This is a genomic window from Streptomyces sp. P3 (assembly GCF_003032475.1).
Taxonomy (GTDB): Bacteria; Actinomycetota; Actinomycetes; order Streptomycetales; family Streptomycetaceae; genus Streptomyces.
This window is the reverse complement of sequence record NZ_CP028369.1, coordinates 1370498-1831870: the sequence shown is the minus strand read 5'-3', so window position 1 is coordinate 1831870 and position 461373 is coordinate 1370498. Positions and strand designations below refer to the sequence as shown.

The window sequence follows — 461373 nt, the reverse complement described above, 5'->3', positions numbered from 1 at the left end:
GGAACCGGTACACGTCGTCCACGGTACGGGGCGGACGCGAGCCCCCGCCGGGCGGGGGTGAGGCCCAAGGGTGCGAACCGGGTGGGAAGTCGGTGGGAAGTCGTGCACACGGTGACGACGGTGGCGTCTCATTGCCTGCGCGGGCGGGCAATATGGGGCCATGACTGAGAGCAACGGGTCCGACGTGCCCGAGCCGTACGAGGAGACGCCGGACTGGGAGCAGCGGTTCCGCGCCGCACGCGTCTCCCTGCCCGACTGGGCCGAGGACGCCCCCGACCACTGCCTTTTCGTGTCGAACGCGACCGGGACCTACGAGCTGTACGCCTGGGACCGCGCCACGGGCGACCAGCGTCAGGTGACCGACCGGGCCAACGGCACGACGGACGGCGTGCTCTCCCCGGACGGCGCCTGGATCTGGTGGTTCGACGACAAGGACGGCGACGAGTTCGGCGTCTGGCGGCGTCAGCGCTTCGAGGGCGGCGAGGACGAACTGGCCGCGCCGGGCCTGGACGCCTCCTACCCGGCCGGCCTGGCCCTCGGCCGCGACGGCCGGACGGCGGTGGTCGGCCGCTCCACGGACGAGGAGGGCACCACGATCCATGTGGCGCGGGTCGGCGAGCCCCCCTTCGAGCTGTACCGCCACCGCGAGTCGGCGGGCGTCGGCGACCTCTCCCACGACGGTTCGCTGATCGCCGTCGAGCACACCGAGCACGGCGACGCGATGCACTCGGCGCTGCGCGTCCTGCGTCCGGACGGCACCACGGTCGCCGAGCTGGACGACACCCGGGGCGGTGCCGAGGAGCTGGGCCTGGAGGTGCTGGGCTTCGCGCCCGTCGACGGCGACACCCGGCTGCTCATCGGCCACCAGCGCCGCGGCCGCTGGGAACCCCTGGTCTGGGACGTGGCCACCGGTTCGGAGACGGACCTGGCCCTGGACCTGCCGGGCGACGTCAGCGCGGAGTGGTACCCCGACGGCTCGGGCCTGCTCGTCGCGCACAGCTTCGAGGCGCGCAGTGAGCTGTTCCGCTACGACCTGGCGAGCGCGCGGCTGGAACGGATCCCGACCCCGCCCGGCACCGTGTCCGGGGCGACCGCCCGGCCGGACGGCAGCGTGGAGTACCTGTGGTCGTCGGCCGCGCAGCCGCCGGCCGTCCGCTCGACCGCCGGCGGCGTGGTCCTCGACCCGCCCGGCACGAAGTCGCCGGGCTCCGTCCCGGTGCGGGACGTGTGGGTGGAGGGCCCCGGCGGCCGCATCCACGCCCTGGTGCAGAAGCCCGAGGGCGCCGACGGCCCGCTGCCCACCGTCTTCGACATCCACGGCGGCCCGACCTGGCACGACAGCGACGCCTTCGCGGCCGCGCCGGCCGCCTGGGTGGACCACGGTTACGCGGTCGTCCGCATCAACTACCGCGGCTCCACGGGATACGGCCGGGCCTGGACGGACGCCCTGAAGCACCGGGTGGGTCTGATCGAGCTGGAGGACATCGACGCGGTGCGGGAGTGGGCGGTGAGCTCGGGTCTGTCCGACCCCTCCCGGCTGATCCTCACCGGCGGGTCCTGGGGCGGCTACCTCACCCTGCTCGGTCTCGGCGTCCAGCCCGACGCGTGGACCGTGGGCATCGCGGCCGTCCCCGTCGCCGACTACGTCACGGCCTACCACGACGAGATGGAGGCCCTGAAGGCGATGGACCGCACGCTGCTGGGCGGCACCCCGGAAGAGGTCCCGGAGCGCTTCGAGGCCTCGTCCCCGCTGACGTACGTCGACAAGGTGCGGGCCCCCGTCTACATCTCGGCCGGGGTGAACGACCCCCGCTGCCCCATCCGCCAGATCGACAACTACGTCGAGCGCCTGAAGGCCCGCGGAGCGGTGCACGAGGTGTACCGCTACGACGCCGGACACGGCTCCCTGGTGGTGGACGAGCGCATCAAGCAGGTACGCCTGGAACTGGAGTTCGCGGACAAACACCTGAGCTGACCGCCCGATTCAGCCCCTCGCCGCAGACCTTCAGCCCCTTCGCCGCTGACCTTCAGCCCCGCGAGGTGACCTCCAGCTCCTCCGGCGTTCGAGGAGCGGGGGTCCGGGGGCGGAGCCCCGAGGACGGGACGGGAAGGCGGGGGCGAAGAACCCGGGGCGCAGCCGCCACTCCGGCCGGGCCGCCCGAGGGGCCGGGGCCGGTGGGTCCGGGGGCGGCGAGGGGGGGTCGGGGGCCTACCCCCCCGACCCCCCTCGCCGCCGACGCCGCACCAACTCCGCCAGCCCCCGCCGAGTCGCAGCCAGCACCACCCGGTCCGCCCCCCGCAGCACATACGTGTCCGGCAGATCCCACACCAGCCCCGACGCTCCGCCCGCGCCCCCGCCGGCCCCACCCCGCCCGGAGTCGAGCGCCAGCACCCGCCAGTACCCCGCCCGGAACGCCTCCCCGACGGTCCTGCCCTCCAGTTGCGCATGCCCGCCGACGTCCAGCGTGGCGAACAGCAGCACCCGCCGCTCCACCGGGATCGCCCCCAGGATCTGCCGCCCCATCATGGCCGCCGCGAACGACGGCGCCGCGAGGTGCGACACGCTCCGGCTGCGGGTCAGCGCCTGCGGATGGGCGGCCCGCAGGGTGCGATACACGGCGGTCGCGAAGTCGTCGTCGTACAGCCGCAGCACCACCCGCAGGTCGGGCCGCAGCGACCGCGCGTACAGCGCGGCCTCGAGGTTCGTGGTGTCGGAGCTGGTGACCGCGAGCAGCGCGTGCGCCCGGTGGATCTTCGCGGCCTCCAGCACGCCCTCCTGCGTGACGTCCCCCAGCACCACCGGCACCCGCAGCCGCCGTGCCACCGCGAGCCCCCGTGCCTCGGGCCCGGCCTCGACGCACACCACCGGGATGTTCAGCGCCCGCAGCCGGGTCAGCACCCGGGTGCCGATCTTCCCGAGGCCGAGCAGCACGACATGGCCGCCCAGTCCCCGGGGCGGCCGGCGCAGCGAGCCCGCGCCGCGGAAGGTCCCGAGCGCCTCCAGCACCGCCGCCAGCAGCACCGGCAGCAGCAGCAACCCCATGAGCCCGGACAGCAGTTGCAGGATCTGCCGCTCGGTGGAGGCCCCGATCGCCGGGTCGTTGACGGCGAACAGGTCCAGCAGCGTCAGGTACAGCGCCCCCAGCGGATGGATCCCGGTCACCAGCCACAGGGCCACCGCCAGCGCGAACACGCAGCCGACCAGCCCGGCCAGCGACCATCGCAGCCGCCGGGAGAACAGCGAGGCGAACGGCGCCCGCACCCCGACCCCCCGCCCGGACGGCAGGCTCGGCCCCGCGGAATAGGCGACCTGCTCCAGCACGACCGACCCGCGCCTGCCGGACGCGGCCGCCTCCCGCACCGCGGCCGCGTCGGGCAGCAGCAGTGGCCCCTGGTCGCCGCTGGTCTCGGAACCGTCCGCGAAGGCCGGGTCGCCGCCGTTCGCGGACAGCAGCGCGAGGGTGGGGCGGCCCGGCTCGCCGGTCTCGCCAGGACCGTACGGCGGACGCTCGACGGCCCGCAGCAGCAGTCCGTTCGTCTGGACGACCTTGCTGGTGCCGACGACGGCGGTCGCGACGAGCGCGGGAGCGGCCGTGTCGGCGTCGGACAGCACGGTGGTCGACGCGTCACCGCCGGCATACCCCGACTGCCCGTGGCGCCCGGCGTCCCCGGAGCCGGGGTCGGCCGCGGCGGCCAACGCGGCCGCCTGGTCGAGGAGTTCCTCGATGTGCTGGCCCAACCGCCGGTTGTAGAGCCGCAGGACGAGCCGCAGCCGGGGGTTCAGCCGGCGCGCGGTGAGGGCGGCCCGGATGTTGGTCTCGTCGTCGTCGTACACCAGCGCCAGGGCGGCGGCCCGTTCCACGCCCGCCTCGGCGAGCACCGCCTCGGTGGCCTCGACTGCCTCCAACGTCCTTGTTCCGCCGGTGGGTTCACTCGACGCGGCGGGCGCGGCGGGCGCGCCGCCGGCCGCCGCCCGGTTGACCGCCGCGCTCACCACCCGGTCGAGCAACGCCGCCGACACCGCCCTGGCCCGCCCGACGACCGGCGGCCGCACCGTGCGCTCGGCGGGCGGCACGACGAGCGTGACCTGCTCCTCGTACACGCCCCGTAGTTCGGCGGCGAGCCGGTGCGCCAGACCGTCGTCCCCGCACACCACCATGTGCGCGCCCGCGGCGCCCGGCCCCGGCGGCTGACCCTGATTCGGAAGGCTCCCCACGAGGGAGAAGACTGCCTCACCGGTACGCGGGGTTCCACGACGTCGGTGAACACCGGGTGCCGGACTTCCGTAGGAAAGGGGAGGGAATGCCAGAAACAGGCAGCAGGCGCAGGTCGGGAACCGGCAGCAGGGACATGCCGGGAACCGGAACCGGCGGCAGCGCGCACGCGGAACCCGGAGGTGCCCGACCCGTGGCCATCGTCGAAGAGGCCCCGCCCACGGGCGAGCACACCCCGGAGAGCCCCGAGGCGAAGCGCCTCACCTCTCCCCTCGTCCTGACCGTGCTGCTGCTCCTGATGGTGCTGCTGCAGAGCCCGATCCGCCGCGCGCTGTCCGCGCCGGTGATGCAGAGCTGGACGACGGTGTTCGTGGCGGTGGTGGTGCAGGCGCTGCCGTTCCTGGTCCTGGGGGTACTGCTGTCGGCGGCGATCGCGGTCTACGTGCCGCCCTCCTTCTTCGCCCGCGCCCTGCCGTCCCGGCCGGCGCTCGCCGTCCCGGTCGCCGGGATGGCGGGCGCGGTCCTGCCGGGCTGCGAGTGCGCCTCGGTCCCGGTGGCCGGCGCCCTCGTCCGCCGGGGCGTGACACCGGCCGCGGCCCTCGCCTTCCTCCTCTCCGCCCCGGCGATCAATCCGATCGTGCTGACGGCGACGGCCGTCGCCTTCCCGCGCGATCCCGAGATGGTGCTGGCCCGATTCGTCGCCAGCCTGGTCGCGGCGTGCACGATGGGCTGGCTGTGGCAACGCCTCGGGCGCACCGACTGGCTGCGGCTGCCGGCCCACGCGCCGCACGAGGGGGAGACCAGGGGGGCCGCCTTCTGGGACTCGGTCCGGCACGACGTGATGCACGCGGGCGGCTTCCTGGTCGTGGGCGCGATGGCGGCGGCGACCCTGAAGGCCGTCGCCCCGCAGAGCTGGCTGCGCACCGCGGCCGACAACCCGGCGCTCGCCGTCCTGACCCTCGCCGTGCTGGCGGTGGTCCTCTCCATCTGCTCGGAGGCGGACGCGTTCGTCGCGGCGTCCCTCACCCAGTTCTCCCTGACCGCCCGACTCGCGTTCCTGGTGGTCGGCCCGATGATCGACCTCAAGCTGTTCGCGATGCAGGCGGGCACGTTCGGCCGGGGCTTCGCGCTGCGCTTCGCCCCGGCGACCTTCGCGCTGGCCATCGCGTCGGCGGTCCTGACGGGATGGGTGCTGCTGTGAACCGACAGGCCCAGTCGGCCGTGCTGTTCCTGCTCGGCGCGGCCCTGCTGCACGCCGGCGCCACCGACCTGTACCTGCGCTACGTCAAGGCGGGTCTGCGCCCGCTGCTGCTGGCGGCCGGCGCCGTCCTGATCGTCACGGCGCTGGCGACGGCGTGGTACGAGCGCCGCCACGCCGCCAGGAACCACGAGGAGGGCCGCCACGCGCACCCGGAGCCGCGCGTGTCCTGGCTGCTGGTTCTTCCGCTCCTCGCGCTGATCCTCGTCGCCCCGCCGGCCCTGGGCTCGTACAGCGCGACCCGCACCGGCACGGCCCTGCAGGAGCCCCTGGCCTATCCGCCGCTGTCCGCAGCCGACCCGCTGCCGCTGAGCGTCGTCGACTACGCGGGCCGCGCCGTCTACGACCACGGCCGCACCCTCGTGGGCCGCACGGTCCGGCTGACCGGCTTCGTGGCCCTGGACCGCGCCGGCACCCCCTACCTGGTCCGTATGGCCCTCAACTGCTGCGCGGCCGACGCCCAGCCGGTCAAGGTCGGCCTGACCGGCCGCATTCCGCCGGTCCTCCAGCCGGACACCTGGCTGGCCGTCACCGGCGTCTACACGCCCCGCACCGTCCACGACCCGGTCAACGGCGGCCCGATCCCCTACCTCGAGGTGACCGACGCCCGTCCGGTCCCGGCCCCGCGGGACCCCTATGACGAGTCCTGGAACAACTGAGCGTGGCCGCCGCGCCACCCGGCGGAACGTCCGAAAGAATCCTTGACCGCCCGGGTCGGTGAACCCTTCCGCACCCCCTGGTGGCCGGGCGGTGAGCGCCGCATGATGGGGCCATGACGGCGGCCTTGCGTGCCATGGCACGACTGGTGAACTGGCGGGACCTCGCAGAGGACCGGCCCAGCTGCGGTACCGGCCGGGCTCTGCGCTCGGCCGGGGCGGAGATCGTGCACTTCCACTCCGCCCGCAGCGTCGACCTGCATCTCACGGCCCGCGCGATCCGCCGGTTCGAGAGCGACCTGAGGCACTCCACCGCGATCCGGCTGCAGCCGGGCTCGCACTGGGTGACCGTCCGCCTGGAGTGCGAGACGGACATCGACCTGCTCATGACTTTGGTCAGCGCCGCCCTCCAGGCACACCAGAGGCATCCGGCCGCCGGCGACGCCCCGCTCCCGCGCTGCAACGGCCACCGGGAGGCGACCCTGACCCGCGAGGGCGCGGACGACGCGACGACCCGGCCCTGCGCCCAGTGAGAACCGGCGGGACCGGGCGTTCACGGGACCGGGTGTCCACGCGACCGGGTGTCTTTGGCACCGGGTGTGTGTGGCACCGGGCGTCCACAGGACTGGGTGCGTCTTCGAGGCCGTGAGGGCTGTGCATCTGGTGAGCTGACGGTCCGTCAGATATGGTCCCCCCGACGTGCCGTGCATGCCGTGCGTGCCGTGTCCTGACGTTACGGAAGGGTGAGCGCCATGGAGACCCGTTCGACCCGTCCTCCGCGCAGTCCGCGGCCGTCGGGGCCGCCCCGCTGGGTGGCCGTGTTCCACGACGCGACCTCGGCGTCCTGGCGGTCGGCCGCCGAAGCCCCCGACCGCGCACCGGTGTCGTACGCGATCGGCGAGATGGCCCGGACCCTGCGTGCCCGGGGTGAGGAGGTGGCCGTCGACCTGTGGGGCCCGGGGGAGAACGGGGAGTGGGCACGGTTCGACCCGACCCCGGCGGCCCCGGCGAGGCCTGCGCTCCTGGTGTCCTCGGCGGTTCCTGCGGCTTCCGGGGCTTCCGTCGAGGCGGCGGAGCCGGGCGCGGGGCACGCCCGGCACGTGGAACGCATGGAGGACCGCCGACGCCAGGTGATCACGGCGGGTCTGAGCAGGGCCGGCCTCTACGACCTCGCGGCGGAGGACGTGACGGCCGTCCGCACCCTGGTCGACCACGTCGACGAGGCCACGCTGCGCCGGATCGCGCACTGGATGGCGGTGGCGGCCGGTCCGGTCGAGTGATCTGCCCGCCGGGCAGGCAGGGGATACGTCATCATTGTGGTGGAGGGGTTCGGGGCGGTGATCCCCGGCCGCGGGCACAAGGGCGACGACCCGGAGGGGCGGTCATGGCCGGACGCTGCCCGTCGCAGGCCATCGGCGTCGGCCGGCCGGGCCAGGTGTGTCGAGCCGCAGCGTGGGACACAGGGCTGATCGCTGACCGGCGCCGGGTGCGCTGCGCCGGGGACGGTGGTCGCCGGCGCGCAGAAAGACCCGGCCGCTGGCGACGGGGGATGCACCAGCGACCGGGCTATGGCCAAGGCTAACAAGGTGGCTGGTCCGGCGGGAGCCTCCTTCTCCACCGCCTCGCCGGTGTGAGCGGGATCACTGTCCTGGCGTGGTCGGGTCGGCGCATTCCGTTCGAGCCCGGCATGGTCGTCCCGCCTGCGCCCGGCGTCGGCGTTCCCCGCGCCGGTTCGTCCCGGTCCGCCCTGGGCCGGTGCCGGGCACGCGTCGGTTCCGGGGTCGGTGTCGGCGTTCCGTTCCCCGGGCCTCCGTCCGCCGACCCCCGGGCCTCCGTCCGCCGGGTGCCGAGCCGCCGAGCGCCGAGTACCGAGCCGCCGAGCGTGCCGGGCGGCCGAGTCGCCGGGGCCCCGGCACGGCGATACGTTGGAGGACGGGTGCAGGTCGCCCGGCCGGCCCGCAGTCCCACCCGCCGAAGAGGACCGCACGGCCCGCCCCGCAGAACGGGGCCCCCTTGCCTTTCCTCCGTCAACGGCCGACGAGTCCCGTGTGGAGCGTCCGAGATGAACGAGAGCAGCACGACCCGTAACGGTCAGGGCGACCGGCGCCACCGCACCCCGAGGGAGCGGGCCGAGCGCGGCAGGGCCGCCCGTGCCGACGTACCGAGGTCCTCGCACGCCGAGTTCACGCCGCCGCCGAAACGCACCGATCCGGTGGACGTCATCGAGACGCAGTCCGCGCAGCGGGTCCCCGAACTCGTCCCGATCCGCTACGGGCGGATGAGCGAGTCGCCGTTCCGCTTCTACCGGGGCGCCGCCGCCATCATGGCCGCCGACCTGGCGGAGACCCCGCGCACCGGCATCCGGGTCCAGCTGTGCGGCGACGCGCACATGCTCAACTTCCGGCTGCTGGCCTCTCCGGAACGCCGTCTGATGTTCGACATCAACGACTTCGACGAGACGCTGCCCGGCCCCTGGGAGTGGGACGTCAAGCGGCTCGCGGCCAGCCTCGTCATCGCGGGCCGGGCGAACGGCTTCAGCTCCAAGGAGCGGGCGTCGGTGGTCCGGTCGGCCGTGCGGGCCTACCGCGAACGGATGCGCGGCTTCGCGGAGATGGGCAACCTGGAGGTCTGGTACAGCCGCTTCGAGGCGGACGAGCTGCAGGAGACGTACGCCCCGGAGCTCGGCGCCAAGAACCGCGAACGCTGGCGGCAGGCCAGGGAACGGGCCCGGCAGCACGACAACCTCCAGGTCGTCGAGAAACTCACGCACGTGGTCGGCGGCCGGCGGCTGATCGCGAACGACCCGCCGCTCCTGGTCCGGCTGTCCGACCTGCTGCCGAGCGCCGAGAGCGACGTGATGGAGCGGGGGATCGGCAAGATCGTCAGTGGGTACGCCGGGTCCCTGCAGTCCGACCGCCGGTTCCTCCTGCAGGGCTACCGCGTCGCCGACGTCGCCCGCAAGGTGGTCGGAGTGGGCAGTGTGGGCACCCGCTGCTGGATCGTGCTGCTGCTCGGCAAGGACGACGACGACCCCCTCTTCCTTCAGGCCAAGGAGGCCGACGAGTCCGTGCTCGCCCCCTACGCGGGCGCCGCCGACCACCGCACCCAGGGCGAGCGGGTCGTCGCCGGCCAGCGGCTGATGCAGGCGACCAGCGACATCTTCCTGGGCTGGGAACGCACCACCGGCCTCGACGGCCGCCGCCGCGACTTCTACGTCCGCCAGCTGCGGGACTGGAAGGGCATCGCCGTGCCGGAGAACATGTCGCCGAACCGGATGTCCCTCTTCGGCCGGCTCTGCGGCGCCACCCTGGCCCGCGCCCACGCCCGCTCCGGCGACCGTATAGCGATCGCCGCCTACCTGGGCTCCGGCGACGCCTTCGACCGCGCCCTGACCACGTTCGCCGAGCTCTACGCCGACCAGAACGAAAGCGACCACCGGGCCCTGCTCCACGCCGTCGCCACGGGCCGGGTCCGCGCCGAGTCGGCCTGAGACGCGCGGGCGGCGGCGGCCACGACCCACCGTCGTCCGACGGCCCCGGCAGGTCGAGTGCGGCAGGACGGACGACCAACGAGACCCCCGAGCGACGTGGTTGGGAGACGTCGGACATCTCGATCAACAGCTCGGAGGCCTCGCTCGACGCGCTTCACGACCCGTCACCCGATCGGTGGCCAACTCGAAGAAGCCCGGTCACCGAACGCGGTCACTCGTCGAGCGGGAAGACGATGCCGATCGTGGTGCCGCGGCCGGGCGTGCTGTCGGTCTACCAGCATCCTGTGACGGGACCCCCGTTGCGTGCAGTGCGCACACCGCAGCCGGTCAGCGGGCACGTGCCACAGCGAGGGCAGGGCCTGCGGGGCGGACGAAGGACCGGTCCACGTACACCAGCGCCTCGCGGTGCTCCGGGCCGACGCAGTCGTCAACCCCACCGATCAGGATGCTGTGATCCCCGCCGTCGACGACGTCGTGCATGCGGCACACGAGCCGCACCAACGCCTGAGGTATGCCGGGCAAACCCAGTTCGAGCGGGACGGTGTCGCCGGCTGCGAAGCGGTCCACACCCGATGCCGCGAAACGACGGGCGATGGCGGACTGGTCGGATGCCAGGACGTTGATCATGAAATGGTCCGCGGCCGTGAAGGCCCCGTGTGTGCTGGCCCTCTTGTCCAGGCCGACCATCACCAGCGGCGGGTCGAGGGACAGCGAGACGAACGAACTCGCGGTGAATCCCCAGCGCCGCCCGTGCTCATCGACGGTGGTCGCCACCACCACGGGACCCGGAACGCGGGCCATGGCCTGGGTGAAGCTGAGTGGTTGGTTGTCGACGGTCATGTGACGCGACGTCTCCTCGGGGCGTGATCACGAATCGGGTCGGGCTGTGGGCCGACGATCGACCAGGTCCCGGAGCCAGGATCGGACCTCGGGACCGCCGCGGATGCCGTCTGCCGGGCTCCGGTACCGCCGAAGGAACCGGCTCGGACCATCGGGGAGGTTCTCCGCCGGTATGCGCCGAGCCGGAGGAATCGCCCCGTGGACGTGGAGGAAAGGCCGACCTCACGGGCGGTCCTGAAGTGCGCCGGTCGGCCCCCTGTTCCGACTCCAGAACGTACCCGCGGCGCACACCCCGAAGATCGCGACCAGGTACCAGTAGTAGTCGAAGCGCCACGCGTGGGCCATCACGAGTGAAGCGCTGCCGCCGACCAGAGCTCCTGTCGACGAGCCCAACGCCGTGATCAGCATTCGGCATTTGACCGCCGAGAGCGTGTCCAGATCGCCCTTGACCTCCATGAAGGCCTGGTCGTTCACCGCACCGAGGATCGTCTCCCCCACGGTGAAGACGAGAACGGCCAGAACCAACAGGGCGGCCACCCAGCGGGAGAGTCCCGTGAGGAGGAACGAGAAGGCCATACAGACGGCTACCGCCGCGAACATCCGGAATCCGCCGCCGCTTCGTGTCATCTCCCTCCCGGCCCGCTTCCCCACCGGCAGTTGCAGCACCACCACGAGCAACGCGTTGATGAGGAACACCGAGCCGGCGACAGCGGGGTGAGCGATGTCGAAGAGGTACAGCGGCATCGCCGAGAAGAGCTGTGAGTAAAGGGTGAAACAGATGAACGAGGCCAATGCGACGCTGCGCAGGCTCCGGTTGCGCACCGCGTCTCGCCACCAGGCCCGTCTCCCGGGCTTGGGAGACTTGGCCAGCTTCAGCCCCTTGGGCAGGGCCAGGAAGCAAGCTGCTGCGGAGAGAGCGAAGATCAGGGCAGTGACGAGCATCCATCTGCCCGGCGACTGGAAGTACAGCAGTGCGCCCAACATGGGCCCACCGGCAGAGCACAGGTTGGTCACCACCTGAAGGCGTGAGAACGCACCCACGCGTTCCTCGGCCGACTCCACGTAGTCGCCGATACAGGTCCGTACGGTCACCGAGTTGACGCTCATGGCGACGGCCACGCCGCACATGAGGATCACCACGAGGGTCCGTTCGCCTCGCAGGAGAGCCGCCGTGCCCATCAGCGAAGCCGCGGCCACCAGGGACAGGGTCAGCGTCGGCCTGACTCGGCTGAAGTCCATCCGGTCGACGACGATGAACCCACAGAACCGCAGTGCGCTGAACGCGAAGAGGACGACGCCCACGGAGAGGGGTCCCGAATGCCAGCCTTCCATGAGGACCGGCAGCAGAGGGAGCAGTGAGTAACAGGCGATGCTGGTGATGCCGAAGTTGAGAAAGAGCGCGAGCAGAAGACGCCGGACCGCGGGTGCGGCTGCCGAGGGCCGGTCGTCCTGGGAGGGTGCGGCTGGTGGTGGCGACGTCGGTGTCCGGTCGGCGTGGGGTGCATGCGGGGCGGGCAGTGCCTGTGACCTCTTGGATGTGCGGGACTCACCGGTGGTCACGGTCGGCTCACGCCTCCCCGTGAGTGGACGTTCCGACGGACACGGGCTCCGGGGCGGCGGATGTCTTCTTCTCCCGGCTGCCGCGTTCATCGGCGCGGGACAGCTCCACACCTTCGAGGTACGCGTCCTCCATCGAGGCGTTGCCGACGAACGCCGACCACAACTCCGCGCCCCTGAGCGCAGAGCCCCCCAATCGCGCACCGCGGAAGTCGCTGTGGCTCAGATCAGCCCGTCGCAGATCCGCTTCTCGCAGGTCCGCGTCGATCAGGTTCGACCGCCTGAGCACGGTGCCGCGCAGATCGGCTCCCCGAAGCAACGCCCCGCGAAGATCGGCCCGTTCGAGGTCGGCGCCCCGCAGGTCGCTGCTCCTGAGGTCCGCGCCACGCAGGTCGGCGTGGGCGAGCTGCGCCCCACGGAGGTCAGCCCTGCGCAGATCGATGCGCTGACCGTGCCGGCGTACCAGGTTCCAGCCGTCGATGACGGTAAGCAGCACGAGCGTCTGGACGTCCGTACCGTCGAAGTCCTCTGAGACCAGGGCGAGGGTCCGCAGCCCCAGGCCCGTTCCGCGCAGCTCTGCGGCGTTCCTTCCGGTCACCAGGGGAAGGGCCGGACGGAAACACGAGTTGCTGAACCCAGGTGTCACCACATTCTCGCCCTCGCAGGTGAGCAAAGCACCTGAAAGCGCGATGAACGCGAGGTCGGGTTCGCCCGATTCCGTCGGCTCGGGCAGGCATTCCATCGCGACACTCAACAGCGAGCGCATCGCGGCCTCCTAGCGCCTGAAACGGCCGTCGTGAAGGGAGACGAACCCCTGGGACGACACCTCGTTGAAGAAGAAGTTGTGTGTGAGTCGGGCCGACTCGGGGCTGTCCCCGCATCCACCGAGCGAGGCGTGATACATCTCGCAACCCCGGAAGAGAATCAACCTGTTGTAAACAGGAGCCACCCATTCGACCAACTCCCAGGCGGTCACCACCCCATAGTCCGGGATGATGGCTCGTTCCTCGAACTCAAAGGCGTCGCCGTAGCCCGCGGCCCTCGCCTGCGCATCGGTCGGCGGGCACTCGAGCCCGGTTGCCCGATGCCGGAAGAACCCGGTACCCGCGCTGTCCGGGGCATCCGGAGTCAGATACACCATCCCGGCCCAGTCTGCCGCCTGGTCCGCGTGCACGTTGGCGAGCCGTCCGGTCTCCTCCGTCGCCAGTCTGAATCCACCGAAGGTGAACGAGTCGAAATCCACGTCCGCGGCTGCGCCGATGAGCTCGGAGAAGGCCTTGATGAGCGCGGGGCTCTGCACCATCTTGTCGCTCTGCCAGCCCGGGTAGTTGTAGGCCGCGGCGCTTCGGTAGTCGTGGGACAGGGCAAGTCGGCGTGTCCGGTCCGGGTCGGCGTAGAACTGGTCGACAACGATGATCCGGTCCCCGCCCGTCATTCCCCGGCACCTTCCGGACTCGTGCCCCACTGCGGCGATGGGGCTACAGGCAGGCAGTCCGCCGCCTCTGCCGGCACGTACGCCAGCCGCGTGCCGGGACGGTCGCAGAGCACGGTGCGGTGAGGGGAGAGCCTGGTCAGTGCGGTACCCGGAGTTTTGAGCACCACCCATCCAGCCATCTAATCACCGGTGTTGACCACTGCGACCAGCTCGCCGTCGGTCACCTCGAACTCGACGGGCAGTTCGCCGACCAACTGCTGCGCGGCGTGCCGGCCCCTGGCCGCTGTCCGTATCTTCCGCTCGATGTGGCGCACGATGGAAGTCCTGTCCATGCCTTCGACGTCGGGGCCAAGAACCCTGACGGCGAAAACCCCGCCGTTTTGGACCGGCTCGGTACCGACCCCATTCATCGCATAGAACGCACCGGGCATTCCCACTGTCTCCGTTCCGTGGCCTCTCTCGACGGTCCGGGGCGGGCCATGCGGGCCCACCCCGGACAGCCTGATCAATCGATCAGTTTCAGCCGAGCGCGATCGCCTGCTCGGCGGACTCCTGCTCCGACTGCGTCAGCGGCGAGAAGTCCGTGAACCGCATCATGTTGTTGATCGAGGACTCGGTGAACTCATTCACGTCGAACTCGGCAAGGTTGTTTTCCTGATTCATCTCTCCACCAATCTGTGAACGGACTGACTTCACTGCGTCCCTCGCCCGTTAAACCGGGCCAGGGAGTTCTTTTGGTGCGGCAGAGCGACCGGTTCCGCAGGCGCCCCGCCGTACTTGACATTGATCCGGTGCAGGAGACGGCTGGTTTCGAGGTCCCTGGTCGCACCGACCCCGGTTCCGCGATGGAGGGTGCTCATGTTGTCCCAGATCACCAGGTCGCCGGGCTGGTACCGGTGGGTGTAGCCGGGGAGCTCCTTCAGAACGAACTCCTCCAGCGCGTCGAGCGCGAGATCCGACTGAGCGTCGGACAGCCCCACGACGGACATGGCGCTCCCTACGGGTGCGAAGAGGCCGGGCGTCCCGGTGCGGGGGTGGGTCTCGATCAGTTTGTGCCGGGCACCCGGTAGTTGGGCGTGCTGCTCCCTGGAGAGGGACTGCTTCGCCGCTGTGTCGTCCCGCAGGGCTCTCCGGTTGCCGAAGCGATGGTCGACGTCGAGAGCGAGCACCTCGTCGACGCTCTCGCAGCCGAGCAGTTCGAGCAGGTCCGGACGGGACGCCATGAGCTCCAGGGCGGGGGCCAGATCGGCGAAGGCCGTGCCGCCGGAGCGCTCGGCAGCGCGCAGCGCGTAGAGGGAGGTGACGATGCCGAGGTCCTGGAGGTACGACATGTCGGCGTGCCAGTAGGACCCGCCGTCGAGCACGCCGGTAGGAGTGCCGTCGGCCTCGACGTAGTCCGAGATGGTGAGGATCGACGGGAAACCCCGCACAGTGAGGTTCTGGAGCACGTGGGGAATCGGTCGGCCGAAGTGCTCCATGAACAGCTGGTATTGATGAGGGCTCAGGGACTGTTCGCGCAGGACCAGTACCCGGTGCCGGTGGAGATGGGTCCGCAGCTCGCCGATCTCGTCCTCGGTGGCTGAGGCGACGTCGAAGCCGGTCACCTCCCGGGCGAACTCATCGGCGCCCATTGGCGTTGCTCGCATACGATTCGCTCCCGGTGAAATCCGGACCCGGCTGTCCGGGGCCTTTGCGTGGGCGGATACCTCACCCGTCTCTGGTGTCCCGCGCGGTAGGCGCTCGCCGCAGCCGACGGGCCGCCTCCTCCACCTGGCCGACGGAGACTCCGAACGAGAACCGGAGCCACGGCGCGTGCGGCCTGGTGAAGAAGTGGTCCAGAGGCAGGGCGCACACCCCTGTGTTGCGCAGCAGGTCGACCGCGGGCTCGGGCCCCCACGACCGAATCTCGGGAGGCACGGCCATGACGAAGTGACCGCCGTCGGGCACGGACGCGGTGAAGCCGCTGTCCGTGAGCGCGGCAAGCAGGTGATCCCGCTTGCGGCGATAGGACTGCGCCGTCCGTGCCAGCCGCATGGGGTCCACTTCCGCGAGCAGCCTGACGGCGGCCCGCTGGAGCAGGTCCGGCGCACAGTTGGACAGGTGCATGTGAGCGGTCTCGGCGCGGCGCGCGAGCCGGTCGGGTGCCAGCAGCCATCCCAGTCGGAGCCCGGCGGCTGCATAGGACTTGGAGACTCCGCCGGCGACCGTGGTGCGACCCGTCTCCATCAGCGCCGCGTACGGTACGGCCGGACCGCGGTAGCGGAAATCCCGGTACACGTCGTCGATCACGAGATGACAGCCGTGGCGATCGACGAGTTCGCGCACCGCCGTCCACTCGTCGCTGCCGAGGACCAACCCGGTCGGGTTGTGCGGGGAGTTGAGCAGGAGGACGCCCCGGCGGCCGAGAGGTGCCAGCTCCGCCGCCAATCGGTCCATGTCCAGGCGAGGGGCGGTCTCGGCAAGTTCGATCGGGACGCTGCGGGCGTCCATGCCCGCGATCCTGGCCAACCCGGGATAGTAGGAGTAGAAGGGCTCCAGCCACAGGACGGTGTCGCACCCGTCGTCCGCGAGGCCGAGCAGGACGGCGGCCAGGGACTCCGTACAGCCGGAGGTGATCACCGGAGCCGGAAGCCCATCCGGATACAGGCCTGCCACGGACTCCCGCAGTCGGGGTGTTCCCGCGGACGGTGTGTACTGGAAGTGAGCGAGGGATGCCTCGGCCGCCAGCGCCGCTCGCCACTCCGTGTCGTACACGGGTTCCGGTATCCCCTGCGAGAGGTTGATCGCGGAATGCTCCGCCGCCAGAGCGGTCATGCGCTGGTAGACGCCGACCACCTGGCTGTCCGGTTCGGCGGAGGTGGAGGTGGAGGTGCTCACCGTGTCCTTCCGTTCCTCGGTCCACGACACCCGGACGGACACAAGGCACGCCGGCGCCGTCCGGGTGGCCTCATCAGGCCGCCGTGGCGATGCGGTTGAGCCCGTTCCAGAAGGTGGTGAGGGCCTCCAGCACCTGGGCTGCGCCCTCGATCAGTTCCTCGCGAGCGGTCTCCTCCTTCGCCGCCGTGAGCAGGGCGTCCTGGACCCAGTCCACGTGGTTGGCCTCGATGAGGATGTGGAGGTAGAAGTAGTTGTAGTCCTCGTGCTCCCAGCCGTCGTAGAGACGGAAGCCCTCGTAGAGGTTCACGATCATCGGGAACCCGAACTCTTCGATCACGTAGTGCGCGCCGACCGAGTAGTTCGACGACTCGTCCAGGAACAGGCGTCGCAGGTTGGCGACCAGCTGCTCCGCCTCCGGGGCGTGCTTGACCGTGCGGTAGTCGTCGAGCTCGACGCCGATGCCCGCGAGCGCCTTCTCGAACATCACGTAGTGCGCGTCGCCGCGGCCGTCACCCAGCTCCGAGACGACGGTGCGGGCGCTTTTCAGCCGAATGAACTCGTCGTCCACGCGGGCCGCCAGTCCGGCCAGGATCTGCGGGAACGTTCGGATGTAGTAGTAGTACTGCTGGAAGACCTCCTTGAGGACGTCCTTGGGAAGCGGCTCCTTGCGAAGCGTCTGGTAGAAGGCGTTCTCGTTGATACCCGAGTCGTCGATCATCTGCTTGATGCGCGCGATGACCTCGGTACCTGCTTCGACCTCGTTGCCCACGGGGTTGGATCCTTTCGGTGGCAGTGCGCGTCGCACAGGAGGCGGCCTCATCGGCGGCCTGACCTGGGAGAAGGGGCGTAGCGCGGACATCGACGGATGGCGCTCGCCGGCCAGTGGCTCGAACCTGTGACGCCGCCCGGACGCCTTCATCATCAGCGCGCTTCCGACAGCCACGCCAGGGCCGTGAGCCTTCGCAACTCGCCCTGGCGACAGGCCGACAGGGGGTAAACCGGGCATTGATCACGAAAACATCCAATGCGGGCACAGCGTTGAGGGCGGTGGTCCGCGGAGTATTTCTGCAGTCGACTGGATTCCTTGTACGTGACGTGACGCAAAATTCGCCGCCGACATAGTCGTTTCTGATGCCATGCATCGGACGGCTTTCCCTCCTTCGGTACCGTTTGCTAATGTGCCGCACATGAAGCCACGAGTTTTCCTTTTCGATCTCGGCGGCGTCGTCTGCCGCTTTTATCGCGAGCGCCGACTGGAAATCCTCGGCGAGGCGTGCGGCCTTCCTGCGGAGAAAGTCGACGAGGAGCTGTACTCCTCGGGGCTGATCTCCTCCTGGGACGGCGGAGCCGGAAATGCCCAGGAGGTGGAGGGGGAAATCAGGCGGCGTCTCGGCTACCCCGGTACCTCCGCGGAGCTGCGCCGCGTCTGGTGCGGCGCCTTCGAGCCCGACCCGGACGTCCTCGCCGCGGCCGATCTCGTCCGTTCGTACCGCACGGCCCTGTTCACGGACAACGACGCGCTGCTGCTCTCGGGGCTTCCCCGGCAGCTGGCGGAAGTGGACGACCGCTTCGACGCTCTCGCCTTCTCCTGCGTGCTCCGGGCGACCAAGCCCACCCCCGAAGCCTTCGCGGGAGCCCTCGGCCTCCTCGACGCCACCGCCGAGGAGGCCTTCTTCGTGGACGACCGCGAGGCCAACGTGCGAGCGGCCCGTGCGCTGGGGATCACCGCCGTACTCTTCGAAGGCGGACCCGCGCTGTACCGCACCCTGGAGGGCCTGCTAGGCGACTGACGCGGCCGGCTGGGCCGCGAGCACGGCCAGCGCCCGGGCGAGCACTTCAGCCGCGGGACGGGTGCCGTCGAGGACGACGGCACCGGAGTCCCGCATGACCTCCTCGTACCGCTCGCACAGCCTGGTGATCTTGGCGCGCAGTCCGCCGGGGGAGTACGCCGCCACCCAGCGGTCCTGGCGCGCGACGAGCCGTTCGTAGGCCACCTCGGGATCGACCCGCAGCCAGAACAGCACGTCGGGCCGGGGAAGCAGGGTCTCGATGCGAGCGAACCAGTCCCGGTGCTCCGCCACGTCCTCGCAGTACACGGCCCACGTATGTCGCCAGCGGTCGAAGAGAACGATGTCCGCCTGTTCGAACCGATGCTGTTCGTAGCGGAACTGCACGGCGCTCTCCAGGAGATAGGCAGAATGCCGAAAAGGCGCGGGCAGGGCATCCTGGTACAGTTTTTCCGGACGTCCGTCCTCGGCGATTCTCCGGAATGCGTTGGAGAGTGCTCGGGTGGGCCTCGCACGGACAACCTCCGCGGAACCAGAAAGCGAAGTGTGGAGACTTTCGAGCAGGGTGGACTTTCCGCTTCCGTCCACTCCTTCGAGAGCCACTATGCGGTATGTCACTCCGGTTTTCCCTTGCCTTTCCGATGATATTTCGTGCTAGCTTCCTCGCCATGCGAGAGCCAATTATTGGAATATCCCTCAGGCCCTGGCGCAGACCCGAGAAGACCGACCGCTGGATGCAGAGCATCGGGTATTTCCGCGCCGTGGAAGCCTCCGGCGCCGTCCCGTTGGGCATCGCACCGGTCGCCGAGCCCGCTCTGCGTGACCTCTACGACCTCTGCGAGGGCCTTGTCCTGCCCGGTGGGATGGACATCGCGCCCGAGTTGTACGGCGACGAGCGGCACACCACCACGGAGATCCAGCCGGAGCTGGACGCCATGGAACTGGCCCTGCTGCGCTGGGCGGAGGAGGACGGCAAACCCGTCCTCGGTATCTGCCGAGGTGCGCAGCTGCTCAACGCGGCCAAGGGCGGGGCCCTGTGGCAGGACCTGCCGGCCCAGCGGGGTGTCTGCGGACACGGAGGCGACGAAGCCGGAACCGCTTTCCACGACATCGTCGTCGCAGAGGGAAGCCGGCTGCGGCAGGTGACGGACACCGGGCGGATCCTCGTGAACAGCCGGCATCACCAAGCGGTCTCCGCCCTCGGGGCGGGCCTGAGCGCTGTCGCCCACGCCCCGGACGGCGTGATCGAGGCGATCGAGGCCCACGGCCCGTGGTTCGCGCTGGGAGTCCAGTGGCATCCCGAGGAGCTGCCGACCGAGTCGCCGGTCGGGGGAGGGATGTTCCGGGCCCTGGCGCAGGCGGCTTCACGCCGGGCTGTCGCGTACTAGGCCTGCCGCGTGAAGCCTGGCCACGAGTGCCTCGACAGCGGACACCGCGTCCGCCGTCGAGGTGCCCGAGACACCGACCATGCCCCAGCGGTCCGGGACGCTGGCCACGACCCGGACCGCTCTGTCCGGCCCCGTCTCCTGCTCCGCCCGACTGGTCGTGGTCGCCAAGTCCGCCAGGGCGGCGGGGCGATAGACACGGGTGGCCACGTGCACAGGGCCGGCCGGACCGGACAGCGCGTCCTGGAAGGCGCGCATGTACACCGCGCCGTGGGACGAGAGGTTCAGGTCGATCACCCCGTGGACGAGCCGGTCGCCGAAGCGCCCCCCGATCCGGCCCACCGCGAAGTCGATCCCACCGGTGACCAGGCTGTGCGCGCACCCCTGCGCCTCGGCCTGCGGGCCCCCGAACGCGTCGAGAATCGCCTGCAGGGCCGCCGTCATGGAGGCGTACGCGGTCCTGGGCACTCCGAAGGCGGCGAAGTCCTCGGCGAGCAGTGTCGCGTTGCCTTCCCAGGAACAGCCGTTCATGAGCTGGAGGGTCAGCCCCTCGGTCACCCGCCCCCCCTGGATGTGACCGGACGGAGTGATGATGAACCGACGCCCGGCGATGTCACAGGTGGCGAAGTCGACATGCGCCTCCAGGGCGTACGCGTCGCCGTGCTGGTGGGCCTCGCGCGCGTGCCGGGTGAGCGTTTCCTCGTCGAGGAGGTCCAGGCCGGTCACGATGCGGGCACCGTCGCCCGCCTCGCACGGTTTCAGACAGCCCCGCTCCACGCCGTAACGCTCCAGGAGCAGGCGCGCCGCGGCGCACACCCCGGCGGCGAATTCCTGCGGGTCGTCCCCGCGGGGGACGAGGTAGCCGGGGAGGACCGGAATCTCCATGCCGAGCAGCCGGTATGCGGAGGACATCCGTTGCTCGCGGGCCAGCAGGTCGTCCGGCTCCAGCCCGTCCGCCACGACTCGCAGCGCGTCCGGGACGGTGGGATGGACGTGTTCCTTACGGTTCCAACCGGCGGACACGACGGGCCCGTTCGCGTCGACCCGCAGGATGTCGAGGCCGAGCCTCGCCTTGAGCCACAGGAGGAAGACCTGCGTCTCCAGGTCGAGGGCGTACAGCCGCACGACCGCGTTCGGGTGCCTGCGGTACCAGTCCAGGAGCGGGAGCAGCGCGGAATGCCCGGGCGACGCCGCGACGGTGAGGAGGGCATCGGAGAGGTAGTAGTACTCGCGGGCGCCGATGTCGATCGCGGTGACGCCGGCGAGGGCCACGGCCTCACGCCACGGAGCGATACGACCGACCGCCACGTCGCCTTCCCGGGCCAGCGTGACCGCCCGGCTCTCCAGATAGCCGGCGACGTCATAGGGATCGCGTCCGGCGACGACATCGGCCAGGTCGCCTTCGAAGCCCCGTGTGGTCCGCGTGGCGGAGTGCATGACGACGGCGGGCACCCTCTGCTGCGCGGCGCGGTCCTCGGCGAACGGGAGCAGCTCCCGCGCCGCTCTGTCCGCCACGTCGGCGATGCCGTGCCCGAGCAGAACCCGGCAGTACTCCTCGACCTCCTCGTCGGCGAGCACGCGCGGACCCGTGCTGAACCCGCTCCACGGGTGTACGGAGCCGTCGCCCGCGACGACTTCGGTGCTGATCGGCGTGGGCTCCGCAAGACGCGTGGCAACCGCACCGCCTGCCTCGTCGGTGTCCGTCGTCATGTCGCTCGTAGTCCTTTCGGATAGCCCTCGCGGGCCGGCCGGGGGGTGGTCGGAGGGACGAGTACGCCGAGGATCTTCCGCCAGAAGTCCTCTTCCGTCCCGGTGGCCGGGAACGCCTGGGCGTCCAACACGTAGGAGCGGTCCAGGTCGTCGGTGACCATGTCGAAGACGGCGTAACGCAACCCCAGGGCACGCGCCGCGTACAGCGCCGTCTGCCCGGCCGTGGCACTTCGGGACATAGGGCCTTCGACCACCGTGCGGCCGTGCTCCACCGAACGGGTGGTGACCGATCCCGCGGGAGCGTGGCGTTCCTCGATGTCGATCACACACCCGTTCGCCACGGTGACCCGAAGCTCCGTCTTGGCTCCCCCGACGGTCATACCCACCTCGTGCTCGAAGACGAAGCCTGACTCGGCGCAGAGCGCCGCCAGGAAGCCCTCGTCGCCGGGGTCGACGTCCCGGAAGACCCACTGTTCACCGAAGGTGTTGCCGGGGGACTCCAACCGTCCGTCGTGATAAGCGTAGTTGGTGCGCCACCGCCCAGGGGCCAGATGCGTGATGCCCTTGCCCATCGAGCCACACACCGCCTTGACGTAGAGGGATCGCCCCGCATCCAGGGCGGTCGACAACTCCTCCGGAGTGGGGTTCTCGATCGCCGGGGGTACGGGAATGCCCGCCTGCTCCAGCACTCGTCTCGCCAGTGCCTTGTCCCGGGTGCGGGCGACCGCCGTCGGCGGGTTGAGGTAGTGGACCCCCTGGGGCAGACTGCGGCGCAGCAGGCGGTCGGAGCTGAGCAGGTACGCGGAGAGGGCATCGGCATAGGCCCGTGTCCCGTAGGCGCCCGCGACTCTGTCCTCGATCCGCGCGTCCCAGAACTGGTGCGGGAAGAACAGCACCACTCCGACAGGTCCCCGCAGGCCGTGCACCCCCTTGCGCACCTCGGCGTAGGTGTGCAGGCGGACGGAGACCCCGCGCTCGGCGAGCCATCCCTCGTGCGCGAGGAAGGGATCCAGCTGGGAACGCGGCCAGGCGTCGGCGACGGCGAGGACGGTGAGGATCGGTGTCGTGCTCATGCGGTCCTGCCTTCCAGCGTGATCCGGCCTCGCGGGCCTCCTACGACCGCAGCCGAGCGGAGGGCGAACGCCATCGTCAGCCCCTGATCGCCCTGGCCCGACGCAAGATCGACGTCCGCCACGCGATCCTGCGCTACCCCCACGAGAATCGGCCGGCTCTTCGACTTGTGGCTCGACGTAGGCATCAGACGGCTGCCTCTTTGTCTCCGCGACGGTCGAGAGCGTGGATCAGGCCGAGGACGTGGTCGGCGACCTTCTCGGCGGGCGGCGTGCCGTCCACGACCGTGTGCGGGACGTCGGCGAGACGCGCTGTGTACGAGGCGTCGAGCCTCTCCAGGTCGGCCATCAGTCGGTCGGCGCTCCAGTGGTCGACGGTCCAGTCCCCCCGTTGGGTGATGCGTGCGAACGCGGTCCGCGGTGGGGTGCGGACATGGAGGAGGAGGTCCGGCCGCGGCAGGTCGTCCATGAGGAGCCGGTAGTAGTCGTCGTACACACTGCGGCCCGGGGCATAGACGTCGTACGTGGTGAGCCACCGGTCGAAGATGAGCCAGTCGTACGCCGCGTACTCCGCTTCCAGGTAGTGGAACTGTGCCTGCGCGTCGACCAGGAAGGCGCTGCGGCGCAGCGCGTCGGGGACGACGTCCTGGTAGCGGTGCTGATGCTGCGAGGGCTCGTCGACCAGTTCGCGGAAGACGCTCGCCATGCGGGGCGAGAGCCGCTCGTACCGGGCCTTGGGTCCGAGGAGACCCACCAGGCGGGCGGCCAGGGTGGACTTCCCCGATCCGTCGATCCCCTCCACCGCGATGATCCGGTAGGGGCGGTCCGTTCCCGTCATGCGGGCACCTCGGATTCCACCGGAACGCCCCTGCCCGCCAGGAGCTTCGGAAGGGGCAGGCGTCCGCGGACCAGCGCCGGGGTGGTTTCGTTGACGGCACGCTGACCGGCGCAGGCGCCGAGAGCGTGCACGCCGTCCACGGAGGTGCGGCCGGCCTCGTCGGTCAGGAGCGAGCCGTCCGCCTGCCGGGCCAGTGACTCGATCAGCGACCCGCCGGGGAGCACGGGCTCGCTGCCCGTCGCCCAGACCACCGCGGTCTCCTCGGCCCGGCGGCTCTCCTCCCAGGCCGAGCCACCCTCACCGATGAGGCGTCCCCGGGCGTGCCGGCACCGGCCGCTGAGGGACCGGGAGCCCAGGGGGTTCCGGTTGTCCTCGGCCTTGTACGTCCATGTGATCTCGCCGTCACGCACGTCAAGACGTTCGTAGACCAAGTGGCGCACACACGTGGTGTGCCATCCCGGCCGGCCGCACTCCAGGGCGGATTTGGCGACCAGCTCGCAGGCGAGCTGGGAGGGGGCGCGCCAGCCGTACTTGTCGGGATTCTCCGTGGGGAACATGCCGACGTAGCGGTTGCCGAGAACCACCACCTCGGCGGCCTCCGAGGCAACCAGCGACGCGACCTGCATGGCGGAGTTCCCGGAGCCCACCACGAGGACGGTTCTGCCCGCCCACCGGCTCGTCCGATGCCGGGCGTGTTCACGGTGGACCACGTCGTGGGAAACGGCCCCGGCCTCCGCCCAGCCGGGGGGTGGGGTGCGGGGGGTGCTTCCCGTCGCCAGGACGACTGCCTCGGCACGTTCGTAGGACATGCGGCCGTCGCCGTTGAGCACGTGGAGGAGGAACATGCCCGCCTCGCCTTCGACCTCCAGGACCCGTGCGCTCTTCAGCGTGGCGCCGGAGCCGAGCAGGCTCTCGCGGACGTAGGCGTCGAACTGGGCCGCGCTGGGCCGGAGTTGCCCGGTCACGCCAAGCCGAGAAGTTTCCTGGTGTCGGGAGAGCCTGAGCTCGTCCGCGTAGGACTGCAGGGTGAAGTCTTCGAGGAACTCCATTCCCGTGCCCAGACGGTCAGCGATGACCAGAGTGTCCTGGGGAGGTACGTCCCCCTGGCGTACCTGTATGGCGGCGGCGGATCCCCCGCCGATGACCACCAGGCGCCAACATCGGCCGGTTTCGCTGAAACGGTACATGCCACTTCCTTGCCGTCGGAGTGTTCGGGCCTTGTCGTGACCGGGGAGGGCGGCGACCGGGTCAGCCTCCCCAGCCGACGTCCGATTCGCCCTCACACCCATTCACAAAGCTCACTTTTCCCCCTATTTTTTGATTCTGAATTTCTGGCCGATGTCTCTGCGGCGTCTTTATGATGATTCGCCCATGTGGCGAACTTCGCATGCGCTGACGGATCTTCCCGATATTAAGTCAGTACAAACGACAAGTGGGTATCATGGGCGCGACTGGCGGAGAGACGAGGGGTGAATAAAATGCACATACCAGACATCGCCGAAGTTGTGGGGCGATACGAGTTGGATGCAATTGCAGTGGCCCTCTATGAAAGCGTGGCGAAGCGGTCGCCCGTCTCGACATGTGAATTACGGGAACAGGGTGAGCTCTCCTCGGTAACCGAGGAGGACCTGGATCGCGCCGTGGAGCGACTTCTCGGGCTTCGTCTTCTCGCCCGGGTCGCAGACGCGCCGACCCGGTACGCGGCGTTGCCGCCCGACCTCTCCCAGGCACTTCTCCTGGGAGGGGCCGAACGGCAGATCACTCAGGCGTTGATGCAGGTCAACCAGGTGCGACGGGAGCTCATGGATCTCTCCTCCGTGTACTCCGACGCCCTCTTCGATCGCATGCAGGATCAACGTGTGGAGCCGATTTCCGACCTCCAGCAGGTCCGCGACCTCATCACGGAGCTGTGCGAGACCTGCCAGACCGAGGTGCTCACCTCGCAGCCGGGCGGGGCGCGGCCGAACGACCAGCTGGAGGAATCCTTCGAACGGACGGAGTTGATGCTTTCGCGTGGAGTCCGGATGAGGACGCTTTATCAGCACACTGCGCAATTCAGTGCGGAGACATTGTCCTACGTTCAATGGGTTACCGGCCTGGGGGCGGAAGTCCGCACACTTGCCGACGGGTTCCCACGGCTGATCATCATTGACCGAAAAATTGCACTCATCGACGCTCCGGAGGATCTGCGTGGCGCGCTGCTGGTGCGCTCCCCCGGAGTTGTTGAATTCATGACCAGATGTTTCAACTGGGCCTGGATAGCGGCGAACCCGTTTCCGGATTCATACCAAAGGGAACGGGTTCGTGTGATCTCCGACGAGATCAAGGAGGCGATCATCCGTTTCCTTGTGCTGGGTGAGGACGACAGGGTGATCGCGCGTCGACTGGGAATGTCGCTGCGCAGCGTGCAGCGCCACATCGCCGAGATCATGGCGCAGCTGGGGGCGACCAACCGGCTCCATGCGGGCTACCTCCTGGGACGCGATGCGCGGCCGGACTGGCCGAACTAGACCGTCCCGCAAGACCGGACCGGCCTGTTGGGACAGAGAGGGAAGGAACAGGATCGTCGCCCTCGCCGTCACCCTTGCCGGCCGTCCCCGGACCGGCGTGGTGGCCGCCGCGCAGGACAACTCCCGCGATCCGAGTGATCCCTACCTCCTGCCGTGGATGTGGCCGACCCGCTTGCCGTCCGGCGTCATGCCGGTGGCTCCGTGTTCGCCTTCGCCGATGGTCGGACCGAGGGCATGTCGACATCGCGGGTGTCGATCACTTCGCTCCTCCAGGGAGTTCGTTCTTCCGGGCCGAGGCTCGCTGGCACCATCCCCCGGTCATCGTCGACAGGGGCACCGGGAGACCGATTCCGTCATGAGTCATGAACGCTGCGTGAACTGCCGTGAAAACGTAGAAGGCCGTCTGCGAGGGTGTCAACAAGGCAACCGCAGCGTGAGACGCGATCCGGCACGGGAGGGCGGCCGGACCGGGCGCTCGGGCGCACCCGGTAGGGCTCTTCGAGCTGGTCGCGAGGGTGATCGCGGGTCGGAAACGGGTGTCGGTGAGAGCGGAACCGCATCGTCGAAGCCGGCAGCTGCGACACGGCGCCCACGCGGAGAAGGTGTCTTCGCCGACCCGACGGCAGAGCGGCCCAGACCGTGAGCGGCCAGGCTGCGGATCCGCGTTCGCGGCTTATGCCCTGAGGCAAACCCCTCGGTCCGCTTTCCTCCTGTCGTCTCTGCGCCACGACGCAATGCGCCACCCTCGAAGCGTGGATTCCATATGTCTTCTGGGTGAGGATCCCTCAGGAGCATGCGAGTTCGGGTAGGTGGAGCGCCCACTCACCGCGTGCCGCTCGCCCGGCGAGGGGCGCTGCTGAGAACGGGGATTGCCGCAAGGGGGCTGGGGTGGCGCGTTTCGCCGTCATATCCGATCTGCACGGGAACTACGAAAACCTGCTGGCGATACAGGAGAAGGCCGCCGGCCGCGTCGACACCGTGGTCCTCACGGGCGACTACCTCGAGGCGAAGGTGTCCAAGAAGGACCTGCACCGTGACCTTTGTTGGTCGCTCCCGGACGCCGTGGACCCCGATGCGCCCCTTTGGGAAGCCCTCTCCTCGTGCGTTCTCGTGCGCGGAAACCAGGAGGAGCGCATCACCACCGTCCTGCGCGACCGAGACGTCCCGGACGCACTGGAAGCGCTGCTGGCCGCACCCCCGGAACGGGCCACGCCCACAACCCGGTTCGTCCACGGCCACCGCTTCAACTGGTTCCGCGAGGGCGAGGATCTGAGTCACCCCGTACTCGACGCCCTGCCGGACCGGCCGGTCCTCATCCACGGCCACAGCCACCGTCGGCGGCTCACCACCGGCCTGGAAGCGACTGGGCAGCACACCCCGCTCCGCCTGGAACCCGAGACCGGCCGTGTCTACCAGCTGCCCCGGTCGGGTGTGTGCCTGGTGAACGCGGGTGCCGCGGGGGACCGTGAGGCGCACTGGGTGCTGTACGACGAGGAAGCCCGCACGGTCACGTTCGAGACCGTCCGCACGACAGGAGTCCGTTGATGAAGCAGGACAGTCCCACACCGCGGGTACTGGTGATCGCCGGGCGGGCGGGAAAGCTCAAGGCCGCCGTGGACGCCGGCTTCGAGGTCGTCTATGCCCAGCACACCGGGCTCTTCTCGGACCGTCATCGCGCCGCCTCGCACGAGGCCCTCCTGCTCGACTACACGCGCCCCGACCTGCTCCTCCCCGTCGTGGCGGGTCTGCACCAGGCGGCTCCGCTCGCGCTCGTCGCCTCCTTCACCGACCCCGGCCTCGAGCCCGCGGGGCTCCTCACCGAGCACCTGGGGCTGCCCGGTAATCCTGCTTCCGTCTCCGCCCTGCTCCGGGACAAACACGCGCTGCGCGCACGGCTCGCCGAGGCCGGAGTGGAGACGCACCCCTGCGCCCTCGTCGACAACGCCGGCGAACTGCGGGACTTCTGCGAGAGCCACGGCTACCCGGTCGTCCTCAAACCCCGCGACGGCACCGGCAGCGAGAACGTACGGCGCATCGAGTCCCACGAGGACGTGGAGCGGGCCTTCGACGGCCGCCCGGAGGAGCAACCGCCCTTGCTGGCCGAACGGTTCCTCGCCGGCAAGGAGATCAGCGTCGAGACCGTGTCCCAGCACGGACGCCACCGTGTTCTCGCCCTCACGGAGAAGTTCATCGACGAGAACTTCGTGGAGTGCGGTCATGTCGTGCCGGCCCGTGTCGGTGCTGAGCACCGGCCCTCCGTCGAGAAGCTCGTCCTGGGCCTGTTGGACGCGGCCGGGCTGGTCGAGGGCTGTGCTCACACCGAGGTGATGCTCACCGACACCGGGCCGGTGAGCATCGAGTCCCACAACCGCATGGGCGGGGACCGCATCTACGAACTGGTACGGCTGTCCCACGGAACGGATCTGGAACGCCTCGGCTTCACGCTGCCCCTGGACATCGACCCGCTGCCCGAGCCCCCCGTCCCGGCCAGAGCCGCCGCGATCTGGTTCGTACGGGCCGAGCCCGGCCGCGTCGTGGATGTCGAGGGAACAGAGCAGGCCGAGAAGGCCGAAGGGGTGCAAGAGGTGGTCGTCACCGCCGAACCAGGGGGTGTGGTCCGACCGGTTCGCTCCAGCGCGGACAGGGTCGGCTACGTCATCGCCACCGGCGCCGACCCCGACTCCGCGGTGGCCCGCGCCCGGGCCGCCGCGGAGGGCATCCGGGTGCGAACCGAGCCCGCGGCCGTGCAGGCGCACACCTGATGAGCCACTGCCACGACGGGGCCCCGGAGACCGTCACCCATGTCATGGCCGGGTTCGGCGCGGCGCTGCTCCCCGACCTTGACCGTTGCCTGCCACCCCGCTCGCTCCTCGTCGTCGAGGAGCCGGACGTCGTCGCGGCCCGCGACCTCGACCGACGGGCCACCGCCCACCCCTGTGTGGCCGGCATCCTCACGGCACCCATCCATGAGGAGGACGATCTGTCCGCCGTACTGGCGGCGGTGCCACGACCGCGGAACGTCCGCGCCGTCCTGCCCGGTGTCGAGTACGGGGTCTCCGCGGCCGCGGCCCTCGCCGACCATTGGGGGCTGCCGGGTGCCGGGCCGGCGGCCGCTCGCGTCCTGCGGGACAAGGCCCTGCTGCGGGAGGTCTGCGAGCGGTCCGGAGTGCCGCAGCCGCGGTGGCGAAGGGCGACCTGCGCAGCAGACGTGCGCTCCTTTCGGGACCAGGAGGTCCGGGGGTGTGTCCTCAAACCCGCCAACCGACAGGGCAGTCTGGGCGTGCAGCTCCTCGACCCCACCGATGACCTCGACGAGGCCTGGCGGCACACGGTCGAGGCGGACGAGCCCCGGCTGCGAGCCAGACGACCGCTACCGGCGTCTTTCCTCGTGGAGGAACGCGTCGACGGTCCCGAGATCAGCGTCGAGTGCGTGGTCCACGAAGGCCGGGTGCTGTTCCGCAACGTGACCGCCAAGGACGTACGCCCGGGTCGGCACCCCGTCGAGATGGGCCATCGGGTTCCGGCGGACCTGCCGCCCGGAGTGCCCGAGCGGGTCGCCTCGGCCATGGATCGGCTGGTGGCAGCCACCGGCTTTCGGACAGGGGTCCTGCATGCCGAGTGGATTCTGCGGGATGGCGCGAAGCCCGTCCTCGTCGAGTGCGCGGGCCGCGTGCCGGGGGACTGCATTCACGAACTCATCGACCTCGCGCACGGAGGTTCACTCGTCGCCGACCTCCTCACCGTTCTGTCCGGTTCCACGGACGTGCCCCACCGCGAGCCACACAGGCACGCGGCCATCCGATTCCTCAACTGCCCGCCGGGAACGGTTCTCTCGGTGACGGGCACACAGGAGGCGGCAGAGCCGGAGGAGGTGGTGAAGGTCCACGTCGCCACTGCGCCGGGCAAGGAGACGGGTATCGTCTCGAACTCCCACGAGCGCGCCGGATACGTCGTGGTGACCGGGCGGGACAGCGCCGAGACCACAGCACTGCTCGACACGACGGCCGCCCGTATCCGCTTCGCCGTACGCCCCCGCCAGGACGCTCCGCGGGACGGCCGGTGCGAGGCCGGGAGGGCGATATGAGCGAGCACGTTCTTGTCGTCGGCAGTGGACGGGACCTGCCAGGACGCGTGCGCGCCGCGGCACCCGGAAACCGCACGACGGTGATCTGCCGCCTGGACTACCTCTCCCGCCTGCGGGAACGCGATGCGCACAGCCGTGTCCTCGCAGTCCGCCACGATGCCCCCGACAGGGAATGGGTGGCCATCGCCGCCGCCGTACACGCCGTGGACCCCTTCACCCGCATCGCCACGTTCGGCGAGCGCGACCAGGACCGGTGCGCCGAGATCGGCCGTGCCCTCGGACTGCACACGCACAGCCCGCGCACCGTGGCGCTCGTCCACGACAAGGCAGCCATGCGGGCGCGGCTGCGGGAGACCGGCACGGATCCCACGCCCTCGGCCAAGGTGACAGACCTGGAGGCGCTGCGCGTCTTCGTCACCACGCACGGCGTGCCGTGCGTGGTGAAGCCGACGCACGGCTCTGCCAGCGTCGGTGTCGCCGTGCTGCGTTCGGCGGAGGAACACGAGCTCGCCGCCGCTCTCACGAGGGCGGGCGGAGACTTCTACGGCCTCTCCGGCGCCGGAGTCGTCGCCGAACGCTTCCACGAGGGGCCGCAGTTCAGCGTCGAGGCATTCTCCGAGGACGGCGAGCACGTGTGCGTGGCGATCACCCGCAAGTACTCCGACCCCGACCGCTTCGTCGAGCTCGGACACGTGGTACCCGCGCCGCTCCCGCCGGAGACGGAGGACGAGGTCCGCGGCTACGTCCCGCGCGTGCTCGACGCGCTCGACATCGCCTTCGGAGCCACGCACACCGAGATCGTGCTCACCGAGGCCGGCCCGCGTGTGATCGAGACACACCTGCGCATGGGCGGCGACGAGATACCGGCGCTCGTACGGTCCGCCACCGGCGTGGACCTGGCGGACCTCGTAGCCAGACAGGCCGCCGGTGAACGCGTGCTCCCCGGCCTCCGCAAGGAGTTGGCCGACGGACGGACACCTGCCGCCGCGGCGATCTGGTTCGCGGCGGCGCCGGCCGCGGGGGTGCTGACCTCGGTGGAGGGCGTGGACGAGGCGCGCCGCACCGCCGGGGTCGAGGAGGTCGTCGTACAGGCCGAGCCGGGCACGGTCTGCGCAGGACTGGAGTCGTCCGAGGAACGCCTCGCCTTCGCGCGCGCAGCCGGGGCGAGCGCCGAGGAGGCAGTGGGCTCGGCACGAGCCGCCCTCGCCGCCCTCGCCTTCCACATCAGGACGGTCCCGTCGATCGAGGAGGCAGTGTGACGTACACGGCTCAGGACCGTGGTCCGGTGCGGACCACGGCGGGTGAACTCGCCGCGGAGATGCGCCGAAGGGCTCCGCGGGGTGTGCGCCCCTCCTCCGGCGCCGTCCAGTCCTGGCACCGTGTGAGCGGACGCTTCGCCGAGGGCTCGGTCAGCGATCTCAGCCTGCAGCAGGGAGAGGCGACCTCCGCCCGTTACCTGGGCGAGCACGGTCTGATCCACCGAGCCGTGCCGGGCCTGAACCCCGGGGCGGCACGGCTCGAAGGCTTCGGGAACGCCGGCGGCCACCGCCCGCGCGCCACCACGGACGCGCCTCCGTCCTGGCTGGAGATCGGGGCGATCGTGGCCTCCCTGCGCGAGTTGGAGGAAGCCGCCCGCTCCTGCGACCCGAGCATCGCCCAGGTCGTGATCGACTTCGAGCTGAGCGAGCAGCAGATGGCCCTGGCGAGCGGAGAGGACGTACTGCTGCTCCGCACAGAACAGCGACTCCTCAGCTATCTGTCCGTGCGGGTCGTCGCACGCCGCGGCGACCGGGTGTCCACCGGCTTCTACACCCCCGGCGTCAGCGGGCGGCTCGACGCGATCGACGCGGCGGCCTCAGGCGCGGAGGTCGCCCGCAGGGCCGTCGCCGGCCTGGACGCCCGGCCCGCCCCGGTGGGCCGGATGCCCGTGGTCGTGGCAGGCGGCCGGGGGATGGTGCTCCTGCACGAGGCGTGCTGCCACCCGCTGGAGGGGGACGAGGTCGCACGCGGGTCCGTCTACGCCGGACGGCTCGGGGAGCAGATCGCCTCTCCGCTGGTCGAGGTGCGGGACGACTCGACCGTACCGGGCGCGGTCGGCTCCTACGGCTGCGACGACGAAGGGACGGCGGCCCGCTCCACGACGGTCATCGAGCAGGGCCGGCTCAGGGCCTACCTGACGGACCAGGACTCGGCCTCCAGACTCGGTACGCAGCCCAGCGGGAACGGGCGGTGCGGCACCGTGCAGCAGCCGCCGCTGCCCCGGATGACCAACACCTGCCTCGCGGCAGGGACGTCCACCGTCGACGAGATCATCGCCGACACCCCCTTCGGTATCTACGCCGAGCATGTGGGTGGCGGTGAAGTCGTCGAGGCCACGGGCGAGTTCACGTTCCGCGTGACCAACGGATGGCTGATCGAGAACGGCAGGATCACCGACCCCGTCCGGGAGACGACCATCGCCGGGCTCGGCACGGACGTCCTGCGGGGCATCGACGCGGTGGCGGACGACGTGACCGTCGGGGCAGCCAAATGCGGGAAGTTCGGGCAGTGGGTGCCCGTCGGCGTCATCGGACCCACGGTGCGGGTCGGGTCCCTGCTCGTAGGAGGAACAGAGTGAGTGACGGCATCCGGGCACTGATCGCCGAGGCCGCGAGGCAGGCGGCCGACTGCGAGGTGTGGACCGCTCACCGGGAGACCGAAGAGGTCGTCTGCCGTGGTGGTGCCGTCGAACGGCGCAGCGACGTCGAGTCCGGCGTAACCGCCGTGACGGTGTGGCGGGACGGCGGCGAAGGGTACGCCGTGCGGGCTCTGCCCGACTCCGACGACCCCTCGTTGGTGCGGAGTGCGCTGGAGGTCGCCCGCGCACTGCCCGGCAGGCTCCCCCCGCCCCCCGCCGCCGACCCTCCGGCACCTCCCGGAACAGCGAGAGCGGCGACGAGCCCCGCTCTCGACGACAGGACGAGCCCCGCTCGCGACGAGAAGACGAGCCCCGCTCTCGACGAGAAGACGGTGCATGCCGTGCGTGAGCTCAGCACGGCGGCCCCCGGACTGGACATCGAGCTCAGGGTGAAGGCCGAGCGGAGCACCGTACGACTCGGACGGCCCGGTCACGAGCCACGCGGCTACCGCACCGGTCTCGTTCAACTCCAGGCCCGGGTGACCGCCAGTGCGTCCGGCACCGGCTTCGTGGCCCACCAGATGTACGGAAGCGCGGCGGAGGACGTCCTCGCGCGGGCGGCCGATGTGGACCTGCCGGAGATCTGTGCCCTGGCTGCCGTGCTCGCCGGACCACCCGCGGACGTATGGGAACACGACGACGTCCTGCTCACCGGCTGGGTGGCGGTGAAGCTGCTTTCCCTCGTGCTCCCGGCCTTCCAGTGGGACACCGCGGTCGAGGGAAGGTCGCCGCTGGCAGGGAGATGGGGAGAGTCCGTCTGCGCCGACGGCGTCGACCTCGTCGACGACCCCACCTCCGCCGAGTACCCGCTCGCCGCGCCCTGGGACGACGAAGGAACCCCCACCAAAGCCGTGGAACTGGTCCGGGACGGACGGCTGCGTGCCTTCCTCGGCCACCGGCACAGCACCCGGTCCGCGGGAGCAGGCCGGGCGGGCTCCGGCTGGCGGGGAGCGGCGGGGGAGATGCCGAGGGTCCAGCCCAGCCATCTCTCGCTGCGAGTGGGCCGCGCCCTTGGCGATGTCCCCCGGCCGGGCCGCCGTCTTCTGAGAGTGGTGCAGGCGAACGGGGTGCACACCTCCAACGGCATCACCGGCGACTTCTCCATCGGTGCGAACGCGTTGCTGGAAGACCCGGACGGCACACGCCACAACGCCGGGAACATCACCGTGGCGGGCAACGTCTTCGACCTGTTGCGGCAGATCGAGGGCCACAACGGGACCGTGCGCACCAACCGTTCGCACACGTCGTTCGTCGCCTGTCCCGGCCTGTGGGTCCGCGGCCTCACCGTTGGGCGGTGAGCACGGTGGGCAACGAGGCGCGCGTCACCAGACTGCCGGAGTTCCGGCTCCTGTGGTCCTCACAGAGCCTGAGCATGCTCGGTACCTCCGTCAGCCGCACCGCACTCCCCCTGATCGCGGTCACCACGCTGGCAGCCTCACCCCTGCAGATGGGCTTGCTCCAGGCCGGCCTCGGCCTCTCGTACCTGGTACTCGGCCTGCCCGCGGGGGCCTGGATCGACCGTATGCGGCGCCGGCCCGTCCTGATCGTGTGCGACCTCAGCCGTGCCGTGCTGATGGTGATCCTGGCGTGCGCTGCGCTGCTGGACCGGCTCACCTTCCCCGTACTCCTCGTGGTGGCCCTGCTGCTCGGTGCGGCGCGCACCTTCTACGAGATCGCCTATCAGGCCTACATACCTGCGGTGGTCGGACGTGATCGGCTCGTCGAGGGCAACTCGAAGTTGGAGAGTACGAATTCCGCCTCACAGATGGCCGGACCGGCTGCGGCCGGGGCGCTCGCCCAGGTGGGAGCGGCAGCGGCGGTCTCGATACAGGCCGTGAGCTACGTCGCCTCCTTCCTCCTGCTGCTGCGCATCCGCAAGCCGGAGGCGGAGCCCTTGCGGAAGCCGACGGCAAGGATGCGCGAGGAGATCAGGAGCGGCCTGTCCTTCGTCCTCAAGAACCCCCTCATGCGCGCCGTCGTGGGGTCGGCAGCCACGTACAACTTCTTCTACGCCGTCCAGGCACCTCTGATACTCCTGCTGCTCGTCCACGACGTCGGCCTCTCCGAGGCCGCAGCGGGGGCCTTCATGACCGTCGGCGGGGTCGGCGGCGTACTCGGGGCCACCCTGGCGGGCGCCCTCGCGGGACGCCTGGGCCAGGTCCGCGTGATCTGGCTCGCCTACCTGGCGACCATCCCGACGGTGCTCCTCATCCCGCTCGCCGGTCCGGGGTGGCGCATGCTGTTCTTCGCCGTACCCTGGTTCACCGCCGCGTTCGGTCTCGTGGTGTACAACGTCGCGCAGGTCAGTTTCCGGCAGGCGATGTGCCCGGACCACCTGCTGGGACGGATGAACGCCAGCGTCAGGTTCCTCATCTGGGGGATCATTCCGGTCGGTGGTGTGGTCGGCGGTGCACTCGGCGAGTGGCTGGGCGTCCGCGGCGGGCTGCTGTTCGCAGGGGTGGGCATGACCAGCGGGGTGCTGTGGCTCGTCTGCTCCCGTCTGCGCCGGATCCGCGACATCCCGTCGGCCCGCGACGAAGTGGACGCACCGGTGACACCCTGACCCTCGCCGGGCTCCGCTCTTCGGCCGCCCCCTGCCGCCGCCTGCCGCGCGACAGCGATCTCGCGCCCTGCTGCTGCGGGCTCGTGCGGGGCGGGCTCGCTCACCGGGTGCGGGGCGGGCTCGCCCACCGGGTGCGGGGCGGGCTCGACGGGGCGGGCGGCGAGCCGCTCGATGCGCCAGACCGGCACGCGCGCCGGCGAGTTCGCGTCGTCCGGCGCACGCTGGCCGACCGCTTACCTCAGGAGCCGTGCCGGGTCGCGCCCGGTGCGTTCGACCTGCACCGGGGCGGCGGCGAGGGCATCGCCAGTGATCTACTGCCGATCATGCCGTTGCTGATGCTGGACCTCGGCAACACCCTGGTCGACCGCGACGCCGCCTTCCGTGACGCCGTCACCGCATTCCTCACCGAGCACTGCCTGCCCGACACCGACCTCACCTGGGTGATGGATCTCGACGCCGGCGGCGGTACCGCCCGCCACGAGGTCGCAGCGGCCATGACCGACCGGTACCGGGACAGGGTGCCCACCACGGCCGTCCACGCCCTGCTCGACCGTGGCGCTGCCGATCGCGTCGTACTGGCCGACGTCTCCCGCGAGGCCCTCGGCAGAGCACGGGCCGCCGACTGGACCTGCGTGATCGTCACCAACGGCCGCACCGCCCAACAGGAAGCCAAGATCCGTCGCACCGGACTCGACCAGCTCGTCCAGGTCGTCGACGTCCGAGGTGAACGGTGACCCGTCCCTTCTGCTGTCGCGCGATCGCGGCGAGCACGGCGTCGACCGCGTACTTGTGGCCGTGCAGCTCGGCGTCGGTCAGGAGCCGGCGTGCCCGGCGGGCCTCGTCCTTCCCGATGCCGACGACCTGGAGCCGGGACAGCACCCAGTCCCAGCGCTGTTCGGTCGTTCTGCCGTCATACGCCTCGACCAGGGCCATCGGCGACGTCACCACTTCGGCCTCCCCTCGCGCCGCGAGGTCGAGCCGGGCGATCATCTTCCGATCACCGCGCACTGCCAGGGAGAGGGCTTCACAGCCCAGGACGAAGACCCGGAGCCGCCTCTGCCCGTGCTCACCGACTCGCTCCTTCACGCAGCCCCTCCGGCGTTGCGCTGCCCGCAGGCGCGGCCAGGCGCGGCCGACGATTCGATGTTCAGGCGGCCGTGGCAGGGCGTGGGCTGCCGTGGAAGACCTGGCTGATGTGCCAGGAGCGGTGGGTCGTGGCGACGGGCTGGGCGCCCGGTTGGGGGCCGATGAGTGGCCGGCCGGCGAGCGCGATGACGTGCTCGCGGGCGGCGGGGCTGTGGCCGACGAAGCGCTGGGAGACCAGGACGCGGTGGCCGTCACCGACACCGAGGACGCCCTTGTCGAAGAGTTTGTGGTGCAGCGAACACAGGCACAGTCCGTTGTCGACGGTGTCCGGGCCGTCCAACGCCCACCAGCGCACATGCGCCGCCTCCAGCCCGACTGGCACCGCGCCGATCCTGCCGTCGTAGCCGCAGAAGGCGCACCGGTACTCGTATGCCGTCAGGACCCGCTCCCGCATCCGCGGATCCCGTCGCCTTCGCACGGCGGCCGAGAGCTCTCCGGACTCCGCCGGCTCCAGCCCCAGGCCGACGAATTCGCACAGGTCGCCGTGGAGCGAAGGCGGGAAGTGCAGGTCGAGCAGGACTCGCGCCATCCGGCCGAGCAACGCCGGCTCACGCCGCAGCGCCGCCCGCAGCTCCGGCGCCAGCCGCCCAACGGCCCCCGCGGCCCGCAACTCACGCACCCCGCTGCCGGGGCTGCCCGGTCCGCGGTCGGTGCACACCTCCCACACGCCGTCGCTCACCAGGTGGTGGAACGGGTAGGCCGGAGTCGTCCTGTTCGGCGGACCGTACTCGGTCAGGAGCCGCTGCAGATCTTCCTCCACCGCGCTGTACCGCAGTTCGCCGACGGCATCCTGCTGGAACCGACCGAGGGCGTACAGCAACAGCAACGGCTTGTGCGGCGCGCGGGTCCCGCTTCTGGTCCACTGCCTCAGCCTTGCGGTGCGCTCCAGCCAGTCCATGACCGGCGATCGTAGTCGCGTCTCGTCGACCAGCGATCTGCGCATGTGCGGAACGCCCAACGGGTCGTGGCGAGTTGATTGCGACGCGTCGTCACCATGTGGCGCCATCGTTCGCGGGTCGGTTGTTCTCCGTCGATCCACCGTGCTCGCACGGTGTGCTCGGGAAGCGGAAGACCGGACAATCCGGTAGCCGCAGACCGCGTCCGCAACCGGCAGAAGCGCGGGTCCCGCGGCGGCCGTTCGCCGAAGTCCGACCGGGACGACTACAGGCAGCGGCACGCGGTTGAGTGCGGGATCAATCGCCTCAAGCGTCACCGGGCCGTGGCCACCAGCCATGACAGGCTCGCCGTTCGCTACGAAGCGACCGTGTTGATCGCAGCCCTCAATGAGTGGCTGTGACCTGCACTTTCACATGGCAGTCCTGGGGCTACGTGCCTCTGTAGGTAGAGAGTCGGAGTTCTCACTGTTGGATATGGGCGTGCCGAAGAGCGATGACTACATGAGAACCAGTGCTCGACTGACTGTCTGGGGCTGCCTTGCCGGGCTGGCCGTGGTCCTGGCTATTCCGGTGACCATACTGGTGACCGTCCTCCTGTTCGGGATGCCGACCCCCTAGAGCTGTCGGTTGCCCAGCGCACACCCTCTCGTTGTACAGACGGCGGACGGAATGGCCCGTCAACAGCCGTCGCTCAATGAGTAGCTGCGACCTGCACTTCCGCGACAGGTCCTAACTTGTTCTATTTCTTCCGGCCCCGAACGGTGTCTCGTACTGAGTCGCTCACCGGGGGGTGCAGGACATGGGGGGCCTTCGTCTGACCCTGTGCTCCGGCCAAGGTGCACGTGACCGAGACGAACGCCGTGCGGGTGAGTCTGCTGCCTGATCAACGGAGACGAGTGGACGCCGCGGGAGCTCCGGCACAGCTTCGTGTCCTGCTCTCCGACCGCGGCGTGCCGCTGGAAGAGATCTCCCGGCTCGTCGGGCACTCCGGTACGGCTGTGACGGAAGAGTGCTACCGGAACCAGAGCCGGCCCATGATCCAGACCGGTGCCGTGGTCATGGATGGCATCCTCGGGAGCACTCCGCAGCAGTCGTAAGCGCGCAGGAATCGATAGTCACGCAGTGAGAAACGCAGCAACGCCAGAGGGCCCATACCGACTCGGTAAGGGCCCTCTGATCTGCTATTCAGCTGTCGGGGTGGCGGGATTTGAACCCACGACCTCTTCGTCCCGAATGAGGGTCGGTCGTGATCTTCAGCGGTTGGTTTGCTGTTTTGCCTGGTCAGGGTGTTGGTGTGGGGCGGTGTTGGTTGGTGTCGAAGGGGCTTGGAGAGCGGGTTGGCTCCCAGATCGCTCCCAGGGTCCTGCACGAACGTGGTTCAGCCGTGTAGCGCAACCACAGGAGTAGTGAGTCCCTGCAGGATGGTGACGACGGATGCCACCGAGTCGACGGCCGAGTTGAGGTCTTCTGGGTTCTCGGTGATACAACGCCTGTCGAGCGGAGATCGCTGCCCCGCCGAAGTGACCTGTCGCCTGCCAGCACGGTGGCGGGTCTGTCCGCGTCACTGCTCGTCGAATGCCTCCGTCAGGCGCAGTCGCACTTTCAGGCGCCCACTCGCATTCACCTTCTCAAGGGTGATTTTTCCTTCCTCCTGCATCCTGCGGACGAAGCCCTGCCAAGCGTCGAGACCGTATTCTCGAACCCAGTTGAGCCGGTTGTCGTCGGGCGCGAAATCACGCGAGTTCACAATGATTGGCCCCCTGGCGAGGGCGATGTTCGACTTGAAGTAGCTGTCGATCTCGGTGATGTCTTCGGTAACTTCGTCAGCCAGCCCGAGCGCGTGTTTGATCCTCGACTGCCCAACCGCCAACTCGTCTTGCGTCAGCAACTCGAGCACCTGCTTGTAGGAGTCTCCCACCAGGGCGACGCCTGTCGACTTCGACAGATCCAGTCGATCGACGCGGCTGGAGGCCAGCCGAAGCTCAATATCTGGCCCCACGGTCAGGTTTTGGACATGCGCCTCCTCGAGTGAAACCCGGCCGGAACCACCGAGCTCTAGAGACTCGACCGTGATCCGCCGCACGGAGCGAGGGCCGTCACCGGTTCCGTGAACCTTCGCCCACAGCTCGCCGAGACTGATCGCCCCAGGTAGACGCTGGTCGTAGGGCTCGGCGGCGGTCACCTTTTCCTGGAGTGCGGCGATCAGTTCGGTCGGCATGTTGCCACGCTCCGTTCGCCAAATAGAGACGATCAGCTGCGCGCAGAGCCCCGAGATGGCAACGCTGAACAACAGGGAGGCTGCCTGGTCGAGCGGCAGCCGGGCAACCTGCCGGGCGAGGAACTGCTCGGCGATGGCGAGGTGGGTGAACTTGAACGAGAGTTCATTCTCCGCCCATTCGGCGCTCATTCCGCACAACGCGATCAGCCGACGCTTCTCCTCTTTCGTGAGGTCACGGTCCAGAGCTTGTGACGCTGCCAACTCAAGATCGTCTTCCGAGACTTCCGCAACCGCGTTCCGGGCGATCATTTCCGCAACCTCGGAGAAGATGTCGGCAAGCACTCCCGAGCTGAAGAGTTCGACGCCGGCCTGGCCAGGCTGCTTGCGCCGTTCGCGCTGTAGGTAGGTCTCGACGACAAACTGCAAGAACTCCAGCGACTTATCGGTCCGTGCCCAGACCGCGAAGGCCAGACAGAAGAACGGTGTAGTCAACATCTGCCGAATCTCCGGGGACATCTTGGCCCGGGCCTCCTCGACAGGGAGTCTGTGGGTGAGTTCCCGCAGTTGTTCCGGCCGCCATGGCAGGAGCTCAAGCGTCGTCACATATGGCGGCCAGTCCATCGAAGCGTGAAGTTCCAGGTCCTGACGGAGGCGGGCTTCAGAGTAGCTTGACCGCGCAGACAGGATCACTGTTCCCCGGCCGCGCAGTGCGTCCAGGATCGGTCTCAGACCGCTCAGTGGGTTGTCGTAGGTACGGAAGCCGAGCAACTCGTCGAAGCCGTCGATCACCAGAATCGCCAGACCCGCGCGGCACAGCGCCAGCACGGAACGCGAGTTGAGAATCAACGTACGCCCCATACTGGCGTCGAGAAGCGTGTCGAGGCTGTTTGCACTCTTCCCGCTCGACGAGATGTAGATCGAAATGGGGGCGAGCTCCCCGCCACGAGCGAGTGACTCCCGAGCAAACTGCAGCAGGCTATGCGTTTTGCCTGATCCGGCCTCGCCGGTGAGCGTGATGAGGTTCGTGTACGAGCTGTAGATGCCGGTCCGGGCGGCGATCCGCTTACACGCTTGAGTGATGGTGACGTCGCTGCCATCTCCGAACGGACCATCTGCGACACAGACCCGCGCAGACACATCGGGGACATGCTGCTTGAGATCCGGGAATAGCTCCTCCCTGATCAGACTCTCTTCCGTTACCTGCTCCTCGAGCTCCTCCAGGAGCCGTTCCTTGAGGAGCTCCCAATTGCAGATGTCTGCTAGGAACGCCTTGTACGGCTTTGTGCCCGACTCGGAATGCCAGACCCGGGCGTGATCAGCATTCAGCTCGAACCGGTCGACGCGCCGGATTGTGCCACCGGACGTGCGTAGGTCCCAGCGCACCACGATTGGCTCGGGCGGGGCGACGAGAGTCTGGATTGACTCCCGTGCGGCGAAACCGTCCAGATCCTTCTGGATGTCCAGCGCGAAGCTCTCCAGAAGCCGGTCGCCGCGCTGCGGCCCCAGCTTCTGGAGCGCCTCAAGGATCTCCGACCGCGTGACATCGGTCGCGTGCCCGTGGCGGGGCCAATAGGTTGCGGATCCCTCGGAGTAATCGTGCAGGGCGGCGAGCTCACCGTTGATGGGAATGAAGAACGGCTCCAGCTCGGTGACGTGCCCGTGTGCATAGATCGCCACGATGTGGTCCGCGTTGGCTGAGACAACCTGATGGAGTGCATCGAGGTCTACGTTTTCCGGATCCGGGCCGCCATGGAACACCTGGTTGCGCATTCGGCGGATCGAGGTGTCTTTAGCGACCTCGGTGTTGATGCTGTCGGCGACGTCAAGCGCGGCGGATTCACAGATGTCACATCTCAGAGAACTACGCCGTAGCAGGATGTAGCGGGACCAGACATCGAGGGATCCCGGTGTAGTCAAAGAGGAAGGTTTTCCGGTCGCAGCGGCACAGAGCAGCCCCAGCACTCGCAGTTGGAACTCGACGTGAGCCAGAGTCTTGAGCGGCGCCTGCTGCCGGTCTGGCGCTGCCACAAGGTACGCGATAGTCACGTCATCTCCAGTGGGCACGGGCACGGGTCGGACCAGCATTTTCACACGTCAACCCCAGTAATCCAGCGGAGTTGGTCGAGGTTACGGCCCCGGCAGTTGGCTGGGTCCGGACTTGCTTCCGACTCCGGAGCGGTGCCCGAGTCGGGAACCGACCCAGGCCGGGGACTTCAGAGCAGCTTGGCTCCCGGAGTCCGGCATGGTGTCGATGTCTCTACGCCAGGCGTGAAAGGTCGGCCACCAAGAGGTCGAGCGTGGCCTCCTCATGGAGCGCGACGCCGAGGGCGGTCATGGCAGGGGCGAGATCCGAGTCCCAGTCCGCGTCGACCGGCGGGCCGTCGAGCGCCAGTTGAGGGATGCCCTCGGCCTGACTGCGAGCGGCCAGGTGCTCGTAATCCGCGGTGCCCATGCGCCACGGCCGGGCTTCGTAGCGGCGGATGACCCGGTTGGCGAGAGCGATCCCCGGCCAGTCGAAGTCGCCGTGGTACGCGAAGCGGCAACCCGTCGCGGCGAGGGCGTCGAGAAGCGTGAAGACCACGGTGGCGGCGCTGCCGGACGTGCATACGAGGGGCTGGACGCAGGCCGCGTCCGCCGCGGCTTCAACCACGCGCGGATTCTCACAGATGTGGATCAGCGTTCCGGCGGGCAGTTGCAGCCGAAGGTCATGCAGGTCGCGCGGTGTGACGTGAACTTCGGCGTGATGGTCGGCCCGCTCCCGTAGGGCGCGCTCCTGCCAGCCCTCGCCGTCGGGCCGCAGCCCGTACGTCAGGACCGTGCTGGAAACCTCGTCCGGAGTGACGGACACCAGCCGCCACAGAGCTCGTCGACCGGCCGCGTCGTCGGGGAACTCAGTGCCGTGGGCGAGGGCGACGCCGCGTTGGACGAGACGTGCGAGCCAGGTGCCGTCGTCCAGGCCGTGCGCGGAGCCGGTCGCCATGGCGGCGAGTTCTCCTCGGCCGAGTGTGCTGCCCCGCTCGGGTCCGAGGAGAGTGGTGAGGACTTGGACCGCTTGCTGGAGTGTCCATATCGCTGCTTCGGGCGTCACTCCCTTCGGAACGCCGGTACGGCGCAGCAGGTCGTACCACTGCCGGGGCCATTCCTGGTCGGCGAGCGGGGAGGTGTCCAGTGACGAAGCGAGGGACGACCACACCTGTTCCCGCCGTGCCGCAACGTCCGCGCGGGCGGCACGGCGGTCGGTGAGTGGCGGGCCGAGTTCCTCCAGGGTCTGTCTGAGGCCGAGTCCGGCGGCCGAGGCGCGTAGCCGTGCGTCGAGCACGTCGAGCCGTATGGTCACGGCGGCACCTGTGAGGGGTTTGCCCAGCAGGAGAGACAGGTCGTTGCGTTCCTGGGCGTTCATCGCGGTCAGCCGGAGCGACCCCGTGGCCTGTACGCCGTTGCTCTCCAGGCGTTTGCGTGCCCCCTGCCAGAGTCGGGTGAGTCCAGGTCCCGCCAGCCAGTCACGCGTTGCGGCGGGCAGCCCGCTCATACGGACACCAGACGCCGGTGCCGACCGTTCCAGGTGTAGTGGAGGGTGGCCACCCCGCGTACGTGGGGATCACGGAGGCACTCGTAAATGTGCAGGGATGGGACCTCGGGCCAATTGCCCATGAGCCGCTCGCTGGTGAGGACGAAGTCGAGATCGAGGTCGACGAGGATACGGCCCAGCCGGCCATGGGTGGGTTCGTCGACCTTCGCGAAGGCGTCGTCCAGGAGGATCAGGCGTGGCGCATGCGGTGCCGACTCGGCGAGGCTGGTGAAGTGGGCAGCTGCTGCGGCGAAGAGCACGAGGTAGGAGAGGACCCGTTGTTCGCCTTGGCTGAGACCGGTCCGGCCGGTCAGTTTCCGACGGCGGCCCGGAGCCGCTTCCTCGACCACGAAGGTGTGGAAGCGGAACCAGTCGCGGTAGTCCAGCGCGGTCCGCAGATGGGCGGCGTAACCGGCTGATGGGTCGGCACGGCGGGCGTCCTCGATCCGGCGTTGCAGCACCTCGCGCAGCTGCTCGGTCTGGTCGCGCGTCCTGAGGCTCGACGGACTGCGCAGCAGCTCTACTGCCGCGCGCACATCCGCGTCCACGTCCTCGTCCAGCTTCCACAGCAGCTCGACACCGAGGCCGTGGGATGTGCGTACGGTCTTCAGGGTGTCGTTGAGAGCTGCGACCAGGTTCGCCGCGGTGATGACCTGCGCCGAGAGGTGGTCGCCGAGCTCACCGGTCAGGAACCGCTGGAACACTTCGCGTTCGCGCTCGGTGAGCCGTCCCCGGGCCTCCGCCGCCTGGACCGCGATCCGCTCGCCCACGGCTGCGACGTCATGGGACCCGTGGTCGTCGACCAGGCGGCACACCTTGACCCCGTCGCGCTCCTCCAGCTGCGCGTCAAATCCGCCGGCCAGTTGGTCGCGCAGATCGGTGTGCCGGTTGAGCAGGGTGCTGTCCGACACCTCGCCCTTCGGGCGGCCGAGGGCCTGTTCCACGGCCTCGGCGAGGGCCCGCAGTGCTCGCAGACGGCTGCGCACGTCCGCGCCGGGATCGTCCGACACGTAATCGGGCAGCGAGGAGCGGTCGAGGCCGGCGCCGAGCACCACCTCCGGTCGGCCGAGAGCACCCCGAAGAGCGCTGCCGGTGTCGATGACCGCCGTCTCCTGGTCCGTCAGGGTCCCGCGCAGGCGTTTCTCGTCCTCTTCCGCGCGTACGCGCAGGTCGTGGAAATCGTCGCGAGCTCGTTGTGCCGCGGGGAGCGCTTGGACGGCGTTCGTGATGCGTTGCTTGGCGTCCTGCTCACGGGAGAGGATTTCCTCCTCGGACGACCCGATGGCCTCCTCGCGGGTGCGCAGGTCCTGCTCAGCCGTGCGCAGCCCGGCGAGGTGGAGCCGGTAGCTTTCGTCCGCGGCCAGGCGATCCTCTTGGGCGCGTCCGTACCTGTCGGCATCGGCCTGGTTCGTACCGAGCCGCTCGCCCGTGCCGCTGACGGCCCTGCGTAGATGCCCGATACCGCTGAGCAGACCAGCCAGTGCGGTGCGCACACGGTCCAGGGAGGAGGAGTCGCCGGGCAGGTCGTGGGCAGTCGCGGTGGCATCCGCCTCGGTCCGCGCCGATACCGCGAGAGCGCGTGTCTCCTCGGCCAGCCGCGCAGCCCGGGTTGCCTTGGCGGTCAGGTCGCGCAGGGTCCGCTCGGCTGATTCGGTCCTGCTCCAGGCGTCCGCGAGATTCCGTGCCCTGGGGAAGTCCCGTTCCGTGAGCGTGAGAGCCCGACGCATGGCATCGACTGCGGCGAGCTCCTCGCGGACATCGGCCAGCCGCTGCTGAGTCCGCGCGATCCGCTCCTCCAGCTCGGCGAGGATGCGCCGCCGAGTCTCGGCGCGTACGGCGGCCCCCACGTACTCGGTGTCGCCCTTGTCGTGACGACCACGGAGTACGCCCAGACGCCAACTGCCGTCGTAGGAAACCGCGTTGTGCGCGGAGGTCTCCTGTGCCGATGCGAGTGCGATGGTGGCCAGGAGACCCCCCACCTGCTCGGAGGTGACGCCGCAATCCGGTTCAGGGGCTGGGCGCAGGGCCGAGGCGAGAGTCGGCCCGTCGGACAGCACGGGACCCGGCTGGAGAAGGGTGTCCCGGGTGCGTGGATCGAGAAGGACGCCGTCCGCACTCACCCACGCGTCCAGGATTCCGCTCGCCTCCAGCGCCCCTTCCAGACCGGCTCGGTCGGCCGGAGCCACGCCGTCCACGAAGTCCACGAGCCGGTAGAAAGGGGCTCCACTGCCCGGCGTCCTCGCGGCGGCGCGATGGTGCGGGGCCGGCGGCTCGGGGTCGGTACGTTGCTCCCAGTCCTGCTTCTGCTCCGCCAGGTGGTCGAGTTCCTCGCCGAGCCGGTTGACGCCGAGTGCCAGGGCGTCCCGGCGTCCGGTGAGTTCCTCGCCGTACGGTTCGAGCGCGGCCTGAGCGGTTCGCCACGCCTGGTCGTCGATGTCGGGCGGCAGCGTGCGGTCCGCGAACGGCGCGTCGGTAGAGGTCTCGTGGCCGACGGTGGTGTGGACGGCGTCCAGGGACGGGCAGTCGGGGCCCAGTGCAGTCTGAGTGCGCGCCGCCCACTCGGCGACTTGGCGGGAGTAGGCGCCGCTCTCCTCAGCGACCTTCTCACGGCTGCCCTCGACATGGCCGGCGGCCTCTTCCGCCTCGCCCTCCAGCCGTTCCCGCTCGCCATCGGCCTGAGCCGCCGCGGCCCGGGCCTCGTCCGCCCGTGAGATGAGGCGGGTCACCTCCTGAACCATCCGGGCCCGGTTTCTCGCGACCGCCTCGGCGTCCTCCAACTGGGTCTGCCAGGACCGCAGTCCTTCCTGCGCCGTGACCGTGTCCACACGGGCCACCGACCGGTGCCGTACGGTACGCGTCTCCCCGTCCGGAGTCGTCAGCTCGGTCTCGGTGGCCTGGGCGAGAACCGTGCGCGGCAGAGCCACCGCCTCGCCGAGATGGCCGGTGGGAAGCCCTGCCTTCTCCGCCTGCGTCAGCAGCTCCCGGTGTTCGGTTCCCAGCTCGGCCAGTCGGCTTCCGAGGTGTTCGACGCCTTCGGCCAGCCGCTCCGCCGAGCCCTCCTCCGCGTCGTGGGCGTTGCGCAGGGTGGTGAAGGCGGCCGCGGCGGCGGTGTGTAACGCCTCCACCGTGCCGCGGCGCTCCGACAGCTCGCGCAGGCTGCGGTAAGCGTGACTGGCGTGCAGGGCGGCCAGGTCGGTCCGGGCGTTCTGTTCCTCGTCGCGCAGGGTCTCCAGTCGGCCCTCCGACTCCTCCTCCTGCGTCCTCAGGTCGCTCGTCCGCTGTGCGGCGTCTCCGGCTGCCCGGCGCCGCTGTGCGAGGACGCCCAGCTCGTGGCTCACTCTCTGGGCGGAGGTGCGCAGGACGCCGGCCAGGTAGCCGCGGTAACTGGTGAGGAACGTGCGCAGGGCCGCGTCGGTGCGTTCCAGGCGGCCGAGTTCGTCCCGTACGGCGTCGAGGTCGTGGAGGTTGCGCGCCACCTTCTCGACCACGTCCTCGTCGAGCCCCGGCAGGGTCTCGCTCAGCAGGGAGACCAGACCCCCGTGTTCGATCCGGTCGCCGACCGTCGGGCGCCGCAGCCGGTGGAGGAGCTGGGTGAGGTTGCGGTAGCGCGTCGTGTCGGTGATGCCGAACAGTTCCCGGGCCACACGCGCACGGTGCTGGACCGCACGGTCGGTCGTGTTGTCGGAGCCGACGATCTCCTTGAGCCGGTCGACCGGCAGCGGCTTACCGGCCTCGACCAGGTGCAGGTCCTCACCGATCCGCAGCCGGGTGACGAAGAACGTCGGCAGCGCCTTCTGCGTGGACTTCGAGGCGCGGATGGCAGCACCGAGCGTCAGGTGGCGGTGACCGCCGTCGTCGGCCGTGCCCCGGAACTCCACCCACAGGTACCCGAGACGGTTGGTCTGCTCGAACCCGTCCAGCATCAGCCAGGCAAGCGTGGTCCGGCCGGTGCCGGTCGCGTCCAGTGCCCGGGAGTCGCCGTCCAGAAGGTACGGAAGCAGCATCTCCAGGGCCTTGGACTTGCCCGCGCCGTTCTTGCCGCGAAGGAGCAGTCGTCCGTCGCCGAAGGAGAACTCCTGCTCGTCGTACTGCCAGACGTTCTGGATGCCCGCCCGGTGCAGCCGGAAGCGGGTGCCGCTGGTCGTTGCGGGGCCGGCGGCTGTCGCAGCGCCGGAACGCGGCAGCGGAACGAGGCCACGCGCGTCGGTGGTCATAGCGGCAACTCCTCTTGAACGTCCGTGCCTTTGCCGGCTGCGGTGGCCGGGCGCACCGTGACCTGGGTGGCGTAGCGGGCCGCTGCTGCCAGCAGCACCCAGCCGTCGCCGCCGGGCCGTGCGCCATGGACATCGGTCACCGTGCGTCCTTGCGACGCCTCTTCGACGTACCCCTCCGGCAGTCCTTCGCCCGCGGCGCGCAGCCGGCCCGCGCAGGCCATCAGCCGCATGCGAACCAGCAGGTCCAGTACGGCCTCCCGCAGAGAGGGAAGGTCCTCCAGGTAGCCGCGCTGCCAGTTGCTGCGCTGCCCATACTCGGCGATCAGCTCGGCCAGCACCTCATCCACCAGGCCGTCCGGGACAGCCACCCCGATGACGAGCGTCCCACCGGTCGCCGGATGCCCCGGCTCCTGCGGCCGAAGCCGTTCCACGAGCCGTTCCGCCAGCAGCAGCGCGGCCTGTGCGACGGTCCCGGTGCCCGGCAGGTGCAGATCCGTGAGCTCCTCCTCGGGGTCCACCAGCGCCACACCCTCGGCACGGATCTCCATCTCCAGACCCAGGAGTTCGGAGAAAGCCTGGGCCTCCCGGCGCTGCCTGGTGCGCAACCAGTCACGCTCGGCGTCGGTCAGCTCATCGAGGTGGACGACGGGTGTCTCGACGAGCATCCGGCGCACATAGGTGCGTGGCCCGCCGAAGCCCGGGTCCGCTGCACGCCGGACCAGATCGGCGCCGTCCCGGGCCTGGGAGAGCGGGCCGGCGACAACCACGCGCGCCAGCTCCCGATCTATCGTGATCAGGGCTTCTCCGCCCGCCTCCTGCGCAAGCGCGGCCACATGGCCCTCGGTCTCGATGAGCACGCCCCAGTCGACGAGCTGGCGCAGAGCCGCGACCAGGGTCCGCTTCCCGGCCGCCCGCCCCGTTTCCTCCAACTCGATCCCGGCGTCGGCCGCGGCGGCCCTGATATCGGCGACCAGGTGTGACAACAGCATCTGCCCGGGCGCGGTCACCAGCACGGACAGGGCCAGCGCGAGGCAGGCGTACGTGTGCGGGGTGAACGGGGTGCCGGTGGAGCGCTCCAGGCGATGACCCGAACCCGCCCCCAGCCCCGCCTTGAACAGCCGGGCGTAGGAGCTGTCGACCAGCAGGCGGTAGCCGAGCACCAGCTGGAACCGTTTGCCCAGCCAGTCGGCGTGCCTGCGGATCAGCGGGAAGAGGTCGGCGTGGGGGCCGTCCGATGCGATCAGCGGGTGGGCGAGCAGCAGTCGGGCGGCGGTGCGGCGCTCGGCTGCCAGGGCTACGTCGTGAGTCGAGGGGAGGGTCATGACACGCTCGCCTCCGCTTCGCCGTCGACCGCGGCGGAGGTGCGACCGATGTCCAGCTCCAGGTCGTCCAGCAACAGGTCGCCGTCGGCCGAGTACAGCACCGTTCGCATGCCCGCCGTCCGGCGCACGGTGAGGCGGATACGCAGTTCGGCGTCTTCACTGCTGGCCGAGTCGAGCTCGAACCCCGCCGTCCTCTCCCCGTCCGTGCTGACGGGCCTGCTGAGCTGTGCGTTTCCGAGCGCTGCGGCCAGCAGCTCCAGGAGCAGGCTGAGTGCCGCTGACGTGAGGCGTACCTCGGCGAACCGGCCGGATGCGCTGCGCAGTTCGTCCGCCGCCGCTGCTCTAGCCGCTGCCCGCTGCCGTGCGGCCTCCCTCAGCAGCTGCTTCTGCGCGGAGTGGTCCTCCACCGCGGAGGCCCGGCCCCGCTGGGCGCGGCTGCCTCTCTCCCGCAGGGCCACCGGTACCTCGACCACCGGGCCGGTCCACCAGCTCGTGTAGGCGGGCACCACCTCGTCGGTGGCCGGAGGTATGCTCAGATGGCGGGCGCCGTACAGCCCGAAGGCGGCGACGGCGATGTCGTGCGCGTCCCGCGGCGCCGCTTCGTCGAACCAGCGGGCCAGCCGCAGCAGATCCTTGCGCCGGGACATCTCCCCGGTGGCCGACCGCAGCATCCGCTTGGCGTTGGCGAGCAGCGACTGCAACGCGCGCAGGGTGGCATCGCGTAGCTGGTCGACCTGGCTGCCCTGACCGTCGGTATTGCTGAACCAGCCGCGCAGGCCCTCCCAGTCCGCGAATTCGCGGCCCCGGCTGCGCTGGATCCGGACCTCGGGGCGGCTTTCGCCCTGCGCCTGCCCCTGTGCCGAAAGCCCGGTGAGCCCCTGGACGTGGGAGTCCAGCCGCTCCAGCAGAGCCGGGATGTGCGGCCACAGAGTGTCCAACGCCGCCGAGATCCGGGGCGCGCGGAACGCCACATCCTCCGTGATCGCCTCTACGTAGTCCAGGAGCAGCTCCTTGAAGCCCTGGTACTCGGCGCTGTCCAGGTCGTATCGGGACAGCACCTGGCCGAGGTAGGCGTAGAAGTCGCGTATGGAGTCCGCGAACTCGGTGAACTGCACGAACAGCGTGCTGATCCGCTCCAGTCCGTCCTGCGGCTCGACACCGCCCGGCGCGGTCACGAGGTCGGCCAGCTCCCGTAGCCCGCGCTCGACCAGCGCCAGCAGTTCGTTGCTCACCTCACGGGCGGCGTCGGCTTCGGCCAGAACCCCGTCGGCGTCCCGCTGGATACGTTCGCCCAGTTTCGACAGCTGGTAGCGCGAGCGTGATCGCTGGTACTCGCTGATGCTGGACGCGTTCACCGTGTGGCTGCTGCGGAGCAGGTTTCCCCACTGGACCAGCTGTTCCAGTCGGACCGTGAGGGTGTCGGCGTCGAGTCCTGCGGCGGAACCACCGGCCTGGCGCAGTTTCGCCATGATGTCCGGGACGGCGAGATCCGCCAGCAGCGTTCCGCAGAAGACCCGCATGATCGCGACGTGCTCCAGCCGCTCGGGCGCGCTGAGGTACGTGTACGCGTTCAGCCGCCGCCGCGCCTCCTCGTCGGCGTCCTGACCTGCACCAGATGCTGATGCCCCCATGCCCGTGAGGTTACGCGGCGCATACGGGCGCCGCCGGTGAGTGGCCGAAAATGCCACGGACGTGTGCCGGCCTGTGGCGATTCCCGTTGCAGCGGCGTGTGCGGCAAGGGGGTGTCCGGCGTCCCCGGCTCACCCTGAATGGGCCCTTCGGTTTCTGTGCCGAGTGGCCTCCAGGAGAATGGGGTACGTTCAGGCCGATATCGATGGGGGCGGAAGACGGAAGGAGGCACGCGGTGTCGTACGAACCTAAACTCGCCGCGGCTCTTTCCGGCGCGACTCTGCGCCAGCTGTCCCACTGGCGCCGAGCCTCCGGACCCAAGGGCGCCGTGCTCGTGCCCGAGATCTCCAGCGAGAGGCCGATCCTCTACTCGTTCCGCGACGTTGTCGCACTCCGCATCTGTGTGCAGCTGCGCGAAGAGGCTTCGTTGCAGAAGATCCGCCGTGCGCTGAACACGCTTCGAGAAGACCTCGGCGAGTCGGAGCACCTCTCCTCGTACAAACTCGTCGCGGGCCCGGACACGATCTATCTGGCCGAGCCCGACCACGCCGTAGACCTGATCAAGGGTGGCAACGTGGTCATCCACCAGATGGTGGATGTTCTCGCGCCCTTCTATAAGGACGGCCGCAGCATTCCAGCTCTGCTCACCCCCCGTGAGCACGTCGCGGTCGACGAGTCGGTCCGCGGCGGAGAACCGGTTATCCAAGGCACCAGGATCCCGGCGTCAGATGTCGCCGCCCTCGTAAGAGACGGCATCCCGCCGGACCAGATCGGTGAGTTCTACCCAGGCGTGACGGCCGAGGCCGCCCGGGACGCCGCCGACTTCAGTGAGTACGTCGACAGCTATGGCAGCAGCGAGCCCCGGCAGGTCGTTGCTTGAAACTGCTGCTCGACGAGAACGTGCCCCGCCCCATGGCCGAGATTGTGCACATCCTGCTGAAGGCACATGAAGTCGTCCACGTCCACGACCTCAAGGGCTGGACGGGCACGAAGGACATCGAGCTGTACGCCAAGGCCAAGGCCGACGGCTTCGAGGTCGTCATCACCAACGACACCAAGCAGCTCAGTCGGCCACTCGAAGTGGCGGCCATCGCACAGTCGGGCCTGCATCGCATTGAGTACCGCCAGAACAACAAGCATGGTGGCCTGGTGGGTCTGGGCACGGCAATCGCCACTGTCTGCGCGGCCCTTCCTCATGCCCTGTCCGAACTCGAAGCAGCTGACGGCCAGCGTCTCGTCTCTCTGACGTCGATCGACCCGACCCGGCAGAAGCGTCTTCAGATCACGGACCCAGCCGTCGCCCCGCCGAAGCACTGGCCGGGGCGTGATTCGGCCGCTGAGTCCTGACAGCATCGCCGCCTGTGTTTCGTCTCATCAAGACTCACTGCCGAGCTCTTCCTGGAGCTCGGCGATGCGCCGTTGGGTTGACGCCGCGTTCTTCTGCTGACGGGTCAACTTCGCCTCGGCGGCTGCCAGTTCTTGGGCGAGCCGCTCTCGATCAGCTGCCGCCCGCTCACGGATGGTCCCATCATCGCGATATGCGGGCCCTACCCGCTCACTGCTCACTACGCCGCGACGCTCTCCGCACTCTGGGCAGTCGACGACGCGGGCGGAGACGCGGGTGTTCTCGCGATGCTGAATGTAAGGCACCACGTGGTCGCAACGGAGAGTGAGATCCCAACTATCGAGGTCCTTCTTGCGTTCCTCTCGTGAGGGCCAGGAAGCGAACAGCCTGGCGAGCTTCTCCACCTGCTTCGGCCCCATCGGCGGTGGCGGGCAACAGAAACAGCAGTGCGTTACCCGAGAACCGCTGACGGTCCACCGGGCGGCCCGGCAGTCGGTGTGCCGCTGGCGGAACTTCTGGTTGGCTTCCTCGTATTCGCGCTTCTCCGCCTCGGACAACTTCATGAGGGGTGGCCAGCTCCCCAGCTCATCCGTCATGGGCAGCCCGCAACCGCGGCAGGGCTCACCGGCCACGTACTCCGCCCAGCTGAGGCGTGTACCTTCTCGCTCCCACTGCTCATCCCGCTCACGGCGCCGCCGGTCATCCGCTTCGGCTTCGAGGGCTGAGCGCAGAGCACGCTTGGCGGCTCGTTGCCGCTTTTGCTCCTCCGTGAGCTTGGCCATGGGCTTCACCTCTCGCTGCACCGTGTTCTCGTGCACGACCGTGTAATCCATGCTGGCGTGGCCACCCCGTGCGCCGACTGCCCGTGTGCCGGATGACGACTTGTGACCGGACCTGGATCGCAAGCGGCCTTCAGGCGACTGGTGTCGTCTGGAGCGGACAGCCGGAGGTTCCCGATTTGATACGTGGTCAGGAGCCGCACTGTAGAGAGCACGGACAACAGGGCACACGACGCAAGGGCCAATCTCGCCAGCCCGCGACCTGCCCCGAACCCGTGCGTGCGGCGCGTCTGTGAAAGTCCCCAGCACTCTGTCCCGTCCCCTTGAGGCGTAGCACCGTGAGTCGTATACCGCTCCTGAGGGCAGGGAACTCTCGTGGGGCAGGGCGCTGGTGAAGGATTCGGTAGCTTCGAGACTTTCGGTTTACTCGTCCGCTCCCCGGTCCTCTCGTGCTGACCTAGGATCGTCAGCGACCATGCACCCACCGTGACGGTTCGGGACGGACCGGGTGCGTACACACCTTGGGGAGGCCCCGTATGGCTCGGCCTCTCCGCGACCACCGGCAACCCGGGGCGACAAAAGGGCGCGGGGAAGACGATGAGGGACCATCACCTGACGAGGGGCGAACTGATCGACGGCCGCTACGAGCTGGCGGAGCTGCTCGGCAGAGGTGGCATGGGCGAGGTGTGGGCGGCGTACGATCAGCGGCTGGACCGGTCTGTGGCGGTGAAACTGCTGACGCCACGGACGGCTGTCTCCAAGACGCCGCGCAGGCTCGATCCGCAGGACCCCGCCGTCGTCCGTTTCACCAGAGAAGCGCGACTGATGGCCAAGCTGGAGCATCCGTACGTACCGGTCATCCATGATGCAGGCACCCATCGAGCGAGTCGGCTCTATCTGGTCATGCAGCGCGTGTACGGACACACGCTGGACCGGTTGGTGGCCCAGCGCGGACCCTTTCCCGTGGAGTGGGCCGCCGCAGTGGGCGCCCAGGTGTGCTCCGTGCTGGTTCAAGCTCACGGACGCGGCTTCGTCCACCGGGATCTGACGCCCCGCAACGTGATGCTCACGACAGATGGCACGGTACGCGTCCTGGATTTCGGTATCGCCACCGCCCTGCAACCACCGGACGGGCCACGGTTGACCGACGCCGGCATGGTGGCCGGTACTCCGGGCTTCATCTCTCCAGAGCAAGGCAAGGGGCAGGCGGCCACTCCCCTCAGTGATCTGTACGCACTGGGGTGCGTGCTGTACGAGATACTGGGCGGACGACCGCCGTTCACGGCCGACGAGCCACTGGCCCTGGTGGTCCAGCACATCGCCGATACTCCAGTACCACTGGAACGGCTGCGTGACGACGCACCAGCCGAACTGTGCTACCTGGTCTCCCGCTTACTTGCGAAGCGCCCGGAGGACCGGCCGGCGGACGCAGCCGAAGTCCGGGAGACCCTCGCGCCCTGGGCCGAGCAGGCGGTGCCGAAGGCCGCCCGCGGCGGAACGCCGAGGCCCGGCAAGGCCACCGCGCGCCTGCCGCACGATGGCAGCGACCTTCCGAACGATCCTCCTTCGGACAAAGCGCACGCATCCGTTCCGGAGCACGCCCCGGCCCCGCTCGCAACTGCACAACCTTCCGTTCAGCCAGCGCAACCGCCGTCCACCTCCGGGGCCGGGTCGCCCGCGGAGTCGGCGGACCTGCGCGAGCGCGCGCAACGTCTTGCGGCAGAGGGACGGTTGTCACAGGCACTGGAGCTGCTGGGCAGGGATCTCAACGAGGTGCTGCCCCGTTTCGACTCCTCCCATCCGGAGGTCGTCTCCCGCCGACTGGCCATCCTCCGGTTGCAGTTCGAAGGGCAGGAACTGCAAGCGGCACGCGAGGGCTGCCTGGAGCTCGCGGAAACCCTCGTGTCGACCCGTTCCGCGCCGGACGCGGACCTCGCGGCTTGCCGGGTGATGGCGGCCCGCTGCCTTGGCCGGCTCGGGCACAACTCCGCCGCCCTCCTGGAGCTTCGCGAGGCACTCGATCTCCAGAAGGAGGTGCTTCCCCTGCTGGATCCGGAGGTGTTGGAGACCCGCCGGGACATCGCCACCCTCCTGGCGGGCTCAGGCTCGGCTGGTGAAGCCCTGGAGGCTCTGCGCCACCTCGCCGACGACCAACGGACCGCGCTGCCTCCCGACCATCCCGCCCATGCCGAGGTGGAGCGTCTGGTCAGCCGCCTGGGCAGACTGACCCGCGCGCTCCGCCTCCCGCAGTGACCCGCCGACGCCCCGTCCACAACCAGGAGAGAAAGTATGTGATCTAGGTCAACGCACGAATCGCTCGTCAGTATGAGGCACTCCGGTAGGCACCGCCGTCTCGCCCATAGTGATAGTGGAGGATGTCCGCATGCCCGGAACCACCCGTACTTCCGAAGCCTCCGCAATCGTCGCGCCGCCGAAGGAGAATGCTCTCGTCCAGGTGCGCGGCCAGAACTGGGTGGTGTCCGGAGTCGAAGCCGCCCCGGCCGGCGATGTCACTGTGGTGCATCTACAGTCTGTTGCCGATGGCCGCTACGGCGACACCCTCTCCGTGATATGGGAGGTCGAGCCGGGGCGCCGCGTCCTCCCCGCCGGCTCCCTTCCCGACGCCTCCACCGGAGCGTTCGACCAGCCGGAGCAGCTCGCGGCCTTCCTCGACGCCGTCCGCTGGTCCGCCGTCGCTTCCGCTGACGTGAAGACGCTCCAGGCCCCCTTCCGGTCAGGGGTGGCCATCGAGCCGTACCAGCTGGAACCGGTCGCTCGCGCCGTCGGCGCCCCCCGCGTCAATCTGCTGCTCGCCGACGATGTCGGCCTCGGTAAGACCGTGGAGGCCGGACTGGTCGCCGAGGAGCTGCGGCTGCGCGGCCGGGCCCATCGCGTCATGGTTGTCTGCCCAGCGGGGCTCACCCTCAAGTGGCGCGACGAGATGGCCGACAAGTTCGGCCTCGACTTCACCGTGGTCGACTCTGCCTGCTGCGCCGAACTGCGCCGCACGCACAGCAGCGCCGCCAACCCGTTCCGAGTGTTCCCCTTGACCATCGTCAGCCTCCCCTGGTTGCGCACGCCCAAGGCGCAGCGGCTTATCGACGAGGTGCTACCCCCGGGAGGGTCGACGGAGCTGCCGGGACGCCCCGGGCGCCGTACCTTCGATCTGCTGATCCTGGACGAGGCACACCATGTCGCCCCGAGCGCGCCCAAGCAGATCTACGCCGTCGACTCCCAGCAGACCAAGCTGATCCGGCGCCTGGCCCCCCATTTCGAGCACAGGCTCTTCCTCTCCGCCACCCCGCACAACGGCTACCAGGAGTCGTACACGGCTCTGCTGGAGCTGATCGACAACCAGCGCTTCTTCCGCGGCGGCGAGCCGGACAAGGCCGCCCTCGACGACACCGTCGTACGACGTCTGAAGACCTCCGTGACCGACGAGGAAGGCAACCCCCGCTTCCACGTCCGCGAGTCGAAGGCGCTGCCTGTCGAGTACCCCGACACCGAGCGCGAGATCCACGCCCTCCTCACTCGCTACGCAGAACTGCGCAAGAAGCGGGTCACCCCCGACCGGCGCGGCGGCCGGAAGGCCGTCGACCTGGTCACCCTGCTGCTGAAGAAGCGGCTGTTCTCCTCTCCCGCCGCCTTCGCGCACACCGTCGGTGTCCACCTCGAATCGGTACGCGCCAAGGCGAAGTCAGGCGGAAAAAAGGAGGTTCCGGCCCCGGTCGAGACCCCGCTGTGGATCACGCAGTACGAGGATTACGCCGCCGAGCTCGACGACGAGGAGCTGGCCGAGGCCGAGCACGACGCGATCACCCGCGCCGCCACGGTCACCCCGGGATCTTCCGAGGAAGAGGCCGAGCTGCTGGAGCGGATGGCCCGCTGGGGCCAGGCCCACCAGGCGTCCCCTGACGCCAAGGCCAAGGAGCTCGTCAAGACCCTCAAGGCCATCTGCCTCACCGGCGGGAACTGGGGGAACGAGCGGGTCGTTGTGTTCACCGAGTACCGCGACACCCAAGACTGGCTGTTGAACCTGCTCCAGCAGGAGGGCCTGGCCCAGGAGGGCCTGGCCCAGGAGGGCCGCGTCCTCACCCTCCACGGCGGGAAGAATGCCGAAGAGCGTGAGCAGATCCGGCTCGCCTTCCAGGAACAGCCCACCAGCCCCGAGGGCACGGTACGCATCCTCGTCGCTACTGACGCCGCAAGCGAGGGAATTGACCTCCAAGATCATTGTCGACATTTGATCAACTACGACATCCCGTTCAACCCCAACAAGCTCGAACAGCGCATCGGCCGCATCGATCGCTACGGCCAGCGATACAACCCGCAGATCATGCACTTCGTCGGCGCCGCCTGGGACAAGGCCAGGACGGACGTGTACGAGGCCGACCTGGAGTTCCTCGCCCGCATCGCGCGGAAGGTCGCGCAGATGGAGGAGGACCTCGGCGAGGTCAACGCCGTACTCGCTGAGAAGGTACAGCTGCGGATGACGGGCCAGCTCAGCGACTTCGACATCGAGCACGCCCGAGCGAAGAAGATCAAGGGTCGTCCCACAGGCGGCAAGGTGGACGCCGAACAGAACGTCACCGACCAGGTGCGGCGGCTCAGCACCCAGCTGAAGCAGACGACCGTGGAACTCGGCATCACCCCGGATCGGGTCGCCCGCGTGGTGAATACTGCGCTGAACCTGGCCCGCCAGCAGCCCCTCGTACCGTGCCTCGACGAGAACGCGCCGTCCGAGGACGACTTCCGGCAGGGCCTGTACACCGTGCCACCGCTGACCGGCTCGTGGGAGCGCGCCACCCGCGGCCTGCCCGACAAGCTCCGCCCCGACGTCCTTCGCCCGGTCACATTCGATGCGCGAGCAGCTTCGGGGCGCCCCGACATCGTGCTGGCCCATCTGAACCATCCGCTGGTAGCCATGTCGACGCGGCTGCTGCGCGCGGCCGTCTGGAACGCGGACAACGTCGACCTGCGCCGGATCACGGCCGTCGTCAGCGACGACCCCGCCCTGGAGACCACGTTCGTCGGCGCGTACGCCCGCTTCGTGCTGGTCGGCACGGACGGGCAGCGCCTCCATGAGGAGATCCTGCACGCGGGTGGCTGGCTCGGCGACAACGGCTGGCAGCGTCGGCTGCGCGGAGTGGAGGCGGTCGCCTCGATCCTGGACCGCGCGCTCACCGAGGGCCGCCCCGCCAAGGAGCGCCTGCTCCACCGGCTCCAGCAGAGCTGGCCGAAGACGTACGAGGGCCTCACCCAGTCCGTCGACGCGCGCGGCAAGGAACGCAAGGTGTCCCTGATGGACCGGCTGGCCGAGCGCCAGGCCGATGAGGAGCAGCGCATCAACGCCACCCTCGACCGTCTCCAGCGCACTCTGCGGAACCGGCTCGGCGAGACCTCCTCCGCTACGGCGGCCTCCCCGACGGGCGGGATGGACACGCTCTTCGGCCTGGACGAGCTGAAGGATCCCGACGAACGCCGCCAGCTCGCCGACGACCGCAAGCGCTGGCGGGCCCGGCTCGACGGCGTGGAGGACGAGCGCGAGCGCGAACTCGCCGCGATCGCCGCCCGCTACCGCGAGCCGCAGGACCATCTCTTCCCCGTCGCCGTCGTCTTCGTCATCCCCGCCAAGGAGGCATACTGATGAGCTCCGCGCCGCGCTCCGGAAGCCGCCGCCCCTCCGCCGCCGCAATCCGTGCCGCGAAGGCGTCCGACGGCAAGCAGCAGCACCTGGACTGGCTGAACCTCGTCGAGGTGTCCGGCCCGTTCCTCACCCTGCCGGTCCTGCTGCGCAGCTGGCCACAGCTGGAAGGCGTGCCCAGCGGGCGCCGCGCCGACATCCGCCTCCACCACGGCATCTGGCAGGACGACCGCAAGGGCGCCGGCCGCCTCAACTGGATCGACTTCCAGCTGCGCGCCCTGCTGGAATGGGACGACGCCCTGCATCTGCGCGAGGGCGCCGGACAGTTCGGCGACAACGGCGAAAGCCTGGCCGAGGACGACACGCTGCTGGACCGGTTCGCCGTCAGCCCGCCCGGGTCCGACACCACCGTCCGCCCCGACTTCGCCCTCGTCCGTCCCGGAACCGACCCCACCGCCGAACCGGATACTGCTGGCACCGCCCAGCATGTACCGATCCTCGGCCTGGTCCTCCCGCCCGACACCGTGCCGACCCGCCGTATCAAGGACGACTCCTGGGCGGCGAGCGGAGTCGACCGGCTCGCCCACGTCCTGCGCCACCATGGCGTCGAGCTGGGCCTGGTCACCGACGGCCGTTGGTGGTCCCTGGTCTGGGCACCCCCCGGCGGCGTCACGACGAGCGCCACCTTCGACACCATCGCCTGGAATGAGGCGGCCGACCTGGTGGCGGTCCGCGCCTGGGTGTCCCTCCTCCGCCGCGGTCGGTTCTTCGGACGCCCGGTGGACGAACTGCTCCCTGCGCTGCTGCGCGAGAGCCTGGACGGTCAGGAAGACGTCACCGAGGCGCTCGGCATCCAGGTCCGTCAAGCCGTCGAACTCCTGGTGGACTCCATCGGCCGCGCCGAGGCCCGGATGGTCAAACGCGGCGGCAAGGGATTGTCAGGCGTACCGGCGAGCGAGGTCTACCGGGGCGCCGTTGCGGTCATGATGCGCGTCGTTTTCCTCCTCTTCGCCGAGGAACGGGGCCTGCTGCCCGCGGACAACGAGCTTTATGCGGACGCGTACTCGGCTGGCCGGCTGTACGAGACGCTGGACAAACGCCGCCGCGCGGACGGCGAGGACTCCCTGGACCACACCACCGCCGCCTGGCACCGGCTGATCGCCCTCTTCCACGCCGTCCACGGCGGAGTGGACCACCCGCTGCTCACATTGCCCGCGTATGACGGCTCGATCTTCGACCCGAAGCGCTTCCCCTGGTTGGAGGCAGTCCCGGAGGGCGCGGACGCCACGGGCGACGACGCCACGCGGGCCGCTGACGGCCACACCTCCCTCCTCCCGATCGACGACCGCACCGTCCTACACGTCCTCGACTCGGTGCAGTTCGTCGTCGTCAACAGGGAGCGGCGCCGGCTGACCTTCCGCGCCCTCGACGTCGAGCAGATCGGCTACGTCTACGAGGGCCTCCTCTCGTACGACGGCAAGCGCGCCCAGGACACCGTGCTCGGGCTCATCGGCAAGCCCGGGTTGGAACACGAGGTGAGCCTGACCGAACTGGAGGAACTGGCTGCCCCGTTCGGAGTGGGCGCACGCGCCGTCTCCGGTCAGAAGCCCGATCTCCCTGGCCTGTCGAAGAAACTGTACGAGCACTTGAAGGACCCCAGGCCGCCAGCTGCGGCGTCGAAGATGGAGAAGCTGCTCGCCCCTGGAGACGACCAGGTGCGGGGCAAGGCGACCCACCGCCTGCTCGCGGTCACTGAGAACGACCGCGACCTGGCCGAGCGAATCCTCCCCTTCCACGGCCTCCTCCGCGACGACCTTCGCGGTCTGCCGGTGGTGATCCCGGAAGACGGCTTGTACGTCACAGAGTCCCGCCTCCGCAAGAACACCGGCACCCACTACACGCCGCGTGTCCTGGCCCAGCAGGTCGCAGTGGGAGCACTGGAGCCACTCGTCTACCGTCCGGGCCCGCTCCAGACGGCGGACGACAAGCAGTGGAAGCTCATCGGCGCGGACGACATCCTGAAGCTCAAGGTCGCCGACATCGCGATGGGTTCGGCCGCCTTCCTGGTGGCCGCCTGCCGGTACCTTGCGGACCGTCTGGTCGACGCCTGGGTCGAGGCAGAGGACGAGGAGGCCCTAGCGTTCCGTGGAAGCCACCGCGACCAAGCGGGCGCGATGACGGCGGCGGACGCGGAGAGCGACCCGGTAATGGTCCGCGCCCGGCGCCTGATCATCGAACACTGCCTGTACGGGGTGGACATCAATCCCATGGCGGTGGAGATGGCCAAGCTGTCGCTGTGGCTGATCTCCATGGACCCGGGACGACCGTTCACGTTTCTGGACGACCGGTTGGTGGCGGGGGACTCGCTGTTGGGTATCGCCAACCTGGAGCAGATCGAGAGCGTTCATCTCGATCCGAAGGCGGGCCGCAAACTCCACCGGGGAGCCTTCGAGGAGGGGTGGACCGAGCGTGCGCGTGCTCGCGTCCACGGCGCGGCAGACAACCGGCAGGCCATCGCCGGAATCCAGAGCGACACCATTGCCGACCTGGATGAGAAGCGGCGCCTGCTCGCGGCCACCAACGAACACCTGCAACGCCTGCGGCTGATCGGCGACCTCACGACGGGGGCTGGTCTCGCCTCAGCGGGTGGCGGGGACTCATTGCAGAGTGCTACCTACATCCAGGCTGCGGAGCTGGCCGGCATGGTCGCCTCGGAGTCGGTCCGGGACTCCGACCCCGTGATTCACGACGCGCGGAGGCGAGCTCTGGACTGGCTGAGCAAGGATCTCCCCACAGACGGCTTCGTTCGCCTCCCCGTGCACTGGCCTCTCGTCTTCCCCGAGGTCTTCGAGCCGGACCAGAGCGGCTTCGATGCCATCATCGGCAACCCTCCTTTCCTCGGCGGCCAGAAACTGACGGGGGCGCTCGGGCAGGCATACCGCGAGTACCTCGTGCTTGGGCTGGGGCGAGGGCAGCGAGGTAGCGCGGACCTCGTCGCATACTTCGAGCTCCGGGCCCACCAGTTGCTCAGCGAGCGCGGCCAGACGGGCCTGATCGCTACCAACACCCTTGCCCAGGGCGACACTAGGGAGGTCGGCCTTGACCAGCTACTCGACGACGGCATCGAGGTACGCCGAGCAGTAAAGAGCGCTCGCTGGCCTTCGCGGTCTGCGGCGCTGGAGTACTGCGCTGTGTGGACCACCAAGCCGGGTTTGGGTGCGGAAGCCACTCGGGTGCTGGACGGCGTCGCGGTCCGGGGTATCACTTCGTCGCTTGATCCGCGGTCTCGGGTTTCGGGGCGGCCGTACCGTCTGGTAGCGAACAAGGGCCAGTCGTTCCAGGGGTCCAACGTGCTGGGGAAGGGCTTCATCGTCACCCCTGAACAGGCCCACGACCTCATCCAACGTGACCCTCGCAACAAGGACGTCCTCTTCCCCTACCTCAACGGCGAGGACCTCAACTCCCGCCCAGACTGCTCAGCCAGCCGCTGGGTGATCAACTTCCATGACTGGAGCGAGGAACGGGCCCGGGGATACCCCGAAGTATTCGCCATCGTCGAAAGAGACGTGAAACCGATCCGCCTTCGCGTTACACACAGCAAGAATGCCCGAGAGCGCTGGTGGCTCTACGAAAGAAGCCGTCCTGAGCTCTACAGGGCGATTGCGGATCTCGATCGTGTCCTGGTGGTAGCACGGGTGAGCCGAACGGCCATGGCGACCATCGTGCCCACGGGTCAGGTATTGAACGAGAAGATCGTTCTCTTTGCTAGTGACCGTGTTGATGTAATGGCCCTGCTGAACTCAAGTATTCACGTACTATGGGCATGGAAATATTCGGCGACTTTGAAATCTGACCTTCAGTACACTCCGTCCGATTGCTTTGAAACATTTCCCATGCCGCAACATCTCCCTCTCTTGGAATCTCCCGGAAAGAACCTGAGTGAAAATCGCACTGTAATCATGCGGAACCGAGAATGCGGCCTCACGAAACTTTATAACCTGGTCAATGATCCACAGGTTTCTGCTAGTGACATAAATAAGCTCCGTGAGTGCCATAAAGCTGTCGATGAGGCGGTTGTTGAAGCTTACGAATGGGGCGACCTTGACCTCGGTCATGGATTCCACGAAACCCGCAATGGGGTCCGCTTCACTGTCGCTCCAGTTGCGCAAAATGAGATCCTGGACAGACTCCTTGAGCTCAACCACACGCGATTCAATCGAGAAACAGATGCGGCAAGCCGTGAACGACTGGAGCAATCACTGATGCGCGACAGCGAAGGAGTCGTCGCACTCCACGGGGATACCCTGTTCTGAGAAGTATGTCAGAACAGGGTATCCCCGTCGCGCACCGGAGTTAGATGTTCCTGACCATGAACTGCCGATCCGGCCGCAATGGCATGCCGATCCATTGCGTGAGGGGAATTTTGTGGTGAGTTATTTTCATGCTGAGCATGATTAAGCTCAAGAAGCCTGTCTAGGATTTCAATCTGAGCCGATGGTGCGACCGTGAATCGCGTACCCTGTCGATTTGGATAGAAATCGTGAGCGAGGTCGATATCTTGCCAATTGTAGGACTCGAGTACAGACTGATCGATCTTCCGGTGACTCTCGCGCAGAGACTCGATGTCACTATCCTTCGCTGCAGGGTCATGGACCATGTTGTATAGCTTTGTGAGTCCTATACTTCTGTCAATCATCACATCAAATCTCAACCTGTCGAGAATTCCCCCATTGCTTCGGACTTCGACAGTGGTGACAGATCGAGGGAATGTCTCGTAAACATCGGACGGAGAGTAATTGAGATCCGCCTTCATTGTTGATGAATTGCGCCATGCCCAAATCGAGTGGAATGAACTCGAAAGTAGGGCGAGGTCGCTATCCTCGGCCGTAGCGAAGACTCCCAATTTATGAGAGAGGACTTGGCGGCTGGGTACACGAGCTGGCATGACGGTTCGACTGACAAGCGCTACCACCAGAACACGGTCCAAGTTAGAGATGGCACGGTAAAGATCCATTGCAGGACGGGTGAACCGCCACCAGATCTCGCGACGTTGACGGTTGGTGTTCTTGAGCCGTTCGGGTTTCACGTCTCTTTCGACGATGGCGAATACTTCGGGGTATCCCCGGGCCCGTTCCTCGCTCCAGTCATGGAAGTTGATCACCCAGCGGCTGGCTGAGCAGTCTGGGCGGGAGTTGAGGTCCTCGCCGTTGAGGTAGGGGAAGAGGACGTCCTTGTTGCGAGGGTCGCGTTGGATGAGGTCGTGGGCCTGTTCAGGGGTGACGATGAAGCCCTTCCCCAGCACGTTGGACCCCTGGAACGACTGGCCCTTGTTCGCTACCAGACGATCGCCGGTTGCCAAGAGCGCAGGTCAGGACGATTTAGGGGCGGATCTCGCCAAACTCATCGCGTCACGGTAAGCGCTCCACAACCAGGCACATGACGTTCCCTATGACACTCGACAAGTTCACTGAGGCTCAGCGGGCGGACGGCTACTCGACCAACACCATCGGAGCCCGAGTACGTTGCATCAAGGCCATAGCCCGCTCTGCCGGCGTAACCGCAGGCCAGCTCAAGGTCGATCACGTCATCGCGTACTTCGCCGTACGCCCTTTACGCCCATGGTCGCGCAGAACCTACCTAAACCATCTCCAGGCGTTTGGAAAGTGGCTGGGAGTGGACCTCATAGAGGGCATACGCAAGCCCGCAGCACCCCGGTCAACACCTCATCCGCTCCCAGAAGATGAACTCAAGCGGCTTACCGCAGGCACACGTGGAGCGCACAAGACCTGGGTCCTGCTAGGGGCCTTCTGCGGCCTCCGCGCGCACGAAACGGCCAAACTTGCCAGGGAAGACCTATCAACTCTCGATGACGGCACAGCGATACTCCGCGTGACAGGCAAGGGTGGACGCACGGACACCATCCCTGTGCCACCGGTCGTCATGAAGGCACTCGACCTGACGGGAAGTGGCAGATTCTGGGAAGGAACGCGTGCCGAATCCGTCTCCCGAACTGTCGCCGGGATCGCTGCAAAGATCGGCATCCGAATGCGCTACCACCAGCTGAGACACCGATACGGAACGATGGTCTACCGCTCTTCCGGCAGAGACCTTCTCATGACGCAACGCCTGATGCGTCACGCGTCTCCAGCGACCACAGCTGGGTACGCGGCCGTCGCGGACGACCGTGTTCACGTGGTTGTGCTTGATCTTCCAGGAGCTGACCCGGGCGCATCACGGCCGAAGGGGCGGAGAACAAGCTCGCACCAATGCCTGTCGTGCCGCCATGAAGCCCGAGGCTGAAGTGGTGTCCCACCGCGGGGCTTGCGGTAGCTCGGCGGGTCCACGAAGCCAGCTGGGCCCTCGCGGCGGCTTTGGGTCGTTGCCGAACCGGCACGGCCCTGTGCGGCTCACCGTGACCCCACCAATGTCAGTGGGTCCCCCTATCGTTATTCGCGGGTGCCGGTCCGCACCCAGGGAGGGATACGCGCATGCCGTCGTCACCACAGAACGCCCCCGTTCCAGAGCCGGGCGTTCCCCACCCCGTGGACGAGGTCCCGCAGACCTTCCGGTCAGGGACGTCGTACGACGTCCGGGAGGAGCTCGGTGATCTGATCTCACGGGATCTACTGGGACCGTGGGCGGACGAGACCGAGGCGCTGGCGCCGCACAGTGCGGGGCCCCGTGACCGCTACCTCGTTGGGCTACTTGGGCCCCGGCCCGCACCGACCGACGCGCCCGTGAACGTCGCGGCGGGCCAGGCGGAGACCGAGGTCAGCGCTCAGGGGGACGGGCGGGACCCTGAGCTCGCAGAGCGACTCACCCCACAGGCCGCCGGACGGCTGTGGGCGTCGTCCATGGGGCTGAGCTTCCTGGTGCCGGCCGATGTGGGCATTCTCAGCGTTGTCGCGTCCTGGGGCCGATACAGGCAGAGCGACAGTAAGACCGACGACGGCCGGGCTGTGCGGGCGTGGTCGCGCGAGCCCATCCGGTACGCGGTGGACATTCATGTCGACTCGCCGGGCACCGTCCGCAAGGTTCTGGAGGGCGTCGACGACACCGGCCCGGACCTCCCCTGCATCCGGCTCGACGTGCACGTGCGGGAGCGCCCCGGCACGGTCGACGGCGCGAACAACCTGCGCTTCGTCGACGTGTCGCTGATCAACGCGCTGGAGGAGTCCCGTGAACTGCGGGACGGGCAGTGGCTGTTCCAGACGAAGTTGGAAGTTACCTCCTTCGACGGGCAGTCAAGCGTCTTCCTGCCGATCGACGACCCGTTGTCCGACGACGAGCCCGGCCACATCCTGGAGAACCCCGAGGAACAGCATCTGCGGCTGCTGTACCGGCAGGAGTTGAAGCACGCGCATGGACGGAACGTCGCCGTGCACGCGAGTGTCCTGCCGAAGGGGCGGCGCGCGGTCAGGTTGGAGACGACCTGGCTGCCGGTGAAAGACGTGCCGGCCACGGTCGCGCCGAATTCGGCTCGGCAACCGCTGCTCGCCGGTCTTGAGGTGAGCATGGACGAGCTCGCCGAACTGGCCGTCTGGGAGCGGCGCGACGAACTGCTGAAGGCCCTGCAGCCGTTGGCCGACGGCTACGACGGCTGGTTGCAACAGCAGGCCGCCAAGGCGGAGTCGCTGTCGGGCGAACTGCGGACCACCGCGCTGCGGGCGGTCGACGAGGCCCGCGATGCGTGCGGCCGGATCGCCCTCGGCATCGAGCTGCTGCACACCGACCGCGACGCGCTACGGGCGTTCCGTTTCGCCAACCGGGCCATGGCCATGCAGCGTCGGGCCACGGCGACGGCCGCGCTGCGGGCCGAGGGCGGTGAAAAGCCGCCCACATACGCGGCGGCCTACGCCGAGGTCGACGGACGCGGCGCGGTGGCCGCAAGCTGGTACCCCTTCCAGCTGGCGTTCGTGCTCCTCAACCTGTGCTCCCTGACCGACCCCGTGCACAAGGAGCGCAGGGCGGACAGCACTGCCACGGTTGACCTCCTGTTCTTCCCGACCGGTGGCGGCAAGACGGAGGCGTATCTCGGTCTCACGGCCTACACGTTCGCTATCCGGCGGCTCCAGAAGGCCGTCGGGGAGGGGGAGGACGCCCGTGAGGGGCGGGACGGCGTCGCTGTACTGATGCGTTACACGCTGCGGTTGCTGACGGCCCAGCAGTTCCAACGGGCCTCCGCCCTGGTGTGTGCGACGGAGGTGCTCCGCAGGGAGGACGAGGAGGTCTGGGGCAGCAGGCCGTTCCGTATCGGGCTGTGGGTCGGTGCCGGTGTCTCGCCGAACTGGTATGGGGACGCTGCGCAGCAGATCGCCGAGGCCAACGAGTCCGCCTCGGGACGGCACGCGAACGTCCTCCAGGTGCTGTCCTGCCCGTGGTGCGGCGAGGAACTGCGCGCGTGGCGGGACGTGGCGCCTGATGATGTACGGCGGCGCGTCATCGTGTACTGCCCGCGCGGCGAGGACGCGGAGCCGTGTCCGTTCTCCCGGATGCGAGCGCGGGGCGAGGGGCTGCCGATCCTCACGGTCGACGAGGAGATCTACCGGCTGGTGCCGAGCCTGCTGATCGCGACCGTGGACAAGCTCGCCCAGCTGCCGTGGCGCGGTTATGCGGGAATGTTGTTCGGGCGCGTGAGTGCCTACTGCGATCGGCATGGCTACCGCCACGACGACCTCGACGAGGAGATCGGATGCGGGTCCCGGCATAACGCCAAGGACTGGCACAAGGCCGTGACCAGCCGGCCTATGCCGCGGCGGCTGCGGCCTCCGGATCTCATCATCCAGGACGAGCTGCACCTGATCTCCGGGGCGTTGGGCACCACAGTGGGGCTGTTCGAGTCAGCTGTTGACCAGTTGTGCACCTGGCGGGCGAAGGATGCACACGGGCAGCTCCGGGACACCGGGCCGAAGATCGTCGCGTCGACAGCCACCACTCGCAACGCCCGTGCGCAGGTGCTGGGCGTGTTCGCCCGGGACCTGGCGATCTTCCCGCCGCAGGTGGTCGACGTCGGCGACACCTTCTTTTCCCAACAGGTCGACGTCACCCGTGACAACCCTGGGCGGCGTTACTACGGCGTCTGCGCGCACGGGGTGCGTATGAAGGCTGCCGAGATCCGTGTCGCAGAGATCCTCCTGCTCGCCGGGCAGCACATGTTCGACCTCTACGGCGCTCCCGCCGATCCGTACATGACGGTGGTCGGGTACTTCAACGCGACCAAGGAACTCGCCGGTATGCGGCGGGTCCTGGACGACGACGTGCCGAGCCGGCTGCGGGCCAACGGACGCCGCCGGGGCATCGCCAACCGGCTGCTGCGCGACACCGACATGCTCAACCTCCAGGAGCTGACCTCCCGTATCTCGTCGGCGGAGATCAGCGCCACCCTCAAGCGGCTGGAGATCGGGTTCAACCCGGAGCACGACACGTCGGTGCGCAAGAAGGCGATTGTCGACGAGCTCCGGGATGCGGGGAGGGCCCGTGAGCCGCGAGTACTGCCCGCCCCGCTGCACCGCAGGCCGGTCGACCACGTGCTGGCCACGTCGATGCTGCAGGTGGGTGTCGACGTCTCCCGCTTCGGCCTGATGGTCGTTACCGGGCAGCCGAAGAACACCGCCGAGTACATTCAGGCGTCCTCCCGTGTCGGACGTCAGGCCAAGCGGCCCGGCATCGTGATCACGCTCTACAACTGGGCGCGGCCCCGCGACCTAGCCCACTTCGAGGACTTCGAGCACTACCACGCGACGTTCTACCGGCAGGTCGAGGCGCTGTCGGTGACTCCGTTCACGCGCCGGGCGCTCGACCGGGGCACCACCGCCACGTATGTCTCCGCCGTGCGGCAGGCGTGCGACGAGTTCTCCGACAACGTGGATGCGGGGGGCGTGGACCTCGACGATCCGCGTGTGCGGGACGTCGAGCGACGACTGCTGGAGCGCGCGGAGGCCGTGGACGGGGACCGGGCGCGCGGCTACCTCGCCGAGCGCATCGACGCCCTGCGTGACGCCTGGACGGCCAAGAAGGGTGAGCAGGGCCGGCTCGGCTACCGGGGCCAGACCCGGCAGAAGCAGACGGTGCTGGGCCTGCTGCGCAACGCGGACGGCAGCGGATGGGACGTGCTCACCGTCCCGCAGTCGATGCGCGAAACGGAGAATGAGATCAACATGCTGTTGTCCGCCGACACCGTGCTGTCGGCCCCGGCCGGCACTGCTTGGGAGTTCGGCCCCCCCGAGGAGAACGGCGACGGCCCGGATACGGCGAGCGGCGACGAACTCGGCGAGGCGCCGGACGCGGACGGGAACGGCGACGACAACGGCACGGCCAGGGGGCGGCGGTCATGAGCGGCGGCGGATACTTCAGGCGGGTGGGGGCGGTACGGCCGAGCCACCTCATGTTCACCGGCGGCGTCGGCGCCCTCGTCGACCTGCCCAACTTCTCCGTCATGGTCAAGGGCCTCGACCACTGGAGTTACGCCGGTGTGCCCGATCCGGTAATCGAGGAGCCCCGGCTCCGCGGGGCCGTCAACCGGGCCCTGCGACGCTACGGCCCGAACCAGGTGGGCGAACTGCGCGCCGCCCCGTGGATCCCCGGCACGGACACCGACCCGAAGGGGAACGCGGCACGGATCGGTGTGCCCGTAACCCCCTTTCCGCAGTGGCTGCGCTGCACGGCGTGCAATGAGCTGGCCTCCCTGGGCTCGGGCAAGTGGGGGTTCGAGAACAACAACGCCCGCCGCCCTGACGAGGCGCGGTTCTACCACGAGAACTGCTACCGGAAGAAGAAGGGCCGCAAGCCCCTCGCCGTGGCCGCCCGCTTCGCGCTCGCCTGCACCAAGGGCCACCTCGACGAGTTCCCCTACACGGAGTTCGTGCACGAGGGGCGTGCCTGCCCCGACACGACGTACCCGACGCTGCGGATGCGCGACAACGGCGGCAACCTCGCGGCCAACGTCTCCCTCGAATGCCTCGTGTGCAAGAAGGCCAAACGCAACATCCGGGACGCGATGGGCGACAAGGGCCGCGAGAACCTGCCCCGCTGCCGTGGCCGGCACCCTCAGTTCGACGGCGTCTACGACACCTGTGACGAGACGCCGTATCTGCTGGTCGTGGGCGCGTCTAACCAGTGGTTCCCCGTGACGCTCAGCGCACTGGCACTGCCTGACACCGGGACCGACTCGCTGCGCAAGCTCGTCGAGGAACGCTGGCCGGATCTAGAGGACTTCGAGGACGAGGCGGAGATCGCCATGTTCGCCAAGAAGTCGAAGCACCACCGCTACCTTCGCGATTACGAGCCCGAACAGGTCTGGCAGGCCATCTCCGCCTACCGCTCGGCCCTGTCGGGTGATGCGGCCGAGACCGAGCAGCCGCCGGGCCCTCCGGACCTGCTGACCCCCGAGTGGCAGGTGTTGTCCGCGGCGAAGACCGCCGATCCGACCGAGGACTTCGCGCTCGTGGACGCCTCGCTCAGTGGGCCGCTGTCCACCGTCTTCTCCCAGGTGCGGCAGGTGGAGCGGCTACGCGAGGTGCGGGCCCTCATCGGCTTCACCCGGCTGGACGCCCCCGATCCCGAGGACCCCGGCCTGGTCACCCGCGTCGACCTGGGGCGGCGCGAACGCGACTGGGTGCCAGCCAGTGAGGTGCGTGGCGAGGGGCTGTTTCTGAGGGTGGACGATCACCTGATCGAGCAGTGGGAGCAGCGGGTCGCGTCGAGCGACGCTCTCGCCGCACACGCCGCGGCTTTCGGCCGGTTCCGTGAGCACCGCAGGTCGGAACGTATCCAGGATGGCTCCGACCTGATGCAAGGCTGGCCAGGCAGTCGCTACATCGCCCTGCACACGCTCTCCCACCTGCTCATCCGCACCATCGCGATGGAGTGCGGCTACAACTCGGCGAGCCTGGCCGAGCGGATCTACAGCGGCGACGCCGAGGAACGGCGGACCGGCATCCTCATCTACACGGCCGTCCCGGACTCGGAGGGCACGCTCGGCGGGCTGGTCTCCCTCGCCGATCAGGACCCGAGTACCGGGGAGAACCGGATGGCCAGGATCGTACGGACGGCGCTGTACAAGGCGGGGCGGTGCTCCTCGGACCCGCTGTGCGGCGAGCGTCTTCCCAAGGCGCCGGAGGACTTCCTGCACGGTGCCGCCTGCCACTCCTGCTTGTTCGTGTCCGAGACGACGTGCGAGCGCGGCAACCGATTCCTGGACCGGCGGTTCATCACCCACCTGGCAGGCGACCCGAAGACGCTGGCCCTCATCTCGGACTTCGGGTGAGCGGATCGACCAGGTGAGCCGCAGACGCTTCGAGGCGGCGGCAGCGATGGCCGCCGCGTCGCTCGGGCCCACACGGACTAAGGCGCTGGCCACGCTCCTCTCCCAGGGCCGCTCCCCTGCGTACATCCGCGGCAGGCTTCAGACGCCGGCCGCGCTGGAAGCCGTGTCGGCGTTGCTGGCGTCGATGACGGAGGACGGCGTTCCCTCGGCGGAGACAGCGGCGTATCTGCGGGGTTACGCGGCGGCCTGGACCCGGCAGCGCGAGGACACCGAGGCCCGTGCGGTGTGGAGCGGCCCTTCCACGCCTGGGACACCCAGCCGCGCTACCGCCCAGGTGCTTACGGAGGTGGTCGGCGCCGCAGAGCACCGGCTCGTCGCCGTGACCTACTCGGCCCGCTCGTACGCACCGCTGACGGCAGCGCTGTTCGAGGCTGTGGCCCGGGGCGTCACAGTGGACATCGTCGTGGAGACGCTGGAAGGCGCGGGCGGGCTACTCTCCGGGCGTGAGCCGGCCGATGCCTTCTCCCGCGTACCGGGCCTGCGGCTCTGGCACTGGCCGTCGGGTCAACGCCCCACTCCCGGAAGCCGGTTGCACGCGAAGCTGGCGGTGGCCGACGACCGGATCCTCTTTCTTTCCAGCGCCAACCTCACGGCGGCCGGCGCCGAGCGCAACATCGAGGCGGGCGTGCTGCTGAACGGCGGTCCCATGCCGGGACGGATGGCGGAACACATAAGGGAGTTGCAGCGCCGAGGGGTTCTCGCGCGGTGGCCAGGTGCCTGATGAAGTCCCGTCACCGTCGAATCATCGCCATTTGCATGGCCGGTTGACGGCCACTTAGCCCTGACGGCCGGAACCTGGCCAACAATTGAGCCTCCGGTTTCACATGATGCAGGAGGTCACAAATGGTCGCCGTCGCTCTGGTGCACAGCACTGCGCTGATGACGGAGCGGCTCCCCGAAAAGCCTCCGGCATGGCTGACCCGCGGTGAGCGGACCTTCGCGTATCCATACAAAGACTGGAGAAAGCCGCGCGTCTGGTGCCTCGCCTTTTTCACGGACCGTCACGCCCGCTATGAGCAGCGCAGGATCATCGGGGTGGGCGGCGTCTTCCCAGGCAGGCGGTCGGGTACCTACGAACGCGCCCTGCTCGCCCGCGACTTCACCGCACTCCGGGTTCCGCTGCCGCTCGTCGACCTTGAGGGCGCGATGGGGGCCAGCCGCCGATTCCTCAAGGACGACGGTCGTTTGTCTCCCGCGGCCGGCGACAACCTGCTCGCTGCCATCCGGCATCTGCGGCCGGAACTGAACGAGACGCTGGATGGCCTGGAGAACAGCCTGGGGGCCAATCCTCCTACAGGTCGCGAAGGAGAACAGCGGAGCTTTGAGAAGGACGCGATGGGCACCGTCATGGAGACGTTCGGCGCGGACCGCGATCCACTCGAAGCGTGGCAGCAGCCGCTCAGCGGGGACGATCCTCGCTCCCGATCCGTCCCCTTCATCGAAGGGATGCCCGACCTCCGGCAGATCGAGGACCAGCAGATCGTCCACGACTACCTGCGCTTCCCTGGCATGGAGGGCGAAGACGCCGTGCAGGTCGGCTGGCGGATCTATCGCCGCAGCTCCGAATCCCACCATCGGCTGTTCGTGTACAACGCCAACCGCACGAACGCCGAGACCGTCATGGGCGTCGACATGATCTACGTGAACGAGCACGCCCGAAGCGTGGCCATGGTCCAGTACAAGCGGATGCGTCAGAGCGGGCCCGGCTGGGTGTACTGGCACGACGCCACCGGCGAGCGGGAGTTGAAGCGGATGGAGACCGTCGACGACGAGTGCAAGGCCGAGGACGAGTGGGCTCGGACCAGCCAGGAGGGGCCGACGACGCTGGGGGATCCACGCCTGGTCCCCACGCCCAGCATGGTCAAACTGTGCCGAACCACGCCCTTCATGATGAACTCCGCCGCTCTCATCCCCGGCATGTATCTGACGCGGGAGCACTTCCAGGAACTGCTTCAACGCCCCGAAGCCGACGGGCCGTCCGGCGGGACACGCATCGTCGAGGAGTCGGTTCCCCGGTACCTGAACAACACCACCTTCACCACGCTGCTCAGGGACGGATGGATCGGCACGCGCGGCACCGGCTGGGACTACGTCATCGACCTGATACGCGAGAGCCTGTCCGCCAGCGGGCCGGGCTCCGTCGTCGTGGGGATGCATCGGAGTGAGGTTCCACCCGGCAACCGCCGAGTCAACTGACCCGCGCCGCAGACGGACGGCGATCGAGGCGATCCGGCTGCCTTGGCACGTACGGACCGGTCTCGCGAATCGGAGCCGGTCAGTAAGGTGATCGTACTCTTCTGGAGGGGCGCGGGATGGCGACGCTGGGGATGCACCGGGACTTCCTGTTGGAGTTCGCGGCGTTGGAGAAACCGGTCCAGAAGCGGGTCTTCGAGGTGTTCGAGAAGTTCGCGACAGCCACGCACACTGGGCTACACCTGGAGAAGCTGACTCACCAGAAAGATCCACGGCTTCGGACCATCCGCATTACGGGCTTCTGGCGCGGCGTCGTCCTCAAGGGCGAGTCGGGCGACAGTTATCTGCTGCTCAAGGTCCTTCCCCATGACAAGGCCAACGACTGGGCCGCCAAGCACCGCGCGTCGGTGAACGAGGCGACGCAAGGCATCGAGATACGCAACGACGTGGCCCTGGAACGGGCCACGGCGGGGCTGCGTGCGCTGGCCGCCGAGGAACCGACCCGTCTGTTCCCCGCCTCCGACTACCCGGACAAGGTGCTGCGCAGTCTCGGTGTGGACGAGGAGATTCTGCCGATCATCCGGCTGATCCCGGACGAGGATCATCTGGAGGCACTGCACAAGGTGCTGCCGGAGCATCAGTACGACGTACTGCTGGGGCTCGCGACCGGCATGAAGCCCGAGGCGATCGACCGGGAACTGGTGCAGGCGTACGCCCGGACCGCCGCGCGGACCCCCGCGGCCGACGACGGTGACGAGCTGGGCACCGCGATGGCCCGTTCCCGTGGCCGGGTCGCGCTCGTGTCGGGCCCCGTCGAGCTGCAGGGAATCCTGGAGCGGCCGTTCGACGCCTGGCGGGTCTTCCTGCACCCCAGCCAGTACCGAGTGGCGTACCACGAGGGCTACGCCGGGCCGGCCCGCGTCACCGGCGGGCCGGGCACGGGGAAGACGGTGGTCGCCCTGCACCGGGCGTACCACCTGGCCCGGCAACTACCCGAGGGCGCCCCCGACGGGTGCGTTCTGCTCACCACTTTCACCAGGGATCTCGCGGCCGAACTGGAGCGCTGTCTGACGCTGCTGGTCGAGGAAGAGGAAGTCCGGGCGAGGATCCGGGTGGTCAACGTCGACGCCCTGGCCAACGAGATCGTGCGGGCGGAGCGCGGAGGCGCCCCGCTGAAACTGGTCTTCGACCAGAAGGAGATCACCGCCCGCTGGACGAGCATCGCGCAGCGGCTGGGGATCGACTTCACGGACGTCTTCCTCGACCAGGAGTGGCGTCAGATCGTCCTCGCCCAGGCCCTGACCGAACCGGAGGAGTACCTGAAGGCGCCGCGCACCGGCCGCGGCACCGCGCTCCCACCGCTGAAACGCCTTCAGGTGTGGCGGGCCGTCTCCGCTTTCGAGGAGCAGTTGCGCCAGGCGGGCGAGTGGACGTTCCTTCAGGTGTGTGCGGAGGCGGCACGTGTCCTGGACGGCCGGGAACAGCGGCCGTACCACCATGTCGTGATCGACGAGGCGCAAGACCCGCCCGCGCAGTGGCGGTTCCTGCGGGCCCTAGTTGCTCCCGGTCAGGACGATCTGTTTCTCGCCGGGGACACCTACCAGCGGATCTACGGGAACCGGGTGTCGCTGCGCTCGCTCGGCATCCAGGTCGTCGGCCGCTCGCACCGACTCCGAATCAACTACCGCACCACACAGGAGATCCTGGCCTGGTCCGCCTCGCTGCTCACCGGTGAGGAGCCGGACGACATGGACGGCGGGAACGAGACGCTGGCGGGGTATCGCTCCACCATGCACGGAGAGCGACCGGAGACGGCCGGGTATGCCACGAAGCCTGAGGAAATCCAGGCGCTGGTGGCCCGTGTGCGGGACTGGACCGGCGCAGGGGTGCAGGCCGAGGACATCGGGGTGGCGGTGCGCTACGTTCAGCTAGGGCGGGACATCGCCCAAGCTCTGGAGCAGGTCGGCCTCGCCGCATGCGTGCTCGGCGCCGGGCGCGGTGGCGCCGGTGTCCGGATCGGCACCATGCACCGGATGAAGGGGCTGGAGTTCCGCTGCGTCGCCGTCGCCGGGGTGAATGACGGCACCGTGCCGATGAAGTCGGCCGTCACCGCGGTCGAGGTCGACGCCCAGCAGCACCAGGAGGACCTGAACGGCGAGTTGAACCTGCTATTCGTGGCGTGCACGCGGGCGCGCGAGGCGCTGCGGGTGTCCTGGCACGGGACGCCGAGCCCATTCCTAGCGCCGGTCGTCAACCCGCGTCCGTAGTGTTCATAGGTCCCGCAAGCCATGACTGCTGGCCCCATGTGTGACGTGCGTGGGGCCAGCAGAGTGCCGTAGCCCCCCACTCCACTGGGGGGGGGGTGCCTCTATGTCCTTCGTCAAGGCGCCCCTGTCGGTTTTGGGGTGATTCGGTCTTGCTGGGGTCATGCGGCGAGCTCGACGTCCGCGGGTGTGCGGGATTCGTAGAAGGTGCCGTCGCGGAGCATGGCGAACAGGACGCTGATGCGTTGGCGGGCGAGGCGGAGGAGGGCCTGGGTGTGGGTCTTGCCGCGGTTGCGTTGCTTGTCGTAGTAGGTGCGGGAGGCGGGGTCGGCGTTCATGCAGGCGAAGGCGGACAGGAACATGGCGCGTTTGAGCTGGCGGTTGCCGCCTCGGGGTGCGTGTTCGCCGTGGATCGAGGTGCCGGACGACTTCGTTGTCGGGGCGAGGCCGGCGTAGGAGGCGAGGTGGGCGGCGGTGGGGAAGCTGGTGCCGTCGCCGACGGTGACCAGCAGGACGGCGGCGGTCCTGACGCCGACGCCGGGCATCGACGTCAGGACCGGGGAAAGAGGGTGGGCCTCCAGCAGGGCGTTGATCTGGGCTTCCAGGGCCCGGCGCTGTTCGTGGACAGCGGCGAGCGAGCGGGCCAGGGAGGGCACGACGATGTCGAGGGTGCCGGTGCCCGGGACCACGACGGTCTGCTCGTCCAACGCTTCGAAGACATCGTCGATCAGCCGCTGGGCCATGCGTGGGGCCTTGGGCCGGATGAGCTCGACGAGCCTGCGGCGGCCGGCTTTGCGCAGTGCGGCCGGGGAGCCGTAGCGCTCCAGCAGCCAGGTGACGGCCTGGTGGTCGAGGCGGGGGCCCAGGACGCGCTCCAGCGACGGGTGGAACTGGGTGAGCAGGCCGCGTATGCGGTTGGAGGTGCGGGTGGCCTCGGCCGCGAGGTCCTGGTCGAAGCCGACGAGAACCGTGAGTTCGGCGGTGATCTCGTCGGTGAGCTCCAGCGAGCGCAGGGTGTGCGGCATGGTGCGGGCGGCGTCCGCGATCACGGCTGCGTCCTTCGCGTCGGTCTTGGCCTCGCCCGGATACAGGTCGGCGATCCGCCGCATCGCGAGTCCGGGCAGGTAGGCGACCTTGCAGCCGGTGTCCCGGGCGACCGTGAGCGGGAGGGCGCCGATGGAGGCGGGCTGGTCCACGATCACCAGGACGGTGCCGAACTTGGCCTTGAGTTTGTCGAAGACGGCCCGCAGTTTCGGCTCGCTGTTGGGCAGCTGCTTGTCGAGGACCTTCTTCCCGGCCGGGGTGAGCCCGTGGCCGTGGTGAGCACTCTTTCCGACGTCCAGGCCGAGGAACACGCCCACGTCTTCGGTGTCGAACATCGCGCCCTTTCCAGGGTGTTGAGCGTGCCGGCCTCGGCAGTGGTGTCGTGCGCGCGCATCCACGTTATGCAGACCTGCCGCCCGCGAGCTGTCCGGCATTGCGCCGGACCGGGCGGTGGCCGGACCTCTCATCAGCGTCTCCGACGGCACCTCCCGAGCCCGGTGACACCACCCCCCAGGTCATCCGTTCGACAGGGGGACACAGTCATGCCGGGCCCGGAGGCCAGCGGCCCTCTTGCAGGACCGCGAAGAACATAACGGGGGCACGGAGGGCGTCAGGGAGTGCCCGGGTTCTCGTCCACCATACGGCGGGCCTCTGCCAGGGCCGCTGTATGCGCGAACCACTCCAGCACCGCGCAGATCTCCTCGCTGTGCGCGGCGAAGACCTCCACCGCGAAGGACGGGCGAAGGTCCAGTTTCGCCTCGGCCAGGTCGATGCCATCGATCCCGTTCAGGCGGTTCATCAACTCGCGCCGCAGCGGCTCGTCATCGAACGGGGGCCGCTTCTTCAGATACTGGAACACGACCTCGACGGTGCCGGAGACCGGGTAGAGAGCCAGGGGCCACAGCTCTCGGGAAGCGGGGGCGTTGCCGAAGCGCACTGTGGGGAAGCAACTGGTCTCGCTCGCTCGGCCGTAGGCGAGATGACCGCCCTGCTGCTCCCAGAAGCGCAGGGCGTTCATGACGCCGTCGACGGTCTCTTCGGTCTGGTTGTCGCGCAGCTGCGTTTCGAACCGGCCGGCAGCCGACAGCTGCTCATCTCCGTCGGCCTGCGGTGTCGGCTCGGCCTCATCGGAGACGTCCTTGCCCAGCAGGGCCGCCAGGTCGGAGGTGGTCAGGCGGTGGGATCGGCGGGCTCGGCCCGGGGCGTCGAAGGAAACTCCCTCGGCCTCCAGACGGGTTCGTACATCACCGAGGTCCTGGCCGTCCGGCCACCTGAAGCCCGCCGCGACGCGGCCGTCTGCTGTCAGCACTCGGTAGGCGCCGTGCAGGCCCACCTTGGATGCCAGATGCTGGCCGACCGCGACGGCGTGGGTGCCGATGAGCGCCGCGACATCGCCGTACGTCGTCCACGTCCCGGCCGGCATGGCGAGAAGCGCGGCCCGCAGCTCTTTCCAGCCGGACCACTCGTCGTCCACCGGGACCGTGCCCGCGACGGGGCCGGGCCACAACCGCACCACCCGGTCGGCGAGGGCGGCGGCACGATCGAGGATCTCCGCCTTGCCCCAGCGCTCCCGCCCCGCGATCTCCTGGTTCATCCGCAGGGAACTGAAGTCCAGGATCTCCTGCTTGCGGCGGAACGGATGGTTGGAGAGCTTCGCGTTGTCGGCCGAGAGAGTCAAATTGCCGAGGGTGTGGACCAGTAGGGCGTGGAGTTCCTCGGGGCCCTGTCCGTCCTCGGTCTCCTCGGCCAGCAGGTCCAGCCATTGGTGTGCGGGTCTCTGCGGCAGCACATGCTCGACGGTCAGGTGCGCCTTGGCGTAGTCGACCGGTTCGCTGGCTCCGTGACTTTCCTCCAGCCTGCGCAGCACCTGGAACCGCTGGTTGCTGCGGCCCGCCTTGTAGAACGGGCGGGTACGGATTGCCTCGCGGACAGCGTCGTCGTCGGGCCAGACGCGGGCACCCGTCTTGCTCTTCGAGAGGAAGCGGCTTACGGCCTCGGCCGGGTCCTCGTCCTTCTCCATCTCCTTGGCCATCTCCATGAACACCCGGTTGCTGCCCGTGGTGGAGTGCCCGGTGAACAGGCGCCGCACCATGTAGCTCTCGGCGTACACCAGTGCCCGGGCGGCCTGGTGCGGTGTGGCTTGCCCGTCGTCCACGCGGTCGAGCAGATGGAGTGCCAGCGGGTAGTGGGTCTGACCGCCCCACCGGGAGAGCCTCTCCAGTACTTCGCGCAGTTCCGGGTCGGGCTCTCTCTCGGGTTCCAGGATCCGCATCAGACGTTCCGCCCGGCGGGCCAGGGAGGCGATCTCCGCCTCCAGGGCCGCTTCGTCGGAGCTCAGAGGCTCCAGGCGTTTCTTCTGGTCCCGGTAGATCTCGCTCTGCTTGGCCCGGCTGTTGCCGGCCACCACCAGGTCGAGCCAGACGAGGAGTTCGAGGTTGGCAGGGCCCAGCCGTTCCTGCATGGGCAGCCACAGATTCTGGTAGACGGACTCGCCCCGGGTCGGCAGACACATGAAGAGGTAGTTGCGCAGGAGGTCGCTCTGGCTGAGTCCGACCCCGGTGTTGTTGATCGACTCGAAGATTCGGTAGACGTTGTCGCCCTCCGACGCGGTGATCTCCACGATCGACAGCAGACCGCTCAGCACGGTCTCCACCGCGTCCGTCCACGTCTCACCGGCGTTTTCCTCGCCTTCTGCGAGGGCGCCCAGGAAGAACCGGTAGGCAGCGCCCACGTTGCCTGGGCCGCCCGCCCTGGGTGAGCTCTCGACACAGGCGGTGAAGGAGTCGCGGTCCGCTTGCGTGGGCAGAAGCCGGTAGTGGTCGTCGCCGCTCCGGTATTTATTTACGAGCACAAGGTCGTGGATGCGCTCGGCCTTCTGCTCCGCGCCGCGTTCCCGGTGGCGGTCGCGCAACGCCGTGAAGGCCAGCATGAGGGTGGTGAGCCGCTGCTGGCCGTCGACAACGAGCCAACGCTGCATGCCGCCGGCAGTGATCCGGCCGGGGGCCAGCACCACGGAACCGAGGAAGTGCGCCGCGGTGGGTCGTCCTTCCAAGTGCTCCTCGACCAACTCCTGGACATCGTCCCAGAGTTGCCGCAGCTCATCCCGCTGCCAGCTGTAGGTGCGCTGATAGAGCGGCACTTGATACTGCTTCTCGCCCTGGACGAGTTCGTTGAACGTGGTCTCCTGCGCGTGCACGCGTGTCTTTCCCCCCGCTGAGTCCCGGACGACCCATTTTCCACCCTCGGGGTGCGTGTGTCCTCGTCCTCGACTGGATCAGTAGCGGTGACGTGTCTTTCGGGAGCCGGGCCTCCCGGCTGCATGGGCGCGCTGCCACACATTTTCGGGCTCGAAGCGGGACTCCGCAGAAGCCACATGATCGGCCGAGTCAGCCGTAGAAGACACGATTACGCCACTACAGGGGACTTGACCTCGAAGAACTAACACGCTGCAGCACTATGGTGCGAGATGTGCGACGCCCTCTGGTTCTCCTCGAACTCGACAACACACTCGTGGACCGACGGGGAACACTCGCCGACTGGGCCAACGCGTTCACAGTCCGGCATGGTCTGGAGGACGAGGAGCAGGCGCACGTCCTGGGCCTGGTGGCCGAGCGGGTTGGCTCGGATGCGTGCGGGGATAGCACCTGCTGTCCAGACAACGCGCACCTAGGTGAGCGACCTTCGCACCGCGTCTACCAGCGCGTGCGCACGCATATCGTCAGCTCCCCCGATGACGTTGTTCATCGCATAACCGAAGGCAACGCCGTGCTCCAAGTCGGCGAAGCCGAGCGAGCCGCCTCGTCCCGTGTGGCCGAAAGAGCCTGCCCCAATCATCGGGTTGGTCTCAGTAGGCAACATGTATCCGGTGCTGAATCGGCTCGGGATCAGCATCACCTGGTCCTTCCCTCTGGCCTGCTCCTTGGTCGCTGACTCCAGGGTCTCCGGAGCAACCAGGCGCGTACCGTCCACCTCGCCGATCAGCGCGGCGTACATGCGCGCCAGGCCGTGTGCGGTGCCGATGCCGTTAGAAGCGGGGAGTTCTGCGCCCTGCACCTCGGGTGAGTCGAAGTCGATCGCGGCGGGGTCGGTGACCGCGTACGCCCTGTTGCTGAACGACTTCGGATCCCGCCACGCGGCAACCTGCTCGCGGAGTTCCTCAGGAACCGACTCGACGGGCACGGTAGTGAGATCCACAGCCGGGCGCTGGTACACCATGCGGCTCACCCGGTCGCGTTCATGAGCCGGCAGTCCGATGAAGAAGTCCAGTCCGAGGGGGGCGGCGATCTCGTCGGCGAAGAAGCGGCCCGGTGTCTGGCCGGACACCCGGCGGATCACTTCGCCGACCAGCCAGCCCCAGGTACGGCCGTGGTAGCCGTGCGCCGTGCCCGGAGTCCACTGGGGACGCTGAGCGGCCAGCGCGGCCGCCATCGGGTGCCAGGTCAACGCCTCGTTCAGTGGGACCGGTTGGTCCAGCGCGATCAAGCCAGCCTGGTGGGATAGCAGCCAGCGCACCGGGATGTCTGCCTTGCCGTTCGCGGCGAAATCCGGCCAGTACTTCGCCACCGGAGCGTCCATGTCCAGCGCGCCGCGCTCGGCCAGCATGTGTGCCGCGGTCGCGGTCGCCCCCTTGGTCGCAGAGTAGACGAGCTGCAGCGTGTCCCGCGTCCACGGTCGACCGGTTTCGGGGTCGGCGATGCCTCCCCACAGGTCCACCACCGGTCGGCCGTACTGATACACGCACACCGCCGCGCCGATGTCCCCGTGCTGGGCGAAGTTCGCTGCGAACGCCTCACGCACCGGTTCGAACCCAGCCGCGACCTCACCGTGGATCGTCGTCATGCCCTCCATCCTGGCATTCGGACTACGCGCTTCGAGGGGGTGGGCTCGGCTTCGAAGTCCGAGAGATGACGGTCACGCCGCGACGGGCACGGCCTGGAGGCGCTCGCGGAACTCGCGGACAGCGGGGTCGGACTTGCGCGGTTCGAGGTGTGCGGAGAACTCCTTCAGGCGGTCCAGAGCCCGTACGGAACTGACACTGCTCTCCAGGAGTTCTGTGCCGTAGTTCGCGGCGTCGAGCGCCCCGTCCAGGTCACCGCCGGCGAGCCGGGCCTCGGCCAGGCGGCTGGAGCGTACAGCCTTGTCCCGGGGAGCCGCGCTCTTCACGGAGGTCTCCAGGGAGCCTGTGGCGCGCTCCACTTGTCCGGATCGCAGCAGGACCTTGCCCTCGGTCGACTTCAGCTGGGCCTCGCCGAACCAGTTGAGCCAGTCCGGATTTTCCTCCGTCGTGTGGCGCTCCCAGTGGGACACGGCGCGGTTGAGCGCTGTTCCGGCCTTCGCGTGGTCGCCGTCGCGGGACAGCGCCTCGGCCTTGTGCAGGTAGAGGAAGGACTGGGTGTACGGCGACAGCGTGCGAGGGGCGTTGTCGATGGCGGTCGAGATGAGGTCGACGCGCTCTGCGGTGCGTCCGGCCTCGGAGACGTGGACGCCCATCTCCGCGAGGATGAAGGCGCCGAACGCGTCGTCGCCAGCGGTACGGGCGCTGCGCAGGGCGCCGACGTAATAGCGCTGGCCGGCGGACCGCAGCCCCGCGTCGTAGGCCATCCAGCCGGTCAGGTGTGACACCCGGGCTGCCAGGGTGTAGAGGCGCAGTCGAATGTTCTCCGTGTACCTCCCCGTGCTCAAAAGGCCGGTGACAAGGGCGAGATCGCCGCGCGCCTGCTCCAGGAGCGTAGCGCCGCCGAGTTGGTCATCGAGGGTGCGGAGCGTGCTGATGCGCTGCTCGATCGTCGAGACCATCGTGTCCGTGACCTGATCCCCGCCCAGGGCCGACGCGAAGGCGGACGGCGCGTCCACCCAGCTCGCCGCGAGGCCCGTCAGGGCGGCGCCGGTGATGGTGAGAAAGCCCCGGCGATCCATGCGGCCACTCCCGACGAGTTCGGACAACGCCTCAACGGTACCGGCCTCGGTCCACGGGGCGGTGAGTCCCGTGACCTCCCAGACCGGAAGCCATCGGGGCCAACCTTCCTTGCGCGCCTGCTCGTACGGGACGCGCAGCAGGTCGGCGAGGACGCGCTGGGCGTCCGCATCCGGCTCCTGCCCCTGCTCCCACTTCCATACGGTGGTCCGGTTGGTCGCGAGCGGGATTCCGAGTGACCGCCCGTGCGCCTGCATGAGTCGGGCGAACTCGGCCTTGCCCCATCCACGCGTCTGCCGGAGGAAGCTCAGCGGGTGGACCGCCAACGGTTCACCAGGCATGTCATCACTCCCGTCATCCCCCTCGCGGCGTAGTGGGGAGGCTACTTCGCGTGGCCGCGTACGGGGAGGGCGTCCCCAGGAGGAACCCCCTAGAAACGTTCCGCCTTGCTGGCTGGAGCCGTTGACTGAATATCAGCCGTCCACGGAGCCGCACATCGCGACCGCTCCCGGAACGGTTCTCAGATCGGCGGCTCCGCCCCTGTTTCCCCGTCGGGGACGGAGCCGCTCTCCAACTCCTCGGAGGCGTCCGCCATGCCCACGCTCGTCCATCGGTTCGTCCTCGCGGGTGAGGAAAGGGAAGTCTCCCTCGCCCGGCGCACGGTCGTCGACAAGGTGCGTGCGTGGGGTGTGCCGTTGAACGACGAGACGGCTGACGCCATCCGTCTCGTCGCCTCCGAGCTCGTCAGCAACGCCGTGGTCCATGGGGAAGGGCCCGTCACTGTCACACTGCACCACCGCCCCGGCCGTCTGGTGATCGACGTCCTCGATGCCAATCCCGGTGCCCCACAGACGAGTTGTGCCCAGGCCGACGACGAGAGCGGGCGCGGCCTGGCACTGGTCGAGTTTCTCGCTTCTCGGTGTGCCTGGGAGCCAGTCGGCCAGGGAAAGCGCGTATGGGCGGAGATCGCGCTTCCCAAGGCGGCGCCCGCCATCCGAGCCGCTGTTCTGCGCAGATTATTCGCGCTACGGCCGAAGCACGGCGTGGTAGCCGAGCCTGAGTCGCTCACTCTGGTGGTCGCGTGATGGGGCGGCACACCTTACGAGCGAATCCGCTTCCCGATCCCGACGTGGTCTTCCGGCCCACCCGCCGAGACATCGACCCCGTCACCAGGGAGCCCACTGATTACGCGCTATGGGACCGCCACGAGTGGCAGGCGCGCGGCGAGTGCTGGCTGTGGTGCGGACGTGACGACGTCGAGGTGACGTGGATCGGGCCCGTCCGGTCGAGCGGCATGCACGCGGCCCTCTACGCCTGCCGTGCCTGTCTGTATGAGCTGGACCAGCGCGTTCTGGAGATCAATATGCGCGAGGACATCGGCGGCCTGCCGATTCACCACTGACCCGCCCTGCCCTTGGCGCCGGACTGCCACTCATCGCGCGCCCAATGACCGCCGCCCCACGGCAACCCCTCCTCCCACGGCCGTGGGGCGGCCATCGACCTCCCGTCGGATTCCCAGCGGGAGAACCGAAAAGGAAGGAGCACGAGGTGACAGAGCCCACGACACCGCCTCCGGCCCGGAGCGGCCTCCTGGTGGCGGTGACAGAGCTGACCGCCGTCCATGACCGCTACGACAGCCTCCGGTCGGACAACCAGGGCAGTTCTGGCGACGCGCCGTGGCCGGGTGGCGACGGCAACCTGCACGACAGCGAGTAGGCACCAAGCGGTGGGGGCCGGCGTGGTCGGCCGCGTCGGCCCCCGCTGTGTCCGCATCAGTGGCCGAACCCATGGAGGACACACGATGGAACACCGGTTGATCAGCGCCATCGAGGCAGCACTCGGCTGGAGCGGGGCCGAGCAGCTGGGCAAGGACTTCGTCCGCGGGAGCATGGACGACGCCACCCTCGTCTCCCGCATCATGACCCCGAACCGCCTGCTCGATATCGCGATGCGCAGGAGCCTGAACCGCCCGCAGTTCCGGTGCTTCCAGAAGGGCGAGGAGGTCCACCCGGCCATTTACTACACCGACAGCGTCAGCCCCCGCGGCCAGAGCATCTCCATGGTCAACATGCGCAGCCTGGGCAGGCTCTTGGGCGAAGGAGCGACGGTGATCATGGACCAGGCCAACGTCTTCGATCCGACGATGGAGGTCGCCTGCCGGGCCCTGCAGTGGTGGTCCCGCGAGCGAGTCCAGGTCAACGCGTACCTGACCACGAACGACGCCTCCGGCTTCCCCCTGCACTGGGACGACCACGATGTCGTCATCGTCCAGCTCGCGGGTGAGAAGGAGTGGGAGGTCCGCGCGACCTCCCGCGCGGTCCCGATGTACCGGGACGCCGACCCCAACAGCACGCCGAGCGACGAGATCATCTGGTCTGGTCTGATGCGGACCGGCGACGTCATGCACATTCCGCGGGGCCACTGGCACCAGGCGACACGGACCGGCAGCGGCTCCGGCAAGAGCCTTCACGTCACGTTCGGCATCACCAAGCGCACCGGGGCGAGCTGGCTCGCATGGCTGGCCGACTGGTGCCGCGAACACGAGATCTTCCGCCACGACCTCGACCGCCGACACGGAACCGGCACCGACGCCCTGACCGAGGCCGCCGCCCAGCTGGTCAGCGAGCGACCGCCGGCCGACTTCCTGGACACGTACGGGCAGGCGACGGCCCTGCCTCGGCACGTGCCGTTCCTCGACATACTCGGGCCGCTCGACGCCGTGGTGTGCACCACCCATTTCCCGCCCCAGATCCAGGAGCACGGAGAGACCGTCGACATCGTGGCCTCGGGCAAGACGCTCACCCTCGCGGCCAAGGCACTGCCCGCACTTCGTCTGCTGCTCAGCGGCAAGCCGGTCGAGCTGGAACAGGCTGCGGCCGTCGCCGGGGCCGAAGTAACGGACGTCGCTGAGATCCTGGTGAAGGAGGAGCTGTGCGCGGTGCTGACCCCCGAGTTGTTCTCGGGCTACACCGGTCTCGTCACGAACGCCGGGTCCTGACTGGGGCGCTCGACCTCGGCGTCACGACACTCGACACCAGCACCAACTACCTCGGCTTCCGTTCGCATCAGGTCCTCGCGCAGACGGCCGGAGACCTGCTGTCGAAGTTCAGCGTCTCCACGAAGGTGGGCTACTTTCCGGGACCGGGCGGGGCGGGGCACTCCCTGGACCCCATACGGTTGCACGCGGCCGTGGAACAGGCGGCCGGTGACCTGGGGCAGGAGCCGGATCTGGTGTTCCTGCACAATCCGGAACACTCGCTCCGCGAGGCCGGCTCGCATGGCCAGGAGGTGCTGGCAGAAGCGTGCGCTGCCCTCGATGACGCCACGAGCAAGGGCCTGTGTGCCGCCTGGGGCATCGCGTCCTGGGAACCGTCATCCCTGGTGGGACTGATCGGCCCGACCGTACCGAGGCCGGCGACCCTCATGGTCCGCGCCGGCCTTCTGGTCGGAGTCAGAGCGCTGGATGCCGCGGACGCCCTCATCAGGGCGTGGGACTTGGACCCCAGCGAGGTATGGGGCATGAGCCCCTTCGGCGGCAGCACCAGCGACTCGGTGTGGGCCAAGATCGATCCCCGTGTCTTCCTCGGTGACAGCCGTCAACTCTCCTGTGTGCAGGCGGCGTTCATAGCCGCCTATCACCTGCCGAGAGTCGGTACTGTGGCTGTGGGCACTGATGAGCCCGCCCATCTGGGCGAACTCGTCGGCGCCCTTGTCGGCGAGGTCGAGGAACGAACAGTCCAGGAGTACCGGAGTCTCCTGCGAGACCGTTCACACGATCAGTCGGCCTGAAGCACCTGGATGACCTGCTCGGCCATGCGCCGGGCGGGTTCCAGCCGAGGGTCTTCCGGGTGCGCGTACGGCCCGAGGATCTTCGAGCAGGCGAACAGCGTCATCACCTTGCCGTCCCGGCTCTCGAAGTCGGACCGGCGCTCGTGCCATACGCGATCGGCCAGAGCCGGGACAGCGAGGGAACTCGCCCACAGCGAGGCCGAGTCCAGCCCCAGCGGCGCGTTACCCCAGTCCTCCCAGTCGAAGAGACTGAACGCCGGAGCCGTCATGTTGGCCCAGTTCAAGTCCGCGTGGGCCGGCACCCACTGCTCGATGGTCGTATCGAAATCGCCGGAGAAAACACCACGGACAGACTCGGTGACAAGGGCCTGGGTGACGGTCTCGGTGTCCGGCGTGGCGACCCGCCTCGTGCTCTGTTTCGCCAGCGCGTCCAACGACGCGTTCAGTGCGCCCCACCAGTCGTCCGGCAGCTCCGGGGCTTCACTCAGGATGGCGTTTCCGACAGGAGCCCCTGGCAGGAGATCGGTTTCGTCGGCTCGCCACATCACCGGCCCGTCCGTGGCCCGCCAGACGACACTTCCGTGCCATTCGGGCTGGGCGATGCCCTTCAGGCGGGCGGCACTCTCAGTCCCGTTCCACCCTTGGTCGGAGATCTTGTCGAGCAGGCGCCGCTCGATCCGAACCCAGGTGTCGCGGTCTGTTCTGGCCCCCACGGATCGGCGCTTACGCACCATCGTCTCTGGGAGCAACCCCACTTGGAGAGACCGCTCGACGCGGTCAAGAACCTCGTCAACCGGCTGTACACGTAGGTCGACAGCCTGACCCGTGGAGACCGAGAGCGTCATGGACGCGACCGTAGCAGTGGCGCGGTGAGAGGCGCCTGTTTGCCGAAGTACGGGCGGTAGCCACCAGCCACTTCATAATCCGACTGCAGGGTACCCACCGCCGTCCTGCCGTTTCTGAACTCTACTCAGGCTGCCCACCCCGTTACGGCCTGAGTTTGGAGCGGCTGCACGAGGTGGGCGTCCTGATCGGTTCGTCCGAGCCCCACCGGCCGAAGGCCGGGGGCGGGGCGGACTGGCCAGCTGAGAGGAGGCGCTGGAAGCTGCTCAAGCCCGGATTGTCAGTGCGGCTGGCTACGGGGTGAGCCGGTTCGGCCCGCGGAAGAGGAAGCTGGCTTGGCGGATGGAGTCCAGACCGAGCATCACCATCAGCACCCGCCCGAGACCCATGCCGAGGCCGCCATGGGGCGGGCATCCGTACCGGAACGCGCTCAAGTAGTCCTGCATCGGCTCGGGGCTCATGCCCTTCTCCGCGGCCTGCTTCAGCAGCACGTCGGACCGATGCTCGCGCTGCGCGCCGGTGGTGATCTCCAAGCCCTTCCAGAGCAGGTCGAAGCTCAGGGTCACGCTCGGGTCGTCGGCAGCCCGCATGTGGTAGAAGGGCCGGATGCCGACCGGGTAGTGCGTGATGAACACGAACTCGTGCCCGGTGGCCTCCTTGATGTGGGCCGAGATGCTCCGCTCGCCTTCCGGGTCCAGGTCTTCCTTGTCCCCTGCCGGGTCCCAGCCACCCTTACGCAGGATCTCCTGTGCGTCGGCCATGGCGATGCGAGGGAAGGGCGTCGTGGGCACGGTGACCTCGACCCCGAAGTGCTCGGCGATCGCCTCGCCGTGCGCGTCGGCGACCTTGGCAATCGCATGGGCGAGCATCTGCTCCTCGAACGCCATCACGTCCTCGACGCCGTCGATCCACGCCAACTCCACGTCGACGCCGGTGAACTCGGTGGCGTGCCGGGAGGTGAACGACGGCTCCGCGCGGAAGACCGGCCCGATCTCGAAGACCTTGTCGATGCCGGCCGCGATCGCCATCTGCTTGTAGAACTGCGGCGACTGCGCCAGGTAGGCGCTACGGCCGAAGTAGCCCACCTCGAAGACCTCAGCGCCGGACTCCGAGGCGGTGCCCATGAGCTTGGGGGTGTGCATCTCGGTGGCGCACTGGGCGTAGGCGTACTCGCGCATGCCCTGTTCCAGTGTGGTCTGCACGGCGAACAGGAGCTGAGTGGCAGGACGGCGGCGCACGTCCAGGAAGCGCCAGTCCATCCTCTGCTCCAGCCCTGTGTGCTCGTCGATGGGCAGCGGCGTCGCGGCCGGGTTCAGAACCTCGACAGCCTCGGGGACGATTTCGAGGCCACCGAGCTTGACCTGGGCTGCGTCGACGACGCGTCCTGAGATCTTGACTGCGGACTCGGGGGTGAGAGCTTCGAGTTGGGCCTCCAGCGGCCCGTTGTCGCGCTTGTGGACCACCTGCACCATGCCGGTGTGGTCGCGCACGATGACGAACTGCATGTGGCGCTGCAGGCGGAGTGTGTTCACCCATCCGCAGACGGAAACGGTACGGCCAACGTGTTCTCGCAGGTCGGAAACGGGTACGCGGCTGTGGATCATTCGGTCCTCCGAAGGACGTCGTCATGATCCCTTGGGAGTGCGGGCGAGAAGGGCAACTCGCGGTACCACCGCACTTTCGCCGCCACATGGTGACGACCTCGTTCAGGCCCAGTGACGGGGGCTGGCCGGCGGGGCATTGGACCACCAGACGGGGGTCGTTCCTCCCCGCGCTCAGGAGGGTCTTCACCACGGGACGCGAGACCGCCTTCCCAGCTTCCAGCGGCTCTCTCTGCTCGCGTGATCTGCGGATACTCGTCTCCGTCAACGCGTTGCCCAGCAGGATACGGAGCGGGCAGTGACAGCAGCAATCAAATAGACGGGCGCGCAGCCAGAGACGCATGAAGGAACGCGGTTTACTCGCTCGTCGTCATGCCGTCTGCCTCTTCCGTACTCAGGCAGAACGAGGGGTTGACCCCTACGCGCGAGGGCAAATTTGTCCGCCTTCTTTACAGTTCGCCATTGGCAGACAGGAAATCCCCGGAAATGACTGGTGCCCGGCCGCAAGCCATGTCAACGTACACACCCGCCAGAACACCCACCCCCGAACCCACGGAGGCGCCCCTGTACCCGCACCACCCCAGCGACCCCCTCAGCCCCGACTCGCAGGAGCCGTTGTGCTGGGTCACCCCTCGGCACCTGGCTGGTGACGACGGCGTACTCGCCGAGCAGATCGGGTCCGCCCTGACCGGTCTCGGCTGGCGCATGTGGCCCACCTCCCGCGACACCCTGTTGTACGTGGACCCGGACGGGCTGTGCGGTGCCGAGTGGGTCCTCGCGGCCTACCCGTTCGAACTGGGCGGGCTGCCCGTGGCCTGGCAACTGAGTGCCCGCCCGGACGCCGACTCCGTGATGACATCGTGGAACGCGTACTTCACCGCCGGTATCCCGTATGAGGCACTCGCCGACCTCCTCGTTGCGGTCGACACCCGCGAGGCGCCCGACATCGGCTACGAGGGGCCCGAGACAGTCCTGAACGCGCTTGGCGCCCAGGGCTGGGTCCGTGACCTGGACAGTCCTCACACCACCGCCATGGACCCCGGGTTCTCCGCCACCTTCTCCCTGGGGCTGCAGCCGCCGCTCGTCCAGGACGCCGATCCGCGCCCTGGCTTGATGGGCTGGCAGGCGTGGACGGAACCCGTTCTCGGCGCCCCGTATCTGTGGTGCGCCAGTTTCAGCGCCGGTGTCCCCAATGATCTGGTCGCCGCCTTCGCCTCCTCGCTGGCCTCGCCGGCCGTGGTGTCCCGCCGCACTTTGCCCAAGGACGCCGAGGGCCGGCTCATGGTCGTCCGCCGCAGCTGACGACCCACACCCCACGGGTGGCTGGCGTGCGGCTCCTCGCCGAGCGCCGATGTCCCTGAGAGGGCTGTTCCCCGGACTCGCCGGATGGCAATGAAGGAGACCCGTATGTTCCGAATATTCCGACGCCGTGTTTGCGCCGACCGTGAGTTCCGTGACGCTCAGCGTGCGGGCCAGGTGCTGCTGCAGATGCACACCGAAGTGCCCTGGCCCGATGCGTCCGGCTCGGCCGCCGCGACCGCCCAGGACGCCGCAGACGCTGCGCTGGACCCAGACTTCCTGCCGCCGGAATGTCGGGCGCCGTCCCGCCAGGACGTCGTCGGGTTCATGATGCGCTGGGACCAGCCGCTCGTCATCGACGGCGAGGTACACGAGTGTCACGCGTGCGGCGCGTACCGGCACTGGGTTGTCCTCTGCCTGCGCGACGACTCGGTGTGGCTGCGCTGCCGTGCCGGTCATACGGCTAGGGAGCCGAGGCTGGACGCGGCCTGGTACAACCGCCACTCCGGTCCGGCCGACCACTGGCACCCCACCCTTGAGGACGGGCTGCGCCATCTCGGCCACTGACTCCTCCGAAACCCCCTCTCCCCCTCCCCTCGACATCGCCGGCACCGGAGAGCCGGGTTGGTCAGACCGTTCGCTCCGCACCAACATGGGGGTTCCACATGCGTTTTCCCACCACGACCGCGCTCTGCCTGGGCACTGTGTCCGTCCTGGTCCTGACGGCCTGCTCCAATGACAGCGCCCGCGCCACGGACCCGATGTCTTCCGCCTCCGCCTCCGTTTCGGGAAGCCAGGAGGGCGGGAACGCCCCGGCTGCGGGGCCGTTGTCCTCGGCCGCGCTGGCAAAGAGGCTTCTGGACGAGGGTGACCTGGGCGAGGGCTACGCCCGCAAGGCGGAGCAGCCCGGTCGGCACGATGACGTCACGTTGACCGGCTGCCCCGCGGTGAGCGAACTCGGCGGTGACGCTGCGGCTGGCGGCAGCCTCGGCTTCCCGCGCAGGGCGAAGGTCTCCTTCACCTACGCAAGCAGTACCGGCTCGGAGGTCTCTGAGGAGTTGTACAGCGGGACCGCGGCCGAGCTCTCCAGTGGCGTGGGCCGGATCTTCGAGGCGATGACCTCCTGCTCCAGCTACCGGGTCCTCGCCGACAGCACGGCCGTCACGGTCACCGCCCACGAGGTGCCCGCCCCGAGGTTGGGTGACGAGCAGTGGGGCCAACTGCTTACCTTCACGGCAGGAGGACGTAGCCAGGTCGTTAAGCAGACGGCTGTTCGTGTGGGGATGGTGGTTGCGGTGGTCTCGGGTTCGCCCGCGCTGGTCGATGCCCATGTGGAGGAGGCGGTGGCGAAAGCCCGTGTGACCGTGTGAGTTCGTGTGCATGCCGAAGGCCCGGCCGGTGTTTCTGGTCGGGCCTTCGACATGTGTGGGGCCAGGGGCCACGTTGATGGGTGCGTGGTGCTGAGGGCGCTGACTGGTGGGCGTGGTCCTGAACCGCCGCCCGCTGGTGTGTCGTCGGTCAGTCTTCTTCGAGTTCGGCGTGTTCTTCGCGTGCGTACAGGGCTATTTGGAGGTCGGTCAGACGCTCGAACTCGGCGTAGTCCTCGTCGGTCATGAGGTCGTAGACGCTGTCCAGGGAGTCGTCGGGCAGCTGGTACGCGTACTTCATGTACAGGTTGACGAGGGCCTTCGCGACCAGGTCGGCTTCGCTCATCCAGTCGGCCTCATCAGGCAGCCCGTGCGCGACGGCCATGGCTATCTCGTCCGAGGTGCTGGTGGCGAACAGGTCGTGCTCGGCACCGGTGAGGGGGCGGCCGTCGCGGCGGTACAGGCGACCGGGTTCGTCGCGGCGGGAGGGGTCTACGTCGGCGAGGAGGATGACGACGCGGGGGCGGATGTCGGTCTGGGCCATGCAGGGGGTTCCTTCCGGGAAGTGAGAGTCGGGGGTGGGGCACAAATGCTCCGGACGATCCCCGGTTTCGGTAACCGGGGATCGTCGGCTACAGTCCGCGCGCCGTGGGTCAGCGCCGCCGTGCGGGAGGCTGCTGCTGGAGCGGAACACCTGCCGTGGGGTGGGCTGCGGGGATACCGGGGCGTTGTGCGGTGTTGCCGGCCATGGCCGCTTGGGCGCGGGGGCCGGGGGCATGACGCTCGCCGAGGCGCCGTATGCGCCAGGTCAGCGCGCGGGCCGGGCTGTGGGCGTCGTCGAGCGTGCGCTGTCCGAGGGCTTGGTCCAGGACGGTGACCGCGTTGTGCCCGGCGGCTTCCGCCTCGGCGAGCACGGTGGCGAGCGCGTCCCAGGAGGCGTCGTTGAGGATGCGTTCGGCGTGCTCCGGGACCGCCTCCTGGAGGTGATGGGCGAAGCGGCGCTTGGTCTGGTCACTGGGGGTGCGTTGGGCGAGGCCCGTCAGGACCGGCTCGGCGACCTGCCCGTACGCGATCTGCAGGTGGACGAGTGCCTGTGCGGCGGCGGCTTCCTGTTGGGCGTGCTGGTGGGTGCGGTGCCAGTGCACGGCGAACGCCACGGCGGTGAGGACGGCGTCGAGGAGCATCGCCAGCCCCGTGCCGTCACGCTCCTGTGGGCGGTCGCGCCAGATCACCTGGACGCTGCGGTGTAGGGCGCGGGTGCTGGCGAGATCGGCGGTGATGCGGGAGCGGGTGGCTCGCTCGAAGGCGGCTGCGGCGCGTTCGAGTTCAGTCCTCAGCGCGGCCGGAGCAGCGACCGGCAGCAGGTCCAGCGTCGTGCCCAGGGCAACGAGCTGGCCCTGGGCGGCACGGTCGTCGTCGTGCGCGAGGTGGTGGGGGATGCGTTCGGCGGCGGCGGTGGCCTGGTGCCACGGGTTGCCCGACCGGGCGGTGGCCGGTTCGGAACCGGTGGTGGCGAGGCTCTTGCGGATCTTGGGCAGGGACAGGTCGGGGGAGAGCGTGGAGCCTGCGTAGAACACCGGCTCGCCCTTGTCGTTGGTGTCTGCGGGCAGGGCGAAGTTGCAGCCCAGCGCGTCGCCGGAGGGGCCGAGCTTGAGGCGCACGATCACGTCGGTGGCTTCCAGCAGGGCGAAGAACTCGGCTTCGTCGGCCGCGGCGGCGACCGCGCGGCGGACCCGCAGACGTAGCACGTCGCGGGTGGCGGCGTCCTGACCCAGGCGCTTGGCTTTGAAGTGTTCCTTGCTGGTGGGGCGCTTGGCACCGGTGCCGTCCCCCTGCTTCAACTGCCTGAGCCCGTAGTCGATTTCGATCTTGCGGGCCTCGCGTTGGACGGCGCGCTGGTCGTAGCCGCGCTCGGGGCGTCGTCCGTCCTGGCGTACGAGGGTGGCGGCGATGTGGATGTGGTCGTCGGCGTGGCGGACGGCCACCCAGCGGCAGGCATGCTCGTCCCCCTCGGGGGCGATGCCTGCGGCCGCCACGATCCGGCGGGCGATGTCGGCCCACTGGGCGTCGGTGAGGATCGGGTCCTCGGGGGCGGCGCGGACGGGGCAGTGCCACACGGTGTCCTTGGGTGCCTTGTCCCCCAGCATCTTCACGGGCTGGTCGAGTTGGGCGACGAGCTGGGCCATCGCGTCCTTCGGATCGCGGTGGGGGCTGCGGCCGGGGTCGGGGGCGAAGCCGTTCCAGGAGGCCACCAGGTGGGGGTCGACGTGTTCGTTGGCCCGGCCCTTGCCGAAGAGGTAGCCGATCGTGCGGCGCGTGGCATACGGGCCCGCGCTCAGGATGATCTTGGGTATCACCCGCTCACCGCCCTTCAGTGACCTGGGCGATGGCGGTATCCAGTTCGGCGATGGATGCCTCGACGCGCTCCAGGAGCCGCTGGACGGCGTCGGGGTGGGGCCAGGCACCGTCCTTGTTGAGGTGCCAGGCGAGCTGGTTGAGGTTGTTGCCGATCATGCCGAGCTGCCCGTTGGCGGCCATCAGCGCTTTGACCATGGCGCGGTAGTCGGCGACCGCTGCGGTGGGGTCGTCGGTGCGGGCGGCGGCGAGCGAGCACTCGGCCACGTAGCCGCCAAGGGCCATGCCGCTCAGGGCAGCGGCATTCACGATCAGGGCGAACTCGTCGTCGTTGTAGCGAGGGTGGACGCGGCGCTCGCGCAGCTGCTTGTCACGCAGACGGCGACGCGGCGCAGACTGCTGCTGCGGCATGCTCGACGACGACTCGGCTCCCCCTGTCCCGGTTGGCCCCCCTGGGCCGGCCGACTCCGGTGCCGCCTCGGCGCCGGACGCCTCCGCCCCCTCCAGGGCGGGGGCCGGATAAGGACTCCTTATCCGACAACTTGCTGCGCTGTCGGGGTCGGTGATCATCTCCTCCTGGGAGGTGGGGAGTTCGTGGTGCGATTCGTGCATTGAGTGGCTTTCCTTGGGCGTTGGGGGGTGGTCTCAGTGCGGGTGGTCGACGGGCGCCGTAGGCAGCTCGGCCTTGACGGTGCGGACCACCTCGCCTGCGGTGTCGCTGGCCACGCTGTAGCCGTCCTTGCGTACGGCCTCCTCCAGCAGGTCGCGGGAGAGACGTCCGTGCTTGCGGAAGAGGTCACGGGCGTATTTGTTGAGGAGGTCCCGTGTCGCGCGCGGTTTAGAGCTCGGGCGCTTCGACTCCGCCCGCGGGGCGGTGCCTGGGCCGTTGCCCGGCGGCCTCTCGCCCGGTTTTGGTTCCGGGTCGACGGTGGTGCGGGCGGGCTGTTGCGGGCGATTTTCGGGCAGGGGGCGGGCTGCCCGGTCGGTGGCGTCATCGCCCGCGACATTGGAGGGCGGGGGGCCCGAAATTTCTGCCCGCTCTCTTGCCGTAGCGGGCGGGCGGGCGGTCGCGGAGCCGCCCCTCGTGCGTGCGGAGGGTTCGGGCCAACGCGCGGGCAATGGCATGGAGGCCAGGGCAGCGACCTGCCGACGGGTGGCGAGTTTGCGCAACAGCAGCTCGTCCTGGTGCTCGTCGCGGTCGACATCAGCCTGCTCCAGAGCCTGGTGCAGGCGGCGGGTGAGGCGCCGGCCTCGCCACTTGGTGCGTTTGCCGGGTGTCATGGTCTCCGCCCGGAGGATCAGGGTGACGGCCCGGTCGAGGGCGCGGTCGCGGATGATCCGGGCGGCATCCGCGTCCCGGTCGGCAATCCCCAGACGAGCCAGCAGCCGTTCGCGTGCCTGTCGGGTGAGGAGGGCGGTCAGGCTGCGGGAGTCTGCTTGCGGGCTGCGGTGGCGCAGTTCGATGCCCATGGCCAGGTGCCAGAGCACTGCCGCCAGGACCGGGCCGACGAAGGCCCGCACAGTTCCGCCGACCAGCCCGGACTCGGCGTAGGCGGGCACGATCTGCACGCAGGTGATCACCCATGTGAGAGTGCCGGGCACCCCAGGCGCCTGCTTGGGGCCGTTGAGGTTCGCCCGCGCCATCAGCGCGGTGGCGAACAGCGCCAGTTCGGCGGCGGCGAACATCGCGGCGCGCTCGACGGCGCTGCCCATGTCGAGATAGTCGGCGGCGAATCGCCAGCTGGTGTCCGCGCTGTAGGCGGTGCAGCCGATCGCGGCGACGGCGGCGACCGGGATCGCGGCGGTGCTACGGCGCTGTCCCGCGCTCGGCTTCCGCCGGTACTTCCGCAGGGACCATGCGACGGACAGTACGACGGCGAGCAGAGCCGCGATGGCAGCAGGCGCAGGGAACCAGTGCGGCAAGGCGGGCATGCCGACGCCGTTGGCGCTGATGAGCGTGGTGGTGCCAGGGGACATGCAGAGGCTCTCCAAGGGACCCGCGCGTTCGAGGGCAGGCGGAAGCCCGCGCGGGTGAAGTGGTGGGACGGGAAGGAACCGCGGGCCGTTCAGACAGAGGGCGCGGTGCGGCGTCGGTCGGGGCCGGTGAGGATGACGCGTTCGGTCATCTCGGCGAGGCGGGAGGCGACGCGGTCGCCGAGCGCGGTGCGGAGCTCGGCGGTGGGGAGGTTGGTGGTGATGAGGGTGGGGAGCATGTGCTCGTACCGGTGGTTGACGAGCCGGTAAGTGAGCTCCTCGGTCCACTCGCTGGTCTTGGCCGCGCCTAGGTCGTCCAGGAGCAGCAGTGGGCAGCGGGCCAGCGTCTGCAGTTCCCGTTCACCGTCGTGGCCGGCGCGGGGGCGGAGCCGTGCGTGCAGGTCGGCGGAGGTGGTGGCCTCCCAGCGAAGGCGGACGCCTCGGGTGAGGAGGGCCCGGACGGCGCCGTACGCTTGGTGGGTTTTGCCGGTGCCGGTGGGGCCGGCGATCAGCAGCGACGGGCCCTCGGCGATACCGGGTCCGGTCGGGCCGGGGCGTCCGGCGCGGGCGATCTGGTCGGCCCAGGCGGTGATCTGGGGGTGGTCGGCCAGGGCGCGGTGATAGCGGGCGGGGATGCGGGCGTCGGCGAGTTCCAGGGCGGTGACGGTCTCGGGCGCTGGCTCGTGGGCGGCAGCGGTGGTCGGGTCGATGCCGCGGTTGGCGAGGATCGTGTTGAGCCGGTCGGCGATCTGGCCGACGGGCTGGGGTGCGCGGGTGAGGGTGGCGGTCAGAGCTCATCTCCGTAGGCGGCGACGACGTCGGTGGGGTTCGTCCACGCCCGATGGGCGACGGGCGTGGCGGGTGATGAGGCGTTCATGACCTCGTGGACGAGGCTGGGCAGGACGCCCGGGGACAGGCCCTTGACCCGGTGGCGTTCGAGGGCGGCCCGGAGGTGTGCGGGGGCGATGCCCTCGTCGAGCAGCTTGCGCACCTGTTTGCCGAGATGGCTCAGGAAGGCATCTGGCGGGCGGTGGTTGCACGCGGCGACGTACTCGCCGAGGAGCTGCTTGGCCGAGACGGTGTCAGGCGCGTGGGCGCTTGCGCCCCCCGAAGGGATATCTCCTAGATCCACGGTCCTAGGTCCTAGATCCGGACCGTGAGACGTCACTGCTGCCTCACCGAGCGCTCCCTGATCCTTCACGGAGGACTCCGTGAAGCGCTCTTGACCTGCGAATTCACTCTCAAGCCTCGGATTCAGCGCGGACTCACGGACCTCGCCGGAGCCCTCAGTGAGGACTGCGTGAGGCGGCAGCGAGTACTCCGTGACACCGGCGCCCACGGTAGGAGCCGACGCGACTGAAGCGTCGTGAACCGGGCAGCTCGGGAGGCGGCTCTTGCTCGCCCGGTTGATCTTCTGATGCTGGTGCCAGGTCACGACGTGCAGGTACCGCTTGTGATCCGGCCCCTTGTAGCGGCAGATCAGTCCCGCGTCGGCGAGCTGGGCGAGGTCCGTCTCGACATCGGACGGGGTGTGCTCCGGGCGCAGCACCCACAACTGCCCGGCGATGATCGCGGCGTGGTCGCGGTGGCGGCCCTGGTCGTCGGCCTGGGTGAGTAGACCGAGGAAGGTGCGCTCGGCGGTCAGGGAGACGACGGCCAGGGACTCGGAGATGAAGGCTTCGGGCTTGATGGTGCGGATTCGTGCCAAGTGCGGGGCGGTCCTCACTCGGTGGCCTGTGCGTGGACATCGCGGCTCACCGTCGGTCGGGGCGGGATTCGAGGGGGTGTTGGCGCGGACGCGCGCCGGGAAGCGATTGCGTTTCCGGGGATGTCGTCAACATAGCCACACCCCAGTCGCGCAAGTCCAGCCCTATCCGGCGCAATCTCTCACGGCAGAAAAGCCGCGAGAAATGGGGGCTCGGTGGCGGGCGGGAGCAAAACCGTAAGGCACGATCCGCTGTTGACCAAATAGTTGCCCGGACCGCAGAGCCAGAACCATCACATCGGCAAGCCATTGACGAGCCGCAGACGGGGAAGCTACAACACAACACTGCACGTCAAGGCCATGATCGGCGTACTGTTCCGTGCCTCTTCCCGACTCCCTGGAACCGCATCCCGGCGAACGACGCGAGCGCAACATAGACCACGATCGCCGGTTACCCAAACCGGCGAATGCACCTTTCAATTGGAGCCATGCCCCCACGCCCACTGGAAGTCGGACCCGCAGGAATGCAGGCGGCCCGAACCATCGAAATGATCCGAACCGAACTCGGCCTGTCGCAACGCCAGTTGGCCGGCCGCGTGACCGCCTTCGGCCACCCGATGTCCAACACCGTGCTGTCCCGCATCGAACGCGCCCAACGCCGATGTGATGCCGACGACCTCGTCGCGATCGCCGAAGCCCTCCTGGTCTCGCCTGTCGTGCTGCTGCAGGGGCCGACCGCCATGTGACGAGGGTCGCTCAGCACCGCTGACCGAGCACGTCCCCACCCAGTAAGGACCCGCCCTTCTTGCACCACTCCGAGATACCCCCTGCCCTCGTACGACGCCTTCCCAGCACCGAGGGGGGATCCCCCTTGCCCCGCCTCTACCGCCCCGAAGAAATCGCCGAAGCCCTCGGCTGCTCCGCCTGGTGGGTCAAGGACCGGGCCCGACGCGGACTCATCCCGCACACCCGCGTCGGCCGCGCCTACCGCTTCACCGCCGCGCACCTCGCCGAGATCGTCCGCCTCCACGAAGAGCGCCCGAAGCGATCCGTCAGCAGCGCGCCGGCGAGTCGGGCAGCGACAAGTGCTCCCGCAGTACGAACTCGTGCCGCGCGGTCTCCTGAGCCGACTACGGCCTCGACGTCAGGGCGTCTGCGGGCTCGACCGCCGCGCCGCACCCAGTACGAGACCGTCGCGTAGCGCGCTCGCACCCAGTCACAAGCCGAGAGCAGGGGAGGAAGACGAAAGTTGGGTTTCGCGGAGAAGCGCGGAAACTACTGGCGCGGTCGGTACAAGACCGCGCCCGGTAAGCACCTTACGGTGGTCGACGACAATGGCAAGGCGATCCGGTTCGCCACCAAGGGCGAGGCCCAGCGAGCCGCGAGCGAGGCCGAGAACAAGTACCGGCGCGGCGACTGGCGCGACCCGGCACTCGGCCAGGAGACCTTCGGCGAGTACGCGAACCGCTGGTACGAGGCGCAGGACCTGGCCGCCTCAACCATGCAGAACTACAAGCGCCACATCGAGGAGCACCTGCTCCCCGACTTCGAGGACAAGGCACTCGTCGGCATCCTGCGCACGGACGTCGACCTGTGGGAGAAAAAGGAGAAGGCCGTCTACGCGGCCTCCAGCGTCAAGACCTGGCGCTCGACGCTCCACCTGATCTTCGAGGACGCGATCGACGAGGGCCTGATCACGTCCAATCCGGCCGCCAGGCGACGCGGACGAGGCAAGCGCGCCGGCCGCTCCCGCGACCGCGGCCCGGAGAAGGTCGTCACCGACCCGCTCGGCATCCTGCTGACCGCGGAGCGCGCAGCCCTGCTCTCCGGCCGTGACGACGAGTTCGTTGCCGTCGTCCTCAAGGGCTATACCGGCATGCGCTGGGGCGAACTCGTCGGCCTGGAGTCCGAGTTCGCCCGCCCGGGTGCCGTTCGCGTCGAGTGGCAGCTGTACGAACTCGACACCGGCGAGCTGGTGCGCTGTCCGCCCAAGGACGACAGCTACCGAACCATCGACGCGACGGACTGGCTGTCGGCTCTGGTCGCCAACCACGTCGCCCGCACGAAGCCGAAACCCTGCCCGTGTCACGGCAAGACCTACGTCTTCCGGGGTCAGGGCACGGCCCGCACGGGCGGCCACCACGGCGCGAAACTCGTCGACGTCGCCCGCCGAGCCGAAGTCTCCACCGGCACGGTGTCCAACGTCCTCAACCACCCCGACCGCGTAACCGAAGGCAAGCGGGTCAGGGTGCAACAGGCGATCGCAGACCTGGGGTTCGTGCGCGGCGGCGCGGTACCGCAGCACGCAGCCCACTGGCGCCGAAATGGCTTCGCCACCTGGCTGTTCACTCCGGCGGTCTCCGGCTGGTACCCGAAGAAGGCGCCGCAGGAAGCCCGCCCCGTACCGCTCCTCGGCGAGCCGTGGCCCGGCGTCCCAGCCCGAGGGCGTGGCGCCAGCGACCGTGCCGACGCCTGCTGGCTCCCGATCGCCAAGGGCCTCACACCCCACGGCCTCCGCCACACCCACCGCACCGTGATGGAGGACCTCGGTACCGAGAAGGTCCTCATGGACGACCGCATGGGCCACATCGACGGCTCGGTCTCCGCGCGCTACGCCCACGTCACACCCGGAATGCGCAAGCGCCTCATGCTCGGACTGACCGAGCAGTGGGAAGCATCGCTCGACGCCCGGCTGGCGATACGTCCCGCGTCCCCTGTGCGCGTCCTTAACGATCTCCTAGACGTGCGAAAGGAGGTCCGCAATGTGATGACGCCTGGTTGATGCGCGACACCCGCCCCACGCGATTCACCGCGTGCGGCGCAGTGCTTGCTTCGGGTATCCGCTGCTTTGATCGTCTGGGATCAGACGGCGTCTCGATCCCGCTGGGGTAGGAGGGCCCGCTCGCGGTACGCGTTGTGCAGGTACTCGTCGTTGACGTGGGCCAGGTACCCGGTGGCGGTACTCAGCCAGCCGTATCCGCACGGTTGAAGTCAGCCGCTCAACAGGCGCCGAGCGGAAGAAGGCATAGCCTTGAAGTGCTCGGGGATCGGAAGGGGGCATAACCCATGCGATCAGCCCAAGATGACACCCGGGTCCTTTCCCGCGAGGAGATCATTGATCGCCTTAGCTGGGCGGCCAAGCGACGATGCCACGCCTCAGTGGACGAGATCCTCACCGAGTTTCGCGAGGGTGGTCTGCAAAACCCAGGTCTCATCGGGGACGTCCTGCAGCTACTTGAGCTATTGCCAGACGACGACCCGATCTGGGGAGGCGGCAACCATGCCTGACGCTAACGGAGAGTGCGCCAACGTCCGGGCCCTCATTCGAAAGAGTCGCGATTCCGGACGCCAGGAGACTCGTTTCCAGGCGTTCTGTGAGCTCACGCAGAAGCTGCTGAGCCTCACAGTCATGGCCGACGGACAGCGGGTCGGTCTCGACCGGAGCTGGATCGGAGACAACCGGACGCGGCTCTTGGTCGGCCGTTCTCACGACTCCGAGCTCAACACCATCCGGCTGCGCGACGATCGCTTCCTCCGCGTCACGATGACGCTCCGCATCACAAGCAACGATCGCTTCGCAGTGCCACGGTCTTCCTTCCAGTATCAGGAAACCGAGGGCGACCAGTCGGAAATCTTTCGCTACGACTATCTACGAGCACAGAAAGACGAGCACCCCCGAGCTCACCTCAACATCCACGGGCGTCTCGATCACGACGTTCTCGGAGACCGCAAGCCCCTTCAGGATGTGCACTTCCCCACTGGCCGCATACCTATCGAAGGTGTCATCCGGCTCCTCCTCGTTCAGTTCGAGGTGCCCCCAGCCACGCCTGAAGAGATCTGGATGCCCGTGCTCACCACCAGCGAAGCCGCGTTTCGGGAGATCTGCGAGCAGCCTCTCTCAGGCCCTGACCATCTAGGGACTGCCGCCGCTGGTTGATGAGCCCACGACGGTACTACCGAGGGCTCCGCGACGTCGGCCTGATCCGCTGTCTCTCGCGGCTTCCGATGCCACATGGTGATGCATTCAGCCCGCCGCAGTCACTTCTTCGAGGTGATTACGGCGAAGGCCGCGTCGTGGCGCCAACTGACCTGGCTCAATAGCTACATGGAGATTGGCGAGCACTGGGCGTACCGCGCGAGGCCGAAGGACCTGGGTAGCGAGGTCCGCCAGGTCGAGGTCGTACGCGTGGGCAGCTCCGGCAGGTCTGGTTGGATCCACGTGCGGTTTCTCGAAGGCGATGCCGCTGGCCTGCAGGAGTGGGTCAGTTCCGGCTCTCTGGTAGCGCCGTGGGCGGATGTTGATACGTTCCGTGCGGATGACGCGGCGGAGCTGGCGCTGGCGGAGTCCTCTCGCCACGTCCGGGGCAGCACGGATTTCGAAGCCGCCCGCATGATCCTCGGCTTCGTCCGTCCGAAGAACAGGCTTCGCCTGCGCCGAACAGTGGCCGACGCCGGGGTCCTGGAGCTGAACCGCCTCGACGAGACGGCACCGCTCATCGGCATGGACGCAGCCGAACTCCGCAGCGACGCCATGGTGTACGAGAACCGCTACGGCATGTGTCTGGCTGGGTGGCCGGTCACCGAGCGCGTCGCCCGCCAAGTGGCCGACCGTCTCGCCGACGAGATCCTTCCGGAGGTGGACCGCAAGCAGCAGGGCATCGAGCAGGAGCGTGCCCAGTCTTCCTGGTACTCCTACAGCCGACGGGACGACCGGAAGCTGGACGCAGAGGCCGCTGTCTTGCGAACCGTCCGGGCCTGGTGCGGCGAAGACAAGGCCGACCGCTACGACGAGTTGGTCGCCCTGCGCGCCGAGGTCATCCGGCTCGGAGAACTCGTCGACAAGGCGGTCAGGGCCCTACGCGACCGAGGTCACGGCGTTATCGCCTCCACCATTGAGCGCGACCTTGGCGTCCATATCGCCACCCTTGATCCTGATGTGCGTCGATGACGCCGCGCCACGAGTCCGGCTCCGGCTTGGGAGGCGTTGGCTGAGGCGGAGGCTCCTTCTCCGGCCGGTCCGGCCGCCAGCCGTCGAGGAACGGTCGCAGTTGCTTCTTCGTCGGCTCCGCGTGGAAGTCACGGGCGGCCAGGCCCTGGCTGTTCGTGGTGGGGTCGAGCTGATCGGCCTCTGTGTTCCCCCAAGCCGACCACTCGCGCAGCCTCTCAACTTCGAGGGCATCCTCCGATGCGGCGGCGACGTCATCCAGCGCGGCACAGAAGGCCCGGATCTCACCGGCGGCACGCCACTGCTCCAGGGCCGTGCCGAAGTGCTCGGCCCGTACCGCGTGAACCGCCTTGACCGAGGCCGCACTTACCGCGGCCTCCCACTCCCGCCGCTCGCGCTCCTCCCGCTCCGCCTCCAGCCGCCGGCGCTCGGCCTCCTGGCGCTCCCGCTCCTCACGCAGACGCCGCTGTTCCGCCTCTCGTTCTAGCCGGGCCCGCTCCTGCTCCTCCGCGCGTGCCTTCAACGCCCGGAAGATCGAGGCGATCTGTTCCTCCAGCGGCTTCTTGGCCGTGTCGGCCCATTCCTTCTTCCAGCCGTAGTTGTAGCTGTAGCCCGAGTTCTCGCTGACCAGCAGCTCCAGTTCGCCGGACGGCTCGAACTTGTGGGCCGGCGTGACCCGCTGCCAGTCGTACGTGCGTCGGCCCGGCTGCTTGGGGACGTAGCGGACCTGCTTCTGCCGCTCACGGAAGCCGACCTCGTACGTCCTGCCGTGGACAGTGAGCAGCGGCCTCGGCTGCCTGCGCTTCTTGGACACCGCGATCTCGCCGTACCGCGCGAGGGCCTGTTCGGCGAGCAGCCGGAGCAGCGCGAGCACCCTCGGCAGGACCTCGTCGGAGATCTCGAAGGCGCTGTGGTCCTTGGTGACCGCGGCGAGCACGTCCTCGACATCGGTGATCACTCGGCTTCGCGCCAGCCGGATTCGGTTCCACTCGGTGTCGTCCTCGCCGGACACACTCAGCAGACCGAGGAAGAAGTCCCCCTTTGCCCGCCCGCTGTACTTCAGGTGATACCCCTCCGGAGCGCACTGCCGCGCCGCATCGAACGCCCTGCGGTACCGAGCCCGTTCCTCTGCGCTGGGGTCAGGGATCCGAAGGAATCGTCCGGCCTCCTGCACCTGCGCGATGAGTGCCGGCCCGATAGCTGCTGGCGACGGTCGCGGAGGTTTCACAGCCCGTTTCGGGGCGGGCTTTGGCTCGGTCGGGGGATCGGCATCCTGCGACGGATCAGCGGCAACCGGCGCTCCGGATTCAGACGCCGCAGCGCGAGGCTTGCGTGGAGCCAACTCCGGACGGTCGGGATGATGCCCGTGCTCCAGATAGAAGCGCCCCGCGTCAGTGATCTCCGCCTGCCACCTCCCCTTCTTCCGGGTCATGGTCACCAAGCCCCGGTCCCTGAGCGCGCGAGCCGTGACGGCGAGCTCGGGGCTGTCCGACGTGACGGGGTCGGTTCCGCCCCCGATACGGGTGAGGAGTGCGAGTTGCCGGTCATTTAACGGAGACCAAGGGTGCATGGCGATCGTCGTACCGTCTCAGGTCTGCTCGGCACAAGCCGTGCAGTGACTCATTCGGGGCGCGATGCGGTACGCCCGCGCCGAGAGGGGGCAGAAGGCCGCTCCTCGGGGAGCCACCGGGAGCCGGATCTCGAAGATCACACCCAGTTGGCTCCCAAATGGCTCCCAAAACAGGGTTGCAAAGCAAATCAGGCCCGGTTCTGATCTCTCAGAACCGGGCCTGACCTGGTGTTTTGGCTGTCGGGGTGGCGGGATTTGAACCCACGACCTCTTCGTCCCGAACGAAGCGCGCTGCCAAGCTGCGCTACACCCCGATGTCGCTGCTTGTCCTGCTTGTCGCGGCGACGTCGTTTACTTTAGCCCACCGGTGGCCGGAGACGAAATCCGGTTTTGATGCGGTGGCTGATGGGGTTCGGGCGGGCGTGGTCGAGGGCCACGAGGAGGACCGCGAGGGCGTAGAAGGAGAGGCCGAGGAGCAGAGCGTTGGCCAGGGCGTGCCTGTAGCCGTGGGCTTCGGCGTCGAGGAAGGGGTAGAGATAGCGGCCCTGCGCGCCGGGTGCGATCAGCTGGGCGCGGGCCAGGCAGAAGACCAGGTAGAGGACCGGATACAGCATCCACGTCGCGGCCCGGCGCAGGCGCAGTCGGCCCGGTGCGGTCAGCAGGAGCCAGTCGAGGAAGGCGGCCAGCGGAGTCACGGTGTGCAGGAGATGGACGGCGACCAGGTGCCGGCCCGTCGGGGTCGTCATGCCGGTCAGTGAGAAGGGGACGGCCGCGTCTGTCAGGAGCAGGTGGTAGACGAGGCCGGTGATCATGACGTAGAGGAGGGCCGCGCCTGTGAGGGCGGCGGGGAGCGGGCGGCGGGCCGTCCATGCCCGGCGGGCGGACAGCAGCGTGACCAGGGCCAACAGGATGTTGCTCTGGATCGCGAAGTGGCTCAGCACCCGCAGCGGGCTGCCCAGCAGGAACGCGAGGATCACGCCTGCCGCCGCCGTGCCGGCCAGGAGCAGACGGAACGCGGCGGCCAGCGGGCGGCGGACGGGGGTCACCACCGCCGACGCCGGGACGGAGGTGGGCAGGAGCGCGTGGGTCCGCGGAATCGCAGGCAGATCCGGGAGGTCCCTGGGTATCGGCGCGGTCATGCCCTCACGCTAGGCAGGCCGGACATACGGGGCGATACGGGTGAGCCGTTCGAGGGATGCCTTCGGCCTCCTGAAGGGAGGAAACCCGTTACTCCCGTTCCACCAACGTCAGCAGCGTCACCTCGGGCGGGCAGGCGAAGCGGACCGGCGTGTAGCGGCTCGCGCCGCAGCCCGCCGAGACGTGCAGGTAGGAGGTGCGGCCCTCCGCCGTGTGCGTCGACAGCCCCTTCACACGGTCCGTGTCGAGGTCGCAGTTGGTGACCAGGGCGCCGTAGAAGGGGATGCAGAGCTGGCCGCCGTGGGTGTGGCCGGCGAGGATCAGGGGGTAGCCGTCCGCTGCGAAAGGGTCCAGGGCCCGCAGGTACGGCGCGTGCACCACGCCCATCGAGAAGTCGACCGACTCCGACGGACCGCCCGCCACCTGTGCGTAGCGGTCGCGCTTGATGTGCGGGTCGTCCAGTCCCGTCAGCTCGATCGACGTGCCCTCGACCTTCAGTACGCCCCGGGTGTTCGTCAGATTGAGCCAGCCTGCGGCGTCGAAGCCGTCGCGCAGGTCCTCCCACGGGTTGTGGACGACGTTCACCGCGGGCGCGTTGCCGTTCAGGCCGTGCCGGCCCTGAGCCTTCTCCAGCAGGTAACGGGCGGGGTTGCGCAGCTTCGGGCCGTAATAGTCGTTCGAGCCGAAGACGTACGCACCCGGGAACTCCATCAGGGGCCCCAGCGCGTCCAGTGTCTCCGGGATGCCCTCCGGGTCGGACAGGTTGTCGCCCGTGTTGATCACGAAGTCGGGGCGCAGTCCGGCCAGCGAGCGCAGCCAGCGCTGCTTCTTGCGCTGGCCGCCGACCATGTGGATGTCGGAGACCTGCAGCACGCGCAAGGGGCCCATTCCGGCGGGGAGGACGGGGACGGTGACCCGTCGGAGGCGGAAGGAGCGGGGCTCGACACCCGCCGCGTACACCAGGCCGGCGGCGCCGGCCGCCGCAATGGACAGAGGTACTCCGTATCGCGCGCGCATACGTCCATCGTCTCAGACCGCACCGCTGCTTCCGTCCGCACGTCCGCCGGACGAGGACGAGGACGAGGACGGGAACGAGGACGAGGGTTCCGCCGTCCCGTCCGCCGGGCACTTCACTCCCGTACATTCCACTCCCGTACATTCCACTCCCGTACCTCCCGCTCCCGTGCACTCCATTGCTGCGCGCGGCACGGCGGACTGCCGGCGGCGCGCTGCCTCGTTGTCCCTCAAGCGGCGTGCGGTCGTTGGTCCTTGATGGTTGTGGGATCCCCCCGGTCTGTCGACCTTCCCGCACCGCCCGGTAAATGACCGGGCGGTGCGCCGTCCACACCTGCGACAATCAGACACATGACCACGCTCAAGTCGAAGCTGCAGGAAGACCTCAACGCCGCGATCAAGGAGCGCGACGAGCTCCGCTCCTCGACGCTCCGGCTGACGCTCACCGCGATCACCAAGGAGGAAGTCGCCGGTAAGGAGAAGCGCGAGCTCTCCGACGACGAGATCCTCAAGGTGATCGCCAAGGAGGCGAAGAAGCGCCGGGAGGCGGCCGATGCCTTCGCACAGGGCGGTCGCCCCGAGAGTGCCGAGCGGGAGACGGCGGAGGGCGAGCTGCTCGCCGGTTACCTGCCCAAGCAGCTCAGCGACGACGAGCTGAACGACATCGTCGGGCAGGCCGTCGAGGAGGCGAAGGCGGCCGGCGCCGAGGGGCCGCGGGCCATGGGCGCCGTCATGAAGATCGTGAACCCGAAGGTGGCCGGTCTGGCTGAGGGCGGCCGCGTCGCCGCCGTCGTCAAGAAGCTTCTCGCGGGCTGACCCGACGGGGCCGAGCCTGTAGACGCGCTGAAACAAGAGCTGAAACACGCGCTGAAACAAGACGGTCCCTGACTCTCCTTGCGGGAGTCAGGGACCGTTTTCACGTCTCCGGCTCAGCCGGACCGGCTCGTCCCAGACGGCTCAGCCGGCCAAGCCGGTGTCAGCCGCGTCCGCCGCTGTTGTCGTTGCCGTTGGTCTGGCCCTGGAAGAAGCCGCCGTTCGTGTTGCCCCTGTTAGCGGTGCCGCCGTTGGTGTTCCCGCCGTTGGTGAGCAGTCCACTGAGGAAACCGCCGTCGTCCCTGTTGTCGCCGTTTCCGTTCCCGTTTCCGTTCCCGTTTCCGTTCTTGTCGCCGCGGTCCTTCTCCGGGGGCTTCGGGATGAAGACCTTGTTGAACGGTGTGGCTTCCTTGCCCTCGAGCGCGCCGGTCATGGCGTCGCGCCAGATCGGCCCGGGGGTGTCGCCGCCGTAGACCTCGGGGTGCCAGACGCCGCCGATACGGATGTTGGTCATCTCCACCTTCTGGGTGGCGCTGCCGACCCAGACGGCGCCCGACAGGTTCGGGGTGTAGCCGACGAACCAGGCGTTCTTGCGGGAGTCCGTCGTACCCGTCTTACCGGCGTTGTCGCGACCGGACAGGCCGGCCTGCTTGCCCGTACCGGAGTCGACCACGCCGCTCAGCAGCGTGTTGATGGTGTCCGCGGTCTTCTCGCTCATCGCGCGCGAGCACGTCGACTTCGGGACCTCCAGCGACTTCTTCGTACCGCCCACCGTCTGGGTGATCGACTCGATGGCGACCGGGGTGCAGTACATGCCACGGCTGGCGAAGGCGGCGTAGGCGGTGGCCATCGTCAGAGGGGAGAGGCCGGTGGAGCCGAGGGTCATCGAGGACGGAACCTCCGGGACCTTGGTGCCGTTGCCCTGGACGACGCCCAGCTTGTCGGTCATCTTCACCACGGGGCACATGCCGATGTCGGCGAGCATCTGCACGAAGTAGGTGTTGACCGACAGCTCCATGGCCTTCTGCAGCTGGTACGGACCCTTCTCGGACGCGCTCTCGTTCTCCAGGGTGTACTTCGGCCTGCCGTCGTTCGTCCACGGCTTGCTGCTGCACGTCTGGACCGTGTCCGGGTACGGCATCTGGTACGGCGCCGAGTAGGACTGATTCGCCGGGCGCCCCTCCTCCAGCGCGGCCGCTGCCACGAAGGGCTTGAAGGTCGAACCCGTCGGGAAGCCGAAGTTCGAGCCGCCCATGGAGGCGTTGACCGAGTAGTTGTACTCGGTCTCGTTCTTGCCGTAGCCGTACGGCTTGGACTGGCCCATGCCGAGGATCTTGCCGGTGCCGGGCTCGACGAGGGTCGCGGCTCCGGCGACCTTGTCCGACTTGTAGACGTGGTCCTTGAGCGAGCTCTGGACGGACTTCTGGGCCTGCGGCTCGAGCGTCGTGCGGATCGTCAGGCCGCCCTGGTTCCAGACCTTCGCCCGCTCCTCCTTGGTCTTGCCGAAAACCGGGTCGCTGAGGAAGACGCGTTCCACGTACTTGCAGAAGAAGCTGGCGCCCTGGACGGCGGTGATGCAGCCGTTCTTCGGCTTCTTGACCTTCAGGCCCAACGGCGCCCTCTGCGCGGTGGCCGCCTCGGCCTCGGAGATGTCGCCGACCTCGGCCATGCGCTTCAGCACCGTGTTACGGCGCTTGGTGGCCTCGGCCTCGTCGTTGACCGGGTCGTAGCGGCTGGGTGACTGGACGATGCCGGCCAGCAACGCGGCCTGGGGGAGCGTGAGGCTCTTGGCGTGCGTGGAGAAGTAGCGCTGGGAGGCCGCTTCGACGCCGTAGGCCTGCTCACCGAAGAACGTGATGTTGAGGTAGTTCTCGAGGATTTTCTTCTTGCTGAGCTCTTCCTCGAGCTGGATCGCGTACTTCAGCTCCTTGATCTTGCGCCCGATGGTCTGCTGCGTGGCCTGCGCGACCTTCGTCGGGTCGTCGCCCGCCTCCTCGACGGCGACGTTCTTCACGAGCTGCTGCGTGAGCGTGGAGGCGCCCTGGGACACCCCGCTGTTCTGCACGTTCTTGTTGAGGGCGCGCAGGACGCCCTTGAGGTCCACCGCGCCGTGCTCGTAGAAGCGCGAGTCCTCGATCGCGACGATCGCCTTCTGCATGTAGGGCGAGACGTTCTTCAGGTCGACCACCGTGCGGTCACGTGAGTAGACGGTGGCGATCTGGCCGCCCTCGGAGTCGAGGATCGTGGTGCGCTGGCTCAGTGGCGGTGTCTTGAGATTGGCCGGGAGTTCGTCGAACGACTCCACCGACCCCTTGGCGGCCAGGCCCAGCGCGCCGAAGGCGGGCAGGGCGATGCCGGCCAGCACGGCTCCCGCGAGCACACTGACACCGAGGAACTTGGCGGCCTGCTGCGTTGGCGACAGACCACCGCCCGAGCGCTTGTTTGGCATGAGGGCAGCCTACGTTCTCATTCGCCGGACACGCGTCAATGCCTTGGCCTAAGCTACTCGCAACTGTCACAGCAGCAGGGCTACGTATCAATACGTCCGGCGACCCCGAATCGTTCCGGAGGTTCCCCGACTTTTTTGGTGGGGGTGTGCCCGAATCCGCCTTGTGTGTCACCCGGCGTCCGTTGTGACTCAACTGAAATATCCCGTTCGTCGGGAAGGTCACACATGTCGCAGGCTCACTCCCCCGGGTGATCTGCCGCTTACGCATAGTCCGTTCGGGCCATTCAAGATTGGGCCCGAAGGGGGTGTTGCGCTGTGCCCGCCTTCCGTAACGTCCTCAACTGGCGGCGGTGAATATGCCGCTGCCGCCGTGGGGGAGCCTCGATTCGGGAGAGGACGGCGCCGGTATGGGCTGGGTAACCGACTGGAGTGCGCAGGCCGCCTGCCGCACTACCGATCCGGATGAACTGTTTGTTCAGGGAGCAGCGCAGAACAGGGCCAAGGCGGTGTGCACCGGATGCCCGGTACGCACCGAATGCCTGGCTGACGCGCTCGACAACCGCGTCGAGTTCGGCGTGTGGGGAGGCATGACGGAGCGCGAGCGCCGGGCACTGCTGCGCAGGCGGCCGACGGTGACCTCCTGGCGCAGGCTCCTGGAGACCGCGCGTTCGGAGTACGAGCGTGGGGCGGGCATCCTGCCGCTCGACGACGACCGGATGTACGAGACCTTCGCGGCGGTGGGCTGAGGGGAACCCTCGGCTCAGGATCCGGCGGTCTCGGGCAGCTCCGGCCGGTCGGCCGCGAGGCGCTGTCCGATGTCGCGCAGCCCCGTGAGGTCGTGCACGTCGCCAGGCAGCGCGGCCACTTCGGCCACCGCCACCTCGGGGTGGAGCGCGGTGAAGCGGTCTCGCGTGCGTTGTTCGCGGGAGAGCAGGTGCATGCGTTCCGCATGCAGTCTGAGCAGGCCCGCGGTGAGGTTGTCCACGGTCCGGTCCGCGTCCGCGCCGGTGTGCGCGTCAGCGGTCGCCGTCCGGTCCGTCCCGGTGGCTCCCGGGTGGTCCGTGTGGGCGTCCGAGTCCGTGGTCCGGGCCGCGTCGGTGGGGGCGTCGCGCTCCGGATCGGGTGCGGAGGGTGCTGAACTGCCGTAGGAGTCGGGAGAGTTACGAACTCCAGCTTTCCCGTCGTCCTGATCCACAATGCCGGGCTCTTCAAGATTTTCCGCAGCGCCTAGCGCCCGCTCGGCGGACAGCTGGGCGGCACCGCTGCCGTGGACCCGGTTGAGCACCAGACCGGCCAGCGGCATGTTCTCGGCGGCCAGCCGCTCCACGAAGTACGCGGCCTCCCGCAGCGCGTCCCGCTCGGGAGCCGCCACCACCAGGAACGCCGTGCCGGGCGCCTGGAGCAGCTTGTACGTGGCGTCCGCGCGCGTGCGGAAGCCGCCGAACATCGAGTCCATGGCGGCGACGAACGTCTGCACGTCCTTCAGCAACTGCCCGCCGAGCAGCTTGCCCAGCGCGCCGGTCATCATCGACATCCCGACGTTCAGGAACTTCATCCCCGCGCGGCCGCCGACCTTCGCCGGTGCGAGCAGGACGCGGATCAGCTTGCCGTCCAGGAACGAGCCGAGGCGTTTCGGCGCGTCCAGGAAGTCCAGCGCCGAGCGGGACGGCGGGGTGTCGACGACGATCAGATCCCACTCGTCCCGAGCCCGTAGCTGGCCCAGCTTCTCCATCGCCATGTACTCCTGCGTGCCCGCGAAGCCCGCCGAGAGCGACTGGTAGAACGGGTTGCCCAGGATCGCGGCGGCCCGGTCGCCGTCCGCGTGCGCCTCGACGATCTCGTCGAAGGTGCGCTTCATGTCGAGCATCATCGCGTGCAACTCGCCGTCCCCCTCCACGCCCTTGACGCGGCGGGGGGTGTTGTCGAGGGAGTCGATGCCCATGGACTGGGCGAGCCGGCGCGCCGGGTCGATGGTGAGGACGACCACCTTGCGGCCGCGCTCGGCCGCCCTGAGCCCCAGAGCGGCCGCGGTCGTCGTCTTGCCGACGCCGCCCGAGCCGCAGCAGACCACGATGCGCGTCGCCGGGTCGTCGAGCAGCGGATCGAGATCGAGCACGGGCGCGGGGGTGAGACGGCGAACGGCGGCCCCCTGGTCGTGCGTCCGGTCCGTGCTCATGCGATCCCTTGCTTCCGCAGTTCGTTGGCGAGCTGGTACAGGCCCGCGAGGTCCATGCCCTCGGCGAGCAGGGGCAGTTCGTGCAGCGGCAGATCCAGCTCGCCGAGGACCGCGCGCTGCTCGCGCTCCAGTGCGTACCGCTCCGCGTACTCCTCGGCCTGCCGCAGGAGCGGCTCCACCAGCCGCTCGGCGTGCCCGCCGCGACGCGCCCCGCCGAGGCCGGCGGCGGACAACGACCGGGCGACCGAAGAACGCGTCACGGTCCGTGCGAGTTCCAGACCGTCCTCGTCCAGCGCCTCCGGGCGCACCATGTTGACGATGACCCGCCCCACCGGCAGTTTCGCCGCCCGCAGCTCGGCGATGCCGTCCGCGGTCTCCTGGACGGGCATCTCCTCCAGCAGCGTGACCAGGTGCACTGCGGTCTGCTCCGACTTCAGGACCCTCATCACGGCCTGCGCCTGATTGTGTATCGGGCCGATCCTGGCCAGCCCGGCGACTTCGTCGTTGACGTTCAGGAAGCGGGTGACGCGGCCGGTGGGCGGAGCGTCCATGACGACGTGGTCGTACACGAACCGCCCGTTCTTGTCCTTGCGCCGTACGGCCTCGCACGCCTTGCCGGTGAGGAGCACGTCCCGCAGGCCTGGCGCGACGGTGGTGGCGAAGTCGATCGCGCCCAGCTTCTTGAGTGCCCGCCCGGCGCCTCCCAGCTTGTAGAACATCTGGAGGTAGTCCAGAAGGGCCAGTTCGGGGTCTATGGCGAGGGCGTAGACCTCACCGCCCCCCGAAGCGACCGCGATCTTGCGTTCCTCATAGGGCAACGCCTGTGTCTCGAAGAGCTGTGCGATGCCCTGCCGGCCCTCCACCTCGACGAGAAGCGTCCGCTTCCCTGCCGTGGCGAGGGCCAGCGCGAGGGCCGCGGCGACCGTCGTCTTGCCGGTCCCGCCCTTGCCGCTGACGACCTGGAGCCTGCTCACGTCTTCGAGCGTAACCAGTCGGCGCCCGAGGCAATCGGGAGGCTGTGGACAACGGGGGTGGCAATCGGCCACATGGCCTGTGGACCAGGGCTCTGGGCGCCAGCGGATACAGTCGCCCTCATGACCAAGTGGGAATACGCAACTGTGCCGCTGCTCGTCCACGCCACGAAGCAGATTCTGGACACCTGGGGCGAGGACGGCTGGGAACTCGTCCAGGTCGTCCCCGGCCCGAACAACCCGGAGCAGCTCGTCGCCTACCTGAAGCGGGCGAAGGCGTGAGCGCGGTCGAGGCGAGGCTCGTCGAGCTGGGCCTGACGCTGCCGGCGGTCGTGCCGCCCCTCGCGGCCTACCAGCCCGCGGTGCAGTCCGGACCGTACGTGTACACCGCCGGTCAGCTGCCCATGGTCGACGGCAAGCTGCCCGTCACCGGCAAGGTCGGTGCCGAGGTCACCCCCGAGGAGGCCAAGGAGCTGGCCCGCACCTGCGCGCTGAACGCCCTGGCTGCCGTCAAGTCCGTCGCGGGTGACCTGGACCGCGTCGCGCGCGTGGTGAAGGTCGTCGGCTTCGTGGCCTCGGCCTCGGATTTCACCGGCCAGCCCGCCGTGCTCAACGGCGCGAGCGAGCTGCTGGGCGAGGTCTTCGGCGACAAGGGTGTGCACGCGCGCAGCGCGGTGGGTGTCGCGGTGCTGCCGCTGGACGCGCCGGTCGAGGTCGAGATCCAGGTGGAGCTCGCTCCTTAGGGCCTGCCCGCCGGTCCCCGGTGCCGGGCAGGCGTCCCGTCGGAGCGCGCTGACCTCGGGGAGCTCTCGAACATTCGCGCACCACGGGATAGCCTCGCGCCCATGGCGAATGGGCAGTGGTTTCCCCAGGACTGGCCGGATCGCATCCGCGCGCTGGCGGACGGCGACCTCACTCCGGTCGTCCCGAAGCGCGCGGCCACCGTCATGCTCCTGAAGGACACCGACGCCGGTCCGGTTGTGCACATGCTGCGCCGACGCGCCTCCATGGCCTTCGCCGGAGGCGCGTACGCCTATCCAGGTGGCGGAGTCGACCCTCGCGACGACGACCGCCTCGTGCGCTGGGCGGGCCCCACGCGCGCGTGGTGGGCCGAACGCCTGGGAGTCGACGAGACGGCCGCACAGGCGATCGTGTGCGCGGCCGTGCGCGAGACCTACGAGGAGGCCGGCGTCCTGCTCGCGGGGCCGACGCCCGACTCGGTCGTCGGTGACATCACGGGCGCCGACTGGGAGACGGACCGGGCCGCGGTGGCCGCCCGTGAGCTGTCCTTCGCGGAGTTCCTCGACCGCCGCGGCCTCGTCCTGCGGTCGGACCTGCTGGGCGCCTGGACGCGCTGGATCACCCCGGAGTTCGAGCCCCGCCGCTACGACACCTGGTTCTTCGTCGCCGCCCTGCCGGAAGGGCAGCGCACCCGCAACGCGTCCACGGAGGCCGACCGCACGGTGTGGATCCGCCCGGCGGACGCCGCGGCCTCCTACGACAAGGGCGAGCTGCTGATGATGCCGCCCACCATCGCGACCCTGCGCCGGCTCACCCCGTTCGCCACGGCGGCACAAGCGCTCGCCGCGGCCCCGGACCTCGACCTCACGCCCGTCCTGGCGCAGGCCCGGCTGGTGGACGGCGAGGTCGTGCTCTCCTGGCCCGGGCACGACGAGTTCACCAAGCGGATCGGCGCCGGGGGCGCGGGAAAGGGGCCCGCATGACGTCCCTCCGCGCGGCCCCACGCCCGGTCGTCCGTACGACGGACGTCCCCGTCGCAGTCGCCCCCACCGCAGCCGTCCGCACGACGGCTGTCCGCACGACGGTCGCCCGCGCCCCACTCGCTCACGGAACGGGCCGGCGCGTCACGGGCACGCGCGCGGTGTGCGGCCGCCCGCGCGGGACGGGCATCCGTCGGCAGCACGGGGACGTCCCGGCCGTGGACCGCCACCCCGGCTTCGCACCCGGAGGCATGGAAGGGGCCACGGCATGACCGAAGCAGCCGCCCTCCCCGGCCAGCCCCGCGGCGGAGCCCTCTCGGGCCCGGCGACCGCGCGCGCGGTCAACGTCCTCGCCCCGAACGCGTCCGCCATGACCCTGGACGGAACCAACACCTGGATCGTCTCCGAACCCGACTCCGATCTGGCGGTCGTGATCGACCCGGGCCCGCTGGACGACGGCCATCTGCGCGCGGTCGTGGACACCGCCGAGCGGGCCGGCAAGCGCGTCGCGCTCACCCTGTTGACGCACGGCCACCCCGACCACGCCGAGGGTGCCGCCCGCTTCGCCGGACTGACCGGCACCAAGGTGCGGGCCCTGGACCCGGCGCTGCGGCTGGGCGAGGAGGGCCTGGGCGCCGGGGACGTGATCGCCGTGGGCGGCCTGGAGCTGCGGGTCGTTCCGACGCCCGGCCACACCGCCGACTCCCTGTGCTTCCATCTCCCGGCCGACGGGGCCGTCCTGACCGGCGACACCATCCTGGGCAGGGGCACGACCGTCGTGGCGCACCCCGACGGCCGCCTGGGCGACTATCTGGACTCCCTGCGGCGGTTGCGGTCCCTCACGGTCGACGACGGCGTCCACACGGTCCTGCCCGGCCACGGCCCGGTCCTGGAGGACGCCCAGGGCGCCGTCGAGTTCTACCTCGCCCACCGCGCCCACCGCCTCGCCCAGGTCGAGACCGCGGTCGAGAACGGCCGCAGCAGCCCCACCGAGGTCGTCGCCCACGTGTACGCCGACGTCGACCGCTCCCTGTGGCCGGCGGCGGAGCTGTCGGTACGGGCCCAGCTGGAATACCTGACGGAGCACGGACTCATCTGACCCGCACCCGTGCCCGCACGGAGCCGGTCGGCACCCGCAGGGAACCGGTCGCGCACCCGCTCGGACGCGCGGACGCACCCGGTCGCCCCCCGCTCGGTCGGCCCGGTCAGGCCCGTCGGTCGGTCCGGTCAGTCGGGTCTCGGGGCCTTCACGCCGTGCACGCGCGTGTACTCCCACCCGAGCCAGGGGCCCAGGTCGTCGACGTAGGACGAGAGGACGGCGCGGTCGCCCCGCGGCTCGTACCCGAGGACGGCCGCCGCCCGCAGCTGCTCCGCGCGCCGCGGGTAGTAGGAGCCGAAGGCCTCCGCCATCTCGTGGAGATCGCTCGTCCAGCCGTTCCAGCGGGGCATGACGAGGGTGAAGGCGGTCCGCACGAGCCGCCGGGACATGAACCGGACGAGAGACCGCCGGGCCCCCTCGGAGTCGGCCGTGGCGACGCGCTCGCGCCAGCGCGGCAGGAGCTGGGCGAGGTCGCCGTTGGTCTCGCGCGCGAGGAGGGAGTCGGGGCGATAGCGGGGGAGGCGCTCGGCCAGGTCCTCGCCGAGCAGGGGAGTGCACAGGCAGGCCACGAACCATCCCAGGTCGTGGCTCTCCAGGTCGCTCAGCACGCGCGGGTGACCTACCAGGAGCGTCCCACAGCCGTCGACCTGCGCGAACTCGCTGTCGAGGGTCGCGTCGAGCGCACCGGCCGCAGCCCTGTCCCCGGCGGTCGGCTCCTCGCGCAGCACGGCGAGCAGGTCGAGGTCGCTGCGGCCCACGCGCGCGGTGCCGCGCGGGATCGATCCGTAGAGGTACGCGCTGTGCAGCTGTGCCGAGAAGAGGCCGAGGAGCCCGTCCCGGGCCGCCTCGACGACGGGGCGGAAGGCCGTCGGCACGCGCGCGAGGGAGCCTTCGCGTGCGATGTACCCCTGGGCGTCGAGGCCTCGGGCGGGGAGCGTTTCTGCCATGGGGCCACTGTGCGGCCTGGGAGAGCGGCTCCGCCGATCATTTTTTCGGGTGCGGGTGCGGGTGCGGGCGTTGAGGCGCAGGTGTGCGTGGAACGGCCCGCCCCCGTCGGGAGGACGAGGCGGCCGCCGAGGGGGTGTCAGCAGCGGCGGGGAGGGGGGCGGCCTGAGGGCGGATGGGCCCCCAGGGATCGTCACGGCGACCGGCGCCACGCCCCGGTCACCGTCCACAACCTCCCGGGACAGAACAACTAGCGCGAGCGCTTGGCCAGTCGCTCGACGTCCAGCAGGATGACGGCCCGTGCCTCGAGGCGCAGCCACCCGCGCTGGGCGAAGTCCGCCAGGGCCTTGTTCACGGTCTCGCGCGAGGCGCCGACGAGCTGCGCCAGCTCCTCCTGCGTGAGGTCGTGGACGACGTGGATGCCCTCCTCGGACTGCACACCGAAGCGCCGCGAGAGGTCCAGCAGGGCGCGGGCCACACGGCCGGGAACGTCCGAGAACACCAGGTCGGACATGGCGTCGTTGGTCTTGCGCAGGCGCCGGGCGACGGCGCGCAGCAGCGCGGTGGCCACTTCCGGGCGGGCGTTCAGCCAGGGCTGGAGGTCGCCGTGGCCGAGGCCGAGCAGCTTCACCTCGGTGAGGGCGGTGGCCGTCGCCGTCCGCGGGCCCGGGTCGAAGAGCGACAGCTCGCCGATGAGCTCGCTGGGACCCACCACGGCCAGCATGTTCTCCCGGCCGTCCGGGGAAGTGCGGTGCAGCTTGACCTTGCCCTCGGTGACGACGTAGAGCCGGTCGCCCGGATCGCCCTCGTGGAACAGGGAGTCGCCGCGGGCCAGGGTCACCTCGCTCATGGAGGCGCGCAGTTCCGCGGCCTGCTCGTCGTCGAGTGCCGCGAAGAGCGGGTTGCGCCGCAGAACGTCGTCCACGAGTTCTCTCCTTGTCGACCTGCTCGGGGGATCTTGCTCCCCCGTGTATCAGGGGACCGTGTTCCCCACTCTGCCGGAAGGTCCAAACAGTGTGATCTGTCACAAGGATGCCGCACACATGTCCTGAGGTAAGCGGCAGGGGTCCAATTGGGGGCTGATCTTCAGGGTCCGGGGCGGATGTCGGTCCCGGGCTTTAGGCTGGCCGAGTGTCCAAAACGCCGGTGAGAGCACAGGCCTAGGGGGCTGGGCGGGTGGTTGTACGTCGCGTTTCCGCTGTGGGCGAACAGAACTCTGGTGGTGGTAGGAAAACGGCAAAGGTGGCAAACGAGATGCCTGGTGAGAAAGCCGTGGAAACGACCGGTGGAGCAGCCGCCGAGAAGCCCGCGGAGGAACAGCGCGGCAGCGGGAAAGCCGCGGAGGGGCCCGCTGCGGCGAAGAGGGCGACGGCCCGGAAACCAGCGGTGAAGGGGGCCCCGGCCGGGGGAACCGCCGCCGGTGAGGTGCCGGCCACGAAGGCTTCCACCAGGAAAGCGCCGACCAAGAAGGCTCCGGCGAAGAAGGCGCCGGCCAAGCGGGTTGCCGCCGAGAAGGCCGCCACGGCCGCGAAGGCCGTCGTCAGGAAGCCGGAGTCCCGCACCGCGCTCGTTCGCCGTGCGCGCCGTATCGACCGCGAGCTCGCGGAGATCTACCCCTACGCGCACCCCGAACTGGACTTCGTCGATCCCTTCCAGCTGATCGTCGCCACGGTCCTGTCCGCCCAGACCACCGACCTCCGGGTGAACCAGACGACTCCCGCTCTCTTCGCCAAGTACCCCACCCCGGAGGATCTGGCCGCCGCCGACCCGGAGGAGGTGGAGGAGATTCTGCGCCCCACCGGTTTCTTCCGGGCCAAGACCAAGTCGGTGATAGGCCTCTCCAAGGCCCTGGTGGAGGAGTTCGGCGGCGAGGTCCCCGGCCGGCTCGAGGACCTGGTGAAACTGCCCGGCGTCGGCCGCAAGACCGCCTTCGTGGTGCTGGGCAACGCGTTCGGCAGGCCCGGGATCACCGTGGACACGCACTTCCAGCGGCTCGTACGGCGCTGGCAGTGGACCGAGCAGACGGAGCCCGACAAGATCGAGGCCGAGATAGCGGCGCTCTTCCCCAAGAGCGACTGGACGATGCTCTCGCACCACGTGATCTTCCACGGCCGCCGCATCTGTCACGCCCGCAAGCCCGCCTGCGGCGCCTGCCCCCTCGCCCCCCTCTGCCCGGCGTACGGAGAGGGGGAGACGGACCCGGAGAAGGCGAAGAAGCTCCTGAAGTACGAGAAGGGCGGTTTCCCCGGTCAGCGCCTGAACCCGCCCCGGTCCTACCTGGACGCGGGCGGCAGGCCGGCCCCTCCGCTGGGGGCCGGATGACGCGAGGGCTGACGGCCGCAGGGCCCGCTGCGGGGGTCGGGGCGGTGGCCGGGCGGCGTTTCGCCGCCGCGCAGATCGGGGCGAGGCCCGGGGGCCGCTCTGCCGCCGTGGTGCTCGAAACGGGACCCGCGGAACGATCTGCCGGTGTTCGGGCGTTGGACTCGGCAGAACGGGGGTTGGTGTGGCGATGACGCGAGCGAGCGATACCCAGGGCGGTTCGGTGACGGTCAGCAAGGAAGGCCTGCCCGCCTGGCTGGACCCGGTGGTGCGCGCCGTGGAGACCGTCCAGCCGCCCCAGCTCAGCCGCTTCCTCCCCCCGGCGAACGGCGCGGGACGCCAGTCGGCCGTCCTGATCCTGTTCGGCGAGGGCGACCGCGGCCCCGAGCTGCTGCTCATGGAGCGTGCGAGCTCCCTGCGCTCCCACGCGGGCCAGCCCTCTTTCCCGGGCGGCGCCCTGGACCCGGAGGACGGCGACCCGCACGGCGACGGGCCGCTCAGAGCCGCCCTGCGTGAGGCGGAGGAGGAGACCGGGCTCGATCCGTCCGGCGTCCAGCTCTTCGGTGTGCTGCCCAAGCTGTACATCCCGGTCAGCGGCTTCGTCGTGACGCCGGTGCTGGGCTGGTGGCGTGAGCCGAGCCCGGTGGGTGTCGTCGACCCCGGTGAGACGGCCCGGGTCTTCACGGTCCCCGTGGCGGATCTCACGAATCCGGGCAACCGGGCCACGACGGTGCATCCGAGCGGTCACCACGGCCCGGGATTCCTGGTCGAATCGGCCCTTGTGTGGGGGTTCACCGCGGGTGTGATCGACCGATTGCTGCACTTCGCGGGCTGGGAGCTGCCCTGGGACCGTGAGAAGCAGGTCCCGCTGGACTGGCGGTCATGACAGGGTGAGCTCCGTGAATGTGCTGGACATCCTGTTGCTGGTCGCCGCCCTCTGGTTCGCGGTCGTGGGCTACCGCCAGGGCTTCGTCGTCGGCATCCTGTCGGTGATCGGCTTCCTGGGCGGCGGTCTCGTCGCCGTCTACCTGCTGCCCGTGATCTGGGACGCGCTGACCGAGAACTCCGAGGTGAGCACCACGGCCGCCGTCGTGGCGGTCATCGTGGTGATCGTCTGCGCCTCGGTCGGCCAGGCGCTCACCACGCACCTCGGCAACAAGCTGCGCCGGTACATCACCTGGTCCCCGGCCCGCGCGCTGGACGCGACGGGCGGCGCGCTGGTCAACGTCGTGGCGATGCTGCTGGTGGCCTGGCTGATCGGCTCCGCCCTGGCCGGCACCACCCTGCCTACCCTCGGCAAGGAGGTCCGCAGCTCCAACGTGCTGCAAGGGGTGTCCCGGGCGCTGCCCGCCCAGGCCGACACCTGGTTCGCCGACTTCTCCTCCGTCCTCGCGCAGAACGGCTTTCCGCAGGTGTTCAGCCCGTTCTCCAACGAGCCGATCACCGACGTCCGGCCGCCCGACCCGGCGCTGGCGAACAGTGCGGTGGCCAAGCGCGCCCAGCGTTCCATCGTCAAGGTCATGGGCACCGCGGAAAGCTGCGGCAAGGTCCTGGAGGGCACCGGCTTCGTCTTCGGCGAGCGCAGGGTCATGACCAACGCGCACGTCGTCGGCGGGGTCGACGAGCCCACCGTCCAGATAGGCGGTGAGGGGCGCAAATACGACGCCACGGTGGTGCTGTACGACTGGAAGCGCGACATCGCGGTCCTGGACGTCCCGGACCTCGACGCGCCGGCCCTGCGATTCGCCACCGAGGACGCGGCGAGCGGCGACAGCGCGATCGTCGCCGGCTTCCCGGAGAACGGGTCGTACGACGTCCGGGCCGCGCGGGTGCGCGGACGCATCACCGCCAACGGCCCGGACATCTACCACCGCGGCACCGTGCGCCGTGACGTGTACTCGCTCTTCACGACCGTCCGCCAGGGCAACTCCGGAGGCCCGCTCCTCACCACCGACGGCAAGGTGTACGGCGTGGTCTTCGCGAAGTCCCTGGACGACTCCGACACCGGCTACGCCCTCACCGCGGACGAGATCCGGCAGGACATCTCCACGGGGCGTACCGCGGGCCAGCAGGTGGACAGCGACAGCTGCGCTCTCTGACCGCCCTCGACCGCCCTCACCGGCCGGCGTCTTCCGCGCCTACGAGAGGTCGACGGTGGTCTGCCGTGCGATACGAGAGGTGCGGCCGTGGTCTGCCGTGCGGTACGAAAGGTGCGGCCGTGGTCTCCTCGGGCCGTCCGCGGCCTGCGTCAGCCTCGAGGGTGGCGCAGACGGACCGAGACCCAGCGGGCCCGGCGGCGCAGGATGCGCGGAATGCCGACCCGGAGATCGGAATCCGGAAGTTGCGGGTCCGCGCCCCGCTGGTGGGGGCTCAGGCCACTGGCCGAGCGGCGGTTGCGTCCTGCGTCACTGTAGTCGTGCGTCCAGCCCATACCCGGACGTCTGCCCCTGCCCCAAGGTCGATAACCGCCTCCGGAGCCGCCAATTGGCCTATGCGTCAGGCAATTGGCCGATCGTCGTACAGGTGTGCCGAGCCGCCCGCCCGGGATGCGGCCGAACGGTGTACCGATCGCGATCGAACGGTCACCGATCGGGTTCGGTATCCTTCAGCCAACTGATCAGTTCGGTGGAGAATGCGACCGGATCCTCCTCGTGTGGAAAGTGCCCGAGTCCGTCGAACAGCCTCCATCGGTACGGCGCTTCGACGTACTCGCCGGAACCGGCCGCACTGCGGGTGCGCATCACCGGATCGAGGGACCCGTGCAGATGCAGCGTGGGAACCCGCACAGGGCGCTTCATACGCCGGTAGAACTGGACGCCGTCCGGACGCGCCAGTGAGCGCACCAGCCACCGGTACGGCTCGACGGAGCAGTGCGCGGTGGACGGAATGCACATCGCGCGCCGGTACGTCTCCACCGCGTCGTCCTCCGGCGGCCGCGGCCCGGACCAGTCCCGCATCAGCCGGCCCACCAGCTCGCCGTCGTCGGCGGTGAGCTGCCGTTCCGGGATCCACGGCCGCTGGAACCCCCAGATGTGGGAGCTCGCGGCGGTCTGCCGGACGTCGGCCAGCATCGCCGAGCGCCAACGCCGGGGATGCGGCATCGACGCGACGACCAGCCGCCGCACGAGCTTGGGCCGCATCACGGCGGCCGTCCATGCCAGGTAGCCGCCGAGGTCGTGGCCGACCAGCGCGGCGTCCGGCTCGCCCAGGGAGCGGATCACGCCGGTGATGTCGAGGGCGAGGTTGGCCGGGTCGTAACCGCGGGGCGTGCGGTCGCTGCCGCCCACGCCCCGCAGATCCATCGCGACGGCCCGGAAGCCGGCGTCGGCCAGCGCGACCAGCTGGTGCCGCCACGTCCACCAGAACTGCGGAAAGCCGTGGACGAGCATGACGAGCGGACCGTCACCGGCCTCCGCGATGTGGAACCGCGCACCGTTCGCGGCGACCTCGCGGTGGGTGACCGGCACGCCGAAGACCGCGTCCGGCCGTACGAGCGAGGCGGGCGGGGGCGAGGGAAGCGCGGGGTCCGTCATGACGACGAGCGTGCCACAGCCTCGAGGGCCTCCGGCGCCCGCTCCTGGGGCAGCTCGGGCCGCGGGTGCGGCTTGGCGTTCTGCAGGACGCCCGCCGTCTCCTTCATGGACGCGGCCACCTTCTGCGGCCCCTTGCCCTTCTGCGCCTTCTTCGCGAAGACCACGCCGAGCAGCCCGAGGACGCCCGCCACCAAGCAGTTCGCGACGAAGGACAACAGGAAGCAGATCGCGAGGTTCCAGTCGCTCCAGGTCCGGATGCCGTACGCCAGGGCGAAGTTCAGCATCGGCAGCGAGAACACCAGGACCGCGCCGGCCACCGAGAGCAGCCCGCCGCTCACCGCGCCGCGCTTGACGTCCTGCTTCAACTGCGCCTTCGCCAGCGCGATCTCGTCGTGCACCAGCGCCGACAATTCGGTCGTCGCCGAGGCGAACAGCTGGCCGATGCTGCGTTCGGCGCCGACCGGGCTGCCGTCGGGTGCGCTCATCGCGTTCTCCCTCTCCTGCTGCTCTGTGTTTCCCGGTTCCGGGGGGCCGGATCACCGGATGCGTTTCCAGCTTCCGTCCGGCTTCGTTTCCGGCTTTGTTTCCGGGTTCGTTTCCGGGTTCTTTTGTACCGTCCCGTCAGATCATGCCGGACGGTCGCCGTCCTCGCCTGCCCCGCCCGGCACTTCGGCAAGCCCGTGGCGCGCGGCGGCGTCCTCCTGGGCGATCCGCCGGCTGATCTCCTCGGCCGTGCGGCGGTGTTCGGCGGCCCTGCGGTCGTGGATCTCCGCCATCCGCAGGTGGTACGCCGGGTCGTCCTGCTCGTAGACGTCGGGGATGCCGTCGAGGTCGTCGTCGCGCTCCTCCGTCTCGCACATCCGGCGGTACCGGGCGTTGCGCAGCTTCAGCAGCACCGTCGCCAGCGACGCGGCGATCAGCGAGCCCAGCAGGACGGCGGCCTTCACCTCGTCGGTCAGGATCGCCTCGCCCTCGAAGGCCAACTCCCCGATCAGCAGCGAGACGGTGAAACCGATGCCGGCGAGGGACGCGACGGCGAAGACGTCCGCCCAGGCCAGGTCCTCGCTGAGCGAAGCCCTGGTGAAACGGACGGTCAGCCAGGTTCCGCCGAAGATGCCGAGCGTCTTGCCGACGACGAGGCCGAGCACGACGCCCAGCGTCTCCGGTCGGCCGAACACGTCCGCGATGGCGTTGCCCGAGAGGGTCACCCCGGCGCTGAACAGGGCGAACAGCGGGACCGCGACACCGGCGGAGAAGGGCCGCACGACGTGCTCGATCCGCTCGCCGGGAGAGCGCTCCTCGTCGTCGCGCGTCGTGCAGCGCAGCATCAGCCCCATGGCGACGCCCGCGATCGTGGCATGGACGCCGCTGTTGTACATCAGCGCCCACACGATCAGCGCGAGCGGTACATAGACGTACCAGCCGCGTACGCCCGAGCGCAGCAGCAGCCAGAAGACGATCAGTCCGGCCGCCGCGCCGCCCAGCGCGGCGAAGTCGATCGTGCTCGTGAAGAAGACCGCGATGATCAGGATGGCGAAGAGGTCGTCGACGACGGCGAGCGTGAGCAGGAAGGCGCGCAGCGCGCTCGGCAGCGAGGTGCCGATGACGGCGAGCACGGCGAGCGCGAACGCGATGTCGGTGGCCGTGGGCACGGCCCAACCGCTCACGTCGCCGCCGCCCGTGAGGTTCGTGAGCGTGTAGACGAGTGCCGGCACGGCCATGCCGCTCAGGGCTGCGGCGACCGGGAGCGCTGCGGCCCTCGGGTCCTTGAGGTCACCGGCGACGAGTTCGCGTTTGAGTTCGATGCCGGCGACGAAGAAGAAGACGGCGAGGAGGCCGTCTGCCGCCCAGTGCTCCACGGAGAGGTGGAGTCCGAGGGCCTCGGGGCCCAGATGGAAGTGGCTCACGCTCTCGTAGGCGCCACGCAGTGCGGGTACGTTCGCCCAGATCAGCGCGGCCACGGCGGCCACGAGCAGCAGTACCCCGCCGACGGTCTCGGTGCGCAGGGCGTCCGCGACGAAGTTCCGTTCGGGCAGCGAGAGCCGTCCGAACACCTTGCGGGGAGCGGGTGCGGGAGGCGGGAGGCGGGGCGCGTTCACGGGGGACCTCCGGTCGGTGGGCAGGGCTGAGCACATGCCGACCAGACTTCCCGGCTCACCTGAGGTTCACGTTTCTTCCTGAGCCTACCCACGGCACGGCGGGACGCATCACGAGCGCGCGGCTCGTGCGTCCCACGGGCCCCCAGGTGCGGGGATGCGCAGGCGCAGGCGCAGGCGCAGGCGTGGGCGTGGGCGGGTACGGGGACGCGGGCGGGTGCGGGGGCGCGTGAGGGGCCGCCCGGCGCAGTGCGCGCCGGACGGCCCTGTGGAGAGCGTGTCCGCGGGGCCGGGGAAAGGGCCCTCCGGGGCCTCAGTCCTCGCTGGGTGCGGCGGGGAGCTTGGCCTGGATGAGGTCCATGACCGTGGAGTCGGTCAGCGTGGTGACGTCACCCAGTTGTCGGTTCTCCGCGACGTCCCGCAGCAGCCGGCGCATGATCTTGCCGGATCGGGTCTTCGGCAGCTCCGCCACCGGCAGGACGCGCTTCGGCTTGGCGATCGGCCCGAGCGTGGCGCCCACGTGGTTGCGCAGGTCGGCGACGAGATGCTCGTCCTCCGCGTTCGCCGTGCCGCGCAGGATGACGAAGGCGACGATGGCCTGCCCGGTCGTCTCGTCCGCGGCGCCCACGACGGCCGCCTCGGCGACGGACGGGTGGGACACCAGCGCGGACTCCACCTCGGTGGTGGAGATGTTGTGACCCGACACCAGCATCACGTCGTCGACGCGCCCGAGGAGCCAGACATCCCCGTCGTCGTCCTTCTTCGCCCCGTCGCCCGCGAAGTACCTGCCCTCGAAGCGGGACCAGTACGTGTCGAGGAACCGCTGGTCGTCACCCCAGATGGTGCGCAGCATCGACGGCCACGGCTCGGTCAGGACCAGATATCCGCCGCCGCCGTTCGGTACCTCGTTGGCCTCGTCGTCGACGACGGTCGCGGAGATGCCCGGCAGCGGGGTCTGCGCCGACCCAGGCTTGGTCGCCGTCACGCCCGGCAGCGGCGAGATCATCATGGCGCCGGTCTCGGTCTGCCACCAGGTGTCCACGACGGGTGTGCGGTCGCCCCCGATGTGCTTGCGGTACCAGATCCACGCCTCGGGGTTGATCGGCTCCCCGACCGATCCCAGCACGCGCAGGCTGCCGAGGTCGAACTTCGCGGGGATGTCGTCGCCCCACTTCATGAACGTGCGGATGGCGGTCGGCGCCGTGTACAGGATCGTGACCCCGTACTTCTGCACGATCTCCCAGAAGCGACCCTGGTGAGGGGTGTCGGGCGTGCCCTCGTACATGACCTGCGTCGCGCCGTTGGCGAGCGGTCCGTACACGATGTAGGAGTGCCCGGTGACCCAGCCGACGTCGGCGGTGCACCAGTACACGTCGGTCTCGGGCTTGAGGTCGAAGACCGCGTGGTGGGTGTACGCGGTCTGCGTGAGGTAGCCGCCGGAGGTGTGCAGGATGCCCTTCGGCTTACCCGTGGTGCCGGAGGTGTAGAGGATGAAGAGCGGGTGCTCCGCCTCGAACGCCTCGGGGGTGTGCTCCGCCGACTGCCGGTCGACGGCCTCGTGCCACCACACGTCGCGGCCCTCGGTCCAGGCCACCTCCTGGCCGGTCCGCCGCACCACCAGGACGTGCTCGACGTTGTCCACGCGCGCGACGGCGTCGTCGACGGCCGGCTTCAGCGCGGACGGCTTGCCGCGCCGGTAACCGCCGTCGGACGTGATCACGACCTTGGCGTCCGCGTCCTGGATCCGGGTGGCCAACGCGTCCGCCGAGAAGCCGCCGAAGACGACGGAGTGTGCTGCGCCGATCCGGGCGCAGGCGAGCATCGCGACCGCCGTCTCGGGGATCATCGGCATGTACACCGCGACCCGGTCGCCCTTCCGGACTCCCAGCTCCAGCAGGGCGTTGGCGGCCTTGGACACCTCGTCCTTGAGCTCGGCGTAGGTGAGGACGCGGCTGTCGCCCGGCTCGCCCTCGAAGTGGATGGCGACCCGGTCTCCGTGGCCGGCCTCCACGTGCCGGTCGACGCAGTTGTAGGCGACGTTGAGCTCGCCGTCCTTGAACCACTTGGCGAACGGCGGGTTCGACCAGTCCAGCGTCTCGGTCGGCTCCTTGGCCCAGGTGAGCCGACGAGCCTGCTCGGCCCAGAAGCCGAGCCTGTCAGCCTTGGCCTGCTCGTACGCCTCCGCCGTGACGTTGGCGTGGGCCGCCAGCTCGGCGGGCGGCGTGAACCTGCGCTCTTCCTTGAGCAGGTTGGAAAGTGAAGGAGACTCGGTCATACGCCACTCTCCTCCCCCAGCAGGTTGGCCAGGCTTTCGTTGTTCACGACATCTCCCTCTCGAAGGGTGTCCGTGTCCGTTGTGTCCCAGGCCACACCTCATCAGACCCGAGGGGCCGGTGACAAGGGTCGACGGGTGATTGGTTTAGACCTGTCCGGGGTGGTGCGGCGCCCAGGCTCGAGGGTTACGGGCCGGGGGTTGCGGGCCGGGAAGGGCCGGTACGGGTAGCGGGCCGGGTGAACGCGAGGTGCTCGCCCCCGGCGGCGGTGGGCCAGGGGTCATCCGTACCCACGGACGCGGGGCGGGAGGAGTTCAGCGGGTGTAACGCCTCTCACACCGCCCGTCCCGTCGGCAGTGCCCGCCGACCTCCGGTCCGAGCCGGAAGTGCGGCGGGCATCAGGCAGCGAGCGGTGGGCTTCGGACACCGGGTTCGGGTGTCCGGTGCGTCGACGTAGGGGCTTCGGGGCTCAGGCGGACACATCCGTCACCCCGACGTGGTCGAAGACCTCGCCGCCGTCCGGCCCGGCCCCCGTGAGCAGATACGTCTGGGCCTCGCCCACATGGAAGTACAGCCCGTGCAGTTCCAGCGCCCCGGCCTGCATCGCCCGGGCCACGGACGGGTGTGTCCGCAGGTGCTCGAGCTGCTGGACGACGTTGGTCAGGCACAGCTGTTCGATCGTGTCGGCCGCGGCCCGTCCGGCCAGCCGAGCGGCGGGGCGGCTGCGGTCGGCAATCCGCTCCAGGCTCGGCAGAGCGTGCCGCAGCCACCGTCTCAGTGGCGTGTGCGCCGCGCCGGGCTCGCAGCTGAGCAGCGCCTGCATGGCTCCGCACCCCGAGTGCCCGCACACGGTGATGGACCGCACGTGCAGCACGTCCACCGCGTACTCGATCGCGGCAGCCACCGAGTCGTCCCCGCTCTCCCCGCCGGGCGGGGGCACCAGGTTGCCCACGTTGCGCACCACGAACAGGTCGCCGGGACCACTGGATGTGATCATCGACGTCACCAGCCGTGAGTCGGCGCAGGCGAGGAACAGCTGGGACGGCTGCTGCCCTTCCCGCGCCAGTCGGGCCAGCTCTCCGCGCACCAGCGGCGCGGTGTTGCGCTGGAACGCGCTGATGCCACGGACGAGCCGGCGTGCGCTCGGCCCCGACGTCCTCTGCTCGGTTCCGCTTCCCGGCCCCACGGCTTTGACGGCACCGGCGGATCGGGCGGCCCCGGCGTCGCCGTGATCGTCATCGGTCTTTCCGGTACGGGCGAAGACGCCGTTGCCGGGGATGCGGCCGACTTCGGGTGCCCCGTCGCCACAGGCGGGACCATCGACCCCGGACCGGGCCCCGTCGGCCGCGGCTTCGGCCGCGGATCCGGCGGACTCGGTGACGAGCGCGAAGCCGTGCTCCGGCTCACCGTGCCACCCGATCGGCTCCCCGGCCGACGGCGTGGGCTCCGAGCCGCCGGACTCGCCGCCCGAACCGGTTCCGGACCAGGGGTCGGGACTGCCGCCGATGCCGTCGTCGTGGAGGAACAGGTGGGCGGAACGCGGCTGCTCGCACTGGTGGTTGCGCCAAGGCGTCCAGGGACGGCAACGGCAGTCGGCGAGGGCGGCGCCCACTTCCTGGCCGCCGGTGGCTCCTTCGGCGGCGGCAGGCTCGAGGAGTCTGCCCCCGAAGGCGGAGCGCCGGCCGGTCAGGTCGACGGAGCCGCCGTGTGCGGTGTGCGTCTTCTGCCAGTGCTGCAGGGATTCGTACGCGGCGTGATCCATGAAGGAGCCGTCCAACTCGACCACGACATGGGTGCCTTGGGGGACGAGGTGCAGGATGCGGCTGAGCCGCGGCACGGCGAGGAACGTCAGCTGGCCTCTGACCTGTACGTGATGGACTCCTTCCTTCTCGTGGTGCGTGATGCGGGTGCGGGCGAGGCGGTGCAGGGCCACCGCGACGGCCGCGGCGATGCCGAGGGCCACGCCTTCGAGGACGCCGAAGACGACCACCGCGAGGGTGGTGACGGCGTACACCAGTACCTCTCGGTGGCGCGTCACCGTGCGAATGTGGTGCAGGGACACCATCTGGATGCCGACGGCCATCACCAGGGCGGCGAGTGAGGCGAGCGGGATGAGATCCAGGATCGGGACCATCAGCAGCGCGGCGGCTACTACGAGAACGCCGTGCAGCATCGTGGAGTTCCGGCTCACGGCACCGGATCGGACGTTCGCCGAACTGCGCACGGCCACGCCCGCGACCGGGAGTCCGCCGAGGGCGCCGGAGACGATGTTGGCCGCCCCCTGGCCGAGCAGCTCGCGGTCCAGATCGGAGCGGCCGACGCGGACGGAGCGGGAGCCGAGCAGGCCGGGACGGGTGGCGATCATCTTGTCCACGGCAACCGCGCCGAGCAGCGACTGGACACTGCAGACGAGCGTGGTGGTGAGCACGGCGGCCACCAGCCCGAGCACCGGCCCCTCGGGGAGCCCGGCCAGGGCGTGGCTGCTCCAGGACGGCAGATCGACCTTCGGCAGGGTGAGGCCGGCGAGCGCGGCCACGGTGGTGGCGCCGGTGACCGCGACCAGCGCGGCGGGCACCTTGTTCAGCAGACGGCCCGCTCTGCCGGGGATGCGCGGCCAGAGCAGCAGCAGGGCCAGCGTCAGCGCGCTCACGGCGACGGCCGCGGGCTGCAGGTCGGCCAACTGGGGCGGCAGGCTGCGAAGGTTGTCGAGAACGGAACTCTGCGGGTTGCCGCCGAGGACGACATGGAGCTGGGCTACGGCGATCGTGACGCCGATGCCGGCGAGCATGCCGTGCACGATGGCGGGACTGACGGCGAGGGCCGTGCGCGCCACGCGCAGGCAGCCGAGGCCCAGCTGGGCGAGTCCGGCGAGGACGGTGATGGCGCAGGTCGTCCGCCATCCGTAGCGCTGGATGAGATCGGCGGTGACGACGGTCAGCCCCGCCGCGGGGCCGCTGACCTGGAGTGGCGAGCCGCCGATCCAGCCGGCGACGAGCCCGCCCACGGCGGCGGCCACGAGACCGGCCTGAAGGGGCGCGCCGGTGGCGAGGGCGATGCCGAGGGACAGCGGTAGGGCGATCAGGAACACCGCGATCGAAGCGGACACATCGGCGCCCGCGACGCGGAAACGGCGGTGAGGGGGTGGTGGCGGACTGGGGGGCTGTTGGACGCGCTTCGTGAGCGCCGAGTGGGCGGTGGTGCGGGTGGGGACGCAGGCGGACATGGTTCCCGTCTCCTCCGGGGCAGCGCGGTCGCGGAACAGGTGGTCCCCCGGCTGTGGCGGGGGCGGTCGCGGCCGTGGGTCACGGCATGCAGCGGCGGGATGAATTTCAACGCTCGGTAAACGAATCGTAATGCAGAGTAAAGGTCAAGCATGGATTTTTGCGGCAAATAGGGCAAGAAATCGCCCGGAAGGGTGAAGTGGCCTTTTCGTCGGCTTGTCGTATTAATTCCCTCTCGGTCTCGTGCGATCTTGACGGCGCCGTCGGCTCGTTCCGGCGCGCCGTCAGAGAACGCCCTCGCCGGCGTTGGCCGAGAGAAGGAAGAAGGTGGGCCGGACATGGCCGCCACCCAGAGGATCGCCGCAGGCGCAGTGGTCGCCGCGGCCGTAGCCGCGTCGCTCGCCGGTTGCGCCATGGGAACCGGTGGTTCCCATGGCTCCGAGGAAGGGGTTTCTGGGGCGGAGAAGGTGAAGCCGGCTCCGGCGCCCAAGAGCCTCGTCCGGCTCATCGGCGACGGCTCCACCGCGTACACCGGACGGCAGCCCTACCTGCCCCTGGCCGAACGCCTGAAGCCGGGCCAGAAGCCGCCGCAGTTCGTGGTCTTCTCCTGGGACGGCGCAGGCGAGGACAGCCAGAAGCTGTTCTCCCACTTCCGCAAAGTCGCCAGGGACAACCACGCGACCATGACCTACTTCCTCAGCGGCGTGTACATGCTGCCGGAGGAGAAGGCCGAGCTGTACAAGCCGCCGCAGCACTCGCCGGGCCGCTCGGACATCGGGTTCAACGACGAGCAGGGCATCGCCGCCACCGTGAAGCAGCTGCGCCTGGCGTGGCTGGAGGGCAACGAGATCGGCACCCACTTCAACGGCCACTTCTGCGGCAGGAACGGCGGCGTCGGCGAATGGTCGGTCGAGGAGTGGAAGGACGAGATCGACCAGGCCAAGCAGTTCGTCAAGACCTGGAAAAGCAACACCGGCATGAAGAAGGCGGCCCCCCTGCCCTTCGACTACGACAAGGAACTCGTCGGCGCTCGCACACCCTGCCTCGAGGGCCAGAAGAACTTCATGACGGCCGCGCGCCAGCTCGGCTTCCGCTACGACACCAGCGGCGTCAACAACCAGGTCTGGCCCGACAGGAAGCAGGGACTGTGGGACCTGTCCATGCAGCTCGTGCCCTTCCCCGGTCACCGCTACGAGCAGCTCACCATGGACTACAACTACATGGTCAACCAGTCCGGCACCGCCACCCAGGGCGACCGGGCCAAGTTCGCCTACTGGGGCGACCAGATGCGCGACAGCCTGCTCAAGGGCTTCGACCGGGCCTATGACGGCAATCGCGCCCCGCTGATCATCGGCAACCACTTCGAGTCCTGGAACGGCGGCACGTACATGCGCGCCGTCGAGCAGGTCGTCGAGCATGTCTGCAACCAGCCCGACGTGCGCTGCGTGTCGTTCCGGCAGCTGGCCGACTGGCTGGACGCCCAGGACCCGGCGGTCCTCGCCAGGATGCGCACCCTGGGTGTGGGCGAGGCCCCGAAGCAGGGTTGGGCGTCCTTCCTCTCCGGCGGTCAGGCCCCCGCACCCAAGGGAGTGCCCGGGGCGCCTGCGGTGAGGCAGTAGCCCAACAGGACCATCGATGCCGGCCGACGCAGGCGCCGGCGGTCACGGCAGGCGCCACCGGCGGGGCGCCTGCAGAAGGGGAACGGCCGGATCCGTCACACGGAGGCTGTGGCGGTGACGCCTTCCCCGAGGACGAAGCCGGGGTCGACCTGCGCGGTCAGGTCGGCCCCGGTGCGTTCGTTGCCCCAGGACTCGGCGTTCTTCAGGTGGAAGTGCACCATCTGGCGGGTGTAGCGCTCCCAGTCCCGCTTGTCGTACGCCGAGTCGACGGTCGTCCGCAGAAGGTCCAGGGCGTGACGGTTGGCGTCCTCCAGAAGCCCGAACCGGGGTGGCCGGCCCTTCTCCATCGCACGCACCCAGTCCGAGTGCCCGACCGTCACGAGCAGGTCGTCGCCGACTTCGGCGCGGAGGAAGTCGACGTCGTCCCGGCCCTGCACCTTGTTGCCGACGACCTTCAACTCGACGCCGAAGTCGCGGGCGTACTCCTTGTACTGGCGATAGACGGAGACCCCCTTGCGCGTCGGTTCGGCGACGAGGAACGTGATGTCGAAGCGGGTGAACATGCCGGAGGCGAAGGAGTCCGAGCCGGCGGTCATGTCGACCACGACGTACTCGTCACGACCGTCCACCAGGTGGTTCAGGCACAGCTCCACCGCTCCTGTCTTGGAGTGGTAGCAGGAGACCCCCAGGTCGGCTTCCGTGAAAGGCCCCGTGACCATCAAACGGACGGTGCCGCCGTCGAGTTCCACCGGCCGGGCACAGGCGTCGTACACCGGGTTGTCCTCGCACACCCGCAGCAGACGTGAGCCCCCGCCGGGCGGGGTCGTCTTGATCATCTTCTCGGCGGAGGCGACGCGGGGATTGGAGCCGCGCAGATAGTCCTTGATCAACGGCAGCCGGTCGCCCATCGCGGGCAGTCCGGCGGCGTCCGACTCGTCGAGGCCGAGCGCGGGACCCAGGTGCTGGTTGATGTCCGCGTCGACCGCGATCACGGGCGCGCCGGCGGCGGCGAGGTGACGGATGAACAGGGAGGACAGGGTCGTCTTGCCGCTGCCGCCCTTCCCGACGAAAGCAGTTTTCATGTTCACCAAGCGTAGCGAACGCATAGCTGTATGTGACAGGAGTGCGTGAAGAAGACCACTCCTTCGTGGGGTGCGGGCACCGGTTGCGTAGGGTCGTACTCATGAGTACGACAGGCGCGTCCGCCGATCCGCTTGCGGCCCTGGGCTCGTTGCCCGGCGTGGCCGAGTCCGTGGAGTCCGTCCGCAAGGCCGTGGACCGGGTCTACGGCCACCGTGTCATGCGCCGCCGCAGCGGCGCGGTCACCTCGGAGGCCGCCCTGCGCGGAGCCCGCGGCTCCGCGGCGCTGTCCGGTGCGGACTGGGCGCTGGAGGAGGTGCGCCGACGCAGCGACTTCGGCGTGGATGGTGAGGCGCGCGTCATGGGCGCCTCGCTGCGGCTCACCGCGGAGGCGGGTCAGTTGCTGTCCATCTGGCGGCAGTCGCCCCTGCGGGTGCTGGCGCGCCTGCACCTCGTCACCGCCGCGAGCAACGATGACGAGGTCGGGCGCCCGCGCCGCGCCGGGGAGGCGGTCGACGAACCGTTGATCGAGCTGCCGCTCCCGGGCGCGGAGGAGCTGGCCGGCCGCCTGGAGGGCCTGTCCGAACTGATCATCGCGGGAGGGTCCGCGCCCGCCCTGGTGACGGCCGCGGTCGTGCACGGGGAACTTCTGGCGCTCCGCCCCTTCGCCTCCCACAACGGTCTGGTGGCGCGGGCCGCCGAGCGTGTCGTCCTGATCGGCAGCGGCCTCGATCCCAAGTCGGTATGCCCCGCCGAGGTGGGGCACGCCGAACTGGGCCGGGCCGCCTATCTCGCGGCTCTGGACGGCTACGTGTCCGGCACCCCGGACGGTATGGCTGCCTGGATCACCCACTGCGGCAAGGCCGTGGAGCTCGGCGCCCGCGAGTCGACGGCCGTGTGCGAGGCGCTGCAGCGCGGTGCGGCATGACGGCGGCCCCACGCGCGCGGAGCGGTGTGAGGACACGCCGCTCCACGCGCGTGGGGCGGGCGCATGAAAAAAGGGCCCCGTGTGGGGCCCTGCAAAGGGTTGCGGCGGTACGAGTCCTCGTACCGCCGCTGGCATGATCACCCGGTTACCAAGCGTCCTCGATATATGCCCATCAGGTCGGGACTTTGCCCGTCACCTGGTGCGGCTGGCCCGTAATCGACGGGTCGACGTCGCGTGGGTGCCCGGTTCTCATGCGCGGTCCGTGGGGCCAAATGCGTTATTAAGGTGATCCTCTCGGATGTCCTTGGTCTCGCGGGCCGTTGAGTCATTTGTACTCCAGGACCCGGACAAGCGGAAGCCCTGGCGCCAGTTCTTTACTTTTACTCTCAAACAACAGGGAATTCGAAGGAAACGGTCATTGTGGAGCGGTTCGGGGGTGACCGGCGCGGACGGAACTGCGGCGTCCGCCTCAGACCGTTGCCGCCCGGCGCCTGCTGGCGTACCAGACCAGGCCCGCAGTGGCCGCCGCCGCGCCTATGGCCGCCATGGCGACGAGTGCCGGGCGGGGCGGCACGGAGAAGGCGGGGATCCGCTGCTTGAGGCGCACCGGCCGGTGGAAGTCGAGAATCGGCCAGCCGCGTGCCACGGCCTCGCGCCGCAACGCCCGGTCCGGGTTCACCGCGTGCGGATGCCCGACCGACTGCAGCATCGGCAGGTCGGTCGCCGAGTCGCTGTAGGCGTAGCAGCGGGAGAGGTCGTAGCCCTCGGACACGGCCAGCTCCTTGACCGCCTCCGCCTTCGTCGGACCGTACGCGTAGTACTCCACCTCGCCGGTGAAGCAGCCGTCCTCGCCCACGACCATGCGGGTGGCGACCACGCGGTCCGCTCCGAGCAGCTCGCCGATCGGCTCGACCACCTCCGCGCCCGAGGTGGAGACGATGACCACGTCACGGCCGGCGACGTGATGCTCCTCGATCAGTGAGGCCGCCTCGTCGTAGATCAGCGGATCGATCAGGTCGTGAAGGGTCTCGGCCACGATCTCCTTCACCTGTTGGACGTTCCAGCCGCGCACGAGGGCGGACAGGTACTCCCGGGTCCGTTCCATCTGGTCGTGGTCCATGCCGCCGACGAGGAAGACGAACTGGGCGTATGCGGTGCGCAAGGCCGCCCGACGGTTGATCAGCCCGCCTTGGTAGAAGGACTTGCTGAAGGTGAGCGTGCTCGACTTCGCAATGACCGTCTTGTCCAGGTCAAAGAAGGCCGCTGTGCGGGGCAAGGAGTGGTTTTCCACAACCAAGAGCATAGGGGCAGCCCATTCGGCGTAAGGTGGGCGCGTGGGTTTGCCTGAGAGGGCTCTCGGGTACACCATGGAAGTCACGGATCGTTCGCGACCGTGCTAACCCGGTCCGACTCCTCCCCCCCCGAGTCGGCCGTGGAGACGACCCCCGCTCTCCCCCCCGGCGGGGGTCGTCGCATGTCCGGGTGGGTTTTCTCTTTCTGAACACGGCGGGCGCACCGTTTCGAGGCGGCTGCGTCCGCCCCTTCCGCATGCCCGCGAACCGTCACGTTCCGTAGTCGTCGTACTGCTCTGCGGGAGTCGCACGGTAGATGGTGCGGTACTCACCGGTATGGGTGGTGGCGATATTCACAACTGTCCACTCGTCCACAGTTTTCCACCAAGATCCACATGATTTCCGGGTTCGTCGCACCGTGATTCCCACGCCTCCGCTCGGGCCGGCTTCACATGGCCGGTTCCGTTTGCCGGACGCCTGCCGCCGGTTTCCGGCGGCCGCTCAAACGGGGACCGCGCGCCGGTTCCTCACTCATTGGTGAATCGCGGGATCGCAGACACGGCGCGACCCGCAGTGAAGGGGGAGGGAAATCATGACCGGAGCCGTCACACACGAGCCACCGTCCACCACCGGAGGGCACCCGGGCAAGCCTCTGATCGTCACGGAGGACCCGGACCTCCTCGACGACCTGCTGCGCCTGTGCGCGGCGGCCGGCGCCACACCGGAGGTGCACCACTCGACGCCGGAGCGCCGGGGCAGCTGGGAGTCCGCGCCGCTCGTCCTGGTCGGCGACGACGCGGCACGCCGCGTGCGCGGGGCCGTCCGCCGTCGTGGGGTGGTCCTCGTCGGTCGCGACCAGGACGACTCGGGGGTGTGGCAGCGCGCCGTGGAGATCGGAGCCGACCACGTCCTGATGCTTCCCGACGGCGAGCAGTGGCTGGTCGACCGCATCGCCGACGTCGCCGAAGGCATCGGCCGACCCGCCCTCACCGTCGGCGTGATCGGCGGTCGCGGCGGCGCCGGAGCGTCCACACTCGCCTGCGCCCTCGCCGTCTCGTCGGCACGCGACGGGCTGCGCACCCTGCTGGTGGACGCCGACCCGCTGGGCGGTGGCCTCGACGTGCTCCTCGGCGGCGAGAGCACCGAGGGACTGCGCTGGCCCGCCTTCGCCGCATCGCGGGGGCGAGTCGGCGGAGGCGCCCTGGAGGAGTCGCTGCCACGGCTGCACTCCCTGCGCGTCCTGAGCTGGGACCGGGGCGACTGCGTGGCCATCGCGCCCCAGGCCGTACGCGCGGTGCTCGCGGCGGCCCGACGCAGGGGCGGCACGGTCGTCGTCGACCTGCCGCGCCGTATCGACGACTCGGGCGCCGAAGTGCTGGCCCAACTCGACCTGGGCCTCCTAGTGGTCCCCGCCGAACTGCGCGCCGTCGCCGCAGCCGGGCGCGTGGCCTCTGCCGTCGGCATGGTGCTGCGCGACCTGCGGGTGGCGGTGCGCGGCCCCTACGGCCCGGGGCTCGACGACGGTGAGGTGTCCCGCCTGCTCGGGCTGCCGCTGGCCGGCGAGGTGCCCGTCGAGACGAGCCTGCTGCGCCCGGACGGCGGGAAGGCGCCGCCGGGTGCGACCGCGCGCGGGCCCCTCGCCCGCTTCTGCAAGGAGTTCTGGGAGCGGGCGCTCACCGAGACGGGCAGGTCATGAGCGCGCCGCTCGGCCTCGAACGGACGAGAGAGGCCGGTGCGCTGCTGGACGGCGTACGTCAGTGGCTCGCCGAGAGCGGGGCCGAACCAACTCCCGCGCGTGTGGCGCAGGCCCTTCGCGAACAGGGCCGGGTCCTCGGGGACGCGGAGGTCCTCGGGGCGGCCGAGCATCTGCGCTCCGAACTGATCGGCAGTGGCCCTCTGGAGCCGCTGTTGGCCGACCCTCGGGTGACGGACGTACTGGTCTCCGCCCCGGACCGGGTGTGGGTCGACCGCGGCGGTGGCCTCGAACCGACCGGTGTCTCCTTCCCGGACGCGGCGGCCGTGCGACGCCTTGCGCAGCGGCTGGCGGCGGTGGCCGGACGGCGGCTGGACGACGCTCGGCCATGGGTCGACGCCCGGTTGCCGGACGGGACGCGACTGCACGCGGTGCTGCCGCCGGTGGCCGTCGGCTGCACCTGCCTGTCGCTGCGCGTCGCGCGGCCCCGCGCCTTCACGCTCGAGGAACTGGCAGCCGCCGGCACGGTCCCGCCGGGCGGCGACCGGGTGCTGCGGGCACTGCTGCGAGCACGGTTGTCCTTCCTGGTCAGCGGTGGGACGGGAAGCGGCAAGACGACCTTGCTGAGTGCGCTCCTCGGCCTGGTCGGGCCGGGGGAGCGGATCGTCCTGGCGGAGGACTCGGCGGAACTGCGACCGGATCACCCACACGTGGTGCGCATGGAGAGCAGGCCCGCCAACCAGGAGGGGGCGGGGCTCGTCACGCTCGAAGACCTGGTGCGCCAGGCCCTGCGGATGCGGCCGGACCGGCTTGTCGTGGGCGAGGTACGAGGGCGGGAGGTCGTCGATCTGCTGGCCGCGCTCAACACGGGCCACCAGGGCGGCTGCGGCACGGTTCACGCCAACGCCGCAAGCGATGTCCCCGCGCGGCTGGAGGCGCTCGGCACGGCGGCGGGACTCGACCGGGTCGCCCTGCACAGCCAGTTGGCGGCAGCGCTGTCGGTGGTCCTGCACCTGGCCCGCGATCCGGCAGGCCGACGGCGGATCGCGGAAGTGCATGTGCTGGAACGGGATCCGTCCGGACTGGTACGGACCGTGCCGGCACTGCGCTGGACGCCCGAGGCCTTCGCTCCCGAGCGGGGATGGGAGCGGCTGCGGCAGCTGCTGCGGGGCGGGGAGGACGACGTGTCGCGCGATGAGGAGTGAGCAGTGAGGGGTGGGGAGGGCGAGGACGTGGAGATCGCTGACGGGAGGGGGAGTCGAAGGCAGCGTGACGGGTGGGGGAGCACAGGCCCGTGATGCGCGACGAGAGGGGGGAGATGCCGGTGACAGGTGGGGCGAGCAGTGGGCCTTTGACGGGTGGGCGCAGGCAGAGACCCGTGACAGGTGGGCAAAGACAGAGACCCGTGACGGGTGTGGAGGAGGAGAGGGCTGTGACGAGCGAAGAAGGAGTGGGCGGGTGTGATGAGTGAGATGCCCATGGCTGCTGCCGTGGCCTGTGCCGGGGCAGCGGCCTGGTTGACGGGCGGACCGTACGCAGGGGCCAGGAGGGCGCAGTTGCTCCTCGCGGGAGGAGGAGTGGTCGGCAGTGGGCCACCCCCGCCCTGGCAGCAGCTGACCGGCGAGCTGCGTCGCAGGATCCGGGGGCGGTGGAGGCCCGAATGGTGGGCGCCGGTCGCCGGCCTGATCCTCGCGGTGCTGGGCGGCTCGGCACTGCCGCTCGTCGCGGGGGCGGCCGGAGCGCCCTTGCTGCGCCGGGCGCGGCGGGCTGCCGAGGCACGACGGGCGGGGGAACGTCGAGGCGATGCGGTGATCGCGCTGTGCGCGGCGCTCGCGGGAGAGGTGCTCGCGGGCCGGCAGCCCGGGGAGGCGTTGCAGTGGGCCGCGCGGGACTCTGGCGGGCTGGGCGATTCGCAGCCCATGGTGCTGGCGGCGGCGCGGTTCGGCGGTGACGTGCCCCGGGCCCTGGCGCTCGCCGCACGGTCGCCGGGAGCCGAGGGGCTGTTGGGACTCGCCGCGTGTTGGCGGGTTGCCGTGGACCAGGGTGCGGGTCTCGCGGTCGGACTGGACCGACTTGAGGCGGCGCTGCGTGCCGAGCGGGACCAACGGGCGGACCTGCGAGCCCAGTTGGCGGGGCCTCGCGCCACGGTGGTGATGCTGGCCGGCCTGCCGGCCCTGGGACTGCTGCTCGGCGCGGCGCTCGGCGCCGACCCCCTGCACGTCCTGCTGCACACGGGAGCGGGGTTGGGCTGCCTGCTCGTCGGCGGAGTGCTGGAGGGCGCCGGCGCGTGGTGGGCACTGCGGATCGTGCGCAAGGCGGAGGCAACGTGAGTGGGACACCGCCGGGGTGCCCCGGACCGTGGCCGTGGGAGACGAGCGATGTGGACGGAGGGGGCATGAGCGGTGAAGTTTTCCACAGGCTGGGGGTGGCCGTGGGGATCGCGTCGGCCCTGTGGTGGTCGGCGCGGCGGCTGGCGACCGTGCGGCGCGAGCGCGGAACACGTCGGCGGCTGGCCGGGCTGCTGGCCTCGGGCACGGCGTCGGATCCGCCGTTCGAGTCGACGTCGGGCAGACGGCCTTCCCGGCCACGGGAGGTCGTACGGCAGTGGCTTCCCGAAGTGCTTTCGGCGGCGCTCGTGGTGGGCGCCGGCTGGGTGGCGGTCGGCGGAGTCACGGGTCTCGCCCTGGGGTTGACGGGCGCGGTGGGCCTGGGGCGGTGGCGCCGTCGGGAGCGGACTATGGGCACGGCGAGCGCGGACGACGCCGGGCTCGCCGCACGGCAGCTCCCGCTCGCCGCGGATCTGCTGGCCGCGTGCATCACGGCGGGGGCCGGACCCGTGATCGCGGCACAGGCGGTCGGCGAAGCCCTGGGCGGTCCGGTCGGGAGTGGGCTGGCACGCGGCGCGGCCGAGGTACGGCTGGGCGGCGAACCTGGCACCGCCTGGCGAAGGTTGGCCTCGACGCCGGGCGCGGCAGCGCTGGCCGGTCTGCTGGAGCGGGCTGACGTGTCGGGTATGCCGGCCGCCGCACCTGTTGCCCGGCTCGCCGCCGACACCCGGGCCGGCTGGGCGCGCGCGGCGACGGCTCGGGCCCGCCGGGCGGCCGTCATGGTCACCGCGCCTGTGGGGCTGTGCTTCCTTCCCGCCTTCATCGCGGTCGGTGTGGTGCCCATCGTGCTCGGACTGGCGGGCGGGGTGATGGGAGGAGGTGGGCCGTGACGAGGCGACGCGCATGAGCCGCCGGACGACAACAGATCAACGCAACTGAACTGAACTGAACTTATCCGAACTGAACCGGAAATTACGGGGGTTGAAATGAACAGGAATACGGCACGGGTGGTAAGGACGGTACGGGCGCGGCTGCTCGCCCTGGTGTGCGGGGCGCAGGGGGCACGGCGGGACGCGGGAATGGTGACGTCCGAGTACGCGATGGGAATCGTGGCGGCCGTCGGCTTCGCGGTGCTCCTCTACCAGGTGGTCACGAGCGATGTGGTCGCGGAGCAATTGCAGGCGCTCGTGAAACGGGCACTCAGTGCGGGCGCGTAGGCACGGGGGCGGGTCTTCGCGGTGGTGCCGACGGCAACGCGGCCGCGGGGACCGCGGGTTCGTGACGGCGGAGTCGGCCGTGGTGCTGCCGGTGCTGGTCGCTTTCGCGATGTCGCTGGTCTGGGGGCTGCTCGTCATGTCCGCCCAGATCCAGTGTGTGGACGCGGCCAGGGCCGGCGCCCGGGCCGCGGCCCGGCAGGATCCGGCCGACGCGGTGCTCGAGGTGGCCCGCGTCACGGCGCCCCGCGGGGCGCGGGTGACCGTCGGCAGGGAGGGCGACCAGGTTCGCGTGGTGGTCGTGGCGAAGCCGCCGGGGTTGCGCGGGCTGCCCTTCGAGGTACGGGAAGAGGCAGTGGCCGCCGCGGAAGAGGTCGTGGGGGACCCGGGGAGCGTAGATGCCCCAGAGAACCCGGAGGCCCCAGAGAACCCGGAGGCCCCAGAGACTCCGGACAACTCTGAAGGCTCAGAGGGCTCAGGCGCCCCGAGGAGCAACGGGAGCGCGGATGACGCCTCGGACGCTGCCGCTCCGGGCGCGGAGGAGGACTCATGAGCCGCCTCGGCCACCTCGCAGAACACGCGAGAAGCCGCCGGTCCGTCGGAGAGCGGGCGAGGAACCTTCACCACCTCGAAGAGGACGGAGGGCGTCTCCGTGGCCTTGTACGGGACCGGAGGGGCTTTCGGGGTCACGGAGAGGGCGCGACGGGCTTGGGCGGCTTCGGAGAGGGCGGGACGGGCCCTGGTGGCCTTGAAGAGGGCGCGACGGGCTCCGGTGGCCTCGGAGGAGGCGGGAGAACCATTCGTGGTTTCGGAGGAGGGGAGAGGAAACCTATTCGTGGCCCGCGGGAAAGCCTGGGCGGGCGCCTTCGTCGCGGCGGAGGGGGCCGGACTCGTTTCCGGGGTCTCGCGGCCGGCCGGCGCGGCAGAGGGGATTGCGGCTCCGCCACCGTCTGGAGCGTGGGTGCGATCGCCGTGCTGTGCGTGGTGTTCGGTGCGGTACTCGCCCTCGGGCAGGCCGTGACGTCCCGTCACCGGGCCGCGGGCGGCGCCGACCTCGCGGCGCTCGCGGCGGCGGACCACTGGTCGGACGGCGCCGAGCGGGCCTGTGCCCGGGCGGACCGGGTGGCCCGGGCACAACGCGCGCGGCTGGTGCGGTGCTCCGTGGTCGGCCAGATCTCGGACGTGACGGCGGCCGCGGGACGCGGACCGTTCGCGGCTGAGGTCAGGGCGAGGGCGGGACCGCCGGAGGCGGCTGTCCTTCCGGTGTCTCAACCGCCGCGGACACCTCCGTCTCCTCCTGCGCACGCACTCCCGGCTCAGCCTGCGGACGCTGCTTCGTCTCCTCCTGCGTGGTCGGTCCCGCCGTCGCTTCCACGGCCGGTTCCGGTTTCTCCTGCGGAGCCTCCCGCAGGAGCTCCGTGAGGAGGCGGACCGCGCCCCTCTTGTGCAGCGGATCGTTGCCGTTGCCGCACTTGGGGGACTGGATGCAGGACGGGCAGCCGGCGTCGCACTCGCAGGAGGCGATGGCCTGGCGGGTGGCGGTCAGCCAGGCGTCGGCCGTGTGGAAGGCGCGCTCCGCGAAGCCCGCGCCGCCGGGATGGCCGTCGTAGACGAAGACCGTCGGCAGCAGCGTGTCGGGATGAAGAGGCACCGACACGCCGCCGATGTCCCAGCGGTCACAGGTCGCGAAGAGCGGCAGCATGCCGATCGACGCGTGTTCGGCGGCGTGCAGGGCCCCGCCGAGGATCTCGGGGTTGATCCGGGCCGCGTCCAACTGGTCGTCGGTGACGGTCCACCACACGGCACGCGTGCGCAGCGTACGGGGCGGGAGGTCGAGCTTGGACTCGCCCAGGACCTCACCGGTGATGACGCGCCGACGAAGGAAGGAGACGACCTGGTTGGTGACTTCGACCGACCCGTAGCACAACCGACCCTGCCCCCAGGGGACTTCGACGTCCGTCTCCAGGACGGAGATCGACGTCGTGTCGCGGGCGACCGTCGAGTACGGCGGGCTGGCCTCCTCGACCAGGGCGACCGAGTCGTCCAGGTCCAGGGAGCGCACGAGATAGGTGCGGCCCTGGTGGAGGTGGACGGCGCCCTCGTGGACGGTGGTGTGGGAGGCCCCGGCGTCCACCGTGCCGAGCAGTCGACCCGTGCCGGCCTCGACGACCTGGACCGGGCGACCGCCCTGCCCGCGGATGTCCGCCAGGTCGGCGGCCCGTTCACGGCGGGTCCAGTGCCAGGCCTTCGTCCGGCGGCGCAGCAGCTTCGCGGCCTCCAGTTGCGGCAGCAGGCCTTCCGTCTCGGGGCCGAACAGCGCCAGGTCCTCGTCGGTCAGCGGCAGCTCGGCGGCCGCCGCGCACAGGTGCGGGGCGAGAACGTAGGGGTTGTCGGGGTCGAGGACCGTCGATTCCACCGGACGGTCGAACAGCGCCTCCGGGTGGTGGACGAGGAAGGTGTCCAGAGGGTCGTCACGGGCGATGAGCACGGCCAGCGCGCCCTGACCGGCGCGGCCCGCCCGGCCGGCCTGCTGCCACAGGGACGCGCGCGTGCCCGGGTAGCCGGCGATCAGGACGGCGTCGAGTCCGGAGACGTCGATGCCGAGTTCCAGGGCGGTGGTCGCGGCGAGACCGAGGAGCTCGCCCGAGTGGAGTGCCTGTTCCAGGGCGCGGCGCTCCTCGGGCAGGTAGCCGCCGCGGTAGGCGGCGACACGCCGGGCGAGCGAGCGGTCGACCTCGGCCAGACGTTCCTGGGCGATCACGGAGATCAGCTCGGCGCCGCGCCGGGAGCGGACGAAGGCGACGGTGCGCACGCCCTGGACCGCGAGGTCGGTCAGTAGGTCGGCGGTCTCGGCGGTGGCCGTACGCCGGACGGGTGCACCTTTCTCGCCCACCATCTCGGTGAGCGGCGGCTCCCAGAGGGCGAACACCAGTTCCCCGCGAGGGGAGGCGTCGTCGGCGACCTCGACCACCGGGAGGCCGGTGAGGCGGCCGGCGGCGACGGCGGGGTCGGCGGCCGTCGCGGAGGCCAGAAGGAAGACCGGGGAGGCGCCGTAGCGGGCGCACAGGCGGCGCAGACGCCGCAGCACCTGGGCGACGTGGGAGCCGAACACGCCGCGATACGTGTGGCACTCGTCGATGACGACGTACTTCAGGGACTTCAGGAAGGAGGACCAGCGGGGGTGGGACGGGAGGATGCCCCGGTGCAGCATGTCCGGGTTGGTGAGGACGTAGTTGGCGTACTGGCGGATCCACTCCCGTTCCTCGAACGGCGTGTCGCCGTCGTACACGGCCGGCCGTACGGCATTGCCGAGAGGTTGTGAGAGTTCCTTCACCGAGCGGCACTGATCAGCCGCCAGGGCCTTGGTGGGAGCCAGGTAGAGGGTGGTGGCGCCGCGGCCGTTGGGGGCCTCGGAGCCGTCCACGAGAGCCGAGAGGACCGGTACCAGGTACGCCAGCGACTTGCCGGACGCGGTGCCCGTGGCGACGACCACGCAGTCGCCGTCGAGGGCGTGCTCGGCGGCCAGGGCCTGGTGGGCCCAGGGGTGCTCGATGCCGCAGGCCTGCACGGCCGCGACGACCTCGGAACGAATCCGGTCGGGCCAGACGGCATGGCGACCCCCGCGCGGGGGCAAGTGCTCCGTATGAGTGATGCGCGACGCCCGGTTCGGTCCGGGGGCGAGCCGGTCGAGGACCGCGCCCGGAGACAGGCGGGGCGCGGTCTCGGGCGAGGATCGATCGGATCGGAGATTCTTGGCCATCGGCACCGAGTGTGTCACTGGCGTGACGGACAATGGAGCCAAGGCGTCGTGCACGCCTGCCGGTAAGTGATTGAATGCCATCGCGGCTGGCGTACCGTCCCGGGGGCTCCTGTTCAGGTGTTCCGAGGGACGACCGCTCGATAGCAAGGTGCTGGAGGATCCGTGGACCTGTCCCTGTCGACCCGTACCGTCGGCGATCGTACGGTCGTCGAGGTCGGTGGCGAAATCGACGTATATACCGCGCCCAAGTTGCGCGAGCAACTGGTCGAGCTGGTGAACGACGGGAATTTCCACCTCGTCGTCGACATGGAGGGCGTGGACTTCCTCGACTCCACCGGGCTCGGCGTACTGGTGGGCGGACTGAAGCGGGTGCGTGCCCATGAGGGCTCGCTCCGTCTGGTCTGCAACCAGGAGCGTATTTTGAAGATCTTCCGCATCACTGGTCTGACCAAGGTGTTCCCCATTCACACCTCGGTCGACGAAGCGGTCGCTGCCACCGACTGACCACCCCTGCCGGGCCCACGCGGCCCGGCACGGATGGTCGAACAACGTAGGGGGTCCGGGCCTCGGCGGCCCGGCCCCCCTGACAGCACGCCCGTAGTTCCGAGGGGGACGCATGGCCACCGTTGAACTCCGCTTCAGCGCGCTGCCCGAGCACGTCAGGACCGCCCGACTGGTGGCGGCGGCGGTGGCGCGCAGGGCCGGGGTGGACGAGGCCGTTCTCGACGAGGTCCGGCTCGCCGTGGGCGAGGCCTGCTCCCGCGCCGTCGGACTGCACCAGGCGGGCGGTATCACCGCGCCCGTGAAGGTGCTGCTGATCGAGGAGGAGAAACAGTTCTCCATCGAGGTCGGCGACGAGGCGCCGCGTACGGCGCCCGGCGACCGGGCGCCCGGTTCCGGCGGGGACGTGGAGGCCGAGGAGGACGAGATGGGCCTCGCGGTCATCAGCGGCCTCGTGGACGACGTGGAGGTCACCGCCGGAGAGCACGGCGGGCAGATCCGTATGACCTGGCCGTCGGCCGCGGTGACGGCCACGCTGACCTGAGTCGTTTCGAGTCGTTCGCGGCGTTTCGGTTTCCCGGGGCCCCACTCAGGTGGGGCCCTTTGGCATGCGCGGACCCGGGTGCTCGTGCATGCTGGCAGTGATCTCGTCGAGTGAATCACGAGAAGCCAGTCGCCAGAAGTGAATCATGCGGCGACCGAAATCGACTGCAATTCGTGAAGCAATTCACGATCAATGCCTTGAAGGCATTACTTGACGAAAAGGCGAATTTCGTTTGCCGGGCACTGTTTTGATCAGGTTCCGGTACCTACAATCCGTCCACATCTTGAGCTCAGCCCAAGCGTCAAGGAGGACGAATGGCGGGGCTTCCCACCTCTCATCCGTTGGATCACCCGACAACCCTCGCAGCCGCGGAGCTGACCGACGGCAACCGCCTCCTGGTGGTGGTCATCGCCGTCGTGGCCCTGGCCGCACTCGTGGTCGCGGGCGTACTGCTGCGCCAGGTGCTCGCGGCCGACGAGGGCACCGACAGCATGAAGAAGATCGCGGCTGCGGTCCAGGAGGGCGCCAACGCCTATCTGGCCCGGCAGTTGCGCACGCTCGGCGTATTCGCCGTCGTCGTTTTCTTCCTGCTCATGCTGCTGCCCGCGGACGACTGGAATCAGCGGGCCGGCCGATCGGTGTTCTTCTTGATCGGAGCGGCGTTCTCGGCGGCCACCGGCTATATCGGTATGTGGCTCGCCGTGCGTAGCAACGTACGGGTCGCCGCGGCGGCACGTGAAGCGACGCCGGCGGAAGGCGAACCGGAAAAGGATCTCACCGCCGTCTCGCACAAGGCAATGAAGATCGCATTTCGTACGGGCGGCGTCGTCGGCATGTTCACGGTGGGGCTCGGCCTGCTCGGCGCGGCCTGCGTGGTGCTGGTGTACGCGGCCGACGCGCCGAAGGTGCTGGAGGGATTCGGACTCGGTGCCGCCCTCATCGCCATGTTCATGAGGGTCGGCGGCGGCATCTTCACCAAGGCCGCCGACGTCGGCGCCGACCTGGTCGGAAAGGTCGAGCAGGGCATTCCGGAGGACGATCCGCGCAATGCCGCGACCATCGCCGACAACGTGGGCGACAACGTCGGCGACTGTGCGGGCATGGCGGCCGACCTCTTCGAGTCGTACGCCGTGACCCTGGTGGCAGCGCTGATCCTGGGCAAGGCGGCCTTCGGCGACGCCGGACTCGCCTTCCCGCTGCTCGTGCCCGCGATCGGCGTGCTCACGGCCATGGCCGGGATCTTCGCGGTCGCCCCACGCCGGTCCGACCGAAGCGGTATGTCGGCGATCAACCGGGGCTTCTTCATCTCGGCGACGATCTCGCTCGTGCTGGTCGCCGTGGCCGTCTTCCTCTACCTCCCCGGCACGTACGCCGACCTCGACGGCGTCACCGACGCGGCGGTCCAGGGCAAGAGCGGCGACCCGCGCGTCCTCGCACTCGTCGCCGTGGCGATCGGCATTCTTCTGGCAGCCGTCATCCAGCAGTTGACGGGCTATTTCACGGAGACCAACCGCCGACCCGTGCGCGACATCGGCAAGTCGTCGCTGACGGGCCCGGCCACCGTGGTCCTCGCCGGAATCTCCGTCGGCCTCGAATCGGCCGTCTACACCGCCCTGTTGATCGGCCTCGGCGTGTACGGGGCGTTCCTGCTGGGCGGTACGTCGATCATGCTGGCGTTGTTCGCGGTGGCGCTGGCCGGCACCGGTCTGCTCACCACGGTGGGCGTGATCGTGGCCATGGACACCTTTGGGCCGGTCTCCGACAACGCGCAGGGCATCGCCGAGATGTCCGGTGACGTCGAGGGCGCGGGCGCGCAGGTGCTCACCAACCTGGACGCAGTCGGCAACACCACCAAGGCGATCACCAAGGGCATCGCCATCGCCACCGCCGTCCTGGCGGCGTCGGCGCTCTTCGGGTCGTACCGGGACGCGATCACGACCGGTGCGCAGGACGTGGGCGAGAAACTGTCCGGGGCGGGCGCGCCGATGACCCTGATGATGGACATCTCGCAGCCCAACAACCTCGTCGGTCTCATCGCGGGCGCGGCGGTCGTCTTCCTCTTCTCGGGGCTGGCGATCAACGCGGTGTCACGGTCGGCCGGCGCCGTGGTGTTCGAGGTGCGGCGGCAGTTCCGCGAGCACCCCGGGATCATGGACTACAGCGAGGAGCCGGAGTACGGCAAGGTCGTCGACATCTGCACCCGGGACGCGTTGCGCGAGCTGGCCACACCCGGACTCCTCGCCGTGCTGGCGCCCATCTTCATCGGGTTCACCCTCGGCGTCGGGGCGCTCGGCGCGTTCCTGGCGGGCGCGATCGGCTCCGGCACGCTGATGGCCGTCTTCCTCGCCAACTCCGGTGGCGCGTGGGACAACGCCAAGAAACTGGTCGAGGACGGCCATCACGGCGGCAAGGGCAGCGAGGCGCACGCGGCGACGGTGATCGGTGACACGGTCGGCGACCCGTTCAAGGACACCGCCGGCCCCGCGATCAACCCGTTGCTGAAGGTCATGAACCTCGTGGCGCTCCTCATCGCGCCGGCGGTGATCAAGTTCAGCTACGGGGACGACAGGAGCACCGGTGTGCGCATCGTGATCGCGCTGCTCTCGCTCCTCGTCATCGTGGTCGCGGTGTACGTCTCCAAACGGCGCGGCATCGCCATGGGTGACGAAGAGAACAACGCGGGCAGCGCGTCCAAGTCGGTCGATCCGGCGGTGGTTTCCTAGCGCGGCTCACCGCGGGCCAGTTCAAAGGGCGGGCGGACGGCGCGGGTTGACGCGTCGCCCGCCCGCTGCGCCGTCGGTGTGACGCGGCCGTGAGCCTTCTCTCCCCTGGTGTAAATGGTTCACCAGATCCCATAACGGTCATTCGTTCTGGGGCTGTCGCCCGGATGCCGTGTATGTTCCGGGGCCGAGAGCCATGGAAGGAACCAAACCGGTGAACAAGAAGCTCACGGCCGCACTGTCCGGCGGTGCGGTACTGGTACTGGCACTGTCCGGATGCAGTGAAGAGAAGGACAACAAAGAACTCGACGCTTGGGCCAAAACGCTCTGCGCCACCGTTCCCGCCCAACAGGCAAAGATCAAGTCGGCCTTCGACACGTTGGCCAAGGCCGCCAAGGATGCTGAGCCGGAGAATCTGCAGAAGGCCGACTCCCAGGCCTTTCAAGACCTGGCGGATGGCTTCCGGTCTCGTGCGACCGCGCTTCAGAACGCCGGTGCGCCTCCGGGCGTCGACGGTGGCGCCAAGAAGCAGCAGGACGCCGTCACCAAGCTCATGACCCTGTCCACGGCCTACGCCAATCTGAAGAAGCAGGTGGACGGGCTCGAAACCAAGGATCAAGCCAAGTTTGCCTCCGGGCTGGACAGCGTCTCGAAACAGATGAAGAACGTGAGCGCGCAGTACAAGAGTGCTGTCGAGGCGCTTCAGGACCTGGAGAAGGGCGACGTGAAGCGGGCGGTGGCCGATCAGGAGGGCTGCAAGAAGGCCGCCGCTTCCGCCTCGGCCACGGACAGCTGAGGCGCCTCGGACGGGAGACAATGGGGGCGTGAGTAACGCCACCCTGTCTCCCCTGCCCTCCGCCGACCGTCCCGACGTCGCCGCCCGGCTGCGGGAGGCCCTGCTCGCGGCCTCCTTCACCGCGGACGGCCTCCTCGACCTGCTCGGCGCCCCCGCCTACGCGGCCCTGGCGCGCAGCGAGACCGTGCCGGCGCTGCGCGCGACCCGCGGGGACACGCCGCTGGAGACGCTCGTGCGTCTCTTCCTGCTCCAGCAACCGGTCCCGCACGCGCGCGTGGCGGAGTTCCTGCCCGTACGCGCGTGCGTGGAGAGCGGCTGGCTGGTCCCCACGGGCGGGAACGAGGTGGCCGCGACCGTGGACGTGCGGCCGTACGGCGGTCCGGACGGCGAGGACTGGTTCATCGTGTCCGACCTCGGATGCGCGGTCGGCGGCGCCGGCGGCATCGGCAGCAACGACGAGAGCGTCGTCCTCGGCGTCGGAGGCGCGTCGACGACCCTCGCCGCCATCACCGTGCGCAGGCCCGTCTCCGCCGCGCTCGACCTGGGCGCCGGCTCGGGCATCCAGGCACTGCATGCCGCCCGGCACGCCACACGCGTGACGGCGACCGACCTCAATCCGCGCGCGCTGCACATCACCGCCCTCACCCTCGCGCTGTCCGCCGCCCCGGCGGCCGAGCTGCGAGAGGGCTCGCTCTTCGAACCGGTCCGGGACGACGAGAGCTACGACCTGATCGTGTCGAACCCGCCGTTCGTGATCTCGCCCGGCGCCCGGCTGACCTACCGGGACGGCGGGATGGGCGGGGACGATCTGTGCCGCTCGCTCGTTCAAGGAGCGGGGGAACGGCTGAACGAGGGCGGGTTCGCGCAGTTCCTCGCCAACTGGCAGCACGTGGAAGGGGAGGACTGGCAGGACAGGCTCCGGTCGTGGGTGCCCCGTGGGTGCGACGCGTGGATCGTGCAGCGCGAGGTGCAGGACGTCACGCAGTACGCCGAACTCTGGCTGAGGGACGCCGGGGACCACCGCAGTGACCGGGCCGAGTACCAGGCGCGCTACGACGCGTGGCTGGACGAGTTCGAGGCGCGCAAGGTGAAGGCCGTCGGCTTCGGCTGGATCACGCTCCGCAGGACGGCGGCCGTGGAGCCCGTGATCACGGTGGAGGAGTGGCCGCACCCGGTGGAACAGCCGCTCGGCGATGCCGTCCTGGCGCACTTCGAGCGGCTCGACTACCTGCGTGCGCACGATGACGCGGCTCTGCTGGCCGGTCACTTCAGGCTGGTCGCGGAGGTCGTCCAGGAGCAGGTGGGCCTCCCCGGCGCGGAGGACCCGGAGCACGTGGTGCTGCGCCAGCACCGCGGCATGCGCCGGGCGACCAAGGTCGACACGGTCGGGGCGGGCTTCGCGGGGGTGTGCGACGGCTCGCTGAGCGCCGGCCGCATTCTGGACGCGATCGCCCAGCTGATGGGCCAGGACCCGGTGCTGCTGCGGGACCGCACTCCGGCCCAGATCCGCCTGTTGGTGGAGCAGGGATTCCTCGAACCGGCGCAGTGACGCGGCGGACCGGCCGGATTTCGACTCCTCGGGACGGAGGGGTCGGTCTCGGCTCCGCGGAGCACGAGAGTCCGCCGAACGCCTCACGCTGCGCCGCCTGCAGAGTTGGCGTGTTCGCGTTCGGGGCCTCCGGGGCTCCGCGCTTTCGGCCCCCTGTGGATCGAGGGCCCTTGGGGTCGCGGGCGCCCTGGTCCTCGTGGGTAAGCCTCCGACCGCGCCGCCGTCAGGCCAGCCCTTGCCGCCGCTGCTGCCGCTGCCCAGCCCGTGCGCCCGCGCCACCCCTGCCTGAACCGGCCGGCCCTCGGCCTCCCCGTGATGCGGTGTCCGCCCCTGCGTAGTCCCGGCGTTCACCTCGGGTTCGCCGGGTCGTCGCCCGCGCGTGACAGCGTCCGGGCCGGGGCCGGGCTGGTGGCCGGGCAGGCACGGGCGGACGAGGGGGCGGCGGCGACCATGGAAAGTGGGCCGATGATCTTCGCGGGAATGGTGTTCGCTCTCTTCGGGGGCGCTCTGCTGGTGTGGACCGCGGTCCGGGTGGGGCACCGGGAACCCGTGGCCCACGGTGTGAGCCCCGTCGCATCGATGGCGCTGGCCCTGCTGGCCTCGTGTGCGGCGCTGGCGGTCGGCGTATGGTGCCTGGCCCGCCTGTGAATCGATCTCGTCGCACACCCGTTCGGCAGACGTGAGGGTGCTCACGCCGATCAGGGGCGGGCGCCTTCCGGTCGTACGGAAAAGGGCCGGTCGGCACTCCGGGCGGCAGGAATGGCGGTAGTCGGGTTACCGTTCGAGTGGCCGTTGCGGGCTTTTCCCGTTTGACACGGGGGCGGGATGTACCGTCACACTCCGCAGCGTCACCATGACCCGACCCCGGGAACAAGGCCTGGGGAGGCCCCAGCCTCGACCGGAGAGAAGAGCGAAGTTGTCCCCGACCAGCGAGACCGCACAGGGCGGCCGCCGACTCGTGATCGTCGAGTCGCCTGCCAAGGCGAAGACGATCAAGGGTTATCTCGGCCCCGGCTATATCGTCGAGGCCAGCGTCGGGCACATCCGCGACCTTCCCAACGGCGCCGCGGAGGTGCCGGACCAGTACACGGGCGAGGTCCGCCGCCTCGGTGTGGACGTCGAGCACGACTTCCAGCCGATCTATGTGGTCAACGCCGACAAGCGGGCACAGGTCAAGAAGCTCAAGGACCTGCTGAAGGAGTCCGACGAGCTCTTCCTCGCCACCGATGAGGACCGCGAGGGCGAGGCGATCGCCTGGCACCTCCAGGAGGTCCTCAAGCCGAAGATCCCGGTCAAGCGGATGGTCTTCCACGAGATCACCAAGGACGCGATCCGGGCCGCCGTGGCCAACCCGCGCCAGCTCAACCAGAAGCTCGTCGACGCCCAGGAGACCCGCCGCATCCTCGACCGTCTCTACGGCTACGAGGTCTCGCCGGTCCTGTGGAAGAAGGTCATGCCGCGTCTGTCGGCCGGGCGTGTCCAGTCCGTCGCCACGCGTCTCGTCGTCGAGCGGGAACGCGAGCGCATCGCGTTTCGTTCTGCTGAGTACTGGGACCTGACGGGCACCTTCGCGACCGGCCGCGCCGGTGACCCGTCGGACCCGTCGTCGCTGGTCGCCCGCCTCCAGTCCGTCGACGGCAGGCGGGTCGCGCAAGGTCGCGACTTCGACTCCCTGGGACAACTCAAGAGCGCGAACACCCTCCCGCTCGACGAGGCGAACGCCCGCGCCCTGGCCGCCGCCCTGGAGAACACGCGGTTCTCCGTGCGCTCCGTCGAGTCGAAGCCGTACCGCCGCTCGCCGTACGCCCCGTTCCGTACGACGACCCTGCAGCAGGAGGCCAGCCGCAAGCTGGGCTTCGGTGCGAAGGCCACCATGCAGGTCGCGCAGAAGCTGTACGAGAACGGCTACATCACGTACATGCGTACGGACTCCACGACACTGAGCGACACGGCCGTCTCCGCGGCCCGTGCCCAGGTCACGCAGCTGTACGGCGCCGACTACCTGCCGGCCCAGCCGCGCACGTACGCAGCGAAGGTCAAGAACGCGCAGGAGGCGCACGAGGCGATCCGCCCGTCCGGTGATCGTTTCCGCACTCCCGCCGAGACCGGCCTGGCCGGCGACCAGTTCCGGCTGTACGAGCTGATCTGGAAGCGGACCGTCGCCTCCCAGATGAAGGACGCGACCGGCAACAGCGTGACCGTCAAGATCGGCGGCGCCGCGGCCGACGGCCGGGACGTCGAGTTCAGCGCCTCCGGCAAGACGATCACCTTCCACGGCTTCCTCAAGGCGTACGTCGAAGGCGCCGACGACCCGAACGCCGAGCTGGACGACCGTGAGCGCAGGCTGCCCCAGGTCGCCGAGGGCGACCCGCTGGCCGCCGAACAGATCACGGTCGACGGGCACGCCACCAAGCCCCCGGCCCGCTACACCGAGGCCAGCCTGGTCAAGGAGCTCGAAGAGCGCGAGATCGGCCGGCCGTCCACGTACGCGTCGATCATCGGCACGATCCTCGACCGCGGCTACGTCTTCAAGAAGGGCACGGCGCTCGTCCCGTCCTTCCTGTCCTTCGCCGTGGTCAACCTCCTGGAGAAGCACTTCGGGCGGCTCGTCGACTACGACTTCACCGCCAAGATGGAGGACGACCTCGACCGCATCGCCAACGGCGAGGCGCAGTCGGTGCCGTGGCTCAAGAGGTTCTACTTCGGCGAGGGCGCGGCCGAGGGCCGTGCCGCCGACGCCGGCAACGGCGACGGGGACCACCTCGGCGGCCTCAAGGAACTCGTCACCGACCTGGGCGCGATCGACGCGCGCGAGGTGTCGTCGTTCCCCGTCGGCGACGGCATCATGCTGCGGGTAGGCCGCTTCGGCCCGTACATCGAGCGCGGGGAGAAGGGCGCGGAGGGTCACCAGCGGGCGGACATCGCCGAAGAGCTGGCGCCCGACGAGCTGACCCTCGAGATGGCCGAGGAACTCCTCGCCGCGCCCAGCGGCGACTTCGAGCTGGGCGCCGACCCGGCTACGGGTCACCAGATCGTCGCCAGGAAGGGCCGCTACGGCCCGTACGTCACCGAGGTGCTCCCCGAGGGCACCCCGAAGACCGGCAAGAACGCCGTGAAGCCGCGCACGGCCTCGCTGTTCAAGACGATGTCGCCGGACACCGTGACGCTGGAGGAGGCCCTCAAGCTGATGTCCCTGCCGCGCGTCGTCGGCGCGGACGCAGAGGGCCAGGAGATCACCGCGCAGAACGGCCGCTACGGGCCGTATCTGAAGAAGGGCACGGACTCGCGGTCGCTGCAGACCGAGGACCAGCTCTTCACGATCACCCTCGAAGAGGCGCTGGAGATCTACTCCCAGCCCAAGCAGCGCGGCCGGGCCGCCGCCAAGCCGCCGCTGAAGGAGCTGGGCGCCGACCCGGTCAGCGGAAAGCCCGTCGTCGTAAAGGACGGCCGCTTCGGCCCGTACGTCACCGACGGGGAGACCAACGCGACCCTGCGCTCCGGCGACAGCGTCGAGGAGATCACCCCGGAACGCGGCTACGAGCTGCTCGCCGAGAAGCGCGCCAAGACGCCCGCCAAGAAGACGGCGAAGAAGGCCCCGGCGAAGAAGACCACGGCCGCGAAGAAGGCCGCACCGGCGAAGAAGGCCGCGGCCAAGAAGACCACGACGGCCGCCAAGACGACGGCGGCGAAGAAGACCACGGCGAAGAAGAGCGCCGCGACGAAGACGACGGCCGCACGGTCGACGTCCGAGGACTGACCGGACCGCTGCCGCATCCGGACGGATCGCTCCTTTCGGGCATACGGCGCCTGTCGGGCGTGACGGGCGGCGGATCCGACACGGTTTCCGCACAACGCGTTCACGAAACGACTGCCCCGGCATCACTTTGGTGTCGGGGCGGTCGCACGTCCGGACGGGGGCCACGGGCTGTCAGTCGCGGCCGATAGGCTGAAAGCATGATGCGAGCCGAGCAGCCAACGGCCCACCACCCGGCCCCGGACGACGCCCTGGTGGCGGACTCCCGCGAGCGCGCCGTGCGCGCACTGTTGCGCGAGCCGCAGCTCAAGCGGCTCTGGAGCGCGCAGCTGGTGGGTGGTGCGGGAGACGCCCTCGCCCTCCTTGTCTTCGTCCTCCTCGTCCTCCAGGCGGCCATCGCCGAGGCCTCCTTCGGAGGCGGCTACCGCGGCGTCGCGTTCGCGGTGGCGACCGTCTTCGGGGTGCGCATTCTGGCCACCCTGCTCTTCGGGGCGGTCCTCCTGGGCCCGTTGACGTCGCTCACCTCGCCCGACGGCCCGCTCGACCGGCGCTGGACCATGGTCGCCGCCGACGGTCTGCGCGCCGCGCTGCTGATCGTCGCGCCCCTGTGGATCGACTGGACCCCGGACGACGCGCTGCCCCTGCTGCTCGTCACCGTGTTCGTGACGGGCGTCGCCGAACGGTTCTGGACGGTCGCCCGGGAGAGCGCCGCCCCGGCACTGCTGCCCGCGCCGCCCTTGGAGGGCGCGACGGTACGGCCGTTGCCCGACCACATGGACGCCCTGCGCCGTCTGTCGCTGCGCACCGGCTTCGTGACGATCCCGCTGGGTGCGGTCACCCTGGTCGTCGCGGCGTTGCTCAACAACCTTCTGGGCGTCGGCGTCGCCTGGTTCGACCAGCACCAGGCGGCCCTCGCCTCGTACGTCGCCGGCGGGCTCTTCGCCGGGTCCCTGTCCATCGTCACGTTCCTCGAACTGCCCGCAGTGCGCACCCCGCGCGCGCGGTCGCCGCTCGAGGGCCTGCGCCGCCCCCGCACCGCCACCGGCGTCGACAGCGGGCGCACGGGCGCCATCCCGCTGCTGGTCCTCGCCTGCGCCGCGGTCGCCGGGGCCATCGCCGCCGCCGTCGCCGTCTCCGTGCTGCACGCCATGGACCTGGGCGGCGGCCCGGTCCTGTACGGGCTGCTCGTGCTCGGGCTGACCGGCGGCGTAGTCATCGGCGTCCGCACCGCCCCGAAGGTGCTGGTCTCGCTGTCGCGACGCCGGCTGCTCGCGCTGGCGATCGCCTTCACCGGCGTGGCGCTGCTGGCCGCGGGCCTGGTTCCGGACGTCACCAGCGTGCTGCTGATCGTGACCCTGGCCGGCGTCGGCGCGGGCGCCGCCGCCAACACCGGGCACGCGCTGCTCGACCAGGAGACCGAGGACCACCGCCGCGCGCGGACGACGGAGCACCTGCACGCCGTGGTCCGCGTCATGGTGGCGCTGGGCGCGCTGCTCGCCCCGGCGGCCGCGGCGCTCATCGGCCCGCACCGGCTGGAGAACGGCAGGTTCGTCTTCGCACACGGCGGAGCGGCTTTCGTGCTCATGCTGGTCGGCGCGCTGCTGCTGCCGGTGGCCGCACTGGTGCTCGCCAAGGTCGACGACCGCTCCGGCGTCCCCCTCCGAAAGGACCTGCGGGACGCGCTCCTGGGCGGCGACGACCCGGAGACCCTTCCGGCCGCGAACGGCTTCTTCATCGCCCTGGAGGGCGGCGACGGCGCCGGCAAGTCCACCCAGGCCGAGGCGCTCGCCGAGTGGATCAGGGCCAAGGGGCACGAGGTCGTCCTCACCCGCGAGCCCGGGGCCACACCCGTGGGCAAGCGGCTGCGCTCGATCCTGCTCGACGTCTCGAGTGCCGGACTGTCCCACCGCGCGGAGGCACTGCTGTACGCGGCGGACCGCGCGGAGCACGTCGACACCGTCGTACGGCCCGCCCTGGAGCGCGGCGCGGTGGTCATCACCGACCGGTACGTCGACTCGTCCGTGGCCTACCAGGGCGCAGGCCGTGACCTGTCCCCGACCGAGATCGCGCGGATCTCGCGCTGGGCGACGAACGGCCTGGTCCCGCACCTGACGGTCCTTCTGGACGTGTCGCCGGAGGCTGCCCGCGAGCGTTTCACGGAGGCGCCGGACCGGCTGGAGTCGGAACCGGCGGAGTTCCACGCGCGCGTGCGCTCCGGTTTCCTCACCCTCGCCGCCGCCGACCCGGGGCGGTACCTGGTCGTCGACGCCGCACAGGAGCCCGAAGCCGTCACCACCGTCGTCCGGCACCGGCTCGACCAGTTGCTGCCCCTGTCCGAGGCCGAGATCAAGGCCCAGGAGGAGGCCCGCAGGAAGGCCGAGGAGGAGGCCCGCCGCAAGGCCGAGGAGGAGGCCGCGCGCAAGGCCGAGGAGGAGCGCCTCGAGCGCGAGCGCCAGGAGCAGCTCGCCAAGCTGCGCGCCGAGGAGGAGGAGCGCAAGCGGCGCGAGCTGGAGGAGGCGCAGCGCCGCGAGGCCGAACGGCAGGCCGAGGAGGCCCGGCTGCGCGCAGAGGAGGCGCGAAAGCGTGCCGAGGAGGAGCGGGTCCGGCTCCTCGCGGAGGAGAAGGCCCGCGCCGAGGAGGAGGCCCGCCGCAAGGCGGACGAGGAGCGGCGGCGCAAGCAGGCCGAGGAAGAGGCCAGGCTGCGCGCCGAGGCCGAGACCCGGCGGCTGGAGAAGCAGCGCAAGGCCGAGGAGGCGCTGCTGCGGGCCGAACAGGCCCGGCGTGCGGCCGAGCAGGCGGCCGCTGCGGCCTCGGTCGGCCCGAAGCCGCCCCGCCCGGCCGCCGCCGCGGCTTCGGCGGCCCCGCCGGAGGCGGTGACCGTGCCGACGCCGGTGGTGACTCCGACCAACGCGTCGGGCGGCCCGGTGGACGAGACGGCGGTGCTGCCGCCGGTCCGGATGGACAAGGAGCCCGAGCAGTCCTCCCGGACGTCGGCCGGGCCCGCGGCCGACGGCGAGGTGACGACCGAGCTGCCGCAGCCGTCGATCCCGGCAGGCGCCGCGGACGAGACGGCCGTCCTGCCTCCGGTGCGTGATCACGGCCCTGCCGACGAGACCGCCGTACTGCCTCCGGTCACGGACGAGAGCCCCTCGGACCGGGTGCCGCCGGGCTTCTTCCGCGACGAGCGGAGCGGACGGGCCGAGCGGGGGGGTGCGCGTCCGGACGGCGCCGACGACCGGACGCGCGAGCTGCCGCAGTTCGACGAGGAGGGCGCGCCCAGGCAGCGCCCACGGCCGGACTGGGCCGAGGAGACCCCGCTCGACGATCTGCCGACGCTGGCGGACGAACTGCTGGGACCGCACCGGGACGAGGACGACCGCGGCGAGGGCCGCGGCCGGGGCCGTCGCCGCTGAGCGTCGGACGCAGGACGCAGGACGCCGGACGAAGGACTCGGATGCGGGAGGCGGACGGGCGAGGTCGAACGTCCCGCCTCGAGCGGTGAGCGTCGGGCGAGCGGTTCGAGGCGGGGTGGGCCCCGGCCGCGTGGCCGCTCGCACCGACCGGGCCGTCAGCCTCGCAGACCCTCGCGGCCGGGAACCTGTTGTCAGTGGTGGCCCGCACAATGGAACCCGCAAGCGCGGAACGTGACGAAAGGGCGGCGTGACGCATGACCGTGTGGGACGACCTCGTCGGGCAGGAGAAGGTGAGCGAGCAGCTGATCGCCGCCGCTCGGGACGCCGACGCGTTCGTCACCGCGGCCGGCTCCGGCACCGCTCCGCCGGAGGCGTCGAAGATGACGCACGCCTGGTTGTTCACCGGCCCGCCGGGCGCCGGCCGCAGCCGAACGGCGCGGGCCTTCGCCGCCGCCCTGCAGTGCGTGAGTCCGGACCGGGCGTTGGGCGGCGTGCCGGGCTGCGGGTTCTGCGACGGTTGTCATACGGCGCTCATCGGCACGCACGCCGACGTCACGACCGTCGCCGCGGTCGGGTCGCAGATCCTCGCCGAGGACATGCGCGACACGGTCCGCAAGTCCTACACGTCGCCCGCCACGGGCCGCTGGCAGGTCATCCTCGTCGAGGACGCCGAGCGGCTGAACGAGAAGTCCGCCAACGCCGTGCTGAAGGCGGTCGAGGAGCCCGCCCCCCGCACGGTCTGGATGCTCTGCGCGCCCTCCCTGGAGGACGTGCTGCCCACCATCCGCTCCCGCTGCCGCCATCTGAACCTGCGCACGCCCTCCGTCGATGCCGTCGCCGACATGCTCGTACGGCGGGAGGGCATCGAGCCGGCCGTCGCCGCGGCCGCCGCCCGGGCCACCCAGGGGCACGTCGACCGGGCCCGCAGGCTCGCCACCGACCCCGCCGCGCGCGAACGCCGGGCGACCGTGCTGAAGGTGCCCCTGCGCGTCGACGACGTCGGCGGCTGCCTCAGAGCGGCCCAGGAGCTGGTCGACGCGGCCGCCGAGGACGCCAAACAGCTCGCGGAGGAGCGGGACGGCAAGGAGACCGAGGAGCTGAAGGCGGCACTGGGCGCGGTCCAGGGCGGCAGGATGCCGCGCGGCACGGCGGGCGTCATGAAGGACCTGGAGGACAAGCAGAAGCGGCGCAGGACGCGCACCCAGCGCGACAGCCTCGACCTCGCGCTCACCGACCTCACCGCCTTCTACCGGGATGTCCTGGCGCTTCAGCTCGGCTCCCGCGTCGCGATCGCCAACGCGGACGCCGAGGACGCGTTGGAGCGGCTCGCCCGGAGCAGCAGACCCGAGTCGACGCTCCGCCGCATCGACGCCATCGCGGCCTGCAGAGACGCCCTCGACCGCAACGTGGCCCCGCTGCTGGCGGTGGAGGCGATGACGCTCGCACTGAGAGCGGGCTGACGAGGACGCCGAACCCCGGACCCCGGACCGCTGAGCCTTGGGGACCACTGAACGGACTGCTGAGCCCCGGGGGTGCTGAACCCCGGGGAGCCGTTGGCCGCGGGTTGACGACGTCACTCGTCCGTGAGCACTTTGTGTACGCCAAGCATGCATCTCGTCGCTCACAGTTACGCTCGTCGGATGGACATCAGGCGTTCTCTTCGCAGGTCCCGTATCGGCGTCACCCTTCTTTCGCTCACCGCGCTGCTCGTCTCCGGGTGCTCCGCCGGGAAGCCGACGGGCACCGCCGGATCGACGGCGAGGGCGGCGCTCGCCGCGCTCCCGCGGGCCACGCCGTCGGCACTGGCGCCGTACTACGCGCAGAAGCCGAGCTGGCGCGGCTGCGGCGTCCCAGGGTTCGAGTGCGCCACGATGAAGGCGCCGCTCGACTACGCCGAGCCGGGCGCGGGCGATGTCCGGCTTGCGGTCGCCCGCAAGAAGGCGACGGGCCCGGGCAAGCGCCTCGGCTCGCTGCTGGTGAATCCGGGCGGACCGGGCGGCTCGGCGGTCGGCTACCTCCAGCAGTACGCCGGCATCGGTTATCCCGCCGCCGTCCGCGCCCGCTACGACATGGTCGCCGTCGACCCCAGAGGTGTGGCCCGCAGCGAGCCCGTGGAATGCCTCGACGGCCCGGAGATGGACGCGTACACGCAGACGGACACCACCCCCGACGACCGCCGGGAGAGAGGTGAACTCGTCGGTGCGTACAAGAAGTTCGCGGAGGCCTGTGGCGCGCGCTCGGCACGGCTGCTGCGTCATGTCTCCACCGTCGGGGCGGCCCGGGACATGGACATCCTGCGCGCCGTCCTGGGCGACGAAAGACTGACGTACGTAGGTGCGTCCTACGGAACGTTCCTCGGGGCGACGTACGCGGGCCTGTTCCCGAACCGGGTGGGCCGGGTCGTCCTCGACGGCGCGATGGATCCGGCGTTGCCCGCCCGCCGGCTGAACCTGGACCAGACGGCGGGGTTCGAGACGGCGTTCCGGTCGTTCGCGAAGGACTGCGTACGCCGGCCCGACTGCCCGCTCGCCGCGAAGGGCGCCCCTCCCGCCAAGGTCGGCGAGAACCTGAAGGCCTTCTTCCGCAGGCTCGACGCACACCCCCTCCCCGCCGGCGACCGGGACGGCCGAAGGCTGGGGGAGGCCCTCGCCACCACCGGCGTGATCGCCGCCATGTACGACGAGAGCACCTGGGAACAGTTGCGTGAGGCGCTTGCCTCCGCCATGAAGGAGGGCGACGGCGCGGGGCTGCTCATCCTCGCCGACGCCTACTACGAGCGCGACGCCGAGGGCCACTACGCCAACCTGATGGCCGCCAACGCCGCGGTGAACTGCCTGGACCTCCCCGCCGCCTTCTCCACCCCGGAGCAGGTGGAGAAGGCGCTGCCTGCCTTCGAGAAGGCGTCCCCCGTCTTCGGCGAGGGTCTCGCCTGGGCCTCTCTGAACTGCACGTACTGGCCGGTGGCGCCCACCGGCGAGCCGCAGCGCATCGAGGCGAGGGGCGCCGCGCCGATCGTCGTCGTCGGCACCACCCGCGACCCGGCCACCCCGTACCCCTGGGCGGTATCCCTCTCCCGCCAGCTCACCTCCGCCCACCTCCTCACCTACCAGGGCGACGGCCACACCGCCTACGGCCGCGGCAGCGCCTGCATCGACTCCGCGATCAACGCATACCTGCTCCACGGGACGCCTCCGGCGAAGGGAAAGCGCTGCTCATAGACCCTCGACCGGCTCCGCGCCCCGTACCCCCGGAGCCGGTGCGGAGCACCCCCGGAAACTGTGTAGACTTACCGACGTTGCTGATCGCACCATGGTGCGGACAGCGCGCCGCCTTAGCTCAGATGGCCAGAGCAACGCACTCGTAATGCGTAGGTCTCGGGTTCGAATCCCGAAGGCGGCTCGGATTAACCCCAGGACTCACTCGCCGTGACCTGGGGTTTTTTCATGTTCGGGGCATGCCGCATCACACGGCCGGGGTGCCGCGAGATGGCTTGCGTGAGCGATGCGTGAGCGGAGCGGTACGGCGCCCTACTTCTTGGGCTTCTTCCGGTTGCCCTTCTTCCTGGCCCTGGCCTCGGCTTTCGCTTTGTCCTTGGCCTTCTTGGCGGCCTTACGGGCCTCCTCCGCCCCGGTCTTCCGCTGGAGCGGGACCAGCCTGGCGGTGGCCTCGGCGGCGTTCTTCCCGACGTGAGGCAGGACGCACGAGTTGGTGCGTGATAGTGGGTGAGGTGTGTTGGCCTTGCTTACGGCGGCCTTCAGATGTTGGCGGTGCGGTCGGAGACGAGGCCGGCGATGGCGCGGTAGGTGTCGGGCAGGCGGTCGCGGCGATGTGTCCAGCGGGTCAGTTGTTTCCAGCGTTTGTGGTCGGCGAGGGCGTGTTCGACGGTGATGCGGTCCGAGGAGTGTTCGTGGCGGTCGCGTTCCCACTGCTCGACTCTGCCGGGCAATGCTCCCGGCCGGGGCTTTCTGGGCGGTGTGATCGCTTGGCCGCGGTGGTCACGGCTCAGGCCGAGGTAGCCGTCGTCCGGGAGGACCTCGACGTCGGGGAAGTGCCGGAAGCAGACGGCGATGCCTTCGTTGCGGGCCGCCGTGGCGTCGTGCATACGCCCAGGTCGCAGGGCGTCGGTCCACAACGTGCGGCCTTGCCGGTCGGCGATCACGGTGGCCTTCATCGTGTTCTGCTTCTTCTTGCCCGAGACGAAGGCGCGGCGTCCGCCGCGGCTGGCCGGTGGCCGGCGGACCTGGATCTCGGTGGCGTCCAAACGCAGCTCGACGCCTTCGGCCTGGGCATAGGCAAATACGTCCGTCAGCGTCCGAAGCCGCAGGCCGGGACGGTCGGGAACCGCGCACCCCCGCTCCGCCAGGAGCGTGCGCACCTCTCCGATCGCCCGGGTGACGGTGGAACGGTCTACACCGAACCGCAGCCCCAGCACCGAGTGCGGCAGGTCGTGCCGCAGATGGATCAGCGTGGCCACCAGTCTGTCGACGAACACCAGCTGATGGCTGGCGCCGGCACCCGCGGCCCGCTTCCTGGCCCCGCCCCGCGTCGCATGGCGACGACCCTCGACCCCGGCCTGCCACGGCTCGGCCAACTCCTCGACCAGACACGCGAGATGACGCCGAGAGATCCCCGTGAACAGCCGATGCGCCAGCACCGCCCGATTGACCATGATCGCCACAGCGGGATCATGCCATCCACCTGGCACGACACTTCACCCCGCTATCACGCACCAACTCGTAACAGCTCATCTCATTCGGCGGGTTGGTCTCTCCTGGCGCGGATACCAGCCGGGCCCGAATGCCTCTGGCGTGCGGGATCCTGCCGCTCCACTCATACGGGTGACGCGGCCCGTCTATGAGTAGTTGGCGAGGACCTGATGAGTGGTCGCACTCATGTCGTCATCGGGTCGCCTACCACAGACTGGAAGCTGTGAGCGTCACCCGGAACGTCAAACCCCGCGATCTGGCCGACTGGCCGACCTGTCGTTACCTCGCCCTGTTCTTCTGGAGCTGTACAGCACTCATCACGTTCGGCCCTGTCCTTCTCCTGGCTGGGCTGTCCGTCGCCTGGATGCAGCCGCTGACGTCGGTGGTCCCGTCCGTGAAAGTGACCGTGATCCAGGTTGGCCTCACTGCGGCTGTATTGAGTCCCCTCTACTTCGCCCCTGGCATCGGCCGTCTCGCCCGCTCAGCCCGGTTCGCACTGTTGGGCCCCGTGGCCATCGCCATCGTCCTGGCCGTGCTCCTTTGCGTGGGTCCCCACGTTTGAGCCGCATCACTCGGAAGATGCGGGTCAGCTGTCACGGACCTGGTCAAGGTCGACTCTGCGCCACTCACGGTCTTCTATCGGCCATTCGGAGCGGGCGCCCCGCTCCATCTGAGTACAAGTGCTCATGCACTTGATCGTGGCTTGGTGTTGGGTGGGCTCATGGTCACGAGCTGCCGGACTCCTCCGACCTGGCCCCGGTCACCTCGGATCTTGCCTAACGAGCTCGTGCACAGTAGGCGGTGAGGCGTCGCGTTCTCGATCGTCGATCATGAACGGGTGATGGGGAACGTGTCTCGTGCAGCGATCATCAGCAATCGCAGGATCACGGGCCTGTCGGCCGACGTGCTTGCTGAACTCGTCGCTGAAGTAGGCCCGTTGTGGCACGAGCGGCACCAGGCCAAGCTCGCGTCCCGGCCACGGAAGCGGGCGGTGGGCGCCGGCGCTGAGCATCAGCTGTGTTCGTCGGCCGTCTCCTGGCCACGCTCGTACATCTCCGTCACGCCACCACGCACGACGTGCTGGCCTGCTGGTTCGGCGTCGACCGCTCCACCATCACCCGGGCCATCGGTGAGATGCGGCCTCTGCTCGCCGAGCGAGGCTGCACGATCACCCCCGGAGTGCGGCTCCGGACACTCACGGAGGTCGTCGACCATCTCGGCGCCAGCGGGAAGACCGGCATCATCGACGGCACCGAGATACGAGTCAGGCGCCCGGCCGCCGGACGCAAAGACCGGGAGAAGTTCATCTCCGGCAAGAGCAAGCAGAACGCGGTCAAGACCATGGTCGTCACGGATGGCGACGGCCGGATGCTGTTCTGCAGCCCGACTGAGCACGGCAGCTGCGCGGACATCACTCATGCCCGCCAGTTAGGGCTGGTCAGGCTCTTGGAGGGCGGCCCGGCAGCCGAGATTCTCGCGGATGCCGGCTACCAGGGCCTGGGAGCCCAGACCGGCGGGCGTGTGGTGACACCACCGCACCGCAAGTTCAAGAAGAACGCCCCCGACTGGTACGAGGAGATGCACGAGCGCCAGCGCAAAGCCCACTCCTCGCGGCGCATCCGCGTCGAGCACGGCATCGCGCACCTGAAGAACTGGCGGGCGCTGGCCCGCCACCTTGGCCGCCGAGAGCACATCAGCGACACCGTGCAAGCCGCGTCGCCGCCCTGTTGTCCCACCAGCAGATCGCGGACCTGAGCCCGGCACGAACGATGTGAAACGCCGAGCCACACCCCGGCTCACGACGCCTCACCGCCTACTGTGCACGAGCTCGTTAGTGTGCTGCGTCGGCTGCGTACGGCTGTCGAAGCCCCGGTCCCGGTCAGGGCGTGGGCGAGGCGTCGGTGAGTGACATCCACCGGCGTACGGTCTCCTGGTGGGAACCGATCGCCGTGCTTGCGGCCACTGCCTCCGCATCTCCCTCGGAACACGGCATCCCTGCGTGGGTCAAAAGGGCGAGCGGCCACTCGGGGGCCGCTCCGGTCGGCGCTCCGTCGAAGGCGGTCCAGTCCCAGGGCCCCTTGAACTGCCAGGCTCGCCCTGCTGCGTCGGCGACCTCATCGCCGGGTGAGAGGGCCGCGTAGGGGCGCATCAGCAGCTCGAAGACGTAGGGGATTCCGTTGTCGGGGTGGAGGGCGTAGCCCGTGCCGTCGAGATGGCTTCCGTCTGGGTAGTCACGGTAGGACAGGCCGCGGCGCAGCACGGACACGGTGCGGTGGGGGCGCGGCAGCCAGCCCGTCTCGAGCGGCGGGTCGTGGTGATCGACAGCCGTCACGTGCACCACCGTCGGTGGAACTCCGACCCGGCAGACGTCCCCCGCCTTCAAATGGCCGGGCGGCGGATCGGTTCGGAACAACTCCACCTCCACCTCAGGCGCGGTGCGCCCGCCGCTGTTCACGCCCAGGGCGACGATCCCGTTCCAGTGCACGGAATCGCTGTCGGCGTCGATGTCCCACCACGGCCATCGCACCGACACGTGATCCCACCGCACAGCCTGCTCGACTCCGGCCGGCGTGAAGGGGCAGGAAACCGACAGCACGTCGCCGACCCGGAAATCGCCCGCATCCGTCATAGGGCCAGGCTAGAGGGGTGGCCTTCACGATCTGCGGGGCCCTGCCAGCCGGTCCGAACCGCGGGGCGGTGATGATCACTGTCAGGATCAGCCCCTCGAACCGGGACTCCGGCAGCGGCGCTGGTGCGGTGGTGACGCCGGAAACGGTCAGGTTGTCGAGCAGGGGGCGCGGCCGAACCCCGGGACGGACTGCAGCCGGCTCGGCAGGCCGGTGCGTGGCGTCTGCGTCGGTCCCCTCCGTGTAGGGTCTCGCCGGCGTGATCGCATGAGTGGGCGAGGGGAGGGGGAGTCGTGAGCGAGTCCGTTTCGGTGGGGGGCGACTTCGAGGAGCTGGGGCCCGAGCGGGGCGGGGAGCTGGCCGCCCGCTGGTGGCAGTGGGCGTTGTCCGCGCCCGACGACCGCAGTCCTGTCAGTGATCGGACGGGGGAGTTCGCGGGCTGGGGTCAGGCGGACGATGTCTGGTTCCTGGCCGGTACCTACGGCGGTCGCGTGGAGCGACGCTGTTCCATTCCCGCGGGGCGGCCGGTCTTCTTCCCGGTGTTCAACACCCAGCGGCCCCTGACGCCGGCGTCCCGCGAGCCGATGGTGATGGAGGTCGCCGACGCCAGGGCGTTCCTCAACGGAGTCCCGCTGCCGATGCGGGAGTTCACCTCGAAGCCGTTCCGTGCGGCACTGCGCAAGCGCGCCGCCTGGGGGCTGTGGTGTGCGTTCGAGCCGTTGCCCGTCGGCCACTACGTGCTCGAGATCAAGGCCCGCACCACCGGGGGTTTCTGGGTGGACACGACGTACCACCTCGCCGTCGTCGACAGCTGAGCGCCGGCCCGGGTCCGCGTCCGATGCGCCGTCCGTGTCCTGCGGGCCCGGGCCGGTCGGGGCCGGGCCGGTCGGGGCCGGGACGCGGAAGCCGAGGGTTACTCCAGTTGCGTTGCGCGTCTCTTCAGGTCCTCGGCGACGGTGTCCTGGTCGGGGCCGAAGGAGAGCAGATCCGCGGCTGCCTCCCGGAGGAGGCGTGGGTCGTCGGGGCGCTGCAGGCAGGCCAGGCGGTAGGAGAGGGTGCGGGCCCAGGGCGGGAGGGCCGTCCAGTCCTCGGTGAGGACGTTCCGCAGCATGGCGAGGATCTCGTCGGCCGTCGCGAAGGTGAGCTTCTCGACGAAGTCACGCGTCGCTTCGTTGATCGCGTGGCTGTCGGCGTCGTCGACGGCCCGGCCGAGGCTCCTGGCCGCGGGGGTCGGGTCGGGTGTCATTCGGGTGCGTAGTCCTCGACCAGTTCGGCGACGAAGGAGAGCAGGGCGTCGACGCGGTGCCGGTCCTCGTGCCGTTCGCGCAGGGCGCGGTCCAGTGCCCGCAGCCGGTCCAGGGCGGCCGGAACCCGGTCCCGCACCTCGTCGAGGTGTTCGGTGGTGATCAGGTTCAGGCAGTCGGTGAGGAGGCGCCGGGTGGCCGGTGCGGGGGGCGCCGGGTCGGGGGCGGCGAAGCCGGTGGTCAGGTAGCGCGCGGGGTCGGTGAGGCTCCAGCCGACGACGGCGCCGTGCTGGACGAGGAGCGCCACGTCGGGGGCGATGCCGACCCGGGCGTCCAGCGGCTCGTCCAGGACGTCGAGGTCGCGCAGGCACGTGAGCACGGTGTCCCCGGGGGCGCGGCAGAGTTCCGTGGTCACCTCCAGGCGGAAGTCCCGGGCCTCGTCCGCGCGGAGGCCGCCCGGCCGGACGTCGGGTGTGGCGGGAAGGCGGGCGGAGTCCTCGGGGTCGGCGGCCGCACCGGCGATCTGGAACTCGGCGCCGACCAAATGCCGGCCCGCCTTGTCGAACCGGAGCTCGTCGGGCGTGTCCCACAGCCAGGGCTGACTGCCGAAGGTGTCCAGCAGGAACCGTCCGCGTTCCTGGACGTCCGCGTACGACGCGACACGCACCCGGAAGTCCCGGAAGTCGAAGCGCGGGCGGATGACGAGCGGATCGTCCGTCACCGTCGCGGTCCAGTCGTCGTCGATGGTGATCCTCATCGTGCGTGCCACCTCATCTGACCTGCTCTGCGGGAGCCATGAAGCCGTTCTTGGCCGGAATCCTGCCTTCCACCACGTCCGCGTGTGTGATCGGCCCGCCGGGATCGCTGGGCAGGCCGCCCAGCGCCTCGGCCCCGGAAGGACCCTTGATGCCGGACGACCCGTATGCCGTGATGACGTTGCCGGCCCCGGTGCGGTCGGCCCGGACCACCACGATGTCGTCGCCCTGACGGAAGATCAGGTTTCCGCTGCCCGCGGTGGAGTGGTACACGGCGTCCGGATTCTTCAGGATCTCCGTGACCATTTCCTCGCTGAAGCCGTGGTCGTCCGCGTGGTAGTTGCCGGCCTTCTTGAATTTGCCGTCCTGGGCCCTCTCGATGACGTCGTCCATCGCCTTGAGGGCGTCGTCCCTCGCCTTCTGGGCCTTCTCCTCCTTCGTGTACTTGGGCATGAGGCCCAGTGGGTCGGATCCGCTGAGCGGATTGTCCACGTACGCGCAGGGGTTGGGGGCCGGAGCGAGTCCGAGGGGGTCGGGGGAGGTGTAGCGCCCGGTCTCGGGGTCGTAGTGGCGGAAGTAGTTGTAGTGGAGGCCGGTCTCGGGGTCGTAGTACTGGCCGGGGAAGCGCAGCGGGGTGTAGGCGCTGCTGTCCCGGGCCCAGGCGGTCGTGCCCCAGAGCGTGCTGCGGCTGCGCCACGCGATGCCGCCGGACTCGTCGATCAGCTCGGTGGGGGTGCCGACGACGTCGGTGGCGATGGCGAAGAACCGGCGGTCGATCTCCTCCTGGCGGGCGTCGGCGGTGAGGATGCGCTCGGTCTGGGCGAGGGGCGTGCCGGCGCGGTGGTCCCAGGTGAGGGCGACCGTGTGCGGCACGTCCGGCCGGTGGCTGGTCTGTTCGCACAGGGTGAGGCCGTCCCAGGTGAACCGGGTCTCCTCGACGACGCTCTCGCCGTCGGACGCCATGCGCTGCTTCGCGGTGCGGCGGCCCAGCGGGTCGTAGCGGTACCGCCACAGGGTCCCGTCGGGTGTGGTGACGGAGGTGAGGCGGTTCTCCGGGTCCCAGGTGTAGCGCCAGGTGTCGGGTTTGCGGGAGAGACGGGTCTTCTGCCGCAGGACGACCCGGCCGAGGGCGTCGTGCTCGAAGCGGACGTCTCCGGCGCGGGTGACGCGGGTGCCGGTGTAGGAGCGCGCTCCGGTGGCCTCGCTGCCGGGATGGCGGGACGGCCAGGACGCCGAGGTCTGGTTGCCGGCGTCGTCGTACGCGTAGCGCTCCGTCCAGTCCCGGGCGTGGACGGCGGTGACCCGGCCCGTCGGGTCCAGGTCGAAGGTGCGCGTGCCGGACCTCCGGTCCGCGACGGAGATCAGGTGGCCGTCGGCGCGGTAGGCGTAGGCGCGGCTGTTGACGGCCCGGACCCCGGCGGTGATGTGCTGCGCGGCGAGCCGTCCGGCGTCGTCCCAGGTGGACGACACGGTGATCGCGTCGCCGAAGACGCGGGCGAGTTCCCGGCCGGCGGCGTCGTGGGTGAAGCCCACCCGGTGGCCGCCGGTCGCCAGGTGCTCCAGTCGTCCGTCGTCACCGTAGGCGTAGGACGTGACATGGCCGGTGGGCGTGGTGCGCTGCCTGCGGCGGCCCAGGGCGTCGTAGGAGTAGGAGACGGGACGGCCGTCCACCAGCTCGGTCTTGACCTTCCCCCGCCGGTCGTACTGGTAGCGGAGCTCTCCGTCCGGGCCGGCCGCCTCCAGCAGGCGCCCGGCCCGGTCGTGGACGTAGGTGGTCACGCGGCCGTCGACGTCCTTGCGGACCACCCGGCCCAGCTGGTCGCGCTCGAAGGCGATGGTCCCGCCGAGCGCGTCGGTACGGGCGGCGAGCCGGCCCGCGGCGTCCACCCGGTAGGTGAGGGTGCGGCCGTCGAAGTCGGTCTCGGAGACGACGTCGCCGGCCGCGTCGTACGTGTAGGTCCAGTTCAGCCCTTGTGGGTCGGTGACGCGGGTGAGGCGCAGCTCGGTGTCGTGCTCGAACGTGTAGCGGGCGCCGTCGGGCCGGGTCCGGGCGACTGGAAGGTCGAAGTGGGTGTACTCGAAGCGTGAGACGCCACCGCAGGCGTCGGTGTGGGCGAGCAGGTTGCCCTCGCCGTCGTACGTCCACGACTCCGTGGCGTCGTCGGGTCCGGTACGCCGGGCGAGCTGCCCGTCGGCGTGCCACTCCAGGCGGGTGACGGCGCCCATCGGGTCGGTGACCCGGACCGGCCTGCCGAGGGCGTCCCGCTCCGTGCGGGTGACCGCGCCGTCGGGAGCGGTCACCTCCAGGGGCAGACCGGCCGCGTCGCACATCACGCGGGTCGTCGCGCCGAGGGCATCGGTGACCGAGGTGAGCCGGCCGGCGTGGTCGTAGGTGTGGCGGGTGGTGGACCCGGCCTGGTCGGTGACCGCCGTGCGGTTGCCGCGTTCGTCGAACTCGTGGACCACGCGGGTTCCGTCCGGTCCGAAGACCTCCACGGGCAGACCGAACGGGCCGCGCACCGTACGCAGTTCGCTTCCGTCGGGGCGGACGGCGCAGACGACCCGCCCGTCCTCGTCGTAGGAGAAGGCGGTGGTGAGGCCCAGCGGATCGGTGCGTGTCAGCAGGTTGCCGCGGGGGTCGTAGGTGAACCGGGTGGTGTGGCCGAGCGGGTCGGTGACGGCCAGCAGGCGGCAGCCGGGGCCGAACAGGTGGCGGGTCGCGTGCCCGTCGGCGGTGGTGAGCGTGGTGGTCCGGTGGCCGGTCCCGGGATCGGGTCCGGTGTAGGTCAGGGCGATCTGGACGTGACCGGCCTCGCCGCCCTCCGCCACGACGCGGTCGTGGTCGTCGTAGAGGTAGTCGTAGCGGTGTCCGTTGGAGTCGATCCAGGCGATGACGCGGCGGCGGTCGTCGTAGACGAAGGTGGTGGTGGCGCCCGACGGCTTGGTGACCGTGGTGAGGTTGCCGTTCTGGTAGCCGTAGCTCATCAGGGGCAGGTCGGCGCCGCCTTCGCCCGCGCGGGCCAGGGACAGGGCGGTGACGAGGCCGTCGGCGGACGACAGGTTCACCCGGTGGCCCGCCGAGTGGACGAGGGCCAGCGGCAGGCCGTCCGCGTCGCGCTGGACGGTGATCGTGTGGCCGTTGCGCTCGGTGACGTCCGACAGCCAGGCGACGCCGTCGCCGCCGGGTTCGGCCCCCGGCGGGGCGGCGAAGCGGAAGACCAGACCGCTGTCGGGGTCGGTGACCGTGTAGTCGCCGTCGGCGTCCCGGGCGAGTCGCGTGCGGTTGCGGCCCGACTCCGGAGTGGTGGGCGCGCCGGGGACCGGGTGCGGGTACGGGATCAGGAGTCCGTCGGCGGTGATGTGGAGGACGCCGACGGCGTCGATCTGCAGGCGCTCGTCGACGGTGGACGTCCAGGCGGGTCCCAGGAAGCGGCCGGCCGTGCAGCCGGACTCGGTGCGGCGGGTGAACTGCAGCGGCAGGATGCCGGGGAGCTGGAGGTCGGTCTGGGGCAGGTACATCCGGCCCGTGGCGAGGTCCACCGGGTCGCCGCCGGGGTTGCGGTCGCCGTCCGGGGTGTTGTGCGTCCCGTCCGGGGCGTCGTCGACCAGGCGGCGCAGCCGTGCGGCCTCGGCGGCGTCCTCCGCTATCCGCACGCCCTTCACCGCGGCGCCGCCGCCCCCGGTGGCCACGGTCAGCGCGACGTCCGGCAGCAGCCGTCCCAGGCCCTCGCCGGGGTCCTTCATGAAGTCGGTGACCATCTGCTTGCCGGTGCCGACCGGGTCGTTCGCGGCGACGACCAGCCCGGCGGCCAGGCTGTTGAGGGAGGTGAGGTACTCGGCCGGGTGGGTGATGTTGTACGGGTCCATCGGGTTGATGCCGCGGACGAAGTTGAGGATGCCGGCGGTGCCCTTGATGACGCCGCCGCCGACGTGGTCGCCCATGATCTGCAGTTCCTGCATGCCGTCGTTCAACTGCTCGGCGTAGGACGGCTTCTCGGGGGCGGTGTCGCGGGCGGCGCGGACGGCGGAGCGTGCGGTCTCGGCCGCCGTGTTGCGTTGCTTGCGGGCCTCGGTGAGCAGGTCCTGGGCGTCCTGCATCAGCTTCTTGCCGGGGTCGTCGAAGGTCGCCGACGGCTTGGCGGGCAGCGTGGACAGGTCGCGCTTGTCGGCGGGCTGCGCGTTGTAGCGGTCGACGGCGCTGTTGTAGTCGTCGACCTTCTTGCGGTGGGCGTCGGCGGCGTCCTCGGAGGCCTTGACGCCCTCCTTCCACTTGTCGATCGCCGTCTGCGCCTGCCCCTGCGCCCAGGTGACGGTGCCGGCGAACGCCTCGAGCGCGGCCGCCGCCTTCTCGCAGGCGTCGGCGCCGGTGAACCACTTGGGCGGCTGGGTGCCGACCGCGGTGCGCAGGGCCTCGGCCGTCTCGCCCTTGAGCCGGGACGAGTCGAGGCCCTTGAGGCCCTCGCCCGCGCTGTCGAAGGAGGTCTGGAAGCCGCGGAGCTTCTCGGCGGTGGAGCGGATCTTGTCGGCGCTGCCGTAGATCAGCTTGGTCTTGTCCTCGGTCTGCCCGAGGTCCATCTCGTCGACCTCGGCGCCCAGTCGGTTCGCGACCGAACGGGACTGTTCGCGCACCCAGTCCGCGCCGGTCTGCCAGCCGGCGTCCTCCAGTTTGTCGGCCGTCCAGTTGCCGGCGTCCTCGACCCGGTCGCCGACCCACGCGACGCCGTCCTCGACCGCGTCCTCGACCGAGTCGGGCGTGATGTCACTGATGAAGTCGCCGATGCCCACAGTCAGTTGCCCCCGGAGTCGCCCTGTTGCTGTTGCTGCCGCGCGCGTTCCTCCGGCGACGGGCCGAAGGTGTCGTCCAGTGCCTGGTTCCACTGGTCGTCGGAGATGCCGAGCGCGTCGTTGAGCAACTCCGACCGCCGGCCGCCGTCGCCCTCGGTGAGGACGGTGCGCCCGGTGTCCTTCCAGGTCTGCTCGATGTCCTGACCGGCCTTGTCGAACGACTCGCCGCTCCAGTCGGGGTCCAGGGAGTCCGGTGTGAAGACGTCGCCCCAGTCCTGCTGGGTGATCTCCGCCTCACTGGCGTGCGGGTTGCCGCCCATCACGGAGTTGACGCCCACCTTCAACGAGCCCGCTATGTACTGGTCGTGCTCCCACTGGGTGCCCGCCGCGAGGCCGAGGCGGTTCGCGAGGGCGCTGGCATCGTGGACCAGGGCGCGCACCCCCCACTCCCAGCGTTCGCAGAAGTCCTCGAAGTCCGCCGACAGGCCGTGGTGCCCGGCCTCCATCTGGGTCATGGCCAGCTCCGAGAAGCCCTTGCCCATCACCGAGCCGGTGGCGCCGCCGAGGTCGCCGAGCTGGTCGATCGTCGCGCCCACGCCCTGGGTGAACTTCGCGACGGCGGCCTCGCCGAGCCGAAGGTCCGTTCCCTCGCCGCTCACGGCCGCCTCCCCGCCGCCGCACCGGCGTCGACGGCGACCGCGTCCGGGACGATGCCGACGACCGGCGGGAAGAACATCGACCCCTCGCCGGTGGCGATGTCGACGGCCAGCCCGGCGGGCTCGCCGAGGGCCGGCACGATCTCGTCGACGATGCGCGCGCCGAGCAGCGCCGCGTAGTCCACGGGCCGGTCGCCGGGTCCGTGGTGCAGGGCGAACCGGGCGAGCGCGCTCTCGTCGGTGAACCCGCAGATCCACCGCACCCCGCCCGACCGCACCGACCACAGACCTCCGTCGGCCACCGGCACCAGCAGCACCGAGCGCCGCATCTCGCCGACCAGGGCACGCGGGTCGCCGCCCCCGTCTCTGCGCTCCGCGATCCGCTCGGCGAGTGCCGCTCTCGACTGCTGCACGGTTCCTCCCCGGTCCCAGGTGCCTCATGGCACCGTAGATCAGGACGCACGGCACGAACGGGTCGGTTCTTGTGAAGGTTCGCCGCGACGGCGTCGCCTGGCTGGCGGCCGACACCGTAACCATCCTGGAGGCGGCATGAGTAGGAGTACTCAGTCGCTCTGTCAGATCGCGCGGATACAGTGCGTTGCGACACACGGGACAGCGTCCGCAACAGCAGGCACAGACCGCGCTGCGGAGGCGTACGACGGGGAGAGATCGCTGGTGGCTTGGGACGAGTGGGAACAGGTCAAGGCCGCGGCGGCCGAGCGTCACTCCACTCATATGCAGCTGAACCAACTGCTGGCTGATCAGGGCGGCGGCGCTCCCACGGGTGGGACGAAGTCCGGATCGGATGGGGGCTCCGGTACGCTGCGCCACTCGAACGGGCCATGGACCCACGCCGCAGGCACATCCAACGAGCTGAAGATCAGCACCGAGTCCACGAGGACGAGCCTGCAGTCAGGCCACACGGGTGTGTCGACCGGGGCTGTAGGCCTCGGGAGCCTGGCTGCGTTAAAGACGGTACTCACCACCTGGGAGAAGCGGCTGGAGGCGGTGCGGGACGAGTGTGAGTCGCTGGAGCCCAAGCTGCGCGCCGTCGCCAAGGACATGGGTGAGCTTGACAGTGCCGTTGCTGCCAAGGCGCGCGCTGTACAAGTCTCGGGAGGGGGCAAGGACCAGTGACAGCGGTGTTGACCTGGCAGCAGCTGCGGGACCTGAAGCTCTCGGAGCTGGATGACGCGGCCGACAGTTGGGCCAAGGTCTCGCAGCATGCGGATGCCTCGGCAGAACGCGTGGATGCCGAGATGGCCGGCAAGTTGTCCAAGAGCCAGGAGAGCGAATCGGCGAAGGCTGCCGTCCGAAGACTGCGGCGACTGAGCCGCAACTACCACTACATCCACGCCGAGTGCGGGCTGATTCGCGCTTCGGTGAACGGTCTATCTACCGAACTCGGTGCCCCTCAGAGGCGGTTGAATGACGCGTTGGACGACGCCGCTGCCTTGTCGTACACAGTGAACGAGGACGGAAGCATCGGGTACCCGGCCTGCGGCAAGAACGAGTTGACCGGGGAAGAGATCCCCGGCGGCTCGGCAGTGGGCAACAACGGCATGCTGACGCCGGGCAACAACGGGTTGTACCCACCGAGCGACAAGGGGCTGTACACCCCCGGTACGGGTCCCGGAGCGCCCAGCCTGATCAACCCCAACGCCAACCACGCCAAGGCGCAGGACATCGCCGACCGCATGGCTCACGCTCTGCGGGAGGCCCGGGAAATCGACGAACGCTACAGGCAGGCCCTGAGCGAGCTCAAGGCAGCGCCTGGACTGATGGTCGACGCGAAGACCTGGGCCGACGCTGCCGCCGATGTCAAGGCAGTGGGCGAGGCTGCAGCGGAGTACCTGAAGGACGAGATCCCGCTCGACGAGTCCCCAGCCGCTCGCAAGGACTGGTGGGACCACCTCACTCAAGAGCAACGGGAGGAGTACCTGGCGGTCTACCCGGACGTGATCGGAAACCTGGACGGCATTCCGGCGACCGTGCGGGACGATGCCAATCGGGAGAACATCCAGCTTCTCATCGGCAAACTCTCGGGGAAAAATGACGATGAGTCGAAGTCGATGCTGGACGGACTGAAAGGGATACAAGAGAAACTTCAGGAACCAAGTATTCCTCCGATGTATCTCCTGGGTATCGGGGACGAAGGAAACGGCCGCGCGATTGTTTCCTATGGCAACCCCGACACGGCGAAGAACGTCTCCGCGTATGTCCCTGGACTTGGGACAAAGCTGGACGACGAGTTCGTCGGTGGCACAATGAAACGAGCTCAGGACACTGCTCTTGGTGCCCGTGAGGCCGACCCTCACAGCTCCACCGCGTCTATTGTCTGGCTCGGCTACGACGCACCTCAGACCTCCCCAACGGACCTCGCCGCCAACACGGACGTCATGTTCAGAGAAAACGCCGAAAGCGGAGCCCCTGCGTACAACAGCTTCATGGCAGGAATCTCGGCGACGAACGCGAACGCGGATCCGCATATTACGGCCATTGGACACTCATACGGTTCCCTGACCGTCGGTTTGGCGGCTCAGGAGAAGGGCGGGATCCCCGGAGCGGACGACATCATCCTCGTCGGTAGCCCCGGCACCGGTGCGAAGACCGCCGATGATCTGAACGTCGGCAAGCACCATGTATTCGTCGGCGCGGCCGACAACGACATCGTCACTAAGTTCCCTAATCACAATGAGGCCAGTGGTATGGGGGCTGGAGCTGCTGGTGGAGGATCGGCAGGGCTCGTATTGGGATTGGGAATGGCCGGCCCTGCGGGTGGAGTCGTTGGGGGAGTAGCCGGTACCGTCGTGGGTGGCGTCGCCGGCTACATGGCTCAAGATCAGCAGACGGATCCCAGTCAGATCTGGTTCGGAACCGATCCGGCGAACAAGGCGTTTGGGGCCACACGCTTCCTGGTCGACGACGGCCCTCCTGTGACCGAGGGTGGGTTTGATGCGCACTCGCAATATTTCACCCCTACGAAGGATCAGATGTCTGCCGACAATATTGCAAAAATTGTGGTCGGCAAGTCTGACGAAATCGTTTTGGAGCAGCCGCGATGAGAGGCATCAGAATCACGTTCCTGGTAGGAATTCTATTTTTGGCAGGATGTGGAGCTTCGGAGCAGCCGGCTGAGGGGAAGTCGAAGATGAACATGCAGGAAGCGGCGGAACATGCGGACAGCATTCTGGATGGGACGTTCGCTGCCATCAAGCCTGCAGTCCATTGGACTCATGGGGAAACCACCGTCGGCAGCTGTGATGTGTCGCGGCGTCGCGCAGTGATGACCGTCATCTCGCCGGAACGCAGAGGTAGTTTCCTCGGGGTGGTGGAGCGCTATTGGAAGGCCGAGGGGTACCGACAGCTCGGTGTGAACCGAAGCGCCAAGAGCCCTGCGACGTACTTCGAGACGCCCGACCAGTTCCGTGTGCGCCTCCTCATCGGCGGCAACGGTCAAGCCTTCTTCGAGGTGGCTACACCGTGTGTCACCAAGTCCTCGGTGTCGCCACCGACGGCCGAGACGGTCGGCCCCAATTACGCGGGAGGATCGATTCCAAACCCCGACGTCCGATCGGAGCTCTGGTCAGCAACCACCCCGATCCCCTCTGCGCCCAGAACTTGATCAAGTGGAATCAGTCGTCGTCTCCCACTCCACCGCGTTCCTTGGTCCGCTCTGGTGGCAGTCCGGTGAGCAGCGAGAGGCTCGATTCCACGGATCCGTCCAGCTTGCGCATCTTCTCCAGCATGCGGGCCCGAGCCTTCTCACGGCGGAGGTCAAATTCGGCTCGGACGGCCTTCGCGACCATGTCTTTCTTCGTCATCCCCAGAGAATGGGTGCCGTTCGTCAGTAGCTCGTCCATGGCCGCATTCCGCTGACTCCGGGACGTCTTGGTCCACGTCCCAGCCACCCAAAACGGCATGCAGTGTCGCCCGCGATCTCGGCACGCTCTGACGGGAACGGGGCAAGCGGAAGGTGACTTCGGTCAGGGTGGGCCGGAGGTCGCGTACTACCGCGCCCTCTTCGACGACGCCCGCACCACCGCGCTGCCACCGACGGAATCACTCACGCTGATCCGCCGCATCGCCAAGGAGTACCGAGCATGAGCCAAGACCTCTACATACATTCGGCACTCCCGGGAGCGGTGTGGCGTGCCAGCAGCTACAGCGGGGGGCAGGGGAATTGTGTCGAGGTCGCCGGCAACCTCCCCGGTGTCGTTCCCGTCCGTGACAGCAAGCGGTCCGGTAGGCCCGCGATCGCCTTCTCCCCGCGGGCCTGGGGTGCTTTCGTCGGTCATCTTCGCTGAGAACGGCAGCACCGACGGGGTTCGTCAGGCGCCGGTCAGGCTGAGCGGGCGCCACCAGGTGGGGTTGTCCCGGTACCAGGCGACCGTGGCGGTGAGGCCCTCGTCGAAGGGGACCCGGGGGGCGTAGCCGAGTTCGGTGCGGATCCTGGAGTCGTCCAGGGCGTAGCGCAGGTCGTGGCCCTTGCGGTCGGGGGCGCGGTCGACGAGGGACGGGTCGGCCCCGCACAGGTCGAGGAGCAGGTCGGTGATCTCCCGGTTGGTGCGTTCGGTGCCGCCGCCGACGTTGTACACCTCGCCGGGTCGGCCGCCCGTCAGCACCAGCTGTACGGCACGGCAGTGGTCGGAGACGTGCAGCCACTCGCGGACGTTGGCGCCGTCGCCGTAGAGGGGGACGGGGACGCCGTCGAGCAGGTTGGTGGTGAACAGCGGGATGAGCTTCTCGACGTGCTGGTAGGGGCCGTAGTTGTTGGAGCAGCGGGTGACGGACACGTCCAGTCCGTGGGTGCGGGCGTAGGCGAGGGTGATGAGGTCGCTCGCCGCCTTGGACGCCGCGTAGGGCGAGTTGGGGGCGAGCGGCCAGTCCTCGGTCCAGCTGCCGTGGGCGATGGAGCCGTACACCTCGTCGGTGGACACGTGCACCACGCGGGACACGCCGGCGGCGAGGCTCGCCTCCATGACGTTGTGCGTGCCGACGCAGTTGGTGCTGACGAAGTCGGCCGCGCGCACCAGGGAGCGGTCGACGTGGGACTCGGCGGCGAAGTGGACGACGGCGTCGTGCCCGGGGACGAGGCCGCGCAGCAGGTCGCGGTCGCAGATGTCGCCGTGGACGAAGGTCAGCCGGGGGTGTTCGGCGGGGAGGTTCGCCCGGTTGCCGGCGTAGGTGAGTTTGTCGAGGACGGTGATCTCGGCTTGTTCGTATCCGGCGTACTCACCGCTCAGCATCGCTCGCACGTAGTGGGAGCCGATGAAGCCGGCCGCGCCGGTGACCAGGATACGCATGCGGCTCACGCTGGCCCCGGGCGCTAGAGAACCCCTACACCCGCGATCGACGCCCGTCGTGGCCCGTCCGTGCCGGCCCGCCCTGCCGGCGCCGCGCGGGCACGCGCGCGGGCATCCGCGTTCCATCGGGGTTCCGTCCAGGTTCAAGACGCGTCGACCAGGGTGGAGGCATGATCCCAACGCCCAAGGAGCACTCATGACCGAGGCGCAGAAGGTCCCCGACGTGCGCAAGACGGTGACGGTGGACGTGCCCGCGGACCGGGCCTTCGCCATTTTCGCCGAGCGTCCCGTCGAATGGTTCCCCGAGAGGCACGTCTTCGTCGAGGACCGGGTGTCGCTCACCATCGAACCCTTCGAGGGCGGCCGCTACTACGAGGTCGGCGCCGACGGCACCGAGATCGCCTGGGGCACGGTGGTGGAGTGGAACCCGTCCAAGCGGATCGTGCTGACCTGGCGGGTCGGCCCGCACTGGCAGCCGATCTTCGACGACGAGAAGGCGAGCTTCATCGAGGTCGACTTCGAGCCGGCCGGAGCCGGGCGGACGACCGTGGCGCTCACCCACAGCGGACTGCACCGGCACGGTGAGATCGCGCCGCAGATCCACGCGGCGCTCGACGGCCCGAGCCCCGGCGACACGCTGGCCCGCTACGAGCAGGTCGTCGCCCGGGTCTCCGCGGCGGCGCAGGCGGTCCCCGTGACGCTCGTCAACCGGTTCCAGCTGACGGGGACGGCCGAGGAGTTCGAGCAGGTCTTCGCCGCGACCTCGGAGTTCTTCGCGGCCCAGCCGGGTTTCGTCGAGCACACCCTGCACCGGCGGCTCGGCGATCCGGCGTCGTACGTGAACATCGCGCGCTGGGCGGACAACGCCAGTCTGCGGGCGGCGGTGGCGCAGCCGGAGTTCCAGCCGCACAGCGCGGCGCTGCGGGCGCTCGCCGTGTCGAGCCCGGAGCTGTACGAGGCCCGTCTGCAGGTGACGGCAGCCGACGCGGGGTGAACGGCCGGGTGCGGGAACGGCGTGGGTCGCCGTTCCCGCACCGGGTCATGTCGGCTGGGTGAACAGGGCGGTCGGGGCGACGAAGTCGAGCGCGGGATCGGCCGACAGGATCGAGTGCTGCAACTGCTGCAGTCGCGCCGAGGGTTCCAGTCCGAGCTCGTCGGCCAGCTCGCCGCGCACGCGCTGGTAGACCTCCAGGGCACGCCAGCGCTGCCCCGAGCGGTAGAGGGCGATCATGAGCTTGGCGCAGAAGTTCTCGTGCATGGGATTGCGGGCGACCAGCACCGCGAGTTCGCCGAGCAGCATGTGGTGCCTGCCCAGGTGCAGTTCGGCGGCGATACGGGTCTCGAGCAGGCCCAGCCGGCTCTGCTCCAGACGCGTGGCCTCGATACTGAGATGGACCCCGCGCAGGACGTCGATCAGGGCGTCCCCCGACCAGAGGTCGAGGGCCTGGCGGGCCACCCGGTACGCCTCCACGTGGTCGCCGTTCTCCGAGGCCTGGTTGGCCTCGTCGACGAGCCCGTCGTAGAGCTGGGCGTCCACCATCACCGCCTCGGGGGCGAACAGGTAGCCGTTGTAACGGGTCAGCAGGACGTCCTTCGCCGAGCCCGACAGCACGACCCGGCCGATCAGTCTGCGCAGTTGCAGGATGTAGGTCTGCAGGGTCGTCAGCGCGCTCCGCGGTGGTTTCTCACCCCAGATCTCCTCGACCAGGGTGGACACCGACACGACCTCACCGGCCCGCAGTGCCAGCAGTGCGAGGACCTGGCGCGGTTTCGCCGCCGTGGGCGCGATGCACCGGCCGGCCCCGGTGGCCTCCATCGGCCCGAGCACGTTTATTTCCAGCAACTTTTCCCCCTCTACGTGGCGCTTCTTTTCAGCCTCTGCGGTTACCTTCGAAGAATGCACGACCGGAATTGAGGCCCGGAACTGCCGCTGTCACCAATACGCATGAGGTTCACAGGACCCAGGTATGGGTTTTTCATACGCGTGACGCGAACGGGTCGGACGATCAACGGGCCGGTCGGGCGATCAACGGATCAGACGATCAGTAGCTTGGTGTCCTCGGGGAGGGCGGGAGAGCCCACCATCCTGGCGGTGCGCCGCCAGCGCCGGCGGCCCAGCACGACCCAGCCGGGCTCCCTCCGGCGGACCAGACCGGCGACGGTTCTGCCGGTGTCGCTGTAGGTCGTGTGCAGGGTCCACTTCACGGCCCTGCCCTCCAGGAGGGCGCCGACCTTGAGCAGGGACTCCAGTTCGAGGTCGGAGGAGTCGAACGCGGCGGCCAGGGAGCAGTCGAGCAGCAGCGTCCACGGCCGTCGTACGACCAGGACGAGGACCAGGTCGCCGCCGTGTTCCTCGGCCAGGGCGACGGCGCAGCGCATGAGGTCGCTGTCCACCGTCCACATGACCGCGACGACGGGACGAGGACGCCAGGGTGCCATTTTCCTCTCCTCTCCCCGGCTCTTCCCGTCCAGTGCCGTGACCGGAAAGGCTCACCGGCTCAACCTTTCCGGCCACGCACTAGCCGAGGGAGTTCAGGCAGGCGACGAGGGTGCGTGCCTGCACGTTGACGTACTGGCTGTGCCGGAGCAGGGCGGTGAGCTGGCTCACCGTCGCCCAGGCGTGACCGGGCGGCAGGGCGTCGGTCGCCGCCGTGTCGGTCTCGGCGACGACGTAGCGGCTCACCGCGTTCAGGAAGCGGCCGCCCTCCTCGGCGTGAAGGGCGTCGTAGCGGATCCGCGGGGAGCCCGCGTCGGGGATCCGGGCGAGGAACGGCGAGGTCTCCTCCTCGAGTTCGCCGGCCGACATGCACTGGACCGTCGGGGCCAGTTCGACGCCGTCCCGGAAGCCGCCCTCGGCCGCGGCCCGCACGAGGACGTGGAGCACGCCGTCGAACTCCCTGACCAGGAAGGCGGACAGGCCCCTGCCGACGGGCTCGACGAGCGGCTGGGACCAGGACGAGACCTCCCGGCTGCCGGCCCGTACGTCGGCGGCGACCACCCGGAAGTGGCGGCCGTCGTCGCGGCTGATCTCCTTGTCGTCGCGGTGCCAGCCCGGCAGGGCGCCCAGCGGCAGCCGGCCGGCCTCGGTCCGGCAGTCGGCGCGCAGCCCGGTGAACCAGCCCAGCAGCTCGGCCGTCGTCGACACCGCGCCGGCGCAGGGGTCGCGGGAGGCGGCCAGCGAGCGGCTGAACCGGTCGGCCGCCCCCGCCTCCGGTCCCACCGGGGGCAGGCACGCCAGCACCGTGCGCGAGTCCATGTTGATGACGTTGTCCCTGGCCAGCAGGGTGTTGATCTGCCCGAGGGTCAGCCAGCAGAAGTCGTCGTCGAGCGGGACGGCCTCGTCGGCGGCCGCCTCGACGAGCATGTTCCGGTTCCGTTTGCGGTAGAACCAGTCGCCGTGCTCGGACTGCAGCACGTCGGCGATCACCCGCGTCGGCCGCCGCCCCGTGAAGTACTCCAGGTACTTGACCTTCGCGCCCCGGTGCACCTGCGTGTAGTTGCTGCGGGTGGCCTGGACGGTCGGCGAGAGCATCAGCGGCACCGGGTTGCCCGGTTCCATCTTGGCCTGCATCAGGAAATGCAGGACCCCGTCGAACTCCTTGACGAGAATCCCGAGGACGCCGACCTCGGGCTGGTTGATGATCGGCTGGAAGCGTTCGGCGGATCCGGGGGCGCGCAGACAGAGGCCCTCCACGGAGAAGAACCTGCCGCTTTCGTGCACCAGGTTCCCGATGTCGTTCTCGAATTTCCAGCCGCGCAGTCCGGAGAACGGAATGCGATCGACCGTGAAGTCATGCGCACTCGCCCGTTCGGCCAGCCACGCGTCGAATTCGTCCATGTGCATCTGAACGCCCGCCGTCCGCTGGGCGGAGGCGGCGAGTCGGCTGGGAAGAACGAGGTCCTCCCGTGGCTTCAGATTTTCCACACCCGACACACCCTCGTTGGCTGGGAATCGTTGGGCGGCCCACGCTGGAGGGGGCCGCTCGATTTCCGCGGCAGCGCTGCTGGAGCATTGCTCGGAAGGTGGGTTTTCCAGGCGTCTGCGAGCGCGATCCGAGTCGTCCGGCACAAATTCTCAGAGCACGCACAACCCTCCGACACGGGAGATGGAAATGGCGGAACTGACGATCGACCGGCTCAAGGACATTCTGCGGATCAGCGCGGGCGAGGACGAGTCGGAGCAGCTCGCCGGCGACATCGGCGGGACCACGTTCGGCGAGCTCGGCTACGACTCGCTGGCCCTGCTGGAGACGGCGGCCCTGATCAAGCGCGAGTTCGGCGTCGACATCACCGACGACATGGAGCACCTGAACACGCCGCAGGCGATCACGGACTTCGTGAACGGCAAGTCCCTCGCGTGAGCAGCTTCGACGGGACGGGACGGGGAGGACCCAGATGAGCGACAGGCGGGTAGCGTTCGTCACCGGGGCCAGCAGCGGCATCGGCCTCGCGGTGACCCGGACCCTCGCGGAGCAGGGCATGGCGGTGTACGGGTGCGCCCGGGACGCCGACAAGCTGGCCGAGACGCTGGAGAAGCTCACCGCGGAGGGGCTGGAGGTCGCCGGCGGCCCCTGCGACGTGACCTCCACCGACGGCGTCCGGGCCGCCGTGGCGGCGGCCGTGGAGCGCTTCGGGCGTATCGACATCCTGGTCAACAACGCGGGCCGGGGCGGCGGCGGGGAGATCGCGCATCTCGACGAGCCGACCTGGCTCGACGTGATCGACACCAACCTCAACGGTGTCTTCCGGGTGACCAAGGAGGTGCTGGCGTCCGGCCGGATGGGCGAGAACGGCTACGGGCGGATCGTCAGCATCGCCTCCACCGGGGGCAAGCAGGGTGTCGTCTACGCGTCGCCCTACTCGGCCTCCAAGCACGGGGTGGTCGGCTTCACCAAGGCCGTCGGTCTCGAACTGGCGAAGTCGGGCATCACCGTCAACGCGGTGTGTCCCGGGTACGTCGAGACGCCGATGGCCGAGCGGGTCAGGTCCGGGTACGCGGACTTCTGGGGCGTCTCGGAGCAGGACGTCCTGGAGAAGTTCAACGCCAAGATCCCGCTGGGCCGTTACTCCACCCCGGAGGAGGTCGCGGGCCTGGTCTCCTACCTGGTGACCGACACCGCGGCGTCCATCACGGCGCAGGCGATCAACGTCTGCGGCGGGCTGGGCAACTACTGAGCGCGCGACGGCTTCGGCCGTCGCGCGCCCGGCGCCCGAACCGGGCACGACCGGGGCGCCCGAACCGCGTACGACACCCGAACGGCGCGACACAACTGAACGACACAGCAGAGGGAGGGAGTGCCAGGGGCACCCCCTCCCTCAAGTCGTGTTCACCACTTGACCGGCAGCGACCACACACCGTAGACGACGGAGCCCTCCTTGGTGCGGATGTCCTCGTAGGGCACCGCGAGCTGCAGGTCCGGGAAGCGCTCGAAGATCTTGGTGAGGGCGATCTCCAGCTCCACCCGGGCCAGGTCCGCGCCGATGCAGTAGTGCGCGCCGTGCCCGAAACCGAGGTGGCGCCGGGTGCCGCGGGACAGGATCAGCTCGTCGGGCCGCTCGAAGACGGAGCCGTCCCGGTTGGCCGGCAGGGCCAGGCACAGGATGCCGTCGCCCTTCTTGATGGTCACGCCGTCGAGCTCGATGTCGTCCAGGGCCACCCGGGGCACGGCCAGGTCGCCGATGGTGATGTAGCGGACGAGTTCCTCGATCGCCGGGCCGATCAGCGACGGGTCGGCCTTGAGCTGCTCCAGCTGCTCGGGGTTGCGCAGCAGGGCCATGGTGCACAGGGAGATCATGTTGGCGGTCGTCTCGTGCCCGCCGTTCATCAGCAGCCGGCACAGGTTGACCAGGTCACGCGTGGTGTATTCCTCGCCGGACTCCCGGTAGGCGATGATCGCCCGGCTGAGCAGGTCGTCGCCCGGCTCGCGCTCCTTGAGGCCGACCAGCTTCTCCAGGTACCTGCCCACCTCCACCATCGCGGCCTGCCGCTGGTCGGGGGTGCTGTGGCCGCCGAGCAGGTTGGTGCCGTGCTCGGCGAAGAACGCGTGGTCCTCGTAGGGCACCCCGAGCAGTTCGCAGATCATCGACATCGGGACCGGCAGCGAGACGATCTCGTGCAGGTCGGCCGGCGAGCCCGCCGCCTCCAGGGCGTCCAGGCGCAGGTCCACGTTCTCCGCGATCTTCGCGCGCAGCTGCTGGACCCGGCGGTTGGTGAAGGTGACGGCGGCCTTGCGGCGGGTGGTGGTGTGCTCGGGGGCGTCGTAGCCGATGAAGGAGGTCTCGGTGCGGAACTCCGGCGGGGCCTCGAAGTAGAAGGGGAAGTTGTCGTGCTTGCGCGAGGAGCTGATCCGCGGATCGGTCAGCAGCTGGCGTATCAGGTGGTAGTCGGTGACCGCCCATACCTCGAGGCCGGTGATGAGGCTGACCTTCGTCACCGACCCCTTCTCCATCATGGGCCCGTACTCCTCGGGCAGGGAGAAGGGGCACTTGCGCTTGTAGGGAAACGTCGACTGTTCGGTCGTGGATTCGGCGGCGTTCACCGACATGACTACTCCTTGTCTCCGGCGAATTCAGAAGGTCGGCTCTGAATCGCGTTCTGAGGCGCATGCGAAAGGAAAGCGGAGCGCTGCCGGGCGTAGTGCGCCAGACAGTCCTCGTAGCGGGGCAGAATGCCGAGTCCGGCGGCCCGGGACAGACTCGGCGCCTGGAGGTCCTTCGGCGCCACCACCACCGGTTCCGCCGTCGAGGGCCAGGGCAGGGCCAGATCCGGGTCGAACGGGTCGATCTCGAACGGGGTGCCCGGGATGTACGGGGTGTCGAACACGTAGCTCACGCAGGAGTCGTCGGTCAGTGAGACGAAACCGTGCGCCATCCCGTCGGGCAGGAACACCGCCGTGCCCTTCCCGGGCTCCAGCAGACTGACGTCGTGGCCGCCGAACGTCGGCGAGCCGACGCGCACGTCCAGCACGACGTCCAGCACCGCGCCCCGGACGCAGGTGACGTACTTGGCCTGGCCCGGCGGCAGACTCACCCCGTGCATGCCGCGCAGCACGTTGCGGTGGTTGACGGAGAAATTGGTCTGCACCGGCCGGAACACCTGGCCGGTGACACGGGTGAACTCCTCGTCCCGGAAGGACTCGAAGAACGCGCCCCGCTCGTCGCCGTGGATTCGCGGCCGGATGCGGTAGGCGTCCCGCACGGCCATCTCCTCGATCTCCATGGCCCGCGAAGCTAGGGGACGCGGCTCGAGCACCGCTGGTGGCGGCGGCTCAAGTGCGGCTCGAGTGGCAGCGAGTTGAGTGGCCAGCATGAGGATTCTCGTGAGCACCGGCCCGAGCTACGGGCTCTACTGTCCGGTCGTCCCGCTGGCCTGGGCGCTGCGCGCGGCGGGTCACGACGTGCTGGTCGCCGCACCGGAGAGCCTTGCCCCCGTGGCCAACGGCTCGGGGATGCCGTTCATCCCGACCTACGGGCCGATGCACATGCGCGAGGTCATGGCCCACGACCGGCAGGGCAACCCCATCGCGTTCGCGCGTGAGGAGCCCCGGATGCTGGAGCAGGCCGGCCGCGGCTTCGGCCGGCTCGCCGCACGCACCCTGCCCGGCCTCCTCGACGTCGCCGAGAAGTGGAAGCCCGACGTCATCGTCGCCGAGCCGCACACCTACGCGGCCGGCGTCGTGGCGCGGCTGAAGGGCATTCCCTGGATCGAGCACGGCGTCGGCCTCGGCTACTTCCGCGAGATGGACAAGTCGGGGGCCGACGAGCTGACGCCGGAGCTGACCGAGCTGGGCCTGGGCGCCCTGCCCGAGCCGGACCTGGCGCTGGAGCCCTGCCCGGCCTCGCTGCTGCCCGCCGGCGGCGCCCACGGCGTCCCGATGCGCTACGTCCAGTACGACCCGCCGGCCACCGTGCCGTCCTGGGTGTTCGAGGCGCGCGAGCGCCCCCGCCTGTTGCTCACGCTGGGCACGGTCGCACCGGCGGCCGGCGGCGCCCGGGTGCTCAAGGACCTGGTCAACTCGCTGCCCGCGCTCGGGGTGGAGCTGCTCGTCGCGGTCGCCGACGACATCGTCCCGGAGCTCGGGCCGCTGCCCGACGCCGTGCTGGCCGCCGGCTTCCTGCCGCTCGCCTCGGTGCTGCCCTCCTGCGACCTGGTGGTCCACCACTGCGGCGGCGGCTCCACCATGGCGGCGATCCTCGCGGGACTGCCGCAGTTGCTGGTCCCGCAGCCGATCGTCGCCGAACAGTACGACAGCGCGCGCCGCGTCACCGCGTACGGCTCCGCCCGCCAGCTGGTGGGGCAGCCCATCGACCCCGAAGCCGTCGTGGAGAACTGCCGCGCCCTGCTCGAGGACGAGTCGTACGGCGTCAGGGCCCGGGCGCTGCGCGCGGAGGTGGCCGCGATGCCGTCCCCCGCGTCCGTCGTGCCCGTCATCGAAGAACTCGCCGGCGTCAGGCCGGGACGGTAGGGAAGGAAACCCCGTTGAGCGACACCAACAGCCGCGCGCACCTGCTGCCGGAGACGCTCGAGGTGCGCGGCGCCCGCGAGCACAACCTGCGCGGCGTCGACGTGGACCTGCCGCACCGCAACCTCACGGTGTTCACCGGCGTCTCCGGCTCGGGCAAGTCGTCCCTGGCCTTCGCCACGATCTACGCCGAGGGCCAGCGGCGCCAGCTGCAGAGCATGTCGACCTTCGCCCGCCAGTTCATGCACCAGATGGACAAGCCGGACGTCGACCACATCGGCGGCCTGTGCTCGGCCGTCGCGGTCGACCAGCGTTCCTCCGCCTCCCGCAGCCCGCGCTCCACGGTGGGCACGGTCACCGAGGTGTACGACCTGCTGCGGGTGGTGTTCGCGCGGATCGGACACCCGCACTGCACCGTGTGCGGGACCGAACTGGCCGACGACGCCTGCCCGCAGGGCCACGACAGCGCGCTGCCCGAGATGACCAACGGGGCGTTCTCCTTCAACCTGCCCTTCGGCCAGTGCACCGCCTGCCAGGGCGTCGGCACCCGGCTCGAGGTGGACCCCTCGACCCTGGTCGCCGATCCGGGCCGCTCCCTGCTGGAGGGCGCGATCACACCCTGGCGGCCCACCTTCACCGAGCCGGAGCGGATGAAGGCCCGCGCGGTGGCGCAGCTGCTGGGCGAGGACGAGAACACGCCCTGGGAGGAGCTCTCCGAGGGGCTGCGGCACACGCTGCTGCACGGCACCGACATCAAGGTCCGGGCCCGCAAGTTCGACAAGCCGGGCGACCCGGTCAAGGACGTCGTGTTCACCGGGGTGGTGCCCTGGCTCTACGAGCGGTACCGCAAGTCCGGCGGCGAGAACTTCGGGCAGCTGGAGAACTACATGCGGCCGGCGCCCTGCCGGGAGTGCGGCGGCGGCCGGCTCAACCCGGCGCAGCTCGCGGTCCGGGTCGCCGGGCGCGGCATCGCGGAGGTGACGGCGCTGCCGGTCTCCGTGTCGCTGCGCTTCTTCGAGGAGCTGGACGTCGCGGAGCGCGAGCGCGCCGCGGTGGGCCAGGCCCTGGAGGAGATCGTGCAGCGGCTCGGCCATCTGACGCGGATGGGGCTGGAGTACCTCAGTCTGGACCGTCCGGCGCGCACCCTGTCCGGCGGCGAGTCGCAGCGCATCCGGCTGGCCGGTCTGCTCGGCACCGACATGTTCGGCCTGCTCTACGTCCTGGACGAGCCGACCACCGGTCTGCACCCCAGGGACATCGAGAAGCTGGTGGCCACCCTCCAGGACCTGCGGGACCAGGGCAACACGGTGCTCATCGTGGAGCACGACCACCAGATGATCAAAGCCGCGGACTGGGTGGTGGAGCTCGGTCCGGCGGCCGGCGAGCACGGCGGCGAGCTGCTGTTCAGCGGTCCGGCGGAGGAGCTGCTCGGCGACGTGAACTCGCCGACCGGCGGCTACACCAGCGGCACGCGCGGCATCGCGGTGCCCGCGAGCCGACGGCCCGGGGCGCCGGATCGCCGGATCGCCGTGTACGGGGCGAAGGAGAACAACCTCGCCGGGTTCGACGTCGCCTTCCCGCTCGGTACGTTCATCGCGGTGACCGGGGTGTCGGGGGCCGGCAAGTCCACTCTGGTGGACGACATCCTCTACCCGGCGGTGGAGAGCGCGCTGGGCGGCGACGCGCCGGCGCCGGGCGCCCACACCAGGATCGAGGGGCTGCACCACGTCGACCGGGTGATCAGGGTGGACCAGGCGCCGATCGGGCGTTCGGGCCGGTCGACGCCGGCGACCTACACCGGGGTCTTCGACAGCGTCCGCAAGGTGTTCTGCCAGACCGCGGAGGCGAAGAAGCGCCGCTACAAGCCGGGCCGGTTCTCCTTCAACTCGGCGGGCGGGCGCTGTGAGACCTGTACCGGCGACGGCTCCATCAAGATCGAGATGCAGCTGCTGCCCGACGTCTTCCTGCACTGCGAGACCTGTGACGGCACCCGCTACAACGCGGAGACGCTGGAGATCCTTTACCGCGGCAAGAACATCGCCGAGGTGCTGGCGATGCCCGTCGAGGAGGCGCTGGAGTTCTTCGCGGGGGAGCCCGCCATCGAGGCTCCGCTGCGGGTGCTCGACGAGGTCGGTCTCGGCTATCTGCGGCTCGGGCAGTCGGCGACCACGCTCTCCGGCGGCGAGGCCCAGCGCGTCAAGCTGGCCAACGAACTGCAGCGCAGGGCGGGCGCGCACACCCTCTACCTGCTCGACGAGCCGACCACCGGACTGCACTCCAGCGACATCGAGCGGTTGCTGTCGGTGCTGCACAGTCTGGTGGACAAGGGGCACACCGTGCTCGCCGTCTCGCACAACCTCGACCTGATCAAGACGGCGGACTGGGTGGTGGACATCGGTCCGGAAGGCGGCGACGGAGGCGGCGCGCTGGTAGCCGCGGGCACCCCCGAGCAGGTGGCCGGACAGTCGGACGGCCACACCGGGCGTTTCCTGCAGGGCGTGCTGGGGACGAGCGGGCGGCCGTGATGAACGGGTCGCCCGCGCCCGGCTCGGAGCCGGTCCGGATCGGTGTGCTGGGGTGCGCGAGCATCGCCCGCCGCCGGGTGCTGCCCGCCTTCGCGGCGGACCCCGGCAGCAGGGTGGTGGCCGTGGCCAGCCGGGACGGCGGCCGGGCCCGCGAGGTGGCCGACCGGTACGACTGCGCCGCCGTGACGGGCTACGAACGCCTGATCGCCGACCCGGAGGTGGAGGCCGTCTACGTGCCGCTGCCCGTCGCGCTGCACGCCCGCTGGATCGAACGGGCGTTACGGGCGGGCAAGCACGTGCTCGGCGAGAAACCCCTGACCGGTGACGTCGGCTCCACCCGCCGGCTGTTCGAGCTGGCCGCCGCGCGCGGTCTGGTGCTCGCCGAGAACTTCATGTTCCCGTCCCACCCGCTGCACCGGCGGGTGCGGGACCTGCTCGCGGGCGGCGCCGTGGGCGAACTGCGCAGCTTCACGGGGGAGTTCGGCATCCCCGCGCCGCCGCCGGGCGATGTCCGCTACGACGCGGCCCTCGGCGGCGGCGCCCTGCTGGACATCGCCGTCAATCCGCTGCTCGCCGCCCGCCTCTTCCTCGGCCCCGCCCTCACGGTGTGCGGGGCGCGGTTGCGCCGGCACCCCGTGCACGGCGTGGACACCGGCGGGGCGGTCCTGCTGGCCGCCCCGGACGGCGTCACCGCGCAGGTGGTGTTCGGCATGGAGCACGCCTACCGGGCCGGGTACGAGCTGTGGGGGAGCGCGGGGCGGATCCGGGTGGAGCGCGCCTACGCGCCGCCCGCCGACCACTGCCCGGTGATCCGGGTGGAGCGGCCGGAGGGCGTCGAGGAACTCGTCCTGCGCCCCGGGGACCAGTACCTCGAGGCGGTCCGGGCGTTCTCGCACGCCGTCCGGCAGAGCCGGCCGGCGGCCCAACAGCCGGGACGGACCCCCCAGCCCCAGCACGCCCCGCACTCCCCGCGGTCTCCACAGACCCCACTGACCCCACCCCCACAGACCCCACAGACCCGCGACGGCCTCGGGGCCGAGCGGAGTCTTCGCGAACGGCACCAGGAGCGGGCCCTCACGGTCGCCCGGCTGGTCGCCGAGGTTCGAGCGGCGGACAAGGCCGCTTCCAGCGCCGCACAGCACCCTGTTCCGAGCTGGGACGACCCGAGAGGGGCCTTATGAACTCCGCTGTCACCGACAAGCTGCGCTGTGAGCGCATCACGAAATTCCGTGACGTCATACCCGGCGACGGTCCGGGCAGGCTCTCCTCTCCCGCCGGGGATCTCGTGAGGTTCGCCAACGGCGACACCTACCGGTTCGCCGCGTACTGGGACTGCCTGCCGGGCGGACCGTGCCGCGGCAACCACTACCACCTCGACAAGACCGAGGTGATGTTCGTGATCTCCGGCGAACTGAGAGCCGCGTACTACGACCTCGACACCGGCCAGCGCTTCGACACCGTGCTGGTCGCCGGGGACCTCGTCACCGTCCATCCGCGCCTCGTGCACAGCTACATGGCGCTCAGCCCCACCCAGGTGGTGGAGGTGGCCTCGCACGCCTATTCGCCGAGCGACACGCATCCCTACGTGTTGCTCTGACCGACCAACCCGCCGCACGCACACCCCCCATAGAAGGAGAAGATCGTGACCGCTCTGGAAGCAACGTCGTCCGGAGAGCAGGAGGGAGAGCTCAATCCCAAGCGCTGGATCGCGTTGACCGTGATCCTCGTGGCCGCGTTCATGGACATGCTCGACAGCACGATCCTGAACGTGGCGATCCCCTCCATCCGAACGGATCTCGACGCCGGCTACGCGGACATCCAGTGGGTCACCGCCGGCTACCAGCTCGCCTTCGCCCTGCTGCTGATCCTCGGCGGCAGGCTCGGCGACATCTACGGTCGCAAGCGGATCTTCCAGATCGGCGTGGCGGGCTTCACGCTCGCCTCGCTGGCCGCGGCCGTGTCGGTCGACCCGGGCATGCTGATCGTGTCCCGGCTGGCCCAGGGCGGCTTCGCCTCGATCATGGTGCCGCAGGTCCTGGCCATCATCCATGTCAGCTTCCCGCCGCAGGAGCGCGCCAAGGCGTTCGGCATGTTCGGCACGGTGGCCGGTCTCGCCGCGCTCACCGGACTGAGCCTCGGCGGCCTGCTGGTCGAGTGGAACCTGTTCGGCCTGGAATGGCGGCTGGTGTTCCTCATCAACATCCCCGTCGGCCTCTTCGGTCTGATCGTCGGACAGAGGAGCATCGTCGAGTCCAAGGCGCCGGTCGCGCTGCGGCTGGACATCCTCGGCGCGGTCCTCGCCGCCGTCACCCTGTTCCTGCTCGTCTTCCCGCTCATCCAGGGGCGCGAGCTGGGCTGGCCGGCCTGGGGCTTCGTCCTGCTGGCGCTGACGCCGGTGTCGCTGTTCGTGTTCATCCGCCAGCAGCAGGCCCGTACCCGCAAGGACGGCTCGCCGCTGGTCGCGCTCAACCTGTTCCGGCTGCGCAGCTTCTCCTCCGCGCTGAGCGTGCAGCTGGCGTTCAACGTCGGCGTGGGCGTGTTCTTCCTGTCCTGGAGCCTGTACATGCAGGTCGGCCTGGGCTGGAGCCCGATCCGCGCCGGTCTGACCAGCCTGCCGTTCTGCATCACCACCTTCGTCACGTCGGCGCTGTCGTACGCCTTCCTCGCCGCGAAGATGGGGCGCAAGCTCCTGCAACTCGGCGCGGTGCTGGTGCTGTTGGGCCTCGGCTCCTACATCTGGGTGGTCGAGCACTACGGCAGTGAGGCCACCAGCTGGAAGATGGCGCTCCCGCTGGCCCTGTTCGGACTCGGCTTCGGCATGGTCATGTCCCCGATCCCGGACATGGCCACCAGCGAGGCTCCGCGGCAGGACGCGGGCTCGGCCTCCGGCCTGGTCAACACCAACCAGCAGCTCGGGTTCGCCGTCGGCACGGCCCTGGTCAGCGTCATCTTCTTCGGCGCCCTGGGCGGCAACGCGGCCGACAACTCCCGGGAGGCGGCCCCGCAGCTGCGCAAGGACCTGGCCGCCGTGTCGGTCACGGGGCCGGGCGCGGACCGGGTCGTGGACTACTTCGTGCAGTGCACGAGCGACCAGGCGAAGGAGAAGGACTGGACCGTCCAGGCGCCGAGCTGCGCCAAGGCCCCGTCCGAGCTCACCGGCAACCCGAAGGTCGCCGCGGTGTTCGCCGAAACGGGCAAGCACACCAACGCGCTCACCTTCGCCGACACCTTCTCCCACGCGCTGCGCTGGTTCATCGGCGGCATGGTCCTCACCCTGCTGCTGACGTTCCTGCTGCCCCGCAAGAACGCGGCGCACGGCGAGCAGAGCGAGGCCGGCGCGGAGCCGAAGGCCGTGGCGGAGAACGCCTGACGGTCACCGACCGCGACGACACCGGGCCGCGGCCCGCGGGGCGGCACACCCCCGCGGGCCGCGGCCCGCACCACGTGCCGGCCGCGGGCCGTGACCTGCACGTGGTGCTGCGGCCCGACCGCCCCCTGGCACCCCCCGGCGCGCCCCGGCGTGAAGCCTGCTGAAGCCGTCATCCGGCGATCATGAATTCTTCACCACCGGCCGGTGAGTGCGGCACTACTGCGGCCCTCCTCCTCTCGGCGAGACTCCTGGTCAGACGCCGAAGCCGCGGATAACACCGACTCGCGGGACGGCGGCACACCGCACGGTCACACCGACCGCGTCGCCCGACGCGGGTCACCGACGATCGAGGGGGAGACCATGTCCGCACAGCACCTTTCCGAGGACCTGTTCATCGAGGAGTACAACCCGGCCGGCCCGTGGGCCGCGCCGACCGACTCCTTCGTCTGCTGGGCCGAGTCGGCGGTTCCCGCCATCGCGGACCACAGCGGGGTCTGACGGTGATCCGGCCGGCTTCGGAGAAGCCCCGCCTGGGCTTCAAGGAACACCTGACGGTCCAGATCGTCCCCGGGGAAGCGGTCTACCTGATGTCCGGGCGACGCGTCACCACGTTGCACGGCGCGGAGATCTGCCACCTCGCGGAACTGCTGGACGGCGTCAGGACGCGCGACGCCATCCTCGCGGAGGCGTCCGGGCGACTGCCGGTCGAGCGGACGCTGCGGCTGCTCGACCGTCTCACCGAAGCCGGCCTGCTGGCCGAACTGCCCGCGTCGCGGGCCGACGACGCCGCGGAGCGCGCGTACTGGGACGCCGCCGGTCTCAACGGCGGCGCCGCCCGCCCCGCGGCCACCGTGCACACGCTGGCGGTGGGGGGCGTCGGCCCCGAGACACTGCACACCGCCGCCGTGGCGGCCGGCCTGCGCACCGGGCCGGCCGCCGAGGCGGACCTGGTCCTGGTGGCCTGCGACGACTACCTCGATCCCCGGCTGCGCGAACTCGACCGGGAGTACCGGGAGGCCGGACGCTGCTGGCTGCCGATCCAGCTGCACGGCACCGAGACCTGGATCGGCCCGTTCCTCGGTGTGCCGGACGGCCCGTGCTGGTCGTGCCTGGCCGAGCGGCTGTGGCGCAGCCGCCCGGTCGAGGCCCGGGTCCAGCAGGGGCTGGGCCGCTCCGGTCCGCTGCCCCGCCGCCCCTGCGCGGTCCCGGCGAGCCTGCTCGCCGGCCTCCACCTGGCCGTGCTGGAGGCGGTCAAGTGGCTGGCCGGCCTGCGCCACCCCGGCCAGGACGCGCTGTGGACCCTGAACGGGCTGATGCTGACGGGCGGTCACCATCCGGTGAGCCGGCGCCCGCAGTGCCCGGACTGCGGCGACCCCACGCTGGTCGCCGCCAGGGTCGAGGCGCCCGTGGTGCTGACGTCCCGCCCCAAGGCGGACAGTGCCGGCGGCGGGCACCGGGCCCTGGGCCCGGAGGAGATGCTCCGGCGCTACGGCCGTCACGTGGACCCGCTCACCGGCCTCGTCCGGGAGATCCGCCGCGACCCGCGCGGGCCGGCCTTCCTCAACGTGTTCCACGCCGGGCACAACCTGGCCCTGACCCACCACGACCCGCGCGGCTGGCGCACCGGACTGCGCGCCACCAGCGCCGGAAAGGGCAGCACTCCGCTGCGGGCGAAGGTGAGCGCGCTCGCCGAGGTGCTGGAGCGGCACAGCGGCCACCTCCAGGGCGACGAGCCGATGCTGCACGCGAGGTACGACGCGCTCGGCGAGGAGGCGGTCCACCCCGACTCCGTCCAGCTCTTCGCCGCCGGCCAGTTCACCGGCCGCGCCCGCTGGAACGCCGGACACGGCGCGTTCCAGCAGGTCTGCGAGCCCTTCGACGAGAGCCGGGAGATCGAGTGGACCCCGGTGTGGTCGCTCACCGAGGAGCGGCGCCGACTGCTGCCCACGGCCCTGCTCTACTTCGGCGCGTCCCGCCTCGCGGGCCGTCCGTACTGCCTCGCCACCTCCAACGGCGTGGCCGCGGGCGCCTCCCTCGAGGACGCGGTGCTCCAGGGGTTCCTGGAGCTCGTCGAGCGGGACGCGGTAGCCCTGTGGTGGTACAACCGGCTGCGTCGGCCCGGGGTGGACCTGGGCTCCTTCGAAGATCCCTGGATCGCCGAACTGCGCACCGTCCACGCCTCCTTGCACCGTGAGGTGTGGGCCCTCGACCTCACGGCCGACCTCGGCGTTCCCACCGTCGTCGCGCTGTCCCGCCGTACGGACAAGGCCGGGGAGGACATCACGCTCGGCTTCGGCGCGCACTTCGACCCCCGGATCGCGCTGCACCGCGCCCTCACCGAACTGAACCAGATGCTCCCCTACGTCGTCGACGCGCACGCCGACGGCACCGGATACGGAACCGACGACGCCGAGGTGCTGCGCTGGATGCGCACCGCCCGGGCCGCCGAACTCCCGTACCTGCGGCCCGATCCGGAGCGACCCGCGACGAACGCGGACACCCACCCGTACCGGCCCCGGGCCGATCTGCGGGAGGATGTCGCCGAGGCGGAGCGGATCGTCCGCGAGGCCGGACTCGACATGCTCGTGCTCGACCAGACCCGTCCCGACGTGGGGCTGCCGGTGGCCCGCGTCATCGTTCCCGGGCTCCGCCCCCACTGGGCCCGGTTCGCACCCGGTCGTCTCTACGACGTGCCGGTGCGAAGCAAGGACCTGACCGAACCGACCCGCTACGAGGACCTCAACCCGGTCCCCCTGTTCCTGTGACCGTCCCCGTGATTCCCTCGCGATCGCGACCTTCCCCCCACCTTGGATCAGCCGTGCACCTTGGCAGTCTCGCCCCCCAATTGGTCAATCTGTGGTCCCTGAGGCAGGACATCGTTGTCGATCCGGACACCGATCCCGAGGAAGCCCTCCTGCTGGAGACGCCCTGGGAGGATCTCCGGATCAAGGAGCCCAGCGCCGCCCTGCGCGAGGCCGTGCGCCGGATGCAGCTCGGCCCGTCGGCGATCCCCAACATCCTGGCCTCGGCGTCGGACTCCCCCGGCGGGCCCGAGAAGCTGCTGGACGAACTCCGGCCGCTGCAGCACCTGGTGGTGCGCACGCTGGCCGTCGGCGCGGTGCCGCTGCTCTCCGTGGTGCCGATCTCCGGGCACGCCCGGTTCACCCGGCTGAAGCCGCTGCTGGGCCGGGTCTGCAGGCTCTCGCGGTTCGCCGTGATCCGCTGTGCGCCGGGCGGGCTGTCCGTCGAGTCCTCGCTCGTCGACCACAAGGTGGAGCTGCACCACCCGGGCGTCATGGGGATGCTGGGCCGGATCGACGGCTCGGCGGACGACTTCGACGCGCCGCACCTTCCCGTGGTGGAGGCGGTCCGCTCGTATCTGGTCGCCGCCGGTGTGCTGGTGGTCGCCGACGAGCCCGCCGGACTCGGCCCGGGCGGCGACGAGCCCACCTTCGCGGAGGACCGCGATCCCGCGCTCACCGGCTGGTCCCCGGACGAGCTGCTGGTGCACTCCGGCAGCCGCCGGGAGCGCTTCGGCCGCCCGCGCGGAGCCGCCTTCGCCCAGGTAGGCCGGATGCCCCCGCCGCCCGTGGTCAAGCCGCCGGCCGCGGCCGACCCGGGCCGCCCCGCGCACCGGATCGCCCTCGCCCGGCCCGACCTGGACGGGCCGGCGACCGCCGACGCGTCCCTCACCACGGTGCTGGAGCCCGGCGCCGGTCCGGCCGTCGAGGACGGCGAGCTGTCGCTGGACCGGCTCGGCGGACTGCTGTACCGGGCGGCCCGGGTCCGCGCCATGCTGCCGCCGGCCGACTTCGATCCGGCCGGCTACCCGACGAGCGAGCGCCCGTACCTGAGCGTCGACGACAGTTACGCGCTGGAGGTCTACGTCCTGGCCGACGAGGGGGCGTCCTGTCTGCCGCCGGGCGCCTACCACTACCAGCCGCTCGACCACTGCCTGGAGCGGATGGGCGGCGATCCGGGCGCGGCGGCCGACCTGGCGGGCGCGGCGCGCACCGGGGAGGCGGGACCGGACGGGGAGCCGACCGTGCTCATCGCCATATCCGCCCGTTTCGCGCGCGCCGCCTACAAGTTCAGCGGCACCGCCTACAGCAACGTCCTGAAGGACGTGGGAGCGCTCCAGCAGACGTTGACGCTGGTGGCGCGGGCCATGGGGCTGCAGTCCCGCGTCCTGCCGGTCGGTGACGCGGACGCCTTCCAGCGGGCCGTCGGTATGGACTGGCGGGTGGAGTCCAGCGTCGGCGACATGGTCATCTCGAGTCGTATACCGCCGAGTTGAGGTACTTGAGGGCCTGTGGGAAGACCGGTATGGTGCGCTTTCACCAGCTGGGACTCGGGGCGGGGAGCGGTCGAGACGGCATGGAACCTATGGAACCCAACGATCTGCCGGCCGACGAGACCGAAGCGACGGCCGCGCAGCTCGCACCCAGGATCGCAGCAGGCATCACCACGGTCGTCCTGCTGGCCTTCGGCTTCGTGGCGGTCACCTATCTGACGGCCGCCCCGCACTCGGCGGCCCGGCTGGCCGAGGCGCTGGGGCTGCTCGCGCTGGTGCTGGCGCTGCAGTTCGTCATCTCCTTCCCACGGCTGCTGCCGAGGGTGGCGCCCCGGCTGGCGTCGCGGCTGGGCCGGCACCGGTGGTTCCTGCTGCTTCTGCAGGCGCTGCTGACCTATGTGCCCTTCCTGCAGTTCGGGCTGGCCTGGCTGCCGTTGCCCGGACTGCTGGCGGGGTCGGCGCTGCTGGTGCTGCGCGAGGTGCGTCAGGGGTGGACGGCGTTCGGCCTGATCGTCGTCAGCACGGACCTGCTGCAGTTCGGTATCGGGCTCGGCTGGCGGAACGTCTCCTACACGACCGTGTCCACGATCCTGACCGGGCTCGTGGTGTTCGGCCTGTCCCGGCTCACCGACCTGGTCTCCGAGGTGCACCGCTCCCGTGCCGAGCTGGCGCAGTTCGCGGTCACCCAGGAGCGGTTGCGCTTCGCCCGGGACCTGCACGACCTGCTCGGCTACAGCCTCTCCACGATCACCCTCAAGTGCGAGCTCGCCTACCGGCTGACGCCGGTGACCGCCGAACAGACCCGGCAGGAGATCTCCGAGGTCCTCGACATCTCCCGCCAGGCGCTCGCCGACGTCCGCGCGGTCGCCCACGGGTACCGGGAGATGTCCCTGTGCGCCGAGGTGCGCGCCGCCCAGGCCATGCTCTCGACGCTCGGCGTGCAGGCGAAGGTCGACGTGGCGTCCGACTCGCTGTCGACCGAGGTGGACACCGTACTGGCCACGGTGTTCCGCGAGGGACTGACCAACATCCTGCGGCACAGCGAGGTCAGACGGTGCGAGATCGAGACCGGCCGCCGGGCCGGCGTGGTCTGGTTCCGGCTGGCCAACGACGGTGTGGCCCGCACCGGTTCGGTCCAGGGCGCGCAGCAGGGGGGCGGCAGCGGCATCAAGAACCTGACGTTCCGCGTGGAACGCCTCGGCGGACGTCTCACGGCCGGCGTCGACGGCAACGGCTGGTTCGAACTCCGCCTGGAGATGCCCCTGGGCGAGGTCCCGGCGGCCCGGGCACCCGTACCGTCCTGACGGCGGGACACCAGGGGGCGGGACGTGCGGGCGGACGCTGCGGAACAGAGCGCCGCGGGGCGGGCCGCGCGGGCGGAACGCTCTGGCGCAGGGCACGGCGGGGCGGGGAGCTGCGGGCCGCGCGGGCGGCACGCCCCGGTCACGCCCTAGGGGGCGGGAGGCGCGGGGCGGCTCACAGCCAGCCCGATTCGCGGGCGATCCTGATGGCGTCCACCCGGTTGCGGGCGCCCAGCTTGGTGACCGCGGTGGTGAGGTAGTTGCGCACGGTGCCGGTGGCGAGGTGGAGCTTCCTCGCTATCTGGGCCGCCTCCTCGCCCTGGGCCGCCAGCCGCAGCACCTCGACCTCGCGGGAGGTGAGCGCGCCCGGCTCGGTCTCCAGCGCGGCGAGGGCGAGCGTCGCGTCGAACGCGCGCTCGCCCCTGGCGATGGCCCGGATCGCGGCGGTCAGACGCTCCGGCTCGGCGTCCTTGGGCAGGAAGCCCTGGGCGTGGGCCGCCACCGCCCGGCGCAGATGGCCGGGCTGCCCCAGTCCGGTGAGGATCAGGGTGCGGCACTCCGGGAGCGTGGTGTACAGCGCGGACGCCACGCTGATCCCGTCGGTGCCCGGCAGGTCGATGTCCAGCACGGCGACGTCGGGCCGGCACTCCAGCGCGCGCGCCACGACCTCCGAACCGTTCGACAGCTCCGCGACGACCTCTATGTCCCCTTCGAGGCTCAGCAGGGAGACAAGTGCCCTGCGCAGCATGTGGAGATCCTCAGCCAGCAAGACTCTGATCACGTGGTCATTCAAGCATCGGAATCTGGCCGTGTACGCAAGTTTCCTCAGATGGCTTGTTCGATAAGTGCCGTGCTGTAGTTCGCCGCTGCCCGGGTGATGTCGTAGCGCAGCGCAACATGGCTCGTCGCCGTCGTGACGTCACGCCAGACGCGTTGCAGCTCACCCGAGCCGCTCAGCCCCGCCGTGCCCGCCACGCGCACCAGTGCCGTGACGGCTTCGGCCGCCTGTTCGCCGGCGAACGAGGCATTCCGCTGATTGCGTGCCAAAAAGGTTGGCGTGAAAGTGCGGTCGTCGATCACGGCGGCGTTCTGCTCGACCAGATGACGCGCCGAGTCGATCCGCGCCGTCGCCCGGACCAGCTCGATCTGGAGCGCTTCGGTGAGCCGCTTGCCCTTCAGTACGCGGACGGCGGCCGCCAGCGCGCCCTGCGCGGCGCCCACGGCGGGGGCGGCGAACGTGGTCGCCCCGATCGCCTGGAAGGGGATGTTGTGCGCGGGGAGCGGGGACCAGTTGTTGACGCCGGTCTCCATCTCCGCGCGGGCGAAGGACAGATGGGCCGGCACGAACACGTCGTCGACGACCACGGTGTGGCTGCCGGTGGCCCGCATGCCGACGCAGTCCCAGGACTGCACCACGCCGAAGGTCCCGCGGGGCAGCGCGAAGAAGCGCGGCCCCGCGTCCTCCTCGGACACGTTCGCGCACAGCAGCACCCAGTCCGCGAAGTCGACGCCGCTGATGTACTGCCAGCGGCCGGAGAGCCGGTAGCCGTTCTCGGACGGCTCCGCCGTGCCCGCCGGCACCAGACCGGTGGCGATGAGGGCGTCGGCGCCCGACCCCCACAGCTTCTCGTGCCCCTGCTCGGGCAGATGCGCGGCGTAGCGGGAGGACGCGGCCAGCAGCGCGACGCACCAGCCGGTGGCGGCGCACGCCGCCGACACCCGCAGCACGCCCTGTACGAAGTCGGCGACGCTCCCCTCGGCCCCGCCGAAGCGCGCTGAGACGAAGTGCCGCGCGAAGCCGCTCGCGCGCAGGGCGGTGACGACGTCCGCGGACAGACGTCCGCAGGCGTCGGCGGCCGCGGCGTGCCCGGCCGACAGGCCGGCCAGCTCGGCGGCCGCCGACGACAGGTCGCGGGTGGAGAGGGTGGCGACGGTCATGGTGGGTGACTCCTCTGATGTGGGCGCGCGGGTGTCAGCCGACCGTCTCGAACCGGATGTCGTGGCGCCCGGTCCCGGAGGCGGCGAAGCTCAGCAGCCGCTCCCCCTCCTCGGTCAGTTCGACGACGTCCCGGCGTGCCAGGGGGACGAAGGGCTCGACGACCAGAGTGGCGGCGTCCTTGGCACGGTCGATCCGCCACAGACCCCGCACGAAGCCGTCGATCAGAAAGGTGGCGCGGATGATGCCGTTGCTGGTGAAGACCCTCGGACGGTGCTCCGCCGCCATGATCCGTTCCCGGTCGGCGTGCGAGAGCAGGATGTTGTCGAACTCGGGCAGGTACCGGGCGGGCAGCTCCTCGGACGGGTCCGGCAAAGGCGTCCCGGCCAGGTCGTGGAGCACGGTCCCGGTCTCGTCCCGGTAGGTGCGCAGGGCCGGCCCGAGCCGGGTGAACGCCTCCTTCAGCCGGGTCAGACCGGACCACTTCTGCATGTCCTTGACGCTCGCCGGGCCGAACGCGGCCAGGTAGCGCCGTACGTAGGTGTCGAGGGAGGCGTCCGGATCGAGCCCGCGGCCCAGCCAGCGCTCGACGGTGGTGTGCGCGGCCTGACCGCTGTGGCCCCAGAGCCCGCGCGGCGGGACCTGGACCAGCGGCACCAGGTTGCGCACGGTCTGGGCCAGCGCGTTGGCGTCGTGGCCCGGCATGCGTTGCGCCATCAGCGCGCCCAGCTCGGCGAAGGTGAGCGTGCGCTCCTCGGCCAGCTCCGTGCCCAGCTTGGCGATCTCGTCAGTGTCCAGGCCCGCGACCTGACGGCCGAACTGCCCCTTGACCGTGCGGGCCAGCATCTCGGCCAGCAGCGGACGCAGGGCGAGGCAGTCGTCGTCGGTGACGAGGTGGATGGTGGAGCGCATCAGGGCGATGCGCACCACCTTCCGCTCCCGGACCAGGACCGCCAGGTCCTCGACCGCGAAGTCCGCGAGCCGGGTCCACAGCCCGATGTACGGCGGGTTGGGGGCCTGGGCCTGCAACCCGGCCAGATGGGCGACGGCCCGCACGGGCGACATCGTGGACCGCTCGGCGAGCAACTGGCGGTGGATCAGCGCGCGGTTGAGCGCCCGCACACTCAGGACCGGGCCTGCGGAGGTACTCACGGTCAGGACAACCTCACCAGCGCGGTGCCGGAGAGCCGGCCCTTCATCAGATCGATCATGGCCTGCGGCAGCGCGGCGACGCCGCCCTCCACCACGGTGTGCGGGAAGGAGATCCGGCCCTCGGCGAGCCAGGCGCCGAACTGTGTGTTCCAGTCCTCGATCTGCTGCGGGGTGTGCAGGGTCGCGAAGCCCTGGAAGGACAGCTCGCGCGGGATGAGGCTCTGCAGGTCCAGCCGGGGGCGGGCGTCCTCGCCGTGCTGTGCGGCCAGCGAGCCGCAGAGCGCGAAGCGGGCCCCGGGGGCGGCCGCCTGCACCGCGGCCTCGAACTGCTCGCCGCCGACGTTGTCGAAGAAGACGGTGATCCCGTCGGGGGCCAGCTCGCGCAGCCGGTCGACGACCGGGCCGTCGTGGTAGTCGAACGCCGCGTCGTAGCCGGCCTCCCGGACCAGGAAGTCGATCTTCTGCGGGGAGCCGGTGCTGCCGATGACCTTGACCGCGCCGAGCGCCTTGGCGATGTGGGCGGCGAGGCAGCCGACGCCGGACGTGGCGCCGGAGACGAACACCACGTCGCCCTCGCGGACCTTGGCGATCTCGGCGAGCCCGCGCCAGGCCGTGGGCCCGTTGGAGAGGAAGTATTCGCTGCCGGGCAGCAGTTCGGGATCCCGCTTGAAGAACTGCCCGGCGTAGCCCACGACATGGTCGCGCCAGCCGCTGAAGTGCTCGACCAGGTCGCCCACGGCCAGGTCGGGGCTGGCCGACTTCACCACGGTGCCGACCGTGCGGCCCCACATGGGCTGGCCCAGCTGGAACACGGGGATCGGGATGTCCAGTGAGGACTGCATCTGGTCGCGGTAGACCGTGCCGAGGGACATCCAGTCGTTGCGGACCACCACCTGACCCGGCTCCGGCTCGGCCAGCTCCGTCACGGCGACCTCGAAGTGGTCGAGGGAGAGCTCGCCGTCCGGGTAGGAGACGAGCCGCACCTCCTGGCTCTTCGTCGGCGTCCCGTCGGACATGTCGTCAGCTCCTTGTGCGAGGGATCGAAGATCGTGCTGTGCCGAGGGTGCGGGAGCGGTCTCGAAGGGAGGTCGCGCCCGGCTGGAGCGTCCGGGTTCGCGGACCGCCCGGAGCCGTGATCGACGCGGACGGGGCCCCGCCGCCGGCGTTTCACCGCCGCTCCAGCCGCTCTGGAGCGGCGGGGTGCACGGTGCGGTTCCCGCGAACCACCGGACCGTCGAAAGGGGTGCACCGTGTCGCAGACGCTGCAGCACTCGGAGCAGCACACCGGCCAGCACACCGAGCAGCCCACGCATCTCCCTCCGGAGATCGCCGCCTTCTACGTCCACCAGATGCCGCTGCTGGAGGGGCGCGACTTCGAGGCCTTCGTGCAGACCTTCACCGAGGACTGCTTCTTCGGCTACGAGGGCGCCTGGCAGCTGCGCAGCCGCCCCGCCCTGCTGGAGGGCGTGCGCGCGAACATCTCCCGCTACGGGAGCAGCACCATCCGGCACTGGTTCGAGAACCGCCGGGCCGAGCCGCAGCCGGACGGCGCGACCCGGGTCACCGCCACCTGCCTGGTCAGCGTCACCGACGAGAACGGCGACGTGACCTTCGAGCCGAGCTGCGTCGTCACGGACGAGCTGGTGCGCACCGCGGAGGGGCTGCGCGCCAGGTCCCGGGTCATCCGCCACGACGTGCCCGACCCCGGCCGCTACTACGCCCGGCTCGCGGCACAGCACAGCTGACCCGAGCCCCCACGACCGGCACGACCGGCACGATTGGAGCAGAGAGAGCCATGACCACTCCCGCACTTCCCTCCCTCGAAGCCCGGGTGAAGCTGTACCGGATCGGCATGGGCTTCGCGGCCCTGCAGTTCGTCCAGGCCGCCGTCGACCTGAAGGTGGCCGACGCGCTGGACGACGAGCCGCTCGGCGCCGAGGAGCTGGCGAAGGCCGTCGACGCCGACCCGGACGCGCTCGGCCGGCTGCTGCGCGCGCTGGCCTGCCACGGATTCTTCGAGGCCCTCGAGGACGGCCGGTTCCGGCACACCGAGCTGTCGCGGATGATCCGTCAGGACTCCACCTGGGGCGCCCCCGACGTCATCCGCTTCGGGTGGCTGCACGTGCCGGTCTCGGTGCTGCACCACACCGCGGACGCCGTGCGCACCGGCGAGGCGGCCTTCCCCAAGGTCTTCGGCACCCAGGCGCAGAGCTACTTCGTCAACGACGACCCCGAGGCCGGCGCGATCTTCAACCGGGCGATGACCGCCAACACCATCCTGCTCAACAACGCCCCCGCCCTGGTGGCGGCGCTCGCCCCGCGTCCCGGCGAGACGGTGATGGACGTGGGCGGCGGCCAGGGACAGCTGCTGCTGCAGCTGTTGGAGGCGTACCCCGACATCCACGGGGTGCTGCTCGAGCTGGAGCAGGTGCTGCCGGGCGTCGACGAACGGCTGCGGGCGGGCGGCGCGCTGGCCGCCCGTGCCGAACTGCTCGCCGGGGACTGCCGAGAGTCCGTGCCCGGCGGCGCGGACACCTATCTGTACAAGCACATGATGTACATGTGGGACGACGACACGGTCGTCGCGATCCTGCGCAACACGGCGCGGGCCGCGGCCTCCGGCGCCCGGGTGGTCGTCGTCGACATGTTGCTGGGCGGTGACAGCCCGTTCGAGGAGATCTGCACCGCCGTCGACCTGCTGATGGTGCTCATGGGCGGCGGGAAGCGGCGCAGCGTCGACCAGTTCGCGGCGCTGTTCGAGCAGGCCGGCCTCGACTACCAGGGGGCCCGGAGCATCGAGGGCGACCAGTCGGTCCTGCTGACCGCGCTCGTCCCGTAGGAGCGCCCGACGCCGGGAAGCCGGGACGCCGGGGAGCCGGAGTCGCCGGGGCCCGCGGGCCGTTCTGGATCCGCGGAACGGCCGGATCGCAGCGGAGCAACAGGGGTGGGAACGCCGTGGGCGTCCCGCCCCTGACGCATGCCGGGGCGCCGGGGCCGCTTGAGGCGGGGTCCGCCGTGACACGAGCGGGCTGGCCGACCGTGGCGTGAACGGACCCCTGCCACCATCCGCAGACTTTCGGGAGACAGCCATGCCGCACCTGCTGCACATCGACTCCTCCGCCTTGTCCCGGGGCTCGGTTTCCCGGGAACTGGCCAGGACCTTCCGCCGGGCGTGGCAGAAGGAGAACCCGGACGGCGTCGTCACCTACCGGGACCTGGGCGCCGTGCCCGTGCCGCCGCTGACCGAGGCGGGCGTCACCGCGGGGTTCGTCCCGCCGGCCGCGCACGACGGTCACCAGCGCGCCGCCATGCTGCTGCGCGACGAACTCGTCGAGGAGCTGCTGGCCGCCGACACGCTGCTGGTGAGCACCCCGATGTACAACTGGTCGATCCCCTCCACCCTCAAGGCGTGGCTCGACCAGGTGCTGGTCAACGACCGCACGATCACCTTCGACGGCAGCCCCGGCCCGCTGGCCGGGCGTCCCGCGACCGTTGTCGCCAGCTACGGCGGCGGCTACAGCCCGGGCGCTCCCATGGAGAAGGCCAACCACTGCGGCCCGTACCTGCAGACCGTGTTCGGCACCGGCCTCGGCCTGGACGTCGAGATCATCGCCGCCCAGCTCTCGCTGGCCTCCCGGGTGCCAGCGATGGCCGCGCTCGTGCCGCTCGCCGAGCAGTCGCTGGCGCAGGCGCACCAGGCCGCCGAGAAGCGGGCCCGCGAGGTGTCCGCAGTGCCGGTGCGGTGATTGTCGAGTCAGTCACTAGCCAGACGCCGCATTCTCGTACAAACCAACCTGCATTGATCCAGGAGGCCATCGGTGTCCCGTCGCGCTGTGATCACCGGGCTCGGCGTCATTTCGCCAGGTGCCATAGGTGTCAAGGAATATTGGAGCCTACTTGCCGAGGGCAGGACGGCGACCAGGGCGATCTCCCACTTCGATCCCTCGGCCTTCCGTTCCCGCATCGCGGGCGAGGTCGACTTCCACCCGCTGAAGTCGGGGCTCACCCCGCAGGACGTGCGCCGCCTCGACCGGGCCGCGCAGTTCGCCGTGGTCGCGGGCCGGGAAGCCGTCGCGGACGCGGGCCTGCAGTTCGACGTCATGGACCCCACCCGGGTCGGCGTCGCCCTCGGCTCCGCCGTCGGCTGCACCACCAGTCTGGAGCGGGAGTTCACCATCGGCAGTGACGGCGGCCGGCTCTGGGAGGTCGACCAGGGCTACACCGTCCCCCATCTGTACGACTACGTGAACCCCAGCTCGATGGCGGCCGAACTCGCCACGCAGACCGGCGCGGAGGGACCGGTCACCCTGGTCTCCACCGGCTGCACCTCCGGCATCGACTCGGTGGGCTACGCGGCCCGCCTGATCGAGGAGGGCAGCGCCGACGTCGTCGTCAGCGGCGGCACGGAGGCCCCGCTGTCGCCGATCACGGTGGTCTGCTTCGACGTGCTCCGCGCGAGCTCCACCCGCAACGACGACCCCGAGCACGCCTGCCGCCCCTTCGACAAGACCCGCGACGGTCTGGTGCTGGCCGAGGGCTGCGCGATCGTCGTCGTCGAGGAGCTCGAGCACGCACGGGCCCGTGGCGCGCAGATCTACGGCGAGATCGCCGGGTACGCCTCGCGCTGCAACGCGTACCACATGACCGGTCTCGAGTCCGAGGGCAAGGACATGGCCTCGGCGATCGAGGTGGCGATGGACGAGGCGCGGATCCTGCCCCCCTACATCGACTACATCAACGCGCACGGCTCGGGCACCAAGCAGAACGACCTGCACGAGACGGGCGCCTTCAAGCGCAGCCTCGGCGAGGATGCCTTCACCACGCCGATCAGCGGCTTCAAGTCGATGATCGGTCACTCGCTGGGCGCGATCGGCTCGCTGGAGATCGCCGGCTGCCTGCTCGCCATGCGCGAGGGACTGATCCCGCCGACGGCCAACCTCAACGAACCCGACCCGCTGTGCGACCTGGACTACGTGCCCAACGTGGCCCGCGAGAAGCGGCTCAACACCGTGCTGACCGTCGGCAGCGGCTTCGGCGGCTTCCAGAGCGCGATGATCCTGCGAAACGTACGAGGAGCGAAGCGATGACCAGGCGAGCAGTGGTGACCGGAATCGGCATCGCGGCGCCCAACGGGCTGGGTCCGACGTCGTACTGGCGGGCGCTGATGGCCGGCCAGTCCGGCATCCGCCGGGTGACCAAGTTCGACATCTCGAAGTACCGCTGCAAACTCGGCGGCGAGATACCCGACTTCGTGCCCGACCGGCATCTGCAGGACCGCATCCTGCCGCAGTCCGACCACATCACCCGGCTGTCGCTGGTGGCCACCGACTGGGCGCTGCGCCAGGCGGGGGTGCGGGGCGGCGACGTCCCCACCGACGAGATGGGCGTGGTCACCGCGGCCTCCGGCGGCGGCTACGAGTTCGGCCAGCGCGAACTGGCCAAGCTGCACCACCAGGGCCCGGAGTACGTCAGCGCCTACCAGTCGTTCGCGTGGTTCTACGCGGTCAACACGGGCCAGATATCCATTCGCCACAAGATGCACGGGCCCGGCGCCGTGGTGATCAGCGAGCAGGCCGGCGGGATCGACGCGATCGGCCACGCCCGGCGGCAGCTGCGGGACGGCGCCAACCTCATGCTCACCGGGGGCATCGACAGCACGCTCTGCCCGTGGGCGTGGGTCGCCCACCAGGCCACCGGCCGGATCAGCCGCAGCTCCGACCCGCAGCGGGCCTATCTGCCCTTCGACGAGCGCGCCGGCGGTTACGTCCCCGGCGAGGGCGGCGCGATCATGGTGCTGGAGACGCCGGAGAGCGCGAAGAAACGGATCGGCACCACCGTCTTCGGCGAGATCGCCGGGTACGCCTCCACCTTCGACCCGGGCACCCCCGGCCGCCCGCCGGGCCTGCAGCGGGCCATCGAGATGGCGCTGGGCGACGCCGGCATGGACGCCTCGGACATCGACGTCGTCTTCGCCGACGCGGTGGGCGAGGCCGAACTGGACCAGGTGGAGGCGGAGGCCCTCAAGGAGGTCTTCGGGCCCCACGGTGTCCCGGTCGCCGCGCCCAAGACCATGACCGGACGGCTGTTCGCCGGCGGAGCCTCCCTGGACGTCGCCACGGCGCTGCTGTCGATGTTCTGGAGTGCCATCCCGCCCGCCGTCGGCGTCCGGGAGGCCGTGCCCGAGTACGAGATGGACCTCGTGGTCGGCGAGCCGCGGCAGGGCCCGATCCGGTCGGCGCTGATCGTCGCCCGCGGGCACGGCGGCTTCAACTCGGCGATGGTGGTGCGCCAGCTCCGCTGAGCGGCAGCAGCAGTCCGTCATCGTCATCGCCATGTCGCAACGAAAGGGCATTCATGCTGACGTCAGTCGCCGAGTCGTCCGGGAACGCGATACTCCCGGACGACCTCGAGGAGGCCGTCCAACGCAACGACCTGCGGACCCGCACCGAGGAGCTCGCCCGGCTCAAGGCGGTCATCCGCGAGGGACCGAGCGTCGAGGCGACCGCAGCCCAGCGCGCCAAGGGCAAACTCACCGTCAGGGAGCGCATCGAGCTGCTCTTCGACGAGGGGACGTTCGTCGAGATCGAGGCGTTCCGCAAGCACCGGGCGACCGCCTTCGGACTGGCGAACAAGCGCCCCCACACCGACGGGGTCGTGGTGGGCTGGGGACTGGTCCACGGACAGAAGGTCTTCGCCTACGCGCACGACTTCCGGATGTTCGGAGGCGCCCTGGGCGAGGCGCACGCCGCGAAGATCCACAAGCTGATGGACATGGCCCTCGCCGCCGGCGCCCCGCTGGTCAGCCTGTGCGACGGGGCGGGGGCCCGGATCCAGGAGGGCGTCACGGCGCTCGCCGGCTACGGCGGGATCTTCCGCCGCAACGCCCAGGCGTCCGGCGTCATCCCGCAGATCAGCGTGATCCTCGGACCGTGCGCGGGAGGGGCCGCCTACTCGCCCGCGCTGACCGACTTCGTGTTCATGGTCCGGGACGTGGCCCAGATGTTCATCACCGGCCCGGACGTGGTCCAGGCCGTCACCGGCGAGCACATCAGCATGAACGGCCTCGGCGGGGCGGACGTCCACGCCGGCGTCTCCGGCGTCTCCTCGTTCGTCTACGACGACGAGTACACCTGCATCGCCGACGTCCGGTACCTGCTGTCGCTGCTGCCCGCCAACAACCGGGCGCTGCCCCCGGTCGTCTCCTGCACGGACCCGGTGGACCGCAGGAACGACGCCCTGCTCGACCTCGTCCCGTCGTCGGCGAACCAGGCCTACGACATCCTGAAGGTGATCGAGGAGATCGTCGACGACGGCGAGTATTTCGAGGTGCAGCCGAACTGGGCGGGCAACATCGTCTGCGCGCTGGCCCGGATGGGCGGCCGGCTGGTCGGCGTGGTCGCCAACCAGCCCATGGTCTCGGCCGGCACCCTGGACATCGACGCGTCCGACAAGGGGGCGCGCTTCGTCCAGATGTGCGACTCGTTCAACATTCCGCTGGTCACCCTGGTCGACGTGCCCGGCTTCCTGCCGGGCCGTGAGCAGGAACACCAGGGGATCATCCGGCACGGCGCGAAGCTGCTCTACGCCTACTGCGTGGCCACCGTCCCCCGCATCCAGCTGATCCTGCGCAAGGCGTACGGCGGCGCCTGGATCGTGATGGACTCGCGGTCCATCGGGACCGACCTGTCCCTGGCCTGGCCCACCAACGAGATCGCCGTGATGGGCGCCGAGGGCGCGGCGAACGTCATCTTCCGCCGGGAGATCGCGGCGTCGGGCGATCCGCAGGAGACCCGGGAGCAGTGCATCCGGTCCTACCGCGAGGAGCTGATGCACCCCTACTACGCGGCCGAGCACGGGCTGGTCGACGACATCATCGACCCCGCGCACACCCGGGAGACCCTCGTCCGGGCGCTGGAGATGCTGGAGGGCAAACGTGCCTCCCTGGCTCCGCGCAAACACGGCAACCCCCCGATGTAGCCATGACCGCGGACCCGTTGTTCACGATTCGCTCCGGACGGCCGACCGAGCAGGAGATCGCCGCCCTCACCGTCGCGCTGCTGACCCGCCTGCACCGGTCCGCCGCGGATCCGTCCGCGGTGGCCGACTGGGCGCAGCGCCTCACCCCCGACGTGCCGGCCGTGGCCGGCCTGGCGGACTGGCCCGGCCCGGACCGGCCGGCGACGACCGTGTGGGGGCGCCGGCCGGGCGCGGAGGCCCGGCCGGCCGGGAGCGGCTGGGGGGACCCGTCCGGTGCGGACGCGCCGCCCGCGACCGGCTGGGGAAGCCGGTCCGGACCGGAGCCGCCCGGGACGGAGCCCCCCGGTGCCGTCGGCTGGCCGGAACTGCCCTGACGTCCGGTCCTGCCGTGACGTCCGGTCCTCCTGGAGGCCGGGTCCTGCCCAGAGGGCGGGGCCCGGCCTCTTTCCGGCGAAGGGGGTGTGACGCGCAGCGCGTCACACCCCCTTCGCGTGCCGGCCGGCCCTTCGTGGCCGCCGGCCCGCCCTCAGGCGCGGCACACCGGGAGGCCCCCGTGGAACTGCGTCATCTCCCCGAAGGCCGTCGCCACGTCGATCGGCGCGCCCGGCACCGCTCCGGCGAGCTCGGCGTAGGCGCGGTGCAGGTTGCCGACGATGCGCTCGGCGTCGAGGAAGGCCGCCCACGCACCCAGTTCGGTGGTCCGGGCCGTCTCCAGCGCCGAGCGTCCGGCCCGCAGCCCCGACCGGGCGACCTCCAGCAGCCAGTTCAGGTAGGCGGCGGTCTCGTCCAGCAACTCGGCGCCGCCGACCGGCCCGTGACCGGGCACCACCGTCTGAGCGCCGAGCGCGCGCAGCCGGCCGATCGCCTCCAGCGACCCCGTGACCGAGCCCATCAGGCAGAACGGGGTGCTCCCGGACCACACGACGTCCCCGGTGAACAGGACGCCCTCGTCGGGCAGCCACACCACCGTGTCGCCGGTGGTGTGGGCCGTCCCGGGATGCAGCAGCGCGATGCGCCGGCCGCCCGAGTGGACGGCGGCCTCGTCGCCGCGGTAGGTCACGTCGGGCCCGAGGACCGGCGTCTCCCCCCACTCCACGTCCGGCCACAGCCCGCGCAGCCCCGGGCCCGCGGCCATCTGGTCGCGGGCGCAGTTCTCGTGGGCGATGATCGTCGCCCGCGGCTTGAAGTAGGAGTTGCCGAACGTGTGGTCGCCGTGGAAGTGCGTGTTGACGAGGAAGTCCGGCCCGGCCGGCGCCAGCGCGCCCACCGCCTCGGCCAGCACGCGGGTACGGCGCTCGGTGGCGGCCGTGTCGACCAGCACCGCGCACTCCCCGTCGAGGATCAGTCCCGCGTTGTTCAGGCACCACCCTCCGTCGGGCTGAATCCAGGCGTAGACCGACGGGGCCACCTCGCGCATTTCCGACCGGACCTGTTGCAACGTCATACCGACTCCAATTCCGGGTGCGGGCGCGCGTGAAGAAAATGCCGCGGCAATGTGCCGGAAAGGGTGGCCCGAACGGCATGAGCCTCACTGGAACACCCGGTGGGGGAATTCCGGTGCAGCGGTAGTCCAGCCGGTTTCGAGCCCGCCGGAGAACGCTTCCGGAGAAGGAAACCCATGCCCGAGGAGGAGCACACCGTGGCTACGCAGACCGCTGAGCGGCAGAAGGTGACGGCCGAGGAGCACGTGGAGATCCTCGGGTTCTACGCCCGACAGTGCCGCCTGATGGACGCCCTGAAGATCGAGGAGTTCGCCGACACCTTCACCGAGGACGGCGTCATCGACCACGCGCACCGCGGTGAACGCCTCGCCGGCCGTGCGGCGATGGTCGCGGCGATGCGGGCCGCCCTCCCGCGGTACCGGTCGGTCGTGCCCCGGCACTGGTTCGACCACTACCTCGTGGAGAAGACCGCGCAGGGCTGGCGGGTGGACTACGTCTGCCTGGTCACCCGGACCGACGCCGCCGGGAAGGTGGACTTCGAGCCGACCTTCACCGTGGTGGACGAACTGGTGCGCACCGAGGCCGGCGAGATCCGGACCCGGGAGCGCGTCATCGACCAGGACCGTCCGGCCGCCTGAGGCCGGGGCCCACGATGAAGGGGATAGTCCTCGCCGGAGGCACGGGGACCCGGCTGCATCCGATCACACTGGCCGTGTCGAAACAACTCCTCCCCGTCAGTGACAAACCGATGATCTACTACCCGCTGTCGGTGCTCATGCTGGCCGACATCCGGGAGATCCTCGTCATCACCACACCCACCGACATGCCGTACTTCCAGCGGCTCCTCGGCGACGGCTCGCGGCTGGGCATCTCGCTCAGCTACGCCGCGCAGGAGAGCCCGGGCGGCCTGGCGCAGGCGTTCACCATCGGGGCCGACTTCATCGGCGCCGACCCGGTGGCCCTGGTGCTGGGCGACAACATCTTCCACGGCTCGGGATTCCGGGAGCTGCTGCGCCGCAACGCCCGCGACGTGGACGGCTGCGTCCTCTTCGGCTACCCGGTGCCGGACCCCGAGCGGTACGGGGTCGGGGTGACCGACGCCGAGGGGCGGCTCGTCTCGCTCGAGGAGAAGCCGGCCGAACCCAAGTCCGACCGGGCGATCACCGGCCTGTACTTCTACGACAACGACGTCGTGGACGTGGCCAAGAACCTCACCCCGTCGCCGCGCGGCGAACTGGAGATCACCGACGTCAACCGGTGGTACCTGGAACGCGGCAAGGCCAAGCTCATCGAACTCGGCCGGGGTTTCGCCTGGCTCGACACGGGCACCGCCGAGTCGCTGCTGAAGGCCGGCATCTACGTGCAGGCCATGGAGGAGCGCATGGGGGTGCGCATCGCCTGCCTGGAGGAGGTCGCCCTGCAGATGGGCTTCATCGACGCCGACACGTGCCGGAGACTGGGCGAGGGGATGAAGTCGCCGTACGGCAGGTACGTGACGGAGGTCGCGGCCGAGGCCGCCGGCGTGGGGTACCGCCGCCGGCTCGTCGGCGCACCGCGCGGGGCCTGACGGCGGCGCGTCCGCCCGGAACGGGCCCACCGCGAGCGCGGAGTGCGACGGTTCTCCGGAACCCGTCGCGCTCCGCGCACCGCGTTATCGTCCCCGGCGTTCCGGTCCCCGGCGTTCCGGTCCCCGGCGTTGCGAGCCTCGGCGACCCGGGCCGCCCGGCCTGCGGGGCGCGGGGGCGCGGGGCACGGCGACGGGGGTTTCGCGGCTCGGGGGCGGGCCGCCCGGGGACGGGCACGGCACGGCAGGCCACGGCACTGCAGAAGGGTCCGGCGGATCACGTCGCGGCACCGGGGTGCCTGCGCGACGTGATCCGCCGGACGCCTTTCAGGCCGCGGACAGGATCTCCAGGACGGCCACCGTCCACGCGAAGCCGCCACCCGCGCTGACCAGGGCGCCGGTCTGGCCCGGACGCAGGGCGCCGGTCCGGGTGAGGTGGGCGAGACCGGCGAACATGTCGCCCGCGCCGAGGTGGCCGACTCCCGATCCCCAGGGCCAGGTGGTCCGCTCCGGGTCGAGGTCCAGCGCCGAGAAGAACTGGAAGTCCATCTTGGCGCGGCCGAGGTGCGGCAGCACCGTCCAGTCGAGGTCCTCCTGCTTGACGTCCGCCTCCCGCAGGGCCTGTTCGAAGGCCGTCCGCTGGCCGGTGTGCAGCCGGTCGATCAGCTCCGACATGCCCATCTCCTTGACCAGACGGGCACGGGGCTCCTCCACGCTGACCGGGGTCCGGGTCTCCAGCGGCGTCGCGGCGAAGGGATCGTCGCCCCGCCCCATTTTCTCCAGGGTCGGGTCGGACACCGTCACCAGACTGCGCAGCAGCGCGAACCCGTCCTCGGTGGACAGCACGACGGCGGTGCCGCCGTCCCCGAGCACGGTCCCCGGGTCGGTGGTCCACCGGTCGATCCCCGGCAGGCAGAACCGGTCGCCGGTGGTCACGAGAGCGCTGTGCCGGCGGGCGTCCGCGCGCAGGTAGGCCACCGCCAGTTCGAAGGCGGCCATCCCGCCGTTGGACAGCTGCTCGACGGCCAGCGACAGGCAGGTGTTGCCGACGGCCTCGCGCTGCACGTACGAGGCGGGCGCCCACAGGTCGTAGCCCTGGAAGTAGCTGCTGGCGTGCAGGACCAGGTCGATGTCCTGGGGTCCCGCGTCCGCGTGGCGCAGCGCCTCCCGCGCGGCCCGCACCGCCATCTGCGGCCCGGCCTCCGTGCCGACGCACACCGACCGCATACGCGTGCGCCGCACGGTCCATTCGTCGGTCAGCCCCTGCCGGACCGCCTCCTCGGCCGGCATGGCCGGCGGCAGATGAAGTCCCACCCCGGAAACGAATACCTCTTCAGCTGGCACGACCATTCCCTCCGCCCGACGGCATTCGGCCGTCGAGTCTGCACGGCACAGCTCGGGGGCGGCTCAAAGCCGGGCGGAGCCGTATTCCGTCCGCGGCTCTCGATCGAGGCTCAGGCGAACGTCGAATCCACGGGCCCATATTGCGGCAGCGGGAAAGGCAGGAAAGGAAGGTACCGGATGCCCCTCACAGCGCAACAGCCGAATCCACCGGTCGCACTCGTTTTCCCCGGCCAGGGTGCGCAGTACCCGCGGATGGCCGCGGGCCTGTACGGGCACGACTCGACCTTCACCTACTGGATGGACGAGGCGTTCCGGCTCCTGGCGCCGGACGGCCCGCGGCTGCGCCGCGAATGGCTCGCCGAGGCGCCGTCGGCGGAGTACGACGACGTGACGGTCGCCCAGCCGCTGCTCTACGCGGTGAACCACGCCCTCGGGCGGATGGTGCTCGGCTGGGGCGTGCGCCCGGCGGCGATCATCGGGCACAGCGTCGGCGAGGTCGCCGCGGCGACCCTGGCCGGGATCCTCGGCTTCGAGGACGGCGTACGCCTGATGCGCGACCGGGTCGAGCACTTCGCCGACACCCCGCCCGGCGGGATGCTGGCCGTCGCGGCCTCCCCCGACGACGTCGCCGACCTGCTCGGCGAGGGCGTGCACCTGGCCGCCGTGAACGCCGCCCGGCAGCTCCTCCTCGCCGGGGAGCGCGAGCCGCTGGCCCGGGCCGCCCGCGCGCTGGACGAACGGGGCGTCATCTGCCGCCCGGTGCAGGCCAGACAGGCCTTCCACAGCCCCGCGGTCGACGACGCCGTCCGCGCGACCCTGCCCGGGTTCCGCGCGGTGCCGCTGTGCCGGCCGGCCTTCCCCTTCTACTCCGCCTACACGCCGGGCCGACTCGCCGACCAGCAGGCGCTGGACCCCGACTTCTGGGCCTGGCAGGCGGCCCGGACCGTGTACTTCGCCCCGGCGCTCACCGCCCTGCTCGCCGCGCACGACTGCCTGCTGCTGGAGGCCGGTCCGGGCGACGGCCTCAGCCGGCTGGCCCGCCGCCAGCCCCGGGTGATCGCCGGGCACAGCTCCGTGCAGGCGCTGGTGCCGGGCGGCGGCCGCGACGACCGCGAGGCCGTGGACGAGGTACGGCGCCGGCTCACCCTCGTCGCCGCCGGAGACCGCCATGACCGACCTGGCCACTGACAGAGCCGACGGGACCGACATGACTGAGCTGACCGACACCACCGGTGCGTCCGGGGAACCCGTGGCCGTGGTGGGCATGGCCTGCCGCTTCCCCGGTGCCGACGACCTTCAGGGCTTCTGGCGGCTGCTCCGCCGGGGCGGCGACGCCATCGGCCCGGGCACCGGGCTGCGCGAGGGCCGCCGCCCCGGCGGATACCTGCGCGACGTCGAACTCTTCGACGCGGAGCTGTTCGGGATCTCCCCGCACGAGGCCGCCCTGATGGACCCGCAGCAGCGGCTGCTGCTCGAACTGTGCTGGCACGCCCTGGAGGACGCGCGCATGGCGCCCACGGGCGGCGGGGCGACCGGCGTCTTCGTCGGGTCCTGCTCGGACGACTACGCGCTGATGAGCCGGATGTCCGCGGTGGTGGACGCCTACTCGATGACCGGCACGGCACGGACCTTCCTGGCCAACCGGCTGTCCTACTTCTTCAGGTTCACCGGCCCCAGCGCGGTCGTCGACACCGGCCAGTCCTCCTCGCTGGCCGCCCTCGACCAGGCGCTGGGCAGTCTGCGCCGCGGGGAGTGCGCCAGCGCGGTGGTCGCCGGCGTCCAGCTCAACCTCACCCCGACGGGCGACCGGCTCATCGAGGAGCTCGGGGCGATGTCGCCGACCGGCCGCTGCCACACCTTCGACCGCAGCGCCGACGGGATCGTGCGGGGCGAGGGCGCCGGCGTGCTGGTGCTCAAGCCCCTCGAGGCGGCCCTCGCCGCCGGGGACCGGGTGTACTGCACGGTGCTGGCCGCGGCCGTCAACAACGACGGCGGCGGCGCGAGCCTGACGACACCCACCCAGACCGCCCAGCAGAGCGTGCTGGCCGAGGCCTACCGCAGGGCGGGCGTCGACCCGGCCGAGGTCGCGTACGTGGAGCTGCACGGCACCGGCACCAAGGCCGGCGACCCGGTGGAGGCGCGGGCCCTCGGCGGCGTCCTCGGCCGGGGACGGCCCGCGGACCGGCCGCTGCTGGTCGGCTCCGTGAAGACCAACATCGGGCATCTGGAGGGCGCGGCCGGTATCGCCGGGCTGATCAAGACCGCGGCGAGCCTCTTCCACCGCGAGCTCCCGCCGACCCTCAACCACCGGCGGCCCAACCCCGACATCGACCTCGACGGACTGCGGCTGCGCGTCAGCACTCGGCGGCGCGCCTGGCAGCCCGACGAGGGGCCGCTGGTCTGCGGCGTCTCGTCGTTCGGCCTCGGCGGCACCAACGCCCACGCCGTGCTCGGCGAGGCGCCCCGGCGCCAGGACGCCGTGCCGGTACCCGTACCGGGGCCGGATGAGCCCGGGGCGGCGGCCGACGAGCCGGTGCCCGTGCTGCTCTCCGGGCACACCGACGCGGCGCTGCGCGCCCAGGCGGCCCTGCTGGCCGACCGGCTGGACGGCCGCGACGACGTGGACCTGCGCGACCTCGGCCTCGCCTCGGCGACGACCCGGGCGGCGCTGCCCGTACGCGCCGCCGTCGTCGCCGTCGCGTGCCCGGCCCTCGTCGCCGGGCTCCGGGAGCTCGCCGACGGGACCCACGGGGACGGAACCCGTGAGGACGGGACGACCGTCCTCACGGGCCGGCCGGGCGCCCAGCCGCAGGAGCCGAGCACACGGCCGCCGGACCGGCAGGCCCTCGGGGACGCTCCCGGCACGGCCGCCACGGCGGCGGCCGCCGCGTTCGTGCTGGGCAAGCCGGTCGACTGGCTCGCGGTCTACGGCCCGCAGGCCCGCCCGGCGGACCTCCCGCTGTACGCCTTCCAGCGGCGCCCGTACTGGCTGGACACGACGACGGCCGCGGGCGGCCCGGCAGCCGAGGAGGCCGCGCCGCAGTGGTCCGGCGACCCGCTGGACCTGGTCCTCGACCTCACCGTGGAGATCCTCGGCCGCGCGCCGGGCGCGGACCTCGACCTGGACGCCACCTTCACCGACCTCGGTCTGGACTCCCGCATGGCCGTCGCGCTGCGCACCTCCGTCGCCAGGGCCACCGGCCGCGTCCTGCCGACGACCCTGCTGTTCGACCACCCCACTCCGGCGGCGCTCATCGAGGCGCTCCGGTCGGACGACACGAAAGGTCACGAGTTTCGATGACTCCCCAGACCGGACCACTGGACGGTGACCAGGAAGCCGTCGCCGTCGTGGCCATGGGCTGCCGCTACCCGGGCGGTGTGCGCACGCCCGCCGACCTGTGGCAGCTGGTCGCGGACGGCCGCGACGCCACCTCCTCCTTCCCCACCGACCGCGGCTGGCGTGCGGCGGATCTCGCCGACGGCCGCTCCACCACCACCCGCGGCGGCTTCCTGGACGACGCCGACCGCTTCGACGCCAAGTTCTTCGGCATCTCGCCCCGCGAGGCGGAGGGCATGGACCCCCAGCAGCGGATCCTGCTGGAGACGGCCTGGGAGACCTTCGAGCGCGCCGGGCTGAGCCGGGACGCCCTCACGGGCAGCAACACCGGTGTGTTCGTCGGGGCGATGGCCCAGGAGTACGGGCCGCGCCTGTACGAGGACAACCAGGGCGCCGGCGGCTACCGCATCACCGGCAGCTCGACCAGCGTCGCCTCCGGACGCATCGCCTACTACTTCGGGCTGCGCGGCCCCGCCCTCACGGTGGACACCGCGTGCTCGTCCTCGCTGGTCGCCGTCCATCTGGCGGTGCGGTCGCTGCGCGACGGCGAGTGCGATCTGGCGCTGGCCGGCGGTGTCGCGGTGATGTCGACGCCCGGCATGTTCGTCGACTTCACCCGGCAGGGCGGACTCTCGCCCGACGGCCGCTGCCGCCCCTTCTCCGACGACGCCGACGGCACCGCCTGGGCGGAGGGCGCCGGACTGCTGCTGCTGGAGCGCCTCTCCGACGCCCGCGCGCGCGGCCACCGCGTCCTCGCCGTGGTCCGCGGCACCGCCACCAACTCCGACGGCGCGAGCAACGGTCTCACCGCGCCCAACCGGGCGGCCCAGGAGGACGTCATCCGGCAGGCACTGAGCCAGGCCGGACTGGACCCGCACGACGTCGACGCGGTCGAGGCCCACGGCACCGGCACCGAACTCGGCGACCCCATCGAGGCGCGGGCGCTGTCCGCCGTCTACGGCCGGGGCCGCGACGCGCAACGTCCGCTCTGGATCGGCTCGTTGAAGGCGAACCTGGGGCACGCCCAGGCCGCGGCGGGCGTCGGCGGGGTGATCAAGACGGTGCAGGCGCTGCGGGCCGGCGTCCTGCCCGCCACGCCGAACGTCTCCCGGCCCACCCACCACATCGACTGGGAGCACAGCGGTCTCGCCCTGCTGACCCGGGCCCGCCCGTGGGAGCGGGGGGACGGGCCCCGGCGGGCCGGGGTGTCCTCGTTCGGGATCAGCGGCACCAACGTCCACCTGGTCATCGAGGAGGCCGAGCCCGAGCCCGAGCCCGCGCGGCAACCCGCCGGCGACGCGACGGCGCCGCTGCTGTGGTCGGTCTCCGCCCCGCACGCCGACTCGCTGCGCGCCCAGGCCAGGGCTCTCGCCGACCACGTCGGCCGCACCCCGCAGGACGCGCCCGAGGACGTCGCGCACACGCTGCGCGGCCGCAGCGCGTTCCGGCAGCGAGGCGTCGTGATCGCCGACAACCGCGCGGACCTGCTGACCGGACTGGAGGCGCTGGCCTCCGACGCCCCCCTGCCGGCCGTGCCGGGGCGCTACCGGTCGCCCACCGTGCTGCGCACCGAGTCCTACCGCGACCTCGCCGGACCGGTGTTCGTCTTCCCCGGCCAGGGGTCCCAGTGGCTCGGGATGGGTCTCGCGCTGATGGAGGAGTCGGCGGTCTTCCGCGCGAGCATGGAGGCCTGCGCGGAGGAACTGGCCCCGCTGTGCGGCTGGCGGCTGACCGACACGCTGCGCGGCGAAGGACTGGAACGGGTCGACGTCGTCCAGCCCGCGCTGTTCTCGATGATGGTGTCGCTGGCCGCGCTGTGGAAGTCGGCCGGGGTACGGCCCGCCGCGGTCGTCGGCCACTCCCAGGGCGAGATCGCCGCCGCCCATGTGGCCGGTGCGCTCAGCCTCGCCGACGCCTGCCGGGTGGTGGCCCTGCGCAGCCAGGCCCTGGCGCAGCTCGCGCCCCCCGGCGGCATGGCGTCCGTCCTGCTCGGCGCCGAGGAGACCGAGCGGCTCCTCAACAGCGTGGACGGCGTGAGCGTCGCGGCGGTCAACTCGGCGACCTCGACCGTGGTCGCCGGGGACGTCGCCGGCCTCACCGACCTGCTGGCGCGCTGCGAACGGCAGGGCGTCGACGCCCGGCGCATCGAGGTCGACTACGCGTCGCACACCGAGGCGATGGAGGCGCTGGAGGAACGCCTCCTCACCGACCTCGCCGGGATCTCGCCGCGCTCCTCCGACGTCAGGCTCCACTCGACGCTGACCGGCGCGGTCATCGACACCGCGGACATGGACGCGGCGTACTGGTACGACAACCTGAGCAACACCGTGCGGTTCGAGCCGGTGCTGCGGGGACTGGTGGAGCGACGGCACCGCACCTTCGTCGAGTGCAGCCCGCACCCCGTGCTGACCTTCGGCGTCCAGGAGGTCCTGGACGCGGCCGGGGTGACGGGCGCCGTGCTCGGCACCCTGCGCCGGGACAGCGGCGGCGCGGCACAGTTCCTGGCGTCGGCCGCGGCCCTCCCCGACTCCGTGGGACCGGTGGACCTCGCCGCGCTGCAGCCGGCCGGCCGTCAGATCGACCTGCCGTCCTACCGGTTCGACCGCACCCGGTTCTGGGCGACGGCCCCGTCGGCCGCGGCCGGCGACGACGGCGGCGCGTTCACCGCGGCGCCGACCGAGCTGCCCTCCGGGCAGACCGTCGTCACCGCGACCGTCGACCGCGAGCGTTACCCGTGGCTGGCCGACCATGTGGTCCGGGGCGCCGCGCTGGTGCCGGCGACCGTGTTCCTGTCGCTGCTCGGCGAGGTCGGCGAGCGGATCGGCCGGCCCGTCGTGGCCGACCTCACCCTGGGCGTGCCGCTGCCGCTGCCCGAACAGGTGGCCGCGGACCTGAGGATCGTCCTCGACCCCGAGGACGCCGCCGGTCGCAGGGCCCTGAGCGTGCACGCACGTCAGGCCGACGGCGGCTGGGTGCGGCACGCCTCCGGCGCGCTCGCCGGCCGCGACCGGGCGCCGGCCGAGCCCGCCCGCTGGTCCACCGAGGACGCCTCCCCGGTCGACGTCGCCGACGCCTACCCGCTGCTCGCCGAACGCGGCTACCACTACGGTCCGGCGTTCGCCGGACTGCGCGCCCTGTGGACGCGCGGCGCGGAGATCCTCGCCGAGGTGGCGCTGCCCGACCTGGAGCCGGGCGCCTTCGCCACCGCCCACCCGGCGCTGCTCGACGCGGCCCTGCACCCGGCCGTGCTCCGGGCGGACGCGGGACTGCTGGTGCCGTTCGCCTGGCGCGACGCCGACCTGACGCCCACCGACGCCCGGACCCTGCGCGTGCACGCGCGGCCGGACGGCGACGACCTGTCGCTGACCTTCTTCGACGGCGAGGACCGGCTCGTCGGTTCGGTGCGCTCGCTGACGCTGCGGCCGCTGCCCGCCGAGGACCGGGGCGTCAGCCTCGAACCGGCGTGGGAGCGGATGCGCGGCACGGACGCGTCCGGCACCCACGCGTCCGGCCCCGACGCGTGGGTGACGGTCGGCGCGGGCGGCCTGTGGGACCGCCCGGACTTCCCCGACCTGGAGTCGGTCATGCTCCCGGCGCCGGCGGTCGTCGTCGCCCCGCTCGGCTCCGCCCCCGGCACGGACGGCGACCCGGCGCACGCCGAGCGGCTGACCCTGGCCGCCGCCGACCTCGTGCAGAGCTGGCGCGCCGGCTCGCAGTTCACGGCCTCGCGGCTCGCCGTGGTCACCCGGGGGGCGCTCGCCGTCACCGACCGCGAACCCGTCCGCGACCTGGCCGCCTCGGCCGTCACCGGACTGGTGCGCTCGGCACAGACCGAGCACCCGGACACCTTCCTGCTGATCGACGTCGACGACGACCCGGCGTCCCTGGCGGCCCTGCCGCAGGCCCTCGCCTGCGGTGAGCCCGAGGTGGCCCTGCGGGCCGGACGGCTGTACCGGCCGCGGCTGCGGATCGCCCGCGAGAGCGGACTGCGGCCCCCGGCCGGAAGCCGCGCCTGGCGGCTCGACGTCACCGTGAAGGGCACCCTCGACGACCTCGCGCTCGTCGAACACCCGGAGGCGGAAGCCAAGTTGGGCCCCCGGCAGGTGCGCGTCGAGGTGCGCGCGGCCGGGCTGAACTTCCGGGACGTCACGGTCGGCCTCGGCCTTGTCGCCACCGAGAAGACCATGGGCAGCGAAGGCGCGGGCGTGATCACCGAGGTCGGCGCCGAGGTGACCCGCCTCGCGGCCGGAGACCGGGTGTTCGGCATGTTCGAGCGCTCGCTGGGACCGGTGGCCGTCGCCGACGAACGCATGGTCAAGCCGCTCCCGGACGGCTGGAGCTTCGCCCAGGCGGCCGGCGTGCCCATCGTGTTCATCACCGCCTACCAGTGCCTCGTCGACGTGGCCGGCACCCGGCCTGGCGACCGGGTGCTGATCCACACCGCGACCGGTGGCGTCGGACTCGCGGCGATCCAGCTCGCCCGGCACCTGGGCGCCGACGTGTTCGCCACCGCCCGCGCCGACAAGCAGCCCACGCTGCGCGCCTGGGGTGTCCCCGACGACCACATCGCCTCCTCCCGCACGCTCGACTTCGCCGACGCCTTCCGGTCGGCCACCGGCGGCCGGGGCGTGGACGTCGTGCTGAACTCGCTGTCCGGCAAGGCCCTCGACCGCTCCCTCGGCCTGCTCGCGCCGGGCGGCCGGTTCGCCGAGATGGGCAAGACCGATCTGCGCGACGTGGCCGCCACCGAGGCCGAGCACCCCGGAATCACCTACCGGGCGTACAACATCCTGGGTGTCGGGCCGGACCGGATCAGCGAGGTCCTGGAGGAGCTCGTCGCCCTGTTCGAGGCGGGCGCCCTGCGCCATCTGCCGGTGCGCACCTGGGACGTGCGGGACGGCCGGGTCCCGCTGCGGATGCTCAGCCGGGCCCGCCACCAGGGCAAACTCGTGCTGACCACCCCGCGCTCCTACGACCCGCTGCGCCCGACGCTGATCACCGGCGGCACCGGCGGTCTCGGCGCCGAACTGGCCCGGCACCTGGTCGCCGAGCGGGGTGCCCGGCATCTGGTGCTGGTGAGCCGCAGCGGCCCGGCCGCCGAGGGCGCGGCGGAACTGAGCGCGCAACTGACCGCGTCCGGCGCCGAGGTGTCCCTCGTGGCCTGCGACGTCGCCGACGGCGACGCCGTCGCGAAGGTCGTCGCCGAGTACCGGCCCGGCAGTGTCTTCCACACCGCCGGAGTGCTGCGCGACGGGGTGCTCACCGGGCTCACGCCGGTCCAGCTCCGGGCGGTGCTGCGGCCCAAGGTCGCCGGGGCCTGGCATCTGCACCGGCTCACCGAGCACCTGGACCTGTCGGCGTTCGTGCTGTTCTCGTCGGTGGCGGGGGTGCTCGGCAACCCGGGCCAGGCGAACTACGCGGCCGCCAACACCTATCTCGACGCCCTCGCGCAGTACCGCCGGGCACGCGGGCTGGAGGCGACGTCTCTCGCCTGGGGCCTGTGGCGGCAGCCCACCGGGATGACCGGCCATCTGACCGAGGCCGACACCGCCGCGCTGGCCCGCATCGGGATCGCCCCGCTGGACAGCGGGGACGGGATGCGGCTCCTCTTCGAGAACCTGGCCTCGCCCGCTCCGGTCCGGGTGCCGCTGCGGCTCGCCCCGGAGCAGCTGCGGCCCGGAAGCCGTGCGGCCCGCCTGCTCGAGGGGCTGGTGGACCTGCCCCGGAACGGCGCGGCCCCGGCGCCCGCCGCCCCGGCGCCCGTGCCCACGTCCACGTCCACGGCCGCAGCAGTGCCGGTCCGGGCCACGGCGCCGGCCACCGCCCCGGCCCCCGTCGCGACACCGTCCGCGGCACCCGCCCCCGCACCCGCGGCGGCAGCGCCTTCGGCGGGCGGTGACCTCATGCAGCTGGTGCGCACGCACACCGCCGAGGTGCTGGGCTACCTCGAACCGTCCGCGGTCGGCGCCGAGGACTCCTTCAAGGAACTCGGCTTCGACTCCCTGCTCAGTGTCGACCTGCGCAACAGGCTCACCGCCGCGACCGGGCTCCGGCTCCCCGCCGGCGCCGTACTGGAACACCCGACGCCGCGGGCACTTGTCAACTTCATCTCAGGACTGGAGGGCGCGTGATGGCACGCGACGCCGCAACCGTGACCACCGAAGTCAGCACCGAAGCCGCCACCGACGTCACCGTCCACGGCACCGCCGAGGTCACCGTCGACGGCACCACCGAAGTGACCCACCGCATCGAGGTGTCGGCCCCGGCGAGCGCGGTCTACCGGATCGTCGCCGAGGTCGGCCTGTGGCCGCTGTACTTCCCGCCCACCGTGCGGGCCGAGCGCACCGGCGGCGACGGGACGGACGAACGCATCCGGATCTGGGCCCTCGCCAACGGCGAACTGCGCACCTGGGAGTCGCGCCGCCGGCTGGACCCGGCCGGGCTCCGGATCGAGTTCGCGCAAGTCGAGCCGCGCGAACCGGTCGCGGCGATGGGCGGGACCTGGCGCATCACCGAGCGGCCCGACGGCGGCTGCACGGTGGAACTCGACCACTTCTACCGGGCCGTCGACGGCGATCCGGTGGCCCACGAGCGCATCAGCCGTGCCGTCGACACCAACAGCCGCTCGGAGCTGGAGCACCTGCGGCGGGCCGCCGAACGCGGGGACGCCGAGCGGGAGCTGCTGTTCGACTTCGCCGACACCGAGACCATCACCGGCTCGATCGAGGAGGCGTACGCCTTCATCTACGAGGCGTCCCGGTGGCCGGAGCGCCTTCCCCACGTGGCACGGCTCGAACTCCGCGAGGAGGAGCCCGGACTGCAGTTCATGGAGATGGACACCCGCTCCCCGGACGGCTCGCTGCACACCACGGCGTCCGGACGGGTCTGCGAGCCGCTGCGGCGGATCACCTACAAGCAGACGATCCTGCCGCCGGTGCTCCACGCCCACAACGGGGAGTGGCGGTTCGAGGAGGGGCCCGCAGGCACCGTGAAGGTCACCTCGCACCACCAGGTCCTCCTCGACCCGGCGGGCATCGACGCGCTGCCCGACCCGCCCAAGACGCTGGCGGACGCCCGGCAGGCGGTGCGGCACGCGCTGGGCTCGAACAGCCGCGCCACCATGGCCAAGGCCCGCGCGTTCGTCCAGGCCGGGTGAGGGGGACCCCATGACCACCGAGACGACGGAGCCCACGGGGACGATCGAGACCACCGGGACGACGACGGGCAGGGCGGCCGCGACGGGTCCGACGGGCACCGGCGAGACGGGCGCAGGCGGCCCGGCCGGTACGGCGGAGGTGCTGAAGCGGGTCCGGGAGTTCGTCCGCGCGGAACTGCTCTCCAAGGGCGAGTACTTCGACGGACTGCCCGAGCAGCCCACCGCCGAGTCGGCCCGGCTGCACGCCGCCGGGCTGGCCAACTGGTGGATCCCGGCCGCGTACGGCGGCGCCGGGGCGTCCCTCGCCGACAGCGTGGACATCGTCTCCGAACTGGCCTACGGCGACGCCGGCTTCGCGTTCGGCTCCTTCCTGCCGGTGCTCGGCACGGTGATGCTCCAGCTGCACGGCGACGAGGAGGTGGCCCGTCCCGTCCTGGAGCGTCTCGTCCGGGACGGCGGGCGGCTGGGCATCCTCGGCAGCGAGGAGGACGCGGGCAGCGAACTCAACCGCACCGCCACCACCTTCCGCCGCGACGGCGACGACCTGGTCCTCGACGGGGAGAAGTACTTCTCCACCAACTCCGACCCGGCCGACACCCTGCTCGTGCTCGCCCGGTCCGCCGACGACGACGGCGACTACGCCGTCGTCGCGGTGCCCCGCGCCACGCCCGGGGTGGAGATCGTCAAGCGCTGGGACATGCTCGGCGTCCGCGGCTCGGGCACCTACCGGGTCCGGCTGCGCGACTGCCGGGTGCCCGCGGCGGGCCGGCTGCGCGGCAACGGGCTGCGCCTGCTGGAGATCGGGCTCAACGCCAGCCGCATCCTCATCGCCGCCACCGCGATCGGCGTCGCCCGCAGGATCCGGGACCTGTCCATGGAGTACGCGGCAAAGAAGCGGATCAAGGGCGCTCCGCTGCGCGAGAACGCCGTGTTCGCCGCCAAGCTCGGCCAGATGGAAATGACCATCGACGTGATGCGCAACCAGTGCCGGGCGGCGGCGGCCGAGTTCGACCGGTTCCTGGCGGCGGAGAACCCGGCCGCGGCCCTGTACCGGGTGGGCACCCTGCGCTCGGCGCTGGCCGCCAAGCTGTACTGCGGCCAGGCCGGCTGGGAGGTGGCGACGACCGGCTCGGAGATGTTCGGCGGGCTCGGCTACACCCACGACCATCCGATCGGGAAACTGGTGCGCGACCTGCGCTACGTCTCCATCGTGGAGGGCGGCGACGACGTGATGCGCGAGCTGCTCTACGCCCGGTACGTCGTCCCGGCGGGCAAACGCCGCTGACGGGACGGCACACCACGGCGAAGGGGAGGGGCCGGTCGGCGGGCCCCTCCCCTTCGCTTCGCGCCGGACGCTCCCGGAGGATTCAGCAGACCCCCCGGGGGGATTCAGGCGTCCGCCGGCTTCAGGAGTCCCCAGGCTTGCGGCAGTCGGCCGGATTCACGAGCCCCTGGGGAGGGCCGGCTCGCCCCCGCGGGAGGGGCCGGAGTCCCACCGAGGGGTCGGGCGCCCGGGAGGGCTCGGAGTCCCCCGGGGGTTCGTGTGCCCCGGGGGTTCAGGCATCCGCGGGGGATCAGGCGTCCTCGGGAACCGGCGGCGCCTGGCGCACGCCGGGCACGGTCACCCGGGCCGGCGGCAGCACACCGTCCACCAAGTACCCCTCCACATAGGCCTCGAGGCGGGGATTGCCGCCGCTCAGTACATAGACCTCGTGCTCGCCGGAGTCCTCCACCAGGATCAGGTGATGGCCGAGGCGTTCGGCGAGGGCCTCGCCGCCCTCCCGGTGGTCCATCGGGTCGCCGTCGGCCTGCACGACCAGGCCCGCCGGATAGCCGTCCCGGGCGAGCACGGTGGGCGGCTCGGGCGACCGGAAGGTGCGGAACGCGCCGACCCAGGGGGCCGCCCGCAGCACACCGTGCCCGTAGGGGTAGCGCTCCCGGCAGGTGCGCATGTCCGCGTAGTAGGTCTCCAGGTCGGTCGGCCACTCCGTCTCCAGCGTCACCGCCTCGAGGACGCTCTGCTTCCACTGCTCGCTGGCCCGCGCACCCCAGCCGCCCGTGGCGTGTTCGGCCAGCAGCGCCGCCGTCCGCTCGTCCGCGCCCTCGGCGAGCGCGTCCCGCAGCGCCCCGACCAGCAGCCCCAGCCGCTCCCACGCCGAACGGTCGGTGGCCAGACCGCCCACGATGCCGTCGAACGACGTCCGCACGGATGCCCCGAGCCGGCTCTCCAGCTGCGCGGCGACGCCCTCCACCGCGGCCACGGTCAGCGACGCCGTCGTGCCGAGGGCGAAGTGGTTGTCGCGCCGCGCGGTCCACCCCGCCCAGCGGTCCACGTTCTCGCGGACCGCCCGCGCCTGGGCCAGGAACTGCTCACGCCAGGTCCAGCCGGGATGCACGCAGGAGTCGAGCACGCTGCGGTCCAGGCACTCGGGGAACATCGTCCCGTAGACGGCGCCGACGTAACTGCCGTACGCGTAGCCGAGGAAGTTCAGCTTCTCCTCGCCGAGCGCGACCCGGATGACGTCCATGTCGCGGGCGAGGTTGCGGGTGTTGACGTGCGGGCGCAGGTCGCCGCCGGCCCGCAGGCACCCCTGCTCGCGCTCGCGCATGTCGGCGGCCATCGCCTCGAACGCCGAGTCCGGCGGCCGTGAGTCGAAGGGCGCGGTGGTGGGGGTGACCTCGATGCGCAGCGGCGTCGAGGCGCCGGTGCCGCGCGGGTCGAAGCCGATCAGGTCGTACACCTCCGCCAGGGGGGTGCCGGCCAGCCGGGCGGGCATGCCGGTGCCGAGGCCGCCGTCACCGCCGGGCCCACCGGTCACCCCGATCAGGACACCCCGGCGGCGTGCGGGATCCGTGGCGGGCAGCCGGCTGACGGCGAGGGTGATCTGCGCGCCGCCGGGATCGGCGTGGTCGAGCGGGACCTCGAGCGTCGCGTACTCCAGGCGTTCGCCTGGTCCTGCGGCCGTCCACGTGAGTCGCTCGCCGGTCTTCGGCATGGGTGCCTCCTGTGCGCCATGAGTGCCGTACGTACCGGCCAGCCTTCAGCGTGTCTCTCGAACCGACCTGGAGTGCCGGGCGCACCGACCTGGAGCACGGGGCGCACCGGCCTGGAGCGCGGGCGCGGCGGCGCCCCGGAGGCCGCGTTCGATCGAGCCCCCAGCGACTCCCCAGGGCAGCGGGGCACGGTGGGCGGCGAGAGCACCGCAGGCATCCGTGGAACGTACGCCGGCGCGGCTCCGCGGCACGTGCGCGGACGCGCGAACGCAGGGAGGACACGACGCATGGCCAGGATCACCTACCGGAGTCCGGACGGAACCCCGACGACCCTCGACGTCCCCGAGGGGAACTCCGTGATGCGGGGGGCGGTCGTGGGCGGCGTCGACGGCATCGTCGGCGAGTGCGGCGGCGGCGCCATGTGCGCGACCTGCCACGTCTACGTCGACCGCGGCAGCCCGGTCACGCTGCCGGCCGTGTCCGACATCGAGGACGAGCTGCTGTACACGACGGCCTGCCCGCGCCGGGAGAACAGCCGGCTCAGCTGCCAGCTGCCGGTCACCGACGCGATCGACGGTCTGGTGGTGGACGTCCCGGAGCGGCAGGTGTGACACGGGCCGCCCCGGGGTCCGGCCGCCCCGGGATCCGGCCGAGTCAGAACGCGGCGGCGTGCTCGGACACCCAGTCGCGGTAGCTGCGGGGGGCCCGGCCGGTGATCTTCTCGACATCGGCCGTGACCAGGGCGGGCCGGCCGGCCGAGTCGGCCCACACCTTGAGGATGTCGTCGAGGACCGGCCCGGGGACGTGCGCGCTCATCGCCTCGCGGACGGTCTCGGCGGGCAACTCCTGGTAGGTGACGGGGCGGCCGAGCACCTCGCCGATGATCTGGGCCTGGTCGGCGTGGGTCAGCGACTGCGGGCCGGTCAGCCGGTGGATCTCTCCGGCATGACCGTCCTCGGTGAGCGCGGCCACGGCCACGGCGGCGATGTCGGCCTCGTGGATCGGCGCGGCGGTGGCCTCGGCGTAGGCGCCGCGGACCACGTCGCCGCCGCCCTTGGTCTGCCCCGCCCACATCAGCGTGTTGGCGGCGAACACGTCGGGCCGCAGGAAGGTCCATTCCAGGGTGGAGCCGCGCAGCGCCCGCTCGATCTCCGCGTGATAGGCGGCGATCGGGCCGTCCTGTTCCTCCGACTCGTCGTCCACCGAGCCGGAGGACAGCAGCACCACCCGGCGTACGCCGGCGGCCTCGGCGGCGGCGACGAAGCCCGGTCCGCAGCCGGGGGCGGCGAACAGGAACACCGCCTCGACCCCCTCCAGGGCGGTGGCGAGCGACGCCGGGTCGGCCAGGTCGAGCGCGACGGTCGGCACCCCGGCGGGCCAGGTCGCCCGCTCCGGGGCGCGCGACGCGGCCCGCACCTCGCGGCCCTGTGCGAGCAGCATCTCCAGTGCGCGACGGCCGACGTTCCCGGTGGCTCCGGTGACGAGGATCATGACGTTCTCCCTTGCTGTGCCGGTGGTTCTGCTTGCCTGTGGTTCTGCTTGCCTGTGGTTCTGCGTGCCGTGGTGGTTCCGTGCGGCGGTGGTTCAGTGCCGCGGTGCCGCGGGCCGTTCCCTCGCGGGCCGGCAAGAAAGACACTAGGAAGCCCCGAGGACAGGTTCTGTCCTCGACCGGGTGCGATCGATGAGGAGTTTTCCGCCAGATGCTCGAGACCTCGGCCCGATTACTGCGGCTGCTCTCCCTGCTGCAGTCCCGTCCCGACTGGCCGGGCCCGGAACTGGCCGAGCGGCTGGGCGTGACGACGCGCACCGTGCGCCGGGACGCGGACCGGCTGCGCGAGCTGGGCTACCCGGTGCGTTCCCTGGCCGGCCCCGGCGGCGGTTACCAGCTCGGCGTCGGCGCGGCGCTGCCGCCGCTGCTGCTGGACGACGACGAGGCCGTCGCGGTGACCGTAGGACTGCGGGCCGCGGCGTCCGGCTCGGTGGCGGGCTTCGAGGAGACCTCGCTCAGGGCACTGGCCAAGCTCGAACAGGTGCTGCCCTCACGGCTGAAGCACCGGGTGGCGGCGATGCAGTCGGCGATCCTGCCGCTGACGGCGTCCGGCCCGGCCGTGGACGCGAACCTGCTGGCGGTGCTGGCCGCCGCCTGCCGGGGACACGAGAGCGTGCGCTTCGGCTACCAGGGCAGGACGCGCCGCGTCGAGCCGTACCGGCTGGTCCACACCGGCCGCCGCTGGTACCTGCTGGCCTTCGACCTGGAGCGCGACGACTGGCGCACGTTCCGTCTCGACCGCGTCGACGCCGCCCCGCAGTCCGGGCCCCGGTTCACCCCGCGGCCGGGCCCCGCCGAGGACCTGAACGCCTACCTCACCGACAAGCTGTCCTCGGCCCCCTACCGCTGCCGGGCGACCATCCTCTTCCACTGCCCGGTGGAAGCCCTCGCCGAGCACACCTCCCCCACCGCCGGTCGTCTGGAGCGGTACGACGACCGCTCCTGTCTGTTCCACACGGGCGCCGCGACCCTGGACGAGATCGCGTTGCACATCGCCCTCAAGGGCGTCGACTTCGAGGTCCTCGACCCGCCGGAGCTGGGCGACCACCTCCGCGCCCTGGCCGCCCGCCTCACCCGCGCCGCCGACCGCACCCCGCCACCCCCGTGAGCCCGCCCCCGCCGGCCGCCCGGAACCCGCGCGGCCGTCGCCCCGGCAGCCGTGTGCGCCCCGCCCCGGGCGGCTACCCCAGCACCCGTACCGGTGACCCCGCCAGGTACGCGCGGATGTCCTCCGCCGCCTGTCCGTAGTAGCGCTCGTAGTTGGCCCGGGACACGTACCCGAGATGGGGAGTGGCCAGCAGACGGGGAGCCGTCCGCATCGGATGGCCGACGGGGAGCGGCTCGACGTCGTAGACGTCCACCCCCGCTCCCGCGATGCGCCCCTCCCGCAGTGCCGTCAGCAGCGCCTCCTGGTCGACGATCGCCGCGCGCGAGGTGTTCACCAGGTAGGCCGTCGGCTTGAGCAGCGCGAGTTCGGCGGGGCCGAGCAGCCCCCGGGTGCGCTCGCCCAGCGCGAGGTGGACCGACACGAAGTCGCTCTCGGACAGCAGTTCCTCCTTGGAGGCGGCCGGACGCACGCCGACCTCCCGCGCCCGTTCCTCCGTCAGGTTCTGGCTCCAGGCGCTCACCTCCATGCCGAAGGCGAGGCCCACCCGGGCCACCAGGCCGCCGATCTTCCCCAGTCCCAGCAGTCCGAGCCGCCGCCCGTGCAGGTCCGCGCCCACCGTCGACTGCCAGGGCCCGCCCTCGCGCAGGGCGGTGCTCTCCTGCACCAGTCCGCGCGCGAGACCGAGCAGCAGCGCCCAGGTCAGCTCGACCGGCGGGGTCGACGAGCTCTCGGTGCCGCAGACGGTCACCCCGTTCGCCCTCGCCGCCGGGAAGTCGATCACCGAGTTGCGCATGCCGGAGGCGATCAGCAGCCGCAGCCGGGGGAGCCGGTCCAGCAACGACGCGGGGAAGGCGACGCGTTCGCGCAGGGTGACCACGCAGTCGAAGCCGGCCAGTGCCGCGGCGAGTTCGTCCTCGTCGCCGAAGTGCTCGGTGAAGGGGACGATCTCTACCTCCTCGCCGGGCACGGACCAGTCGGCGGCGGTTCTCGCGGCGTTCTGGAAGTCGTCGAGTACGGCACAGCGGAAGGGCACGGCGTCTCCTCCGGAGGGGCAGGCCCACGGGGCCGCCCGCGGTCAGGTCCGTCCGAGACTACGGCGGACCCGCGAGCACCCCGGCACCCGCCCTGGGCCGTCTTCGCGCCGGACCGGTCACTTGGCGTCGGCGTAGCACTCCACCACCGCCGTCGTGAACGGGAACCGCACCGGCGTCTCCCCGAACGTCAGCCGTCCGGCCAGGTCGGACGCCTCCCGGATCGCGGACACGACCGTGTCGGCCTCCTCCCGCGGACAGTGCACGATCACCTCGTCGTGCTGGAAGAAGACGAGTTCCGCCGCCATGTCCGCACAGGCCCGCCGCAGTGCGGCGAGCAGCAGCAGCGCCCAGTCGGCGGCGCTGCCCTGGACGACGAAGTTGCGGGCGAACCGGCCGCGCGCCCGGGCGTCGGTGGAGGCGTAACCGGGCGTCCACTGGCGGTCGTCGGCGCTCTCCTCCTCGGCGGGCCCGCCGGGGTCGTCGACGGGGATGCCGGCCTCCTCGGCCTCGACCGCCCCGACGGCCGGCGGGCACGTGCGGCCCAGCCAGGTGCGCACCAGCCGGCCCTCCTTGCCGGCCCGGGCCGCCTCGTCGACGTACTCCACCGCGCGCGGGAAGCGGCGGCGCAGGGCGGCGAGGTTCTTCAGGCCGTCGCCGGAGGTCTGTCCGTAGACCGCGCCGAGCACGGCGATCTTGGCCTGGTCGCGGTCGCCGGAGAAGGCGCGGTCCGAGACGGACTGGTAGAGGTCGCTCTCCCGGCCCGCCACCTCCATCAGCCCGGGGTCGCGGGAGATCGCCGCCAGCACGCGCGGCTCCATCTGGTCGGCGTCGGCGACCACGAACCGCCAGCCGGGATCGGCGACCACCGCCCGCCGGATGACCTTCGGGATCTGCAGGGCGCCCCCGCCGTTGGTGACCCAGCGTCCGGTGACCGTGCCGTGCGCGAGGAACTCAGGCCTGAACCGCCCGTCCCGCACCCAGTCCTGCAGCCAGGACCATCCGTGGGCCACCCGGATGCGATACAGCTTCTTGTACTCGAGCAGCGGCTTCACGGCCGGATGGTCGAGGGACTGGATCTCCCAGCGCCTGGTGGACCGCACCCGGATCCCGGCCTGGCCGAAGGCCTTCACGACGTCCGCCGGAAGGTCGGGGCGGACGCGGCGGCCGAAGGCGGCCGACACCTCGTCCGCCAGCTCCGCCAGCCGCCGGGGCTCGCCGCCCGCGTACCGCTCGCCGAGCAGGTCGTCCAGGAGCTCGCGGTGCACCTGCGCGCTCCACGGCAGCCCGGCCCGGTTCATCTCGGCGGCCACCAGCATCCCCGCCGACTCGGACGCCGTCAGCAGCCGCATCCGCGCCGGGTGCTCGGTCCGCTCGTGCCTGCGCTGCTGCTCCGCGTAGACGGCGAGCAGGTCCGCCAGCGGCAGTCCCGCGGCGGCCCGCGGTTCGAACAGCGAGGACTGGGCGCCGGGCTCGGCCGAGCGCTGCGGCGGGTCCGGCGGGACGGGCCCGCCGCGCAGCCGGGCCAGTGCGGCGGCCGCCGACCGGGGCTCGCCCAACCGGCCCTCGTGGCCGAGCAGGAGCGTCTCGGCGTCCTCCACGTCGTAACAGCGGTCGACCCGCACGCCCGCGTCGAGCAGGCGCGGGTAGACCTCGGACGTGGAACGCCAGACCCAGCGCACGACGCCCGGCCGCTCCCGCACGGCCCGGGCCAGATCCGGCTCGCGCAGCGACGGGCCGGCGGGCAGGCCGTCCGCACCGAGGGGGGCGAGTTCCACGCCACCGTCCTCGGCCGGAGCGAGCGCCCACCGGTCGGCCATACCGCGAGTGTGGCAGGGGGGTCTGACAGCGAGGGTGAGGGTGCGCGGACGGCACATGGCACGATCGAACGGTGAGCAGCACCAGCAGCGACCCGGCCGGCGCCGTCGAACGCGCCCTGCGGACCGCCCTCTACGACACGGCCGACGCCGCCCTCGACTCCGGCGCGTCCCTTCTCGCCGCCGATCCCGCCGCCGACGCCGCGCTCGCGCGGCGCGGCACGGAGTTCGTGGCGGCGCTCTGGCGGCGCGGCTGGCAGCCCGCGGACCTCGTGCGGATCGTGCGGCGCGACCTGGAGGGCGCCCATGTGGGCCTCGTCGCGGCACTGGTCCGCGCGCAGGCGCGCGACGACCGGGCGCGCGGTCGCCGGTGGGCGGCCCAGCTGGCGGAGCTGCCCGCGGGCCCGCCCCCGTCCGCGGACCGTTTCTCGCACGCCACGGTGGTCCTGGAGCTCTACCGGCTGCTGCTGCGCCTGCCCGGCCTCGACCCTCTCGACGAGCCGGGGCACGGGCGCGGTCACCGGCGGGGGCCGGCGGCCGGGTCGCCCGCGGACTCCTCCGCCCGCATGCTCACCCGTATCCGGGCGCTGCTCGCCAAGGCCGAGGCGACCGGCTTCCCGGAGGAGGCCGAGGCGCTCACGGCGAAGGCGCAGGAGCTGATGGCCCGGCACAGCGTCGACGAGGCGCTGCTCGACGCCCGGGCGCCGGCCCCGGACGCGCCCGGCGCCTGCCGGATCGGCGTCGAGCCGCCGTACGAGCAGGCCAAGGCGGTGCTGCTGGACGCGGTCGCCGACGCCAACCACTGCCGGGCGGTGTGGAACGAGCCGTTCGCCTTCTCCACGGTCGTCGGCTTCGAGGCGGACCTCGAGGCGGTGGAACTGCTCTACACCTCGTTGCTGGTGCAGGCGCAGTCGGCGATGGCGAAGGCGGAGTCGGCGCAGCGGGCGAGCGGCCGCCGGCGGACCAAGACCTTCCGGCAGTCGTTCCTGGCCGCGTACGCCCACCGTGTCGGCGCCCGCCTCACGGCCGCCGTGGAGACCCAGGTCTGCGACGACCTGCTGCCGGTCCTCGCCTCACGCGAGGTCGCGGTCACCGCGGCGACGGACCGCATGTTCCCGCGGACGGTCTCCACCCGCCTGCGCGGGGTCACCGACGAGGCGGGCTGGACCGAGGGCGCCGAGGCGGCGGACCGGGCCCGCGTGCGGTCCCGGCCACGCCTGCCGTGACCGCGCGCCGAGCGGGTTCGGTCAGTCGCCCGCCTGGTGGAAGGCGCTGACCGTCGCGTCCGCCACGCCCTCGCTCTTGAGCGCGACGTCACCGTAAGACCAGGGGAAGTCCGCGGTGGACGAGGCCTTCGGCAGGCCGTACTCGACGGTCTTCACGGCGAGGGACTTCTCGCCGCTGCCCGCGCCGCGCACGTAGGTGATCGTGAAGGAGGCGGTGCCCTGCGCCGGGAGGGTCAGGGGCTGCGGTGCGGCGGCCTCGTCCTGCGCCGCGGTCGCGGAGGCGTCGCCGGCCCGGAGCTCGACCTTGGGGAAGCCGGTCAGGGTGCACTCCTTGCCCTTGTTGGTGAGCGTGACGGTGACGTTGCCGGTGTCCCCGGCGGCGGGCGCGGCGTCGACGGGGCCGACCTCCTGGCCGAGGTCGCCGGCCGCGCAGGCGGATCCGGCGGCCCCGGGGGAGCTCGCGGGCTTGCTCTCGTCGCCGCCGGAGCCGCTGTCGTCGCCGCCTCCGCAGGCGGTGAGGAGCAGGGCCGCGGCGAGAGCGGTGACGGTGATGGGAACGGCGCGCATGTGTGGTCCCTCGGATCTGGTGACGGTGCTCGAAGGATCATCACGCACGCGCCCGGTCCCGCGCCGCGCGCCCCCGCCCCGACCGGCGTCCGGCTGTTCAGACGCTGCGGGCGGTGATGTCGCCGTAGGCGGTGGTGGCCTGGATGGCGAGGCCGGCGGCGGCGCCGTCGGTGTTGGCGAGGGCGTTGTGGATGCGGCCGTAGGTGGTGCCGGCGTCGAGTGTGGCGGAGACTCCGCGGGCGGCGCCGACGGTGATGGCGCCGGCCTCGGTGCGCAGGTCGACCGTGCCGTGCACGGCTTCGGCGATGTGCAGGTCGCCCTTCTGGGTGCTGATCCGGGCGGAGCCGGTGAGGCGGCCGACGAAGACGTCGCCGGCGAGAAGGGTGAGCCGGGCGCTCGCGGCCTCGTCGATCTTGACCGTGCCCTGCGCGCCCTGGAAGGCGACGTCGCCGAGCCGGCCGACGCCGCGGAACTCACCGGCGGCGGTCGTCGCCTCGACGTGCGAGCCGACGGGCAGCTGGACGGTCACTTCGAGGGCCCCGGAGGCACCGAGGAGCTGGTTCTTCGCGGGGCCCGTGATCCGCAGGGCGCCGTCGGCGAACTCCACCGAGGTCTCCTCGGCCGCCTTCACGTCGCGGCTCCTGGTGGCGTCCGCGGGCAGTACCTCGACCGTGGTGTCGGCCCGGTCGGCGGCGATGAACCGGACACGTCCCGCCGGAACGTCGAGGACGACGGAGACCGGGGCGGCGGTGGCGAACTTCTGCATCGTACTCTCCTGTGTTCGTTGCTGTTTCCGACACAGGAAAAGCTACGTTGCGTTCTCTGTGTGGGCAACAAGCTCGTTGCGCGAAATTGCTATTCATGCAGGTGGTAGGCGCATAACTGTTGCAATGGATTGAAAGGCAATGCAACGCGACGACTCCCGTTCGTTGCAATGTATGTCGATGAACGCTAAACTGGCGGCATCAAGGCGCACGAAGGAGGCCGCGATGCCGGGAGGCAGGCTCACCCAGCAGGAACGTCAGCAGATCGCGTCGGGGCTGGCCGACGGCCTCGCCTACGCGGAGATCGCCAGACGTCTGGACCGTCCCACCTCGACGATCACGCGCGAGGTGATGCGCAACGGCGGCCCCACCGCCTACCGTGCCGACCTGGCGCATCGGGCGACCGAGCGCCGTGCCCATCGCCGCAGGCAGACCGCGCCCCGCGGGCCGGACACGTTCCCGCAGGCCCACGGTCGCGACGACGAGGCCGTGCGCGAGTACGAGGAGGCGTTCACCACCGTCCTCATGGCCTCGGGCATGCCGAAGATGATGTCCAGGGTCATGGCCTGCCTCACCCTCACCGACACGGGCAGCCTCACCGCGTCCGATCTCGTGCGGCGCCTCCAGGTCAGCCCCGCGTCCGTCTCCAAGGCGATCACGTACCTCGAGGAGCAGGCCTTCGTCCGCCGGGAGCGCGACGAACGCCGCCGCGAGCGCTACGTGGTCGACGACGACGTCTGGTACCAGTCGATGCTGGCCAGCGCCCGGGCTCTCACCCAGGTGATCGACATCGCGCGGCAGGGCGTCGGGATCCTCGGCCCCGCCACCCCGGCCGCCGCCCGCCTGGAGAACATCGCCCGCTTCCTGGACTTCGTCAGCGAGAGCACCATCCGGGCGGCGGAGCAGGCCCGCGCGGTGCTGCACACGAAAGCCGACGCCGCGGCGGAGGCTCGAGAGGGGGCGGACGAAGGCGCCGCCACCCCGGCTCCGACCCGCGACGAGAGCACGCGGGCACAGGCGTCGCGCTGACACACGGACCGCCGTGAAGGGCAAGCCGCCGACGGACCGCCGTGGGCCGAGCCGCCGGCGGGTCGCCGTGAAACGCGGGCCGCCGACCGGCCGGGGAGAGGGCGCGGGCGGGCCCGTCCGTCCGGGGGAGCCCTGAAGCTATCCGATCCCGGCCGTGGGCAGACCCGACGGCCACTGGCCGCCCTCCGCCCTGGTGAACGTCTCCTTGCCGGCCGCGCCCGTCCAGGTGACCTCGAGGGCCTTCGCGTCGACGGAATCGACCATGCCGGTCGCCCGGTCGTCCTTCCCGACCGTGCACGTCAGGTGGATCATCCGCATGCCCGCCTCCTTGCCGGCGGTCCCGCTGCACACGCTCCCGCCGGTCACGAACAGGGCGGCCTGCTTCCCGGTGATGATCAGGGCGACGGCCTTGCCGTCGGTCGTGGCCAGCCAGCTGCCCTCCAGCTCGTCCGAGGCGGAGACGGAGTCGGACGGCGAGGCGGCTGCGCCGCTCGGACCGCTGCCGTCCGCCGTCGCCGGGGTGGTCGCGGAGCCGTCGTCGGACCCCCCGTCGCCGCTGCACGCGGTCAGGGCGAGCGCGCCCGCCAGCGCGGCGGCCACCGCCGCGGCCCGCACCGGACGGCGGGACGCACCCCGCGAGAAGATCGCCGAAGTCACTGCAAGCTCCCGAGCTAGGACCGAAAAAACCTGGACCTCAAGGACCGCAGCAAGCTACCAGCAAGCCCCGGCGGTGGCCCGGGCGCGACGGGGGAGCGGCCCGGCAACCGCCGTCAGACCCGCACCCCCGGGCCCGCATGCGGGCCACGGCCGCCTCGACGCCGACCACGTCGACGGTCCTGATCCCCTTCGTGCTCAGCCGCAGCCGTACGTGCCGGCCCTCGACCGGCAGCCGGTACCGCTTGCTCTGGACGTTGGGGTCGAAGCGGCGCGACGTGCGCCGGTGGGAGCGGGAGACGCGGTTGCCGAAGCCGGGCCGGGCGCCGGTCGACATGCAGTGCGCGGACATGGGTGACGTACCTCCCCCTCCCTGCGCCTCCGCACGCTGAACCGTGCCCCGAGCGCCTCCCGCGCCGCTTGGGTCACGGGTCGGACGCGCGCACATGTCCTGTACACGCCCATACCGTCCACCCGGATCCGGCGCGCACGCGCCACCTTCCGTAGCCACGGCCCGTCGTCCTCCGTGCTGTGCCTCCCACACCCGTACGAGCAGCTGTTCCCCCGTTCGTCTACTCGCTCTGGCCGCCAAGGCGCAGCCGTACCCCGGCGGCGAGCCGACCCCGCCCTGATGCGTCGGGCCACCCCACCCCGCCCCCGCGCCGACCTCCGCGTCGTACGCGGGGGCGGCGTCCGTCGTCGTCGTGCGCCGGGGAACGGGGGAGCCGCGGGGCACCACAGGGGCGTGGGTGGCGTCGGGCCCTGACCCGGCCCCGGTCGGATCACGGCCCGGCCGCCCCGCGGACCGTCGCCCGCGGGCCCGAGCGGACGACGGGCGTCCGCCGGAACCGCCGCCTTCGCGACGGCCCTCGTCGCGGTCGCGCGGCTCCTTGCGGTGCGATCCGATTCCGTGCCGTTTCCGCGTCGACGGAACACGAAGGCCCCGGCGCGCGTCTGTCCCCGTACGCAAGTGGTTCGATCCGGACGACTTTCCAGAGCACCTCCCGACGCCCGGCCGGACGGAACGACGTCGGTAAAGCAGGCGTCACAGCTGTAACCACTCAGGCACCGCGCGTGCACGTGCATCTGCTCATGCGGCTGCATATGAACGGGGTTATGATCCGGGACAGTTGACAACGGCACCAATGGCCACACAAGCCAGTGCACCACCAGGGAGCGACCTGTGGACCACCACGTTGACGGGGGGCACGACGTGTACAACGGCATGACGGCCACACAGCTGTACGGGGTTGCCTGGCAGAAGAGCCGGCACAGCAACTCGCAGGGTTCCTGCGTGGAGTTCGCGCGACTGCCGGGCGGTGACGTCGCGGTGCGCAACTCGCGCTTTCCGGACGGTCCGGCGCTCGTCTACACGCGCGCGGAGATCGAGGCCATGCTCCTGGGCATCAAGGACGGCGAGTTCGACCACCTGATCGGCGGCTGACGGCCCCGCCCGGAGATCCGCATCGGATATATCGGCGGAAAACGGCCCCGCAACGCGCGTAGAACCAGGGCGTCGACGCGGGCCGCGCTATGTCACTCGGCAGGGGTGCGCAGCCGGAACAGCGCCCAGACCACCTTGCCGCCCAGGCTGCCGGAGAGCGGCTGCCAGCCCCAGCTGTCGGCGAACGAGTCCACGAGGAACAGCCCGCGACCGGACTCCGCGGAGAAGTCCTCGCTCTCCTGCGGCAGGGGACTGTCGTGGCTGGGGTCGCGCACCGCGCAGACCAGCCGCCCGGTCCAGCGCATCAGGTGCAGGCGCACGGGAGGGTGTTGCCGGTCCGGCACGTGCGGAACGTCGTCGGAGGACAGACCGTGTCTCAGCGCGTTGGTCACCAGCTCCGAGACGACCAGACGGACGTCGTCGAACCGGTCGCCCACGTCCCACTGGCCGAGGGTTCGCCCGGTGAACCGGCGTGCCTCGCGCACCGCTTCGTAGCGGGCGGGCAGCGCGCAGGAGGCGGCGTTGGACACGGCCGCGGGATCCAGCGGCGGAAGGCCCTGCCGTAACGGCTCGAGCATGGTCGATCCATTCGTCCCCATGCGAGGCACTCCCGGGATTCGCGGTCGTTGCGATGCAGCGGTGGCGCGGGACCATGGTTTCTGATGCGCACTGCGGATGCAAGGGCAGATGCACGTGCACGTGACCGAAATGGACCCGCCCGTACCGCTTCTTGGCCATTTTTTCCGCCAACTTCTCTCCCATCACCGCCACTTCTCTTGCTTTCTCCTCACTCTTCCTTCGCATCGCGCTGTGCGTATGCTTTGGGTTCGTTCCATCTCTGTAATCGGACGAGTACTGCTCGAAGTGTTTTAGTGGCAGACTGCGGCCCCTAGGACGGTTGGGGAGGCTGGCGAACGTGAGCGCGGGAGAGCCCGGATCGGTGGTGCGGCGGATGCTGCTCGGCTCGCAACTACGGCGGCTGCGTGAGGCCCGCGGCGTCACGCGCGAGGCGGCGGGATACTCGATCAGGGCGTCGGAGTCGAAGATCAGCCGGATGGAACTGGGCCGGGTGAGCTTCAAGACCCGTGACGTGGAAGACCTGCTGACGCTGTACGGCATCACGGACGACGCCGAGCGTCACGCGCTCGTCGGCCTCGCCCGTGAGGCCAACGTGGCCGGCTGGTGGCACAGCTACTCGGACGTGCTGCCCAACTGGTTCCCCACCTACGTCGGCCTGGAGGGCGCGGCCGCCCTGATCCGCGTGTACGAGGTGCAGTTCGTGCACGGTCTGCTGCAGACCGAGGCGTACGCGCACGCCGTCGTCAGCCGCGGCATGCGGGGCGCGAGCGCCGCCGACATCGACCGGCGCGTGGCCCTGCGTCTGGAACGCCAGAAGTACCTCGTCGCCGAGAACGCCCCCGACCTGCACATCGTCCTCGACGAGGCCGCGCTGCGCCGGCCGTACGGCGACCGTGAGGTGATGCGCGGGCAGCTCCAGCATCTGATCGACGTCTCCGAGCGGCCCAACGTCCGGTTGCAGGTGATGCCGTTCAGCTTCGGCGGGCACGCCGGCGAGTCCGGGGCCTTCACCATCCTGAGCTTCCCCGAGTCCGATCTGTCGGACGTGGTCTACCTGGAGCAGCTCACCAGCGCCCTCTACCTGGACAAGCGCGAGGACGTCGCCCAGTACGAACTCGCCCTGAAGGAACTGCAGCAGGACAGCCCCGGACCGGACGCGAGCCGGGACCTGCTCCGTGGCCTGATCCAGCTCTCCTGACCCCCGGCCCCCGGGGGGAATCCCCGGGAGGCTCCCGGTTTCCCTCCAACTCCTTTGAAACACCCGTACGATGACGCGTGATCAGATCGTGACGCAGATCGGTCGCAGCCGTTCGCAGCAGGGGATCGAGGGAGCACATGTCGTCGTCCTACTTCACCGACCTGGCCCAGCAGTACATCGACGGTAAGTGGCGTCCGGGGACGGGCTCCTGGGACATCATCGACTTCAATCCCTATGACGGTGAGAAGCTCGCCTCGATCACCATTGCCACCGTCGACGAGGTCGACGAGGCCTACCGGGCAGCCGCCCGCGCGCAGCGTCAGTGGGCCGCAACCAACGCCTACGCCCGCCGCACGGTGTTCGAGAAGGTGCTGCGGCTGGTCGAGGAGCGCGAGGCGGAGATCAGCGAGATCCTCGTCGCCGAGGCCGGCGGCACCCTCGGCAAGGCGGCCTTCGAGCTGCACCTCGCCAAGGAGTTCCTGCGCGAATCGATCCACCTGTCGCTGCGCCCCGAGGGCCGCATCCTGCCCTCGCCGGTCGACGGCAAGGAGAACCGCGTCTACCGCGAGCCGGTCGGCGTGGTCGCCGTGATCAGCCCCTTCAACGTGCCGTTCCTGCTGTCGCTGAAGTCCGTCGCCCCCGCGCTGGCCCTCGGCAACTCCGTGGTGCTCAAGCCGCACCAGAACACCCCGATATCCGGCGGCACGGTGATCGCCAAGCTGTTCGAGGACGCCGGACTTCCCCCGGGCCTGCTGAACGTCGTGGTGACCGACATCGCCGAGATCGGCGACGCCTTCCTGGAGCACCCGGTCCCGCGGGTCATCTCCTTCACCGGCTCCGACAAGGTCGGCCGGCACGTCGCGACGGTCGCCGCCTCGCACTTCAAGCGGTCCGTCATCGAACTCGGCGGCAACAGCGCCTTCGTCGTCCTCGACGACGCCGACGTGGACTACGCGGTGGACGCGGCCGTCTTCAGCCGTTTCGTCCACCAGGGCCAGGTCTGCATGGCGGCCAACCGCATCCTGGTCGACCGTTCGCTCGCCGACGAGTTCACCGAGAAGTTCGTCGCCAAGGTGCGGACGCTGAAGGCCGGCGACCCGCGCGACCCGCAGACCCTCATCGGCCCGGTCATCAACTCCCAGCAGGCGGAGGCCGTCTCCGGCGCGGTCGCGCAGGCGATCGCCGAGGGCGCGACCGCCCTGCTGCACGGAGCGACCACCGACAACCTCGTCGAGCCGTCCGTCCTCGCCGATCTGCCGCTCGACTCCGCCCTGCTCCAGCAGGAGGTCTTCGGTCCGGTCGCCTTCATCAACACCTTCGACGGCGAGGCGGAGGCCCTCCGTATCGCCAACGACACGCCGTACGGCCTGAGCGGCGCCGTCCACACCCGTGACGTCGAGCGCGGCGTCGCCTTCGCCAAGCAGGTCGTGACCGGCATGTTCCACGTCAACGACGCCACCGTGCACGACGAGCCGATCGTCCCGTTCGGCGGCGAGAAGAGCTCCGGTGTCGGCCGTCTCAACGGCGAGAGCACCCTGGAGTCCTTCACCACCACCAAGTGGATCTCGGTCCAGCACGGTCGCAGCGGCTTCCCCTTCTAGGGTCCGTACCGGGCGGAGGCCGTCCGGGTGCCCCGCTGGGCACCCGGAGGCCACGCCCTAACCTGGGCCCATGTCAGCGATCCGTCTCCTCGTCCTCGGCGCCGTGCGCCAGCACGGGCGGGCCCACGGCTACCAGGTGCGCAGCGACCTGGAGTACTGGGGCGCCCACGAGTGGTCCAACGCCAAGCCGGGCTCGATCTACCACGCCCTGAAGCAGATGGCGAAGCAGGGCCTGCTGCGTGAGCACGAGACGGCCCCGTCCACCGCGGGCGGCCCGCCGCGCACCGAGTACGAGGTCACCGAGGCGGGCGTCGAGGAGTACTTCCGGCTGCTGCGCGAGGCGCTGGTCTCCTACGACCAGAAGACGGACGTGAAGTCCGCCGCCATCGGCTTCGTGGTCGACCTCCCGCGGGCGGAGGCCGTCTCGCTCCTGGAGGAGCGCGTGCGCGGCATCGAGGCGTGGCGATCGGCCGTCACCGAGCACTACGTCCCCGAGGAGGGACCCGGCCGGCTGGGCCACATCGGCGAGATCATGAACCTCTGGCTCCACACGGCCGACGCCGAGGCGGAGTGGGCCCGCGGCCTGATCGCGCGGATCGAGGGCGGGGCGTACACCTTCGCGGGTGAGGGCGAGCCGTTCGTCGGCGTGCTCGCGCCGGGCGAGGAGAACCCGTATGCGACCAGGGAGCGGCATCCCGGGGACTGGCACTAATCAACTTTGACGAATACGGGAAGGCGCGTTACCTTCGATGGTGTAGTCAAGTTTGACTAATCGAGAAGTGGGGGCTTCCATGGCCGACACGGCGATCACCGTCGACGGCGTCCGCAAGAGGTACGGGGAGGCATGGGCCCTGGACGGGCTCGACCTCACGGTGGCCCGCGGCACCGTCCAGGGGGTGCTCGGACCGAACGGCGCGGGCAAGACGACCCTGGTCAGAATCCTGTCCACGCTGCTGCGACCGGACGCCGGACGTGTCGAGGTGGCCGGACACGACGTCCTGGCCGACGCCCGGGAGGTCCGCCGGCGCATCGGCCTGCTCGGCCAGCACGCCGCCCTCGACGAGGAACTGGACGGCCGGCAGAACCTGGAGCTGTTCGGACGCCTCCACCATCTGGGCGCCCGCCACGCACGCGTGCGCGCCGTCGAACTCCTCGACCGCTTCGGCCTCGCAGGCGTCGGCCGCAAACCGGTCCGCTCCTACAGCGGAGGCATGCGCCGCCGACTGGACCTCGCGGCCTCCCTCATCGGCGGCCGGCACGGCGCCGACCCCGAGGTGCTCATCCTGGACGAGCCGACCACCGGGCTCGACCCGCGCGGGCGCGCCGAGGTCTGGTCCGCCGTCCGCTCGCTGGTCGGCGGCGGCACGACGGTGGTGCTCACCACCCAGTACCTGGAGGAGGCCGACCAACTGGCCGACCGCATCTGCGTCGTCGACCGCGGCCGGGTCATCGCCGACGGCACGGCGGACGAGCTCAAGGCGCTGACGGGCGGCGACCGCATCGACGTCGTCCTGCGCGACGCGGGCCTCCTGGGGGAGGCGGTCGCCCTGCTGCCCCTGCCCGAGGAGGACGTCACCGTCGACCCCGACCGGCGGCTTCTCAGCGCACCCGTCACCGACCGCATGGCCGCCCTCTTCGGCGTCGTCCGCGCGCTGGAGGAGGCCGGCGTCGAGGCGGAGGACGTGGCCCTGCGCCGCCCCACGCTGGACGAGGCCTTCCTGCACCTGACCGGCCGCGTGGACCGCGCGGGCGACCCCGTGAAGGAGGCCGTGTGAGCGGCTACGCGTACGCGCTGACCGACTGCTGGACCATGACCCGCCGTGAACTCGCCCACTGGGCACGCCGGCCGGGCCGGCTGGCCGTCGGGTTCGTCTTCCCGGTGATGCTGCTGCTGATGTTCGGCTACCTGATCGGCGGCGGTCGCGGGGTCGGCGGCGCCTACCTCGACTATCTGATGCCCGGCATGCTCGCGCTCACCATGGCCTTCGGCCTGGAGGGCACGATGGTCGCCGTCACCCAGGACCTCGACAAGGGCGTCGTCGACCGCTTCCGTGCGATGCCGATGGCCGACGGCGCGGTTCTGGTGGGCCGTTCGGCGGCCGACATGCTCCAGTCGGCCGTGAGCCTGGCCGTGCTGATCGCCGTCGGCCTGGCCCTCGGCTGGCGGCCCCAGGGCGGACCCGGCTCCTTCCTGGGCGCGCTGGGTCTCCTCCTGCTGTTCCGCTTCGCGATGCTGTGGGTCGGCATCCATCTGGCGCTGGTGGCGGGGAGGCCGGAGATGGTGCAGACCGTGCAGATCCTCGTCTGGCCGGTCGGCTTTTTCTCCAACGCTCTCGCCGCGCCCACGTCCATGCCCGACTGGCTGGGCACGGCCGTCGAACAGAACCCGATGTCCCGGACGGCGACGGCGGTGCGCGACCTGTTCGGCGGCGCGGGCGCGGACCCCGCCCACGTGTGGCCGGCCGTGGGCTGGCCGCTGGGCCTGCTCGCGGTCTTCTTCCCGCTGGCCGTAAGGAAGTTCAGCCGCATGAGCCGCTGACGCCCGGTGCCGCAACCCGGTCGCCGCGGTCTCCTCCCGTGACGGCGGCGCCGGGTGCTCGCCGACGGAGCGGACGGGGCGTCAGCGCACCGAGGTCCCGTCCGCGCGCAACTGCATCTGCGGCCGCCCCGTCACCAGCAGCCAGGCCGGCAGCGAGGCGATGCAGAGCAGGGCGATGATCGAGGGTGAGGCGACCAGGACGGCGGCGACGAAAAGGCTCACCCAGCCCTGCCGGGTGATGGCCAGGAGGACGCCCAGCACCCCCGTGGCCACGCCCACCGCGGGATGGACGCCCGGCACGAGCGCGTGGGCGGTGAGACCGAGGGCGGAGCCCACGAACACGGCCGGGAAGATCCGCCCGCCCCGGAAGCCGGAGGTCGCGGCGACCACCAGCGCGGCCATCTTCACCGCCGTCATCGTGGCGAACTGGCCGGCCGTCCAGCCGTCGGGGTCGGCCGCGAGCTCCGCGACCTCGTCCAGCCCCTTGAAGAGCGTCAGATGGCCGCCCAGGGCCGCCAGCAGGCCCAGCACGACCCCGCCGGCCGGGAGGATCAGCATGGGGTGCCGCAGCCGCGCGAAGGCGCCGTGAACGTAGGGGAAGGCGTAGACGCCGCACATGCCGAGCAGCGCGCCCGCCGACGCGACCACCGTCGCCGCCAACAGGTCGGTCCAGCCGGGCTGGCCGAACGGCGGCAGGTGCATGTCGAAGCTCGGATCGGCCACCAGGGTGGTCGTCATCGCGCCGGCCGCGGCGGCGACCAGCGGGGTGAAGACGCTGTCCCACAACGGCCCCCTGGTCTGCCGTCCGGCCAGCGCTTCGGAGATGAGCAGCGCCGCCGCCACCGGCGTGCCGAAGAGCGCGCCGATGGTCGCCGCCTCCGCGAGCATCACCCACAGCGCGCCCGGCGCCTGCGGCCGGAACCGGTGGCCCAGCCAGAAGACGACCGCCACGTTGACGGCGATGATCGGGTTCTCCGGGCCCAGGCTGGGTCCGCCGGCCAGCATCAGCGCCGTCGCCACCAGCAGCCCGGGGAGAACCGCCGGCGGCAGCACGCGCGCGTCCAGCCCCATCGTGGCCGGGTCGGGACCGGCGTGCCCCGGCGCCTTCCACACCACCAGTCCCACCAGCACGCCCGTCATGGTGAGCATGACCATCATCCAGAGCACGGAGTACCGGCCCACGCCCAGCGCGTCCGGGAGGTTCCGCCACAGCACGTGCTGGAGCTGGTCGGCCGCCCCCTCCACCAGCAGGAGCACCAGGCTCGCCAGCACGCCGATGGCGAGGGCGGGCAGGATCGACGGCAGCAGGGTGCGTGCGGGGGTCGCCGGGGTGCTGGGCGGCTGCTGTGCGGTGTCCTGGGCCACGCGATCACGATAAGCGGGCAAAGCGGACACGACACCCGGGCCGTGGCAGTCGGGGAGGGGCCGGGGAGGGAACGGCCTTGCACCTCACGCGGCGTGAGGGCGCACCGTGGAACGCGTACCGAGAAGGGAGCGGACGAAGTGAGCTACTCCGTAGGACAGGTCGCCGGATTCGCCGGTGTCACGGTGCGCACGCTGCACCACTACGACGACATCGGCCTGCTCGTCCCCGGCGGGCGCAGCCACGCGGGACACCGGCGCTACGACGACGCCGACCTCGACCGGCTGCAGCAGATCCTGTTCTACCGCGAGCTCGGCTTCCCGCTCGAGGAGGTCGCGGCCCTGCTCGACGACCCGGCGGCCGACCCGCGCGCACGTCTGCGCCGCCGGCACGAACTGCTGACCGCCCGGATCGAGAAACTGCAGAAGATGGCCGAGGCCGTGGAACACGCCATGGAGGCGAAGAGGATGGGCATCAACCTCACACCCGAGGAGCGGTTCGAGGTCTTCGGCGACAAGGACCCCGAGCAGTACGCCGAGGAGGCCGAGCAGCGCTGGGGCGGCACCGAGGCCTACGCCGAGTCGCAGCGCCGGGCCGCGGGTTACACCAAGGCGGACTGGAAACGCGTCCGGGCCGAGGTCGACGACTGGAGCGAGCGCTACGTCGCCCTGATGGACGCGGGGGAGCGGCCCGCCGGCGAGGCGGCCATGGACATGGCCGAGGAACACCGGCGGCACATCACCGCCTGGTACTACGACTGCCCCCACGAGATGCACGTGTGCCTGGGAGAGACGTACGTCGCCGACGCGCGCTTCAAGGCGTACTACGACTCGATGCGCCCGGGGCTCGCCGCGCACCTCGAGGAGGCGATCGCGGCGAACGCGGCTCGGCACGCCTCGTAAGGTCGGCCCATGAGGGCCGTCGGTCCCGGCCCGGGGTCACTCCCGGGCCAGGACCACCGCCGTCCCGTAGGCGCACACCTCGGTGCCCACGTCGGCCGCCTCCGTCACGTCGAAGCGGAACGCCAGCACGCCGTTGGCGCCCCGCGCGCGTGCCTGCTCGACGAGCCGCTCCATGGCCTGGTTGCGGGTCTCCACGAGGGTCTTCGTCAGCCCCTTGAGCTCGCCGCCGATCATCGACTTCAGGCCCGCGCCGATCTGGCTGCCCAGGTGCCGGGAGCGCACGGTGAGCCCGAAGACCTCGCCGATGACCTGCTGCACCCGGAAGCCGGGTACGTCGTTCGTGGTGACGACCAGTACGTCCGGCTCGGGGCCCTGCCCGCCGCCGTAATCATCGATGCCCATGTTCACAGGTTTGCCCAAGGAGGGGCACGGTGCATCCTGGGGGAGCCCCTGGGAACCTGGTCCCGCGGCGCCGCGTTGATAGCTTTGGGCGGCCAGGTCGCCCACCGACCGCCTTCACCCCTCAGGAGCCCGGAACCCGTGACTACCCTCGCCCTCGGCCCCGAGTGGATTACTCCGGACTACCTGATCTCGACGTTCGGCCTGGTCGGCATCCTGGTCATCGTCTTCGCCGAGTCGGGCCTGTTCGCCTTCCTGCCGGGCGACTCCCTGCTGTTCACCGCCGGTCTGCTGGTCGCCGACGGCAAGTGGATCCACCAGCCGCTGTGGCTGGTGTGCGCCCTGATAGTGATCGCGGCCGTCCTCGGCGACCAGGTGGGCTATCTGATCGGCAAGTTCTTCGGGCCGAAGCTGTTCAGCCGGCCCGACTCCAAGCTCTTCAAGCAGGAGAACCTGGAGAAGGCCCACGAGTTCATCGAGCGGTACGGCCCCAAGGCGATCGTCCTGGCCCGCTTCGTCCCCATCGTGCGCACCTTCGCGCCGATCATCGCCGGCGCCGGCCGCATGAAGTACCGCACGTTCATCACGTACAACGTGATCGGCGGCATCCTGTGGGGCACGGGCGTCACGGTCGCCGGCTACTTCCTCGGCCAGATCGACCTCATCAAGGAGAACGTGGAGGCGATCCTCGTCCTGATCGTCCTCATCTCGGTGGTCCCGGTGGCCATCGAGGTCCTCAAGGCCCGCAAGGAAGCCCGTAACGCCCCGGCCGCGCAGGAGCCCGCCCGCCGGCAGGCGCAGCAGCAGCCGTACGGCGCGCCCCCGGTCATGGACGACGCGACCACCCAGCTCCGCCGCGTCGACCAGAACCAGCCGTACGGCGACCCGGGCCACCGCGAGCACCAGGGCCACCAGGGCCACCAGGGCCACCAGAACGGGCAGGGCCACCAGAACGGCCAGGGCCACCACCAGAGCGGCCAGGGCCAGACGTACGAGAACGGGTACTACGGCCAGTACCCGCAACAGCAGCAGCACCCCCAGCAGTACCCGCAACAGGAGCAGTACCCCCAGGAGTGGCAGCAGCAGCCCCCGCAGCAACAGCAGCCGTACGACGGCGCCGGCCACAACGGCCAGTACCCCCACAACCAGGGGTACTAGGCCGCGGGCGCGGGGGCGTCAGAACCCCCGCGTCCTCTTGGCGGCCCGCCGCTTGTCGGCGGAACCCACCCGCAGGAACAACCGCGAGATCTCGGAACCGAGGTTCACCCCGATGGCGATGGCCATCGCCAGTGCCGCGGCCTTGGTGATCGACACCAGCCCCGCGTCCACCTCGTTGTGCGCGATCGACAACAGCCCGAAGTACGTGGCCGATCCGGGCAGCAGCGGCCCGATCGCGGCGGTCGTGTAGGGCAGCGCGGACGCGAACCGGTAGCGCGACAGCAACTGCCCGAACAGCCCCACCACCCCGGCCGCGACGGCCGTGGAGGCCACCGGCGAGATGTCACCGGCGTAGTACATCGCGCCGTACACCGACCAGGCCACGCCGCCGTTCAGCGTCACGGCCAGCACGGTGGAGCGTTCCTGCTGGAGCAGCACCGCGAACGTCAGGGACAGCAGCATGGACGCCCCGATCTGCCACAGCGGCCGCTTGGAGACGCCCAGCGACACGTCCGGGTTGAGATGCGCGCCGAGCTGCACCCCGACGTAGAGCATCACCAGCACGCCGATCACGATGCCCACGAAGAAGTACATGACCTCCAACAGGCGTGCCGCCGCAGTGATGTAGAAGCCCGTCAGGCCGTCCTGGACGCCCGCCACCAGCGCCCGCCCGGGCAGCAGCGCGAACAGTCCGCCGGTGATGACCGCGGACGCCTTCACGTCGACGTCCGCCAGTGTCAACGCGATGCCGATGGCGGCCGGCGGCATCGCCGCCACCAGGAACTGGTAGAACTCCGGCAGCCCGCGCCCCGCGCACAGCCACGCCAGCCGGTCGCCGAGCATCGCGCCGAGCAGGGCCGCCACGAACACGACCACGTCACCGCCGACCAGCACCGAGGCCGCGCCCGCGAGCAGTCCGCTGGCGGACGTCAGCACCCAGGTCGGGTAGGGGTGCCGGTTGCGGCGGATCTCCGCGAGACGCCGGTAGGCGTCCTCCAGGGAGAGGTGGGCGTCAGCGTCGCTCAGGTCGTCCACGAGCTGGAAGACGGCCGCCAGACGCGTGTAGTCGGTTCCCCTGCGGCGCACCGTCCGTGACGCCGTCACCGGGTCCTCCACCAGCGACGGCTGGTAGGAGATGGCCAGCAGGGTGAACGTCACGTTGGGCTCGCAGCGGTCCAGTCCGTAGGAGCGGCAGACCGCGAACATCGCGGCCTCCACGTCCTCGGCGCCCTCCCCGCCGGCCAGCAGCAGTTCGCCGATGCGCAGTGTCAGGTCGAGCACGCGCGGGACGGCCGGACCGCCCTCCTCCGTCTTCGGCCCCGGCTCCGGCGCGGGCCGCTCGGTGACCGGCATGCGCAGCATCGTGCGCATGCGGTCCTGCCAGGGCAGGTCCTTGATCAGGCTCACCATCGGGACGCCGGAGGGCGGGGTGAAGGCGGCCGGCGCCTCCCGGGCGCTGTAGGTGCTCGGCACGCTGAACGCCGATCCCTCGCCCTCCCCGGCGGCCGGCTGACCCACGTCCAGCCCCCGCGGAACGGCGAACTCCGAGGTGGTCTCGGGTTCCCCGCCGGTTCTGGGGACGGTGAGCCCCACCGGCATGGCGAACTCGGACGTGATCTCGGGATCGAAGGCGCTCCTCGCCTCGTCCGACTGCGGTTTGCGGTTCTCCGCCTCCGACACTCAGCAACGCTCCCTGAACGACACCTTCCGTGGGCCTCAGTATGCGCACAGACGCCCGAGAGGGCCGCACGCGCATGCGTGCGGCCCTCTCGACGACATCAGGCGACCCGGGCCTCAGTGACCGCCCTGGTCCTTGAAACGCTTGTAGGACCGCTCGATCTCGGCCTCGGCGTCGGTGCGGCCGACCCAGTCGGCGCCCTCGACGGACTTGCCGGGCTCCAGGTCCTTGTAGACCTCGAAGAAGTGCTGGATCTCCAGGCGGTCGAACTCCGACACGTGGTGGATGTCGCGCAGGTGCTCCACGCGCGGGTCCGTCGACGGGACGCACAGCAGCTTGTCGTCGCCGCCGGCCTCGTCCGTCATCCGGAACATGCCGATCGCGCGGCAGCGGATCAGACAGCCCGGGAACGTGGGCTCGTCCAGGATGACCAGCGCGTCCAGCGGGTCACCGTCCTCGCCGAGGGTGTTCTCGACGAAGCCGTAGTCGGTCGGGTAGGCGGTCGAGGTGAAGAGTCGACGGTCCAGGCGGATCCGACCGGTCTCGTGGTCCACCTCGTACTTGTTCCGCGAACCCTTCGGAATCTCGATCGTGACGTCGAACTCCACCGGTGGCTCCTCCATGATCAACACATAGTTCTGGTGGTTAAGTGTCCCTCACGCAGGTGTGTGATCGCGAAAGGGGCTGGTGTTCGTGCCAGAGCTGAGGCCTTGGCGGGCCGCGAGACCGCACGTGGTGCGGCTCACGGACGCCGTACGACCGCGTCTGGCACGGGCCGCAGGGATCGTACGGCCGCGTCTCGCGCGCGTGGCGGCGACCGCGCGACCGCGGCTCGCACGGGTCGCGAAGCCGCAGCTCGCCCGGCTCACCGGGACCGGTCCGAACGCCCGTTCCTGGCAGTACGGCGCGGGCGCGGCGACCGTCGGACTGGCGCTGGCCGCCGGCGTGGTGACCGTCGCCGGCCCCTGGGACTCCACCGGTCAGCGTACGGCCGAGCGGGACCGCGTGAGCGCCCTCGAACGGACGGGTGGCGGAGATCACGGGCGTACGGCGGATTCGTCCCGTACGTCCGGCACCGCGGCCGGAGCACCCCGCCCCGCCCCCAGCGCCGGCTCCGTCCTGGTCGGCCTCGGCGGCGGCGCCCAGGTCGTCAAGTCCGCCCCGAAGGCCCTGCCGACGGGCGTCGGTGTCGCGAGCGTCCTGAACCCCCTCCTGGCCGACCCGGTCCTCGGCACCCGGCACGCCGCCGCGGTCGTGGACGTCGCCACCGGCCGGCACCTGTACGGCGCCGGCGCCGGGACGGGCCTGACGCCGGCCTCCACCACGAAGATCGCCACCGCGGTCGCCGCGCTCTCCGCGATGGGCGGCGAGCACCGCCTCACCACCCGCACGGTGCTCGAACCCGACACCGGGGAGCTCGTCCTCGTCGGCGGCGGCGACCCCACCCTCACGGCCCGCGACGACCACGGCGCGGGCTGGGCGGACCTGCGCGCCCTCGCCGCGTCCTCCGCCGCCGCCCTGAAGAAACGCGGCCTCACCCACCTGACGCTGTCGTACGACACGACCCTGTACGCGGGCAGCGAAGTTCACCCCATCGGGCCCAACGGCAACCTCGCCCGCGTCACCGCCCTGTCCGCCGACGAGGGCCGCCCCGACCACTCCACCAGCGGTCCGGTCACGCGCGTGCCCGACCCCGCGGCCGACGCGACCCGCACGTTCGCCGCGTTCCTGAAGGCCGACGGCATCACCACCACGTCCCCCGGACCCTCCAAGGCCACCACGCGCGCGAAGAGCCTCGCCTCGGTCTCCTCGCCGCCGCTGTCGGTCCTGGTCGAGCGGATGCTGACCAACAGCGACAACGACATCGCCGAGGCCCTCGCCCGCCACACCGCCCTCGCGACCGGCGTCCGCGCCGACTTCGCGGGCGGCGGCGCCGCGGTCCGCGCCCAGTTGACGAAGCTCGGGCTGCCGACGGCCGGCGTCCGCATCAACGACGGCAGCGGACTCGACCGCCGGGACCGGATCACGGCGAACCTGCTGACCGCCCTCCTGGTGAAGGCAGGCGACCCGGCCCGTCCCGACCTGCGCCCCGTCCTCACCGGCCTGCCCGTCGCCGGCTTCACCGGCACCCTCGCCGACCGGTACGCGGACGGCGCGGCCGGTCTCGTCCGCGCCAAGACGGGCACCCTGACCGGCGTCAACGCCCTCGCCGGCACGGTCGTCGACCAGGACGGACGGCTCCTCGCCTTCGCCTTCCTGGCCGATGGCACGACCGACGCGGGGGCGGCGCAGGCGGCGCTGGACAGGGCGGCCACGGCGCTCGCGGGCTGCGGCTGCCGCTGACGGCGGCCGCGGCCCACCACCCCTGAGGCACCCCCCGCACCGACCCTGACATCTCCCTGACCGGCCTCCCGCGGCCTGCCCCCGGCGGCGGTGCTCACGTACGGTTGACGCATGACGAGCATCGGTGGTGCTGCATCTGCGGGGATGGTCGACTGGAATCTGGCGGTGGCGACCGCGACCCGGCTCGTGCGGCCGGGTCCGGAAGTCAGCCGCGACGAGGCGCGGGCCGTCGTCGCGGAACTGCGCCGGCACGCCAAGGCCTCGGAGGCACACGTCCGGGGCTTCACCCGGATGGCCACCGAGGAGATCCACGACACCCCCATCCTCGTCGTCGACCGCCCCGGCTGGGTGCGGGCCAACGTCGCGGGCTTCCGGGAGATCCTCAAGCCCCTCCTGGACAAGATGCAGGAACGACGCGGCAGCAGCCCCGGGGGCGCCGTCCTCGGAGCCGTCGGCGGCAAGGTCACCGGCGTCGAACTCGGCATGCTGCTCTCCTTCCTGTCCTCCCGCGTCCTCGGCCAGTACGAGACCTTCGCCCCGGCCACCCGCGAACTCCCCGCCGGCGCGGTCGGCGGCGGCCGACTCCTGCTCGTCGCGCCGAACATCGTCCATGTCGAACGCGAACTCGACGTCGACCCCCACGACTTCCGCCTCTGGGTGTGCCTCCACGAGGAGACGCACCGCACGCAGTTCTCCGCCGTGCCCTGGCTGCGCGACCATCTCGAGGGCGAGATCCAGTCGTTCCTCGGCGAGACCGACGTCGACCCGTCGACGTTCCTCGAGCGTGTCCGCGAAGCCGCCCAGTCCCTCGCCGGCGGACGCCCCGAGGGCGAGGAGGACGACGGGGGCCGCTCCCTGGTCGAACTCGTGCAGACGCCCGCCCAGCGCGAGATCCTCGCCCGCCTCACCGCCGTGATGTCCCTCCTGGAGGGACACGCCGACTTCGTCATGGACGGCGTCGGCCCCGAAGTCGTCTCGACCGTCGCCGAGATCCGTGAGAAGTTCCAGCAGCGCCGCGCCAAGGGCGCCTCCCGGCTCGACATCGCGCTGCGCCGGCTCCTCGGCCTCGACGCCAAGCTCAAGCAGTACCGGGACGGCGAGCGCTTCGTGCGGGCCGTCGTCGACCAGGTCGGCATGGACGGCTTCAACCGGGTATGGACCTCCCCGAACACACTTCCGACCAAGGCCGAGATCGGCAAGCCGGCGGACTGGGTGGCGAGGGTGCACCGCAAGGCCGAGTCGTGAACCGGCGAAACGTCGATGAGCCGGATCCGTCCGACGGCAGGCGAACGCCCCTTCAATCACCCGTCCGAGGGACCGTCGGCCCCGGGTAGGCGTGCAATGCTCGGGGAGCGCCCCGGTTCTGTCACCATCTACACACTCTGAGTGACCGAACCCGGGCTCAGCCCCCGAACAACTTCATGAAGGGAACCGGACAATGGGTCCCCATCCTGCGGTCGCGGCGATACGCCTGGCGGTCCGCCGCGTACTCCACGACGTCCTCAACGACCACCCCGTCCCCGAAGCGAGCGCGCACGAACCGCCGCCGCCGTCGCCGCTCGTGCTCGTGGCATGCTCAGGCGGCGCCGACTCCATGGCCCTCGCCTCCGCCCTCGCCTTCGAGGCCCCCCGGCTCGGCATCCGGGCCGGCGGCGTCACCGTCGACCACGGCCTGCAGCCCGGCTCCGACCTGCGCGCGGCCGAAGTCACCCTGCGCCTGCGCGAACTCGGCCTCGACCCCGTCGAGTCCACCGCCGTCACCGTCGGCCGCGAAGGCGGCCCCGAGGCCGCCGCCCGCGACGCCCGCTACAGCGCCCTCGACGCGGCCGCCGAGCGCCACGGCGCCGCCGCGGTCCTGCTCGGTCACACCCGCGACGACCAGGCCGAGACGGTCCTGCTCGGCCTCGCCCGCGGCTCCGGCATCCGCTCCCTGTCCGGCATGGCCGCCGTCTCCGGCGGACCGGGGGCCGCCCGCCGCTACCGCCGCCCCTTCCTCCAGCTCGACCGGCAGACCGCCCGCAAGGCCTGCATGGTCCAGTCCCTGCCCGTCTGGGACGACCCGCACAACGCCGACCCCGCCTACACCCGCTCCCGGCTCCGCCACGAGGGCCTGCCCGCCCTGGAGAAGGCCCTCGGCAAGGGCGTCGTCGAAGCGCTCGCCCGGACCGCCCAGCTCTCCCGCGACGACGCCGACGCGCTCGACGCGTGGGCCGGCCAGGCCGAGTCCTCCGTACGGGACGCGGCCGGTCTGCTGGAGTGCGCCAAGCTCTACGCCCTGCCGCCCGCCGTGCGCCGCCGCATCCTGCGCCGCGCCGCCATCGACGCGGGCGCCCCGGCCGGTTCCCTCTTCGCCCGGCACATCGAAGAGGTCGACCGGCTGATCACCGGATGGCGCGGCCAGGGGGTCATCAATCTCCCCGGCAAAGTCGTCGCCCAGCGCCAGGGTGGCAGACTGGTGATTCGGCAAGGCTGATCCGGCCCCTCCGCCAGGACCGCGTACGTGGTCGTCGTGGGCGGTCCCGGCGGCCGGTGGGACAACCGAAAGTGATGCGGGTGGACGCGAAAGACATGGGCACCGACCTCAATGAGGTGCTCATCACCAAGGAAGAGATCGACGCGAAGCTGGCCGAACTGGCCGCGAAGATCGACGCGGAGTACGCGGGCAAGGACCTGCTCATCGTCGGTGTCCTCAAGGGCGCGGTGATGGTCATGGCCGACCTCGCCCGAGCCCTGTCCACCCCCGTCACCATGGACTGGATGGCCGTGTCGTCCTACGGGGCGGGCACCCAGTCCTCCGGTGTGGTGCGGATCCTCAAGGACCTCGACACCGACATCAAGGGCAAGCACGTCCTCATCGTCGAGGACATCATCGACTCCGGCCTGACCCTGTCCTGGCTGCTCTCCAACCTCGGCTCGCGCGAGCCCGCCTCCCTCAAGGTGTGCACGCTGCTGCGCAAGCCCGAGGCCGCCAAGGTGGCCATCGACGTCGAGTGGGTCGGCTTCGACATCCCGAACGAGTTCGTCGTCGGCTACGGCCTCGACTACGCCGAGAAGTACCGGAACCTCCCGTTCGTCGGTACGCTCGCGCCCCACGTCTACGGCGGCTGAACCCGAAAGGCCCAAGCCTCGTACGAAGATCGGGAACCCCGGCGGGCCTCACGCCGTTGGAGCATGCAGACGGGTGCGCCAGCCGTCCCGTGCGGCTTTGCGCGACGAAGCTGGGGTACCGTCAGAAGAACTGTCTTATCAAACTCACTATGGCAGGAGGGACGGGGCGACACCGCTCCGTATGGATGGACGTGAAGCGATACTTCCGTGGGCCGGTCATGTGGATCGTGCTGGCCGTCCTTGCCGTGGTCGTGTTGATGCAGGTCGTCGGCTCGTCCGGCGGCTACAAGACGGTGGACACCGGCCAGGTCATTGCAGCGATCAACGACAACAAGGTCGAGTCGGCCAAACTCACCACCGGTGACGAGCAGACCATCAAGGCCACGCTCAAAGACGGCGTGAAGATCAAGGGCAGCTCGAAGATCCAGGCGAGCTACATCGGCGATCAGGGCGTGACGATCGCCAACACGCTGCAGACCAAGTACCAGGACAAGCAGATCCCGGACGGCTACACGGTCTCGCCGACGAAGCAGAACGCCTTCGTCGGGATCCTGCTGTCCCTGCTCCCCTTCGTCCTCATCGTGGTCGTCTTCCTGTTCCTGATGAACCAGATGCAGGGCGGCGGCTCCCGGGTCATGAACTTCGGGAAGTCCAAGGCCAAGCTCATCACCAAGGACACCCCGAAGACGACGTTCGCCGACGTGGCCGGATCGGACGAGGCCGTCGAGGAACTCCACGAGATCAAGGAGTTCCTCCAGGAACCGGCCAAGTTCCAGGCGGTCGGCGCCAAGATCCCCAAGGGCGTGCTCCTGTACGGCCCGCCCGGCACCGGCAAGACGCTCCTCGCGCGCGCCGTCGCCGGCGAGGCGGGCGTCCCCTTCTACTCGATCTCCGGCTCCGACTTCGTCGAGATGTTCGTCGGCGTCGGCGCCTCCCGGGTCCGCGATCTCTTCGAGCAGGCCAAGGCGAACGCCCCGGCGATCGTCTTCGTCGACGAGATCGACGCGGTCGGCCGCCACCGCGGCGCCGGCCTCGGCGGCGGACACGACGAGCGCGAACAGACCCTGAACCAGCTCCTCGTCGAGATGGACGGCTTCGACGTGAAGGGCGGCGTCATCCTCATCGCCGCCACGAACCGCCCCGACATCCTCGACCCGGCGCTGCTGCGCCCCGGCCGTTTCGACCGCCAGATCGCGGTCGACCGACCGGACATGCAGGGCCGTCTGGAGATCCTCAAGGTCCACCAGAAGGGCAAGCCGGTCGCGCCCGACGTCGACCTGTCCGCCGTCGCCCGCCGCACTCCCGGCTTCACCGGTGCCGATCTCTCCAACGTGCTGAACGAGGCCGCGCTGCTGACGGCCCGCTCGGACAAGAAGCTGATCGACAACCACATGCTGGACGAGGCGATCGACCGTGTGGTCGCGGGCCCGCAGAAGCGGACCCGGATCATGTCGGACAAGGAGAAGAAGATCACCGCGTACCACGAGGGCGGTCACGCCCTGGTCGCGGCGGCTTCTCCGAACTCCGACCCGGTGCACAAGATCACGATTCTCTCGCGAGGCCGTGCCCTGGGCTACACGATGGTTCTGCCGGAGGAGGACAAGTACTCCACCACGCGCAACGAGATGCTGGACCAGCTGGCCTACATGCTGGGCGGCCGCGCGGCCGAGGAGCTCGTCTTCCACGACCCGACCACGGGCGCGGCGAACGACATCGAGAAGGCCACCACCACGGCCCGCGCGATGGTCACCCAGTACGGCATGACCGAGCGTCTGGGCGCGATCAAGTTCGGCGGCGACAACACCGAGCCGTTCCTCGGCCGTGAGATGGCTCACCAACGCGACTACTCGGAAGAGGTCGCCGCGCTGGTGGACGAGGAAGTCAAGAAGCTCATCGAGAACGCGCACAACGAGGCCTGGGAGATCCTGGTCGAGAACCGCGACGTCCTCGACAACCTGGTGCTGCAGCTGCTGGAGAAGGAGACGCTGGGCAAGGAGGAGATCGCCGAGATCTTCTCGTCCATCGTCAAGCGCCCGGCGCGGCCCGCCTGGACCGGTTCCTCGCGCCGCACGCCGTCCACCCGTCCGCCGGTGCTCTCCCCCAAGGAGCTCGCTCTGACGAACGGCGCCAACGGCGCGACCCCGGCGATCTCGACCGCGAAGTCCACCGCGGTCGACGCCGGCCCGGTGGCCGAGCCCAGCCCGGAGGAGCGCCCCGAGAGCTGACCGCGCTCCCGGTGGCCTCACCAGGCCCGGAATGAATGCCGCGCCCCCCAGGTTCTAGCCTGGGGGGCGCGGCATTTCTCCTGAACGACGTTCGATGCCGCAGATGAGGCGCGTGACGTATACGCGCGACCCGCACAGGAACGAGGCACAAGATGACCGACCCCGTGACGCTGGACGGCGAGGGCTCGATCGGCGAGTTCGACGAGAAGCGCGCCGAGAACGCCGTACGGGAGCTGCTGATCGCGGTCGGAGAGGACCCGGACCGTGAGGGCCTCCAGGAGACGCCGGCGCGGGTGGCGCGGGCGTACCGGGAGATCCTTGCGGGGCTTTGGCAACAGCCTGAGGACGTGCTGACGACCACGTTCGATCTGGGGCACGACGAGATGGTCCTGGTGAAGGACATCGAGATCGTCAGCCTCTGTGAACATCATCTGCTGCCGTTCCACGGTGTTGCCCATGTCGGGTACATTCCCGCCGACACGGGCAAGATCACGGGCCTGTCGAAGCTCGCGCGTCTCGTGGAGGTGTTCGCTCGTCGGCCACAGGTGCAGGAGCGGCTCACCACGCAGATCGCGGATTCCCTCATGCGGATTCTCGAGGCTCGCGGCGCGATCGTCGTCATCGAGGCCGAGCACATGTGCATGTCCGTGCGTGGCATTCGCAAGCCGGGCGCCAAGACCACGACATCGGCGGTGCGGGGTCAGCTCCGGGACGCCACGACCCGGGCCGAGGCGATGAGCCTGATACTGGCCCGCTGACGCCGGCCCGCACCGGCCTCCCGCCTTCGCCGACCCCGCCGCACTCCAGCGCGGCGGGGTCACGCCGTCGAGGCCGCGCCGTTCTCGTGGTCGTCGTCCTCAGGGAGCTTGCAGACGCGTTCCAGGAAGATGGCCGCCGCTATGACGGCGATGCCCGCCAGGACCGAGAAGCCGGCGTAGATGGCCTGGTCGCGGCGGGCGGGGATGTCCAGGGACTCCAGGAGGAAGACGCCCGTGCCTGCGTACATGCCGGAGACGAGCGCTGCCACGAGGGCGCTGGCCTGGCCGAAGACGACCGCGCGGGCGGCCATCAGCGGGTCGACGCCCTTCGCCTCGGGGCGGCGCTCGCGCTGGGCCTTGAGGCGCGCGCGCAGCGAGAGCGCCGTGGCGAGCAGGATCACCGCGATCACGGCGAGCACGATGGGCGCGGCCAGCGGGACGCTGGGCAGGGTTCCGACCGAGTTCCAGAGGCGGGCGCCCGCCCAGGACAGGACGCCGGCCACGACGAACACGCCTGCCAGCACCCTGATGTGCAGCTCTCTCACGGTGTCCCTTCAGCTCCCCCGCAGTGGTCCTGCGACCTTCCTGTTGACCTTAACGACTACTCGGGCAGGTGGAGTTCCAGGTCCTTGCGTGCGGCGACGCCCTCGCGGGTGACCGCGTCGAGCAGGTCGGCGACCCTGCCGAGGCCGGGGAGTTGGGCCTCGGGCTCCACGTCGTGCCAGGGGGCGAGCACGAACGCCCGCTCGTGGGCGCGGGGGTGGGGGAGGGTGAGGTGCGGGTCGTCGTCCACGACGTCGGCGTAGGCGACGATGTCGACGTCCAGCGTGCGTGCGCCCCAGCGTTCGTCCCGGATCCGGTGGAAGGCTTCCTCGACGGCGTGCGCCCGCTCCAGGAGGGAGGACGGCGGCAGGGTCGTCTTCAGCAGGACCACCGCGTTGAAGTACGCCGGCTGGCTGCCGGGCTCGACGCCCCAGGGCGCCGTCTCGTACACGGGGGAGACGGCCTTGATACGGACGCCCGGGGTGTCCTCGAGGGCGTCGATGGCGCCCTGCAGCGTCTCCAGGCGGTTGCCCAGGTTGGAGCCGAGGGAGAGCACGGCGCGTTTCGGGTTGTGCAGGGTGGTGTCGGCGGCGTCGACCCTCTCGACGACGGAGGCGGGCACCGGCTGGACGGTCGGGTCGCTCTGACCCCCGGCGAAGAACGCGGTCATACTCGGCTCCGGGTGATGGTGACGGTCACGTCGTCGAAGGGGACGGTGATCGGGGCGTCCGGTTTGTGGACGCAGACCTCGACCTCCTGGACCGCTTCGTGCTTCAGAGCGACCTGGGCGATGCGTTCGGCGAGCGTCTCGACGAGGTCGACGGGCTCGCCCTCGACGACGGCCACGGCCTCCTCCGCCACGATGCCGTAGTGCACGGTCTTCGCCAGGTCGTCGTCGGCGGCGGCCGGTCGGGTGTCCAGGCCCAGGACGAGGTCCACGATGAAGGTCTGGCCCTCTTCGCGTTCCTTGGGGAACACGCCGTGGTACCCGCGGGCCTTCAGGCCGCGCAGCGCGACACGATCCACGCGAATCACTCCTGCAGTCGTCGGTTCCGGCCGGTGCGTGCCGAGTGCGGGCGGCACCCCGGCCCCGCTCGAATCTACCCGCGAGCACTGACGGACCCGGTCACCGGCCGCGGTGGCCCGGGCCGGAGCCCGAGATTTCACCGGCCGTTCCCCTCGGGGAACCCGGTGGCTCACGGGCTGGTAGCCGCCCCTACCCACGGTTCGTGATTCCAACCACTTCTTCGCCCGGGTGGGCGGTGCACGCCTCGCAGCCCGCCTTCCGGGGGTTCTCCGCACGGCTCAGGAGGGGGTGTCCTCCTCCTCGTCGTCGTCCTCGTCGTCGTTCTCGGCCAGGACCGGGGAGGCGTGGTGCGACCAGAGCTTCCAGCCGTCCGGTGTCCGGCGGAACACGTTGGTGGCGACCACGAGCTGACCGACGAGCGGTCCGAGCTCCTCGCCGGCCTCCGGCGCCGGACCGCCGCTGAGGATGTTCTCGGTGCAGTTCACCAGTGCGGTGTCGCCGGTGACCGAGACGTGCACGTCGGTGAGGAAGAACTGGATGTAGTCGGTGTTCGCCATGATCAGCGCGTACGACCGCAGGACCTCGCCGCGGCCGGTGAGCACGGGCCAGCCAGGGTGCACGCAGGAGACCACGCCGACGTCCGCCGGGTCGTGGTAGGTCTCGTCCACGCCCAGATCGGACGGGGTCAGCCAGAAGGAGGAAACCCCCTCGAAGTCCCCTTGCTCCAGTGCCTCGTAGAAGGCGGTGTTGGCGGCTTCGACCTGCTCGACGTCCGTGTGGGGGGCGCTCACCGGGCTCCTTCTGCGTGGGGCGGGCGGGGCAGGTGGGGCGGTTCGGCCCGATCGGGTCCGCCGGGCGTGCCGGATGCGTCCATCGCCTGCCGCGCCGGTTCGGGTGCGCCCGCTCCGGGCGTGCGCCTTTCCTCGCGCGCCCCTTCCACGGCGCGCGCGACCTGCACCGCGTCGGCCGTCGCGCGGACCTCGTGCACGCGGACGGCCCAGGCGCCGGCCTGTGCCGCGAGGGCGGACACGGCGGCGGTGGCGGCGTCGCGCTCACGCGCGGGGGGCGGGGCGCCTTCCGGCCCGGCCAGGACACGGCCGAGGAACCGCTTGCGCGAGGCGGCGACGAGCAGTGGGTGCCCGAGTGCGTGCAGCCGGTCGAGGTGAGCGAGCAGGGTCAGGTCGTGGTCGGCCTCCTTGGAGAAGCCGAGTCCGGGGTCGACGACGATTCGGTCGGGGGAGACGCCGCCGTCGAGGACGGCGTCGACGCGCGCGTGGAGTTCGTCGACGACCTCGGCGACGACGTCGGCGTAGACGCCGCGGACGTTGCCGCCCTCGAGGAAACCGCGCCAGTGCATGACCACGAAGGGGGCGCCGGCGTCCGCCACGGCGGGAATCATCGCCGGATCGGCGAGGCCGCCGCTGACGTCGTTGACGAGGGCGGCGCCGGCTTCGAGGGCACGGGCGGCGACGGAGGCGCGCATGGTGTCGACCGAGACGATGACGCCTTCGGAGGCGAGGCCGCGGACGACGGGGACGACCCGGCGGAGTTCCTCGGCCTCGTCGACGCGGGTGGCGCCCGGCCGGGTGGACTCGCCGCCGACGTCGACGAGGTCCGCGCCTTCGGCGACGAGATGGAGGCCGTGCTTGACGGCGGCGGTGGTGTCGAACCACCGGCCGCCGTCGGAGAAGGAGTCGGGGGTCACGTTGACGACTCCCATGACCGCGCAGCGGTCCCATCCCGGAAGTCCGACGACGCTCCCGCGTCCGCTCTGCTTGCTCATATGTTCAGCGTAGGCCCAGGCGTAGGCCGCGCCACGGTGCGGTTCCCGGGCAGGGCCCCGCCGGGGACCGCGGTGGCTCCGCGGGCCCATGCGGCCTATGCCGCGCGTACGTCTCTCTCCGCCACGGCGTGCGCGCACACGCGGGCCGCCGCGGAGCGGCGGCGCAGGAAGCGCGGCAGGGGGAGGGCGAGGTTGACGAAGCCTTCGGCCTGCATGGCGGCGAAGCCGATGCGGGGCAGGTCGCCGGAGGCCCGGTAGACGACGAAGCGGGGCTCCCAGCGCGGCTGGAACTTGGCGTTGAACTTGTACAGCGACTCGATCTGGAACCAGCGCGAGAGGAAGACCAGCAGCCCGCGCCAGGCGCGCAGCACGGGACCGGCGCCGATCTTCTCTCCCCGGGCCAGGGCGGCGCGGAACATCGCGAAGTTCAGCGACACCCGCGTGATGCCGAACTTCGGTGCGGCCTGGAGAGCGGCGACGATCAGCAGTTCGTTCATGCCGGGGTCGGCCGAGCGGTCGCGTCGCATCAGGTCGAGGGAGGCGCCGTCCGGACCCCAGGGCACGAAGTGCAGGATCGCCTTCAGATCGCCGTACTCGCCGGGGACCTCGTCGGCCTTGTGGGCGGTGGCGATGAGGCAGTCCCCGTCGGAGGCGTCGCCGACGCGGCCCAGTGCCATGGAGAAGCCGCGCTCGGTGTCGGTGCCGCGCCAGTCCTCCGCCGCCCGCCGGATGCGCTCCAGTTCGGCCTCGCCCAGGTCACGTACGCGCCGCACGCGGGTTTCGTAACCGGCGCGTTCGATGCGCTTGACCATCTGGCGCACGTTGCGCATCGCGCGGCCGGCGAGGGAGAAATCCGCCACGTCCACCACCGCCTCGTCGCCCAGTTCCAGGGCGTCCAGGCCGGTCTCGCGGGTCCATACCTCGCCGCCGGTCTCCGAGCAGCCCATGACGGCGGGCGTCCAGGAGTGGGCCTTGGCCTCGTCCATGAAGCGTTCGATGGCGCCGGGCCAGGCCTCGACGTCGCCGATGGGGTCGCCGCTGGCGAGCATCACGCCGGAGACCACGCGGTAGGTGACGGCCGCCTTGCCGCTGGGGGAGAAGACGACGGCCTTGTCGCGGCGCAGCGCGAAGTGGCCGAGGGAGTCGCGCCGGCCGTGCTTGTCCAGCAGGACGCGCAACCGGCTCTCGTCCTCCTCGGTGAGGCGCGCGGCCGGGTGCTCGGGGCGGAAGGCGAGGTAGATCGTGGTGACGGCGGTGATCCAGCCGAGGGCGCCGAGGGAGAAGGCGACCGTCCAGGAGGTGTTGCCCTGGTAGTCGACCGGGCCCTCGAAGCCGAAGAGGCCGTACAGGACGTGCGTGATGCGATCGGCCAGGCTCGGGTCGCCGATCAGGCGCCCCGGGTGGACGCTGACGATGACCAGGCCCAGACCCAGGGAGCCGGCGCCCATGAGGACGAAGTTGGCGAGCGCACGCCAGCGGCTGCGCGGGTCGGGCAGCGCCCTGAACTGGTCGCGGTGCACCAGCAGCGGGACGAGGAGGGCGATCGAGATGAGCGCGCCCACGATGGAGTGCCGGTACACGAACTGCGAGATCGCGCCCGCCGGGAGCAGGACCACGGCGGCTCGCCAGGCGCGCCGCTTGCCCCGCCTGAGGCCGTGGGCGAGCAGCAGCAGCAGGACGCCCGCGCTGAGTGACAGCGCGGCCGCGAAGGGCCCGAAGGAACCGGGCAGCACCTCGGCGAAGCTGTGCATGCGGCTGTGCCGGAACCGCGGGAAGACGCCGCCGGCGACGTCCAGCAGGCCCACGAGGGCACAGGCCCGGGCGACGAGGGACGGCACGGCCTCGGGGCGCGGACCTCGCACTATCCGCCGCACCCGGCTGCTACGGGGCGGAACCCCACCCGACATTTCCCCATCTTCAGTGACAGACATCGCATCCCGTAGTTCCGCGAGAGACTTTGGATCCGGTGCCGATTCGGGCATCCGGCGACATTGCGCCCTCTAGGACGGTGTCTTGGGGAGAGAGGTTCACTCGTCTCGCCAAAGCCGTTGAAAAGACCAGGGAAAGTTCGGGACAAGCCCTCGCGAAGGAGTCGGGGGAGCGGGCGTGATCCCGAATGGAGAGCAGGCAGGAAACACCGCATGGGTCTCACGAGCAACAAAGTGCTGCTGCTGTCAGTGCTGTTCGCCGTATTACTGTTCATCGCAACGGTGTGGCTGTGGCCGCGTCTGGCCAAGCGCAACTGGCGGGCCGTCGGCGGGCGCATCGGGCTGCTGCTCGCCACGCAATTGGCACTCTTCGTGTCCATAGGGCTGTCCGCCAACCAGGCGTTCGGCTTCTACGCCAGTTGGGCGGACCTGTTCGGTCAGGAGACGGAGCAGGGCGTGGTGGTCGACCATGCCAAGGGCGGCGCGTCGGCGGGCCCGCTGCGGGTGGTGGACACCCGGCGGGTGGACGGCGGCGGCAGCGGGATGCCGCGTTTCGGCGGGCAGATCCAGAAGATCGCCGTCATCGGGCGTACGACGGACATCGCCACGCCCGCGTACGTGTACCTGCCGCCGGAGTACTTCGATCCGCAGTACCGCACGCGGACCTTCCCCGCGGCCGTGGTCCTCACGGGCTACCCGGGCACGGCGGAGGCGCTGGCGAACAAGCTGCACTACCCGAGCACCGCGCGGACGCTCGCGAAGAACGGGCGCATGCAGCCGATGATCCTGGTGATGATGCGGCCGACGGTGGCGCCGCCGCGGGACACGGAGTGCGTCGACATCCCGCACGGCCCGCAGACCGAGTCGTTCTTCGCCAAGGACCTGCCGGAGGCCGTGACGGCCCACTACCGGGTGAACAAGAAGCCCGGCGGCTGGGGCATCATCGGCGACTCCACGGGCGGCTACTGCGCTCTGAAGCTGGCGATGCACCACCCGGAGGTCTACGGGGCGGGCGCGGGCCTGTCGGCCTACTACAAGGCACCGAGCGACCCGACCACCGGCGACCTCTTCCACGGGAACAAGAAGCTCCGTAACGAAGCGGATTTGCACTGGTTTCTGAAGAATCGTTCCGCTCCGGCCACCTCGCTGCTCGTCACCAGCAGCAAGGCCGGTGAATCCAACTACAAGCCGACGCTGAAGTTCATAGAGCTGGCGAAGTCCACCCACAGGACCAGGATCTCGTCGATCATCCTGGAAAGCGGCGGGCACAACTTCAACACATGGCGCCGGGAGATCCCGCCGACCCTGGAGTGGATCAGCGCGCGGCTCACCGCGCGGTGAGCGGGTGGCGCGGGTCGGGTGGGACGAGGCGGGACGGGTGTCGGGCGCGTGACCGGTGTGCGGCGGTGGGTCGCGGCGGGCGCCTGTGAGGGTGTGAGAGGCCGGTGAGCGACCGGGGGGACCGGGACCGGAAACGATCTTGTCGTTTGCCGAATTCGGTGACAGCCGGGTTTCCTGATGTTCTGTGAAGGCTTCGGTATGGCTGAGTTTTTGTGGGGCGGGGCGCCAACATTCGCCTACGCGCGGTAAGTTTCTGGCCATGCCACGTGGACGTCACCGTCATTCCCCGCCTCTGCACAGGCTGCTGCCCCCCTCGGTGATCGCAGGCGTCTCCCTTGTCTGCGCTCTCGGCCCCTGGGTGTTCACGCAACAGACGACTCTCCGTGGTCTGGCGGCGGCGGCCGCGGTCACGGCGATCGTCGGCGCGGTCGTGATGCGCCGCTGGGACATGCAGGCCGGAAAGCACGTCGCCGACCTCACGCGCGCGCGTGCCAGTGACGAGTGGCGTTACGAGGAACGGGTCGCCGAACTGGAGAGCGACCTCGACGAGTCGCGTGAGCTGCGGGTCAAGCTGGAGCAGCGGCTGCGGGCCAAGCGCGCCGAACTCGCCGGCCTGCGCAACGAGCACGCGGCGCTGCTGCGCCGCTACGCCACCGCGGAGACCGAGCGGGCCAGCGCCCTGGAGGGCCGCCGTCTGCTCGAGATAGAGGCGGTGCCCGCGCTGCCCGGCCCGCCCGCGAGCGAGGCCACCGAGGATCGCGACGTCAAGGTTGCGGACGCCGCCGAAGGCGCGGAGTCGGCCGAGGCGGCGGAGTCGGCCGCGGCCGGGTCGGGTGAGCCCCGCGAGGACGTTTTGCGGTTCTCGGCGGTCTTCTCGCCCGAGGGCTCGAAGCTGTGGCTGCGGGCGCAGGCCGCTCTGGCGCGGTTGGACACCGACGGCGGCGAATCCGCGAAGGGCCAGGACCTCGCCGGGGACCTCGCCGCTGACTGTGCCGGGGAGGAGCCCGCGCGGGCGGCCTCCGCGGAGGCCGGAGCCGCCGGCGCCGACGCGAACGCCGCCCCGGAGGACGAGGCGCAGGGGAAGCCCGAGGCGGTCGACGAGCACGCGCGCGCGACCGCCCCCCATCCGGCAGCCGACGACGAGACACCGCAGGACGTCGAGGTCACGCAGGACGACAGGACCTCACAGGACGTCGAGGCCTCGCACGAAGCGGCGCCGGAGAACGAGGCGCCGTGGGAGAACTCGGCCCCGGGGATCGCCACGGAGAGCGAGCACCCCGGCGCACCGGCCGGCGCGCCGGAAGCCGTCGGGTCCCCTGAGGAGCCGCTCGCCGCGCGGACCGCGCCGCAGCCCGAGCCGCCACTGGACCCGGAGCCCGGCGCCGCCCCGGCACCCACCGCCCCCGCCGCCGTCGAGGCTGCGGCGGGTGCGGCCGGCGCGCTCGTGCCGCGTCCCGCCGCCCCCGTGCGGCCGCCGTCCGGTCACTTCGCGGTGCCCACCGCCGTGGCCGTCGTGCCGACCGCTCAGCCGGTGCGGCGCCCGACGGCGGAAGGCGGGTTCGACTTCTTCGGCACCAAGAGCGAGTCGGCGCCGGACGCCCTCGAAGCCGTCCAGAACGAGGATTTGGCGGACGTCGTCGGCCAGGAGGCCCTCGCGCTGCACAAGGCCGAGTCCGAGGCGGCGTTCAAGCCGGCGGGCGAGGCGTCGCGCGGAGTCGGCCAGGTGATCGACCTGACCGCCCACGACGAGACGGAACAGATCGACCTCCAGCAGCTGCGCAGCGCCGTCTCCTGACGCCGCTGCCGCGCCACCGCTCGGACCCGGACGGCGTGCGGTCAGGGCGAGCGGGTCATGTCATCCACCGGTCGGGCCGGGAGTCGCGGCGCCCGGTCCGAGACCGTTCGGCCTGACCCTCGAGCAGTCGCGCGGCCTCCTGCGCGTCCCTCAGGCGGGCCGTGACGGTCTTTCCTGCCCCCGTGTCCACATGGACGTCGGCGAGGCCCCAGAGGCGCTGCCAGGGCCCCTGCGTCAGCCGCACGCTCTGGACCTTGGCGTGCGGCACCAGCGACAGACGGCGGCGCAGCAGGCCGTGCCGGGCGGCGAACACGGTGTCCGTGACCGTGATGCCGTACCCCCGCCACCACAACGGCACGCACCGTCCGGCCCGGCGCGGCGGGCGCTCCAGCGACGCGTCGGCCGGGACGACCGCCCCGGGCAGCACGCGCGCGACGACGACCTCCGCGGCCTCGTACGGGGCGACCGGCACGAGCACGGAGTTGGCGGAGCCGGCCACGTCCAGCTCGACGCGCACCCAGCGGCGCCGCCGCCACAGCAGCGGCCGGACGATCCGCACGGTCTGCACCCGCCCGGGCGGCACCGTCTCGTGCGTGCGGTCCAGCAGGCCGTGGTCGATCCGCAACCCGTCCGGCGACTCGCCGACCGTCCAGTCGTACTCGCCGACGAACCGTCCCACGCTGCTCGCACCGGCTGCGCCCAGCAGCGGCACCCCGGTCGCCAGGACCGTCCACACACTGTGGGTGGCCAGCCACAGCACGGGCGGCACGACGAGCGCGGCGGCCAGCGCGCCCCAGCTGGCGCCCGTCAGCGCCAGCGCGATCGCGAGCTCGCGCGCCGGCACCCGCAGCACCTCGCGCGCGGGCGCTTCGCCCATCTCACGCGCCGCCTCCGGGGCGAAGCCCGCCGCGCGGGCGAGGAGCTCGGCCCGCAGCGCGCGGGCCTCCTCCTCGCCCAGGAACGCGAGTTCGTCCTTCTTCTCGGCGCCGACCACGTCCAGCCGCAGTTTCGCCACGCCCGCGACGCGGGCCAGCAGCGGCTGACTGACGTCGACCGCCTGGATGCGTTCCAGCCGGATGTGCGCGGTGCGCCGGAACAGCAGCCCGGTCCGGATGCGCAGCTCGCCGTCGGTCACCGCGAAATGGGTGAACCACCAGGTCAGAAAGCCGTAGAGGGAGGACGCGGGGACGAGGACGGCGAGCGCGATCAGCAGCGTCGTCGTGGTCAGCCGGGTGAGCTGCTCCTGCGCCTGGTTCGGGTCGTGCACCGCCCAGCCGACGAGGACGGCGACGGGCGCCCAGGCCCGTCGGAACGGCGTCACGGGATGCAGCCGGCGTTCGGCGGCGAGCGGCGCCGGACCAGCTCCCGATCCGCCGGGCGCCCGCGGCACGCCGTCCTCCACGCCCGGTTCCGTCACAGCCCCGCCGATCGGGCCTCGCCGAGTTCGGTGAGCCGGTCGCGCAGCCGTTCCGCCTCGGCGGGGTCGAGCCCCGGGATCGCCGCGTCGGTCGCGGCGGCCGCGGTGTGCAGTTGGACGCCGGCCAGCCCGAAGCGGCGCTCGACGGGGCCGGAGGTGACCTCGACGAGCTGCATGCGCCCGTACGGCACGACGGTCTCCTCGTGCCACAGCACGCCCCGGCTGATCAGCAGGTCGTCGGCCCGCTCCGCGTACCGCCAGGAGCGCCAGTTGCGGCCGAGCAGCACCCAGCCCCAGCCGATGCCGGCCAGCGGCAGCAGCGCGAACGCGGCCCACCCGGGGCCGACGAGCAGGCCGAGCAGCAGCCCGGTGCCGACGGCGGCCGGCACCAGCCACACCACCAGCAGCAGCCGCCGCATCCTCAGCAGTGCGAGCGGCAGCCCGGTCCACTGCGGTCCGGCCTCCGCCGGCCCCGCGCCCCCCGGGCTCACCGGGCTCCCCGTCTCCATGGGCCCAGCGTACGTAGGGGAGACTGGTGCCATGACTCCCACGACGGAGACCACGGTCGGGATCGGCGGCGCCGCGGAGAGCACCGACATGGTGCTCAACATCGGCCCCCAGCACCCCTCCACGCACGGTGTGCTGCGGCTGCGGCTCGTGCTGGACGGCGAGCGCATCCAGCACGCGGAGCCGGTGATCGGCTACATGCACCGCGGCGCGGAGAAGCTGTTCGAGGCCCGCGACTACCGGCAGATCGTCATGCTGGCCAACCGTCACGACTGGCTGTCGGCGTTCTCCAACGAGCTGGGCGTGGTCCTGGCGGTGGAGCGGATGCTCGGCATGGAGGTCCCCGAGCGCGCAGTGTGGACCCGCACGCTGCTCGCCGAGCTGAACCGGGTGCTCAACCACCTGATGTTCCTCGGGTCCTACCCGCTGGAGCTCGGCGGCATCACGCCCGTGTTCTACGCCTTCCGTGAGCGCGAGGTGCTGCAGAACGTGATGGAGGAGGTCTCCGGCGGACGCATGCACTACATGTTCAACCGCGTCGGCGGCCTCAAGGAGGACGTGCCGGCCGGCTGGGCCTCCCGCGCACGCGGGGCGGTCGCCGCCGTGCGCTCCCGTATGGACGTCTTCGACGACCTCGTGCTCGGCAACGAGATCTTCCGCGGGCGCACGCGGGACGTCGGCGTCCTCGCGCCGGAGCACGTGCACGCCTACGGCGTGAGCGGGCCGATCGCGCGCGGCTCGGGCGTCGACTTCGACCTGCGCAGGGACGAGCCGTATCTCGCCTACGGGGAGCTGCAGGACACCCTGAAGGTGGTGACGCGTACCGAGGGCGACTGTCTCGCCCGCTTCGAGTGCCTCCTGGAGCAGACGTACAACGCGCTCGCGCTCGCGGACGCCTGCCTGGACCGTCTCGCCGACCTGCCGCCCGGCCCGATCAACCAACGGCTGCCGAAGGTCCTCAAGGCACCCGAGGGGCACACGTACGCGTGGACCGAGAACCCCCTCGGCATCAACGGCTACTACCTCGTCAGCAAGGGCGAGAAGACGCCGTACCGGCTGAAGCTGCGCTCGGCGTCGTACAACAACATCCAGGCGCTCACCGAACTGCTGCCCGGCACGCTGGTCGCGGACATGGTGGCCATCCTGGGGTCGATGTTCTTCGTGGTGGGAGACATCGACAAATAGCCGGGCCGTCAGGCCCCCGGGCCACGGCGCCCCCGCGCCCCCGGGGCGTCACGCGGTCGCGCGGCGCGCACATGCGCCGCTCCGGCCGGCCGGCCGACGGTCGCCCGGGGCGCGGCAGGCCCGGGGACGGTCAGCCGGCTTCGGGCGCCGGGGCGGTCTCCGGGTCCGCCACGGCGTCCGGGCCCGGCCGTGCGACCAGCGGGTTCGGGATGCCGACCGGCTGGACCAGCCAGCCGAAGCCGCCCAGGCCGCCCGGCGCGGTGAGTTCGCCGGCCGCTCCGGCGCTCACGAGGGCGCGCACGTATGCGGCGGGGTCGGTGGAGGCGAGTGCGAGCGGGGGGCGTGCGCCCGAGAGGCCCAGGGCGTGCAGTGCGGCGCGCTGGGTGAGCAGGCGTGTGCCGGTGCGCGCCGCTGGGCCCGCCATCGCGCGGGAGCCGGGGTGCGTGCCGGTGGTGAGGCGCGAGGACGAGCCGGGAAGCGTGTGCGGCGGGTGCGTCCGCGCCGCGGCTCCCGCTCCCGCCTGCGCGCACGCGTCCAGCGCCACGTGGGCCGTGATGTCGCAGGACCCGTCCGGCACGGGCGCGGTCTCGCGTCCGTCCCGGAACCCGGTGAGGGTCCCGTACGGCGGGCGGGCGTCCGCGGTGTGCGCGTAGTCCACCGCCACCGCGAGCCCCCGTCCGACACAGGCCACGGCCGACGCCCACGCCAGGTCCCTGGGCAGCCCGATCTCGGCCCGCTGACCCTCCTCGCCCCCCGACGGCCACCAGCGCGCCAGCCAGTCCGCCTCCGCTCCCGACACCGGTTCCCCGAGCCGCTCCGTCCCGTCCTCCCTGACGAGGACCAGTCGCGCCACCCCCGCGGAGTCGACCTCGGCGACCTCGACGGGGACGTTGTCCAGCCACTCGTTGGCGAACAGCAGCCCGGTGACGGCCGGCGGCGGCTCGCGGAGCCACGCGATCCGGTGAGCGAGCCCCTCGGGGCGGTCGGCGATCTCGACGGCGTACGCGCGTGTGCGGGAGCGCACGTCGGCGGGCAGCGCCGCCAGCACCGCGGCGACCAGTTCGCCCCGGCCGGCGGCCATGTCGACGAAGTCGAGCGACTCGGGCCGGCCCAACGCCTCGTCCACCCGGCACAGCAGGCGGGCCACGGCCTCGGCGAAGAGCGGCGAGGCGTGCACGGACGTGCGGAAGTGTCCGGCGGGACCCTCGGGCCGCCGGTAGAAGCCCTCCGTCGAGCCGCCCGAGCCCGGCGTTCCCGTCGAAGCCGGCGCTTCCGTGGACGCCGCCGGATCTGCCGGACCCGCCGGGCCTGTCGGACCCGCCGGACGCCTCGGACACGTCAGGTCAGCCGGGCGCGTCACGTCCGTCGCGCCCGGGGCGCCCTCATCGCCCGCTCCGTACAGCGCGGCCTGCGTCGCCGCGCGCCAGCCGCGCCACTCGCCCGAGGCGCTCACCTCGTCCGCCAGACCTCGTCCATCCGGACAGACTAGGCGGACGGACCGGGCATACGGACAGGCGTAAAGGTGATCACGGCATCCACCTTGCGGAGTACACGCGCCCCCACCGGATCGACCCTCCGGTTGACCCCCGCACGCGTCGGGCTTCCCTACGCTGGGTTACGTGCAGCGCCTCTATGACTTCCTCCGCAGAAACCCGACCGGGGTCGACGGCTTCTGGGCCCTCGTCCTCTTCGGGATCTCTGTCGCGGCCGGAACCGCCGGCCGGGACCAGCGCGGAGGCACCGACTCCATGGCGCTGTACGTGCCCGTCGTGCTTCTGCTCTGCCTGGTCATCGCGCTGCGCAGGCGGCTGCCCGAGAAGATGCTGCTGCTGGCCTCCGCACTGGGGCTGGCGCAGCTGGTACTGAACGTCTCGACCAACGCCGCCGACTTCGCCCTGCTGGTGATCGTCTACACGGTCGCGGCGAACGGCGCCCGGTGGGCGTCCCGGCTGGCGCTCGTGATGGGCCTGAGCGCGGCCACCGCCGCCCAGCTGCGCTGGCCGAACGAGGCCTCGGGCGTGTTGGGCAACCTCGCGGCCGTGGTCTTCCTGACGGTGCCGTTCGCGTTCGCCTGGGTGCTCGGCGACTCCATGCGCACCCGCCGCGCGTACTTCGCCCAGCTGGAGGAGCGCGCGGCCCGTCTGGAGAAGGAGCGCGAGGCGCAGGCGAAGGTCGCCGTCGCCGCCGAGCGCGCCCGCATCGCGCGCGAGCTGCACGACGTCGTCGCGCACAACGTGTCGGTGATGGTGGTGCAGGCCGACGGCGCCGCCTACGTCCTGGACGCCGCGCCCGACCAGGCGAAGGCGGCCCTGGAGACCATCTCCTCCACCGGCCGCCAGGCCCTGGCCGAGATGCGCCGGCTGCTGGGCGTGCTGCGCACCGGCGAGCACCAGGAGGGGGGCGAGTACGTGCCGCAGCCGGACGTCGAGCAGATCGAGGACCTGGTCGAGCAGTGCCGCGGCTCGGGCCTGCCCGTGGACTTCAAGGTCGAGGGCACGCCCCGGCCGCTGCCCAGCGGAGTCGAGCTGACGGCGTACCGCATCGTGCAGGAGGCGCTGACCAACACGCGCAAGCACGGCGGGCCGAACACGGGCGCGAGCGTCCGCCTGGTCTACTTCGACGACGGTCTCGGGCTGCTCGTGGAGGACGACGGCAAGGGCGCCCCGCACGAGCTGTACGAGGAGGGCGGGGCCGACGGCGCCGGTCACGGGCTGATCGGCATGCGCGAACGGGTCGGCATGGTGGGCGGCACCCTGGACGCGGGCCCGCGACCGGGCGGAGGATTCCGGATCAGCGCCCTCCTCCCGCTCAAACCGGCGCATTGACGCTGACGCACGCCCTTCGTTGACACCTGTCACGCCCCCGTGAACCGCCCGCACCAACCCCGACCGCACCAACCCGACCGCTCCGTCCCACGCTCCCCCGACAGAAGAACGGAAGAGGACTCGATGACGATCCGCGTGATGCTCGTCGACGACCAGGTGCTGCTGCGCACCGGGTTCCGGATGGTGCTCGCCGCCCAGCCGGACATGGAGGTCGTGGCGGAGGCGGGCGACGGCGTCGAGGCCCTTCAGGTGGTGCGGTCGACGGAGGTGGACGTCGTGCTGATGGACGTCCGGATGCCGAAGCTGGACGGCGTGGAGGCCACCCGGCGCATCTGCGAGCAGCCCGACCCTCCGAAGGTGCTGATCCTGACCACCTTCGACCTCGACGAGTACGCGTTCTCCGGGCTGAAGGCGGGCGCTTCCGGCTTCATGCTCAAGGACGTCCCGCCGGGCGAGCTGCTCGCCGCGATCCGCTCCGTGCACAGCGGTGACGCGGTGGTCGCGCCCTCCACCACCCGCCGCCTCCTGGACCGGTTCGCGCCGATGCTGCCCGCGACCGGAGGCGAGCCCCGGCACAAGGAACTGGAGCGGCTCACGGAGCGCGAACGCGAGGTGATGGTGCTGGTGGCCCAGGGGCTGTCCAACGGGGAGATCGCGGCCCGGCTGGTGCTCTCCGAGGCGACCGTCAAGACCCACGTGGGACGCATCCTCACCAAGCTCGGCCTGCGCGACCGCGTCCAGGTGGTTGTGCTGGCCTACGAAACGGGCCTCGTCCGGGCCGGCGGCCACTAGAAGTGCCCTGAAGATCTTGAAATTGCGCCTGGCTTGCACCGGTTGACGGCGATTGACATTTACCGGCAATCCAGGGCGAGTCGGGCGGCCGGAGCGAGATCTTCATCGGTCTTCTAGGTGTTCTGTTCACAGAGGCCGCGTCCCGCCCTTCGTCACGGGCACGGCTCGGCTCGGGGTCTCTCCGTCGGACCGGGCCGGGCCCGCACTAGGGTCTGCGCATGCTTCTGTGGATCAACGGTCCTTTCGGCGGGGGCAAGACGCAGACCGCCTACGAGATCCGGCGCCGGCTGCCCGGCAGCGTGGTGTGCGACCCCGAGCACGCCGGGTTCGGCCTGCGTCGCATGCTGCCGCCGGACCTGCGCGGTGACTTCCAGGACCTGGCGTCCTGGCGGCAGGGCGTCGTCGAGGTCCTCGACCTGACACTCCGCGAGCACGACGGCGTGGTAGTCGCCCCGATGACCGTCACCGACCCGGTGTACTTCGCCGAGACCGTCGGCAGGCTGCGTGAACTCGGCCACGACGTGCGTCACTTCACGCTCCTCGCCCAACGGGAGACGATCTTGCGACGGCTGCGTGAACGCGGCCCGGGGCACCTCCTGGGGTTCGCCGTGGGAAGGAACGCGGGGCTGCGCCGGGAGACCTGGGCCGTCCGGCGGCTCGACCACTGCCTGCAGCGCCTGCGCGAGCCGGAGTTCGCCGAACACCTGTGGACGGACCAGACGACGGTGCCGAAGACGGCCGATCGCATCGCCGTCCTGGCCGGTCTGACGCTCAGGCCCCACACCGAGGGCGCGCTGCGGACCCGGCTGCGGCAGGTCGGCGTGGGTCTGAGGCACATCCGGTTCGACTGACCGTCGGGGCAGCCCGCTAGCGGAGGATTCCCTCCAGGAAATCGCTGCCCAGCCGGGCCACCACCGCGACGTCGAGCTGGTGCAGCAGGTACCGGCCGCGCCGGCGTGTGGTGACCAGGCCCGCCTTCTTCAGCAGCGTGAGGTGCCGGGATATCTCGGGAGCCGACACGCCGTGCACCCGGGCCAGTTCCGTCGTGGTGTACGCGCTGCGGGCCAGCATCCTGCAGATGCGCATACGGACGGGATGGGACAGCGCGGTCATCCGGAGCGCCAGCTGCTCCACCGACGGCGGTGCGGCCGGCTCCGGCGAGCCGACCGGGTAGTGCAGCACCGGCTGCCAGCCGTACCGGTGCAGCACCATCAGGTGCGGCCAGCCGAGGCTCGTGGGCACCAGCAGCAGGCCGCCGTCCCCCGTCGTGCTCCGGCCCACGACCAGCTTGTCGACGGTGATCCGCGCGGCCTCCTCGTCGAGTGTCACGGCAGAGGAGACGGAGGCGAGCGTCTCCGCCAGACCCTTACGGTGCAGGAGGTCCGTCTTCAGGCGGGCGTCGGCGGCGAGCGGGAGCCGCACCCGCGCCCAGACGTCGGCGAAGAACGCCTCGTCGCAGTCCCGCAGGAACTGGCGCAGCCACGCACGCACGTGTGGCGGGTCGTCGAGCAGCCGCCGGGTGAACCGCACCTGCCGCGGGCCGCGCGTGGCGGCCAGGTCGAAGGCACGCCGGCGCAGCTCCGGGTCGGAGAGGGCGCCGGCGCTCGGCAGGTCGTAACCGGGCGCGCAGCTGAATTCCAGCGCGCAGTCCACGAACTGTTCGTCCGTCAGCTTGTCCAGGAGGTCGAGCTCGTCGGCCAGCGTCGCGCCGGGGAGGGCGGTTCTGCCCGGGATGCCCGCGCAGGGCAGGAACAGGTCCGAGAACGTCGTCCGCCACAGGAAGTCGGCCTCGCACATCCGGTCGGCCAGATGCGGGTCGAGCCCGGCGGTGACCGCGGTGACCCAGCCCTGCAGGCCGGGATGGTGCCCCGGCTCGGCCAGCGCGTGCAGCGCCATGCCGAGCTCGGCCAGGGGCGAGGGCGCGACGGAGACCCTCTCCGGCCGCAGCCCGGCGACGTCGATGCGCAGGCTCATGCCCTCATGGTGCACCCCGCCACCGACACCCCGGCCCGGCCGACGTCCGCGATCGGCCGATGTCGGTGATCGACCGACGTCCGTGATCGGCCGGCCGCCGGGGCGGGGCTGCCGCGCGGGCACGGGCCCTGGAGGCCCGGCGCCCGTGCCCCGCCCACCTGCCCCTACCCGTCGGCCCCGTCGGCCCCGTCGGCGGCCCGGGCCGCCCGGGGGATCCACGTGGTGAAGTCCGCGACCGCCGCCTTCACATCGTCCGCCGTCCACGTCAGACCCTCGGAGCGGACGCCGACCTCGGTGACGGCCAGCCCCGGCCCACGCCGCTCCCAGGCGCCCGCGAAGAGCATCGTCCCCGTCTCCTCGGCCTGGAGCAGCGCCGCTTCGGCGAGGACGTCGGCCTCGTACGGCAGCCAGACCTGGAACTCGTGGGTGTGCGGCGGCTCCGGGTACACGCGCGCCCACGGCACGTCCGTCGCGGCGAGGCCCTCGCGCAGCGCGGCGGCCACCACGCGCGCGTGGTCCACGTACTCGGGCAGCCGGGGCAGTTCGCGCTCCAGGCCGATGAGCGCCGACAGAGCGGTGGGGAACTGCTGGAAGACCATGCCGCCGTACCGGTGCCGCCAGGTCTTCGCCTCCTCCACCAGCGACCGCGGACCGGCGAGCGCGGCACCGCCGAAACCGTCGAGGGACTTGTAGAACGACACGTAGACGCTGTCCGCCAGGTCGGCGATCTCGTGCAGAGGACGCCCGAAACGACGGGTCGTCTCCCACAGTCGCGCGCCGTCGAAGTGCACCACCGCGTCGCGCTCGCGGGCCGCCTCCACGGTCTCGGTGAGCTCCTCCCAGGAGGGCAGCACGTAACCGGCGTCGCGGAGGGGCAGCTCCAGCATCAGCGCGCCGAAGGGCTCCTCGAAGGCGCGCACCTCCGCGGCCGTGGGCAGCCGGGGCTCACCCGTGACCCGGACGGTGCGCAGTCCGCTGACGGCGGTGAACGCGCCCCGTTCCCACCTCTCGGGATGACTCAGCGCGTGCAGTGCGACCGTCGGGTTGCCGGTACGGCCCGCCCAGCAGCGCAGCGCGATCTGCTGGGCCATCGTGCCGGTCGGGAAGAACGCGGCGGCCTCCGTCCCGAGGAGTTCGGCGACCCGCTCCTCGAGGGCTCCCACGATCCCGTCGCCGTACATGTCACCGGGTTCGTCCAGGTCGTGGACGTCGGGTGCGTGCTCGTGGAGGTGCGCGAGCCGCTCGCGCAGCGTGCTGCGGAATCCCGCGCGCGACAGGACGCGTCGCGCCTCCCGGTGGGCGACCGCCCGCCGCTCCCGGAGGCGCTGCTGCGTCGTCTTTTCGTCTCCTCGGTCCGTCGTGTATGTCATGCCCCGGATGATGCCGTGCCCCCGCGCGCGTGAGCACGCGCATATCCCGTCGGCCTCCCCTCGGGCCCGCCGACCCGCACCTCACGCGGGCCGGCCCACACAGCCCCGTCCGGTCCGCGCCAGTGCCTCCTTGCCGCGCCCCGCCCGCAGACCCGCGCCCGGCCCCCTCACCCGCACCCACCTCCGGCCTGCGGCGCCAGACACGGCCGCCCGACCCAACCACCCGTGCCCCCACCCGTGCCCCAGCTCTCCCACCCGTTCCCGGCCGATGCCGGGAACGGGTGGGAAAGCCCACAGCCTGTGGACAACCGGACGCCTCTCGAACGGATCGCGTTAACATGACGAGAAATCGTCCGGTACCCCGAGCGGACTGGAACGGAAGGCCGCGTCGCGTGAGTACAGCCCAACAACCAGACCCGAGGGACCGCCCCGCACGGCTCGCCGTCGGCGTCGTCGGCGCGGGCCGGGTGGGTCCTGCCCTGGCCGCGTCCCTCCAGCTCGCCGGGCATCGTCCGGTCGCCGTCTCCGGTGTCTCCGACGCGTCCAGACGACGAGCCGGGCTCCTGCTGCCCGACGTGCCGCTCGTCCCGCCCGCAGAGGTCCTGCGGCGGGCCGACCTGGTGCTGCTGACGGTCCCCGACGACGCCCTGCCCGGCCTGGTGGACGGCCTCGCCGAGACCGGCGCCGTACGCCCCGGCCAACTGCTCGTGCACACCTCCGGGCGGTACGGCGCGAAGGTCCTCGACCCCGCCCTGCGCGCCGGCGCCCTCCCGCTCGCCCTGCACCCCGCGATGACCTTCACGGGCACCCCGGTGGACGTCCAGCGCCTGGCCGGCTGCTCCTTCGGCGTCACCGCGCCCGACGGACTGCGGATGGCCGCGGAAGCCCTGGTGATCGAGATGGGCGGCGAACCGGAGTGGATCGCCGAGGAGAGCCGCCCGCTCTACCACGCGGCCCTCGCCCTGGGCGCCAACCACCTGGTCACCCTGGTCGCCCAGTCCATGGAGCTGTTGCGCGCGGCCGGCGTCGAAGCCCCCGACCGGATGCTCGGCCCGCTGCTCGGCGCCGCTCTCGACAACGCGCTGCGTTCGGGCGACGCCGCGCTCACCGGGCCCGTGGCGCGCGGGGACGCGGGGACGGTCGCCGCGCACGTCGCGCAGCTGCGTGAGCACGCCCCGCAGGCCGTCGCCGGCTATCTCGCGATGGCCCGCGCGACCGCCGACCGCGCGCTCGCCCACGGGCTCCTCAAGCCCGAACTCGCCGAGGACCTCCTCGGGGTGCTCGCCGGAAACCCCCACGGCGCCCCGTCCGACCCCGGCAGTCCCGGCCCGCACGGCGCCGAAGGAGATGCCGGATGACCGCCGCCCTGCTGCGCACCGCCGACGAGCTGCACGCACGCACGCGTGACGGCCGCCGGGCCGTCGTGATGACGATGGGCGCCCTGCACGAGGGGCACGCCACCCTGGTGCGCACCGCCCGCGAGCTCGCCGGGCCCGGCGGCGAGGTCGTCGTCACGGTCTTCGTCAACCCGCTGCAGTTCGGCGCGGGCGAGGACCTCGACCGCTACCCGCGCACCCTGGACGCCGACCTGGAGATCGCCGGGCAGGCCGGCGCGGACGTCGTGTTCGCTCCGTCCGTGGACGAGGTCTACCCGGGCGGCGAGCCGCAGGTCAGGATCTCCGCGGGCCCCATGGGCGAGCGCCTCGAGGGCGGTTCACGGCCCGGGCACTTCGACGGCATGCTCACCGTCGTCGCCAAGCTGCTGCACCTCACCCGGCCCGACGCCGCCCTCTTCGGGCAGAAGGACGCCCAGCAGCTCGCCCTGATCCGCCGCATGGTCCGGGATCTGAACTTCGGCACCGAGGTCGTCGCCGTGCCGACCGTGCGCGAGGAGGACGGGCTGGCGCTGTCCAGCCGCAACCGCTATCTGTCCGCGCGGGAGCGGCGCACCGCGCTCGCGCTCTCCCAGGCCCTCTTCGCCGGCCGTGACCGGCACGCGGCGCAGGAGGCACTGCGGGCCCGCGCGCGGGAGGTGCCCGCCACACAAGCGCGCGCCGAGGCGCTCAGCGCCATCGGCGAATCCCGCGCGGCCGCCGACGCGCACGCCGTCGCCAAGGCCGCCCCGGGCAACCCCGCCGCGGTCCGCGCGGCCGCCCGCCAGATCCTGGACGAGGCCCTGCGGCTCGACCCCCCGCTGCGGCTGGACTACCTCGCGCTCGTCGACCCGTCCGACTTCACCGAGATCGAGGACGACTTCACCGGCGAGGCCGTTCTCGCCGTCGCCGCCCGGGTCGGCACGACCCGGCTGATCGACAACCTCCCCCTCACCTTCGGAGCCGCCTCGTGACCAGCACAGGCATACGACTGCACGCACCCGCGCCCGGGTGGAACATCTCCGCGGACGTGGTGGTCGTCGGCTCCGGCGTCGCCGGCCTGACCGCGGCCCTGCGCTGCGAGGCCGCGGGGCTGAGGACGGTCGTCGTCACCAAGGCGCGCCTCGACGACGGCTCCACCCGCTGGGCGCAGGGCGGCATAGCCGCGGCCCTGGGCGACGGCGACACGCCCGAACAGCACCTGGACGACACGCTGGTGGCGGGCGCGGGGCTGTGCGACGAGGAGGCCGTGCGGATCCTCGTCACCGAGGGCCCCGACGCCGTGCGACGGCTGATCGAGACCGGCGCGCACTTCGACGAGTCCGAGGAAGGGGGCCTGGAGCTGACCCGCGAGGGCGGCCACCACCGTCGCCGTATCGCGCACGCGGGCGGCGACGCGACCGGCGCGGAGATCTCCCGCGCGCTCGTCGAGGCGGTCCGCGCGCGCGGACTGCGCACGGTCGAGAACGCACTCGTCCTGGACCTCCTCACGGACGCCGAAGGCCGCACCGCCGGCGTGACCCTGCACGTCATGGGCGAGGGCCAGCACGACGGTGTGGGGGCCGTGCACGCCCCCGCCGTCGTCCTCGCGACCGGCGGCATGGGCCAGGTGTTCTCGGCGACCACCAACCCTTCGGTGTCCACCGGCGACGGCGTGGCGCTCGCCCTGCGCGCGGGCGCGGAGGTCTCCGACCTGGAGTTCGTCCAGTTCCACCCGACCGTGCTGTTCCTGGGCGCGGACGCCGAGGGCCAGCAGCCCCTCGTCTCGGAGGCCGTGCGCGGCGAGGGCGCGCACCTGGTCGACGCGGACGGCGTGCGCTTCATGCTCGGCCGGCACGAGCTGGCCGAGCTCGCGCCCCGGGACATCGTCGCCAAGGGCATCATGCGCCGTATGCAGGAGCAGGACGCCGAGCACATGTTCCTGGACGCCCGCCACTTCGGCGCCGAGATGTGGGAGCACCGCTTCCCGACGATCCTCGCCGCCTGCCGCGCCCACGGCATCGACCCCGTCACCGAGCCCGTCCCGGTCGCCCCGGCGGCCCACTACGCCTCCGGCGGCGTGCGCACCGACTCCCACGGCCGTACCACCGTGCCGGGCCTGTACGCGTGCGGCGAGGTCGCCTGCACCGGTGTGCACGGCGCGAACCGGCTGGCGTCCAACTCGCTCCTCGAAGGCCTTGTCTACGCCGAGCGCATCGTGACCGACATCGCCGCGAGCCGGACGGACGACGCACTGCACGCGCGGGTGCCCACGCCGGTGGAGCGCCCCGAGCGGCCGGCGCACCCGCTGCTCGCCCCCGAGGCCAGGTTCGCCATCCAGCGGATCATGACCGACGGCGCGGGCGTACTGCGCTCCGCCGCGTCCCTCGAGAGGGCCGCCGACCAGTTGCAGCGGCTGCACACCGAGGCCCGCGACGCCCTCGACGAGAACGGCAAGACGGCCGAGCCCGGCGTCGACACCTGGGAGGCCACCAACCTCCTGTGCGTCGCGCGCGTCCTGGTCGCCGCCGCGCTCCTGCGCGAGGAGACCCGCGGCTGCCACTGGCGCGAGGACCACGCCGACCGTGACGACGCCGGCTGGCGCCGCCACATCGTCGTACGGCTGAATCCGGACCGGACCCTCGCCGTACACACCACCGATACCGCAGACTTCCCCCCGACCCGGCAGCACCACCAGGAGCAGTGACAGACGTGAGCACCCCCGACCTTCCCCTCGCCCCGACCGGCGGCTGCGGCGACGGCTGTGCCTGCGGCGCCGCCGCAGACGCCGGATTCACCGACGAGGGATACGCCGAATACGAGGAGTGCGGGCTCGACCCCGCACTCGCCCAGCTGCTCGTCGACGCCGGACTGGACCCCGTCGAGGTGGAGGACATCGCCAACGTCGCCATCCAGGAGGACCTGGCGCACGGCGTCGACGTGACGACGGTCGCGACCATCCCCGAGGAGGCGGTCGCCACCGCCGACTTCACCGCGCGCGAGGCGGGCGTGGCCGCGGGGCTGCGGATCGCCGAGGCCGTCGTCTCGGTCGTCTGCACGGACGAGTTCGAGGTCGAGCGGCACGTGGAGGACGGCGACCGGGTGGAGGCCGGGCAGAAGCTGCTGTCGGTCACCACGCGCACGCGTGACCTCCTCACCGCCGAGCGCAGCGCGCTGAACCTGCTGTGCCGTCTGTCCGGCATCGCCACCGCCACGCGCGCGTGGGCGGACGTCCTGGAGGGCACCGGGGCACGCGTGCGCGACACCCGCAAGACGACGCCGGGCCTGCGTTCGCTGGAGAAGTTCGCCGTCCGCTGCGGCGGGGGCGTCAACCACCGCATGTCGCTGTCCGACGCGGCACTGGTCAAGGACAACCACGTGGTCGCCGCGGGCGGTGTCGCCGAGGCCTTCGAGGCGGTGCGGGAGACCTTCCCGGACGTGCCGATCGAGGTCGAGGTCGACACCCTGCACCAGCTGCGCGAGGTCGTCGACGCGGGCGCCGACCTCATCCTGCTGGACAACTTCACGCCCGCCGAGTGCGCGGAGGCCGTCGCCCTGGTGGGCAAGCGCGCGTTGCTGGAGGCGTCGGGCCGGCTCACCCTGGACAACGCCAAGGTCTACGCCGACACGGGCGTCGACTTCCTCGCCGTGGGCGCCCTGACGCACTCCTCGCCGATCCTGGACATCGGTCTGGATCTGCGAGCGGCGGAGTAGGGAACGGGGACCGGCCATGCTGCTGACGATCGACGTGGGCAACACGCACACCGTGCTCGGCCTCTTCGACGGTGAGGACATCGTCGAGCACTGGCGGATCTCCACCGACTCCCGCCGCACGGCGGACGAACTGGCCGTGCTCCTGCAAGGGCTGATGGGCATGCACCCCCTCCTGGGGGACGAGCTGGGCGACGGCATCGACGGCATCGCGATCTGCGCCACCGTGCCCTCGGTGCTGCACGAACTGCGTGAGGTGACGCGGCGCTACTACGGCGACGTGCCCGCCGTGCTCGTCGAGCCGGGCGTGAAGACCGGGGTGCCGATCCTGTTCGACAACCCCAGGGAGGTCGGTGCCGACCGCATCATCAACGCCGTCGCGGCGAACGAGCTCTACGGCGGTCCGGCGATCGTCGTCGACTTCGGGACGGCGACGACGTTCGACGCGGTCAGCGCGCGCGGGGAGTACGTCGGCGGGGTCATCGCCCCCGGCATCGAGATCTCGGTGGACGCGCTGGGCGTCAAGGCCGCTCAGCTGCGCAAGATCGAGCTGGCCCGGCCTCGGAGCGTGATCGGCAAGAGCACGGTCGAGGCGATGCAGTCCGGGATCCTCTACGGCTTCGCCGGCCAGGTCGACGGCGTGGTGACCCGGATGGCCCGGGAGCTCGCCGAGGACCCGGACGACGTGACGGTGATCGCGACCGGTGGCCTGGCGCCGACGGTGCTGGGCGAGTCCTCGGTGATCGACGAGCACGAGCCGTGGCTGACGCTGATCGGGCTGCGCCTGGTGTACGAGCGGAACGTGTCGCGCATGTGAGCCGACCGCCCTCCCGCAGCCGGGAGGGCGCCGAACGGGCCCGGCCCCGCCGATCCCGGCCCGGCCGCCGCCTGTGCTCGCCAGGCACCCGCGGCACCGGCGGCCTGCGTGAACCTCGCCTCGCGACGTCTGCCTGGGCCTCGCGACCCGCACGGGCCTCGGTCGGGCCCGGCCGGTCCGCGCGCAGAGGCGGTCGGTCGGCGGTCGGGGCGGGTCGGCGGCAACGGCGGCGTCCCGACAGCGGCGACCCGACAGCGGGCCGACGGCAGAGGTCGGCGGACGGAGCCGGACGGGGCCGGGGCCGGGGCCGACGGAGCGGATTCGGGCGCGCCACACCCGCCCACTATGTCGAATTTGTCTGATTAGCGCGTATCGTCGCCGCATGCCCACGCCCTACGGATCCCGAGGCGGCCTGGCGTTCGGCGCGGAGGAGCTGCGCGTGCTCCGCCGCGCCCTCGCCCTCGCCCTTCACCCCGGCCCCGTCTCCGCCGAGGACATCCAGGACTGCCATCGCCTAGCCGAGTCCCTCGACGAGGCGATGCACGAGGCCGCCCGGCTCCGGGCGTTCCTGGTGGCCGACCTCGGCCGGTACCGCGCAGCCCTTCCCGGCACCGCCGCCGGTTACCTCGCGCTCCTGGAGGAGGTCCTGGCCACCGGCTACCGGCCCGATCCCGACGACCTCGCCGCTCTGCGCGCCCTGCGCGGCAACCCGGCGGGCGCGGCCCTCCTGGAACGCTGCCAGACGCTCGCCGAGGAGGACGTACGCGCCCGACTGGCCCGTCGTACGGCCCGCAGGGCCCCGGCGGCCACCGCGACCGTCCCGGCGTCCCGTACGCGCCTCCTGGCCCTTCCGGGAGGCCTCTGCGAGGAGGTGCCCGTCCGTGTGTCGGTGGGTTCCGCGGCCGGCGCGGACCCCGGCGGCCGACCGCAGGAGGAGCCTCGGAAGAAGCCCGCGGGAAAGCCGGCCACGCCGGGCCCCGGTCCCGTGCCCGCCGAGCCCGCCTCCCCGGAGCCCGCCCGCCGGCCCGTCCCCACGCCGGGCGAGGTCTTCCCGCGCCGCAGACCGACCCCGCCGCCCGCCGACCCCGAGCAGCGGCGACTCGCCGTCGGCTGACCCCCGCGCACCCCGCCCCGGTGTCGCGTTCCTCCCTGGCTACCCTGGTTCCATGGACTACGTCTCCGCGTTGCTGCCCCCCGTCGTCATGGCGGTGTTCTTCATCGGCCTGATCAGGGTGATCGTGAAGACCCAGGGCGGCGCCAACAAGGCCAAGGAGGACGCGGCCGTCGACGCCGCCCTCGCGCGCGCGGAGGGGACCCGCCAGACCGCCGTGAGCCCGGAGGCCTGACCGCCCCCGCGATGCTCCGCCGCCCCCGGGGCGCGCGGCTCCATCCGGAGCTGCGCGCCCTTTTTGTTGGCGTTTGTCGGCGAAAGTGCCCGTCCGGCACGCGATTGGTGTGATCTCCCACTATTGTTCTGAGCTGTGCCTCGCCCATTGGGAGAACTCGAAGACGCGGTCATGACGCGGGTGTGGAAGTGGAACCGCCCGGTCACCGTTCGAGAAGTCCTGGAAGACCTTCAGCAGGAACGGTCCATCGCGTACACCACCGTGATGACCGTTTTGGACAATCTCCATCAGAAGGGCTGGGTGCGCCGTGAAGCCGAAGGCCGGGCCTATCGATATGAGGCCGTCTCCACCCGGGCCGCCTACGCCGCGGCTCTGATGAACGACGCCTGGGCGCAGAGCGACAACCCCGCCGCCGCTCTCGTCGCCTTCTTCGGGATGATGAGCGACGAACAGCGCCATGCGCTGCGCGACGCCGTGCGCATGGTCCAAGGCCCGGAAACCGCAGAACCCGCAACAACGCCGAGCGCACCCGGTGCACCGGGTGCGCAGACCGAGGCCGGTAAGGGCGGCGCCGTGGAGAACCCCGCCTCGGCGACGGAGCGCGACGGGCGATAGCGTCCGTACATGTCAGCAGAGAGTCCCTCGGCCGAGAACCCCGAAGTCACCGCTAATGCCATCACCGTCCGGCGGGCCCGGACCGGCGATGTCCCCGTCGTGCGCCGTCTCCTCGACGCCTACGTCCGCGGCGGGATCCTGCTCGACAAAGCGACGGTCACGCTTTACGAGGACATCCAGGAGTTCTGGGTCGCCGAACGCGACGACAACGCCGAGGTGGTGGGCTGCGGCGCCCTGCACGTCATGTGGGAAGACCTGGCGGAAGTGCGGACTCTCGCGGTGAAGCCCGGACTGAAGGGCGCCGGCGTCGGACATCGGTTGTTGGAGAAGTTGGTCCACACCGCGCGCTGGCTCGGTGTTCGCCGGGTTTTCTGCCTCACCTTCGAAGTGGACTTCTTCGCCAAGCACGGGTTCGTGGAGATCGGTGAGACGCCGGTCGACACCGATGTCTACGCGGAGCTGCTGCGTTCCTATGACGAGGGCGTCGCGGAGTTCCTCGGACTCGAACGAGTGAAACCGAACACCTTGGGCAACAGCCGGATGCTTCTGCATCTGTGATCGTCGCTCCCATTCCCGCCGACCCGCCTTGCCCGGGTTCCCTATGTCCGAAACGCGCACGTTTCCGGTCGGCGGGTGGGCCGTCAGCCTTGGCCGAGGGTTTGTGTTTTCCCAGCAAAAGCGGTTTGCTTTCCGACGTACTGCAGTACTGCATATAACAGGGCGCGGCTAAACGGCGGACGCCGCTGACCCCCGACCCTCACGTTTTCGATGAAAGGAAATCCGGTGGCACAGAAGGTTCAGGTCCTTCTTGTCGACGACCTCGACGGCGGCGAGGCGGACGAGACCGTGACGTTCGCGCTGGACGGCAAGACCTACGAGATCGATCTCACGACCACCAATGCGGACAAGCTGCGTGGACTTCTCGAGCCCTACGTGAAGGGCGGCCGGCGTACCGGCGGCCGTGCCGCGGGTGGGCGTGGAAAGACGCGTGCCGCTTCCGGCGGAAGCCAGGACACCGCCCAGATCCGCGCGTGGGCGAAGGAGAACGGTTTCGAGGTCAATGACCGTGGCCGCGTTCCGGCGACCATTCGCGAGGCCTACGAGAAGGCCAACGGCTGAGCGCACGCGCCCAGCAGTCGGACACGGTGGCATTGCGTCGCCAGCGTGTCCACCAGCCGTACGAGATCGGGGGCGGTTCCCGCGCCCCCCAGCGCCGACATGGTCGGCAGCGAGGCCTCGACCTCGCACCCTGCAACGGGGGGCCGCAACCACACGGCGGCCCCCTGCACCGGTCGGCGGTCCGACCCGGTGGCGCGGTCGGGAGCCCGGTGCGCAGGCCAGGGCGCCTCGACGAGGCCGCCGGCCCCGAGCGCCGTCAGGCCCAGGGGCAGCGTGCCCCACTCCAGCCACTCCAGGATCCCCGGCACCTCCTCCGCGCAGCCGGCCGCCACCAGCAGCAGCATCCGGTCGCCCCGCACGGCCACCGGCGAGTCCGGCGCCAGGTGCCGGAGCGCCGTGAGCCCCGCCTCGGCCGGGACGTCCAGGACGTCGAAGCGCTCGCCGGTCGAAAGCCGGAGCGGTTCTCCGGGCACGGTCGGCCAGCCCAGTTCGTTCTCGTACCAGCCACGGATCCGGTCGGCCGGATCGAACGGCCTTCGAGGGAGGGGAACGGTGGGCGGTACGGAGCAGACCGAGCGGGCCGCCGGGGGGTTCGACGAGGGAACTGAGCCAACCATGGCAAGTCCAACCGTCCGAAAGGCCCCCGGGTTACGCTGGGTGTTTCCGTGACTGCGCCCCGTTTTGTCGATCAGGGTGGGACGGGTGTCGTGAGGCGCAACGTTGTTCGCCCGTAGCGGAGGGAACCGAGGCCCCCGGCATGGAGTGTCAGTCCCGGCGGGTAAGACATCCCTAGTGGGAGGGGGCGACACGCAGGCACGGCACGTCTCACGTTCGCCATCGGCGTACTGGCGACTGGGGTAACTGCCTGGCCTGCGGGAACATCGTCTCGCACCATCGGGTTGGAGCAGATGTCGGCGTTCGGGGTCAGGAGGCCATCGACGGTGTCGGCAGTTGGAATGAGCGGTCCCCGCTTGCGGGACTAAGCTGCGGAAGGACAGGGAGGGGAAGTTCCCCCCACTGCCTGACCGCTCTGAGGAGCGATTAACGATGTTCGAGAGGTTCACCGACCGCGCGCGGCGGGTTGTCGTCCTGGCTCAGGAAGAAGCCCGGATGCTCAACCACAACTACATCGGCACCGAGCACATCCTCCTGGGCCTGATCCACGAGGGTGAGGGTGTCGCCGCCAAGGCCCTTGAGAGCCTCGGGATTTCGCTCGAGGCGGTCCGCCAGCAGGTGGAGGAGATCATCGGGCAGGGGCAGCAGGCCCCGTCCGGGCACATCCCCTTCACCCCCCGTGCCAAGAAGGTCCTGGAGCTGTCGCTCCGCGAGGCGCTTCAGCTGGGCCACAACTACATCGGCACGGAACACATCCTGCTCGGCCTGATCCGCGAGGGCGAGGGCGTCGCCGCCCAGGTCCTGGTCAAGCTGGGCGCCGACCTCAACCGGGTGCGGCAGCAGGTCATCCAGCTGCTCTCCGGCTACCAGGGCAAGGAGACCGCCGGCGCCAGTGGCGGTCCTGCCGAGGGCACGCCCTCGACGTCCCTGGTCCTCGACCAGTTCGGCCGGAACCTCACCCAGGCCGCTCGTGAGTCCAAGCTCGACCCGGTCATCGGGCGCGAGAAGGAGATCGAGCGGGTCATGCAGGTGCTGTCCCGCCGCACCAAGAACAACCCGGTGCTCATCGGCGAGCCCGGCGTCGGCAAGACCGCCGTCGTCGAGGGCCTCGCCCAGGCCATCGTCAAGGGCGAGGTGCCCGAGACCCTCAAGGACAAGCACCTCTACACCCTGGACCTCGGCGCCCTGGTCGCCGGCTCCCGCTACCGCGGTGACTTCGAGGAGCGCCTGAAGAAGGTCCTCAAGGAGATCCGCACCCGCGGTGACATCATCCTGTTCATCGACGAGCTGCACACGCTGGTCGGTGCGGGTGCCGCCGAGGGCGCCATCGACGCCGCCTCGATCCTGAAGCCGATGCTGGCCCGCGGTGAGCTGCAGACCATCGGCGCCACCACGCTGGACGAGTACCGCAAGCACCTGGAGAAGGACGCGGCCCTCGAGCGCCGCTTCCAGCCCATCCAGGTCGCCGAGCCGTCCCTGCCGCACACGATCGAGATCCTCAAGGGTCTGCGGGACCGGTACGAGGCGCACCACCGTGTCTCGATCACCGACGAGGCGCTGGTCCAGGCCGCCACCCTGGCCGACCGGTACATCTCGGACCGCTTCCTTCCGGACAAGGCGATCGACCTGATCGACGAGGCCGGCTCCCGGATGCGCATTCGCCGGATGACCGCTCCGCCGGACCTCCGCGAGTTCGACGAGAAGATCGCCGGCGTCCGCCGCGACAAGGAGTCCGCGATCGACTCGCAGGACTTCGAGAAGGCCGCCTCCCTGCGCGACAAGGAGAAGCAGCTCCTCGCCGCCAAGGCCAAGCGGGAGAAGGAGTGGAAGGCCGGCGACATGGACGTCGTGGCGGAGGTCGACGGCGAGCTGATCGCCGAGGTCCTCGCGACGGCCACCGGCATCCCGGTCTTCAAGCTGACCGAGGAGGAGTCCTCGCGTCTGCTGCGCATGGAGGACGAGCTCCACAAGCGGGTCATCGGCCAGGTCGACGCCGTCAAGGCGCTGTCGAAGGCGATCCGCCGTACGCGTGCCGGCCTGAAGGACCCGAAGCGTCCCGGTGGTTCGTTCATCTTCGCCGGCCCGTCCGGTGTCGGTAAGACCGAGCTGTCCAAGGCGCTCGCCGAGTTCCTCTTCGGCGACGAGGACGCGCTGATCTCCCTCGACATGTCGGAGTTCAGCGAGAAGCACACGGTCTCGCGGCTGTTCGGCTCGCCGCCCGGATACGTGGGCTACGAAGAGGGCGGCCAGCTGACCGAGAAGGTCCGCCGCAAGCCGTTCTCCGTCGTCCTCTTCGACGAGGTCGAGAAGGCCCACCCGGACATCTTCAACTCGCTGCTGCAGATCCTGGAGGACGGTCGCCTGACCGACTCCCAGGGCCGGGTCGTGGACTTCAAGAACACGGTCATCATCATGACGACCAACCTCGGCACCCGGGACATCTCCAAGGGCTTCAACCTGGGCTTCGCGGCCTCGGGCGACTCGAAGACCAACTACGAGCGCATGAAGAACAAGGTGTCGGACGAGCTCAAGCAGCACTTCCGCCCCGAGTTCCTCAACCGCGTCGACGACGTGGTCGTCTTCCCGCAGCTCACGCAGGAGGACATCCTCAAGATCGTCGACCTGATGGTCGGCAAGGTCGACGAGCGGCTCAAGGACCGGGACATGGGCATCGAGCTCTCCCAGTCCGCCAAGGAGCTGCTGTCCAAGAAGGGTTACGACCCGGTGCTGGGCGCGCGGCCGCTGCGTCGCACGATCCAGCGCGAGATCGAGGACACGCTGTCGGAGAAGATCCTCTTCGGCGAGCTGCGCCCCGGTCACATCGTGGTCGTGGACACCGAGGGCGAGGGTGACACCAAGACCTTCACCTTCCGCGGCGAGGAGAAGTCGGCGCTGCCCGACGTCCCGCCGATCGAGCAGGCGGCCGGCGGCGCCGGACCGAACCTGAGCAAGGACGCCTGACCCGCCAGGGGTCGAGCCCGCGAAAGGGGCCGGTGCTGCACGGCACCGGCCCCTTTCGCATGCGCTCCTACGACAACTGGCCGTTGTAGTCGGGCAGCTTGTACGTCGTCTCGGCGTGGCCGCCCGAGAGGTCGGTGGCGCTGTTGCCGATGTTCGCGATGATCGTGTAGCCCTTGGACTCGATGGTGACGCGCTGGGCGGTCTTGTAGGCGGCGACGTCCTTGAAGAGGTCGAGGAAGCCGCGTACGTACAGCCCGGAGACCCTGTAGCCCACGGTCTTGAGGTTGTAGTCGGTCACCCCGGAGATGATGCCCGGGCGGGCGGTGACGAAGAACAGGGAGACGCCGTGCTCCTGGGCGTACTTGGCCACCTCGAGGACGGGCTTGTTGGCCGGCGCCGGGTAGCTGAAGCCGAAGTCGGTCTCCAGGGTGGTGTTGTCGATGTCGAAGACGATCGCCTGCTTCTCGCCCGGCTTGACGTCGGCGATCCGCTGCTTCAGCGCCGGCAGCGCCTGGTTCATCAGCGCCTGGCAGTCCTGCTGCCAGGTCGCGTAGTCGACGTCCGCGGCGGCTGCCGAGGCGGTGGCCGTGGCGGCGCCGGTGGCCGTCGCGGCCTGGGCTCCGACCGGAACGGCCAGGGCCGTGGCGGCGGCCGTGGAGACGGCGGTCATGGCGATGCGGCGCTTCCAGGTGCCTCTGGTCATGTGTGGGGTCCTCTCGCGTCCTTGCGCTGCCGGTGTCGTGAGCATGCTCATCGGTGGGGATGACTTACGGGGAACCAAGGGGTTACCGGGGGAAACCAGCGGGTTACTGGACGGTAGAGCCGACTGAGAGGCCGGTCACAGACCCCTGCATGCAACGTGACCGGGGTCACAAGTGCCCTATGAGGCGCGGGAGTAGCCGCCGTCACATTCCGAAGTGCCTTGAAGTGGGCGGCCGGTGACATGCCGCACAAGCGATTTGGGTCCTACTAGGGCGGATAGTCGCAGGGTGAAAGCGGGCAAAAGGGACATCTGCTCGAGAGTTCAGGGCGCACCGGCGGCCTCCGGCATGGGCGATGTCGAAAGTGTCCGTAAGGAGCGATCTGTCAAGAAGTGTGAACTTTTGGGGTGGAGTACTAGTTTCCGTCGTAGATCACACGTTTGAGCCTTCATGGGCCTCGGGGTTACCAAGGGATGGCCACTCCGGCGGACGTTCACGCCGGGTGGTTTCTTCTGTCCCCTCCCCACACGAGGTCTTCATGTTCCAGCGCGTCACGTTCCGTTCTTCCCGTACGTCCCTGCTCCGCACCCGCGTGGCCGTCGGGGCCGCCGCAGTGGGCGCCTCGGTCGTGCTGGGGACCGGAGTGGCGTCCGCCGCCGCCCCCGCCGCGGCGCCCGCCGCCGCCAAGAAGGCCGTGTCGGCCTCCTGGATCGACCCGGTGAAGAAGTACACGCTGTCCGCCGGGTTCGCCCAGGCCGGCAAGATGTGGCAGTCCACCCACAGTGGTCAGGACTTCGCCGTGCCGAGCGGCACCAAGGTCATGGCCGCGCACGGCGGCACCGTGGTGAAGGCCGGCGGCAACGGCGCAGGCGACGGCCCGGCCTACGGCAACGCCGTCGTGATCAAGCACGCGAACGGCGTCTACTCGCAGTACGCCCACCTCTCGCGCATAGACGTGAAGATCGGCCAGGTCGTGAAGACCGGCCAGAAGATCGCGCTGTCCGGCAGCACCGGCAACTCCAGCGGTCCGCACCTGCACTTCGAGATCCGCACGACCGCCAACTATGGTTCGGCGATCAACCCGGTCACCTTCCTGCACTCCAAGGGCGTGAAGGTCTGACGCCGTCGTGATCAGGCGCCCTGGTGCGCCTGGGTCACCAGATCGACGGCGACCTCGAGGACGGCTTGCCGCTTCTCCTCGGGGTCGCCGTCGAGGTCCTGGAGGAAGAACATGCCGGCGTGCAGCGTGAAGATGGCGCTCACGCAGCGGACCTGGTCGGTCAGCGGGGCCTCCGGGTCGATGATGATGTCGCGCAGGCTCCGCATGCGGTCCTTGAACGAGTCGCCGATCTGGAGCTCGCGCACCGTCGCCTGGTTCTCCTGCATGAAGCGGAAGAGCGGGGCCGCCTCGGAGAGCGCCTGGCTGTAGCGGCGCACGAGTTCGTGCTTGGTCGCCAGGGTGTGCGGCTGGCTCCGGCCCCACTCGATCAGGTCCTCGATGGGCTTCGTCAGGTCCGTGAAGATGCTGACGGTGATCTCTTCCTTGGTCTTGAAGTGGTAGTACAAGGCCGCCTTGGTGACCTCCAGGCGCTCCGCGATCTCGCGGAGCGAGGTCTTCTCGTAGCCCTGTTCGGCGAAGAGTTCGAGTGCCACGTCCTGGATGCGCTGGCGGGTGTTGCCGCGACGTTGCTGCTTGGTGCCGTCCATGGTGACGTCCGTCCTCGTACTTCTCGGGCTCCCGCGGGAAAGCCAGGTGCCGTCCGGCCGGTCCGTCGCAAGAAACTTACTTGACGCCCGGCTAGTTGCAGGTCTACCTTCCCCAGTGTACTGAACTAGCCGGGCGGCAAGTAAGTGGCCGGCGGTGAGTGGGCCAGGGGAGTGGGAAAGATGGCGGACACGCAGACGACGTCCGGGACGGAAGCCGGGAAACAGCCCAGGAGTGTGCGGGTCGTTCTGCTCGCACTCATGATTACGATGATGCTCGCGATGCTCGACAACATGATCGTGGGCACGGCGATGCCGACGATCGTCGGCGACCTCGGAGGTCTCGAACACCTCTCCTGGGTGGTGACCTCGTACACCCTCGCCACCGCAGCCTCCACCCCGATCTGGGGCAAGATCGGCGACATGTACGGGCGCAAGGGCGCCTTCATGTCGTCGATCGTCATCTTCCTGATCGGATCCGCGATGAGCGGCATGGCCCAGAACATGGGCGAACTGATCGGCTTCCGCGCGGTCCAGGGCCTCGGTGCGGGCGGTCTGATGGTCGGCGTCATGGCGATCATCGGCGACCTGATCCCGCCCCGGGAGCGCGGCAAGTACCAGGGCATGATGGCCGGCGTCATGGCGCTCGCGATGATCGGCGGCCCGCTGGTCGGCGGCACCATCACCGACAACTGGGGCTGGCGCTGGTCCTTCTACATCAACCTGCCGCTGGGTGTGGTCTCGCTGGCCCTCATCAGCGCCGTCCTGCACCTGCCGAAGAAGCGGTCGCAGTCGAGGATCGACTACCTGGGCGCGACGCTGCTGACCGTCGGCATCACCTCCATCGTCCTGGTCACCACCTGGGGCGGCACGGAGTACGCGTGGACGTCCTCGCGGATCATGGAGCTCATCGGGATCGGCGTCGCCTCCCTCATCGGGTTCGTGTTCTGGCAGACCAGGGCGGCCGAGCCGATCGTCCCGCTGCACATCTTCCGCAGCCGTAACTTCACCCTGATGTCGCTCATCGGCTTCATCACCGGCTTCGTGATGTTCGGCGCCACCCTCTTCCTGCCGCTGTACCAGCAGTCGGTGCAGGGCGCCTCCGCGACCAACTCCGGCCTGCTGCTCCTGCCGATGCTCGGCGCGATGCTCGTCACCTCGATGGTCGCGGGCCGGGTCACCACGAACACAGGCAGGTACTACGTCTTCCCGGTCGTCGGCAGCGTCCTCATGGTGATCGGCCTGTACCTGCTGTCGACGATGGACACCGGGACCAGCCGCTTCACCTCCGGGGTGTTCATGGCCGTGGTCGGCCTCGGCATGGGCTGCCTGATGCAGATCACGATGCTGGTCGCCCAGAACAGCGTCGAGATGAAGGACATGGGCGTCGCGTCCTCCTCCACCACCCTCTTCCGCACACTCGGCTCGTCGTTCGGCGTCGCGATCATGGGAGCCCTGTTCAACAACCGGGTCCAGGACGTCATGAGCGAGCGGGCCGGCGCGCTGGGCTCGAAGGTCACCGAGCAGTCCGCTCAGCTGGACGCGGCCAGCCTGGCGAAGCTTCCCGCTGCTGCCCGTGAGGCCTACCAGCACGCGGTGACGGCCGGCACGCACTCGGCGTTCCTGCTGGGCGCCGTCGTGGCGGTGGCCGCGCTGGCGGCGGCGGTGTTCGTCAAGGAAGTCCCGCTGAAGGGCGCCGGACCGCAGAAGCCCGATGCCCCGGCCGACGCCGCGGCCCCTCAGTCGCCCGTGGTCGAGGCCGTCTGACCCGGCCACGACCACCGAAGGCCTCCCGGCGGCGCCAGCCCCGGGGGGCCTTCTCCGCGGGCCCGTCTGTCCGGCCGTCGCGTCTTCCGTCCGCCGCGTCCAGGTGTGTCGTCGAGCCCGTCCGGCCGAGGCGTCTGTCCGCCGTCGGGCCCGTCCGGGCCTTCCGGGGCCTTCGGGGCCCTTGGGCAAGCGGACAGGTGGGACCTGCGGGCCGCCACGCTTTCGCGGACTCCGCGGATCGACCCGCGCCACCGCGGGCCACGGCCACTAAGGCCTCATCGGGTAGCTGCCCGTGTTGGTCGGCGCGTGCTCGGGCAGCCACAGGACGGCGACGGCGCCCTCTGAAAGTATGTGCTCCGCGGCTCCGGCCGACCGCACGTTGCGGAACGTCAGTCGGGCGCCCAGGACGCGGGCCTGGCCGGCCGCGATGGTGAGGCCGAGCCCGTGCCCGTGCCCGGCGCGGTCGACGCTTCCGGTGCGGAACCGGCTCGGACCCTCGGCGAGCAGGTCCTCCGGGAAACCGGGACCGTGATCGCGGACCCGGATGACCCGCCCCTCGACGGTGACCTGGATCGGCGGCTTGCCGTGCCGGGCGGCGTTGGCCAGCAGATTGAACAGGACCCGCTCCAGGCGGCGGGGGTCGGTCGTGACCATCGACTCGTGCACGACCCGCACCTCGACCTCCGGGTCCTTGGCCGCCACCCGCCGGGCCACGAACTCGCCCAGGATGATGTCCTGCAGTTCGGCCCGCTCCGAGGCGCCGTCGAGACGGGCCACCTCCAGCACGTCCTCCACGAGGGTGCGCATGGCCTTCGCCCGGTCCAGGACAAGCTCCGTGGGCCGGCCGGGCGGCAGCAGTTCGGCGGCCGTCAGCAGTCCCGTCACCGGGGTGCGCAGTTCGTGCGCGATGTCCGCGGTGACCCGGCGCTCGGCCTCCAGTCGCTCCTGCAGCGTGTCCGCCATGGCGTCCACAGCTCTCGCCAGGTCGTCGGTCTCGTCCCGTACGACCCCGCCGATGGCGTCCCGGACGCGGACGTCCGACTCGCCCCTGGCGACCTGGTTGGCCGCGGCCGCCGCCTTGCGCAGCCGGCGGGAGAGCTGCCCGCCGATGAGCACCCCGAGCGCGCTGCCGCCGAAGACGACCGCGATGGAACCGATCACCAGAGCCTGGTCGAGGTCGTTCAGGATGTCCGTGCTGCGGTCGGTGAACCCGGTGTGCAGGGACAGCACATGTCCGTCCTTGACCGGCACGGCGGCCCAGATGTCGGGCACTCCGGCGGTGTGGTCGGAGACGAACGTGGCCCGGCGCCCCTCCTGCATCTTGTGCCGCAGGGACGTCGGCAGACCGGGGTCGTCGATCTTGATGTTGGGGAAGTTCAGCCGCCCGGACTGCTCGTAGTTGCGTTGGGCGATCCGCACCCGCTCGTCGGCGAGGTCGCGGGCGTTGTCCAACATGGACACGCGTGCGGCGTTGTGCACGACGAGACTGAGCGCGACCGCCACCAGCGCGCCGACCAGCGCGATCGCCGCACTCAGCTTCCATCGCAGCCCCGTGCGGATGCCCGCGCCTGCTGCGCGCGCCGGCACCAGGCGCTCGATCATCCCCCGCATATCCCTGTCCCCGCCCCGCTCAGGCCTTCAGCTTGTAGCCGAAGCCGCGGACCGTCTCGATGCGGTCCTGACCGATTTTCGTCCGCAACCGCTGCACATGGACGTCGACCACCCGGGTGTCGCCGCCCCAGCCGTAGTCCCACACCCGCTCCAGCAGTTTGTCGCGGGAGAGGACCGTGCCCGGAGCGGAGGAGAACTCCAGCAGCAGCCGCATCTCGGTGGGCGTCAGCGCCACCGGCTGTCCGGCCCGGCGCACCTCCATGCCCTCGGTGTCGATCTCCAGGTCACCGAAGGTCAGCACGCCCCCGTCGGCTGCGGCTTCGGGCTCGATGCGGTCACCGCCGCCCGCGTGACCGAAGCGGCGCAGCACGGCGCGGATCCTGGCGACGAGCACCGCTCCGTCGAACGGCTTGGTCACGTAGTCGTCGGCGCCGGCCTCCAGGCCCAGGACCACGTCGATGGAGTCGGCGCGCGCCGACAGCATGATCACCGGCACCGTGGACTCGTCGCGGATGCGCCGGCACAGGCTCACGCCGTCCAGGCCGGGCACCATCACGTCCAGCAGGGCGATGTCGGGGCGGTCGGCCCGGAACGCCTCCAGGCCGGAGAGGCCGTCGGGCATCGCGGTCACCGCGAAGCCGTCCCGCTCCAGGGCGAGCTGGGTGGCTTCGCGGATGACGTCGTCGTCCTCGACGAACAGGACGTGGGTCTGGTCTGCCATCCCGGTGCTCTCAGTTCTCGTATGCGGTCTCGTGTTGCTGTCGGGATCCTGTCGGAGCGCCCCTTGGAGGGACGCACGGAGCACGGCGAGCGTTCACTTCCCGTGCCGCCGCCTTGCCCGTCCACTCATAGATCGCACCGGGCAGCCCGATCGGTTCACGCCGGACGAAGGTTTTTTGGATCGCCCGCTGCCGTACGGGTCAGCCGGTCTCCGGCACCGGGGCCGGTTCCCCGCCGACGACGTTGCTGTAGTCGTTGTGCCAGCTGTACTCCTTCATGAAGCGGCCCGAGGTCCAGCGGTATGTGATCACGTTCTCGCCGGACGGGCTGGAGACCGGGTCGCCCTTCTCGTACACCTGCTTGGTCACCACGAGGTCGCCCCGGTCTATCTCCGCATAGACGGGGGGCTCCTCGGCCTTGAACACGTTCTGGTAGCCGTCGTCGCTCTCGCGGTACACGTAGGAGCCCACGCCGACAGCGTCACCGCAGGTCAGCACGTTGACGATGACGTCGTCGCCGGTACTGCCGGTCAGGTTGCCGTAGGAGACGTCGACCGGGTACTCGTCGCCCACGCAGGGCTTGAGCCCGCCCTTGACCTCGGCCGAGACCGCCGGGTCGTCCTTGACGAGCTGGACCGCGTCCGACTGGTCGAGGCTCTCGGAGGAGGCGGCCTGGGGCAAAGGCGTCACGCCCGCCACCGCGTCGCCGTGCGCCGGCCCCTCGTCGCGTGCGCCGGTGCCGCCGGTGGCGCAGGCGGAGACGAAAAGGGCAAGGGCGGCGAGTACGGCCATCGCCGTGGTCGCCGCCTGGATGGCGCCCCGGGCCGGCATCGGCCCATGGCGCATGTCGAAGGAGCCCCCGACGCCCCGCCGCCCGCCCTCGGGGCGGACGACGGGGCCATCGACACCGCCCTTGTCGGTCAGGCCGCCGTGCAACGCTCCCGCTCCTCACGCTCCAGCGCGCGTGCGTCCAGATCGCGGGCCTCCAGCTCCTCGCGGAGCCGGGCGAGCGCCCGGTGCAGCGTGCTCTTGACCGTTCCCGCCGACATGCCGAGGGCAGCGGCGGTCTCCTCCGTGGACATCTGCTCCCAGTGTCGCAGCACCACGACGCTGCGCTGCTTCGGAGCCAGTACTTTCATCGCGTCCATCAGCAGGGCGCGGTCGGCGTGCTGCTCGGTGGAGTCGTCCACCCGGGCGTCGGGGAGCTGCTCGGTCGGCACTTCGTCGAGCTTGCGCGCCCGCCACCACTCGGTGCGCGTGTTGATCATGACCCGGCGAAGGTAGGCGTCCGCGAGCCGCTTGTCCGCGATGCCGTCCCAGCGGCCGTACGTACGGGCCAGCGCGGTCTGCAGGAGGTCCTGCGCGTCGACCGGGTCCGGGACCAGACGTCGGGCGCTGCGCAGCAGCGCGTCCTGCCGCGTGCGGACGTATTCCTCGAACTCGAGCACCTCGCCCTGCGCCATGGTGAACCCCTCCGTCTTTTCCCCGTTTCCGGCGGGCTGTCGCCTGCCGGTTCCCGCTGTGGTCGGTGGCCCGGTGTTCTCGGTGGGCACGCAAACGAAGCTACGGAGGTGTTGTCACGGGGCTGTCCGAAGCAGCCTGCGGCTAGCAATCGGCTGTCCGTCGGTTGTGTAACGGAAATGAGTTCTGGGTAGGGAGGCGGGCCCGATGGTCCAACTACGGGACGTTTTGCCCCCTCGGCGTGTGTGACACGGACGCGGCCGGGTTCGACGAAGTCCGTGACGGCGGCCGTTGTCTGTGAAGTGGCCATGTGTCAGTTCAGCGGCAGTCGGCTCAACGGCAGCCGGCTCAAGGTGAGTCGGTCCAACGGCAGTGGCTCAACGGCAGCCGGTTCAAGGGAGTCGGTTCAACGGCAGTCAGCTCAGCGGCAGGCGGTACAGCCCGCCGGGCAGCGGCTCCACCAGTCCGTCCGCCACCAGCCCGTCCAGCGCACGCGCGCGTTGCACCGGCTCGTGCCACACGCGGTCGAGGGCGGTCTGCGGCACGGGCGCGTGCGCGTCCCGCAGGACGGCGAGCAGCTTGCCCCTGACCTGCCGGTCGGTTCCGGCGTACGTCTGGCCGCGGCGCGGCGGTCCGTCGTGCTCCGGCTTGCCCGCGAGCCGCCACGCGCACTGCGCGGCGATCGGGCAGCGCACGCACGTCTCGCTCCTGGCCGTGCACACGAGCGCGCCGAGTTCCATGGACGCGGCGGCCCAGCGCGCCGCCGTGGGCTCGTCGTCGGGCAGCAGGGCGCGGGCGAGTTTGCGCTCGGCGGCCGTGGTGGCGTTCGGCGGGTACTGCACGCCCGTCACGGCGCGCGCGAAGACCCGGCGGACGTTGGTGTCCAGAACGGCGTGCCGCTGCCCGTACGCGAAGGACGCGACGGCCGCGGCCGTGTACTCGCCGATGCCGGGCAGCGCGAGCAGGTGGGCGTGGTCGGACGGCACGTCGCCGCCGTGCCGTTCCGTTATCGCCACGGCGGCGCCGTGCAGCCGCAGGGCGCGGCGCGGGTAGCCGAGCCGCCCCCACGCGCGGACCGCCTCACCGGGGGCTTCGGCGGCCAGGTCGGCGGGGCGCGGCCAGCGGGCGATCCACTGCTCGTAGACCGGCAGGACCCGGCTGACCGGCGTCTGCTGGAGCATGAACTCGCTGACCATCACGCCCCACGCGCCGGCCTCGGGGCGTCGCCAGGGCAGGTCACGGGCGTGGTCGTCGAACCAGTCGATCACGGGGGAGTGCAGGTCCGCTCCGCGGGCGTCGGCGTCGGCGTCGGCCCGGGCGGGGCTGCTGTGCGGGGGCTTCGTGGGCGCAGTCATGGCTCTTCCGATCCTGCCATGCCCACCGGCGCGCGCGCGTGCACCGCCACTCGGCCGGGACCGGCGCAAGGGCGTCGCGCGCCCACGTGCCGGGGGCGAGGCCGTGCGCGCGGCAGGGTGATCGTCAAGGCGCGGTGACCTCGCGGGCCGAAGCGGGGCGCGCGAGACCGGCCTCCGAAATGATGATCCGGAAAAGTTGTGTTCCCAGCGGCGGGTGAGGCCGGTGAACACGACGATCTCTCGTACAGTTTGCGCCGTGGGATCTCTGCGCAATCCGGTCGGGCCGCTTCCCTCCTCCATCTACTGGCGACGGAGGGTCGTACTGCTGTCCGCGTTCGCCCTGTTGGCGCTGCTGACCCTGTGGGTCGTGACCTCGGGCGGGGGTGCCGGCAGGAACGGCGCGGGCAAGGGCAACGGCAAGAACCCCGCCTCGTCCATCACGCCCGGACCGTCCGGATCCGGACCCGCGATCAGCCAGAACCCGGGCGGACGCGACGAGTCGAGCCCGGGGGCCACCAGCGGATCGGACGCGGACGCGGGCGCCGGCTCCGGTGGTTCGGACGGCGGTCCGGCCGGCGCCGGTGACAACGACGACGGCGCCAACGGCAGCGGCGACGGCAACGCGGCGGGCGCCGACGCCGGTGGTGCCGGTTCCGTTGGCGGCGGTACGGCCACGACGCTGCCCGTCGGCACCACCCTCCCCAACTGCACCGCGGGCGCGGTCACCTGGACGCTGCGCAGCATCCGCAACGACTACTCGCCCGACCAGACGCCGACCTTCCAGCTGATCGCGAAGAACAGCTCGGCGAGCGACTGCAAGGTCGATCTCGGTCCGAAGCGGGCGGTGTTGACGATCACTCAGGCGGCCGACGACAAGGACTACTGGTCCTCCGCGGACTGCCCCAAGGCCTCCGGCAGCCTGCTGTACCGGGTGCCGGCCGGGCAGAGCTTCACCTACACCGTGAAGTGGGACCGCAAGCCGAGTGCCCCCGCATGCGCCACTCCGCCGGCCGGGACGGCCAAGGCCGGCACGTATCTCCTCGAGGCGCAGGCCCCGGGCTTCGCGAAGGCGCAGACGTCGTTCGTGCTCAAGGACGACTGAGCGCCCCGCACGCACCCGCTTCCCTCACGCTGACTCTTCACCCGCGGGGCACGCCGCCTCCGCGGGGCACGCCCTCTCCGGCGGGTCGCTCACCGCCGGCGGCGGTTCAGACGTACCGCTCCAGGATCGAGGACTCGGCCAGTCGGGACAGGCCCTCGCGGACGCTGCGGGCCCGCGCCTCACCCACACCGTCCACCGTCTGGAGGTCGTCGACGCTCGCGGCGAGCAGCTTCTGCAGGCTGCTGAAGTGCTCCACGAGACGGTCGATGATCGCCCCCGGAAGACGCGGCACCTTGGCCAGCAGGCGGAACCCGCGCGGGGAGACCGCCGAGTCCAGTGCTTCGGGGGAGCCGGTGTAGCCGAGCGCGCGGGCGACCGTGGACAGTTCCAGGAGCTCGGCGTGGGTGAGCGCGTCCAGCTCGTGCAGCGCCTCGTCGACCGTGCGGGAACGCTTGGCCGTCGGCTCGGGGACGTAGTCGCGGACCACCAGTTCGCGCTCCGGCTCCACGCCCGCGATCAACTCGTCGAGCTGGAGGGCGAGCAGTCGCCCGTCCGTGCCCAGTTCGACCACGTATTCGGCGATTTCGGTGGCGATACGGCGCACCATCTCCAGACGCTGGGCCACCGCGGAGACGTCCCGGACCGTCACCAGGTCCTCGATCTCCAGCGCTGACAACGTTCCCGCGACCTCGTCCAGGCGGAGTTTGTAGCGCTCCAGGGTGGCCAGCGCCTGGTTCGCGCGGGACAGGATCGCCGCGGAGTCCTCCAGGACCCGGCGCTGTCCGTCGACGTACAGGGCGATCAGGCGCATGGACTGCGAGACCGAGACGACCGGGAAGCCGACCTGCTTGCTGACCCGGTCCGCCGTGCGGTGCCGGGTGCCGGTCTCCTCCGTGGGGATCATGGGATCGGGAACCAGCTGGACGCCGGCCCGGAGGATCTTCGACAGGTCGGAGGAGACCACGATGCCGCCGTCGAGCTTGCACAGCTCACGCAGACGCGTGGCCGCGAATTCCACGTTCAGGACGAACCCGCCCGTGCACATCGCTTCGACCGTCTTGTCGGAGCCCAGCACGATCAGCCCGCCGGTGTTGCCGCGGAGGATCCTCTCCAGGCCGTCGCGCAGGGCCGTGCCGGGGGCCACCGCGCTCAGCGCGGCGCGCATCAGGCCGTCGGAACCGGAACTCCCACCGGACTTTCCGGGAGCTGCCGCCCGGTCGTTGGCTGCCACTGCACTCCTCCGGTCACTGGGGTCTTGGGCGTCCCCGTTTCGCGCACTCGTTCGTACGGACGGGCGAGACCAGGGCAAAGTCTACCGGCGGTCCTCCGCGTCCCGCGGGGCCTCTCTGCGACGGGAGCGCGGCAGGACCCGCAGGGCGTCCCCCATGTCGGCCACTTCCAGGACCTTCATGCCCGCCGGGATCCTGCCGGGATCGCCCGGTACGAGCGCGTGCGTGAAGCCCAGGCGGTGGGCCTCGGCGAGCCTGCGCTGGACGCCCGTGACCCGTCTGACCTCGCCCGCGAGGCCCACCTCGCCGATCGCGACGAGGTTCTTGGGCAGCGGGGTGTCGCTGGCGGCGGACGCCAGGGCGAGGGCGATGGCCAGGTCCGCGGCGGGCTCCGACAGCTTCACACCGCCGACCGTCGCCGAGTAGATGTCCCGCTTGCCGAGCGCGGTGATCCGGCCGCGCTGCTCCAGGACGGCCAGCATCATCGAGACACGGGAGGTCTCCAGGCCGGACGTCGTGCGGCGGGGGGAGGGGATCTGGGAGTCGACGGTGAGCGCCTGCACCTCGGCGACCAGGGGCCGGCGGCCCTCCAGGGTCACCGTCAGGCAGGTACCCGGGACCGGTTCGTCACGACGGGTCAGGAAAAGTCCGCTCGGGTCGGCAAGGCCCGTAATGCCCTCATCGTGCAGTTCGAAGCAGCCGACCTCGTCGGTCGCGCCGTACCGGTTCTTGACGCCGCGCACCAGGCGCAGCCGCGCGTGCCGGTCGCCCTCGAAACTCAGGACGACGTCGACCAGGTGCTCGAGGAGACGCGGGCCGGCGATCGCGCCGTCCTTCGTGACATGGCCCACCAGCAGCGTGGACATACCGCGCTCCTTGGAGGCGCGGATCAGGGCACCCGCGACCTCGCGGACCTGGGCCATGCCGCCGGGCGCGCCGTCGATCTCCGGGGAGGCCACGGTCTGCACGGAGTCCACGATCAGCAGGGACGGCTTGACCGCGTCCAAGTGGCCGAGGACGGCCGCCAGATCGGTCTCCGCCGCGAGGTACAGGTGGTCGTCGATGGCGCCGATGCGGTCGGCGCGCATCCGGACCTGGGAGGCGGACTCCTCGCCCGTGACGTACAGGGTGCGGTGCTCGTCGCTCGCCGACTTGGCGGCCACGTCCAGCAGCAGGGTCGACTTGCCGACGCCCGGCTCGCCCGCCAGGAGCACGACCGCGCCGGGCACGAGCCCGCCGCCGAGGACGCGGTCCAGCTCGGCCACGCCGGTGGGGCGGGCGGTGGCCTGCCGCCCGTCGACCTGACCGATGGGCAGGGCGGAGGTGGTGACGCGCCCCGGCGCCGTGGTGCGGACCGCGGGCGCGCCGTACTCCTCGACCGTGCCCCAGGCCTGGCACTCGGGGCAGCGGCCGAGCCACTTGGCCGTCTGCCAGCCGCATTCCGTGCAGCGGTAGGACGGGCGGTCCTTGGTGGTCTTCGTACGGGCAGCCATGGGGAAACCGTAGCCGCCCGCACCGACAGCCGGACGTGCCTGTGGACGACGGGGGCGCGAAACGCCGGCGCCCCCTGTGAATCAGCCACGTCCCCTCACGAACGAGCCAGGGGACCCCCCTGGACGGTCCCCTTTTGAGGGATCGTTTCACCCGTACGGATTAAAAGGACTCAAGGGACAAGAAGACCTGGTTCGGTCCCGCCTACGGTCGCACGGGTGATGAGCAGCAGCCCGGAAACCCCGACCCGCACGACCGGCGCGCACCGGGCGCACCGGGAGGCGCGCGACGGCGCTGCGGCGCGCACGCTCGCGCAGCGGCCGCCCACGCGCTACGAGCCTTACCTGGACGGCCTGTTCACCTACTGTCTGTCCGTCCTGTGCGACCACGAGGCGGCCACCGCGGCCCTCGCCGACGCGCTGACGTTCGCCGAGCGGCGCGGCCAGCGCGGGCCGGACGCCCCGGGCGACCGCCGGGCCTGGCTGTACGCCCTGGCCCGCTGGGCCTGCCTGCGCAAGCTCGCCGAAGCCAGACAGAACCACCGCAGCGCACACGCCGCGCACCGCGACGGCCGCCGTCGCCAGGCGGGACCGCAGCCGCTGCCCGCGCCCCCGTCCGGCTCCGTCCCGGCAGGGTTCGTCCCGTCCGGCTCCGTCCCGCCAGGGTCCACGCCGGCCGGGTCCGCGCCGTTCGCCCGGTCGGCCCCGGCCATGCCCGACGCCGATCGGGAGCGCCAAAGACACGAGCTCTCCCGGCTGGCCTGGCCGGAGGCCGCGGGCACCACCCCGGAACAGCGCGAGGCGCTGGAACTCGCCGTGCGCCATCACCTCGCCGTCCACGAGGTCGCCGCCGTCCTCGGCAAGGACCTCGCCGCCGCCCGCGAACTGCTCGCCACGGCCGCCTGCGAGGTGGAGCGCACGCGCGCGGCCCTCGCCGTGGTCGAGACCGGCGGATGTCCCGGCGTGGCGCGACTGACCGGCGGGAACCAACTCGTGCTCAACGCCGTGCTGCGCCGTGAGCTCGTCCGGCACGTCGACGACTGCCCGCACTGTCGCCGGGCCGCCGGACGCGCCGTCCCCGGTCACTGGCCCGGTGCCGGCGTCACCCCCGCCGAACTGCCCGTCCTGGAAGCGCCCCGCGCGCGGCTGCACGTGGCCATGAACCACCTCCCGCGCGCACGGCGGACCGCCGTGCCGCGCTACGACCGGCGCGGCTTCCCGATGGACCCCAAGGACCACGCCGCCCGCCGGGAGCGTCTGCGCGCGCGTGCCGTGACGACAACCGTCGTCGCCACGGTCGTCGCCGCTCCCGTGCTCGCCGTGTGGGCGGCCTACCGGGGAACGCCGACGGGGGAGGGCGCCGAAGGACGCCCGGCGGGCGTCAGCGAGGCGCACGGACCCGACAGCCTGGACGGCGAGACGGAGGTCGGCTACGAGAACGCGGGGAACGTCAGCACCAGGCCCCGGAACCCTCTCGCGAAGGGCGACGACCCGGACGTGTCCGTGGAGGTCGTCAGCGTCACGGGACTCGCCGAGAGCGCCGCCGGACGGTTCTCCGTGACGGCCGCCACTCACGGCGACACCACCCTCGTCACCCTGACCGCGGACGCCGCCGCCGACGGCCCGGTCCGCTGGTCGGCGGTCACCGCGGCGCCCTGGCTGTACCTGAGCCGGTCAGCGGGCGTCCTGCGGCCCGGTGAGTCGGTGACGGTGAAGGTGTACGTGGATCACCTGCGCGAGCCCGCCGGGTCATGGCACGCACGCGTGGCGATCGCCCCGGCGGGCGCCGTCGTCTCGATCGAGGGCCACGGCACCGCCGCCGGCCCGTCCGCCCCCGGAAGCGGTCCGGGGCACGGCCCCGGTCCGGGCCATGGCGGCCCGCCCCCGGCCACGGACCCGGAACCCACGCCCACGACGCCGTCCGACCCGGACCCGACCCCCACCGAGCCGCCGTCCGGCTCCGACCCGGACCCGACCCCGGCCGACCCGACCCCGACCGACCCGGAGAGCCCGCCACCGTCGACGGGCGACGGCGACCCCCCGAGCCCGGCGACGTCCTGAGCCGCGTCCGCCATGTCGCCGCCCGTGTCTTCACTCATGTCTTCGCCCACGCCGTCGCCCACGTCCGCACCCGCCCCGCGACACGTCCCGGACGCGCTGCGGGCACCCGGCCCGTCGGGCGCGCCGCGGACGCTCAGCCCGTCGGCCGCGCCGGGTCCGCCGGGTGCGGGGCGAGGAGCGGGAGCTGCCCGGCGAGGCGTTCCTCGCACAGTTCGACCAGGCGGTCGTAGCCGGCCTTGCCCATCAGCTCGGTCAGCTCCGGCCGGTAGGAGACGTACACCGGGTCGCCCGCGCCGTGCGCCGAGGTCGCCGACGTGCACCACCAGTGCAGGTCGTGGCCTCCCGGGCCCCAGCCCCGCCGGTCGTACTCGCCGATCGACACCTGCAGTACGCGCGTGTCGTCGGGCCGGTCGATCCAGTCGTACGTCCGTCGCACCGGGAGCTGCCAGCAGACGTCCGGCTTGGTCTCCAGCGGTTCGCGGCCCTCCTTGAGGGCCAGGATGTGCAGCGAGCAGCCCGCGCCGCCCGCGAAGCCCGGACGGTTCTGGAAGATGCACGAGCCGTTGAACGGACGGGTCTGGCGCGAGCCCTCGTCGTCCTCCGCGATCCAGCCGTGCCTTGTGCCCTCGGCGTGGTGCTGCCAGATGTCGGGGGTGAGCCGCGCCACATGTCCGGCGACGCGCTTCTCGTCGTCCTCGTCGGAGAAATGGGCGCCCAGTGTGCAGCATCCGTCGTCCGCGCGGCCCGCCTGGATGCCCTGGCAGCCGCTCCCGAAGACGCAGTTCCAGCGAGAGGTCAGCCATGTCAGATCGCAGCGGAAGACCTGTTCGTCGTCCGCCGGATCCGGAAACTCCACCCACGCGCGCGCGAAGTCGAGCCCCTTCTCGTCCGCTGCCGGGGTCGCTTCCAGGGCCTTCTTCGCCTTCTTGGCCGCCGTCACCGCGTCCGCCCGCGAAGAACCGCCGGGGGATTTGTCGGTCTTCGCCTTTTTCGTCTTTGGCACCCGTCCAGGGTAAGTCGCCGGAAGCCCCTGCGGGGACGGAGCACGGCCGCATGGGCAGTAGCGTGCCCTACATGAGACTCGGTGTCCTCGACGTGGGATCGAACACGGTGCATCTGCTGGTGGTGGACGCCCACCCCGGCGCGCGGCCGCTTCCCGCGCACTCGCACAAGGCGGAACTGCGCCTGGCCCAACTCCTCGACGAGAACGGGGCGATAGGCGACGACGGCGTCGACCGGCTGATCACGGTCGTCCACGAGGCGCTGCAGGCCGCCGAGGACAAGGGCGTCGAGGACCTGCTGCCGTTCGCGACCTCCGCGGTGCGCGAGGCCAGCAACGCCGACGACGTCCTCGCGCGCGTGGAGGCCGAGACCGGTGTGGAGCTCCAGGTCCTCACCGGCGCCGAGGAGGCCCGGCTCACCTTCCTCGCCGCCCGCCGCTGGTTCGGCTGGTCGGCGGGCAAGCTGCTCGTCCTGGACATCGGCGGCGGCTCCCTGGAGATCGCGTACGGCATGGACGAGGAGCCCGACGCGGCCGCGTCCCTGCCGCTGGGCGCCGGCCGCCTCACCGCGGGCTGGCTCCCCGGCGACCTGCCCGACCCCGAGGACATCCGCGCCCTGCGCCGTCACGCCCGCGCGCAGATCGCCCGCACGGTCGGCGAGTTCAGCCGCCTCGGTGCCCCCGACCACGTCGTCGGCACCTCGAAGACCTTCAAGCAGCTCGCGCGCATCGCCGGCGCCGCCCGCTCCACCGAGGGCGTCTACACACAGCGTGAGCTCAAGCGGGAGTCCCTGGAGTCCTGGGTGCCCCGCCTGGCCGGCATGACGACCGCCCAGCGCGCGGAACTCCCCGGCGTGTCCGAGGGCCGTGCCAACCAGCTTCTCGCCGGCGCGCTGGTGGCCGAGGGCGCGATGGACCTCTTCGGCGTGGAGGCGCTGGAGATCTGCCCCTGGGCGCTCAGGGAGGGCGTGATCCTCCGCAAGCTCGATCACATGGCGGCCACGTGACCGGGACCGCCGCAGGGCCAGACGCCCGGACCGGCGTCCGGCGGCCCACCCCCGAGCTCTAGGACATCCCTCGCGCGGGGGGCGCGGCCGGCGGCGCGCACCACCCCGGCGCACACGCCCGCCCGTGGGGAACACCACAACGGCGATCGGGCGCGCGGTCCCACCCGACCGCACCCCGTAACCTGTCCCCCATGGCAGAGCCAGTCGTGCGGATCCCGGATGCGAAGGTCGCCCTGTCGACGGCCTCGGTCTACCCGGAGTCGACGGCGACGGCCTTCGAGATCGCCGCGCGCCTCGGGTACGACGGCGTCGAGGTCATGGTCTGGAACGATCCCGTCAGCCAGGACATCGACGCGCTGCGCAGGCTCAGCGACCACCACCGCGTCCCGATCCTCGCCGTTCACGCCCCCTGTCTGCTGATCACACAGCGGGTGTGGTCGACCGACCCGTGGACGAAGCTCCAGCGGGCCCGCGCGGCGGCGGAGAAGCTCGGCGCGAGCACCGTCGTCGTCCACCCGCCGTTCCGCTGGCAGCGCCAGTACGCGCGCGACTTCGTCACCGGCATCTGGCGGATGGCCGACGAGACGGATGTGCGGTTCGCCGTCGAGAACATGTACCCGTGGCGCTACCGCGACCGCGAGATGCTCGCCTACGCGCCCGACTGGGACGTCACGAAGGACGACTACCGGCACTTCACGATCGACCTCAGCCACGCCTCGACGGCCCGCGCGGACGCGATGCAGATGGTCGACCGCATGGCCGACCGGCTGGGCCATGTCCACCTCGCCGACGGAAACGGTTCGGCGAAGGACGAGCACCTGGTGCCCGGGCGCGGCTCCCAGCCCTGCGCCGAGCTGCTGGAGCGGCTCGCGCTGACCGGTTTCGACGGGCACGTCGTCATCGAGGTCAACACGCGGCGCGCGATGTCCGGCGCCGAACGGGAGGCCGACCTGGCGGAGGCCCTCGCCTTCACCCGCCTGCACCTCGCTTCGGCGTCCTCGGCGTCCCCGCCGTTCTCTTCGTCCTCCCTGTCGCCGTCGTCGTCCGCCAGGCCTTCCACGGCGTCCTCCCCGGCCCCCGCGCCCCCGCCGGAGTCCTCCTCGGCGCCCGACGGCTCCTCGGGGGCCGCGATGCCGTCCTCGAGGTCCTCCTCGCCGAAGTCCCGGGCCGCGTTCCGGCGCCCGAAGGCCCGCCGCCGATGACCGGCGTCACCGCCCGCAGGCGGGGCCGCCCTCCACGCGCGGAGTCGGCGGACACCCGGGACCGCATCCTGGCGGCCGCCCGTGAGGAGTTCTCCGAGCGGGGTTACGAGAAGACGTCCGTCCGCGGCATCGCGAAGGCGGCCGGTGTGGACCCGGCCCTCGTGCACCACTACTTCGGCACCAAGGAGCAGGTTTTCGAGGCCTCGATCGAGGTCGCTTTCGCGCCCGCGCTCAACGCGCCGGAGGCGGTCGCCGACGGGCCTCCCGACCAGGTCGGCGAGCGGCTCGCCCGCTTCGTCCTCGGCGTCTGGGAGAACCCCACCACCCGCAAGCCCCTGCTGGCGATCGTGCGCTCCGCGGTGAACAACGACACCGCGGCCGCCGTCTTCCGCCGCCTGGTCGCCTCGCAGCTGCTGCGCCGCATCGCCGCCCAGCTCGACCTGCCGGACGCCGAGCTGCGCGCCGAACTCGCGGCGGCGCAGCTGGTCGGCTGCGCGATGCTGCGGTACGTCATCAAGGTGGAACCGCTGGCGTCGGCGGATCTGGAGCAGATCATCGCGCGCGTGGCGCCGGTCGTGCAGGGCCACCTGACGGGACCGTGAGCCCGGGAAAGCGGGGCACGGACCGTGAGCCGCGGACCGGGGGCCGTGAGCCGGGGGGCGCGGGTGAGACATTCGTCCCGGAATGCGGACACATTGTCCGCCCTCTGGATGACCGGCGTACGCTCGTTAGCAGTCAGAAGTCTCTGATCGCAGTCTCTGAAGGAGCGAGCGACGATGCCCGAGCTGAGGTCCCGCACAGTCACCCACGGCCGCAATATGGCGGGCGCCCGCGCCCTTATGCGCGCCTCCGGTGTACCCGGTGCGGACATCGGCCGGAAGCCGATCATCGCGGTGGCCAACAGCTTCACCGAGTTCGTGCCCGGGCACACGCACCTGCAGCCGGTCGGCCGGATCGTCAGCGAGGCGATCACCGCGGCCGGCGGCATCCCGCGCGAGTTCAACACGATCGCCGTCGACGACGGGATCGCGATGGGTCACGGCGGCATGCTCTACAGCCTGCCCTCCCGCGACCTGATCGCGGACAGCGTGGAGTACATGGTCGAGGCCCACTGCGCCGACGCCCTCATCTGCATCTCCAACTGCGACAAGATCACCCCCGGCATGCTGAACGCGGCCCTGCGCCTGAACATCCCGACGGTCTTCGTCTCCGGCGGTCCGATGGAGTCCGGCCGCGCCACCCTCGTCGACGGCACGGTCCGCACGCTCGACCTGGTCGACGCGATCAGCGACGCCGTCAACGACAAGATCTCGGACGAGGACATCCTCCGCATCGAGGAGAACGCCTGTCCGACCTGCGGCAGCTGTTCCGGCATGTTCACCGCCAACTCGATGAACTGTCTGACCGAGGCCATCGGCCTGTCCCTCCCCGGCAACGGCTCGGTCCTGGCCACCCACACGGCCCGCAGGGCGCTGTACGAGAACGCAGGCCGCACGGTGATGGACATCACCCGCCGCTACTACGAGCAGGACGACGAGACGGTCCTGCCCCGCAACATCGCCACCATCGCGGCGTTCGAGAACGCGATGGCCCTCGACATCGCGATGGGCGGCTCCACCAACACGATCCTGCACCTCCTCGCCGCCGCCCAGGAGGCGGGCATCCCGTTCGGCCTGGAGGAGATCAACGAGGTCTCGCGCCGCGTGCCCTGCCTGGCCAAGGTCGCGCCGAACGTCGCGAAGGACCGCACGTACTACATGGAGGACGTGCACCGGGCCGGCGGCATTCCCGCCCTGCTCGGCGAACTGCACCGCGCCGGCCTGCTCAACGAGGACGTGCACTCGGTCCACAGCCCGTCCCTGGCGGACTGGCTGAAGACCTGGGACGTCCGGGGCGGATCCCCCTCGCCCGAGGCGCTCGAACTGTGGCACGCGGCCCCCGGCTGCGTGCGCTCCGCCGAGGCCTTCTCCCAGTCCGAGCGCTGGGAGGCGCTGGACGAGGACGCCGAGGGCGGCTGCATCCGCTCCGCCGAGCACGCCTACAGCAAGGACGGCGGCCTCGCCGTGCTGCGCGGCAACCTCGCCGTCGACGGCTGCGTGGTCAAGACGGCCGGCGTCGACGAGTCGATCTGGACCTTCGAGGGCCCGGCGGTCGTCTGCGAGTCGCAGGAGGAGGCCGTCGAGAAGATCCTCAACAAGCAGGTGACGGACGGCGATGTCGTCGTCATCCGTTACGAGGGCCCCAAGGGCGGCCCCGGCATGCAGGAGATGCTGTACCCGACGTCCTTCCTCAAGGGCCGCGGCCTCGGCAAGACCTGTGCCCTGATCACGGACGGCCGCTTCTCCGGTGGCACCTCGGGCCTGTCCATCGGCCACGCGTCCCCGGAGGCCGCGTCCGGCGGCACGATCGCCCTCGTCGAGGACGGCGACCGCATCCGCATCGACATCCCGAACCGCACCATCGAGCTCCTCGTGGACGACGCCGAACTCACCCGGCGCGAGGCGGCCCTCGGCGGCGTGTACGCCCCGAAGAACCGCGAGCGCAAGGTGTCGGCCGCCCTGCGGGCCTACGCCGCGATGGCGACGAGCGCCGACAAGGGCGCGGTGCGGGACGTGTCGAAGCTGGGCTGACGCCCGCGACCGACACGGCACCCGGCACCCGGCACCCGGCACCCGGCACCCGGCACCAGGGCCGAGGCCGGTGCCCACGCCGACCCCGGTCCCGGTCCGGCGTCCCGCCCGCCTCCCGACCTCGACGCCCTGAGGGCCGTCTCCGCCGGTACTCCGTGCGGTGGCGGCCCTCGGCGCGTGCCGGTCGTGGCTACCAGTCCTCCGGGGCCCGCCCGTCGACGGTGAAGACGCTCCCGTCGGGTGCTCCGGCGTAGACACGGCCGTCGACCGCCGTGGGCGCGGGCAGCGAGGCCACCACCCTGTCCGATGCGGCCCCGAGCCGCAGTCGCGTCTGCCCGACGAGCCTGCCCTTGTCGGCGTCCACCGCGAGGAGACGTCCGTCGGCGGCGCCGAAGTACACGTGCTCGCCGTCGGCGGACGGCGCCGATCCCCGGCTCACCGCCGTCTGCAGGGACCACAGCTCCTTCCCCGCGAGCGTGTCCACGGCCACCAGTGACCCGTCGAAGGCCAGCAGGTAGACCCGGTAGCCGTGCACGGAGGCGCGCACCCCCTGGAGGGCGACGCCCAGACGCGTCCGCCGCGGCGCGGCATCTCCCGGCCGGTAGCGCAGGACGGCGTCGACGTCGCCGTACGCACTGCCCTCGGACAGCAGGACGAGGCCGCCGCCGACGGCGCCCGCGGGCACGACCGTCCCGTTAAACCGCTCTTCCCACCGCACCTCGCCCGTGGAGGGGTCCACGGCCGTGATCCGGGTGCGCCGCCCGTCGTCCGACGTGCTCGACGCGTACGCCAGCGGCCGCGCGTCCTGCGCGAACGACACGAAGTACGGCTTGTTCAGTCCCGGGATCCGCCGGCTCCACGCCGTCCTGCCCGTCGCCGCGTCCACCCCGGTCACCTTGCCGTCGACCGCGGTCAGCAGCAGCATGCCGCCGACGGTGCGGACGCCGGGGTACGGCGTCAGGTCCCGCTGCCAGCGCGGCACGCCCGACGCCGGGTCGAGCGCCTCCATCCGCCTGCCCGAGTCGGTGATCACCAGCGCCAGTCCACCCGCGAGCGCCGGTGCCTCGACGGACCCGTCCCCCTCGGGGACCGCCCGCCGCCACAGCCCGCGCCCGTCGGACGCGTTCAATGCGGACACCTGCCCGGACTGCGCACAGACCAGCAGCCGCGCACCGTACACGCACTGCGGCAGACCGCCCGCGACCTCGCCGTCGCTCTCCATGGGCCGCACGCTCCAGTCGGCGAGGGCGGGCGACGAGGAGTGCGCGCCGCCCGCGTTCCCCCGCCCACCCCGGTTCGCGTCGCCGTCCCCGAGCATCCGCGCAGCCCCGAGCGCGCCGCCGCAGAGGACGACGGCCAGAGCGCAGGCCGCGAGCACCGTCCGCCTGCGCCGTCCCCGCGGCTTCCCGCCCCCGCCCGTACCGCCGGCCTCGTCGGCCGCCCCGGACCTCACGGACGTCCCGGCCTCGGCGGTCCCGCCTTCCCCGGCGGTTCCGGCAGCCTGCCCCGATTCCCCGGCTGAGGAGGAGCGGGCGCCGACGGTCGGCCCGGACTCCTGCTCCTCCAGAGCCCGCTGCGGCGGTATGAACACCTGCGTGTCGTAGGAGGCCGCCACCGTCCGCAGCGCGTGCATGAGTTCGTCCGGGGTGGGCCGGTCCTCCGGCTCCTTGGCGAGGCAACGCGTCACCAGCGGCGCGAGGTTGTCCGGCACGCCCGTCAGGTCCGGCTCGTCGTGGACGACCTGATAGGCGACCACGTACGGGCTGTCGGAGTCGAACGGCCCGCGTCCCGTCGCCGCGTGCACCATCACGGAGCCGAGCGCGAAGACGTCGGCGGCGGATCCGACCTCCCGCGGGCGCCGGAACTGCTCCGGCGCCATGAACGGCGGCGTGCCTATCAACTTGCCCGTCTCGGTGCGCAGTTCGCTGTCCTTGGGCCGGGAGATGCCGAAGTCGATCACCTTCGGACCGTCCTCGGCGAGCAGCACGTTGCTCGGTTTCAGATCCCGGTGCACGACCCCCACACGGTGGATGTCCCGCAGCGCCTCCGCGAGGCCGGCCATCAGCCGCCGCAGCTCACCGGCGTTCATGGGCCCGTTCCGCTTCACCTGCTCGGCGATCGTCGAGCCGGGGATGAACAGGGTGGCCATCCACGGCCGTTCGGCCTCCGGGTCCGCGTCGACGACGGGTGCGGTGAACGCCCCGCTCACCCGGCGGGCGGCCGCCACCTCCTGCCGGAACCGCCCTCTGAACTCGGGATCGCGGGCGAACCGGGCGTGCACGACCTTGACCGCGACCTTCATCCCGGAGGTGCTGCGGGCCAGGTGCACCACGCCCATGCCACCGGAACCCAGGCACTCCTCGAGGCGGTAGTGACCTGCGTACTCCGGAAGTTCCGCTTCCGCGCCCGCTCCGGTGTTGCGCTGTGGCGACATGGACCACCCCCGTGCTGTTCATCCGCGCGCGCGACGCACGGAGCCTAGTCGATGACCGGGCCGACGCAGAGGCGGCTTGCTAGCCTCCGCGTACGAATTCCGCACACGTGTTTCGTGCCGGGTTTCGGGGGAATCAACGGGACCCCATGGCAGTCATGGGGTGCAACGGGGGAGGTTTCACATGTCTGTCGACCGCGTGGAAGAGGCCGGGACCAGCGACACGGCGGAATCCGTGGCCGCGACCGCGACCACGGCGCTCACCTACTATCCGGTCGCGCCGGGGGTCCGGCTGAACGTGCGCAGCGGCCCCGGCACCGGCTACTCGATCGTCCGGGTCCTGCCCGAGGGCGCGAAGGTCCCCATCTTCTGCCAGAGCCCGGGTACGTCGGTCTCCGGCCCGTACGGCACCACCAGCATCTGGGACAACATCGCCGACGGCCAGTTCGTCTCGGACTCGTACGTGCGCACCGGCAGCGACGGCTACATCGCACCGCGCTGCTCCTGAGCCCGAGGCGGGAATTCGGCGCGGGGGTCCGGGGCGGGGGTTCGAGGCAGGGCATTCCGGACCGGGGCCCGGGCGACTGGGACCCGCAGCCCGGGCCCGAGCACCTGGGACTCGAGCAGCCGGGACCCGGGGGGCCCGGGACCCGGGCGTGGCGGAACCGCGCGACGACGGGGCCCTGCCCCGTCCACCCCGGCCCGCCCGTCGGCGAGTCGCGGAGCGGCGGTACACGGGCCCTTACCCGGTGGGCCGTCCGCGACCCTGCGGGCACCCACCCGGTGAGCCGCCCGCGCCCGGAGCCATAATCGTCCCGTGAGCGACGAAAACGGCACCCCGGACGGTCCGGCGGAACCCCGGGACGCCGCCGGGGTCTCCTCGGGCGGCCCCGCCGGCCCGGCAGGAGACCCTGGCGGCGCCGGCCCGCGCCCCGAGCCCCTCCGCTTCTTCGGTACGACCTGGCTGAACCACGACGGCGGCCCCCGGGGCTACGTCGTCCGGCGCGGCGCGGTCGCCCTCGGCTCACTGGTCGCCGTCGTCGGCTCGTGCCTCGTCCTGCGCTTCGCCTACCAGGGCATCGCGATCGCCGACCTCGGTGGCTTCGTGACCGTCCTGGTCGTCGTGATGTTCGCGGTGTGCAGCGCGCTCGCCTTCCGGCACACCTGGGACGGCTTCGCCAAGCGCCCCGACCCCGACCGCCAGGCCTCCCTGCGCGGTCTGCTGGCGGTCGGCTTCGTCGGCTCGCTGCTCGCGTACTTCTTCCGCTCGCTCACCGAGGCACCCGGCGAGAGACTCCACCGCGAGGAGTACGAGGCGGCCCGCCTGCAGCACGAACGCCGCACGAAGCGCCGCACCGGCAACCCGTCGAAGAAGCGTCGCCGCCGCTGAGCCGCGCCGAGCAGGGCCCCGTTCCCCTCTCCGCCCGCTCCCGCCACCATGGCCCCATGACGGCTTCCACTCCCGCTTCCTTCCACGCGGCCCGAGCCCGTTCCTTCGACGCTGCCGCGGCCCAGTACGCCGCGAACCGGCCCTCCTACCCCAACGCCCTCTTCGACGTGATCGAGGATCTCGCCGGCCGTCCCCTCGCCGGCGCGCGGACGGTGGACGTCGGGGCCGGCACCGGTCTCTCGACCGCACGTCTGCACGCCCGCGGCGCGGACGTCCTCGCCGTCGAACCCGGGGACGGCATGGCCGCGCAACTGCGCCTGGCCCTTCCCGGCGTGCCGGTCGTCCGCGGCGACGGCAACCGCCTCCCGCTGGCCCGTTCCAGCGTCGACTTCCTCACCTACGCCCAGTCCTGGCACTGGACCGACCCGGCGCGTTCGGTCCCGGAGGCGCTGCGGGTGCTGCGGCCCGGCGGCACGCTGGCGCTGTGGTGGAACACCGACGCCCTCGACGTGCCGTGGCTCGCCGAGGCGGCGGAACGCATCGGACGCCGCTTCGGGCAGAACGCCGGCGCCGGCAACAAGAACGTGGACACCCGCGTCGTCGACCCCGAGGGCCGCCTCGACCTCGTCCGTCGCACGGTCCGCTGGAGCCGCCGGGTCCCCGTCGACACGCATCTGGCCAACATCGGCAGCCACTCGATCTTCCTGGTCCTCGGCGAGGAGGCGGCCGCGGCCTTCCTCGCCGAGGAACGCGACCACCTGCTACGGGCCTTCCCCGACGGCGTCGTCGAAGAGGTCTTTGACGTCATCCTGCTGCTCGCCACCAAGGCCTGACCCGCCCCCCGGTTCCCCTCCTTCTCCCGTCCCTCTCCCGCCCCTCTCCCTCCCTTTCGTCCTCCCCTCTCCGTCCGACCGTGCGCGGCGGCCCCTCACCTCCAGGGCCGCCGCGCACACATGTGCGGCCTCCGAAAAACCCACCCCACCTCGTCCCGCCTCGCTCCGCCCCCGCGCCGCGACTTGACGACGCCCTTCACCGCGAGCATTATTCATCACATGATGAATTCTAGGCGGCCCGGCGCCCGCCCACCCGACGCACCCGCCGTACGCGCCGAAGGCCTGACCGTGGTCCGTGGCCCGCGAACCGTCCTGCGGGCCCTCGACTTCACCGTCCCCCGCGGCCAGATCACCGGCCTGCTCGGGCCCTCCGGCTGCGGCAAGTCGACCCTCATGCGCGCGATCGTCGGTACCCAGGCCAAGGTCGCCGGGACTCTCGACGTGCTGGGCCGTCCCGCCGGCCACGCCGCCCTCCGCACCCGCATCGGATACGTCACCCAGGCCCCGTCGGTCTACGACGACCTGACGATCCGCCAGAACCTGGACTACTTCGCCGCGATCCTCGACCCGGGCCGGGCAGCAGCGGGCCGCCGCCACGACAACGTCACCCGGGCCATCGCCGACGTGGACCTCACCACCCACGCCGACGCCCTCGCCGGCACCCTCTCCGGCGGTCAGCGCAACCGGGTCTCCCTGGCCGTCGCCCTGCTGGGCGCCCCCGAACTCCTGGTCCTCGACGAACCGACGGTCGGCCTGGACCCGGTCCTGCGCCGCGACCTGTGGAACCTCTTCCACCACATCGCCGCCACCCGGGGCGCGACCCTCCTCGTCTCCTCCCACGTCATGGACGAGGCCGAGCGCTGTCACCGACTGCTCCTCATGCGTGAGGGCGAGATCCTCGCCGACGCCACCCCCGACGAGCTGCGCGCCCGCACCGGCGCGGAGACGGTCGAGTCGGCCTTCCTGCACCTGGTGGACGCCGCGACGGAAGCGGCCCGCGCGAAGGAGACCACCCGATGACCACGACGACGCCCCCCGAGACCCCGGACGCCCCCGCCCCCGACCGCGCGCCCGCCCCGACCGGCGCCCTGAACGCCTCCCGGACCGCAGCCACGGCCGCCCGAGTCCTGCGCCAACTGCGTCACGACCCCCGCACCATCGCGCTGATGATCCTCATTCCCTGCGTAATGCTGTTCCTGCTCCGGTACGTTTTCGACGGCAGCCCCCGGACCTTCGACAACATCGGCGCGTCCCTGCTGGGCATCTTCCCGCTGATCACGATGTTCCTGGTCACGTCCATCGCCACCCTGCGCGAACGCACCTCGGGCACCCTCGAACGCCTCCTCGCGATGCCCCTCGGCAAGGGCGACCTCATCGCCGGCTACGCCCTGGCCTTCGGCGCCCTCGCGATCGTCCAGTCGGCGCTCGCCACCGGCCTGGCCGTCTGGTTCCTCGACCTGGACGTCACCGGCAGCCCCTGGCTGCTCCTCCTGGTCGCCCTCCTCGACGCCCTTCTCGGCACCGCCCTCGGCCTCTTCGTCTCGGCGTTCGCGGCCACCGAGTTCCAGGCCGTCCAGTTCATGCCGGCGGTGATCTTCCCCCAGCTCCTCCTCTGCGGCCTCTTCGCCCCCCGAGACACCATGCACCCCGCCCTGGAGACCTTCTCCGACGTCCTGCCCATGTCGTACGCGGTCGACGGCATGAACGAGGTCCTCACCCACACCGACATGACGGCCACCTTCGTACGGGACGTCCTCATCGTGGGCGGCTGCGCCCTCCTGGTCCTGTGCCTGGGCGCGGCAACCCTCCGCCGCCGCACCCCATGAGACCCCGCCCCGATCCCAGCCCGTCCGGATCCCAGCCCGTCCGGATCCCGCCCCGCCCGATGCCGGCCCGTCCGGCGTTTGCGGACGAGTCCCGTTCAGGGCCGAAACGGGGGTCGGGGGCAGCGCCCGCAGGGACGGGACGGGAAGGGCGGCGGGGGCGAAAACCCACGTCCGCCCACCGGACGCGCAAGCCGGACCAGCACCCCCGGTGCGAGGATGACCCCGGACGACGACGGCATCACCGCGGCGCGCGCGCCCACGACGCACCCCTCCGGAGGACCCCCCAGCCATGACCCAGAAAGTCGCAGTCCTCGGCACCGGCAAGATCGGCGAAGCCCTCCTCAGCGGCATGATCCGCGGCGGCTGGCCCCCCGCCGACCTCCTCGTCACCGCCCGCCGCCCCGAGCGCGCCGAAGAACTCCGCACCCGCTACGGGGTCACCCCGGTCACCAACGCCGAGGCCGCCAAGGCCGCCGACACCCTGATCCTCACGGTGAAGCCGCAGGACATGGGCGCCCTGCTGACCGAACTCGCCGACCACGTCCCGGCCGACCGCCTGGTCATCAGCGGGGCGGCCGGCATCCCCACCTCGTTCTTCGAGGAGCGCCTCGCCCCCGGCACCCCCGTCGTCCGCGTCATGACGAACACCCCCGCCCTCGTGGACGAGGCCATGTCCGTCATCTCCGCCGGCACCCACGCCACCGCCGACCACCTCGCGCACACCGAGGAGATCTTCGGCGCCGTCGGCAAGACGCTCCGCGTCCCGGAGTCCCAGCAGGACGCCTGCACCGCGCTCTCCGGCAGCGGCCCGGCCTACTTCTTCTACCTGGTCGAAGCCATGACGGACGCCGGCATCCTGCTCGGCCTGCCCCGCGACAAGGCCCACGACCTGATCGTCCAGTCCGCGATCGGCGCCGCCACGATGCTCCGCGACAGCGGCGAACACCCGGTCAAGCTCCGCGAGAACGTCACGTCCCCCGCCGGCACCACCATCAACGCGATCCGCGAACTCGAGAACCACGGCGTACGGGCCGCGCTCATCGCCGCTTTGGAAGCCGCCCGCGACCGCAGCCGCGCACTGGCCTCCGGCACGAAGGACTGACCAGGCACGAAGCACGGGCCCGACGCGAAGCACGGGCCCGACGAGAGGCACGGGCCCGACGAGAGGCACGGGCCCGGCAAGAAGGACCGACCCGCCGGGAAGATCCGGCCGTGGGGGAGGCGAAGTGGCCCGGCGTTCACCCGCCGGCCGCCCCCACGATCTCCTTCGTGGTCACCACGCGCGCGAACCTGCCCCCGTGCAGCGACACCGCCGAGGCCTGCGCCAGCTCCTCGGCGCTCCGCCGCCAGCCGAACGGCCCCTCCAGGCCGAACGTGTACGTCGCGTCGTACGCGAACAGCACGTCGTACCCGAGGTTCCCGCCCATCCGTGCCGTCGTCTCCGCGCACATGTTGGTCTGGATCCCGGCCACCACGATCTGCGCGATCCCCTGAGCCGTCAGCCAGGCCCCCAGATCCGGCGTCCCGAGGAAGGCCGAGTTCACGGTCTTCGTGACGAGCAGTTCGGCCCCCGCGCCCCGCCCCCTTCTCTCCTGCACGTAGTCCTTGAAGTCGTTCCCCTGGTACCCCGTCCGCAACGGCGACCGCGGCCCCGACGAGTCGTGCCGCACGAACACGACCGGCCGCCCCGAGGCCTGCCAGACGTCGATGAGGGCGGCGATGTTGTCGTCCGCCTCCGGATTGTTGCGCTCACCCCAGAACCCGAGCTCCTCGAAACCCTTCTGCACGTCCACGACCACCAGCGCTGCGTTCTCTGCGATGTCCATGCCCACGATCCTGCCGCCGTCCGGGACCCCGCTCCAGAGGTACGGAAGCCATCGATCGATGGTTTACTGCCAGCCATGAAGAAGTCCGCGTACCGGGTCGCCCTCGTCGCGTTCCCCGGCATCCGCGCCTTCGACGTCTCCGTCATCACCGAGGTCTGGGGCGCCGACCGCACCGACCGCGGCGCCCCCGTCTTCGATCTGCGCCGCGTCGCCGCCGACCCCGCCGCGCCCGTCCCGATGCGCGGTGGCATGGCGCTCCTCCCGGACCGCACCCTCGCCTGGCTCACCCGCGCCGACCTGATCCTCGTCCCCGGCCTGGACGACCACCTCACCCCCGCCCCCGCCGCCGTCCTCGACGCCCTGCGCCGGGCCCATGCCCGCGGCACCACCCTCGCCGCGCTCTGCGGTGGCGCCTTCACCCTCGCCCAGGCCGGTCTCCTGGACGGCCGCCGAGCGATCACCCACTGGAACCTCGTCGACCTCCTGCGCACCCACCACCCCCGGGTCACCGTCGTCCCCGACGCCCTCTTCATCGAGGACGACAACATCTGGACCGCCGCCGGCACGGCAGCCGGCATCGACCTCTGCCTCCACCTCGTCCGTCGCTCCCACGGCGCGGAAGCGGCCGCCACCATCGCCCGCTCGATGGTCACCGCACCCTTCCGCACCGGCACCCAGGCCCAGTTCATCGAGCACCCCGTGCCCCGCTCGGACCGGGCCGCCGACGCCCTCGCCACCGTGCGCGAACACGCCCTGCGCCGGCTGCACGAACCACTCACCGTCGCCGACCTCGCCGCACAGGCAGGCATGTCCCCGCGCAGCTTCGCCCGTCACTTCACGGCCGAGACCGGCGTCACCCCCCTGCGCTGGCTCCTCGACCAGCGCGTCGCCGCCGCCCAACGACTCCTCGAACGCACGGACCTCGCCATGCCGGAGGTCGCAAGGCGCGCCGGCTTCGGCAGCGAGGTCACGATGCGCCAGCACTTCGCATCACGCCTCGCCACCAGCCCCCGCGCCTACCGAGCCGCGTTCAACGCCCCCTCCACATCCGTCGCAGACACCGTCGCCGCGGCCCCCGGCACCGACTCCGCCACCGGCTCCGCCGCTGAATCCGTCAGCGGCGGAAGCAGTCCGATCGCGCGGTAGGCACGGTCCACGACCGGCCGGGCCATGTTCCGGGCCTTCCCGGCCCCGTCCCGCAGCACCCGCTCCACGTACGCCGGGTCGGCGCACAGTTCCCGATGCCTGGCCTGCAGAGGTTCCAGGACCGCCACCACCGCGTCGGCGGCGTCCTCCTTCAGAGCGCCGTACGACGAGTACCCGGCGCTCAGCACCTCCGGATCACCGCCGGTACAGGCGGCGAGGATCTCCAGCAGGTTCGCCACGCCGGGCCGCCCCACCCGGTCGTACACGACCTCCCGCCCGCTGTCGGTGACGGCCCGCATCATCTTCTTGCGCACCACGTCCGGCTCGTCCAGCAGATAGACGATGCCGGGCCCGAAGTCGTCGCTCTTGCCCATCTTGGACGCGGGCTCCTGCAGGTTCATCACCCGCGCCGCCACCGCCGGCAGCGTCGCCTTCGGCACCACGAACGTGTGCCCGTACCGCTGGTTGAACCGGACCGCCAGGTCCCGGGCCAGCTCCACATGCTGCGCCTGGTCGTCCCCGACCGGCACCTCATGGGTCCCGTAGGCCAGGATGTCCGCCGCCATCAGTACGGGATACGTCAGCAACGACAGCCGCACACTGCCCCCGCGCTCCCGCTCCCGCGCGGCCTTCTCCTTGTACTGGATCATCCGCCGCATCTCGCCGTCGGTGGCCACGCACTCCAGCAGGTACGACAGCCGCGCATGCTCGTCCACATGGCTCTGGACGAAGACGGTGCACAGCTGCGGATCCAGTCCCGAGGCCAGCAGCAGTGTCGCCGCCTGCCGGCTCAGCCGCCGTACCCGCGCCGGATCGTGGTCGACGGTCAGCGCGTGCAGATCGACGACGCAGAACAGGGAGTCGGCCCGGTGCTGGTCGACCTCGGCCCACTGCCGCAGCGCGCCCAGGTAGTTCCCCAGCGTCAGATGCCCGGTCGGCTTGACTCCGCTGAAGACCCGCTTCATCTCTCCACCTCCTGGTCGAGACCGCCGCTCCGGCCGGCCGGCCCCCGCGTTCTGGTGGGAGAAACGAGAACGGCCGCCGAAGCGGCGGCCGTTGAGTGCATACGTGAACACGGCCGCCCGTCAGGCGGCCCACCACAGCTGGGTGCACGTACGCGTAGTCATGGGAGCCAGACTACGCCGCCGGGGTGCTCCCAGGACATGAGTTGACACACCCCGACGCGAAACGTAGTGTTCTCCGAGTTGTCCGACGTGAGCGCCGACTCCGGTCGGTCCCCGGACAGCCATTCCGCAGGTACCAACCACTACTCGACACCAGTCGACTCGTCTGCTGTCGCGTTCATTGGCGTGCGTATTCGCGAAATGAGGAATCCGCGTTCGAAAGGACGCAGCCACCGATTGGCTTCGGAGGCCGGGAATCCGCTAAAGTCTCACTCGTCGGAACGGCCCAACAGCCGCGAAGACGAATCCCGCTGACCGGGAATCAGAACCGAAAGGGTCTGGTAGAGTCGGAACCGCCGGAAAGGGAAACCGCGAGATAAGCGGGAAACCTGGAAAGCACCGAGGAAATCGGATCGGCAAACGGTCTGATAGAGTCGGAAACGCAAGACCGAAGGGAAACTGCCCGGAGGAAAGCCCGGGAGGGTGAGTACGAAGGAAGCGTCCGTTCCTTGAGAACTCAACAGCGTGCCAAAAATCAACGCCAGATATGTTGATACCCCGTCCCCGGCAGTGATAGCCGAGGATGAGGTTCCTTTGAAACAAACACAGCGAGGACGTTGTGAACGCCGGGCTTATTCCGCTCGACGTTCCGCTCTCGTGTGTGCGATCCCGATTACGGGAAAACATTCACGGAGAGTTTGATCCTGGCTCAGGACGAACGCTGGCGGCGTGCTTAACACATGCAAGTCGAACGATGAACCACTTCGGTGGGGATTAGTGGCGAACGGGTGAGTAACACGTGGGCAATCTGCCCTTCACTCTGGGACAAGCCCTGGAAACGGGGTCTAATACCGGATACCACTCCCGCAGGCATCTGTGGGGGTTGAAAGCTCCGGCGGTGAAGGATGAGCCCGCGGCCTATCAGCTTGTTGGTGAGGTAATGGCTCACCAAGGCGACGACGGGTAGCCGGCCTGAGAGGGCGACCGGCCACACTGGGACTGAGACACGGCCCAGACTCCTACGGGAGGCAGCAGTGGGGAATATTGCACAATGGGCGAAAGCCTGATGCAGCGACGCCGCGTGAGGGATGACGGCCTTCGGGTTGTAAACCTCTTTCAGCAGGGAAGAAGCGAAAGTGACGGTACCTGCAGAAGAAGCGCCGGCTAACTACGTGCCAGCAGCCGCGGTAATACGTAGGGCGCAAGCGTTGTCCGGAATTATTGGGCGTAAAGAGCTCGTAGGCGGTCTGTCGCGTCGGATGTGAAAGCCCGGGGCTTAACCCCGGGTCTGCATTCGATACGGGCAGACTAGAGTGTGGTAGGGGAGATCGGAATTCCTGGTGTAGCGGTGAAATGCGCAGATATCAGGAGGAACACCGGTGGCGAAGGCGGATCTCTGGGCCATTACTGACGCTGAGGAGCGAAAGCGTGGGGAGCGAACAGGATTAGATACCCTGGTAGTCCACGCCGTAAACGGTGGGAACTAGGTGTTGGCGACATTCCACGTCGTCGGTGCCGCAGCTAACGCATTAAGTTCCCCGCCTGGGGAGTACGGCCGCAAGGCTAAAACTCAAAGGAATTGACGGGGGCCCGCACAAGCAGCGGAGCATGTGGCTTAATTCGACGCAACGCGAAGAACCTTACCAAGGCTTGACATACACCGGAAACGGCCAGAGATGGTCGCCCCCTTGTGGTCGGTGTACAGGTGGTGCATGGCTGTCGTCAGCTCGTGTCGTGAGATGTTGGGTTAAGTCCCGCAACGAGCGCAACCCTTGTTCTGTGTTGCCAGCATGCCCTTCGGGGTGATGGGGACTCACAGGAGACTGCCGGGGTCAACTCGGAGGAAGGTGGGGACGACGTCAAGTCATCATGCCCCTTATGTCTTGGGCTGCACACGTGCTACAATGGCCGGTACAAAGAGCTGCGAAACCGTGAGGTGGAGCGAATCTCAAAAAGCCGGTCTCAGTTCGGATTGGGGTCTGCAACTCGACCCCATGAAGTCGGAGTTGCTAGTAATCGCAGATCAGCATTGCTGCGGTGAATACGTTCCCGGGCCTTGTACACACCGCCCGTCACGTCACGAAAGTCGGTAACACCCGAAGCCGGTGGCCCAACCCCTTGTGGGAGGGAGCTGTCGAAGGTGGGACTGGCGATTGGGACGAAGTCGTAACAAGGTAGCCGTACCGGAAGGTGCGGCTGGATCACCTCCTTTCTAAGGAGCACTTCTAGGCAGCCGCAAGGTTGTCCAGAGGCCAGTTCATCGGCGAACGTCCGGTGCTGGTTGCTCATGGGTGGAACGTTGATTATTCGGCCGGGTTTCCGGGTCGGAGGCTTGCGAGTACTGCTCTTCGGGGCGTGGAAAGCATGATCTCCGGGCGGGATCGGGTCGGGCACGCTGTTGGGTGTCTGAGGGTGCGAGCGTTTTCGCTTGCCCTTCTGATGCCGGCCCCAGTGAACTCCAGCTCAGGTTGGGGGTGATGGGTGGCTGGTCGTTGTTTGAGAACTGCACAGTGGACGCGAGCATCTGTGGCCAAGTTTTTAAGGGCGCACGGTGGATGCCTTGGCACCAGGAACCGATGAAGGACGTGGGAGGCCACGATAGTCCCCGGGGAGCCGTCAACCAGGCTTTGATCCGGGGGTTTCCGAATGGGGAAACCCGGCAGTCGTCATGGGCTGTCACCCATACCTGAACACATAGGGTATGTGGAGGGAACGCGGGGAAGTGAAACATCTCAGTACCCGCAGGAAGAGAAAACAACCGTGATTCCGGGAGTAGTGGCGAGCGAAACCGGATGAGGCCAAACCGTATGCGTGTGAGACCCGGCAGGGGTTGCGCATTCGGGGTTGTGGGATCTCTCTTTCACAGTCTGCCGGCTGTGAGGCGAGTCAGAAACCGTTGATGTAGGCGAAGGACATGCGAAAGGTCCGGCGTAGAGGGTAAGACCCCCGTAGTCGAAACATCAACGGCTCGTTTGAGAGACACCCAAGTAGCACGGGGCCCGAGAAATCCCGTGTGAATCTGGCGGGACCACCCGCTAAGCCTAAATATTCCCTGGTGACCGATAGCGGATAGTACCGTGAGGGAATGGTGAAAAGTACCGCGGGAGCGGAGTGAAATAGTACCTGAAACCGTGTGCCTACAAGCCGTGGGAGCGTCGGATACGTGCTTGCACGTATCTCGTGACTGCGTGCCTTTTGAAGAATGAGCCTGCGAGTTTGCGGTGTGTTGCGAGGTTAACCCGGGTGGGGTAGCCGTAGCGAAAGCGAGTCCGAACAGGGCGTTTCAGTAGCACGCTCAAGACCCGAAGCGGAGTGATCTAGCCATGGGCAGGTTGAAGCGGAGGTAAGACTTCGTGGAGGACCGAACCCACCAGGGTTGAAAACCTGGGGGATGACCTGTGGTTAGGGGTGAAAGGCCAATCAAACTCCGTGATAGCTGGTTCTCCCCGAAATGCATTTAGGTGCAGCGTCGTGTGTTTCTTGCCGGAGGTAGAGCACTGGATAGGCGATGGGCCCTACCGGGTTACTGACCTTAGCCAAACTCCGAATGCCGGTAAGTGAGAGCGCGGCAGTGAGACTGTGGGGGATAAGCTCCATGGTCGAGAGGGAAACAGCCCAGAGCATCGACTAAGGCCCCTAAGCGTACGCTAAGTGGGAAAGGATGTGGAGTCGCAGAGACAACCAGGAGGTTGGCTTAGAAGCAGCCACCCTTGAAAGAGTGCGTAATAGCTCACTGGTCTAGTGATTCCGCGCCGACAATGTAGCGGGGCTCAAGCGTACCGCCGAAGTCGTGTCATTGCGATATATACCCCCAACGGGGATCGTGATGGGTAGGGGAGCGTCGTGTGCCGGGTGAAGCAGCACCGGAAGGTAGTTGTGGACGGTTCACGAGTGAGAATGCAGGCATGAGTAGCGATTCACACGTGAGAAACGTGTGCGCCGATTGACTAAGGGTTCCTGGGTCAAGCTGATCTGCCCAGGGTAAGTCGGGACCTAAGGCGAGGCCGACAGGCGTAGTCGATGGATAACCGGTTGATATTCCGGTACCCGCTGTGAAGCGTCAAACATTGAACCAGGCGATGCTAAGTCCGTGAAGCCGTTCCGGACCCTTCGGGGAATGGAAAGTGGTGGAGCCGACGGACCAGACTTGCAGTAGGTGAGTGATGGGGTGACGCAGGAAGGTAGTCCATCCCGGGCGGTGGTTGTCCCGGGGTAAGGGTGTAGGCCGTGTGATAGGCAAATCCGTCACACATCAAGGCTGAGACCTGATGCCGAGCCGATTGTGGCGAAGTGGATGATCCTATGCTGTCGAGAAAAGCCTCTAGCGAGTTTCATGGCGGCCCGTACCCTAAACCGACTCAGGTGGTCAGGTAGAGAATACCGAGGCGTTCGGGTGAACTATGGTTAAGGAACTCGGCAAAATGCCCCCGTAACTTCGGGAGAAGGGGGGCCACGCTTGGTGAGAGGACTTGCTCCTCGAGCTGGGGGTGGCCGCAGAGACCAGCGAGAAGCGACTGTTTACTAAAAACACAGGTCCGTGCGAAGCCGTAAGGCGATGTATACGGACTGACGCCTGCCCGGTGCTGGAACGTTAAGGGGACCGGTTAGTCACTCTTCGGGGTGGCGAAGCTGAGAACTTAAGCGCCAGTAAACGGCGGTGGTAACTATAACCATCCTAAGGTAGCGAAATTCCTTGTCGGGTAAGTTCCGACCTGCACGAATGGCGTAACGACTTCTCGACTGTCTCAACCATAGGCCCGGTGAAATTGCACTACGAGTAAAGATGCTCGTTTCGCGCAGCAGGACGGAAAGACCCCGGGACCTTTACTACAGTTTGATATTGGTGTTCGGTTCGGCTTGTGTAGGATAGCTGGGAGACTGTGAAGCTTGGACGCCAGTTCAGGTGGAGTCGTCGTTGAAATACCAGTCTGGTCGTGCTGGATGTCTAACCTGGGTCCGTGATCCGGATCAGGGACAGTGTCTGATGGGTAGTTTAACTGGGGCGGTTGCCTCCTAAAGAGTAACGGAGGCGCCCAAAGGTTCCCTCAGCCTGGTTGGCAATCAGGTGTTGAGTGTAAGTGCACAAGGGAGCTTGACTGTGAGACCGACGGGTCGAGCAGGGACGAAAGTCGGGACTAGTGATCCGGCGGTGGCTTGTGGAAGCGCCGTCGCTCAACGGATAAAAGGTACCCCGGGGATAACAGGCTGATCTTCCCCAAGAGTCCATATCGACGGGATGGTTTGGCACCTCGATGTCGGCTCGTCGCATCCTGGGGCTGGAGTCGGTCCCAAGGGTTGGGCTGTTCGCCCATTAAAGCGGTACGCGAGCTGGGTTTAGAACGTCGTGAGACAGTTCGGTCCCTATCCGCTGCGCGCGCAGGAATATTGAGAAGGGCTGTCCCTAGTACGAGAGGACCGGGACGGACGAACCTCTGGTGTGCCAGTTGTTCTGCCAAGGGCATGGCTGGTTGGCTACGTTCGGGAGGGATAACCGCTGAAAGCATCTAAGCGGGAAGCCTGCTTCGAGATGAGTATTCCCACCCACTTGATGGGGTAAGGCTCCCAGTAGACGACTGGGTTGATAGGCCGGATGTGGAAGCCCAGTAATGGGTGAAGCTGACTGGTACTAATAGGCCGAGGGCTTGTCCTCAGTTGCTCGCGTCCACTGTGTTGGTTCTGAAACCACGAACAGCCCCATGCCATGGTCACGGTGTGGTGCGGCTGAACAGTTTCATAGTGTTTCGGTGGTCATAGCGTGAGGGAAACGCCCGGTTACATTCCGAACCCGGAAGCTAAGCCTTACAGCGCCGATGGTACTGCAGGGGGGACCCTGTGGGAGAGTAGGACACCGCCGAACAATCATTGCGAAAACCCCCGTGCCATTCGGCACGGGGGTTTTCTGCGTTTAGGGTCTGAATATGCGCTACGACTTGGTGGTCTTCGACAACGACGGTGTCCTTGTGGACAGTGAGCCGATCTCCAACCGCCTGCTGGCCGGCTATCTGACCGAGCTGGGGCACCCGACGAGCTACGAGGACTCCGTCCGGGACTACATGGGGTCGGCGATGCACCGCATCCACGACCTGGTCGCGGAGCGGACGGGAAAGCGGCTGCCGGCCGAGTTCGACGACGTCTTCCACCGGCGGGTGTTCGAGGCCTTCGAGCAGGAGCTGCGGCCCGTGCCGGGCGTCGTGGCCCTGCTGGAGAAACTGGCGGCGGACGAGGTGCCGTACTGCGTGGCCTCCTCGGGGAGTCATGAGCGGATCCGGGTGGGGCATCGGACGACGGGGCTGGACCGGTGGTTCGACGAGAGCCGTGTCTTCAGCTCTCAGGACGTGGGCAAGGGGAAGCCGGCTCCGGACCTCTTCCTCTTCGCGGCCGAGCGGATGGGCGTCGAGCCGGGGCGGTGCGTGGTCGTCGAGGACAGTCCCCTGGGGGTTCAGGCCGCGCGGGCGGCCGGGATGGACGTGTACGGGTTCACCGCGATGACGCCGGCTGCGAAGCTCGCTGGGGCCAAGCAACTCTTCGCGGACATGCAGGAGTTGGGTGACCTGCTCGTTTGACGCCGGTCCGGCGGACGGGCTGACATTTGTCATGCCGAGCTCCGGACGATCGTTTCTACCGGGGGACCCCTCGCGGCGGCGAAGCTGTGTGCATGACGACGAACCAGCACAAGAAGCAGAACGCCTTCGTCCCGCTCATCGTGGACGTGGCGGTGCCGCTCGGGTCGTACTACCTCTTCAAGGGCGCGTTCGGGATGAGCACCTTCGCCGCTCTCGCCTGGAGCAGCGTGGTGCCGGCCGCGCGGACGCTGTGGAGCGTTGCCAGGGAGCGGACGGTCAACGGCCTTGCCGGGCTGATCCTCGTCGTCAACGTCGTCGGACTGGTGCTCAGCTTCGTCGCCGGTGACCCGCGGCTGATGCTGGCCAAGGACAGCGGGGTCAGCAGCACGGTCGGGATCGGGATCCTGGTCTCCGTGATGCTGGGGAAGCCGATGATGACCGCGGGGCTCAAGCCGTTCCTCGTGAAGGGAAACGCCGTCCGGGACGCGGCGTGGGGCCGACTGGCGAGCGGGGCGTCGGTAGCGTCGGCGGACTTCCGGAGGCGGGAGCGGGCCTTCTCGGTCGTGTGGGGTGCGGTGCTGCTCGCCGAGTGCGTCGTGCGGGTCGTCGGGGCCTACACGGTGCCGGTGGACACGATGGTGTGGCTCGGCTCGGTCATCATGATCGTGGCGATCGTGCTGGGGATCGTGCTCGGCGGGGCGCTGGGGGCCGGGCCGATGGAGGCGATGGTGTCCTTCGAGGCGAAGGGCGGCGAGGCCGGTGTGACGGACGCCGAGGCGGGCGTCGGCGTGGCCGTCGAGGAGGTTCGGGCCGTGGCGATCGAGGTGGCCCTCGCCCGATAGGGCGGGCCGACCGGCGGCGGCGACGTGGCCGTACCCGGCAGTCCGAGAAAGCTGAAGAGAATTCATCTTTGGCTGGATCTACCCACGAGTACGCAGGGGCCCTACGCTCGCCGCCATGACAGATGTGCTGCGGCGCGGTAGGGCCTCTCTGGCGTTCAGCTTCTTCGCTCAGGGGGTCGCCTTCGCGCTGCTCGTGACGAGGATTCCGGCCATTCAGGACAGGTACGGGGTTTCTGACGCGTTGTTGCCCGCCTTCCTGGCCGCCGTCCCGATTCTCGCGGGCGTCGGCAGTGTGACGACCGAGCAGCTGGTGAAGCGGATACCGCCCAGCCGGCTGCTGCGCTGGTCCCAGCCCGTGGTGCTGCTGGCACTGCTCGGGGTCGGGGCGGGGCGGGGAATGGCCGAGCTGGGGGTCGCCCTGGCCGTGTTCGGGCTGGCCGTCGGTGCGCTGGACGCCTCGATGAACATGCTCGGGGTGAGTCTGCAGCGGACGTACGGGCGCAGCATCATGCTCAGTTTCCACGCGGCGTACAGCCTGGGCGGGATTCTGGGGGCCTCGCTCGCCTGGGCGGGGGCGCATTGGCATCTGACGCTGTGGGTCTCGTATCTGCCGGTGGTGGCGGTGCTGTTGCCGGCGGCGCTGCTGGGCAGCCGGTGGTATGTGGACGGGGGTACGGAGGCCGGCGGGGCGGCGGCGGACGACGGGAAGGCGGGCGGCGGCGAGGCGGGCCTCGTCTTCAAGATGCTGCTGCCGCTGTGCCTGGTGATGAGCTTCGCCTACATCGGCGATTCGACGGTCTCCAACTGGAGCGCGAAGTACCTCCAGGACGTGCTGGGGAGTTCGGAGCAGCTGGCGACGGTCCCCTACAACGTCTACATGGTGACCACGCTGCTGGGGCGGGCCATCGGGGACTTCGGGGTGCGGCGGTTCGGGGCCGCGGCGGTGGTGCGGCTGGGGGCGTTGGTCGCGGCGGCGGGGTTCGCGGTGGTGGCCGTCGCGCCGGGCGCGTGGGTCGGGATGCTGGGGTTCACGCTCGTGGGTCTGGGCCTGTGCGTGCTGGTGCCGCAGACGTTCGCGGCGGCGGGGCGGCTGTTCCCGGGGGCCTCGGACGCGGCGATCGCCCGTCTCAACATCTTCAACTACGTCGGGTTCCTGGTCGGGTCGCCGTTGGTGGGGGCGCTGGGCGACGTGTGGAGCTATCGGGGGGCGATGGTCGTGCCGATGGTGTTGGTGCTGGTGACGTTGGCGTACGCCCGTTCGTTCGCTGCTCAACCGGACCGATACGGTGACGGGCATGAGCGGCCGCGCACAGCTGATGTGGGACGAGGCAGTAACGGGCTATGACTTCGGGCCCGGGCATCCGATGAATCCGGTCCGGCTGGATCTGACCCGGAGACTGGTCGGGGCCCTGGGGCTGGACCGGGAGGTGGACGTCGTCTCGGCGAAGCCCGCCGGGGAGTCGACGTTGCGGCTCGTGCACCGGGAGGACTACGTCGACGCCGTGAAGGCGGCGTCGGCCGAGCCGGGGGCGGCGGACCAGTCGTACGGGCTGGGGACGATGGACGACCCGGCGTTCGCGGGGATGCACGAGGTGTCCGCGCTGATCGCCGGCCTGTCCGTGGGGGCGGCGGAGGCCGTGTGGCGGGGGGAGGCGCTGCACGCGGTGAACTTCGCGGGCGGGCTGCACCATGCGATGCCCGGGGGTGCGTCCGGGTTCTGCATCTACAACGACGCCTCGCTGGCGATCGCCCGGCTGCTGGAGCTCGGGGCGGAGCGGGTCGCGTACGTGGACGTGGACGTGCATCACGGGGACGGGGTCCAGGCGGCGTTCTGGGAGGATCCGCGGGTGCTGACGGTCTCCTTGCACGAGCATCCGCGGACGCTGTTCCCGCAGACGGGGTGGCCGGAGGAGACCGGTGGAGAGGCCGCGCCGGGGTCGGCGGTGAACGTCGCGCTGCCGGCCGGGACCGGGGACGCCGGGTGGTTGCGGGCGTTCCACGCGGTGGTGCCGGAGCTGATCGCCGACTTCCGGCCGGATGTATTGGTGACCCAGCACGGCGCCGACACGCACTTCGAGGACCCGCTGGCCCATCTCGCGGTGTCGCTCGACGCCCAGCGGGCGGTGCAGGTGGCCTGCCACGACCTGGCGCACGAGTACGCCGGGGGGAAGTGGATCGCGCTCGGCGGCGGCGGTTACGCGGTGGTGGACGTGGTGCCGCGGTCGTGGGCGCATCTGGTGGGGGTGGCGGGCGGTGTGCCGGTGGCGCCCGAGACGGTGATTCCGGAGGGGTGGCGGCAGGACGTCTTCGCTCGCACGCGGCAGTTGGGGCCGATGCGGATGACCGACGGGCGGTGGCCGGTGGGGTGGGCCGGGTGGGACGCGGGGTACGACCCCGCCGATCGGTTGGATCAGGCGGTGCTGGCTACTCGGCGGGCGGTGTTCCCGTTGCGGGGGCTCCTGGCGTAGGGGGGTGCGGTGGTGCCGGGCGGTCCTTTTTCGCCCCCGCCGCCCCTTCCCGTCCCGTCCGCAGGGCGCTGCCCCTGCCGCCCCGCCAAGGGGCTTCGCCCCCTGGACCCCCGTCGGCCTGGACGGCCTCGTCCTCAAACGCCGGACGGGCTGGAAGGTCGGACGGGGCGGAAGGCCGGGCGGGGTGGGTGGGTGTGCGGGGCGGAAGGTCGGACGGGGTGGGTGGGTGTGCGGGTTGGAAGGTCGGACGGTGTGGAAGGTCGGGCGGGGGTGGGTGTGCGGGTTGGAAGGTCGGGCGGGGTGGGTGGGGGTTACGCCGACTGTGCGGTTTTCTTGGGGTTTGTGTCCGGCGGGCGTTCTCGTCCGTCAGCATCGCTTCCGTGTCGAGTACCGGGGAGCTTCGGGCGCATCTGCTCCGCGCGCGGTTGGCCGGCGTGGTCGCGACCTCCCGCGAGGTGAGTCTGCGAAGCTATCGGCTCTTCGCCGCCCGGGATCCGCGCGTGCTGATCGGACTTGATCCCGAGGGCAGTTGGGGGCAGCGCGAGGTGATCGCGTTGATGGCGGACAAGTGTGGGGTTTCGGCCGATCCGGGATGCGTGTCGGGGCATGATGTGATCGATCCCGAGCGGACCCTGGCCGCTCTCGACGCGTTCGCGGAGCGGCTCGCCTCGGTCGCCCAGCGTGGCGCGGCCGTGCTGCTCGGCACCGGGCATCCGCATCGGCTGCTGGGTTTCTACGCCGGTCTTGCGGACGCTTTGCAGACGGCGGGATGTGATGTTCTCACCCCGGCGCAGGGTCGCTGTGTCGACATAACGACCCGGTTCGGTCTACGCCGCCACACCCTGGACTACGTACGAGGGGTGGCGGTCGTCCGGGCGGCGGAGGGTGAACGCGCCGGTTGTGCGACCGGTGCGCACAGTCATTCTCCGCTGCCGGTTCGGGTGGCGCTCGCCGCGGCGGCCGAGGCCGGCGGACCGTTGCCCGAGCTCGTGATCGGGGACCACGGATGGGTCTGCGGGGCTGGTCAGCTGGGGTTCGACGCGGTCGGGCCGGGCGACACCGACGACCCCGCGCTGTTCGTGGGAGAGGCCGAGGGGCTCGTCTCGGTGGCGGTTCCGCTTGATGACGCCGTGCGAGCCGATTACTACAGGCCGGTGACCCGCTACGTACTCAATCGAGCGTGTCTGTCACAGTAGGCCGCTGATGGGTGCACCTCTTCCCCACTCGCATCACCCGCCCCTACATTGGGGAGTGAGCACGCAGCGACGAAGAGTCACCGGAAGGGGAAGCCGGTGGCCGTCGAGTCGAGTGCGGAAGGTTCAGGTGTGTCATGGCTGCAGCTGGCGAGAGGCCTCTGAACGAGGTTCAGTTCCTGACCGTGGCGGAAGTCGCCTCGGTGATGCGAGTGTCGAAGATGACCGTGTACCGGCTGGTGCACAGTGGTCATCTGCCCGCGATCCGGGTGGGGCGGTCCTTCCGCGTCCCCGAGCAAGCGGTTCACGAGTACCTCCGCGAGAGCTACGTGGGGGTGGAAACCGCCTGACGGCCGGGGCCTGCCTGCCGGGCAGGCCCCCTCGGCGGGGGTCCGGCCGTCAGTGCCGTCCCGGGCCCTTCCGCCCTCGATTACGACCTCAGCGCTCAGGCGGGTAGGCTAGCCCCTCGTAGGTCGTATGGGCCCATGGCGCCCAGCACCGAGTGATGAGAAGTGAGCGAGGGTAGTCGTGGGCTCTGTTATCAAGAAGCGGCGCAAGCGGATGGCCAAGAAGAAGCACCGCAAGCTGCTCAAGCGCACGCGCGTTCAGCGTCGCAACAAGAAGTAGGCGCGAGAAGCAGGCACGTTCTGCTTCTCCGCGCGTCCTTCGCGCGACGCGAACCGCGTAGGCGTGGTGTGGCCCCCCATCGATCCGTCGGTGGGGGGCCACACGCATATCCGGGCGCGGTGCGGTCCGTTGAACGCCGTGCGCCCGCCTGGACCGGCATGATTGCGGTGTGGGTCGTACGACCGCCCGGATCTCGTCACTTCGCGCGTCGGGCAGTCATCACAGGGCAACACCGACCCGCTAAGTTGGCCCGCAGACGGGAACCCGGTGCGGCAGTCGGCGGTTCCAGGACGGAAGGAAGGCGCGGATCTTGGGAAAGGTCGTGCTTGTTACCGGAGTGGCCCGTCAGCTGGGGGGCCGCTTCGTACGGCGGATCCAGCGAGACCCCCAGGTCGACCGGGTGGTCGCCGTGGACGTCGTGCGGCCCGAGCATCATCTCGGGGGCGCCGAGTTCATCCAGGCCGACATCCGGCAGCCCACCATCGCGCGGGTGCTGGCCGAGACCGGCGCCGACACGGTCGTCCATCTGGACGTGACGGCGACCGCGCTGGGCAGCGGCAGCCGGACCACGGTCAAGGAGACCAACGTCATCGGGACGATGCAGCTGCTCGGCGCGTGTCAGAAGTCGCCGAACGTGAAGCGGCTCGTCGTGAAGTCCAGCACCAACGTGTACGGGTCCGCGTCCCGGGACCCGGCCGTGTTCACCGAGACCACGCCCGCCAAGGCGCTGCCCAGCGGTGGTTTCGCCAAGGACACCGTCGAGGTGGAGGGGTATGTCCGCGGGTTCGCCCGGCGGCGACCGGACGTCGCCGTGTGCGTGCTGAGGTTCGCCAACATCCTCGGGCCCACCGCCGAGACGCCGCTCGCCTCGTACTTCGCGCTGCCCGTGCTGCCCACCGTGTTCGGCTACGACCCCCGGCTGCAGTTCGTGCACGAGGACGACGTGATCCAGGTGCTGCGGATCGCCTCGCACGAGCCGGAGCGGGGCACGCTGAACAGCGGCACCTTCAACATCGCCGGGGACGGGGTGCTGTTGCTGTCGCAGTGCTCGCGGCGGCTCGGGCGGCCCACGGTGCCGCTGCTGCTGCCGGCCGTCACCTGGGCGGGTTCTTTGGTGCGTACGCTGGGAATGACGGACTTCTCGCCGGAGCAGATCCGGCTGCTCACCCACGGCCGGGTCGTGTCGACGGTCCAGATGCGCGAGACGCTGGGGTTCGTGCCCCGGTACACGACGGCCGAGACCTTCGAGGACTTCGCACGCACCCACGGACCCGGTCTGCTGCCGCCGGAGGCCGTCGCCGGGGCGGTCGACCGGATCGCCGCACTGCCGCTGCCGGGCGGCACCCGTGGCACGGCCCCGGACCGGTCCCCGGTCACCCCCCCGACGCAGAGCGCCAACTGAGGAGCGCATCAACGATGGCGGACGCCAAGGTCATTCCGTTCGACGACGACCGGTCCCGGGGGAGCGCCGTGGCGCGGCCGTCCCGGCGACGGGGCGCGGGGAGCCGTCGCAAGGACGGCGAGCCCGCGCAGGTCCTGGAACTCGGCGAGGTCGGTGAGAACGGCCCGGTCGGCGGGGTCCAGCCCCTGCACACCGGGGCGCCTGGGCTGGATGATGTTCCTGTGACGGGTGAGGAACGGCCTTACGAGGCCGGGGGCGGGTTGGAGCGGCGGATCGCGGGCGGGTTGTCCTTCCTGCGCCGACGGCTCACGGGCGATTACGAGGTCGACGACTTCGGCTACGACGAGGAGCTGACCGACCAGGTCCTGATGTCCCTGCTGCGGCCGCTGTACGAGAAGTACTTCCGGGTCGAGGTGAAGGGCGTCGAGAACATCCCGGCGGAGGGCGGGGCGCTGATCGTCGCCAACCACTCGGGGACGCTGCCGCTGGACGGCCTGATGATGCAGGTCGCCGTCCACGACCAGCACCCGGCGGGCCGTCATCTGCGGCTGCTCGCCGCCGATCTCGTCTTCGTGCTGCCGGTCGTCAACGAGCTGGCGCGCAAGCTCGGGCACACCCTCGCCTGCGCGGAGGACGCCGAGCGGCTGCTCGGCCAGGGCGAGCTCGTCGGGGTGATGCCGGAGGGTTTCAAGGGCATCGGGAAGCCGTTCAACGAGCGGTACAAGCTTCAGCGGTTCGGCCGGGGCGGTTTCGTCTCGACGGCTCTGCGCAAGGGCGTGCCGATCATCCCCTGCTCGATCGTCGGGGCCGAGGAGATCTACCCGATGATCGGCAACGCCAAGACGCTGGCCCGGGTGCTGGGCATCCCGTACTTCCCGCTCACGCCGACGTTTCCGTGGCTGGGCCCGTTGGGAGCGATCCCGCTGCCGACGAAGTGGACGATCCAGTTCGGCGAGCCGATCCGGACGGACGGTTATCCGCCGGAGGCGGCGGAGGATCCGATGCTGATGTTCAACCTCACGGATCAGGTACGTGAACAGATCCAGCACACGCTGTACAAGCTGTTGGTGCAGCGGCGGTCGGTGTTCTTCTAGTCGGTGTTCTTCTGAGCGGTGTTCTTCCGGTCGCTCGCCGGCTGTTTCGTCACTGGTGTCGTCGCCCGTTCCACGGTCTGTCCCGTGGGCCGTCCGGCGCAGGCACGGCGATGGGGGCGCCCCTTCCGAGAAGGGGCGCCCCCATCGCCGTGTGCGGTGGTGCTACTCCGCGTCCTCGCCGTCGATGCCCAGGCCCGGGAGGAGGCCCGGGAGGAGGGGCGGGAGGGTGACGTCGGGCCGGGTGAGGGGCGGGTTGGTGGTCGGTGCGGGGCCGCCGGTGTCCTTCGGGGGGTCGAGGAGGCCGCCGGTGCTGCCACCGAGGAGGCCGTCGCCGCCCGTCCCGGAGGTGGCGGACCTGCTGGGGCTGCCGGTGTCTCCCCCGGTGCCGTCGGACGTGTTCTTGCCGCCGCCCGGTGCGGCACCGCGGTGGCCGGTGTCCGAGGAGCTGCCTGTGGACGCCGACCCGGTGCCCTGGCGGGTGTCACGGCCGCCAGGTGCGGGGGGCCGCGGGAGCATCGACTGCAGGGGGGCGACCTCGTCGTCTATGGCGTCGAAGACCGACGACACCTGTTGACTGACGTCCCCGAGCTGGACCGGGAGCCGCTCGCGCAGTGCGCCCCACGCCTCGCGGTGCGAGCGGGAGAACGCATCGAGGGCCTGGATGGGGCCCAGCGAGTCGGGGTTGTGCGCGTACGCCTCGTGGAGGAGGCGATGGCCTTCCGACGCGTCGTGCTGCATGCCGTTCAGGGCGCGCCGGATCTCGCCGAGGGACTCGTGGTCGAGGTCGCCGCTGCGGCCCCGTTCCATGAGCCTGCGGGCCTCGCCGAGGCGGGTGGAGGCCTGGTCGAGGTAGGTGCGACCGCGTTCGTCGTCACCGTCGGCCAGGTAGTTGAGTTTGAAGTCCTCGATCCCGCGCTTCAGCCCGTACAGCCCGTCGCCGGGCAGGGCGTCGGAGCTCGCGGCGGCGACCCCGCCGAAGGCTCCCGCCGCGACGCCGACGCTGAGGCCGCCCGCGGTGAGGCCCCTGGCGAGGCGGGAACGCGGCCGGAACTTGCCCAACGGGCCGGCCCGGTGGGCACCCTTGCCCCGGTGGGACCGCTGTTCGGGGACCGACAGGTCCGCCGCCTCGCCTCCCGCGGTGCCAGCCTGCAGCATTGCCTCCATCGCTGCGACCAACTGGGCCCGCTGGACGACCTTGACCTCGGGATCGAGTTCGGGCTTGGGCAGCTCGGCGAGACTCGTGGCGAGGGCCAGCAGCTGGCCCTGCCCGGTCTGGTCCGCAGCGGCCGACGCCGGCGGTGATCCTTCGGTCTGCTCGGCCGCCGTGCCCTGGGCGGACTGCTCGTCCAGGGCCTGGGCGAAGGCGTTCGCCCGCCGGTGCGCCGATACGTTCGCGATCACGGGCGGCACCTCCTCTCGTCATGACGGTCGACTCCCTTGGGGTACTGAGGGTTGCACGCCCTGTACCGGTTGCACCCGATCGAGTGATCGGGGCCGGCCAGGACGTGACCACAGGGAGCCTGTATCCCGCACAACGACTGGCGCGGCACTTGGGTTACGGACTGCGGATGATCGGATCGGGAAGGCAACGGACTTTCGCTGAACGTGAGTTGGGGAACGCCGACAGTGGGCTGCGGGCGGGGGCGGTCAGCGGGCGTCTTCCGGCAGCAGCCGGGCGAGGGTGCGGACGGCCCGGTACTGGAGGGTCTTGATGGCGCCCTCGTTCTTGCCCATCACCCGAGCGGTCTCGGCGACGGAAAGGCCCTGCAGGAACCGGAGCGTCACACACTCCTGCTGCTGGGGGTTGAGCCGGCGCACCGCGTCCAGCAGTGCGGCGTTGGACAGGGACTCCAGGACGGAGTCCTCGGGAGAACGCGCGACCTCGTTGGCGTCGAGCATCTCGCCGGTGGTCACCTCGAGCCGGAAGCGGCTCGACTTGAAGTGGTCGGCGACGAGGTTGCGGGCGATGGTGACGAGCCAGGCGCCGAAGTCGCGGCCCTGCCAGGTGAACGTCCCGATGCGGCGCAGGGCGCGCAGGAACGTCTCGCTGGTGAGGTCCTCGGCGGTCGCCTTGCCGCCCACCCGGTAGTAGATGTAGCGGTACACGGTGTCGCTGTACTGGTCGTACAACCGCCCGAAGGCGTCGGCCTCGCCGGCCTGAGCTCGTTCGACGAGGTCCATCATCCGGGCGCTGTCGCTGTCGGCGGCCGGTCGGCGGGTGGCGGTGGTCGCGCCGCTGGTCGAGCGCCCTCTTCTGCCGACCGCGGCGCTCCCTTCCGCCAGTGCGTAGCAGGGGCCCGCCGGAGCGGCGGTGGCGAAGGCGGGGCCGGCGTACGCGGTGGGGACGAAGCCGCGCAACAGGTCCTGGACCGTAGCGACCGTTGCGCGCAGCGTAGCCAGGCCCGAGGTGTCAACCCCGACGTGTGGGTACACGGGACTCCCAGAGGCAGAGCTTCCATCACGTGCAGTGCGGAACCTTTCACCCGTCGTGGCGACGGGAGGGGTACCGGATTGCGTCTGAGGAGAATAACGCTTCGTACAGGGCCTGCTACGCCGAGTTGCTCAAATCATCGATTACGTCGCTTCTGTGGCCTATTGGCGCTCGATCAAGCGATGCAGACTGAGCGATTGTTGATCGAAATGGTTCGAGTTTCGGGTCGGTCCAGGGCGAGTTGTGGCGGTGTGCGGACAACGGGACTGGACACGGGGTTACGCGGGTACGGCCGTCGGATTGACCGGGTTTGCTCGTGGGTGTGGGGTGTTGTCGTCGGTGTGACGGACGTGAGCGGGGTGTCCGACACGGACGGAGCGACGGTCGCGGGCGGGGCGACGGTCGGGGGGCGGGGCGGCGGTCGGGGTGCGAGGCCACGGACGCGGTCGGGGTGCCGGCGCGGGGCGGTGGGGCGCAAGACGGAGCGGCCGGGCGGTGTCGCACCGCCCGGCCGCTCGGCCCTGTCCTTGTTCCCGCGCGCCTCGTCCCCGCGCGCGGGTCAGCTCATCGCCGGCGCCGGTGCAGGGCGATCGCCGCCGCCGTGCCGCCGGCCACCGCGCCGACGCCCGCCGCCGCCGGGATGCCGACCTTTGCCGCCTTGCGGCCCGTTCGGTAGTCGCGCAGCCGCCAGTCCAGGCTGTGGGCGTGCTTTCGCAGCTTGGCGTCCGGGTTGATGGCGTAGGGGTGGCCGACCAGGGAGAGCATCGGGATGTCGTTGTGGGAGTCGCTGTACGCGGCGCAGCGCGAGAGGTCCAGGTTCTCCGCCGCCGCCAGCGCACGCACCGCCTCCGCCTTGGCGGGCCCGTGCAGGGGCTCGCCCACCAGCTTGCCGGTGTAGACGCCGTCGACCGACTCCGCGACCGTGCCCAGTGCGCCGGTGAGGCCGAGCCGGCGGGCGATCACCTGGGCGATCTCCACCGGGGCGGCTGTGACCAACCACACCTTCTGGCCGGCGTCCAGGTGGGCCTGGGCCAGGGCGCGGGTGCCCGGCCAGATGCGCTCGGCCATGTACTCGTCGTAGATCTCCTCGCCGATCGACATCAGCTCGGAGACGCGGTGGCCCTGGACGATCGACAGAGCCGAGTCGCGGGCCTCCTGCATGTGCTCGGGATCCTCGACGCCGGCCAGCCGGAACCACGCCTGCTGCCAGGCGAAGCGGACCAGGTCGCGGGTCTCGAAGAACTTCCGTTTGTACAGGCCGCGGCCGAAGTGGAAGAGCGCGGCGCCCTGCATCACGGTGTTGTCGAGGTCGAAGAAGGCGGCGGCCATCGCGTCGCCGTGCACCGGGAACTGCGGTTCCCGGTCCGAGGTTTCCAGGGCGTCCTGGGAGTCCAGGGCTTCCTGGGTGGACTTGCGGGCTGCCTCGGCCGAGGCCTCGCCTGCCAACACGCTCCGCGCCGTGGCGGAACGCCTACGGGGAGTGAGCCATCCTAGAGCGGCCATGGCGTGAGCATAGCCAGTCTGTTCGGCGGTTCCGGATCGGTCCGGTCGCCAGTGTGTGAACACTCGCGGCCGTCCCGTCGCCGAAAGCGCGACAATGGCGCCATGACTCCCCTCTTCCGACGCAGGGCCGACGCGCACGAGCGGTCGGTCACTCTCATCCGCAAGGCGGGCTGCCATCTGTGCGACGACGCGGAGCAGGTGGTCGCGCGGGTCTGCGGGGAACTCGGCGTGCCCTGGGAGCAGAAGGACATCGCCGACGACCGTGAGCTGTACGAGCAGTACTGGGAGCAGATTCCGGTCGTCCTGGTGGACGGCAGGCAGCACACCTTCTGGCGGGTGGACGAGGGGCGGCTCCGCAAGGAGCTGGCCGGATGAGAACTGACCGAGCAGTACAAGGACCTGCCGGCGTCGCTTAGGATCGATGGCGCTTTGGTCTCGGGGGCGGGATTCACGAGGAGAGTGACGGTTTTGCCCCCTGTAATGACGCGCGTGACCCCGGTCACGTTGGCCGGGCAAATCGGACACCATCTTTGTGCACGCGTTCACAAAGACATAGCCTGCTGTCGACGGGGCGGTCTGGGAACATGTGACCGCCTGCAGCCCCGCTCTACCCGCAGGAGCACCGTGGCAACTGGCCGAACTCACCGACCGGCGACCCGTAGCCGAGGGATTCCCGAGGCCACCGTCGCCCGGCTTCCGCTGTACCTCCGCGCGCTGACCGCACTGTCGGAGCGCTCGGTGCCCACGGTCTCCTCCGAGGAGCTCGCGGCCGCCGCGGGCGTCAACTCCGCGAAGCTGCGCAAGGACTTCTCCTACCTGGGCTCCTACGGAACGCGCGGTGTCGGCTACGACGTCGAGTACCTCGTCTACCAGATCTCGCGCGAGCTGGGCCTCACCCAGGACTGGCCGGTCGTCATCGTCGGCATCGGAAACCTCGGCGCGGCGCTCGCCAACTACGGCGGGTTCGCCTCGCGCGGGTTCCGGGTCGCGGCGCTCATCGACGCCGATCCCGCGATGGCCGGGAAGCAGGTCGCCGGGATCGCCGTGCAGCACAGCGACGGCCTGGAGAAGATCATCTCCGAGAACGGCGTCTCCATCGGCGTCATCACGACCCCGCCGGGCGTCGCCCAGCAGGTCTGCGACCGGCTCGTGGCCGCCGGCATCACCTCCATCCTGAACTTCGCGCCGACCGTGCTGGCAGTGCCCGACGGCGTCGACGTGCGCAAGGTCGACCTCTCCATCGAGCTGCAGATCCTCGCCTTCCACGAGCAGCGCAAGGCCGTCGAGGAGGCCGCGGCGAGCGACGCCGCCGCCCCCGCGCCGGTCAGCCACGACGCCTCCACCGACCAGGGACCCGACGGGGACGTGCCCGCCGTGATGCCGGCATGAGCCTCCTCGTCGTCGGACTGAGCCACCGCAGCGCCCCGGTGAGCGTGCTGGAGCGCGCCTCGCTGTCCACGGACGCCCAGTTCAAGCTGCTCCAGGACACGGTCGCCGCCGAACCGGCCACCGAGGCCGCCGTCCTCGCCACGTGCAACCGGATCGAGCTGTACGCCGACGTGGACAAGTTCCACGCCGGCGTCGCCGAGCTCTCCACGCTGCTCGCCCAGCACAGCGGCGTCGGCCTCGAGGAGCTCACTCCTTATCTCTACGTGCACTACGAGGACCGCGCCGTCCACCACTTCTTCTCGGTGGCCTGCGGGCTGGACTCCATGGTCGTCGGAGAGGGGCAGATCCTCGGGCAGATCAAGGACTCGCTGGCCCGGGCGCAGGAGCTGCACACCGCCGGACGGCTGCTCAACGACCTGTTCCAGCAGGCCCTCAGGGTCGGCAAGCGCGCGCACTCCGAGACCGGCATCGACCGCGCCGGGCAGTCCCTGGTCACCTTCGGCCTGGAGCAGCTGGCCCTGGGCGAGGACGTGACCGGGTGGGCGCGGGGCAAGCGGGCCCTCGTCATCGGCGCGGGTTCCATGTCGTCGCTGGCCGCCGCCACACTCGCGCGGGCCGGGGTCGCCGAGGTCGTGGTCGCCAACCGCACCCTCGACCGGGCCGAGCGGCTCGCCCAGATACTGGCGGAGGCCGGCGGCACGCACGTGTCGGCCCGCGCGGTACCGATGGAATCGGTGCCGGCCGAGCTGACACGTGCCGACGTGGCCGTCTCCTGCACCGGCGCGACGGGCCTGGTCCTGACGGCGGAAGCGGTCGCCGCCGCCGTCGAGGGCCGTACCGGCACGCCCGCCGCCTTCGACGAGGAGAGCGCGGCCGCGGACGTACGGCCGCTGCCGTCCACCGCGGCCGGCGCCGACGAGAACTGCCCGCTCGACCTGGGCGCGGTGCAGCAGTCCGCCGTGCAGCAGTCCGGCTTCTCCGTGCTGGGGGAGGCCGCCGTCGCCGGCATGGACGCGGCCACGCTGGAGCAGCACGCCGCCTGGGTCGACAACGCGACCGTGGACCGCCGGCTCGCCGCCCGCCGCAGCCCCGAGACCGACGCCGAACTGATCGCCGCGCTCGCCGCGACCGCCGCCGCCGTCGGCCGCATCCCCGAGCGCCGCAGGCCCGAGCCGGTCGCCGCGCCGGCGCGGCCGCAGCCCGTCCTCTTCCTGCTCGACCTCGCGATGCCGCGGGACGTCGACGCGGTCGCGCACCGCCTCGCCGGAGTGCGGCTGGTCGACATCGAGTCGCTCGCCGAGGCCTCCGCCGACGCGCCGATGGCCGCCGACGTGGACCAGGTGCGGCGGATCGTCGCCGACGAGGTCGCCGCCTTCGGCGCCGCACAGCGGGCCGCGCACATCACCCCGACCGTGGTCGCGCTGCGCGCCATGGCCGCCGACGTCGTGGCCGGCGAGATCGCCCGGCTCGACGGGCGGCTGCCCGGCCTGGACGACAAGCACCGGGCGGAGATCACGCAGACCGTGAAGCGTGTCGTCGACAAACTGCTGCACGCGCCGACGGTACGGGTCAAGCAGCTCGCGGCCGAGCCCGGCGGCGCCGGGTACGCCGACGCGCTGCGGACCCTGTTCGACCTCGACCAGGAGACGGTGGCCGCCGTGTCCCGGGCCGAGGACAGCACCGAGAAGAACGCACAGAACCGAGGGCCGGCATGAGCGGCATGAGTACGAAGGCACTGAGACTGGGGACCAGGCGCAGCAAACTCGCCATGGCCCAGTCCGGGCAGGTCGCGGACGCCGTGAGCCGGGTGACCGGACGGCCCGTGGAACTCGTCGAGATCACCACCTACGGCGACGTCTCCCGAGAGCACCTGGCGCAGATCGGCGGCACGGGCGTCTTCGTGACCGCGCTGCGCGACGCGCTGGCGAGGGGTGAGGTCGACTTCGCGGTTCACTCGCTGAAGGACCTCCCCACCACGCAGCCCGAGGACCTGGTCCTGGCCGCCGTGCCGGTGCGCGAGGATCCCCGTGACGTGATCGTCGCCCGGGACGCGCTGAAGTTCACCGACCTGCCGCGCGGGGCGCGCATCGGCACCGGCTCGCCCCGTCGCACGGCCCAGCTGAACGCGTACGCACGCGCCCACGGGCTGGACATCGAGACGGTTGCGATACGCGGGAACGTCGACACCCGGATCCGGTACGTGCACGACGGCGAGCTGGACGCGGTGGTGCTGGCCGCGGCCGGTCTGAGCCGCATCGGCCGCATCGACGAGGTCACCGACTTCCTGTCGATAGACACGGTTCTGCCCGCTCCCGGCCAGGGAGCACTGGCGATCGAATGCGTCGCGGACGACGCAGCGCTGATCGCCTCGCTCGGCGAACTCGACGACCCCTTCACCCGGGTCGCCGTCACTGCCGAAAGGTCCCTGCTCGCCGCCCTGGAGGCCGGCTGCAGCGCCCCTGTGGGCGCGCTGGCCGACCTGCTGGCCGACGGGCAGATTGTCAAGGAGATGCGCCTGCGTGGCGTCGTCGGCACCACCGACGGCGCTCGCACGGTGCAGCTGTCCACCACCGGTCCCGTGCCCGAGACGCACGACGGGGCAATGGCGCTCGGTCGGGAACTCGCCGCCGAGATGCTCGCCCAGGGCGCGGCCGGTCTGATGGGGGAGCGAGCACAGTGAGCCCCACCGCCCTTCCAGCCGCCGGTCCTGAACACGGGCACGTCACCTTCCTGGGTGCCGGACCCGGGGATCCGGGGCTACTTACTCTGCGCGCCGTCGAGGCGCTGGCGCACGCGGACGTCCTCGTCGCCGAGCACGAGGTGCTCGACGTCGTGCGGACGCACGCCAGGCCGGGTGTCGCCGTCGTGCACGCGGACGTGGGTCCTTCGCCGGACCCGCTCGCGCTCACGGGCGCACCCCGCCCGACGATCGTTGACGGCACGTCAACAACCGCTGAGGCACCCGCTGTGCGCGATGCCGCACATCTTGTCATGGAGGCCGCGCGGGGCGGCAGGCGGGTCGTCCGTGCGGTGTCCGGGGACCCGGGACTGGATACGTACGCGGCGGAGGAAATGCTCGCGTGCGCGGCCGCCGGCGTTCCCTTCGAGGTGGTCCCCGGCATCGCGGCCGCCGTCGGCGTGCCCGCGTACGCCGGTGTGCCGCTGCGCGACGCGCAGGGCGCGGACGTCCGGTTCGTGGACGCGCGCACGGCCTCGGACCGCTGCTGGACCGAGGTCGGCGCCTCCGACGGCACGGTCGTCGTGTCGACGACCCTCGACTCCGTGGCCTCGGCCGCGGGCGAGCTGGTGTCGGCGGGCCGCAAGCCCGACACCCCGATGACGGTCACCGTGGCCGGCACCACGACCCGGCAGCGGACGTGGTCGGCGACGCTGGGCACGATCGCCCAGACGCTGAAGCAGGCGAAGGTACTGCCCTCCCCGGAGGGCGGCCGGCCGGTGATAGTGGTGGTCGGCGAGCGTTCCGCCCCCGCCCAGCGCCACCAGCTGTCGTGGTTCGAGTCCAAGCCGCTGTTCGGCTGGAAGGTCCTCGTGCCGCGTACGAAGGAGCAGGCGGTGTCGCTCTCCGACCAGCTGCGGTCGTACGGGGCCGTGCCGCACGAGGTGCCGACGATCGCCGTCGAGCCGCCGCGCACGCCCCAGCAGATGGAGCGCGCCGTCAAGGGCCTGGTGACCGGCCGTTACGAGTGGATCGCGTTCACTTCCGTCAACGCCGTCAAGGCGGTGCGGGAGAAGTTCGAGGAGTACGGGCTCGACGCGCGTGCCTTCGCGGGCATCAAGGTGGCCGCGGTCGGGGAGCAGACGGCGAAGGCGCTCATCGCCTTCGGCGTGAAGCCGGACCTGGTGCCGAGCGGCGAGCAGTCGGCCGCCGGGCTCCTCGAGGACTGGCCGCCCTACGACCCGGTCTTCGACCCGATCGACCGGGTGTTCCTGCCGCGCGCCGACATCGCCACCGAGACCCTGGTGGCCGGGCTCATCGAGCTGGGCTGGGAGGTCGACGACGTCACCGCCTACCGGACCGTGCGGGCCTCTCCGCCGCCGGCGGAGACACGCGAGGCGATCAAGGGCGGCGGTTTCGACGCCGTGCTCTTCACGTCGTCGTCCACCGTGCGCAACCTGGTGGGTATCGCGGGCAAGCCGCACAACGTCACCGTCATCGCGTGCATCGGCCCGGCGACCGCCAAGACGGCCGAGGAGCACGGGCTGAGGGTCGACGTGATGGCTCCCGAGCCGTCGGTGCACAAGCTCGCCGAGGCGCTGGCCGACTTCGGCCTGCGCCGGCGCGCGGCGGCCCAGGAGGCCGGCGACCCGGTCAGCCGCCCGAGCGAGCGGCGGCCGGGGGCGCGCAGGCGGCGGGCCACGTAGCTGCTTGCGCCGTTCGCTGTCCAGACAGGCCGTGCGCCCTGCCTCTCCGCGCTGGAGAGGCAGGGCGCACGTGTTTTCACTGGTGTACTTGAACGCCAGCTCCTTCTGAGAAGGGTGCTTCTCACAAGTAGGTATCTGTAAAACGTTGACCTGGGATCCCGCGACTACTACTGTGATTAGTGGGGGCCGGTCGATGCGATGCGGACTCCGAGCCGCCCTGCCTCAGAGGCAGCTGTGCCCCCGAGTCCGCCTGAACTGGGCGGGCGGACTCGGGGGCCACAACCAAGCACTGCCAAGGGCTGTATGCGATGCAGTGACAGTGATCCAAGGCTTACTCGACAGACCCTACCACGGGCGGGTCACGGGCGAAAGGACGCGTGATGACGCTGAGTGATCGTGGGGCGAACGAGGACGACGGGTTAATCGCGGCCATCTCTCAGGAGCGGTTCCAGCCGTTCCTGCACAAGTGCGGAGGTGACCGTAGGCGCGCACTGCGGCTGTACGCCTGGGACTCGGAGGTGGCCCGCGCTCTGCAGAGCCCCCTGCGCGACCTTGAGGTGAGCCTGCGCAACCGGCTCCACCGTCAGCTCGTGGGCAAGCACGGTCAAGAGGCGTGGTGGGACGTTCCGAAGGCTCGGCCCAACCACAAGGGGCTGGACATGCTGGACGGGGCGCGCGAGACCTTGGAGGGCAGGCGACCGTACCGCCCGTTCGGTCCGTGCGACATCGTCGCGCAGCTTTCCTTCGGGTTCTGGGTCAGCCTGCTCGGGCGTGGTGGCCGTGACAACTACGAGATGAAGTACTGGAACTCTTCACTCCGTCATGTGTTCCTGGAGCACCGCGGTGGTCGGGACGACCTGTACACCAAGTTCCAGTTCATGCTCACGCTGCGGAACCGCATCGCGCACCATGAGTCCGTCTTCCAGCGGCATCTGCAGCGGGACCTGGAGACCGCGCTGACGTTGATGCGGCACGTCTCACCGGAGATGGCCGACCGGCACGAGAAGTACGGCCAGGTGCCTGACGTGCTGGCGCGCAGGAACGCGGTGCTCTCCGGCGAGGAGCCGATGCGGCTGTGAGCTCGTGACGCCGGCGGCGGTTGCCGGAAAGGACGATCGAGAACGAGTGGGAGCGGAGATGGCGGCGCAGGTAACCGGCGTGGCGGACGGGTCGGCACTGGTCTCCCTCGGGGAGATCAAGGAGCTCGCCGAGGTCGGCCGGCCTACGGTCAGCAACTGGCGACGCCGGTTCGCCAAGGACGTCCTGGAAGCGGGCCGTGACCGGCGCGCGCCGTTCCCCGATCCCGTGGCGGGCAGCGACAGCAGGCCTCTCTTCGACGCCGAGGAGGTGGCGTCCTGGCTGGACCTGCGCCCGATCCCGGACGCGGAGCCGGACGAGGACGACACCGTCCCGACCTACGGCGACCGGTTCCGGCGAGGACTGCGACTGCGCGGGCTGGTCGCGCTGCGCCACGAACTGGGCTCCGCGAACCGGCTCATCGTCGACGCGCTCGCGGTGTGTGCCATGGCGGGTGAGGGCGGCGACTGGTACCGGGAAGCTCTCCCCGAACAACTGGTGGAAGACGCGGAGAACGCCGATCCCCGTGTGGCCCGTGCCGTCCGCGAGCTCATCGAGGAACTCGGCTCGCCCGGCGTCGCCGCCGACACCGTGCTAGGACTGGCCGAGCGGCTGGAATCGGACCTGACGACGGACACGACACCGCCGACGCTCGCCGGGCTGATCAGCCGCCTGGTCGGCCCGTCCGGGGTGCTGACCGCGGGCCCCGGCCAGCCGTCGGTGATCAACCTGTGTGCGGGGACCGGTGAGCTGCTGTTCGTCCGGGACGACATCGGCGGCCGCGGTGACATCGTGGCGGTGGAGTCCGACCCCTTGCGCGCCAAGCTGCTGCTGTACCGGCTGTTCGCCCACTACTGCACCGCCGTGGACGTATGCGCCCGCCCAGGGGACCTGGACACCCTGCGGCCGTGGGAGCAGCGGGAGTTCGACCTCGATCCGGACCGCCCCTGGGGCATGCCGTCCGCGGATCTGGTCCTCGCCGATCCCCCCTACGCCTCCGGTGAGCGGGAGTCCGACGAGGACGGGCCGCTCGGCTGGGCGCTGGAGGCCGTACGGCGGCTGAAGCCGGGCGGACGGGGCTATGTCGTCGTGCCGTCGTGGACGCTGAGCCGGCCTCGCGTCACGGCGCCGACGCCGAGTATGCGGATGCGGGAGCAGTTGCTGAGCGGTGGTGCGGTGTCCGCTGTCGTCCAACTGCCGCGCCGCATCCACCCGTTCCGTACGGGCGCGGAGCACGCACTGCTGGTACTGCGTGGCGTGGCGTCGCAGGAGGAATCCTCGCAGGAGGAACCGGGCGACGTGCTGCTGGTCGACGCCGACCGCATCGCCCGTCGGGTCGGCGGGGAGTGGGTCGGGTACGTGGCCGAGGTACTGGTCGCAGGGCGCTCACCGGTGGACGAGGAGGCCGGGTTCTTTCCCGTGTGGGACACGGGGCCGCGAGCGGCATCCCTCCTGGACGGCCGCTCGGTCCTGCCCGCGCATCGGCTCGCCGCGAAGGAGCAGGGCCTGGACCACTTCTCGGCGACCCTGGACGCCCGCCGAGAGGCCGCCGTCGCACTGCCCCGGCTCAAGGACTGGATAGGCGATCTCGGCGTCGCCAGACGGCAGCCGGACGCAAGGTTGGCGCACCGCAAAGTCGGGGAGCACCTGAAGGGCGGCCAGCTCAGGTTGCTGGCCGGTCACCGGATCCGCGAGGCGGACATCGGGGACGCCGGACTGCCGGTCGTCGGCCGGGAGGAGATGCTCGGCGCGCTGCCGTTCGGCAAGAGGCGGATCGCGCTGGAGGACCTGGCGCAGTATCCGCAGGCGGTGGTCACCGAGCGCGGCGATGTCTTCCTGCTGACCGAGCACGGCATCCGTACACACGTCGACGATGCGGGCGGATGCGTTCTGCTGGCACCGGTTCAGGGGCTGCGGATCGCCGCGTACCGTCCGTTCCTGGCGGGAGAGGCCCGCTCCGAGGAGCTGTGGATGCGCCCCCAGCCGCTGGCTCAGCTGCTCGCCGCCCCGCGCAACCAGCAGCGCAGCAGCGGCTCCCTGGTGCGGAGGGTGAGCGTGCGGGACATGGACGTGCCGGAGCTGCCGCCCGAGGAGGTCGCCGAACTGGAGAGCATCCTGAGCGAGACGGACCGGCAGCGAGCGCAGGTCAGGCGCCAACTGCAGGCGCTGGACAACCTGGCCCTGCGGCTGGCGGCCGGGGTCGCCGACGGGGATGTCGCGCTGCGGCGCAGAACCGGCGGTACCTGAGCATCGGCGGGGGCGACGGGCGACACACGTCCGTTCCTCCGCCGTCACGGCGTACGACGAGAACACGCGAACGAGAAGGAAACGAGGCACTGGTGCCGCCACGCATGAAGAAGACGACCGAGCCCCCGGCCATGAAAAAGGTGCTGTGGGCGTCGGCTGACAAGCTGCGCGGCAGCCTGGACGCCGCCGAGTACAAGCACTTCGTGCTGGGCCTGGTCTTCCTTAAGTACGTCTCCGCCGCCATGGCCGAGAAGAGGGCGCAGCTGGAGGCCGAGCTGCGGGAGGAGGGCGGTTGGAGCGAGGCCGATCTCCTCGCCACGCTTGAGGAGCGCCGCGAGTACACCGGCTCCGGGATCTTCTACGTGCCGCCCACCGCGCGCTGGGAGAGCGTCCTGGAGCGGGCGAAGGGCACGGTCGAGGGCCAGAGCGTCGGCGAGACCATCGACGCGGCGATGCGCGCCATCGAGAAGTTCAACCCGTCACTGAACCGGACCCTGCCGAAGATCTACAACAGCGGACGCGTCGACAGTGAGCGCCTGGCCGGCCTGGTGAAGCTGCTGGACCGGCTGGTCTTCCAGGAGCAGCTCGGCGAGGACGGCAAACGCCGGGGCGCGCGCGACATCATGGGCGAGGTCTACGAGTACTTCCTCGCGGAGTTCGCCCTCAAGGAGGGCCGCAAGGGCGGCGAGTACTTCACCCCGGAGAGTGTGGTGAAGCTGCTCGTCGAGGTTTTGGAACCGAAGCAGGGCGAGCGGGTGTACGACCCAGCGTGCGGTTCGGGCGGCATGTTCGTCCAGGCGGAGAAGTTCATCGAGACCCATGGCGGCAACCCGCTGAACGTCGGCGTCTACGGCCAGGAACTCAACCAGACCACCTGGCAGCTGGCCCACATGAACCTCGCCATCCACGGCGTCGAGGCCAAGCTGGGCGACGAGCCCGCCGATACGTTCCGCAACGACCAGCATCCGGAGCTGAAGGCGGACGTGGTCATGGCCAACCCGCCCTTCAACATCTCCGACTGGGGCGGCGAGTTGCTCGGCATGGACAAGCGGTGGGTGTACGGCACCCCGCCCGTCGGCAACGCGAACTACGCCTGGCTCCAGCACATGATCAGCAAGCTGGCGCCGGGCGGACGCGCGGGCGTCGTCCTTGCCAACGGCTCGATGAGCAGCAAGCAGTCCGGCGAGGGTGACATCCGGCGCGCGATGGTCGAGGACGACCTGGTCGCCTGCATGATCGCCCTGCCGGGCCAGCTGTTCCGGTCCACACAGATCCCGGCCTGCCTGTGGTTCCTCGCGGAGGGCAAGGGACGGCACTCGGGGTGGGCACCGGAGCGCAAGGGCGAGGTGCTGTTCATCGACGCGCGTGAGTTCGGGGAGATGGAGAACCGGACGCTGCGGGTGCTGACGGAGGAGGAGATCGTCGGGCGCATCGGTGACACGGTTCGGGCGTGGCGAGGGGTGGAGAGCGGCCGGCCTTACGAGGACGTGCCGGGCTTCTGCGTGAGCGCTCCGCTGGGGGCCATCGCCGAGCACGACTTCGTGCTGACGCCGGGGCGGTATGTCGGATCGGCTGAAGTCGAGGTCGATCCGGATGCGGAGCCGGTCGAGGAGAAGATCGCCCGGCTGACGGCGCTGCTGCGGGAGCAGTTCGCTGAGTCGGAGCGGTTGGCGAAGGTTGTGGACGAGCAGTTGGGGAGGGTGTGATGGGGGAGTGGCGCAAGGTGAGGCTTGGTGAAGTTACCAGAAGTTTTGACTTTCGACGCGCTCCGGTAAAAGCGCAGGATCGAGTCTCTGGTCCTTACCCCTACTACGGGGCATCAGGAGTCGTTGACCATGTAGACAACTACCTCTTCGACGGCGAGTACCTACTCGTGGCAGAGGATGGGGAGAATCTGCGCACCAGGAAAACGCCAATCGCCTTTATGGCGTCGGGAAAATTTTGGGTGAACAATCATGCTCATGTTCTGCAGGGGGATGAGACGGTAGATAGCCGTTTCCTGAGTTACCTCCTGGCGAATATGGACATTTCGGGATATCTCTCTGGTTCAACTCAACCGAAATTGACGCAGGCGGCTCTTAATTCCATCCAACTCGTCGTGCCAGACCGGCGGACTCAAGATGCGGCGACCGACCTCCTGCGTGCCCTGGATGGCAAGATTGCACTCAATGAGCAGCTTGCGGATACGGTCTTGGAATTGGCGGGCTCTATTTACGAGCGTGAATCCGTCGAGCCCGATGGTTGGGTCGAGGTCGCGTTGAGTGAGACCGCGAAGTGGCTTTCCGGGGGTACTCCCAAGACCAGCGAGCCCAGTTACTGGGGAGGAGACATTCCCTGGATTTCTGCGGCCAGTCTCAAGACGCCTTGGCTCTACGAGTCCGAGCGGTGCGTGACCAGCGTGGGTGCGCGGAACGGAACACGGCTGGTGCCGAAGGGGACTGTTCTTTTTGTGGTCCGTGGGATGAGTTTGACTTCGGAGTTCAGGGTCGGAGTCGCGCAGCGAGAAGTCGCGTTCGGGCAGGACTGTAAGGCGCTCATCCCTCATCCGGACATCGACCCGGCCTCGCTCTTTTTGGCGATCAAGGCGCAGACGGCCAACATCCTGGCAATGGTCGATCTCGCTGGACACGGCACAGGGCGCCTGGTCACCGAGCGGGTCGCGAGTCTTCGCGTGCGCCTTCCGCAGGGCCGGTCGGCAATCGAGTTCGCTGCACGCGTGGGAGCGTTGCTCGACCGTGCTGTTGCCGCGACACACGAGAACCGCACCCTCGCCGAACTCCGGGACACCCTTCTTCCCCAGCTCCTCTCCGGGAAGCTCCGGGTGCGAGACGCCGTTCGTGCCGTTGAGGAGGTCGTATGACCGCAGCCGCCGATCATGTGCCTGGTGAGCCGCCGATGGACCGGCTCACCGAGGCCGAGTTGGAGTTGCACGCGCTCGACATACTTGCCGAGTACGGGTGGCAGCACATCCCTGGGCCGGAATTGGGGCCTGCGCACGGGGTGCGGGCCGACTGGGACGACCTGGTCCTGCGGCCCCGCCTGCTCAAGGCGATCCGCAACCGTCACCCACGCCTGCCCGAGCATGTCGCTGACGACGCCGCCAACGAGTTGTTGCGCTGGCACACCCGGAACGACCTTCGTGAGAACCACCGGTTCTACGAACGGCTCACGGACGGCGTCAGCGTGCCCTACGACGACCCCGTCACCGGTGAGCAGCGGCACGCCCGCATCCGTCCCGTCGACTTCACCGACCCCCACGGCAACGATCTCGTCGCCGCCTCCCAGGTGCGGGTGCGCAGTACGAAGAACCGGACCTTCGTCTTCGACATCGTGCTGTACGTCAACGGTCTGCCCCTCGCCGTCATCGAGCTGAAGAAGGCCGACAGCAACGACAGCGCCCGCACGGCCTACGACCAGGTCCAGGGCTACCGGCGCGAGCTGAAGGACACCGGCACCTTCGCCACACTCCTTCTCGCTCTCGTCTCCGACGGGCTCACCGCCCGCCTGGGCACTCCCTTCACGCCCTGGCAGCACATGGCCCCCTGGCACGCCGACGAGAACGACGTCTTGCTCCGCAAGGACGAGCGGCAGGACGGGCGTGCCCTGGAGCGGATGCTGTACGGGGCCTTCGAGCCTGTCCGTTTCCTCGACCTCGTCGCCAATTTCCTTTCCTACTCGGCCCCGGAATCCGGTGCGGTCGACACGGTCAAGCTCGCCAAGGCGCATCAGTACATCGCCGTCAACGCGGCCGTGCGCGCGACGGAGTCCGCCGTTGCCACCGACGGCCGGGCCGGTGTCGTCTGGCACACCCAGGGCGCCGGCAAGAGCGAGGAGATGCTGTTCTACGTCGGCAAGGCGGCGCGGACGCCTGAGCTGTCCAACCCGACCTTCGTCCTCCTCACCGACCGCATCGACCTCGACACCCAGCTCTACGACACCTTCGCCGCCAGCCGCACCCTGGAGAAGATCACCGGCCCTCCGGAGAGAGCCGACGGCACAGGGCAGCTACGCCGACTGCTTCAGCGGCCGGAAGCCAACGGCAGCGTCATCTTCACGACGCTGCAGAAGTTCCGCCTCACCCACGAGGAGAAGGACGCGGGTGTCCGGCACCCGCTCATCTCCCCGCGTCGTGACGTGATCGTCGTCGTCGACGAGGCGCACCGCAGCCACTACGACTTCATCGACGGCTACGCCCGCAACCTCCGCGACGCGCTGCCGAACGCCACGTTCATCGCGTTCACCGGCACCCCCATCGAGAACGGCGTCGGCAGCACCCGGGGCGTCTTCGGCGAGAACATCCACACCTACGACCTCACCCAGGCCGTCGACGACGAAGCGACCGTTCCCGTCTACTACGAGCCGCATCTCGTCCGCGTCGACCTCCCGGCCGATGTCGACCTCGACGACCTCGACGCTCGCGCGGAAGGGCTGATAGAGGGGCTGTCGGAGGAGGAGCAGCGCAAGGCCCGTCGGCAGTTCGGGGAGTACGAGAGCCTGATCGGCGCCCGGCCGCGCATCGAGGAGCTGGCCGGAACGATTCTCCAACACTGGGACGCGCGCCGCTCGGAGATGATCAAACTCACCGGTCATCCTGGCAAGGGCATGGTGGTCTGCGCGTCACGGGTCATCGCCGCGCGTCTCTTCGAGGCGATCATCCGGCGTCGTCCCGAGTGGGCGGGGGTAAAGGACCCTGAGTCTCACCTCCTCACCGACGACACCGGTCGCATCCGGGTCGTGTTCACCGGCAATGCCGCGAGGGACCTTCCGGAGGTCGCCGACTACGTCCGCACACCGACCCAGCTGAAGAACATCCAGAAGCGGGTCACCGACGCGGACGACGTGCTGGAACTCGTCATCGTCCAGTCCCTCTGGCTGACCGGTTTCGACGCCCCGCCCCTGCACACCCTCTACCTGGACAAGCGCATGCGTGGCGCGGCCCTGATGCAGGCCATCGCCCGGGTCAACCGCACCTGGCCGGGCAAGCCGTCGGGTCTGGTCGTCGATTTCCAGGGCGTTATCCGGGAGATCAAGGAGGCCCTGGCCGAGTACTCCGAGCGGGACCAGGAGAACCCCATGCTCGGCGCGGATCTCCGTCAGGCAGTCCAACTCGTGCGCGAGAACCATCAGCGCATCGACGAACTCCTGTACGGCTGCCCCTGGCGCGAGATCCGCGACGCGGGCGGCCCGAGCGCCTACCGGGAGGCGCTGACGGAGGTTCTGGAGTTCCTGATCGCTCCCGAGCGCGAGCTGGAGCCCGAGAAGGCCACTCGCAGGCAGCGGTTCATGTACCACGCCAACCTGTTGCAGCAGGCCTTCTCCCTCTGCCCCACCGACGAGCGGGTGCAGGACCTGCTTCCCGACATCCGCTTCTTCGAGGCCGTGCGCACCTCGCGCGAGAAGTACGCCATGGACGAGAAGGAGGAGCAGGGGCTGGCCACGGCCGCCGACGTACGCCTCCTCATCGCTCAGCTCAACGAGTCCGTCGTCGCCGCCGAGGGCGTGGTGGACATCTACGACGCGGCCGGCCTCACCAAGCCCGACCTGTCCCACCTGGACGACCGGGTGCTGAACGACCTGAAGGCGAGCAGGCACCCCAACCTCGCCATCGCGGCACTCCGGCGCGCGCTGGTGAAGGAGATCAAGGACGCCCACCCGAACAACCTCACCCGGCAGGAGACCTTCACCAAGAAGATGAAGGCCGCCATGAACCGGTACACCAACGGCCTGCTGACCGCGGCCGAGTTCATGGAGTTCCTGGTCAACCTGGCCCGTGAGGTGTCCGCCGACCGCGGCCGGGCGATGAAGCTCGGACTGACAGAGGACGAACTCGCCTTCTACGACGCGCTCGCCGCCGATCCGTCGGCGGTGGAGGAGATGGAGGACACCCTCCTTGCGAAGATCGCGCACGAGCTGTACGAGCAGATACGGAAGGACGTCACGGTCGACTGGAAGGTGAAGGAGCAGGCCCGGGACAAGATCATGGCCCGGGTGCTTCGCCTGCTGCGCAAGCACGGCTACCCGCCGGACAAGCAGCCCGCGGCGATCGAGCGCGTCCTGAAGCAGGCGGAAGAGATGGCGGAGAGCCTCGCCTGAACGTCCGGCCGGGCACCCGTCCGGGGCGGTCGTTGCGGGAGCCCGGCCAGTGGTGACGTCAGTGGTCGGTTACGAACGGCAGGAAGGCCGCCCAGGTGGTGGGGGCGAGGGAGAGGCGGGGGCCATCCGGGCTCTTGGAGTCGCGGATAAGGATGGTCGCGGGAGCGGCGGCGACCTCAACGCAGTCGGGACCGTCAGGTGTGCTGTAGCTGCTCTTTATCCACTCGGGAGCCGTGGCGTCTTCCCTTGAGGGCTTGTGCATCATGTCTCTCCCAGCACTTTCTCGATGAAGGTCAGCGACTCCCGGGGGGTGAGAGCCTGCGCCCGGATGGTCCCATAGCGAATGTCCAGCACTTGGACTTCCCTGGGATCAGTGATCACGCGGCTGACGAGCTGGACTTCGTTGTGACCGACCGTGTTGCCATCTCGTAGCCGCAGCAGCCTGAACGAGCCTGCCAGTCCGGCGTTGTCCTCGCGGTCAAGGGGCAGGACTTGCAGGTCTACATTCCTCAACTGCCCTACTTCCAGCAAGCGTTCGAGCTGCCTTCGCATCACCATCCTGCCACCGATGGGGCGACGGAGCGTCGACTCGCATTGGACGAAGTTGAAGAGGCGCAGTGGAGTGGTCTCGGTCAGGATGTCCTGGCGGGCCAAGCGTGCTACCACGCGCTGCTCGAACTCCTCTTCTGCGAACGGAGGTCGTCGGGTGGCGACCGACGCACGCACGTACTCTTCCGTCTGCAACAACCCATGAATCACCGAGTTGTTGTAAGCGCACAGCTCGACCGCGTCCGCCTCCAGCTTCTTCAGGTCCCGGACCTTCTTCGGGTACCGGACCTCCGCCAGGTCCTCCTTCAGTGCCGTGATCCTGCCGCCCGCCGACAAGGCCTCGTCCGCGCGGTCCAGGTACTCGGGGCGGGGGATACGGCGTCCCCGTTCCACGGACGAGACCTGCTCCTCGCCGTACCCGATGGCCGCGCCGAACTCGGCCTGGGTGAGGCCGGCCGACTCCCGCCACAGCTTCAGCTGCCGCTGGACGGCCCTGATGACGGCCCCTGCCTCCTCGTCGTCCTCCGGTCCCGCGTCCCAGTCGTTCATGTCCGCCGTCCTCCCGCCGGGCCCTTTTCGGTTCAACCCCGGATGCCCCACGCCCGTCACCCCGGACACCCCGGACGGAACCGGACGCCACACGGACAGACACCGTCCGCACGGTCCCCCCTGCTTCACAGGTTACGCACGCATGGACACGCTGAGTGACGTGAATCGACAAACTGTGCGTGCCCAGCTCCACCAGTTCTCGGTGCCGCTCTCCGCCACCCGGCGTGGCGCCCGTCTCGCCCGTCTGCTGGCCGCCGAGCAACTGTGCTCCTGGGGGCTGCCGGTGGACCCGGCCCGTCTCGTCGTCGCCGAACTCGCGGCGAACGCCGTCCTGCACGGCCGCGTTCCCGGTCGCAGCTTCCGCCTCACGCTCTCCGTCACCGCGTCCGGGACGTTGCGCGTCGAGGTCGCCGACACCCGGGGTGATCACCTGCCCGCCCCGGCGCGAGCGGACACCGACGGCCCTGCGGAGTCCGGTTACGGGCTGTTGCTCGTCGAGGAACTGGCCGACCGGTGGGGTGTGCGATGCGGGCCGGTTCCGTGCAAGACCGTGTGGGCGGAGCTGGATTCCCCGCTATGCCGGTGAACTCCGTACCGGAGCCCGGAAACACGGGACCCGGTGGGGTGAAGGCCGGTGCTGCGGGCGGTAAAAGACGAAAGAAACCGGGGAAAAAACCCTTCCAACCAAACCAAACCCCGTGTTTGTCACTCGGGTGGGTGAAACGGGCCGATGTGGCTGGCGTACGCGTCCTCGCGCCGTGCACGCTCGGCTCGTACGACCCCACACATGCATCGGCCCCCGCCGGGACTGCAATCCCAGTGCGAGGGCCTGACCATCCAGGAAGAGAGCAAGTCTTCCCCATGGCTGCTACGAAGCCTATCGCTGCCCCGTGCCCGGCACCGGGCGTTCGGCTCAGTGCCACCCGCTCTGGTGTCACCCACGTACGTGCGTACCAGTCGAGTCACTACACGATCATCGGCAACCACCTCGCCCAGCACCGGGCGTTGTCGCTGACCGCGATCGGGCTGGCCACGCACATCCTGTCGCTGCCGCAGGGCGCCCCCGTCGACATCCGCAGCCTCGCCGACCGCTTCCCCGAAGGGCGGGACCGCATCGCCTTCGGACTGCGGGAGTTGGAGGCACACGGCTATCTGGAACGGGTGCGCGAGCGCGCGGGCGGAGGCCGTTTCGTCACGCGGACGTACGCGCACAACGCCCCGGCGCTCACCCGGGGCCGGGCGGAGGCGACCGCGGTACGGGAGGAGCCGGTCGCGGTACGGGAGGAGCCGGTCGCTCCCGCCGCAGTCGCCGACCGCGTCACTCCGGTCGCGGCCGTGGTCCCGGCTTCGCCGGTCGTGGTCGCGGAAGCCGTAGAGGTCGAGGCGGCAGGCGACACCGTCCCCGAAGAGGCTCCGACGCCGTCGTCCGAACCGTTCGACGCCTTCGAACCCTTTGACCAGCGACCGTCCAGCAGCGAGCACCGCGACAAGGCCTTCGCCCTGCTCGCGGGCCTGCGCCGCGCCGACGACCGCTTCACGCTTTCCCAGAGGGACGTGGAACGCCTCACCCCCGCCGTCGTCGCCTGGTTCGGCAACGGGGCCTCCCGGGCCGCCGTGATCCACGCCGTGACCGCCGACGTTCCCGCCCTTCTGAAGTCTCCAGCGGGGTTCCTCGCCCACCGGCTCCGGGAAGGCCTCCCCCCGCCTCTGCCCGCGCTTCCGCCGTCTGCAGAGCTTTCCGGTACCCCGCCGACCGCCTCCGTGCCGATCCCGCCGGCCCCCTGGCTGGATCTCTGGACGGACTGTGAGGGCGGCTGTACGCGGGTCTTCCGGGAGTCGGTGCCCGACAAATGCTGTCGGGACTGCCGTGCGCGCAGAGCGGCAGCCTCCCATGGGCCGCCGGTCCGCCCTGTCTGAGCCCCCGCCGACGCGGGACCTCCCGCCTGAACCCACCACTTCCGAGGAAGCAGCCCATGCCCGACGACACGACCCACTCCGCCTACGCACGCGTGTACCGAGCCCTGCTCGAAGCGGCCGACCACCTCGAGACCCTGAAGCAGGAGGGCGCCGAGACCGGCGTGGAACCCCATGCCGGCGCCGCCCTGGCGGCGGTGCGGCTCGCCTCGGCCGTGCTGTTCCCCACCGTGCCCTGTCAGACTCCGCCCTGGTCCCAGGACACCGACCGGCTGTTGGACCTGTGCGTCAACTGGCGTGACGCGGCCTTCGAGGTGGGTGAGTTCGCCCGCGAGGCCGACCTGTGTCTCGTACAGGGCGGAGAGGACCGGTGAGGGGCCGACGGGGCGTCGGCAAAGGGGCTGCCGGGCCGGGCGTAGCGTAGGGCGCATGACGAAGTACGGATCCTTTCCCGGGTCGCGGCCCCGGCGGCTGCGCACCACTCCCGTCATGCGGCGCATGGTCGCGGAGACCCGGTTGCATCCGGCCGACTTCATCCTGCCCGCGTTCGTGCGGGAAGGCGTGAGCGAGCCGGTGCCGATCACGGCGATGCCGGGGGTCGTTCAGCACACGCGGGACAGTCTGAAGAAGGCCGCGCTGGAGGCCGTCGAGGCGGGGATCTCAGGGATCATGCTGTTCGGGGTGCCGGAGGAGTCCAAGAAGGACGCCCTCGGGACGCCGGGGACCGACCCGGACGGGATCCTGCAGCTCGCCCTGCGGGACGTCCGCGCCGAGGTGGGGGACGACCTGCTCGTCATGTCCGACCTGTGCCTGGACGAGACGACCGACCACGGGCACTGCGGCGTGCTGGACGAGCAGGGGCGCGTCGACAACGACGCCACCCTCGAGCGGTACGCGGAGATGGCGCAGGTGCAGGCCGACGCCGGCGCCCACGTGGTGGGGCCCAGCGGGATGATGGACGGGCAGATCGGGGTCGTCCGCGACGCGCTCGACCAGATCGGGCGGGAGGACGTGTCGATCCTCGCCTACACCGCCAAGTACGCGTCCGCCTTCTACGGGCCCTTCCGGGAGGCCGTCGGCTCCTCGCTGCGGGGCGACCGCAAGACCTACCAGCAGGACCCGGCCAACCTCCGCGAGTCGATGCGCGAGCTCGCCCTCGACCTGGAGGAGGGCGCGGACATGGTCATGGTCAAGCCGGCCGGGCCCTACCTGGACATCCTCGCCCGGGTCGCCGACGCCGTGGACGTGCCGGTCGTCGCGTACCAGATCTCCGGCGAGTACTCGATGATCGAGGCCGCCGCCGAGAAGGGGTGGATCGACCGCGACCGGGCGATCCTGGAGACGCTGACCGGGATCAAGCGGGCGGGCGCCCGCAACATCCTCACCTACTGGGCCACCGAGGCGGCCCGGAAACTGCGCTAGTGCCGTGACCGGAGCCGGCCGTCGGGCCGGAGCCGGTGCTGGAGCTGGACGGGCCCTCGTCGCGCAGGCCCTCGCCGTCGCGGCACGCGGTGAGGGCGAGCGCCGCGGCGGCGGTGAGCGTGACGGCGAGCAGACGGACACGACGCCGGGTGGGGGAAGCGGGGCGATGGGACATGGGGCAAGCCTGTGCCGTACGGCTCGCGCCTTCCACCTCCGTGGCCCGATTCGGGACGCCGGAACAGTCCCACGGCGTCCTGCCTGCGTAAACGCCGCCCGGACGGGACGGCGCGTGGGACGCCCGACCGCCTGCGGGACCGGCCGTGGCCACCGGCCGCGGACACATGTGCCCGGCGCCCCCTTCTACGCCGGCGACGCCGACCGCTCGACACTGCGCCTGTGCTTCGTGACGCAGACGCCGCAGGAGATCGCGGAGGGGCTGCGCAGGCTGGAACGCGGGCTCAAGGGGTGACGCCAGGCCTCTGCGGGAGGGCCTGGCGGACCTTGCGGGCGAGGGCGGGCGGGAAGGCGGTGGGGCTGGGCCGTCAGTCCCACCAGAAGGACCAGGCGTGCTCGCCGATGAGCCGCTCCGCGTAGGAGGCCGGGTCTCCCTCGCCCTGCAGGACGTTGTCCGGGCAGAACGCGAAGTGCTCGGCGGCCACCGCCGCCGCCTCCGCGGACGTGGCGGGCGGCGCGGCCACCGAGAGCACGAGCACGTCGAAGCCGAGCCCGACGACCCGTATGCCGAAGCGGTCCTCCCACGAGCGCAGCACCGCGCAGAGCCGAGCGGTGTCGTTCTCGTGGTTGGCCGGGCCCGTCCAGCCGAGCGCCGCGGGGACGTCCGCGCTGCGACGCGCCGGCACCAGGGCGAGATGGGGAGCCGCGAAGAGGGAACCGCCCTCGCCGGCCAGCGCGTCGGCGACCTGCGCGGCGCGCACGTCCGGATCGGAGGCGAGGGTGAGGCCGCCGGCCAGGCCCGGCCACTCCTCGCCGTCGGCCGCGCACTCCTCCCAGAACTCCACGAGCACGTCCTCCGCGTCGTGGTCGCCCGGGTACGACATCTCCCCGGGCGCCAACTCCCATTCCTCCGGGCCGCCTTGGGAGCCGCCCAGGTCGACCAGCACCGGCAGCAGCCCCGCCCGCGCCGAACGCGCCCCGAGCGCGGTCCAGTTGCCCGGCGCGGCCGACCGCTGCGCATGCCACAGCAACGGCTCGTGCCACGGACCCTCGTCGGTCGCGTCGATCAGTCTCCCAGGGGGGAGCTGCAGCCCGAGGGAGCGCCCGCTCGGATCGGACGCGAGCCCCGGCAGCGGATTGGGAAGAGTCGCCATGCCGGCGACTGTACGGGCAGGCACTGACATTGATAGTGGTACGCAGGTTCCGGTGGTCGTGGCTCGGGCACCGACTGACGTCCTGCTGGGTTGTCCTCCCGTTGTTCTGTCCGGCTGCCGGGGCTTGTTCTCATGGCTTCGGCCGGGCGGAAGCCCTGCCGACGGCGACGACCGCGGCCCGCCTCCCGGTATGGGGAGAGCGGGCCGCGGTCGTGTACGTCCGTCGTCTCAGAGCCGCTCGGGCGTCCGGATGCCCAGCAGCGCCATCCCCCGGTGCAGGGTGCGGGCGGTGAGATCCACGAGGAACAGACGGTTCTCCACGACCTCCGGCGCGTTGTCGGGCGACAGCACGTGGCACTGGTCGTAGAACGTCGTCAGCAGCGAGGCCAGCTGGTACAGGTACGCGGCGAGCTTGTGCGGCTCGTACGCCTCCGCGACCTCCGCGACCGTCTCCCCGAACCGGTCCAGGTGCAGACCCAGCGCCCGCTCCGCAGGGGCGAGCGCCAGCTCCGGATGGGCGGCGGGCCTGGCCTCGCCCGCCCTGCGCAGGATCGACTGGATACGGGCGTACGCGTACTGGAGGTACACGGACGTGTCGCCGTTCAGCGAGACCATCTGGTCCAGGTCGAACTTGTAGTCCCGCACCGCCGACGTCGACAGGTCGGCGTACTTCACCGCCCCGATGCCCACGTACCGGCCGTTCTCCGCGACCTCCCGGTCCGTCAGGCCGACCTTCTCGCGCTTCTCGCCGACCACGGCCGTCGCCCGGTCGACCGCCTCGTCCAGCAGGTCGACCAGCCGCACCGTCTCGCCCTCACGGGTCTTGAACGGCTTGCCGTCCTTGCCGAGGACCGTGCCGAAGGCCAACTGGTGCGCCGTCACGTCGCCGCCCAGCCAGCCGGCCCGGCGCGCCGTCTCGAACACCATCCTGAAGTGCAGCGACTGACGGGCGTCCACCACGTACAGCAGCGTGTCCGCCTTCAGCTGGAACACCCGGTCGCGGATCGCCGACAGGTCCGTCGCCGCGTAGCCGAAGCCGCCGTCGGACTTCTGGACGATCAGCGGCACCGGGTTGCCGTCCGGGCCCTTGACGTCGTCGAAGAACACGCACAGCGCGCCCTCGGAGCGGACCGCGACGCCGGACTCCTCCAGCAGACGGCAGGTCTCGTGCAGCATGTCGTTGTAGCCCGACTCGCCGACGATGTCCTCGTCGCGGATGTCCATGTCCAGCTTCTCGAAGACGGAGAAGAAGTAGATCTTGGACTCGTCGACGAACTTCTGCCAGGCCGCGAGCGTGTGCGGGTCGCCCGCCTGGAGGTCCACGACCCGGCGACGGGCGCGCGTCTTGAACTCCTCGTCGGAGTCGAAGAGCCGACGGGCCGACTTGTAGAGGCGGTCGAGGTTCGACATCGCCTCCTCGCCGCTCACCTCGGCGTCCTTGTGGTCCAGTTCGTGCGGGTGCTCGTCCAGGTACTGGATGAGCATGCCGAACTGGGTTCCCCAGTCGCCGATGTGGTGCCGGCGCACGACCGTCTCGCCGGTGAACTCCAGGATCCGGACCACCGCGTCGCCGATCACCGCCGACCGCAGGTGCCCGACGTGCATCTCCTTGGCCACGTTGGGCTGGGCGTAGTCGATGACCGTCGTGCCCGGCTGCGCCGTGTGCGGCACGCCGAGGCGGGCGGTGTCGTCGGCGTAGCGCGCCGCCAGGTTCCGCGTGATCGCCTCGTCGGCGACCGTGACGTTGAGGAAGCCGGGGCCCGAGACCTCGATCTCCCGGATCACCTCACCCGACACCACGTTCGCCACGACCTGCGTCGCCAGCTCCCGCGGGTTCACCTTCGCCTTCTTGGCCAGCGCCAGAATGCCGTTGGCCTGGAAGTCGGCCCGGTCGCTTCGTCGCAGCAGCGGGTCCGCACCGGCCTCCGGCAGGGTGGCCGAGAGAGCGTTCGCGAGGCACTGATGGACGAGATCGGTGAGCGACGTGACCGAGGTCATGGGGTGGGAGCCGTTCTCCTCGTGGGATCGGTAGACGCCGCCAGTATCCCACGCGGGGCAAAGCGGATTTCCGGGCGCGGGCGGCGGGGCCGGGGCGGCGGCCGGGGCACGGTCTCGTAAAGGTGTTTTCGCGGTTGCGGGCGGAGCTGGGAGAATGGGGGCTCCAGCCGTCGACCGTACCGGCTGCCCCGGAGAAAGAAGGACGTGCCGATCGTGGCTCAGAGCACCGAGACCACCGACTGGGTCTCCCGTTTCGCGGACGAGGTCATCGAAGAGTCGGAGCGTCGGGCCCCCGGCAAACCCGTGGTGGTCGCCTCCGGGCTGTCCCCCTCCGGCCCGATCCACCTCGGCAACCTCCGCGAGGTCATGACCCCGCACCTCGTCGCCGACGAGATCCGCCGCCGCGGGCACCAGGTGCGCCATCTCATCTCCTGGGACGACTACGACCGCTACCGCAAGGTGCCGGCCGGCATCGCGGGTGTCGACGACTCCTGGGCCGAGCACATCGGCAAGCCGCTGACCTCCGTCCCGGCCCCGCCCGGCTCGTCCCACCCGAACTGGGCCGAGCACTTCAAGGCCGCGATGACGGCGTCGCTCGCCGAACTCGGCGTCGAGTTCGACGGCATCAGCCAGACCGAGCAGTACACCTCGGGCGTCTACCGCGAGCAGATCCTGCACGCGATCAGGCACCGCGCCGACATCGACGCGATCCTCGACCAGTACCGCACCAAGAAGGCCCCGGCGAAGAAGCAGCAGCAGAAGCCCCTCGACGAGGCCGAGCTGGAAGCCGCCGAGGGCTCCGGAGCGGCCGACGAGGACGACGGCTCCTCCGGCACCGCCGGCTACTTCCCGTACAAGCCCTACTGCGGCAACTGCGAGAAGGACCTCACCACCGTCACCTCGTACGACGACGACACCACCGAACTGACCTACGCCTGCACCGCGTGCGGCTTCTCGGAGACCGTCCGGCTCAACGAGTTCAACCGCGGCAAGCTGGTCTGGAAGGTCGACTGGCCGATGCGGTGGGCCTACGAGGGGGTCGTCTTCGAGCCCTCCGGCGTCGACCACTCCTCCCCGGGCTCCTCCTTCCAGGTCGGCGGCCAGATCGTCGGCATCTTCGGCGGCAAGCAGCCCATCGGGCCCATGTACGCCTTCGTCGGCATCAGCGGCATGGCGAAGATGTCCTCGTCCAAGGGCGGCGTGCCCACGCCCGGCGACGCGCTGAAGATCATGGAACCGCAGCTCCTGCGCTGGCTCTACGCCCGCCGCCGCCCCAACCAGTCCTTCAAGATCGCCTTCGACCAGGAGATCCAGCGGCTCTACGACGAGTGGGACAAGCTCGACGGCAAGGTTGCCGACGGCTCCGCCCTGCCCGCCGACCTCGCCGCGCACGCCCGTGCGGTGCGGACCGCCGGCGCCGAGCTGCCGCGCACCCCGCGGCCGCTGTCCTACCGCACCCTCGCCTCCGTCGCCGACATCACCGCCGGCCAGCAGGAGCAGGCCCTGCGCATCCTGAGCGAGCTCGACCCGGACAACCCGCTCGGCTCCCTGGACGAGGCCCGGCCCCGGTACGACAAGGCCGAGGCCTGGATCAACACCCACGTCCCCGCCGACCAGCGCACCGTCGTGCGTCAGGAGCCGGACGCCGAACTGCTCAAGTCCCTCGACGAGGCCTCGCAGCAGTCCCTGCGGCTCCTCCTCGACGGACTCGCCGGCAACTGGTCCCTCGACGGCCTCACCCACCTCGTCTACGGCGTCCCCAAGGTCCAGGCCGGTTTCTCCGCAGACGCCACGCCCAAGGAACTGCCGCCGGAGATCAAGACCGCCCAGCGCACGTTCTTCGCCCTGCTCTACCACCTGCTGGTCGGGCGCGACACCGGCCCCCGGCTGCCCACCCTGCTGCTGGCCGTCGGCCAGGACCGGGTACGGGTCCTGCTCGGGGAGTAGACCCCGCAGGACGACGTCAGCGGCCCGGCCGCACGACGGAGGGAGCGCCCGGTGTCAGCACCGGGCGCCCCCTCGCGTCGTCCCCGTCGTGCCCGCTGTCACCGACCGGACGCGCCGATCGGACGCATCGTCCGGACGCCGAACCGGCGGGCCCGCAGCCACGGCTGCCGGCTAGGCGATGTGGTCCTCTTCGAGTTCCGCCGCGTGACGGTTCTGGAAGCGCATCACCATGCGCTTGGCCTCGGCGTCGAGCAGCGGAGCACCGTACGTCGCCTCCACGTCGTCGCTGAACTGACTCGGCGTCGGGTAGCCGCCGCTGCTTATCGACTGCTTGAAGACCTGGTAGTACGCCTCCTCGTCCGGTTCGACGAGCGGAGTCCCACCGCCCCCGCCCAGCTCACGGCTGCGCCCGGGGCCCACCGGGATCGGGAAGGAACCCGTCTCCTCCGGGGACGGCTCCTGAAGAGGAGGCTCCTCCTGGTACTGCTCCTGGTACTGCTCCGCCTGCTGCTGCTCCTCGTACCACTGGGCGTACTGCTCCGAGGGGTCGTAGGTGGGGTCGTAACCGCCCTGGTAGGCGACCTCGTGCGGCATCGCCTGGAACCAGGGGCTCTGCTCCTCCTCGGGCATCGCGGGCTGCCCGGAGGGCTGCCGCGCCTGCCGGGGCTGCGACTGTTGCCCAAAGCCCGCCGCCAACTCCTGCGGATGCTGCGCGGACACCGGCGCCGCCGGTCCCTGGAGCTGAGCGGGGGCCTGGGACTGCGCCTGCTGCTGCGACTGCGCCTGGGCCGGCATCGGAGGCAGCAGCGCGGGCTCTATCCCGGCCGCCGCCAGGCCCGCCGGAGCGGTCTCCGCCAGCGGAACGCCGTAACGGGCCAGCCGCAGCGGCATCAACGACTCCACCGGCGCCTTGCGCCGCCAGGCGCGGCCGAAGCGCGAACGCAGCCTGGCCTGGTAGACGAGACGTTCCTGCTCCAGCTTGATCACCTGGTCGTAGGAACGCAGCTCCCACAGCTTCATACGACGCCACAGCAGGAACGTCGGCACCGGAGAGAGCAGCCAGCGCGTGATGCGCACACCCTCCATGTGCTTGTCCGCCGTGATGTCCGCGATCCGGCCGATCGCATGCCGGGCCGCCTCCACCGACACCACGAACAGAATCGGGATCACCGCGTGCATGCCGGTGCCCAGCGGATCCGGCCAGGCCGCCGCACCGTTGAACGCGATGGTCGCCGCGGTCAGCAGCCACGCGGTCTGCCGCAGCAACGGGAACGGAATGCGGATCCACGTCAGCAGCAGATCCAGGGCCAGCAGGACGCAGATACCCGCGTCGATGCCGATCGGGAACACATACGAGAAGTTCCCGAAGCCCTTCTCCAGGGCCAGCTCACGGACGGCCGCGTACGAACCGGCGAAGCCGATGCCGGCGATGATCACGGCGCCGGTCACGACCACGCCGATGAGAACGCGGTGCATCCGGGTCAGCTGTATTGGCGCGGCCACCCGTACTCCCCTCCCCTTGCGTGTTCTTGCGCGCAACAGGGTGGCACATGTGTGCGGTGCACGCCTTTCCGGACCGTCAGCTCTTCGCGGAGGCGGTCGCCTTCGGAGCCGCCGCGGCCGCCTTGGACGCCGTCGCCTTCGGGGTCGTCGACGACGGCAGCGAGGCCCCCTGGCCCGGCGAGACGGAGGACGACTTCGACGGGGACGGGGAGGCCGGACCGGCCGACGAACCCTGCGAACTCCCGCCGCCGCCCACGCCGTTGGCCGACCGCACCGAGGCCACCGCCTCCTTCGCGGCCTTCTGCGCCGACGCCGACAGCGCGTCCGCGCTCGGCGCCTTGTCGCCCGCCAGGCCGGCCCCGTTGTAGTCCAGCGTGACGACGACGTTCTCCACCCGCGCCACCACCGTCTGCTGCTTGAAGGCGCCCTCGGTCTTCTTCAGGTCGTAACGCACCAGCGTCGCCTCGTCGCCCGTTCCCGCGACCGGCTGCGACTTCGCGTTGGTCGCGCCCGCCACCGCCTGGGAGTCCTTGACCTGCTTCGCGTAGTACGTCTTCGCCTGCGACTCGCCGTCGCCGGTCGTCGCGTCCGACTCGAAACGCAGCAGCGACACGTTCAGCCAGCGGAACTGCGAACCCTTCACCCCGTTGTTGGCCAGGCTCGACCACGAACAGCTCGCCCGGTCCGTGGTGTCCCCGGTGGTCCCCTCCTTGCCGGAGGTGACCCCCTTGGGCACCAGCTCGGTCAGCGTCTTCTTCGACACCACCGCGCACGCCTGAGGCAGCTTCTGGTAGGCCGCGGCCTGCACGCTGGGCGCGGCGCTCGCGGCCGAGTCGGCGGCGGAACCGGTGGCGGCGGCCGCGTCCTTCGAGCCGTCGTCCGAGCCGGAGTCCGAGGAGCAGCCCGCGGCGATCAGCATGACCGGGACGGTGACCGCGGCTGCCAGGAGGCGGCCCAGCCCTCCTGTGCGCCTCGCTCGCTCGTCACGCTCCTCGCGCTGGTTGAACTGGCCGTCTCGCTGGGCTCGTCGCTGCATGGTTCCTTCACTCATGACGCTCGTGGTTCCTGCGGTCGGATCGGGTCCGAGGGGCCACGGTACGCGGTGAGGACTCTGTGCGGTTCCGCTTCGAGGGCTACACGGACGGGGCACAGACCGCCCCGAACCGGCGTCAGCCGGCCAACGCGTCGACCAACCGCGCGGCCAGTTTCCGGGCCTTGTCCTGCATGTCCTCACTGTCCGGCGTCACTCCGAGGGTCGCCGGCTGCTCCTCGTACTGGATGGTCACAATGACGTTCGACGTGCGGAACGCCACAGTCACCGTGCGCTGCTTGACCGTCGAACCGGAACTCCCGAGGGCGTCGTCGACGAACGCCTCGTCGCCGAGGTCGTCCAGCAGCCGGGGCTGCAGATCGGCCGGCGCGACCGTCGAGGAGGCAGCGGCCGACGCGGAAGCGGAGGCCGGCGGCGAGGAGGCGGACGGAGAACCGGAGGCGGCGGCCGGCGACGAGGACGAGGCTGCCGCGCCCGGGGAACCCGTGGCACTCGTGGAGGGGGAGACACCGGCCGTGGCGGACGCGGCGGGCGCCGGCAGGTCGGCCGCCGTCACCTGCGCCGCGAAGAGGGTCTCCGCCTGGGAGTCGTCGCTCACCGCGTTGTCGTAGGAGACGACCCGCTCGAAGTCGACGAGGAGGTGATCGGTGGCGTCCGCCGACTCCACCTTCCAACGGCACCCCACCTTGCGGTCCGTGTCGTAGGTCAGTGTCGCCTCGCCGGCGTAGGCCGTCTCGCGTCGCGCCGGGTCGGTGAGCTGCTGGATGCCGGGAAGCAGGGAGTCGAGCGTGGCCCGGCTCACCACGCCGCACGCCTCCGGCAGCGTGGCGTACCTGCCCGGCTGGGCGGCGGGCGCCGAGGTGTTGGCCTCGCCCGGGTTGGACTTGTCGTCCGAGCCGGTGTCGTCCGAGCCGCCGGTGCAGCCGGCCAGCAGCGCCGCGAGGAGCGCGACGACGCCTGGTACGTAGGCCTTCCGCTGCACGGTCGGCTCCTCTCGACGGTCACTTCGGGATGTTCGGTCTCCGGGCCCGCGTCCCCGCTGGTTAATCGCTTGCCGGGCGGGGTCGGTCCCTGCAGACAATGTGTATCGCAAGCACCACCGTGGATGCCGGTCCGCCGTCCCTTTTCGTCGACCTTGGCACCGGTTTTGCGACTCACTGCTTTTGTTGGTCATCCGGGGGGAAGAAGGCGATATGTCGTACGTGGAAATGCCGGGCGCGAAAGTGCCCATCCGCATGTGGACCGACCCGGCGTCGGTCGAGGAGGGCGCGCTGCAGCAGCTGCGCAACGTGGCCACCCTGCCGTGGATCAAGGGTCTGGCGGTCATGCCGGACGTCCACTACGGCAAGGGCGCGACGGTCGGCTCGGTCATCGCCATGAGCGGGGCCGTCTGTCCGGCGGCGGTGGGGGTCGACATCGGGTGCGGGATGTCGGCGGTCAGGACGTCGTTGACGGCGAACGACCTGCCGGGGGACCTGTCCCGGCTGCGCTCGAAGATCGAGCAGGCCGTTCCGGTGGGGCGCGGGATGCACGACGACCCCGTGGATCCGGGGCAGTTCCACGGCCTGGCCGCCGGTGGCTGGGACGACTTCTGGGGCCGCTTCGACGGCGTGGCGGAGACGGTGAGGTTCCGCCGCGAACGGGCGGGCAGGCAGATGGGGACGCTGGGCGCCGGCAATCACTTCGTTGAACTTTGCACGAGTGAGGACGGGGTGGTCTGGCTCATGCTGCACTCCGGTTCCCGCAACATCGGCAAGGAACTGGCGGACCACCACATCGGCGTGGCCCGGGACCTCCCGCACAACCAGGGCCTGGTCGACCGTGATCTCGCGGTCTTCGTCTCGGACACCCCGCAGATGGCGGCCTACCGCAACGACCTCTACTGGGCGCAGGAGTACGCGAAGTACAACCGCACGATCATGATGGCGCTCCTGAAGGACGTGGTCCGCAGGGAGTTCAAGAAGGCGAAGCCGACCTTCGAGCAGGAGATCTCCTGCCACCACAACTACGTGGCGGAGGAACGCTACGAGGGCATGGACCTGCTGGTCACGCGCAAGGGCGCGATCCGGGCGGGTGCGGGCGAGTACGGGATCATCCCGGGCTCGATGGGCACGGGCTCGTACATCGTGAAGGGCCTGGGCAACGACAAGGCCTTCAACTCGGCCTCGCACGGAGCGGGTCGGCGCATGAGCCGGACCGCGGCCAAGCGCCGCTTCTCGACGAGGGACCTGGAGGAGCAGACGCGGGGCGTGGAGTGCCGCAAGGACTCCGGCGTCGTGGACGAGATTCCGGGCGCCTACAAGCCGATCGAGCAGGTCATCGACCAGCAGCGGGACCTCGTGCAGGTCGTGGCCAAGCTGAAGCAGTTCATCTGTGTGAAGGGCTGAGTGGATGAGGCTCCCGTGAACGCGGGCCTCATCCACGGGTTCACCCGAGGCGTTTCTCCAGCAGCGTCACCGCGTACGGGCTGCCCGAGCCGCCGTCCTTCGCGCGCTGTTCGCCCACGACCGTGTAGCCCGCCGCCTCGTAGTAGGCCCGCAGGCGGGGGTTGGCGGAGAGGCAGTCGAGGCGGGCGTAGGGGCGTCCGGCGGCGGTGATGCGGGACTCGGCGTGGGCCAGCAGCCTGCGGCCGGCGCCGGGCGGGGCGGTGTGGGGGGCCGTCATCAGACGGTGGACGTATCCCGCCTCGGGCGGGCGCGGGCCCCAGGCCGCCGGGTCGTCCCACCAGAGTTCGTAGGCCCCGGTGAGGTCGGCGCCGGTGTGCGCCAGCCAGACCTCGCCCTCGCGCATCCGGTCGAGGAAGTGGGCCTCGGTCTTCTCGCCCGGCTGCCATTGCCGGATGCCGCGGGCCAGTTGCCACAGGGCGGCCGTGTCGCGCAGGCGGACCAGGACAGGGGCGTCCTCGGGGGAGGCTCTGCGGTGGACCGGCTCCGGCCAGGCGGTGGGGAGGGGTTCCAGGAGCCGGTCGCGCAGGGCGGCGGACAGCGTCTGCGCGTCGAGGCCCAGGGCGTGCGTCACATACGCCTCCACCGAGCCGTGGCGCTCGCGCAGCGCCGCCAGGAACAGCCGCATCGCCGCCTCGGGGGCGCGGCCGAAGGCCGGCCAGCCCGGGGAGCGGCCGTCGTTGCGGGCCCGCCAGTCGTCCAGCAGGGCCCGGGTCGCCAGTTCGGTCAGGCTGAAGTCCTCGATGATCGTCTCGTCCGGGACGCCGAGGAGGGCGAGGACCAGGGCGGCGAGCTGGCCGGTGCGGTCCTTGCCGGAGGCGCAGTGGAAGACCACGCCCTCGCGCGCCTCGGCGACCAGGCGCAGTGCCGCCGCGATCTCCTTGACGCCGTCCTCGGCGACCTCCATGTAGCGGGCGCAGAGGTAGGGGCCGGGGTCGAGGTCCGGGGTCAGCGCCGCCTGGTTGTAGGGGCGGTGTTCGATGCTGAGGTTCTGGTAGACGAAGGAGCCGTGCCGGGGGACGCGGCCCCGCGCCTCGATCTCCCCGGGATGCCGCAGGTCGATCACCGTGCCGATGCCCAGGGCGAGGAAGCGGTCCCAGTCCCGGGTGCCGGGGGTGAGTTTGCCGAGGGAGTCCGCACGGAACAGGCGGCCCGGGCGGATCCGGTGACCGGTTCCGGTGCGGTATCCGCCCAGGTCGCGGAAGTTGTGCAGCGTCTCGAACGGTATGTGTCGGTCCACGCGGCAGACCTTACGGCGGAGTGGGAACCGGGGCGGGGTGCGGTGGTGTCTTCACGTGCATCTTCGAGCTTGCTCGAACAGGGATGCGACACAGGGGCCTACGGGGGCACGGGGACACGGGAAGACGGGGGTTCTGCGATGGAGCGCAAACGGATGCGTGCGGGGGTCTGGGCCGCGGGGCTGGTGCTGCTGGCCGTCGGGACGCTGGCCGGCTGTTCCCAGGAGTACGAGGACAAGCGGGGCAAGGGGGACGCTCCGGTGCAGGGGAAGGCGGGGGACGACACGCCCGCCGAGGTGTTCAACATGCCCGACGGGTTCGGGAACCTGGCCACGAAGTGCGTGGGACACGGGTACCGGGCGTACGTGACGACCAACGCGACCGGTCCGTCCAACGTGCAGATCGTCGAGGACAAGACGTGCGGCGGCTGACGGCGGCCGGTGTCGCGTGCGCTCTCGCGCTGCTGCTCGGCGGGTGCTCGCAGCAGTACTACGACGAGCGGGGCAAGGCCGACGCCCCCGTGGCCGGGCGGGCCGGGGAGGACACCCCGGCCGAGGTCCACAACTTCCCGGACGGCTTCGGGAACCTTGCGACGAAGTGCGTGGGGAAGGGCCGGCGGGGTTATGCCACGACGAAGTTCGTGCAGGCCGAGGACGACGACGAGGTCGTCGTCATCCCGGCCAACGCGGTGATTGTCGACGATCCCGGCTGCACGGGTCCATGACCGCGTGAGGCGGCGCCCCCCGCGCACGGGGGGCGCCGCGGCCGGCTCACAGCTCGCGGTGGACCTTGGTGTTCGAGGCCTGGGCGCGGGGGCGCAGGACGAGGAGGTCGACGTTGACGTGGCTGGGGCGGGTCACCGCCCAGGCGATGGTCTCGGCGACGTCGGAGGCGGTGAGGGGTTCGGCGACGCCCTGGTAGACCTTGGCCGCCCTGTCCTGGTCGCCGCCGAAGCGGGTCAGGGCGAACTCGTCGGTCTTCACCATGCCGGGGGCGATCTCGATGACCCGGACCGGCTGCCCGACGATCTCCAGGCGGAGGGTCTCGGCGAGGACGTGCGCGCCGTGCTTGGCGGCGACATAGCCCCCGCCGCCCTCGTACGTGCCGAGTCCGGCGGTGGAGGAGACCACGACCACGGTGCCGTCGCCGCTCGCCACGAGCTGGGGGAGGAGCGCCTGGGTGACGTTCAGGGTGCCGAGGACGTTCGTCTCGTACATGGTGCGCCAGTCGGCGGGGTCGCCGGTGGCGACGGGGTCGGCGCCGAGTGCGCCGCCGGCGTTGTTGACGAGCACACCGATCGTCCGGAAGGCGGTGGCGAACTCGTCGACGGCGGCGCGGTCGGTGACGTCCAGCTGGTAGGCCGTCGCTGAGCCGCCCGAGCGGGTGATCTCCTCGGCGAGCGCCTCGATGCGGTCCTTGCGGCGGGCGGTCAGGACCACGCGGTAGCCGGCCGCGGCGAGCTCCCGGGCGGTCGCGGCGCCGATTCCGCTGCTCGCACCGGTGACGACGGCGATGCGGGAGGCGGTGGACGGTGCGGCGGCGGCCATGGACTGCTCCTCGGACGGGGTGGCGGGCTGGGTGCGGCTGGGCTACGGCCAGGATAGGCGGGCGGGACGTGTGCCCGGCCGGGGGGCCGTGCCGGTGGCGGGCGTCGCGACGGGGCGGCAACCGCTCCTATGACCTCAGGCTGGTGCTGGTGCTGGTGCTGGGGACCGGGGACCCGTACTTCTTCCGGGGATCGTGGGACCGGTGCGTCGTACGATCTGCGGACGGCGTCGACGAGGGCGCCGGCGAAGGGGAGCGATGTCCCAGAACCTGCGGTCGCGGCTGCTGGACGGGCTGTCCGTGGTCTCCCGCCGGTGCATGGCCGGCCGGAGGCGGGTGCCCGAGGCGACCGCGCCGGAGCGGATCGCGGCGTCCGGGCGGATGCGCGAGCGGCCGGGCGGCGACCGGATGCTGCTCACCGACGATCTCGCGGACGCCGAACTCGCTTTGCTCGTGCGGCACATGCGGCACCTGCGGCGGACGGTGGAGTTCGGTGCGCGGCAGGCCGTGCGGTTGCGGGAAGGACGGGTGTAGGGCGGGATGCAGGAGACGGACGTACGGCCCTTGGGCACGGTGGCCGACGGCGTGGCGGACGCTCCCGCGGGGCGTGGGCTGCCGCGGCGCTGGCCGCTGTTGCTGCTGGGCGCGGCGGTGGTGCCGGGTCTGCTGCTGGTGGTCGTCGGGCGGTCGCTGGACGAGCCTGCGGTGCAGGCCTGGCGGACGGTGTGCCTGGCCGTGACCGTGCAGGCGCTGCCGTTCCTGCTGTTGGGGACGGCGTTGTCGGGGGCGATCAACGCGTTCGTGCCGGCGAGTGTCTTCCAGCGGGTGCTGCCCAAGCGGCCCGCGCTGGCGGTGCCGGTGGCGGGGGCGGCGGGAGTGGTGCTGCCGGGGTGCGAGTGCGCGTCGGTGCCGGTGGCGAACAGTCTGATCGGGCGGGGGGTGACACCGGCCGCGGCGTTCGCGTTCCTGCTGTCGGCGCCGGCGGTGAACCCGGTGGTGCTGACGGCGACGGCGGTGGCGTTCCCGGGCCGCCCGGAGATGGTGCTGGCGAGGCTGGTGGCCTCGTTGGTGACGGCCGCCGCGATGGGCTGGCTGTGGCTCTGGCTGGGGCGGGAGGAGTGGCTGCGGCCGCGGACCGACCGGCCGGCGGGACATGTGCCGGGACACAGCCGGTTCTCGGAGTTCCGGCAGGGTTTCCAGCACGACTTCCTGCACGCCGGGGGCTTTCTGGTGGTGGGGGCGATGGCGGCGGCGACGTTCAACGTGGCGGTGCCGCGCGCGGTGCTGGACACGTTCGCGGGGTCGCCGTGGCTGTCGGTGCTGTTCCTGGCGGCCTTGGCGATCGTGCTGGCGGTGTGCAGTGAGGCCGACGCGTTCGTGGCGGCGTCGCTCAGCGGGTTCTCGCCGGTGGCGCGGCTGACGTTCATGGTGGTGGGGCCGATGGTCGACCTGAAGCTGATCGCGTTGCAGGCGGGGACGTTCGGGCGGGCTTTCGCGGTGCGGTTCTCGGCGGCCACGGCGGTGGTCGCGGTGGTGTGCAGCGCGGTGATCGGAGGGGTGTTGCTGTGAGGCGGTTCGCGCAAGCGGCGTTGCTGGTGCTCAGCGGCCTGGGGCTGCTGCACGCGGCGCTCTTCACCGACCTGTACCTCAACCTGGTGAAGCCGGGCATGCGGCCGCTGCTGATCGCGTCGGGAGCGGTGCTGGTGGCGCTGGGCCTGTCGGCGGCGGCGGAGGCGTGGGGACGGCGTCCGGGCGGCGGGGGGGACGGGGGCGGGGACGCGCACCGTCACGGGCACGGGCAGGGGCAGGGGCTGGGGCCTGGGTATGGGCGTCGGGCTGACGGCGGCGGGGGCGAGGACGTGCACGGGCACGATCACGGGCACGATCACTCCCGGGTGCCGCGGGTGGCGTGGCTGCTGTTCCTGCCGGTGCTGAGCCTGCTGTTCTACGCCCCGCCCGCGCTCGGTTCGTACACCGCCTCGCGTGAGCCGGCCAGGGCGGTGGCGGTGGAGGAGGACGGATTCGACCCGCTGCCCGCCACCTCGCCGCTGCCGATCACGCTGACCGACTTCACCCAGCGGGTGCAGCAGGACCGGTCGCGGGCCGTCGGGAAGCGGACCGTGGTGATGACGGGGTTCGTCACGCCGGCCCCGGGCGGGAACGGCTGGTATCTGACCCGGATCATCGTCAGCTGCTGTGCGGCGGACGCGTCGTCGGTGAAGGTACTGGTCCACGGCGCCGCCGCGCCGAAGGCGGACACCTGGGTGAACGTCACCGGGACCTGGCATCCGGGCGGGACGCTGGGCACGGCGTCGGCGGCGGTCGCGCTGGACGCCCGGAGCGTGGCGAAGGCGCCCCAGCCGTCCAACGCCTACATGGACGCCCTGCCGCTGACGTCCTGAAAAAACCAGCAGGCGACCGGCCGACCGGCTGCGGCGTGCGGGCCGGGCCCACGGCGCGCGGCCGGGCCCGGGGCTATGGGGTACGGGCGGCCTGGGCGTAGGCGGCCGGGGGGAGGCCGACGGTGGTGGTGAAGTCGCGGGCCAGATGGGCCTGGTCGGCGTAGCCGAGGTCGGCGGCGAGGCCGGCCCAGTCGAGGTCCTGCCGGGTGCCGGCGAGTTCCAGGGCCTCGTGCAGGCGGTGGCGGAGGATGGCCCACTTCGGGCTGACGCCGACGTAGGCGGCGAAGAGCCGTTGCAGCGCCCGTACTGAGAGGCCCTCGGCGTGGGCGAGGTCGGCGACACGGCGCACGGTCCGGTCGGCGCGGATCCGCTCGACCAGGTCCATGGCCTGGTCGGCGCGCGGGTCGGGCTCGGGGTCGAGAGAGAGCAGGAAGGCGTCGAGGGCGGCGACCCGGTCCAGGTCGTCGGCGGGTCCGGTCACCGTCCGGGGGGTGTCGCCGCCGGCCCGGGGGAAGACGTCCCGGGCGGGCAGGACACGGCCGGTCCAGTGCGTGACGGGTTCCGCGGGGGCGTACGGGCGGAAGCCGCCGGGCCGGAACTTCACCCCGCAGACCCGTCCCCGGCCGGTGAGCCTGCGGGTGTAGAGGCCGCGGGCGACGCCGGTCAGCTCGCCGTAGGCCGGGCCGTCGGCCTCCTCCCACTGGAAGGTGAGGTTGACGGACGGGTGCGGGACGATGTGGGAGGCGTACGGCTCGGGCAGGTCCCAGTCGATCAGCCAGTACGTCTCGACGTGACGGCGCAGCGGCTCGGCGGGCCGGTGGCGGCGGAACCGCACGCGGGCCAGCAGCCCGGCCGGGTCGACGATCCCGCGGGTGTCGCGGCGGGGGGCGGCCATGGACCGGATCGTACGTCGCGTTTCTTCAAGACGGGCGGTGTCGGGTGTCCCTACGGTCGAGGTATGGACATCGACGACAGCGGCAGTGGCGACGACAGCGGCATCGACCGCGGGTTCGGCAGCGGTGACGGTATCGGCTCCGGTGACGGCCGGGGGAGCGCGTACGGTATCGGCGACCTGCTCGGCAGGGCGCGCGAGCGGGTCGGGCCGGTGCTGCGGGGCATCCCGGACGCGGCGCTGGCCGACCCCACGCCCTGTGCGGAGTACGACGTGAAGGCCCTGGTCAACCATGTGTTCCAGGTGGTCGTCCAGTTCCAGCGGCTGGCGGCGAAGGAGGCGTCCGACTTCGGGGAGGCCCCCGACCGGGTTGGTGCGGGGCCGGACTGGCGCGCGCGGCTGGTGGCGGAGACGGACCTGCTGGTGGCGGCCTGGTCCGCGCCGGGCGCCGAGGAGGGCACCACGGGCGCGATGGACATGCCGGCGCGGCTGGTCGGCTCGATGGCGCTGCTGGATCTGACCGTGCACGTGTGGGATCTGGCGCGGGCCACCGGCCAGGAGTTCCCGGAGGCCGACGAGGCGGTGGTGGCGGAGCTGGCCGGGGCGGTCGCCGTGCTGGAGCCGACGGCCCGGCGGATGGGGGTGTTCGGCGAGGCGGTGGCGGCGGCCGAGGGCGCGTCGCCGTTCGAACGGCTGCTCGCGCGGACCGGCCGCGACCCGCACTGGAAGGGGTGAACGGAGGGGGAGCGGCCGGGAACGCCGGGGGCGGGTCGCCGGCAGTGGCCAGGGCCGGCGGCGGGGGAATAGCCATGGGCGGGTCGCCGTTCTCCGGGTATAGTTGAAGCGTCAACAACCTGGAGGGTGAGCGACCATGCAGTTCGGGATCTTCAGCGTCGGCGATGTCACGCCGGACCCCACCACGGGCCGTACGCCGACCGAGCGCGAGCGGATCAAGGCCATGGTGGCGATCGCGCTGAAGGCGGAGGAGGTCGGCCTCGACGTCTTCGCGACCGGCGAGCACCACAACCCGCCGTTCGTGCCCTCGTCCCCGACCACCATGCTCGGCTACATCGCCGCGCGGACGGAGAAGCTGGTCCTCTCCACCTCCACCACCCTCATCACCACGAACGACCCGGTGAAGATCGCCGAGGACTTCGCGATGCTCCAGCACCTGGCCGACGGGCGCGTGGACCTGATGATGGGGCGCGGCAACACCGGCCCGGTCTACCCCTGGTTCGGGCAGGACATCCGCGAGGGCATCAACCTCGCCATCGAGAACTACGCCCTGCTGCGCAGGCTGTGGCGCGAGGACGTCGTCGACTGGGAGGGGAAGTTCCGCACCGCGCTGCAGGGCTTCACCTCCACACCCCGCCCGCTGGACGACGTGCCGCCGTTCGTCTGGCACGGCTCCATCCGCTCGCCCGAGATCGCCGAGCAGGCCGCGTTCTACGGAGACGGCTTCTTCCACAACAACATCTTCTGGCCCGCCGACCACACCCGGCGGATGGTCGAGCTCTACCGCGCCCGGTACGCGCACTACGGGCACGGCACGCCCGAGCAGGCCATCGTCGGCCTGGGCGGCCAGGTGTTCATGCGGAGGAACTCGCAGGACGCGGTGCGCGAGTTCCGGCCGTACTTCGACAACGCCCCGGTCTACGGGCACGGGCCGTCCCTGGAGGACTTCACCGACCAGACCCCGCTCACCGTCGGCACGCCCGAGCAGGTCATCGAGAAGACCCTGAAGTTCCGCGAGTACGCGGGCGACTACCAGCGTCAGCTGTTCCTCCTGGATCACGCCGGGCTGCCGCTGAAGACGGTGCTGGAGCAGCTCGACCTGCTCGGCGAGGAGGTCGTGCCGGTGCTGCGCAAGGAGTTCGCCGAGGGCCGTCCGGCCGACGTGCCGGACGCGCCGACCCACGGGTCGCTGCTCGCGCGGAAGCAGGACGACGGGGCCGACGGGGGCAAGGCGGAGAAGGAGGTCGTGGCATGAGGCTCGTCGTGGTCTCGGCGGGGCTGAGCGTCCCGTCGTCCACCCGGCTGCTGGCCGACCGGCTCGCCGGGGCGGTGCAACGGCACGCGTCCGTCGACGTCGAGGTCGTGGAGCTGCGCGACCTGGCCGTCGAGATCGCCCACAACCTCACCAACGGCTTCCCCGGACGGCGGCTCGCGGCCGCGCTGGAGGCGGTGACGGCGGCGGACGGACTGATCGTCGTCACTCCGGTGTTCTCCGCGTCCTACAGCGGCCTGTTCAAGTCCTTCTTCGACGTGCTCGACCCGGACGCGATGGCCGGCAAGCCGGTGCTGGTCGCCGCCACCGGCGGCTCCGCGCGCCACTCGCTGGTGCTGGAGCACGCTCTGCGGCCGCTCTTCTCCTACCTGCGCGCCGTCGTCGTCCCGACGGCCGTCTACGCGGCCTCGGAGGACTGGGGCGCGCAGGGTCTGCCGGAGCGGATCGACCGCGCGGCGGGCGAGCTGACCGCGCTGATGACGGGCCTGTCGGCGCTGTCGCCGTCGTCCCGGCCGGCGAAGGCCGACAGCGACGAGGTCACGGTGGTGCCCTTCGCCGACCGGCTGGCGGCACTCGCCGCCCGGTGACCGCCGCCTCTCGGAGCGCCGGGCAGGGAAATCCGGCCCGGCGCCGACCCGGGAGTGCCGGGTCGGGACGCTTCAGCCCGTCCGGCGCTCGAGGGCGAGGCCGTTCGGGCCGAAGCGGGGTCCGGTGGCGGCAGCCCCCGGACACGCCCATCCGGACGGTGAGAGCCGAGTAAGAAGGGTGACCGTACGACCCTCCCCCCGGCCCAACCGCCGGAGGCCTTGGCAGACTGGGCGGGTGCCTCCCACCGTGCTGCTCGCCGAAGACGACCGTGCCATCCGCAACGCCCTGGAACGCGCCCTGGCCCTGGAGGGCTACCGGGTCACCGCGGTCGCCGACGGCGTCGAGGCGCTGGCGCAGGCCCACAGGAACCCGCCGGACGTGCTCGTCCTCGACGTGATGATGCCCGGGATCGACGGACTCCAGGTCTGCCGGGTGCTGCGCGCCGAGGGCGACCGCACACCCGTCCTGATGCTGACCGCGCTGGTGGAGACCGCCGACCGGATCGCCGGACTGGACGCGGGCGCCGACGACTACGTCGTCAAGCCGTTCGACGTCGAGGAGGTCTTCGCCCGGCTGCGGGCGCTGCTGCGCCGGACCGGCGCCGACGCCGTCGTGCCCGTCCCCGACGCTCCCAGGCCGACGCCGGAGCGCCACGTGGAGGCGGCCGGGCTGCGCATGGACCCGCAGGCGCGGCGGGCCTGGCGGGGCGGACGGGAGCTGGAGCTCACCCGCACCGAGTTCGAGCTGCTGGAACTGCTGGTGCGCAACGCCGGGATCGTCCTGGACCACTCCACGATCTACGACCGCATCTGGGGCTACGACTTCGGCCCCGGTTCCAAGAACCTCGCCGTCTACGTCGGCTACCTGCGCCGCAAGCTCGACCAGCCCGGCGCGCCGCAGCTGATCCACACCGTGCGCGGCGTGGGTTACGTGCTGCGCGAGGACTGAGGGCCGCGCGGGTGAGCCGTCAGCGCCCGACGCTGCGCCGACTGCTGCCCTCGTTCCTGTCCCGGCCGCGGCCGAAGCTGGTGTCGCTGCGCACCACCTTCGCGGTGTCCTTCGCGGCCGTGACCGCCGCCGTCACCGTCCTCGTCGGCGTCCTGTCCTACTCGGCGGCCGCCCGGCTGGTCCGGGTCGACCAGGAGTCGGTGTTCGACGAGGTCGTGCAGGACCTGCGGGACGAGGTGCGCGACCAGCGGATGGCGCCGGAGGACTTCTCCTCGGCCGAGCCCGGGCACGACATCGTGCGGCCGGCCCGCACGGACGTGCAGGTGCTCGGCCCGGACGGGAGGGTCGTGGACGCCGGCACACCCGGTCTGCCGGTGGTGGCCGCCGACCGCACGGTGGCGGGCGCCGCCGACGCCGGGCGGATGGCCGAGCACAAGGACGTCGACGTCGGCAGCGACGTCTACCGCATCGCGACCGTCTCGCTCGGCGGCGGGCGGGGCGCGGTCCAGGTGGCGCAGGAGTTCAGCGACACCGAGGACCTGCTGCGGGCGCTCCAGCAGCGCACGCTGATCCTGATGGCCGCGGTCGTGACGGCCGCGGGGCTGTTCGGCTGGTGGCTGGCCCGGCGCATCACGCACCGCCTGGTGATCCTCACCACCGCCGCCGAGAGCGTCGCCCGCACCCGGCGGCTCGGCGTGCAGGTGCCCGTCACCGGCCACGACGAGGTGGGCCGGCTGGGCCGCGCGTTCGACCGCATGCTGGGCCGGCTCGCCCAGTCGGAGGAGGACCAGCGGCGGCTCGTCCAGGACGCGGGGCACGAACTGCGCACGCCGCTGACGTCGTTGCGGACCAACATCTCCCTGCTGCACCGCATCGACGAGCTGCCGCCGGACATCCGCGACGAGCTGGTGGCGGACCTCGGCCAGGAGGCCCGGGAGCTGACCGACCTGGTCAACGAGCTCGTCGACCTCGCGGCCGGCCAGTCCGACGCCGAGCCGCCGCGCAAGCTGGACCTCGCCGACCTCGCCGAGGAGGTGGCGGCCCTCGCCCGACGCCGCACCGGACGGCAGATCCTGCTGAGGGCGCGCGGTGACACCAGCTCCTACGGGCGGCCGGGCATGCTCCAGCGGGCGGTGTCCAACCTCGTGGAGAACGCCACCAAGTTCGACCGGGACGGCCGCGCGCCCGTCGAGATCGCCGTCACCGGGCCCGCCCGGCCGGGCGTCGTCCGCGTCGAGGTCCTCGACCGCGGGCCCGGCATCGCCGAGGCGGACCTCACGCGCGTCTTCGACCGCTTCTACCGCGCCGCCGACGCCCGCTCCCGCCCCGGATCCGGCCTCGGCCTGTCCATCGTGCGGGAGGTGGCGCTGGCCCACGGCGGCGCGCCGTTCGCCGCGCGGCGCGCGGGCGGCGGCTCGGTGATCGGCTTCACCGTGGGCGGCAGCCTGCCGGAGGGGCGGCGGGGCGCGGAAGAAGCACCGGAAGGGGTGTGAGCGCCGGGGCGCCCCCGGCCCGCCGCTGGGAGGGGCCGACGACGGCGGGCGGCCCCGGCGTTCTCCCGGAAATGTGAGTGATTCCGTGTATCTGTGGATTTACCAGGGAATGATACCGGTTGCGCATTCCGCAGGAGAGTGAGATGAGCGAGGCATCGGAGGCCGTCGGCGAGGTGCTCACCGCGCGGGTCACCGTCGACGAACAGGGCGCCGTCACGGGCTGGAACGCGGGCGCCGCACGACTGCTGGGCTACACCCCGGAGCAGGTCGTCGGCCGCCCGGCCGCAACCCTGCTGGTCCACACCCCGCCCGCCCCGGACCTCCCGCCCGCGACCGGGCCGCCCTCGAGCGTCTCGCCCTCCACCGCCCCGCCATCGACCGGGGCACCGTCCGGTGACCTACCCTCGGCGGACCCGCCCCCGACCGGCCTACCCCCGGCCGACCCGCCGCCCACCGAGTCGTCGCCCGGCGAACCGTCCCCGGCCGGTCCGCCCACGGCCGAACCGCCCCTCCCCGGCCCGCCTGCCACAGGCCCGCCTCCCACCGACGCGCCCCCCACGGGCGTGCTCCTCGCCGGTTCCCCGACCACCGGGCTCGCCCTCGCCGACCTGCCGCGGTGGCACGGGGTGCTCGTCGTACGGCATCGGGACGGCCGTCCCGTCGAGGCCAGGGTCGTCGCGCATCACCGGACCCGGGACGACGGCACCCGGGACTGGCTGCTGGTCTGCGCGGTGCCGGGCTCGTCGCCCCGGCCCCGGGCCGACGAGGACGCGCTCATGCACTGGGGATTCCTCGACTCCCCCTGCTGCGCGACCTCCGTGCACGACACGGACCTGCGCTTCCGCCGGTCCAACCGGGCCGCACAGCGCGCGCTCGGACTGGGCGAGGAGTATCTGCGCGGCCTGCGGATCACCGACGTCCTGCCCACGGCGTCGGCGCGGGACGTCGAGCGGCTGATGCGGCGGACGCTGGAGACCGGCGAGCCGCAGCACGTGGAGAACGTGGCGCGGGCCCCCGGCGAGGGCCGGCAGCACGCCTGGGCGGTCGATCTCTACCGGGTGCAGGACGCGGACGGCCGGGTCCTGGGCGTGGCGTCCACCGGGCACGACACGACGGAGCAGCACCGGGCCCGCCAGCGCCTCCAGCTGATCGCCGAGGCCAGCACCCGGATCGGCAGCACCCTCGACGTGACCCGGACCGCCCAGGAGCTGGCCGACGTGGCGGTGCCGGGCCTGGCCGACTTCGTCAGCGTCGACCTGCTGACCTCGTTCGAGGCGGGCCGGGAGGAGACCACGACCGGCGGGCCCCTGCCGCTGCGCCGGGTCGCCCACCAGTCGGTGCTGCCGGGCGTCCCCGAGGCGGTCCTGCGGCCGGGCGACGTCGACGTGTACCCGGAGAGCTCGCCGCCGGTCGAGAGCCTGCGCACGGGACGGGCCGTCCGCCGTCAGGTGACCCGGGCGGCCCTTCCCGCCTGGGTCGCCGGGGACCCGGTGCGCACGGCCCGCATCCGCGACTTCGGTTTCCACTCGGTGATCGCCGTCCCCCTGTCGGCGCGCGGCGCCGCGCTCGGCGTCGCCGTCCTGGCCCGGCACCGGCGCCCGGAACCGTTCCAGCACGACGACCTCGTGCTGGCCGAGGAGCTGGCGGCAAAGGCGGCGGTGTGCATCGACAACGCCTGGCGCTACACCCGCGAACGCAGGACGGCCGTCACCCTGCAGCGCAGCCTGCTGCCGCAGCGGCTGCCCGAGCAGTCCGCGATGGAGATCGCCTCCCGCTATCTGCCGGCCGACGCGCGGGCCGGGGTGGGCGGTGACTGGTTCGACGTGATCCCGCTGTCCGGCGCCAGGGTCGCGCTCGTCGTCGGCGACGTGGTGGGCCACGGCATCCACGCCTCGGCGACCATGGGGCGGCTGCGCACGGCCGTGCGCACCCTCGCCGACATCGACCTGCCCCCCGGTGAACTGCTCACCCACCTCGACGACCTGGTGGGCCGGCTGGCCACCGAGGCCGACACGCTCGGCGACGAGGGGAACGCGGGCGACGTCGGGGCGACCTGCCTGTACGCCGTGTACGACCCGGTGACGCGCCGCTGCACGCTGGCCAGGGCCGGGCACCCGCTGCCCGCCGTGGCGCGCCCGGACGGCGTGGTGGAACTGCTGCCGCTTCCCGCGGGGCCTCCGCTGGGCCTGGGCGGGCTGCCCTTCGAGGCGCTCGAGACGGAGCTTCCCGAGGGCAGCCTGCTCGCCCTCTACACCGACGGCCTCATCGCCTCCCGGTCCCGCGACAGCGACGTGGACGACGGCGCCGCCCGCCTGTGCCGGTCCCTGACCGCCCCGGCGGCCTCCCTGGACGTCATGTGCGACGCGGTCCTCGACAGCCTGCTGCCCCGGATGCCCGCCGACGACGTGGCGCTCCTCCTCGCCCGCACCCGGGTGCTGGACGCCTCCCGCGTCGCCACCTGGGACGTGGACGCCGACCCGGCCGCGGTCGCCGACGCCCGGAAGAAGGCGGTGGGCCGGCTGGCGGACTGGGGGCTCGCCGACGCCGCCTTCGTCACCGAGCTGATCGTGAGCGAGCTGGTCACCAACGCCATCCGGCACGGCGAACCGCCCGTCCAGTTGCGGCTCATCCACGACCGCACCCTCATCTGCGAGGTCAGCGACTCCGGCGGCACGGCGCCCCACATGCGCCGTGCCCACAGCTACGACGAGGGCGGCCGCGGACTGCTCCTGGTCGCCCAGCTGTCCCGGCGCTGGGGCGCCCGCCCGGGCGCCAGGGGCAAGACGATCTGGGCGGAACAGGAGATCGAGGGGCCGGAGGGCGAAGGCCAGTGGAACTGAGCCCGGCCGACGCCCCGCCGACAGCCCGGCAGCCCGGCCGCCGTGGACGCCCCGCCGCGGTCGCCCCGCCGTGGCCGCCCGCCGCGGTCGTACCTCCGTGGGGCGGGCGGGACCGAGGCCGGTCAGTGGTCCTTGCGGGCCACTCCGCCGTAGATGCCGATGGGCGGGGTGTCCGGGGCGGGCGGCTCGTCGGGACGCCACTGCGGGACCAGGACCAGGCCCGGGTCGAGCAGGGTGAAGTCCCCGAAGAAGTCCAGGACGCGGGAGTGGCCGCGGGGGTTCATGCTGGCGGTCGCGCCCTTGTAGACGGCGGCGGCCTCCTCGCGCCCGTCCTCGTGGAGGTCGCCCGTCGCGTGGGACAGCACCAGGTACGAGCCGACGGGCAGCGCGTCACGGAGTTCGGCGACGACGGCCTCCGGGTCCTCCGCGTCGGCGACGAAGTGCAGGACGGCCACCAGCAGCAGGGCAACCGGCCGGTCGAAGTCGATCACCCGGCGCACGTCGGGGTGGTCGAGGACGGTCCGGGGGTCGCGCAGGTCGGCCAGGACGACGGAGGTGTCGGCGGCGTCGTCCACGAGGGTCATCGAATGGGTGCTGACGATCGGGTCGTTGTCGACGTAGGCGACGCGCGTCCCGGGTGCGACGGCCCGCGCGACCTGGTGCACGTTGGGCTCGGTCGGCAGACCCGTGCCGATGTCGAGGATCTGCCGGACGCCGCCCTCGGCGACGACATGACGGACGGCGCGGTGCAGGAAGCGCCGGTTGGCCCGCACGGCCACCCGGACTTCGGGCGCCGCCTTGATGAACTGCTCGGCGGCCTTCTGGTCGACCTCGTAGTTGTCCTTCCCGCCGAGGAAGTAGTCGTACATCCGGGCGGGGTGCGGCTTGCTCGTGTCGATCCGCAGAGAGGGACCGCCGTCGCCGCCGAGGGCAGAGGACATGACGCAGGGCTCCGTCCATGAGTGACTGTCAGGTCGTCATCCTGACATGCACCGTGCATACCGGCGACACCGGTACGGAGGGGGCGGCGCACGGCCGGGCCGCGCTCATCCCTTGACCGCGGAGCTGGCGACGCCCTGCACGAACCAGCGCTGGAAGAACGCGAAGACGACCAGGACGGGCAGGACCAGGAGGACGCCGAAGGCGAGGATCTGGCCCCAGTCCGGGGGCTGCTGGCCCTGGAAGACGCTCATCTCCAGGGGGAGGGGACGCAGGGCGGGGTCCGAGACCATCAGGACCGGCCACAGGAACGAGCCCCACTGGGTGAGGAAGGTGAGGATGGCGACCGAGGCGAACGCCGGCTTCGACATCGGGACGACGATCGCGAAGAACGTGCGCCAGGGGCCCGCGCCGTCCAGGCGGGCCGCCTCCTCGATGCTCGGCGGGATCTGCCGGAAGAAGGTGTGGAACTGGTAGACCGAGAAGGCGTTGGCGACGAACGGTACCGCCTGGACGTAGAGCGTGTTGCGCTGGTCGTTGAACAGGTAGAAGAGCGGCACGGCCACCGACTCGAAGGGCACCAGCATCAGCAGCAGGACGAGCGTGAACACCGCTTCCCGGCCGCGCCACTTCAACCGTGACATGCCGTACGCCGCCATCGAGTTGACGAAGAGACCGCCGGTCACGACCACGAACGCGACCAGCAGCGAGACGCCCATGAAGCGCCAGAAGTAGCCGGTGCTGTCGGAGTTCAGCGCGTCGAGGACGTGCGCGTAGTTGTCGAAGGACAGATGGGTGGGGAGGAAGCCCGACAGGCCGTTCAGCACCTCGTCGGAGGGCTTGAGGCTGCCGAGGAGCAGATAGAGGACGGGCAGCACGAAGAGGAAGGCCAGCACGGTCAGGACCGTGTAGTCGGCGATACGGCGCAGCGGGGCGCGGGTCGTGGCCATGGCGGATGTCAGTCCTCGTTGTCGGGCCGGACGACGCGGCGCTGGATGAGGGTCAGGACGACGACGATCAGGAAGAAGACGACGGTGATCGCGGACGCCCGGCCGATGTTGTTCTGGTCGAAGGCGGTGGTGACGGCCTGGTACATGACCGTGCGGGTGGCGTCCTCGTCGAGGCCGCCGCCGTGGATGAGGACGTAGACCTGGTCGAAGACGCGGAACGACAGCACGGAGGTGAGCATCGCGACGAAGACCAGGGTGCCGCGGATGCCGGGCAGCGTGACGTGCCGGAACTGCTGCCACCGCGAGGCACGGTCGAGTTCGGCCGCCTCGTACAGTTCGCCGGGGATCTGCTGGAGGCCGGCGAGCAGGATGACCATCTGGAAGCCGACGCCCTGCCACACGGACAGCACGATGACCGAGGCCATCGCGGTGGCTCCGTCGCCGAGCCAGTCGAAGGCGCCCCAGTTGCCGAAACTCACCGCGTTCAGCGTCGAGTTGAGCAGACCGTCACCGCTGCGGGCGAGGATGAGCCGCCAGATCACGGCGACCAGCGTCATGGGGAACACGACCGGTAGGAAGAACAGGGAGCGGAAGACGCCGATCGCCTTCAGCTTGCGGTTGAGGAGGATCGCCAGCGCCAGCGCCAGGCCGGTCTGCAGGGGGACGACGACCACGGCGAAGGTCAGGTTGTTGAGCAGGGCCCGCAGGAAGGGGCCCGACAGGTCCGGGTCGGTGAACAGCCTCCGGTACTGCTCCAGGCCGAAGAACCTGGGCGCCAGCGGGGAGCCGAGGCGGACGTTGTAGAAGGAGAGGACGACGGCGTAGCCGAACGGGACGCCGACGAAGGCGACGAGCCCGGCGACGGCGGGCGCGGACATCAGCAGTCCGTGCAGCCAGTCCCGGTTCCTCGGGCCCGAACGCGTCGGCGGCAGGGCGGTCATGGGCGGGTTCTCTTCCGTGCCGGACGGCGCGGCGTGCGCGGGTTCCACGGTCTTCACGGGGGTCCTGTTCCCGGCTGCGGCGGGCGCGTCGTCCTGCTCGCGCCCGCCCCGGCCGACGCGTCCTACTGGATCTTGTAACCGTCGTTGTCGGAGAAGTCCTGGTCGATGGCGCGGGCGGCCTTCTCCAGGGCGCTCTTCGGGTCGGCCCCGCCGTAGACGGAGTTGAGCGCCTCGCTGAACTTGGCGGTGACCGTGGGGTATCCGGCGGTGACGGGGCGGGTCACGGCGACGCAGGTGGTGGTGATGTCGGTGTCACCGCAGGGCTTGGCGAGCTGGTCGGCGAAGAGCTGGAGCGGGCCGCCCTGCCGGTAGAGGGAGCTCTTGGCGAGCGCGCTCCTCGTCGCGGGCGGAGCGCCGTTGGCCGTCGTCATCGCGGAGACGTTGGCGTCGTCGAGGAGGTAGTCGAGGAAGGCGCCGGCCGCCTTGCCGTTCTTGGAGTCGGCGCCGATGCCCCAGGCCCAGGAACCCTGGCCGGTCTTCGGGCCCTCGCCGAAGTCGGGCAGCGGCAGGACGACGAGATCGTCGCCGAGGGCCTGGCTGTAGGCGGGGTACATCCAGTGGCCGACCCAGCTCAGCGCCACCCGGCCCTTGGCGAAGGCGTTGCCGTCCGTGTTGGGGTCGACGTACGGCTTCCAGGACTGCAACGTCTTCACGGCCGAGACCACGGCCGGGGTGTCGAGCGCGCCCTCGGCCTTGCCGCCCTTCAGCAGGGAGCCGCCGGCCGACCAGACGACCGGGGCGAAGCCGTACGTGCCCCACTCGGTGGCGTAGCCGTTGTTCTCCTGGAGGTCGAGGGTCTTGCCGTCGGAGTCCTTGGCCTTGAGCGTCTTGAGCGCGGCCGTGAACTCGGCGGCCGTCCAGTCGTCGGACAGGCCCGTCGGGTACTTCACCCCGGCGGCGTCGAGAAGCTTCTTGTTGCCGTAGACGCCGAGGCCCGAGTCGTACATGCCCAGGCCGTAGTGCCTGCCGCCGACCGCGCCCTGCGCCTTGGCGGCGGCGGTGGCGTTGGCCATGGTCCGGGAGGAGACGTAGTCGTCGATCGCGGTGAGCTTCTTGTTGTAGACGAAGTTCGCCATGGTCGGGCCGTCGAACTCCATCACGTCCGGCAGCTGGGAGGCGTCGGTGGCGGTGATGGTCTTGGTGTAGTCGTTGCCGGGGATCAGCTTCAGCTCGACCTTGATCTTGTCCTGGGAGGAGTTGAAGGACTTCACCGCGTTCTGCAGTACGGCGTCCTCGCTCTTCTGTCCCTGGTGGGCCCAGACGCTGATCGTGCCCGTGCCGCTGCCGGCCTCCGCGGAGGTGTCGGCGCCACCGCCCCCGCCGCAGGCGGCCAGCGCCGCGAGGGGCAGGACGAGCGCCAGGCCCGTGCGGGCGGTGCGGCGGTGGCTTCTGCTGGTCGGACTCATGGTGCGTGCCTCCGTGCGGTGCGAGGGTTCGAGGTGCTGGTGCTTTCCGGCGTGGGGGAGTGGGGCTCTCGGGTTTCGCCGGCCGTGCGTGGGGCTTCGGGGGCCCGGCGGCCGTGGCGGGGAGCCGGTCGAGGGGTCACTGGGGTCCGCGCGGGCGCGGTGGTGCGGTCGTCTCGCGCAGGACCAGGCGAATGGGCATCTGTACATGCCCCGGCGGCTCGGCGTCCGGCTCGTCGAGCTGTCGCAGCAGGAGCCGGGCGGCCTCGGCGCCCTGGCCGGCGACCGGCTGGGCGACGGTGGTCAGCCCGACCACGTCGGCCAGTTCGTGATCGTCGAAGCCGATGACGGACACGTCGTCCGGCACTCTCAGCCGGTGCCGCCGCAGGGCGCGGAGCGCGCCCATCGCCATCTCGTCGGACTGGGCGAACACGGCCGTCGGCGGCCGGGAGGCGGCCAGCAGCTCGGTCATGGCCCGCTCACCGCCCTCGACGGTGTAGTCGCCGTCCGCTTCCAGGGCCGGGTCGTGCGCTATGCCGGATTCGGCCAGGACGTCCAGGTAGGCCTGGCGGCGTTCGACGGGAGTGGTCCAGTGCAGCGGGCCGCTGGTTCCGCTGATCATGCCGATCCGGCGGTGGCCGAGGTTCGCCAGGTGGCGTACGGCGCTCTCCGCGCCGGCGCGGTCGTCGATCCCGACCACGGTGAAGCCGGGCCGGGCGTCGCCGACCGTGCTGGCCAGCGGCACTCCCAGGGAACGCAGCGCGGCGGACTCCTCCTCGTCCGGGATGAGCAGCGACAGCACGGCGTCCACCCGCTTGCGGACCGGCATCTTGGTGAAGAAGCGCTTGCGGGTCTCCGGTGAGCCCAGGTTGTACAGCAGGACGTCGTATCCGGCGGCGCTGAACACGTGCTCGGCGGCGTCCAGCACGGTGCCGAAGAACCAGCGGCCCACGTACGGGACGACGACCCCGATGGTGAAGGTGCGGCCGCTGGCCAGGCTGGACGCCGAGCGGGACGCCGTGTACCCGAGCTGTGCGGCGACGGCGGTGATCTGGGCGCGCACCTCGTCGGAGACGCCCGTCCGGCCGCGCAGGGCTCGGGACACGGTGGACGCCGAGACTCCGGCGGCGCGGGCGACATCGGTGATGCTGACGGTCACAGCGCTTTTCTCCCGTCGGTTTCACGTCGGTGTGGTCTGTGGGTGTCGTGACCGTAAACCCGGCCTTGCTGTTGCGCAAGCGTTTGCGTTCAGTTTTACTTGGGCCGATTCCCAAGCGAGACCTGAGGAATCGATGATCAGCGCACACGCTTGGGCGCTGCGAGCCGACAGGAACTGTGCATGCGATACGCCCCGCCCGGCCTCTGCGTGAACGACTTCGCCCTGCTCCGCGACGACGACGGCACCTATGTGGTGCTGCATCTGCAGGGGCCGTGGACGGCCGAGTTCGACCATCTGCGGATGGAGACCTCCTACGGGCGGGCCACCTCCACGGACCTGGTCGGCTGGCGGCCCGAGGGCGCCGCCTTCGGCAACGGTCTGCCCGGCCGCTTCGACGAGCGGGCGGTGTGGACCATGCACCCGATCCGCCACGGCCACGGTGGTGACCGCGGTGCGACGGCGATGTTCTACACGGGCGTCCGCGGTCTCACCCCCGGCGGCTGGCCGCTGCAGTCCGTCGGGCTGGCGTACTCGGACCGCACCGACGGCACCGGCTGGCGGCGCCACGGCACGGGGCCGGTCGTCGAGGCGGACGCGCGCTGGTACCGCACCGGCGAACGCATGGGCTGGCGCGACCCGTTCGTCGTCCGCGACGACGAGACGGACGGCTGGTTCATGGTCGTGTGCGCCGCGGACGCCTCGCTCCCGGTGGAGACCGGTGGCTGTGTGGCGTGGGCGACCTCGGACGATCTGGAGCACTGGACGGTCCACCCGCCGCTCGTCTCACCCGGTGACGTGGACGAGTTCGAGTGCCCGGTCCTGGAGCGCCTCGACGACGGCAGTTGGCTGCTGCTCGGCTCCATCGGGGCCACGCGCGGCTTCGAGGCGTGGACCGCACCCAGGCTGCGCGGTCCGTGGACCCGCCGCGGTCCCCTCGGCCCGACCGGCTCCTACGCCCCGCGCGTCATCGCCGCTCCCGACGGCTCCCGGGTCGTCCTGCACACCACCCCCCGCCGTGTCGGCCTCACCGACTCCGGGGAACGCTGCCGCGGCATGCTCGCCCAGCCCAAGTCCCTGGTCCTGCCGCAGGATTCGGCGCCCCGCCTGGAGTGGTGGCCGGGTCTGGACGGCTGGCTGGGCGAGGAGACGGAGGAACCGGCGCTGCACGCGGTCGGCGACATCGGCATCCGCGGCCGCGTCGAGATCACCCTGCGGACCGACGCCGACGGCGGCTGCGCCCTGGTGGTCTGCTGCGACGGCAAGAACGTTCGGGTCACCGGCCCCGAGGGCGCGATCCTGGGGGAGACCGTCCTGCCGGAGCCGGCCACCGCGCTGCGCGTCCTCACGGTCGGCGAGTACGTCGAGGTCTACGCCGACGACGTCTTCGTCCTGACCACCCTGTGCTACGCGGGGCGCCCCGCCCCGTGGACGGCGGTCTCGGACGGGCGGACCCGCACGATCCCCGTCCGTCCGGTCCGGCTGCCCGACCCCGGCCGCGACGACGCCTCGGCCGTGTGGCCCGGCCCGGTGTCCGGCGGACAGACCCGGCGTTGAGAGGCCCGGCAGCGGGCGTCAGGTGACGGATGTCAGGCGACGAGCGTGAGGTGACGGGCGTCAGGTGACGAAGGCGGGGCCGGGGGCCCCGCCCGCACCGCGCTCAGCCCCGGCTCACGGCCATACGAGGCAGTACGGCTGGTGCCCGGCCTCGTGCAGCCGGTGCGAGAAGTCCTGCCACTCGTGCAGCAGTTGGTACACGTTGAACGCGTCCCGGGGGCCGCCGCGGTCCGGGACGGTCGACCAGATGAAGGCGGCCGCGCCCACCGCTTCCTCGCCGATGTCCCGCAGCGGGTCGACGACGGTCATGGGGAGCTTCACGACGGCGTAGTCGGGGTGGAGGACGACCAGCTCCAGCGGGGGCACCTTGTGCAGCGGGACGCCTTCGATGCCGGTCAGGACCATCGCGGCCATCGTCTCCGGCTTGATCTTGGTGAACATGCCGTTCATGCCGAGCTCGTCGCCGCCGAGCTCCTCGGGGCGCATCGAGATCGGGACGCGGGCCGCCGTGGCGCCGTCCGGTGCGCCGAAGTACTTGTACGTCACCCCCACCCGACCACCATTCCTGCTTCCCGCCTCGAGTCGGTCGACCTGGTCGACCCGTCGGTCGACCCGCTCGGACTCACCCGGTGCGCCTTGTGCCTGTGTCTGTCGTGCTTCGCCGCTTTCCTCCGCGTTGCGCCGGTGCCTTCCCCGCCGGGCACGTCGAGGACCCAGGTCGTCAGTCCCCTCGCCCAGTCCACCACCGCGATGCATATCTCCACCCGACTGCTTTTCTAGGACGCGCCGGCACCGCCGCGCAACCCGATCATCGTGTCAGTGACCTCCCCCACGGCCGCCCGCCGAAACGTGCGGTGAAACACCTGTCCGCAGGAAAACTCGCAGTCCCTCGACACACGGTCGGTGAGAGCTACGTCTGTCAGGCCCGTTCCGACTCAGTTTCGCAGATGGTGAAGCGGCCGGCGGAGCCGCGTGCGCCATGGCCGGGTCCGCGGAGGGAGCCGCGGCCGCGGCACCGGCCGGGTCCGCAGCAGCCGCGGCGGGCATGGCCAGCGGGGCCCGGCCCCCGCTGGCCTACCCTGGGAGGTCACTGGCAACCGGAGTCCAGCAAGTCGGAGAAGGTCGGAGAAGTCGCAGGTCATGAGCGAACTGCCCTATTCATACGATGCGCCCGTCTCGCAGGCGCTGTTCGACCGTGCGTCCGTGGTCACGCCGGGCGGCGTGAACTCGCCGGTGCGCGCGTTCCGCGCCGTGGGCGGCACGCCGCGGTTCATGGTGTCCGGCACCGGCCCGTATCTGACGGACGCCGACGGGCGGGAGTACGTCGACCTGGTCTGCTCCTGGGGGCCCATGATCCTCGGGCACTCGCACCCCGAGGTGATCGCCGCCGTGCAGGAGGCCGTCACCCGCGGCACCTCCTTCGGCACGCCCGGTGAGGGCGAGGTCGCGCTCGCCGAGGAGATCGTGGCGCGGGTGGCGCCCGTCGACCAGGTGCGCCTGGTGTCCAGCGGCACCGAGGCCACCATGTCGGCCATCCGGCTCGCCCGCGGCTTCACCCGGCGCACCAAGGTGATCAAGTTCGCCGGCTGCTACCACGGGCACGTCGACTCGCTCCTCGCGGCGGCGGGCAGCGGGGTCGCCACCTTCGCCCTGCCGGACACGCCCGGCGTCACCGGCGCGCAGGCCGGCGACACGATCGTCCTGCCGTACAACGACCTGGAGTCCGTGCAGGAGGCCTTCCACCGGCATCCCGGTGAGATCGCCTGCGTGATCACCGAGGCCTCGCCCGGGAACATGGGCGTCGTGCCGCCGCTGCCCGGGTTCAACCAGGGGCTCAAGGACGCCTGCCGGGCCAACGGCGCGCTGTTCGTCTCCGACGAGGTGATGACGGGCTTCCGCACCAGCCGCTCCGGGTGGTTCGGGATCGACGGGGTCACGCCCGACCTGATGACCTTCGGCAAGGTCATGGGCGGCGGCTTCCCGGCCGCGGCGTTCGGCGGGCGGGCCGACGTCATGGAGCACCTCGCGCCCGCCGGGCCCGTCTACCAGGCCGGCACGCTCTCCGGGAACCCGGTCGCCACCGCGGCCGGCCTGGCCCAGCTCCGGCTCCTCGACGACGCCGCGTACGCCAAGGTGAACGAGGTCTCCACACGGATCCAGTCGCTGGTGTCGGAGGCGCTGACCAAGGAAGGCGTCGCGCACACCCTGCAGAGCGCCTCCAACATGTTCTCCGTCTTCTTCACGGACCGTCCCGTCCGCGACTACGAGGACGCCAAGGCGCAGGAGTCGTTCCGCTTCACCGCCTTCTTCCACTCGTTGCTGGCGAACGGCGTCTACCTGCCGCCGTCGTCCTTCGAGTCCTGGTTCGTGTCCACGGCCCACGACGACACGGCCGTCCAGAGAATCGCCGACGCCCTCCCGGCGGCGGCCCGAGCGGCTGCGGAGGCCACGGCCTGATGAGCACCTTCGAGAAGAACGGCGCCGCCCAGGACATCACCGTCGTCCACCTCATGCGGCACGGCGAGGTCCACAACCCCGACGGCGTGCTCTACGGCCGCCTCGACGGCTACCACCTCTCCGAGCTGGGCCGGCGGATGGCCGACCGGGTCGCCGAGCACCTCGCCTCCCGCGACGTCACCCACGTCGTCGCCTCCCCGCTGGAGCGGGCGCAGGAGACGGCGACGCCCATCGCCAAGGCCCACGGGCTCGACCTGGCCTCCGACGCGCGGCTGCTGGAGGCCGAGAACGTCTTCCAGGGCAAGACGTTCGGGGTGGGGGACGGGGCGCTGCGCCGGCCGGAGAACTGGAAGCACCTCGTCAACCCGTTCAAGCCGTCCTGGGGCGAGCCCTACGTCGACCAGGTCGTGCGGATGATGGGCGCACTGGACGCGGCGAAGGACGCGGCCCGCGGGCACGAGGCCGTGCTGGTCAGTCATCAGCTGCCGATCTGGATCGTGCGGTCCTACGTCGAGCGGCGGCGGCTGTGGCACGACCCGCGCAAGCGGCAGTGCACGCTGGCCTCGCTGACGACGTTCACGTACCAGGGCGACCGGATCATGTCGGTCGGGTACACCGAACCGGCCCTCGACCTGGTGCCGGCGCACCTGCGCGCCGGAGCCAAGCCGGTGCCGGGCAAGGGCAAGGCCTTCGGCGCATAACGGGTGATGACGGCCGTCCGGCCGGGCACTCCACTCCGCCGGCCCGGCCGCGTGGCTGAAATCCCCCTTCTGTTACCGAATCCGGAACTATGGGCGGAACCTTGTCGTTCATCATGTCCTCTGAATGGGTGACCACCTGAGGATCTGATGAACGAGGACGCCATGCGCACGATCACCCGAAGGGGAGCACTCGGACTCGGGGCCGGAGCCGCGGCCGTGGCCGGAATGGCCGGCTGCGGCAGCCTCACGAGTTCGGACGACCCCTCCCCCGCCGGTGGTTCGAAGAAGGGCGCCAAGGACGGCGGCTCCGGCAGTCCCCGTCCGACGGCCGCCGCCCGCCCCCTCGGCGACGGCTCCACGTCCTTCACCGGCAAGCAGCCCCACCAGCCGGCCAAGCCGGTGCCGCTCCAGCCCGGCGAGGAGCCGCCGCAGTTCGTCGTCTTCTCGTGGGACGGCGCGGGCGAGGTCGGCAACGGACTCTTCGACCGCTTCCTCGACCTCGCCAAGGCGCACGGCGCGAGCATGACCTTCTTCCTCTCCGGGCTGTATCTGCTGCCCGAGTCGAAGAAGCGGCTCTACGACCCGCCGAACAACCCCCGCGGCGCCTCCGACATCGGCTATCTCACCGACGAGCACGTCAAGATGACGCTCGCGGGCGTCCGCCGCGCCTGGCTCGAGGGGCACGAGATAGGCACCCACTTCAACGGTCACTTCTGCGGCGAGGGCCACGGCTCGGTCGGCAAGTGGACGCCGGCGCAGTGGCGCAGCGAGATAGACCAGGCGAAGAAGTTCGTGAAGGAGTGGCGGACCAACACCGGCTGGACCGACCTGCCCGCGCTGCCCTTCGACTACGACAAGGAACTCGTCGGCGGCCGCACGCCCTGTCTGCTCGGTCAGGACAACCTGCTGCCCACCGCCCGTGCCCTCGGCTGGCGTTACGACGCCTCCTCGCCGGGCGGCCGTCAGGTGTGGCCGAAGAAGAAGGGCGGGCTCTGGGACCTGCCGTTGCAGCAGATACCTTTCCCGGGACGCGGCTTCGAGGTCCTCTCGATGGACTACAACATGCTCGCCAACCAGTCGGTCAACTCGACCAAGGCGCCCGCCCACAACTACCCGGGCTGGCGACAGCAGTCCTCCCAGGCGTACATACAGGGATTCAAGCGGGCATTCGAGACGAACCGGGCGCCCTTCTTCGTCGGCAACCACTTCGAGCAGTGGAACGGCGGCATCTACATGGACGCCGTCGAGGAGGCCTTCAAGCACATCGCGCGCGAGAAGGAGAAGGGTGCGGACGTGCGCATCGTCTCCTTCCGGCAGTTCGTGGACTGGATCGACGTCCAGAAGCCCGAGGTGCTCGAGAAGCTGCGCACCCTCGACGTCGGCCAGCAGCCGGCCGGCGGCTGGAAGACGTTCCTGGCGGCGCCCCCGAAGTCGCCTACGGCCCCGAAGTCGCCGACCGGCTCCGCGTCTGCCGGCTGAGATGCGGGTTTCTCCCCGCAAGGGGGGTGCGCAAGATCCTCAGAACGGGCATGCGAAACTTTTCACATGAGTGCCGCATGGATCCGTCCGCGCCGCCCCGCAGTCCTCGGCGCGGGTGCCGTCGTCGCCGCGTTGCTGCTGTCCGCCTGCGGCTCCGGCGGCACCTCGGGCGGGGGCGGCGGCACCAACTTCGTCCTCGGCAAGGACGGCATCTCCACCGCCGAGAAGGGGCAGCGGGCGCAGGTCCCCGACCTGTCGGGTGAGACCGTCGCGGGCAAGCAGCTGGACATCGCGTCCTTCAAGGGCAAGATCGTCGTCCTGAACGTGTGGGGCTCCTGGTGTGCTCCGTGCCGCGCCGAGGCGCCCAACTTCGAGAAGGTCTCCAAGGACCTGCAGGGCAGGGGCGTGCAGTTCGTCGGCATCAACGTCGCCGACCCCCAGGTGCGCAGCGCCCTCGCCTTCGAGGAGCAGTACGGCGTCACCTACCCCAGCCTGTACGACCCCAGCAGCAAGCTGATCCTCCGCTTCCGCAAGGGCACGCTCAACCCGCAGGCCATCCCCTCCACGCTCGTCGTCGACCGGGAGGGGAAGATCGCCGCCCGCTCGCTGGCGGCGCTCAGCGAGGAGAAGCTGCGCAAGATGATCGCCCCGATCCTCGCGGAGAAGTGACGTGAGCGCGCTCACCACGTTCGCCGCCGCCACCGACCCCAACCAGACGGTGATGAGCGGCGCCCTGCTGCTCGCCCTGCCGCTGGCCCTGCTCGGCGGTCTCGTCTCCTTCTTCTCGCCCTGCGTCCTGCCGCTCGTACCGGGCTATCTCTCCTATGTCACCGGCGTGACCGGTACCGACCTCGCCGAGGCCCGGCGGGGACGGATGGTCGCCGGCGCCTCCCTGTTCGTCCTCGGCTTCACCGCCGTGTTCGTCTCCGGCGGGGCCCTGTTCGGCTACTTCGGCCAGACGCTCCAGGAGAACCAGGGCGTCCTGTCCAAGGTGCTGGGCGTGCTCATGATCCTCATGGGTGTCTTCTTCATGGGCCTGATGCCCTGGATGACGCAGCGGGAGTTCCGCTTCCACCGCAGGCCCGCCGCGGGGCTCGTCGGCGCCCCCTTCCTCGGCGCGCTGTTCGGCATCGGGTGGACCCCCTGCATCGGTCCGACCCTCGCCTCCGTCATCGCCCTCTCCTCCCAGCAGGGGAGCGCGGGCCGCGGTGCCATACTGACCGTCGCCTACTGTCTCGGCCTCGGCGTGCCGTTCGTGCTCGCCGCGGTCGCCTTCCGCAAGGCGCTCGGCGCCTTCGGCTGGGTCAAGCGCCACTACGTCTGGGTGATGCGCGTGGGCGGCATCATGATGATCGTGACCGGTCTGCTGCTGCTGACCGGTGCGTGGGACCGCATCGTGCAGGACATGCAGTCCTGGTCCGCCGGCTTCACTGTGGGGATCTGATCCATGAGCAAGAGCACGGCCAACGCCGGCCCCGGTGAGACGCCGGCCGCCGCCGAGGAGCAGGACCTCGGCGCAGCCGGCTCCCAGCTGTCGACCGCGCCCGCGGACTCGCTCGCGAACATGCCCGGCCTGGGCGTCGTCGGCTGGGCCCGCTGGTTCTGGCGTCAGCTCACCTCCATGCGGGTCGCCCTGCTGCTTCTGCTGCTGCTCGCGCTCGGGGCGATCCCCGGCTCGCTGATCCCGCAGTCCGGCAACGACGAGACGAAGGTCGCCGACTTCCGCCGGGCCCACGAGAGCCTCGCCGTCGTCTACGACCGGCTCGGCCTCTTCCACGTCTACAGCTCGGTGTGGTTCTCCGCGATCTACCTCCTGCTGTTCGTCTCCCTCGTCGGCTGCATCGTGCCCCGCACCTGGCAGTTCGTGGGCCAGCTGCGCGGCCGCCCGCCGGGGGCGCCGAGGACCCTCACCCGGCTGCCGGCCTACACGACCTGGCGTACGCGGGCCGAGCCGGAAGAGGTGCGCGAGGCCGCGCTGGCACTCCTGCGCAAGCGCCGCTTCCGCGCCCACCCGGCAGGGGACGCCGTCGCCGCGGAGAAGGGCTATCTGCGCGAGGTCGGCAATCTCGCCTTCCACATCGCCCTCATCGTCATGCTGGTCGCCTTCGCCTGGGGCCAGCTCTTCAAGTCCGAGGGCAACAAGCTCCTCGTCGAGGGCAGCGCAGGGTTCTCCAACACCCTCATCTCCTACGACGACTTCAAGTCCGGCAACCTCTTCGACACCGACGACCTGAACCCGTTCAGCTTCACCCTGGACAAGTTCACCGGCACCTACGAGACGTCGGGCCCCAACACCGGCACCCCGCGCACCTACCAGGCCGCCCTCACCTACAGCGTGGGCGCGTACGGCAAGGACGAGAAGACCGTCGTCAAGGTCAACCACCCGCTGGAGATCGACGACTCGAAGGTCTACCTCACCGCCCACGGCTACGCCCCGGTGATCACCGTCCGCGACGGCAAGGGCAAGATCGTCTTCCAGGACGCCGTCCCGCTGCTGCCGCTCGACTCCAACGTCACCTCGTCGGGTGTGATCAAGGTCCTCGACGGCTACCGGAACGCCCGGGGCGTCAGCGAGCAGCTGGGCATCTCGGCGTTCTTCCTGCCGACGTACACGCCGGGCAGCGAGACCGCCTCCACGTTCCCCTCGCTGCGCAACCCGGTGCTGAACCTGACGCCCTACCACGGCTACCTCGGCGTCAACTCGGGCATCCCGCAGAGCGTGTACCAGCTCGACAAGGCCCATATGAAGGGCTTCAAGGACTCCAAGAACGCGCAGCTGCGCGAGAACCTCAAGCCCGGCGAGACCATGACCCTCCCCGGTGGGGCGGGCACGGTCACCTACGACGGCACCCGCCAGTGGGCCAACTTCCAGGTCACCCAGCAGCCGGGCAGCGGCTGGGCGCTGGGCGGCGCGATCACCGCGATCTTCGGGCTCGCCGCCTCCCTGTTCATCCAGCGCCGCCGGGTGTGGGTGCGGGCCGTACGGGGAGCCGACGGGGTGACGGTCGTCGAGATGGCCGGCCTCGGCCGCAGCGAGTCCGCCAAGGTGCCCGAGGAGCTCGGCGCTCTCGCCGCGACCCTGTACGACCAGGCCCCCGGGGCGCCCGACCCCGCGGACGACTCACCCGAATCCACCGACCCCCATGTCGTACCCGCCGAAAAAGGGGCTGAGCAGTGACTCTCGCCGCCGCGACCGAGTTGGCCGCCGCCACCAACGAACATCTCGCGAGCATCAGCAACACGCTGATCTACTCGTCGATGGCCGTCTACACCCTGGCCTTCTTCGCGTACATCGCCGAATGGCTCCTCGGCAGCCGCAGCAAGGTCGGCCGGACCGCCGCCGCGCTCACCGCCCAGCAGGGCGCGAAGACGAAGGCGAAGGGGCCGGCCGTCACCGTGACGAAGGGCGGCTCCACCGCCGTCCTGGAGCGGCCGCAGGTCGTGGTGCGTTCCGCGGCCGGCGCGCGTGACGTGCCCGACGGGCCGGGCGCGCACGGCGGCGACGAGCAGGGCGACATGTACGGCCGCATCGCCATCTCCCTCACGGTGCTCGCCTTCCTGGTCGAGGTGGGCGGCGTGATCGCCCGTGCGGCCTCGGTGCAGCGGGCGCCGTGGGGCAACATGTACGAGTTCAACATCACCTTCTCCACGGTGGCCGTCGGCGTGTACCTCGGCCTGCTCGCGCTGAAGAAGAACGTGCGCTGGCTCGGCCTGTTCCTGATCACCACGGTCCTGCTGGACCTCGGCCTCGCGGTGACGGTCCTCTACACGGCGAGCGACCAGCTGGTCCCCGCCCTGCACTCGTACTGGCTGTACATCCACGTCTCCACCGCGATCTTCTGCGGCGCGGTGTTCTACGTCGGCGCGGTCGCCACGATCCTGTACCTGTTCAAGGACTCCTACGAGAACAAGCTCGCGACCGGCGGCAAGCCGGGCAGGTTCGCGAACTCGGTCCTGGACCGGCTCCCCGCCTCCGCCTCCCTCGACAAGTTCGCCTACCGCGTGAACGCCGCCGTCTTCCCGCTGTGGACGTTCACGATCATCGCGGGCGCGATCTGGGCGGGCGACGCGTGGGGCCGCTACTGGGGCTGGGACCCCAAGGAGACCTGGTCGTTCATCACCTGGGTCGCGTACGCCTGCTACCTGCACGCCCGCGCCACCGCCGGCTGGAAGGGCCGCAAGGCCGCCTACCTGGCGCTGCTCGCCTTCGGCTGCTGGCTGTTCAACTACTACGGCGTCAACATCTTCATCTCCGGCAAGCACTCCTACGCCGAGGTGAAGACCCTCGGCGCGCTTACCGGCATCACCTTCTGAGACGACGCGGCGAAGGCCGGTTCTCGTACGGAGGCGCAGGCCCTGGCTGCGGCCGACGTTCGTCGCGGCCGCCGTGACGGACATCCGCCAGATCGCGTGGTGCCCGTCCGGTCACGCAGGGGGCCTCACGCGGCGGCGGGGCCGGTCTGCGCGCCGTCGGTCACCAGTCCGCGTCGGCGGTGGTCTTCCCCGGGCCGAGGACCTGCACATGGCCGTGGTCGCCGTACACGGACAGCCGCCAGCGGGCGAAGACCTCGGCGGTGCGGTCGGCCCCCGCCTGCTCCCACACGCCGTAGTCGACGTGGACGACGGCCACACTGCGGACCTGGCCCGCGGGCACGCGGACGTGGACGCCCGTCACATGGGCGGCGACGGCGGCGTCCGCCTTCGGGACGCTCGACGCGAGGTAGGCGCGGAACTCGCGGAGCATCGGGAACCAGCGGTGCGGACCCTCCGTCGGCACGCTCCCGCCGTCGTCCGTCGTGTCGCCCACGGGAGGGGCGTCGCCCTGGTCGTCGGTGGTGGTGTCGGGAAGGGTGCCCTGGTCGTCGGAAGTGGTGTCCGGGAGGGTGCCCTGGTCGTCGGTGGTGGTGTCCGGGAGGGTGCCCTGGTCGTCGGTGGTGGTGTCGGGGCCGGAGCCCTGGTCGTCGGAAGTGGTGTCGGGAAGGTTCTCCTCGCCGTCGTCGCTCGTCTCGTCCCTCGCGGACGAGCCCCCTGCGGACTGGGCCCCTGCCGCCTGCGTTCCCGGGCGTTCCGTGCCGCAGGCGGCCACCGGCAGACAGCAGCAGACGAGCAGCGCCGCGACGGGCGCGTACCGGTTCCTCACGAACTTCATCGGCGGTCCCCCTTTGCACGGTGAGAGAGGCTCGCGGGGGTCCGGGGTTGCCTCGACGGTGCCGGAGATGTGCGGTGGGGCAGGTTCCGGTGGCCCGGAGGTCGCCCGTTCGAGTGGCGGCGTTGCCCCCGGCCGTCCGCCGCAGCAGCATGAGCGCATGGATCACCTTCTGGATCGGCCGACCGCCCGGACCTGGCTGGCCACCGCCGTCGCCGAGGCGCGGGCCGGACTCGCCGAGGGCGGCATCCCCGTCGGCGCGGCACTGTACGGCCCGGACGGCACGCTTCTCGGCCGCGGCCACAACCGCCGCGTCCAGGACGACGACCCCTCCGTGCACGCCGAGACGGCAGCCTTCCGCGCGGCGGGCCGGCAGCGGTCGTACCGCGGCACGACGATGGTGACGACCCTCTCCCCGTGCTGGTACTGCTCCGGTCTGGTCCGCCAGTTCGGCATCTCCCGGGTGGTCGTCGGAGAGACGACGACCTTCCGGGGCGGCCACGACTGGCTGGCGGAGCACGGCGTGCAGATCGTGCTGCTGGACGACGCCGAGTGCGTCGCGATGATGCGCGACTTCGTCGAGAGGAACCCGGCCCTGTGGAACGAGGACATCGGTGAATGACTCAGTGAGCGATTTGGTGCGGGATTCCCTGAGCGGCCCCGCCGCACGGCGGAGTCCGCGCATCCCCACCATCGACCTGCGGCCCTGGCTGGACGGCGACCCCGGCACCCGCGCCGCGATCGCCCGCACCGTCGACGAGGCCCTGCAGACCGCGGGCTTCCTGCTGGTCACCGGTCACGGCGTCGACCCCGTGCTGCGCCACCGCGTCCGGGAGGCAGCCCGCGCGTTCTTCACCCTTCCCGCCGAGGCGAAGCAGCCGTACGCGGCGAAGGTCGGCGGCCGCGGCTGGCTGGGACCCGGCGCAGAGGCCAACGGCTACGCGGAGGGCACCGAGACGCCCCCCGACCTCAAGGAGTCCCTGACCTTCGCCACCCGTGAGCCCTTCGACGACCCGGTGATCAACGCCGAGTGGTACGCGCCGAACGTCTGGCCCGCGCAGACACCGCAGCTCCGGGCGCTGTGCGAGGAGTACCTGGAGCGGATGGCCGACCTGGAGAAGGAACTGCTGTCCCTGCTCGGCGAGGCCCTCGGCCTCGAACCGGACTTCTTCTCCCGCCACATGGACCATCCCACCTACGGCTTCAACATCAACTGGTACCCGGGGACCGACGTCGTCGGCGAGCCGCAGCCCGGTCAGTTCCGCATCGGCCCGCACACCGACTTCGGCACCGTCACGATCCTCGACCGGCAGGTCGGCAAGGGCGGGCTCCAGGTCTGGACGGACGCCGGCGGCTGGGAGGACGCGCCCTTCGACCCGGCCGCCTTCACCGTCAACGTCGGTGATCTGCTGGCCCGTTGGACCGGCGACCGATGGCGCTCCGGGCGGCACCGGGTCCTGCCGCCCCCGGCCGACGAGCCATCCGAGGAGCTGATGTCCCTCGTCTACTTCGGCGAGTGCACCCCGGGGACGCTCGTGGAGTCGGTGCCCGCGCCGGTCGGCAGGGTGGCGTACGAGCCGGTCGACTCGCATGTCTACCTGCGCGAGAAGCTGGACTCGATCACCGTCGGCTGACCTGCGTCCCGTTTCCGGCCGGAAACACACATCCCACGGTGGGGCCCTGTTCCCACCTGCGGACTCGGCCTCTCCGCCGAGAGCCTCGCCGACATCAACGGGAGGCCGGCCGACGTGCCGACGTGCCGACGGCCCCGGACACCGACACCTGTCAGCGTATGGGCCTGTTCGTGGTGGGTCGCATCTGCGCGCTGTACGGATTCCGCGTCCAGTTGCGTCCCGACGAGACGGGCGGCGTCACCGCGCTGGTCATGCTGCCGACCGCCGCCGTCTCCTCCCTTCACCTGGACGCTCAGGGCACGGACACCTGGGACTCGTACACCGCGTAGTCGGCGACGGTGCGGCGGTAGCGGGCGTGCCCGGTCTCCCGGGTGTGCCCGTGCCGCCACGCCTCCACGTCGGCGGGGTGTCGCCGGGCCCCGGACCCGGCGGGGCACTCGGTGCAGGCCGTCTCGTACTCCGCCCCTGCGGAGGCGTCCGGTACGAGGGCGGAGTCCCGCAGCCCCAGCAGGGGCGCGTGGTAACGGAGTTGATGGCGGCGGAGCAGGACGTCCGCGTCGGTCTCGGCGCTGCCGTCGTGCCGGGCGCGGGCGTCGTCACGCAGGGCTGCCAGATCGTCGCAGGCCGCGCAGTCGCGGACGGGGGCGGGACCGGGACGGGTGCCGGGGTCGGTGCCCGGGGCCGATGGTTCCTGCGAGCCGTGGAACGAGCGGGAGTTGGCCGCGCGGACGCCCGCGCTGAGGCGTTCGCCGGGGGTGGCCGGGCGCAGCGACTGCGGGCGGGCCTCCCACTCCCGGCCGCCGCCGACCGGGCGCAGCAGCGCGTACGGGCCCGCCTTGCCCTGGTACTCGCCCACGCTGTCCGAGGCGGGGTCATAGACGACCGTTCCCGTTTCGAACTGGTTCTCGGTGCTTTCGGCCATGCTCGTCCGTGCCCTCTCCGTACCGACTTCGTGACTCTGGGTGTGTCGAGCGTCGCGTGCGGGCACGGTGCGTATCAATGCCCGACGCGTGCCAACGGACGCCTGTCACGGAGGGGGACGCACGTGACCACCAACGCCGCCCTGTTCGGCGAGCTGCTGCGCCACTTCCGCGAGGGGGCGCTGCTGACGCAGGACGGACTGGCCAAGGCGATCCCCTGCGACCGGTCCCTGGTGGCCCGGGTGGAGGCGGGAACGCGGGTTCCCCAGGAGCCGTTCGCGAAGACCTGCGACGAAGTCCTCGGCACCGGCGGGGCGCTGGCCCGGCTGTGGGGCCGCGTCGACTGGTATCCACAGGTGGAGCATCCGGACTGGTTCGAGCGCAGGGCGAGGATGGACGCCGAGGCAGTCTCCCTGCGGGCGTATCAGACGCACGTCATGCCCGGCCTGCTGCAAACCCCTGTCTACGCGGAGGCCTTGTTCGCACGCCGTCTTCCGCAAGCCGACGACGTGGAGGACCGTGTCAGGGCCCGGCTCAGCCGCCAGCAGCGCTTCTACGAAGAGGGCGGACCGTACTACTTCGCGGTGCTGGACGAGACCTGCCTGCGCCATGTCGTGGGAGGGCGTGAGGTCATGCGGGAGCAGTGCGCGCATCTGCTGAGAGTGGGAGCGCTCTCCAACATCCGTATCCAGGTGGTCCCGTTGGGTCGCCCTGAAATCGACCGGCCCGACACCTCGCTGTCGTTGATCAGGCTTCCCGACGGACACGAGTGGGTCTACTCCGAGTCCCTGGATCGAGGTCACTTCAGCGACGATCCGGCAGCCTTCCTGGCTCACAGCCATACCTATGATGTGCTCAGGGCCGACGCACTGTCAGCCTCCGAGTCCGCCGCTCTGATCAGCGACGTGATGGAAGGGTACGAGCATCATGAGCCAGCCCGAACCGAGCGCGGTCACCTGGATCAAGAGCAGCTACAGCGGAGCAAACGGCGGCGACTGCATCGAAGTCAGCCCCGATTTCCTCGCCGCCGTCCCCGTCCGTGACAGCAAGAACCCCGACGGCCCGGTGATCGTCCTCGCGCGGAGCGCCTGGGCCGCGTTCGTCGAGTCCGCGTCTGATATCGACTTCCGAAGCTCTTGATATCGGGACGACGTGGGAACCGGCCGAACCGGGAAGGACGCAGGAAGGACGCATGGCACGGACAGTCGTCGACGTGGACGACGAGATGCTCGCCGACTGACCGGGGCCGTCCGGCTCAGCCTTCCTTGGGCTCCTCGCCCGACTCGCGGCGCTTCAGTTCGTCCTCGCGGCGGCGCAGGTCGGCCTCCCAGTCCTTGAGGAGCTTCTCGTCCTTGTCGTCCGCGTCCTTGCTGTTCCCGTCCTTCAGGGACTTGAGGAACTCGGGGTTGTCGTCCGGCGCGACGAACTCCGTGCGGGGGCCGCGGTGCCACTGCGACGGTGTGGAGCCGCCCGCCGGCGCGTGCCGCGTCTTCCCGGCCACCAGCCAGGCGATCGGGCCCACGAGCACCTCGCCGAAGAGCAGGATGATGATCACCCAGATCACCTTCGGCAGCCCGCGCACCTCCTCCTCGGGGGTGTTCAGGCAGTCGATGAAGGCGTAGATCCACAGTGCCAGGACCAGCAGGAACGGCAGATACCTGAGCATGGTGGCGGGCTCTCCCAGAAGACGGTGACGGGGCGTGGGGTGGCCCCGGTGACCGGGCCAGGGTAGCGGGTGGGGAGAATGCTGCCGGTGGCTTGCGCCGCTGCCGGAGCTCCCGGACCCGGTGGCGGCCGACACGGGGGAGGAACCATGCATCCGGCATTCGTCGAGGAACGTTTCATCAGCCGCGCGGAGAATCGTCGCGGCCTGGGGGTCATCCTGCTCGGCATCGCGGCCGCACTGTGGGTGTACGCGGCCTGGCAGATGTTCTCGCCGTACGAGACGGAGGGCGGCACGGAGTGTGACGCGCCCGCCGTCGCGGAACGCGAGGCGTCCGAAAACGGTCTCTGGAAGACCACGCGCTGCGCCACCGAACGTGACTGGCCCCGGCCGGTCACCGCCCTGCTCCTGGCAACGCCCCTCGCCACGGCGGGCGGCGCGCTGTACGCCACGGGCGCGGCGAGCGTGGGGCTGCGGCGGCACGAGCAGGACGTGGAGCGGGCCAGGGGGTGATGCGTCGGCCCGGAGGGGGCCTCGGCGATACTGGGACACATGGCTTACGACGATCTTCGTTCCCTGCTCAGGGCACTGGAACGCGAAGGTGACCTCAAGCGCGTCAAGGCCGAGGTCGATCCGTATCTGGAGGTCGGGGAGATCGTCGACCGGGTCCAGAAGTCCGGCGGCCCCGCGTTGCTCTTCGAGAACGTGAAGGGCTCCAGAATGCCCCTCGCGATGAACGTGTTCGGTACCGACCGGCGGCTGCTGAAGGCCCTCGGCCTGAAGTCGTACGCGGAGATCAGCGACAGGATCGGCGGCCTGCTGCGGCCGGAGCTGCCGCAGGGTTTCGTGGGCGTGCGCGAGGCGTTCGGGAAGCTCGGCGCGATGACACACGTGCCGCCGAAGAAGGTGAAGTCGCAGGACGCGCCCGTCCAGGAGGTCGTCCTGCACGGCGACGACGTCGACCTCGACGCGCTGCCCGCCCTCTTCACCTGGCCGCAGGACGGAGGCTCCTTCTTCAACCTGGGCCTCACCCACACCAAGGACCCCGAGAGCGGCATCCGCAACCTCGGCCTGTACCGCCTCCAGCGCCACGACAAGCGCACGATCGGCATGCACTGGCAGATCCACAAGGACAGCCGCAACCACTACCAGGTCGCTGCCCGCAAGGGCGAGAAGCTGCCCGTCGCCATCGCCTTCGGCTGTCCGCCCGCCGTCACCTACGCCTCCACCGCCCCGCTCCCCGGCGACATCGACGAGTACCTGTTCGCCGGGTTCCTCGCGGGCAAGCGGATCGAGATGGTCGACTGCAAGACGGTCCCGCTGCAGGTGCCCGCGCAGGCGGAGGTCGTGATCGAGGGCTGGCTGGAGCCCGGCGAGATGCTGCCGGAGGGCCCCTTCGGCGACCACACCGGCTTCTACACCCCGCAGGAGCCGTTCCCCGCCCTGACGATCGACTGCGTGACGATGCGCAAGCGGCCGCTCCTGCAGTCGATCGTGGTGGGCAGGCCGCCGACCGAGGACGGACCCCTGGGGCGGGCCACGGAGCGGTTCTTCCTGCCCCTGCTCAAGATCATCGTCCCGGACATCGTGGACTACCACCTGCCCGAGGCCGGCGGCTTCCACAACTGCGCGATCGTCTCGATCGACAAGAAGTACCCCAAGCACGCGCAGAAGGTCATGCACGCGGTCTGGGGCGCGCACATGATGTCGCTGACCAAACTGATCGTGGTCGTCGACGCCGACTGCGACGTCCACGACCTGCACGAGGTCGCCTGGCGGGCGCTCGGCAACACCGACTACGCCCGCGACCTGTCGCTCGTCGAGGGCCCGGTCGACCATCTCGACCACGCCTCCTACCAGCAGTTCTGGGGCGGCAAGGCGGGCATCGACGCGACGAGGAAATGGCCCGAGGAGGGGTACACGCGCGACGGCGGGTGGCCCGAGATGGTCGTGTCCGACCCGGAGACGGCGGCCAGGGTCGACCGCCGCTGGAAGGAGTACGGGCTGTGAGCTCAGCTTCCGCGGCGCTCCCGCAGCAGCCCGGGCGCACGAAGGCCTTCCTGCGCCTGGTGATGATCGAGCACTCCGTGTTCGCGCTGCCCTTCGCCTACATCGCCGCGCTGACGGCGATGTTCGAGCTGGACGCCAACATCCACTGGGGCCGGCTGCTGCTGGTCACCGTCTGCATGGTGGGCCTGCGCACCTTCGCCATGGCCGTCAACCGGATCATCGACCGCGAGATCGACGCCCGTAACCCGCGCACCGCGAACCGCGAACTGGTGACGGGCGCGATGTCGGTGAAGCACGCGTGGACGGGCGCGCTGATCGCCGTCGCCGTCTTCCTCGGCTCGGCGGCCATGCTCAACCCGCTCTGCCTGGCGCTCGCCCCCATCGCGGTCGTCCCGATGGTCGTCTACCCCTACGGCAAGCGGTTCACGAACTTCCCGCAGGCCATCCTGGGGCTGGCCCAGGCGATGGGGCCGATCGGCGGCTGGCTGGCGATCACCGGCGAGTGGTCCTGGGACGCGGTCGTCCTCGGTCTCGCCGTCGGCGTCTGGATCGGCGGCTTCGACCTGATCTACGCCTGCCAGGACGTCGAGGCCGACCGGGAGACCGGCGTCATGTCGGTCCCGGCCCGCTACGGTGTCCCGGCGGCCATCCGCGGCGCGCGCGTCTGCCACGCCGTGACGACCGCGCTCCTCGTCTGGTACGCGCTGGCCACCGGCGCGGGCGCGTTCTTCTGGCTGGGGCTGCTGATCGTCGCCGGCGCGTTCGTGTACGAGCACTCGATCGTCCGCCCGCACGACCTGTCCCGGCTGAACAGGGCGTTCTTCTCGACGAACGGGTTCATCGGCATCAGCCTGTTCGTCTGCGCGCTCGCCGACCTGATGGTGCGTGGGCTCACGGTGTAGTCCGGTCCTGAAGACCTCCACGCCCACCGGTACGCTCAAGGTGTGAACGCAGGAGAAACGCAGCGCGTGCCTTGGATCGTGGGGGTGTCCGGGGCGTCCGGTACGCCCTATGCCGCCGCTGTGCTGCGTGCGCTGCTCGCCGCGGGCGAGAGCGTGGACCTGGTGGTCAGCCGGGCCTCGCGGCTCACCCTGCTCGACGAGACCGGGATCTCCTTCCGGGACGCGCACTGGCGGGACGACCTGCGGGAATGGCTCGCGCGCGGGGCCGACGGCAAGCCGGGCGCGTTCGACGTGGACGTCAGCGGCGACCGGGTGCGGCACTGGGGCGCGGGGGATCTCGCCGCCGGCCCCTCCTCGGGGTCGTATCCCGTCAGGGGCATGCTGATCGTGCCCGCCTCGACGGCCTGCGTCGCCGGGGTCGCCCTCGGATTGTCGAAGGACCTTCTCCAGCGGGCCGCGAGCGTCACGCTCAAGGAGCGGCGGCCCCTCGTCGTCGCCGTGCGCGAGACCCCGCTCAACGGGCAGACACTGCGTCATCTGGTGGCGCTGGACGACGCCGGCGCGAGCGTCGTGCCCGCCTCGCCCGCCTTCTACGCGGGGGCCACCCACATCCAGGACCTGGTCGACTTCGTCGCCGGGCGCGTACTCGACGCGGCGGGGGTCGCGCACGGGCTCTACCGCCGGTGGGACGGCGATCTGGGCGGCGCGGCCGGAACCCGGGCCTCATGATCGCCATCTGAGCATGGCGCAGTACCTCTCATCTCTTCAGGAATCTTGATCGGAAGGCTTCGATTCGCATGGACGCGGTGGACAGGCAGCTCATCCAGGCCCTCCGGGAGAACGGCCGGGCCTCGTACGCGGAGCTGGGACGCCTCGTCGGCCTGTCGGGACCCAGTGTCACCGACCGCATCAACCGGCTGGAGGCGGCCGGCGTCATCACGGGCTACCGCGCCACGGTGAACGCCGCCCAGCTCGGTCTCGGCGTCATCGCCCTCATCGGCATCTCGCTGTCCGACGCCGCCGACCACGAGGACGTGGCGGCCCGGCTCAAGGACCTGAGCGAGATCGAGGACTGCTGGTTCATCGCCGGCGACGACTCGTTCATGCTCAAGGTACGGGCCACGGACGTCGACGGTCTGGAGAAGATCATCCGCCGGCTCAGCGGGACCAAGGGCGTGTCCCGGACCCGTACCACCATCGTGCTGTCGACGAAGTGGGAGAACCGCGTCGGGGAGCTGCCCGAAGAGGTGTAGGCGCGAAGACGTACGGTGGGTCGGGTCGGCAGGAGCCGGTCCGGCAGGGAAGTCGGGCGGCAGGGAACCGGCGGGAAGTCGTCGGCAGTCGTCGGTAGGTCGTCGGTGAAAGGTGTGGGCATGGACGTCGGGCTCAAGCGCGAGCTGGAGGAGAAGGTCAGGGCCGGTGAGCGGCTGACCCGTGAGGACGGCGTCGCGCTGTACGAGTCGGACGACCTGGCGTGGCTGGGCGGACTCGCACACGAGGTGCGCACCCGCAAGAACGGCGACGTCGTGCACTTCAACGTCAACCGCCACCTCAACATGACCAACGTGTGCACGGCCTCCTGTGCCTACTGCTCCTTCCAGCGCAAGCCGGGCGAGAAGGACGCGTACACCATGCGCATCGAGGAGGCGGTGAAGCTCGCCAAGGCGATGGAGGGCGAGAACCTCACCGAGCTGCACATCGTCAACGGCCTGCACCCGAACCTGCCGTGGCGCTACTACCCGCGCTCGCTGCGCGAGTTGAAGGCCGCCCTGCCGAACGTCTCGCTGAAGGCGTTCACGGCGACGGAGATCCACCACTTCGAGACGATCAGCGGGCTCACCGCCTCGGAGATCCTCGACGAGCTGATCGACGCCGGCCTGGAGTCGCTGACCGGCGGCGGCGCGGAGATCTTCGACTGGGAGGTCCGTCAGCACATCGTCGACCACCGCACCCACTGGGAGGACTGGTCGCGCATCCACCGCCTCGCGCACGAGAAGGGGCTCAAGACGCCGGCCACCATGCTGTACGGCCACATCGAGGAGCCCCGCCACCGCGTCGACCACGTCCTGCGGCTGCGCGAGCTGCAGGACGAGACGAACGGCTTCCAGGTCTTCATCCCGCTGCGCTACCAGCACGACTTCGTCGACATGAAGGACGGCAAGGTCCGCAACCGGCTCCAGGCCCGCACGACGATGGCCACGGGCGCGGAGGCCCTCAAGACGTTCGCGGTCTCCCGGCTGCTCTTCGACAACGTCCCGCACGTGAAGGTCTTCTGGGTGATGCACGGCGTCCAGACCGCGCAGCTGGCGCTCCAGCACGGCGCGGACGACATGGACGGCTCGGTCGTCGAGTACAAGATCACACACGACGCCGACAACTACGGCACGCCGAACAAGCTCACCCGCGAGGACCTGCTGGACCTCATCCGGGACGCCGGGTTCCGCCCCGTGGAGCGCAACACCCGCTACGAGATCATCCGCGAGTACGACGGCCCCGACCCGGCACTGCGCGAGTCACCGCAGCCGATGCGGGTGTGACGCCGGGCGTGAGCCGCGGGGGGCCGGTCGCGTAGTTCCCCGCGCCCGCGCCCCCCGGCGGGCGCTCCCGCCCGGTCCGGGCACACGAGCGCGGTGACCCGAGAACGGCCGCACGCTTCCTGCGGTAAGGGTTACGATCCTGTCGTGTCCCTTACGTTCACTCTCGATCCCGCGGTCACCCCGGCACTGCGCGACGGCGTGCTCGATCTGTGGACGGACGTCTCCAACGCGGGCGGGGCCGTCGGCTTCGTCGCGCCCGTGTCGCGCGACGAGATCCGGCCGGATCTGGTGAGGCACCTCGCGGCCATGGCGGAGGGCCGCAACCGCCTGCTCGTCGGGCAGGACGCGTCGGGTCGGGTGGCGGCGACCGCGTTCTTCGCCTTCAACAGCCATCGCCTCCAGACCCACTGGGTGATGCTGTACACGGTGATGGTCCACCCCCGTCACCAGGGCAAGGGGTACGGTCGCGACCTGCTGGCCGCCGCCGCCGACGCCGCCCGCGGCTTCGACGGCATCGAGGCGATCCGGCTCGGCTGCCGCGGCGGACTCGGCCTGGAGCACTTCTACGGCTCCTGCGGCTACAAGGAGGTCGGCCGGGTGCCCGGTGCGATCCGGGTCGCGCCGGGCGACGACCGCGACGACATCACCATGCTGCTGCCACTGGTGTGACGCCCCGAGGCCGGTCCACCCCGCTGCAGGATCGGGAGCCGGACGTGCTTCACTGGACGGTGGCCCCCTTTGGAATCGGAAGTCTGGATTGAGATGCTCCGCTACACGCTGATGCGCCTCGGTGTCTTCGCAGGCTGCCTCCTGGCCGTCTGGGGACTCGTCTACTTCGGCGTCGTCCCGCGCGGCCTCGGCGACTCCAACGGAATGTGGATCGTCCTGCTGGCCCTGGTGGTCTCCGCGCCGATCAGCTTCGTCGTACTGCGCAAGGAACGCGACCGCGCCTCGGTGGCGGTCGTCGAGCGGGTGGACCGCATGAAGGCCAACCTCGACGCCAACCGGCGCCAGGAGGACGAGGCGGTCGACTCGGCCCACGCCCAGGGACGGGCGCAGGAGCAGGCGTCCTGAACGGGGCTGCCGACCGCGGAGCCGAACTAGTCTTGCCCCATGGGTGCCGTGAAGACCAAGCGGATGCCGCGTGCGGTCCGTGAGCAGCAGATGCTGGACGCCGCCGTGGAGACCTTCGGCCGCCGCGGGTACATGGCCGCGTCGATGGACGAGATCGCGGAACTCGCGGGCGTGTCCAAGCCGTTGGTGTACCTGTACCTGAACTCCAAGGAAGACCTCTTCACCGCCTGCATCCGGCGGGAGGCCAACTCCCTCGTCGAGGCGGTCCGCACCGGCGTGCGCACGGATGTGCCCGCCGACCGCCAACTGTGGGACGGGCTGCGGGCGTTCTTCGCGCACACCGGGCGGCATCCGCACGCCTGGTCCCTCCTGCACCTCCAGGCCCGCACGCACGGCGAGCCCTTCGCAGGCGAGGTCGCGGCGATGCGTGAGGAGATCGTCGCGTTCGTGACCCAGCTGATCGCGATAGCGGCCCGGGAGGCACACCGCGACCCCGACCTGCCCGAACGCGAGGTGGCCGGGCTCGCCGAGGCCCTGGTCGGTGCCGCCGAGTCGCTCGCCGCCTGGGCCAACACCGACGACGCCGTCTCCTCCCACCAGGCGGCGGCCACCCTGATGAACTTCGCCTGGGCGGGCCTCGGCAACCTCATGAACGGCCGCCCCTGGTCCCCACCGGCCGTCTGACGCCGTACCCCCGGCCGTCTGACCGGCGGACGCCCAGCCGCGGACCGTGGTCCGCCGGCCGTCCGGCCGTCCGGCCGTCCGGCCGGCTGACGCCTGAACCGGCGAGCCCTCACCGGCGAGCCGTCGCCGCCGCAGCCGTCACCTCACCGGCGGACGTCCGGTCGGCGCGGGCTCATCCGCGGTCCGGGGCGGCCGCTCACGGCGCGTGCGCGGGGCCCGTGCGCGGGGGCGGGGGCGTGTCGGGCAGGGGGTCCACGCGTCCCGTCACGTGGATGCGGGCCGGGTCTCCCGTGCCGCACAGGGCGAACCGTGCGCCGTCCGAGGCGAACGACACCGCGCCGGGGAGCAGGACCGGAGCCCGGAAGTCGGCCCGGACCCGTGCCCGCTGCGGGACGCCGTGGGCGGCGAGGCAGCGGGCGACGGTCCACATGCCGTGCGCGATGGCCCGGGGGAAGCCGAAGAGCCGGGCGGTGAGCGGGTGGAGGTGGATGGGGTTGCGGTCGCCGGAGGCCGCGCCGTAGCGCCGGCCGACGTCGGCGGCGAGCCGCCACTCGTCCAGCACCGGCACCGGCAGCGGGTCGGGCCCCGGCTCCCGGGCGGCGGGCGCGGCATCGGTGGCGTGCCGGGCGAGGTATCTGCTCGTCGACTCCCACGCGGTGTCGCCGCCCTGCCGCAGCCCGGTGACCACGACGGCCTCCGTCCCGCGCCGGTGCGCGGCCAACTCCTCCACGTGGACCGAGAGTTCGTAGGTGCCGGCGGACGCGAGGGCGGTGCGGCGGGTGATCTCGATCGAGGTGTGGACGAGGCCGAGCAGCGGGAGCGGGAAGTCCCGGCCGCTCAGGATGCTCATGGCCAGGGGGAAGCCCAGGACGTGCGGGTAGGTGAGCGGCAGTGAGTCCTCGCCTGTGGGGAAGCCGCAGACGCGCTCGTAGGCCGCGAGCCGGGTCGGGTCCACGCGCAGGCCGGGCAGCACGAGGCGGTGGCCGGCGCCGGAGAAGGAGACGCCCGGTCGGGGGTGCTTGAAGGGGGAGCGCAGCGCCCCGCGGGCGAGCAGCGGGCCGAGGGAGGGAGGGGCGGTCAGGGTCGTCGTCGTGGTCGGTGTGCGCACTACGCCCCCAGCAGGCTCTGGCCGCACACCCGCACGACCTGCCCGTTGACCGCGCCGGAGGCGGGGTGCGCGAGCCACGCCGTCGTCTCGGCGACGTCCACGGGCAGCCCGCCCTGCGCCAGGGAGTTCATGCGCCGGCCCGCCTCGCGGATGAACAGCGGCACCGCGGCCGTCATCTTCGTCTCGATGAAGCCGGGCGCCACCGCGTTCACCGTGACCCCGTGCTCGGCGAGCGCGTGGGGCGCCAGGGTGCGCACGAGGCCCGCGATCCCCGCCTTGCTCGCGCCGTAGTTCGTCTGGCCGGCGTTGCCCGCGAGTCCGGCGATGGAGGCGGTGGCCACGATCCGCCCGCCCGGCCGCAGCACGCCCTTGGCGAGCAGCGCGTCCGTGGTGCGCAGCACGCTCGCCAGGTTGACGTCGAGCACCGAACTCCAGCGTTCGGCGGGCATGTTGACCAGCCGTCGGTCCCGGGTGATCCCCGCGTTGTGGATCAGCACGTCCAGTCCGCCGGGCAGTTCGGCGGCGATCCGCTCGCCCGCGTCGGCCGCCGTGACGTCGAGCGCGAGGGCGGTGCCGCCCAGCCGTTCGGCGACCAGGCGGGCGTCCTCCCCGGCCTGCGGCACGTCCAGGACGACGACCCGCGCGCCGTCCTGGGCCAGCCGCTCGGCGACGGCCGCGCCGATCCCGCGGGCGCCGCCGGTGACGAGCGCGGTGCGGCCGGCGAGGGGGAGCGACCAGTCGTCCGGGACGTCCGGGAGGTCGGGGCCGGGGGAGCCGCCGGCCGCCACGGCGATCACCTGCCCGCTGACGTAGGCCGACCTGGGGGAGAGGAGGAAGCGCAGGGTGGACTCGGCGGCCCGGGCGTCGGTCAGCCGGACCAGGTTGACGGTCCTGCCCCGCCCGACCTCCTTGCCGAGGGACCGCACGAACCCCTCCAGGGCCTGCTGCACTGCCGCCTGGCAGTGGTCGTGGGGGTCGAGGGGCGCGCCGAGGACGACGATCCGGCCGCTCGCCGCGATCGACCGCACCACCGGGTGCAGGGACGCGTGCACCTCGGCGAGCGCTTCGACGTCCCGGACCCCTGTCGCGTCGAGGACCACGGCGGCGGGGCCGGGAAGGTCGGCTCCGCCTGTGTCCCCGGGGCTGTGGAGCGGCAGGCCGGCGCGGGCCAGCACCGGCGCGAGGGCGAGCGTGGACCTCCCGGCCGTAAGGTGGATCAAGGAGCCGGTGAGGGAGGGACGTTCGGCTGACCAGCGCTGCAGCGCCGCCGGTTGCGGAAGGCCGAGCCTACGGGTGAGGAAGCGGCCCGGTGCGGTGGCGGTGAAGCTCAGATAGCGGTCGGCCATGTTCTCTCCCACGGGCTCGGCACACATGCTTACTCTGGAGTAAGGTTACCCGGGGTAAGTCTAGGTCAAGGGTGAGGAGCAGGTCGAGATGAGTGCCTCGGAGCCGTCACGGCTGAAGCTGGTGGAGCCCTCGCTCCACACTCCTTCCGAGCCCCCGCGCGCCCGCCGGGTCGCGATCGTCGGCGGCTCGCGCATCCCCTTCGCCCGCTCCGACGGCCCCTACGCCACCGCCTCCAACCAGGAGATGCTGACGGCGGCGGTGGACGGGCTGGTGAGCCGGTACGCCCTCGACGTCCCCGGCGTGGTGGGCGAGGTGGTGGCCGGGGCCGTCCTCAAGCACAGCCGTGACTTCAACCTGGCCCGCGAGACCGTCCTCGGCTCGAAGCTCGACCCCCGCACCCCCGCCTACGACATCCAGCAGGCCTGCGGCACCGGCCTGCAGGCCGTGATCGCCGCCGCCAACAAGATCGCCCTCGGTCAGACCGACTCGGCGATCGCGGGCGGCGCGGACACCGCGAGCGACGCGCCGCTGGGCGTCAACGACCGGCTGCGGCGCATCCTCCTGGAGGCCCGCCGGGCGAAGACGGCCGGAGCCCGCCTCAAGGCGCTCACGCAGATCCGCCCCTCCCATCTGATCCCCGAGATCCCGCGCAACGCCGAACCGCGCACCGGTCTGTCGATGGGCGAACACGCCGCGGTCACCGCCCGCGTCTGGGGCGTCGAGCGTGAGGCCCAGGACGTGCTGGCGGCCGCCAGTCACCAGCGCCTCGCGGCCGCCTACGAGCGCGGCTTCTTCGACGACCTCGTCGTCCCGTTCCGCGATCTGGCCCGCGACCAGAACCTGCGGCCGGACTCCACCGTCGAGAAACTGGCCCGGCTGAAGCCGGTGTTCGGCGTCGACGGCCCCGAACCGACCATGACGGCGGGCAACTCGACGCCGCTGACGGACGGCGCCGCGGTCGTTCTCCTCGCCTCCGAGGAGTGGGCCGAGGCCCGCGGCCTGGAGCCGCTCGCCTACCTGACGGCCTACGAGACGGCTGCCGTGGACTTCGTGCGCGGCGACGCGGCTGACGGCGGAAGCGGGGCCGGCGACGGCCTGCTGATGGCTCCCGCGTACGCCGTCCCGCGCATGCTGCAACGGGCCGGCCTCGGCATGGAGGACTTCGACCTGGTGGAGGTCCACGAGGCCTTCGCCTCCCAGGTGCTGGCGACACTCGCGGCCTGGGAGAAGCAGGGCCTCGCCCCGGTCGACCGGGACCGGCTGAACGTCGCAGGCTCCTCGCTCGCCACCGGCCATCCCTTCGCGGCGACCGGAGCCCGCATCGTCGCGACCCTCGCCAAGCTGCTCACCGAGCAGCACGGACCCTCGCGCGGCCTGATCTCCGTCTGCGCGGCGGGCGGCCAGGGAGTGACCGCGATCCTGGAGCGGGCGTGAGCGGCGGAGCCTCGGCGGCGGTCGGAGCGGAGCCGGGAGCCGGGCCCGGGCGGAGGGCCGAGTCGCGGCGGGAGGCGGAGCCGGCACGAAGGGCAGGGCCGGCACCGAGGGGGGAGCGGCGCCGGGTGGCGGAGCCGAAGTGAACGGAAGGCCGCGAGTGAACGCCGAAGACGGGTGAAGGACCGACAAACCTGAAGATTCCTCATATACACCCCGAGATTGCACAGCCCCGACCCCGGAACAACCCGGAACACGCACAAGCCCCACATGTGAGCGCCGTACGATCCCCTACCTAACTGGCGGTAACCCCTTTCTTAGGGGGCATCCCGGTTGAACGCGTCGGTGCGCGAAGCACGTACGTCATGCAGCAAGCAGTTTCTTCGCTGCACGCCCAGGGAGCCGCCCGTGTCCACCCCGTACTCAGCCGCCGGCTCGGCCTACGTCGACCCCGACGCTCCTCCCGCCCTCGTGGAACCCGAGACGCTGCGACTGGACGGCGCCGTACGGGAGGCGTCCCTGCCGGCCCTCGCCCGCCCGGTGACGTACGGCTCGCTCGCCGACCTGCCCTACGACAACGCGGCGGCCGTCCCCGAGTCGGTGGTCCTCAGCCGCCGTGGACCGGACGGGCACTGGACCGACATCACGGCGGAACGCTTCGCCGCACAGGTCCACGCCGTGGCCCGCGGACTGATAGCGGAGGGCCTGGCGCCCGGCGACCGGCTGGCCATCATGGCCCGCACGACCTACGAGTGGACCCTGCTCGACTTCGCCGCCTGGGCGGCCGGCCTGGTCACCGTGCCCGTCTACCCGACCTCCTCCGTCTTCCAGACCCGCTGGATCCTCCAGGACTCCGGCGCGGTCGCCCTCGTGACCGAGACCGCGGGCCAGGCGGCGGCCCTCGGCCCCGAACGCGACCGGCTGCCCGACCTCCAGCACCTGTGGGTCATGGAGAAGGGACACGTGGACCGGTTGATCGAGGCGGGTGAGCGGGTGCCGGACGCCGAGGTCGAGATCCGCCGCGGCATGCTCGTCCCCGACACCCTCGCCACCCTCGTCTACACCTCCGGCACCACCGGCCGGCCCAAGGGCTGCGCGCTCACCCACGGCAACTTCTTCGCCGAGGTCGACAACGCGATCGAACTCCTCTACCCGGTCTTCAAGGCCAAGAACGACGACGAACTCTCCGTTCTCCTCTTCCTCCCCATGTCACACGTCTTCGGCCGGATGGTGGCCATCGCCTGCATCCGCGCGCGCGTCCGCCTGGGCCACGCCCCGAGCCTGAAGGCGGACCAACTCCTGCCGGACCTGGCGGCCTTCAGACCCACCTGCCTGCTGGCCATCCCGTACATGCTGGAGAAGATCTTCAACACCGCCCGCGCGAAGGCCGAGGCGGGCGGCAAGCTGTCCTCCTTCGACCGCGCCGTGGGCGTGGCCCGCCGCTACGGTGAGGCAGTCGAGGCGCAGAAGACCGGCGCCGGATCCGGCCCGGCGGCCACCGTGCGCGCCGCCCGCGCCCTCTACGACCCGCTCGTCTACCGCCGTATCCGCAACGCCATGGGCGGCCGGGTCCGCCACGCCGTCTGCGGCGGCTCCCCGCTCGGCCGGCGCCTCTCCGCCTTCTACCTCGGCGCGGGCATCGAGATCTACGAGGGCTACGGCCTGACCGAGACCACGGGCGCGTCCACGGTGACCCCGCCGATGAAACCCCGTCTGGGCACCGTGGGCTGGCCGCTGCCCGGCACGAAGATCCGCATTGCCGCGGACGGCGAGATCCTCATAGCCGGCGACCACGTGCTGCGCGGCTACTGGGACCCGGCGGCCGGCGGAGTGGTCCCCGCCGCCCCCGACGGCTGGCTCGCCACCGGCGACCTCGGCGAACTCGACGACGAGGGCTATCTGACGATCACCGGCCGCAAGAAGGAGATGATCATCACGGCGGGCGGCAAGAGCGTCGCCCCCGCGCCGTTGGAGAACTGGCTGCGCTCGCACCCCCTGATCTCCCAGGCCATGGTCCTCGGCGACGGCCGTCCCTACGTCTCCGCCCTGCTCACCCTCGACCCGGACGGCCTCACCCACTGGCGGCACATGAACGGCAAGCATCCGGTGCCGGCGGAACTGCTCATCGACGACGCGGAACTGAACGCCGTGCTCCAGCGGGCGGTCGACGAGGCCAACAAGCTGGTCTCCCGCCCCGAGTCGATCCGCCGCTTCGTCATCCTGCCGACCGACCTCACCGAACAGGCCGGCCACCTCACCCCGTCGATGAAGCTCCGCCGGGAGGCGGTCCTGCGGGACTTCGCGGAACAGGTGGAGGGGCTGTACGAGAGGTGACCTCGGCCGGACCGGCCGGATCGCGCCGACATGAACGCCGCCCGCTCGGGACGCGCACCCGGCAGGGCGCGCACCCGCTCAGGGGGCGTCGTCCCGCAGCACGCTGTAGGACAGGCTGTCGCGCCAGCGCCCGTCGCGGAACACGACGCTGCGCAACACGCCCTCGCGGGTGAAACCGGCCTTCTCCAGCGCGCGTTGCTCGGCGATGTTCTCCACATCGGTGTGCGCCTCGATCCTTACGGCGGGCGTGTGCGCGAACAGGTAGCGGGCCAGGAGCCGTTGGGCCTGGGTCCCGACGCCGCGCCCCTGCGCTCGCGGCACCAGCTGGATGCCTATGTTCCAGTAGGAGGAGTGAGCCACGGTGACGATCCGGCGCCAGGCCACGAAGCCGAGCGGTTCCGTGCCGGACGCCACCATCAACTGGCCTCCGTCGACGGAGAGCATGCCGTTCTCGGCCCAGCGCCGCCGCATGCGCCCGGGGTCCGTCCAGCCGAACCACGAGAACGTCCCGGCCGCCTCGGGGTCGAGCACGAACTGTTCCAGCATCGGCAGATCGTCCTCGCGGACGGGGCGCAGTCGCACGGTGTCATCGATCACCAGGCCACGCTAGCCGTACGCGGCAGCGCGTGTCTGCGAGTGACGCCGTCGGTGAACTCCCTTGCACGGCCCTTGACTTCACAAGACCCTCGCGCGACATTCCGGTCTCCGTATCCGAATCCATCCATTTGTTCCCGGCGGACTGGAGTGGTCATGCCCACGAGCGCGGAGCCTGTCGGACCACTCGAGAGCGTGCCGCCGCCCGGCCGTCCCTCGCGCAGGACGGTGCTCGGCGCCGCCGCGGGAGGCGGGCTCGCCCTCGCCGCCGGTCCGCGGGCCGCCGCCGCCGACCTGCCCCTCCTCGGCACCTACGACGTCGTCGTGGTCGGCTCCGGCGCGGCCGGGATGACCGCCGCGCTGACCGCGGCCCGGCAGGGGCTGAGCTGTGTGGTGGTCGAGAAGGCGGCTGCCTTCGGTGGCTCGACCGCCCGGTCCGGGGCCGGGATCTGGATCCCGAACAACCCGGTGATCCTCGCGGCGGGCGTTCCCGACACCCCCGCGAAGGCCGCCGCCTACCTCGCCGCGGTCGTCGGCCCGGAGGTCCCCGCCGACCGGCAGCGCGCCTTCCTCGCACACGGCCCGGCGATGATCTCCTTCGTCCTCGCCCACAGCCCGCTGCGGTTCCGCTGGATGGAGGGGTACAGCGACTACTACCCCGAGCTGCCCGGCGGCCTCCCGGGCGGCCGCTCCGTCGAGCCCGACCAGCTCGACGGCAACCTCCTCGGCGCCGACCTGGCCCGCCTCAACCCGCCGTACCTCCAGGTCCCGGCCGGGATGGTGGTCTTCGGCGCCGACTACAAGTGGCTCAACCTGACCGCGGTCAGCGCGCGGGGCGCCGCCGTCGCCGCCGAGTGCCTGGCCCGGGGCACGAAGGCCGCACTTCTCGGACAGAAGCCGCTCACCATGGGCCAGTCCCTGGCGGGCGGGCTGCGGCTCGGGCTGCGCGCCGCCGGAGTGCCCCTCTGGCTCTCCAGCCCGCTCACCGACCTGCACGTCGAAGGCGGAGCCGTCGTCGGCGCGGTGATCACCCGCGACGGCGCGCCCGGCCTGGTCCGGGCCCGGCGCGGGGTCGTCGTCGGCTCCGGCGGCTTCGAGCACAACGCCGCCATGCGGGCCGAGTACCAGCGCCAACCGATCGGCACCGAGTGGAGCGTCGGCGCGAAGGAGAACACCGGGGACGGCATCCGGGCGGGACAGCGGCTCGGCGCCGACCTCGCCCTGATGGACGACGCCTGGTGGGGCCCGGCGATCCCGCTCCCCGGCCGGCCCTGGTTCTGCCTCGCCGAACGCACGCTCCCCGGCGGTCTCCTGGTCAACGCGGCAGGCCGCCGCTTCGTCAACGAGGCCGCCCCCTACGGCGACGTCGTCCACACCATGTACGACCAGAACCCCACGGACCCCGCGATCCCGGCCTGGCTGATCACCGACCAGAACTACCGCAACCGCTATCTGTTCAAGGACGTGCCCCCGACCTTCCCGTTCCCGGCCGACTGGTACAGCTCGGGGGCCGCGCACAAGGCCTGGTCGCTGGACGCCCTCGCCGCCGCCATCGGCGTTCCGGGGCCCGCCCTGCGTGCCACCGTCGACCGTTTCAACACGCTCGCGCTCCGGGGCGACGACACCGACTTCGGGCGCGGCGACAGCGCGTACGACCACTACTACACGGACCCGGGAGTCCTCCCGAACTCCTGCCTCGCCCCCCTGTGGCTCCCTCCCTACCACGCCTTCCGTATCGTGCCCGGTGACCTCGGCACGAAGGGCGGCCTGCGCACCGACGCCCGCGCGCGCGTGCTGCGACCCGACGGCTCGGTGATCCCGGGGCTGTACGCCGCCGGCAACGCCAGCGCGGCGGTCATGGGCCACAGCTACGCCGGCGCCGGTTCGACGATCGGTCCCGCGATGACCTTCGGGTACATCGCGGCCCTCGACCTCGCGGGGGCACTCTAGGAGTTCAGGCGTCCCGGTCACGGGCCGGGTCAGGGCCGGCGGCCGCGGTCTCCGGTGGCCTGCGCGCGATCAGGAACGCCTGGGGGGCCGGCTCGCCGAGGTCCGCGTCCGGCTCCCGCACCGTGCGCGACAGCACGGCGAATCCGGCCGCGGTCAGCAGTGCGGCCATCGCCTCCGGGCGCCGGCGCTCGAAGTCGATGGAGACCGGGTGACCCCAGGGGCGGTCGTAGTGCCGGGGCTCGTCGCCGACCTGGAAGGCCAGCAGGAGGTGGCCGCCCGGAGCCAGGACGCGGTGGAATCCGGCGAAGAGCGCGGGCAGTTCGTCCAGCGGGGTGTGGATGGAGGAGTAGTAGGAGACGACTCCGGCCAGGGCTTTGTCGGGGAAGTCCAGCTCCAGCATCGAGCCCTGCTCGAAACGGATCCCCGGGTTCTCGCGCCGGGCGATCGCCAGCATCGACTCCGACAGGTCGAGCCCGGACACGTCGAGCCCGAGTGAGGCGAGCCGTGCGGTGGTCCGGCCGGGACCGCAGCCCAGGTCGGCCACCCGGCCGCCGGCCCCGACGAGCTCGGCGTAGGCGGTGATCACGGCCCGATCGAGCGGCCGCACGGCCAGGTCGTCACGGAACCGCTCGGCGTAGTCCTCGGCGACGGCGTCGTAGAAGGCGCGGGTGGTCGTGATGAATTCGGGGGCGGGCTGCGCGGTGCCGGTGGCGGTGTCCATGTCGGTCATGGGTGGGGAGCCTAGGAGCCCCGACCGACGCCGGGGCGGTTATACGCCACTCCACCGGTGCCCGGTGCCCGGTGCCCGGTGCCCGGCACCGAGGGCGGAGTGCCGAAGACCGAGTCCGAGTCCGAGACCGAGGGCGGACAGCCCGACCGCCCGAAAGCCGACCGCCCGACAGCCGACAGTCCGAGAGCCCACGGGAAAGGCAGGAGCCCCGTGCCGAAAGGCACAGGGCTCCTTGGGTACTGCTCTCAGACTTGCGATCTCAGGGTGTGAAGATCAGACGGGGGTGACGTTCTCCGCCTGGGGACCCTTCGGGCCCTGCGTCACGTCGAAGGAGACCTGCTGGTTCTCCTCGAGCGAGCGGAAGCCCTGCGCGTTGATCGCGGAGTAGTGGACGAAGACGTCGGGGCCGCCGCCTTCCTGGGCGATGAAGCCAAAGCCCTTTTCGGCGTTGAACCACTTCACGGTTCCGGTAGCCATAAGCCCTCCTTGGGCCCAAAGGGTTGCCCTGCTCCAGAACCCTGCAAGCGTGAAAGCAAGTGCCGCACAACTGCATACGTCTGAAAACGACGAGAGCCCGCGGTTACATGCTCCGCAGGCTCTGTACTGCAAGGGAAACCAAACTGCAACTTGCGGCGAGCCTAGCATGTGGGCAGCCGGAAGCAATAGAGGTCAAGATCACGTCACTCGGACGTTTGAAGATCCATGAAAGGGGTTGACTCGGGGGTCGGAGTCCGCAGCGTACCCGAAGGGGTCTAGCCTCGCGATGTGGACAATTCTCGCACCCGGCCGCGCGTCGGCCACATCCAGTTCCTCAACTGCCTGCCTCTCTACTGGGGGCTCGCGAGAACCGGCACGCTCCTCGACTTCGACCTGACCAAGGACACCCCGGAGAAGCTCAGCGAGCGGCTGGTCCGGGGCGATCTCGACATCGGGCCCGTGACCCTCGTCGAGTTCCTCAAGAACGCCGACGACTTGGTCGCCTTCCCGGACATCGCGGTGGGCTGCGACGGCCCGGTGATGTCCTGTGTGATCGTCTCGCAGGTTCCGCTGGACCAGCTCGACGGCGCCCGCGTCGCCCTCGGCTCGACCTCCCGGACCTCGGTGCGCCTCGCGCAGCTGCTCCTGGCCGACCGCTTCGGCGTCCGGCCGGACTACTACACCTGCCCGCCCGACCTCAGCGTGATGATGCAGGAGGCCGAGGCCGCCGTCCTCATCGGCGACGCGGCGCTGCGGGCCAACCTGCTGGACGGGCCGCGGTTCGGCCTGGAGGTGCACGACCTCGGCCGGCTGTGGAAGGAGTGGACCGGACTGCCGTTCGTCTTCGCGGTGTGGGCGGCCCGGCGCGACTACCTGGAGCGCGAACCCGTCCTGACCCGCGAGGTCCACCAGGCCTTCCTCGACTCCCGCAACCTCTCCCTGGAGGAGGTCGGCAAGGTCGCCGAGCAGGCGGCCCGCTGGGAGGAGTTCGACGAAGACGTCCTCGAGCGGTACTTCACCACCCTCGACTTCCGCTTCGGCGCGCCCCAGCTGGAGGCCGTGGCGGAGTTCGCCCGCCGTGTCGGCCCGACCACGGGCTTCCCGGCGGACGTCAGGGTGGAACTGCTCCGGCCCCGATCTGCGTAGTCTCCTACGGAGTCCTGACGGGGAGGGGGGTGGCGCCTATGCAACCGCTCGGAGACGGTGAACCCACGACCGTGGGGCCCTACCGGCTGCTCGGCCGGCTGGGCTCAGGCGGCATGGGCCGGGTCTACCTCGGCCGCAGCGCCGGCGGCCGCACGGTGGCCGTGAAGATCGTGCATCCGCACCTCGCGCTCGACGAGGAGTTCCGCGCCCGCTTCCGGCGCGAGGTGGAGGCCGCGAGACGGGTCGGCGGGGCGTGGACCGCGCCGGTCCTGGACGCCGACCCGGAGGCGACGGTGCCCTGGGTGGCCACCGGATACGCGGCCGGACCGTCCCTGGCCGCGGCGGTCGCGTCCGGCGGGGCGCTGCCCGAGCACTCGGTGCGCGTGCTGGGCGCCGGCCTCGCGGAGGCCCTCGGCACGGTGCACGAACTGGGCCTGGTGCACCGGGACGTCAAGCCGTCCAACGTGCTGCTGACCGTGGACGGCCCGCTGCTGATCGACTTCGGCATCGCCCGCGCGACCGACGGCACCGCCTCGCTCACCTCGACCGGCGTCTCGGTCGGTTCGCCCGGCTACATGGCCCCGGAACAGATCCTCGGCAGGGGTGCGTCCGGCGCGGCCGACGTCTTCTCGCTCGGCGCGGTGCTGGTGTACGCGGCGACCGGTCAGTCCCCGTTCCCCGGTGACTCGTCGGCCGCGCTCCTCTACAAGGTGGTGCACGAGGAACCGGAGTTCGGCTCGCCGGAGGGCGGGCTGCGCGGTGAACTGCGGGCGGTCGCAGAGGCCTGCCTCGCCAAGGACCCGGCCGCGCGGCCGTCCCCCGCGGAGGTGGCCCGGCGTCTCGCGCCCGAGGGCGCGGCCCGGCTGGTGGCGGCCGGCTGGCTGCCGGGAGCGCTGGTGGAACAGCTGGGACGCAGCGCCGTCCAGTTGCTGAACCTGGAGGGCACGCACGCCGGCGCGGAGCCCGCCGCGTCCGGTCCGGTCGGGTTCGCCAGCGCGGCGCTGACGTCGGGGGAGCCCACGGGAGCGCCGTCGGGCAGCGCCTCGGCAGGCGAACCGCAGGCCTCGCCGGGGGTGTTCGGGCCGCCACCGGTGATGGACGCGATCCCCGCGACTCCGGCCACTCCGGCGGGCCGCGCCGACCGCTCCGTTGCCGTGCCCGTGCCGACGCCGAGGGACGCCGGGCCCGCGACCGCCGATGCCGCACCTTCAGGACCTTCCGCACGCTCAGAACGTTCCGAACACGCCGGTGGTTCCGACGGTCGCGGCCGGCTCTCGGTCACCGTGGCGGGCAGTGCGACGCCGGGCGAGGGCGGTCGCGGGCGGCGGCTGAGCTGCACCGTCGCGCTGGCGGTCGCGGGCGCGATGGCGGCGGTGACGGTCGGCTCGGTGCTGCTGTTCCACCTGCTGCCGGACGACGGTGGCCAGGACACCGAGGCCGGCAGCGACGCGTACTCCCCGATGCCGACGGCCGCGGCGACCCCCGGCGCCACCGGGGGGCAGTCACCCACGGCGAGTCCCGGAGCCACCGACGGTTCGTCGGCCGCCGCGCTCCCCGCCCGGTACGTCGGCACCTGGGAGGGGCAGGGCAGCGGCCTCGACGGCGCCCTCCCGATGGGCACGTTCCGGGTGACGGTCCAACAGGCGGTCGTCGGCGGGAAACTGGGGGAGCTGCGCCAGACGGACGTGCTCGGCGGCGTCTGCGTCGACGTCCTGACGCTGAAGCAGGTGACGGCGAAGGAGGTCGTCGCCACGTCCGTGGGCGTCGCGGACAACCACGGCGGCTGCAATCCGAAGCCGCACCCGATCCGGTTGACCCCGACCGGCGACGACCTGACCTACACCTCCGACAGCGCGGCGGAGGGCAACCCGGTCGCACGTATGTCGAAGGTCGAATAGCCGCGACGGGAAGGCGGGGCGGACGGCGTCGTGCCGACGGATTCCGTGCCCGTCCCTCCCCTTGTCCCTACGATCTCTGACGATGACCACACCTCCCAGCGACCTGACGCTGGCCGCCGTCGCCGCGCTGTGGGGCGCCGTGACAGGCGCCCTGCTGCCGCGCGCCGCCTACCGCTTCTCCGTGCCGCCGGAGGAGGAGCGGGACGAACAGACCGAGGAACGGGACGAACAGGCCGAGCGGGCGGGGCCGGACGGGCCGGAAGCGTCTGATGCACCGGATGCACCGGATGTGCGGCGAGGGCTGGACGGGCAGGCGGAGGGGGTCGGCGGCTGGCGGGCGGCCTGCCCGGCCGGGCATCCGATGCGGGGCTGGCTCGGACGCGCACGCTGTCGCCGTTGCGCCGACACCGTCGCCCCCGGCGCCCTTCTCCTCCCCGTCCTCACCGCGCTCGTGTGCGCCGCGCTCGCCGTGGCGACCGGTGTGCGGCCCGAGTCGGCCGTGTGGCTGGTGCTCGCTCCGGTCGGGGTGCTGCTGGCCGTCGTCGACGTACGGGTGCGGCGGCTGCCCGACCCGCTCACCCTCCCGCTCGCGGTCGCCGCCCTCGCCCTGCTGGGTCTGGCCGCGCTGCTCCCCGAGCACGCCGGCCACTGGACGACGGCACTGCTGGGCGCGCTCGCCCTCGGCGCCGGCTACCTCGTGCTGCACCTCGTCAACCCCGGCGGCATGGCCTTCGGCGACGTGAAGCTCGCGCTCGGCATGGGCGCCGTCCTCGGCTGGTACGGCTGGCCGACCGTCATGCTGGGCACGTTCGCCGCGTTCCTGTTCGGCGCGCTGTACGGCGGTGTGCTGTCCGTCGTGGGGCGGGCGGGTCGCGGGACGCTGATCGCCTTCGGGCCGTTCATGCTGGTGGGGACGTTCGCCGGGCTGCTGGTCGGCGCGTACGCGGCCTGAGGTCGGGGCGCCGGGAAGGCTGGCGTAGGCTGGATCGGTCTGTCCACAACCCTTGACGAAAGGGACGCTCCCGGTGACCGAGAAGGCCGAACTTCAGTCCGTCCTCGACCGTGCCGCCGCCGGTGGGCGGATCACCCCCGAAGAGGCTCTCGACCTCTACCGCGACGCCCCGCTGCACGCGCTGGGCGCCGCCGCCGACGCCGTACGCCGTCGTCTGTACGCGGGGACCGAGCACATCGCGACGTACATCATCGAGCGGAACATCAACTACACCAACGTGTGCGTCACGGCGTGCAGGTTCTGCGCCTTCTACGCGGCACCCAAGGACACGGCCAAGGGCTGGACCCGCGACCTCGACGACATCCTGCGCCGCTGCGCGGAGACCGTCGAGCTCGGCGGCACCCAGATCATGTTCCAGGGCGGCCACCACCCGGACTACGGCGTCGAGTACTACGAGCGGCACTTCTCCGCCATCAAGCAGGCGTTCCCGCAGCTGGTGATCCACTCGCTGGGCGCGTCCGAGGTCGAGCACATGGCGCGGATCTCGAAGGTGGGCGTGGAGGAGGCCATCACCCGGATCCACGCGGCCGGCCTCGACTCCTTCGCGGGCGCCGGCGCCGAGCTGCTGCCCGCCCGGCCGCGCAAGGCGATCGCCCCGCTCAAGGAGTCCGGCGAGCGCTGGCTGGAGATCATGGAGACCGCGCACAAACTGGGCGTCGAGTCGACGTCCACCATGCTGATGGGCACCGGCGAGACCAACGCCGAACGCATCGAGCACCTGCGGATGATCCGTGACGTGCAGGACCGCACGGGCGGCTTCCGCGCCTTCATCCCGTACACGTACCAGCCCGAGAACAACCACCTCAAGGGCCGCACCCAGACGACCCTCTTCGAGTACCTGCGGATCATCGCGGTCGCCCGCCTGTTCCTCGACAACGTGCGGCACATCCAGGGCTCCTGGCTGACGACGGGCAAGGAGGTCGGCCAGCTCTCCCTGCACTACGGCGCCGACGACCTCGGCTCGATCATGCTGGAGGAGAACGTCGTCTCCTCGGCCGGTGCCAAGCACCGCTCCAACCGCCTGGAGATCATCGATCTGATCAGGAAGGCGGACCGGGTCCCGGCCCAGCGCGCCACGACGTACGAGCACCTCGTCGTGCACGACGACCCGGCGAACGACCCGGTCGACGAGCGGGTCATGTCCCACATCTCGTCCACGGCGATCGAGGGCGGCACGGCCCACCCCGAGCTCAAGCTGCTGGCTTCCAACTAGCCGCCGCATGCTGACCGTTCACGCGGATTCCCGGGGCCGGGCGCTCGCCGTCAGGGGTGCGTGGATCGCCGACGTCGGGTCCCGGGAGGAACTCGTCGCCGCCCATCCGGGCGCGCGCCTGCGGACGTGGCCCGGCATCCTCACCCCGGGGCTGATCAACCTGCACGGCAACGAGCTGCTGGAGGAGGCGTACCACCCGGACCCCCGCGAGGCCGACGAACTGGGCGTCGAGCCGTTGACCGGCGAGGCGCTGGCGGCCCTCGCCATGGACGACGCCCGCTGGAGCGCGAGCGTCCGGCGCTGTGTGCAGCGGATGCTGGCGCACGGCACGGTCAGGGCGGCCTGCGAGGACCTGCGCAACCGCGCGGTGCGGGAGGCCCTGCACCGGTCGGCGCTGGCGGGCATGGGCCGGATCGGACGTCCCGGCGGGACACCCTCGCTCGACCCGTACGCCGCCGGGATCCCGGTGGAGTTCGCCCGTCCGAGGGAGCGGAATTCCGCGGCCCGGTTCGCGGTGTTCGACGTACGGGACGAGGCCGAACTCGCGGAGCGCGGCGCGGGCACGTGCGTGGCCACGGTGGCGGACGGCCGCCTCGTCTACCGGCGCAGGTGAGGGCGCCGCCGCGTCAGGGGCGCGGGGGAGGGACGCGGAGGACCGGGTGACCTGCCACGGCGAACCCGCGGTCGGCACGCGGTGTCGAAGTCCCCGTGTTCTACCGTGAGAACGCCTCCGCGAACGCCCCGTCCTCCTGCTCGACCCCACTGCAGTCGGTCAACGCGTCGTCCGTGGCGGCGCCGGCCTCGCACTCCCGATCCCGGAACGTCGACCACATCGACACCCACGCGATGCCCTTCTCCTCGGCGAACGCCCGCACCTGGGCCGCGTCTGCGAGTGTGAACGTCTCGTTGTCGACGTCGTTCGTGCCGATCATCGACGTGAGCGCCATTCCCCGCCATGCGGCCCGGTCGTCCGTCCCGAACGCCTTCTTCAGCTGCGCCTGCGCGGCCGTCGCCGAGGTGACCGCGTATCCGCCCATGTCACCGGCGTACGACTCGCTGTAGTTCATGGTCATGAGGTTGACGGTCAAGACCCGGACGTCGTACCTGTTCGCCGACGCCAGCAGCGCCAGGCTGTCGGAATCCAGCCCGGAGGGCATCACCGGGAGTGTGAAGGTGACCTCCAGATCCGGCCGTTGTTTCTGCAGTGCGGCGATCGCCGAGGAGCGCAGGGCGATCGAGCCGGAGTCGGTCAACTCGTCGCCCTCGACGTCGAAGTCGGCCTGCGTGGAGCCGGCCGCGTCGAGCGCCTCGCCGTACGCCTTCGCGAGGGCGGACGCGCTGTCGCAGGCGGCCGCCAGTTCCGTGCCGGACGCTCCGCCGAAGGAGACGCGCACCGTGGCACCCGTCTTCTTCAACGCGGAGATGCGGGACCTCACCGCCTTGTCCCCGATGGCGTCGACGCCGTTCCACTTCGGTGTGCAGTCACGGCCGTCGGCGATGACGAACGCCAGGTTGTACGTCGTCGGGGAGCCTGCCGAATCGTTGCCGGAGGCTTCGCCCGCGCTCACGTAGGGCGCGTAGCCGGTGCCGGTGCCGGACTCCTCGGGACTCGTGGACGGCGAGCCGCTCGCGGACCGCCCGCCGGCCCGGCCGGTGGCCGCGGGCGCCGCGTCCGAGGTGCCGCCGGATTGTGCGGAGCATCCCGCCAGCGTCAGGGCGATCAGGCAGGCGACCCCGGCCGTCGGCACCAGGAGACTCCTCATTGCGTATGCACCAGCTTTCGTGGTTTCCGCCTCGGACGGGAAACCATGTGCGTTCCCGGACGGGGAATCTCTCATATCTCGGCGGATCGCGTGGGAACAGTGGGCACACAGTCGGTTCGGGGACGCAAGCGCGCAGAACGCGATATCCGTCCGCCAAAAGATGGACAATCAACGCTCCTGTAAGAGAACGGAGTTGTGCAGGGCTTTCGGATATCTCCCGGGAAGCTGACGGACTCGTGTGTCTCTCACGGGTCTCTCATATGCAGCGAAGAGTTCGGCTCACGTAGAGGTCTCCCGATATCCGGTCGACGCGATCCCGGCCCGTCGTCGAAAGCCGTGCCGCCCAGTCGCGGCAGCCGTCGCGACCGCAAACGTGAGGGCACCTCCGCCGGGGTGTCCTCGTCGTCCTGGCGATGCCGGGCCACGGCTGGATGCCGGGCCGGGAGATCGTCCCCTGGGCGGTGGCGCCGGGCGACCCGTCGGGGAACGCCCGGGGCGGGCAGGCCTGGGAGATCCTCCGGTACCCGCGGGCCCCGACATCCGTGCCGGTGCCGCCGTCTCCGGGACGTCCCCGCGTTCGAGACGTACCTGCCGCTGGAGAGCCGGTGGTTCATGTTCGGCGTGGGCCGGCTGCTGATCGGCGTCTTCGTGCTGCTGTGCGGATGGGTGAAGGACGTGGCGGCGCGCAGGGCAGCCGAGGCTCCTGCCGTGAGCCGGCGCGGAAGGGGCTGACACAATGACCGGGTGACCCGTGCTTCCCTGAACAAGCAGCCCCACGAAGTCGCCTCGATGTTCGACCGCGTGGCGGAACGGTACGACCTGACCAACGACGTCCTGTCGCTGGGCCAGGACCGGCGGTGGCGCAAGGAGGTCGCGAAGGCGGTGGACGCCCGCCCGGCGCAGAAGATCCTGGACCTCGCCGCCGGCACGGCCACCTCCTCCCTCCCGTTCGCGCGGACCGGCGCGTACGTCGTCCCCTGCGACTTCTCCCTCGGCATGCTCCAGGTCGGCAAGAGGAACCACGCCTGGCTGCCGTTCACCGCCGGGGACGCGACGAAGCTGCCCTTCAGGGACGACTCGTTCGACGCCGTCACCATCTCCTTCGGCCTGCGCAACGTGCAGGACTTCGACGCGGCCCTGCGCGAGATGCACCGGGTGACCCGGCCCGGCGGACGCGTCGTGATCTGCGAGTTCTCGCATCCCACCTGGGCGCCGTTCCGTACCGTCTACACCGAGTACCTGATGCGCGCCCTGCCCCCCGTCGCCCGCGCGGTCTCCTCGAACCCGGACGCCTACGTCTACCTCGCCGAGTCCATCCGTGCCTGGCCCGACCAGGCCGCCCTCGCCGGGCACCTGCGCAAGGCGGGCTGGTCGAAGGTCGCCTGGCGCAACCTGACGGGCGGCGTGGTGACCCTGCACCGGGGCTTCAAGGAGGCCTGAGACGCGCCTGAGGCGCAGCCGGTGATAGGGCATGCCTCTCACCGGCCCCCGGCGGGGTCACCGGCACCGGCGGGTCGGCTGCCCCCGCGGTCGGCCGAGGGTCGCCGTCACCCGGTGATCGCCTCGAAGGGGTCCTTCGGCCGGTCCAGCTCGCGCTCCAGCCCGCCTCCGCCCGGCCGCGGCACGCGCGGTTCGCGCACGCCCGCGCCTCCACCGCCCTCCCCTTCGCGGAACTCGAACCACACGGTGACGACGGCGCCCCGAGGCACCTCGACACCGGGCGGCGGGTACTGCCGTACGACGTAGTCGACGACCGTGCGGTGGAAGTCGGGCCGGTCCGGAGCGGCCAGCAGCACGCCCTGCGCCGCAGCCGCCTCACGCGCGTCCACCGCCATCAGACCGACGAACCTGGGTACGCGCACTTCGGGTGTTTTGGGTGGTATGAGCACAGATGTCACCCCCAGCGGTACTGGAAGGGTAACCGCCCGGGGGTGCCGTCCGGAAGCGTCTGGTGTCTTTCCGTAGCCGACGGCCACGTGGAGTGACCGGGGCCGTCACCAGGCGAGGCGGTAGCAGCGGGCCTCCCGCGTCGTCCCGGGCCTCGGGTACGCCTCCGCGAGCCGCATCCCCAGCCGCTCGGCCACGGCGATGGACCGTCTGTTGCCCGAGTCGACCACGGCCACCACCTCCGGCACCCCGGCCGCCCGCACCCGCTCCAGCGTCGACCGGGCGGCCGCCGTGGCATATCCCCGGCCCCAGTGCTCCCGGCCGATCCGCCACCCGATCTCGATCTCTCCTCGGGGACCCCAGTCCCGCGGCCACGGCTGGGCCCCGGCGAACCCGATGACCCGGTCGTCCGCGTCCAGCAGCGTCCACAGGCAGAAGCCGCGCTCGGCGTCGTGCAAGCGCTGGCGGGCGGTGAGTTCCTCGTAGACCGAGAGCTCCGCGGATCTCCCGCCGAGGAACTCCATGACGTCCGGATCGTCGAAGACCCGGTGCCAGGCGACGGCGTCCTCGTCCGTGGGGACGCGCAGCCGTACTACGGGGAGAGCTCGGTTCACTGGGCAGCCCTTCAGCCAGGTGATCAATTCTGCTGAATAGACTGCCCGTGTCCAGTGCCGGTCGGCACGCAGATTCCGAACTTGGGGAGATCCCGCCGTGACCGCCGTGACCGAGCCCCGCTCCGAGCCCTTCACCGCGAACACCGCCGACGTGATCGTCGTCGGCGCGGGACCGGCCGGCTCCACGACCGCCTACTACCTCGCCAAGGCCGGACTCGACGTACTCCTCCTCGAGAAGACCGAGTTCCCGCGCGAGAAGGTCTGCGGCGACGGCCTCACCCCGCGCGCCACCAAGCAGCTGGTGGCCATGGGCATCGACATCTCCGAGGAGGCCGGCTGGCTGCGCAACAAGGGCCTGCGCATCATCGGCGGCGGCGTCCGTCTCCAGCTGGACTGGCCCGATCTGGCCTCCTTCCCCGACTACGGACTCGTCCGCAAGCGTGACGACTTCGACGAGCAGCTCGCCCGCCAGGCCCAGAAGGCGGGCGCCCGCCTCCACGAGCGCTGCAACGTGGGCGCCCCGATCGTCGACGACCGCACCGGCCGCATCACCGGCGTGCACGCCAAGCTGGGAGAGGAGAAGCGCGAAGTCACCTTCCACGCCCCGCTCGTGGTCGCCGCCGACGGCAACTCCACCCGTCTCTCGCTGGCGATGGGCCTGCACCGCCGCGAGGACCGCCCGATGGGCGTCGCCGTCCGCACCTACTTCACCTCCCCGCGCCACGAGGACGACTACCTGGAGTCCTGGCTGGAGCTGTGGGACCGACGCGGCCCCGGCGAGGACCGGCTGCTGCCGGGCTACGGCTGGATCTTCGGCATGGGCGACGGGACGTCGAACGTCGGCCTCGGCGTGCTCAACACCTCCGACTCCTTCAAGGAGCTGGACTGGCGCGAGGTTCTCAAGGCCTGGTGCGCGTCCATGCCTGAGGACTGGGGCTACACCCCCGAAAACATGACCGGCCCGATCCGCGGCGCCGCCCTCCCCATGGCCTTCAACCGCAAGCCCCACTACACCAAGGGCCTGCTGCTGGTCGGCGACGCCGGGGGCCTGGTGAACCCGTTCAACGGCGAGGGCATCGCCTACGCCATGGAGTCCGGGCAGCTCGCCGCCGACGTCATCGTGCAGGCCCACGCCCGCGCCACCCCAGGTCAGCGCGAACTCGCCCTGCAGCGGTACCCGCAGATCCTCGCGGACACCTACGGCGGCTACTACACGCTCGGCCGCGCCTTCGTGAAGCTCATCGGCAACCCGAAGGTCATGAAGATCGCGACGCAGCGCGGCCTGACCCACCCGATGCTGATGAAGTTCACACTGAAGATGCTCGCCAACCTGACCGACCCCACGGGCGGCGACGCGATGGACCGCATCATCAACGGCCTGAGCAAGGTGGCCCCGAAGGCCTGACCCGACGGGTGCTCGCTCGGTGGGCCCGACGGGACGGTGCGGGCCGACCGGTGAGCTCGGCGGCCCCGACCGGACGGTACGGGCCCGCCGTTCGGCGGCCGACGCGCACAGGGCTCTTCCCGGCGGCCCGCCTCATGATGAAGTGCCCGACATGTCGGGCATCTTCGCCCCTTGCGTCGGTCGTGGGCGAACAGTCGCGGGACCACGTCCGCCGGGCGCACGCGACACCCTCCCCGGCGGCGGCGCACGAGACGACGAGCCGCCGCCCGTCCCGCCGGGCGCGCCCGGACAGCCCGAAGGGCCGCTGCCCCCGAGCGGCTGCGGCCCTTGCGTGCGTGCGGCGCCCTCAAAGGCGCCTGGGAGCGGTCAGAGCACCCTCACCGCGCCGCTCGGCGGGTCGTACGACAGCGGCTTCTCGGCCACACCGGTGGAGGGGTTCTGCGCGCCGACGAACATGCCGTCGCCGACGTAGACCGCCACGTGGTACGCGTTGCCCGCGCTGCCCCAGTAGAGGATGTCGCCGGGCTGCAGGTTGTCCAGCGACACCTGCGTGCCGGCCGTCGACTGGTCCTGCGAGACGCGCGGCAGGTCGATGCCGACCTGCTTGAAGGCGGTCTGCATCAGGCCCGAGCAGTCCCAGGAGTTGGGGCCGGTGCCGCCGGAGACGTAGGCGTCACCGATCTGCGCCTTCACGAAGGCGATGACGGCCGCGGCCGAACCCGTCGCCGTGGAGGAGCTCGTGCTGCTGAAGGTGCTGCCCGACGTCGAGGTCAGCGTGGTCCGCTCGGCGGCGCGCGTGGCCCGCTCGGCGGCGGCCTTACGGGCGGCCTCGGCCTTCTTCTTCGCCTCGGCCTTGGCCTCGGCGAGGTCCTTCTTGGCTTCCTTGGCGGCGGACGCGGCGGCCGCGTCGCGCTCGGCGTGGAGCTGGTAGTTCGCCGCGGCCTGCTGTGTGGCCTGGGCGGACTGCGCGACCTGGGCGGCCAGGTCGCCGGTGAGCACGGGCAGTTCGAGCGTCTGCGTCACCGGTTCGGCGGCGTTGGCCGAGCCGGCTGCTGTGGCGACGGCCAGCGTGCCGAGAACACCACTGGCGACTCCGGCCCGCATCGCGATCGTCGACGCGCTGCGGCGGGGTTTCCGGTGGCTGCGTATGTGAGCGGTGAGGGACATGGGTACAAGCGGTATCAGGGGCTCCTCCATACCTTCAAGAAACGTGTGGTGCGCCACAGTTGTTCAACGGATGCCCCAAATTCCGCGCCTCGGGTTCTTTATTGACGCCGTAACGGACATTGCGGACGCACGTGATCAAGCCTGTGATCATGATGTTTCGCGGTTACGCCCGAATTGCCCTGCGCCTACCACCGGTCGAGACAGTTGGCCAAGCCCCGCTCTTGGGGGCCCTCACGGGTGTGGCGGAGGTCACGGAACGGTTACCGGAGCGCCCGCGTCTCGCGCCCGCGGCACGACCGCTTCCGCTCGTGAACGTGTGCACGCGTCCACATCCGGCTCCGCCCCTCCCCCTCATGTGTGAACGGGGTCCTCTACCAGTGCCCCGCGTCCATCTCCAATTTGCATGCAAGGGAAGCCTCTTGATATTGAGATGCCTCTCCGGCCTGCGGTGACGAGCGCAAATGTCACTTCTTGTGATCACTCTGGCGCTTCGCGTGCGAAGATCACCGCTGATATGACTTCATGATCGTTCGTCAGGTGGTGGAGATCACAAAGCTTGTGTAATACCCCGTGTCGCAGATCACAGAGCGGCGGGCATAGGATGCGAGGCAGTTGGGCTTGTGACCTGCTTCACATGTTCGCGATCTTCGTCTGGACGGGCGGTGTTCGCGGGCCTGCGGGGGCGGCGCCGGTCCGATGTCATCGCCAGCAGTCAGTGCCGACTGAGAGGAGCGAGGAGCGGTGAACGCGTATGCGCCCATCCTCGTACTGGGAGCCCTCGGGGCAGGCTTTGCGATCTTCTCCGTGGTCATGGCCACGCTGATCGGGCCGAAGCGGTACAACCGCGCCAAGCTCGAGGCCTATGAGTGCGGTATCGAGCCGACCCCCACGCCGGCCGGCGGCGGGCGCTTCCCCATCAAGTACTACCTGACGGCGATGCTCTTCATCGTCTTCGACATCGAGATCGTCTTCCTCTACCCCTGGGCCGTCACCTTCGACGCCCTGGGTGTCTTCGGGCTCGTGGAGATGCTGCTCTTCGTGCTCACCGTCTTCGTGGCGTACGCGTACGTGTGGCGGCGCGGCGGCCTGGAATGGGACTGAGGGGCCTTTAAGTCATGGGACTCGAAGAAAAGCTGCCGAGCGGATTCCTGCTGACCACGGTCGAGCAGGCCGCGGGCTGGGTGCGCAAGGCGTCCGTCTTCCCCGCCACGTTCGGTCTGGCCTGCTGCGCCATCGAGATGATGACGACCGGCGCCGGCCGCTACGACCTGGCGCGCTTCGGCATGGAGGTCTTCCGCGGTTCGCCCCGACAGGCGGACCTGATGATCGTCGCCGGCCGGGTGAGCCAGAAGATGGCGCCGGTGCTCCGCCAGGTCTACGACCAGATGCCCGCCCCCAAGTGGGTCATCTCCATGGGCGTCTGCGCGTCCTCAGGCGGCATGTTCAACAACTACGCGATCGTCCAGGGCGTCGATCACATCGTGCCCGTCGACATCTACCTTCCGGGCTGCCCGCCGCGGCCCGAGATGCTGATGGACGCGATCCTCAAGCTCCACCACAAGATCCAGAACTCCAAGCTGGGCGTGAACGCCGAGGAGGCGGCCCGCGAGGCGGAGGAGGCGGCGCTGAAGGCCCTGCCCATGATCGAGATGAAGGGGCTGCTGCGGTGAGCGACGCGAACGGCACCCACGGCGCGAACGGCTCCTCGAACGGGGTGAACCCCGAGAAGGACCTCTCCGCCTCCAACCTCCCCGGCCAGCGCGGCCAGGGCGGGGAGGAGGTCCGCGTCCAGCGCGGCATGTTCGGCGCCGACAACGGCGGCGACACCTCCGGCTACGGCGGCCTGGTCCGCTCGATCCGGCTCCCGGGGGCGGCGAGCCGGCCGTACGGCGGCTGGTTCGACGAGGTCGCCGACGAGCTGGAGGGCGCACTGGAGGAGCAGGGTCTCCTTCCTGGCAACGCGATCGAGAAGACGGTCGTCGACCGCGACGAGCTCACCTTCCACATCGAGCGCGAGCACCTGCTCCGCGTCGCCCGCACCCTGCGCGACGACCCCGCCCTGCGCTTCGAACTCTGCACCGGCGTCAGCGGCGTGCACTACCCGCACGACAAGGGGCGCGAACTGCACGCCGTCTACCACCTGCGCTCGATCACCCACAACCGGCTGATCCGCCTGGAGGTCAGCGCCCCGGACGCCGATCCGCGCATCCCGTCCCTGGTCGCCGTGTATCCCACCAACGACTGGCACGAGCGCGAGACCTACGACTTCTTCGGGATCGTCTTCGACGGCCACCCGGCCCTCACGCGGATCATGATGCCGGACGACTGGCCGGGCCATCCGCAGCGCAAGGACTATCCCCTCGGCGGCATCCCCGTCGAGTACAAGGGCGCCCAGATCCCGGCTCCGGACCAGCGGAGGTCGTACTCGTGAGCAGCACGCAGTCATCAGCCGCGTCCGCCTCGGCGCGCGAGACCACAGAGGGCACCGTTTACACGGTCACCGGTGGCGACTGGGACGAGGTCGTCCAGTCCGCGGCCCGCGCCGACGACGAGCGCATCGTCGTCAACATGGGCCCCCAGCACCCCTCCACCCACGGGGTGCTCCGCCTCATCCTGGAGATCGAGGGCGAGACCGTCACCGAGGCCCGCTGCGGCATCGGCTACCTCCACACCGGCATCGAGAAGAACCTCGAGTACCGCACGTGGACGCAGGGCACCACGTTCGTGACGCGCATGGACTACCTGACGTCCTTCTTCAACGAGACCGCCTACTGTCTCGCCGTCGAGAAGCTCCTCGGCATCGAGGACCAGATCACCGAGCGGGCCAAGATCATCCGGGTGCTCCTGATGGAGCTGAACCGGATGTCGTCGCACCTGGTGTGCATCGCCACGGGCGGCATGGAGCTCGGCGCCACCACCATCATGATCTACGGATTCCGTGATCGTGAAATGATTCTCGACATCTACGAGCTCATCACGGGCCTGCGGATGAACCACGCGTACATCCGCCCCGGCGGACTCGCCCAGGACCTGCCGCCCGGCGCGGTGGACCAGATCCGCGAGTTCGTGAAGAAGATGAAGAAGAACCTCCCCGAGTACGACAAGCTCGCCACCGGGAACCCCATCTTCAAGGCCCGCATGCAGGACGTCGGCTACCTCGACCTGGCCGGCTGCATGGCCCTCGGCGCCACCGGCCCGATCCTGCGCTCCACCGGCCTGCCGCACGACCTGCGCAAGACCCAGCCCTACTGCGACTACGAGACGTACGACTTCGACGTCCCGACCGCGGACTCCTGCGACTCCTACGGCCGCTTCCTGATCCGTCTGGAAGAGATGCGCCAGTCGCTCAGGATCGTCGAGCAGTGCCTGGACCGGCTGCAGCCCGGCCCGGTCATGGTCGCCGACCGGAAGATCGCCTGGCCGGCCCAGCTGGCTCTGGGCCCCGACGGTCTCGGCAACTCCCTCGACCACATCAAGAAGATCATGGGCACCTCCATGGAGGCCCTGATCCACCACTTCAAGCTGGTCACCGAGGGCTTCCGGGTGCCGCCGGGGCAGGCGTACGCGGCGGTCGAGTCGCCCAAGGGCGAGCTCGGGGTGCACGCCGTCTCCGACGGAGGCACCCGCCCCTACCGGGTCCACTTCCGGGACCCGTCCTTCACCAACCTGCAAGCCATGGCGGCGATGTGCGAGGGCGGCCAGGTCGCCGACGTGATCGTCGCCGTCGCGTCCATCGACCCCGTGATGGGAGGCGTCGACCGGTGACCACCTCTTCTTCCGAGCGGGGCGTCAGCCTGGGCATGCCCGAACTGCCCGCGCCCGCCTACCCGGACGACGTCCGAGCCAGGCTGGAGGCGGACGCGCGCGAGATCATCGCCCGCTACCCCGACTCCCGGTCCGCGCTCCTGCCGTTGCTGCACCTCGTGCAGTCGGAGGAGGGGCACGTCACGCGCACCGGGATGCGCTTCTGCGCCGACGTGCTGGACCTCACCACCGCCGAGGTCACCGCGGTCGCCACCTTCTACACCATGTACCGGCGTCGACCCGGCGGCGACTACCAGGTCGGCGTCTGCACCAACACGCTGTGCGCGGTGATGGGCGGCGACGCGATCTTCGAGGAGCTCCAGGAGCACCTGGGCGTCGGCAACGGTGGGACCACCGACGACGGAAAGATCACCCTGGAGCACATCGAGTGCAACGCGGCCTGCGACTTCGCGCCGGTCGTCATGGTCAACTGGGAGTTCTTCGACAACCAGACCGTGCAGAGCGCGAAGCGCCTGGTGGACGAGCTGCGGAGCGGTGCCACGGTGTCCCCGACGCGCGGGGCGCCGCTCTGCTCATTCAAGGAGACCGCCCGCATCCTGGCGGGCTTCCCCGACGAGCGGGACGGGGCCGTCGAGGCGAGCGGCAGTGCGGGGCCGGCGTCACTGGTGGGTCTTCGCCTGGCAAAGGGAGAGACCGCACCCGCGCGCGTGGTCCACCCGCGCGACGGCGGGCCGCACGACGAGCCGCGGGACCGGGCCGTCCACGAGCCGTCGCCCACCGAGCACCTGAGTTCGCACGACGCGCCACAGGACACGTCGGCCTCCGACCCCGCTCACCCGGCAGGGCCTACCGCCGAGGAGGGGGAGTGATGACCTTGGCACCCGAACTGAAAGGCAGCAGCCCCGAGAAGCTGCTCGCACCCGTGCTGTCGGCCTTCTGGGACGAGGACAGGGCCTGGAGCCTGGACGTCTACCGAAGGCACGAGGGATACGAGGGCCTGCGCAAGGCGCTCGCCATGTCGCCGGACGAACTGATCGCGTTCGTCAAGGACTCCGGTCTGCGCGGGCGAGGCGGCGCGGGATTCCCGACGGGAATGAAATGGCAGTTCATTCCCCAGGGGGATGGAAAGCCGCACTATCTAGTTGTCAACGCCGACGAATCGGAGCCCGGGACCTGCAAGGACATCCCGCTCCTCTTCGCGAACCCGCACAGCCTCATCGAGGGCATTGTGATCGCGTGCTACGCCATCAGGTCGTCTCATGCCTTCATCTATCTGCGTGGTGAAGTCGTCCCTGTTCTGCGGCGGTTGCACGAGGCCGTGCGCGAGGCCTACGCGGCGGGATACCTCGGCGAGAACATCCTGGGCAGCGGACTCGACCTCCAGCTCACCGTGCACGCCGGCGCCGGCGCGTACATCTGCGGTGAGGAGACCGCGCTGCTCGACTCGCTCGAAGGCCGCCGTGGTCAACCGCGGCTTCGCCCCCCCTTCCCTGCGGTCGCGGGCCTCTATGCGTGCCCGACTGTGGTGAATAACGTCGAGTCGATCGCGTCGGTTCCCGCCATCCTGCAAAAGGGCAAGGAATGGTTCAGGTCGATGGGAAGCGAGAAGTCCCCGGGCTTCACGCTCTACTCCCTCAGCGGCCACGTCTCCAGCCCCGGCCAGTACGAGGCACCGCTCGGCATCACCCTCCGCCAGCTCCTCGAGATGAGCGGCGGCATGCGACCCGGGCACCGGCTCAAGTTCTGGACGCCGGGCGGCTCCTCGACACCGATGTTCACCGACGAACACCTCGACGTCCCTCTCGACTACGAAGGAGTGGGCGCCGCGGGTTCCATGCTCGGCACGAAAGCGCTGCAGTGCTTCGACGAGACGACCTGCGTGGTGCGCGCCGTGACCCGGTGGACCGAGTTCTACGCGCACGAGTCCTGCGGCAAGTGCACGCCGTGCCGCGAAGGCACGTACTGGCTCGTGCAGTTGCTGCGCGACATCGAGGCCGGCAAGGGCTCCCTGTCCGACCTCGACAAGCTGAACGACATCGCCGACAACATCAACGGCAAGTCCTTCTGCGCTCTCGGCGACGGCGCCGCATCGCCGATCTTCTCCTCGCTCAAGTACTTCCGCGAGGAGTACGAGCAGCACATCACGGGCCGCGGCTGCCCCTTCGACCCGGCCAAGTCGACGGCGTGGGCGGACAAGCACACGGAGGTGAACGCATGACGGTGACCACCAGCGCTCCCTCCGGAGGCGGCGAGGCGGCGGTCCCGCCGGAAGATCTCGTGACGTTGACGATCGACGGCGCCGAGATCAGCGTGCCCAAGGGCACCCTGGTCATCCGGGCCGCCGAGCAGCTCGGCATCGAGATCCCCCGCTTCTGCGACCATCCCCTCCTCGACCCCGCAGGCGCCTGCCGCCAGTGCATCGTCGACGTCGAGGGCCAGCGCAAGCCGATGGCGTCCTGCACGATCACGTGCACGGACGGCATGGTGGTGAAGACCCACCTCACCTCGCCGGTCGCCGAGAAGGCGCAGCACGGCGTGATGGAGCTGCTCCTCATCAACCACCCGCTGGACTGCCCGGTCTGCGACAAGGGCGGCGAGTGCCCCCTGCAGAACCAGGCCATGTCCCACGGCCAGGCCGAATCCCGCTTCGAGGGCAGGAAACGCACCTACGAGAAGCCCGTGCCGATCTCCACCCAGGTGCTCCTCGACCGGGAGCGGTGTGTGCTGTGCGCCCGCTGCACCCGGTTCTCGAACCAGGTGGCGGGCGACCCGATGATCGAGCTGATCGAGCGCGGGGCGTTGCAGCAGGTGGGCACCGGCGAGGGCGACCCCTTCGAGTCGTACTTCTCCGGCAACACCATCCAGATCTGCCCGGTCGGCGCGCTGACCTCGGCGGCCTACCGATTCCGCTCCCGGCCGTTCGACCTGGTCTCCTCCCCGTCGGTCTGCGAGCACTGCGCCGGAGGCTGCGCCACCCGCACCGACCACCGGCGCGGCAAGGTCATGCGGCGGCTGGCCGCCGACGACCCCGAGGTCAACGAGGAGTGGATCTGCGACAAGGGGCGCTTCGCGTTCCGGTACGCGCAGCAGCGGGACCGGCTCGACACGCCACTGGTGCGCAACGCCGAGGGTGACCTCGTACCGGCTTCCTGGCCGGAGGCCCTGCAGATCGCGGCTCAGGGCCTCTTGGCCTCCCGCGGCAGGACCGGCGTACTGACCGGCGGCCGTCTCACCGTCGAGGACGCCTACGCCTACAGCAAGTTCGCGCGCGTGGCGCTCGACACCAACGACATCGACTTCCGCGCACGGGTGCACAGCAGCGAGGAGGCCGACTTCCTGGCCGCCCGCGTGGCCGGCCGCGGCCGCGATCTCGACGGTACGGGCGTCACGTACTCCTCCCTGGAGAAGGCGCCCGCCGTCCTGCTGGTCGGGTTCGAGTCGGAGGAGGAGGCGCCCGGCGTCTTCCTGCGGCTGCGCAAGGCCTGGCGGGGGCACGGCCAGCGGGTGTTCTCACTGGCCACGCACGCCACACGAGGTCTGCAGAAGGCGGGCGGCACGCTGTTGCCGGCCGCTCCGGGCACGGAGACCGAGTGGCTGGACGCGCTGGCGAGCGGCGACGGCCTTGCGGACGCGGGCGCCGCGGCCGCACAGGCGCTGCGGACCGAGGGTGCGGTGATCGTCGTCGGCGAACGGCTGGCGGCGGTGGCGGGCGGGCTGACCGCCGCGGCGCGGGCCGCCTCGGCGACCGGCGCCCGGCTGGTGTGGATTCCGCGCCGGGCGGGGGAGCGGGGCGCGATCGAGGCGGGCGCCCTGCCGTCGCTGCTGCCGGGCGGCCGCCCGGCCACCGACCCCCGCGCGCGTGAGGAGGTCGCCGCGGCCTGGGGCCTGGCCGAACTCCCGCACCGCTACGGCCGGGACACCGGGCAGATCGTCGAGGCCGCCGCCTCCGGCGAACTGCAGGCGCTGCTCGTCGCCGGTGTCGAGGTCGCGGACCTGCCCGACCCGGAACGCGCGCGTGAGGCGCTGGCCGAGGCCGGCTTCGTGGTGTCGCTGGAGCTGCGGCCCGGTGAGGTCACCGAGCACGCGGACGTCGTCCTCCCGGTGGCCGCGGTCGCCGAGAAGCCGGGCGCCTTCCTCAACTGGGAGGGGCGGGTCCGCTTCTTCGAGGCGGCACTGAAGCCCGACCAGATGACCCGCCGTGTGGCGCCCGCCGACGCGCGCGTGCTGCAGATGCTCGCCGACGCCATGGACGTCCATCTCGGCCTGCCGGATCTGCGCACCGCCCGTGCGGAGCTCGACCGGCTCGGGGCCTGGGAGGGCTCCGGCGCCTCCGAACCCGCCGAGCCGGCCGCGCAGTTGCCGCGCCCCGCCGTCGGGGAGGCCGTCCTCGCCGGGCACCGTCTGCTGCTCGACCAGGGTGTCCTCCAGCAGGGCGACGAGGCGCTCGCCGGGACCCGGCACGCGGCACACGCGCGCGTGTCCCCCGCCACGGCCGCCGAGGCGGGCGTCAAGGACGGCGACCTGCTCGCCGTCACCGGCCCCGCCGGAACGGTCGCACTGCCGCTGCAGATCACCGAGATGCCCGACCGGGTGGTCTGGCTCCCGCTGAACTCCACCGGCCGGGGCGTCGCCTCCGACTCCGGGGCCACGCCCGGCTCCCTCGTACGCATCGGCCCGGCGACGCTCACCGCCGACGCCCCCCAGGAGGTGGAGGCATGAGCCCGTACTTCGCCGCTGAGGACCTCTCGATGTTCGGCCGCGACCCCTGGTGGCTGGTCGTCGTCAAGGCGGTCTTCTGCTTCGCCTTCCTGATGGTGACCGTGCTGTTCTCCATCGTCTGGGAGCGCAAGGTCGTCGCCTGGATGCAGTTGCGCATCGGCCCCAACCGGCACGGTCCCTGGGGCATGCTCCAGTCCCTCGCCGACGGCATCAAGCTGATGCTGAAGGAGGACCTCGTCGTCAAACGCGCGGACAAGGTGGTGTACGTCCTCGCGCCGATCGTCGCGGCCGTCCCGGCCTTCATGGCGATCGCGGTGATCCCCTTCGGGCCCGCCGACAACGAGGTCTCGATCTTCGGCCAGCGCACCACGATGCAGCTGACCGACCTGCCGATCGCGATGCTCTACGTGCTGGCGGTCGCATCCGTCGGGATCTACGGCATCGTGCTGGCCGGCTGGAGCTCCGGCTCCACCTACCCGCTGCTGGGCGGCCTGCGGTCCTGCGCGCAGATGATCTCCTACGAGATCGCCATGGGCGCGGCGTTCGCCTCGGTCTTCCTCTACTCGGGGTCGATGTCGACCTCGACGATCGTCGAGCAGCAGCAGGACCGCTGGTACATCCTCCTGCTGCCGGTCTCCTTCGTCCTCTACATCATCACGATGGTCGGCGAGACCAACCGCGCCCCCTTCGACATGCCGGAGTCCGAGGGCGACCTGGTCGGCGGCTTCAACACCGAGTACTCGTCGATCAAGTTCGCGATGTTCATGCTCGCCGAGTACGTGAACATGGTGACGGTCTCCGCCGTGGCGACCACGCTCTTCCTCGGCGGCTGGCGCGCCCCCTGGCCGATCAGCGGTTTCTGGGAGGGCGCGAACCACGGCTGGTGGCCGATGCTCTGGTTCGTCGTCAAGGTGCAACTGCTGCTGTTCTTCTTCATCTGGCTGCGCGGCACGCTCCCCCGCGTCCGCTACGACCAGTTGATGAAGCTCGGCTGGAAGGTCCTGATCCCGGTATCGGTGACGTGGCTGATGCTCGTCGCGACCGTACGGACCCTGCGCAACGAGAACTACGACTTCGCCGACATCGCCCTCTACGTGTGCGGCGGCGTCCTGGTCCTGCTGTTGCTCTCCTTCGTCGCGGACATGTTCCGCAACGCGCGGAAGGAGGCGCAGGCCCCTGCCGAGCCGGCCGAATTCGACCCGATGGCCGGCGGGTTCCCCGTGCCGCCGCTGCCGGGGCAGGAGCTGCCGCCGGTGCCCAGGCGTCGCCCGAGCCGGGAGCGGGAGCTCGTTGTCAGTGGTGGAGCGGACACTGTGAGTGACGGATCGCTGGATGGAAAGGAGGCGTCCGATGGCTGAGGAGCCCAAGGAGACCAAGCCCGGTTTCCAGAATCCCGTGGCCGGCTTCGGCGTGACCTTCAAGGCCATGTTCAAGAAGCGGCTGACCGAGCAGTACCCGGAGCAGGAGAAGACCACAGCTCCCCGGTTCCACGGACGGCACCAGCTCAACCGCCATCCGGACGGCCTGGAGAAGTGCGTCGGCTGTGAGCTGTGCGCCTGGGCCTGCCCCGCCGACGCCATCTACGTGGAGGGCGCGGACAACACCGACGAGGAGCGCTACTCCCCGGGCGAGCGGTACGGGCGCGTCTACCAGATCAACTACGCCCGCTGCATCCTGTGCGGCCTGTGCATCGAGGCGTGTCCCACGCGCGCGTTGACGATGACCAACGAGTTCGAGCTGGCCGACACCAGCCGCGCCAACCTGATCTTCACCAAGGAGCAACTGCTCGCCGGTCTCGAGGAGGGCATGGTCGACTCGCCGCACGCCATCTACCCGGGCACGGACGAGCAGGACTACTACCGGGGCCTGGTCACGGAGGCCGCTCCCGGCACGGAACGCCAGACGGCCGTCTCCAGGGGAGAGGGCCCGCAGGAGGCCGCCGCCACGTCCGGCGCGGACGAGCCGGCGTCGGAGGAGGTGGTCGGCCGATGAGCGCGCAGCTCGCCGCCTACGCCACCTCCACCGGTGAGGCCTTCCAGTTCTGGGTGCTCGGCACGGTCGCGGTGATCGGCGCCCTGTCCACCGTCTTCATGAAGAAGGCCGTGCACAGTGCGCTCTGTCTCGCCGGCACCATGATCGTCCTGGCGGTGTTCTACCTCGCCAACGGCGCCTATTTCCTGGGCATCGTGCAGATCGTGGTCTACACCGGCGCGATCATGATGCTCTTCCTCTTCGTGGTGATGCTCGTCGGCGTCACCGCGGCGGACTCGCTGAAGGAGACCATCAAGGGGCAGCGCTGGCTGGCGCTGCTGTGCGGTCTCGGCTTCGGCGTCCTGCTGATCGCCGGCATCGGCAACGCCTCCCTGACGGAGTTCAACGGCCTCACCGAGGCGAACGCGCACGGCAACGTGGAGGGCCTCGCCGCTCTCATCTTCACGAAGTACGTGTTCGCTTTCGAGATCACCGGCGCCCTGCTCATCACGGCGGCCGTGGGCGCCATGGTGCTCACCCACCGCGAGCGCACCGAGCGGCCCAGGACCCAGCGGGAGCTGGCCGAGCAGCGTGTCCGTGAAGGCAAGCACGTTCCGCCGCTGCCGGCCCCCGGCGTGTACGCGCGGCACAACGCGGTGGACGTCCAGGGCCTGCTGCCCGACGGCACCCCGTCGGAGCTCACGGTCAGCAGGACGCTGCGCGAGCGCGGTCAGATCAGGGACGTGTCCGCCGAGGCGCTGAGCGACCTCAAGGCCCTCGAACAGCGCGCCGAGGAGCGCCTGGAGCGGGCCGCGATCGAGCCGCCCCGTCTGGGGCCGAACTCCCGGCGGACCGAGGAGGCGTCGAAGTGAACCCCGTCAACTACCTCTATCTCGCGGCCCTGTTGTTCACGATCGGTGCCACGGGCGTGCTGATCAGGCGCAACGCGATCGTCGTCTTCATGTGCGTCGAGCTGATGCTCAACGCCTGCAACCTCGCGTTCGTCGCCTTCTCCCGGATGCACGGCAATCTCGACGGCCAGATCATCGCCTTCTTCACGATGGTCGTCGCCGCCGCGGAGGTCGTGGTCGGACTCGCGATCATCGTGTCGCTGTTCCGTTCCCGCCACTCGGCCTCGGTCGACGACGCCAGCCTGATGAAGCTGTAAGGGGTCGGAAGAAACGTGGACAACCTGATTGCGCTGCTGATCGCGGCGCCCCTGCTCGGAGCGGCCGTCCTGCTGGTCGGCGGCCGCCGGCTCGACGCCGTCGGCCACTGGATCGGCACGCTGCTCGCGGCGGTCTCCTTCGTGCTCGGCGTCGTCCTCTTCAGCGACCTGCTGAGCAGGAGCGCCGAAGACCGCACACTGACCCAGCACCTGTTCAGCTGGATCCCCGTCGAGGGCTTCCAGGCGGACGTGGCCTTCCGTCTCGACCAGCTGTCGATGACGTTCGTGCTGCTGATCACGGGCGTCGGCTCGCTGATCCACCTGTACTCGATCGGGTACATGGAGCACGACGAGCGGCGGCGCCGCTTCTTCGGTTACCTGAACCTGTTCCTCGCGGCGATGCTGCTGCTCGTCCTCGCCGACAACTACCTGCTGCTGTACGTCGGCTGGGAAGGCGTCGGCCTCGCGTCGTACCTGCTCATCGGCTTCTGGCAGCACAAGCCCAGCGCCGCCACCGCCGCGAAGAAGGCGTTCCTGGTCAACCGGGTCGGCGACATGGGCCTGTCCATCGCCATCATGCTGATGTTCACCACCTTCGGGACCTTCGCCTTCGGCCCGCTGCTGGGGACGGAGGGCGAGCCCGGCATCGCCGGGGACGCGACGGAGGGCAAGCTCACCGCCATCGCCCTGATGCTGTTGCTCGCCGCCTGCGGCAAGTCCGCCCAGGTGCCGCTGCAGTCCTGGCTCGGGGACGCGATGGAGGGCCCGACCCCCGTCTCGGCCCTCATCCACGCGGCGACCATGGTGACCGCGGGCGTCTATCTGATCGTCCGATCGGCCGCTGTCTTCAACGGCGCGCCCGACGCACAGCTCGTCGTCACCGTCGTCGGCGCCGTCACGCTCCTGTTCGGTGCGATCGTCGGTTGCGCGAAGGACGACATCAAGAAGGCGCTGGCCGGCTCGACCATGTCGCAGATCGGCTACATGGTGCTGGCCGCGGGCCTCGGTCCCATCGGCTACGTCTTCGCGATCATGCACCTGGTGACGCACGGCTTCTTCAAGGCCGGGCTCTTCCTCGGGGCAGGCTCGGTCATGCACGGCATGAACGACGAGGTCGACATGCGCAAGTACGGCGGCCTGCGCACGTACATGCCGGTCACCTTCGTCACCTTCGGTCTCGGTTACCTCGCGATCATCGGTTTCCCCGGGCTGTCCGGGTTCTTCTCCAAGGACAAGATCATCGAGGCGGCGTTCGCCAAGGGCGGCACCGAGGGCTGGATCCTCGGCGGATGCGCCCTGCTCGGCGCGGCCATCACCGCGTACTACATGACACGCGTGATGCTGATGACGTTCTTCGGCGAGAAGCGCTGGCAGCCCGACGCGGACGGCCACGAGCCGCACCCGCACGAGTCCCCGAAGTCCATGACGATCCCCATGATCGTGCTGGCGTTCGGATCGGTGTTCGCCGGCGGGTTCTTCAGCATCGGCGACCGCTTCCTGCACTGGCTGGAGCCCGTCACGGGCCACTCCCACGGCGACTCGCCGGTCAGCGCCCTCACCGTCACCCTCACCACGATGGTGGTGCTGGTGATCGGCGTGGCGATCGCCTACGCCCAGTACGGCCGCCGCCCCGTCCCGGTCGTCGCCCCGCGCGGGTCCCTGCTCACCCGGGCAGCCCGACGGGACCTGTTCCAGGACGACTTCAACCACGTCGTGCTGGTCCGTGGCGGCGAGCACCTCACACGCTCCCTGGTCTACGTCGATCACACCCTGGTCGACGGAGTCGTCAACGGCACGGCGGCCTCGGTCGGCGGCCTCTCCGGGCGACTGCGCCGACTGCAGAACGGCTTCGCGCGGTCGTACGCGGTCTCGATGTTCGGCGGTGCGGTGGTCCTCGTCGCCGCGACCCTGCTGATGAGGGCGGTCTGATACCGATGTCCTTTCCTCTGCTGACAGCGACGGCGGCGCTTCCGGCGATCGGGGCGGTGGCCACGGCCGCCGTGCCGGCCGCCCGGCGCAACGCCGCCAAAGCGCTGGCGCTGCTGTTCTCCGTCGCCACACTCGTCCTGGCGATCGTCGTCCTGGTCCGTTTCGACCCGGGCGGCGCCCGCTACCAGCTGACCGAATCCCACTCCTGGATCGCCGACTTCGGCGTCCGGTACGAACTCGGCGTGGACGGCATCGGGGTCGCGCTCGTCGCGCTGACCGCGCTGCTGATCCCGTTCATCATCCTCGCGGGCTGGCACGACGCCGACCCGCTGGAGACCGGCAGCAAGCGCTGGCGGCCCACGCAGGGCTTCTTCGCCCTGATCCTGGCCGTCGAGGCCATGGTGATCCTCTCCTTCGAGGCCACCGACGTCTTTCTCTTCTACATCTTCTTCGAAGCCATGCTCATCCCGATGTACTTCCTCATCGGCGGCTTCGGGGACCGTGCCCACGCGCACGGCGAGGAGACGGCGGCCACCCAGCGGTCGTACGCGGCGGTCAAGTTCCTCCTGTACAACCTGGTCGGCGGTCTGATCATGCTGGCCGCGGTGATCGGCCTCTACGTGGTCGCCGGGAACTTCTCGCTCACGGAGATCGCCGAGGCCCGTGCCAACGGCACGCTCGACATGGCGACGAACACCGAGCGCTGGCTGTTCCTCGGCTTCTTCTTCGCCTTCGCGGTGAAGGCCCCGCTGTGGCCACTGCACACCTGGCTGCCCAACGCCATGGGGGAGGCCACCGCTCCCGTCGCGGTACTGATCACGGCAGTGGTCGACAAGGTGGGCACCTTCGCGATGCTCCGCTTCTGCCTCCAGCTCTTCCCGGAGGCCAGCAAGTGGGCGACACCCGTGATCCTGGTCCTGGCGCTGATCAGCATCATCTACGGGGCGCTGCTCGCCGTCGGCCAGCGCGACATCAAGCGGCTGGTGGCGTACGCGTCGATCTCGCACTTCGGGTTCATCATCCTGGGCATCTTCGCGATGACCAGCCAGGGCCAGTCGGGTGCGACGCTCTACATGGTCAACCACGGCATCTCGACGGCGGCCCTGCTGCTGGTCGCCGGATTCCTGATCTCGCGGCGCGGTTCACGGCTCATCGCCGACTACGGCGGTGTGCAGAAGGTCGCTCCGGTGCTGGCCGGCACGTTCCTGATCGGCGGTCTGGCGACGCTGTCGCTGCCGGGGCTCGCGCCCTTCGTGAGCGAGTTCCTCGTGCTGGTGGGCACGTTCGCGCGCTACCCGGTCGTCGGCATCATCGCCACCTTCGGCATCGTCCTCGCCGCGCTCTACACGCTGGTCCTCTACCAGCGGACGATGACGGGGCCCGTCAAGCCCGAAGTCTCCGCGATGCCGGACCTGCGCGCGCGTGAACTCGTCGTCGTCGCCCCGCTGATCGTGCTGCTGATCTTCCTGGGCGTCTACCCCAAGCCCGTCACGGACATCGTGAACCCGGCGGTCAAGCAGACCTTGTCCGACGTACACAAGAAGGACCCCCGGCCCGAGGTGGAGGCGGCCAAGTGAGCGCATCAGCCGTCCACAGCCTGTGGACAACGGCGGCAGCCGCGACCGAACCGATCTCGAAGATCGACACGCCGAAGATCGAGTACGGGCAACTGTCGCCCACCTTGATCGTCGTGGGCGCTGCGATCATCGGGGTGCTGGTCGAGGCGTTCGTGCCGCGCAAGCACCGCTACTACGCCCAGCTGATCCTGACCGTCGCCGCGCTGGTCTCCGCCTTCGTCGCGGTGATCTGGCTGGCGGAGGACGGGTACGGCACCACGAAGGCGCGCATCGCCGCCATGGGCGCGATCGCGGTCGACGGACCCGCCCTCTTCCTGCAGGGCACGATTCTGCTGGCCGCCCTGGTCGGCGCGTTCACCTTCGCCGAACGGCGGCTCGACCCCGAGGCGCACGGCAACCGGGTCGACTCCTTCGCCGCCCAGGCGGCCTCCGTCCCCGGAAGCGACAGCGAGAAGGCCGCCGTCAAGGCGGGTTTCACGACCACCGAGGTCTTCCCGCTGCTGCTGTTCGCGGTCGCCGGCATGCTGGTCTTCCCGTCGGCCAACGACCTGCTGACGCTCTTCATCGCCCTGGAAGTCTTCTCGCTGCCGCTGTACCTCCTGTGCGCGGTGGCCCGCCGCAAGCGGCTCATGTCGCAGGAGGCCGCGGTCAAGTACTTCCTCCTCGGGGCGTTCGCCTCCGCCTTCACCCTCTTCGGCATCGCGCTGCTGTACGGCTACGCGGGATCGGTGTCGTACGCGACGATCGCGCAGGTCGTCGACGGAACGGTGCAGAACGTGAACCCGGCGCTCGCCGACACCATGGGCAACGACGCGCTGCTGCTCATCGGTGCCGCGATGATCGTCATGGGCCTGCTGTTCAAGGTCGGCGCGGTGCCCTTCCACATGTGGACGCCCGACGTCTACCAGGGTGCGCCGACCCCCGTCACCGGCTTCATGGCCGCGGCGACCAAGGTGGCCGCGTTCGGCGCGCTGCTCCGCCTGCTGTACGTCGTCCTGCCCGGGTTGCGCTGGGACTGGCGGCCGGTGATGTGGGGCGTCGCGATCGTCACCATGCTGGGCGGCGCGATCGTCGCGATCACGCAGACCGACATCAAGCGGCTGCTGGCGTACTCGTCGATCGCGCACGCCGGATTCATCCTCGCCGGCGTCATCGCGACCACCCCGGACGGCGTCTCGTCCGTCCTGTTCTATCTGGCCGCGTACTCGTTCGTGACGATCGGCGCGTTCGCCGTGGTCACCCTCGTGCGCGACGCCGGCGGCGAGGCGACACACCTGTCCAAGTGGGCGGGGCTCGGCCGGCGGTCGCCGCTGGTGGCGGCCGTGTTCGCGGTGTTCCTGCTGGCCTTCGCCGGTATCCCGCTGACCTCCGGGTTCGCCGGTAAGTTCGCCGTGTTCAAGGCGGCGGCGGAGGGCGGCGCGGCACCGTTGGTCGTGGTCGGCGTGATCTCGTCCGCGATCGCCGCCTTCTTCTACATCCGGGTGATCGTGCTGATGTTCTTCAGCGAGCCGCGGCCCGAGGGCCCGACCGTCGCCGTCCCGTCACCGCTGACGATGACGGCGATCGCCGTGGGCGTGGCGGTCACGCTCGTGCTCGGCGTCGCGCCGCAGTACTTCCTGGACCTGGCGAACCAGGCCGGAGTGTTCGTGCGCTGAGCCGGCGACGAGGCGCGTCGGCCGGCGCTCGCCGGCGTTGTGGGCCCGGTTCCCCGAGGGGAGCCGGGCCGGTCGTCGTCGCACGGGGAGCGAGCGGCGCCGCCCTCCAACGGGGTCATCACGCAGAGTCACCGGATCGGGTCTGTGGATAACTCCGGCGGTGTCGGTGCGGACCCCTATCGTGGAGGCAGTGGTGGAAGGGCGACGTACGGGGGACCGGACGATGGGCGCGACGGGCGGGATCAGCGAGATGACAGGGATCACCGGGACACCGGAGCGGACCGACAGCGAGGCGTTGGCCACGCTGCACCGGGTCTTCGGATACGAGGCCTTCCGCGGCGCGCAGGAAGAGGTCATCGAGCACGTGGTGGCCGGCGGGGACGCGGTGGTCCTCATGCCGACCGGTGGCGGCAAGTCGCTCTGCTACCAGATTCCCGCCCTGGTCAGACCGGGCACGGGAATCGTCGTCTCTCCGCTGATCGCGCTGATGCAGGACCAGGTGGACGCGCTGCGGGCACTCGGTGTGAACGCCGGGTTCATGAACTCCACCCAGGACTTCGACGAGCGGCGCGTGGTCGAGGCCGAGTTCCTGGCCGGTGAGCTGGATCTGCTGTACCTGGCGCCGGAGCGACTGCGCCTGGATTCCACCCGGGAGCTTCTGTCGCGCGGCAAGATCGCGGTGTTCGCGATCGACGAGGCTCACTGTGTGTCCCAGTGGGGCCACGACTTCCGCCCCGACTACCTCACCCTCGCCGTGCTCGGCGAGCGCTGGCCCGACGTTCCGCGGGTCGCCCTCACGGCTACGGCGACCCGCGCCACCCACGACGAGATCACCCAGCGGCTCGACATGCCGTCCGCCCGGCACTTCGTGGCGAGCTTCGACCGGCCCAACATCCAGTACCGGATCGTGCCGAAGGCCGACCCCAGGAAGCAGCTGCTGAGCTTCCTGCGCGAGGAACACCCCGGCGACGCGGGCATCGTGTACTGCCTCTCGCGCAACTCCGTGGAGAAGACGGCCGAGTTCCTCTCCCGCAACGGCGTCGAGGCGGTCCCCTACCACGCGGGCCTCGACGCGGGCACGCGCGCGGCCCACCAGGCCCGGTTCCTGCGCGAGGACGGCCTGGTGGTCTGCGCGACCATCGCCTTCGGCATGGGCATCGACAAGCCGGACGTGCGGTTCGTCGCCCACCTCGACCTGCCGAAGTCGATCGAGGGCTACTACCAGGAGACCGGTCGCGGCGGTCGTGACGGGCTGCCGTCCACGGCGTGGATGGCCTACGGCCTCAACGACGTCATACAGCAGCGCAAACTCATCCAGTCCGGCGAGGGCGACGAGGCCTTCCGGCGGCGGGCCGGCGCCCACCTGGACTCGATGCTGGCCCTGTGCGAGACCGCGCAGTGCCGCCGTGGACAACTCCTCGCCTACTTCGGCCAGGAACCGGACGCGGCGGGCTGCGGAAACTGCGACACCTGCCTCACCCCGCCGCAGACGTGGGACGGCACGGTCGCGGCCCAGAAGGTCCTGTCCACGGTGGTGCGGTTGCAGCGTGAGCGCGGGCAGAAGTTCGGCGCCGTGCAGATCGTCGACATCCTGATGGGCAAGCGCACGGCCAAGGTGATCCAGTTCGACCACGACCAGCTGTCCGTGTTCGGTATCGGCGAGGATCTCACCGAGGGCGAATGGCGAGGGGTCGTCCGTCAGCTGCTGGCGCAGGGGCTGCTGGCGGTCGAGGGCGAGTACGGCACCCTCGTGCTGACGGAGGCCAGCGGGGCGGTGCTGCGCCGCGAGCGGGACGTACCGCTGCGCAAGGAGCCGAAGAGGCCGGCCACGTCGGCCAAGGCGTCGGGTGGTTCCTCGTCCGGCCGCAAGGGGGCCAAGGCCGCCGCGGCCGAACTGCCAGAGGAACTGCTGCCCGCCTTCGAGGCGCTGCGCGCCTGGCGCGCAGAACAGGCCCGTGAGCAGGGCGTTCCGGCGTACGTCATCTTCCACGACGCCACGCTTCGGGAGATCGCCACGGTGTGGCCGACGTCGGTGCGTCAACTCGGTGGGATCAGCGGGGTCGGCGAGAAGAAGCTGGTGACGTACGGAGAGGGCGTGGTCGCGGTCCTGGCCTCATTGGGCGGGCCCCCGCAGGGTGCTGCCGCAGTCGCTGCCGCTGCGGGTGCGGGTACGGCCGGGGGCTCGGCTGCCGATGCCGACACCGCCGCCGCTGCGAACGCCGGCACGGAGCCGGGCATCTCGGACCTGTGGCCCGATGCCGACGAAGAGCCCGCGCCCGAGGACTGGATATAGCGAGCCGCTCCCCCGATCCGTTGATCCGTCCCGGGGTCCCGATGTCGTGTCCCGGGCCCAGTCCCAGGCCCAGTCCCGGGCCCAGGCCCCGGGCCGGAGCCCGCAGCCGAGGCCGAGTCCGAAGTCGAGCCGGAGCCGATGTCGGAGGCGAGCCGAGACTGGAGGCGGGGTGGTTCTCGTGCCGCGTGGTCCTCGGTGTGCCCGGCCCGTGGTCGCCGGTCCGGGCACGTTCGTCATAGGGCGCGGCCCGCGTAGGCCCTGACGTCGGCGTCCGGGTCGGTCGTCGCCGTGGCGAGGGCGGCTCGGGCGGCCTCCGAGGCACGGAGGCGGGTCAGGGCCAGGACGGCGGCCTTGCGGACGTCCGCGTTGGGATCGGCCAGGGCCTTGGCGAGGACGGGTACGGCCGTCTCGGGGTGGGCCACGGCCAGAGCGGTGGCAGAGCCGGCACGGACCTGCCAGGCCGGGTCCGTCAGGGCCTCCACTGCTCGGGCGGCGGAGCGTACCGCTGCTGCCGGGTCGTGCAGCGCTTCGGCCAGCGCGGGGCCGGTGCCCGAAGGCAGGGTCTCGGTGAGGACGGCCACCGCTTCGCGGCGGACGGCGGGCGCCGGGTCGGACAAGTAGGGCAGCAGAGCTCCGAGTTCGGGCTCCTGTTCGGCGAGGGCGACGAGTTCGAGCAGACGGGACGACGACCCGGGAGCGGAGGCGTGGTCGGGGGCGGGCTCGGGCACGGCGGCCTCCGAGACGTCCGTCTCCGCCGCGAGGGCCTCGTTGCCGGAATGTTGCGCCATCTGTGGCAACGTCAGACATGGGCTTGACCTGGGGAAACGAGTGTCCGTCGAGGCAGATCCGCCAGTTCGGGGCGAGATCCGCCGGTTCAGGACAGCGCGGTCAGCCCCGGGGCGAAGGTGATCAGCAGCGGCAGCAGCGGGACCAGCGTCGCCACGGTCGTCGTCAGCGCCCGGTGTCTGCGCAGCAGGCGCGGGGGCGGCTCGAGGAGGCGGTCGACGCGCTCGCCCAGGAGGCGATGACTCGAGGCGCAGGACAGGACGCCGCGGTGCTGGTTCAGCTCGATCAGGGCCAGCGCCGTGGTCAGGTGCCCACAGCGGCGTGACGCCGTGTCGTCGGCGGCGAGTTCGACCAGGCGGTGCGTCTGGTCGCAGAAGTGCGAGAAGAGCGGAATGCGGGGGAAGCCGGTGGCAAGGGCGGTGGACAGGTGGAGCAGCCAGTCGTGGTGGGCGCGGGCATGGCCGCGCTCATGGGTGAGGACGGCGTCCAGCTGGTGGGGGGTGAGTCGGTGCAGGGCGCCGGTGGTCACGATCAACTGGGGTGGGTTGCCGGGCATCCACCAGGCGTCCGGGTACTCGTCCTCCAGCACGAGCAGCGGGCCCCGGGCGGGCGGCAGGCCCGCGGGCAGGTCGGGGGCGCGCTCTCGCAGGTGGGCCCGCGCCCGGTCACGGCGTCGGCGCGCCTCGACGAGTTCGCGGGCGAGCATGGCGGTGGTCCAGGCGGCCCCGCAGGCCAACAGCAGCGTCAGGGCCGTCGCCCACGGCGGGGCGGCGGTGAGGTCGTACGCCTCCGTGACCGCCGCCGGCGCAGGCGCGAAGACCCGCGAGCGGACGGTGTGGAACACGGCTGCGGCGCCCAGCACCAGGGCCGTCAGGCAGCACAGCAGGACGGTGGCGACCAGGCACTGCCAGACCCACAGCCCCACCACCGGCTCCCGCTCGGGCCAGGCGGAGCGGGTCAGCGCACGCGGGGCCGGCACCGCGGCGGTCAGGCCGACGATGCTCAGCAGGAGCAGGCAGACGGTCATGCCGGTGGCTCCGGATCCTGGTCGGGAAGGGGGCGCGCGCCACGGGGGCGCGAAGTGCGTACCGCAGGCGCGGACACGTGCGGCCTGCCACGGGCGGCGGGCTCGGCACGAAGACCGCGCCCGCCGCCAGTATGACGGCGGTTCCCCCGGGAGTCAGCCCGAGTCGACGCCCGGATTCGGCCCGATCCACCCTGTCCGGGCGCGGGCTCCGAAGCCGGCCCGCCCACCGGACATCACCCCGCCCGTCATCCTCCCGCTCGTCAGCGCGCCGCCTGTCACCGTCCCGCCCGTCATCGAGCTCGTGGTCCGGGGCGAGAGCGTGGGCGGGGACTCACCCGGCGACCACCCGACCGCTGACCTCGCCCAGGCCCACCCGCAGCCCGTCGGGGCCGGGAGCCCATGCCGACAGGGTCACCACGTCGCCGTCCTCCAGGAACGCCCTCTTGCCGTCGGGGAGTTCCAGCGGGTCACGGCCGTTCCAGGTGAGCTCCAGGAGGGAGCCGAGCTGGTCCGGGTTCGGTCCGCTCACGGTGCCCGAGCCGTACAGGTCGCCGGTGCGCAAGGAGGCCCCGTTGACCGTGAGGTGGGCCAGTTGCTGCGCGGCCGTCCAGTACATGGCGGAGAAGGGCGGCTCGGAGACGACGTGACCGTTGACCGCGACGGAGATGCGCAGGTCGTAGCCGGCGGGTTCGGCGTCGGAGTCGTCCAGGTAGGGCAGGAGGGGGTGGGTCCGCTCCGGGGGCGTCGTCCGCGCCTCGTCCAGAGCTTCCAGCGGAGTGACCCACGCAGACACCGATGTGGCGAACGACTTGCCGAGGAACGGGCCGAGGGGCACGTACTCCCAGGCCTGGATGTCACGGGCGGACCAGTCGTTGAGCAGGCACAGCCCGAAGACGTGCTCGCGGTAGTCGGCCAGCGCGACCGGACTGCCCTGCTTCGACGGCACGCCGACCACGAAGCCGACCTCGGCCTCGATGTCGAGTCGCCCCGACGGGCCGAAGACGGGGGCGGGATCGGAAGGCGCCTTGCGCTGGCCCGAGGGACGCACCACGTCCGTTCCGGAGACCACGACCGTGCCGGCACGCCCGTGGTAACCGATCGGCAGGTGCTTCCAGTTGGCGAGGAGCGTGTCGCCGGCGTCCGGGCGGAAGATCGCGCCGGCGTTTCGCGCGTGGTGTTCGGAGGAGTAGAAGTCGACGTAGTCGGCGACCTCGAAGGGGAGGTGCAGGGACACCGCGGACAGGGGATGCAGGAGCGGTTCGACGGTGGGGCGGTGAGCGGGGTCGGTGAGCCACTCCGTGAGCGCGTGCCGCACCTGCGACCAGACGGCACGGCCCGCCGCGAGCAGCGGGTTCAGGTTCGGCGCCGACAGCAGCTCCGCGTGGGGCGAGCCGAGCGCGCGGGCTGCCGCGCCCGCGTCCAGCACGTGCTCACCGAACCGGACGCCGACGGTCCGCCCGGTGGAGCCCGAGAGGGAGAACACGCCGTACGGGAGGTTGTGCGGGCCGAAGGGATCGCCCTCGGGAAGGTCGAAGGGGGGCATCGGTTACTGCCTCTCTTTCCTGCACTCTCTGGTGCTCGCCATGTCGTGGTCACCGGACGCCGGGCGGATGTCGCGCGGGTGCGGCGAGCCGGGCCACACGTTACGGCTGACCTGGCGAAAGCGACATGGGGGACAGGCCGGCGGGGCGTTTCGGCCCACGCTGCGACGTCCGGCCGCCTGCCTCCGGATGGTTCACGGTCCGGCCCGCGATCTCGAACCGGTGCGGAGTCCTCTGGCCGACCGCTCCCCGGCGAGGCGTCAGAAAACCGCTTCATTGAGCCAGTCCCGGGACGCGTCAAGGCCAGTCACGCAAAGGGAGTTGGCAGAACAGGGCAGGACCTGGACGTGGTCCGCTTCCCGTCGAACCCGAGGGGTACGGGATCCGTATTCTCTGATCATGGCCGCACCCACCGCATATGCCGCGCGCACCGCGTACTCCCTGATCGCCACAGACCTGGACGGAACGCTGCTCCGCGGCGACGACACCTTCTCCGACCGGTCGCTCGACGCGCTCGCGCGGGTGGCCGCCGCCGGCGCACGCCACCTGGTGGTGACGGGACGGCCCGCACCCCGGGTGCGGCCGCTCCTCGAACGCCTGCACAGCAGGGGACTCGCGGTGTGCGGACAGGGTGCGCAGCTGTACGACGCCGGAGCGGACCGGCTGCTGTGGTCGGTCACTCTGGACCGGGAGCTGGCGGAGACCGCGCTCGGCAAGATCGAAGCGGAGGTCGGGCAGTTGTACGCGGCGGTCGACCAGGACGGTGTCGACGGGCTCACGCTCATCGAGCCGGGCTACCGGATGCCCCACCCGACGCTGCCGGCGCTGCGGGTCGGCAGTCGCGACGACCTTTGGTGCGAGCCGATCAGCAAGGTGCTGCTGCGTCATCCCACCCTGTCCGACGACGAGTTGGCGGCGACGGCCCGCTCGGTGGTGGGCTCGCTCGCGACGGTCACCATGTCGGGTCCCGGCACGGTCGAACTGCAGCCCTGCGGGATCACCAAGGCGACGGGCCTGGCGCTGGCCGCGGAACACCTCGGGCTGCGGCCCGAGGACACCGTCGCCTTCGGGGACATGCCCAACGACATCCCGATGTTCGACTGGGCGGCGCGCGGTGTCGCCATGGCCAACGCCCATCCCGAACTCAGGGCAGTGGCCGACGAGGTGACGACGTCGAACGAGGACGACGGCGTGGCCGTCGTCCTCGAAAGACTGTTTCCGTGAGCCGTGAGCCGTGAGCCGTGAGCCGTGAGCCGTGAGCCGTGAGCCGTGAGCCGTGAGCCGTGAGCCGTGAGCCGGTGACCGCGTGAGCCGGTGGCCGGCGACCGTCACTCAGCCAGCCAGCCAGCCAGCCAGCCAGCCAGCCAGCCATCCGACCGTCAGCCATCCGATGGTCAGCCGGCCGACCGTCAGCCGGCCAGCAGTCTGCCGGAAGGGCGTCAGTAGGCGCCGAAGACGTTGTCGATCGAGCCGTAACGCGAGGCCGCGTAGTTGCAGGCGGCGGTGATGTTCGCGACCGGGTCGTAGGAGTCCCAGGAGGTGCCCTCGACGTGGTACGCGCGGAAGGTCGGGTCGATGACCTGCAGCAGGCCCTTGGACGGGATGCCCGCGGCGGCGTTGGAGTCCCAGAGGTTGATGGCGTAGGGGTTGCCCGAGGACTCGCGGATGACGTTGCGGTAGATGCCGTTGTACGTCCCCGGAATGCCGTGCTGCGACATGACCTGCAGGGAGGCGCGGATCCAGCCGTCGAGGTTGTCGGAGTAGCCGAGGCTGCTCGCGGTGGCGACGGTCGGTGCGGTGGCCGCGGAGGCGGTGGTGGCACCGATGAGCGGGAGCGCCAGTACGGCGACTCCGGTGCCGGCGACGGCGAGCTTGCGGGCGAGGCGGGAGGTGCGGGTGGAGCGCTGAGCGGCAGCGGACATGACGAGTTTTCCTCTCCGTCGCCTGCGAGGTGAGCTGTCGGGTTCGGGCGGGAGCTGCCCGGTCGCGTCCTGACGGTCGTGACTTCACCCCAAGCCATAGCGGATTGCCCGAAAAGATCTGGATGTCCAGAACGTCAGGGCAATTCGCTGCGGCGACCTACCTGGTTCCCCCGCTCCTGCCATGCGTTTCTCGGTGGGTGTTACGGGCGGCGGCAGGATTAGGCGTCCGCCCGACAGGCCGGGAACGTATGCGAGAGCACATGTCCGGAACAAGTGCCGGATTCACAGATGATCCCTATTGACCTTGGTCTGTGCCGTATGGGGTGCTTGATCCTTTGTGGGTGCAAAGCGTCAACTCGCTTGGCTGGGCGGTGGATCCAGGGATGGTGGATCATGACCGTTATGTCGGTGCCAGTGAGCCATGTCACGAGGAATCACGAGAGCGACTAATCGGGCATTAGCCTCAACTCGCTTGTTATGGAACATGGGAGAGGCGGATGGCTCTCTGTCGTACCCCCTGCGCTTCCCGTCGTGCTCCCCGTCGTGATCTCTGCACCCCTGCACCCCTGCACCCCTGCACCCCTGCGCCGCTGCGCCGCTGCGCCGCTGCCCACCTGCCCTGGCCCGCGTATCCCTGCCCCTGCTCGCGTGGCTGTGTGCCAGTGGTCCGCAGCCGTGCTTCCTGCCGTGCGCCCGTTGCGCCGGGATGGCTCCCGTGCGGCATGCGCGTGTCGTTCCGGCAGGGGCGGGCGGAGCCCGGGGCGGGGCCTGGGGCCGGTCGAGGCGGGGCTGGGTTCGTCGCCGGTCCGAGGCGGAAGGCTCGGTCGGGCGTCGGCCTCGGCGTGGAACATGATTCGGTGCTCCGCGGCAACCCGATGAGCATCTCTTCGTATGGGCTGATCAGAAACATCGAGGACGCGATCGGATACGGTCTGGCCCGATGCGTGCGCCTCGCGGGCGAGTGCATTCGCCCCCGGGGGACGTGGGGGCTATCAGTGATCGAAACGTGACCGGATACGCTGACTCGAGTGATGGCAGCGACCTATCGACATACCGCGTAATCGCCAGTAGACACCAGCAGACAGGAGACCCCTCGTGACCGTCGTCGGGCCGTTCGGGCTGAGCGTGCGGGACCAGGCTCTGGAAGCCGATGTCCAGGCCGGATTGGCGGCTGTCGAGGAAGGCTTGCTCGAGGCCACCAAGAGTGAGGTTCCGTTCATCACGGAGGCCGCCCAGCACCTGGTGCGGGCGGGCGGGAAGCGGTTCCGTCCGCTGCTCGTGATGCTCGCGTCGCAGTTCGGGGACAGGCACGCGCCGGGCATCGTGCCGTCTGCCGTGGTGGTGGAGCTGACGCACCTGGCCACGCTGTACCACGACGACGTGATGGACGAGGCCGCCGTGCGACGCGGGGTTCCCAGCGCGAACGCCCGCTGGGGCAACTCGGTGGCCGTCCTCACCGGTGACTTCCTCTTCGCGCGCGCCTCGCACATCCTGGCCGACCTCGGTCCGGAGGCGGTGCGGGTGCAGGCGGAGGCGTTCGAGCGGCTGGTCACCGGCCAGATCCTGGAGACGGCGGGGCCCACGGACGGACGGGACCCGGTCGAGCACTACCTCGACGTGCTCGGCGGCAAGACCGGTTCGCTGGTCGCGGTGGCCTGCCGGTTCGGCGCCATGATGTCGGGCGCCGACGAGACGGTCGTCGACGTGCTGACGCAGTACGGCGAGCGGCTCGGCGTCGCCTTCCAGCTGGCGGACGACGTGCTGGACATCGCGTCCGACTCGCACGAGTCCGGCAAGACGCCCGGCACCGATCTCCGCGAGGGCGTGCCCACCCTGCCGGTGCTGCGGCTGCGGGAGCGGGCCGCGCGCCTGTCCCTGCCCGACGACGTCGCGCTGTGCGAGCTGCTGGACTCCGACCTGAGTGACGACGCCCGGCTCGCCGAGGCCATCGAGGCCCTCCGGGCCCACCCGGCGCTGGAGCAGGCCCGCCGGGACACCGTGCGGTACGCGAACGACGCGCGGGCCGCGCTGGCGCCGCTGCGTGAGTGCGATGCGAAGGCGGCGCTGATGGAGCTCTGCGACGCGGTGGTCCACAGGGCGGGCTGAACCCTCCCCGCGGGGCCCGATCACTGATCGCCGACCGGCCGAGCCGTCGGGTTACCGAACGATCCAGCCGTTGGTCTGCCGTGCCACCGAGCCGTCCGGCGGCCGCGCTGTCGCGCTGTCGTGCCACCCAGCCGTCCGGCTGCCGAGCCCGGGGTCGTCCGGCGGGCCCGTGTGCGGGTCGTGCCGTCCGGCCGACCGGGCCGTGTGCGGGTCGTGCCGTCCGTGCCGATGTCGAGCCGTCGCTACCCCTACGGGTCGGCGGCCGTCTTGGCACTCTCGTGTCATACCGCAGGTGTACGCGGAGTTGAGCCCTCGGGTTGACGCTTCCGAGGAGTCGATTTGGTCAGATGGGAACCACGGAAAACACCACTCCTCACCGATTCGGGTGAGAATGGCGGCTCGGGGTGGGACGTTCAGCGTGATGACCAGCCGCCGCCGACGACGGAGGTAAGGGACACATGGCACCGAAGGCATCCGACGACACCATGACCGGCGGGGAGGCCGACGACCTGCGCGTCGGACGGCGCAAGGCCGTGCGGTACGTCGTTCCGGTCACCGTGATCGGTGTCGCGGCCGCGACGATCGGACTGGTCCCGGCGCTCGCCGACTCCGGCGACCCCGACCTGCCGAAGATCACCGCACAGCAGCTCCTCGACAAGATCGCCGCTTCGGACGTGCAGCAGCTGTCCGGAACGGTGAAGATCACCACGGACCTCGGGCTGCCCGACCTCGGCGGTCTGGAGAGCGGCCTCCTCTCGGGGGTGGCCAAGGGCGACGACGGCTCGGCCGCCGATCCGTCCGCCAAGCTCACCGAACTCGCCTCAGGCACACACACGTTGCGCGTAGCCGCCGACGGTCCGGACCGGCAGAAGCTCTCGCTGCTGGAGAACGCCGCCGAATACAGCGTCATCCACAACGGCAAGAACGTGTGGGGGTACGACAGCGGCTCCAACGAGGTCTACCACTCCACCGTCGACGAGAGCACGGGGAAGAAGGCGGAGTCCCCCGTTCCCGCGACGCCCAAGGACCTCACCGATGACGCCCTGAAGGCGGTCGACGACACGACGTCCGTGACCGTCGACGGCACGGTCCAGGTAGCCGGCCGTGAGGCCTACAAACTGCTCGTGAAGCCCAAGCAGGCCGGGTCCACGGTGGGCGCGATCAGCGTGGCGGTGGACGCGAAGACGGGCCTGCCGCTGAAGTTCACGCTGACCCCGGCGAGCGGCGGCGCCGCCGTCGTGGATGCCGGCTTCACCCAGGTCACCTTCGCCAAGCCCGCAGCCTCAACCTTCGACTTCACCGCCCCCAAGGGCGCGAAGGTCACCGAGGGCGACGAGGCGGGCAAGGGCGAGAGGGCCGGCAAGGGCGACGAGGGAGGCAGGCCGGCGCCCGGGCACGGCGGCTCCGACGACTTCGCCGAGGCCTTCGGCGGCCAGGGCGGACCCGAGGGCCTCGACGTCATCGGCGAGGGCTGGACCTCGGTCGCCGTCTTCGGCACCGGCGGTGAGGGCGCTCCCTCGGCTGCGGAGGCCGGCGGCGACCTCGGCGGGTTCCTCGGCTCCTTCGGAGACAAGGTGAGCGGCAAGTTCGGCTCCGGGACCGTCTTCTCCACCCGCCTGATCAACGCCCTGATGACGGACGACGGCAAGGTCTACGTCGGTGCGGTCACCAAGGACGCCCTGGTGAAGGCAGCCGACGCGGGGAAGTGAGCGGCGCGGCCAAGGGCGGAGAGTGCGCCGCGCGGCAGGCGCAGCGCAGTCGGCTCCTTCGGGTGAGGGCGTCGCGGAGAGGAAGCCGGTGAGGGAGCCCATGGACGACGTCGACGCAGTCGCCCGCACCGACGACGCCGTCATCCGCACCCGCGCCCTCACCAAGCGCTACCGCGGCGGACAGCTCGCCGTGGACGGTCTCGACCTCACCGTCCCGGCGGGCAGCGTCTTCGGCTTCCTCGGGCCCAACGGCTCCGGCAAGACGACCACCATCCGCATGCTGATGGGGCTCATCGAACCCACGGCCGGCACGGCCCGCGTCCTGGGGCAACCCATGCCGCGGGCCGTCCGGGCCGTGCTGCCGCACGTCGGGGCCCTGATCGAGGGACCCGCCCTCTACGGCTTCCTCTCCGGCCGGGACAACCTGCTGCGGTACGACGCCGCCGATCCGACGGCCGACCCGCGCACCCGGCGTGCGCGGGTCGAGGCGACGCTGGACCGGGTGGGGCTGACGGCCGCCGCGGGCAAGAAGGCGAAGGCGTACTCCCTCGGCATGAAGCAGCGTCTCGGGCTCGCGGCGGCCCTGCTGCAGCCCCGCCGGCTGCTCGTCCTCGACGAGCCGACGAACGGGCTGGATCCGCAGGGCATGCGGGAGATCCGTTCGTTGATCCGGGAGTTGGCCTCGGAGGGCACGACCGTCTTCCTCTCCTCGCACCTGCTCGACGAGATCGAGCAGGTGTGCACCCACGCGGCGGTGATGGCGCAGGGCCGGCTGATCGTGCAGGGCCCGGTGGCGGACCTCGCGGCGGGGACCCGCGGCCGACTGGTCGTGACGACCCCGGATCCGGCGGACGCGGCCCGGGTGCTGAAGGAGCAGGGCGTGGCCGACGTCGTCGTCGGCGAGGGCCGGGTGAGCGCGGAGGCGCCGCCGCCGGACCGCGATCCGGCCGACCTGAACGAGGCACTGGTGACGGCGGGCGTCCGCGTCCGCGGCTTCGCCGTCGAACGGGCCTCCCTGGAGGACGCGTTCGTGGCACTCACGGGGGAGGGTTTCGATGTCGCGGGCTGAGACGGAACCGGTGGACGATGACCACCGTCCCCGATCCGGGGAGACCAACCCGTCGGGCGCGGAGCGGGCAACGAGCCGTTCCCCGTCCCGGAGCCGACACCCCTCCCGGTCCCGGAGCCGTTCCCCGGCAGAGACCCGTTCCCCGTCACAGAGCCTTTCCCGGTCCCAGAGCCGGTCGCCTTTCCGGCCTCCGTCCCGGCCGCGTTCGTGGACCTGGACGCTCGGACTGTTCCGCAGCGAACTGCTGACGACCTTCCGGCGCTGGCGCACCCTCGCCCTGCTGGGCGTGCTGGCGGCCGTGCCGGTCCTGGTCGGGATCGCCGTGAAGCTCGAGACGGGCGACGGCGGCTCGGGCGGCCCCGGCGGCGGGAGAGGGGGTGGTGGGGCCGGACCCGCGTTCATCGCGCAGGTCACCAACAACGGCCTGTTCCTGGTCTTCACCGCGCTGGCCGTGACCCTGCCGTTCTTCCTGCCCATGGCGATCGGCGTCATCGCGGGCGACGCGATCGCCGGTGAGGCGAACGCGGGCACCCTGCGCTACCTCCTGATCGCCCCGGCCGGCCGCTCCCGCCTTCTGCTGGCCAAGTACGCGACCGTCATGACCTTCTGCCTGGTCGCCACCCTCGTGGTCGCGCTCTCGGCGCTGACGGTCGGGGCACTGCTCTTCCCGCTCGGCGATCTGACCACGATCTCCGGCACCCGGATCGGCTTCGGGGACGGACTGCTGCGGGCGCTGCTGATCGCCCTGGTCGTCGCCCTCTCCCTGATCGGCGTGGCGGCGCTCGGCCTGTTCGTCTCGACGCTCACCGGCAGCGGCATCGCTGCGATGGCGACGACCGTCGGCCTGCTGATCACGGTCCAGATCCTCGACCAGATCCCCCAGCTCGACGCGCTCCAGCCGTACTTCTTCTCGCACTACTGGCTGTCCTTCGCCGACCTCATGCGCGAGCCGGTCTACTGGGACGACCTGCAGAAGAACCTCGGCCTTCAGGCGCTGTACGCGGCGTTCTTCGGCTCGGCGGCCTGGGCGCGCTTCACGACGAAGGACGTCACCGCGTAACCGGCCGGGCCTCCACGGGCCCTTCGCGGGCTCTCAGCGGGCTCTCAGCGGGTCTCGTAGGGGAAGCGGGCGAGCGGGGCGTCCTGCGCGAAGAAGGTCTTCGCCCGTGCCAGTGCCTCCGTGTCGCTCAGGACGTCGCCGGGCTTGCTGCCGTTGCCGAGCAGCACCCCGCCGAAGCGCATCCCCAGGTACGCGGCCGAATTGCGGAGCGTGCCGACGAGCGGGTCGGCGACCGAGGGCTGTTCGTCGGCCAGCACGGTGACGCCCCACAGAGTGCGTCCGGCCAGCGTCGTCTCGAAACCGAGGCCCGGGGTGCGCAGCCAGCCCGACCAGTGGTCGAGATAGCGC

At 70.7% G+C, this 461373-nt stretch carries 382 protein-coding genes, 2 tRNA genes, 3 rRNA genes, 11 pseudogenes and 1 riboswitch (2 of these 399 only partly in view); of the genes and pseudogenes, 249 read left to right on the top strand and 149 right to left on the bottom strand.

The window, feature by feature from the left end; translation table 11 throughout:
• Positions 1-13, bottom strand: partial view of an SURF1 family protein gene (locus tag C6376_RS08160; protein WP_173985600.1) — the 5' portion only. 797 nt of this gene lie to the left of the window's left edge; only the first 13 of its 810 coding nucleotides appear in the window; its start codon is at positions 11-13; its stop codon lies off the left edge, out of view.
• Between the two features lie 147 nt (positions 14-160).
• On the opposite strand from C6376_RS08160, the gene C6376_RS08155 reads away from it, so the two are divergent.
• The gene (locus C6376_RS08155) at positions 161-1975 is read left to right on the top strand and encodes a prolyl oligopeptidase family serine peptidase (protein WP_107442800.1); all 1815 of its coding nucleotides are present in this window, start codon (positions 161-163) and stop codon (positions 1973-1975) included.
• Between the two features lie 234 nt (positions 1976-2209).
• On the opposite strand, the gene C6376_RS08150 is transcribed toward C6376_RS08155, so the two are convergent.
• Positions 2210-4159, bottom strand: a complete 1950-nt coding sequence (locus C6376_RS08150) for an NAD-binding protein (RefSeq protein ID WP_107442799.1) — start codon at positions 4157-4159, stop codon at positions 2210-2212.
• 254 nt (positions 4160-4413) lie between these two features.
• Between C6376_RS08150 and C6376_RS08145 the strand changes: the two genes are divergently transcribed.
• The 5 genes from C6376_RS08145 (at position 4414) to C6376_RS08125 (ending at position 9618) form a co-directional block, all read left to right on the top strand.
• The gene (locus C6376_RS08145) at positions 4414-5415 is read left to right on the top strand and encodes a permease (RefSeq protein ID WP_254076347.1); all 1002 of its coding nucleotides are present in this window, start codon (positions 4414-4416) and stop codon (positions 5413-5415) included.
• The gene (locus C6376_RS08140) at positions 5412-6131 is read left to right on the top strand and encodes a TIGR03943 family protein (RefSeq protein WP_107442798.1); all 720 of its coding nucleotides are present in this window, start codon (positions 5412-5414) and stop codon (positions 6129-6131) included. Before C6376_RS08145 ends, C6376_RS08140 begins: the two co-directional genes overlap by 4 nt.
• A gap of 113 nt (positions 6132-6244) precedes the next feature.
• Entirely contained in the window at positions 6245-6661 is a 417-nt protein-coding gene (locus C6376_RS08135) for a luciferase family protein (RefSeq protein WP_107442797.1), read from the top strand.
• 219 nt (positions 6662-6880) lie between these two features.
• Positions 6881-7408, top strand: coding sequence for a hypothetical protein (locus C6376_RS08130; RefSeq protein ID WP_107442796.1), 528 nt, complete (start codon positions 6881-6883; stop codon positions 7406-7408).
• A 782-nt stretch (positions 7409-8190) separates the two neighbouring features.
• Positions 8191-9618, top strand: a complete 1428-nt coding sequence (locus C6376_RS08125) for a DUF2252 domain-containing protein (protein ID WP_107442795.1) — start codon at positions 8191-8193, stop codon at positions 9616-9618.
• 327 nt (positions 9619-9945) lie between these two features.
• Here C6376_RS08125 and C6376_RS08120 read toward each other — a convergent pair whose 3' ends face one another.
• The 9 genes from C6376_RS08120 to C6376_RS08085 form a co-directional block, all read right to left on the bottom strand.
• Positions 9946-10458, bottom strand: coding sequence for a flavin reductase family protein (locus C6376_RS08120; RefSeq protein ID WP_107442794.1), 513 nt, complete (start codon positions 10456-10458; stop codon positions 9946-9948).
• A gap of 222 nt (positions 10459-10680) precedes the next feature.
• Positions 10681-12018 (bottom strand): MFS transporter, encoded by a 1338-nt coding sequence (locus C6376_RS08115; protein ID WP_159083179.1) that lies wholly within the window; start codon positions 12016-12018, stop codon positions 10681-10683.
• Positions 12019-12025: 7 nt separating this feature from the next.
• A complete protein-coding gene (locus tag C6376_RS08110; protein WP_216825579.1) occupies positions 12026-12781 on the bottom strand; it encodes a pentapeptide repeat-containing protein in 756 nt (251 codons plus the stop codon).
• Between the two features lie 9 nt (positions 12782-12790).
• The gene (locus C6376_RS08105) at positions 12791-13450 is read right to left on the bottom strand and encodes a DUF6445 family protein (RefSeq protein ID WP_107442792.1); all 660 of its coding nucleotides are present in this window, start codon (positions 13448-13450) and stop codon (positions 12791-12793) included.
• A gap of 179 nt (positions 13451-13629) precedes the next feature.
• On the bottom strand, positions 13630-13782 hold the full coding sequence (locus tag C6376_RS43735; RefSeq protein ID WP_159083178.1) for a hypothetical protein: 153 nt from the start codon (positions 13780-13782) through the stop codon (positions 13630-13632).
• A gap of 187 nt (positions 13783-13969) precedes the next feature.
• A complete protein-coding gene (locus C6376_RS43730) occupies positions 13970-14113 on the bottom strand; it encodes a hypothetical protein (RefSeq protein ID WP_159083177.1) in 144 nt (47 codons plus the stop codon).
• A 29-nt stretch (positions 14114-14142) separates the two neighbouring features.
• Positions 14143-15096 (bottom strand): TauD/TfdA family dioxygenase, encoded by a 954-nt coding sequence (locus C6376_RS08095; RefSeq protein ID WP_107442790.1) that lies wholly within the window; start codon positions 15094-15096, stop codon positions 14143-14145.
• A 61-nt stretch (positions 15097-15157) separates the two neighbouring features.
• Positions 15158-16327 (bottom strand): pyridoxal phosphate-dependent aminotransferase, encoded by a 1170-nt coding sequence (locus C6376_RS08090; RefSeq protein ID WP_159083176.1) that lies wholly within the window; start codon positions 16325-16327, stop codon positions 15158-15160.
• A 73-nt stretch (positions 16328-16400) separates the two neighbouring features.
• Entirely contained in the window at positions 16401-17096 is a 696-nt protein-coding gene (locus C6376_RS08085; protein ID WP_216825578.1) for a TenA family transcriptional regulator, read from the bottom strand.
• Between the two features lie 418 nt (positions 17097-17514).
• On the opposite strand from C6376_RS08085, the gene C6376_RS08080 reads away from it, so the two are divergent.
• Positions 17515-18117 carry an HAD family phosphatase gene (locus C6376_RS08080; RefSeq protein WP_107442788.1) on the top strand — a complete coding sequence of 201 codons (603 nt, stop codon included), beginning with the start codon at positions 17515-17517 and terminating at the stop codon, positions 18115-18117.
• On the opposite strand, the gene C6376_RS08075 is transcribed toward C6376_RS08080, so the two are convergent.
• On the bottom strand, positions 18106-18717 hold the full coding sequence (locus tag C6376_RS08075) for an AAA family ATPase (protein WP_301554741.1): 612 nt from the start codon (positions 18715-18717) through the stop codon (positions 18106-18108). The two genes, C6376_RS08080 and C6376_RS08075, sit on opposite strands and share 12 nt — an antisense overlap.
• A gap of 65 nt (positions 18718-18782) precedes the next feature.
• On the opposite strand from C6376_RS08075, the gene C6376_RS08070 reads away from it, so the two are divergent.
• Entirely contained in the window at positions 18783-19502 is a 720-nt protein-coding gene (locus tag C6376_RS08070) for a gamma-glutamyl-gamma-aminobutyrate hydrolase family protein (protein WP_159083174.1), read from the top strand.
• Here C6376_RS08070 and C6376_RS08065 read toward each other — a convergent pair.
• The 4 genes from C6376_RS08065 to C6376_RS08045 all read right to left on the bottom strand — a co-directional run bounded on the left by C6376_RS08065 (position 19479) and on the right by C6376_RS08045 (position 24304).
• Complete coding sequence (locus tag C6376_RS08065) at positions 19479-21209, bottom strand: hypothetical protein (protein ID WP_107442785.1); 1731 nt, start codon at positions 21207-21209, stop codon at positions 19479-19481. The genes C6376_RS08070 and C6376_RS08065 overlap by 24 nt on opposite strands.
• Entirely contained in the window at positions 21206-22282 is a 1077-nt protein-coding gene (locus C6376_RS08060) for a hypothetical protein (RefSeq protein WP_107442784.1), read from the bottom strand. Before C6376_RS08060 ends, C6376_RS08065 begins: the two co-directional genes overlap by 4 nt.
• A 184-nt stretch (positions 22283-22466) precedes the next feature.
• Positions 22467-23117, bottom strand: coding sequence for a deoxynucleoside kinase (locus C6376_RS08050; protein ID WP_107442782.1), 651 nt, complete (start codon positions 23115-23117; stop codon positions 22467-22469).
• Positions 23114-24304, bottom strand: a complete 1191-nt coding sequence (locus C6376_RS08045; RefSeq protein ID WP_254075873.1) for an FAD-dependent oxidoreductase — start codon at positions 24302-24304, stop codon at positions 23114-23116. Before C6376_RS08045 ends, C6376_RS08050 begins: the two co-directional genes overlap by 4 nt.
• A gap of 291 nt (positions 24305-24595) precedes the next feature.
• Here C6376_RS08045 and C6376_RS08040 point away from each other — a divergent pair, with 291 nt between their 5' ends.
• The 8 genes from C6376_RS08040 (at position 24596) to C6376_RS08005 (ending at position 34951) form a co-directional block, all read left to right on the top strand.
• Positions 24596-25627 carry a LuxR C-terminal-related transcriptional regulator gene (locus C6376_RS08040; RefSeq protein WP_107442780.1) on the top strand — a complete coding sequence of 344 codons (1032 nt, stop codon included), beginning with the start codon at positions 24596-24598 and terminating at the stop codon, positions 25625-25627.
• 888 nt (positions 25628-26515) lie between these two features.
• Positions 26516-27172: a metallophosphoesterase gene (locus C6376_RS08035; protein WP_159083172.1), complete on the top strand. Its 657-nt coding sequence runs from the start codon at positions 26516-26518 to the stop codon at positions 27170-27172.
• Positions 27172-28389, top strand: coding sequence for an ATP-grasp domain-containing protein (locus C6376_RS08030; protein ID WP_107442778.1), 1218 nt, complete (start codon positions 27172-27174; stop codon positions 28387-28389). Before C6376_RS08035 ends, C6376_RS08030 begins: the two co-directional genes overlap by 1 nt.
• Positions 28389-29711 carry an ATP-grasp domain-containing protein gene (locus C6376_RS08025; RefSeq protein ID WP_107442777.1) on the top strand — a complete coding sequence of 441 codons (1323 nt, stop codon included), beginning with the start codon at positions 28389-28391 and terminating at the stop codon, positions 29709-29711. The genes C6376_RS08030 and C6376_RS08025 overlap by 1 nt, the downstream gene beginning before the upstream one ends.
• Entirely contained in the window at positions 29708-30970 is a 1263-nt protein-coding gene (locus tag C6376_RS08020; protein WP_107442776.1) for an ATP-grasp domain-containing protein, read from the top strand. The genes C6376_RS08025 and C6376_RS08020 overlap by 4 nt, the downstream gene beginning before the upstream one ends.
• Positions 30967-32328 carry a TldD/PmbA family protein gene (locus C6376_RS08015; protein WP_107442775.1) on the top strand — a complete coding sequence of 454 codons (1362 nt, stop codon included), beginning with the start codon at positions 30967-30969 and terminating at the stop codon, positions 32326-32328. Before C6376_RS08020 ends, C6376_RS08015 begins: the two co-directional genes overlap by 4 nt.
• Positions 32325-33686 carry a metallopeptidase TldD-related protein gene (locus C6376_RS08010; protein WP_159083171.1) on the top strand — a complete coding sequence of 454 codons (1362 nt, stop codon included), beginning with the start codon at positions 32325-32327 and terminating at the stop codon, positions 33684-33686. The genes C6376_RS08015 and C6376_RS08010 overlap by 4 nt, the downstream gene beginning before the upstream one ends.
• Complete coding sequence (locus tag C6376_RS08005; protein ID WP_159083170.1) at positions 33683-34951, top strand: MFS transporter; 1269 nt, start codon at positions 33683-33685, stop codon at positions 34949-34951. The genes C6376_RS08010 and C6376_RS08005 overlap by 4 nt, the downstream gene beginning before the upstream one ends.
• Before the next feature lie 692 nt (positions 34952-35643).
• Here the strand turns inward: C6376_RS08005 and C6376_RS45085 are convergent.
• Both C6376_RS45085 and C6376_RS07990 read right to left on the bottom strand, forming a co-directional pair.
• Positions 35644-36037, bottom strand: a pseudogene (locus C6376_RS45085) (hypothetical protein); the annotation flags it as partial.
• Positions 36038-36098: 61 nt separating this feature from the next.
• Positions 36099-36995 carry a phosphorothioated DNA-binding restriction endonuclease gene (locus tag C6376_RS07990; protein ID WP_107442772.1) on the bottom strand — a complete coding sequence of 299 codons (897 nt, stop codon included), beginning with the start codon at positions 36993-36995 and terminating at the stop codon, positions 36099-36101.
• Between the two features lie 880 nt (positions 36996-37875).
• On the opposite strand from C6376_RS07990, the pseudogene C6376_RS07975 reads away from it, so the two are divergent.
• A pseudogene (locus tag C6376_RS07975) lies at positions 37876-38090 on the top strand (site-specific integrase); the annotation flags it as partial.
• 464 nt (positions 38091-38554) lie between these two features.
• Here the strand turns inward: C6376_RS07975 and C6376_RS07970 are convergent.
• The 5 genes from C6376_RS07970 to C6376_RS07950 form a co-directional block, all read right to left on the bottom strand.
• The gene (locus C6376_RS07970) at positions 38555-41257 is read right to left on the bottom strand and encodes an NACHT domain-containing NTPase (RefSeq protein WP_159083168.1); all 2703 of its coding nucleotides are present in this window, start codon (positions 41255-41257) and stop codon (positions 38555-38557) included.
• 211 nt (positions 41258-41468) lie between these two features.
• Positions 41469-42740, bottom strand: coding sequence for a TIGR02679 family protein (locus C6376_RS07965; protein WP_107442768.1), 1272 nt, complete (start codon positions 42738-42740; stop codon positions 41469-41471).
• A complete protein-coding gene (locus tag C6376_RS07960) occupies positions 42737-46993 on the bottom strand; it encodes a TIGR02680 family protein (protein ID WP_107442767.1) in 4257 nt (1418 codons plus the stop codon). Before C6376_RS07960 ends, C6376_RS07965 begins: the two co-directional genes overlap by 4 nt.
• Entirely contained in the window at positions 46990-48315 is a 1326-nt protein-coding gene (locus C6376_RS07955) for a TIGR02678 family protein (RefSeq protein ID WP_107442766.1), read from the bottom strand. The genes C6376_RS07960 and C6376_RS07955 overlap by 4 nt, the downstream gene beginning before the upstream one ends.
• On the bottom strand, positions 48312-49946 hold the full coding sequence (locus C6376_RS07950) for a TIGR02677 family protein (RefSeq protein ID WP_107442765.1): 1635 nt from the start codon (positions 49944-49946) through the stop codon (positions 48312-48314). Before C6376_RS07950 ends, C6376_RS07955 begins: the two co-directional genes overlap by 4 nt.
• 233 nt (positions 49947-50179) lie before the next feature.
• Here C6376_RS07950 and C6376_RS07945 point away from each other — a divergent pair, with 233 nt between their 5' ends.
• The gene (locus C6376_RS07945) at positions 50180-50824 is read left to right on the top strand and encodes a DUF433 domain-containing protein (protein WP_107448840.1); all 645 of its coding nucleotides are present in this window, start codon (positions 50180-50182) and stop codon (positions 50822-50824) included.
• Complete coding sequence (locus C6376_RS07940) at positions 50821-51291, top strand: DUF5615 family PIN-like protein (RefSeq protein WP_107442764.1); 471 nt, start codon at positions 50821-50823, stop codon at positions 51289-51291. Before C6376_RS07945 ends, C6376_RS07940 begins: the two co-directional genes overlap by 4 nt.
• A 27-nt stretch (positions 51292-51318) precedes the next feature.
• Here the strand turns inward: C6376_RS07940 and C6376_RS07935 are convergent, their stop codons facing one another.
• Positions 51319-52122, bottom strand: coding sequence for a hypothetical protein (locus C6376_RS07935; protein ID WP_107442763.1), 804 nt, complete (start codon positions 52120-52122; stop codon positions 51319-51321).
• Positions 52123-52665: 543 nt separating this feature from the next.
• Here C6376_RS07935 and C6376_RS07930 point away from each other — a divergent pair.
• The 3 genes from C6376_RS07930 to C6376_RS07920 all read left to right on the top strand — a co-directional run bounded on the left by C6376_RS07930 (position 52666) and on the right by C6376_RS07920 (position 62025).
• Positions 52666-54321 (top strand): serine/threonine-protein kinase, encoded by a 1656-nt coding sequence (locus C6376_RS07930; protein WP_107442762.1) that lies wholly within the window; start codon positions 52666-52668, stop codon positions 54319-54321.
• A gap of 130 nt (positions 54322-54451) precedes the next feature.
• Positions 54452-57715, top strand: coding sequence for a DISARM system SNF2-like helicase DrmD (gene drmD / locus C6376_RS07925; RefSeq protein WP_107442761.1), 3264 nt, complete (start codon positions 54452-54454; stop codon positions 57713-57715).
• Positions 57715-62025: a DNA methyltransferase gene (locus C6376_RS07920; RefSeq protein ID WP_107442760.1), complete on the top strand. Its 4311-nt coding sequence runs from the start codon at positions 57715-57717 to the stop codon at positions 62023-62025. The genes drmD and C6376_RS07920 overlap by 1 nt, the downstream gene beginning before the upstream one ends.
• Before the next feature lie 8 nt (positions 62026-62033).
• On the opposite strand, the gene C6376_RS43725 is transcribed toward C6376_RS07920, so the two are convergent.
• On the bottom strand, positions 62034-63071 hold the full coding sequence (locus C6376_RS43725; protein WP_159083167.1) for a type IIL restriction-modification enzyme MmeI: 1038 nt from the start codon (positions 63069-63071) through the stop codon (positions 62034-62036).
• A 77-nt stretch (positions 63072-63148) separates the two neighbouring features.
• Between C6376_RS43725 and C6376_RS46345 the strand changes: the two genes are divergently transcribed.
• The 6 genes from C6376_RS46345 to C6376_RS07890 all read left to right on the top strand — a co-directional run bounded on the left by C6376_RS46345 (position 63149) and on the right by C6376_RS07890 (position 74497).
• Positions 63149-64012: a tyrosine-type recombinase/integrase gene (locus C6376_RS46345; RefSeq protein WP_107442759.1), complete on the top strand. Its 864-nt coding sequence runs from the start codon at positions 63149-63151 to the stop codon at positions 64010-64012.
• A 188-nt stretch (positions 64013-64200) separates the two neighbouring features.
• Positions 64201-68046: a DISARM system helicase DrmA gene (drmA, locus tag C6376_RS07910; RefSeq protein ID WP_107442758.1), complete on the top strand. Its 3846-nt coding sequence runs from the start codon at positions 64201-64203 to the stop codon at positions 68044-68046.
• Complete coding sequence (gene drmB, locus C6376_RS07905) at positions 68043-69977, top strand: DUF1998 domain-containing protein (protein ID WP_107442757.1); 1935 nt, start codon at positions 68043-68045, stop codon at positions 69975-69977. The genes drmA and drmB overlap by 4 nt, the downstream gene beginning before the upstream one ends.
• A gap of 13 nt (positions 69978-69990) precedes the next feature.
• Positions 69991-70758 carry a DISARM system phospholipase D-like protein DrmC gene (gene drmC / locus C6376_RS07900; protein ID WP_107442756.1) on the top strand — a complete coding sequence of 256 codons (768 nt, stop codon included), beginning with the start codon at positions 69991-69993 and terminating at the stop codon, positions 70756-70758.
• 122 nt (positions 70759-70880) lie between these two features.
• Positions 70881-72233 (top strand): hypothetical protein, encoded by a 1353-nt coding sequence (locus C6376_RS07895; RefSeq protein ID WP_107442755.1) that lies wholly within the window; start codon positions 70881-70883, stop codon positions 72231-72233.
• A gap of 116 nt (positions 72234-72349) precedes the next feature.
• Positions 72350-74497, top strand: coding sequence for a 3'-5' exonuclease (locus C6376_RS07890; RefSeq protein ID WP_107442754.1), 2148 nt, complete (start codon positions 72350-72352; stop codon positions 74495-74497).
• Between the two features lie 158 nt (positions 74498-74655).
• On the opposite strand, the gene C6376_RS07885 is transcribed toward C6376_RS07890, so the two are convergent.
• The 4 genes from C6376_RS07885 to C6376_RS07865 all read right to left on the bottom strand — a co-directional run bounded on the left by C6376_RS07885 (position 74656) and on the right by C6376_RS07865 (position 81793).
• A complete protein-coding gene (locus C6376_RS07885) occupies positions 74656-75873 on the bottom strand; it encodes an IS110 family transposase (RefSeq protein ID WP_107442753.1) in 1218 nt (405 codons plus the stop codon).
• A gap of 275 nt (positions 75874-76148) precedes the next feature.
• Positions 76149-78734: a DUF262 domain-containing protein gene (locus tag C6376_RS07880; RefSeq protein WP_107442752.1), complete on the bottom strand. Its 2586-nt coding sequence runs from the start codon at positions 78732-78734 to the stop codon at positions 76149-76151.
• Positions 78735-79204: 470 nt separating this feature from the next.
• Positions 79205-80377, bottom strand: coding sequence for a serine hydrolase domain-containing protein (locus C6376_RS07870; protein WP_107442751.1), 1173 nt, complete (start codon positions 80375-80377; stop codon positions 79205-79207).
• Positions 80378-80449: 72 nt separating this feature from the next.
• Positions 80450-81793, bottom strand: coding sequence for a transcriptional regulator (locus C6376_RS07865; RefSeq protein WP_107442750.1), 1344 nt, complete (start codon positions 81791-81793; stop codon positions 80450-80452).
• A gap of 252 nt (positions 81794-82045) precedes the next feature.
• Between C6376_RS07865 and C6376_RS07860 the strand changes: the two genes are divergently transcribed.
• The 5 genes from C6376_RS07860 to C6376_RS07845 all read left to right on the top strand — a co-directional run bounded on the left by C6376_RS07860 (position 82046) and on the right by C6376_RS07845 (position 85241).
• Positions 82046-82537 (top strand): ATP-binding protein, encoded by a 492-nt coding sequence (locus C6376_RS07860; RefSeq protein ID WP_107442749.1) that lies wholly within the window; start codon positions 82046-82048, stop codon positions 82535-82537.
• 44 nt (positions 82538-82581) lie between these two features.
• A complete protein-coding gene (locus C6376_RS07855; RefSeq protein ID WP_254075872.1) occupies positions 82582-82854 on the top strand; it encodes a hypothetical protein in 273 nt (90 codons plus the stop codon).
• A gap of 146 nt (positions 82855-83000) precedes the next feature.
• Positions 83001-83168 carry a hypothetical protein gene (locus C6376_RS44375; RefSeq protein WP_173985599.1) on the top strand — a complete coding sequence of 56 codons (168 nt, stop codon included), beginning with the start codon at positions 83001-83003 and terminating at the stop codon, positions 83166-83168.
• A gap of 85 nt (positions 83169-83253) precedes the next feature.
• Positions 83254-84450 carry a cupin domain-containing protein gene (locus C6376_RS07850; protein WP_107442747.1) on the top strand — a complete coding sequence of 399 codons (1197 nt, stop codon included), beginning with the start codon at positions 83254-83256 and terminating at the stop codon, positions 84448-84450.
• Positions 84384-85241 carry an aldo/keto reductase gene (locus tag C6376_RS07845; protein WP_107442746.1) on the top strand — a complete coding sequence of 286 codons (858 nt, stop codon included), beginning with the start codon at positions 84384-84386 and terminating at the stop codon, positions 85239-85241. The genes C6376_RS07850 and C6376_RS07845 overlap by 67 nt, the downstream gene beginning before the upstream one ends.
• Here the strand turns inward: C6376_RS07845 and C6376_RS07840 are convergent.
• Entirely contained in the window at positions 85229-86086 is an 858-nt protein-coding gene (locus tag C6376_RS07840; protein ID WP_107442745.1) for a hypothetical protein, read from the bottom strand. The genes C6376_RS07845 and C6376_RS07840 overlap by 13 nt on opposite strands.
• Positions 86087-86176: 90 nt before the next feature.
• Here C6376_RS07840 and C6376_RS45080 point away from each other — a divergent pair.
• A pseudogene (locus C6376_RS45080) lies at positions 86177-86388 on the top strand (flavoprotein); the annotation flags it as partial.
• Here the strand turns inward: C6376_RS45080 and aspS are convergent.
• The gene (gene aspS / locus C6376_RS07830) at positions 86378-87688 is read right to left on the bottom strand and encodes an aspartate--tRNA(Asn) ligase (protein ID WP_107442744.1); all 1311 of its coding nucleotides are present in this window, start codon (positions 87686-87688) and stop codon (positions 86378-86380) included. The pseudogene C6376_RS45080 and the gene aspS sit on opposite strands and share 11 nt — an antisense overlap.
• 507 nt (positions 87689-88195) lie before the next feature.
• Here aspS and C6376_RS07825 point away from each other — a divergent pair.
• From C6376_RS07825 to C6376_RS07815, 3 genes are all read left to right on the top strand, one after another.
• On the top strand, positions 88196-88987 hold the full coding sequence (locus C6376_RS07825; protein ID WP_107442743.1) for a DUF317 domain-containing protein: 792 nt from the start codon (positions 88196-88198) through the stop codon (positions 88985-88987).
• Positions 88988-89092: 105 nt separating this feature from the next.
• Entirely contained in the window at positions 89093-89551 is a 459-nt protein-coding gene (locus tag C6376_RS07820; protein WP_107442742.1) for a hypothetical protein, read from the top strand.
• Between the two features lie 98 nt (positions 89552-89649).
• Positions 89650-90354: a hypothetical protein gene (locus C6376_RS07815; protein WP_107442741.1), complete on the top strand. Its 705-nt coding sequence runs from the start codon at positions 89650-89652 to the stop codon at positions 90352-90354.
• Between the two features lie 148 nt (positions 90355-90502).
• On the opposite strand, the gene C6376_RS07810 is transcribed toward C6376_RS07815, so the two are convergent.
• The 6 genes from C6376_RS07810 to C6376_RS07785 all read right to left on the bottom strand — a co-directional run bounded on the left by C6376_RS07810 (position 90503) and on the right by C6376_RS07785 (position 96388).
• Positions 90503-90895: a hypothetical protein gene (locus tag C6376_RS07810; RefSeq protein ID WP_107442740.1), complete on the bottom strand. Its 393-nt coding sequence runs from the start codon at positions 90893-90895 to the stop codon at positions 90503-90505.
• Positions 90896-91004: 109 nt separating this feature from the next.
• Positions 91005-92708 (bottom strand): mobilization protein, encoded by a 1704-nt coding sequence (locus C6376_RS07805; RefSeq protein WP_107442739.1) that lies wholly within the window; start codon positions 92706-92708, stop codon positions 91005-91007.
• Between the two features lie 4 nt (positions 92709-92712).
• Entirely contained in the window at positions 92713-93117 is a 405-nt protein-coding gene (gene mobC / locus C6376_RS07800) for a plasmid mobilization relaxosome protein MobC (RefSeq protein ID WP_173985869.1), read from the bottom strand.
• 234 nt (positions 93118-93351) lie between these two features.
• Entirely contained in the window at positions 93352-94683 is a 1332-nt protein-coding gene (locus C6376_RS07795) for a hypothetical protein (protein ID WP_173985598.1), read from the bottom strand.
• Positions 94684-94772: 89 nt separating this feature from the next.
• Positions 94773-95471, bottom strand: a complete 699-nt coding sequence (locus C6376_RS07790; protein WP_107442738.1) for an ATP-binding protein — start codon at positions 95469-95471, stop codon at positions 94773-94775.
• On the bottom strand, positions 95468-96388 hold the full coding sequence (locus C6376_RS07785) for a hypothetical protein (protein WP_107442737.1): 921 nt from the start codon (positions 96386-96388) through the stop codon (positions 95468-95470). Before C6376_RS07785 ends, C6376_RS07790 begins: the two co-directional genes overlap by 4 nt.
• 485 nt (positions 96389-96873) lie before the next feature.
• Between C6376_RS07785 and C6376_RS07780 the strand changes: the two genes are divergently transcribed.
• The 5 genes from C6376_RS07780 to C6376_RS07760 all read left to right on the top strand — a co-directional run bounded on the left by C6376_RS07780 (position 96874) and on the right by C6376_RS07760 (position 101333).
• Complete coding sequence (locus C6376_RS07780) at positions 96874-97131, top strand: helix-turn-helix domain-containing protein (protein ID WP_107442736.1); 258 nt, start codon at positions 96874-96876, stop codon at positions 97129-97131.
• A gap of 74 nt (positions 97132-97205) precedes the next feature.
• Positions 97206-97586, top strand: a complete 381-nt coding sequence (locus tag C6376_RS07775; RefSeq protein WP_254076345.1) for a helix-turn-helix domain-containing protein — start codon at positions 97206-97208, stop codon at positions 97584-97586.
• A 48-nt stretch (positions 97587-97634) separates the two neighbouring features.
• A complete protein-coding gene (locus tag C6376_RS07770; protein ID WP_107442734.1) occupies positions 97635-99167 on the top strand; it encodes a LacI family DNA-binding transcriptional regulator in 1533 nt (510 codons plus the stop codon).
• Between the two features lie 627 nt (positions 99168-99794).
• A complete protein-coding gene (locus C6376_RS07765; protein ID WP_159083165.1) occupies positions 99795-100322 on the top strand; it encodes a hypothetical protein in 528 nt (175 codons plus the stop codon).
• 168 nt (positions 100323-100490) lie between these two features.
• On the top strand, positions 100491-101333 hold the full coding sequence (locus C6376_RS07760) for a PE-PGRS family protein (protein ID WP_107448837.1): 843 nt from the start codon (positions 100491-100493) through the stop codon (positions 101331-101333).
• On the opposite strand, the gene C6376_RS45075 is transcribed toward C6376_RS07760, so the two are convergent.
• The 4 genes from C6376_RS45075 to C6376_RS07740 form a co-directional block, all read right to left on the bottom strand.
• Positions 101263-102288: a hypothetical protein gene (locus C6376_RS45075; protein WP_254075871.1), complete on the bottom strand. Its 1026-nt coding sequence runs from the start codon at positions 102286-102288 to the stop codon at positions 101263-101265. The two genes, C6376_RS07760 and C6376_RS45075, sit on opposite strands and share 71 nt — an antisense overlap.
• 852 nt (positions 102289-103140) lie before the next feature.
• Positions 103141-103214: transfer RNA gene (locus C6376_RS07750), tRNA-Pro, on the bottom strand.
• Between the two features lie 42 nt (positions 103215-103256).
• The gene (locus C6376_RS07745; protein WP_107442731.1) at positions 103257-104039 is read right to left on the bottom strand and encodes a Pr6Pr family membrane protein; all 783 of its coding nucleotides are present in this window, start codon (positions 104037-104039) and stop codon (positions 103257-103259) included.
• A gap of 88 nt (positions 104040-104127) precedes the next feature.
• Positions 104128-105054, bottom strand: a complete 927-nt coding sequence (locus tag C6376_RS07740; RefSeq protein WP_107442730.1) for a metallophosphoesterase — start codon at positions 105052-105054, stop codon at positions 104128-104130.
• Between the two features lie 348 nt (positions 105055-105402).
• On the opposite strand from C6376_RS07740, the gene C6376_RS07735 reads away from it, so the two are divergent.
• Positions 105403-105867 carry a GatB/YqeY domain-containing protein gene (locus C6376_RS07735; RefSeq protein WP_057577842.1) on the top strand — a complete coding sequence of 155 codons (465 nt, stop codon included), beginning with the start codon at positions 105403-105405 and terminating at the stop codon, positions 105865-105867.
• 160 nt (positions 105868-106027) lie between these two features.
• Here the strand turns inward: C6376_RS07735 and C6376_RS07730 are convergent, their stop codons facing one another.
• On the bottom strand, positions 106028-108313 hold the full coding sequence (locus C6376_RS07730) for a transglycosylase domain-containing protein (RefSeq protein ID WP_107442729.1): 2286 nt from the start codon (positions 108311-108313) through the stop codon (positions 106028-106030).
• A 407-nt stretch (positions 108314-108720) separates the two neighbouring features.
• Here C6376_RS07730 and C6376_RS07720 point away from each other — a divergent pair, with 407 nt between their 5' ends.
• Positions 108721-109059, top strand: coding sequence for a WhiB family transcriptional regulator (locus C6376_RS07720; RefSeq protein WP_173985868.1), 339 nt, complete (start codon positions 108721-108723; stop codon positions 109057-109059).
• A gap of 14 nt (positions 109060-109073) precedes the next feature.
• Here C6376_RS07720 and C6376_RS07715 read toward each other — a convergent pair whose 3' ends face one another.
• Together C6376_RS07715 and C6376_RS07710 are read right to left on the bottom strand one after the other, a co-directional pair.
• Complete coding sequence (locus C6376_RS07715) at positions 109074-110489, bottom strand: ArsA family ATPase (RefSeq protein ID WP_107442727.1); 1416 nt, start codon at positions 110487-110489, stop codon at positions 109074-109076.
• On the bottom strand, positions 110486-111463 hold the full coding sequence (locus tag C6376_RS07710) for an ArsA-related P-loop ATPase (RefSeq protein ID WP_107442726.1): 978 nt from the start codon (positions 111461-111463) through the stop codon (positions 110486-110488). The genes C6376_RS07715 and C6376_RS07710 overlap by 4 nt, the downstream gene beginning before the upstream one ends.
• A gap of 120 nt (positions 111464-111583) precedes the next feature.
• Between C6376_RS07710 and C6376_RS07705 the strand changes: the two genes are divergently transcribed.
• The 5 genes from C6376_RS07705 to C6376_RS07685 all read left to right on the top strand — a co-directional run bounded on the left by C6376_RS07705 (position 111584) and on the right by C6376_RS07685 (position 114280).
• On the top strand, positions 111584-111742 hold the full coding sequence (locus C6376_RS07705; RefSeq protein WP_020129281.1) for a DUF4177 domain-containing protein: 159 nt from the start codon (positions 111584-111586) through the stop codon (positions 111740-111742).
• Entirely contained in the window at positions 111739-112203 is a 465-nt protein-coding gene (locus tag C6376_RS07700; RefSeq protein WP_107442725.1) for a RidA family protein, read from the top strand. The genes C6376_RS07705 and C6376_RS07700 overlap by 4 nt, the downstream gene beginning before the upstream one ends.
• A gap of 102 nt (positions 112204-112305) precedes the next feature.
• On the top strand, positions 112306-113184 hold the full coding sequence (locus C6376_RS07695) for an NUDIX hydrolase (protein WP_107442724.1): 879 nt from the start codon (positions 112306-112308) through the stop codon (positions 113182-113184).
• Positions 113181-113453 carry a hypothetical protein gene (locus tag C6376_RS07690; protein WP_107442723.1) on the top strand — a complete coding sequence of 91 codons (273 nt, stop codon included), beginning with the start codon at positions 113181-113183 and terminating at the stop codon, positions 113451-113453. Before C6376_RS07695 ends, C6376_RS07690 begins: the two co-directional genes overlap by 4 nt.
• Positions 113450-114280 carry an MBL fold metallo-hydrolase gene (locus C6376_RS07685; protein WP_107442722.1) on the top strand — a complete coding sequence of 277 codons (831 nt, stop codon included), beginning with the start codon at positions 113450-113452 and terminating at the stop codon, positions 114278-114280. Before C6376_RS07690 ends, C6376_RS07685 begins: the two co-directional genes overlap by 4 nt.
• A gap of 128 nt (positions 114281-114408) precedes the next feature.
• On the opposite strand, the gene C6376_RS07680 is transcribed toward C6376_RS07685, so the two are convergent.
• The gene (locus tag C6376_RS07680; RefSeq protein WP_107442721.1) at positions 114409-115227 is read right to left on the bottom strand and encodes a nucleotidyltransferase domain-containing protein; all 819 of its coding nucleotides are present in this window, start codon (positions 115225-115227) and stop codon (positions 114409-114411) included.
• 248 nt (positions 115228-115475) lie between these two features.
• On the bottom strand, positions 115476-116150 hold the full coding sequence (locus C6376_RS07675) for a Crp/Fnr family transcriptional regulator (RefSeq protein ID WP_020129286.1): 675 nt from the start codon (positions 116148-116150) through the stop codon (positions 115476-115478).
• Positions 116151-116479: 329 nt separating this feature from the next.
• Here C6376_RS07675 and nth point away from each other — a divergent pair, with 329 nt between their 5' ends.
• The 3 genes from nth (at position 116480) to C6376_RS07660 (ending at position 119643) form a co-directional block, all read left to right on the top strand.
• A complete protein-coding gene (gene nth / locus C6376_RS07670) occupies positions 116480-117547 on the top strand; it encodes an endonuclease III (RefSeq protein WP_254075870.1) in 1068 nt (355 codons plus the stop codon).
• A 187-nt stretch (positions 117548-117734) separates the two neighbouring features.
• Entirely contained in the window at positions 117735-118430 is a 696-nt protein-coding gene (locus C6376_RS07665) for a CoA pyrophosphatase (RefSeq protein ID WP_057577831.1), read from the top strand.
• Between the two features lie 13 nt (positions 118431-118443).
• Positions 118444-119643 carry a MarP family serine protease gene (locus C6376_RS07660; RefSeq protein WP_107448835.1) on the top strand — a complete coding sequence of 400 codons (1200 nt, stop codon included), beginning with the start codon at positions 118444-118446 and terminating at the stop codon, positions 119641-119643.
• Between the two features lie 149 nt (positions 119644-119792).
• Here the strand turns inward: C6376_RS07660 and C6376_RS45070 are convergent, their stop codons facing one another.
• The 6 genes from C6376_RS45070 to C6376_RS07625 all read right to left on the bottom strand — a co-directional run bounded on the left by C6376_RS45070 (position 119793) and on the right by C6376_RS07625 (position 128669).
• Positions 119793-119975, bottom strand: coding sequence for a hypothetical protein (locus C6376_RS45070; RefSeq protein ID WP_107442719.1), 183 nt, complete (start codon positions 119973-119975; stop codon positions 119793-119795).
• A 151-nt stretch (positions 119976-120126) separates the two neighbouring features.
• Positions 120127-121077 (bottom strand): alpha/beta fold hydrolase, encoded by a 951-nt coding sequence (locus C6376_RS07650; RefSeq protein WP_107442718.1) that lies wholly within the window; start codon positions 121075-121077, stop codon positions 120127-120129.
• Positions 121074-121562 carry a phage holin family protein gene (locus C6376_RS07645; RefSeq protein ID WP_107442717.1) on the bottom strand — a complete coding sequence of 163 codons (489 nt, stop codon included), beginning with the start codon at positions 121560-121562 and terminating at the stop codon, positions 121074-121076. The genes C6376_RS07650 and C6376_RS07645 overlap by 4 nt, the downstream gene beginning before the upstream one ends.
• Positions 121563-121703: 141 nt before the next feature.
• Positions 121704-123212 (bottom strand): Na+/H+ antiporter NhaA, encoded by a 1509-nt coding sequence (nhaA, locus tag C6376_RS07640; protein WP_107442716.1) that lies wholly within the window; start codon positions 123210-123212, stop codon positions 121704-121706.
• Between the two features lie 274 nt (positions 123213-123486).
• Entirely contained in the window at positions 123487-125448 is a 1962-nt protein-coding gene (acs, locus tag C6376_RS07630; protein WP_107442715.1) for an acetate--CoA ligase, read from the bottom strand.
• Positions 125449-125915: 467 nt separating this feature from the next.
• Positions 125916-128669, bottom strand: coding sequence for a bifunctional SulP family inorganic anion transporter/carbonic anhydrase (locus C6376_RS07625; RefSeq protein ID WP_107442714.1), 2754 nt, complete (start codon positions 128667-128669; stop codon positions 125916-125918).
• A 336-nt stretch (positions 128670-129005) separates the two neighbouring features.
• On the opposite strand from C6376_RS07625, the gene C6376_RS07620 reads away from it, so the two are divergent.
• Positions 129006-130286, top strand: a complete 1281-nt coding sequence (locus C6376_RS07620; protein WP_107442713.1) for a hypothetical protein — start codon at positions 129006-129008, stop codon at positions 130284-130286.
• Between the two features lie 95 nt (positions 130287-130381).
• Here the strand turns inward: C6376_RS07620 and C6376_RS07615 are convergent, their stop codons facing one another.
• Positions 130382-131368, bottom strand: coding sequence for an ATP-binding protein (locus tag C6376_RS07615; RefSeq protein ID WP_107448834.1), 987 nt, complete (start codon positions 131366-131368; stop codon positions 130382-130384).
• A gap of 101 nt (positions 131369-131469) precedes the next feature.
• Here C6376_RS07615 and C6376_RS07610 point away from each other — a divergent pair, with 101 nt between their 5' ends.
• On the top strand, positions 131470-132294 hold the full coding sequence (locus C6376_RS07610) for a Fic family protein (protein WP_107442712.1): 825 nt from the start codon (positions 131470-131472) through the stop codon (positions 132292-132294).
• Positions 132295-132763: 469 nt separating this feature from the next.
• On the opposite strand, the gene C6376_RS07605 is transcribed toward C6376_RS07610, so the two are convergent.
• On the bottom strand, positions 132764-133597 hold the full coding sequence (locus tag C6376_RS07605) for an HAD family phosphatase (RefSeq protein ID WP_107442711.1): 834 nt from the start codon (positions 133595-133597) through the stop codon (positions 132764-132766).
• A gap of 581 nt (positions 133598-134178) precedes the next feature.
• Between C6376_RS07605 and ssd the strand changes: the two genes are divergently transcribed.
• The 7 genes and pseudogenes from ssd to C6376_RS45065 form a co-directional block, all read left to right on the top strand.
• Positions 134179-135282 carry a septum site-determining protein Ssd gene (ssd, locus tag C6376_RS07600; protein WP_107442710.1) on the top strand — a complete coding sequence of 368 codons (1104 nt, stop codon included), beginning with the start codon at positions 134179-134181 and terminating at the stop codon, positions 135280-135282.
• Positions 135279-136484, top strand: a complete 1206-nt coding sequence (locus C6376_RS07595) for a TadA family conjugal transfer-associated ATPase (protein WP_107442709.1) — start codon at positions 135279-135281, stop codon at positions 136482-136484. The genes ssd and C6376_RS07595 overlap by 4 nt, the downstream gene beginning before the upstream one ends.
• Positions 136485-136751: 267 nt before the next feature.
• Positions 136752-137609, top strand: coding sequence for a type II secretion system F family protein (locus tag C6376_RS07590; protein ID WP_254076344.1), 858 nt, complete (start codon positions 136752-136754; stop codon positions 137607-137609).
• A gap of 65 nt (positions 137610-137674) precedes the next feature.
• Complete coding sequence (locus tag C6376_RS07585) at positions 137675-138496, top strand: type II secretion system F family protein (RefSeq protein WP_107442708.1); 822 nt, start codon at positions 137675-137677, stop codon at positions 138494-138496.
• 117 nt (positions 138497-138613) lie between these two features.
• Positions 138614-138823 (top strand): DUF4244 domain-containing protein, encoded by a 210-nt coding sequence (locus C6376_RS07580; protein WP_107442707.1) that lies wholly within the window; start codon positions 138614-138616, stop codon positions 138821-138823.
• A gap of 61 nt (positions 138824-138884) precedes the next feature.
• Positions 138885-139205, top strand: a pseudogene (locus tag C6376_RS07575) (TadE family type IV pilus minor pilin); the annotation flags it as partial.
• Positions 139206-139672: 467 nt separating this feature from the next.
• Positions 139673-140065: pseudogene (locus tag C6376_RS45065) on the top strand (Rv3654c family TadE-like protein); the annotation flags it as partial.
• On the opposite strand, the gene C6376_RS07565 reads toward C6376_RS45065, so the two are convergent.
• Complete coding sequence (locus C6376_RS07565) at positions 140043-142661, bottom strand: DEAD/DEAH box helicase (protein WP_254075869.1); 2619 nt, start codon at positions 142659-142661, stop codon at positions 140043-140045. The pseudogene C6376_RS45065 and the gene C6376_RS07565 overlap by 23 nt on opposite strands.
• 81 nt (positions 142662-142742) lie before the next feature.
• On the opposite strand from C6376_RS07565, the gene bldG reads away from it, so the two are divergent.
• The 11 genes from bldG (at position 142743) to C6376_RS07510 (ending at position 159256) form a co-directional block, all read left to right on the top strand.
• Complete coding sequence (bldG, locus tag C6376_RS07560; protein ID WP_009189842.1) at positions 142743-143084, top strand: anti-sigma factor antagonist BldG; 342 nt, start codon at positions 142743-142745, stop codon at positions 143082-143084.
• A 112-nt stretch (positions 143085-143196) separates the two neighbouring features.
• Positions 143197-143625: an ATP-binding protein gene (locus C6376_RS07555; protein ID WP_107442705.1), complete on the top strand. Its 429-nt coding sequence runs from the start codon at positions 143197-143199 to the stop codon at positions 143623-143625.
• A gap of 314 nt (positions 143626-143939) precedes the next feature.
• Entirely contained in the window at positions 143940-146348 is a 2409-nt protein-coding gene (locus tag C6376_RS07550; protein WP_107442704.1) for a sodium-translocating pyrophosphatase, read from the top strand.
• A gap of 193 nt (positions 146349-146541) precedes the next feature.
• Positions 146542-147141 carry a small secreted protein gene (locus C6376_RS07545; protein WP_107442703.1) on the top strand — a complete coding sequence of 200 codons (600 nt, stop codon included), beginning with the start codon at positions 146542-146544 and terminating at the stop codon, positions 147139-147141.
• A 28-nt stretch (positions 147142-147169) separates the two neighbouring features.
• Positions 147170-148690, top strand: coding sequence for a methyltransferase (locus C6376_RS07540; RefSeq protein ID WP_107442702.1), 1521 nt, complete (start codon positions 147170-147172; stop codon positions 148688-148690).
• A 450-nt stretch (positions 148691-149140) separates the two neighbouring features.
• Entirely contained in the window at positions 149141-149338 is a 198-nt protein-coding gene (locus C6376_RS07535) for a hypothetical protein (protein WP_107448831.1), read from the top strand.
• A 268-nt stretch (positions 149339-149606) separates the two neighbouring features.
• On the top strand, positions 149607-152447 hold the full coding sequence (gene topA, locus C6376_RS07530; RefSeq protein ID WP_107442701.1) for a type I DNA topoisomerase: 2841 nt from the start codon (positions 149607-149609) through the stop codon (positions 152445-152447).
• 197 nt (positions 152448-152644) lie between these two features.
• Positions 152645-155857 carry a dTMP kinase gene (gene tmk / locus C6376_RS07525; RefSeq protein ID WP_107442700.1) on the top strand — a complete coding sequence of 1071 codons (3213 nt, stop codon included), beginning with the start codon at positions 152645-152647 and terminating at the stop codon, positions 155855-155857.
• A 254-nt stretch (positions 155858-156111) separates the two neighbouring features.
• Complete coding sequence (locus tag C6376_RS07520) at positions 156112-157317, top strand: DNA polymerase III subunit delta' (protein WP_107442699.1); 1206 nt, start codon at positions 156112-156114, stop codon at positions 157315-157317.
• Positions 157318-157497: 180 nt separating this feature from the next.
• On the top strand, positions 157498-159075 hold the full coding sequence (locus C6376_RS07515; protein WP_107442698.1) for an alpha/beta hydrolase: 1578 nt from the start codon (positions 157498-157500) through the stop codon (positions 159073-159075).
• A 107-nt stretch (positions 159076-159182) separates the two neighbouring features.
• Positions 159183-159256: transfer RNA gene (locus tag C6376_RS07510), tRNA-Thr, on the top strand.
• A 355-nt stretch (positions 159257-159611) separates the two neighbouring features.
• Here C6376_RS07510 and C6376_RS07500 read toward each other — a convergent pair.
• Positions 159612-160526 (bottom strand): transposase family protein, encoded by a 915-nt coding sequence (locus tag C6376_RS07500; RefSeq protein WP_173985867.1) that lies wholly within the window; start codon positions 160524-160526, stop codon positions 159612-159614.
• A 260-nt stretch (positions 160527-160786) separates the two neighbouring features.
• Here C6376_RS07500 and C6376_RS07495 point away from each other — a divergent pair, with 260 nt between their 5' ends.
• Positions 160787-161125 carry a hypothetical protein gene (locus C6376_RS07495; RefSeq protein ID WP_107442697.1) on the top strand — a complete coding sequence of 113 codons (339 nt, stop codon included), beginning with the start codon at positions 160787-160789 and terminating at the stop codon, positions 161123-161125.
• Positions 161126-161580: 455 nt separating this feature from the next.
• Positions 161581-162318, top strand: coding sequence for a transposase (locus tag C6376_RS07490; protein WP_254075868.1), 738 nt, complete (start codon positions 161581-161583; stop codon positions 162316-162318).
• Positions 162319-162442: 124 nt separating this feature from the next.
• Here C6376_RS07490 and C6376_RS07485 read toward each other — a convergent pair whose 3' ends face one another.
• The gene (locus C6376_RS07485; protein WP_107442696.1) at positions 162443-163192 is read right to left on the bottom strand and encodes a hypothetical protein; all 750 of its coding nucleotides are present in this window, start codon (positions 163190-163192) and stop codon (positions 162443-162445) included.
• 291 nt (positions 163193-163483) lie between these two features.
• Between C6376_RS07485 and C6376_RS07480 the strand changes: the two genes are divergently transcribed.
• Entirely contained in the window at positions 163484-164005 is a 522-nt protein-coding gene (locus tag C6376_RS07480; protein WP_254075867.1) for a hypothetical protein, read from the top strand.
• Between the two features lie 98 nt (positions 164006-164103).
• Here the strand turns inward: C6376_RS07480 and C6376_RS07475 are convergent, their stop codons facing one another.
• From C6376_RS07475 to C6376_RS07455, 5 genes are read right to left on the bottom strand one after another with little or no spacing between them, the layout of a single operon-like run.
• Entirely contained in the window at positions 164104-164436 is a 333-nt protein-coding gene (locus C6376_RS07475; protein ID WP_107442695.1) for a hypothetical protein, read from the bottom strand.
• Positions 164433-165191, bottom strand: coding sequence for a hypothetical protein (locus tag C6376_RS07470; RefSeq protein ID WP_107448828.1), 759 nt, complete (start codon positions 165189-165191; stop codon positions 164433-164435). The genes C6376_RS07475 and C6376_RS07470 overlap by 4 nt, the downstream gene beginning before the upstream one ends.
• 13 nt (positions 165192-165204) lie before the next feature.
• Positions 165205-169974, bottom strand: coding sequence for a putative T7SS-secreted protein (locus C6376_RS07465; protein ID WP_107442694.1), 4770 nt, complete (start codon positions 169972-169974; stop codon positions 165205-165207).
• Positions 169975-169976: 2 nt separating this feature from the next.
• Entirely contained in the window at positions 169977-170633 is a 657-nt protein-coding gene (locus C6376_RS07460; protein ID WP_107442693.1) for a hypothetical protein, read from the bottom strand.
• Complete coding sequence (locus C6376_RS07455; protein ID WP_173985596.1) at positions 170630-171043, bottom strand: hypothetical protein; 414 nt, start codon at positions 171041-171043, stop codon at positions 170630-170632. The genes C6376_RS07460 and C6376_RS07455 overlap by 4 nt, the downstream gene beginning before the upstream one ends.
• A 262-nt stretch (positions 171044-171305) precedes the next feature.
• On the opposite strand from C6376_RS07455, the gene C6376_RS07450 reads away from it, so the two are divergent.
• The 3 genes from C6376_RS07450 (at position 171306) to C6376_RS07440 (ending at position 174255) form a co-directional block, all read left to right on the top strand.
• Positions 171306-171767 (top strand): amino acid ABC transporter permease, encoded by a 462-nt coding sequence (locus tag C6376_RS07450; RefSeq protein WP_254075866.1) that lies wholly within the window; start codon positions 171306-171308, stop codon positions 171765-171767.
• Positions 171764-173695, top strand: a complete 1932-nt coding sequence (locus C6376_RS07445; RefSeq protein ID WP_107442692.1) for an alpha/beta hydrolase — start codon at positions 171764-171766, stop codon at positions 173693-173695. The genes C6376_RS07450 and C6376_RS07445 overlap by 4 nt, the downstream gene beginning before the upstream one ends.
• A gap of 86 nt (positions 173696-173781) precedes the next feature.
• The gene (locus tag C6376_RS07440) at positions 173782-174255 is read left to right on the top strand and encodes a hypothetical protein (protein WP_107442691.1); all 474 of its coding nucleotides are present in this window, start codon (positions 173782-173784) and stop codon (positions 174253-174255) included.
• A gap of 10 nt (positions 174256-174265) precedes the next feature.
• Here C6376_RS07440 and C6376_RS07435 read toward each other — a convergent pair whose 3' ends face one another.
• Positions 174266-174454 (bottom strand): hypothetical protein, encoded by a 189-nt coding sequence (locus C6376_RS07435; protein ID WP_254075865.1) that lies wholly within the window; start codon positions 174452-174454, stop codon positions 174266-174268.
• 97 nt (positions 174455-174551) lie between these two features.
• Here C6376_RS07435 and C6376_RS45055 point away from each other — a divergent pair, with 97 nt between their 5' ends.
• Positions 174552-174737 (top strand): hypothetical protein, encoded by a 186-nt coding sequence (locus C6376_RS45055; RefSeq protein WP_254075864.1) that lies wholly within the window; start codon positions 174552-174554, stop codon positions 174735-174737.
• Positions 174734-174937 (top strand): DUF397 domain-containing protein, encoded by a 204-nt coding sequence (locus C6376_RS07425; RefSeq protein WP_107442689.1) that lies wholly within the window; start codon positions 174734-174736, stop codon positions 174935-174937. The genes C6376_RS45055 and C6376_RS07425 overlap by 4 nt, the downstream gene beginning before the upstream one ends.
• Before the next feature lie 24 nt (positions 174938-174961).
• Here C6376_RS07425 and rfbB read toward each other — a convergent pair whose 3' ends face one another.
• Complete coding sequence (gene rfbB, locus C6376_RS07420; RefSeq protein WP_107442688.1) at positions 174962-175936, bottom strand: dTDP-glucose 4,6-dehydratase; 975 nt, start codon at positions 175934-175936, stop codon at positions 174962-174964.
• Positions 175937-176132: 196 nt separating this feature from the next.
• On the opposite strand from rfbB, the gene C6376_RS46340 reads away from it, so the two are divergent.
• Entirely contained in the window at positions 176133-176930 is a 798-nt protein-coding gene (locus tag C6376_RS46340; RefSeq protein WP_159083164.1) for an antibiotic biosynthesis monooxygenase, read from the top strand.
• 45 nt (positions 176931-176975) lie between these two features.
• Here the strand turns inward: C6376_RS46340 and C6376_RS07410 are convergent, their stop codons facing one another.
• The 3 genes from C6376_RS07410 to C6376_RS07400 all read right to left on the bottom strand — a co-directional run bounded on the left by C6376_RS07410 (position 176976) and on the right by C6376_RS07400 (position 179861).
• Complete coding sequence (locus tag C6376_RS07410) at positions 176976-177779, bottom strand: AfsR/SARP family transcriptional regulator (RefSeq protein WP_319595327.1); 804 nt, start codon at positions 177777-177779, stop codon at positions 176976-176978.
• Between the two features lie 191 nt (positions 177780-177970).
• Positions 177971-178375, bottom strand: coding sequence for a universal stress protein (locus C6376_RS07405; RefSeq protein ID WP_107442686.1), 405 nt, complete (start codon positions 178373-178375; stop codon positions 177971-177973).
• Positions 178376-178454: 79 nt separating this feature from the next.
• Positions 178455-179861 (bottom strand): NDP-hexose 2,3-dehydratase family protein, encoded by a 1407-nt coding sequence (locus tag C6376_RS07400; RefSeq protein WP_254075863.1) that lies wholly within the window; start codon positions 179859-179861, stop codon positions 178455-178457.
• A gap of 187 nt (positions 179862-180048) precedes the next feature.
• Here C6376_RS07400 and C6376_RS07395 point away from each other — a divergent pair, with 187 nt between their 5' ends.
• The gene (locus C6376_RS07395) at positions 180049-180297 is read left to right on the top strand and encodes an acyl carrier protein (RefSeq protein WP_057577785.1); all 249 of its coding nucleotides are present in this window, start codon (positions 180049-180051) and stop codon (positions 180295-180297) included.
• Positions 180298-180331: 34 nt separating this feature from the next.
• Positions 180332-181111 carry an SDR family NAD(P)-dependent oxidoreductase gene (locus tag C6376_RS07390; protein ID WP_107442685.1) on the top strand — a complete coding sequence of 260 codons (780 nt, stop codon included), beginning with the start codon at positions 180332-180334 and terminating at the stop codon, positions 181109-181111.
• 152 nt (positions 181112-181263) lie between these two features.
• Here C6376_RS07390 and C6376_RS07385 read toward each other — a convergent pair whose 3' ends face one another.
• Complete coding sequence (locus C6376_RS07385; protein WP_107442684.1) at positions 181264-182481, bottom strand: cytochrome P450; 1218 nt, start codon at positions 182479-182481, stop codon at positions 181264-181266.
• A gap of 2 nt (positions 182482-182483) precedes the next feature.
• The gene (locus C6376_RS07380) at positions 182484-183155 is read right to left on the bottom strand and encodes a dTDP-4-dehydrorhamnose 3,5-epimerase family protein (RefSeq protein WP_107442683.1); all 672 of its coding nucleotides are present in this window, start codon (positions 183153-183155) and stop codon (positions 182484-182486) included.
• Between the two features lie 88 nt (positions 183156-183243).
• Between C6376_RS07380 and C6376_RS07375 the strand changes: the two genes are divergently transcribed.
• The 9 genes from C6376_RS07375 to C6376_RS07340 all read left to right on the top strand — a co-directional run bounded on the left by C6376_RS07375 (position 183244) and on the right by C6376_RS07340 (position 195891).
• Positions 183244-184401, top strand: coding sequence for a nucleotide disphospho-sugar-binding domain-containing protein (locus C6376_RS07375; RefSeq protein ID WP_107442682.1), 1158 nt, complete (start codon positions 183244-183246; stop codon positions 184399-184401).
• Between the two features lie 14 nt (positions 184402-184415).
• Complete coding sequence (uvrA, locus tag C6376_RS07370) at positions 184416-186923, top strand: excinuclease ABC subunit UvrA (protein ID WP_254075862.1); 2508 nt, start codon at positions 184416-184418, stop codon at positions 186921-186923.
• Entirely contained in the window at positions 186923-188104 is a 1182-nt protein-coding gene (locus tag C6376_RS07365) for a Gfo/Idh/MocA family protein (RefSeq protein WP_107442681.1), read from the top strand. Before uvrA ends, C6376_RS07365 begins: the two co-directional genes overlap by 1 nt.
• Positions 188101-188520, top strand: coding sequence for a cupin domain-containing protein (locus C6376_RS07360; RefSeq protein ID WP_107442680.1), 420 nt, complete (start codon positions 188101-188103; stop codon positions 188518-188520). Before C6376_RS07365 ends, C6376_RS07360 begins: the two co-directional genes overlap by 4 nt.
• Before the next feature lie 45 nt (positions 188521-188565).
• Positions 188566-190293, top strand: a complete 1728-nt coding sequence (locus C6376_RS07355; protein WP_107442679.1) for an MFS transporter — start codon at positions 188566-188568, stop codon at positions 190291-190293.
• Positions 190294-190653: 360 nt separating this feature from the next.
• On the top strand, positions 190654-190791 hold the full coding sequence (locus tag C6376_RS43720) for a hypothetical protein (RefSeq protein WP_159083163.1): 138 nt from the start codon (positions 190654-190656) through the stop codon (positions 190789-190791).
• A gap of 2 nt (positions 190792-190793) precedes the next feature.
• Positions 190794-193058, top strand: coding sequence for a TOMM precursor leader peptide-binding protein (locus C6376_RS07350; RefSeq protein ID WP_254075861.1), 2265 nt, complete (start codon positions 190794-190796; stop codon positions 193056-193058).
• Between the two features lie 53 nt (positions 193059-193111).
• On the top strand, positions 193112-194590 hold the full coding sequence (locus tag C6376_RS07345; protein WP_159083162.1) for a SagB family peptide dehydrogenase: 1479 nt from the start codon (positions 193112-193114) through the stop codon (positions 194588-194590).
• 89 nt (positions 194591-194679) lie between these two features.
• Positions 194680-195891 (top strand): sensor histidine kinase, encoded by a 1212-nt coding sequence (locus tag C6376_RS07340; RefSeq protein WP_107442677.1) that lies wholly within the window; start codon positions 194680-194682, stop codon positions 195889-195891.
• Between the two features lie 172 nt (positions 195892-196063).
• Here the strand turns inward: C6376_RS07340 and C6376_RS07335 are convergent, their stop codons facing one another.
• The 4 genes from C6376_RS07335 to C6376_RS07320 are packed head-to-tail and all read right to left on the bottom strand — an operon-like array spanning position 196064 to position 199992.
• A complete protein-coding gene (locus tag C6376_RS07335; protein WP_057577775.1) occupies positions 196064-196669 on the bottom strand; it encodes a DNA-binding response regulator in 606 nt (201 codons plus the stop codon).
• A 44-nt stretch (positions 196670-196713) separates the two neighbouring features.
• The gene (locus C6376_RS07330; protein WP_107442676.1) at positions 196714-197826 is read right to left on the bottom strand and encodes an acyl-CoA dehydrogenase family protein; all 1113 of its coding nucleotides are present in this window, start codon (positions 197824-197826) and stop codon (positions 196714-196716) included.
• A gap of 34 nt (positions 197827-197860) precedes the next feature.
• Complete coding sequence (locus C6376_RS07325; RefSeq protein ID WP_254075860.1) at positions 197861-198976, bottom strand: winged helix DNA-binding domain-containing protein; 1116 nt, start codon at positions 198974-198976, stop codon at positions 197861-197863.
• A gap of 2 nt (positions 198977-198978) precedes the next feature.
• Entirely contained in the window at positions 198979-199992 is a 1014-nt protein-coding gene (locus C6376_RS07320; protein WP_107442675.1) for an NADP-dependent oxidoreductase, read from the bottom strand.
• Positions 199993-200226: 234 nt separating this feature from the next.
• Here C6376_RS07320 and C6376_RS07315 point away from each other — a divergent pair, with 234 nt between their 5' ends.
• The 7 genes from C6376_RS07315 (at position 200227) to C6376_RS07285 (ending at position 207327) form a co-directional block, all read left to right on the top strand.
• Complete coding sequence (locus C6376_RS07315) at positions 200227-200721, top strand: nuclear transport factor 2 family protein (RefSeq protein ID WP_107442674.1); 495 nt, start codon at positions 200227-200229, stop codon at positions 200719-200721.
• Positions 200722-200771: 50 nt separating this feature from the next.
• Positions 200772-201815 (top strand): methyltransferase, encoded by a 1044-nt coding sequence (locus tag C6376_RS07310; protein WP_107442673.1) that lies wholly within the window; start codon positions 200772-200774, stop codon positions 201813-201815.
• A gap of 250 nt (positions 201816-202065) precedes the next feature.
• On the top strand, positions 202066-202722 hold the full coding sequence (locus C6376_RS07305; RefSeq protein ID WP_107442672.1) for an FMN-dependent NADH-azoreductase: 657 nt from the start codon (positions 202066-202068) through the stop codon (positions 202720-202722).
• Positions 202723-202794: 72 nt separating this feature from the next.
• The gene (locus C6376_RS07300) at positions 202795-204063 is read left to right on the top strand and encodes a beta-ketoacyl synthase (protein ID WP_107442671.1); all 1269 of its coding nucleotides are present in this window, start codon (positions 202795-202797) and stop codon (positions 204061-204063) included.
• Positions 204060-205277 carry a ketosynthase chain-length factor gene (locus C6376_RS07295; protein WP_107442670.1) on the top strand — a complete coding sequence of 406 codons (1218 nt, stop codon included), beginning with the start codon at positions 204060-204062 and terminating at the stop codon, positions 205275-205277. Before C6376_RS07300 ends, C6376_RS07295 begins: the two co-directional genes overlap by 4 nt.
• Positions 205278-205330: 53 nt before the next feature.
• A complete protein-coding gene (locus C6376_RS07290) occupies positions 205331-206953 on the top strand; it encodes an acyl-CoA carboxylase subunit beta (RefSeq protein ID WP_107442669.1) in 1623 nt (540 codons plus the stop codon).
• Between the two features lie 2 nt (positions 206954-206955).
• Complete coding sequence (locus C6376_RS07285) at positions 206956-207327, top strand: acyl-CoA carboxylase epsilon subunit (RefSeq protein WP_107442668.1); 372 nt, start codon at positions 206956-206958, stop codon at positions 207325-207327.
• Between the two features lie 152 nt (positions 207328-207479).
• Here the strand turns inward: C6376_RS07285 and C6376_RS07280 are convergent, their stop codons facing one another.
• The gene (locus C6376_RS07280; protein WP_216825577.1) at positions 207480-208397 is read right to left on the bottom strand and encodes an MBL fold metallo-hydrolase; all 918 of its coding nucleotides are present in this window, start codon (positions 208395-208397) and stop codon (positions 207480-207482) included.
• Between the two features lie 195 nt (positions 208398-208592).
• Here C6376_RS07280 and C6376_RS07275 point away from each other — a divergent pair, with 195 nt between their 5' ends.
• Both C6376_RS07275 and rfbA read left to right on the top strand, forming a co-directional pair.
• On the top strand, positions 208593-209033 hold the full coding sequence (locus tag C6376_RS07275; RefSeq protein WP_254075859.1) for a nuclear transport factor 2 family protein: 441 nt from the start codon (positions 208593-208595) through the stop codon (positions 209031-209033).
• 14 nt (positions 209034-209047) lie between these two features.
• Positions 209048-209962, top strand: coding sequence for a glucose-1-phosphate thymidylyltransferase RfbA (rfbA, locus tag C6376_RS07270; protein WP_107442665.1), 915 nt, complete (start codon positions 209048-209050; stop codon positions 209960-209962).
• Positions 209963-210286: 324 nt separating this feature from the next.
• Here the strand turns inward: rfbA and C6376_RS07265 are convergent, their stop codons facing one another.
• Positions 210287-211273, bottom strand: coding sequence for a ketoacyl-ACP synthase III family protein (locus tag C6376_RS07265; protein WP_254075858.1), 987 nt, complete (start codon positions 211271-211273; stop codon positions 210287-210289).
• 207 nt (positions 211274-211480) lie between these two features.
• Between C6376_RS07265 and C6376_RS07260 the strand changes: the two genes are divergently transcribed.
• From C6376_RS07260 to C6376_RS07240, 5 genes are read left to right on the top strand one after another with little or no spacing between them, the layout of a single operon-like run.
• Positions 211481-212491 (top strand): acyltransferase domain-containing protein, encoded by a 1011-nt coding sequence (locus C6376_RS07260; protein WP_107442663.1) that lies wholly within the window; start codon positions 211481-211483, stop codon positions 212489-212491.
• Between the two features lie 19 nt (positions 212492-212510).
• Complete coding sequence (locus C6376_RS07255; RefSeq protein ID WP_159083161.1) at positions 212511-214604, top strand: beta-ketoacyl synthase N-terminal-like domain-containing protein; 2094 nt, start codon at positions 212511-212513, stop codon at positions 214602-214604.
• On the top strand, positions 214601-220771 hold the full coding sequence (locus C6376_RS07250; protein WP_107442661.1) for a type I polyketide synthase: 6171 nt from the start codon (positions 214601-214603) through the stop codon (positions 220769-220771). Before C6376_RS07255 ends, C6376_RS07250 begins: the two co-directional genes overlap by 4 nt.
• Before the next feature lie 20 nt (positions 220772-220791).
• Positions 220792-221796, top strand: a complete 1005-nt coding sequence (locus C6376_RS07245; RefSeq protein ID WP_254075857.1) for an aromatase/cyclase — start codon at positions 220792-220794, stop codon at positions 221794-221796.
• A gap of 10 nt (positions 221797-221806) precedes the next feature.
• Positions 221807-223081: an acyl-CoA dehydrogenase family protein gene (locus tag C6376_RS07240; protein WP_216825576.1), complete on the top strand. Its 1275-nt coding sequence runs from the start codon at positions 221807-221809 to the stop codon at positions 223079-223081.
• Between the two features lie 289 nt (positions 223082-223370).
• On the opposite strand, the gene C6376_RS07235 is transcribed toward C6376_RS07240, so the two are convergent.
• The gene (locus C6376_RS07235) at positions 223371-224792 is read right to left on the bottom strand and encodes an alpha/beta fold hydrolase (RefSeq protein ID WP_107442659.1); all 1422 of its coding nucleotides are present in this window, start codon (positions 224790-224792) and stop codon (positions 223371-223373) included.
• Between the two features lie 285 nt (positions 224793-225077).
• Between C6376_RS07235 and C6376_RS07230 the strand changes: the two genes are divergently transcribed.
• Positions 225078-225401, top strand: coding sequence for a 2Fe-2S iron-sulfur cluster-binding protein (locus C6376_RS07230; protein WP_107442658.1), 324 nt, complete (start codon positions 225078-225080; stop codon positions 225399-225401).
• Between the two features lie 43 nt (positions 225402-225444).
• On the opposite strand, the gene C6376_RS07225 is transcribed toward C6376_RS07230, so the two are convergent.
• On the bottom strand, positions 225445-226281 hold the full coding sequence (locus tag C6376_RS07225) for an NAD(P)H-binding protein (protein ID WP_107442657.1): 837 nt from the start codon (positions 226279-226281) through the stop codon (positions 225445-225447).
• Positions 226282-226490: 209 nt separating this feature from the next.
• Here C6376_RS07225 and C6376_RS07220 point away from each other — a divergent pair, with 209 nt between their 5' ends.
• Complete coding sequence (locus C6376_RS07220) at positions 226491-227447, top strand: YafY family protein (protein WP_107442656.1); 957 nt, start codon at positions 226491-226493, stop codon at positions 227445-227447.
• Positions 227448-227520: 73 nt separating this feature from the next.
• Here C6376_RS07220 and C6376_RS07215 read toward each other — a convergent pair whose 3' ends face one another.
• Both C6376_RS07215 and C6376_RS07210 read right to left on the bottom strand, forming a co-directional pair.
• Positions 227521-228480, bottom strand: a complete 960-nt coding sequence (locus C6376_RS07215; protein WP_107442655.1) for a D-2-hydroxyacid dehydrogenase family protein — start codon at positions 228478-228480, stop codon at positions 227521-227523.
• A gap of 117 nt (positions 228481-228597) precedes the next feature.
• Positions 228598-230298 (bottom strand): bifunctional 3'-5' exonuclease/DNA polymerase, encoded by a 1701-nt coding sequence (locus tag C6376_RS07210; RefSeq protein ID WP_107442654.1) that lies wholly within the window; start codon positions 230296-230298, stop codon positions 228598-228600.
• A 71-nt stretch (positions 230299-230369) separates the two neighbouring features.
• On the opposite strand from C6376_RS07210, the gene C6376_RS07205 reads away from it, so the two are divergent.
• Positions 230370-231521 carry a DUF2786 domain-containing protein gene (locus C6376_RS07205; protein WP_107442653.1) on the top strand — a complete coding sequence of 384 codons (1152 nt, stop codon included), beginning with the start codon at positions 230370-230372 and terminating at the stop codon, positions 231519-231521.
• 21 nt (positions 231522-231542) lie between these two features.
• Here C6376_RS07205 and C6376_RS07200 read toward each other — a convergent pair whose 3' ends face one another.
• Complete coding sequence (locus C6376_RS07200; protein WP_107442652.1) at positions 231543-232088, bottom strand: DUF4232 domain-containing protein; 546 nt, start codon at positions 232086-232088, stop codon at positions 231543-231545.
• Positions 232089-232185: 97 nt separating this feature from the next.
• Positions 232186-232854, bottom strand: coding sequence for a DUF4097 family beta strand repeat-containing protein (locus C6376_RS07195; protein ID WP_107442651.1), 669 nt, complete (start codon positions 232852-232854; stop codon positions 232186-232188).
• Between the two features lie 223 nt (positions 232855-233077).
• On the opposite strand from C6376_RS07195, the gene C6376_RS07190 reads away from it, so the two are divergent.
• Positions 233078-233881: a helix-turn-helix domain-containing protein gene (locus tag C6376_RS07190; RefSeq protein ID WP_107442650.1), complete on the top strand. Its 804-nt coding sequence runs from the start codon at positions 233078-233080 to the stop codon at positions 233879-233881.
• Positions 233882-234019: 138 nt separating this feature from the next.
• Here C6376_RS07190 and C6376_RS07185 read toward each other — a convergent pair whose 3' ends face one another.
• On the bottom strand, positions 234020-234538 hold the full coding sequence (locus C6376_RS07185) for a hypothetical protein (protein ID WP_173985595.1): 519 nt from the start codon (positions 234536-234538) through the stop codon (positions 234020-234022).
• A gap of 124 nt (positions 234539-234662) precedes the next feature.
• Positions 234663-234887, bottom strand: a pseudogene (gene rpmB, locus C6376_RS07180) (50S ribosomal protein L28); the annotation flags it as partial.
• Between the two features lie 873 nt (positions 234888-235760).
• Here rpmB and C6376_RS07175 point away from each other — a divergent pair.
• A complete protein-coding gene (locus tag C6376_RS07175) occupies positions 235761-235979 on the top strand; it encodes a DUF397 domain-containing protein (protein ID WP_107448818.1) in 219 nt (72 codons plus the stop codon).
• A 92-nt stretch (positions 235980-236071) separates the two neighbouring features.
• Here the strand turns inward: C6376_RS07175 and C6376_RS07170 are convergent, their stop codons facing one another.
• Positions 236072-236578: an ATP-binding protein gene (locus C6376_RS07170; RefSeq protein WP_173985594.1), complete on the bottom strand. Its 507-nt coding sequence runs from the start codon at positions 236576-236578 to the stop codon at positions 236072-236074.
• Positions 236579-236931: 353 nt separating this feature from the next.
• Between C6376_RS07170 and C6376_RS07165 the strand changes: the two genes are divergently transcribed.
• From C6376_RS07165 to C6376_RS07145, 5 genes are all read left to right on the top strand, one after another.
• A complete protein-coding gene (locus tag C6376_RS07165; protein WP_107448817.1) occupies positions 236932-237756 on the top strand; it encodes a helix-turn-helix transcriptional regulator in 825 nt (274 codons plus the stop codon).
• A gap of 137 nt (positions 237757-237893) precedes the next feature.
• Positions 237894-239357 (top strand): aldehyde dehydrogenase family protein, encoded by a 1464-nt coding sequence (locus C6376_RS07160; protein ID WP_107442647.1) that lies wholly within the window; start codon positions 237894-237896, stop codon positions 239355-239357.
• 70 nt (positions 239358-239427) lie between these two features.
• Complete coding sequence (locus C6376_RS07155; RefSeq protein ID WP_107442646.1) at positions 239428-240069, top strand: PadR family transcriptional regulator; 642 nt, start codon at positions 239428-239430, stop codon at positions 240067-240069.
• Positions 240070-240148: 79 nt separating this feature from the next.
• Positions 240149-241132 carry an ATP-binding cassette domain-containing protein gene (locus C6376_RS07150; RefSeq protein WP_107442645.1) on the top strand — a complete coding sequence of 328 codons (984 nt, stop codon included), beginning with the start codon at positions 240149-240151 and terminating at the stop codon, positions 241130-241132.
• Positions 241133-241167: 35 nt separating this feature from the next.
• Positions 241168-241896: an ABC transporter permease gene (locus C6376_RS07145; protein ID WP_107448816.1), complete on the top strand. Its 729-nt coding sequence runs from the start codon at positions 241168-241170 to the stop codon at positions 241894-241896.
• An 81-nt stretch (positions 241897-241977) separates the two neighbouring features.
• On the opposite strand, the gene C6376_RS07140 is transcribed toward C6376_RS07145, so the two are convergent.
• Positions 241978-243261, bottom strand: a complete 1284-nt coding sequence (locus tag C6376_RS07140; RefSeq protein WP_107442644.1) for an ion channel protein — start codon at positions 243259-243261, stop codon at positions 241978-241980.
• 138 nt (positions 243262-243399) lie between these two features.
• On the opposite strand from C6376_RS07140, the gene C6376_RS07135 reads away from it, so the two are divergent.
• Positions 243400-244161 (top strand): MerR family transcriptional regulator, encoded by a 762-nt coding sequence (locus C6376_RS07135; RefSeq protein WP_107442643.1) that lies wholly within the window; start codon positions 243400-243402, stop codon positions 244159-244161.
• 36 nt (positions 244162-244197) lie between these two features.
• Here the strand turns inward: C6376_RS07135 and C6376_RS07130 are convergent, their stop codons facing one another.
• Positions 244198-244563 carry a YbjQ family protein gene (locus C6376_RS07130; RefSeq protein ID WP_107448815.1) on the bottom strand — a complete coding sequence of 122 codons (366 nt, stop codon included), beginning with the start codon at positions 244561-244563 and terminating at the stop codon, positions 244198-244200.
• A 138-nt stretch (positions 244564-244701) separates the two neighbouring features.
• Here C6376_RS07130 and C6376_RS07125 point away from each other — a divergent pair, with 138 nt between their 5' ends.
• Positions 244702-245718, top strand: coding sequence for a DedA family protein (locus tag C6376_RS07125; RefSeq protein WP_107442642.1), 1017 nt, complete (start codon positions 244702-244704; stop codon positions 245716-245718).
• Between the two features lie 18 nt (positions 245719-245736).
• Here C6376_RS07125 and C6376_RS07120 read toward each other — a convergent pair whose 3' ends face one another.
• Both C6376_RS07120 and C6376_RS07115 read right to left on the bottom strand, forming a co-directional pair.
• Positions 245737-247398 (bottom strand): threonine/serine exporter ThrE family protein, encoded by a 1662-nt coding sequence (locus tag C6376_RS07120; protein ID WP_107442641.1) that lies wholly within the window; start codon positions 247396-247398, stop codon positions 245737-245739.
• A gap of 114 nt (positions 247399-247512) precedes the next feature.
• The gene (locus C6376_RS07115) at positions 247513-248004 is read right to left on the bottom strand and encodes an inorganic diphosphatase (RefSeq protein WP_007452023.1); all 492 of its coding nucleotides are present in this window, start codon (positions 248002-248004) and stop codon (positions 247513-247515) included.
• Positions 248005-248083: 79 nt separating this feature from the next.
• Between C6376_RS07115 and dacB the strand changes: the two genes are divergently transcribed.
• From dacB to folE, 6 genes are all read left to right on the top strand, one after another.
• On the top strand, positions 248084-249739 hold the full coding sequence (gene dacB, locus C6376_RS07110) for a D-alanyl-D-alanine carboxypeptidase/D-alanyl-D-alanine-endopeptidase (RefSeq protein WP_254075856.1): 1656 nt from the start codon (positions 248084-248086) through the stop codon (positions 249737-249739).
• A gap of 111 nt (positions 249740-249850) precedes the next feature.
• Positions 249851-250984 carry a zinc-dependent metalloprotease gene (locus C6376_RS07105; RefSeq protein ID WP_107442639.1) on the top strand — a complete coding sequence of 378 codons (1134 nt, stop codon included), beginning with the start codon at positions 249851-249853 and terminating at the stop codon, positions 250982-250984.
• 193 nt (positions 250985-251177) lie between these two features.
• Positions 251178-252212, top strand: a complete 1035-nt coding sequence (gene tilS, locus C6376_RS07100; protein WP_107442638.1) for a tRNA lysidine(34) synthetase TilS — start codon at positions 251178-251180, stop codon at positions 252210-252212.
• Positions 252213-252286: 74 nt separating this feature from the next.
• Positions 252287-252847, top strand: a complete 561-nt coding sequence (gene hpt / locus C6376_RS07095) for a hypoxanthine phosphoribosyltransferase (RefSeq protein WP_107442637.1) — start codon at positions 252287-252289, stop codon at positions 252845-252847.
• Positions 252848-253032: 185 nt separating this feature from the next.
• A complete protein-coding gene (gene ftsH, locus C6376_RS07090) occupies positions 253033-255072 on the top strand; it encodes an ATP-dependent zinc metalloprotease FtsH (RefSeq protein WP_107442636.1) in 2040 nt (679 codons plus the stop codon).
• Positions 255073-255224: 152 nt separating this feature from the next.
• Entirely contained in the window at positions 255225-255830 is a 606-nt protein-coding gene (gene folE, locus C6376_RS07085; protein WP_107442635.1) for a GTP cyclohydrolase I FolE, read from the top strand.
• A 59-nt stretch (positions 255831-255889) separates the two neighbouring features.
• Here the strand turns inward: folE and C6376_RS07080 are convergent, their stop codons facing one another.
• From C6376_RS07080 to C6376_RS07055, 6 genes are all read right to left on the bottom strand, one after another.
• Entirely contained in the window at positions 255890-256375 is a 486-nt protein-coding gene (locus C6376_RS07080; protein WP_107442634.1) for a DUF3180 domain-containing protein, read from the bottom strand.
• A 56-nt stretch (positions 256376-256431) separates the two neighbouring features.
• Positions 256432-257043 (bottom strand): 2-amino-4-hydroxy-6-hydroxymethyldihydropteridine diphosphokinase, encoded by a 612-nt coding sequence (gene folK, locus C6376_RS07075; RefSeq protein ID WP_107442633.1) that lies wholly within the window; start codon positions 257041-257043, stop codon positions 256432-256434.
• On the bottom strand, positions 257040-257399 hold the full coding sequence (gene folB, locus C6376_RS07070) for a dihydroneopterin aldolase (RefSeq protein WP_107442632.1): 360 nt from the start codon (positions 257397-257399) through the stop codon (positions 257040-257042). Before folB ends, folK begins: the two co-directional genes overlap by 4 nt.
• Before the next feature lie 279 nt (positions 257400-257678).
• Positions 257679-258191 carry a nuclear transport factor 2 family protein gene (locus C6376_RS07065; protein WP_107442631.1) on the bottom strand — a complete coding sequence of 171 codons (513 nt, stop codon included), beginning with the start codon at positions 258189-258191 and terminating at the stop codon, positions 257679-257681.
• Positions 258188-259183, bottom strand: a complete 996-nt coding sequence (gene folP, locus C6376_RS07060; protein ID WP_254075855.1) for a dihydropteroate synthase — start codon at positions 259181-259183, stop codon at positions 258188-258190. Before folP ends, C6376_RS07065 begins: the two co-directional genes overlap by 4 nt.
• 95 nt (positions 259184-259278) lie before the next feature.
• Positions 259279-261090 carry a phosphatidylglycerol lysyltransferase domain-containing protein gene (locus tag C6376_RS07055; protein WP_107442630.1) on the bottom strand — a complete coding sequence of 604 codons (1812 nt, stop codon included), beginning with the start codon at positions 261088-261090 and terminating at the stop codon, positions 259279-259281.
• 234 nt (positions 261091-261324) lie between these two features.
• Here C6376_RS07055 and C6376_RS07050 point away from each other — a divergent pair, with 234 nt between their 5' ends.
• Positions 261325-262452: an esterase family protein gene (locus C6376_RS07050; protein WP_107442629.1), complete on the top strand. Its 1128-nt coding sequence runs from the start codon at positions 261325-261327 to the stop codon at positions 262450-262452.
• A gap of 259 nt (positions 262453-262711) precedes the next feature.
• Positions 262712-264247 (top strand): hypothetical protein, encoded by a 1536-nt coding sequence (locus C6376_RS07045; protein WP_107442628.1) that lies wholly within the window; start codon positions 262712-262714, stop codon positions 264245-264247.
• 55 nt (positions 264248-264302) lie between these two features.
• On the opposite strand, the gene C6376_RS07040 is transcribed toward C6376_RS07045, so the two are convergent.
• Positions 264303-265637: a PH domain-containing protein gene (locus C6376_RS07040; RefSeq protein ID WP_107448814.1), complete on the bottom strand. Its 1335-nt coding sequence runs from the start codon at positions 265635-265637 to the stop codon at positions 264303-264305.
• Positions 265638-265660: 23 nt separating this feature from the next.
• Complete coding sequence (locus C6376_RS07035; RefSeq protein ID WP_107442627.1) at positions 265661-266173, bottom strand: PH domain-containing protein; 513 nt, start codon at positions 266171-266173, stop codon at positions 265661-265663.
• Between the two features lie 31 nt (positions 266174-266204).
• Between C6376_RS07035 and C6376_RS07030 the strand changes: the two genes are divergently transcribed.
• Positions 266205-267356, top strand: coding sequence for an NADH-quinone oxidoreductase subunit D (locus tag C6376_RS07030; protein ID WP_057577720.1), 1152 nt, complete (start codon positions 266205-266207; stop codon positions 267354-267356).
• Positions 267357-267486: 130 nt separating this feature from the next.
• Here the strand turns inward: C6376_RS07030 and C6376_RS07025 are convergent, their stop codons facing one another.
• Positions 267487-268821 (bottom strand): SAM-dependent methyltransferase, encoded by a 1335-nt coding sequence (locus C6376_RS07025; protein ID WP_254076342.1) that lies wholly within the window; start codon positions 268819-268821, stop codon positions 267487-267489.
• Positions 268822-268975: 154 nt separating this feature from the next.
• Between C6376_RS07025 and C6376_RS07020 the strand changes: the two genes are divergently transcribed.
• From C6376_RS07020 to C6376_RS07010, 3 genes are all read left to right on the top strand, one after another.
• On the top strand, positions 268976-270181 hold the full coding sequence (locus tag C6376_RS07020; protein ID WP_107442626.1) for a sensor histidine kinase: 1206 nt from the start codon (positions 268976-268978) through the stop codon (positions 270179-270181).
• 123 nt (positions 270182-270304) lie between these two features.
• Positions 270305-270973 (top strand): response regulator transcription factor, encoded by a 669-nt coding sequence (locus C6376_RS07015; RefSeq protein ID WP_107442625.1) that lies wholly within the window; start codon positions 270305-270307, stop codon positions 270971-270973.
• 218 nt (positions 270974-271191) lie between these two features.
• Positions 271192-271824, top strand: coding sequence for an AAA family ATPase (locus C6376_RS07010; protein WP_107442624.1), 633 nt, complete (start codon positions 271192-271194; stop codon positions 271822-271824).
• Between the two features lie 16 nt (positions 271825-271840).
• Here the strand turns inward: C6376_RS07010 and C6376_RS07005 are convergent, their stop codons facing one another.
• Positions 271841-272947, bottom strand: a complete 1107-nt coding sequence (locus C6376_RS07005) for a DUF5937 family protein (protein WP_107442623.1) — start codon at positions 272945-272947, stop codon at positions 271841-271843.
• A gap of 164 nt (positions 272948-273111) precedes the next feature.
• Positions 273112-274317 (bottom strand): low specificity L-threonine aldolase, encoded by a 1206-nt coding sequence (locus tag C6376_RS07000; protein WP_107442622.1) that lies wholly within the window; start codon positions 274315-274317, stop codon positions 273112-273114.
• Between the two features lie 392 nt (positions 274318-274709).
• Here C6376_RS07000 and C6376_RS06995 point away from each other — a divergent pair, with 392 nt between their 5' ends.
• The 10 genes from C6376_RS06995 (at position 274710) to C6376_RS06950 (ending at position 283277) form a co-directional block, all read left to right on the top strand.
• Entirely contained in the window at positions 274710-275675 is a 966-nt protein-coding gene (locus tag C6376_RS06995) for a Rossmann-like and DUF2520 domain-containing protein (protein ID WP_107442621.1), read from the top strand.
• On the top strand, positions 275672-276664 hold the full coding sequence (gene panC, locus C6376_RS06990) for a pantoate--beta-alanine ligase (protein WP_107442620.1): 993 nt from the start codon (positions 275672-275674) through the stop codon (positions 276662-276664). Before C6376_RS06995 ends, panC begins: the two co-directional genes overlap by 4 nt.
• Positions 276661-278376: an L-aspartate oxidase gene (locus tag C6376_RS06985; RefSeq protein WP_107442619.1), complete on the top strand. Its 1716-nt coding sequence runs from the start codon at positions 276661-276663 to the stop codon at positions 278374-278376. Before panC ends, C6376_RS06985 begins: the two co-directional genes overlap by 4 nt.
• Before the next feature lie 5 nt (positions 278377-278381).
• On the top strand, positions 278382-279383 hold the full coding sequence (gene nadC / locus C6376_RS06980; protein ID WP_107442618.1) for a carboxylating nicotinate-nucleotide diphosphorylase: 1002 nt from the start codon (positions 278382-278384) through the stop codon (positions 279381-279383).
• A 16-nt stretch (positions 279384-279399) separates the two neighbouring features.
• Positions 279400-280197 (top strand): type III pantothenate kinase, encoded by a 798-nt coding sequence (locus C6376_RS06975; protein ID WP_107442617.1) that lies wholly within the window; start codon positions 279400-279402, stop codon positions 280195-280197.
• A 412-nt stretch (positions 280198-280609) separates the two neighbouring features.
• Positions 280610-281311: a hypothetical protein gene (locus tag C6376_RS06970; protein WP_107448812.1), complete on the top strand. Its 702-nt coding sequence runs from the start codon at positions 280610-280612 to the stop codon at positions 281309-281311.
• Between the two features lie 52 nt (positions 281312-281363).
• Positions 281364-281543 carry a hypothetical protein gene (locus tag C6376_RS06965; RefSeq protein WP_107442616.1) on the top strand — a complete coding sequence of 60 codons (180 nt, stop codon included), beginning with the start codon at positions 281364-281366 and terminating at the stop codon, positions 281541-281543.
• Between the two features lie 135 nt (positions 281544-281678).
• Complete coding sequence (locus C6376_RS06960; RefSeq protein ID WP_107442615.1) at positions 281679-282158, top strand: BlaI/MecI/CopY family transcriptional regulator; 480 nt, start codon at positions 281679-281681, stop codon at positions 282156-282158.
• A gap of 9 nt (positions 282159-282167) precedes the next feature.
• A complete protein-coding gene (locus C6376_RS06955; protein WP_107442614.1) occupies positions 282168-282716 on the top strand; it encodes an amino-acid N-acetyltransferase in 549 nt (182 codons plus the stop codon).
• 225 nt (positions 282717-282941) lie between these two features.
• On the top strand, positions 282942-283277 hold the full coding sequence (locus C6376_RS06950; protein ID WP_057577705.1) for an Lsr2 family protein: 336 nt from the start codon (positions 282942-282944) through the stop codon (positions 283275-283277).
• Here the strand turns inward: C6376_RS06950 and C6376_RS06945 are convergent.
• On the bottom strand, positions 283256-283894 hold the full coding sequence (locus tag C6376_RS06945; protein WP_107442613.1) for an SCO3374 family protein: 639 nt from the start codon (positions 283892-283894) through the stop codon (positions 283256-283258). The genes C6376_RS06950 and C6376_RS06945 overlap by 22 nt on opposite strands.
• A gap of 430 nt (positions 283895-284324) precedes the next feature.
• Here C6376_RS06945 and C6376_RS06935 point away from each other — a divergent pair, with 430 nt between their 5' ends.
• A complete protein-coding gene (locus tag C6376_RS06935) occupies positions 284325-286853 on the top strand; it encodes an ATP-dependent Clp protease ATP-binding subunit (protein WP_107442612.1) in 2529 nt (842 codons plus the stop codon).
• 67 nt (positions 286854-286920) lie between these two features.
• On the opposite strand, the gene C6376_RS06930 is transcribed toward C6376_RS06935, so the two are convergent.
• A complete protein-coding gene (locus C6376_RS06930; RefSeq protein WP_107442611.1) occupies positions 286921-287556 on the bottom strand; it encodes an HAD family acid phosphatase in 636 nt (211 codons plus the stop codon).
• Between the two features lie 536 nt (positions 287557-288092).
• Here C6376_RS06930 and C6376_RS06925 point away from each other — a divergent pair.
• Positions 288093-288674, top strand: a complete 582-nt coding sequence (locus tag C6376_RS06925; protein WP_107442610.1) for a M23 family metallopeptidase — start codon at positions 288093-288095, stop codon at positions 288672-288674.
• A gap of 11 nt (positions 288675-288685) precedes the next feature.
• Here the strand turns inward: C6376_RS06925 and C6376_RS06920 are convergent, their stop codons facing one another.
• Positions 288686-289261 (bottom strand): TetR/AcrR family transcriptional regulator, encoded by a 576-nt coding sequence (locus C6376_RS06920; RefSeq protein ID WP_107442609.1) that lies wholly within the window; start codon positions 289259-289261, stop codon positions 288686-288688.
• A 180-nt stretch (positions 289262-289441) separates the two neighbouring features.
• On the opposite strand from C6376_RS06920, the gene C6376_RS06915 reads away from it, so the two are divergent.
• Complete coding sequence (locus C6376_RS06915) at positions 289442-291025, top strand: MDR family MFS transporter (RefSeq protein ID WP_107442608.1); 1584 nt, start codon at positions 289442-289444, stop codon at positions 291023-291025.
• Between the two features lie 267 nt (positions 291026-291292).
• On the opposite strand, the gene cseC is transcribed toward C6376_RS06915, so the two are convergent.
• The 5 genes from cseC to C6376_RS06890 form a co-directional block, all read right to left on the bottom strand.
• On the bottom strand, positions 291293-292627 hold the full coding sequence (cseC, locus tag C6376_RS06910; protein ID WP_107442607.1) for a two-component system sensor histidine kinase CseC: 1335 nt from the start codon (positions 292625-292627) through the stop codon (positions 291293-291295).
• A 28-nt stretch (positions 292628-292655) separates the two neighbouring features.
• Complete coding sequence (gene cseB, locus C6376_RS06905; RefSeq protein WP_107442606.1) at positions 292656-293357, bottom strand: two-component system response regulator CseB; 702 nt, start codon at positions 293355-293357, stop codon at positions 292656-292658.
• A 199-nt stretch (positions 293358-293556) separates the two neighbouring features.
• On the bottom strand, positions 293557-294201 hold the full coding sequence (locus C6376_RS06900; RefSeq protein WP_107448811.1) for a hypothetical protein: 645 nt from the start codon (positions 294199-294201) through the stop codon (positions 293557-293559).
• 74 nt (positions 294202-294275) lie between these two features.
• Complete coding sequence (locus C6376_RS06895) at positions 294276-294818, bottom strand: SigE family RNA polymerase sigma factor (RefSeq protein WP_057577696.1); 543 nt, start codon at positions 294816-294818, stop codon at positions 294276-294278.
• 414 nt (positions 294819-295232) lie between these two features.
• Positions 295233-296171: an A/G-specific adenine glycosylase gene (locus C6376_RS06890; RefSeq protein WP_107442605.1), complete on the bottom strand. Its 939-nt coding sequence runs from the start codon at positions 296169-296171 to the stop codon at positions 295233-295235.
• 256 nt (positions 296172-296427) lie between these two features.
• Between C6376_RS06890 and C6376_RS06885 the strand changes: the two genes are divergently transcribed.
• Positions 296428-297273: a hypothetical protein gene (locus C6376_RS06885; RefSeq protein ID WP_173985593.1), complete on the top strand. Its 846-nt coding sequence runs from the start codon at positions 296428-296430 to the stop codon at positions 297271-297273.
• A 106-nt stretch (positions 297274-297379) separates the two neighbouring features.
• Here C6376_RS06885 and disA read toward each other — a convergent pair whose 3' ends face one another.
• Together disA and radA are read right to left on the bottom strand one after the other, a co-directional pair.
• Positions 297380-298504 carry a DNA integrity scanning diadenylate cyclase DisA gene (gene disA / locus C6376_RS06880; RefSeq protein WP_057577693.1) on the bottom strand — a complete coding sequence of 375 codons (1125 nt, stop codon included), beginning with the start codon at positions 298502-298504 and terminating at the stop codon, positions 297380-297382.
• Between the two features lie 81 nt (positions 298505-298585).
• Positions 298586-299995, bottom strand: coding sequence for a DNA repair protein RadA (gene radA, locus C6376_RS06875; protein WP_107442604.1), 1410 nt, complete (start codon positions 299993-299995; stop codon positions 298586-298588).
• A gap of 219 nt (positions 299996-300214) precedes the next feature.
• Between radA and C6376_RS06870 the strand changes: the two genes are divergently transcribed.
• Positions 300215-302053, top strand: a complete 1839-nt coding sequence (locus C6376_RS06870) for a hypothetical protein (RefSeq protein ID WP_254075853.1) — start codon at positions 300215-300217, stop codon at positions 302051-302053.
• A gap of 133 nt (positions 302054-302186) precedes the next feature.
• Here the strand turns inward: C6376_RS06870 and C6376_RS06865 are convergent, their stop codons facing one another.
• The gene (locus C6376_RS06865; RefSeq protein WP_107442602.1) at positions 302187-302993 is read right to left on the bottom strand and encodes a hypothetical protein; all 807 of its coding nucleotides are present in this window, start codon (positions 302991-302993) and stop codon (positions 302187-302189) included.
• 134 nt (positions 302994-303127) lie between these two features.
• Here C6376_RS06865 and C6376_RS06860 point away from each other — a divergent pair, with 134 nt between their 5' ends.
• From C6376_RS06860 to ilvD, 4 genes and pseudogenes are all read left to right on the top strand, one after another.
• The gene (locus C6376_RS06860; RefSeq protein WP_107442601.1) at positions 303128-304060 is read left to right on the top strand and encodes a Ppx/GppA phosphatase family protein; all 933 of its coding nucleotides are present in this window, start codon (positions 303128-303130) and stop codon (positions 304058-304060) included.
• Between the two features lie 191 nt (positions 304061-304251).
• Positions 304252-305055: pseudogene (locus tag C6376_RS06855) on the top strand (sugar phosphate isomerase/epimerase family protein); the annotation flags it as partial.
• A gap of 203 nt (positions 305056-305258) precedes the next feature.
• Positions 305259-305864: a TetR/AcrR family transcriptional regulator gene (locus C6376_RS06850; RefSeq protein WP_107442600.1), complete on the top strand. Its 606-nt coding sequence runs from the start codon at positions 305259-305261 to the stop codon at positions 305862-305864.
• 174 nt (positions 305865-306038) lie between these two features.
• Positions 306039-307892, top strand: a complete 1854-nt coding sequence (gene ilvD / locus C6376_RS06845; RefSeq protein WP_107442599.1) for a dihydroxy-acid dehydratase — start codon at positions 306039-306041, stop codon at positions 307890-307892.
• 190 nt (positions 307893-308082) lie between these two features.
• Here the strand turns inward: ilvD and C6376_RS06840 are convergent, their stop codons facing one another.
• Positions 308083-310326, bottom strand: a complete 2244-nt coding sequence (locus tag C6376_RS06840) for a serine/threonine-protein kinase (RefSeq protein WP_107442598.1) — start codon at positions 310324-310326, stop codon at positions 308083-308085.
• Between the two features lie 181 nt (positions 310327-310507).
• Here C6376_RS06840 and C6376_RS06835 point away from each other — a divergent pair, with 181 nt between their 5' ends.
• The 6 genes from C6376_RS06835 to proC all read left to right on the top strand — a co-directional run bounded on the left by C6376_RS06835 (position 310508) and on the right by proC (position 315474).
• Positions 310508-310831, top strand: coding sequence for an SH3 domain-containing protein (locus C6376_RS06835; RefSeq protein WP_107442597.1), 324 nt, complete (start codon positions 310508-310510; stop codon positions 310829-310831).
• Between the two features lie 309 nt (positions 310832-311140).
• The gene (locus C6376_RS06830; RefSeq protein ID WP_107442596.1) at positions 311141-311713 is read left to right on the top strand and encodes a hypothetical protein; all 573 of its coding nucleotides are present in this window, start codon (positions 311141-311143) and stop codon (positions 311711-311713) included.
• A 56-nt stretch (positions 311714-311769) separates the two neighbouring features.
• Complete coding sequence (locus C6376_RS06825; protein WP_107442595.1) at positions 311770-312546, top strand: class I SAM-dependent methyltransferase; 777 nt, start codon at positions 311770-311772, stop codon at positions 312544-312546.
• Positions 312547-312765: 219 nt separating this feature from the next.
• Positions 312766-313566, top strand: coding sequence for an ABC transporter ATP-binding protein (locus C6376_RS06820; RefSeq protein WP_107442594.1), 801 nt, complete (start codon positions 312766-312768; stop codon positions 313564-313566).
• Positions 313563-314372 (top strand): ABC transporter permease, encoded by an 810-nt coding sequence (locus tag C6376_RS06815; RefSeq protein WP_107442593.1) that lies wholly within the window; start codon positions 313563-313565, stop codon positions 314370-314372. The genes C6376_RS06820 and C6376_RS06815 overlap by 4 nt, the downstream gene beginning before the upstream one ends.
• Before the next feature lie 289 nt (positions 314373-314661).
• Complete coding sequence (proC, locus tag C6376_RS06810) at positions 314662-315474, top strand: pyrroline-5-carboxylate reductase (protein ID WP_107442592.1); 813 nt, start codon at positions 314662-314664, stop codon at positions 315472-315474.
• A gap of 136 nt (positions 315475-315610) precedes the next feature.
• On the opposite strand, the gene C6376_RS06805 is transcribed toward proC, so the two are convergent.
• Positions 315611-316198 carry a cysteine hydrolase family protein gene (locus C6376_RS06805; RefSeq protein WP_107442591.1) on the bottom strand — a complete coding sequence of 196 codons (588 nt, stop codon included), beginning with the start codon at positions 316196-316198 and terminating at the stop codon, positions 315611-315613.
• A gap of 75 nt (positions 316199-316273) precedes the next feature.
• On the opposite strand from C6376_RS06805, the gene C6376_RS06800 reads away from it, so the two are divergent.
• Positions 316274-317344, top strand: a complete 1071-nt coding sequence (locus tag C6376_RS06800; protein WP_367881035.1) for a GlxA family transcriptional regulator — start codon at positions 316274-316276, stop codon at positions 317342-317344.
• Here C6376_RS06800 and trpS read toward each other — a convergent pair.
• Positions 317314-318309 (bottom strand): annotated as a pseudogene (gene trpS, locus C6376_RS06795) (tryptophan--tRNA ligase); the annotation flags it as partial. The gene C6376_RS06800 and the pseudogene trpS sit on opposite strands and share 31 nt — an antisense overlap.
• Before the next feature lie 845 nt (positions 318310-319154).
• On the opposite strand from trpS, the gene C6376_RS06785 reads away from it, so the two are divergent.
• The 12 genes from C6376_RS06785 to C6376_RS06730 all read left to right on the top strand — a co-directional run bounded on the left by C6376_RS06785 (position 319155) and on the right by C6376_RS06730 (position 332657).
• A 16S ribosomal RNA gene (locus C6376_RS06785) occupies positions 319155-320680 on the top strand.
• 316 nt (positions 320681-320996) lie between these two features.
• Positions 320997-324118, top strand: a 23S ribosomal RNA gene (locus tag C6376_RS06780).
• Positions 324119-324208: 90 nt separating this feature from the next.
• A 5S ribosomal RNA gene (gene rrf, locus C6376_RS06775) occupies positions 324209-324325 on the top strand.
• The 16S, 23S and 5S rRNA genes sit together here, the layout of an rRNA operon.
• A 61-nt stretch (positions 324326-324386) precedes the next feature.
• Positions 324387-325031 carry an HAD family phosphatase gene (locus tag C6376_RS06770; protein ID WP_107442589.1) on the top strand — a complete coding sequence of 215 codons (645 nt, stop codon included), beginning with the start codon at positions 324387-324389 and terminating at the stop codon, positions 325029-325031.
• Positions 325032-325123: 92 nt separating this feature from the next.
• Positions 325124-325873, top strand: coding sequence for a VC0807 family protein (locus tag C6376_RS06765; RefSeq protein WP_254075852.1), 750 nt, complete (start codon positions 325124-325126; stop codon positions 325871-325873).
• A 115-nt stretch (positions 325874-325988) separates the two neighbouring features.
• Entirely contained in the window at positions 325989-327218 is a 1230-nt protein-coding gene (locus tag C6376_RS06760; protein WP_107442588.1) for an MFS transporter, read from the top strand.
• The gene (locus C6376_RS06755; RefSeq protein ID WP_107448809.1) at positions 327169-328341 is read left to right on the top strand and encodes an acetoin utilization protein AcuC; all 1173 of its coding nucleotides are present in this window, start codon (positions 327169-327171) and stop codon (positions 328339-328341) included. Before C6376_RS06760 ends, C6376_RS06755 begins: the two co-directional genes overlap by 50 nt.
• A 380-nt stretch (positions 328342-328721) precedes the next feature.
• A complete protein-coding gene (locus C6376_RS06750; RefSeq protein ID WP_107442587.1) occupies positions 328722-329537 on the top strand; it encodes a phosphatase in 816 nt (271 codons plus the stop codon).
• A gap of 134 nt (positions 329538-329671) precedes the next feature.
• Positions 329672-329884, top strand: a complete 213-nt coding sequence (locus C6376_RS06745) for a helix-turn-helix domain-containing protein (RefSeq protein ID WP_004984898.1) — start codon at positions 329672-329674, stop codon at positions 329882-329884.
• 178 nt (positions 329885-330062) lie between these two features.
• Complete coding sequence (locus C6376_RS06740; protein WP_003948845.1) at positions 330063-330161, top strand: AURKAIP1/COX24 domain-containing protein; 99 nt, start codon at positions 330063-330065, stop codon at positions 330159-330161.
• A gap of 310 nt (positions 330162-330471) precedes the next feature.
• On the top strand, positions 330472-331563 hold the full coding sequence (locus C6376_RS06735; protein ID WP_107442586.1) for an NAD-dependent epimerase/dehydratase family protein: 1092 nt from the start codon (positions 330472-330474) through the stop codon (positions 331561-331563).
• A 14-nt stretch (positions 331564-331577) separates the two neighbouring features.
• Positions 331578-332657, top strand: coding sequence for a lysophospholipid acyltransferase family protein (locus C6376_RS06730; protein WP_107442585.1), 1080 nt, complete (start codon positions 331578-331580; stop codon positions 332655-332657).
• Between the two features lie 162 nt (positions 332658-332819).
• Here the strand turns inward: C6376_RS06730 and C6376_RS06725 are convergent, their stop codons facing one another.
• From C6376_RS06725 to C6376_RS06715, 3 genes are all read right to left on the bottom strand, one after another.
• Positions 332820-334058, bottom strand: coding sequence for a DUF5667 domain-containing protein (locus tag C6376_RS06725; protein ID WP_107442584.1), 1239 nt, complete (start codon positions 334056-334058; stop codon positions 332820-332822).
• Between the two features lie 246 nt (positions 334059-334304).
• The gene (locus C6376_RS06720; protein WP_107442583.1) at positions 334305-335090 is read right to left on the bottom strand and encodes an ECF subfamily RNA polymerase sigma factor, BldN family; all 786 of its coding nucleotides are present in this window, start codon (positions 335088-335090) and stop codon (positions 334305-334307) included.
• 562 nt (positions 335091-335652) lie between these two features.
• Entirely contained in the window at positions 335653-336591 is a 939-nt protein-coding gene (locus tag C6376_RS06715) for an HAD family phosphatase (protein WP_107442582.1), read from the bottom strand.
• A 102-nt stretch (positions 336592-336693) separates the two neighbouring features.
• Here C6376_RS06715 and C6376_RS06710 point away from each other — a divergent pair, with 102 nt between their 5' ends.
• The 10 genes from C6376_RS06710 to C6376_RS06665 all read left to right on the top strand — a co-directional run bounded on the left by C6376_RS06710 (position 336694) and on the right by C6376_RS06665 (position 351780).
• Entirely contained in the window at positions 336694-336966 is a 273-nt protein-coding gene (locus C6376_RS06710; protein ID WP_107442581.1) for a glutaredoxin family protein, read from the top strand.
• A gap of 249 nt (positions 336967-337215) precedes the next feature.
• The gene (locus C6376_RS06705) at positions 337216-337980 is read left to right on the top strand and encodes a redox-sensing transcriptional repressor Rex (RefSeq protein ID WP_107442580.1); all 765 of its coding nucleotides are present in this window, start codon (positions 337216-337218) and stop codon (positions 337978-337980) included.
• Positions 337977-339695 carry a glutamyl-tRNA reductase gene (locus C6376_RS06700; protein WP_107442579.1) on the top strand — a complete coding sequence of 573 codons (1719 nt, stop codon included), beginning with the start codon at positions 337977-337979 and terminating at the stop codon, positions 339693-339695. The genes C6376_RS06705 and C6376_RS06700 overlap by 4 nt, the downstream gene beginning before the upstream one ends.
• Positions 339696-339700: 5 nt before the next feature.
• Positions 339701-340660, top strand: coding sequence for a hydroxymethylbilane synthase (gene hemC / locus C6376_RS06695; RefSeq protein ID WP_107442578.1), 960 nt, complete (start codon positions 339701-339703; stop codon positions 340658-340660).
• Complete coding sequence (locus tag C6376_RS06690; RefSeq protein ID WP_107442577.1) at positions 340657-342363, top strand: bifunctional uroporphyrinogen-III C-methyltransferase/uroporphyrinogen-III synthase; 1707 nt, start codon at positions 340657-340659, stop codon at positions 342361-342363. Before hemC ends, C6376_RS06690 begins: the two co-directional genes overlap by 4 nt.
• A 380-nt stretch (positions 342364-342743) precedes the next feature.
• A complete protein-coding gene (locus C6376_RS06685; RefSeq protein WP_107442576.1) occupies positions 342744-343442 on the top strand; it encodes an Abi family protein in 699 nt (232 codons plus the stop codon).
• Positions 343443-343500: 58 nt separating this feature from the next.
• Positions 343501-345687 carry an N-6 DNA methylase gene (locus tag C6376_RS06680; RefSeq protein ID WP_107442575.1) on the top strand — a complete coding sequence of 729 codons (2187 nt, stop codon included), beginning with the start codon at positions 343501-343503 and terminating at the stop codon, positions 345685-345687.
• A gap of 104 nt (positions 345688-345791) precedes the next feature.
• Positions 345792-347393 carry a class I SAM-dependent DNA methyltransferase gene (locus C6376_RS06675; protein WP_254075851.1) on the top strand — a complete coding sequence of 534 codons (1602 nt, stop codon included), beginning with the start codon at positions 345792-345794 and terminating at the stop codon, positions 347391-347393.
• Positions 347393-348547: a restriction endonuclease subunit S gene (locus C6376_RS06670; protein ID WP_107442573.1), complete on the top strand. Its 1155-nt coding sequence runs from the start codon at positions 347393-347395 to the stop codon at positions 348545-348547. Before C6376_RS06675 ends, C6376_RS06670 begins: the two co-directional genes overlap by 1 nt.
• Positions 348544-351780 carry a type I restriction endonuclease subunit R gene (locus C6376_RS06665; RefSeq protein ID WP_107442572.1) on the top strand — a complete coding sequence of 1079 codons (3237 nt, stop codon included), beginning with the start codon at positions 348544-348546 and terminating at the stop codon, positions 351778-351780. Before C6376_RS06670 ends, C6376_RS06665 begins: the two co-directional genes overlap by 4 nt.
• A gap of 58 nt (positions 351781-351838) precedes the next feature.
• On the opposite strand, the gene C6376_RS06660 is transcribed toward C6376_RS06665, so the two are convergent.
• A complete protein-coding gene (locus C6376_RS06660) occupies positions 351839-352045 on the bottom strand; it encodes a DUF397 domain-containing protein (RefSeq protein ID WP_107442571.1) in 207 nt (68 codons plus the stop codon).
• Positions 352042-352878: a helix-turn-helix transcriptional regulator gene (locus C6376_RS06655; RefSeq protein WP_107442570.1), complete on the bottom strand. Its 837-nt coding sequence runs from the start codon at positions 352876-352878 to the stop codon at positions 352042-352044. The genes C6376_RS06660 and C6376_RS06655 overlap by 4 nt, the downstream gene beginning before the upstream one ends.
• A gap of 142 nt (positions 352879-353020) precedes the next feature.
• Between C6376_RS06655 and C6376_RS06650 the strand changes: the two genes are divergently transcribed.
• The 5 genes and pseudogenes from C6376_RS06650 to C6376_RS06630 all read left to right on the top strand — a co-directional run.
• On the top strand, positions 353021-353464 hold the full coding sequence (locus tag C6376_RS06650) for an ATP-binding protein (RefSeq protein WP_107442569.1): 444 nt from the start codon (positions 353021-353023) through the stop codon (positions 353462-353464).
• A gap of 275 nt (positions 353465-353739) precedes the next feature.
• Positions 353740-354795, top strand: coding sequence for a helix-turn-helix domain-containing protein (locus C6376_RS06645; RefSeq protein WP_107442568.1), 1056 nt, complete (start codon positions 353740-353742; stop codon positions 354793-354795).
• A 56-nt stretch (positions 354796-354851) separates the two neighbouring features.
• Positions 354852-355166, top strand: coding sequence for a hypothetical protein (locus C6376_RS06640; protein ID WP_107442567.1), 315 nt, complete (start codon positions 354852-354854; stop codon positions 355164-355166).
• A 55-nt stretch (positions 355167-355221) separates the two neighbouring features.
• Positions 355222-356214 carry a porphobilinogen synthase gene (gene hemB, locus C6376_RS06635; RefSeq protein WP_107442566.1) on the top strand — a complete coding sequence of 331 codons (993 nt, stop codon included), beginning with the start codon at positions 355222-355224 and terminating at the stop codon, positions 356212-356214.
• Between the two features lie 340 nt (positions 356215-356554).
• A pseudogene (locus C6376_RS06630) lies at positions 356555-356683 on the top strand (PLP-dependent aminotransferase family protein); the annotation flags it as partial.
• A 73-nt stretch (positions 356684-356756) separates the two neighbouring features.
• Here the strand turns inward: C6376_RS06630 and C6376_RS06625 are convergent.
• On the bottom strand, positions 356757-357542 hold the full coding sequence (locus C6376_RS06625; protein WP_107442565.1) for a DUF4253 domain-containing protein: 786 nt from the start codon (positions 357540-357542) through the stop codon (positions 356757-356759).
• Positions 357543-357770: 228 nt separating this feature from the next.
• The gene (gene argS, locus C6376_RS06620; protein WP_107442564.1) at positions 357771-359540 is read right to left on the bottom strand and encodes an arginine--tRNA ligase; all 1770 of its coding nucleotides are present in this window, start codon (positions 359538-359540) and stop codon (positions 357771-357773) included.
• Positions 359541-359744: 204 nt separating this feature from the next.
• On the opposite strand from argS, the gene lysS reads away from it, so the two are divergent.
• Positions 359745-361487 carry a lysine--tRNA ligase gene (gene lysS, locus C6376_RS06615; RefSeq protein WP_107442563.1) on the top strand — a complete coding sequence of 581 codons (1743 nt, stop codon included), beginning with the start codon at positions 359745-359747 and terminating at the stop codon, positions 361485-361487.
• A 171-nt stretch (positions 361488-361658) separates the two neighbouring features.
• Here lysS and C6376_RS06610 read toward each other — a convergent pair whose 3' ends face one another.
• From C6376_RS06610 to C6376_RS06600, 3 genes are all read right to left on the bottom strand, one after another.
• Positions 361659-362990 carry a DUF2637 domain-containing protein gene (locus C6376_RS06610; RefSeq protein ID WP_107442562.1) on the bottom strand — a complete coding sequence of 444 codons (1332 nt, stop codon included), beginning with the start codon at positions 362988-362990 and terminating at the stop codon, positions 361659-361661.
• 76 nt (positions 362991-363066) lie between these two features.
• On the bottom strand, positions 363067-364041 hold the full coding sequence (locus C6376_RS06605; protein ID WP_107442561.1) for a DUF3558 domain-containing protein: 975 nt from the start codon (positions 364039-364041) through the stop codon (positions 363067-363069).
• A gap of 118 nt (positions 364042-364159) precedes the next feature.
• Entirely contained in the window at positions 364160-365023 is an 864-nt protein-coding gene (locus tag C6376_RS06600) for a hypothetical protein (protein WP_107442560.1), read from the bottom strand.
• A gap of 211 nt (positions 365024-365234) precedes the next feature.
• Between C6376_RS06600 and C6376_RS06595 the strand changes: the two genes are divergently transcribed.
• Complete coding sequence (locus C6376_RS06595; protein WP_107442559.1) at positions 365235-366428, top strand: RtcB family protein; 1194 nt, start codon at positions 365235-365237, stop codon at positions 366426-366428.
• 40 nt (positions 366429-366468) lie between these two features.
• Here C6376_RS06595 and C6376_RS06590 read toward each other — a convergent pair whose 3' ends face one another.
• Positions 366469-367725, bottom strand: a complete 1257-nt coding sequence (locus tag C6376_RS06590; protein WP_107442558.1) for a GNAT family N-acetyltransferase — start codon at positions 367723-367725, stop codon at positions 366469-366471.
• Positions 367726-367878: 153 nt separating this feature from the next.
• On the opposite strand from C6376_RS06590, the gene C6376_RS06585 reads away from it, so the two are divergent.
• Positions 367879-368154, top strand: a complete 276-nt coding sequence (locus C6376_RS06585; RefSeq protein WP_159083160.1) for a hypothetical protein — start codon at positions 367879-367881, stop codon at positions 368152-368154.
• A complete protein-coding gene (locus C6376_RS06580) occupies positions 368142-368447 on the top strand; it encodes a hypothetical protein (RefSeq protein ID WP_216825575.1) in 306 nt (101 codons plus the stop codon). Before C6376_RS06585 ends, C6376_RS06580 begins: the two co-directional genes overlap by 13 nt.
• Positions 368448-368493: 46 nt before the next feature.
• Here the strand turns inward: C6376_RS06580 and C6376_RS06575 are convergent, their stop codons facing one another.
• A complete protein-coding gene (locus tag C6376_RS06575) occupies positions 368494-369270 on the bottom strand; it encodes an SDR family NAD(P)-dependent oxidoreductase (protein ID WP_107442556.1) in 777 nt (258 codons plus the stop codon).
• Positions 369271-369526: 256 nt separating this feature from the next.
• On the opposite strand from C6376_RS06575, the gene C6376_RS06570 reads away from it, so the two are divergent.
• Genes C6376_RS06570 through C6376_RS06560 form a run of 3 tightly spaced genes read left to right on the top strand, consistent with a single transcriptional unit; the run spans position 369527 to position 371670 of the window.
• Positions 369527-369802, top strand: a complete 276-nt coding sequence (locus C6376_RS06570; RefSeq protein ID WP_107442555.1) for a hypothetical protein — start codon at positions 369527-369529, stop codon at positions 369800-369802.
• A gap of 6 nt (positions 369803-369808) precedes the next feature.
• Positions 369809-370837, top strand: a complete 1029-nt coding sequence (locus tag C6376_RS06565; protein ID WP_107442554.1) for a permease — start codon at positions 369809-369811, stop codon at positions 370835-370837.
• On the top strand, positions 370834-371670 hold the full coding sequence (locus C6376_RS06560; protein WP_107442553.1) for a TIGR03943 family protein: 837 nt from the start codon (positions 370834-370836) through the stop codon (positions 371668-371670). The genes C6376_RS06565 and C6376_RS06560 overlap by 4 nt, the downstream gene beginning before the upstream one ends.
• 73 nt (positions 371671-371743) lie before the next feature.
• On the opposite strand, the gene C6376_RS06555 is transcribed toward C6376_RS06560, so the two are convergent.
• Positions 371744-372565, bottom strand: a complete 822-nt coding sequence (locus C6376_RS06555; protein WP_107442552.1) for a helix-turn-helix domain-containing protein — start codon at positions 372563-372565, stop codon at positions 371744-371746.
• A gap of 63 nt (positions 372566-372628) precedes the next feature.
• On the opposite strand from C6376_RS06555, the gene C6376_RS06550 reads away from it, so the two are divergent.
• From C6376_RS06550 to C6376_RS06525, 6 genes are all read left to right on the top strand, one after another.
• On the top strand, positions 372629-373297 hold the full coding sequence (locus C6376_RS06550; protein ID WP_107442551.1) for a TIGR03086 family metal-binding protein: 669 nt from the start codon (positions 372629-372631) through the stop codon (positions 373295-373297).
• A gap of 136 nt (positions 373298-373433) precedes the next feature.
• Positions 373434-374552: an LLM class flavin-dependent oxidoreductase gene (locus C6376_RS06545; protein ID WP_107442550.1), complete on the top strand. Its 1119-nt coding sequence runs from the start codon at positions 373434-373436 to the stop codon at positions 374550-374552.
• Positions 374549-375157 (top strand): FMN reductase, encoded by a 609-nt coding sequence (locus C6376_RS06540; RefSeq protein ID WP_107442549.1) that lies wholly within the window; start codon positions 374549-374551, stop codon positions 375155-375157. Before C6376_RS06545 ends, C6376_RS06540 begins: the two co-directional genes overlap by 4 nt.
• A gap of 235 nt (positions 375158-375392) precedes the next feature.
• Positions 375393-376106, top strand: a complete 714-nt coding sequence (locus C6376_RS06535; RefSeq protein WP_173985592.1) for a response regulator transcription factor — start codon at positions 375393-375395, stop codon at positions 376104-376106.
• Between the two features lie 32 nt (positions 376107-376138).
• Positions 376139-377599: an ATP-binding protein gene (locus C6376_RS06530; protein ID WP_173985864.1), complete on the top strand. Its 1461-nt coding sequence runs from the start codon at positions 376139-376141 to the stop codon at positions 377597-377599.
• Positions 377600-377742: 143 nt separating this feature from the next.
• Positions 377743-380439 (top strand): SpoIIE family protein phosphatase, encoded by a 2697-nt coding sequence (locus C6376_RS06525; protein ID WP_107442547.1) that lies wholly within the window; start codon positions 377743-377745, stop codon positions 380437-380439.
• A 122-nt stretch (positions 380440-380561) separates the two neighbouring features.
• Here the strand turns inward: C6376_RS06525 and C6376_RS06520 are convergent, their stop codons facing one another.
• The 5 genes from C6376_RS06520 to C6376_RS06500 all read right to left on the bottom strand — a co-directional run bounded on the left by C6376_RS06520 (position 380562) and on the right by C6376_RS06500 (position 385891).
• Positions 380562-381380, bottom strand: coding sequence for an SAM-dependent methyltransferase (locus C6376_RS06520; protein ID WP_107442546.1), 819 nt, complete (start codon positions 381378-381380; stop codon positions 380562-380564).
• A gap of 105 nt (positions 381381-381485) precedes the next feature.
• Positions 381486-382328, bottom strand: coding sequence for a carbohydrate ABC transporter permease (locus C6376_RS06515; RefSeq protein ID WP_107442545.1), 843 nt, complete (start codon positions 382326-382328; stop codon positions 381486-381488).
• An 8-nt stretch (positions 382329-382336) separates the two neighbouring features.
• Positions 382337-383326, bottom strand: a complete 990-nt coding sequence (locus C6376_RS06510) for a carbohydrate ABC transporter permease (protein ID WP_107442544.1) — start codon at positions 383324-383326, stop codon at positions 382337-382339.
• Between the two features lie 65 nt (positions 383327-383391).
• Positions 383392-384735, bottom strand: coding sequence for a sugar ABC transporter substrate-binding protein (locus C6376_RS06505; RefSeq protein WP_107442543.1), 1344 nt, complete (start codon positions 384733-384735; stop codon positions 383392-383394).
• A 136-nt stretch (positions 384736-384871) separates the two neighbouring features.
• Positions 384872-385891: a LacI family DNA-binding transcriptional regulator gene (locus tag C6376_RS06500; RefSeq protein ID WP_107442542.1), complete on the bottom strand. Its 1020-nt coding sequence runs from the start codon at positions 385889-385891 to the stop codon at positions 384872-384874.
• A 180-nt stretch (positions 385892-386071) separates the two neighbouring features.
• On the opposite strand from C6376_RS06500, the gene C6376_RS06495 reads away from it, so the two are divergent.
• Positions 386072-387445 (top strand): mucin-1, encoded by a 1374-nt coding sequence (locus tag C6376_RS06495; protein ID WP_107442541.1) that lies wholly within the window; start codon positions 386072-386074, stop codon positions 387443-387445.
• Between the two features lie 114 nt (positions 387446-387559).
• On the opposite strand, the gene C6376_RS06490 is transcribed toward C6376_RS06495, so the two are convergent.
• Entirely contained in the window at positions 387560-388201 is a 642-nt protein-coding gene (locus tag C6376_RS06490; RefSeq protein WP_107442540.1) for a hypothetical protein, read from the bottom strand.
• Positions 388202-388585: 384 nt separating this feature from the next.
• On the opposite strand from C6376_RS06490, the gene hemL reads away from it, so the two are divergent.
• The 7 genes from hemL to ccsB all read left to right on the top strand — a co-directional run bounded on the left by hemL (position 388586) and on the right by ccsB (position 396396).
• Entirely contained in the window at positions 388586-389902 is a 1317-nt protein-coding gene (hemL, locus tag C6376_RS06480; protein ID WP_107442539.1) for a glutamate-1-semialdehyde 2,1-aminomutase, read from the top strand.
• Positions 389902-390603 carry a histidine phosphatase family protein gene (locus C6376_RS06475; protein WP_107442538.1) on the top strand — a complete coding sequence of 234 codons (702 nt, stop codon included), beginning with the start codon at positions 389902-389904 and terminating at the stop codon, positions 390601-390603. Before hemL ends, C6376_RS06475 begins: the two co-directional genes overlap by 1 nt.
• 162 nt (positions 390604-390765) lie before the next feature.
• Entirely contained in the window at positions 390766-392082 is a 1317-nt protein-coding gene (locus C6376_RS06470) for a hypothetical protein (RefSeq protein ID WP_107448806.1), read from the top strand.
• Between the two features lie 66 nt (positions 392083-392148).
• Complete coding sequence (locus tag C6376_RS06465; RefSeq protein ID WP_107442537.1) at positions 392149-392751, top strand: TlpA disulfide reductase family protein; 603 nt, start codon at positions 392149-392151, stop codon at positions 392749-392751.
• A gap of 52 nt (positions 392752-392803) precedes the next feature.
• Positions 392804-393526 (top strand): cytochrome c biogenesis CcdA family protein, encoded by a 723-nt coding sequence (locus C6376_RS06460; RefSeq protein ID WP_107448805.1) that lies wholly within the window; start codon positions 392804-392806, stop codon positions 393524-393526.
• A 3-nt stretch (positions 393527-393529) separates the two neighbouring features.
• On the top strand, positions 393530-395260 hold the full coding sequence (locus C6376_RS06455) for a cytochrome c biogenesis protein ResB (RefSeq protein ID WP_107442536.1): 1731 nt from the start codon (positions 393530-393532) through the stop codon (positions 395258-395260).
• Complete coding sequence (gene ccsB / locus C6376_RS06450; protein ID WP_107442535.1) at positions 395257-396396, top strand: c-type cytochrome biogenesis protein CcsB; 1140 nt, start codon at positions 395257-395259, stop codon at positions 396394-396396. The genes C6376_RS06455 and ccsB overlap by 4 nt, the downstream gene beginning before the upstream one ends.
• Positions 396397-396556: 160 nt before the next feature.
• Here the strand turns inward: ccsB and C6376_RS06445 are convergent, their stop codons facing one another.
• Positions 396557-397231 (bottom strand): hypothetical protein, encoded by a 675-nt coding sequence (locus C6376_RS06445; protein WP_107442534.1) that lies wholly within the window; start codon positions 397229-397231, stop codon positions 396557-396559.
• Between the two features lie 157 nt (positions 397232-397388).
• Between C6376_RS06445 and C6376_RS06440 the strand changes: the two genes are divergently transcribed.
• The 3 genes from C6376_RS06440 (at position 397389) to C6376_RS06430 (ending at position 399191) form a co-directional block, all read left to right on the top strand.
• Positions 397389-397850 (top strand): nucleoside deaminase, encoded by a 462-nt coding sequence (locus C6376_RS06440; RefSeq protein WP_107442533.1) that lies wholly within the window; start codon positions 397389-397391, stop codon positions 397848-397850.
• A gap of 28 nt (positions 397851-397878) precedes the next feature.
• On the top strand, positions 397879-398862 hold the full coding sequence (locus C6376_RS06435) for an isopenicillin N synthase family oxygenase (RefSeq protein ID WP_107448804.1): 984 nt from the start codon (positions 397879-397881) through the stop codon (positions 398860-398862).
• Positions 398863-398984: 122 nt separating this feature from the next.
• A complete protein-coding gene (locus C6376_RS06430; protein ID WP_107442532.1) occupies positions 398985-399191 on the top strand; it encodes a hypothetical protein in 207 nt (68 codons plus the stop codon).
• Here C6376_RS06430 and C6376_RS46335 read toward each other — a convergent pair.
• Positions 399155-399784: a hypothetical protein gene (locus C6376_RS46335; protein ID WP_107442531.1), complete on the bottom strand. Its 630-nt coding sequence runs from the start codon at positions 399782-399784 to the stop codon at positions 399155-399157. The two genes, C6376_RS06430 and C6376_RS46335, sit on opposite strands and share 37 nt — an antisense overlap.
• Positions 399785-399907: 123 nt before the next feature.
• On the opposite strand from C6376_RS46335, the gene C6376_RS06420 reads away from it, so the two are divergent.
• Together C6376_RS06420 and C6376_RS45035 are read left to right on the top strand one after the other, a co-directional pair.
• Positions 399908-400825, top strand: coding sequence for a helix-turn-helix transcriptional regulator (locus C6376_RS06420; protein WP_254075850.1), 918 nt, complete (start codon positions 399908-399910; stop codon positions 400823-400825).
• Positions 400743-400922, top strand: coding sequence for a DUF397 domain-containing protein (locus tag C6376_RS45035; protein WP_254076341.1), 180 nt, complete (start codon positions 400743-400745; stop codon positions 400920-400922). Before C6376_RS06420 ends, C6376_RS45035 begins: the two co-directional genes overlap by 83 nt.
• A gap of 115 nt (positions 400923-401037) precedes the next feature.
• Here C6376_RS45035 and C6376_RS06410 read toward each other — a convergent pair whose 3' ends face one another.
• On the bottom strand, positions 401038-401448 hold the full coding sequence (locus tag C6376_RS06410) for a PLD nuclease N-terminal domain-containing protein (RefSeq protein ID WP_107442529.1): 411 nt from the start codon (positions 401446-401448) through the stop codon (positions 401038-401040).
• 147 nt (positions 401449-401595) lie between these two features.
• Between C6376_RS06410 and C6376_RS06405 the strand changes: the two genes are divergently transcribed.
• The 9 genes from C6376_RS06405 (at position 401596) to C6376_RS06365 (ending at position 408652) form a co-directional block, all read left to right on the top strand.
• Entirely contained in the window at positions 401596-401958 is a 363-nt protein-coding gene (locus C6376_RS06405) for a hypothetical protein (protein ID WP_107442528.1), read from the top strand.
• 39 nt (positions 401959-401997) lie between these two features.
• Entirely contained in the window at positions 401998-403455 is a 1458-nt protein-coding gene (locus tag C6376_RS06400; protein WP_107442527.1) for a menaquinone biosynthesis decarboxylase, read from the top strand.
• On the top strand, positions 403452-404357 hold the full coding sequence (gene mqnP / locus C6376_RS06395; RefSeq protein ID WP_107442526.1) for a menaquinone biosynthesis prenyltransferase MqnP: 906 nt from the start codon (positions 403452-403454) through the stop codon (positions 404355-404357). Before C6376_RS06400 ends, mqnP begins: the two co-directional genes overlap by 4 nt.
• Positions 404358-404423: 66 nt before the next feature.
• Positions 404424-405086: a UbiX family flavin prenyltransferase gene (locus tag C6376_RS06390; protein WP_107442525.1), complete on the top strand. Its 663-nt coding sequence runs from the start codon at positions 404424-404426 to the stop codon at positions 405084-405086.
• 68 nt (positions 405087-405154) lie between these two features.
• Positions 405155-405610 (top strand): Lrp/AsnC family transcriptional regulator, encoded by a 456-nt coding sequence (locus C6376_RS06385; RefSeq protein ID WP_057583651.1) that lies wholly within the window; start codon positions 405155-405157, stop codon positions 405608-405610.
• A 120-nt stretch (positions 405611-405730) separates the two neighbouring features.
• Positions 405731-406894 (top strand): aminofutalosine synthase MqnE, encoded by a 1164-nt coding sequence (mqnE, locus tag C6376_RS06380; protein ID WP_107442524.1) that lies wholly within the window; start codon positions 405731-405733, stop codon positions 406892-406894.
• Positions 406895-407038: 144 nt separating this feature from the next.
• Positions 407039-407563 carry a GNAT family N-acetyltransferase gene (locus tag C6376_RS06375; protein ID WP_107442523.1) on the top strand — a complete coding sequence of 175 codons (525 nt, stop codon included), beginning with the start codon at positions 407039-407041 and terminating at the stop codon, positions 407561-407563.
• Positions 407564-407656: 93 nt separating this feature from the next.
• Complete coding sequence (locus C6376_RS06370; RefSeq protein WP_107442522.1) at positions 407657-407968, top strand: DUF4229 domain-containing protein; 312 nt, start codon at positions 407657-407659, stop codon at positions 407966-407968.
• A gap of 39 nt (positions 407969-408007) precedes the next feature.
• Positions 408008-408652, top strand: coding sequence for a TetR/AcrR family transcriptional regulator (locus tag C6376_RS06365; protein ID WP_107442521.1), 645 nt, complete (start codon positions 408008-408010; stop codon positions 408650-408652).
• Positions 408653-408848: 196 nt separating this feature from the next.
• Here the strand turns inward: C6376_RS06365 and C6376_RS06360 are convergent, their stop codons facing one another.
• Together C6376_RS06360 and C6376_RS06355 are read right to left on the bottom strand one after the other, a co-directional pair.
• The gene (locus tag C6376_RS06360; RefSeq protein ID WP_107442520.1) at positions 408849-409760 is read right to left on the bottom strand and encodes a MaoC/PaaZ C-terminal domain-containing protein; all 912 of its coding nucleotides are present in this window, start codon (positions 409758-409760) and stop codon (positions 408849-408851) included.
• Positions 409760-411106: a 3-oxoacyl-ACP reductase gene (locus C6376_RS06355; protein ID WP_107442519.1), complete on the bottom strand. Its 1347-nt coding sequence runs from the start codon at positions 411104-411106 to the stop codon at positions 409760-409762. Before C6376_RS06355 ends, C6376_RS06360 begins: the two co-directional genes overlap by 1 nt.
• A gap of 88 nt (positions 411107-411194) precedes the next feature.
• On the opposite strand from C6376_RS06355, the gene C6376_RS06350 reads away from it, so the two are divergent.
• Both C6376_RS06350 and C6376_RS06345 read left to right on the top strand, forming a co-directional pair.
• Positions 411195-412541: an acetyl-CoA C-acetyltransferase gene (locus C6376_RS06350; RefSeq protein ID WP_254075849.1), complete on the top strand. Its 1347-nt coding sequence runs from the start codon at positions 411195-411197 to the stop codon at positions 412539-412541.
• A 405-nt stretch (positions 412542-412946) separates the two neighbouring features.
• On the top strand, positions 412947-414872 hold the full coding sequence (locus C6376_RS06345; RefSeq protein WP_107442518.1) for a long-chain fatty acid--CoA ligase: 1926 nt from the start codon (positions 412947-412949) through the stop codon (positions 414870-414872).
• A gap of 78 nt (positions 414873-414950) precedes the next feature.
• Here C6376_RS06345 and C6376_RS06340 read toward each other — a convergent pair whose 3' ends face one another.
• Positions 414951-415469 (bottom strand): GNAT family N-acetyltransferase, encoded by a 519-nt coding sequence (locus C6376_RS06340; protein WP_107442517.1) that lies wholly within the window; start codon positions 415467-415469, stop codon positions 414951-414953.
• A gap of 153 nt (positions 415470-415622) precedes the next feature.
• Between C6376_RS06340 and kstD the strand changes: the two genes are divergently transcribed.
• Complete coding sequence (kstD, locus tag C6376_RS06335) at positions 415623-417416, top strand: 3-oxosteroid 1-dehydrogenase (RefSeq protein ID WP_107442516.1); 1794 nt, start codon at positions 415623-415625, stop codon at positions 417414-417416.
• A gap of 4 nt (positions 417417-417420) precedes the next feature.
• Here the strand turns inward: kstD and C6376_RS06330 are convergent, their stop codons facing one another.
• Both C6376_RS06330 and C6376_RS06325 read right to left on the bottom strand, forming a co-directional pair.
• Positions 417421-418146, bottom strand: a complete 726-nt coding sequence (locus C6376_RS06330) for a class I SAM-dependent methyltransferase (protein WP_254075848.1) — start codon at positions 418144-418146, stop codon at positions 417421-417423.
• Between the two features lie 273 nt (positions 418147-418419).
• Positions 418420-418623 (bottom strand): cold-shock protein, encoded by a 204-nt coding sequence (locus C6376_RS06325; RefSeq protein ID WP_003974443.1) that lies wholly within the window; start codon positions 418621-418623, stop codon positions 418420-418422.
• 288 nt (positions 418624-418911) lie between these two features.
• Here C6376_RS06325 and C6376_RS06320 point away from each other — a divergent pair, with 288 nt between their 5' ends.
• From C6376_RS06320 to C6376_RS06300, 5 genes are all read left to right on the top strand, one after another.
• On the top strand, positions 418912-419769 hold the full coding sequence (locus C6376_RS06320) for a menaquinone biosynthetic enzyme MqnA/MqnD family protein (protein WP_107442514.1): 858 nt from the start codon (positions 418912-418914) through the stop codon (positions 419767-419769).
• A 38-nt stretch (positions 419770-419807) separates the two neighbouring features.
• On the top strand, positions 419808-421667 hold the full coding sequence (locus C6376_RS06315; RefSeq protein ID WP_107442513.1) for a serine/threonine-protein kinase: 1860 nt from the start codon (positions 419808-419810) through the stop codon (positions 421665-421667).
• 82 nt (positions 421668-421749) lie between these two features.
• Positions 421750-422619 carry a prepilin peptidase gene (locus C6376_RS06310; RefSeq protein ID WP_107442512.1) on the top strand — a complete coding sequence of 290 codons (870 nt, stop codon included), beginning with the start codon at positions 421750-421752 and terminating at the stop codon, positions 422617-422619.
• A 73-nt stretch (positions 422620-422692) separates the two neighbouring features.
• Entirely contained in the window at positions 422693-423892 is a 1200-nt protein-coding gene (gene mqnC / locus C6376_RS06305; protein WP_107442511.1) for a cyclic dehypoxanthinyl futalosine synthase, read from the top strand.
• Between the two features lie 7 nt (positions 423893-423899).
• Positions 423900-424505, top strand: coding sequence for a hypothetical protein (locus C6376_RS06300; RefSeq protein WP_107442510.1), 606 nt, complete (start codon positions 423900-423902; stop codon positions 424503-424505).
• A 100-nt stretch (positions 424506-424605) separates the two neighbouring features.
• Here C6376_RS06300 and C6376_RS06295 read toward each other — a convergent pair whose 3' ends face one another.
• Complete coding sequence (locus C6376_RS06295; protein ID WP_107442509.1) at positions 424606-425655, bottom strand: chitinase; 1050 nt, start codon at positions 425653-425655, stop codon at positions 424606-424608.
• Between the two features lie 555 nt (positions 425656-426210).
• On the opposite strand from C6376_RS06295, the pseudogene C6376_RS43715 reads away from it, so the two are divergent.
• Positions 426211-426367, top strand: a pseudogene (locus tag C6376_RS43715) (acyltransferase); the annotation flags it as partial.
• Between the two features lie 32 nt (positions 426368-426399).
• The gene (locus tag C6376_RS06290) at positions 426400-427095 is read left to right on the top strand and encodes a demethylmenaquinone methyltransferase (RefSeq protein ID WP_107442508.1); all 696 of its coding nucleotides are present in this window, start codon (positions 426400-426402) and stop codon (positions 427093-427095) included.
• Positions 427096-427202: 107 nt separating this feature from the next.
• Here C6376_RS06290 and C6376_RS06285 read toward each other — a convergent pair whose 3' ends face one another.
• Positions 427203-427517 (bottom strand): PASTA domain-containing protein, encoded by a 315-nt coding sequence (locus tag C6376_RS06285; protein WP_107442507.1) that lies wholly within the window; start codon positions 427515-427517, stop codon positions 427203-427205.
• Between the two features lie 132 nt (positions 427518-427649).
• Positions 427650-428156, bottom strand: a complete 507-nt coding sequence (locus tag C6376_RS06280) for a GNAT family N-acetyltransferase (protein ID WP_107442506.1) — start codon at positions 428154-428156, stop codon at positions 427650-427652.
• Between the two features lie 106 nt (positions 428157-428262).
• Between C6376_RS06280 and C6376_RS06275 the strand changes: the two genes are divergently transcribed.
• Positions 428263-429561, top strand: coding sequence for a geranylgeranyl reductase family protein (locus C6376_RS06275; protein WP_173985863.1), 1299 nt, complete (start codon positions 428263-428265; stop codon positions 429559-429561).
• Positions 429562-429927: 366 nt separating this feature from the next.
• Here C6376_RS06275 and C6376_RS06270 read toward each other — a convergent pair whose 3' ends face one another.
• Complete coding sequence (locus C6376_RS06270; protein WP_107442504.1) at positions 429928-430728, bottom strand: C40 family peptidase; 801 nt, start codon at positions 430726-430728, stop codon at positions 429928-429930.
• A gap of 741 nt (positions 430729-431469) precedes the next feature.
• Between C6376_RS06270 and C6376_RS06265 the strand changes: the two genes are divergently transcribed.
• From C6376_RS06265 to recQ, 15 genes are all read left to right on the top strand, one after another.
• Positions 431470-431829, top strand: a complete 360-nt coding sequence (locus C6376_RS06265) for an NADH-quinone oxidoreductase subunit A (RefSeq protein ID WP_007383963.1) — start codon at positions 431470-431472, stop codon at positions 431827-431829.
• A gap of 14 nt (positions 431830-431843) precedes the next feature.
• The gene (locus C6376_RS06260; protein WP_057584832.1) at positions 431844-432398 is read left to right on the top strand and encodes an NADH-quinone oxidoreductase subunit B family protein; all 555 of its coding nucleotides are present in this window, start codon (positions 431844-431846) and stop codon (positions 432396-432398) included.
• Positions 432395-433159 (top strand): NADH-quinone oxidoreductase subunit C, encoded by a 765-nt coding sequence (locus C6376_RS06255; RefSeq protein WP_107442503.1) that lies wholly within the window; start codon positions 432395-432397, stop codon positions 433157-433159. Before C6376_RS06260 ends, C6376_RS06255 begins: the two co-directional genes overlap by 4 nt.
• Positions 433156-434493: an NADH-quinone oxidoreductase subunit D gene (locus C6376_RS06250; protein ID WP_107442502.1), complete on the top strand. Its 1338-nt coding sequence runs from the start codon at positions 433156-433158 to the stop codon at positions 434491-434493. Before C6376_RS06255 ends, C6376_RS06250 begins: the two co-directional genes overlap by 4 nt.
• Positions 434490-435362: an NADH-quinone oxidoreductase subunit NuoE gene (nuoE, locus tag C6376_RS06245; RefSeq protein WP_107442501.1), complete on the top strand. Its 873-nt coding sequence runs from the start codon at positions 434490-434492 to the stop codon at positions 435360-435362. Before C6376_RS06250 ends, nuoE begins: the two co-directional genes overlap by 4 nt.
• On the top strand, positions 435359-436711 hold the full coding sequence (gene nuoF / locus C6376_RS06240) for an NADH-quinone oxidoreductase subunit NuoF (RefSeq protein ID WP_173985590.1): 1353 nt from the start codon (positions 435359-435361) through the stop codon (positions 436709-436711). The genes nuoE and nuoF overlap by 4 nt, the downstream gene beginning before the upstream one ends.
• Complete coding sequence (locus tag C6376_RS06235; protein ID WP_107442499.1) at positions 436708-439212, top strand: NADH-quinone oxidoreductase subunit G; 2505 nt, start codon at positions 436708-436710, stop codon at positions 439210-439212. The genes nuoF and C6376_RS06235 overlap by 4 nt, the downstream gene beginning before the upstream one ends.
• Positions 439209-440570, top strand: a complete 1362-nt coding sequence (gene nuoH, locus C6376_RS06230; RefSeq protein ID WP_107442498.1) for an NADH-quinone oxidoreductase subunit NuoH — start codon at positions 439209-439211, stop codon at positions 440568-440570. The genes C6376_RS06235 and nuoH overlap by 4 nt, the downstream gene beginning before the upstream one ends.
• On the top strand, positions 440563-441204 hold the full coding sequence (gene nuoI, locus C6376_RS06225; RefSeq protein WP_107442497.1) for an NADH-quinone oxidoreductase subunit NuoI: 642 nt from the start codon (positions 440563-440565) through the stop codon (positions 441202-441204). The genes nuoH and nuoI overlap by 8 nt, the downstream gene beginning before the upstream one ends.
• On the top strand, positions 441201-442055 hold the full coding sequence (locus C6376_RS06220; RefSeq protein WP_107442496.1) for an NADH-quinone oxidoreductase subunit J: 855 nt from the start codon (positions 441201-441203) through the stop codon (positions 442053-442055). The genes nuoI and C6376_RS06220 overlap by 4 nt, the downstream gene beginning before the upstream one ends.
• Positions 442052-442351, top strand: coding sequence for an NADH-quinone oxidoreductase subunit NuoK (nuoK, locus tag C6376_RS06215; RefSeq protein ID WP_004927567.1), 300 nt, complete (start codon positions 442052-442054; stop codon positions 442349-442351). The genes C6376_RS06220 and nuoK overlap by 4 nt, the downstream gene beginning before the upstream one ends.
• 15 nt (positions 442352-442366) lie before the next feature.
• Positions 442367-444280: an NADH-quinone oxidoreductase subunit L gene (gene nuoL, locus C6376_RS06210; protein WP_107442495.1), complete on the top strand. Its 1914-nt coding sequence runs from the start codon at positions 442367-442369 to the stop codon at positions 444278-444280.
• Between the two features lie 5 nt (positions 444281-444285).
• Positions 444286-445857, top strand: coding sequence for an NADH-quinone oxidoreductase subunit M (locus tag C6376_RS06205; protein WP_107442494.1), 1572 nt, complete (start codon positions 444286-444288; stop codon positions 445855-445857).
• A complete protein-coding gene (gene nuoN / locus C6376_RS06200; protein ID WP_107442493.1) occupies positions 445854-447512 on the top strand; it encodes an NADH-quinone oxidoreductase subunit NuoN in 1659 nt (552 codons plus the stop codon). Before C6376_RS06205 ends, nuoN begins: the two co-directional genes overlap by 4 nt.
• 250 nt (positions 447513-447762) lie before the next feature.
• Positions 447763-449805, top strand: coding sequence for a DNA helicase RecQ (gene recQ, locus C6376_RS06195; protein WP_254075847.1), 2043 nt, complete (start codon positions 447763-447765; stop codon positions 449803-449805).
• Positions 449806-450038: 233 nt separating this feature from the next.
• On the opposite strand, the pseudogene C6376_RS06185 reads toward recQ, so the two are convergent.
• From C6376_RS06185 to fahA, 3 genes and pseudogenes are all read right to left on the bottom strand, one after another.
• Positions 450039-450494: pseudogene (locus tag C6376_RS06185) on the bottom strand (HEAT repeat domain-containing protein); the annotation flags it as partial.
• Between the two features lie 185 nt (positions 450495-450679).
• Positions 450680-451618, bottom strand: a complete 939-nt coding sequence (locus C6376_RS06180; RefSeq protein ID WP_107442490.1) for a M56 family metallopeptidase — start codon at positions 451616-451618, stop codon at positions 450680-450682.
• Positions 451619-451949: 331 nt separating this feature from the next.
• The gene (fahA, locus tag C6376_RS06175; RefSeq protein ID WP_107442489.1) at positions 451950-453161 is read right to left on the bottom strand and encodes a fumarylacetoacetase; all 1212 of its coding nucleotides are present in this window, start codon (positions 453159-453161) and stop codon (positions 451950-451952) included.
• A 397-nt stretch (positions 453162-453558) separates the two neighbouring features.
• Between fahA and C6376_RS06170 the strand changes: the two genes are divergently transcribed.
• Positions 453559-454383, top strand: coding sequence for an HAD family hydrolase (locus C6376_RS06170; protein WP_107442488.1), 825 nt, complete (start codon positions 453559-453561; stop codon positions 454381-454383).
• A gap of 215 nt (positions 454384-454598) precedes the next feature.
• On the opposite strand, the gene C6376_RS06165 is transcribed toward C6376_RS06170, so the two are convergent.
• Positions 454599-455081: a transglycosylase SLT domain-containing protein gene (locus C6376_RS06165; RefSeq protein ID WP_107442487.1), complete on the bottom strand. Its 483-nt coding sequence runs from the start codon at positions 455079-455081 to the stop codon at positions 454599-454601.
• A gap of 4 nt (positions 455082-455085) precedes the next feature.
• A riboswitch (cyclic di-AMP (ydaO/yuaA leader) is annotated at positions 455086-455306 on the bottom strand.
• 870 nt (positions 455307-456176) lie between these two features.
• Between C6376_RS06165 and C6376_RS06160 the strand changes: the two genes are divergently transcribed.
• The 4 genes from C6376_RS06160 (at position 456177) to C6376_RS06140 (ending at position 461025) form a co-directional block, all read left to right on the top strand.
• Positions 456177-457187, top strand: coding sequence for a polyprenyl synthetase family protein (locus C6376_RS06160; protein ID WP_107442486.1), 1011 nt, complete (start codon positions 456177-456179; stop codon positions 457185-457187).
• Between the two features lie 458 nt (positions 457188-457645).
• Positions 457646-458896: an outer membrane lipoprotein carrier protein LolA gene (locus C6376_RS06155; RefSeq protein WP_107442485.1), complete on the top strand. Its 1251-nt coding sequence runs from the start codon at positions 457646-457648 to the stop codon at positions 458894-458896.
• A 100-nt stretch (positions 458897-458996) separates the two neighbouring features.
• A complete protein-coding gene (locus C6376_RS06150) occupies positions 458997-459965 on the top strand; it encodes an ABC transporter ATP-binding protein (protein ID WP_107442484.1) in 969 nt (322 codons plus the stop codon).
• A 226-nt stretch (positions 459966-460191) separates the two neighbouring features.
• A complete protein-coding gene (locus tag C6376_RS06140; RefSeq protein WP_107448801.1) occupies positions 460192-461025 on the top strand; it encodes an ABC transporter permease in 834 nt (277 codons plus the stop codon).
• A gap of 44 nt (positions 461026-461069) precedes the next feature.
• Here C6376_RS06140 and C6376_RS06135 read toward each other — a convergent pair whose 3' ends face one another.
• A protein-coding gene (locus tag C6376_RS06135) for a flavodoxin family protein (RefSeq protein WP_107442483.1) crosses the window boundary here: on the bottom strand, positions 461070-461373 show its 3' portion. It continues 284 nt past the right edge of the window; only the last 304 of its 588 coding nucleotides appear in the window; its start codon lies off the right edge, out of view; its stop codon occupies positions 461070-461072.

Bases quoted from the DNA above. Each gene is read 5' to 3' on its own strand.
- C6376_RS06685 (WP_107442576.1), top strand. From the start codon at position 342,744: ATGACGCTGAGTGATCGTGGGGCGAACGAGGACGACGGGTTAATCGCG.
- C6376_RS07425 (WP_107442689.1), top strand. From the start codon at position 174,734: ATGAGCCAAGACCTCTACATACATTCGGCACTCCCGGGAGCGGTGTGG.
- C6376_RS07780 (WP_107442736.1), top strand. From the start codon at position 96,874: ATGCCCCCACGCCCACTGGAAGTCGGACCCGCAGGAATGCAGGCGGCC.
- C6376_RS07250 (WP_107442661.1), top strand. From the start codon at position 214,601: ATGACTCCCCAGACCGGACCACTGGACGGTGACCAGGAAGCCGTCGCC.
- C6376_RS08080 (WP_107442788.1), top strand. From the start codon at position 17,515: ATGAAGCCACGAGTTTTCCTTTTCGATCTCGGCGGCGTCGTCTGCCGC.
- C6376_RS06545 (WP_107442550.1), top strand. From the start codon at position 373,434: ATGCAGTTCGGGATCTTCAGCGTCGGCGATGTCACGCCGGACCCCACC.
- C6376_RS06805 (WP_107442591.1), bottom strand. From the start codon at position 316,198: ATGGACATCGCAGAGAACGCAGCGCTGGTGGTCGTGGACGTGCAGAAG.
- drmA (WP_107442758.1), top strand. From the start codon at position 64,201: ATGCCGTCGTCACCACAGAACGCCCCCGTTCCAGAGCCGGGCGTTCCC.
- C6376_RS06730 (WP_107442585.1), top strand. From the start codon at position 331,578: ATGGCGGACGCCAAGGTCATTCCGTTCGACGACGACCGGTCCCGGGGG.
- C6376_RS07930 (WP_107442762.1), top strand. From the start codon at position 52,666: ATGAGGGACCATCACCTGACGAGGGGCGAACTGATCGACGGCCGCTAC.
- C6376_RS06625 (WP_107442565.1), bottom strand. From the start codon at position 357,542: ATGGCGACTCTTCCCAATCCGCTGCCGGGGCTCGCGTCCGATCCGAGC.
- C6376_RS07395 (WP_057577785.1), top strand. From the start codon at position 180,049: ATGGCGGAACTGACGATCGACCGGCTCAAGGACATTCTGCGGATCAGC.
- C6376_RS07295 (WP_107442670.1), top strand. From the start codon at position 204,060: ATGACCAGGCGAGCAGTGGTGACCGGAATCGGCATCGCGGCGCCCAAC.
- fahA (WP_107442489.1), bottom strand. From the start codon at position 453,161: ATGCCCCCCTTCGACCTTCCCGAGGGCGATCCCTTCGGCCCGCACAAC.
- folK (WP_107442633.1), bottom strand. From the start codon at position 257,043: ATGACCGCGTTCTTCGCCGGGGGTCAGAGCGACCCGACCGTCCAGCCG.
- panC (WP_107442620.1), top strand. From the start codon at position 275,672: ATGACCGCCGCCCTGCTGCGCACCGCCGACGAGCTGCACGCACGCACG.
- C6376_RS07685 (WP_107442722.1), top strand. From the start codon at position 113,450: ATGACCGAAGCAGCCGCCCTCCCCGGCCAGCCCCGCGGCGGAGCCCTC.
- C6376_RS07950 (WP_107442765.1), bottom strand. From the start codon at position 49,946: ATGGGGGCATCAGCATCTGGTGCAGGTCAGGACGCCGACGAGGAGGCG.
- C6376_RS06835 (WP_107442597.1), top strand. From the start codon at position 310,508: ATGTCTGTCGACCGCGTGGAAGAGGCCGGGACCAGCGACACGGCGGAA.
- C6376_RS07545 (WP_107442703.1), top strand. From the start codon at position 146,542: ATGGAAGGAACCAAACCGGTGAACAAGAAGCTCACGGCCGCACTGTCC.
- rfbB (WP_107442688.1), bottom strand. From the start codon at position 175,936: ATGCGTATCCTGGTCACCGGCGCGGCCGGCTTCATCGGCTCCCACTAC.
- C6376_RS07485 (WP_107442696.1), bottom strand. From the start codon at position 163,192: ATGACGGATGCGGGCGATTTCCGGGTCGGCGACGTGCTGTCGGTTTCC.
- C6376_RS07960 (WP_107442767.1), bottom strand. From the start codon at position 46,993: ATGACCACCGACGCGCGTGGCCTCGTTCCGCTGCCGCGTTCCGGCGCT.
- C6376_RS46340 (WP_159083164.1), top strand. From the start codon at position 176,133: ATGACCGAGGCGCAGAAGGTCCCCGACGTGCGCAAGACGGTGACGGTG.
- C6376_RS06925 (WP_107442610.1), top strand. From the start codon at position 288,093: ATGTTCCAGCGCGTCACGTTCCGTTCTTCCCGTACGTCCCTGCTCCGC.
- C6376_RS08130 (WP_107442796.1), top strand. From the start codon at position 6,881: ATGGAGACCCGTTCGACCCGTCCTCCGCGCAGTCCGCGGCCGTCGGGG.
- C6376_RS07000 (WP_107442622.1), bottom strand. From the start codon at position 274,317: ATGACATACACGACGGACCGAGGAGACGAAAAGACGACGCAGCAGCGC.
- C6376_RS06840 (WP_107442598.1), bottom strand. From the start codon at position 310,326: ATGTCGCCACAGCGCAACACCGGAGCGGGCGCGGAAGCGGAACTTCCG.
- C6376_RS06605 (WP_107442561.1), bottom strand. From the start codon at position 364,041: ATGAGTGAAGGAACCATGCAGCGACGAGCCCAGCGAGACGGCCAGTTC.
- C6376_RS07190 (WP_107442650.1), top strand. From the start codon at position 233,078: ATGCCGGGAGGCAGGCTCACCCAGCAGGAACGTCAGCAGATCGCGTCG.
- C6376_RS07920 (WP_107442760.1), top strand. From the start codon at position 57,715: ATGAGCTCCGCGCCGCGCTCCGGAAGCCGCCGCCCCTCCGCCGCCGCA.
- C6376_RS06355 (WP_107442519.1), bottom strand. From the start codon at position 411,106: ATGGCCGACCGCTATCTGAGCTTCACCGCCACCGCACCGGGCCGCTTC.
- C6376_RS08105 (WP_107442792.1), bottom strand. From the start codon at position 13,450: ATGACGGGCGGGGACCGGATCATCGTTGTCGACCAGTTCTACGCCGAC.
- C6376_RS07035 (WP_107442627.1), bottom strand. From the start codon at position 266,173: ATGGAGACGGGGAGCCCGGTGAGCCCGGGGGGCGCGGGGCCGGCGGAG.
- C6376_RS07440 (WP_107442691.1), top strand. From the start codon at position 173,782: ATGAACATGCAGGAAGCGGCGGAACATGCGGACAGCATTCTGGATGGG.
- proC (WP_107442592.1), top strand. From the start codon at position 314,662: ATGACCCAGAAAGTCGCAGTCCTCGGCACCGGCAAGATCGGCGAAGCC.
- C6376_RS07375 (WP_107442682.1), top strand. From the start codon at position 183,244: ATGAGGATTCTCGTGAGCACCGGCCCGAGCTACGGGCTCTACTGTCCG.
- C6376_RS06655 (WP_107442570.1), bottom strand. From the start codon at position 352,878: ATGAACGACTGGGACGCGGGACCGGAGGACGACGAGGAGGCAGGGGCC.
- C6376_RS07010 (WP_107442624.1), top strand. From the start codon at position 271,192: ATGCTTCTGTGGATCAACGGTCCTTTCGGCGGGGGCAAGACGCAGACC.
- radA (WP_107442604.1), bottom strand. From the start codon at position 299,995: ATGGCTGCCCGTACGAAGACCACCAAGGACCGCCCGTCCTACCGCTGC.
- C6376_RS06400 (WP_107442527.1), top strand. From the start codon at position 401,998: ATGGCTTACGACGATCTTCGTTCCCTGCTCAGGGCACTGGAACGCGAA.
- hemC (WP_107442578.1), top strand. From the start codon at position 339,701: ATGAGTACGAAGGCACTGAGACTGGGGACCAGGCGCAGCAAACTCGCC.
- C6376_RS07885 (WP_107442753.1), bottom strand. From the start codon at position 75,873: ATGTTCGACACCGAAGACGTGGGCGTGTTCCTCGGCCTGGACGTCGGA.
- C6376_RS07730 (WP_107442729.1), bottom strand. From the start codon at position 108,313: ATGCCAAACAAGCGCTCGGGCGGTGGTCTGTCGCCAACGCAGCAGGCC.
- C6376_RS06815 (WP_107442593.1), top strand. From the start codon at position 313,563: ATGACCACGACGACGCCCCCCGAGACCCCGGACGCCCCCGCCCCCGAC.
- C6376_RS07555 (WP_107442705.1), top strand. From the start codon at position 143,197: ATGGCCACCGTTGAACTCCGCTTCAGCGCGCTGCCCGAGCACGTCAGG.
- folE (WP_107442635.1), top strand. From the start codon at position 255,225: ATGACCGACCCCGTGACGCTGGACGGCGAGGGCTCGATCGGCGAGTTC.
- C6376_RS08120 (WP_107442794.1), bottom strand. From the start codon at position 10,458: ATGACCGTCGACAACCAACCACTCAGCTTCACCCAGGCCATGGCCCGC.
- C6376_RS06595 (WP_107442559.1), top strand. From the start codon at position 365,235: ATGTCGTACGTGGAAATGCCGGGCGCGAAAGTGCCCATCCGCATGTGG.
- C6376_RS06465 (WP_107442537.1), top strand. From the start codon at position 392,149: ATGAGTGCCGCATGGATCCGTCCGCGCCGCCCCGCAGTCCTCGGCGCG.
- C6376_RS06405 (WP_107442528.1), top strand. From the start codon at position 401,596: ATGCATCCGGCATTCGTCGAGGAACGTTTCATCAGCCGCGCGGAGAAT.
- C6376_RS07015 (WP_107442625.1), top strand. From the start codon at position 270,305: ATGACGATCCGCGTGATGCTCGTCGACGACCAGGTGCTGCTGCGCACC.
- C6376_RS06675 (WP_254075851.1), top strand. From the start codon at position 345,792: ATGAAGAAGACGACCGAGCCCCCGGCCATGAAAAAGGTGCTGTGGGCG.
- C6376_RS06640 (WP_107442567.1), top strand. From the start codon at position 354,852: ATGCCCGACGACACGACCCACTCCGCCTACGCACGCGTGTACCGAGCC.
- C6376_RS06570 (WP_107442555.1), top strand. From the start codon at position 369,527: ATGTCCCAGAACCTGCGGTCGCGGCTGCTGGACGGGCTGTCCGTGGTC.
- C6376_RS08050 (WP_107442782.1), bottom strand. From the start codon at position 23,117: ATGACGGGAACGGACCGCCCCTACCGGATCATCGCGGTGGAGGGGATC.
- C6376_RS07810 (WP_107442740.1), bottom strand. From the start codon at position 90,895: ATGGCCCAGACCGACATCCGCCCCCGCGTCGTCATCCTCCTCGCCGAC.
- C6376_RS07210 (WP_107442654.1), bottom strand. From the start codon at position 230,298: ATGGCCGACCGGTGGGCGCTCGCTCCGGCCGAGGACGGTGGCGTGGAA.
- C6376_RS08040 (WP_107442780.1), top strand. From the start codon at position 24,596: ATGCACATACCAGACATCGCCGAAGTTGTGGGGCGATACGAGTTGGAT.
- C6376_RS07195 (WP_107442651.1), bottom strand. From the start codon at position 232,854: ATGCAGAAGTTCGCCACCGCCGCCCCGGTCTCCGTCGTCCTCGACGTT.
- C6376_RS45055 (WP_254075864.1), top strand. From the start codon at position 174,552: ATGCAGTGTCGCCCGCGATCTCGGCACGCTCTGACGGGAACGGGGCAA.
- ilvD (WP_107442599.1), top strand. From the start codon at position 306,039: ATGCCCGAGCTGAGGTCCCGCACAGTCACCCACGGCCGCAATATGGCG.
- aspS (WP_107442744.1), bottom strand. From the start codon at position 87,688: ATGATCCACAGCCGCGTACCCGTTTCCGACCTGCGAGAACACGTTGGC.
- C6376_RS06920 (WP_107442609.1), bottom strand. From the start codon at position 289,261: ATGGACGGCACCAAGCAGCAACGTCGCGGCAACACCCGCCAGCGCATC.
- C6376_RS07860 (WP_107442749.1), top strand. From the start codon at position 82,046: ATGCCCACGCTCGTCCATCGGTTCGTCCTCGCGGGTGAGGAAAGGGAA.
- C6376_RS07200 (WP_107442652.1), bottom strand. From the start codon at position 232,088: ATGCGCGCCGTTCCCATCACCGTCACCGCTCTCGCCGCGGCCCTGCTC.
- C6376_RS46345 (WP_107442759.1), top strand. From the start codon at position 63,149: ATGACGTTCCCTATGACACTCGACAAGTTCACTGAGGCTCAGCGGGCG.
- C6376_RS06315 (WP_107442513.1), top strand. From the start codon at position 419,808: ATGCAACCGCTCGGAGACGGTGAACCCACGACCGTGGGGCCCTACCGG.
- C6376_RS06260 (WP_057584832.1), top strand. From the start codon at position 431,844: ATGGGACTCGAAGAAAAGCTGCCGAGCGGATTCCTGCTGACCACGGTC.
- C6376_RS07285 (WP_107442668.1), top strand. From the start codon at position 206,956: ATGACCGCGGACCCGTTGTTCACGATTCGCTCCGGACGGCCGACCGAG.
- C6376_RS07475 (WP_107442695.1), bottom strand. From the start codon at position 164,436: ATGACACCCGACCCGACCCCCGCGGCCAGGAGCCTCGGCCGGGCCGTC.
- C6376_RS06365 (WP_107442521.1), top strand. From the start codon at position 408,008: ATGGGTGCCGTGAAGACCAAGCGGATGCCGCGTGCGGTCCGTGAGCAG.
- argS (WP_107442564.1), bottom strand. From the start codon at position 359,540: ATGACCTCGGTCACGTCGCTCACCGATCTCGTCCATCAGTGCCTCGCG.
- nuoI (WP_107442497.1), top strand. From the start codon at position 440,563: ATGGCTGAGGAGCCCAAGGAGACCAAGCCCGGTTTCCAGAATCCCGTG.
- C6376_RS07680 (WP_107442721.1), bottom strand. From the start codon at position 115,227: ATGGCAGAAACGCTCCCCGCCCGAGGCCTCGACGCCCAGGGGTACATC.
- C6376_RS06665 (WP_107442572.1), top strand. From the start codon at position 348,544: ATGACCGCAGCCGCCGATCATGTGCCTGGTGAGCCGCCGATGGACCGG.
- C6376_RS07735 (WP_057577842.1), top strand. From the start codon at position 105,403: ATGACCACGCTCAAGTCGAAGCTGCAGGAAGACCTCAACGCCGCGATC.
- C6376_RS07105 (WP_107442639.1), top strand. From the start codon at position 249,851: ATGACGAGCATCGGTGGTGCTGCATCTGCGGGGATGGTCGACTGGAAT.
- C6376_RS08025 (WP_107442777.1), top strand. From the start codon at position 28,389: ATGAGCCACTGCCACGACGGGGCCCCGGAGACCGTCACCCATGTCATG.
- cseC (WP_107442607.1), bottom strand. From the start codon at position 292,627: ATGATCGAGCGCCTGGTGCCGGCGCGCGCAGCAGGCGCGGGCATCCGC.
- C6376_RS06680 (WP_107442575.1), top strand. From the start codon at position 343,501: ATGGCGGCGCAGGTAACCGGCGTGGCGGACGGGTCGGCACTGGTCTCC.
- C6376_RS07535 (WP_107448831.1), top strand. From the start codon at position 149,141: ATGGAAAGTGGGCCGATGATCTTCGCGGGAATGGTGTTCGCTCTCTTC.
- C6376_RS07145 (WP_107448816.1), top strand. From the start codon at position 241,168: ATGACCCGCCGTGAACTCGCCCACTGGGCACGCCGGCCGGGCCGGCTG.
- C6376_RS07795 (WP_173985598.1), bottom strand. From the start codon at position 94,683: ATGTCCCCTGGCACCACCACGCTCATCAGCGCCAACGGCGTCGGCATG.
- C6376_RS07620 (WP_107442713.1), top strand. From the start codon at position 129,006: ATGGCCGCCACCCAGAGGATCGCCGCAGGCGCAGTGGTCGCCGCGGCC.
- C6376_RS06515 (WP_107442545.1), bottom strand. From the start codon at position 382,328: ATGGCCACGACCCGCGCCCCGCTGCGCCGTATCGCCGACTACACGGTC.
- C6376_RS06180 (WP_107442490.1), bottom strand. From the start codon at position 451,618: ATGACCGTCTGCCTGCTCCTGCTGAGCATCGTCGGCCTGACCGCCGCG.
- C6376_RS07850 (WP_107442747.1), top strand. From the start codon at position 83,254: ATGGAACACCGGTTGATCAGCGCCATCGAGGCAGCACTCGGCTGGAGC.
- C6376_RS06755 (WP_107448809.1), top strand. From the start codon at position 327,169: ATGAGCGGCCGCGCACAGCTGATGTGGGACGAGGCAGTAACGGGCTAT.
- C6376_RS06890 (WP_107442605.1), bottom strand. From the start codon at position 296,171: ATGACTGCGCCCACGAAGCCCCCGCACAGCAGCCCCGCCCGGGCCGAC.
- C6376_RS45070 (WP_107442719.1), bottom strand. From the start codon at position 119,975: ATGGGCTGGACGCACGACTACAGTGACGCAGGACGCAACCGCCGCTCG.
- C6376_RS06330 (WP_254075848.1), bottom strand. From the start codon at position 418,146: ATGACCGACATGGACACCGCCACCGGCACCGCGCAGCCCGCCCCCGAA.
- nuoH (WP_107442498.1), top strand. From the start codon at position 439,209: ATGAGCCCGTACTTCGCCGCTGAGGACCTCTCGATGTTCGGCCGCGAC.
- C6376_RS07340 (WP_107442677.1), top strand. From the start codon at position 194,680: ATGGAACCCAACGATCTGCCGGCCGACGAGACCGAAGCGACGGCCGCG.
- C6376_RS06325 (WP_003974443.1), bottom strand. From the start codon at position 418,623: ATGGCTACCGGAACCGTGAAGTGGTTCAACGCCGAAAAGGGCTTTGGC.
- C6376_RS07990 (WP_107442772.1), bottom strand. From the start codon at position 36,995: ATGGACTGGCTGGAGCGCACCGCAAGGCTGAGGCAGTGGACCAGAAGC.
- C6376_RS06470 (WP_107448806.1), top strand. From the start codon at position 390,766: ATGCGCACGATCACCCGAAGGGGAGCACTCGGACTCGGGGCCGGAGCC.
- C6376_RS06765 (WP_254075852.1), top strand. From the start codon at position 325,124: ATGACGACGAACCAGCACAAGAAGCAGAACGCCTTCGTCCCGCTCATC.
- C6376_RS07405 (WP_107442686.1), bottom strand. From the start codon at position 178,375: ATGGCACCCTGGCGTCCTCGTCCCGTCGTCGCGGTCATGTGGACGGTG.
- C6376_RS07045 (WP_107442628.1), top strand. From the start codon at position 262,712: ATGCCACGTGGACGTCACCGTCATTCCCCGCCTCTGCACAGGCTGCTG.
- C6376_RS07330 (WP_107442676.1), bottom strand. From the start codon at position 197,826: ATGACCGTCGCCACCCTCTCCACCCGCGACCTGTCGTCGGCGGCCGCC.
- C6376_RS06975 (WP_107442617.1), top strand. From the start codon at position 279,400: ATGCTGCTGACGATCGACGTGGGCAACACGCACACCGTGCTCGGCCTC.
- C6376_RS08125 (WP_107442795.1), top strand. From the start codon at position 8,191: ATGAACGAGAGCAGCACGACCCGTAACGGTCAGGGCGACCGGCGCCAC.
- C6376_RS07740 (WP_107442730.1), bottom strand. From the start codon at position 105,054: ATGCGCGCGCGATACGGAGTACCTCTGTCCATTGCGGCGGCCGGCGCC.
- C6376_RS06565 (WP_107442554.1), top strand. From the start codon at position 369,809: ATGCAGGAGACGGACGTACGGCCCTTGGGCACGGTGGCCGACGGCGTG.
- C6376_RS06760 (WP_107442588.1), top strand. From the start codon at position 325,989: ATGACAGATGTGCTGCGGCGCGGTAGGGCCTCTCTGGCGTTCAGCTTC.
- C6376_RS07665 (WP_057577831.1), top strand. From the start codon at position 117,735: ATGACGCGAGCGAGCGATACCCAGGGCGGTTCGGTGACGGTCAGCAAG.
- C6376_RS07160 (WP_107442647.1), top strand. From the start codon at position 237,894: ATGTCGTCGTCCTACTTCACCGACCTGGCCCAGCAGTACATCGACGGT.
- C6376_RS07130 (WP_107448815.1), bottom strand. From the start codon at position 244,563: ATGGGCATCGATGATTACGGCGGCGGGCAGGGCCCCGAGCCGGACGTA.
- C6376_RS06825 (WP_107442595.1), top strand. From the start codon at position 311,770: ATGACGGCTTCCACTCCCGCTTCCTTCCACGCGGCCCGAGCCCGTTCC.
- C6376_RS07515 (WP_107442698.1), top strand. From the start codon at position 157,498: ATGGACATCAGGCGTTCTCTTCGCAGGTCCCGTATCGGCGTCACCCTT.
- C6376_RS06295 (WP_107442509.1), bottom strand. From the start codon at position 425,655: ATGAGGAGTCTCCTGGTGCCGACGGCCGGGGTCGCCTGCCTGATCGCC.
- C6376_RS07935 (WP_107442763.1), bottom strand. From the start codon at position 52,122: ATGGATTACACGGTCGTGCACGAGAACACGGTGCAGCGAGAGGTGAAG.
- C6376_RS07715 (WP_107442727.1), bottom strand. From the start codon at position 110,489: ATGAGCACGGACCGGACGCACGACCAGGGGGCCGCCGTTCGCCGTCTC.
- nhaA (WP_107442716.1), bottom strand. From the start codon at position 123,212: ATGTGCTCAGCCCTGCCCACCGACCGGAGGTCCCCCGTGAACGCGCCC.
- C6376_RS06710 (WP_107442581.1), top strand. From the start codon at position 336,694: ATGACTCCCCTCTTCCGACGCAGGGCCGACGCGCACGAGCGGTCGGTC.
- C6376_RS06300 (WP_107442510.1), top strand. From the start codon at position 423,900: ATGCTGACCGTTCACGCGGATTCCCGGGGCCGGGCGCTCGCCGTCAGG.
- C6376_RS06860 (WP_107442601.1), top strand. From the start codon at position 303,128: ATGAGACTCGGTGTCCTCGACGTGGGATCGAACACGGTGCATCTGCTG.
- mqnE (WP_107442524.1), top strand. From the start codon at position 405,731: ATGGACGTCGGGCTCAAGCGCGAGCTGGAGGAGAAGGTCAGGGCCGGT.
- C6376_RS08095 (WP_107442790.1), bottom strand. From the start codon at position 15,096: ATGCGAGCAACGCCAATGGGCGCCGATGAGTTCGCCCGGGAGGTGACC.
- C6376_RS06660 (WP_107442571.1), bottom strand. From the start codon at position 352,045: ATGATGCACAAGCCCTCAAGGGAAGACGCCACGGCTCCCGAGTGGATA.
- C6376_RS07820 (WP_107442742.1), top strand. From the start codon at position 89,093: ATGTTCCGAATATTCCGACGCCGTGTTTGCGCCGACCGTGAGTTCCGT.
- C6376_RS08135 (WP_107442797.1), top strand. From the start codon at position 6,245: ATGACGGCGGCCTTGCGTGCCATGGCACGACTGGTGAACTGGCGGGAC.
- C6376_RS06310 (WP_107442512.1), top strand. From the start codon at position 421,750: ATGACCACACCTCCCAGCGACCTGACGCTGGCCGCCGTCGCCGCGCTG.
- hemL (WP_107442539.1), top strand. From the start codon at position 388,586: ATGAGCGAACTGCCCTATTCATACGATGCGCCCGTCTCGCAGGCGCTG.
- C6376_RS07625 (WP_107442714.1), bottom strand. From the start codon at position 128,669: ATGTCCGCCTGCGTCCCCACCCGCACCACCGCCCACTCGGCGCTCACG.
- C6376_RS07760 (WP_107448837.1), top strand. From the start codon at position 100,491: ATGGAGATTGGCGAGCACTGGGCGTACCGCGCGAGGCCGAAGGACCTG.
- C6376_RS06700 (WP_107442579.1), top strand. From the start codon at position 337,977: ATGAGCCTCCTCGTCGTCGGACTGAGCCACCGCAGCGCCCCGGTGAGC.
- C6376_RS07955 (WP_107442766.1), bottom strand. From the start codon at position 48,315: ATGACCCTCCCCTCGACTCACGACGTAGCCCTGGCAGCCGAGCGCCGC.
- C6376_RS06820 (WP_107442594.1), top strand. From the start codon at position 312,766: ATGATGAATTCTAGGCGGCCCGGCGCCCGCCCACCCGACGCACCCGCC.
- C6376_RS07050 (WP_107442629.1), top strand. From the start codon at position 261,325: ATGGGTCTCACGAGCAACAAAGTGCTGCTGCTGTCAGTGCTGTTCGCC.
- C6376_RS07890 (WP_107442754.1), top strand. From the start codon at position 72,350: ATGGCGACGCTGGGGATGCACCGGGACTTCCTGTTGGAGTTCGCGGCG.
- C6376_RS06170 (WP_107442488.1), top strand. From the start codon at position 453,559: ATGGCCGCACCCACCGCATATGCCGCGCGCACCGCGTACTCCCTGATC.
- recQ (WP_254075847.1), top strand. From the start codon at position 447,763: ATGACAGGGATCACCGGGACACCGGAGCGGACCGACAGCGAGGCGTTG.
- C6376_RS07320 (WP_107442675.1), bottom strand. From the start codon at position 199,992: ATGTCCGACGGGACGCCGACGAAGAGCCAGGAGGTGCGGCTCGTCTCC.
- C6376_RS07310 (WP_107442673.1), top strand. From the start codon at position 200,772: ATGACCACTCCCGCACTTCCCTCCCTCGAAGCCCGGGTGAAGCTGTAC.
- C6376_RS07870 (WP_107442751.1), bottom strand. From the start codon at position 80,377: ATGACGACGATCCACGGTGAGGTCGCGGCTGGGTTCGAACCGGTGCGT.
- C6376_RS06715 (WP_107442582.1), bottom strand. From the start codon at position 336,591: ATGGCCGCTCTAGGATGGCTCACTCCCCGTAGGCGTTCCGCCACGGCG.
- acs (WP_107442715.1), bottom strand. From the start codon at position 125,448: ATGACCGAGTCTCCTTCACTTTCCAACCTGCTCAAGGAAGAGCGCAGG.
- C6376_RS06915 (WP_107442608.1), top strand. From the start codon at position 289,442: ATGGCGGACACGCAGACGACGTCCGGGACGGAAGCCGGGAAACAGCCC.
- C6376_RS06550 (WP_107442551.1), top strand. From the start codon at position 372,629: ATGGACATCGACGACAGCGGCAGTGGCGACGACAGCGGCATCGACCGC.
- tmk (WP_107442700.1), top strand. From the start codon at position 152,645: ATGATGCGAGCCGAGCAGCCAACGGCCCACCACCCGGCCCCGGACGAC.
- C6376_RS07500 (WP_173985867.1), bottom strand. From the start codon at position 160,526: ATGGTCAATCGGGCGGTGCTGGCGCATCGGCTGTTCACGGGGATCTCT.
- C6376_RS06235 (WP_107442499.1), top strand. From the start codon at position 436,708: ATGACGGTGACCACCAGCGCTCCCTCCGGAGGCGGCGAGGCGGCGGTC.
- rfbA (WP_107442665.1), top strand. From the start codon at position 209,048: ATGAAGGGGATAGTCCTCGCCGGAGGCACGGGGACCCGGCTGCATCCG.
- C6376_RS08060 (WP_107442784.1), bottom strand. From the start codon at position 22,282: ATGAGCACGACACCGATCCTCACCGTCCTCGCCGTCGCCGACGCCTGG.
- C6376_RS07690 (WP_107442723.1), top strand. From the start codon at position 113,181: ATGACGTCCCTCCGCGCGGCCCCACGCCCGGTCGTCCGTACGACGGAC.
- C6376_RS06350 (WP_254075849.1), top strand. From the start codon at position 411,195: ATGAGTGCCTCGGAGCCGTCACGGCTGAAGCTGGTGGAGCCCTCGCTC.
- C6376_RS06555 (WP_107442552.1), bottom strand. From the start codon at position 372,565: ATGGCCGCCCCCCGCCGCGACACCCGCGGGATCGTCGACCCGGCCGGG.
- C6376_RS07470 (WP_107448828.1), bottom strand. From the start codon at position 165,191: ATGAGGATCACCATCGACGACGACTGGACCGCGACGGTGACGGACGAT.
- C6376_RS07155 (WP_107442646.1), top strand. From the start codon at position 239,428: ATGTCAGCGATCCGTCTCCTCGTCCTCGGCGCCGTGCGCCAGCACGGG.
- C6376_RS06850 (WP_107442600.1), top strand. From the start codon at position 305,259: ATGACCGGCGTCACCGCCCGCAGGCGGGGCCGCCCTCCACGCGCGGAG.
- C6376_RS07360 (WP_107442680.1), top strand. From the start codon at position 188,101: ATGAACTCCGCTGTCACCGACAAGCTGCGCTGTGAGCGCATCACGAAA.
- C6376_RS06445 (WP_107442534.1), bottom strand. From the start codon at position 397,231: ATGAAGTTCGTGAGGAACCGGTACGCGCCCGTCGCGGCGCTGCTCGTC.
- C6376_RS06155 (WP_107442485.1), top strand. From the start codon at position 457,646: ATGGCACCGAAGGCATCCGACGACACCATGACCGGCGGGGAGGCCGAC.
- C6376_RS07605 (WP_107442711.1), bottom strand. From the start codon at position 133,597: ATGCTCTTGGTTGTGGAAAACCACTCCTTGCCCCGCACAGCGGCCTTC.
- C6376_RS07030 (WP_057577720.1), top strand. From the start codon at position 266,205: ATGACTCCCACGACGGAGACCACGGTCGGGATCGGCGGCGCCGCGGAG.
- C6376_RS07305 (WP_107442672.1), top strand. From the start codon at position 202,066: ATGCCGCACCTGCTGCACATCGACTCCTCCGCCTTGTCCCGGGGCTCG.
- C6376_RS06945 (WP_107442613.1), bottom strand. From the start codon at position 283,894: ATGGTTGGCTCAGTTCCCTCGTCGAACCCCCCGGCGGCCCGCTCGGTC.
- C6376_RS07225 (WP_107442657.1), bottom strand. From the start codon at position 226,281: ATGATCCTCGTCACCGGAGCCACCGGGAACGTCGGCCGTCGCGCACTG.
- drmD (WP_107442761.1), top strand. From the start codon at position 54,452: ATGCCCGGAACCACCCGTACTTCCGAAGCCTCCGCAATCGTCGCGCCG.
- C6376_RS07255 (WP_159083161.1), top strand. From the start codon at position 212,511: ATGACTGAGCTGACCGACACCACCGGTGCGTCCGGGGAACCCGTGGCC.
- C6376_RS06270 (WP_107442504.1), bottom strand. From the start codon at position 430,728: ATGTCCCTCACCGCTCACATACGCAGCCACCGGAAACCCCGCCGCAGC.
- C6376_RS06575 (WP_107442556.1), bottom strand. From the start codon at position 369,270: ATGGCCGCCGCCGCACCGTCCACCGCCTCCCGCATCGCCGTCGTCACC.
- C6376_RS07385 (WP_107442684.1), bottom strand. From the start codon at position 182,481: ATGTCGGTGAACGCCGCCGAATCCACGACCGAACAGTCGACGTTTCCC.
- C6376_RS07520 (WP_107442699.1), top strand. From the start codon at position 156,112: ATGACCGTGTGGGACGACCTCGTCGGGCAGGAGAAGGTGAGCGAGCAG.
- C6376_RS06540 (WP_107442549.1), top strand. From the start codon at position 374,549: ATGAGGCTCGTCGTGGTCTCGGCGGGGCTGAGCGTCCCGTCGTCCACC.
- C6376_RS06205 (WP_107442494.1), top strand. From the start codon at position 444,286: ATGTCCTTTCCTCTGCTGACAGCGACGGCGGCGCTTCCGGCGATCGGG.
- C6376_RS06370 (WP_107442522.1), top strand. From the start codon at position 407,657: ATGCTCCGCTACACGCTGATGCGCCTCGGTGTCTTCGCAGGCTGCCTC.
- C6376_RS07705 (WP_020129281.1), top strand. From the start codon at position 111,584: ATGACCAAGTGGGAATACGCAACTGTGCCGCTGCTCGTCCACGCCACG.
- C6376_RS06930 (WP_107442611.1), bottom strand. From the start codon at position 287,556: ATGACCAGAGGCACCTGGAAGCGCCGCATCGCCATGACCGCCGTCTCC.
- C6376_RS06585 (WP_159083160.1), top strand. From the start codon at position 367,879: ATGCGTGCGGGGGTCTGGGCCGCGGGGCTGGTGCTGCTGGCCGTCGGG.
- mobC (WP_173985869.1), bottom strand. From the start codon at position 93,117: ATGCCGCAGCAGCAGTCTGCGCCGCGTCGCCGTCTGCGTGACAAGCAG.
- C6376_RS07280 (WP_216825577.1), bottom strand. From the start codon at position 208,397: ATGACGTTGCAACAGGTCCGGTCGGAAATGCGCGAGGTGGCCCCGTCG.
- C6376_RS07650 (WP_107442718.1), bottom strand. From the start codon at position 121,077: ATGACGGACCCCGCGCTTCCCTCGCCCCCGCCCGCCTCGCTCGTACGG.
- C6376_RS07585 (WP_107442708.1), top strand. From the start codon at position 137,675: ATGAGCGGTGAAGTTTTCCACAGGCTGGGGGTGGCCGTGGGGATCGCG.
- C6376_RS06440 (WP_107442533.1), top strand. From the start codon at position 397,389: ATGGATCACCTTCTGGATCGGCCGACCGCCCGGACCTGGCTGGCCACC.
- C6376_RS06525 (WP_107442547.1), top strand. From the start codon at position 377,743: ATGAGCGAGGCATCGGAGGCCGTCGGCGAGGTGCTCACCGCGCGGGTC.
- C6376_RS07175 (WP_107448818.1), top strand. From the start codon at position 235,761: ATGACGGCCACACAGCTGTACGGGGTTGCCTGGCAGAAGAGCCGGCAC.
- C6376_RS06520 (WP_107442546.1), bottom strand. From the start codon at position 381,380: ATGTCCTCTGCCCTCGGCGGCGACGGCGGTCCCTCTCTGCGGATCGAC.
- C6376_RS07840 (WP_107442745.1), bottom strand. From the start codon at position 86,086: ATGACGCTCTCGGTCTCCACGGGTCAGGCTGTCGACCTACGTGTACAG.
- C6376_RS06410 (WP_107442529.1), bottom strand. From the start codon at position 401,448: ATGCTCAGGTATCTGCCGTTCCTGCTGGTCCTGGCACTGTGGATCTAC.
- C6376_RS07720 (WP_173985868.1), top strand. From the start codon at position 108,721: ATGGGCTGGGTAACCGACTGGAGTGCGCAGGCCGCCTGCCGCACTACC.
- C6376_RS06650 (WP_107442569.1), top strand. From the start codon at position 353,021: ATGGACACGCTGAGTGACGTGAATCGACAAACTGTGCGTGCCCAGCTC.
- C6376_RS06955 (WP_107442614.1), top strand. From the start codon at position 282,168: ATGTCAGCAGAGAGTCCCTCGGCCGAGAACCCCGAAGTCACCGCTAAT.
- C6376_RS06870 (WP_254075853.1), top strand. From the start codon at position 300,215: ATGAGCAGCAGCCCGGAAACCCCGACCCGCACGACCGGCGCGCACCGG.
- C6376_RS07220 (WP_107442656.1), top strand. From the start codon at position 226,491: ATGCTCGAGACCTCGGCCCGATTACTGCGGCTGCTCTCCCTGCTGCAG.
- C6376_RS06385 (WP_057583651.1), top strand. From the start codon at position 405,155: ATGGACGCGGTGGACAGGCAGCTCATCCAGGCCCTCCGGGAGAACGGC.
- C6376_RS06965 (WP_107442616.1), top strand. From the start codon at position 281,364: ATGGACTACGTCTCCGCGTTGCTGCCCCCCGTCGTCATGGCGGTGTTC.
- folP (WP_254075855.1), bottom strand. From the start codon at position 259,183: ATGAGCAAGCAGAGCGGACGCGGGAGCGTCGTCGGACTTCCGGGATGG.
- C6376_RS06490 (WP_107442540.1), bottom strand. From the start codon at position 388,201: ATGCATCGCGGTGGTGGACTGGGCGAGGGGACTGACGACCTGGGTCCT.
- C6376_RS06800 (WP_367881035.1), top strand. From the start codon at position 316,274: ATGAAGAAGTCCGCGTACCGGGTCGCCCTCGTCGCGTTCCCCGGCATC.
- C6376_RS08030 (WP_107442778.1), top strand. From the start codon at position 27,172: ATGAAGCAGGACAGTCCCACACCGCGGGTACTGGTGATCGCCGGGCGG.
- C6376_RS07645 (WP_107442717.1), bottom strand. From the start codon at position 121,562: ATGAGCGCACCCGACGGCAGCCCGGTCGGCGCCGAACGCAGCATCGGC.
- C6376_RS07815 (WP_107442741.1), top strand. From the start codon at position 89,650: ATGCGTTTTCCCACCACGACCGCGCTCTGCCTGGGCACTGTGTCCGTC.
- C6376_RS07390 (WP_107442685.1), top strand. From the start codon at position 180,332: ATGAGCGACAGGCGGGTAGCGTTCGTCACCGGGGCCAGCAGCGGCATC.
- C6376_RS43735 (WP_159083178.1), bottom strand. From the start codon at position 13,782: ATGGACAGGACTTCCATCGTGCGCCACATCGAGCGGAAGATACGGACA.
- C6376_RS07825 (WP_107442743.1), top strand. From the start codon at position 88,196: ATGTCAACGTACACACCCGCCAGAACACCCACCCCCGAACCCACGGAG.
- C6376_RS07380 (WP_107442683.1), bottom strand. From the start codon at position 183,155: ATGGAGATCGAGGAGATGGCCGTGCGGGACGCCTACCGCATCCGGCCG.
- C6376_RS08065 (WP_107442785.1), bottom strand. From the start codon at position 21,209: ATGACGACGGACACCGACGAGGCAGGCGGTGCGGTTGCCACGCGTCTT.
- C6376_RS07595 (WP_107442709.1), top strand. From the start codon at position 135,279: ATGAGCGCGCCGCTCGGCCTCGAACGGACGAGAGAGGCCGGTGCGCTG.
- C6376_RS08150 (WP_107442799.1), bottom strand. From the start codon at position 4,159: ATGGTGGTGTGCGGGGACGACGGTCTGGCGCACCGGCTCGCCGCCGAA.
- C6376_RS07290 (WP_107442669.1), top strand. From the start codon at position 205,331: ATGCTGACGTCAGTCGCCGAGTCGTCCGGGAACGCGATACTCCCGGAC.
- C6376_RS46335 (WP_107442531.1), bottom strand. From the start codon at position 399,784: ATGGCCGAAAGCACCGAGAACCAGTTCGAAACGGGAACGGTCGTCTAT.
- ftsH (WP_107442636.1), top strand. From the start codon at position 253,033: ATGGACGTGAAGCGATACTTCCGTGGGCCGGTCATGTGGATCGTGCTG.
- C6376_RS06645 (WP_107442568.1), top strand. From the start codon at position 353,740: ATGGCTGCTACGAAGCCTATCGCTGCCCCGTGCCCGGCACCGGGCGTT.
- C6376_RS07005 (WP_107442623.1), bottom strand. From the start codon at position 272,947: ATGAGCCTGCGCATCGACGTCGCCGGGCTGCGGCCGGAGAGGGTCTCC.
- C6376_RS07695 (WP_107442724.1), top strand. From the start codon at position 112,306: ATGGCGAATGGGCAGTGGTTTCCCCAGGACTGGCCGGATCGCATCCGC.
- C6376_RS07590 (WP_254076344.1), top strand. From the start codon at position 136,752: ATGCCCATGGCTGCTGCCGTGGCCTGTGCCGGGGCAGCGGCCTGGTTG.
- ssd (WP_107442710.1), top strand. From the start codon at position 134,179: ATGACCGGAGCCGTCACACACGAGCCACCGTCCACCACCGGAGGGCAC.
- C6376_RS06495 (WP_107442541.1), top strand. From the start codon at position 386,072: ATGCGATACGCCCCGCCCGGCCTCTGCGTGAACGACTTCGCCCTGCTC.
- C6376_RS06220 (WP_107442496.1), top strand. From the start codon at position 441,201: ATGAGCGCGCAGCTCGCCGCCTACGCCACCTCCACCGGTGAGGCCTTC.
- nth (WP_254075870.1), top strand. From the start codon at position 116,480: ATGCCTGGTGAGAAAGCCGTGGAAACGACCGGTGGAGCAGCCGCCGAG.
- C6376_RS07965 (WP_107442768.1), bottom strand. From the start codon at position 42,740: ATGAGCGGGCTGCCCGCCGCAACGCGTGACTGGCTGGCGGGACCTGGA.
- C6376_RS07550 (WP_107442704.1), top strand. From the start codon at position 143,940: ATGGCGGGGCTTCCCACCTCTCATCCGTTGGATCACCCGACAACCCTC.
- C6376_RS06745 (WP_004984898.1), top strand. From the start codon at position 329,672: ATGGCTGCAGCTGGCGAGAGGCCTCTGAACGAGGTTCAGTTCCTGACC.
- C6376_RS08020 (WP_107442776.1), top strand. From the start codon at position 29,708: ATGAGCGAGCACGTTCTTGTCGTCGGCAGTGGACGGGACCTGCCAGGA.
- C6376_RS06460 (WP_107448805.1), top strand. From the start codon at position 392,804: ATGAGCGGCGCCCTGCTGCTCGCCCTGCCGCTGGCCCTGCTCGGCGGT.
- C6376_RS06900 (WP_107448811.1), bottom strand. From the start codon at position 294,201: ATGCGCCATGGGCCGATGCCGGCCCGGGGCGCCATCCAGGCGGCGACC.
- C6376_RS07150 (WP_107442645.1), top strand. From the start codon at position 240,149: ATGGCCGACACGGCGATCACCGTCGACGGCGTCCGCAAGAGGTACGGG.
- C6376_RS07745 (WP_107442731.1), bottom strand. From the start codon at position 104,039: ATGACCGCGCCGATACCCAGGGACCTCCCGGATCTGCCTGCGATTCCG.
- C6376_RS07235 (WP_107442659.1), bottom strand. From the start codon at position 224,792: ATGCCGAAGACCGGCGAGCGACTCACGTGGACGGCCGCAGGACCAGGC.
- cseB (WP_107442606.1), bottom strand. From the start codon at position 293,357: ATGGCAGACCAGACCCACGTCCTGTTCGTCGAGGACGACGACGTCATC.
- C6376_RS43730 (WP_159083177.1), bottom strand. From the start codon at position 14,113: ATGAATCAGGAAAACAACCTTGCCGAGTTCGACGTGAATGAGTTCACC.
- C6376_RS06165 (WP_107442487.1), bottom strand. From the start codon at position 455,081: ATGTCCGCTGCCGCTCAGCGCTCCACCCGCACCTCCCGCCTCGCCCGC.
- C6376_RS06455 (WP_107442536.1), top strand. From the start codon at position 393,530: ATGAGCAAGAGCACGGCCAACGCCGGCCCCGGTGAGACGCCGGCCGCC.
- C6376_RS06935 (WP_107442612.1), top strand. From the start codon at position 284,325: ATGTTCGAGAGGTTCACCGACCGCGCGCGGCGGGTTGTCGTCCTGGCT.
- C6376_RS07240 (WP_216825576.1), top strand. From the start codon at position 221,807: ATGACCACCGAGACGACGGAGCCCACGGGGACGATCGAGACCACCGGG.
- C6376_RS07610 (WP_107442712.1), top strand. From the start codon at position 131,470: ATGAGTACGACAGGCGCGTCCGCCGATCCGCTTGCGGCCCTGGGCTCG.
- hemB (WP_107442566.1), top strand. From the start codon at position 355,222: ATGACGAAGTACGGATCCTTTCCCGGGTCGCGGCCCCGGCGGCTGCGC.
- C6376_RS08110 (WP_216825579.1), bottom strand. From the start codon at position 12,781: ATGCGCTCGCTGTTGAGTGTCGCGATGGAATGCCTGCCCGAGCCGACG.
- C6376_RS07055 (WP_107442630.1), bottom strand. From the start codon at position 261,090: ATGTCGGGTGGGGTTCCGCCCCGTAGCAGCCGGGTGCGGCGGATAGTG.
- C6376_RS06505 (WP_107442543.1), bottom strand. From the start codon at position 384,735: ATGAGTCCGACCAGCAGAAGCCACCGCCGCACCGCCCGCACGGGCCTG.
- drmB (WP_107442757.1), top strand. From the start codon at position 68,043: ATGAGCGGCGGCGGATACTTCAGGCGGGTGGGGGCGGTACGGCCGAGC.
- C6376_RS07170 (WP_173985594.1), bottom strand. From the start codon at position 236,578: ATGGGGACGAATGGATCGACCATGCTCGAGCCGTTACGGCAGGGCCTT.
- C6376_RS07765 (WP_159083165.1), top strand. From the start codon at position 99,795: ATGGCCGACGGACAGCGGGTCGGTCTCGACCGGAGCTGGATCGGAGAC.
- C6376_RS07435 (WP_254075865.1), bottom strand. From the start codon at position 174,454: ATGACGAAGAAAGACATGGTCGCGAAGGCCGTCCGAGCCGAATTTGAC.
- kstD (WP_107442516.1), top strand. From the start codon at position 415,623: ATGCCCACGAGCGCGGAGCCTGTCGGACCACTCGAGAGCGTGCCGCCG.
- C6376_RS06670 (WP_107442573.1), top strand. From the start codon at position 347,393: ATGGGGGAGTGGCGCAAGGTGAGGCTTGGTGAAGTTACCAGAAGTTTT.
- C6376_RS08155 (WP_107442800.1), top strand. From the start codon at position 161: ATGACTGAGAGCAACGGGTCCGACGTGCCCGAGCCGTACGAGGAGACG.
- C6376_RS08070 (WP_159083174.1), top strand. From the start codon at position 18,783: ATGCGAGAGCCAATTATTGGAATATCCCTCAGGCCCTGGCGCAGACCC.
- C6376_RS07865 (WP_107442750.1), bottom strand. From the start codon at position 81,793: ATGCCTGGTGAACCGTTGGCGGTCCACCCGCTGAGCTTCCTCCGGCAG.
- C6376_RS07165 (WP_107448817.1), top strand. From the start codon at position 236,932: ATGCTGCTCGGCTCGCAACTACGGCGGCTGCGTGAGGCCCGCGGCGTC.
- C6376_RS07230 (WP_107442658.1), top strand. From the start codon at position 225,078: ATGGCCAGGATCACCTACCGGAGTCCGGACGGAACCCCGACGACCCTC.
- C6376_RS07615 (WP_107448834.1), bottom strand. From the start codon at position 131,368: ATGAAAACTGCTTTCGTCGGGAAGGGCGGCAGCGGCAAGACGACCCTG.
- C6376_RS06770 (WP_107442589.1), top strand. From the start codon at position 324,387: ATGCGCTACGACTTGGTGGTCTTCGACAACGACGGTGTCCTTGTGGAC.
- C6376_RS06150 (WP_107442484.1), top strand. From the start codon at position 458,997: ATGGACGACGTCGACGCAGTCGCCCGCACCGACGACGCCGTCATCCGC.
- tilS (WP_107442638.1), top strand. From the start codon at position 251,178: ATGGGTCCCCATCCTGCGGTCGCGGCGATACGCCTGGCGGTCCGCCGC.
- C6376_RS07895 (WP_107442755.1), top strand. From the start codon at position 70,881: ATGGTCGCCGTCGCTCTGGTGCACAGCACTGCGCTGATGACGGAGCGG.
- C6376_RS07565 (WP_254075869.1), bottom strand. From the start codon at position 142,661: ATGGCATTCAATCACTTACCGGCAGGCGTGCACGACGCCTTGGCTCCA.
- C6376_RS06895 (WP_057577696.1), bottom strand. From the start codon at position 294,818: ATGGCGCAGGGCGAGGTGCTCGAGTTCGAGGAATACGTCCGCACGCGG.
- hpt (WP_107442637.1), top strand. From the start codon at position 252,287: ATGCGGGTGGACGCGAAAGACATGGGCACCGACCTCAATGAGGTGCTC.
- C6376_RS06475 (WP_107442538.1), top strand. From the start codon at position 389,902: ATGAGCACCTTCGAGAAGAACGGCGCCGCCCAGGACATCACCGTCGTC.
- C6376_RS07365 (WP_107442681.1), top strand. From the start codon at position 186,923: ATGAACGGGTCGCCCGCGCCCGGCTCGGAGCCGGTCCGGATCGGTGTG.
- C6376_RS07260 (WP_107442663.1), top strand. From the start codon at position 211,481: ATGCCCCTCACAGCGCAACAGCCGAATCCACCGGTCGCACTCGTTTTC.
- C6376_RS43720 (WP_159083163.1), top strand. From the start codon at position 190,654: ATGTCCGCACAGCACCTTTCCGAGGACCTGTTCATCGAGGAGTACAAC.
- C6376_RS08045 (WP_254075873.1), bottom strand. From the start codon at position 24,304: ATGTACCGTTTCAGCGAAACCGGCCGATGTTGGCGCCTGGTGGTCATC.